This is a genomic window from Streptomyces albidicamelliae (assembly GCF_025642175.1).
GTDB classification, from domain to species: Bacteria; Actinomycetota; Actinomycetes; order Streptomycetales; family Streptomycetaceae; genus Streptomyces; species Streptomyces albidocamelliae.
Genome location: NZ_CP106795.1, coordinates 3,427,868 through 3,883,416, shown reverse-complemented (window position 1 = coordinate 3,883,416; position 455,549 = coordinate 3,427,868). Strand labels below are relative to the sequence as shown.

401 protein-coding genes, 5 tRNA genes, 3 rRNA genes, 1 other RNA gene, 15 pseudogenes and 1 riboswitch (2 of these 426 running past the window's edge) are annotated in these 455,549 nt (G+C 71.5%); of the genes and pseudogenes, 285 read left to right on the top strand and 140 right to left on the bottom strand.

The window, feature by feature from the left end:
* The 7 genes from N8I86_RS17930 to N8I86_RS17900 form a co-directional block, all read left to right on the top strand.
* Window positions 1–891, top strand: the 3' portion of a protein-coding gene (locus N8I86_RS17930) for an MFS transporter (RefSeq protein ID WP_263278214.1). Its footprint begins 327 nt before the window's first position; the window shows 891 of its 1,218 coding nt (coding positions 328–1,218); the start codon falls outside the window, past its left edge; the stop codon is at window positions 889–891.
* Complete coding sequence (locus N8I86_RS17925; protein ID WP_263278213.1) at window positions 842–2,014, top strand: acetoin utilization protein AcuC; 1,173 nt, start codon at window positions 842–844, stop codon at window positions 2,012–2,014. Before N8I86_RS17930 ends, N8I86_RS17925 begins: the two co-directional genes overlap by 50 nt.
* A gap of 101 nt (window positions 2,015–2,115) precedes the next feature.
* Complete coding sequence (locus N8I86_RS17920) at window positions 2,116–2,940, top strand: phosphatase (protein WP_404830877.1); 825 nt, start codon at window positions 2,116–2,118, stop codon at window positions 2,938–2,940.
* Between the two features lie 129 nt (window positions 2,941–3,069).
* Window positions 3,070–3,282 carry a helix-turn-helix domain-containing protein gene (locus tag N8I86_RS17915; protein WP_046417307.1) on the top strand — a complete coding sequence of 71 codons (213 nt, stop codon included), beginning with the start codon at window positions 3,070–3,072 and terminating at the stop codon, window positions 3,280–3,282.
* 132 nt (window positions 3,283–3,414) lie between these two features.
* Entirely contained in the window at window positions 3,415–3,513 is a 99-nt protein-coding gene (locus N8I86_RS17910) for a 30S ribosomal protein bS22 (RefSeq protein WP_003948845.1), read from the top strand.
* Between the two features lie 220 nt (window positions 3,514–3,733).
* Window positions 3,734–4,795: an NAD-dependent epimerase/dehydratase family protein gene (locus N8I86_RS17905; protein WP_073901786.1), complete on the top strand. Its 1,062-nt coding sequence runs from the start codon at window positions 3,734–3,736 to the stop codon at window positions 4,793–4,795.
* A 14-nt stretch (window positions 4,796–4,809) separates the two neighbouring features.
* Window positions 4,810–5,895, top strand: a complete 1,086-nt coding sequence (locus N8I86_RS17900) for a lysophospholipid acyltransferase family protein (RefSeq protein ID WP_073901787.1) — start codon at window positions 4,810–4,812, stop codon at window positions 5,893–5,895.
* A gap of 110 nt (window positions 5,896–6,005) precedes the next feature.
* On the opposite strand, the gene N8I86_RS17895 is transcribed toward N8I86_RS17900, so the two are convergent.
* The 3 genes from N8I86_RS17895 to N8I86_RS17885 all read right to left on the bottom strand — a co-directional run bounded on the left by N8I86_RS17895 (window position 6,006) and on the right by N8I86_RS17885 (window position 9,520).
* Window positions 6,006–7,241, bottom strand: coding sequence for a DUF5667 domain-containing protein (locus N8I86_RS17895; protein WP_073901788.1), 1,236 nt, complete (start codon window positions 7,239–7,241; stop codon window positions 6,006–6,008).
* A gap of 243 nt (window positions 7,242–7,484) precedes the next feature.
* The gene (locus tag N8I86_RS17890; protein ID WP_073901789.1) at window positions 7,485–8,264 is read right to left on the bottom strand and encodes an ECF subfamily RNA polymerase sigma factor, BldN family; all 780 of its coding nucleotides are present in this window, start codon (window positions 8,262–8,264) and stop codon (window positions 7,485–7,487) included.
* A gap of 326 nt (window positions 8,265–8,590) precedes the next feature.
* A complete protein-coding gene (locus tag N8I86_RS17885) occupies window positions 8,591–9,520 on the bottom strand; it encodes an HAD family hydrolase (protein WP_073901790.1) in 930 nt (309 codons plus the stop codon).
* Window positions 9,521–9,648: 128 nt separating this feature from the next.
* Here N8I86_RS17885 and N8I86_RS17880 point away from each other — a divergent pair, with 128 nt between their 5' ends.
* From N8I86_RS17880 to hemB, 7 genes are all read left to right on the top strand, one after another.
* Window positions 9,649–9,930: a glutaredoxin family protein gene (locus N8I86_RS17880; RefSeq protein ID WP_263278211.1), complete on the top strand. Its 282-nt coding sequence runs from the start codon at window positions 9,649–9,651 to the stop codon at window positions 9,928–9,930.
* A gap of 279 nt (window positions 9,931–10,209) precedes the next feature.
* On the top strand, window positions 10,210–10,989 hold the full coding sequence (locus N8I86_RS17875; RefSeq protein ID WP_073901791.1) for a redox-sensing transcriptional repressor Rex: 780 nt from the start codon (window positions 10,210–10,212) through the stop codon (window positions 10,987–10,989).
* Window positions 10,986–12,671, top strand: a complete 1,686-nt coding sequence (locus N8I86_RS17870; RefSeq protein ID WP_073901792.1) for a glutamyl-tRNA reductase — start codon at window positions 10,986–10,988, stop codon at window positions 12,669–12,671. Before N8I86_RS17875 ends, N8I86_RS17870 begins: the two co-directional genes overlap by 4 nt.
* Complete coding sequence (gene hemC, locus N8I86_RS17865) at window positions 12,668–13,627, top strand: hydroxymethylbilane synthase (RefSeq protein ID WP_263278210.1); 960 nt, start codon at window positions 12,668–12,670, stop codon at window positions 13,625–13,627. The genes N8I86_RS17870 and hemC overlap by 4 nt, the downstream gene beginning before the upstream one ends.
* On the top strand, window positions 13,624–15,333 hold the full coding sequence (locus N8I86_RS17860) for a bifunctional uroporphyrinogen-III C-methyltransferase/uroporphyrinogen-III synthase (RefSeq protein WP_073901794.1): 1,710 nt from the start codon (window positions 13,624–13,626) through the stop codon (window positions 15,331–15,333). Before hemC ends, N8I86_RS17860 begins: the two co-directional genes overlap by 4 nt.
* 127 nt (window positions 15,334–15,460) lie before the next feature.
* Window positions 15,461–15,865, top strand: a complete 405-nt coding sequence (locus tag N8I86_RS17855) for a hypothetical protein (protein ID WP_073901795.1) — start codon at window positions 15,461–15,463, stop codon at window positions 15,863–15,865.
* 73 nt (window positions 15,866–15,938) lie between these two features.
* A complete protein-coding gene (gene hemB, locus N8I86_RS17850; protein ID WP_263278209.1) occupies window positions 15,939–16,943 on the top strand; it encodes a porphobilinogen synthase in 1,005 nt (334 codons plus the stop codon).
* Here hemB and N8I86_RS17845 read toward each other — a convergent pair.
* On the bottom strand, window positions 16,933–17,073 hold the full coding sequence (locus tag N8I86_RS17845) for a hypothetical protein (protein WP_263278208.1): 141 nt from the start codon (window positions 17,071–17,073) through the stop codon (window positions 16,933–16,935). The two genes, hemB and N8I86_RS17845, sit on opposite strands and share 11 nt — an antisense overlap.
* A gap of 235 nt (window positions 17,074–17,308) precedes the next feature.
* Here N8I86_RS17845 and N8I86_RS17840 point away from each other — a divergent pair, with 235 nt between their 5' ends.
* Entirely contained in the window at window positions 17,309–18,511 is a 1,203-nt protein-coding gene (locus tag N8I86_RS17840) for an aminotransferase-like domain-containing protein (protein ID WP_263278207.1), read from the top strand.
* A 15-nt stretch (window positions 18,512–18,526) separates the two neighbouring features.
* On the opposite strand, the gene N8I86_RS17835 is transcribed toward N8I86_RS17840, so the two are convergent.
* Both N8I86_RS17835 and argS read right to left on the bottom strand, forming a co-directional pair.
* Window positions 18,527–19,345: a DUF4253 domain-containing protein gene (locus N8I86_RS17835; RefSeq protein WP_073901797.1), complete on the bottom strand. Its 819-nt coding sequence runs from the start codon at window positions 19,343–19,345 to the stop codon at window positions 18,527–18,529.
* 106 nt (window positions 19,346–19,451) lie between these two features.
* Window positions 19,452–21,221 (bottom strand): arginine--tRNA ligase, encoded by a 1,770-nt coding sequence (gene argS, locus N8I86_RS17830; protein WP_073901798.1) that lies wholly within the window; start codon window positions 21,219–21,221, stop codon window positions 19,452–19,454.
* Between the two features lie 127 nt (window positions 21,222–21,348).
* Here argS and lysS point away from each other — a divergent pair, with 127 nt between their 5' ends.
* Entirely contained in the window at window positions 21,349–23,088 is a 1,740-nt protein-coding gene (gene lysS / locus N8I86_RS17825; protein WP_073901799.1) for a lysine--tRNA ligase, read from the top strand.
* A 112-nt stretch (window positions 23,089–23,200) separates the two neighbouring features.
* Here lysS and N8I86_RS17820 read toward each other — a convergent pair.
* From N8I86_RS17820 to N8I86_RS17810, 3 genes and pseudogenes are all read right to left on the bottom strand, one after another.
* Window positions 23,201–24,462, bottom strand: a pseudogene (locus tag N8I86_RS17820) (DUF2637 domain-containing protein).
* A gap of 118 nt (window positions 24,463–24,580) precedes the next feature.
* On the bottom strand, window positions 24,581–25,498 hold the full coding sequence (locus tag N8I86_RS17815) for a DUF3558 family protein (protein ID WP_107423875.1): 918 nt from the start codon (window positions 25,496–25,498) through the stop codon (window positions 24,581–24,583).
* Between the two features lie 128 nt (window positions 25,499–25,626).
* A pseudogene (locus N8I86_RS17810) lies at window positions 25,627–26,465 on the bottom strand (DUF3558 domain-containing protein).
* Window positions 26,466–26,693: 228 nt separating this feature from the next.
* On the opposite strand from N8I86_RS17810, the gene N8I86_RS17805 reads away from it, so the two are divergent.
* On the top strand, window positions 26,694–27,887 hold the full coding sequence (locus N8I86_RS17805) for an RtcB family protein (RefSeq protein WP_073901802.1): 1,194 nt from the start codon (window positions 26,694–26,696) through the stop codon (window positions 27,885–27,887).
* A 63-nt stretch (window positions 27,888–27,950) separates the two neighbouring features.
* Here the strand turns inward: N8I86_RS17805 and N8I86_RS17800 are convergent, their stop codons facing one another.
* The 3 genes from N8I86_RS17800 to N8I86_RS17790 all read right to left on the bottom strand — a co-directional run bounded on the left by N8I86_RS17800 (window position 27,951) and on the right by N8I86_RS17790 (window position 29,274).
* On the bottom strand, window positions 27,951–28,100 hold the full coding sequence (locus N8I86_RS17800) for a hypothetical protein (protein ID WP_185091331.1): 150 nt from the start codon (window positions 28,098–28,100) through the stop codon (window positions 27,951–27,953).
* Window positions 28,097–28,873 carry an SDR family NAD(P)-dependent oxidoreductase gene (locus N8I86_RS17795; RefSeq protein WP_123437529.1) on the bottom strand — a complete coding sequence of 259 codons (777 nt, stop codon included), beginning with the start codon at window positions 28,871–28,873 and terminating at the stop codon, window positions 28,097–28,099. The genes N8I86_RS17800 and N8I86_RS17795 overlap by 4 nt, the downstream gene beginning before the upstream one ends.
* Window positions 28,874–28,935: 62 nt before the next feature.
* Window positions 28,936–29,274 carry a YnfA family protein gene (locus tag N8I86_RS17790; RefSeq protein ID WP_073901804.1) on the bottom strand — a complete coding sequence of 113 codons (339 nt, stop codon included), beginning with the start codon at window positions 29,272–29,274 and terminating at the stop codon, window positions 28,936–28,938.
* Between the two features lie 122 nt (window positions 29,275–29,396).
* Between N8I86_RS17790 and N8I86_RS17785 the strand changes: the two genes are divergently transcribed.
* A complete protein-coding gene (locus N8I86_RS17785) occupies window positions 29,397–29,861 on the top strand; it encodes a hypothetical protein (protein WP_263278206.1) in 465 nt (154 codons plus the stop codon).
* A 9-nt stretch (window positions 29,862–29,870) separates the two neighbouring features.
* Here the strand turns inward: N8I86_RS17785 and N8I86_RS17780 are convergent, their stop codons facing one another.
* Window positions 29,871–30,275 (bottom strand): winged helix-turn-helix transcriptional regulator, encoded by a 405-nt coding sequence (locus N8I86_RS17780; protein ID WP_263278205.1) that lies wholly within the window; start codon window positions 30,273–30,275, stop codon window positions 29,871–29,873.
* 135 nt (window positions 30,276–30,410) lie between these two features.
* On the opposite strand from N8I86_RS17780, the gene N8I86_RS17775 reads away from it, so the two are divergent.
* From N8I86_RS17775 to N8I86_RS17755, 5 genes are all read left to right on the top strand, one after another.
* The gene (locus N8I86_RS17775; protein WP_263278204.1) at window positions 30,411–31,301 is read left to right on the top strand and encodes an NADP-dependent oxidoreductase; all 891 of its coding nucleotides are present in this window, start codon (window positions 30,411–30,413) and stop codon (window positions 31,299–31,301) included.
* 516 nt (window positions 31,302–31,817) lie between these two features.
* Window positions 31,818–32,903, top strand: a complete 1,086-nt coding sequence (locus tag N8I86_RS17770) for an LLM class flavin-dependent oxidoreductase (RefSeq protein ID WP_073901808.1) — start codon at window positions 31,818–31,820, stop codon at window positions 32,901–32,903.
* Window positions 32,900–33,472, top strand: coding sequence for a CE1759 family FMN reductase (locus N8I86_RS17765; protein ID WP_073901809.1), 573 nt, complete (start codon window positions 32,900–32,902; stop codon window positions 33,470–33,472). Before N8I86_RS17770 ends, N8I86_RS17765 begins: the two co-directional genes overlap by 4 nt.
* Window positions 33,473–33,628: 156 nt before the next feature.
* Window positions 33,629–34,360 (top strand): response regulator transcription factor, encoded by a 732-nt coding sequence (locus N8I86_RS17760; RefSeq protein ID WP_263278203.1) that lies wholly within the window; start codon window positions 33,629–33,631, stop codon window positions 34,358–34,360.
* The gene (locus tag N8I86_RS17755) at window positions 34,361–35,806 is read left to right on the top strand and encodes a sensor histidine kinase (RefSeq protein WP_073901811.1); all 1,446 of its coding nucleotides are present in this window, start codon (window positions 34,361–34,363) and stop codon (window positions 35,804–35,806) included. It abuts the gene before it with no gap.
* A gap of 46 nt (window positions 35,807–35,852) precedes the next feature.
* Here N8I86_RS17755 and N8I86_RS17750 read toward each other — a convergent pair whose 3' ends face one another.
* The 3 genes from N8I86_RS17750 to N8I86_RS17740 form a co-directional block, all read right to left on the bottom strand.
* Window positions 35,853–37,658: a phosphatidylglycerol lysyltransferase domain-containing protein gene (locus N8I86_RS17750; protein WP_263278202.1), complete on the bottom strand. Its 1,806-nt coding sequence runs from the start codon at window positions 37,656–37,658 to the stop codon at window positions 35,853–35,855.
* 106 nt (window positions 37,659–37,764) lie between these two features.
* Window positions 37,765–38,031: a hypothetical protein gene (locus N8I86_RS17745; RefSeq protein WP_073901812.1), complete on the bottom strand. Its 267-nt coding sequence runs from the start codon at window positions 38,029–38,031 to the stop codon at window positions 37,765–37,767.
* Between the two features lie 141 nt (window positions 38,032–38,172).
* Window positions 38,173–39,120 carry a LysR family transcriptional regulator gene (locus N8I86_RS17740; RefSeq protein ID WP_263280121.1) on the bottom strand — a complete coding sequence of 316 codons (948 nt, stop codon included), beginning with the start codon at window positions 39,118–39,120 and terminating at the stop codon, window positions 38,173–38,175.
* Between the two features lie 79 nt (window positions 39,121–39,199).
* Between N8I86_RS17740 and N8I86_RS17735 the strand changes: the two are divergent.
* Both N8I86_RS17735 and N8I86_RS17730 read left to right on the top strand, forming a co-directional pair.
* Window positions 39,200–40,126: pseudogene (locus N8I86_RS17735) on the top strand (EamA family transporter); the annotation flags it as partial.
* Window positions 40,127–40,165: 39 nt separating this feature from the next.
* Window positions 40,166–40,869 (top strand): annotated as a pseudogene (locus N8I86_RS17730) (NAD(P)-dependent oxidoreductase).
* Here the strand turns inward: N8I86_RS17730 and N8I86_RS17725 are convergent.
* Together N8I86_RS17725 and N8I86_RS17720 are read right to left on the bottom strand one after the other, a co-directional pair.
* Window positions 40,848–41,723 (bottom strand): GNAT family N-acetyltransferase, encoded by an 876-nt coding sequence (locus tag N8I86_RS17725; RefSeq protein ID WP_263278201.1) that lies wholly within the window; start codon window positions 41,721–41,723, stop codon window positions 40,848–40,850. The pseudogene N8I86_RS17730 and the gene N8I86_RS17725 sit on opposite strands and share 22 nt — an antisense overlap.
* Before the next feature lie 117 nt (window positions 41,724–41,840).
* Window positions 41,841–42,278 (bottom strand): hypothetical protein, encoded by a 438-nt coding sequence (locus tag N8I86_RS17720; protein ID WP_010353923.1) that lies wholly within the window; start codon window positions 42,276–42,278, stop codon window positions 41,841–41,843.
* 42 nt (window positions 42,279–42,320) lie between these two features.
* On the opposite strand from N8I86_RS17720, the gene N8I86_RS17715 reads away from it, so the two are divergent.
* The 9 genes from N8I86_RS17715 (at window position 42,321) to N8I86_RS17675 (ending at window position 51,106) form a co-directional block, all read left to right on the top strand.
* Entirely contained in the window at window positions 42,321–42,563 is a 243-nt protein-coding gene (locus N8I86_RS17715; protein WP_185091333.1) for a hypothetical protein, read from the top strand.
* A gap of 305 nt (window positions 42,564–42,868) precedes the next feature.
* Window positions 42,869–44,185: a glutamate-1-semialdehyde 2,1-aminomutase gene (hemL, locus tag N8I86_RS17710; RefSeq protein ID WP_073901889.1), complete on the top strand. Its 1,317-nt coding sequence runs from the start codon at window positions 42,869–42,871 to the stop codon at window positions 44,183–44,185.
* A gap of 50 nt (window positions 44,186–44,235) precedes the next feature.
* Complete coding sequence (locus tag N8I86_RS17705) at window positions 44,236–44,895, top strand: histidine phosphatase family protein (RefSeq protein ID WP_260148788.1); 660 nt, start codon at window positions 44,236–44,238, stop codon at window positions 44,893–44,895.
* 150 nt (window positions 44,896–45,045) lie between these two features.
* On the top strand, window positions 45,046–46,347 hold the full coding sequence (locus N8I86_RS17700) for a polysaccharide deacetylase family protein (RefSeq protein ID WP_073901817.1): 1,302 nt from the start codon (window positions 45,046–45,048) through the stop codon (window positions 46,345–46,347).
* A 114-nt stretch (window positions 46,348–46,461) separates the two neighbouring features.
* Window positions 46,462–47,052, top strand: coding sequence for a TlpA family protein disulfide reductase (locus N8I86_RS17695; RefSeq protein WP_263278200.1), 591 nt, complete (start codon window positions 46,462–46,464; stop codon window positions 47,050–47,052).
* Window position 47,053: 1 nt separating this feature from the next.
* Window positions 47,054–47,824: a cytochrome c biogenesis CcdA family protein gene (locus N8I86_RS17690; RefSeq protein WP_073901819.1), complete on the top strand. Its 771-nt coding sequence runs from the start codon at window positions 47,054–47,056 to the stop codon at window positions 47,822–47,824.
* A gap of 3 nt (window positions 47,825–47,827) precedes the next feature.
* Window positions 47,828–49,543: a cytochrome c biogenesis protein ResB gene (gene resB, locus N8I86_RS17685; protein WP_263278199.1), complete on the top strand. Its 1,716-nt coding sequence runs from the start codon at window positions 47,828–47,830 to the stop codon at window positions 49,541–49,543.
* Window positions 49,540–50,622 (top strand): c-type cytochrome biogenesis protein CcsB, encoded by a 1,083-nt coding sequence (ccsB, locus tag N8I86_RS17680; RefSeq protein ID WP_073901821.1) that lies wholly within the window; start codon window positions 49,540–49,542, stop codon window positions 50,620–50,622. Before resB ends, ccsB begins: the two co-directional genes overlap by 4 nt.
* A 25-nt stretch (window positions 50,623–50,647) precedes the next feature.
* Window positions 50,648–51,106, top strand: coding sequence for an SRPBCC family protein (locus N8I86_RS17675; protein WP_073901822.1), 459 nt, complete (start codon window positions 50,648–50,650; stop codon window positions 51,104–51,106).
* A gap of 17 nt (window positions 51,107–51,123) precedes the next feature.
* Here N8I86_RS17675 and N8I86_RS17670 read toward each other — a convergent pair whose 3' ends face one another.
* From N8I86_RS17670 to N8I86_RS17655, 4 genes are all read right to left on the bottom strand, one after another.
* Window positions 51,124–52,530 (bottom strand): condensation domain-containing protein, encoded by a 1,407-nt coding sequence (locus N8I86_RS17670; RefSeq protein ID WP_263278198.1) that lies wholly within the window; start codon window positions 52,528–52,530, stop codon window positions 51,124–51,126.
* A 152-nt stretch (window positions 52,531–52,682) separates the two neighbouring features.
* On the bottom strand, window positions 52,683–53,666 hold the full coding sequence (locus N8I86_RS17665; RefSeq protein WP_263278197.1) for an isopenicillin N synthase family dioxygenase: 984 nt from the start codon (window positions 53,664–53,666) through the stop codon (window positions 52,683–52,685).
* The gene (locus N8I86_RS17660; RefSeq protein WP_073901825.1) at window positions 53,659–54,108 is read right to left on the bottom strand and encodes a nucleoside deaminase; all 450 of its coding nucleotides are present in this window, start codon (window positions 54,106–54,108) and stop codon (window positions 53,659–53,661) included. Before N8I86_RS17660 ends, N8I86_RS17665 begins: the two co-directional genes overlap by 8 nt.
* Window positions 54,109–54,305: 197 nt before the next feature.
* Window positions 54,306–54,620: a PLD nuclease N-terminal domain-containing protein gene (locus N8I86_RS17655; protein WP_073901826.1), complete on the bottom strand. Its 315-nt coding sequence runs from the start codon at window positions 54,618–54,620 to the stop codon at window positions 54,306–54,308.
* A 132-nt stretch (window positions 54,621–54,752) separates the two neighbouring features.
* On the opposite strand from N8I86_RS17655, the gene N8I86_RS17650 reads away from it, so the two are divergent.
* Window positions 54,753–55,235, top strand: coding sequence for a DUF3515 family protein (locus tag N8I86_RS17650; protein ID WP_241841391.1), 483 nt, complete (start codon window positions 54,753–54,755; stop codon window positions 55,233–55,235).
* A gap of 4 nt (window positions 55,236–55,239) precedes the next feature.
* On the opposite strand, the gene N8I86_RS17645 is transcribed toward N8I86_RS17650, so the two are convergent.
* Window positions 55,240–55,794 carry a TlpA family protein disulfide reductase gene (locus N8I86_RS17645; protein WP_263278196.1) on the bottom strand — a complete coding sequence of 185 codons (555 nt, stop codon included), beginning with the start codon at window positions 55,792–55,794 and terminating at the stop codon, window positions 55,240–55,242.
* An 85-nt stretch (window positions 55,795–55,879) separates the two neighbouring features.
* Between N8I86_RS17645 and N8I86_RS17640 the strand changes: the two genes are divergently transcribed.
* The 9 genes from N8I86_RS17640 (at window position 55,880) to N8I86_RS17600 (ending at window position 63,439) form a co-directional block, all read left to right on the top strand.
* Window positions 55,880–57,337, top strand: a complete 1,458-nt coding sequence (locus N8I86_RS17640) for a menaquinone biosynthesis decarboxylase (RefSeq protein ID WP_073901829.1) — start codon at window positions 55,880–55,882, stop codon at window positions 57,335–57,337.
* Window positions 57,334–58,236 (top strand): menaquinone biosynthesis prenyltransferase MqnP, encoded by a 903-nt coding sequence (gene mqnP, locus N8I86_RS17635; protein WP_263278195.1) that lies wholly within the window; start codon window positions 57,334–57,336, stop codon window positions 58,234–58,236. The genes N8I86_RS17640 and mqnP overlap by 4 nt, the downstream gene beginning before the upstream one ends.
* An 80-nt stretch (window positions 58,237–58,316) precedes the next feature.
* On the top strand, window positions 58,317–58,991 hold the full coding sequence (locus tag N8I86_RS17630) for a UbiX family flavin prenyltransferase (RefSeq protein WP_073901831.1): 675 nt from the start codon (window positions 58,317–58,319) through the stop codon (window positions 58,989–58,991).
* A gap of 70 nt (window positions 58,992–59,061) precedes the next feature.
* On the top strand, window positions 59,062–59,517 hold the full coding sequence (locus N8I86_RS17625) for an Lrp/AsnC family transcriptional regulator (RefSeq protein WP_073901832.1): 456 nt from the start codon (window positions 59,062–59,064) through the stop codon (window positions 59,515–59,517).
* Window positions 59,518–59,554: 37 nt separating this feature from the next.
* Entirely contained in the window at window positions 59,555–60,718 is a 1,164-nt protein-coding gene (mqnE, locus tag N8I86_RS17620; protein ID WP_073901833.1) for an aminofutalosine synthase MqnE, read from the top strand.
* Between the two features lie 447 nt (window positions 60,719–61,165).
* Window positions 61,166–61,813, top strand: coding sequence for a UdgX family uracil-DNA binding protein (locus N8I86_RS17615; RefSeq protein ID WP_073901834.1), 648 nt, complete (start codon window positions 61,166–61,168; stop codon window positions 61,811–61,813).
* A gap of 16 nt (window positions 61,814–61,829) precedes the next feature.
* Window positions 61,830–62,354, top strand: coding sequence for a GNAT family N-acetyltransferase (locus tag N8I86_RS17610; RefSeq protein ID WP_263278194.1), 525 nt, complete (start codon window positions 61,830–61,832; stop codon window positions 62,352–62,354).
* 75 nt (window positions 62,355–62,429) lie between these two features.
* Entirely contained in the window at window positions 62,430–62,729 is a 300-nt protein-coding gene (locus N8I86_RS17605; RefSeq protein ID WP_123437548.1) for a DUF4229 domain-containing protein, read from the top strand.
* Window positions 62,730–62,776: 47 nt separating this feature from the next.
* Window positions 62,777–63,439 carry a TetR/AcrR family transcriptional regulator gene (locus tag N8I86_RS17600; RefSeq protein ID WP_263278193.1) on the top strand — a complete coding sequence of 221 codons (663 nt, stop codon included), beginning with the start codon at window positions 62,777–62,779 and terminating at the stop codon, window positions 63,437–63,439.
* Here N8I86_RS17600 and N8I86_RS17595 read toward each other — a convergent pair.
* Entirely contained in the window at window positions 63,436–64,305 is an 870-nt protein-coding gene (locus N8I86_RS17595) for a MaoC family dehydratase (RefSeq protein ID WP_073901837.1), read from the bottom strand. The genes N8I86_RS17600 and N8I86_RS17595 overlap by 4 nt on opposite strands.
* Before the next feature lie 250 nt (window positions 64,306–64,555).
* On the opposite strand from N8I86_RS17595, the gene N8I86_RS17590 reads away from it, so the two are divergent.
* Both N8I86_RS17590 and N8I86_RS17585 read left to right on the top strand, forming a co-directional pair.
* Entirely contained in the window at window positions 64,556–66,499 is a 1,944-nt protein-coding gene (locus N8I86_RS17590) for an AMP-dependent synthetase/ligase (RefSeq protein ID WP_073901838.1), read from the top strand.
* 169 nt (window positions 66,500–66,668) lie between these two features.
* Window positions 66,669–67,550 carry a LysR family transcriptional regulator gene (locus N8I86_RS17585; RefSeq protein ID WP_073901839.1) on the top strand — a complete coding sequence of 294 codons (882 nt, stop codon included), beginning with the start codon at window positions 66,669–66,671 and terminating at the stop codon, window positions 67,548–67,550.
* On the opposite strand, the gene N8I86_RS17580 is transcribed toward N8I86_RS17585, so the two are convergent.
* Entirely contained in the window at window positions 67,501–67,965 is a 465-nt protein-coding gene (locus N8I86_RS17580) for an ATP-binding protein (RefSeq protein WP_073901840.1), read from the bottom strand. The two genes, N8I86_RS17585 and N8I86_RS17580, sit on opposite strands and share 50 nt — an antisense overlap.
* A 107-nt stretch (window positions 67,966–68,072) precedes the next feature.
* Between N8I86_RS17580 and N8I86_RS17575 the strand changes: the two genes are divergently transcribed.
* Entirely contained in the window at window positions 68,073–68,930 is an 858-nt protein-coding gene (locus tag N8I86_RS17575; protein WP_263278192.1) for a helix-turn-helix domain-containing protein, read from the top strand.
* Complete coding sequence (locus tag N8I86_RS17570) at window positions 68,927–69,124, top strand: DUF397 domain-containing protein (protein WP_263278191.1); 198 nt, start codon at window positions 68,927–68,929, stop codon at window positions 69,122–69,124. The genes N8I86_RS17575 and N8I86_RS17570 overlap by 4 nt, the downstream gene beginning before the upstream one ends.
* On the opposite strand, the gene N8I86_RS17565 is transcribed toward N8I86_RS17570, so the two are convergent.
* Entirely contained in the window at window positions 69,083–69,733 is a 651-nt protein-coding gene (locus N8I86_RS17565) for a class I SAM-dependent methyltransferase (protein WP_263278190.1), read from the bottom strand. The genes N8I86_RS17570 and N8I86_RS17565 overlap by 42 nt on opposite strands.
* Window positions 69,734–69,817: 84 nt before the next feature.
* Here N8I86_RS17565 and N8I86_RS17560 point away from each other — a divergent pair, with 84 nt between their 5' ends.
* On the top strand, window positions 69,818–71,443 hold the full coding sequence (locus N8I86_RS17560; protein WP_263278188.1) for a serine/threonine-protein kinase: 1,626 nt from the start codon (window positions 69,818–69,820) through the stop codon (window positions 71,441–71,443).
* Here N8I86_RS17560 and N8I86_RS17555 read toward each other — a convergent pair.
* Entirely contained in the window at window positions 71,440–71,754 is a 315-nt protein-coding gene (locus N8I86_RS17555) for an AzlD domain-containing protein (protein ID WP_263278187.1), read from the bottom strand. The genes N8I86_RS17560 and N8I86_RS17555 overlap by 4 nt on opposite strands.
* The gene (locus N8I86_RS17550) at window positions 71,751–72,452 is read right to left on the bottom strand and encodes an AzlC family ABC transporter permease (protein WP_263278186.1); all 702 of its coding nucleotides are present in this window, start codon (window positions 72,450–72,452) and stop codon (window positions 71,751–71,753) included. Before N8I86_RS17550 ends, N8I86_RS17555 begins: the two co-directional genes overlap by 4 nt.
* Before the next feature lie 68 nt (window positions 72,453–72,520).
* Here N8I86_RS17550 and N8I86_RS17545 point away from each other — a divergent pair, with 68 nt between their 5' ends.
* Window positions 72,521–73,084 (top strand): helix-turn-helix domain-containing protein, encoded by a 564-nt coding sequence (locus tag N8I86_RS17545; protein WP_263278185.1) that lies wholly within the window; start codon window positions 72,521–72,523, stop codon window positions 73,082–73,084.
* Window positions 73,085–73,176: 92 nt separating this feature from the next.
* On the opposite strand, the gene N8I86_RS17540 is transcribed toward N8I86_RS17545, so the two are convergent.
* Entirely contained in the window at window positions 73,177–73,380 is a 204-nt protein-coding gene (locus N8I86_RS17540) for a cold-shock protein (protein ID WP_003992177.1), read from the bottom strand.
* A gap of 286 nt (window positions 73,381–73,666) precedes the next feature.
* Between N8I86_RS17540 and N8I86_RS17535 the strand changes: the two genes are divergently transcribed.
* The 7 genes and pseudogenes from N8I86_RS17535 (at window position 73,667) to N8I86_RS17505 (ending at window position 80,192) form a co-directional block, all read left to right on the top strand.
* A complete protein-coding gene (locus N8I86_RS17535) occupies window positions 73,667–74,515 on the top strand; it encodes a menaquinone biosynthetic enzyme MqnA/MqnD family protein (RefSeq protein ID WP_073901848.1) in 849 nt (282 codons plus the stop codon).
* A gap of 50 nt (window positions 74,516–74,565) precedes the next feature.
* Window positions 74,566–76,405: pseudogene (locus N8I86_RS17530) on the top strand (serine/threonine-protein kinase).
* Window positions 76,406–76,471: 66 nt separating this feature from the next.
* Window positions 76,472–77,241, top strand: a pseudogene (locus N8I86_RS17525) (prepilin peptidase).
* Between the two features lie 71 nt (window positions 77,242–77,312).
* Window positions 77,313–78,527, top strand: a complete 1,215-nt coding sequence (gene mqnC, locus N8I86_RS17520; RefSeq protein ID WP_073901850.1) for a cyclic dehypoxanthinyl futalosine synthase — start codon at window positions 77,313–77,315, stop codon at window positions 78,525–78,527.
* A gap of 16 nt (window positions 78,528–78,543) precedes the next feature.
* The gene (locus tag N8I86_RS17515) at window positions 78,544–79,143 is read left to right on the top strand and encodes a hypothetical protein (protein WP_263278184.1); all 600 of its coding nucleotides are present in this window, start codon (window positions 78,544–78,546) and stop codon (window positions 79,141–79,143) included.
* Window positions 79,144–79,310: 167 nt separating this feature from the next.
* A pseudogene (locus N8I86_RS17510) lies at window positions 79,311–79,500 on the top strand (acyltransferase family protein); the annotation flags it as partial.
* Window positions 79,497–80,192: a demethylmenaquinone methyltransferase gene (locus N8I86_RS17505; protein WP_073901852.1), complete on the top strand. Its 696-nt coding sequence runs from the start codon at window positions 79,497–79,499 to the stop codon at window positions 80,190–80,192. The pseudogene N8I86_RS17510 and the gene N8I86_RS17505, both read left to right, overlap by 4 nt.
* 45 nt (window positions 80,193–80,237) lie before the next feature.
* On the opposite strand, the gene N8I86_RS17500 is transcribed toward N8I86_RS17505, so the two are convergent.
* Both N8I86_RS17500 and N8I86_RS17495 read right to left on the bottom strand, forming a co-directional pair.
* A complete protein-coding gene (locus N8I86_RS17500) occupies window positions 80,238–80,546 on the bottom strand; it encodes a PASTA domain-containing protein (protein WP_107423876.1) in 309 nt (102 codons plus the stop codon).
* A 109-nt stretch (window positions 80,547–80,655) separates the two neighbouring features.
* Window positions 80,656–81,174, bottom strand: a complete 519-nt coding sequence (locus N8I86_RS17495; protein ID WP_263278183.1) for a GNAT family N-acetyltransferase — start codon at window positions 81,172–81,174, stop codon at window positions 80,656–80,658.
* Window positions 81,175–81,273: 99 nt separating this feature from the next.
* Between N8I86_RS17495 and N8I86_RS17490 the strand changes: the two genes are divergently transcribed.
* Window positions 81,274–82,557 (top strand): geranylgeranyl reductase family protein, encoded by a 1,284-nt coding sequence (locus tag N8I86_RS17490; RefSeq protein ID WP_107423877.1) that lies wholly within the window; start codon window positions 81,274–81,276, stop codon window positions 82,555–82,557.
* Between the two features lie 360 nt (window positions 82,558–82,917).
* Here N8I86_RS17490 and N8I86_RS17485 read toward each other — a convergent pair whose 3' ends face one another.
* Window positions 82,918–83,742 (bottom strand): C40 family peptidase, encoded by an 825-nt coding sequence (locus N8I86_RS17485; protein WP_093476865.1) that lies wholly within the window; start codon window positions 83,740–83,742, stop codon window positions 82,918–82,920.
* 754 nt (window positions 83,743–84,496) lie between these two features.
* Here N8I86_RS17485 and N8I86_RS17480 point away from each other — a divergent pair.
* From N8I86_RS17480 to recQ, 15 genes are all read left to right on the top strand, one after another.
* Entirely contained in the window at window positions 84,497–84,856 is a 360-nt protein-coding gene (locus N8I86_RS17480) for an NADH-quinone oxidoreductase subunit A (protein ID WP_003992243.1), read from the top strand.
* Window positions 84,857–84,869: 13 nt separating this feature from the next.
* Window positions 84,870–85,424, top strand: a complete 555-nt coding sequence (locus N8I86_RS17475) for a NuoB/complex I 20 kDa subunit family protein (RefSeq protein WP_030742960.1) — start codon at window positions 84,870–84,872, stop codon at window positions 85,422–85,424.
* Window positions 85,421–86,173: an NADH-quinone oxidoreductase subunit C gene (locus tag N8I86_RS17470; protein ID WP_073901855.1), complete on the top strand. Its 753-nt coding sequence runs from the start codon at window positions 85,421–85,423 to the stop codon at window positions 86,171–86,173. Before N8I86_RS17475 ends, N8I86_RS17470 begins: the two co-directional genes overlap by 4 nt.
* Window positions 86,170–87,510, top strand: coding sequence for an NADH-quinone oxidoreductase subunit D (locus N8I86_RS17465; RefSeq protein WP_073901856.1), 1,341 nt, complete (start codon window positions 86,170–86,172; stop codon window positions 87,508–87,510). Before N8I86_RS17470 ends, N8I86_RS17465 begins: the two co-directional genes overlap by 4 nt.
* Complete coding sequence (gene nuoE / locus N8I86_RS17460) at window positions 87,507–88,373, top strand: NADH-quinone oxidoreductase subunit NuoE (protein WP_263278181.1); 867 nt, start codon at window positions 87,507–87,509, stop codon at window positions 88,371–88,373. The genes N8I86_RS17465 and nuoE overlap by 4 nt, the downstream gene beginning before the upstream one ends.
* Complete coding sequence (nuoF, locus tag N8I86_RS17455) at window positions 88,373–89,719, top strand: NADH-quinone oxidoreductase subunit NuoF (protein WP_073901858.1); 1,347 nt, start codon at window positions 88,373–88,375, stop codon at window positions 89,717–89,719. The genes nuoE and nuoF overlap by 1 nt, the downstream gene beginning before the upstream one ends.
* On the top strand, window positions 89,716–92,220 hold the full coding sequence (locus N8I86_RS17450; protein ID WP_263278180.1) for an NADH-quinone oxidoreductase subunit G: 2,505 nt from the start codon (window positions 89,716–89,718) through the stop codon (window positions 92,218–92,220). Before nuoF ends, N8I86_RS17450 begins: the two co-directional genes overlap by 4 nt.
* Entirely contained in the window at window positions 92,217–93,581 is a 1,365-nt protein-coding gene (gene nuoH / locus N8I86_RS17445; RefSeq protein ID WP_263278179.1) for an NADH-quinone oxidoreductase subunit NuoH, read from the top strand. The genes N8I86_RS17450 and nuoH overlap by 4 nt, the downstream gene beginning before the upstream one ends.
* A complete protein-coding gene (gene nuoI / locus N8I86_RS17440) occupies window positions 93,574–94,215 on the top strand; it encodes an NADH-quinone oxidoreductase subunit NuoI (RefSeq protein ID WP_123437563.1) in 642 nt (213 codons plus the stop codon). The genes nuoH and nuoI overlap by 8 nt, the downstream gene beginning before the upstream one ends.
* Window positions 94,212–95,057, top strand: coding sequence for an NADH-quinone oxidoreductase subunit J (locus N8I86_RS17435; protein ID WP_123437564.1), 846 nt, complete (start codon window positions 94,212–94,214; stop codon window positions 95,055–95,057). Before nuoI ends, N8I86_RS17435 begins: the two co-directional genes overlap by 4 nt.
* Window positions 95,054–95,353, top strand: a complete 300-nt coding sequence (gene nuoK, locus N8I86_RS17430; RefSeq protein WP_073901863.1) for an NADH-quinone oxidoreductase subunit NuoK — start codon at window positions 95,054–95,056, stop codon at window positions 95,351–95,353. Before N8I86_RS17435 ends, nuoK (N8I86_RS17430) begins: the two co-directional genes overlap by 4 nt.
* A gap of 15 nt (window positions 95,354–95,368) precedes the next feature.
* On the top strand, window positions 95,369–97,315 hold the full coding sequence (nuoL, locus tag N8I86_RS17425) for an NADH-quinone oxidoreductase subunit L (protein WP_263278178.1): 1,947 nt from the start codon (window positions 95,369–95,371) through the stop codon (window positions 97,313–97,315).
* 5 nt (window positions 97,316–97,320) lie between these two features.
* Window positions 97,321–98,892, top strand: a complete 1,572-nt coding sequence (locus tag N8I86_RS17420; protein WP_263278177.1) for an NADH-quinone oxidoreductase subunit M — start codon at window positions 97,321–97,323, stop codon at window positions 98,890–98,892.
* Window positions 98,889–100,538: an NADH-quinone oxidoreductase subunit NuoN gene (nuoN, locus tag N8I86_RS17415; RefSeq protein ID WP_073901866.1), complete on the top strand. Its 1,650-nt coding sequence runs from the start codon at window positions 98,889–98,891 to the stop codon at window positions 100,536–100,538. The genes N8I86_RS17420 and nuoN overlap by 4 nt, the downstream gene beginning before the upstream one ends.
* Window positions 100,539–100,754: 216 nt before the next feature.
* Window positions 100,755–102,752, top strand: a complete 1,998-nt coding sequence (gene recQ / locus N8I86_RS17410; protein ID WP_263278176.1) for a DNA helicase RecQ — start codon at window positions 100,755–100,757, stop codon at window positions 102,750–102,752.
* A gap of 48 nt (window positions 102,753–102,800) precedes the next feature.
* Here recQ and N8I86_RS17405 read toward each other — a convergent pair whose 3' ends face one another.
* The 8 genes from N8I86_RS17405 to fahA form a co-directional block, all read right to left on the bottom strand.
* Entirely contained in the window at window positions 102,801–105,569 is a 2,769-nt protein-coding gene (locus N8I86_RS17405; protein ID WP_404830876.1) for a fumarate reductase/succinate dehydrogenase flavoprotein subunit, read from the bottom strand.
* 11 nt (window positions 105,570–105,580) lie between these two features.
* Entirely contained in the window at window positions 105,581–106,369 is a 789-nt protein-coding gene (locus N8I86_RS17400; protein ID WP_263278175.1) for an ABC transporter ATP-binding protein, read from the bottom strand.
* Window positions 106,353–107,267: an ABC transporter permease gene (locus tag N8I86_RS17395; RefSeq protein ID WP_263278174.1), complete on the bottom strand. Its 915-nt coding sequence runs from the start codon at window positions 107,265–107,267 to the stop codon at window positions 106,353–106,355. The genes N8I86_RS17400 and N8I86_RS17395 overlap by 17 nt, the downstream gene beginning before the upstream one ends.
* Window positions 107,264–108,607 (bottom strand): ABC transporter substrate-binding protein, encoded by a 1,344-nt coding sequence (locus N8I86_RS17390; protein ID WP_263278173.1) that lies wholly within the window; start codon window positions 108,605–108,607, stop codon window positions 107,264–107,266. The genes N8I86_RS17395 and N8I86_RS17390 overlap by 4 nt, the downstream gene beginning before the upstream one ends.
* A gap of 35 nt (window positions 108,608–108,642) precedes the next feature.
* Window positions 108,643–108,870 carry a 4Fe-4S dicluster domain-containing protein gene (locus tag N8I86_RS17385; protein WP_053852588.1) on the bottom strand — a complete coding sequence of 76 codons (228 nt, stop codon included), beginning with the start codon at window positions 108,868–108,870 and terminating at the stop codon, window positions 108,643–108,645.
* 80 nt (window positions 108,871–108,950) lie between these two features.
* The gene (locus N8I86_RS17380; protein ID WP_073901871.1) at window positions 108,951–109,739 is read right to left on the bottom strand and encodes a GntR family transcriptional regulator; all 789 of its coding nucleotides are present in this window, start codon (window positions 109,737–109,739) and stop codon (window positions 108,951–108,953) included.
* A gap of 235 nt (window positions 109,740–109,974) precedes the next feature.
* Complete coding sequence (locus N8I86_RS17375) at window positions 109,975–110,913, bottom strand: M56 family metallopeptidase (RefSeq protein ID WP_263278172.1); 939 nt, start codon at window positions 110,911–110,913, stop codon at window positions 109,975–109,977.
* Between the two features lie 236 nt (window positions 110,914–111,149).
* Entirely contained in the window at window positions 111,150–112,367 is a 1,218-nt protein-coding gene (gene fahA, locus N8I86_RS17370) for a fumarylacetoacetase (protein ID WP_263278171.1), read from the bottom strand.
* A 426-nt stretch (window positions 112,368–112,793) separates the two neighbouring features.
* On the opposite strand from fahA, the gene N8I86_RS17360 reads away from it, so the two are divergent.
* Complete coding sequence (locus N8I86_RS17360; protein ID WP_073901874.1) at window positions 112,794–113,606, top strand: HAD family hydrolase; 813 nt, start codon at window positions 112,794–112,796, stop codon at window positions 113,604–113,606.
* A 188-nt stretch (window positions 113,607–113,794) separates the two neighbouring features.
* On the opposite strand, the gene N8I86_RS17355 is transcribed toward N8I86_RS17360, so the two are convergent.
* Window positions 113,795–114,283 (bottom strand): transglycosylase SLT domain-containing protein, encoded by a 489-nt coding sequence (locus tag N8I86_RS17355; protein ID WP_263278170.1) that lies wholly within the window; start codon window positions 114,281–114,283, stop codon window positions 113,795–113,797.
* Between the two features lie 3 nt (window positions 114,284–114,286).
* A riboswitch (cyclic di-AMP (ydaO/yuaA leader) is annotated at window positions 114,287–114,470 on the bottom strand.
* 761 nt (window positions 114,471–115,231) lie between these two features.
* Between N8I86_RS17355 and N8I86_RS17350 the strand changes: the two genes are divergently transcribed.
* The 4 genes and pseudogenes from N8I86_RS17350 (at window position 115,232) to N8I86_RS17335 (ending at window position 119,786) form a co-directional block, all read left to right on the top strand.
* Complete coding sequence (locus N8I86_RS17350; RefSeq protein WP_073901876.1) at window positions 115,232–116,242, top strand: polyprenyl synthetase family protein; 1,011 nt, start codon at window positions 115,232–115,234, stop codon at window positions 116,240–116,242.
* A 371-nt stretch (window positions 116,243–116,613) separates the two neighbouring features.
* Window positions 116,614–117,834 carry a LolA family protein gene (locus N8I86_RS17345; protein WP_263278169.1) on the top strand — a complete coding sequence of 407 codons (1,221 nt, stop codon included), beginning with the start codon at window positions 116,614–116,616 and terminating at the stop codon, window positions 117,832–117,834.
* 35 nt (window positions 117,835–117,869) lie between these two features.
* A pseudogene (locus N8I86_RS17340) lies at window positions 117,870–118,876 on the top strand (ABC transporter ATP-binding protein).
* Window positions 118,863–119,786 carry an ABC transporter permease gene (locus N8I86_RS17335; protein WP_263278168.1) on the top strand — a complete coding sequence of 308 codons (924 nt, stop codon included), beginning with the start codon at window positions 118,863–118,865 and terminating at the stop codon, window positions 119,784–119,786. The pseudogene N8I86_RS17340 and the gene N8I86_RS17335 overlap by 14 nt, the downstream one beginning before the upstream one ends.
* A gap of 32 nt (window positions 119,787–119,818) precedes the next feature.
* Here the strand turns inward: N8I86_RS17335 and N8I86_RS17330 are convergent, their stop codons facing one another.
* A complete protein-coding gene (locus N8I86_RS17330; RefSeq protein ID WP_263278167.1) occupies window positions 119,819–120,406 on the bottom strand; it encodes a flavodoxin family protein in 588 nt (195 codons plus the stop codon).
* 193 nt (window positions 120,407–120,599) lie between these two features.
* Between N8I86_RS17330 and N8I86_RS17325 the strand changes: the two genes are divergently transcribed.
* Window positions 120,600–121,781 carry a hypothetical protein gene (locus tag N8I86_RS17325; RefSeq protein ID WP_263278166.1) on the top strand — a complete coding sequence of 394 codons (1,182 nt, stop codon included), beginning with the start codon at window positions 120,600–120,602 and terminating at the stop codon, window positions 121,779–121,781.
* Between the two features lie 160 nt (window positions 121,782–121,941).
* Here N8I86_RS17325 and N8I86_RS17320 read toward each other — a convergent pair whose 3' ends face one another.
* The 3 genes from N8I86_RS17320 to N8I86_RS17310 all read right to left on the bottom strand — a co-directional run bounded on the left by N8I86_RS17320 (window position 121,942) and on the right by N8I86_RS17310 (window position 124,623).
* Window positions 121,942–122,418 (bottom strand): VOC family protein, encoded by a 477-nt coding sequence (locus N8I86_RS17320; protein ID WP_263278165.1) that lies wholly within the window; start codon window positions 122,416–122,418, stop codon window positions 121,942–121,944.
* A 93-nt stretch (window positions 122,419–122,511) separates the two neighbouring features.
* A complete protein-coding gene (gene rarD, locus N8I86_RS17315; RefSeq protein WP_263278164.1) occupies window positions 122,512–123,597 on the bottom strand; it encodes an EamA family transporter RarD in 1,086 nt (361 codons plus the stop codon).
* 171 nt (window positions 123,598–123,768) lie between these two features.
* A complete protein-coding gene (locus tag N8I86_RS17310; RefSeq protein ID WP_263278163.1) occupies window positions 123,769–124,623 on the bottom strand; it encodes an SDR family oxidoreductase in 855 nt (284 codons plus the stop codon).
* Between the two features lie 104 nt (window positions 124,624–124,727).
* On the opposite strand from N8I86_RS17310, the gene N8I86_RS17305 reads away from it, so the two are divergent.
* Window positions 124,728–125,132: a winged helix-turn-helix transcriptional regulator gene (locus tag N8I86_RS17305; RefSeq protein WP_073901884.1), complete on the top strand. Its 405-nt coding sequence runs from the start codon at window positions 124,728–124,730 to the stop codon at window positions 125,130–125,132.
* A 13-nt stretch (window positions 125,133–125,145) separates the two neighbouring features.
* On the opposite strand, the gene N8I86_RS17300 is transcribed toward N8I86_RS17305, so the two are convergent.
* From N8I86_RS17300 to N8I86_RS17280, 5 genes are all read right to left on the bottom strand, one after another.
* Entirely contained in the window at window positions 125,146–126,207 is a 1,062-nt protein-coding gene (locus N8I86_RS17300; protein ID WP_263278162.1) for a 2-oxoacid:ferredoxin oxidoreductase subunit beta, read from the bottom strand.
* The gene (locus N8I86_RS17295) at window positions 126,200–128,128 is read right to left on the bottom strand and encodes a 2-oxoacid:acceptor oxidoreductase subunit alpha (RefSeq protein WP_073901528.1); all 1,929 of its coding nucleotides are present in this window, start codon (window positions 128,126–128,128) and stop codon (window positions 126,200–126,202) included. Before N8I86_RS17295 ends, N8I86_RS17300 begins: the two co-directional genes overlap by 8 nt.
* 283 nt (window positions 128,129–128,411) lie before the next feature.
* Window positions 128,412–129,083: a response regulator transcription factor gene (locus tag N8I86_RS17290; RefSeq protein ID WP_123437579.1), complete on the bottom strand. Its 672-nt coding sequence runs from the start codon at window positions 129,081–129,083 to the stop codon at window positions 128,412–128,414.
* Between the two features lie 284 nt (window positions 129,084–129,367).
* The gene (locus N8I86_RS17285) at window positions 129,368–130,711 is read right to left on the bottom strand and encodes a sensor histidine kinase (protein WP_263278161.1); all 1,344 of its coding nucleotides are present in this window, start codon (window positions 130,709–130,711) and stop codon (window positions 129,368–129,370) included.
* Window positions 130,712–130,965: 254 nt separating this feature from the next.
* A complete protein-coding gene (locus tag N8I86_RS17280) occupies window positions 130,966–132,201 on the bottom strand; it encodes a sensor histidine kinase (RefSeq protein WP_263278160.1) in 1,236 nt (411 codons plus the stop codon).
* Window positions 132,202–132,434: 233 nt separating this feature from the next.
* Here N8I86_RS17280 and N8I86_RS17275 point away from each other — a divergent pair, with 233 nt between their 5' ends.
* The 12 genes and pseudogenes from N8I86_RS17275 to N8I86_RS17220 all read left to right on the top strand — a co-directional run bounded on the left by N8I86_RS17275 (window position 132,435) and on the right by N8I86_RS17220 (window position 144,143).
* The gene (locus tag N8I86_RS17275) at window positions 132,435–132,854 is read left to right on the top strand and encodes an NADH-quinone oxidoreductase subunit A (protein ID WP_073901522.1); all 420 of its coding nucleotides are present in this window, start codon (window positions 132,435–132,437) and stop codon (window positions 132,852–132,854) included.
* The gene (locus N8I86_RS17270) at window positions 132,845–133,492 is read left to right on the top strand and encodes an NADH-quinone oxidoreductase subunit B (RefSeq protein ID WP_073901520.1); all 648 of its coding nucleotides are present in this window, start codon (window positions 132,845–132,847) and stop codon (window positions 133,490–133,492) included. Before N8I86_RS17275 ends, N8I86_RS17270 begins: the two co-directional genes overlap by 10 nt.
* Window positions 133,489–135,095 (top strand): annotated as a pseudogene (locus N8I86_RS17265) (NADH-quinone oxidoreductase subunit C). The gene N8I86_RS17270 and the pseudogene N8I86_RS17265 overlap by 4 nt, the downstream one beginning before the upstream one ends.
* Window positions 135,092–136,060: a complex I subunit 1/NuoH family protein gene (locus N8I86_RS17260; RefSeq protein ID WP_263278159.1), complete on the top strand. Its 969-nt coding sequence runs from the start codon at window positions 135,092–135,094 to the stop codon at window positions 136,058–136,060. The pseudogene N8I86_RS17265 and the gene N8I86_RS17260 overlap by 4 nt, the downstream one beginning before the upstream one ends.
* On the top strand, window positions 136,061–136,612 hold the full coding sequence (locus tag N8I86_RS17255) for a NuoI/complex I 23 kDa subunit family protein (protein ID WP_073901514.1): 552 nt from the start codon (window positions 136,061–136,063) through the stop codon (window positions 136,610–136,612). It abuts the gene before it with no gap.
* A complete protein-coding gene (locus tag N8I86_RS17250; RefSeq protein WP_073901512.1) occupies window positions 136,609–137,226 on the top strand; it encodes an NADH-quinone oxidoreductase subunit J family protein in 618 nt (205 codons plus the stop codon). Before N8I86_RS17255 ends, N8I86_RS17250 begins: the two co-directional genes overlap by 4 nt.
* A complete protein-coding gene (nuoK, locus tag N8I86_RS17245; RefSeq protein ID WP_123437583.1) occupies window positions 137,226–137,615 on the top strand; it encodes an NADH-quinone oxidoreductase subunit NuoK in 390 nt (129 codons plus the stop codon). Before N8I86_RS17250 ends, nuoK (N8I86_RS17245) begins: the two co-directional genes overlap by 1 nt.
* Window positions 137,612–139,606 (top strand): NADH-quinone oxidoreductase subunit 5 family protein, encoded by a 1,995-nt coding sequence (locus tag N8I86_RS17240; protein ID WP_263278158.1) that lies wholly within the window; start codon window positions 137,612–137,614, stop codon window positions 139,604–139,606. The genes nuoK (N8I86_RS17245) and N8I86_RS17240 overlap by 4 nt, the downstream gene beginning before the upstream one ends.
* A 6-nt stretch (window positions 139,607–139,612) precedes the next feature.
* Window positions 139,613–141,187 carry a complex I subunit 4 family protein gene (locus N8I86_RS17235; protein WP_073901506.1) on the top strand — a complete coding sequence of 525 codons (1,575 nt, stop codon included), beginning with the start codon at window positions 139,613–139,615 and terminating at the stop codon, window positions 141,185–141,187.
* On the top strand, window positions 141,184–142,701 hold the full coding sequence (locus N8I86_RS17230; RefSeq protein WP_263278157.1) for an NADH-quinone oxidoreductase subunit N: 1,518 nt from the start codon (window positions 141,184–141,186) through the stop codon (window positions 142,699–142,701). The genes N8I86_RS17235 and N8I86_RS17230 overlap by 4 nt, the downstream gene beginning before the upstream one ends.
* Window positions 142,702–142,893: 192 nt before the next feature.
* Complete coding sequence (gene htpX / locus N8I86_RS17225; protein ID WP_073901502.1) at window positions 142,894–143,754, top strand: zinc metalloprotease HtpX; 861 nt, start codon at window positions 142,894–142,896, stop codon at window positions 143,752–143,754.
* The gene (locus N8I86_RS17220) at window positions 143,751–144,143 is read left to right on the top strand and encodes a YccF domain-containing protein (RefSeq protein ID WP_073901501.1); all 393 of its coding nucleotides are present in this window, start codon (window positions 143,751–143,753) and stop codon (window positions 144,141–144,143) included. The genes htpX and N8I86_RS17220 overlap by 4 nt, the downstream gene beginning before the upstream one ends.
* Window positions 144,144–144,203: 60 nt before the next feature.
* On the opposite strand, the gene N8I86_RS17215 is transcribed toward N8I86_RS17220, so the two are convergent.
* Complete coding sequence (locus N8I86_RS17215; RefSeq protein ID WP_123437586.1) at window positions 144,204–145,457, bottom strand: APC family permease; 1,254 nt, start codon at window positions 145,455–145,457, stop codon at window positions 144,204–144,206.
* A 155-nt stretch (window positions 145,458–145,612) separates the two neighbouring features.
* Between N8I86_RS17215 and N8I86_RS17210 the strand changes: the two genes are divergently transcribed.
* Complete coding sequence (locus N8I86_RS17210; protein ID WP_073901499.1) at window positions 145,613–145,879, top strand: GlsB/YeaQ/YmgE family stress response membrane protein; 267 nt, start codon at window positions 145,613–145,615, stop codon at window positions 145,877–145,879.
* A gap of 94 nt (window positions 145,880–145,973) precedes the next feature.
* On the opposite strand, the gene N8I86_RS17205 is transcribed toward N8I86_RS17210, so the two are convergent.
* Complete coding sequence (locus N8I86_RS17205) at window positions 145,974–146,462, bottom strand: YajQ family cyclic di-GMP-binding protein (protein ID WP_073901498.1); 489 nt, start codon at window positions 146,460–146,462, stop codon at window positions 145,974–145,976.
* Window positions 146,463–146,689: 227 nt separating this feature from the next.
* On the opposite strand from N8I86_RS17205, the gene N8I86_RS17200 reads away from it, so the two are divergent.
* Window positions 146,690–146,771, top strand: a tRNA-Tyr gene (locus N8I86_RS17200).
* 135 nt (window positions 146,772–146,906) lie between these two features.
* Here N8I86_RS17200 and N8I86_RS17195 read toward each other — a convergent pair.
* Window positions 146,907–148,211, bottom strand: coding sequence for a glycoside hydrolase family 3 N-terminal domain-containing protein (locus N8I86_RS17195; RefSeq protein WP_263278156.1), 1,305 nt, complete (start codon window positions 148,209–148,211; stop codon window positions 146,907–146,909).
* Between the two features lie 387 nt (window positions 148,212–148,598).
* On the opposite strand from N8I86_RS17195, the gene N8I86_RS17190 reads away from it, so the two are divergent.
* Both N8I86_RS17190 and N8I86_RS17185 read left to right on the top strand, forming a co-directional pair.
* Window positions 148,599–148,823, top strand: a complete 225-nt coding sequence (locus N8I86_RS17190) for a hypothetical protein (protein ID WP_176985687.1) — start codon at window positions 148,599–148,601, stop codon at window positions 148,821–148,823.
* Between the two features lie 41 nt (window positions 148,824–148,864).
* The gene (locus N8I86_RS17185) at window positions 148,865–149,077 is read left to right on the top strand and encodes a hypothetical protein (RefSeq protein WP_073901494.1); all 213 of its coding nucleotides are present in this window, start codon (window positions 148,865–148,867) and stop codon (window positions 149,075–149,077) included.
* 152 nt (window positions 149,078–149,229) lie between these two features.
* On the opposite strand, the gene N8I86_RS17180 is transcribed toward N8I86_RS17185, so the two are convergent.
* Window positions 149,230–149,886, bottom strand: a complete 657-nt coding sequence (locus N8I86_RS17180; RefSeq protein ID WP_263278155.1) for an NAD(P)H-binding protein — start codon at window positions 149,884–149,886, stop codon at window positions 149,230–149,232.
* 320 nt (window positions 149,887–150,206) lie between these two features.
* The gene (locus N8I86_RS17175) at window positions 150,207–151,472 is read right to left on the bottom strand and encodes an amidohydrolase family protein (protein WP_073901492.1); all 1,266 of its coding nucleotides are present in this window, start codon (window positions 151,470–151,472) and stop codon (window positions 150,207–150,209) included.
* Window positions 151,473–151,933: 461 nt separating this feature from the next.
* Between N8I86_RS17175 and N8I86_RS17170 the strand changes: the two genes are divergently transcribed.
* The 9 genes from N8I86_RS17170 (at window position 151,934) to N8I86_RS17130 (ending at window position 157,414) form a co-directional block, all read left to right on the top strand.
* Window positions 151,934–152,006: transfer RNA gene (locus tag N8I86_RS17170), tRNA-Thr, on the top strand.
* A 46-nt stretch (window positions 152,007–152,052) separates the two neighbouring features.
* Window positions 152,053–152,125: transfer RNA gene (locus N8I86_RS17165), tRNA-Met, on the top strand.
* Between the two features lie 90 nt (window positions 152,126–152,215).
* The gene (gene rpmG / locus N8I86_RS17160) at window positions 152,216–152,380 is read left to right on the top strand and encodes a 50S ribosomal protein L33 (protein ID WP_003948671.1); all 165 of its coding nucleotides are present in this window, start codon (window positions 152,216–152,218) and stop codon (window positions 152,378–152,380) included.
* A gap of 228 nt (window positions 152,381–152,608) precedes the next feature.
* Window positions 152,609–153,061, top strand: coding sequence for a MaoC family dehydratase N-terminal domain-containing protein (locus N8I86_RS17155; RefSeq protein ID WP_073901490.1), 453 nt, complete (start codon window positions 152,609–152,611; stop codon window positions 153,059–153,061).
* A 7-nt stretch (window positions 153,062–153,068) separates the two neighbouring features.
* Window positions 153,069–153,497 (top strand): MaoC family dehydratase, encoded by a 429-nt coding sequence (locus N8I86_RS17150; RefSeq protein ID WP_073901488.1) that lies wholly within the window; start codon window positions 153,069–153,071, stop codon window positions 153,495–153,497.
* A gap of 120 nt (window positions 153,498–153,617) precedes the next feature.
* The gene (locus tag N8I86_RS17145; RefSeq protein ID WP_185091339.1) at window positions 153,618–154,187 is read left to right on the top strand and encodes a TetR/AcrR family transcriptional regulator; all 570 of its coding nucleotides are present in this window, start codon (window positions 153,618–153,620) and stop codon (window positions 154,185–154,187) included.
* An 85-nt stretch (window positions 154,188–154,272) separates the two neighbouring features.
* Window positions 154,273–155,730, top strand: a complete 1,458-nt coding sequence (locus tag N8I86_RS17140; protein ID WP_073901484.1) for a DHA2 family efflux MFS transporter permease subunit — start codon at window positions 154,273–154,275, stop codon at window positions 155,728–155,730.
* Between the two features lie 29 nt (window positions 155,731–155,759).
* A complete protein-coding gene (locus tag N8I86_RS17135) occupies window positions 155,760–156,143 on the top strand; it encodes a DUF3291 domain-containing protein (RefSeq protein WP_263278154.1) in 384 nt (127 codons plus the stop codon).
* A gap of 215 nt (window positions 156,144–156,358) precedes the next feature.
* The gene (locus N8I86_RS17130; protein ID WP_263278153.1) at window positions 156,359–157,414 is read left to right on the top strand and encodes a UDP-N-acetylmuramate dehydrogenase; all 1,056 of its coding nucleotides are present in this window, start codon (window positions 156,359–156,361) and stop codon (window positions 157,412–157,414) included.
* 42 nt (window positions 157,415–157,456) lie between these two features.
* Here the strand turns inward: N8I86_RS17130 and N8I86_RS17125 are convergent, their stop codons facing one another.
* Both N8I86_RS17125 and N8I86_RS17120 read right to left on the bottom strand, forming a co-directional pair.
* Window positions 157,457–158,497 (bottom strand): adenosine deaminase, encoded by a 1,041-nt coding sequence (locus tag N8I86_RS17125; protein ID WP_123437592.1) that lies wholly within the window; start codon window positions 158,495–158,497, stop codon window positions 157,457–157,459.
* A gap of 126 nt (window positions 158,498–158,623) precedes the next feature.
* The gene (locus tag N8I86_RS17120; RefSeq protein ID WP_073901476.1) at window positions 158,624–159,850 is read right to left on the bottom strand and encodes a pyridoxal phosphate-dependent aminotransferase; all 1,227 of its coding nucleotides are present in this window, start codon (window positions 159,848–159,850) and stop codon (window positions 158,624–158,626) included.
* A gap of 262 nt (window positions 159,851–160,112) precedes the next feature.
* Between N8I86_RS17120 and N8I86_RS17115 the strand changes: the two genes are divergently transcribed.
* The 10 genes from N8I86_RS17115 to N8I86_RS17070 all read left to right on the top strand — a co-directional run bounded on the left by N8I86_RS17115 (window position 160,113) and on the right by N8I86_RS17070 (window position 173,463).
* A tRNA-Trp gene (locus tag N8I86_RS17115) sits at window positions 160,113–160,185 on the top strand.
* Between the two features lie 106 nt (window positions 160,186–160,291).
* Entirely contained in the window at window positions 160,292–160,579 is a 288-nt protein-coding gene (gene secE / locus N8I86_RS17110; protein ID WP_073901474.1) for a preprotein translocase subunit SecE, read from the top strand.
* 80 nt (window positions 160,580–160,659) lie between these two features.
* Window positions 160,660–161,541: a transcription termination/antitermination protein NusG gene (nusG, locus tag N8I86_RS17105; RefSeq protein ID WP_073901472.1), complete on the top strand. Its 882-nt coding sequence runs from the start codon at window positions 160,660–160,662 to the stop codon at window positions 161,539–161,541.
* A 168-nt stretch (window positions 161,542–161,709) separates the two neighbouring features.
* The gene (gene rplK / locus N8I86_RS17100; protein WP_018543896.1) at window positions 161,710–162,144 is read left to right on the top strand and encodes a 50S ribosomal protein L11; all 435 of its coding nucleotides are present in this window, start codon (window positions 161,710–161,712) and stop codon (window positions 162,142–162,144) included.
* Window positions 162,145–162,244: 100 nt separating this feature from the next.
* The gene (gene rplA / locus N8I86_RS17095) at window positions 162,245–162,970 is read left to right on the top strand and encodes a 50S ribosomal protein L1 (protein ID WP_073901470.1); all 726 of its coding nucleotides are present in this window, start codon (window positions 162,245–162,247) and stop codon (window positions 162,968–162,970) included.
* Window positions 162,971–163,142: 172 nt separating this feature from the next.
* A complete protein-coding gene (locus tag N8I86_RS17090) occupies window positions 163,143–164,054 on the top strand; it encodes an SCO4651 family lipoprotein (RefSeq protein ID WP_073901468.1) in 912 nt (303 codons plus the stop codon).
* A 325-nt stretch (window positions 164,055–164,379) separates the two neighbouring features.
* A complete protein-coding gene (gene rplJ / locus N8I86_RS17085; protein WP_073901466.1) occupies window positions 164,380–164,910 on the top strand; it encodes a 50S ribosomal protein L10 in 531 nt (176 codons plus the stop codon).
* 116 nt (window positions 164,911–165,026) lie between these two features.
* The gene (gene rplL, locus N8I86_RS17080; RefSeq protein WP_073901465.1) at window positions 165,027–165,410 is read left to right on the top strand and encodes a 50S ribosomal protein L7/L12; all 384 of its coding nucleotides are present in this window, start codon (window positions 165,027–165,029) and stop codon (window positions 165,408–165,410) included.
* 568 nt (window positions 165,411–165,978) lie between these two features.
* Complete coding sequence (rpoB, locus tag N8I86_RS17075) at window positions 165,979–169,464, top strand: DNA-directed RNA polymerase subunit beta (RefSeq protein WP_263278151.1); 3,486 nt, start codon at window positions 165,979–165,981, stop codon at window positions 169,462–169,464.
* Window positions 169,465–169,563: 99 nt separating this feature from the next.
* The gene (locus N8I86_RS17070) at window positions 169,564–173,463 is read left to right on the top strand and encodes a DNA-directed RNA polymerase subunit beta' (RefSeq protein ID WP_073901461.1); all 3,900 of its coding nucleotides are present in this window, start codon (window positions 169,564–169,566) and stop codon (window positions 173,461–173,463) included.
* 67 nt (window positions 173,464–173,530) lie between these two features.
* Here N8I86_RS17070 and N8I86_RS17065 read toward each other — a convergent pair whose 3' ends face one another.
* From N8I86_RS17065 to N8I86_RS17040, 5 genes are all read right to left on the bottom strand, one after another.
* Window positions 173,531–174,541: a M48 family metalloprotease gene (locus tag N8I86_RS17065; RefSeq protein WP_263278150.1), complete on the bottom strand. Its 1,011-nt coding sequence runs from the start codon at window positions 174,539–174,541 to the stop codon at window positions 173,531–173,533.
* A 573-nt stretch (window positions 174,542–175,114) separates the two neighbouring features.
* Complete coding sequence (locus N8I86_RS17060) at window positions 175,115–175,648, bottom strand: Pycsar system effector family protein (RefSeq protein ID WP_123437596.1); 534 nt, start codon at window positions 175,646–175,648, stop codon at window positions 175,115–175,117.
* A complete protein-coding gene (locus tag N8I86_RS17055; protein WP_263278149.1) occupies window positions 175,645–177,030 on the bottom strand; it encodes a PE-PGRS family protein in 1,386 nt (461 codons plus the stop codon). The genes N8I86_RS17060 and N8I86_RS17055 overlap by 4 nt, the downstream gene beginning before the upstream one ends.
* 30 nt (window positions 177,031–177,060) lie before the next feature.
* Window positions 177,061–179,190, bottom strand: a complete 2,130-nt coding sequence (locus tag N8I86_RS17050) for a hypothetical protein (protein ID WP_263278148.1) — start codon at window positions 179,188–179,190, stop codon at window positions 177,061–177,063.
* 1,021 nt (window positions 179,191–180,211) lie between these two features.
* Window positions 180,212–180,970 carry a Crp/Fnr family transcriptional regulator gene (locus tag N8I86_RS17040; protein WP_079192786.1) on the bottom strand — a complete coding sequence of 253 codons (759 nt, stop codon included), beginning with the start codon at window positions 180,968–180,970 and terminating at the stop codon, window positions 180,212–180,214.
* Between the two features lie 382 nt (window positions 180,971–181,352).
* On the opposite strand from N8I86_RS17040, the gene rpsL reads away from it, so the two are divergent.
* The 38 genes from rpsL to truA all read left to right on the top strand — a co-directional run bounded on the left by rpsL (window position 181,353) and on the right by truA (window position 206,655).
* Window positions 181,353–181,724, top strand: coding sequence for a 30S ribosomal protein S12 (gene rpsL, locus N8I86_RS17035; RefSeq protein ID WP_003948652.1), 372 nt, complete (start codon window positions 181,353–181,355; stop codon window positions 181,722–181,724).
* Between the two features lie 2 nt (window positions 181,725–181,726).
* A complete protein-coding gene (gene rpsG / locus N8I86_RS17030; RefSeq protein ID WP_003992340.1) occupies window positions 181,727–182,197 on the top strand; it encodes a 30S ribosomal protein S7 in 471 nt (156 codons plus the stop codon).
* A 39-nt stretch (window positions 182,198–182,236) separates the two neighbouring features.
* Window positions 182,237–184,363: an elongation factor G gene (gene fusA / locus N8I86_RS17025; protein WP_073901450.1), complete on the top strand. Its 2,127-nt coding sequence runs from the start codon at window positions 182,237–182,239 to the stop codon at window positions 184,361–184,363.
* A gap of 156 nt (window positions 184,364–184,519) precedes the next feature.
* Window positions 184,520–185,713, top strand: coding sequence for an elongation factor Tu (gene tuf, locus N8I86_RS17020; RefSeq protein ID WP_073901448.1), 1,194 nt, complete (start codon window positions 184,520–184,522; stop codon window positions 185,711–185,713).
* A gap of 240 nt (window positions 185,714–185,953) precedes the next feature.
* Window positions 185,954–186,313, top strand: coding sequence for a hypothetical protein (locus N8I86_RS17015; protein WP_073901446.1), 360 nt, complete (start codon window positions 185,954–185,956; stop codon window positions 186,311–186,313).
* 36 nt (window positions 186,314–186,349) lie between these two features.
* Complete coding sequence (locus tag N8I86_RS17010; RefSeq protein ID WP_263278147.1) at window positions 186,350–188,401, top strand: hypothetical protein; 2,052 nt, start codon at window positions 186,350–186,352, stop codon at window positions 188,399–188,401.
* Window positions 188,398–188,928: a hypothetical protein gene (locus tag N8I86_RS17005; protein ID WP_263278146.1), complete on the top strand. Its 531-nt coding sequence runs from the start codon at window positions 188,398–188,400 to the stop codon at window positions 188,926–188,928. The genes N8I86_RS17010 and N8I86_RS17005 overlap by 4 nt, the downstream gene beginning before the upstream one ends.
* Window positions 188,929–189,361: 433 nt before the next feature.
* Window positions 189,362–189,670, top strand: coding sequence for a 30S ribosomal protein S10 (gene rpsJ, locus N8I86_RS17000; protein WP_003948644.1), 309 nt, complete (start codon window positions 189,362–189,364; stop codon window positions 189,668–189,670).
* Window positions 189,671–189,687: 17 nt separating this feature from the next.
* On the top strand, window positions 189,688–190,332 hold the full coding sequence (gene rplC / locus N8I86_RS16995) for a 50S ribosomal protein L3 (protein WP_020135811.1): 645 nt from the start codon (window positions 189,688–189,690) through the stop codon (window positions 190,330–190,332).
* A gap of 8 nt (window positions 190,333–190,340) precedes the next feature.
* Window positions 190,341–190,997, top strand: coding sequence for a 50S ribosomal protein L4 (rplD, locus tag N8I86_RS16990; RefSeq protein ID WP_031167072.1), 657 nt, complete (start codon window positions 190,341–190,343; stop codon window positions 190,995–190,997).
* Entirely contained in the window at window positions 190,997–191,416 is a 420-nt protein-coding gene (rplW, locus tag N8I86_RS16985; protein ID WP_073901440.1) for a 50S ribosomal protein L23, read from the top strand. Before rplD ends, rplW begins: the two co-directional genes overlap by 1 nt.
* A gap of 38 nt (window positions 191,417–191,454) precedes the next feature.
* Window positions 191,455–192,291 carry a 50S ribosomal protein L2 gene (gene rplB / locus N8I86_RS16980; RefSeq protein ID WP_031167077.1) on the top strand — a complete coding sequence of 279 codons (837 nt, stop codon included), beginning with the start codon at window positions 191,455–191,457 and terminating at the stop codon, window positions 192,289–192,291.
* A 12-nt stretch (window positions 192,292–192,303) separates the two neighbouring features.
* Window positions 192,304–192,585: a 30S ribosomal protein S19 gene (gene rpsS, locus N8I86_RS16975; protein ID WP_003992359.1), complete on the top strand. Its 282-nt coding sequence runs from the start codon at window positions 192,304–192,306 to the stop codon at window positions 192,583–192,585.
* Window positions 192,586–192,629: 44 nt separating this feature from the next.
* The gene (gene rplV / locus N8I86_RS16970) at window positions 192,630–192,977 is read left to right on the top strand and encodes a 50S ribosomal protein L22 (RefSeq protein WP_003974262.1); all 348 of its coding nucleotides are present in this window, start codon (window positions 192,630–192,632) and stop codon (window positions 192,975–192,977) included.
* Complete coding sequence (gene rpsC, locus N8I86_RS16965) at window positions 192,977–193,798, top strand: 30S ribosomal protein S3 (RefSeq protein WP_003998826.1); 822 nt, start codon at window positions 192,977–192,979, stop codon at window positions 193,796–193,798. The genes rplV and rpsC overlap by 1 nt, the downstream gene beginning before the upstream one ends.
* Before the next feature lie 5 nt (window positions 193,799–193,803).
* Window positions 193,804–194,223 carry a 50S ribosomal protein L16 gene (rplP, locus tag N8I86_RS16960; RefSeq protein ID WP_073901439.1) on the top strand — a complete coding sequence of 140 codons (420 nt, stop codon included), beginning with the start codon at window positions 193,804–193,806 and terminating at the stop codon, window positions 194,221–194,223.
* Complete coding sequence (gene rpmC, locus N8I86_RS16955) at window positions 194,223–194,447, top strand: 50S ribosomal protein L29 (RefSeq protein WP_030174543.1); 225 nt, start codon at window positions 194,223–194,225, stop codon at window positions 194,445–194,447. The genes rplP and rpmC overlap by 1 nt, the downstream gene beginning before the upstream one ends.
* Window positions 194,447–194,731 carry a 30S ribosomal protein S17 gene (gene rpsQ, locus N8I86_RS16950; protein ID WP_014674375.1) on the top strand — a complete coding sequence of 95 codons (285 nt, stop codon included), beginning with the start codon at window positions 194,447–194,449 and terminating at the stop codon, window positions 194,729–194,731. Before rpmC ends, rpsQ begins: the two co-directional genes overlap by 1 nt.
* 98 nt (window positions 194,732–194,829) lie before the next feature.
* A complete protein-coding gene (rplN, locus tag N8I86_RS16945) occupies window positions 194,830–195,198 on the top strand; it encodes a 50S ribosomal protein L14 (RefSeq protein ID WP_003998823.1) in 369 nt (122 codons plus the stop codon).
* Window positions 195,199–195,200: 2 nt separating this feature from the next.
* Window positions 195,201–195,524: a 50S ribosomal protein L24 gene (gene rplX, locus N8I86_RS16940; protein ID WP_030671805.1), complete on the top strand. Its 324-nt coding sequence runs from the start codon at window positions 195,201–195,203 to the stop codon at window positions 195,522–195,524.
* The gene (rplE, locus tag N8I86_RS16935; protein WP_066995712.1) at window positions 195,524–196,081 is read left to right on the top strand and encodes a 50S ribosomal protein L5; all 558 of its coding nucleotides are present in this window, start codon (window positions 195,524–195,526) and stop codon (window positions 196,079–196,081) included. Before rplX ends, rplE begins: the two co-directional genes overlap by 1 nt.
* A gap of 5 nt (window positions 196,082–196,086) precedes the next feature.
* Complete coding sequence (locus N8I86_RS16930; RefSeq protein WP_003948630.1) at window positions 196,087–196,272, top strand: type Z 30S ribosomal protein S14; 186 nt, start codon at window positions 196,087–196,089, stop codon at window positions 196,270–196,272.
* 212 nt (window positions 196,273–196,484) lie between these two features.
* On the top strand, window positions 196,485–196,883 hold the full coding sequence (gene rpsH, locus N8I86_RS16925; RefSeq protein WP_007384075.1) for a 30S ribosomal protein S8: 399 nt from the start codon (window positions 196,485–196,487) through the stop codon (window positions 196,881–196,883).
* Between the two features lie 24 nt (window positions 196,884–196,907).
* On the top strand, window positions 196,908–197,447 hold the full coding sequence (gene rplF, locus N8I86_RS16920; protein ID WP_071373346.1) for a 50S ribosomal protein L6: 540 nt from the start codon (window positions 196,908–196,910) through the stop codon (window positions 197,445–197,447).
* Window positions 197,448–197,450: 3 nt separating this feature from the next.
* Entirely contained in the window at window positions 197,451–197,834 is a 384-nt protein-coding gene (rplR, locus tag N8I86_RS16915) for a 50S ribosomal protein L18 (RefSeq protein WP_073901437.1), read from the top strand.
* 39 nt (window positions 197,835–197,873) lie between these two features.
* A complete protein-coding gene (gene rpsE, locus N8I86_RS16910; protein WP_030671799.1) occupies window positions 197,874–198,482 on the top strand; it encodes a 30S ribosomal protein S5 in 609 nt (202 codons plus the stop codon).
* Complete coding sequence (rpmD, locus tag N8I86_RS16905; RefSeq protein ID WP_003974250.1) at window positions 198,482–198,664, top strand: 50S ribosomal protein L30; 183 nt, start codon at window positions 198,482–198,484, stop codon at window positions 198,662–198,664. Before rpsE ends, rpmD begins: the two co-directional genes overlap by 1 nt.
* Window positions 198,665–198,666: 2 nt before the next feature.
* Window positions 198,667–199,122: a 50S ribosomal protein L15 gene (gene rplO / locus N8I86_RS16900; protein ID WP_023547373.1), complete on the top strand. Its 456-nt coding sequence runs from the start codon at window positions 198,667–198,669 to the stop codon at window positions 199,120–199,122.
* 234 nt (window positions 199,123–199,356) lie between these two features.
* Entirely contained in the window at window positions 199,357–200,670 is a 1,314-nt protein-coding gene (gene secY / locus N8I86_RS16895; protein WP_073901435.1) for a preprotein translocase subunit SecY, read from the top strand.
* Window positions 200,670–201,335 (top strand): adenylate kinase, encoded by a 666-nt coding sequence (locus N8I86_RS16890; protein ID WP_073901433.1) that lies wholly within the window; start codon window positions 200,670–200,672, stop codon window positions 201,333–201,335. Before secY ends, N8I86_RS16890 begins: the two co-directional genes overlap by 1 nt.
* A gap of 101 nt (window positions 201,336–201,436) precedes the next feature.
* Entirely contained in the window at window positions 201,437–202,273 is an 837-nt protein-coding gene (gene map / locus N8I86_RS16885) for a type I methionyl aminopeptidase (RefSeq protein WP_073901431.1), read from the top strand.
* A gap of 197 nt (window positions 202,274–202,470) precedes the next feature.
* Complete coding sequence (gene infA, locus N8I86_RS16880) at window positions 202,471–202,692, top strand: translation initiation factor IF-1 (protein WP_003948620.1); 222 nt, start codon at window positions 202,471–202,473, stop codon at window positions 202,690–202,692.
* A gap of 59 nt (window positions 202,693–202,751) precedes the next feature.
* The gene (rpmJ, locus tag N8I86_RS16875) at window positions 202,752–202,865 is read left to right on the top strand and encodes a 50S ribosomal protein L36 (protein WP_003974245.1); all 114 of its coding nucleotides are present in this window, start codon (window positions 202,752–202,754) and stop codon (window positions 202,863–202,865) included.
* Between the two features lie 188 nt (window positions 202,866–203,053).
* A complete protein-coding gene (rpsM, locus tag N8I86_RS16870; protein WP_020135802.1) occupies window positions 203,054–203,434 on the top strand; it encodes a 30S ribosomal protein S13 in 381 nt (126 codons plus the stop codon).
* 65 nt (window positions 203,435–203,499) lie between these two features.
* Window positions 203,500–203,904 (top strand): 30S ribosomal protein S11, encoded by a 405-nt coding sequence (gene rpsK, locus N8I86_RS16865; protein ID WP_003956432.1) that lies wholly within the window; start codon window positions 203,500–203,502, stop codon window positions 203,902–203,904.
* 146 nt (window positions 203,905–204,050) lie between these two features.
* Entirely contained in the window at window positions 204,051–205,073 is a 1,023-nt protein-coding gene (locus tag N8I86_RS16860) for a DNA-directed RNA polymerase subunit alpha (RefSeq protein ID WP_024755423.1), read from the top strand.
* 125 nt (window positions 205,074–205,198) lie between these two features.
* The gene (rplQ, locus tag N8I86_RS16855; protein ID WP_263278145.1) at window positions 205,199–205,693 is read left to right on the top strand and encodes a 50S ribosomal protein L17; all 495 of its coding nucleotides are present in this window, start codon (window positions 205,199–205,201) and stop codon (window positions 205,691–205,693) included.
* Window positions 205,694–205,800: 107 nt separating this feature from the next.
* Entirely contained in the window at window positions 205,801–206,655 is an 855-nt protein-coding gene (gene truA / locus N8I86_RS16850; protein ID WP_073901428.1) for a tRNA pseudouridine(38-40) synthase TruA, read from the top strand.
* A 1-nt stretch (window position 206,656) separates the two neighbouring features.
* On the opposite strand, the gene N8I86_RS16845 is transcribed toward truA, so the two are convergent.
* Complete coding sequence (locus N8I86_RS16845) at window positions 206,657–207,538, bottom strand: Rossmann-fold NAD(P)-binding domain-containing protein (RefSeq protein ID WP_263278144.1); 882 nt, start codon at window positions 207,536–207,538, stop codon at window positions 206,657–206,659.
* A gap of 297 nt (window positions 207,539–207,835) precedes the next feature.
* On the opposite strand from N8I86_RS16845, the gene rplM reads away from it, so the two are divergent.
* From rplM to glmM, 3 genes are all read left to right on the top strand, one after another.
* Window positions 207,836–208,279, top strand: coding sequence for a 50S ribosomal protein L13 (gene rplM, locus N8I86_RS16840; RefSeq protein ID WP_033308956.1), 444 nt, complete (start codon window positions 207,836–207,838; stop codon window positions 208,277–208,279).
* Window positions 208,280–208,323: 44 nt separating this feature from the next.
* The gene (gene rpsI / locus N8I86_RS16835) at window positions 208,324–208,845 is read left to right on the top strand and encodes a 30S ribosomal protein S9 (RefSeq protein WP_123437604.1); all 522 of its coding nucleotides are present in this window, start codon (window positions 208,324–208,326) and stop codon (window positions 208,843–208,845) included.
* Between the two features lie 178 nt (window positions 208,846–209,023).
* Entirely contained in the window at window positions 209,024–210,382 is a 1,359-nt protein-coding gene (glmM, locus tag N8I86_RS16830) for a phosphoglucosamine mutase (protein WP_073901422.1), read from the top strand.
* A gap of 94 nt (window positions 210,383–210,476) precedes the next feature.
* Here the strand turns inward: glmM and coaA are convergent, their stop codons facing one another.
* Window positions 210,477–211,463 carry a type I pantothenate kinase gene (coaA, locus tag N8I86_RS16825; protein ID WP_107423867.1) on the bottom strand — a complete coding sequence of 329 codons (987 nt, stop codon included), beginning with the start codon at window positions 211,461–211,463 and terminating at the stop codon, window positions 210,477–210,479.
* Window positions 211,464–211,615: 152 nt separating this feature from the next.
* Between coaA and glmS the strand changes: the two genes are divergently transcribed.
* Window positions 211,616–213,463, top strand: coding sequence for a glutamine--fructose-6-phosphate transaminase (isomerizing) (glmS, locus tag N8I86_RS16820; RefSeq protein ID WP_073901418.1), 1,848 nt, complete (start codon window positions 211,616–211,618; stop codon window positions 213,461–213,463).
* 18 nt (window positions 213,464–213,481) lie between these two features.
* Here the strand turns inward: glmS and N8I86_RS16815 are convergent, their stop codons facing one another.
* Entirely contained in the window at window positions 213,482–214,330 is an 849-nt protein-coding gene (locus N8I86_RS16815) for a helix-turn-helix transcriptional regulator (protein ID WP_263278143.1), read from the bottom strand.
* 148 nt (window positions 214,331–214,478) lie between these two features.
* Here N8I86_RS16815 and N8I86_RS16810 point away from each other — a divergent pair, with 148 nt between their 5' ends.
* Complete coding sequence (locus tag N8I86_RS16810) at window positions 214,479–215,240, top strand: SDR family oxidoreductase (RefSeq protein WP_263278142.1); 762 nt, start codon at window positions 214,479–214,481, stop codon at window positions 215,238–215,240.
* Between the two features lie 23 nt (window positions 215,241–215,263).
* On the opposite strand, the gene N8I86_RS16805 is transcribed toward N8I86_RS16810, so the two are convergent.
* A complete protein-coding gene (locus tag N8I86_RS16805; RefSeq protein ID WP_073901415.1) occupies window positions 215,264–215,710 on the bottom strand; it encodes a hypothetical protein in 447 nt (148 codons plus the stop codon).
* Between the two features lie 300 nt (window positions 215,711–216,010).
* On the opposite strand from N8I86_RS16805, the gene N8I86_RS16800 reads away from it, so the two are divergent.
* Together N8I86_RS16800 and N8I86_RS16795 are read left to right on the top strand one after the other, a co-directional pair.
* Window positions 216,011–216,895: a MurR/RpiR family transcriptional regulator gene (locus tag N8I86_RS16800; RefSeq protein WP_382987486.1), complete on the top strand. Its 885-nt coding sequence runs from the start codon at window positions 216,011–216,013 to the stop codon at window positions 216,893–216,895.
* A 124-nt stretch (window positions 216,896–217,019) separates the two neighbouring features.
* A complete protein-coding gene (locus tag N8I86_RS16795) occupies window positions 217,020–217,574 on the top strand; it encodes a hypothetical protein (RefSeq protein ID WP_073901414.1) in 555 nt (184 codons plus the stop codon).
* A 17-nt stretch (window positions 217,575–217,591) separates the two neighbouring features.
* Here N8I86_RS16795 and N8I86_RS16790 read toward each other — a convergent pair whose 3' ends face one another.
* From N8I86_RS16790 to N8I86_RS16770, 5 genes and pseudogenes are all read right to left on the bottom strand, one after another.
* A complete protein-coding gene (locus N8I86_RS16790) occupies window positions 217,592–217,966 on the bottom strand; it encodes a roadblock/LC7 domain-containing protein (protein ID WP_073901413.1) in 375 nt (124 codons plus the stop codon).
* A gap of 156 nt (window positions 217,967–218,122) precedes the next feature.
* Window positions 218,123–218,498 (bottom strand): annotated as a pseudogene (locus N8I86_RS16785) (roadblock/LC7 domain-containing protein); the annotation flags it as partial.
* A gap of 31 nt (window positions 218,499–218,529) precedes the next feature.
* Window positions 218,530–219,330: a hypothetical protein gene (locus N8I86_RS16780; RefSeq protein ID WP_073901409.1), complete on the bottom strand. Its 801-nt coding sequence runs from the start codon at window positions 219,328–219,330 to the stop codon at window positions 218,530–218,532.
* The gene (locus N8I86_RS16775) at window positions 219,327–219,716 is read right to left on the bottom strand and encodes a hypothetical protein (RefSeq protein WP_073901407.1); all 390 of its coding nucleotides are present in this window, start codon (window positions 219,714–219,716) and stop codon (window positions 219,327–219,329) included. Before N8I86_RS16775 ends, N8I86_RS16780 begins: the two co-directional genes overlap by 4 nt.
* 178 nt (window positions 219,717–219,894) lie before the next feature.
* Window positions 219,895–221,268, bottom strand: a complete 1,374-nt coding sequence (locus N8I86_RS16770; RefSeq protein ID WP_263278141.1) for a type III PLP-dependent enzyme domain-containing protein — start codon at window positions 221,266–221,268, stop codon at window positions 219,895–219,897.
* Between the two features lie 138 nt (window positions 221,269–221,406).
* Between N8I86_RS16770 and hutU the strand changes: the two genes are divergently transcribed.
* From hutU to hutI, 4 genes are read left to right on the top strand one after another with little or no spacing between them, the layout of a single operon-like run.
* Window positions 221,407–223,071, top strand: a complete 1,665-nt coding sequence (hutU, locus tag N8I86_RS16765) for a urocanate hydratase (RefSeq protein WP_073901403.1) — start codon at window positions 221,407–221,409, stop codon at window positions 223,069–223,071.
* Window positions 223,068–224,285 carry an allantoate amidohydrolase gene (locus N8I86_RS16760; RefSeq protein WP_073901401.1) on the top strand — a complete coding sequence of 406 codons (1,218 nt, stop codon included), beginning with the start codon at window positions 223,068–223,070 and terminating at the stop codon, window positions 224,283–224,285. The genes hutU and N8I86_RS16760 overlap by 4 nt, the downstream gene beginning before the upstream one ends.
* Window positions 224,282–225,619: a formimidoylglutamate deiminase gene (locus N8I86_RS16755; protein ID WP_073901399.1), complete on the top strand. Its 1,338-nt coding sequence runs from the start codon at window positions 224,282–224,284 to the stop codon at window positions 225,617–225,619. The genes N8I86_RS16760 and N8I86_RS16755 overlap by 4 nt, the downstream gene beginning before the upstream one ends.
* Window positions 225,620–225,657: 38 nt before the next feature.
* Window positions 225,658–226,833 (top strand): imidazolonepropionase, encoded by a 1,176-nt coding sequence (gene hutI / locus N8I86_RS16750; RefSeq protein WP_263278140.1) that lies wholly within the window; start codon window positions 225,658–225,660, stop codon window positions 226,831–226,833.
* Between the two features lie 39 nt (window positions 226,834–226,872).
* Here the strand turns inward: hutI and N8I86_RS16745 are convergent, their stop codons facing one another.
* Together N8I86_RS16745 and N8I86_RS16740 are read right to left on the bottom strand one after the other, a co-directional pair.
* Window positions 226,873–228,423, bottom strand: a complete 1,551-nt coding sequence (locus N8I86_RS16745) for an RICIN domain-containing protein (RefSeq protein WP_263278139.1) — start codon at window positions 228,421–228,423, stop codon at window positions 226,873–226,875.
* A gap of 251 nt (window positions 228,424–228,674) precedes the next feature.
* Window positions 228,675–229,571, bottom strand: a complete 897-nt coding sequence (locus N8I86_RS16740; RefSeq protein ID WP_073901394.1) for an RNA polymerase sigma factor SigF — start codon at window positions 229,569–229,571, stop codon at window positions 228,675–228,677.
* Window positions 229,572–229,817: 246 nt separating this feature from the next.
* Here N8I86_RS16740 and N8I86_RS16735 point away from each other — a divergent pair, with 246 nt between their 5' ends.
* The 6 genes from N8I86_RS16735 (at window position 229,818) to N8I86_RS16710 (ending at window position 236,285) form a co-directional block, all read left to right on the top strand.
* Window positions 229,818–230,195, top strand: a complete 378-nt coding sequence (locus N8I86_RS16735; protein ID WP_059251093.1) for an STAS domain-containing protein — start codon at window positions 229,818–229,820, stop codon at window positions 230,193–230,195.
* A gap of 318 nt (window positions 230,196–230,513) precedes the next feature.
* On the top strand, window positions 230,514–231,083 hold the full coding sequence (locus tag N8I86_RS16730) for an ATP-binding protein (RefSeq protein WP_073901391.1): 570 nt from the start codon (window positions 230,514–230,516) through the stop codon (window positions 231,081–231,083).
* 1,168 nt (window positions 231,084–232,251) lie between these two features.
* A complete protein-coding gene (locus N8I86_RS16725; RefSeq protein WP_263278138.1) occupies window positions 232,252–232,911 on the top strand; it encodes an LPXTG cell wall anchor domain-containing protein in 660 nt (219 codons plus the stop codon).
* A gap of 55 nt (window positions 232,912–232,966) precedes the next feature.
* Window positions 232,967–233,860 carry a COG1361 family protein gene (locus N8I86_RS16720; protein ID WP_263278137.1) on the top strand — a complete coding sequence of 298 codons (894 nt, stop codon included), beginning with the start codon at window positions 232,967–232,969 and terminating at the stop codon, window positions 233,858–233,860.
* A gap of 14 nt (window positions 233,861–233,874) precedes the next feature.
* The gene (locus N8I86_RS16715; protein WP_263280119.1) at window positions 233,875–234,984 is read left to right on the top strand and encodes a hypothetical protein; all 1,110 of its coding nucleotides are present in this window, start codon (window positions 233,875–233,877) and stop codon (window positions 234,982–234,984) included.
* Window positions 234,985–234,986: 2 nt separating this feature from the next.
* Window positions 234,987–236,285, top strand: coding sequence for a hypothetical protein (locus N8I86_RS16710; RefSeq protein ID WP_263278136.1), 1,299 nt, complete (start codon window positions 234,987–234,989; stop codon window positions 236,283–236,285).
* Window positions 236,286–236,398: 113 nt separating this feature from the next.
* Here N8I86_RS16710 and N8I86_RS16705 read toward each other — a convergent pair whose 3' ends face one another.
* Entirely contained in the window at window positions 236,399–237,904 is a 1,506-nt protein-coding gene (locus N8I86_RS16705; RefSeq protein ID WP_073901385.1) for an oligopeptide:H+ symporter, read from the bottom strand.
* 493 nt (window positions 237,905–238,397) lie between these two features.
* Here N8I86_RS16705 and N8I86_RS16700 point away from each other — a divergent pair, with 493 nt between their 5' ends.
* Window positions 238,398–239,075 carry a response regulator transcription factor gene (locus N8I86_RS16700; protein WP_020940464.1) on the top strand — a complete coding sequence of 226 codons (678 nt, stop codon included), beginning with the start codon at window positions 238,398–238,400 and terminating at the stop codon, window positions 239,073–239,075.
* A gap of 47 nt (window positions 239,076–239,122) precedes the next feature.
* Window positions 239,123–240,394 (top strand): ATP-binding protein, encoded by a 1,272-nt coding sequence (locus N8I86_RS16695; protein WP_073901383.1) that lies wholly within the window; start codon window positions 239,123–239,125, stop codon window positions 240,392–240,394.
* A gap of 612 nt (window positions 240,395–241,006) precedes the next feature.
* On the opposite strand, the gene N8I86_RS16690 is transcribed toward N8I86_RS16695, so the two are convergent.
* Window positions 241,007–241,531: a GtrA family protein gene (locus N8I86_RS16690; protein ID WP_073901381.1), complete on the bottom strand. Its 525-nt coding sequence runs from the start codon at window positions 241,529–241,531 to the stop codon at window positions 241,007–241,009.
* 183 nt (window positions 241,532–241,714) lie between these two features.
* Here N8I86_RS16690 and N8I86_RS16685 point away from each other — a divergent pair, with 183 nt between their 5' ends.
* The 3 genes from N8I86_RS16685 to N8I86_RS16675 are packed head-to-tail and all read left to right on the top strand — an operon-like array spanning window position 241,715 to window position 244,574.
* A complete protein-coding gene (locus tag N8I86_RS16685) occupies window positions 241,715–242,854 on the top strand; it encodes a 5-(carboxyamino)imidazole ribonucleotide synthase (RefSeq protein WP_073901379.1) in 1,140 nt (379 codons plus the stop codon).
* Window positions 242,851–243,372, top strand: a complete 522-nt coding sequence (gene purE, locus N8I86_RS16680; protein WP_073901377.1) for a 5-(carboxyamino)imidazole ribonucleotide mutase — start codon at window positions 242,851–242,853, stop codon at window positions 243,370–243,372. Before N8I86_RS16685 ends, purE begins: the two co-directional genes overlap by 4 nt.
* A 5-nt stretch (window positions 243,373–243,377) precedes the next feature.
* Window positions 243,378–244,574 (top strand): dipeptidase, encoded by a 1,197-nt coding sequence (locus N8I86_RS16675; RefSeq protein ID WP_263278135.1) that lies wholly within the window; start codon window positions 243,378–243,380, stop codon window positions 244,572–244,574.
* 72 nt (window positions 244,575–244,646) lie between these two features.
* Here the strand turns inward: N8I86_RS16675 and N8I86_RS16670 are convergent, their stop codons facing one another.
* Together N8I86_RS16670 and N8I86_RS16665 are read right to left on the bottom strand one after the other, a co-directional pair.
* Window positions 244,647–245,039: a VOC family protein gene (locus N8I86_RS16670; protein ID WP_263278134.1), complete on the bottom strand. Its 393-nt coding sequence runs from the start codon at window positions 245,037–245,039 to the stop codon at window positions 244,647–244,649.
* A gap of 321 nt (window positions 245,040–245,360) precedes the next feature.
* A complete protein-coding gene (locus N8I86_RS16665; RefSeq protein ID WP_073901371.1) occupies window positions 245,361–246,704 on the bottom strand; it encodes a UDP-glucose dehydrogenase family protein in 1,344 nt (447 codons plus the stop codon).
* A gap of 180 nt (window positions 246,705–246,884) precedes the next feature.
* On the opposite strand from N8I86_RS16665, the gene N8I86_RS16660 reads away from it, so the two are divergent.
* From N8I86_RS16660 to N8I86_RS16650, 4 genes are all read left to right on the top strand, one after another.
* The gene (locus N8I86_RS16660) at window positions 246,885–248,042 is read left to right on the top strand and encodes an acyl-CoA dehydrogenase (RefSeq protein WP_073901369.1); all 1,158 of its coding nucleotides are present in this window, start codon (window positions 246,885–246,887) and stop codon (window positions 248,040–248,042) included.
* A gap of 151 nt (window positions 248,043–248,193) precedes the next feature.
* Window positions 248,194–248,568, top strand: a complete 375-nt coding sequence (locus N8I86_RS16655; protein ID WP_073901368.1) for a four-helix bundle copper-binding protein — start codon at window positions 248,194–248,196, stop codon at window positions 248,566–248,568.
* Between the two features lie 69 nt (window positions 248,569–248,637).
* Window positions 248,638–248,988: a hypothetical protein gene (locus tag N8I86_RS39020; RefSeq protein ID WP_317633608.1), complete on the top strand. Its 351-nt coding sequence runs from the start codon at window positions 248,638–248,640 to the stop codon at window positions 248,986–248,988.
* Window positions 248,880–249,476, top strand: coding sequence for a class I SAM-dependent methyltransferase (locus N8I86_RS16650; protein ID WP_317633649.1), 597 nt, complete (start codon window positions 248,880–248,882; stop codon window positions 249,474–249,476). Before N8I86_RS39020 ends, N8I86_RS16650 begins: the two co-directional genes overlap by 109 nt.
* Here the strand turns inward: N8I86_RS16650 and N8I86_RS16645 are convergent.
* Window positions 249,473–250,789 carry an LCP family protein gene (locus N8I86_RS16645; RefSeq protein WP_185091341.1) on the bottom strand — a complete coding sequence of 439 codons (1,317 nt, stop codon included), beginning with the start codon at window positions 250,787–250,789 and terminating at the stop codon, window positions 249,473–249,475. The genes N8I86_RS16650 and N8I86_RS16645 overlap by 4 nt on opposite strands.
* A gap of 92 nt (window positions 250,790–250,881) precedes the next feature.
* Here N8I86_RS16645 and N8I86_RS16640 point away from each other — a divergent pair, with 92 nt between their 5' ends.
* Complete coding sequence (locus N8I86_RS16640; protein ID WP_263278133.1) at window positions 250,882–251,457, top strand: acyl-CoA thioesterase; 576 nt, start codon at window positions 250,882–250,884, stop codon at window positions 251,455–251,457.
* A gap of 179 nt (window positions 251,458–251,636) precedes the next feature.
* Window positions 251,637–253,298 carry an LCP family protein gene (locus N8I86_RS16635; RefSeq protein ID WP_263278132.1) on the top strand — a complete coding sequence of 554 codons (1,662 nt, stop codon included), beginning with the start codon at window positions 251,637–251,639 and terminating at the stop codon, window positions 253,296–253,298.
* A gap of 60 nt (window positions 253,299–253,358) precedes the next feature.
* On the opposite strand, the gene N8I86_RS16630 is transcribed toward N8I86_RS16635, so the two are convergent.
* Window positions 253,359–254,885: an LCP family protein gene (locus N8I86_RS16630; protein WP_443333260.1), complete on the bottom strand. Its 1,527-nt coding sequence runs from the start codon at window positions 254,883–254,885 to the stop codon at window positions 253,359–253,361.
* 127 nt (window positions 254,886–255,012) lie between these two features.
* Between N8I86_RS16630 and N8I86_RS16625 the strand changes: the two genes are divergently transcribed.
* Complete coding sequence (locus tag N8I86_RS16625) at window positions 255,013–256,041, top strand: glycosyltransferase family 2 protein (RefSeq protein WP_263278131.1); 1,029 nt, start codon at window positions 255,013–255,015, stop codon at window positions 256,039–256,041.
* A gap of 75 nt (window positions 256,042–256,116) precedes the next feature.
* Here the strand turns inward: N8I86_RS16625 and N8I86_RS16620 are convergent, their stop codons facing one another.
* The 4 genes and pseudogenes from N8I86_RS16620 to N8I86_RS16605 all read right to left on the bottom strand — a co-directional run bounded on the left by N8I86_RS16620 (window position 256,117) and on the right by N8I86_RS16605 (window position 262,881).
* Window positions 256,117–257,679, bottom strand: a complete 1,563-nt coding sequence (locus tag N8I86_RS16620; RefSeq protein ID WP_404830875.1) for an LCP family protein — start codon at window positions 257,677–257,679, stop codon at window positions 256,117–256,119.
* 259 nt (window positions 257,680–257,938) lie between these two features.
* A complete protein-coding gene (locus N8I86_RS16615) occupies window positions 257,939–259,690 on the bottom strand; it encodes an LCP family protein (RefSeq protein WP_073901359.1) in 1,752 nt (583 codons plus the stop codon).
* Between the two features lie 231 nt (window positions 259,691–259,921).
* Entirely contained in the window at window positions 259,922–261,121 is a 1,200-nt protein-coding gene (locus tag N8I86_RS16610; protein WP_263278130.1) for an LCP family protein, read from the bottom strand.
* A gap of 1,002 nt (window positions 261,122–262,123) precedes the next feature.
* Window positions 262,124–262,881 (bottom strand): annotated as a pseudogene (locus N8I86_RS16605) (TIGR03089 family protein).
* Window positions 262,882–263,009: 128 nt separating this feature from the next.
* Between N8I86_RS16605 and N8I86_RS16600 the strand changes: the two are divergent.
* Together N8I86_RS16600 and N8I86_RS16595 are read left to right on the top strand one after the other, a co-directional pair.
* Window positions 263,010–264,425 (top strand): peptidoglycan recognition protein family protein, encoded by a 1,416-nt coding sequence (locus tag N8I86_RS16600; protein WP_263278129.1) that lies wholly within the window; start codon window positions 263,010–263,012, stop codon window positions 264,423–264,425.
* 173 nt (window positions 264,426–264,598) lie between these two features.
* Window positions 264,599–265,681 carry a mannose-1-phosphate guanylyltransferase gene (locus N8I86_RS16595; RefSeq protein WP_073901352.1) on the top strand — a complete coding sequence of 361 codons (1,083 nt, stop codon included), beginning with the start codon at window positions 264,599–264,601 and terminating at the stop codon, window positions 265,679–265,681.
* A gap of 177 nt (window positions 265,682–265,858) precedes the next feature.
* Here N8I86_RS16595 and N8I86_RS16590 read toward each other — a convergent pair whose 3' ends face one another.
* The 4 genes from N8I86_RS16590 to N8I86_RS16575 form a co-directional block, all read right to left on the bottom strand.
* Window positions 265,859–266,881 (bottom strand): DNA-3-methyladenine glycosylase family protein, encoded by a 1,023-nt coding sequence (locus N8I86_RS16590; RefSeq protein ID WP_263278128.1) that lies wholly within the window; start codon window positions 266,879–266,881, stop codon window positions 265,859–265,861.
* Between the two features lie 79 nt (window positions 266,882–266,960).
* Window positions 266,961–268,313 (bottom strand): coenzyme F420-0:L-glutamate ligase, encoded by a 1,353-nt coding sequence (locus N8I86_RS16585; protein ID WP_263278127.1) that lies wholly within the window; start codon window positions 268,311–268,313, stop codon window positions 266,961–266,963.
* Window positions 268,310–269,269 carry a 2-phospho-L-lactate transferase gene (cofD, locus tag N8I86_RS16580; protein WP_073901346.1) on the bottom strand — a complete coding sequence of 320 codons (960 nt, stop codon included), beginning with the start codon at window positions 269,267–269,269 and terminating at the stop codon, window positions 268,310–268,312. Before cofD ends, N8I86_RS16585 begins: the two co-directional genes overlap by 4 nt.
* Before the next feature lie 33 nt (window positions 269,270–269,302).
* A complete protein-coding gene (locus N8I86_RS16575) occupies window positions 269,303–269,797 on the bottom strand; it encodes a cysteine dioxygenase (RefSeq protein ID WP_263278126.1) in 495 nt (164 codons plus the stop codon).
* Between the two features lie 678 nt (window positions 269,798–270,475).
* On the opposite strand from N8I86_RS16575, the gene N8I86_RS16570 reads away from it, so the two are divergent.
* From N8I86_RS16570 to N8I86_RS16560, 3 genes are all read left to right on the top strand, one after another.
* Window positions 270,476–270,739, top strand: a complete 264-nt coding sequence (locus N8I86_RS16570; RefSeq protein ID WP_010986447.1) for a WhiB family transcriptional regulator — start codon at window positions 270,476–270,478, stop codon at window positions 270,737–270,739.
* A 193-nt stretch (window positions 270,740–270,932) separates the two neighbouring features.
* Entirely contained in the window at window positions 270,933–274,649 is a 3,717-nt protein-coding gene (locus tag N8I86_RS16565; protein ID WP_263278125.1) for a glycosyltransferase, read from the top strand.
* Window positions 274,646–276,154, top strand: a complete 1,509-nt coding sequence (locus tag N8I86_RS16560; protein WP_263278124.1) for a DUF5719 family protein — start codon at window positions 274,646–274,648, stop codon at window positions 276,152–276,154. The genes N8I86_RS16565 and N8I86_RS16560 overlap by 4 nt, the downstream gene beginning before the upstream one ends.
* 94 nt (window positions 276,155–276,248) lie before the next feature.
* Here the strand turns inward: N8I86_RS16560 and N8I86_RS16555 are convergent, their stop codons facing one another.
* Window positions 276,249–276,635 (bottom strand): metallopeptidase family protein, encoded by a 387-nt coding sequence (locus N8I86_RS16555; RefSeq protein WP_073901339.1) that lies wholly within the window; start codon window positions 276,633–276,635, stop codon window positions 276,249–276,251.
* Window positions 276,636–277,035: 400 nt separating this feature from the next.
* On the opposite strand from N8I86_RS16555, the gene N8I86_RS16550 reads away from it, so the two are divergent.
* The 6 genes from N8I86_RS16550 (at window position 277,036) to N8I86_RS16525 (ending at window position 282,914) form a co-directional block, all read left to right on the top strand.
* A complete protein-coding gene (locus N8I86_RS16550) occupies window positions 277,036–277,410 on the top strand; it encodes a DUF3499 domain-containing protein (RefSeq protein WP_263278123.1) in 375 nt (124 codons plus the stop codon).
* Between the two features lie 169 nt (window positions 277,411–277,579).
* Entirely contained in the window at window positions 277,580–278,944 is a 1,365-nt protein-coding gene (locus N8I86_RS16545) for a phosphomannomutase/phosphoglucomutase (protein WP_073901337.1), read from the top strand.
* A 113-nt stretch (window positions 278,945–279,057) separates the two neighbouring features.
* On the top strand, window positions 279,058–279,228 hold the full coding sequence (locus N8I86_RS16540) for a Trm112 family protein (RefSeq protein WP_073901335.1): 171 nt from the start codon (window positions 279,058–279,060) through the stop codon (window positions 279,226–279,228).
* Between the two features lie 148 nt (window positions 279,229–279,376).
* The gene (locus N8I86_RS16535; RefSeq protein ID WP_073901333.1) at window positions 279,377–280,504 is read left to right on the top strand and encodes an SIS domain-containing protein; all 1,128 of its coding nucleotides are present in this window, start codon (window positions 279,377–279,379) and stop codon (window positions 280,502–280,504) included.
* Between the two features lie 136 nt (window positions 280,505–280,640).
* Window positions 280,641–281,792 carry a mannose-6-phosphate isomerase, class I gene (gene manA / locus N8I86_RS16530; protein ID WP_263278122.1) on the top strand — a complete coding sequence of 384 codons (1,152 nt, stop codon included), beginning with the start codon at window positions 280,641–280,643 and terminating at the stop codon, window positions 281,790–281,792.
* A gap of 141 nt (window positions 281,793–281,933) precedes the next feature.
* Window positions 281,934–282,914 (top strand): cation diffusion facilitator family transporter, encoded by a 981-nt coding sequence (locus N8I86_RS16525; protein ID WP_073901330.1) that lies wholly within the window; start codon window positions 281,934–281,936, stop codon window positions 282,912–282,914.
* Between the two features lie 18 nt (window positions 282,915–282,932).
* Here N8I86_RS16525 and lepB read toward each other — a convergent pair whose 3' ends face one another.
* Complete coding sequence (gene lepB, locus N8I86_RS16520) at window positions 282,933–283,625, bottom strand: signal peptidase I (RefSeq protein WP_073901328.1); 693 nt, start codon at window positions 283,623–283,625, stop codon at window positions 282,933–282,935.
* 382 nt (window positions 283,626–284,007) lie between these two features.
* Between lepB and ahcY the strand changes: the two genes are divergently transcribed.
* Complete coding sequence (gene ahcY / locus N8I86_RS16515) at window positions 284,008–285,465, top strand: adenosylhomocysteinase (RefSeq protein ID WP_073901326.1); 1,458 nt, start codon at window positions 284,008–284,010, stop codon at window positions 285,463–285,465.
* A 178-nt stretch (window positions 285,466–285,643) separates the two neighbouring features.
* Window positions 285,644–286,258: a hypothetical protein gene (locus tag N8I86_RS16510; protein WP_263278121.1), complete on the top strand. Its 615-nt coding sequence runs from the start codon at window positions 285,644–285,646 to the stop codon at window positions 286,256–286,258.
* Between the two features lie 31 nt (window positions 286,259–286,289).
* On the opposite strand, the gene N8I86_RS16505 is transcribed toward N8I86_RS16510, so the two are convergent.
* Entirely contained in the window at window positions 286,290–287,270 is a 981-nt protein-coding gene (locus tag N8I86_RS16505; RefSeq protein ID WP_073901322.1) for an RDD family protein, read from the bottom strand.
* Between the two features lie 143 nt (window positions 287,271–287,413).
* On the opposite strand from N8I86_RS16505, the gene N8I86_RS16500 reads away from it, so the two are divergent.
* The 4 genes from N8I86_RS16500 to rrf all read left to right on the top strand — a co-directional run bounded on the left by N8I86_RS16500 (window position 287,414) and on the right by rrf (window position 294,122).
* Complete coding sequence (locus N8I86_RS16500; protein WP_263278120.1) at window positions 287,414–288,421, top strand: stage II sporulation protein M; 1,008 nt, start codon at window positions 287,414–287,416, stop codon at window positions 288,419–288,421.
* A gap of 552 nt (window positions 288,422–288,973) precedes the next feature.
* A 16S ribosomal RNA gene (locus N8I86_RS16495) occupies window positions 288,974–290,499 on the top strand.
* A 303-nt stretch (window positions 290,500–290,802) separates the two neighbouring features.
* Window positions 290,803–293,919 (top strand): 23S ribosomal RNA (locus tag N8I86_RS16490).
* Window positions 293,920–294,005: 86 nt separating this feature from the next.
* Window positions 294,006–294,122: ribosomal RNA gene (gene rrf, locus N8I86_RS16485) — 5S ribosomal RNA — on the top strand.
* Together the 16S, 23S and 5S rRNA genes form the textbook arrangement of a ribosomal RNA operon.
* 100 nt (window positions 294,123–294,222) lie before the next feature.
* Here rrf and N8I86_RS16480 read toward each other — a convergent pair.
* The 5 genes and pseudogenes from N8I86_RS16480 to N8I86_RS16460 form a co-directional block, all read right to left on the bottom strand.
* Window positions 294,223–295,533 (bottom strand): DUF58 domain-containing protein, encoded by a 1,311-nt coding sequence (locus N8I86_RS16480; protein WP_263278119.1) that lies wholly within the window; start codon window positions 295,531–295,533, stop codon window positions 294,223–294,225.
* Complete coding sequence (locus N8I86_RS16475; RefSeq protein ID WP_073900099.1) at window positions 295,533–296,525, bottom strand: AAA family ATPase; 993 nt, start codon at window positions 296,523–296,525, stop codon at window positions 295,533–295,535. Before N8I86_RS16475 ends, N8I86_RS16480 begins: the two co-directional genes overlap by 1 nt.
* Window positions 296,522–297,718, bottom strand: coding sequence for a DUF4350 domain-containing protein (locus N8I86_RS16470; RefSeq protein ID WP_263278118.1), 1,197 nt, complete (start codon window positions 297,716–297,718; stop codon window positions 296,522–296,524). The genes N8I86_RS16475 and N8I86_RS16470 overlap by 4 nt, the downstream gene beginning before the upstream one ends.
* Window positions 297,715–298,482 carry a DUF4129 domain-containing protein gene (locus N8I86_RS16465; protein ID WP_263278117.1) on the bottom strand — a complete coding sequence of 256 codons (768 nt, stop codon included), beginning with the start codon at window positions 298,480–298,482 and terminating at the stop codon, window positions 297,715–297,717. Before N8I86_RS16465 ends, N8I86_RS16470 begins: the two co-directional genes overlap by 4 nt.
* 4 nt (window positions 298,483–298,486) lie before the next feature.
* A pseudogene (locus N8I86_RS16460) lies at window positions 298,487–299,844 on the bottom strand (glycerophosphoryl diester phosphodiesterase membrane domain-containing protein).
* A gap of 140 nt (window positions 299,845–299,984) precedes the next feature.
* On the opposite strand from N8I86_RS16460, the gene mtnA reads away from it, so the two are divergent.
* The 7 genes from mtnA to N8I86_RS16425 all read left to right on the top strand — a co-directional run bounded on the left by mtnA (window position 299,985) and on the right by N8I86_RS16425 (window position 309,115).
* Window positions 299,985–301,130, top strand: coding sequence for an S-methyl-5-thioribose-1-phosphate isomerase (gene mtnA / locus N8I86_RS16455; RefSeq protein ID WP_263278116.1), 1,146 nt, complete (start codon window positions 299,985–299,987; stop codon window positions 301,128–301,130).
* Window positions 301,131–301,310: 180 nt separating this feature from the next.
* The gene (gene mtrA / locus N8I86_RS16450) at window positions 301,311–302,000 is read left to right on the top strand and encodes a two-component system response regulator MtrA (protein WP_187282414.1); all 690 of its coding nucleotides are present in this window, start codon (window positions 301,311–301,313) and stop codon (window positions 301,998–302,000) included.
* A 1-nt stretch (window position 302,001) separates the two neighbouring features.
* On the top strand, window positions 302,002–304,149 hold the full coding sequence (mtrB, locus tag N8I86_RS16445) for an MtrAB system histidine kinase MtrB (RefSeq protein ID WP_263278115.1): 2,148 nt from the start codon (window positions 302,002–302,004) through the stop codon (window positions 304,147–304,149).
* Complete coding sequence (locus N8I86_RS16440) at window positions 304,139–305,974, top strand: LpqB family beta-propeller domain-containing protein (protein WP_404830813.1); 1,836 nt, start codon at window positions 304,139–304,141, stop codon at window positions 305,972–305,974. Before mtrB ends, N8I86_RS16440 begins: the two co-directional genes overlap by 11 nt.
* A 305-nt stretch (window positions 305,975–306,279) precedes the next feature.
* Window positions 306,280–307,161 (top strand): ComF family protein, encoded by an 882-nt coding sequence (locus N8I86_RS16435; RefSeq protein WP_263278113.1) that lies wholly within the window; start codon window positions 306,280–306,282, stop codon window positions 307,159–307,161.
* Window positions 307,162–307,475: 314 nt separating this feature from the next.
* A complete protein-coding gene (gene hpf, locus N8I86_RS16430) occupies window positions 307,476–308,168 on the top strand; it encodes a ribosome hibernation-promoting factor, HPF/YfiA family (RefSeq protein ID WP_107423840.1) in 693 nt (230 codons plus the stop codon).
* 203 nt (window positions 308,169–308,371) lie between these two features.
* The gene (locus tag N8I86_RS16425) at window positions 308,372–309,115 is read left to right on the top strand and encodes a response regulator (protein ID WP_073900113.1); all 744 of its coding nucleotides are present in this window, start codon (window positions 308,372–308,374) and stop codon (window positions 309,113–309,115) included.
* Window positions 309,116–309,129: 14 nt separating this feature from the next.
* Here N8I86_RS16425 and N8I86_RS16420 read toward each other — a convergent pair whose 3' ends face one another.
* Together N8I86_RS16420 and N8I86_RS16415 are read right to left on the bottom strand one after the other, a co-directional pair.
* Window positions 309,130–310,305, bottom strand: coding sequence for a winged helix-turn-helix domain-containing protein (locus N8I86_RS16420; protein ID WP_263278112.1), 1,176 nt, complete (start codon window positions 310,303–310,305; stop codon window positions 309,130–309,132).
* A gap of 49 nt (window positions 310,306–310,354) precedes the next feature.
* Window positions 310,355–310,945 carry a GNAT family N-acetyltransferase gene (locus N8I86_RS16415; protein ID WP_073900641.1) on the bottom strand — a complete coding sequence of 197 codons (591 nt, stop codon included), beginning with the start codon at window positions 310,943–310,945 and terminating at the stop codon, window positions 310,355–310,357.
* Window positions 310,946–311,196: 251 nt separating this feature from the next.
* On the opposite strand from N8I86_RS16415, the gene secA reads away from it, so the two are divergent.
* Window positions 311,197–314,007, top strand: coding sequence for a preprotein translocase subunit SecA (gene secA / locus N8I86_RS16410; RefSeq protein ID WP_073900117.1), 2,811 nt, complete (start codon window positions 311,197–311,199; stop codon window positions 314,005–314,007).
* A 118-nt stretch (window positions 314,008–314,125) separates the two neighbouring features.
* Here the strand turns inward: secA and N8I86_RS16405 are convergent, their stop codons facing one another.
* On the bottom strand, window positions 314,126–314,623 hold the full coding sequence (locus tag N8I86_RS16405) for an Rv3235 family protein (protein WP_123437641.1): 498 nt from the start codon (window positions 314,621–314,623) through the stop codon (window positions 314,126–314,128).
* A gap of 326 nt (window positions 314,624–314,949) precedes the next feature.
* On the opposite strand from N8I86_RS16405, the gene N8I86_RS16400 reads away from it, so the two are divergent.
* Window positions 314,950–315,462: a DUF6912 family protein gene (locus tag N8I86_RS16400; RefSeq protein WP_073900121.1), complete on the top strand. Its 513-nt coding sequence runs from the start codon at window positions 314,950–314,952 to the stop codon at window positions 315,460–315,462.
* A 60-nt stretch (window positions 315,463–315,522) separates the two neighbouring features.
* A complete protein-coding gene (locus N8I86_RS16395; protein WP_073900123.1) occupies window positions 315,523–316,188 on the top strand; it encodes an HAD family hydrolase in 666 nt (221 codons plus the stop codon).
* Between the two features lie 430 nt (window positions 316,189–316,618).
* Here N8I86_RS16395 and N8I86_RS16390 read toward each other — a convergent pair whose 3' ends face one another.
* Window positions 316,619–317,185, bottom strand: coding sequence for a DJ-1/PfpI family protein (locus tag N8I86_RS16390; RefSeq protein WP_073900125.1), 567 nt, complete (start codon window positions 317,183–317,185; stop codon window positions 316,619–316,621).
* A gap of 611 nt (window positions 317,186–317,796) precedes the next feature.
* Here N8I86_RS16390 and N8I86_RS16385 point away from each other — a divergent pair.
* Window positions 317,797–322,740 carry an NAD-glutamate dehydrogenase gene (locus tag N8I86_RS16385; protein ID WP_073900127.1) on the top strand — a complete coding sequence of 1,648 codons (4,944 nt, stop codon included), beginning with the start codon at window positions 317,797–317,799 and terminating at the stop codon, window positions 322,738–322,740.
* A 176-nt stretch (window positions 322,741–322,916) separates the two neighbouring features.
* On the top strand, window positions 322,917–324,425 hold the full coding sequence (locus tag N8I86_RS16380) for a hypothetical protein (protein ID WP_263278111.1): 1,509 nt from the start codon (window positions 322,917–322,919) through the stop codon (window positions 324,423–324,425).
* A 66-nt stretch (window positions 324,426–324,491) separates the two neighbouring features.
* On the opposite strand, the gene N8I86_RS16375 is transcribed toward N8I86_RS16380, so the two are convergent.
* The 4 genes from N8I86_RS16375 to N8I86_RS16360 all read right to left on the bottom strand — a co-directional run bounded on the left by N8I86_RS16375 (window position 324,492) and on the right by N8I86_RS16360 (window position 330,303).
* Window positions 324,492–326,156: a glycosyltransferase family 2 protein gene (locus tag N8I86_RS16375; RefSeq protein WP_073900131.1), complete on the bottom strand. Its 1,665-nt coding sequence runs from the start codon at window positions 326,154–326,156 to the stop codon at window positions 324,492–324,494.
* Window positions 326,153–328,393: a CDP-glycerol glycerophosphotransferase family protein gene (locus N8I86_RS16370; protein WP_263278110.1), complete on the bottom strand. Its 2,241-nt coding sequence runs from the start codon at window positions 328,391–328,393 to the stop codon at window positions 326,153–326,155. The genes N8I86_RS16375 and N8I86_RS16370 overlap by 4 nt, the downstream gene beginning before the upstream one ends.
* Window positions 328,394–328,505: 112 nt before the next feature.
* Window positions 328,506–329,396, bottom strand: a complete 891-nt coding sequence (locus N8I86_RS16365; protein ID WP_185091346.1) for an ABC transporter ATP-binding protein — start codon at window positions 329,394–329,396, stop codon at window positions 328,506–328,508.
* A complete protein-coding gene (locus N8I86_RS16360) occupies window positions 329,389–330,303 on the bottom strand; it encodes an ABC transporter permease (RefSeq protein WP_073900137.1) in 915 nt (304 codons plus the stop codon). The genes N8I86_RS16365 and N8I86_RS16360 overlap by 8 nt, the downstream gene beginning before the upstream one ends.
* Before the next feature lie 204 nt (window positions 330,304–330,507).
* Here N8I86_RS16360 and N8I86_RS16355 point away from each other — a divergent pair, with 204 nt between their 5' ends.
* Window positions 330,508–331,146 (top strand): TetR/AcrR family transcriptional regulator, encoded by a 639-nt coding sequence (locus tag N8I86_RS16355; protein ID WP_073900643.1) that lies wholly within the window; start codon window positions 330,508–330,510, stop codon window positions 331,144–331,146.
* Window positions 331,147–331,214: 68 nt separating this feature from the next.
* Here N8I86_RS16355 and galE read toward each other — a convergent pair whose 3' ends face one another.
* From galE to N8I86_RS16340, 3 genes are all read right to left on the bottom strand, one after another.
* Window positions 331,215–332,195 (bottom strand): UDP-glucose 4-epimerase GalE, encoded by a 981-nt coding sequence (gene galE, locus N8I86_RS16350; protein WP_263278108.1) that lies wholly within the window; start codon window positions 332,193–332,195, stop codon window positions 331,215–331,217.
* Window positions 332,196–332,278: 83 nt separating this feature from the next.
* Complete coding sequence (locus N8I86_RS16345) at window positions 332,279–333,889, bottom strand: glycosyltransferase family 2 protein (protein WP_073900644.1); 1,611 nt, start codon at window positions 333,887–333,889, stop codon at window positions 332,279–332,281.
* A gap of 44 nt (window positions 333,890–333,933) precedes the next feature.
* The gene (locus N8I86_RS16340) at window positions 333,934–335,205 is read right to left on the bottom strand and encodes a glycosyltransferase 87 family protein (protein ID WP_263278107.1); all 1,272 of its coding nucleotides are present in this window, start codon (window positions 335,203–335,205) and stop codon (window positions 333,934–333,936) included.
* Between the two features lie 319 nt (window positions 335,206–335,524).
* On the opposite strand from N8I86_RS16340, the gene N8I86_RS16335 reads away from it, so the two are divergent.
* Entirely contained in the window at window positions 335,525–337,189 is a 1,665-nt protein-coding gene (locus N8I86_RS16335; RefSeq protein WP_404830874.1) for a glycosyltransferase family 39 protein, read from the top strand.
* Here the strand turns inward: N8I86_RS16335 and N8I86_RS16330 are convergent.
* Window positions 337,128–337,634, bottom strand: a complete 507-nt coding sequence (locus N8I86_RS16330; RefSeq protein ID WP_263278106.1) for a MarR family winged helix-turn-helix transcriptional regulator — start codon at window positions 337,632–337,634, stop codon at window positions 337,128–337,130. The two genes, N8I86_RS16335 and N8I86_RS16330, sit on opposite strands and share 62 nt — an antisense overlap.
* A 124-nt stretch (window positions 337,635–337,758) precedes the next feature.
* On the opposite strand from N8I86_RS16330, the gene N8I86_RS16325 reads away from it, so the two are divergent.
* Window positions 337,759–338,172, top strand: coding sequence for an organic hydroperoxide resistance protein (locus N8I86_RS16325; protein WP_263278105.1), 414 nt, complete (start codon window positions 337,759–337,761; stop codon window positions 338,170–338,172).
* A gap of 111 nt (window positions 338,173–338,283) precedes the next feature.
* On the opposite strand, the gene N8I86_RS16320 is transcribed toward N8I86_RS16325, so the two are convergent.
* The 7 genes from N8I86_RS16320 to N8I86_RS16290 form a co-directional block, all read right to left on the bottom strand.
* Window positions 338,284–340,488, bottom strand: coding sequence for a bifunctional glycosyltransferase/CDP-glycerol:glycerophosphate glycerophosphotransferase (locus N8I86_RS16320; RefSeq protein ID WP_263278104.1), 2,205 nt, complete (start codon window positions 340,486–340,488; stop codon window positions 338,284–338,286).
* 4 nt (window positions 340,489–340,492) lie between these two features.
* Entirely contained in the window at window positions 340,493–342,694 is a 2,202-nt protein-coding gene (locus tag N8I86_RS16315; protein WP_073900149.1) for a bifunctional glycosyltransferase/CDP-glycerol:glycerophosphate glycerophosphotransferase, read from the bottom strand.
* A 125-nt stretch (window positions 342,695–342,819) separates the two neighbouring features.
* On the bottom strand, window positions 342,820–345,048 hold the full coding sequence (locus N8I86_RS16310) for a bifunctional glycosyltransferase/CDP-glycerol:glycerophosphate glycerophosphotransferase (RefSeq protein ID WP_263278103.1): 2,229 nt from the start codon (window positions 345,046–345,048) through the stop codon (window positions 342,820–342,822).
* A 177-nt stretch (window positions 345,049–345,225) separates the two neighbouring features.
* Window positions 345,226–346,137, bottom strand: coding sequence for a carbohydrate ABC transporter permease (locus N8I86_RS16305; RefSeq protein WP_263278102.1), 912 nt, complete (start codon window positions 346,135–346,137; stop codon window positions 345,226–345,228).
* The gene (locus tag N8I86_RS16300) at window positions 346,134–347,477 is read right to left on the bottom strand and encodes a carbohydrate ABC transporter permease (protein WP_388937809.1); all 1,344 of its coding nucleotides are present in this window, start codon (window positions 347,475–347,477) and stop codon (window positions 346,134–346,136) included. Before N8I86_RS16300 ends, N8I86_RS16305 begins: the two co-directional genes overlap by 4 nt.
* A 7-nt stretch (window positions 347,478–347,484) precedes the next feature.
* On the bottom strand, window positions 347,485–348,864 hold the full coding sequence (locus N8I86_RS16295; protein WP_263278101.1) for an ABC transporter substrate-binding protein: 1,380 nt from the start codon (window positions 348,862–348,864) through the stop codon (window positions 347,485–347,487).
* A 227-nt stretch (window positions 348,865–349,091) separates the two neighbouring features.
* The gene (locus N8I86_RS16290) at window positions 349,092–352,670 is read right to left on the bottom strand and encodes an FtsK/SpoIIIE domain-containing protein (RefSeq protein WP_263278100.1); all 3,579 of its coding nucleotides are present in this window, start codon (window positions 352,668–352,670) and stop codon (window positions 349,092–349,094) included.
* A 362-nt stretch (window positions 352,671–353,032) separates the two neighbouring features.
* Between N8I86_RS16290 and N8I86_RS16285 the strand changes: the two genes are divergently transcribed.
* The 4 genes and pseudogenes from N8I86_RS16285 (at window position 353,033) to N8I86_RS16270 (ending at window position 358,412) form a co-directional block, all read left to right on the top strand.
* On the top strand, window positions 353,033–354,709 hold the full coding sequence (locus tag N8I86_RS16285; protein WP_263278099.1) for a serine/threonine-protein kinase: 1,677 nt from the start codon (window positions 353,033–353,035) through the stop codon (window positions 354,707–354,709).
* 134 nt (window positions 354,710–354,843) lie between these two features.
* Window positions 354,844–356,068 (top strand): annotated as a pseudogene (locus tag N8I86_RS16280) (serine/threonine-protein kinase).
* Between the two features lie 106 nt (window positions 356,069–356,174).
* The gene (gene prfB / locus N8I86_RS16275; RefSeq protein ID WP_073900164.1) at window positions 356,175–357,281 is read left to right on the top strand and encodes a peptide chain release factor 2; all 1,107 of its coding nucleotides are present in this window, start codon (window positions 356,175–356,177) and stop codon (window positions 357,279–357,281) included.
* A 297-nt stretch (window positions 357,282–357,578) separates the two neighbouring features.
* Window positions 357,579–358,412: a hypothetical protein gene (locus N8I86_RS16270; RefSeq protein ID WP_263278098.1), complete on the top strand. Its 834-nt coding sequence runs from the start codon at window positions 357,579–357,581 to the stop codon at window positions 358,410–358,412.
* A gap of 92 nt (window positions 358,413–358,504) precedes the next feature.
* Here N8I86_RS16270 and N8I86_RS16265 read toward each other — a convergent pair whose 3' ends face one another.
* Window positions 358,505–358,696 (bottom strand): hypothetical protein, encoded by a 192-nt coding sequence (locus tag N8I86_RS16265; protein ID WP_123437655.1) that lies wholly within the window; start codon window positions 358,694–358,696, stop codon window positions 358,505–358,507.
* Between the two features lie 241 nt (window positions 358,697–358,937).
* Here N8I86_RS16265 and ftsE point away from each other — a divergent pair, with 241 nt between their 5' ends.
* The 6 genes from ftsE (at window position 358,938) to N8I86_RS16235 (ending at window position 363,560) form a co-directional block, all read left to right on the top strand.
* Window positions 358,938–359,627, top strand: coding sequence for a cell division ATP-binding protein FtsE (ftsE, locus tag N8I86_RS16260; RefSeq protein ID WP_031159396.1), 690 nt, complete (start codon window positions 358,938–358,940; stop codon window positions 359,625–359,627).
* 34 nt (window positions 359,628–359,661) lie between these two features.
* Window positions 359,662–360,579, top strand: a complete 918-nt coding sequence (gene ftsX, locus N8I86_RS16255) for a permease-like cell division protein FtsX (RefSeq protein WP_073900170.1) — start codon at window positions 359,662–359,664, stop codon at window positions 360,577–360,579.
* A gap of 67 nt (window positions 360,580–360,646) precedes the next feature.
* Complete coding sequence (locus tag N8I86_RS16250; RefSeq protein WP_263278097.1) at window positions 360,647–361,816, top strand: S41 family peptidase; 1,170 nt, start codon at window positions 360,647–360,649, stop codon at window positions 361,814–361,816.
* 68 nt (window positions 361,817–361,884) lie between these two features.
* On the top strand, window positions 361,885–362,418 hold the full coding sequence (gene smpB, locus N8I86_RS16245) for an SsrA-binding protein SmpB (protein WP_185091574.1): 534 nt from the start codon (window positions 361,885–361,887) through the stop codon (window positions 362,416–362,418).
* Window positions 362,419–362,529: 111 nt separating this feature from the next.
* Window positions 362,530–362,898: a transfer-messenger RNA gene (gene ssrA, locus N8I86_RS16240) on the top strand.
* Between the two features lie 185 nt (window positions 362,899–363,083).
* The gene (locus tag N8I86_RS16235; RefSeq protein ID WP_263278096.1) at window positions 363,084–363,560 is read left to right on the top strand and encodes a hypothetical protein; all 477 of its coding nucleotides are present in this window, start codon (window positions 363,084–363,086) and stop codon (window positions 363,558–363,560) included.
* Between the two features lie 41 nt (window positions 363,561–363,601).
* On the opposite strand, the gene N8I86_RS16230 is transcribed toward N8I86_RS16235, so the two are convergent.
* Window positions 363,602–364,837, bottom strand: a complete 1,236-nt coding sequence (locus N8I86_RS16230) for an MFS transporter (protein WP_263278095.1) — start codon at window positions 364,835–364,837, stop codon at window positions 363,602–363,604.
* A gap of 84 nt (window positions 364,838–364,921) precedes the next feature.
* Between N8I86_RS16230 and N8I86_RS16225 the strand changes: the two genes are divergently transcribed.
* From N8I86_RS16225 to N8I86_RS16200, 6 genes are all read left to right on the top strand, one after another.
* Window positions 364,922–365,893, top strand: coding sequence for a LysR family transcriptional regulator (locus tag N8I86_RS16225; protein WP_073900179.1), 972 nt, complete (start codon window positions 364,922–364,924; stop codon window positions 365,891–365,893).
* A gap of 398 nt (window positions 365,894–366,291) precedes the next feature.
* Complete coding sequence (locus N8I86_RS16220) at window positions 366,292–367,443, top strand: hypothetical protein (RefSeq protein WP_263278094.1); 1,152 nt, start codon at window positions 366,292–366,294, stop codon at window positions 367,441–367,443.
* Complete coding sequence (locus N8I86_RS16215) at window positions 367,397–369,598, top strand: glycosyltransferase (protein ID WP_351945840.1); 2,202 nt, start codon at window positions 367,397–367,399, stop codon at window positions 369,596–369,598. The genes N8I86_RS16220 and N8I86_RS16215 overlap by 47 nt, the downstream gene beginning before the upstream one ends.
* The gene (locus N8I86_RS16210; RefSeq protein ID WP_263278092.1) at window positions 369,595–370,905 is read left to right on the top strand and encodes an acyltransferase family protein; all 1,311 of its coding nucleotides are present in this window, start codon (window positions 369,595–369,597) and stop codon (window positions 370,903–370,905) included. Before N8I86_RS16215 ends, N8I86_RS16210 begins: the two co-directional genes overlap by 4 nt.
* 165 nt (window positions 370,906–371,070) lie before the next feature.
* Entirely contained in the window at window positions 371,071–372,453 is a 1,383-nt protein-coding gene (locus N8I86_RS16205; protein ID WP_263278091.1) for a nitrate/nitrite transporter, read from the top strand.
* Window positions 372,454–372,538: 85 nt separating this feature from the next.
* Window positions 372,539–373,684 (top strand): uroporphyrinogen-III synthase, encoded by a 1,146-nt coding sequence (locus tag N8I86_RS16200; protein ID WP_073900192.1) that lies wholly within the window; start codon window positions 372,539–372,541, stop codon window positions 373,682–373,684.
* Here N8I86_RS16200 and N8I86_RS16195 read toward each other — a convergent pair.
* Window positions 373,681–374,292 (bottom strand): anthrone oxygenase family protein, encoded by a 612-nt coding sequence (locus N8I86_RS16195; protein WP_079192748.1) that lies wholly within the window; start codon window positions 374,290–374,292, stop codon window positions 373,681–373,683. The genes N8I86_RS16200 and N8I86_RS16195 overlap by 4 nt on opposite strands.
* A gap of 191 nt (window positions 374,293–374,483) precedes the next feature.
* Between N8I86_RS16195 and N8I86_RS16190 the strand changes: the two genes are divergently transcribed.
* The 6 genes from N8I86_RS16190 (at window position 374,484) to N8I86_RS16165 (ending at window position 381,561) form a co-directional block, all read left to right on the top strand.
* Window positions 374,484–375,077 carry a CGNR zinc finger domain-containing protein gene (locus N8I86_RS16190; protein WP_073900194.1) on the top strand — a complete coding sequence of 198 codons (594 nt, stop codon included), beginning with the start codon at window positions 374,484–374,486 and terminating at the stop codon, window positions 375,075–375,077.
* Window positions 375,078–375,324: 247 nt separating this feature from the next.
* Window positions 375,325–375,909, top strand: coding sequence for a sigma-70 family RNA polymerase sigma factor (locus N8I86_RS16185; RefSeq protein ID WP_073900196.1), 585 nt, complete (start codon window positions 375,325–375,327; stop codon window positions 375,907–375,909).
* Window positions 375,910–375,971: 62 nt separating this feature from the next.
* The gene (locus N8I86_RS16180) at window positions 375,972–376,739 is read left to right on the top strand and encodes an anti-sigma factor family protein (protein WP_185091351.1); all 768 of its coding nucleotides are present in this window, start codon (window positions 375,972–375,974) and stop codon (window positions 376,737–376,739) included.
* Between the two features lie 69 nt (window positions 376,740–376,808).
* Window positions 376,809–379,187: a HelD family protein gene (locus tag N8I86_RS16175; protein ID WP_263278090.1), complete on the top strand. Its 2,379-nt coding sequence runs from the start codon at window positions 376,809–376,811 to the stop codon at window positions 379,185–379,187.
* Between the two features lie 386 nt (window positions 379,188–379,573).
* Window positions 379,574–380,989: an NAD-dependent malic enzyme gene (locus N8I86_RS16170; RefSeq protein WP_263278089.1), complete on the top strand. Its 1,416-nt coding sequence runs from the start codon at window positions 379,574–379,576 to the stop codon at window positions 380,987–380,989.
* Between the two features lie 290 nt (window positions 380,990–381,279).
* Window positions 381,280–381,561 carry an HU family DNA-binding protein gene (locus tag N8I86_RS16165; RefSeq protein WP_023550134.1) on the top strand — a complete coding sequence of 94 codons (282 nt, stop codon included), beginning with the start codon at window positions 381,280–381,282 and terminating at the stop codon, window positions 381,559–381,561.
* Between the two features lie 179 nt (window positions 381,562–381,740).
* On the opposite strand, the gene murA is transcribed toward N8I86_RS16165, so the two are convergent.
* Window positions 381,741–383,081 (bottom strand): UDP-N-acetylglucosamine 1-carboxyvinyltransferase, encoded by a 1,341-nt coding sequence (gene murA, locus N8I86_RS16160; protein ID WP_073900202.1) that lies wholly within the window; start codon window positions 383,079–383,081, stop codon window positions 381,741–381,743.
* Between the two features lie 278 nt (window positions 383,082–383,359).
* Here murA and N8I86_RS16155 point away from each other — a divergent pair, with 278 nt between their 5' ends.
* The 9 genes from N8I86_RS16155 to N8I86_RS16115 all read left to right on the top strand — a co-directional run bounded on the left by N8I86_RS16155 (window position 383,360) and on the right by N8I86_RS16115 (window position 393,697).
* Window positions 383,360–383,932: a YqgE/AlgH family protein gene (locus N8I86_RS16155; protein ID WP_073900204.1), complete on the top strand. Its 573-nt coding sequence runs from the start codon at window positions 383,360–383,362 to the stop codon at window positions 383,930–383,932.
* Window positions 383,933–383,962: 30 nt separating this feature from the next.
* Entirely contained in the window at window positions 383,963–384,253 is a 291-nt protein-coding gene (locus tag N8I86_RS16150; protein ID WP_073900206.1) for a DUF3039 domain-containing protein, read from the top strand.
* Window positions 384,254–384,492: 239 nt separating this feature from the next.
* Window positions 384,493–386,172, top strand: a complete 1,680-nt coding sequence (locus N8I86_RS16145; protein ID WP_073900209.1) for a beta-N-acetylhexosaminidase — start codon at window positions 384,493–384,495, stop codon at window positions 386,170–386,172.
* Window positions 386,173–386,396: 224 nt separating this feature from the next.
* Window positions 386,397–387,290, top strand: coding sequence for an FAD binding domain-containing protein (locus N8I86_RS16140; RefSeq protein WP_073900212.1), 894 nt, complete (start codon window positions 386,397–386,399; stop codon window positions 387,288–387,290).
* Complete coding sequence (locus N8I86_RS16135; RefSeq protein ID WP_263278088.1) at window positions 387,287–389,101, top strand: 2Fe-2S iron-sulfur cluster-binding protein; 1,815 nt, start codon at window positions 387,287–387,289, stop codon at window positions 389,099–389,101. Before N8I86_RS16140 ends, N8I86_RS16135 begins: the two co-directional genes overlap by 4 nt.
* Window positions 389,098–391,407 (top strand): xanthine dehydrogenase family protein molybdopterin-binding subunit, encoded by a 2,310-nt coding sequence (locus tag N8I86_RS16130; RefSeq protein WP_263278087.1) that lies wholly within the window; start codon window positions 389,098–389,100, stop codon window positions 391,405–391,407. The genes N8I86_RS16135 and N8I86_RS16130 overlap by 4 nt, the downstream gene beginning before the upstream one ends.
* Window positions 391,404–391,529, top strand: coding sequence for a hypothetical protein (locus N8I86_RS16125; RefSeq protein ID WP_256339566.1), 126 nt, complete (start codon window positions 391,404–391,406; stop codon window positions 391,527–391,529). The genes N8I86_RS16130 and N8I86_RS16125 overlap by 4 nt, the downstream gene beginning before the upstream one ends.
* A 210-nt stretch (window positions 391,530–391,739) precedes the next feature.
* A complete protein-coding gene (locus N8I86_RS16120; protein ID WP_073900219.1) occupies window positions 391,740–392,912 on the top strand; it encodes an SUKH-4 family immunity protein in 1,173 nt (390 codons plus the stop codon).
* Between the two features lie 116 nt (window positions 392,913–393,028).
* Window positions 393,029–393,697, top strand: a complete 669-nt coding sequence (locus N8I86_RS16115; RefSeq protein ID WP_123437669.1) for an acetate uptake transporter — start codon at window positions 393,029–393,031, stop codon at window positions 393,695–393,697.
* Between the two features lie 329 nt (window positions 393,698–394,026).
* Here the strand turns inward: N8I86_RS16115 and N8I86_RS16110 are convergent, their stop codons facing one another.
* Window positions 394,027–396,015 carry an AAA family ATPase gene (locus tag N8I86_RS16110; RefSeq protein ID WP_263278086.1) on the bottom strand — a complete coding sequence of 663 codons (1,989 nt, stop codon included), beginning with the start codon at window positions 396,013–396,015 and terminating at the stop codon, window positions 394,027–394,029.
* A gap of 281 nt (window positions 396,016–396,296) precedes the next feature.
* On the opposite strand from N8I86_RS16110, the gene N8I86_RS16105 reads away from it, so the two are divergent.
* Window positions 396,297–396,758, top strand: coding sequence for a GntR family transcriptional regulator (locus N8I86_RS16105; RefSeq protein ID WP_263278085.1), 462 nt, complete (start codon window positions 396,297–396,299; stop codon window positions 396,756–396,758).
* 1 nt (window position 396,759) lies between these two features.
* Window positions 396,760–397,326, top strand: a complete 567-nt coding sequence (locus tag N8I86_RS16100) for an HD domain-containing protein (RefSeq protein WP_263278084.1) — start codon at window positions 396,760–396,762, stop codon at window positions 397,324–397,326.
* Here the strand turns inward: N8I86_RS16100 and N8I86_RS16095 are convergent.
* Both N8I86_RS16095 and N8I86_RS16090 read right to left on the bottom strand, forming a co-directional pair.
* On the bottom strand, window positions 397,314–397,787 hold the full coding sequence (locus N8I86_RS16095) for an NUDIX domain-containing protein (RefSeq protein WP_263278083.1): 474 nt from the start codon (window positions 397,785–397,787) through the stop codon (window positions 397,314–397,316). The genes N8I86_RS16100 and N8I86_RS16095 overlap by 13 nt on opposite strands.
* 2 nt (window positions 397,788–397,789) lie before the next feature.
* Window positions 397,790–398,548 (bottom strand): helix-turn-helix domain-containing protein, encoded by a 759-nt coding sequence (locus tag N8I86_RS16090; RefSeq protein ID WP_263278082.1) that lies wholly within the window; start codon window positions 398,546–398,548, stop codon window positions 397,790–397,792.
* A gap of 499 nt (window positions 398,549–399,047) precedes the next feature.
* Here N8I86_RS16090 and N8I86_RS16085 point away from each other — a divergent pair, with 499 nt between their 5' ends.
* The 14 genes from N8I86_RS16085 to N8I86_RS16020 all read left to right on the top strand — a co-directional run bounded on the left by N8I86_RS16085 (window position 399,048) and on the right by N8I86_RS16020 (window position 411,886).
* Window positions 399,048–399,338, top strand: coding sequence for a hypothetical protein (locus N8I86_RS16085; RefSeq protein WP_263280115.1), 291 nt, complete (start codon window positions 399,048–399,050; stop codon window positions 399,336–399,338).
* Window positions 399,335–399,997, top strand: coding sequence for a GGDEF domain-containing protein (locus N8I86_RS16080; protein WP_263278081.1), 663 nt, complete (start codon window positions 399,335–399,337; stop codon window positions 399,995–399,997). Before N8I86_RS16085 ends, N8I86_RS16080 begins: the two co-directional genes overlap by 4 nt.
* Window positions 399,997–401,073 carry a conjugal transfer protein gene (locus N8I86_RS16075; protein ID WP_263278080.1) on the top strand — a complete coding sequence of 359 codons (1,077 nt, stop codon included), beginning with the start codon at window positions 399,997–399,999 and terminating at the stop codon, window positions 401,071–401,073. Before N8I86_RS16080 ends, N8I86_RS16075 begins: the two co-directional genes overlap by 1 nt.
* A complete protein-coding gene (locus tag N8I86_RS16070) occupies window positions 401,073–401,408 on the top strand; it encodes an RRQRL motif-containing zinc-binding protein (RefSeq protein ID WP_263280114.1) in 336 nt (111 codons plus the stop codon). The genes N8I86_RS16075 and N8I86_RS16070 overlap by 1 nt, the downstream gene beginning before the upstream one ends.
* Before the next feature lie 28 nt (window positions 401,409–401,436).
* Window positions 401,437–401,703 (top strand): hypothetical protein, encoded by a 267-nt coding sequence (locus N8I86_RS16065; protein WP_263278079.1) that lies wholly within the window; start codon window positions 401,437–401,439, stop codon window positions 401,701–401,703.
* Window position 401,704: 1 nt separating this feature from the next.
* Window positions 401,705–402,022 carry a hypothetical protein gene (locus N8I86_RS16060; RefSeq protein WP_263278078.1) on the top strand — a complete coding sequence of 106 codons (318 nt, stop codon included), beginning with the start codon at window positions 401,705–401,707 and terminating at the stop codon, window positions 402,020–402,022.
* Window positions 402,019–402,192, top strand: coding sequence for a pRL2-8 (locus N8I86_RS16055; RefSeq protein ID WP_263278077.1), 174 nt, complete (start codon window positions 402,019–402,021; stop codon window positions 402,190–402,192). Before N8I86_RS16060 ends, N8I86_RS16055 begins: the two co-directional genes overlap by 4 nt.
* Window positions 402,193–402,323: 131 nt before the next feature.
* Window positions 402,324–404,444 (top strand): FtsK/SpoIIIE domain-containing protein, encoded by a 2,121-nt coding sequence (locus N8I86_RS16050; protein WP_263278076.1) that lies wholly within the window; start codon window positions 402,324–402,326, stop codon window positions 404,442–404,444.
* 204 nt (window positions 404,445–404,648) lie between these two features.
* Complete coding sequence (locus N8I86_RS16045) at window positions 404,649–405,113, top strand: hypothetical protein (RefSeq protein ID WP_263278075.1); 465 nt, start codon at window positions 404,649–404,651, stop codon at window positions 405,111–405,113.
* A 91-nt stretch (window positions 405,114–405,204) separates the two neighbouring features.
* Window positions 405,205–406,122 (top strand): bifunctional DNA primase/polymerase, encoded by a 918-nt coding sequence (locus N8I86_RS16040; protein ID WP_263278074.1) that lies wholly within the window; start codon window positions 405,205–405,207, stop codon window positions 406,120–406,122.
* A gap of 316 nt (window positions 406,123–406,438) precedes the next feature.
* Complete coding sequence (locus N8I86_RS16035) at window positions 406,439–408,001, top strand: YfjI family protein (protein ID WP_263278073.1); 1,563 nt, start codon at window positions 406,439–406,441, stop codon at window positions 407,999–408,001.
* A gap of 337 nt (window positions 408,002–408,338) precedes the next feature.
* Window positions 408,339–408,566 (top strand): helix-turn-helix domain-containing protein, encoded by a 228-nt coding sequence (locus N8I86_RS16030; RefSeq protein WP_263278072.1) that lies wholly within the window; start codon window positions 408,339–408,341, stop codon window positions 408,564–408,566.
* Between the two features lie 85 nt (window positions 408,567–408,651).
* Window positions 408,652–409,890 carry a tyrosine-type recombinase/integrase gene (locus N8I86_RS16025; protein ID WP_263278071.1) on the top strand — a complete coding sequence of 413 codons (1,239 nt, stop codon included), beginning with the start codon at window positions 408,652–408,654 and terminating at the stop codon, window positions 409,888–409,890.
* Between the two features lie 553 nt (window positions 409,891–410,443).
* Window positions 410,444–411,886 carry a HEAT repeat domain-containing protein gene (locus N8I86_RS16020; RefSeq protein WP_263278070.1) on the top strand — a complete coding sequence of 481 codons (1,443 nt, stop codon included), beginning with the start codon at window positions 410,444–410,446 and terminating at the stop codon, window positions 411,884–411,886.
* Window positions 411,887–412,029: 143 nt separating this feature from the next.
* Here N8I86_RS16020 and N8I86_RS16015 read toward each other — a convergent pair.
* A tRNA-Cys gene (locus N8I86_RS16015) sits at window positions 412,030–412,101 on the bottom strand.
* Window positions 412,102–412,296: 195 nt separating this feature from the next.
* On the opposite strand from N8I86_RS16015, the gene N8I86_RS16010 reads away from it, so the two are divergent.
* The 4 genes from N8I86_RS16010 to N8I86_RS15995 all read left to right on the top strand — a co-directional run bounded on the left by N8I86_RS16010 (window position 412,297) and on the right by N8I86_RS15995 (window position 417,829).
* Window positions 412,297–413,724, top strand: coding sequence for an MFS transporter (locus N8I86_RS16010; protein ID WP_263278069.1), 1,428 nt, complete (start codon window positions 412,297–412,299; stop codon window positions 413,722–413,724).
* Between the two features lie 309 nt (window positions 413,725–414,033).
* Window positions 414,034–415,827: a DEAD/DEAH box helicase gene (locus N8I86_RS16005; protein ID WP_123437671.1), complete on the top strand. Its 1,794-nt coding sequence runs from the start codon at window positions 414,034–414,036 to the stop codon at window positions 415,825–415,827.
* Window positions 415,828–416,254: 427 nt separating this feature from the next.
* Window positions 416,255–416,896: an IclR family transcriptional regulator gene (locus N8I86_RS16000; RefSeq protein ID WP_073900230.1), complete on the top strand. Its 642-nt coding sequence runs from the start codon at window positions 416,255–416,257 to the stop codon at window positions 416,894–416,896.
* Between the two features lie 141 nt (window positions 416,897–417,037).
* Window positions 417,038–417,829, top strand: a complete 792-nt coding sequence (locus N8I86_RS15995) for a S16 family serine protease (protein WP_073900233.1) — start codon at window positions 417,038–417,040, stop codon at window positions 417,827–417,829.
* A 28-nt stretch (window positions 417,830–417,857) separates the two neighbouring features.
* Here N8I86_RS15995 and N8I86_RS15990 read toward each other — a convergent pair whose 3' ends face one another.
* The 5 genes from N8I86_RS15990 to N8I86_RS15970 all read right to left on the bottom strand — a co-directional run bounded on the left by N8I86_RS15990 (window position 417,858) and on the right by N8I86_RS15970 (window position 422,107).
* Entirely contained in the window at window positions 417,858–418,739 is an 882-nt protein-coding gene (locus N8I86_RS15990) for a glycine betaine ABC transporter substrate-binding protein (protein WP_263280113.1), read from the bottom strand.
* Between the two features lie 113 nt (window positions 418,740–418,852).
* Window positions 418,853–419,701, bottom strand: coding sequence for an ABC transporter permease (locus tag N8I86_RS15985; RefSeq protein ID WP_263278068.1), 849 nt, complete (start codon window positions 419,699–419,701; stop codon window positions 418,853–418,855).
* Window positions 419,698–420,966 (bottom strand): betaine/proline/choline family ABC transporter ATP-binding protein, encoded by a 1,269-nt coding sequence (locus tag N8I86_RS15980; RefSeq protein ID WP_263278067.1) that lies wholly within the window; start codon window positions 420,964–420,966, stop codon window positions 419,698–419,700. The genes N8I86_RS15985 and N8I86_RS15980 overlap by 4 nt, the downstream gene beginning before the upstream one ends.
* Window positions 420,959–421,606 carry an ABC transporter permease gene (locus tag N8I86_RS15975; RefSeq protein ID WP_263278066.1) on the bottom strand — a complete coding sequence of 216 codons (648 nt, stop codon included), beginning with the start codon at window positions 421,604–421,606 and terminating at the stop codon, window positions 420,959–420,961. The genes N8I86_RS15980 and N8I86_RS15975 overlap by 8 nt, the downstream gene beginning before the upstream one ends.
* A 6-nt stretch (window positions 421,607–421,612) precedes the next feature.
* Complete coding sequence (locus N8I86_RS15970; RefSeq protein WP_073900243.1) at window positions 421,613–422,107, bottom strand: Lrp/AsnC family transcriptional regulator; 495 nt, start codon at window positions 422,105–422,107, stop codon at window positions 421,613–421,615.
* Between the two features lie 125 nt (window positions 422,108–422,232).
* Here N8I86_RS15970 and hppD point away from each other — a divergent pair, with 125 nt between their 5' ends.
* Window positions 422,233–423,378, top strand: coding sequence for a 4-hydroxyphenylpyruvate dioxygenase (hppD, locus tag N8I86_RS15965; RefSeq protein ID WP_263278065.1), 1,146 nt, complete (start codon window positions 422,233–422,235; stop codon window positions 423,376–423,378).
* 25 nt (window positions 423,379–423,403) lie between these two features.
* Here the strand turns inward: hppD and N8I86_RS15960 are convergent, their stop codons facing one another.
* Window positions 423,404–424,909, bottom strand: coding sequence for a tetratricopeptide repeat protein (locus N8I86_RS15960; RefSeq protein WP_263278064.1), 1,506 nt, complete (start codon window positions 424,907–424,909; stop codon window positions 423,404–423,406).
* Between the two features lie 92 nt (window positions 424,910–425,001).
* Here N8I86_RS15960 and N8I86_RS15955 point away from each other — a divergent pair, with 92 nt between their 5' ends.
* The gene (locus N8I86_RS15955; RefSeq protein WP_073900250.1) at window positions 425,002–426,408 is read left to right on the top strand and encodes an FAD-binding oxidoreductase; all 1,407 of its coding nucleotides are present in this window, start codon (window positions 425,002–425,004) and stop codon (window positions 426,406–426,408) included.
* Window positions 426,409–426,429: 21 nt separating this feature from the next.
* Here N8I86_RS15955 and N8I86_RS15950 read toward each other — a convergent pair whose 3' ends face one another.
* Window positions 426,430–426,843, bottom strand: a complete 414-nt coding sequence (locus tag N8I86_RS15950) for an SsgA family sporulation/cell division regulator (RefSeq protein ID WP_073900252.1) — start codon at window positions 426,841–426,843, stop codon at window positions 426,430–426,432.
* Window positions 426,844–427,088: 245 nt separating this feature from the next.
* Here N8I86_RS15950 and N8I86_RS39590 point away from each other — a divergent pair.
* Both N8I86_RS39590 and N8I86_RS15940 read left to right on the top strand, forming a co-directional pair.
* Window positions 427,089–428,590 (top strand): annotated as a pseudogene (locus N8I86_RS39590) (RDD family protein).
* 70 nt (window positions 428,591–428,660) lie between these two features.
* Window positions 428,661–429,466, top strand: a pseudogene (locus N8I86_RS15940) (RDD family protein).
* 79 nt (window positions 429,467–429,545) lie between these two features.
* On the opposite strand, the gene N8I86_RS15935 reads toward N8I86_RS15940, so the two are convergent.
* Window positions 429,546–429,776, bottom strand: a complete 231-nt coding sequence (locus N8I86_RS15935; RefSeq protein WP_263278063.1) for a hypothetical protein — start codon at window positions 429,774–429,776, stop codon at window positions 429,546–429,548.
* Between the two features lie 391 nt (window positions 429,777–430,167).
* On the opposite strand from N8I86_RS15935, the gene N8I86_RS15930 reads away from it, so the two are divergent.
* Together N8I86_RS15930 and N8I86_RS15925 are read left to right on the top strand one after the other, a co-directional pair.
* Window positions 430,168–432,525: an immune inhibitor A gene (locus N8I86_RS15930; RefSeq protein WP_263278062.1), complete on the top strand. Its 2,358-nt coding sequence runs from the start codon at window positions 430,168–430,170 to the stop codon at window positions 432,523–432,525.
* Window positions 432,526–432,646: 121 nt separating this feature from the next.
* On the top strand, window positions 432,647–432,976 hold the full coding sequence (locus N8I86_RS15925; protein WP_073900265.1) for a hypothetical protein: 330 nt from the start codon (window positions 432,647–432,649) through the stop codon (window positions 432,974–432,976).
* A 24-nt stretch (window positions 432,977–433,000) separates the two neighbouring features.
* Here N8I86_RS15925 and N8I86_RS15920 read toward each other — a convergent pair whose 3' ends face one another.
* Window positions 433,001–433,594 carry an isochorismatase family protein gene (locus tag N8I86_RS15920; RefSeq protein WP_073900268.1) on the bottom strand — a complete coding sequence of 198 codons (594 nt, stop codon included), beginning with the start codon at window positions 433,592–433,594 and terminating at the stop codon, window positions 433,001–433,003.
* A 98-nt stretch (window positions 433,595–433,692) separates the two neighbouring features.
* Window positions 433,693–435,039: a nicotinate phosphoribosyltransferase gene (locus N8I86_RS15915; RefSeq protein ID WP_073900270.1), complete on the bottom strand. Its 1,347-nt coding sequence runs from the start codon at window positions 435,037–435,039 to the stop codon at window positions 433,693–433,695.
* 57 nt (window positions 435,040–435,096) lie between these two features.
* Here N8I86_RS15915 and clpS point away from each other — a divergent pair, with 57 nt between their 5' ends.
* Window positions 435,097–435,414 carry an ATP-dependent Clp protease adapter ClpS gene (gene clpS, locus N8I86_RS15910; protein ID WP_073900273.1) on the top strand — a complete coding sequence of 106 codons (318 nt, stop codon included), beginning with the start codon at window positions 435,097–435,099 and terminating at the stop codon, window positions 435,412–435,414.
* Window positions 435,415–435,426: 12 nt separating this feature from the next.
* A complete protein-coding gene (locus N8I86_RS15905) occupies window positions 435,427–436,032 on the top strand; it encodes a DUF2017 domain-containing protein (RefSeq protein WP_073900277.1) in 606 nt (201 codons plus the stop codon).
* Here N8I86_RS15905 and N8I86_RS15900 read toward each other — a convergent pair.
* Window positions 436,022–436,222: a hypothetical protein gene (locus tag N8I86_RS15900; protein WP_198960528.1), complete on the bottom strand. Its 201-nt coding sequence runs from the start codon at window positions 436,220–436,222 to the stop codon at window positions 436,022–436,024. The two genes, N8I86_RS15905 and N8I86_RS15900, sit on opposite strands and share 11 nt — an antisense overlap.
* Before the next feature lie 128 nt (window positions 436,223–436,350).
* Here N8I86_RS15900 and N8I86_RS15895 point away from each other — a divergent pair, with 128 nt between their 5' ends.
* The 7 genes from N8I86_RS15895 to N8I86_RS15870 all read left to right on the top strand — a co-directional run bounded on the left by N8I86_RS15895 (window position 436,351) and on the right by N8I86_RS15870 (window position 442,846).
* A complete protein-coding gene (locus N8I86_RS15895) occupies window positions 436,351–437,769 on the top strand; it encodes an amino acid permease (RefSeq protein WP_123437682.1) in 1,419 nt (472 codons plus the stop codon).
* Window positions 437,770–437,901: 132 nt separating this feature from the next.
* Window positions 437,902–438,324: a M67 family metallopeptidase gene (locus tag N8I86_RS15890; RefSeq protein ID WP_073900282.1), complete on the top strand. Its 423-nt coding sequence runs from the start codon at window positions 437,902–437,904 to the stop codon at window positions 438,322–438,324.
* A gap of 109 nt (window positions 438,325–438,433) precedes the next feature.
* Window positions 438,434–438,529 carry a putative leader peptide gene (locus N8I86_RS39015; RefSeq protein WP_311318800.1) on the top strand — a complete coding sequence of 32 codons (96 nt, stop codon included), beginning with the start codon at window positions 438,434–438,436 and terminating at the stop codon, window positions 438,527–438,529.
* A 123-nt stretch (window positions 438,530–438,652) separates the two neighbouring features.
* Window positions 438,653–438,931 carry a MoaD/ThiS family protein gene (locus N8I86_RS15885; RefSeq protein ID WP_073900284.1) on the top strand — a complete coding sequence of 93 codons (279 nt, stop codon included), beginning with the start codon at window positions 438,653–438,655 and terminating at the stop codon, window positions 438,929–438,931.
* Between the two features lie 17 nt (window positions 438,932–438,948).
* Window positions 438,949–439,899: a PLP-dependent cysteine synthase family protein gene (locus N8I86_RS15880; RefSeq protein ID WP_073900287.1), complete on the top strand. Its 951-nt coding sequence runs from the start codon at window positions 438,949–438,951 to the stop codon at window positions 439,897–439,899.
* Between the two features lie 284 nt (window positions 439,900–440,183).
* The gene (locus tag N8I86_RS15875; RefSeq protein ID WP_073900289.1) at window positions 440,184–442,250 is read left to right on the top strand and encodes a putative Ig domain-containing protein; all 2,067 of its coding nucleotides are present in this window, start codon (window positions 440,184–440,186) and stop codon (window positions 442,248–442,250) included.
* 134 nt (window positions 442,251–442,384) lie between these two features.
* Entirely contained in the window at window positions 442,385–442,846 is a 462-nt protein-coding gene (locus N8I86_RS15870; protein ID WP_263278061.1) for a hypothetical protein, read from the top strand.
* Here N8I86_RS15870 and N8I86_RS15865 read toward each other — a convergent pair.
* Window positions 442,843–443,301, bottom strand: a complete 459-nt coding sequence (locus tag N8I86_RS15865; RefSeq protein WP_073900295.1) for a type II toxin-antitoxin system PemK/MazF family toxin — start codon at window positions 443,299–443,301, stop codon at window positions 442,843–442,845. The genes N8I86_RS15870 and N8I86_RS15865 overlap by 4 nt on opposite strands.
* A 251-nt stretch (window positions 443,302–443,552) precedes the next feature.
* Between N8I86_RS15865 and N8I86_RS15860 the strand changes: the two genes are divergently transcribed.
* Window positions 443,553–444,305, top strand: a complete 753-nt coding sequence (locus N8I86_RS15860) for an MBL fold metallo-hydrolase (RefSeq protein WP_263278060.1) — start codon at window positions 443,553–443,555, stop codon at window positions 444,303–444,305.
* A 72-nt stretch (window positions 444,306–444,377) separates the two neighbouring features.
* Here N8I86_RS15860 and N8I86_RS15855 read toward each other — a convergent pair whose 3' ends face one another.
* Both N8I86_RS15855 and N8I86_RS15850 read right to left on the bottom strand, forming a co-directional pair.
* Complete coding sequence (locus N8I86_RS15855) at window positions 444,378–445,628, bottom strand: PTS transporter subunit EIIC (RefSeq protein ID WP_123437686.1); 1,251 nt, start codon at window positions 445,626–445,628, stop codon at window positions 444,378–444,380.
* A gap of 154 nt (window positions 445,629–445,782) precedes the next feature.
* Entirely contained in the window at window positions 445,783–447,087 is a 1,305-nt protein-coding gene (locus tag N8I86_RS15850) for a PTS transporter subunit EIIC (protein WP_263278059.1), read from the bottom strand.
* Between the two features lie 184 nt (window positions 447,088–447,271).
* Between N8I86_RS15850 and N8I86_RS15845 the strand changes: the two genes are divergently transcribed.
* From N8I86_RS15845 to N8I86_RS15835, 3 genes are all read left to right on the top strand, one after another.
* Window positions 447,272–447,505: a glucose PTS transporter subunit EIIB gene (locus tag N8I86_RS15845; protein WP_073900305.1), complete on the top strand. Its 234-nt coding sequence runs from the start codon at window positions 447,272–447,274 to the stop codon at window positions 447,503–447,505.
* Window positions 447,506–447,582: 77 nt separating this feature from the next.
* Complete coding sequence (gene rph, locus N8I86_RS15840; protein ID WP_073900307.1) at window positions 447,583–448,320, top strand: ribonuclease PH; 738 nt, start codon at window positions 447,583–447,585, stop codon at window positions 448,318–448,320.
* Window positions 448,321–448,467: 147 nt separating this feature from the next.
* Entirely contained in the window at window positions 448,468–448,872 is a 405-nt protein-coding gene (locus N8I86_RS15835; protein WP_073900310.1) for a hypothetical protein, read from the top strand.
* A gap of 76 nt (window positions 448,873–448,948) precedes the next feature.
* On the opposite strand, the gene N8I86_RS15830 is transcribed toward N8I86_RS15835, so the two are convergent.
* The 4 genes from N8I86_RS15830 to N8I86_RS15815 are packed head-to-tail and all read right to left on the bottom strand — an operon-like array spanning window position 448,949 to window position 452,339.
* Window positions 448,949–449,701: a DUF1707 SHOCT-like domain-containing protein gene (locus tag N8I86_RS15830; RefSeq protein ID WP_263278058.1), complete on the bottom strand. Its 753-nt coding sequence runs from the start codon at window positions 449,699–449,701 to the stop codon at window positions 448,949–448,951.
* A 9-nt stretch (window positions 449,702–449,710) separates the two neighbouring features.
* On the bottom strand, window positions 449,711–450,721 hold the full coding sequence (locus tag N8I86_RS15825; protein WP_263278057.1) for an ABC transporter ATP-binding protein: 1,011 nt from the start codon (window positions 450,719–450,721) through the stop codon (window positions 449,711–449,713).
* A gap of 3 nt (window positions 450,722–450,724) precedes the next feature.
* A complete protein-coding gene (locus N8I86_RS15820) occupies window positions 450,725–451,489 on the bottom strand; it encodes an ABC transporter permease (RefSeq protein WP_123439678.1) in 765 nt (254 codons plus the stop codon).
* 49 nt (window positions 451,490–451,538) lie between these two features.
* Complete coding sequence (locus N8I86_RS15815; RefSeq protein WP_073900320.1) at window positions 451,539–452,339, bottom strand: ABC transporter permease; 801 nt, start codon at window positions 452,337–452,339, stop codon at window positions 451,539–451,541.
* A 1,654-nt stretch (window positions 452,340–453,993) separates the two neighbouring features.
* Here N8I86_RS15815 and N8I86_RS15810 point away from each other — a divergent pair.
* A protein-coding gene (locus N8I86_RS15810) for a transglycosylase domain-containing protein (RefSeq protein ID WP_404830811.1) crosses the window boundary here: on the top strand, window positions 453,994–455,549 show its 5' portion. The gene runs 745 nt beyond the window's last position; only the first 1,556 of its 2,301 coding nucleotides appear in the window; it begins with the start codon at window positions 453,994–453,996; its stop codon lies off the right edge, out of view.

Sequence of the window (455,549 nt, the reverse complement as noted above, 5' to 3'; positions counted from 1 at the left end):
GCGGTGGGCGCGCTGGACGCGTCCATGAACATGCTCGGCGTCAGTCTGCAGCGGACGTACGGGCGCAGCATCATGCTCGGCTTCCACGCCGCCTACAGTCTGGGCGGGATCGTGGGTGCCTCGCTGGCCTGGGCCGGGGCGCACTGGCACCTGGCGCTCTGGGTGTCGTACCTGCCGGTGGTGGCGGTACTGCTGCCGGCGGCGCTGGTGGGGAGCAGGTGGTACGTCGACGGCGAGCCGGCGCCCGCGGCGGACGACCGGGGGGGCGGCACCGGCGTGGTGTTCAAGCTGCTGCTTCCGCTGTGCCTGGTGATGACCTTCGCGTACATCGGGGACTCGACGGTCTCCAACTGGAGCGCGAAGTACCTGAAGGACGTGCTGGGCAGCTCGGAGCAGCTGGCGACGGTGCCGTACAACGTCTACATGGTCACCACGCTGGTGGGCCGGGCGGTCGGGGACCACGGGGTGCGGCGGCTCGGGGCCGTGACCGTCGTGCGGCTGGGCACGCTGGTGGCGGCCGGCGGGTTCGCGGTGGTGGCCGTGGCGCCCGGGGCGTGGATCGGGATGCTCGGTTTCACCCTGCTGGGTCTGGGGCTGTGTGTGCTCGTGCCGCAGACGTTCGCGGCGGCGGGGCGGATGTTCCCGGGGGCCTCGGACACGGCGATCGCCCGGCTGAACATCTTCAACTACGTCGGTTTCCTGATCGGTTCGCCGTTGGTCGGGGCCCTCGGCGACACCTGGAGCTATCGCGGGGCCATGCTGGTGCCGATGGTGTTGGTGCTGGTGACGTTGGTGTACGCCAGGTCGTTCGCCGCTCAACCGGACCGATACGGTGGCGGTCATGAGCGGCCGCGCACAGCTGATGTGGGACGAGGCAGTAACGGGCTATGACTTCGGCAGGGACCATCCGATGGACCCGGTCCGGCTGGAGCTGACCCGGAAACTGGTGGGTGCCTTCGGGCTCGACCGGCAGATGGAGGTCGTGGCGGCCAAGCCGGCCGGGGAGTCGACGCTGCGGCTGGTCCACCGGGAGGACTACATCGACGCGGTGAAGGCCGCGTCCGCCGATCCCGAGGCGGCCGACGGGGCGTACGGGCTCGGCACGGTCGACGACCCCGCGTTCGCCGGGATGCACGAGGTGTCCGCGCTGATCGCCGGCCAGTCGGTGGGGGCCGCGGAGGCGGTGTGGCGCGGGGACGCCGACCACGCCGTGAACTTCGCGGGCGGGCTGCACCACGCGATGCCCGGGGGCGCGTCGGGCTTCTGCGTCTACAACGACGCCTCGCTGGCGATCGCCCGGCTGCTGGAGCTGGGCGCCGAGCGCGTCGCCTACGTGGACGTCGACGTGCATCACGGGGACGGGGTGCAGGCGGCGTTCTGGGAGGACCCGCGCGTGCTGACGATCTCGCTGCACGAGCATCCCCGCACGTTGTTCCCGCAGACCGGGTGGCCGCAGGAGACCGGCGCCGGGGACGGGGAGGGTGCCGCGGTGAACGTGGCGCTGCCGGCGGGCACCGGGGACGCGGGGTGGCTGCGGGCGTTCCACGCGGTGGTGCCCGAGCTGCTGGCGGAGTTCCGGCCGCAGGTGCTGGTCTCGCAGCACGGGGCCGACACGCACTTCGAGGACCCGCTGGCGCATCTCGCGGTGTCGCTGGACGCGCAGCGGGCGGTGCAGGTGGCCTGTCACGAGCTGGCGCACGAGCACGCCGGGGGCAAGTGGGTGGCGCTCGGCGGCGGCGGTTACGCGGTGGTCGAGGTCGTGCCGCGGTCCTGGACGCATCTCGTGGCGATCGCCGCGGGACGGCCCGTCGCGCCGGAGACGATGATTCCCGACGAGTGGCGGCAGCAGGTCTACGCCCGGACCCGGCAGCCGGGACCGTACCGGATGACCGACGGCCGGTGGCCGGTGAGTTGGGCCTCCTGGGACGAGGGGTACGACCCCGCGGACCGCGTGGACCAGGCCGTGCTGGCGACGCGGCGGGCGGCGTTCCCGCTGCGGGGGCTGCTGCCCTAGCGCGGGCCGGCGCTCCGTGGGAGCGGTGGCGCGGGAGGCGTTAGGCCGATGGTGCGGTCTTCCGGCCGTTCCGCTGCCCGCCGCCGGGCCGATGGGCCACCATCGCATCCGTGTCGCCCCCTCCCGACCTCCGCGCGCACCTGCTGGCCGCCGGGCTGGCCGGGGTCGTGGGGACCTCGCGTGAGGACAGCCTGCGCAGTTACCGGCTGTTCGCGGCCCGGGATCCGCGGTTGTTGATCGGAATCGACCCGGAATGGCCATGGGAACAGCCGGACTTGCTCGCGTTGATGGCGGAGAAGTGCGGGGTTTCGGCCGACCCCCGGCACACGGCCGGCCCCGACGTGATCGATCCGGAGCGCACCCTGGCCGCGCTGGACGCCTTCGCGGAGCGGATCGGCGAGGTCGCCCGGCGGGGCGCTCCCGTGCTGTTCGGCACCGGGCACCCGCAGCGGCTGCTCGGTTTCTACGCCGGCCTTGCGGACGCGCTCTCGGCGGCGGGATGTGAGGTGCTCACCCCCGCGCAGGGTCGCTGTGTCGACATATTGACCCGGTTCGGTCTACGCACGTACCGCGTCGACTACCTACGTGGTGTTGCCCTGGTGCGGGAGCCGGAGGCCGAGCGCCCCGGTGGTGAGCCGGGCGTCCACAGCCATTCGCCGCTCCCGGTTCGGGTCGTGCTGGGTGCCGCGGCGGAGTGCGGGGGACCACTGCCCGAGCTCGTGGTGGGGGATCACGGGTGGCTCTGCGGTGCAGGTCAGCTGGGGTTCGAGGCGATCGGGCCGGCCGACACCGATGATCCGGCGCCGTTCGTGGGAGAGGCCGAGGGATCCGTGTCGGTCGTCGTTCCGGTTGACGACGGCGTGCGCTCGGAGCACTACCTCCCGCTCACCCGCTACGTACTCAAACGAGCGTGTCTGTCACAGTAGGGCGGCGATGGGTGCACCTCTTCCCCACTCGCATCACCCGCCCCTACATTGGGGAGTGAGCACGCAACGACGAAGAGTCACCGGAAGGGGAAGCCGGTGGCCGTCGAGTGCGGAAGGTTCAGGTGTGTCATGGCTGCAGCTGGCGAGAGGCCTCTGAACGAGGTTCAGTTCCTGACCGTGGCGGAGGTCGCCACGGTGATGCGAGTGTCGAAGATGACCGTGTACCGGTTGGTGCACAGCGGTCATCTGCCCGCGATCCGGGTCGGGCGGTCGTTCCGTGTCCCGGAGCAAGCGGTACACGAGTACCTCCGCGACAGCTACGTGGGGGTGGAAACGGCCTGACGGTGTCCCCGGGAGACCGGAACACCCCTCGATTACGACCTCAGCGCTCGGTTGGGTAGGCTAGGCCCTCGTAGGTCGTGTGGGCCCATGGCGCCCAAACAACCGAGTGATGAGAAGTGAGCGAGGGTAGTCGTGGGCTCTGTTATCAAGAAGCGGCGCAAGCGGATGGCCAAGAAGAAGCACCGCAAGCTGCTCAAGCGCACGCGCGTTCAGCGTCGCAACAAGAAGTAGGCGACGCCGCGAGGGCGTACACCTGTGGCCTCCCACCAGTGCTGGTGGGAGGCCACAGTCATGTCCGCGGCCCGGCGCGAAGTCCCCGGCATGTTCCGATGGGGGGAGATTCGGTCACCTCATGCATCGGGGGGTCATCACAGCGCAACATCGACCCGCTAAGTTGGCCGCACACGGGGAACGCGGAACTGGGGCAACGCGGAGAAGGAAGGCGCTGATCTTGGCGAAGGTCGTGCTCGTCACCGGAGTGGCCCGGCAGCTGGGCGGCCGGTTCGTGCGGCGGATCCAGCGGGACCCGGAGGTCGACCGGGTGATCGCCGTGGACGCGGTGCCGCCGGCGCACCATCTGGGCGGGGCCGACTTCGTCCAGGCCGACATCCGCAAGCCCACCATCGCCCGGGTGCTCGCCGAGACCGGCGCCGACACGGTCGTGCACATGGACGTCACGGGCACGGCCCTGGGCGGGGGCAACCGGGCCACGGTCAAGGAGACCAACGTCATCGGCACCATGCAGCTGCTCGGCGCCTGCCAGAAGTCGCCGACCGTGAAGCGCCTGGTGGTGAAGTCCAGTACGAACGTCTACGGGTCGGCGCCGCGCGACCCCGCCGTGTTCACGGAGACGACCCCGCCCAAGTCGCTGCCCAGCGGCGGCTTCGCCAAGGACGCCGTCGAGGTCGAGGGGTACGTGCGCGGGTTCGCGCGGCGGCGGCCGGACGTGGCCGTGTGCGTGCTGCGGTTCGCGAACATCCTCGGCCCGGCCGCGGACACCCCGCTCGCCTCGTACTTCGCGCTGCCGGTCCTGCCGACCGTGCTCGGCTACGATCCGCGGCTGCAGTTCGTGCACGAGGACGACGTCATCGAGGTGCTGCGGATCGCCTCGCACGAGCCGCGCCGGGGCACCCTCAACAGCGGCACCTTCAACATCGCCGGGGACGGCGTGCTGCTGCTCTCGCAGTGCTCCCGGCGGCTGGGCCGCCCCACCGTGCCGCTGCTGCTGCCCGCGGTCACCTGGGCCGGCTCCCTGGTCCGTACGCTGGGTATGACGGACTTCTCACCCGAGCAGATCCGGCTGCTCACCCACGGGCGGGTGGTGGACACGGTGCAGATGCGCGAGACGCTGGGTTTCACGCCCAGGTACACGACGGCGGAGACGTTCGCGGAGTTCGCACGGAGCCAGGGCCCCGGGCTGCTGCCGCCGGAGGCCCTCGCGGGGGCCGTCGACCGGATCGCCGCGCTGGCCGCCCAGACCGGCGGCCGGCCCACGACGCACAGCGCCAACTGAGGAGCGCAGCAACGATGGCGGACGCCAAGGTCATTCCGTTCGACGACGACCGGTCCCGCGGGAGCGCCGCGCAGCGGCCGGCGCGGCGCCGGAACACGGGAAGCCGGCGCAAGGGCGAGAGCGCCGTGGTGCGCGGGGTGGGGGAGGCCGGGGAGCTCGGTGAGGTCCAGCCCCTGCCCGGCCGGGCGCAGACCCGGGAGGACGGCGCTGTGCGCCCCGAGGAGGAGTCGCCGGAACTCGCGGAGGCCGAGGGGCGCGACGGTGGGCTGGAGCGGCGTGTGGCGGCCGGACTGGCCTTCCTGCGGCGCCGGCTGACCGGGGAGTACGAGGTCGACGACTTCGGGTACGACGAGGAGCTGACCGACCAGGTCCTGATGTCGCTGCTGCGGCCGGTGTACGAGAAGTACTTCCGGGTCGAGGTGAAGGGCGTCGAGAACATCCCGGCGGAGGGCGGGGCGCTGATCGTCGCCAACCACTCGGGGACGCTGCCGCTGGACGGCCTGATGATGCAGGTCGCCGTGCACGACCACCACCCGGCCGGCCGGCATCTGCGGCTCCTCGCGGCCGACCTGGTCTTCGTGCTGCCGGTGGTCAACGAGCTGGCCCGCAAGCTGGGGCACACGCTGGCCTGTTCGGAGGACGCCGAGCGGCTGCTGGAGCAGGGCGAGTTGGTCGGGGTGATGCCGGAGGGCTTCAAGGGCATCGGGAAGCCGTTCAGCGAGCGGTACAAGCTGCAGCGGTTCGGCCGGGGCGGATTCGTCTCCACGGCGCTGCGGCAGGGGGCGCCGATCATCCCCTGCTCGATCGTCGGGGCGGAGGAGATCTACCCGATGATCGGCAACGCGAAGACGCTCGCCCGGCTGCTGGGCTTCCCCTACTTCCCGCTGACGCCGACCTTCCCGTGGCTGGGCCCGCTGGGCGCGATCCCGCTGCCCACCAAGTGGACGATCCAGTTCGGCGAACCGATCCCGACGGACGGCTATCCGCCGGAGGCCGCCGAGGATCCGATGCTGATGTTCAACCTGACCGACCAGGTACGCGAGCAGATCCAGCACACGCTGTACAAGCTGCTGGTGCAGCGCAGGTCGGTCTTCTTCTGACCCGTACGACGGCAGGCTGGTACTGCGGCAGACCCGTACGACGGCGGGTACGTACGACGACGGGGGCGCCCCGCTCGGGTGGGGCGCCCCCGTCGCTGCGGCCGCGCCGGCTAGTCCGCGTCCTCGCTGTCGATCCCGAGGCCGGGGAGCAGATCCGGGAAGAGCGGCGGGATGGTGATGTCCGGCTGACCCGACGGGGTCTTGCCGGCGGACGGGGAGCTGGTGTCGCCGCCGATCTTCGGCGGGTCGAGCAGACCGCCCGTGTCGCCCCCGATCAGACCGTCACCACTGCTGCCCGTGGCCGAGCCGCTCGGGCTGCCCGGGCTCGCGTGCCTGCCCGGGGACGGGGTGTCGCCCGAGGAACTGGGCGCGGTCGACCGGTGAGTGCCGGAGGAGCCGGTGGACGCCGGGCCGGAGCCCCCCTGCCGCTTGCCGTCCCCGGGTTGGGCCGGCTGCTGGGGCAGCAGGGACTGCAGCGGGGCGACCTCTTCGTCTATGGCGTCGAAGACCGATGACACCTGCTGTTTGACGTCCCCGAGCTGCATGGGCAGCTTGTCGCTGAGCGTGCTCCACGCCTCGCGGTGGGACCGCGAGAAGGTGGAGAGCGCCTGGATGGGGCCCAGCGAGTCGGGGTCGGCCTGGTAGGCGGCGTGCAGCAGGCGGTGGCCCTCGGCCACGTCGTGCTGCATGCCGGACAGGGTGCGGCGGATCTCCCCGATGGACTCGTGGTCGAGGTGACCGCCACGGCCGCGGTCCAGCAGCCGGCGGGCCTCATTGAGCCGGGTGGAGGCCTGGTCGAGGTAGGTCTGGCCGCGCTGGTCGTCACCGTCGGTCAGATAGTTGAGCTTGAAGTCCTCGATCCCGCGTTTCAGGCCGTACAGCGAGTCGCCGGGCAGGGCGTCGGAGCTGGCGGCGGCGACCCCGCCGAAAGCCCCGGCGGCCACACCGACGCTGAGCCCGCCCGCGGCGAGCCCCTTGGTCAGCCTGGAACGCGGGCGGAGTTTGCCCAGCGGACTCGCCCGGTGTGCGCCCCGGGCCCGGTGCGAGCGCTGTTCCGGTACCGACGCATCCGCCGCCCCGGTTCCCTCCTGGAGCATGGCCTCCATCGCGGCCACCAGTTGGGCGCGCTGGACGACCTTGACCTCGGGGTCGAGCTGCGGCCTGGGCAGCGCGCCGAGACCCGCCGCCAGGGCCAGCAATGTGCCCTGTTCGGCCGGTTCCCCGGCGGTCGGCGGGGAACCCGCCGGTGCTGCGGACTGCTCGGCCGCCGTGTCCCGGTCGGACTGCTCCTCCAGGGCCTGGGCGAAGGCGTTCGCCCGCCGGTGCGCCGATACGTTCGCGATCACTGGCGGCACCTCCTCTCGTCATGACGGTCGACTCCCCAGGGGGTCCTGAGGGTTGCACGCCCACGACCACTTCACACGATCGAGCGATCAGGGTCGGCCAGGACGTGACCACAGGGAGCCTGTATCCCGCACAACGACTGGCGCGGCACTTGGGTTACGGACGCCGGATGATCGGCTCGGAAAGGCAACGGGCTCTCACGGAAAGTGAGTTGCCCGTCGCCCTGAGTGGTGCGGGCGTGGGCTTCAGCGTGCGTCGTCCGGCAGGAGCCGGGCGAGCGTCCGTACGGCGCGGTACTGGAGGGTCTTGATGGCGCCCTCGTTCTTGCCCATGACCCGGGCCGTCTCGGCGACGGAGAGGCCCTGGAGGAACCGCAGCGTCACGCACTCCTGCTGCTGCGGGTTCAGCCGGCGCACGGCTTCCAGCAGGGCGGCGTTCGACAGGGACTCCAGGACCGAGTCCTCCGGCGAGCGCTCCACCTCGTTGGCGTCCAGCATCTCGCCGGTCGTCACCTCGAGGCGGAACCGGCTGGACTTGAAGTGGTCGGCGACGAGGTTGCGCGCGATCGTCACCAGCCACGCCCCGAAGTCCCGGCCCTGCCAGGTGAAGGTGCCGATCCTTCTGAGCGCCCGCAGAAAGGTCTCGCTCGTGAGGTCCTCGGCGGTCGCCCGCCCGCCCACGCGGTAGTAGATGTACCGGTACACCGTGTCGCTGTACTGGTCGTACAGCCGGCCGAAGGCCTCGGCCTCGCCCGCCTGGGCGCGCTCGACGAGGTCCATCATCCGGGCGCTGTCACTGTCCGCCGCCGGGCGGCGGGCGGTGGCGGCGCCGCTGGGGCGCCCTCGTCTGCCGACCGCGGCGCTGCTCTCGGCCAGTGCGTAGCACGGGCCGGCGGGCGCGGCGGTGGCGAAGGCGGGGACGGCGTACGCGGTCGGGACAAAGCCGCGCATCGTCTCTTTGACCATTGCGACTGTTGCGCGCAGCGTAGCCAGGCCCGAGGCGTCAACCCCGACGTGTGGGTACACGGGACTCCCAGAGGCAGAGCTTCCATCACGTGCAGTGCGGGACCGTTCACCCGTCGTAGCGACGGGAGGGGTCTCGTTTGCGTCTGAGGAGAATAACGCTTCGTGCAGGCACTGCTACACCGAGTTGCTCAAATCATCGATTGCGTCGCTTCTGTTACCGATTGACGCCCCATCAAGGACCACAGAGTGATCGATTTTTGAACGGAAGGGGGCGGGTTTCGGCGAAGTACAGGGCGTCTTGAAATGGCCGCGGCATAATTCGGGCGCGCGGCACGGGAACTGAGGGAGTGTGGGGCGGGAGCGGGGGACGGGCGGCCGTGCGGCCGCTACCGGCGCCGCCGGCTCAGGGCGATCGCCGCCGCCGTGCCGCCCGCGACCGCGCCGACGCCGGCCGCCGCGGGGATGCCGACCTTGGCCGCCTTGCGGCCCGTCCGGTAGTCCCGCAGGCGCCAGTCCTGTTCGCGCGCGTGCCGGCGCAGCTTGGCGTCCGGGTTGATCGCGTAGGGGTGGCCGACCAGGCACAGCATGGGGATGTCGTTGTGGCTGTCGCTGTAGGCGGCGCAGCGGGAGAGGTCGAGCCCCTCCGCCGAGGCCAGCGCGCGGACCGCCTCGGCCTTCGCCGGACCGTGCAGCGGCTCGCCGACCAGCTTGCCGGTGTAGACGCCGTCGACGGACTCCGCGACCGTGCCGAGCGCGCCGGTCAGACCGAGGCGGCGGGCGATGACCTGGGCGATCTCCACCGGGGCCGCCGTGACGAGCCACACCTTCTGGCCCGCGTCCAGGTGGGCCTGGGCGAGGGCCCGGGTGCCCGGCCAGATGCGGTCGGCCATGTACTCGTCGTAGATCTCCTCGCCGATCGTCTGGAGCTCGGCGACGCGGTGGCCCTTGACGATGGACAGCGCCGAGTCGCGGGCGTCCTGCATGTGCTCCGGGTCCTCGACTCCGGCGAGCCGGAACCAGGCCTGCTGCCAGGCGAACCGGGCGAGGTCGCGCGTCTCGAAGAACTTCCGCTTGTACAGGCCGCGGCCGAAGTGGAACAGCGCGGCGCCCTGCATGACGGTGTTGTCGAGGTCGAAGAAGGCGGCCGCCCGGTCGTCGCCGATCACCGGGAACTCGGGTTCCAATTCGGCGGCCTGCGGGGTCGGCGGCGCCTCCTGCGAGGACTTGCGGGCAGCCTCCGCCGAGGCCTCGCCTGCCAACACGCTCCGCGCCGTGGCGGAGCGCCTACGGGGAGTGAGCCATCCGAGAGCGGCCATGGCGTGAGCATAGCCAGTCCGTTCGGTGCTTCCGGAGTCGAGAGGTTGGAAGGGTGTGAACTCTCCGCGACCGATCCGTTAAAGAACTGCACGAAGACGACCGGTACGGCGGTGTCGGGCGCGAGAGAATGGCCGGTATGAGTCCCCTCTTCCGACGTAAGGCCGAGCCCCGTGCGCGGCTGGTCACCCTCGTCCGCAAGCCCGGCTGCCACCTGTGCGACGACGCCGAACTCGTGGTCGACAAGGTCTGCGGAGAACTCGGTGTGTCCTGGGAGCGGCGGGACATCACCGAGGACCGGGAGCTGCACGACCGGTACTGGGAGCAGATTCCGGTCGTACTGATCGATGGTGAACAGCACACCTTCTGGCGCGTGAGCGAGGAGCGACTGCGCCGGGCACTGACCGACTAGTACAAATCCCCGAAAAGTCGCTTAGGATCGATGGCGGTTAGGTCTCGGGGGCGGGATTCGTGAGGAGAGTGTCCGGTTTTGCCCCCAGTAACGAAGGAACCTCGGTGCGTAGACGCCGGTTCCCGCCAAGGGTGCGGAAGCCGCGTGACCCCGGTCACTTCTGCCGGGCAAATCGGACACCATCTTTGTGCACGCGTTCACAAAGACATAGCCTGCTGTCGACGGGGCGGTCCGGGGACGTATGACCGCCCAGAGCCCCGCTCTACCCGCAGGAGCACCGTGGCAACTGGCCGAACACACCGACCGGCGACCCGTAGCCGAGGGATTCCCGAGGCCACCGTCGCCAGGCTTCCGCTGTACCTCCGAGCCCTGACGGCCCTGTCCGAGCGCTCGGTACCCACGGTCTCCTCCGAGGAGCTGGCCGCGGCGGCGGGGGTCAATTCCGCCAAGCTGCGCAAGGACTTCTCCTACCTGGGTTCCTACGGAACGCGCGGTGTCGGCTACGACGTGGAGTACCTCGTCTACCAGATCTCCCGCGAGCTCGGCCTGACCCAGGACTGGCCCGTCGTGATCGTCGGTATCGGTAACCTCGGCGCCGCTCTGGCCAATTACGGCGGGTTCGCCTCCCGCGGCTTCCGGGTGGCCGCGCTGATCGACGCCGACCCGGCCATGGCCGGGAAGCCCGTCGCCGGCATCCCCGTCCAGCACACGGACGAGCTCGAAAAGATCATCAAGGACAACGGGGTGTCCATCGGCGTCATCGCCACCCCCGCCGGTGCCGCCCAGCCCGTCTGCGACCGGCTCGTGGCCGCCGGGGTCACCTCCATCCTGAACTTCGCGCCGACCGTGCTGTCCGTCCCGGACGGGGTCGACGTGCGCAAGGTCGACCTCTCCATCGAGCTGCAGATCCTCGCGTTCCACGAGCAGCGCAAGGCCGGCGAGGAGACCGCGGCCGGTACCGGCGCCCTGCCCGCCGCCGCTCCCCGCGGCACGGCCGCCGCCGACGACTCCACCGACCAGGGACCCGACGGGGACGTACCCGCCGTGATGCCGGCATGAGCCTTCTCGTCGTCGGACTCAGCCACCGCAGTGCCCCGGTCAGCGTGCTGGAGCGGGCCGCGCTGGCCGCGGACGCCCAGACGAAGCTGCTGCAGGACACGGTCGCCGCCGAGCCCGCCACCGAGGCCGCGGTGCTCGCCACCTGCAACCGCATCGAGCTCTACGCCGACGTGGACAAGTTCCACGCCGGTGTCGCCGAGCTGTCCACCCTGCTCGCGCAGCACAGCGGCGTCGGCCTGGAGGAGCTCACCCCCTACCTCTACGTCCACTACGAGGACCGGGCCGCCCACCACCTGTTCTCGGTGGCCTGCGGGCTGGACTCGATGGTCGTCGGCGAGGGGCAGATCCTCGGCCAGATCAAGGACTCCCTGGCCCGGGCGCAGGACCTGCACACCGCCGGACGGCTGCTGAACGACCTGTTCCAGCAGGGCCTGCGGGTCGGCAAGCGCGCCCACTCCGAGACCGGGATCGACCGCGCCGGGCAGTCCCTGGTCACCTTCGGTCTGGAGCAGCTGGCCGTCGGCACGGACGTCGGCGTCTGGGCCCAGGGCAAGAAGGCGCTGGTCATCGGGGCCGGCTCGATGTCGTCGCTGGCCGCCGCCACGCTCGCGCGGGCCGGGGTCGCCGAGATCGTCGTCGCCAACCGCACGGTCGAGCGCGCCGAGCGGCTCGCCCAGATCCTCACCGAGGGCGACGACACCGCCGTGGCCGCCCGTGCGGTGCCCATGGACGCGGTGCCGGGTGAGCTGACACGTGCCGACGTGGTCGTCTCCTGTACCGGGGCGACGGGCCTGGTGCTCACGGCGGAGGCGGTCGCCCAGGCGGTCGAGGGCCGCACCGGGCAGCCCGCCGCCGAGCTCGCCGACACCGCCCCCGCGACCCCGCACGGCAAGGCCCTGCCTGCCGCCGGCGCCGACGAGAACTGCCCGCTGGACCTGGCCGCCGCGCAGCCCGGCTTCTCCGTCATGGGCGAGGCGGCCGTGGCCGGCCTGGACGCGGCCACCCTGGAGCAGCACGCGGCCTGGGTCGCCGGCGCCACCGTGGACCGCCGGGAACGCCGTACGCCCGAGGCGGACGCCGAACTGATCACCGCGCTCGCCGCGACCGCCGCCACCGTCGGCCGCATCCCCGAGCGCCGCAGGCCCGAACCGGCCGCGGGGATCCCGCGTCCGGCGCCCTCCTTCTTCCTCCTCGACCTGGCCATGCCCCGCGACATCGACGCGGCCGTGCACCGGCTGGCCGGGGTGCGCCTGGTGGACATCGAGTCGCTGGCCGAGGCGTCGGCGGACGCGCCGATGGCGACCGACGTGGACCTGGTCCGGCGTATCGTCTCCGACGAGGTCGCGGCCTTCGGGGCGGCCCAGCGGGCGGCGCACATCACGCCGACCGTGGTCGCGCTGCGCACCATGGCCGCCGACGTCGTCGCCGGTGAGATCGCACGGCTCGACGGCCGCCTGCCCGACCTGGACGAACGCCAGCGCGGGGAGATCCGGCAGGCCGTGCACCGCGTCGTCGACAAACTGCTGCACGCGCCGACCGTACGGATCAAGCAGCTCGCGGCCGAGCCCGGCGGCGCCGGGTACGCGGACGCGCTGCGCACCTTGTTCGACCTCGACCCCGAGACGGTCGCCTCCGTCTCCCGGGCCGTGGACAGCACAGACAAGAAGGACCGACCGGCATGACTGACAAGGCACTGAGACTGGGGACGAGGCGCAGCAAGCTCGCCATGGCCCAGTCCGGGCAGGTGGCGGAGGCCGTCCGCCGGGTGACCGGCCGGCCCGTCGAGCTGGTCGAGATCACCACCTACGGCGATGTCTCCCGCGAGGCGCTGGCGCAGATCGGCGGCACGGGCGTCTTCGTCACGGCGCTGCGCGACGCGCTGGTCAGGGGCGAGGTCGACTTCGCGGTTCATTCGCTCAAGGACCTCCCGACCGCCCAGCCCGCGGAACTCGCCCTGGCCGCCGTGCCGGTGCGCGAGGACCCGCGGGACGTGATCGTCGCCCGGGACGCGCTCAAGTTCACCGACCTGCCGCGGGGCGCCCGCATCGGCACGGGTTCACCGCGCCGGATGGCGCAGCTGAACGCGTACGCCCGCGCGCACGCGCTGGACATCGAGACGGTCGCGATCCGCGGCAACGTGGACACCCGCATCCGGTACGTCCGCGACGGCGAACTGGACGCGGTCGTGCTGGCCGCCGCCGGACTGAACCGGATAGGCCGGATCGACGAGGTGACCGACTTCCTGTCGGTCGACACGGTTTTGCCCGCCCCCGGCCAGGGGGCACTGGCGATCGAGTGTGCCGCGGACAACGCGGACCTGATCGCGGCGCTCGGCGAGCTCGACGACCCGTTCACCCGGGTCGCCGTGACCGCCGAACGGTCCCTGCTCGCCGCCCTCGAGGCCGGCTGCAGCGCCCCTGTGGGCGCGCTGGCCGACCTTCTGACCGACGGGCAGATTGTCAAGGAAATGCGCCTGCGCGGCGCCGTCGGCACGACCGACGGCACCCGCACGGTGCAGCTGTCCACCACCGGTTCCGTGCCCCAGACGCATGAGCAGGCGATGGCACTCGGTCGCGAACTCGCCACCGAGATGCTCGCCCAGGGCGCGGCCGGTCTGATGGGGGAGCGAGCACAGTGAGCCCCACCACCCTTCCCGCCGGCCTCGAACACGGGCACGTCACCTTCCTCGGTGCCGGACCCGGGGATCCGGGACTGCTGACTCTGCGCGCCGTGGAGGCGCTGTCGAACGCGGACGTCCTGGTCGCCGAGCACGAGGTGCTCGACGTCATCCGGACGCACGCCCGGCAGGGCGTCTCCGTCGTGACGACGGACGCCGACCCCTCCTCGGTCTCGCCGCCGGGCACGGGCACGCCGCAGCTCACGGTCGTTGACGGCACGTCAACCACCGCCGCTGCCCCGGCCCCTGCCCGGGATGCCGCTCATCTTGTCATGGAGGCCGCGCGGGGCGGCAGGCGGGTCGTCCGTGCGGTGTCCGGGGACCCGGGTCTTGATACGTACGCGGCCGAGGAAATGCTCGCCTGCGTCGCCGCCGGTGTGCCCTTCGAGGTCGTGCCCGGTGTGGCCGCCGCGGTCGGCGTGCCCGCGTACGCCGGTGTGCCGCTGCGCGACGCGCAGGGTGCGGACGTCCGGTTCGTGGACGCCCGTACCGCCTCCGACCGCTGCTGGACGGAGGTGGGCGCCTCGGACGGCACGGTGGTCGTCTCGACGACGCTGGACTCCGTGGCCGCCGCGGCCGGCGAGCTGGTCTCGGCGGGCCGCAAGCCGGACACCCCGCTGACGGTCACGGTCGCCGGTACGACGACCCGCCAGCGCACCTGGACGGCGACGCTCGGCACGATCGCGCAGACGCTGAAGCAGGCGAAGGTGCTGCCGTCGCCGGACGGCGGCCGGCCGGTGATAGCCGTGGTCGGCGAGCGTTCCGCCGCCGCCCAGCGCGACCAGCTGTCGTGGTTCGAGTCCAAGCCGCTGTTCGGCTGGAAGGTGCTCGTGCCGCGCACGAAGGAGCAGGCGGCGTCGCTCTCCGACCAGCTGCGGTCCTACGGCGCCGTGCCGCACGAGGTCCCGACGATCGCGGTGGAGCCGCCGCGCACCCCCCAGCAGATGGAGCGGGCGGTCAAGGGCCTGGTCACGGGGCGCTACGAGTGGATCGCCTTCACGTCGGTCAACGCGGTGAAGGCGGTCCGGGAGAAGTTCGAGGAGTACGGCCTTGACGCTCGGGCTTTTGCGGGTATCAAGGTGGCTGCGGTCGGTGAGCAGACGGCCAAGGCGCTGATCGCCTTCGGCGTGAAGCCGGACCTGGTGCCGAGCGGGGAGCAGTCCGCCGCGGGTCTGCTGGAGGACTGGCCGCCGTACGACCCGGTCTTCGACCCGATCGACCGTGTCTTCCTGCCGCGTGCCGACATCGCCACCGAGACCCTGGTGGCCGGCCTGATCGAGCTGGGCTGGGAGGTCGACGACGTGACCGCCTACCGGACGGTCCGCGCGTCGCCGCCCCCGGCGGACACCCGCGAGGCGATCAAGGGCGGCGGCTTCGACGCGGTCCTCTTCACGTCCTCGTCCACGGTCCGGAACCTGGTCGGCATCGCGGGCAAGCCGCACAACGTGACGGTGATCGCCTGCATCGGCCCGGCCACCGCCAAGACCGCCGAGGAGCACGGCCTGCGGGTGGACGTGATGGCCCCCGAGCCGTCCGTGCACAAGCTGGCGGAGGCGCTGGCCGACTTCGGCAGGAAGCGCCGTGCTGCCGCACTGGAGGCGGGCGACCCGGTGACCCGGCCCAGCGAGCGCCGGCCGGGAGCGCGCAGGCGGCGGTCGACGACGTGAGCGCCGGGCGGCCGTGAGGCCCTGAGGCGATGAGGAGGCGGGACGTGTCGTGCAGGCGCGTCCCGCCTTTCGCCGTCCGCCCCCGGCGCCTCCCGGGGCGGGTTGTGTGCATGCCATGATCGGGCGCATGAGCGAGTACGCCGGGTACGCGGAGATCGTCTACTGGCGGCGGAGCCTGTGGAACGGGGCGCGTTGCGTGCCCGTGGTGCTGAGCCTGTTCCCCGGTGAGCTGCGGGCCGAGGACCGGGACGGGCAGGTCGTCGTCCAGGGCGATCCCCGGGAGGTCGAGGGCCGGCTCACCCGGCTCGGGACCCTGCTGATCACCGTCCGCGGGAAGCGGTACGCCCTGGTCGGGCGGGGCGGTGGCATGTCTCCGGTGCCGAGTCCCGAGCAGCGGGCCGCGGTGAGCGCCTTCGGGGCCTCGTCGCCCGCGGCCGGGGGAGCGGTCGACCAGGTCCTCAACGCCGGTGCCGGGGCGCGGATGCGCGCCTGGCACGCCCGGCTCGGCGGGGCCGGCGCCCGGCTGTGGTGAGCCGCCCCGCGGCGGCCGTGCGCCGACGCCGCGTCGGCAAAGGCGCACCCCGCGCGGGCGTAGCGTAGAGGGCATGACGAAGTACGGATCCTTCCCCGGTACGCGACCCCGGCGGCTGCGGACCTCGCCCGTCATGCGGCGGATGGTCGCCGAGACACGGCTGCACCCCGCCGACTTCATCCTTCCGGCGTTCGTCCGGGAGGGCGTCTCCGAGCCGGTGCCGATCTCGGCGATGCCCGGTGTCGTGCAGCACACCCGGGACAGCCTGAAGAAGGCCGCGCTGGAGGCCGTGGAGGCCGGGGTCTCCGGGATCATGCTGTTCGGTGTGCCGGAGGAGTCGAAGAAGGACGCCCAGGGCACCGTCGGTACCGACCCGGACGGGATCCTCCAGGTGGCGCTGCGCGACGTGCGGGCCGAGGTCGGCGACGACCTGCTCGTCATGTCGGACCTGTGCCTCGACGAGTTCACCGACCACGGGCACTGCGGGGTGCTGGACGCCGAGGGCCGCGTCGACAACGACGCCACCCTGGAGCGGTACGCCGAGATGGCCCAGGTGCAGGCCGACGCCGGAGCCCATGTCGTGGGCCCCAGCGGGATGATGGACGGTCAGATCGGCGTCGTCCGCGACGCGCTCGACCAGATCGGCCGCGAGGACGTGGCGATCCTCGCCTACACCGCGAAGTACTCCTCCGCCTTCTACGGCCCCTTCCGCGAGGCCGTCGGGTCCTCGCTCCAGGGCGACCGCAAGACCTACCAGCAGGACCCGGCGAACTGGCGCGAGTCGCTGCGGGAGCTGGAGCTGGACCTCGTCGAGGGCGCCGACATGGTCATGGTCAAGCCGGCCGGACCGTACCTGGACATCCTCGCCCGGGTCGCGGACGCCGTGGACGTGCCGGTCGCCGCCTACCAGATCTCCGGCGAGTACTCGATGATCGAGGCCGCCGCCGAGAAGGGCTGGCTGGAACGGGACCGGGCCATCTTCGAGACCCTGACCGGCATCAAGCGGGCCGGGGCGCGGAACATCCTCACCTACTGGGCCACCGAGGCGGCCCAGAAGCTGCGCACTTTCACCGGCTGAGGGCGTCCTCCCTGTTCTGCTGCCAGTAGGTCACCTGCGGCGAGCTGTCGCAGTGGACGCCCTTCGCGGGCAGGGACGGCGTCGCCGCGGGACCGCCGTCGCTGTCCGGGGTGCGGCCCTGGAAGGCCACGCCGCCGGCTTCCCCTCTTGGTACGGCGCGTACGCATGCCGGTTCCTCTTCCAGGCAGTTGGGGGCACGCGGGCCGCTCGACCGGTCGCCGGGATCGGGTTGGGGCGAGGAGGGGACGACCGAGCACTGAGCGGCCGTACGGCGGTGTCCGGATCCCGGAATTATCGGTGTATTCGACATGCAACTCCCTATGCTCCGGACGGAGACGATCCACCGAGCCGAGGAGAGCCGCGCCATGACCGTCACCGAGCCGGCACCGCCCACCGCGCCCGTCCCGCCGCTCGCCGAGCGCGCCCGCAGTGTGGGCGGCTCGCCCGTGCGGGACATCCTCGCGGTCACCGCGCGCCCCGAGGTCATCAACTTCGCCGGCGGCCTCCCGGCACCGGAACTCTTCGACCGGGAGGGCATAGCCGCCGCGTTCCGGGACGTGCTGGCCGAGACCCCGGCCCGGGCGCTGCAGTACTCCACCACCGAGGGCGAGCCGGCGCTCCGGGCCGCGCTGGCCTCCCGGATCACCGCCCAGGGACTGCCGACCGCGGCCGACGACCTGCTGATCACCACCGGGTCCCAGCAGGCCCTGTCCCTGCTGGCGACCGCGTTGCTCGAACCCGGCGACACCGTCCTGGTCGAAGACCCCTGCTATCTCGCGGCACTTCAGGTCTTCGGGCTGGCCGGAGCCCGGGTCGTGGCCGTGCCCGGCGACGAGGACGGGGTGGATCCCGAGGCCCTGGCGCGGGCCGTCCGCCGCGAGCGCCCGAAGCTCCTCTACCTCGTGCCCACCTTCCAGAACCCCACCGGCCGGACGATGCCTGCGCGGCGCCGCGAGGCGATCGCCGCCGTGGCCGCCCGGCAGGGCGTGTGGATCGTCGAGGACGACCCCTACGGCGAACTCCGCTACGACGGCGAGCGCGTCCCCTGGATCGCGTCGTTCCCCGGCGCCGGTGACCGGAGCGTCCTGCTCGGTTCGTTCTCCAAGGTGATGGCCCCCGGCCTGCGCCTGGGCTGGCTGCGCGCGCCCGCCGTGCTGCGCCGGGCGTGCGCGGTCGCCAAGCAGGCGGCCGACCTGCACACACCCACCCTCAACCAGCTCGCCGCCGCCCGCTACCTGGGTGTGCTCGACGCCCATGTGGAGCGGGTGCGGGCCGCGTACGGAGCCCGCCGGGACGCCATGCTGACGGGTCTTCCCGGCGCCCTGCCGACCGGCTCGCGCTGGAGCCGGCCCGAGGGCGGCATGTTCCTCTGGGCACGCCTGCCGGAGGCCTACGACACGGTCGACCTGCTGCCGCGGGTGGTGGAGCAGAACGTCGCCTACGTCCCAGGCGCGCCCTTCTACGCCGGGGAACCCGACCGCTCCACGCTCCGGCTCTGCTTCGTCACCCAGACGCCGGAGGAGATAGCGGAGGGGCTGCGCAGGCTGGGCCGGGGTCTCAGCGGCTGAGCGCGCGGGCGGGCGTCAGTCCCACCAGAAGGTCCAGGTGTGGCTGCCGACGAGGTCCTTGGCGTAGGCGCGCAGCGGAGCCGGCCCGTCCTCCGGAGCGGTGTCCGGGCAGAACGCGAAGTGCTCCGCCGCCACGGCCTCGGCGGCCTCCTGGGTGGTCGGCGGAGCGGCGACCGAGACGATCAGGGTGTCCGGACCGAGGGCCACGACCCGTATGCCGAACCGGTCCTCCCAGGAACGCAGCACCGCGCAGAGACGGGCCACGTCCGCCTCGTAGTTCACCGGGCCGGTCCAGCCGACGGCCGCCGGGATGTCGGCGGACCGGCGCGCGGGGACCAGGGCGAGGTGCGCCTCCTCGATCTCGGCGTCCCGGCCGCTCTTCAGTGCGTCGGCGACCTGCGCGGCGCGGGTGTCAGGGTCGGCGGAGAGGGCGCCGGCCGGTGCCAGACCGGGCCACTGCCGCCCGAAGGGGGCGAGGTCCTCGGCGGCTTCGTCGTAGGCCGCCTCCTCCTCCCAGTACTCCGCGAGGACGTCCTCGGCGTCGTGGTCGCCCGGGTAGGACGTCTCGCCGGGCAGGAACACCCAGTCCTGGAGGCTGCCGGACGAATCGCTCAGGTCCACCAGCACCGGCAGCAGGCCGATGCGGGACGCCGGGGCGCCGAGGGCCTTCCAGGTCCCCGGCGCGGCCGGCTTCTCCGCATACCACAGCAGCGGTTCGTGCCACGGCCCGTCGTGGGCCAGGTCGAACAGCCTGCCGGGCGGCAGTTGCAGCCCCAGGGAACGCCCGCTGGGGTCGGTGGCCAGCCGGGGCAGCGGGTTGGGAAGAGTCGCCATGCCGCTGACTGTAAACGCCCCCACTGACAACGCCGTTGGCGCCCACCGGGACAGCCCCCCGGGATGCCGTGGCGGTGTGCTCCACGGCCCCCGGAAGGCCCGCGCGTCAGAGCTTCTCGGGGGTCCTGATGCCCAGCAGGGCCATGCCCCGGTGCAGGGTGCGGGCGGTGAGGTCGACCAGGAAGAGGCGGTTCTCCACCTGCTCCGCGGTGTCGGCCTTCAGGACCGGGCACTGGTCGTAGAAGGTCGTGAGCAGCGACGCCAGCTGGTACAGGTACGCGGCCAGCTTGTGCGGCTCGTAGTCCGCCGCGACCTCCAGGACCGTCTCCGCGAACTGGTCCAGGTGCAGGCCGAGCGCGCGCTCCGCTGGGGCCAGTTCCAGCTCCGGGTGGGCGGCCGGACGTGCCTCGCCCGCCTTGCGCAGGATGGACTGGACCCGGGCGTACGCGTACTGGAGGTAGACGGACGTGTCGCCGTTCAGCGAGACCATCTGGTCCAGGTCGAACTTGTAGTCCCGGACCGCGGAGGTCGACAGGTCCGCGTACTTCACCGCGCCGATACCGACGTAGCGGCCGTTCTCGGTGATCTCCTGCTCCGTCAGACCGACTTTCTCGGCCTTCTCGCGGACGACGGCGGTGGCCCGCTCGACGGCCTCGTCCAGCAGGTCCTGGAGCTTGACCGTCTCACCGGCGCGCGTCTTGAACGGCTTGCCGTCCTTGCCGAGGACCGTGCCGAAGGCCAGCTGGTGCGCCTTGACGTCGTCGTTCAGCCAGCCGGCCCGGCGGGCGGTCTCGAAGACCATCTTGAAGTGCAGGGCCTGGCGGGCGTCCACCACGTACAGCAGCGTGCTCGCCTTCAGGTTGAAGACGCGGTCGCGGATCGCGGACAGGTCCGTGGCCGCGTAGCCGTAGCCGCCGTCCGACTTCTGCACGATCAGCGGCACCGGCTTGCCGTCGGGGCCCTTGACGTCCTCGAAGAACACGCACAGCGCGCCCTCGGAGCGGACGGCGACACCCGACTCCTCCAGCATCCGGCAGGTGTCGGCCAGCATGTCGTTGTAACCGGACTCGCCGACGATGTCGGGGTCCTGGATCTCCATGTCCAGCTTCTCGAAGACGGAGAAGAAGTAGATCTTCGACTCGTCCACGAACTTCTGCCACATGGCGAGCGTCTGCGGGTCGCCGGCCTGGAGGTCCACCACCCGGCGGCGGGCGCGCGTCTTGAACTCCTCGTCGGAGTCGAACTTCCCCCGCGCGGCCTTGTAGAGGCGGTCGAGGTTCGACATCGCCTCCTCGCCGGTCACCTGGGCGTCCTTGTGGTCCAGCTCGTGCGGGTGCTCGTCCAGGTACTGGATGAGCATGCCGAACTGGGTGCCCCAGTCGCCGATGTGGTGGCGGCGCACCACGTTCTCGCCGGTGAACTCCAGCAGCTGCACCACCGCGTCGCCGATCACCGCCGACCGCAGGTGGCCGACGTGCATCTCCTTGGCCACGTTCGGCTGCGCGTAGTCGATCACCGTCGTGCCGGGGTGCCCGGCGTACGGCACCCCGAGGCGGCCGGTCTCGTCCGCGTACCGCGCGGCGAGGTTCTCGGTGATCGCCCTGTCCGCGATCGTGATGTTCAGGAAGCCGGGGCCGGAGACCTCGACGTCCTTGATCACGTCACCCGCCACCACCTGGGAGACGACCTGGGTCGCCAGCTCCCTGGGGTTGGCCTTCGCCTTCTTGGCCAGCGCCAGGATGCCGTTGGCCTGGAAGTCGGCCCGGTCGCTTCGTCGCAGCAGCGGGTCCGCGCCGGCGGCCTCCGGCAGGGTGGCCGAGAGGGCGGACGCGAGGTGCTGCTGGACGGAATCGCTGAGGGACGTGACCGAGGCCATAGGAATGGGTGCCGTTCTCCTCGTGGGGTGGATAGACCCGGTCAGTATCCCACGGCGGGTAAAGCCGTTTTCGCTGGCGCAAGCCGGTCTGTGAGAATGGAGTGTCACCCCGTTCAGAAAGAAGGACGTGCCGATCGTGGCTCAGAGCACCGAGACCACCGACTGGGTCTCCCGTTTCGCGGATGAGGTCATCGAGGAGTCGGAGCGTCGGGCCCCGGGCAAACCGGTCGTCGTCGCGTCCGGCCTCTCCCCGTCCGGGCCCATCCACCTCGGCAACCTGCGCGAGGTCATGACCCCGCACCTGGTCGCCGACGAGATCCGCCGCCGCGGCCACCAGGTCCGGCACCTCATCTCCTGGGACGACTACGACCGGTACCGCAAGGTCCCGGCCGGTGTCGCGGGCATCGACGACTCCTGGGCCGAGCACATCGGCAAGCCGCTGACCTCGGTGCCGGCGCCCGAGGGCTCCGCGTACCCGAACTGGGCCGAGCACTTCAAGGCCGTGATGGTGCGGGCGCTCGCCGAGCTGGGCGTCGAGTTCGACGGGATCAGCCAGACCGAGCAGTACACCTCGGGCGTCTACCGCGAGCAGGTCCTGCACGCCATGCGGCACCGCGGCGACATCGACGCGATCCTCGCGCAGTACCGCACGAAGAAGGCCCCGAAGAAGCAGCAGCAGAAGGCCGTGGACGAGGCCGAGCTGGAGGCCGAGGAGGGCTCGGGCGCCGCGGCCGAGGACGACGGCAGCTCCGGCTCCGCCGGGTACTTCCCGTACAAGCCGTACTGCGGCGGCTGCGGCAAGGACCTGACCACGGTCACCTCGTACGACGACGAGACCACCGAGCTGGCGTACACCTGCTCCGCGTGCGGCTTCGCGGAGACCGTCCGGCTCAGCGAGTTCAACCGCGGCAAGCTGGTCTGGAAGGTCGACTGGCCGATGCGGTGGGCGTACGAGGGCGTGATCTTCGAGCCGAGCGGGGTCGACCACTCCTCGCCCGGTTCCTCGTTCCAGGTCGGCGGCCAGATCGTCGGCATCTTCGGCGGCAAGCAGCCGATCGGCCCGATGTACGCCTTCGTCGGCATCTCCGGCATGGCGAAGATGTCGTCCTCGCGCGGTGGCGTGCCCACCCCGGCGGACGCGCTCACGATCATGGAGCCGCAGATCCTGCGGTGGCTGTACGCGCGCCGGCGGCCCAACCAGTCCTTCAAGATCGCCTTCGACCAGGAGATCCAGCGGCTCTACGACGAGTGGGACAAGCTCGCGGCCAAGGTCGCCGACGGTTCCGCCCTGCCGGGTGACGTGGCCGCGTACACCCGCGCCGTCGGCACCGCCGCCGGTGAGCTGCCGAAGACGTCGCGTCCGCTGCCGTACCGCACGCTCGCGTCCGTCGCCGACATCACCGCCGGGCACGAGGACCAGGCCCTGCGCATCCTCTCCGAGCTGGACCCGGAGCAGCCGCTCGGCTCCCTGGACGAGGCACGGCCGCGCTACGACCGCGCCGAGGCCTGGATCAACACGCACGTCCCCGCCGACCAGCGGACCATCGTGCGCGACGAGCCCGACGCCGAGCTGCTGAAGTCCCTCGACGAGGCGTCCCAGCAGTCCCTGCGGCTGCTGCTCGACGGGCTCGCCGAGCACTGGTCGCTGGACGGGCTCACCCACCTGGTCTACGGCGTGCCGAAGGTGCAGGCCGGCTTCCCGGCCGACGCCACGCCCAAGGAGCTGCCGCCGGAGATCAAGACGGCCCAGCGGACCTTCTTCGCCCTGCTCTACCACCTGCTGGTGGGACGGGACACCGGGCCGCGGCTGCCCACGCTGCTGCTGGCGGTCGGGCAGGACCGGGTGCGCAAGCTGCTGGGGCAGTAGGCGCACGGCAGACGGCAGACAGAAGGGGCCCTCCACCACGGAGGGCCCCTTCCGTCCGTCCTTCTGTCTGTCGCGTCGCCCGTGTCCTGCCTCCCCGTCCGGAAGCACGGCCTCAGGCGATGTGGTCCTCCTGGAGTTCCGCGGTGTGGCGGTTGGTGAAGCGGTTGACCATCCGTTCGGCCTCGCCCTTCGGCAGCACCCCGCCGAAGGTCGCCTCGACGTCGTCCTTGAACTGGGCGGCGGTCGGATAGCTGCCGTCGATCGACTTGCGGAAGACCAGGTAGAAGTCCTCCTCGGTCGGCTCCGGCTCCGGCGTGCCGCCGCCCTCGCCGAGCTCCCGGGTGCGGTGGGCGGTCACCGGGATCGGGAAGCTGCCGGTCTCCTCCGGGGAGGGCTGCTGGAACCGCTCCGGAACCTGCTCCTCGTACCAGTCCTCGTACTGCTCCTCGGGCTCGTACATCGCCTCGGGGGGCGGTTCGTAGGCGGGGTCGTAGCCGCCGTGGTACTCGATCTCGCGCTGGGACTGGAACCACGGGCTCTGCTCGTCCACCGGCGGCTCGGGGCGCTGCTGACCGGGAGCCCCCGCCTGCCGCGGGATCGGCACGCCCGCGCCGGCACGGGCGCCCGCGCCCGTGGGGCCGTCCACGGCCGCCGAGGCCGCGTCGGACGCCACGAGCTGCGGCTGCCGCGTGACCACCGGCAGCACCGCCGGTTCGATGCCCGCCGCCGCCAGGCCGCCGGGGCCGTCTCCGCCAGCGGGACGCCGTAGCGGGCCAGGCGCAGCGGCATCAGCGACTCCACCGGAGCCTTGCGGCGCCAGGCGCGGCCGAAGCGGGAGCGCAGCCGCGCCTGGTAGACGAGACGCTCCTGCTCCAGCTTGATCACCTGGTCGTAGGAGCGCAGCTCCCACAGCTTCATGCGGCGCCACAGGAGGAAGGTGGGGACCGGCGAGAGCAGCCAGCGGGTGATGCGGACGCCCTCCATGTGCTTGTCGGCCGTGATGTCCGCGATCCGGCCGATGGCGTGGCGGGCCGCCTCGACGGCGACCACGAAGAGCACCGGGATCACCGCGTGCATGCCCACGCCCAGCGGGTCCGGCCAGGCGGCGGCTCCGTTGAAGGCGATCGTCGCCGCCGTCAGGAGCCAGGCCGTCTGGCGCAGGAGCGGGAACGGGATGCGGATCCAGGTCAGGAGCAGGTCGAGGGCGAGGAGGACGCAGATGCCCGCGTCGATGCCGATCGGGAACACATACGAGAAGTTCCCGAAGCCCTTCTTGATGGCCAGCTCACGGACGGCCGCGTACGAACCGGCGAAGCCGATACCGGCGATGATCAACGCACCGGACACGACAACGCCGATGAGAACGCGGTGCATCCGAGTCAGCTGTGGCGCTGCCACTCGTACTCCCCTCCCATTGCGTGTTGTTGCGCGCAACAGAGTGGCACACGTGTGCGGCGAACGTGGTGCCGGTCAGCCCTTACGGGCCCTCCGCTCAGTTCTTCGCGGCGGACGACTTGGACGGGGACGCGCCGCCGGACGGCGCCTTGGACGCGGACTTCGACGGCGACGCCGACGCGGACCCGGACGCCGCCTTGGAGGGGGACGCCGAGCCCTTCGAGTCCGAACTCTGCCCGGAACCTTCACCGTTGGCCTTCGAGACGGACGCGACCGCCTCCCGGAGCGCCTTCTCCGCGGCCTTCGTCAGGTCACCGGCGTCCGGGGTCTTCTCGCCGGCGAGACCGGCGCCGTTGTAGTCCAGGGTGACGACGACGTTCTCGACCCGGGCCACGACCGTCTGCTGCTTGAAGAGGCCTTCCTTCTTCTTCAGGTCGTAGCGCACCGTCGTCGCCTCCGCGCCCGTGCCGGACAGGGGGGTGGCCTTGGCGTTCTTCGCGCCGTCCACGTCCTGGGCGTCCCGGAGCTGCCGGGTGTAGTACGTGTGCGCCTGCGCGTCGCCGGAGCCCCGGGCGGTGTCGGAGTCGAAGCGGAGCAGGGAGACGTTCAGCCAGCGGAACTGGGAGCCCTTGACGCCGTTGTTGTCCAGGCTGCTCCAGGCGCAGGAGGCGCGGGCCGACGGATCGTCCGTATTGCCCTTCTTGGCCGAGTCCGAGCCTTTCGGTACCAGATCGCCCAGGGTCTTCTTCGTCAGCACCGCGCACGCGTCCGGCAGCTTCTTGTAGGCCGCGGCCTCGACCGTCGGGGAGGCGCTGGCGGACGGCTTCGCGGAGCCGCCCGCGGACTGCTGGGCGGACGCCTCGTCGCCCTTGGCCTTGGAGTCGCCCGAGTCCGAGGAGCAGGCGGCGGTGATCAGGACCGCGGGGACGGCTGCCGCGCAGACAAGAGCACGGCGAAGGCGCTTGGCTCGCTGGTCAGTCTGGACACGGACGTCTCGCTGGGCTGCTCGCTGCATGGTTCCTTCACTCGTGACGCTCGGTGTTCGTGCGGGTTCCTGCGGGGCCCCACGGTACGCGGTGAAGGAGCTGTGCGGTGGGCGTCCGACTGCCGCGCAGGCGGGCCGGGGTGGGTCCGCGAAGGCCGTCAACCGCCCAGTTCGTCGTCCAGTTGGGAGGCCAGCTCAAGGGCTCTGTCCTGCATTTCCTTGCTCTCGGGGACCGTTCCGGTGGCGGTCGGCTGCTCCTCGTACTGGATGGTGACGACGACGTTGGACGTGCGGAACACCACAGTCACCGTCCGCTGTCCGGCCGTCGAGCCGGACGGCTTGAGCCGGTCGTCGAGGTACCCCTGGTCGCCGAGATCGGTCAGGACGCGCGGCTGCAGGTCGTCCGGGGTGGCGCCGGCGGCGGACCCGGAGGCCCCGGACGCCGGGGCGGAGGGGGACCCGACGACGGGCTCGCCCCGCCGCTCCGGGAGGCCGTGGGCGTCGGGGTGCCGGCCGGGGACTGCGTCGTCGCCGAGCCGCTGCTCTGCTCGGGCAGGTCGGCGGCCGTCTCCTTCTCCTGGTACAGCGTCTTCGCCTGATCCGCGTCGCTGACCGAGTTGTCGTACGACACCACCCGCTCGAAGTCGACCGACAGGTGGTCGGTGGCGTCGGCCGACTCCACCTTCCAGCCGCACCCGACCTTGCGGTTGGTGTCGTAGGTGAGCGTGGCCTGGCCCTGGTAGGCCTTGTCGCGCTGGGAGGGGTCGGTGATCTGCTTGATGCCGGGCAGCAGCGCGTCGAGCCCGTCGTGGTCGATCGAGCCGCAGGGCTCGGGCAGACTGCGGTACTTGCCCGGCTGGGCCGTTACCGTCGCCGTGCCGGCGTCGCCCGGGTTGGCGTCGTCCGTGGGGCTCTCGTCCCCGGAGCCGCTCGTGCAGCCGGCCAGCAGCACCGCGAGAAGAGCGGCGGTGCCGGGTAGGTACGCCTTGCGCTGCACGGTCGGGCTCCTCTCGACGGTGTGCGACACGGCGGCGGCCGGTCGCTCGGTGCTCAGTGTCCCCGCTGGTTATTCGCTTGCCGCGGCGGGGCGCCCCCTGGAGACAATGTGTATCGCACGCACCGCAGTGGACGCCGGTCTCCTGTCCCTTTCCTGGACCTTGGCGCCGCTTTTGCGTTTTGTTGCTTCTAAGCCTTTTGTTGTCTTTGCCGGGGGAATGAGGAACGTATGTCGTACGTGGAGATGCCGGGCGCGAAGGTCCCGATCCGGATGTGGACGGACCCCGCGACGGTCGAGGACGTGGCCCTGCGCCAGCTCCAGAACGTGGCGACCCTGCCGTGGATCAAGGGTCTGGCCGTGATGCCGGACGTCCACTACGGCAAGGGCGCGACGGTCGGGTCGGTCATCGCGATGCAGGGCGCCGTGTGCCCGGCCGCGGTGGGCGTGGACATCGGCTGCGGGATGTCGGCGGTGCGCACGTCGCTGACGGCGAACGACCTTCCGGGCGACCTGTCCCGGCTGCGGTCGAAGATCGAGCAGGCGATCCCGGTGGGGCGGGGGATGCATGAGGATCCCACCGACCCCGGGCAGTTCCACGGGCTGGCGACCGCCGGGTGGGACGACTTCTGGAAGCGGTTCGACGGGATCGCCGATGCGGTCAAGTTCCGTCAGGAACGTGCCACGAAGCAGATGGGAACGCTCGGATCGGGCAACCACTTCGTCGAGGTGTGCACCGACACGGACGGCGCCGTGTGGCTGATGCTCCACTCCGGCTCCCGCAACATCGGCAAGGAACTCGCCGAGCACCACATCGGCGTGGCCCAGAAGCTCCCGCACAACCAGGGCCTGGTCGACCGCGACCTCGCCGTCTTCGTCGCGGACACCCCGCAGATGGCGGCCTACCGCAACGACCTGTTCTGGGCGCAGGAGTACGCCAAGTACAACCGCACGCTCATGATGGCGCTCCTGAAGGACGTCGTCCGCAAGGAGTTCAAGAAGGCGAAGCCCACCTTCGAGCCGGAGATCTCCTGCCACCACAACTACGTGGCGGAGGAGCGGTACGAGGGCATGGACCTGCTCGTGACCCGCAAGGGCGCGATCCGGGCCGGCTCCGGGGACTACGGGATCATCCCGGGCTCCATGGGCACGGGTTCGTACATCGTGAAGGGCCTCGGTAACGAGCGGTCCTTCAACTCGGCCTCGCACGGCGCCGGTCGGCGGATGAGCCGCAACGCGGCCAAGCGGCGCTTCTCGACGAAGGACCTGGAGGACCAGACCCGGGGCGTGGAGTGCCGCAAGGACTCCGGCGTCGTGGACGAGATCCCGGGCGCGTACAAGTCCATCGACCAGGTCATCGACCAGCAGCGGGACCTGGTCGAGGTGGTGGCCAAGCTGAAGCAGGTCGTCTGCGTCAAGGGCTGACGAAGTTGCCCACCAGGAAGGCCCCCGGCCGGTGCCGGGGGCCTTTCCCGTGCGGCTCTGGGCTCACTTCGCGTGGCGCACGGCGTAGATCATGACGAAGGCCACGAAGTGGATGCCGAACAGGAAGTAGGCGAGGAAGTACCAGACCTGGCGTTCGTCCTTCGTCTCCTGGGCCAGGCGGCGCTTCTCGAAGGAGTCCTCGTCCACCGTCACCGCTCCCGGTGGACCTTGGTGTTGGAGGCCTGGGCGCGCGGGCGCAGGACCAGGAGGTCGACGTTGACGTGGCTGGGACGGGTGACCGCCCAGGTGATCGTCTCGGCGACGTCGTCCGCGGTGAGGGGCTCGGCGACGCCCTCGTAGACCTTCGCCGCCCTCTCCTCGTCGCCGCCGAAGCGGGTGAGGGCGAACTCGTCCGTCCTGACCATGCCGGGGGCGATCTCGACGACCCGGACCGGGCGGCCGACGATCTCCAGGCGGAGGGTCTCGGCGAGGACGTGCGCCCCGTGCTTGGCGGCCACGTAGCCGCCGCCGCCCTCGTAGGTGCCGTGGCCGGCGGTGGAGGAGACCACGACGACGACGCCGTCGCCGCTCGCGTCCAGCTTGGGGAGCAGGGCCTGGGTGAGGTTCAGGGTGCCGAGGACGTTCGTCTCGTACATCGTGCGCCAGTCGGCCGGGTCGCCGGTGGCCACCGGGTCCGCGCCGAGCGCGCCGCCCGCGTTGTTGACCAGGACACCGATCGTCTTGAAGGCGCCGGCGAACTCGTCCACGGCCGCGCGGTCCGTGACGTCCAGCTGGTAGGCGACCGCCGAGTGCCCGGCCCGGGTCAGCTCCTCGGCCAGGGCTTCGATGCGGTCCTTGCGGCGCGCGGTGAGCACGACGCGGTAGCCGGCCTCGGCGAGCTGCCGGGCCGTGGCGGCACCGATGCCGCTGCTCGCACCGGTGACGACGGCGATGCGGGAGGCGGCGGACGGGGCGGCGGTGGCCATGAGCTGCTCCTGGGAGAGGGGAATCGTCGGTGGTCGGCGCTTTCGTCCAGCCTAGGCGAGCCTCAGCCGCCGTTCCTCGGCGCCCACATGATCACGGCCATGCCGGCGAGGCAGATCAGCGCACCGGTGATGTCCCAGCGGTCGGGGCGGAAGCCGTCGGCGATCACGCCCCACAGGATCGAGCCCGCCACGAAGATCCCGCCGTAAGCGGCGAGGATCCGGCCGAAGTGGGCGTCCGGCTGGAAGGTGGCGACGAAGCCGTACGCGCCGAGGGACAGCACGCCCCCGGCGATCCACAGCCAGCCGCGGTGCTCGCGGACGCCCTGCCAGACCAGCCAGGCGCCGCCGATCTCGAACAGCGCGGCGACGACGAACAGGGCGGCGGAGCGGAGGATCGGCATGGCGGCAGCTTCGCACGCGGGGAGCGTGTCACCTGTTGGAGGGCGCCTGGTGTGCCGCCCGCGTGGCATACATCCGTACGGCGGCCGGAGCGGCGGCCCGCGGTGGTGAGGAGTGGTGAGGCATGCGGATGCGGACGTGGGTGGCGGCCGGGGTGTGCGCGGGCGCCGTCCTGACCCAGGGGAGCGCGGTGGCCGCTCCCGTGCCGGAGGCCGACCTGTCCTTCCACGGGACGGTGGTGATGAACGGGGATCAGGTGGAGGTGCGGCTGACCCCGCGCAACGACGGGCCCGGGGCGATCACGGACGCCACGGTGCGGCTGCGCTGGTCGGTGCCGCTGGTGGACCCGCAGTCGCTGCCCGCCCGGTGCCTGCGGGAGGACGAGCGGACGGTGCTGTGCGCGACCGGGGCGCTGGCCGCCGAGGCGACCGGGGACCAGCTGCGCGTGCCGGTACGGCTGCGTGAGCTGCCGCCGGAGGTGGAGGTGCGGCTGGAGACCGCGTGGAGCGGGGACGTGGTGGACAAGGACCGGTCGAACGACAGCCTGACGGTGCTCGTGCTGGCCACGGGGGACACGTACGCGTTCTGAGCCCGCGGGTCAGGCGGGGTTCTGCTCGTCGTAGCGTTCGCGGGCCGTGCGGACCTCGTCGAAGTGGGTCTCGGCCCATTCCTTCACGGCGCTCAGCAGGGCGGCCAGGCCGGCGCCGAGCGGGGTCAGCTCGTAGTCGACGCGGACCGGCACGGACGGGGTGACCGTGCGGGTGATGATGCCGTCCCGCTCGAGGGCGCGCAGGGTCTGCGTGGGCATCTTGGGGCTGACGCCGGCGATCCGGCGGCCGAGGTCGCTGTAGCGCATGGGGCCGGGGGCCAGGGCGGCGACCACGAGGCCGACCCACTTGTCGCTGAGCCGGCCGAGCAGCTGGTTGGTGGGGCAGTCGCGCAGGAAGGCGTCGTAGTCGGCGCGGGCCTGCTCACGCCGCTGGGCGGCGGTCATGGTCGCCATGGGGCTCTCCTCCGGGTCACCAACGCACTCTCAGGTAACTACTTACCCATGGATAGTAGCTCTCCTACGGTTGGTGCTGCGGCCGGGAAACCGGCCGTGGTTCGGACAACCGGCTTCTTCCTGAGGAGAGTTGACATGCGTGCTGCTGTGGTGAGGACGTTCGGCGGCCCGGAGGCGGCGGAGATCGTCGAGGTCGCGACGCCGGAGCCGGCGGCGGGCCAGGTGCGGATCAAGGTGGCGGCCGGTGCGGTGAACCCGGTGGACCTGGCGGTGCGCGCCGGTCTGTTCGGTGGCCCGGAAGCGGCGATAGGGCTCGGCTGGGACGTCGCCGGGACGGTGGACGCGGTGGGTGACGGCGCGGCCTGGCGGGTCGGCGACGAGGTGGTCGCGCTGGTGCCGGGAGTGGCCGATCCGCTCGGTGCGCACGCCGAGTACGCGGTGGTGGCCGCGGACGCGGTGGCCGGGGCCCCGGCCTCGGTGGACGCGGTGCACGCGGGCACCCTGCCGCTGAACGCGCTGACCGCGGCGCAGGCCCTGGACCTGCTGGATCTCGCGCCGGGGGCGAAGCTGCTGGTGACCGGTGCCGCGGGTGCGGTGGGCGGGTTCGCGGTGCAGCTCGCCGCGCGCCGGGGGATCGAGGTGACCGGGCACGCCCGGCCGCGTGACGAGGAGCTGGTGCGCTCGTTCGGTGCCGCGCACTTCACCTCCGGTGGTGTCGAGCCTGGTGGCGCGGACGCGGTGCTGGACGCGGCGGTGCTCGGCGCGGCGGCGCTGGAGTACGTGCGGGACGGGGGCGTGTACGTCGGCGTCCGCCCCGGCACCCAGCCCGCTCCGGTGCGCGGGGTGCGGACCGACGCCGTCCAGGTGCGCGCGGACGGCGCCCGGCTCGCGGAACTGGTCCGGCTGGTGGACGAGGGGGTGCTGACCCTGCGGGTGGCGGAGACCTACGCCCTGGCCGACACGGCCAAGGCCCACGCCCGCCTGGCCGAGGGCGGTCTGCGCGGCCGGGTGGTGCTGCTGCCCTGAGCCGACGGCGGCTCGGTCGGAAACCGTCCGGTTCGAGGCGGGGCCCGGGGGCGGTGACCGGCGAGACGGAGAGCGGCCGCGCGGGCCCGGCCGGTACGTGAAGGCGCTTTAGGGCGCTGCCGGGCCGACGCGGTGGCGGCGGCGGGTGCCTGCCGCGGCGGCTCGGTGCAGCGGGGCGAGGGGCCGGCCGCCCGAGGGGCCGGGCGCGCCGGGTCCTGCGGGGTGCGGACGGGCCGGCGTCTGGAGCGGCGGGCCCGCTGTGAGTGGAGCGGGCGGGTGGCGCGGCGGTGGCGGGGGAGCGGCCGGCTGCCTGAGGGGGGCGGGGTGCGGCCACCCCTGCGAGGTATGGGGCCGCCAGGGAGACGGGGTCCGGCGTCCGGGAGGGGCGGGAGTGGCCGCGTGCGGGATGAGCGGTTCCCGGTGGGGTGCCGGGGTCGAGGGGTCGGAATATCCGGGAGCGGGTGGTCGTTGGGCGGGATATAGTTGAACTGTAAACAACTTGGAGGGTGAGCGACCATGCAGTTCGGGATCTTCACGGTCGGCGACGTCACGCCGGATCCGACCACCGGGCGTACGCCGACCGAGCGCGAGCGGATCAAGGCCATGGTCGCCATCGCGCTCAAGGCCGAGGAGGTCGGCCTGGACGTCTTCGCGACCGGTGAGCACCACAACCCGCCGTTCGTGCCGTCCTCGCCGACCACGATGCTCGGCTACATAGCGGCGCGGACGGAGCGGCTGATCCTGTCCACGTCCACCACGCTGATCACCACCAACGACCCGGTGAAGATCGCGGAGGACTACGCGATGCTCCAGCACCTGGCCGACGGGCGCGTCGACCTGATGATGGGCCGCGGCAACACCGGGCCGGTCTACCCCTGGTTCGGCAAGGACATCCGGGACGGCATCAACCTCGCCGTCGAGAACTACGCCCTGCTGCGCCGCCTCTGGAACGAGGACGTCGTGGACTGGGAGGGCAAGTTCCGCACGCCGCTCCAGGGCTTCACCTCGACGCCCCGCCCGATGGACGACGTGGCGCCGTTCGTCTGGCACGGCTCCATCCGGTCCCCGGAGATCGCCGAGCAGGCCGCGTACTACGGCGACGGCTTCTTCCACAACAACATCTTCTGGCCCGCCGACCACACCAAGCGGATGGTCGAGTTCTACCGCAAGCGGTACGCCCACTACGGGCACGGAACGCCCGAGCAGGCGATCGTCGGCCTCGGCGGTCAGGTGTTCATGCGCAGGAATTCCCAGGACGCCGTGCGCGAGTTCCGCCCGTACTTCGACAACGCGCCGGTGTACGGCCACGGACCCTCGCTGGAGGACTTCACCGAGCAGACCCCGCTGACCGTCGGTTCGCCGCAGCAGGTGATCGAGCGGACCCTGTCGTTCCGCGAGTATGCCGGCGACTACCAGCGCCAGCTGTTCCTGATGGACCACGCGGGACTGCCGCTGAAGACCGTGCTGGAGCAGCTCGACATGCTCGGCGAGGAGGTCGTGCCCGTGCTGCGCGAGGAGTTCGCCAAGGGGCGCCCGGCCGACGTGCCCGAGGCGCCGACCCACCAGTCCCTGCTCGCCGCGAAGGAGGCGACCGCCGTATGAAGCTCGTAGTCGTCTCGGCGGGACTGAGCGTCCCGTCCTCCACCCGGCTGCTGGCCGACCGGCTGGCCGCCGCGGTGGACCGGCGGACACCGGTGGAGACCGAGGTGGTCGAGCTGCGTGACCTCGCCGTCGAGATCGCGCACAACTTCACCAACGGGTTCGCCGGGAAGGCCCTCGCCGCAGCCCAGGACGCGGTGGCGGGCGCCGACGGGCTGATCGTCGTCACACCGGTGTTCAGCGCGTCGTACAGCGGGTTGTTCAAGTCGTTCTTCGACGTGCTGGACAAGGACGCGCTGGCCGGCAAGCCGGTGCTGATCGCCGCCACCGGCGGTACGGGCCGGCACTCGCTGGTGCTGGAGCACGCGCTGCGGCCGCTGTTCGCGTACCTGCGGGCCGTGGTCGTGCCGACCGGGGTCTACGCGGCCTCCGAGGACTGGGGTGCGGAGGGGCTGGCCGAGCGGATCGAGCGGGCGGCGGACGAGCTGGCCGCCCTGCTGCCGCTGTCCGCGGCCCGGAGCGAGCCCGAGGTCGTGCCCTTCGCCGAGCAGCTCGCCGCGCTGGAGCGCTGATCACCCCCGCCCACCCGTGGTGGCCGCCACGGGTGGGGAGGAGGACGGCAGGCGCGCGCTGCGGGGCGGGGCCGTGACGGTGAGAGGGCGGTAAAAAGGGTGATCGTAGGCCCGCTCGCCCCGGCCGGAGCACCGCCGCCTTGGCAGACTGGACGAGTGCCCCAGACTGTGCTGCTCGCCGAAGACGACCGCGCCATCCGCCATGCCCTGGAGCGGGCCCTGACGCTGGAGGGCTACGCGGTGACGGCCGTCGCCGACGGGGTGGAGGCGCTGGCGCAGACCCACCGGACGCCGCCGGACGTGCTGGTCCTCGACGTGATGATGCCGGGCATCGACGGGCTCCAGGTCTGCCGGGTGCTGCGGGCCGAGGGCGACCGGACGCCGATCCTCATGCTCACCGCCCTCGTGGAGACCGCCGACCGGATCGCGGGCCTCGATGCGGGCGCCGACGACTACGTCGTGAAGCCGTTCGACGTGGAGGAGGTCTTCGCCCGGCTGCGCGCCCTGCTGCGCCGCACCAGCGCGGTACCGGCCGGCGGCGGCCCCGGCCCGGACGCCGGCACCACCCGGGACGCTCAGCTCCCCGACCGTCAGCTGGAGGCCGCCGGCATCCGGATGGACCTCCAGGCCCGCCGTACCTGGCGGGGGCGGCGCGAGCTGGAGCTGACCCGCACCGAGTTCGAGCTGCTGGAGCTGCTGGTGCGCAACGCGGGCATCGTGCTCGACCACTCCACCATCTACGACCGGATCTGGGGCTACGACTTCGGGCCCGGCTCCAAGAACCTCGCCGTGTACGTCGGCTACCTGCGTCGCAAGCTGGACGAGCCCGGCGCACCGCAGCTGATCCACACGGTGCGGGGCGTGGGTTACGTGCTGCGGGAGGACTGAGTGGGCCGCCCGGGGCGGCCGCCGGCCCCGCGCCGGTCCAAGCTCGTCTCCCTGCGCACCACGTTCGCCGTGTCCTTCGCGGCCGTCACCGCCGCCGTCACGATCCTCGTCGGCATCCTGTCCTACAGCTCCGCGGCCCGTCTGGTCCGCGTCGACCAGCAGTCGGTGTTCACCGAGGTCGTGCAGGACGTCCAGGACGAGGTGCGGCAGCACCGGATGGTCCCGGAGGACTTCTCCTCCTCCCGCCCCGGGCACGACCTGGTCCGGCCCGCCCGCACCGATGTGCAGGTGCTGGGCACCCGGGGCGAGATCGTCGACCACGGCAGTCCCGTGCTGCCCGTGACCTCCCGCGACAAGGCCATGGCGACCGCGCGGTCGGCCGGGAGGGTGGTCCAGCACAAGGACGTACGGGTCGACGAGGACCTGTTCCGCATCGCCACCGTCTCGCTCGGCGACGGGCGGGGCGCGGTCCAGGTGGCGCAGGAGTTCAGCGACACCGAGGACCTGCTGCGCACGCTCCAGCAGCGCACCCTCTACCTGATGGCGGCCGTCGTGGTCGCCGCCGGTCTGTTCGGATGGTGGCTCGCCCGGCGCATCACGCGCCGGCTGGTGATCCTGACGTCCGCCGCCGAGGACGTGGCACGCACCCGGCAGCTGGGCATCGAGGTGCCCGTCGCGGGGCTGGACGAGGTCGGGCGGCTCGGGCGGGCCTTCGACCGCATGCTGGGCCGGCTCGCCCAGTCCGAGGAGGACCAGCGGCGGCTCGTCCAGGACGCGGGGCACGAACTCCGTACGCCGCTGACCTCCCTGCGGACGAACATCTCGCTGCTGCGCCGGATCGACGAGCTCCCGCCGGGCACGCGCGAGGAGCTGGTCGCGGACCTCGGGCAGGAGGCCCGGGAGCTGACCGACCTGGTCAACGAGCTGGTGGACCTCGCCGCCGGGCAGTCCGACGCGGAGCCCCCGCAGCGGGTGGACCTCGCCGACCTCGCCGAGGAGGTCGTGGGCGTGGCCAGGCGGCGCACCGGACGGCAGGTCGTGCTGCGCACGAGCGGTGACACGACGACCGACGGGCGGCCCGGGATGCTGCAACGGGCGATCTCCAACCTGGTCGAGAACGCGGCCAAGTTCGACCGGGGCGGCGAGGCGCCGATCGAGGTGTCGGTCACCGGACCGGCCCGGCCGGGCACCGTGCGCGTGGAGGTGGCGGACCGGGGACCCGGTATCGCCGACGGCGACCTCATCCGTCTGTTCGACCGCTTCTACCGTGCCGCCGACGCGCGGTCCCTGCCCGGGTCGGGGCTCGGTCTGTCCATCGTGCGCGAGGTCGCCATGGCACACGGCGGGGCACCGTTCGCCTACCGGCGGGAGGGCGGCGGAGCGGTCATCGGGTTCACCGTCGGCGGCGGCATCGTCAGGGGCGGGGGCGCGCAGGGCGGCGGCTGACCCGCCCCCCCCCCCGACCTGCCGCGGCTCCCGGGGGCGGGCCCCCCTACGACCGGCCTCCCGTTCCCGGGAAGGTGAGGAACCCCTCCGCGCGGGCGCTGGCCAGGCCGATCCGGGGGATGTCGCTGCTCTTGGCGAAGAGCAGGAAGCGGGGCTCCCAGACCGGGCGGTACTTGGCGTTGGCGCGGTAGAGGGACTCGATCTGCCACCAGCGGGAGAAGAAGGTGAGGGTCGAACGCCACAGCCGCAGGACCGGGCCCGCGCCGAGGCGGGAGCCGCGTTCGAAGACCGAGCGGAACATGGCGAAGTTGAGGGAGACCCGGTCGATGCCCGACTCCCGGGCCCGCAGCAGCAGTTCCACCACCATGTACTCCATCAGGCCGTTCTCGCAGTCGCGGTCACGGCGCATCAGGTCCAGGGAGAGGCCGTGCTCCCCCCAGGGCACGAAGCTGAGCAGGGCGCGCGGTTCACCGTTCGCGTCGCGGCACTCCAGCATCACGCAGCGGCCGTCGGCCGGGTCGCCGAGGCGGCCGAGGGCCATGGAGAAACCGCGCTCGGTGGCACCGTCGCGCCAGTGGTCCGCGCGGTCGACGAGCAACGCCAGCTCGTCGTCGGGGATGTCCTGGTGGCGGCGGATGCGGACCGAGTAGCCGGCCCGCCGGACCCGGTTGTGGGCCTGCCGGACCACGCGCATGGCACGGCCTTCGAGGGTGAAGTCGGCGAGGTCGACGATCGCCTCGTCGCCCAGTTCCAGGGCGTCGAGACCGTGCCGGGCGTAGACGGTGCCCGCCTCCTCGCTCGCGCCCATCACCGCGGGTGCCCAGGCGTGCCGGCGGGCCTCGGCGAGCCAGGCGTCGATGGCCCCGGGCCAGGCCTCGGGGTCCCCGATCGGATCGCCGGAGGCGAGGCTCACCCCGCCGACGACGCGGTAGGTGACGGCGGCCTTGCCGCTGGGGGAGAAGACGACCGCCTTGTCCCGGCGCAGCGCGAAGTAGCCGAGGGAGTCCCGCTCGCCGTGCCGGTCCAGCAGTGCCCGCAGCCGCTGCTCGTCCTGCTCCGCGAGCAGGCAGGCGCCGCGCGGTGCGCGGAAGCAGGCGTAGAGGACCAGCAGGAAGACCACGGCGATCAGGACGTTGACGGTCACGTCGGCCCAGCGCGGGGCGTGCACCGCGGGCACCCGGTCGGCGAGGGGGCCGACGCTGATCCCGCGCAGCAGCGTGTAGGCGATCTCGTCCTTGAGAGTGGCGCCGGGCAGCTGGTTGGTCGCGCGGACCAGCAGGGTGCCCACGGTGCCGCCGACGAGGGTGCCGCCCACGCCGACGGCGAGGGCCAGGCGCGGGTTGGAGCGGTCGCCGATGGCGGAGAACTCGCGCCGGCCGAGCAGCAGGGCGGCGACGAAGAGGCCGGTGAGGGCGGCGGAGAGCCAGTTGAACAGGTGCTCCTGGTACGCGTCGCGGGTGAGCGCGAGGACGTAGAGGCAGAACAGGAAGCCGGACAGGAGCAGGTTGAAGACCCAGGCGGCGCGCTTGCGGCGGCGCATCACCACCGCCAGGAACAGGGCCAGCGCCGCCGAGACGAGGCCGGCGGTGGCGAGGTACGGGGTGAAGAACTCGCCCGCGTTGTGCTCGTGCACCTCCTCGCGGAAGGGCAGCGACATGACCCCGGCGATGTTCAGGACGGCCAGGACGCGCAGGTACCAGACGGTGGCCGCGGCGGCGCGGGCGCGCACCCGGCTGTCGGGTGCCGGGCGGAAGCGGATCGGCGGGAAGCGGTTCGGCAGGAGCCGGACGCGGCGGGGACCGCGTGGAGCGGGGGCCTGCGGGGAGGTCGGGGTCGGCTGTCGAGCGGGCATGGTGCCGGTCGCCTTGGGGGACGGGGACGGGACACCGCAGACCCTACAGCGTGTCGGGTGGCGTGGGTGCGGGGATGCCCGCGGCCGTGGGACAGGGTCCCACCCGTCAGCCGCCGGTGCCGCGCCGGGCCGCCGCCAGCAGCCAGGCCAGATTGCCCACCGCCGCCCCGGCGGCCACCACGGCGACGATCACCCCGCCGGTCGCGAGGCCGTCACTGAACAGGTGCGGGCGCCGGTCGAGGCTGTGCAGCCCGAAGCCGCACAGCTCGTACACGCCGACGGCGGCGATCACCAGGCTGACGAACAACAGGGCGAGTGTCGGCGCGAGGCTGCGGACACAGACGGCCCCGGTTTCCGTTTCCGTGTCCTGCATGGCTCCCCCGATGAAACAGACGCGTTACCGCTGGCGGTTCGGAACCTACATTACGTAGGGTCGCTCGCGGGCGACGGCGTGCGGATCCGACCCGATGTGGACACCTGGCCGAAGCGGCCCACCGCGACAGCGGGGCCCCCTTCACGGAGTCCCGGGAGGACGTCGTCCGGGCGTTCCGGAAGGCGGGCCTTGCGGACCGTCTCCGGCCCGCCTGACCCCGAGGACGTCCAGCATCGCCCGGGTGGCCGGCCCGGGGTTGAAGCGGCTCCAGGCCAGGTACTCCACGCGGTGCGGCCCGTCGACCACCGGGACCAGGGCCAGTGCGGGGTTCTCGGCGGCCAGCGGGCCGATGTACGCCGAGGGCAGCAGCGCGACACCGAGTCCGCGTTCGAGCAGCCGGATGATCAGCTCGACCACGCCCGCCTCGTACGCCACGTCACGGACCAGCCCCGCGGCGGTGAACGCCCGGTCGGACTGGGCCCGTGCGGGCGTACCGGCGACGAAGTCCACGAAAGTCTCCTCGGCGATCTCCCCGAGCGTGACCCGGGAGGCGCCCGCCAGCCGGTGGCCGGCCGGGACCACGAGCACGTGCTCGTCGTGGTCCAGCACCACGGTCTCCACACCGGACGGCCGTTCGCCCTCCGGCAGACCGAGGAAGGCGATGTCGAGGTCGCCCTCCCGGAGGGCGGTCACCAGATCGTCGCTGCGGCCCGAACGCAGGACGACGCGCACGTCCGGGTGCCGGGCGCGGTACCGCTGGAGCAGCTCGGGCACGTCCACGGCGGCGGTGGTCACGATCACGCCGACGGCGAGGCGGCCGCGCACCACGCCCGTGGCGGCCGCCGCGTCGGCCGCGGCGCGCTCGGCGGCGGCCAGGCACTCGCGCGCGGCGGCGACGAACGCCTCGCCCGCGCCGGTCGGTTCCACCCGCCGGCTGGAGCGCGCGAACAGCCGTACCCCCAGTTCCCGTTCCAGGGCGGCGATCCGGTGACTGAGCGAGGACTGCACGACACCGCAGCGTTCGGCGGCGCGCGTGAAGTTGCGGGTTTCGGCGACGGCGACCACATAGCGCATCTGCTGGAGATCCACAGCGGCAATCGTCATGGTTCATGACTGCGATGACAACCATGCTTTGGAGTCATGGCGGGTGCCCGCGGAGACTTCCCGCATGGATTCCTCGACCGGGCGGTCCTTCGGCCCGCCGCGCAGCCCGTCCGCGCAGCGGGCGGCCACCGTCGTACTGACCGCGCTCGCCCCCGCCTCCTGGGGCACCACGTACGTCGTGACCACGGAGCTCCTGCCGCCGGGGCACCCGCTGTTCGCCGGGCTGATGCGCGCCCTGCCGGCCGGACTCGCCGGACTCGCGATCACCCGGGTCCTCCCGCGCGGGGACTGGTGGTGGAAGGCCGCCGTCCTCGGCGTGCTCAACATAGGCGCGTTCTTCCCCCTGCTGTTCCTCGCGGCCGAACGCCTCCCCGGCGGGGTCGCCGCCACCCTGGGCGCCGCACAGCCTCTGCTGGTCGCCGGGCTGGCCACCCTGGTGCTCCGCGACCGGCCGACCACCTGGCGGCTGACCTGGGGGGTGCTCGGTGCGCTCGGTGTCGCCCTGGTGGTGCTCGGGCCGCAGGCGCGGCTGGACGCCACCGGTGTCGCCGCGGGTCTCGCCGGTACGGCCGCCATGGCCGGCGGTGTCGTCCTCACCAAGCGCTGGGGCCGTCCCGCCGGGGTCGGCCCGCTGGCCCTGGCCGGCTGGCAGCTGACCGTCGGCGGACTGCTGCTGCTCCCGCTCACCCTGGTGATCGAGGGGACACCGGACGGGATCGACGCCGCGGCCGTCGGCGGCTACCTGTGGCTGGGCAGCATGGGCGGGCTGATCGCGTACACGCTGTGGTTCCGCGGGATCGGCCGCCTGCCGGTCGGCGCGTCCGCACCGCTCGTGCTGCTGTCACCGCTGGTGGCGACGGCCATCGGCATCGCACGGGGAGAGTCGCTGAGCCTCCCGCAGACCCTGGGCTTCCTCCTGGCGCTGGCCGCCATGCTGGCCACCCAGCTCGATCCCCCGCGTCCCGGCCGGCGGGTGCGGCGCGGGACACCGGATCCCGGCGGGCGTGCGGCGGGCTCCGGTGAGCCGGGCATGACGGTCGCCGTACTGGGTGCCACCGGGATGGTCGGCAGCCGGGTGACGGCCGAGGCCGCCCGCCGCGGACACCGGGTGCTGGCCCTGTCCAGGAAGCCCGCGGCGCACGACCCGGCCGCGGACCCGGCCGTGACACCGGTCGCCGTCGACGTGCGGGACGCGCACGCCGTGCACCGGGCGCTGGCGGGCTCCCCGACCACGGCGCCGCCGACGCCGTGGTGCTGGCCGTGCGGACCGAGCCGGCCGACGAGGAGTTCCTGGTCGGCGCGACCCGTACGGTCCTGGACGCCGCGGCGCGGCTGGGCATCCGTGTCCTCGTGGTGGGCGGCGCCGGGGCGCTGCGCAGTCCGGACGATCCCGGGCTGCTCGTCGCGCACAACCCCGCGTACGTGCCCGCCGAGGTGCGGGCCGTGGCCGCCGCCGGTCTGGCCCAGTGGGAGACGTGCCGGGCCCGCACCGGTGCCGACTGGGTCTACCTCAGCCCGCCCGCCCTGCTCGAACCCGGTGCGCGGACGGGCCGGCACCGGCGCGGCACCGACACCCTGCTCACCGCCGCCGACGGCCGCTCGTGGATCAGTGCGGAGGATCTGGCCGTCGCGGTGCTCGACGAACTGCGGACGCCGGGCACCGAGCGGCACATCACGGTCGTCCACCAGGACGCGGCCCCGCCCGCCGGTTCCTACGCGGCCCGCGTGTCGTAGGAGAAGTCGTAGCCGGTGAAGTCGGCGACGGGGAGGTACCCGAGGCGCCGGTAGAGGGCGTTGCTGGTGGGGTTGGCCGGGTTCGTGTACAGGACGACGTGCTTCGCGCCCGCCGCCAGCGCGGCCCGGCTGACCTCGGCCGTCACCGCACCGGCGTAGCCGCGGCCCCGGAGGTGGGCCGGGGTGTACACGGGGTCCACCCGGACCATGCCGCCGACCATCGCGGTCGAGCCCGCCAGGGATACCGGGGTGCCGTCCGGGGTCTCCCAGAACGTGAACCGCTTGTCGGCGAAGCGTGAGGCGGCCCAGGAGCCGGGGTCCGTGGCGAGGGCCTCTCCGACGTCGGCGCAGAACGCGCCGCACCAGCGGACGACCCGCTCGTGGTCGTGCGCGCCCGCGGCCCGGCCCGCGCCCGCCGGGACCGGCTCCTGCGGGGTGAGCGTGCCGAGCCGGTGGAGCCGGCCCCACCAGGAGGCCTTCGGCTCCGCGCCGGTGTGCCGCCGCCAGGCCTCGGCGAACACCGTCGCGCTGTCGTGGTCCGCGAGCACGCCCGGGAGGGGGCGGCCGAGACCGGCCAGGCGCACGGCGAGGGTGTCGGCCTGCTCGGGGGAGAGGGCGGTGACGGTCAGGCGGCGGGAGGGAAGGCGGTAGCAGACGGCGTGGACCTCGCCGCCCGTCTCCAGCCGGCCGAAGACGGTGGCCTCGCCGTCCGGTGCGCCGGACCCGCGGGTGCGCAGCCTCTCCACCGTGGTCAGCGGTGTGTTGTGCAGGGCCGGGCGCGAGCGCAGGAAGTCTCCGGCCCGGGCGAGGAAGTCGTCGACGTCGTCGGTGAGGTGCCAGTCATCGGGGCGCATGCCTCATGCTCCCGGATCCGCGCGGCCCGCGGGCGTGAACGCCCGGAGCGCAGACGGGCCGACGGCCGGCCGGGCGACTGCGCGCGAGGGGCCGCCCCACGGGTGCGGCGGCCCGGCTCAGGGCCAGACGAGGCAGTACGGCTGGTGCCCGGCCTCGTGCAGCCGGTGCGAGAAGTCCTGCCACTCGTGCAGCAGCTGGTACACGTTGAACGCGTCGCGCGGGCCGCCCCGGTCCGGGACCGTCGACCAGATGAAGGCCGCGGCGCCGACCGCCTCCTCGCCGATGTCGCGCAGGGGGTCGACGACCGTCATGGGGAGTTTGACGACCGCGTAGTCGGGGTGCAGCACGACCAGTTCGAGGGGCGGGACCTTGTGCAGGGGCACGCCCTCGATGCCGGTCAGCACCATCGCGGCCATCGTCTCCGGCTTGATCTTGGTGAACATGCCGTTCATGCCCAGCTCGTCGCCGCCGAGTTCCTCGGGACGCATCGAGATGGGGACGCGGGCCGCGGTCGCGCCGTCCGGCGCGCCGAAGTATTTGTACGTCACCCCCACCCGACCACCATTCCTGCTCCCCGCCCGCAGGCGGTCGGCCCGGTGATCGAGCCGGCGGTCGACCGGCCGCTCCGGCTGAAGGTCGGTCTGCCGGTCGGGCTGCTGGTCGATCTGCCGGTCGTACCGCTCGGGCTCACTCGGTACACCCTGTGTCTGGCGTGCTTCGGTCGCTTCCTCCGCCTCGCGCCGGTGCCTTCCCCGCCGGGCACGTCGAGGACCCAGGTCATCAGTCCCCTCGCCCAGTCCGCCACCGCGATGCATATCTCCACCCGACTGCTTTTCTAGGACGCGTGGCCCCCGCCGCGCAACCCGATCATCGTGTCAGTGACCTCCCCCACGGCCGCCCGCCGAAACGTGCGGTGGAACAACAGTCCACGCGGGGAACTTCCCGGCCCCTGATCATTACGTGCGTATGAGCTGTGTGTATCAGGTGTCAGTCTCGCAGATGAGGGATGGAGCCGCTTTGATCTTGAACGGCGCAGCTCCGATCCCGAGGCGGACCGCGGTCCGGCGGGGGCGCGGCCTACCCTGAGGGGGTCACCACGCAACCGGAGTCCGAGAAGCCGGAGATCTCGCACGTCATGAGTGCCCTGAGCGAAACGCCCTATCCGTACGAAGCGCCCGCCTCGCAGGCGCTCTTCGACCGTGCCTCCGCCGTCACGCCGGGGGGCGTGAACTCCCCTGTGCGCGCCTTCCGTGCCGTCGGCGGCACCCCGCGCTTCATGGTGTCGGGGAAGGGGGCCTACCTCACCGACGCCGACGGGCGTGAGTACGTCGACCTCGTGTGCTCCTGGGGACCGATGATCCTCGGGCACTCGCACCCCGAGGTCATCGCCGCCGTCCAGGAGGCCGTCGCCCGCGGCACGTCCTTCGGCACACCCGGCGAGGGCGAGGTCGCCCTCGCCGAGGAGATCGTCGCCCGGGTGGCGCCCGTCGAGGAGGTCCGGCTCGTCAGCAGCGGCACCGAGGCGACCATGTCGGCCATCCGTCTCGCCCGGGGCTTCACCCGGCGCTCGAAGGTGATCAAGTTCGCCGGCTGCTACCACGGGCACGTGGACTCGCTGCTCGCCGCGGCCGGCAGCGGTGTCGCGACCTTCGCGCTGCCGGACACCCCCGGTGTCACCGGCGCCCAGGCCGGCGACACGATCGTGCTGCCGTACAACGACCTGGAGGCCGTGCAGGAGGCCTTCCACCGGCACCCGGGCGAGATCGCCTGCGTGATCACCGAGGCCTCGCCCGGCAACATGGGCGTCGTGCCGCCGGACCCCGGGTTCAACCAGGGTCTGCGCGACGCCTGCCACAAGAACGGCGCCCTCTACATCTCCGACGAGGTGATGACGGGCTTCCGGACCAGCAGGAGCGGCTGGTTCGGCGTCGACGGGGTCGCACCCGACCTCATGACCTTCGGCAAGGTCATGGGCGGCGGCTTCCCGGCCGCCGCGTTCGGCGGGCGTGCCGACGTCATGGCGCACCTCGCCCCGGCCGGGCCCGTCTACCAGGCCGGCACCCTCTCCGGGAACCCGGTCGCCACCGCCGCCGGTCTCGCGCAGCTGCGGCTCCTCGACGACGCGGCCTACGAGACCGTGGACGCCGTCTCCGCGCAGATCCAGTCGCTGGTCACGGAGGCGCTGAGCAAGGAGGGCGTCGCGCACCGGCTGCAGACCGCCTCCAACATGTTCTCCGTCTTCTTCACCGACCGGCGGGTGCGCACCTACGAGGACGCCAAGCGGCAGGAGTCGTACCGCTTCACCGCGTTCTTCCACTCGCTGCTGTCGAACGGCGTCTACCTGCCGCCGTCGTCCTTCGAGTCCTGGTTCGTGTCCACGGCCCACGACGAGCGGGCCATCCAGAAGATCGCCGACGCCCTCCCGGCGGCGGCCCGGGCGGCTGCGGAGGCCACCGCGTGAGCAACAGCACCGGCAACACCGGCGACAAGGACATCACCGTCGTCCACCTCATGCGGCACGGCGAGGTCGAGAACCCGAGCGGGGTCCTCTACGGACGGCTGCCCGGCTACCACCTGTCCGAGCTCGGCCGGCAGATGGCCGACCGGGTCGCCGAGCACCTCGCCTCACGTGACGTCACCCACGTGTGCGCCTCGCCGCTGGAGCGCGCGCAGGAGACGGCCACCCCGATCGCCAAGGCGCACGGCCTCGTGCTGGACACCGACGAGCGGCTCATCGAGGCCGAGAACGTCTTCCAGGGCAAGACGTTCGGGGTCGGTGACGGCGCGCTGCGCAAGCCGGACAACTGGAAGCACCTCGTCAACCCGTTCCGTCCGTCCTGGGGCGAGCCGTACATCGACCAGGTCGTGCGGATGACGGGCGCGCTGAACGCGGCCAGGGACCGGGCCCGCGGGCACGAGGCGGTGCTGGTCAGCCATCAGCTGCCGATCTGGATCGTCCGTTCGTACGTCGAGCGGCGGCGGCTGTGGCACGACCCGCGCAAGCGGCAGTGCACCCTCGCCTCCCTGACGACCTTCACGTACCAGGGCGACAAGATCGTGTCGGTCGGCTACAGCGAGCCCGCCATCGATCTCGTCCCGGTCCACCTGCGCGCCGGTGCCAAGCCCCAGAAGGGCAAGGGCACGGCCCAGGGGAAGGCCTTCGGCGCCTGACGGACCGTCGTTTCCCGCGGTCCCTTTGAAGTGCTTGGTGTGCTTTTGCGGGAATCGTTACGAAAAGCGCACAAATTGGCGGAACCTCCCCGATCGTCACGCCCTCTGACTGGGTGACCATCCAGCAGGCGCGACGAATCGGGGATCTCCATGCGCACCATCTCCCGGACCCTCTCCCGGCGTGGGGCACTCGGCCTCGGCGCGGGCGCGGCGGCCGCAGCCGGTCTCGCCGGCTGCGGGAGTCTCAAGTCCTCGGACGGCGCGGGGCACCGGGACGGTTCCGGCACGGGCGGCGGGCACGGCGGCAAGGACCAGGGCCGGCCCGGCGCCCGTCCGGCGCGGCCCATCGGCGACGGCTCCACCTCCTTCACCGGCAGGCAGCCGCACCAGCCGGCCAGGCCCGAGCCGCTCGAGCCGGGCCAGACCCCGCCGCAGTTCGTGATCTTCTCCTGGGACGGCGCCGGCGAGGTCGGCAACGGACTCTTCCCGCGCTTCCTCGACCTCGCCAAGGAGCACGGCGCGAGCATGACCTTCTTCCTCTCGGGGCTGTATCTGCTGCCCGAGTCGAAGAAGCGGCTGTACGAGCCCCCGAACAACCCGCGCGGCGCCTCGGACATCGGCTACCTCACCGACGCGCACGTCAAGGCCACGCTCACCAACGTGCGCCGTGCCTGGCTCGAGGGTCACGAGATCGGCACCCACTTCAACGGGCACTTCTGCGCCGGCGGCGGCACGGTCGCCAACTGGACCCCGCAGCAGTGGCACAGCGAGATCCGGCAGGCGAAGGCGTTCGTCAAGGAGTGGCGGACCAACACCGGCTGGACGGACCTGCCCTCGCTGCCCTTCGACTACGACAAGGAGCTGGTCGGCGGCCGCACGCCGTGTCTGCTCGGCCAGAACAACCTGCTGCCCACCGCCCGCGAGCTGGGCTGGCGCTACGACGCCTCCTCGCCGGGCGGCCGTCAGACGTGGCCGGTGAAGCGCCAGGGGATATGGGACCTGCCCCTGCAGCAGATACCTTTCCCCGGACGTTCCTTCGAGGTCCTCTCCATGGACTACAACATGCTGGCCAACCAGTCCGTGAACTCCACCAAGGCGCCCGCGTACAACTACCCGGGCTGGCGCAAGCAGTCCGCGCAGGCGTACATCCAGGGATTCCAGCGGGCGTACGAGACGAACCGGGCGCCGTTCTTCGTCGGCAACCACTTCGAGCAGTGGAACGGCGGCATCTACATGGACTCCGTCGAGGAGGCCTTCCGGCACATCGCGCGCGAGAAGGAGAAGGGCGCGGACGTGCGGCTGGTCTCCTTCCGGCAGTTCGCGGACTGGATGGACGCGCAGAAGCCCGAGGTGCTCGCGAAGCTGCGGACGCTGGAGGTCGGGCAGCGGCCCGCCGGCGGCTGGAAGGAGTTCCTGCGGGACACCAGGTCGGCCTCCTCGGACGCCACCTGAGCCCCACGGGGTGCATAGTCCGAAATGTCCCGTGTAAATACGCCCTGAAATGCGGTTCTCTGTCCGGCAGGGGGGCGCGCAAGATCCCCGGAACAGCCATGCGAAACTTTTCACATGAGTACCCGAAGCCGCGCCGTCCTGCTCAGTGCCGTGGCCGCCGTGGCGGCCCTGTCCCTGTCCGCGTGCGGTAAGGGCGGCACCTCCGGCGGAGGTGGCAACACCAACTTCGTCACCGGTCACAACGGCATCGACACCGCGCCGCAGGGCGAGCGGGCCGCGGCCCCCGACCTGTCCGGCAAGACCATCGACGGCAGGACCGTGGACGTCGCCGACTACAAGGGCAAGGTCGTCGTGCTCAACGTCTGGGGCTCCTGGTGCGGCCCCTGCCGCGAGGAGGCGAAGTACTTCGCCAAGGTGTCGAAGGACTACTCCGGCAAGGGCGTGCAGTTCGTCGGCATCAACACCCGGGACACCAGCACCACCCCGGCGGTCGCCTTCGAGAAGGAGCACGGCATCGGGTACCCGAGCCTGTACGACCCCACGGGCCGGCTCATGCTCCGCTTCAAGAAGGGCACCCTCAACCCGCAGCTGATCCCGTCCACGCTCATCCTCGACAGGGACGGGAAGATCGCCGCGCGGGCCCTGGAGCCGCTCGACGACGCCGGCCTGCTGAAGATGGTCAAGCCGGTCCTGGCGGAGAAGTGACGTGAGCGCCACCCTGACGCTGGCCGCGGTGGGCCAGAACCAGACCGTGCTCCACGGCGCCCTGCTGGTCTCCGCACCCCTGGCGCTGCTCGGCGGGCTGGTCTCCTTCTTCTCGCCCTGCGTCCTGCCGCTGGTCCCCGGCTACCTCTCCTACGTCACCGGGGTCGCCGGCACCGACCTGGCCGAGGCCCGGCGCGGCCGGATGGTCGCCGGCGCCTCCCTGTTCGTCGTCGGCTTCAGCGCCGTCTTCGTCTCCGGCGGCGCGCTGTTCGGCTACTTCGGCTCGACCCTCCAGGACTACCGGGACCCGCTGAGCAAGGCGCTCGGCGTGCTCATGATCCTCATGGGCGTGTTCTTCATGGGGCTGATGCCCTGGTTCACCCAGCGCGAGTTCCGCTTCCACAAGCGGCCGTCGAACGGTCTGGTGGGCGCCCCGTTCCTCGGAGCCCTGTTCGGCATCGGCTGGACGCCCTGCATGGGCCCGACCCTCTCCTCGGTGAACGCCCTCTCGTGGAACGAGGCGAGCGCCGGACGCGGTGCCCTGCTGACAGTGATCTACTGCGTGGGTCTCGGCGTCCCCTTCGTCCTCACCGCGATCGCCTTCCGCAAGGCGCTGGGCGCCTTCGCCTGGGTCAAGCGCCACTATGTCTGGGTGATGCGCATCGGCGGCACGATGATGATCGTGACCGGTGTGCTGCTGCTGACCGGTGCCTGGGACGCCCTGGTGCAGCAGATGCAGACCTGGTCCAACGGCTTCAGTGTGGGGATCTGATCGATGAGCGACACCACTACCGACAACTCCCCGGACGAAGCCGGGAGCACCGAGAGCCAGGAGGACCTGAGGGCGGCGGGCTCCCAGCTGTCCACCGCACCGCGGGAGGAACTCGCGAGCGTGCCGGGCCTCGGCGTCATCGGCTGGGTCCGCTGGTTCTGGCGGCAGCTGACCTCCATGCGGGTCGCGCTGCTGCTGCTCCTGCTGCTCTCGCTCGGCGCGATCCCCGGCTCGCTGATCCCGCAGACCGGCGCGGACGCGAGCAAGGTCGAGGAGTTCCGCACCGCCCACCGGACACTGGCGCCGGTCTACGACAAGCTCGGCCTGTTCCACGTCTACAGCTCGGTGTGGTTCTCCGCGATCTACATCCTGCTGTTCGTCTCCCTGATCGGCTGCATCGTCCCGCGCACCTGGCAGTTCGTCGGCCAGCTGCGCGGCCGTCCGCCGGGCGCGCCGAAGCGGCTGAACCGGCTGCCCGCGTACACGACGTGGCGGACCGAGGCCGACCCCGAGCAGGTCCGCGAGGCCGCGCTCGCCCTGCTGAAGAAGCGCCGCTTCCGCGCCCACACCGCCGGTGACGCCGTCGCCGCCGAGAAGGGCTACCTGCGCGAGGTCGGCAACCTGGTCTTCCACATCGCGCTGATCGTGCTGCTGGTCGCCTTCGCCTCCGGCCAGCTGTACAAGTCGGACGGCACCAAGCTGATGGTGGAGGGCGACGGCTTCGCGAACGCGCTGCCCATGTACGACGACTTCAAGTCGGGCAGCCTGTTCGAGAACGACGACCTGGTGCCGTTCAGCTTCGACCTCAAGGACTTCACGGGGACCTACGAGACCAGCGGCCCCAACAAGGGCACCCCGCGCACCTTCGAGGCGAAGATCGCCTACGGCGTGGGCGCGTACGGCAAGCAGCGGACGACCAGCGTCAAGGTCAACCAGCCGCTGAAGATCGACGACGCCAAGGTCTACCTCGTCAGCCACGGCTACGCGCCCGTCGTGACCGTCCGCGACGGCAAGGGCAAGGTCGTCTACCACGACGCCGTACCGCTGCTGCCGCTCGACGGCAACGTCACCTCCAACGGCGTGGTGAAGGTGATGGACGGCTACCGCGACGCCCGGGGCAAGAAGGACCAGCTCGGCTTCCAGGCCTTCTTCGTGCCGACCTTCGACCCGAAGAGCGGCACGATGCTCTCGCAGTTCCCGGCGCTGGTGAACCCGCTGCTCGCGGTGAACGCGTACCACGGCGACCTGGGCGTCGACACGGGCACCCAGAACGTCTACCAGCTCGACAAGACCCACATGAAGGCGTTCAAGGACGCCAAGGGCCAGCTGCTGAAGAAGCTGCTCCAGCCGGGCGACACCATGAAGCTGCCCGACGGCGCCGGTTCCATCACGTTCGACAAGGACGTCAAGGAATGGGCCGGCTTCGAGATCGTCCAGGAGCCGGGTGGCGGCTGGGCGCTCGGCGGTGCCGTCGCGGCGATCCTCGGCCTCGCCGGCTCGCTGTTCATCCAGCGCCGCCGCGTCTGGGTGCGGGCGGTCCGCGGCGCCGACGGCGTCACGGTCGTCGAGATGGCCGGCCTCGGCCGCAGCGAGTCCGCCAAGGTGCCCGAGGAGCTGGGCGTGCTCGCCGGAACCCTCTACGACCGGGCGCCCGGGGCCCCCGAACCCGACGACGCCAACGAATCCACCGTCGTACCTGCCGAAGGGGCTGAGAAGTGACTCTCGCCGCCGCGACCAACGAACACCTGGCGAGCATCAGCAACACGCTGATCTACTCGTCGATGGCCGTCTACACCCTGGCCTTCTTCGCGTACATCGCCGAATGGCTCTTCGGCAGCCGCAGCAAGGTCGGCCGTACGGCCGCCGCGCTGACCGCGGACGGCGCACGGCAGGGCGGCGCCCCCGCCGTCACCGTGCGCAAGGCCGGCGGTACGGCCGTCCTGGAGCGGCCCAAGGTCGTCGTCCGCTCGGCGTCCGGCGCGCGGGACGTGCCGGACGGGCCGGGCGCGCACGGCGGTGACGTGCAGGGCGACCTCTACGGACGGATCGCCGTCTCGCTCACCGTGCTCGCGTTCCTCGTGGAGCTGGGCGGGGTGGTCACCCGCGCGGCCTCCGTGGAGCGGGCGCCGTGGGGCAACATGTACGAGTTCAACATCACCTTCTCCACGGTCGCCGTCGGCGTCTACCTCGGGCTGCTGGCGCTGAAGAAGAACGTGCGCTGGCTCGGCCTGTTCCTGATCACCACGGTCCTGCTGGACCTCGGTCTCGCCGTCACCGTCCTGTACACCGCGAGCGACCAGCTGGTGCCCGCGCTGCACTCGTACTGGCTGTACATCCACGTCTCCACCGCGATCTTCTGCGGCGCGGTGTTCTACGTCGGCGCGGTCGCCACGATCCTGTACCTGTTCAAGGACTCCTACGAGAACAAGCTCCAGACCGGCGGCAAGCCGGGCGCGTTCGCGAGCTCGGTGCTGGAGCGCCTGCCCGCCTCCGCGTCCCTGGACAAGTTCGCCTACCGGGTCAACGCGGCCGTGTTCCCGCTGTGGACGTTCACGATCATCGCGGGCGCCATCTGGGCGGGCGACGCCTGGGGCCGCTACTGGAACTGGGACCCGAAGGAGACCTGGTCCTTCATCACCTGGATCGCCTACGCCTGCTACCTGCACGCCCGTGCCACGGCCGGCTGGAAGGGCCGCAAGGCCGCCTACCTGGCGATGATCGCCTTCGGCTGCTGGCTGTTCAACTACTACGGCGTCAACATCTTCGTCACCGGCAAGCACTCCTACGCGGGCGTGTGACCATCCCGTCGGTGACACTGGTGTCATGAGCGGTTCCATCGAACAGGGCATGAGCCAGACGCACGGGAACACGCACATACTCCACTTCCTGGTGCGGATCCCGCTGCGCATGGAGGACGTCTGGCCGGCGGTGGCCACCCCCGAGGGCCTCGGGGCCTGGTGCACCGCCGTCGACGTGCTCGAACCCCGGCTCGACGGCATGGTCGCCCTGCGTGACCTGGGCACCGGGCAGGTCACTGCGTGGGACGTGGACCGGGTCGCCGAGTACACCGTCGGCGGCGGCGGCCGCATCCGTTTCCACCTGGAGCGGGAGGGGGCGGCGGAGAGCGCGCTGCGCTTCACCCACGAGTTCCAGGGCGAGGGGGAGTCGGAGGCCGGCTGGCGGGCCCGATTCGAACGGCTGATCGCCCATCTGGGGGGTCCGCAGGGCCCCTCCGGGCCGGAGCCGGAGCCGTCGGAGCCCCTCCCCGGCCAGTTCACCTAGGACGCCGGCGGCCGGTCTCAGGAGGCCGCCGGGAGGCTCCCGTGGGCCACCGACGCGATGTGGTCCCGCAGCCGCTCCACATAGAGCCGCAGGTTCTTCGCCGCCACGTCGGTGTCCGGGTAGCGGCTCGCCAGCCACAGCCCCTCGTGCAGCCGGTTCACCCACACGCACACCTGGTCGCCGTACGAGACCCGGAGCAGGCCGTGCGCCTTCAGCTCCGCCCACCGCTCGGCGCCGGGGATGTCCCGGGCGTCGACGTAGGAGACGATCGAGTACAGGTCCGGCGAGGTCGGCCGGAAGTCCGCGCCGAGCAGGCTCAGCACCCGGGCCAGCGGCATCCGGGACAGCGGCCGGTTCGCCTGGAGCTCGGCCCGCACCGCCCGCAGGGTGTCCCGGAAACCGGGGCCGGGGCCCACGGGCACCTCGATCGGGGCGCCGCCCACGTACCAGCCCACCGAGTCGTTCCACCGCGACTTCACCCGGGTGTGGAACGGCACCACCGTCCGGTACACCGACTGCCCGCCCAGTTCGTGGACGATGAGCGCGGTCGCGGCCAGCAGACCGACCAGGCTGCCGCCGTAGGGCCGGCAGTACGCCTCGAACGCCGCCGCCTCGTCCGCGTCCGCCAGCGGCTCGCACAGCATCCGCTGCGGGGGCAGCGGGCCGCCCGGCTCCAGGCCGAGGTCGACCGGGAAGCCCGGCAGCGTCCCGTCGCAGCGGTGGATGAACTCGCGCCAGCGCTCCACGACGGCGTGCCGCCCGTCGATGCCGTCGGCGTCCGCCCGCTCGATCTCGCAGAAGTCCACGTAGCTCGCGGCCGGGGCGGGGTGGTCCGCGGCGACTTCGGCCGGGCCCGCTTCATACAGCTCGTGGATCTCGGCGGCGATCCGGTGCAGGGAGTAGGCGTCGACGTTGCTGTGGTCGAAGGCCATGTACACGCTGACGCCGTCGTCCCGCACGACCGCCGTGTAGATCAGGTTCGGCCAGCGCAGCGCGTCCGCGACGGTGTCGAAACGGTCCTGGAGGTGCCGGACGAGATCGTCGGCGTCGGGGAAGTCGCCCACGTCCTCGCGGCTCAGGGTCACGTCGGCGGCGTCGAGGGTGAACCGGCGCAGTTCCTCGCCCGCCCAGCGGAAGCCGCTGCGCAGTGTCTCGTGCCGTACGGTCCAGGCGCGCAGCGCCTCCTGCAGTCCGTCGAGGTCGACCGGGCCGGGGATGTCGAAGGCGGTACCGAGCCAGGTCGGCACGAACAGCCCGTCCTCCCGGACGCTCCGGGCCGTCCTGATGTGCGACTCCTGGATGTAGGCCGGTCGCCGGGAGTCCTCCGGCAGTGCGGTCGCCACCGCGACGGTCGCCGGGCTCAGCGTCCACTCGACGAGCCGGCCCGGCCGGACCTCGCAGCGCTGGATGTCAGTGATTCGCACGCGTCTCCCATCACACGAGGGGGCCCCTGGTTGCGGGCCCCCCTCAAGGCAATGCCGTGGGACGCGGCCGGGACATGCCCGTCGGGTTCATTTCAACGGAACGGGTGGCAGGCCGAACGCGGAAGTGATTAACCGACGGTGCGGTTCGGGGCTCAGCCGACGCTGATCGAGTCGAGCTTCGCGCGCAGGTACACATGGGAGTCGACCGGCGGGTACGCGACCCGGCCCACCGGCGCCGGCACGGACTTCACGAGGGTGCCCGGCGTGCACTCGCCGAAGTGGACGAGCGACATCAGCTCCTCGGCGGGCGCGTCCACGGGCGGGGGCAGTACCCGGTGCCGCCCCGACCGCCACCGGTCACCGGTCCAGCGGGCGAGCAGGTCACCGATGTTGACGGTCAGGGCCGCCGGGTCCCAGGGCGCGTCCTGCCAGCCGGCGCCGCCGTCCGCGGGGTCGGTGTACACCTGGAGACCGCCCCGGCCCGACTGCCGGTCGAGGATGGTGACGGTGCCGAAGTCGGTGTGCGGACCGATCCGGAACTGCCCCGGCCGCGGCTGTCCCACCACCTCGGTACCCGGGTACCAGTTGATGTTGAAGCCGTACGTCGGACGGTCCATGTGCCGGGAGAAGATGTCCGGTTCCAGCCCGAGCGCGTGGCCCAGCAGGGACAGCAGCTCCCGCTCCAGCCCGGCCATCCGCGCCAGGTACTCCTGGACCAGCGGACGCAGCCCGGGGACCTCGGCGGGCCACACGTTGGGCGCGTACCACTCGGCGTCGACGGCCGGATCGCCGAAGGGCTCGTCCGTGGCGAAGGTCAGCGACTCCTTCAGGTCGGGCGGTGTCTCGGTGCCCTCCGCGTACCCGTTGGCCTCGGCGCCCGGGCCGAGCCAGCCGCGTCCGCCGACCCGGGCCGCGTACCGCCGCTTGACCTCGGGCGGGAGCAGGAAGAACCGCCGGGCCGTGGACCGGATCCCGGAACGCAGGCGCGGATCCACACCGTGCCCGGTGATCAGCAGGAACCCGGCGGCCTGCAGGGCCCGGTCGACGGTCCGGGCGAGGCGCGCCCGGGCCCCGGCGTCCCCCTCGCGCCACGGACGCAGGTCGACGGCCGGGATCGGGGCGGGTGTCTCAGTCACCGATGTCCTCGTTCCACAGGTCCGGCTGGTCCTCGACGAAGGAGCGCATCATCGCCGCGCACTCCGCGTCGTCCACGACCAGGATCTCCACTCCGTGCGCGGCCAGCCAGTCGTGCCCGCCGTGGAACGTCCGGGCCTCGCCGACCACGACCCGGGAGATGCCGAACTGGCGGACCAGGCCGCTGCAGTACCAGCAGGGGGACAGGGTGGTGACCATGGTCGTGCCGCGGTACGTGCGCTGCCGGCCCGCCGCGCGGAAGGCCGCCGTCTCCGCGTGCGCCGAGGGATCGCCGTCCTGGACCCGGCGGTTGTGCCCGCGGCCGAGGAGCGCGCCGTCCGGGCCGTACAGCGCGGCGCCGATCGGGATGCCCCCCTCGGCGAGGCCGGCCCGGGCCTCCTCGACGGCGGTGGCGAGCCAGGCGAGGGCCTGTCGTTCGTCCATGACCTCACTCTGCCTCCGGGAAGGACCGGCGTCACGCACCGGCGGGGTGAGGCGGACCTTTCACAAATGCCTGACGGCCTTTCACATCACCGTGGGGAAACCTTGGTTGGCAAGGAGCTGCCCGAGGGCCAGTTCCAGGCGCACTGCCCGGGCAAGGGGACCAGCTGGGATCCCCGGGCCCCGCGCCGGGCAGGCCGTCACTCCGACCCGGGCTCGGGCTCGTCCTTCCGGAGGGACTTGAGGAACTCGGGGTTGTCGTCGGGGGCGACCCAGCCGGCACCCGCGGTGCCGTGCCCGCCCGGCGAGGCGGAGCCGTACGCCCCGGCGCCCCGCGCCCTGCCGGTGATCAGCCAGGCGACCGGTCCGACCAGGACCTCGCCGAACAGCAGGATGACGATCACCCACACCACCTTCGGCAGGTGGCGCACCTCTTCCTCGGGGGTGTTCAGACAGTCCACGAACGCGTAGATCCACAGCGCCAGGACCAGCAGGAACGGCAGATACCTGAGCATGGTCGTGCGCTCTCCCGACGATGTGAGACGGCCCCGGTGACCGGGCCAGGGTAGCGGGTGGCCATGATGGTTGTTCCTTGATCGCCGATGACCGACGGCGGAGCGAAGGGAACGGGGGAAGGCGTGAGGGGAGTGCGTGCACGCAGGCGCCGGGCGGCGGCCGGGGTCGCCGCCGGCGGGCTGCTCGTCGCCGGGCTGCTGGTGGCGCGGGAGCTGTCCTCGCCGGTGTTCGGCCTGCGGCAGGGGCCGTTGGCGAAGGACGCGGCGTGCGCGCGGATCGCGGACCGCTACCCGGACCGGCTGGACGGCGACCGCCGCGACCGGGTCACCTTCGAGGGGCTCGCGGTGTGGGGCCACGGGGCGGTGCGGCTGCGCTGCGGCCTGATACCGCCGGTGCCCACGAAGGACCCGTGCTTCGCCGTGAACGGCGTGGACTGGGTACTGAGGGAGGCCGCGTCCCGGGACGGGCGCAGACTCGTCGTCACCTACGGCAGGCGCCCCGCCGTGGAGCTGTCGATCGCGGACTCGGTACGGCAGCCCGACGCCGTACTGACGGAGGTGAGCCGGCTGGTCGCGCCGATACGGCAGAACGATCGGTGTCTGAGCGCGGGTTGACCGGTCAGCGGGCCCGCTCGCGCAGCAGCGGGCGGGTGAGGCCCCTGACCTCCGCCTCCGTGAGGGGGCTGACCCACAGGCCCGCCAGCCTCCCGTTCCGGTCGACGAGCAGGGTGTACGGCAGCGACTGGGGCCGGAACCGCCGGGGCAGCCGGGTGAGCAGCCGGCCGCCGGGGTCGTGCAGGCTCGGGTAGGCCAGCGCGTGGTCGCGCTGGAACGCCAGGCCCGCCCCGCGCTCCGCGTCCGTCTCCAGACCCAGCACCTGCACGCCCTTCGCCTTCAGATGCTGCTGCGCGCGGGAGAGTTCGGGAGCCTCGGCACGGCAGGGGCCGCACCAGGGCGCCCACACGTTGAGGACGACGACCTTCCCGCGGTAGTCGGAGAGGCGCACGGACCGGCCGTCGAGGGTGCGGCCGGCGAGGTCCGGCGCGGCACCGCGGTCGGCCGCCGGGACGCTCCGGAGCGGCGGCCCGGACGCGCCGCCCGGCTCCGTCGCGGGCGCGCATCCGGCCAGGGCGAGCAGCAGGGCGAGAAGCGGCAGCGGACGGTGACGTCTCATGATCGACGAGTATTCCAGCCGCGCCACCGGCGAACGGGCGGGGGTGGCGCCGGGACAAAGCGGTCCGTCGGCGATACTTGGCCCCATGGCTTACGACGATCTTCGCTCCCTGCTGCGGGCGCTGGAGCGCGAGGGCGACCTCAAGCGCATCAAGGCCGAGGTCGACCCCTACCTGGAAGTCGGGGAGATCGTCGACCGGGTACAGAAGTCCGGGGGCCCGGCGTTGCTCTTCGAGAACGTCAAGGGCTCCGCGATGCCCCTCGCGATGAACGTCTTCGGCACCGACCGGCGGCTGCTGAAGGCGCTGGGCCTGAAGTCGTACGGCGAGATCTCCGAGAAGATCGGCGGGCTGCTGCGGCCGGAGCTGCCGCACGGCTTCGTCGGCGTGCGCGAGGCCTTCGGGAAGCTCGGCGCCATGACGCACGTGCCGCCGAAGAAGGTGAAGTCCGCGGCCGCGCCGGTGCAGGAGGTCGTCCTGCACGGCGACGAGGTCGACCTGGACCGGCTGCCGGCGCTCTTCACCTGGCCCCAGGACGGCGGTTCCTTCTTCAACCTGGGCCTGACCCACACCAAGGACCCCGAGACCGGCATCCGCAACCTCGGCCTGTACCGCCTCCAGCGCCACGACAGGCGCACCATCGGCATGCACTGGCAGATCCACAAGGACAGCCGGAACCACTACCAGGTCGCCGCGCGCCGGGGCGAGCGGCTGCCGGTCGCGATCGCCTTCGGCTGCCCGCCCGCGGTGACGTACGCCTCCACCGCCCCGCTGCCCGGGGACATCGACGAGTACCTCTTCGCCGGATTCGTCTCCGGCCGGCGTATCGAGATGGTGGACTGCAAGACGGTCCCGCTCCAGGTCCCGGCGAACGCCGAGGTCGTCCTGGAGGGCTGGCTGGAGCCGGGCGAGATGCTGCCCGAGGGGCCGTTCGGCGACCACACGGGTTTCTACACGCCGCAGGAGCCCTTCCCCGCGCTGAAGATCGACTGCGTGACGATGCGGAAGCGGCCGCTGCTCCAGTCGATCGTGGTCGGCCGCCCGCCCACGGAGGACGGCCCGCTCGGCCGCGCCACGGAACGCTTCTTCCTCCCCCTGCTGAAGATCATCGTCCCGGACATCGTGGACTACCACCTGCCCGAGGCCGGCGGCTTCCACAACTGCGCGATCGTCTCGATCGACAAGAAGTACCCGAAGCACGCGCAGAAGGTGATGCACGCGATCTGGGGGGCGCACATGATGTCGCTGACCAAGCTGATCGTCGTCGTGGACGCCGACTGCGACGTGCACGACCTGCACGAGGTCGCCTGGCGCGCCCTCGGCAACACCGACTACGCCCGTGACCTCACGGTCGTCGAAGGCCCCGTCGACCATCTCGACCACGCCTCCTACCAGCAGTTCTGGGGCGGCAAGGCGGGCATCGACGCGACGAAGAAGCTGCCCGAGGAGGGCTACACGCGCGACGGCGGGTGGCCGGACATGGTCCTGTCCGACCCGGATACGGCGGCCCTGGTGGACCGCCGCTGGAAGGAGTACGGCCTGTGAGCAGCGCGTCCGCCGCGATCCCCCGGCCGGGGCGCACCAAGGCGTTCCTGCGGCTGGTGATGATCGAGCACTCGGTCTTCGCCCTGCCCTTCGCGTACATCGCCGCCCTCACGGCGATGTACCGGTGGGACGAGAACATCCACTGGGCCCGGCTGCTGCTGGTCACCGTCTGCATGGTCGGCCTGCGCACGTTCGCGATGGCCGTCAACCGGATCATCGACCGCGAGATCGACGCCCGTAACCCGCGCACGGCCCACCGCGAACTGGTGACGGGCGCGATGTCCGTGCGCCACGCCTGGACCGGCGCCCTCGTCGCCCTGGTGGTCTTCCTCGGGTCGGCCGCCCTGCTGAACCCGCTGTGCCTGGCCCTCGCCCCGGTCGCGGTGATCCCGATGGTGGTCTACCCCTACGGGAAGCGGTTCACCGACTTCCCGCAGGCCATCCTCGGTCTCGCCCAGGCCATGGGACCCATCGGCGGCTGGCTGGCCGTCTCCGGCTCCTGGTCGTGGGACTCGGTGATCCTCGGCCTCGCCGTGGGCATCTGGATCGGCGGCTTCGACCTGATCTACGCCTGCCAGGACGTCGAGACCGACCGTGAGATCGGCGTCAGGTCGGTGCCGGCCCGCTTCGGCATCCCGGCGGCGATCTGGGGCGCGCGCGCCTGCCACACCGTCACCACGGCGCTCTTCGTCTGGTACGCCCTGGCCACCCACGCCGGCGCGTTCTTCTGGCTGGGCCTCGCGATCGTGGCGGGTGCCTTCGTCTACGAGCACCGCATCGTCCGCCCGCACGACCTGTCCCGTCTCGACCGGGCGTTCTTCTCGGTCAACGGCTTCATCGGCATCGCCCTGTTCGTGTGCGCGCTGCTGGACCTCCTGGTGCGCGGTCTGACCGTCTGACCGGGCCGCCCCGACACCCGGATCCCGCGCGGTGGGCGACCCGGCCTGAGGGCTGGGCGACCCGCCGGTACGCTCAAGGTGTGAACGCAGGAGAATCGCGGCGCGAGCCTTGGATCGTGGGGGTGTCCGGAGCTTCCGGTACGCCGTATGCGGCTGCCGTGCTGCGGGCGCTGCTGGGGGCGGGGGAAGCGGTCGACCTGGTGGTCAGCCGGGCCTCGCGGCTGACGCTGCTGGACGAGACGGGGATCTCGTTCCGTGACGCCCACTGGCAGGACGACCTGCGGGAATGGCTGGCCCGGGGCGCCGACGGCAAGCCCGGCACCTTCGACGTGGACGTCAGCCGGGTGCGGTACTGGGGCGCGGGCGACCTCGCCGCCGGGCCGTCCTCGGGGTCGTACCCGGCGAAGGGGATGCTCATCGTGCCGGCCTCCACGGCCTGTGTGGCCGGCGTGGCGCTCGGCCTGTCCAAGGACCTGCTCCAGCGGGCGGCGAGCGTCACACTGAAGGAGCGCCGCACCCTGGTCGTCGCCGTGCGGGAGACCCCCCTGAACGGACAGACACTGCGGCACCTCGTCGCGCTGGACGACGCCGGAGCCTCGGTCGTGCCGGCCTCGCCCGCCTTCTACGCGGGCGCCACCCACATCCAGGACCTGGTGGACTTCGTCGCCGGCCGGGTGCTGGACGCGGCGGGCGTCGGACACGGCCTGTACCGGCGCTGGCGGGGCGAGCTGGGCGGCGGCACAGCCGGCCGGTAGCGCCCGCCGGGAGCAAGGCGCAGTACCTCTCATCACTCTTCGGAACTCTTCAGCGGAAGGCTTCGATCGCATGGACGCGGTGGACAGGCAGCTCATCCAGGCCCTGAGGGAGAACGGCCGGGCCTCCTACGCGGAGCTTGGGCGCCTCGTCGGCCTGTCGGGACCCAGCGTCACCGACCGCATCAACCGGCTGGAGGCGGCGGGGGTCATCACCGGCTACCGCGCCACGGTGAACGCGGCCTCCCTCGGCCTCGGCGTCATCGCGCTGATCGGCATCTCGCTCTCCGACGCCGCCGACCACGAGGACGTGGCCCAGCGGCTGCGGGACCTGCCGGAGATCGAGGACTGCTGGTTCATCGCCGGTGACGACTCCTTCATGCTGAAGGTGCGCTCGACGGACGTGGACGGCCTGGAGAAGACGATCAGGCGGCTCAGCGGCACCAAGGGTGTCTCCCGCACCCGTACCACGATCGTGCTGTCCACGAAGTGGGAGAACCGGGTCGGGGAGCTCCCCGAAGAGGTCTAGGGATACCGTTGGTCGGGTGTCGGAGAAAGGTGTTGGCATGGACGTCGGGCTCAAGCGCGAGCTGGAGGAGAAGGTCCGCTCCGGTGAGCGGCTGTCCCGCGAGGACGGCATCGCGCTGTACGAGTCGGACGATTTGGCATGGCTCGGCGGTCTCGCGCACGAGGTGCGGACCCGCAAGAACGGTGACGTCGTCCACTTCAACGTCAACCGGCACCTGAACATGACCAACGTGTGCACGGCCTCCTGCGCCTACTGCTCGTTCCAGCGCAAGCCGGGCGAGAAGGACGCGTACACGATGCGCATCGAGGAGGCCGTCAAGCTCGCCAAGGCGATGGAGTCGGACAACCTCACCGAGCTGCACATCGTCAACGGCCTGCACCCGAACCTGCCGTGGCGGTACTACCCCCGGTCGCTGCGCGAGCTGAAGGCCGCCCTGCCGAACGTCTCGCTGAAGGCGTTCACGGCGACGGAGATCCACCACTTCGAGACGATCTCCGGTCTGTCGGCCTCCGAGATCCTGGACGAGCTGATCGACGCCGGTCTGGAGTCGCTGACCGGCGGCGGCGCCGAGATCTTCGACTGGGAGGTCCGGCAGCACATCGTGGACCACCGGACCCACTGGGAGGACTGGTCGCGCATCCACCGGCTGGCGCACGAGAAGGGTCTGAAGACTCCGTGCACCATGCTGTACGGACACATCGAGGAGCCGAGGCACCGGGTCGACCACGTGCTGCGTCTTCGTGAACTGCAGGACGAGACGAACGGCTTCCAGGTCTTCATCCCGCTGCGCTACCAGCACGACTTCGTGGACATGAAGGACGGCAAGATCCGCAACCGCCTTCAGGCCCGCACCCAGATGGCGACCGGCGCGGAGGCGCTGAAGACCTTCGCGGTCTCCCGTCTGCTCTTCGACAACGTCCCGCACGTGAAGGTCTTCTGGGTGATGCACGGCGTGCAGACCGCCCAGCTGGCCCTCCAGCACGGCGCCGACGACATGGACGGCTCGGTCGTCGAGTACAAGATCACGCATGACGCGGACAACTACGGCACGCCGAACAAGCTGACCCGCGAGGACCTGCTCGACCTGATCCGCGACGCGGGCTTCCGCCCGGTGGAGCGCAACACCCGCTACGAGATCATCCGCGAGTACGACGGCCCCGACCCGTCCCGCCGCGACTCCCCCCAGCCGATGCGCGTCTGACCCCCGCCCGACGCCCCGCGTCCCGACCCCAGGGGCGCGGGGAACTGCGCGCCCAGCCACGACGCACCCGCGGACGACGACGCGGCCGGGGCCCGCTGGCGGGCGGTGACTCCTCGGCCGACACCCCGTGTTCCGACCCCAGGGGCGCGGGGAACTGCGCGCCCAGCCACGACGCACCCGCGGACGACCGACGGCCCGGGGCCGGCTGGCGGGCGGTGCCTTCCCGGCCGACACCCGGTGTCCCGACCCCAGGGGCGCGGGGAACTGCGCGCCCAGCCACCACGCACCCGCGGACGACGACGCGGCCGGGGCCGGCTGGCGGGCGGTGACTTCCCGGCCGACACCCGGTGTCCCGACCCCAGGGGCGCGGGGAACTGCGCGCCCAGCCACCACGCACCCGCGGACGACGACGCGGCCGGGAGCCCCGATGTCGGGTACTCGGGCCGCATGGCCACCACAACCCCCGAGGACGCGTACACGGCGGAGCCCTTCCTCCCCGCCCGCAAAGGACTCGCCGCCCTGCGCCGCGCCGCCGCCGACTGCCGCGGCTGCCCCCTGCACCGGGACGCCACCCAGACCGTCTTCGGAGCCGGCAAGGCCTCCGCCCGCGTGATGCTCGTCGGCGAGCAACCCGGCGACCAGGAGGACCGCCAGGGCAGGCCCTTCGTCGGCCCCGCCGGCAGACTCCTAGATCGCGCCCTCGAAGAGGCCGGCCTGAACCCGGCGGACGCCTACGTCACCAACGCCGTCAAGCACTTCAAGTTCACCCGGGCCGAGCCCGGCAAGCGCCGCATCCACAAACCGCCGACCCTGCGGGAGGCAACCGCGTGCGCCCCCTGGCTCGCGGCCGAGCTGGCCGTCGTGGAGCCGGAGCTGATCGTGATCCTGGGGGCCACGGCCGGAAAGGCGCTGCTCGGCTCCTCGTTCCGGGTGGGCCCGGTGCGTGGGACCGTGCTGGAGGAGGAGATCCACGGGCGCCCGGAGCGGCTGGTGCCGACCGTGCACCCCTCGGCCGTGCTGCGCGCGGACGACCGGGAGGGCGCCTACCAGGGCCTGGTGGCCGATCTGAAAGTGGCTGTGCAGACCCTCAGGTAATAGATACACTCCCGGCATGCCCCTTACTTACACCGTGAACCCGGCCCTCACCCCTGCCCTGCGCGACGGCGTCCTCGACCTGTGGACGGACGTCTCCAACGCGGGCGGAGCCGTCGGCTTCGTGCCCCCGGTGACCCGCGAGCAGGTGCGGCCGGAACTGGTGCGGCATCTCGCCCAGATGGCCGAGGGGCGTACCCGGCTCGTCGTCGGCCACGACGAGGCCGGCGAGGTGGCCGCGACCGCCTTCCTCACCCACAACACGCACCGGCTGATGACCCACTGGCTGTGGCTGTACACGGTGATGGTCCACCCGAGGCACCAGGGCAAGGGGTACGGCCGCGACCTGCTGGCCGCCGCCGCCGACGCGGCCCGCGGCCTCGACGGCATCGAGGCGATACGGCTGACCTGCCGGGGCGGGCTCGGCCTGGAGCGCTTCTACGGCTCCTGCGGCTACAAGGAGGTCGGCCGGGTGCCCGCCGCCATCCGCGTCGCCCCGGACGACGACCGCGACGACGTCACCATGCTGCTGCCCCTCGGCTGACCCCGCTGAATGATCGCCCGCCGGCCGTGCTTCACTGGACGATGACCCTTTTTGGAATCGGAAGACTGGATTGAGATGCTCCGCTACACGCTGATGCGCTTCGGCATCTTCGCCGGCTGCCTCGTCGTCGTCTGGGGAGCCGTCTACTCCGGCCTCTTCCCGCGGGGCTACGGCAACGCCAACTTCTTCTGGGTTCTGCTGCTCTCCCTGGTCCTCTCCGCGCCGATCAGCTGGGTGGTCCTGCGCAAGGAGCGCGAGCGGGCCTCGGTGCACGTCGCCGGCCGGGTCGACCGGATCAAGGCCAACCTGGACGCCAACCGCAACCAGGAGGACGGCGTCGAGGACCCGGCCGCCGCGCAGGGCCGCGCCTCCTGACCGAGTACCCGGCTCCCGGTGCCCCGGACCCCAACTAGGCTTGTCCCATGGGTGCCGTGAAGACCAAGCGGATGCCGCGTGCGGTGCGGGAGCAGCAGATGCTGGACGCCGCCGTACGGATTTTCGGCCGACGCGGGTACATGGCGGCGTCGATGGACGAGATCGCCGAACTGGCGGGCGTGTCGAAGCCGTTGGTGTACCTGTACCTGAACTCCAAGGAAGACCTGTTCACCGCGTGCATCCGCCGGGAGGCCGCCGCGCTGACCGATGCGGTGCGCACCGGCGTACGGCCGGACCTGCCCGCCGACCGGCAACTCTGGGACGGGCTCCAGGCGTTCTTCGCGCACACCTCGGAGCATCCCGACGCCTGGTCCGTGCTGCATCTGCAGGCCCGTACCCACGGTGAGCGGTTCGCGGCGGAGGTCGCCTCGATGCGCGAGGAGATCGTGGCGTTCGTGACCCGGCTGATCGCGGTCGCGGCGCGGGACGCCCACGGGGATCCGCACCTGCCCGAGCGTGAGGTCGCCGGGCTCGCCGAGGCGCTGGTCGGCGCGGCCGAGTCCCTCGCCGCGTGGGCCAACACCACCCCCGGCGTCACGGCCCGCCAGGCGGCGGCCACGCTGATGAACTTCGCCTGGGCGGGCCTCGGCGCGCTGCTGGACGGCCAGGTGTGGACCCCGCCCACGACCCCGCCCGCGACCGAGGCCTAGAGGGCTTCGTCCCGGACGCCGCCGGACAGCGGGACCACCTCGCCGGTGAGGTGGAGCCTGCCGTCCGGACCCCGCAGGGAGAAGCGGCCGGCGCCGTCCGCCCCGTACGTCACCGCCCCCGGCAGCAGCACCGGCGCCCGGAACTCGGCCCGCACCGCGGCGGAGCCCGCCGTGCCGTGGGCCGCCAGGCAGCGGGCCACGGTCCACATGCCGTGCGCGATGGCCCGCGGGAAGCCGAAGAGGCGGGCGGTGAACGGGTGCAGGTGGATGGGGTTCCGGTCGCCGGAGGCGGCTCCGTACCGGCGTCCCACGTCCCCGGCCAGCCGCCACTCGGCGACGGCGGGCAGCGCGGTGTCGTCGCGCCGCGCCCCGGTGGCCGTACCGCCCTCGGTGCGGTGCCGGGCCAGATAGGTGCTGCGGGACTCCCAGACGAGGTCGCCGCCGGACCGCAGTCCGGTCACCACCGTGGCCTCGGTCCCGCGCCGGTGCGGGGCGAGTCCGTCGACGTGCACGGCGAGTTCGTACTCCCCGGTGGCGGGCAGGTCGGCGTGGCGGACGATCTCGACGGACGTGTGGACGAGGCCCAGCAGTGGCAGCGGGAAGTCCCGGGCGCTCATCAGGCGCATGGCGAGCGGGAATCCGAGGACGTGCGGATAGGTGACGGGCAGCGCGTCGGCGCCGGTGGCGAAGCCGCACACCCGCTCGTACGCGGCCAGTCTCGCGAGGTCGACACGGAGGCCGGGGAGCAGGAGCCGGGTGCCCGGGTGAGAGGCGCCCCGTGACGGGCGCTTGAACGGGGAGCGCAGGGCGCCCCGGGCCAGCAGCGGGGCCAGCGCCGGGGGCGCGCTCAGGGTGACGGTGCTCATCTGCGGCTCAGCTCCCGCGCGGTTCGGTTCCGAAGGGCTGACAAATCCTTACTCCGGAGTAAGGTTACCGGAGGTAAGTCAAAAGTGAGCCCCCCTCACATAACCCGTGAGGCTGCACATCCCTGGCCCCGGACCCTTCCCGAACCCGCACAACCCCCTCACAGCGGACCCGTACGATCACCTGCCTAACCGTCGGTAACCCTCACTTCCGGGGCCACCGGCGGTGTACGCACGCCTGAGGAGCCGCCCCGTGTCCACCCCGTACCAGAACGCCCCCGTCTCCTCCGGCGCCCCGGTCTCCGCCACCGACTACGACGGCCGCCCGGTTCTCGTGGAACCCGAGGTCCGGCGCCTCGACGGGGCCGTGCGGGAGGCGTCCGTACCGCCGTTCGCGCCACCGGTCACCCATGGCTCGCTGGCCGACCTGCCGTTCGAGAACGCCGAGGCGGCCCCCGGGGCCGTAGCGCTCAGCCGCCGGCTGCCCGACGGCAGTTGGGCGGACGTCACCGCCGCGCGGTTCGCCGAGCAGGTGCTCGCGGTGGCCAAGGGGCTGATCGCCGAAGGGCTGCAGCCGGGCGACCGGATCGCCGTGATGGCCCGCACCCGGTACGAGTGGACCCTGCTCGACTTCGCCGCGTGGGCCGCGGGCCTCGTCACCGTCCCCGTCTACCCCACCTCGTCCGTCTTCCAGACCCGCTGGATCCTGCACGACTCCGGCGCGGTCGCCCTGGTCACCGAGACCGCCGCGCAGGCCGCCGCCATCGGACCCGAGCTCCAGCACCTGCCCGACCTCGCACATCTGTGGGTGATGGACAAGGACCACGTGGAACGGCTCGCGGAGGCGGGCGCGCAGGTGCCGGACGGTGAAGTGGCCGTACGCCGGGGCATGCTCGGCCCCGACACCCTCGCCACGCTCATCTACACCTCGGGCACCACCGGCCGCCCCAAGGGCTGCGCCCTCTCGCACGGCAACTTCTTCGCCGAGGTCGACAACGCCGTCGAACTGCTCCACCCGGTCTTCAAGGCGCGGGACGAGGAGCCGTCGGTCCTCCTTTTCCTGCCCATGTCCCACGTCTTCGGCCGGATGGTGGCCATCGCCTGCGTCCGCGCACGCGTCCGCCTCGGCCACGCGCCCAGCCTGGCTGCGGACGACCTGCTGCCGGATCTGGCCGCCTTCCGGCCGACCGCGCTGCTGACCATCCCGTACATGCTGGAGAAGATCTTCAACTCGGCCCGGGCCAAGGCGGAGGCGGGCGGCCGGACGGCCGTCTTCGACCGGGCGGTCGCCGTCGCCCGCCGCTACGGCGAGGCCCTGGAAGCCCGCCAGACCGGCACCGGCAGCGGCCCGAACCGTGCCCTGAAGACCCAGCGCAGCCTGTACGACCCGCTCGTCTACCGCCGTCTGCGGGCCGCCATGGGCGGCCGCGTCCGGTACGCGATCTGCGGCGGCTCCCCCCTCGGCCGGCGCCTCGCCGCCTTCTACGCCGGGGCCGGCATCGAGATCTTCGAGGGGTACGGCCTCACGGAGACCACCGGCGCCTCGACGGTCACCCCGCCGCTCAAACCCCGCCTCGGCACGGTCGGCTGGCCGATGCCCGGCACCCGGGTCCGGATCGCCGCCGACGGCGAGATCCTGCTCGCCGGCGACCACGTGCTGCGCGGCTACTGGGACCCGCAGGCGGGCGGGGTCGTCCCCGCGACCCGGGACGGCTGGCTGGCCACCGGCGACCTCGGCGAACTGGACGACGAGGGCTATCTGACCATCACCGGCCGCAAGAAGGAGCTGCTGATCACCGCGGGCGGCAAGTCGGTGGCCCCGGCACCGCTGGAGAACTGGCTGCGTCAGCACCCGCTGATCTCCCAGGTGATGCTGGTCGGCGACGGCCGCCCGTACGTCGGCGCGCTGATCACCCTCGACCCCGACGGCATCACCCACTGGCGCCAGATGATCGGCAAGCATCCGGTGCCGCCGGAACTCCTCACCGGCGACCCGGAGCTGACGGCCGTCCTGCAGCGCGCGGTGGACGAGGCGAACAAGCTGGTCTCCCGGCCGGAGTCCATCCGCCGGTTCGCCGTGCTGCCCGTGGACTTCACCGAGTGGTCCGGCCATCTCACCCCGTCGATGAAGCTCCGCCGGGCCCAGGTCATGCGGGACTTCGCCAAGGACGTGGAGAGCCTGTACGAACGCCGCTGACCGACGGTCGGCACCCGCTCCTCGCCGGTCCCGTCTCGTCCGGACTCGACGGGGCGCGGAGCGGGTTGCCGCCTGGGTCGGTCGCGGCCCGCACACGATCCTCGTACGCCCCCAACGCCCAGTCAATCCTTGGGTTTTCTCGCCAAACCCAAGTGTTAGCTTGGGTGTTGTGACCCTGGACGATCTCCGTGTGTTCGTGGCCGTGTGCCGCGCGGGCAGCCTGAGTTCGGTCGCCCGCGACCTCGGCTGCACCCAGTCGGCCGTCAGCCAGCACGTCAAACGGCTGGAGCGGGAGACCGGGGTGGCGCTGCTGGAGCGCCGGCCGCGCGGGGTCGTCCCGACCGGGGCCGGCCGGCTGCTGGAGGCCGCCGCTGCCGAGGGCATCTCCGGTCTCGACCTCGCCGTACGACAGCTGCGCGACCTGGTCGACGGCCACGGCGGCCACGTCCGCGTGGCCACCGGCGCGACCACCGTCCGGCACTTCATGTCCGACGCGGTCGTCATGTTCCGCCACCGCCACCCCCGGGTCAACCTGGAGTTCCGCACGGTCAGTTCGGGCCGGGGCACCTTCGACGCCCTCGCTGACGGCACGCTGGACCTGGCCTGGATCACCATCGGCCCGCCGGTGCGGGGCATCGAGCAGCGGACCGTCGCGGAACTGCCGTGGCTGCTCGCGGTCCGCGCGGACGACCCGCTCGCCGGCCGCCCGCGCCTGGACCCCGCCGAACTCGCCGACGTCCGCCTCATCCGGCTGCCGCCCAACTCCACGTCCGCCGCCCACCTCGAAGCGGCGTGCGCGGAGCGGGACGTACGGTTCACCTACGAGCCCAGCGTGGCCGACTGGGACACGGCACTGCTCCTCGCCGAGCTGGGCGTGGGCCGGGCGGTCGTCCCCGCCGTACCCGGCCTGCCCGTCCCCGGCGAGGGCCCGTTGCGGCTGGTCCCGCTGCCCGGCCTGCGTCCGCTGCCCGTCGGCTGGGCCGTCCGCCGCTGGGACGCGCTCAGCCCTCCGGCGCGGGCCTTCGCGGACACGGTCGCCGCCTCGCGCTGAGCGGCAGCTCCGCCCAGACGGTCTTGCCGACGTCCCGCGTGGTGACGCCCCACAGGGCGGACAGGACCTGGACGACGACGAGTCCGCGGCCGTGCTCGTCCAGCAGACCGCCGTCCAGGAAGCGCAAGGGCCGGTCGCTCCGGGTGTCGCTCACCTCGATGCGCAGCGTGTTCCTGCCGGGCAGGAGTGCCAGGCGCAGCTCGAAGTCCCGGCCAGGGACGCGACCGTGGGTGACGGCGTTGGCGGCGAGTTCCGCGACGAGGAGCTGGGCGGTGCGGCTGAGGTCGCCGTCGTGCGGGAACCCCCAGGTGGCGAGCGCCCCGCCGGTCAGCCGACGGGCCAGCCGGGCACCGCGGGGCGTGGCGCTGAGCCGCTGCACGAGTTCGGTCCGGGGGGTGGAGATTTCTACGTTCACCTCACCGAGCGTGGCCGGTTCTCCCTACGCTGACCAGGGATGACCCGGCGACTGTGCGTAGCCGTACGGGTGCGGTGGGTCCGGTGTACGGCTTGTCGGAGGGTGGCGTGGCGGAGGAGCGGAGGCCGGAGACACCGGCGGAGGCGAACGGGGCGGCGGCGGTCTTCGTCGTCCTGGGCAAGCAGCTGAAGCTGATGCGGGAGCGGGCGGGCCTGAACCAGCGGGAGTTCGGCCATCTGGTGGGGTACGGCCCCGACCAGATCTCGGCGGTGGAGCGGGGGGTACGGACACCGAGGCCGGAGTTCCTCCAGCGGGCGGACGAAGTCCTGCGGGCGGAGGGCCTGTTCACGGAGGTCATCCCGCAGGTGGAGGAGGCGATGACGAAGGCGCGGACCCGGCATCCGGAGTGGTATCGGAGCTATGCCGAGTTGGAAGCGGTCTCCGTCGAGCTGCACTTCTACGCCAACCAGGGCGTGCCAGGCCTGTTGCAGACCGAGGACTACGCGCGGGCCGTGTTCTCCCGTCGCCGTCCCCTGCTCGCCGAGGACACCATCGAGAAGCGCGTCGCCGACCGACTGGCGCGCCAACAGGTCTTGGAGCAGTGGCCTCTCCCCATGTGCAGCTACGTCTTGGAAGAGGCCGTGCTGCACAGGCCCATCGGCGGTACGAAGGTCTACAAGGACCAGCTTCGCCGATTGCTGCGCATCGGCAGCATGCGCAACGTGGAGGTCCAGGTGATGCCCTCCGCCCAGACGGAACACCCCAACATGGACGGCCCGTTCAATCTGCTGACGCCCAGCAGGCGCGCCCAGGTCGCCTACGTTGAGGTGCAGGGGTATCCCCGCCTGGTCACCGACCCGGAAGAGGTCCGTAAGATCGCCGACCGCTATGGGGTCATGCGCGCGATGGCACTTACTCCGACGGCATCCCTGGCCCTGATCGAGAAGCTGCTGGGAGAGAGATGAACACCGAGGAACTCGCCTGGTTCAAGTCCAGCTACAGCGGCGGCGAAGGAGGCGAGTGCGTCGAGGTCGCCCCAGAGGCCACCGCCATCCACATCCGCGACTCGAAACGGCAGCCCACCGCCCCCCATCTCACCGTGACGCCCACCGCGTGGTCACTCTTTCTTCTGGGCGAGAAGGAACGCCTGCGGGACTGACTCGCCCCACGCCTCCACGGGCTCCCGGACGGTGACGGCGCGCAGGGCGAACCCGGCGCCGGACAGCAGCTCCGCCATCCGCTCGGGGCGGCGCCGGTGGAAGTCGAGGACCACGGGCCGGCCCCAGGGTCGTTCCAGGCGGAGCGGTACGTCACCGGACTGGAAGGCGAGCAGTGCGAGCCCGCCGGGAGCCAGTACACGGGCGAACTGGGCCAGGAGCGCGGGGAGTCGTTCCGCCGGCGTGTGGATGCTGGAGTACCAGGAGACGATCCCGGCCAGCGAACCGGCGGCGAGGGGAAGCTCCAGCATGGAACCCTGCTGGAACCGCAGCGCGGGGTTGTCCCGGCGGGCGATGGCGACCATGGACGCGGACAGGTCGAGGCCGAACACGGACAGACCCAGCGCGGCCAGGTGTCCGGTGACCGCCCCGGGACCGCAGCCTAGGTCGGCGACCGTGCCGCCGGGCTCCACCTGCTCCGCGAACGCGCCGAGCAGCGCCCGCTCCAGCGGCCTGTCGTCGAGCGGGTTCCGGAAGTGTCCGGCGTAGTCCTCGGCGACGGTGTCGTAGAAGGAGCGGGTGGCGGTCAGGAAGTCCTCGGTCTCGGTCATGGGGAGGGACCGTAGCGAGCGGTACTGACACTCCCTCTAGGCTGCTGCCGTTGGCCGATGCATCTAACGGGGGGTTGTGGGCCGATGGACCAGGCGACGGAGGTCTTCCAGCCGCTTCAGGCGGACGACCCGCCCGTGGTGGCGGGGTACCGGCTCGCCGCCCGGCTGGGGGCCGGCGGCATGGGCCGGGTCTACCTCGCGCACACCCGGGGCGGCCGGCCGGTCGCCGTCAAGGTGGTGCGGCCGGAGCTGGCGGACGACCCGGACTTCCGGCGCAGGTTCGGCCGGGAGATCAAGGCGGCCCGGCGGGTGCGGGGCGCGTACACCGCCGAACTGATCGACGCGGACGCGGACGCCGTACCGCCGTGGCTGGCCACCCTGTACGTCCCCGGGCCCTCGCTGACCGAGGCCGTGGCGCGGCGCGGGCCGCTGCCGGTGACGGCGGTGCTGTGGCTGATGGCGGGGGTCGCCGAGGCCCTTCAGGCCATCCACGCCGAGGGCGTCGTGCACCGGGACCTGAAGCCGTCGAACGTGCTGCTGGCGGCCGACGGGCCGCGGGTGATCGACTTCGGTATCGCGCTCGCGGCCGACGGGACCTCGTACACGGCGACGGGCGGCACGATCGGCACGCCGTCGTTCATGGCGCCGGAGCAGGCCTCCGGAGGTGACGTCACGGCGGCGACCGACGTCTTCGCGCTCGGGCAGACCGCGGCGTTCGCGGCGCTGGGCCGACCGCTCTACGGCGAGGGCGCGGCCCTCAACGTGCTGTACCGGATCGTGCACTCCGCGCCCGACCTCGCCGCGCTGCCCGAGCCGCTGCGCCCGCTGTTCGCCCGGTGCCTGGCCGCCGACCCGGCGGAGCGGGCCACCCCGGCGGAGATCGTCCAGTGGTGCCGGCAGCGGCTCGGGGCGGACGCCGACGCGGGCGGGGGACCGGCCGTGTGGCGGGAGATCACCGGGCCGGAGGTCACGGTCCCGGCGCCGGTGCCCGACCCCACGCCCGCCGTCCCGCAGCCGCTGATCGCGTACCCGCAGCCGCCGACGGTGCCGCAGGGCGGCGCCCGCAGGCGCCGCGCGCTGATCACCGGCGCGGGGGTGGCGGGCGGCGCACTGCTGGCGGTCGCCCTGGCCTGGTCGCTGATGGACGCCGGGTCTCCGGCGGGCGGCAAGGACGCGGACCGCGCCCGCACGTCCGCGACGGGACCGGCGGCGCGGTCCTCGTCCTCATCCTCCCCGGCGCCCGCGAAGGGCTCCGCCGACCCGGCGGCCGGCCGGACCGGTGACGGGAAGGCCGGGACCTCGCCGTCCCCCGCGGCCTCGCCCCCGCGGCCGCGGGCCGACGTGTACGCCCCGCTGACGGTGGACGCCCAGCACCCGCTGAACCTCGACGACCCGGACGGCGGCGCGAAGGACGGCAAGGACGCCGTCCGCTTCGACTGCCGGGAGCCCAGCTGTGAACTGACGAGCGGCACGGCCTCGTTCGTCCAGATCGTCGGTGGTCACGGCACGACGCTCGACATGTGCCGCCTCATGCTCAGGAGCGGCAGGTACCACGACTGGACGCTGGCCTCGGTGGCCGCCGGCAGCGAGATCTGCATGAAGGACACCAAGGGGAACGTCGCCCTGTTCGTGGTTCAGACGAAGTCGACCGCGATCGCGGACCTCGCCTTCCTCCAGGGCGACCTGACCGTCTGGCGGAAGGCCGCCTAGCCCACCCCCGCCAGCCGCAGCAGCGCGGTCGTCCCCGCCGCGGCCAGGACCACGAGCACGAAGGGCGCCCGGCGCCAGGCCAGCACGGCCCCGACCAGGACCCCGGCGGGCCGGGCCCAGCCCGCGAAGCCGCCGCCCTCGGTCAGCGCGCCCGTGGCCAGCAGGGCGACGAGCAGCACCACCGCGCCGGCCGAGGCGAGTTCCTGCACCCGGGGCGGGACGGTGACCCGCCCGTGCAGCACCGGCCCGACGAGCCGGAAGGCGTACGTGCCCACGGCCAGGGCGAGGATCACGGCGAGCGTCGCGTTCATGCCGCGGCCCCCGTCCCGGCCGGCCGGCGGTGGAGGACGAGTCCGCCGAGCGCGAGCAGCACCGGCACCCCGGCCGGGACGGCGGGCGTGACCGCCAGCGCGACCGCCGCGCCGAGCAGGGCGCACCGCCGTACCGCCGTGTCCGCGCGCAGGGCGGGCAGGACCAGTGCGACCAGGACGGCCGGGAAGGCGGCGTCCAGTCCGTAGCGGGCGGTGTCGCCGAGCGCGCTCCCGGCCGTCGCGCCCGCGAGCACGCCCACGTTCCACACGGCGAACAGGCCGAGCCCGGAGATCCAGAACGCCCTGCGGCGCCGCACCGGATCGGACTGGGCGAGGGCGAAGGCGACCGTCTCGTCGGTGACCAGGTGGGCGCCGAGGAGACGGGTGGCGCGGCCGGAGCCGATGATCTCCGCGACGGCCAGGCCGAAGGCCGCGGTCCGTGCGTTCAGGAGCAGCCCGGTGACCGCGGCCGCGACCGGCCCGCCCCCGGCGAGCAGTACCCCCACCGCGCTGAACTGGGCCGATCCCGCGTACACGAGCACGGACATGAGCACGGGCGCCCACACCGGCAGCCCGCCGGCGACGGAGACGGCACCGAAGGACACGCCGACGATGCCGCCGGCCAGCCAGACCAGGGAACTGTCCCGGACGAGGGAGCCGTCGCCGGACTCCACGGGTGTTCGTTGCAGCGAACGCATGTTCTCTGCAATGAACAGCAGGCGGCCGGTCCGTCAAGGCGAACGAACGTACCGATGGAGCGAACGACATGTCCGAGGTCCCCGCCCGGCTCCCGATGGAGTGGATCGCCGGATCCCTCAAGCGCGAGCGCGCCCGTGCCGGGCTGTCCCTGTCCGAGCTGGCCAAACGCGCCGGCATCGCGAAGTCGACGCTCTCCCAGCTGGAGGCGGCGGGCGGCAACCCGAGCATGGAGACGATCTGGGCGCTCGCGGTGGCACTCGGCGTGCCCTTCAGTGCGCTGGTGGAACCGCCCGCTCCGGCGGTCCGGGTGATCCGCGCCGGCCAGGGGCCCACGGTCCACTCCGAGCAGTCGAGCTACCTCGCCTCACTGCTCTCCGCCTGCCCGCCCGGCGCGCGCAGGGACATCTATTACGTCTGGCTGGAGCCGGGCTCCGTCAGGGATTCCGCACCGCACATTCCCGGTACCACCGAGCACATCGTGGTCGCCGAGGGCGGCGTGAAGGCGGGGCCGCGAGGGCAGGAGGTCGAACTGGGACCCGGTGATTACCTGTCCTACCGCGGGGACGTGCCGCACGCTTACGAGGCGCTCGCCGGCGGAACGAAGTTCGTCCTGATCATGCAGCACAGGTAAACCGGAAAGGAACGGGAAAAGGCAGGAGCCCCGTCGCCGAACGGCGCGGGGCTCCTTGGGTACTGCACTCAGGTTCTGCGATCAGGCAGTGATCAGACGGGGGTGACGTTCTCCGCCTGCGGACCCTTCGGGCCCTGCGTCACGTCGAAGCTCACCTGCTGGTTCTCCTCGAGGGAGCGGAAGCCGGAGGCGTTGATCGCGGAGTAGTGAACGAAGACGTCGGGGCCGCCGCCTTCCTGGGCGATGAAGCCAAAGCCCTTTTCGGCGTTGAACCACTTCACGGTTCCGGTAGCCATAAGCCCTCCTTGGGCCCAAAAGGGTTGCCCTGCTCCAGAACCTGCACGTGCGAAACGGTGCTGCACAACTGCATTCGTCTGAAAACGACGAGAGCCCGCGGTCACATGCTCCGCAGGCTCTGTACTGCAAGGGAAACCAAACTGCAACTTGCGGCGAGCCTAGCATGTGGGCAGCCGAATGCAATAGGGATCAAGATCACGTCACCCGGATGTTTGAACCATCGCTAGCCCGTTTGGCGGTGGGGTCGGTCCCGGCACCGTACCGCACGGGGTCTAGTCTCGCGATGTGGACAATGCTCGCACCCGGCCGCGCGTCGGCCACATCCAGTTCCTGAACTGCCTCCCCCTCTACTGGGGCCTCGCGAGAACCGGCACGCTCCTCGACTTCGATCTCACCAAGGACACCCCCGAGAAGCTCAGCGAGCAGCTCGTGCGCGGCGACCTCGACATCGGACCCGTCACCCTGGTCGAGTTCCTGCGCAACGCCGACGACCTCGTCGCCTTCCCGGACATCGCCGTCGGCTGCGACGGGCCGGTGATGTCCTGCGTGATCGTCTCGCAGGTCCCCCTCGACCGGCTGGACGGGGCCCGGGTCGCCCTCGGCTCGACCTCCCGCACCTCGGTCCGCCTCGCGCAGCTCCTGCTCGCCGAGCGGTACGGGGTCCAGCCCGACTACTACACCTGCCCGCCCGACCTCAGCCTGATGATGCAGGAGGCGGACGCCGCCGTCCTCATCGGCGACGCCGCCCTGCGCGCCAACCTCCTCGACGGGCCGCGCTTCGGCCTGGAGGTGCACGACCTCGGCGCCCTCTGGAAGGAGTGGACCGGCCTGCCGTTCGTCTTCGCGGTCTGGGCGGCCCGCCGGGACTACGCGGCACGCGAGCCGTCCATCACCCGCCAGGTCCACGAGGCCTTCCTCGCCTCCCGCAACCTCTCCCTGGAGGAGGTCGGCAAGGTCGCCGAACAGGCCGCCCGCTGGGAGGCCTTCGACGAGGTCACCCTGGAGCAGTACTTCACCACCCTCGACTTCAGCTTCGGCGCGCCGCAGCTGGCGGCCGTCGCCGAGTTCGCCCGCCGGGTGGGCCCGACGACGGGCTTCCCCGCCGATGTGAGGGTGGACCTGCTGCGGTCGTAGCCGCGCGTCACTACGCTGCTGCCCACGAGGCGTTGGGGGGAGCGTGCGCCATGCAGCCGCTGGAAGTCGATGAGCCGGCCGTCGTCGGGCCCTACCGGCTGCTCGGCCGGCTCGGTGCCGGCGGCATGGGCCGGGTCTACCTGGGCCGCAGCGCGGGCGGCCGTACGGTCGCGGTGAAGATCGTGCACCCGCACTTCGCGCTGGACGAGGAGTTCCGCGCCCGGTTCCGGCGCGAGGTGGAGGCCGCCCGGCGGGTCGGCGGCGCCTGGACCGCGCCCGTCCTGGACGCGGACCCGGACGCCCGGGTGCCCTGGGTCGCCACCGCGTACGCGGCCGGGCCGTCCTCGCGGCGGCCGTCACCGACGGCGGCCCGCTGCCCGCGCAGACCGTGCGCGCCCTCGGCGCGGGCCTCGCCGAGGCGCTGGCGGCGGTGCACGAACTCGGCCTCGTCCACCGGGACGTGAAGCCGTCCAACGTGCTGCTGACCCTGGACGGCCCCCTCCTCATCGACTTCGGCATCGCCCGCGCCATGGACGGCACGGCGTCCCTGACCTCCTCCGGGGTGTCCATCGGCTCCCCGGGCTACATGTCGCCCGAACAGATCCTCGGCAAGGGCGTCACCTGCGCCGCCGACGTCTTCTCCCTCGGCGCCGTCCTCGTCCACGCGGCCACCGGTGAACCGCCCTTCCGCGGCGACTCCTCGGCCGCCCTGCTCTACAAGGTCGTCCACGAGGAGCCCGAACTGGGCCCGCTCACCGGTGAACTGCGGGACCTCGCCGCGGACTGCCTGGCCAAGGACCCGGCGGCCCGGCCCGGCCCCGCCGAGGTGGCCCGGCGGCTCGCCCCCGAGGGAGCCTCCCGCCTGATCGCGGGCGGCTGGCTGCCGGGCCCGCTGGTCGAACAGGTCAGCCGCAGCGCCGTACGCCTGCTCAACCTGGACACGGGGGAGACGGCCGGGGCACCGCACTCGGGCCCGGTGCCCTTCAGCAGCCCTTCGGTGGGCGGACCCGCCGTCGCGACCGGGACGAACCCCGGTACCGGCGCCGGGGTGTTCGGGCCCGCGCCCCTGATGGACCAGGGGGTGGCGGCCGGCGCCGGTACGGCCCCGGGACCCGGCGGGGCGCCCACCGGTGCGGCCGGGGGAACGTTCGGGGCGTCGACCGGTACCGCCGGGGGCCGTTCGGAGCGCCGGCCGGTACCGCCGGGGGAGCGTTCGGGGCGTCGACGCCCGCGGACGGGGTGCCCTCCGGTGCGCCGACCGTCGTGCCCGCGCCGCGGGACGCCCCGCCGCCCGGCCGGGTGTCCGTCAGGGTCGCGGCGGACTCCGCCCCGACGGACAGCGGCCGTGGACGCAGACTGAGCTGCACGGTCGTCCTGGCCGTCGCCGGCGCACTGGCCGCGGCGACCCTGGGCGCCGGTGCCCTGCTCAAGCCCTGGTCCCACGAGAGCGACGGCGACTCGAACGCCGGCAGCGGCAGCGCCCAGTCCCCGGCGCCGAGCGCGGCGTCGAGCGGCACCGCCGCGAGCGGCGCGCCCGGCACGGTCCCGGCCCGCTACCTCGGCACCTGGGAGGGCCCCGCCACCGGACTCGGCGGCAGCCTGCCCATGGGCACCTTCCGGGTCACCGTCCACCAGGCCGCCGTAGGACAGGAGTTGGGGCGGATGCGGCAGACCGACCCGATCGGCGCCGTCTGCACCGACGTCCTCACCCTGAAGAAGGTGACGAAGACCCGGGTCCTCGCCACCTCGAAGGGCGCCGAGAGCAACCACGCCGGCTGCAACCCCACCCCCCACCAGGTGGAGCTGACACCGGCCGGCGACGACCTGAAGTACACCTCGGACAGCTCGGCCGAGGGCAACCCGGTGGCCCGCATGACGAAGGTCCGCTGACCGCCGTACGGACCGGGCACGACACAGCACGGGGGATTCGCGGATGCCGACGGGAAGCGGGACCGGATGAGCGCGGGCGGGATCACCACGGGCGTACTGGCGCTCGCGGCCGGGGCGTGGGGCGCGCTCGCGGGCACGCTGCTGCCCCGCGCCGCGCACCGGTTCGCCGTGCCGACCGGGGAGCCCTGGCGGGACCGTTGCCCCGGCGGCCACCGGATCCGGGGATGGCTGGGCGGCGCGGGCTGCGGCGCGTGCGCGGACGACGGGGCACCCGCGGGCCCCGGTCCCGGCGGGAGCACCCCTCCGCCGTGCGTCTCGCCACGGCGACCGTCCTCGTCTGCGCGGCGCTCGCCGCCGCCACCGGCACCCGGCCCGAACTGGCCGTCTGGCTGCTGCTCGCCCCCGTCGGGGTACTGCTCGCCGCCGTCGACTTCCGGGTGCAGCGGCTGCCCGACCCGCTCACACTCCCGCTCGCCGCCGCGGCCCTCGCCCTGCTGGGCCTCGCCGCCGTGCTGCCCGAGCACGCCGGCCACTGGCTCACCGCGCTCTACGGCGCCCTCGCGCTCGGCGGCGGCTACTACCTGCTGTACCGGATCAACCCGGCCGGCATGGGCTTCGGCGACGTGAAGCTGGCCGTCGGCATGGGCGCCGTACTCGGCTGGTACGGCTGGCCCACCGTGCTGCTCGGCACGTTCGCCGGGTTCCTGCTCGGCGCCCTCTACGGCGGCGCGCTCGTCGTGGCCCGGCGGGCCGGGCGCAAGTCGGCGATCCCGTTCGGCCCGTTCCTCATGGCGGGGGCCCTCGCCGGACTGCTGATCGGCGCGTACACGGCCTGACGTCCTCGGGGGAAACACGCTGGCGTAGGCTGGTTCGGTCCGTCCAACCCCTTGACGAAAGGGACGCCCCGGTGACCGAGAAGGCCGACCTCACTTCTTCTGATGTCACAGCCGTCCTCGACCGTGCCGCAGCCGGTGGGCGGATCACCCCGGAGGAAGCGCTCGCCCTCTACCGCGACGCCCCGCTGCACGCCCTGGGCGCAGCCGCCGACGCCGTACGCCGCCGCAAGTACGCCGGCACCGAGCACATCGCGACGTACATCATCGAGCGCAACATCAACTACACGAACGTGTGCGTCACCGCGTGCAAGTTCTGCGCGTTCTACGCGGCCCCCAAGGACACCGCGAAGGGCTGGACCCGCGACCTCGACGACATCCTGCGCCGCTGCGCGGAGACCGTCGAGCTGGGCGGCACCCAGATCATGTTCCAGGGCGGTCACCACCCGGACTACGGCGTCGAGTACTACGAGAAGCACTTCAAGGCCATCAAGGACGCCTTCCCGCAGCTGGTGATCCACTCGCTGGGCGCGTCCGAGGTCGAGCACATGGCCCGGATCTCCGGCGTCTCGGTGGAAGAGGCCATCACCCGTATCCACGAGGCCGGCCTGGACTCGTTCGCGGGCGCCGGCGCCGAACTCCTCCCCGAGCGGCCGCGCAAGGCCATCGCCCCGCTGAAGGAGAGCGGCGAGCGATGGCTGGAGATCATGGAGACCGCGCACCGGCTCGGTGTCGAGTCGACCTCCACCATGCTCATGGGCACCGGTGAGACGAACGCCGAACGCATCGAGCACCTGCGGATGATCCGGGACGTACAGGACCGCACGGGCGGCTTCCGCGCGTTCATCCCGTACACCTACCAGCCGGAGAACAACCACCTGAAGGGCCGCACCCAGGCGACCCTCTTCGAGTACCTGCGGATGATCGCGATCGCCCGGCTGTTCATGGACAACATCCAGCACATCCAGGGCTCCTGGCTCACCACCGGCAAGGAGGTCGGCCAGCTCTCGCTGCACTACGGCGCGGACGACCTCGGCTCGATCATGCTGGAGGAGAACGTGGTCTCCTCGGCCGGTGCCAAGCACCGCTCCAACCGCCTGGAGATCATCGACCTGATCCGCAAGGCGGGCCGCGTCCCGGCGCAGCGCGCGACGACGTACGAGCACCTCGTCGTCCACGACGACCCGGCGAACGACCCCGTCGACGACCGCGTGGTCTCCCACATCTCCTCCACGGCGATCGAGGGCGGCACGGCCCACCCCGAGCTGAAGCTGCTGGCGTCCAACTAGGACCGCCGGGCGTCCCGTGCTGACACTTCACGTTGCCGAACAGTCGCCCGAGACGGCGGTGCTGGTCGACGGGGCGTCCGTCGCCGCCGTCGGCCGGTACGAGGAACTGGCCGACGCCGACCCGCGGGCGCGGGTGCGGCGCTGGCCCGGCATCCTGACGCCCGGACTGCTGAACCCTTACGGTCCGGAGCTGCTGGAGGCCACCTACCACCCCGACCCGCGCGAGGCCGGCACCCTCGGTACCGAGCCCATCGGCGGGGAACGGGCGGGGGCGATCTTCCGCGCCGATCCCGCCCGGCTGGGCGCGAGCGCGCGCCGCGGGGTGCAGCGGATGCTGGCGCACGGCACGGTGGCGGTGGCCGGCGAGCTGCGGTCCAGGGTCGTCGTCGACGCCGTGCGCAGGGCCGGACTGGCGGTGGGACAGCGGCCGGACCGTCTGCCGGGCCCGGCGGCGCTGTCCCCGACCCCGCTGATCCTGCTGCCGAGGGTGGTGCCGGGCGGTCCCGCCCGGTTCGCCGTGTTCGACGTCGCGGACCGCGCCGAACTGGTCCGGCGCGGAGCCGGGACCTGCGTGGCGACCGTGATCGGCGGGCGGCTGGTGTACCGCGGCCGCTGACGCCCGGCCCGGCCCGGCCCGGCTGGGCCGGGCCGCCGGCTCAGCCCGCGAAGACCTTCGCGAACGCCCCCGCGTCCTGCTCCACCCCGCTGCGGTCGGTGGCCGCGTCGCCCTGCCCGGACTCGGGCTCCCCGTCCTCGCACGGACGGTCGCGGAAGGTCGCCCGGCTGACCGACCGGTTCTGGCAGGTGCCCGCCTTCGCGGCGTACCTGCCGCTGGACAGCCAGGTTCCTGTTCGGCGTCGGCCGGCTGCTGATCGCCGTCCTGGTCCTGCTGTGCGGGTGGGTGGAGGACGTCGCGGCACGCGGGAAGCCCAGGATCCTGCCGTGGGACCGGGCTGCAACAATGGGCGGGTGACCCGCGCTTCCCTGAACAAGCAGCCGCACGAAGTCGCCTCGATGTTCGACGACGTGGCGGAACGGTACGACCTGACGAACGACGTGCTGTCGCTCGGCCAGGACCGGCGCTGGCGCAAGGAGGTGGCGAAGGCGGTCGACGCGCGCCCCGCGCAGAAGGTCCTCGACCTCGCGGCGGGCACGGCCACCTCCTCGCTGCCCTTCGCGCGGACCGGCGCGTACGTCGTCCCCTGCGACTTCTCCCTCGGGATGCTCCAGGTAGGCAAGAGGAAGCACACCTGGCTGCCGTTCACGGCGGGCGACGCGACGAGACTGCCGTTCAAGGACGACACCTTCGACGCCGTCTCGATCTCCTTCGGCCTGCGCAACGTGCAGGACACGGACGCGGCCCTGCGGGAGATGCACCGGGTGACCCGGCCCGGCGGACGTGTGGTGATCTGCGAGTTCTCGCACCCGACGTGGGCGCCCTTCCGGACCGTCTACACCGAGTACCTGATGCGGGCGCTGCCGCCGGTCGCCCGCAAGGTGTCCTCGAACCCGGACGCCTACGTCTACCTCGCCGAGTCCATCCGCGCCTGGCCCGATCAGCCCGCCCTCGCCGAGAAGCTGCGCAAGGCGGGCTGGTCGAAGGTGGCGTGGCGCAACCTCACCGGCGGAGTGGTCACGCTGCACCGGGGCTTCAAGGAGGCCTGAGCGCGACGGGGGCCCGGGCGGTGCCGACCGGGTCCCGCATGCCGGTCACCTGTTGATCATCTCGAAGGCGTCGCCGGGTTCGCCGAGCTCGCGCTCCATCCCGCCCGTGGGCGGCCGTGGCACGCGTGGCTCGCGCACGCCTCCGCCGCCCTCGCCCTCGCCGAAGTCGAACCACACGTACACCATCGAGTCCGGCGGCACCTCGGCACCGGGCTGCGGATACTGGCGTACGACGTACTCGACGACCGTGCGGTGGAAGTCCGGGCGGTCCGGCGCGTTGAGGAACAGGCCTCTCGCCCGGGCCGTTTCGCGCGCGTCCATGGCCATCAGACCGACCAGACGCGGAACGCGCACTTCGGGTGTTTGCGGTGGTATGCGCACAGATGTCACCCCCAGCGGTACTGGCAGGGTAACTCCCGGGCGCCCCACCCGGAAGGCGCCGGTGTCTTTCTGTAACAGACGACTACTGTGCGTGACCCAGGGGGAGTCGGAAGCAGAGCGCGGGCTCGTTCAGCGTGGGGTGCTCATAGGTCTCCGCGGGCTCCATGCCGAGCCGGCGGGTCACCGCGATCGACCGCTCGTTGCCCGTCCGCACCATGGCCACCACCCCGGGCACCCCGGCCGCCCGCACCCGCGCGAGGGTCTCCCGCGCCGCCGCGGTGACGTATCCCCGGCCCCAGTACGCGCGGCCGAGCCGCCAGCCGATCTCCGTCTCGCCGACCGGGCCCCAGTCGGGCCGCCACGGCTGGGCTCCGGTGAAGCCGATGACGTCCCCGGACTCGTCCAGCAGCGTCCACAGGCAGAAGCCGAGCTCCGCGTCGTGCCGCCGCTGGCGCGCGGTGAGTTCCTCGTAGACCGAGAGCGCCGCGGGCCTGCCGCCGTAGAACTCCATGACCTCGGGGTCGGCGAAGATCCGGTGCCAGGCGACCGCGTCCTCGTGCGTGGGGACGCGCAGCCGTACCGCGGGGAGAGGTCGGTTCACAGGGCAGCCCTTCAGCCGGGTGATCAATTCTGCTGAATAGACTGCCCATGTCCAGTGCCGGTCGGCACACAGATTTCAGAACCTTGGGGAGATCCCGCCGTGACCGAGCCCCTCTCCGAAAACACCGCCGATGTGATCGTCGTGGGCGCGGGGCCAGCCGGCTCCACGACCGCGTACCACCTCGCCAAGGCCGGTCTCGACGTACTGCTCCTGGAGAAGACCGAGTTCCCGCGCGAGAAGGTCTGCGGCGACGGCCTCACCCCGCGCGCGGTCAAGCAGCTCGTCGCCATGGGCATCGACATCTCCGAGGAGGCCGGCTGGCTGCGCAACAAGGGCCTGCGCATCATCGGCGGCGGCAGCCGCCTCCAGCTGGACTGGCCGGATCTCGCCTCCTTCCCGAACTACGGCCTCGTCCGCAAGCGCGACGACTTCGACGAGCAGCTCGCCCGCAACGCCCAGAAGGCCGGCGCCCGCCTCTACGAGCGCTGCAACGTCTCCGGGCCCGTCGTCGACGACCGCACCGGCCGCATCACCGGTGTGACCGCCAAACTCGGCGAGGAGAAGCGCGAGGTCACCTTCCGCGCGCCGCTCGTCGTAGCCGCCGACGGCAACTCCACCCGCCTGTCCCTCGCCATGGGCCTGCACCGCCGCGAGGACCGCCCCATGGGCGTCGCGGTGCGCACGTACTTCACCTCGCCCCGCCACGACGACGACTACCTGGAGTCCTGGCTGGAGCTGTGGGACCGGCGCGGCGCCCAGGACCGCCTGCTGCCCGGCTACGGCTGGATCTTCGGCATGGGCGACGGCACCTCCAACGTCGGCCTCGGCGTCCTCAACACGTCCGCATCCTTCAAGGAGCTGGACTGGCGCGAGATCCTCAAGGCCTGGTGCGCCTCCATGCCGGAGGACTGGGGCTACACCCCGGAGAACATGACCGGCCCCATCCGCGGCGCCGCCCTCCCCATGGCCTTCAACCGCAAGCCGCACTACACCAAGGGCCTGCTCCTCGTCGGTGACGCCGGCGGCCTGGTGAACCCCTTCAACGGCGAGGGCATCGCCTATGCCATGGAGTCCGGCCAGCTCGCCGCCGACGTCATCGTGCAGGCCCACGCGCGGGCCACGCCCGCCCAGCGCGAGATCGCCCTCCAGCGCTACCCGCGCGTCCTCAGCGACACCTACGGCGGCTACTACAACCTGGGCCGCGCCTTCGTGAAGCTCATCGGCAACCCGAAGGTCATGCAGATCGCCACCCAGCGCGGCCTGACCCACCCGGTGCTGATGAAGTTCACCCTGAAGCTGCTCGCCAACCTCACCGACCCCACGGGCGGCGACGCGATGGACCGCATCATCAACGGCCTGAGCAAGGTGGCCCCGAAGGCCTGAGAGGGCGCCCTGCGGGGCGCCGAGAGGCGCCCGGCGGGCACGGGTGAAGCGCCGAGGGAAAGCGCGTAGAGAAAGAGCTGAGAGAAGCCGCGTCGGCGGCCCGGCGGGACGAGGTGTCCGCCGGGCCGCCGTTTGCGGTGATGCGCCCTATTTCCGCCGGACCGCTCGCCTGTCGGCGGGTCAGGTCTCACCCGCCCGGCCGGCCGGACCGGTTGACGAGGTGTCCGACATGCCGGACACCGCCTCCGTCACGGCAGTCGTCCCTGTACGGGACGCTGGTGCGAGCGCCGTGGGAACGACGCAAGGGCCGCTGCCCCCGAGCGGCTGCGGCCCTGTGCGCGTGAGAGGCGCCTGGTGCGGTCAGAGCACCCGCACGGCCCCGGTGGGCGGGTCGTACGACAGCGGCTTCTCCGCGACGCCGGTGGAGGGGTTCTGCGCGCCGACGAACATGCCGTCGCCGACGTACACCGCCACGTGGTACGCGCTGCCCGCGCTGCCCCAGTAGAGGATGTCACCCGGCTGCAGGTTGCTCAGCGAGACCTGGGTGCCGGCCGTCGACTGGTCCTGCGAGACACGCGGCAGGCTGATGCCGACCTGCTTGAAGGCCGTCTGCACCAGGCCGGAGCAGTCGTAGGCGGAGGGACCGGTGGCACCGGACACGTACGCCTTGCCGACCTGCGCCTTGACGAAGCTGATGACCGCGGCGGCCGAACCGGTGGCCGTGGACGTGCCGGTGGACGTGGACGTGGAGGTCGAGCCGGCGTCCGCCGTGGTGGAGAGCGTGGTGCGCTCGGCGTTGCGGGAGGCGCGGGCGGCGGCCTCCTTGCGAGCGGCCTCCTCGGCCTTCTTCTTGGCCGCGGCCGCCTTCTGCTTGGCCTCGGCGAGGTCCGACTTGGCCTGCTTGGCGGCCTTTGCGGCGGCCGCGTCGCGCTCGGCCTGCAGCTGGTAGTTAGCGGCGGCCTGCTGGGTCGCGTCCGCGGACTGCGCGGCCTGGGCGGCCAGGTCCGCCGTCAGGGTGGGCAGTTCGAGGGTCTGCGTCACCGGCTCGGCTGCGTTCGCCGAACCGGCTGCCCCGGCGACTGCCAGGGTGCCGAGGACGCCACCGGCAACTCCGGCCCGCATCGCGAGGGTGGACGCGCTGCGGCGGGGCTTCCGGTGGCTGCGTATGTGAGCGGTGTGGGACATGGGAACAACCGGTACCAGGGGCTCCTTCATATCTTCAAGAAACGTGTGGTGCGCCACAATTGCTCAACGGAAGCCCCGAATCCCGGGCGTGTCGCTCTTTATTGACGCCGTAACGGACATTGCGGACGCCTGTGATCAAGCCCTTGATCACGGTCTTTGATCATTAAGTCCGAATTGCCCCGCGCCTACCACCGGTTGGAGTGGTTGGCCAAGCCCGGTTCTCAGGGATCTCTCATCGATGTGGCGGAGGTCACGGAACGGCCACCGGAAGGGCTGCGTCCGCCGCGCGTGGAGCTCGTGAACGCATGCACGCGCCGAGACGGTGTGGCGGCAGCGTCCACATCGCACCCCCGGCCTCCCTCTGATGTGTGAACGCGATCCACTATCAGGCCCTCCCCTCCAGCACCAATTTGCATGCAGCGGAAGTCTCTTGATATGGAGACGCCCCCTCCGGCCTGCGACGACGCACAAAAATGTCACTTCTGGTGATCAACTGAACGCTTCGCGTATGAAGATCACTCATCATCCGACTTCATGATCCTTCGTCAGGTGGTGGAGATCACAAAGCTTGTGGAATACCCCGTGTCGCAGATCACAGAGCGGCGGGCATAAGATGCGAGGCAGTTGGGCTTGTGACCTGCTTCACATGTTCTCGATCTTCGCCGGGACGAGCGGGGTTCGTGGGACCGGTGAGGCGGAAGTGAGCCCAGTGCAACCGCCAGCAGTCAGCGCCGACTGAGAGGAGCGAGGAGCGGTGAACGCGTATGCGCCCATCCTCGTACTGGGAGCCCTCGGGGCAGGCTTTGCGATCTTCTCCGTGGTCATGGCCACGCTGATCGGTCCGAAGCGGTACAACCGCGCCAAGCTCGAGGCCTACGAGTGCGGTATCGAGCCGACCCCCACGCCGGCCGGCGGCGGGCGCTTCCCCATCAAGTACTACCTGACGGCGATGCTCTTCATCGTCTTCGACATCGAGATCGTCTTCCTCTACCCCTGGGCCGTCACCTTCGACGCCCTGGGGATCTTCGGGCTCGTGGAGATGCTGCTCTTCGTGCTCACCGTCTTCGTGGCGTACGCGTACGTATGGCGGCGCGGCGGCCTGGAATGGGACTGAGGGGCCTTTTGACATGGGACTCGAAGAAAAACTGCCGAGCGGATTCCTGCTGACCACCGTCGAGCAGGCCGCGGGCTGGGTGCGCAAGGCGTCCGTCTTCCCGGCGACCTTCGGCCTCGCCTGCTGTGCCATCGAGATGATGACCACGGGCGCCGGCCGATACGACCTGGCCCGCTTCGGCATGGAGGTCTTCCGCGGCTCGCCGCGCCAGGCCGACCTGATGATCGTGGCCGGCCGGGTCAGCCAGAAGATGGCGCCGGTCCTGAGGCAGGTCTACGACCAGATGCCCAGCCCGAAGTGGGTGATCTCCATGGGCGTCTGCGCCTCCTCGGGCGGCATGTTCAACAACTACGCGATCGTCCAGGGCGTCGACCACATCGTCCCGGTCGACATCTACCTGCCCGGCTGCCCGCCGCGCCCCGAGATGCTGATGGACGCGATCCTCAAGCTCCACCAGAAGATCCAGTCCTCCAAGCTCGGCGTCAACGCCGAGGAAGCGGCCCGCGAGGCGGAGGAGGCGGCGCTCAAGGCCCTGCCCACGATCGAGATGAAGGGGCTGCTGCGGTGAGCGACGCGAACGGCACCAACGGCGCGAACGGGGTGAACCCCGAGAAGGACCTCGCCGCCTCCAACCTCCCCGGCCAGCGCGGCCAGGGCGGCGAGGAGATCCGCGTCCAGCGCGGCATGTTCGGCGCCAACAACGGCGGCGACACCTCCGGCTACGGCGGCCTGGTGCGCTCGGTCCGGCTCCCCGGACCGGCGAGCCGCCCCTACGGCGGCTGGTTCGACGAGGTCGCCGACGAACTCGAGGGCGCCCTGGAGGAGCAGGGACTCCTCCCCGGCAACGCCATCGAGAAGACGGTCGTCGACCGGGACGAGCTGACCTTCCACATCGAGCGTGAGCACCTGGTCCGCGTCGCTCACACCCTGCGCGACGACCCGGCCCTGCGCTTCGAGCTGTGCACCGGGGTCAGCGGCGTCCACTACCCCGAGGACAAGGGCCGCGAGCTGCACGCCGTCTACCACCTGCGCTCGATCACCCACAACCGGCTCGTCCGCCTGGAAGTCAGCGCCCCCGACAGCGACCCGCGCATCCCGTCCCTGGTCTCCGTCTACCCGACCAACGACTGGCACGAGCGCGAGACCTACGACTTCTTCGGAATCGTCTTCGACGGCCACCCGGCCCTGACGCGGATCATGATGCCGGACGACTGGCAGGGCCACCCGCAGCGCAAGGACTACCCCCTCGGCGGCATCCCCGTCGAGTACAAGGGCGCCCAGATCCCGGCTCCGGACCAGCGGAGGTCGTACTCGTGAGCACGCAGTCAGCATCCGGCGCTTCGGCCGCCGAGGCGCGCGAGACCACCGAGGGCACCGTATATACGGTCACCGGTGGCGACTGGGACGAGGTCGTCCAGTCCGCGGCGCGCGCCGACGACGAACGCATCGTCGTCAACATGGGTCCCCAGCACCCGTCCACCCATGGGGTGCTCCGCCTGATCCTTGAGATCGAGGGCGAGACCGTCACCGAGGCCCGCTGCGGCATCGGCTACCTCCACACCGGCATCGAGAAGAACCTCGAGTTCCGCACGTGGACGCAGGGCACCACCTTCGTCACGCGCATGGACTACCTGACGTCCTTCTTCAACGAGACCGCCTACTGCCTCGCCGTCGAGAAGCTCCTCGGCATCGAGGACCAGGTCACCGACCGCGCCACGCTCATCCGGGTGCTCCTGATGGAGCTGAACCGGATGTCCTCCCACCTGGTGTGCATCGCCACCGGCGGCATGGAACTGGGCGCCACCACGATCATGATCTACGGCTTCCGCGATCGTGAAATGATTCTCGACCTCTACGAGCTCATCACGGGCCTGCGGATGAACCACGCGTACATCCGCCCCGGCGGACTCGCCCAGGACCTGCCGCCCGGCGCGGTGGACCAGATCCGCGAGTTCGTGAAGAAGATGAAGAAGAACCTCCCGGAGTACGACAAGCTCGCCACCGGGAACCCCATCTTCAAGGCCCGCATGCAGGACGTCGGCCACCTCGACCTGGCCGGCTGCATGGCCCTCGGCGCGACGGGCCCGATCCTGCGCTCCACCGGCCTGCCGCACGACCTGCGCAAGGCCCAGCCGTACTGCGGCTACGAGACGTACGACTTCGACGTCCCGACCGCCGACAGCTGCGACTCCTACGGCCGCTTCCTGATCCGCCTGGAGGAGATGCGCCAGTCGCTGCGGATCATCGAGCAGTGCCTGGACCGGCTCCAGCCCGGACCGGTCATGGTCGCCGACAAGAAGATCGCCTGGCCCGCCCAGCTCGCCCTGGGACCCGACGGGCTCGGCAACTCCCTCGACCACATCAAGAAGATCATGGGCACCTCCATGGAGGCCCTGATCCACCACTTCAAGCTGGTCACCGAGGGCTTCCGCGTGCCGCCGGGACAGGCGTACGCGGCCGTCGAGTCGCCCAAGGGCGAGCTCGGGGTGCACGCCGTCTCCGACGGAGGCACCCGCCCCTACCGGGTCCACTTCCGTGACCCGTCCTTCACCAACCTGCAGGCCATGGCGGCGATGTGCGAGGGCGGCCAGGTCGCCGACGTCATCGTCGCCGTCGCGTCCATCGACCCCGTGATGGGAGGCGTCGACCGGTGACCACCTCTTCTTCGGAGCGGGGCGTCAGCCTGGGCATGCCCCAACTGCCCGCCCCCGCGTACCCGGACGACGTCCGGGCCCAGCTGGAGACGGACGCACGCGACGTGATCGCGCGCTACCCCGACTCCCGGTCCGCCCTGCTGCCGCTGCTCCACCTCGTGCAGTCCGAGGAGGGCCACGTCACGCGCACCGGAATGCAGTTCTGCGCGGACATGCTGGACCTGACCACGGCCGAGGTCACCGCCGTCGCCACCTTCTACACCATGTACCGGCGCAAGCCCTCCGGTGACTACCAGGTCGGCGTCTGCACCAACACGCTGTGCGCGGTGATGGGCGGCGACGCGATCTTCGAGACCCTGCAGGAGCACCTGGGCGTCGGCAACGGCGAGACCACCGACGACGGCAAGGTCACCCTGGAGCACATCGAGTGCAACGCGGCCTGCGACTTCGCACCGGTCGTGATGGTCAACTGGGAGTTCTTCGACAACCAGACGCCGGGCAGCGCCAAGCACCTGGTCGACGACCTGCGGGCGGGCCGCCCCGTGCAGCCCACGCGCGGGGCGCGGCTGTGCACCTTCAAGGAGACCGCGCGAATCCTGGCCGGCTTCCCCGACGAGCGGCCCGGGGCCGTCGAGGAGGGCGGCAGTGCGGGACCCGCTTCGCTGGTGGGCCTTCGCCTGGCAAGGGGAGAGGCCGCACCCGCGCGCGTGGTCCATCCGCGCGGAGGTCCGCATGGGGATCCGCAGGACAGGGTGCACCAGCCGTCGCCGGCCGAGCACCTCAGCTCCCATGACGCGCCGCAGGACACATCGGCCTCCGACCCCGCCCACCCGGCAGGGCCTACCGCCGAGGAGGGGGAGTGATGACCGTGGTACCCGAGGTCAAGGACACGAGCCCGGAGAAGCTGCTCGCACCCGTGCTGTCGGCCTTCTGGGACGAGGACCGGGCCTGGAGCCTGGACGTCTACCGGAGGCACGAGGGGTACGAGGGGCTCCGCAAGGCACTCGCCATGTCACCGGACGACCTGATCGCGTACGTCAAGGACTCCGGGCTGCGAGGCCGCGGCGGCGCGGGATTCCCGACCGGAATGAAATGGCAGTTCATTCCGCAGGGTGATGGAAAACCGCACTATCTAGTTGTCAACGCCGACGAATCGGAACCCGGGACGTGCAAGGACATCCCGCTCCTCTTCGCGAACCCGCACAGCCTCATCGAGGGCATCGTGATCGCGTGTTACGCCATCAGGTCGTCGCATGCCTTCATCTATCTGCGTGGTGAAGTCGTCCCCGTTCTGCGGCGGTTGCACGAGGCCGTGCGCGAGGCCTACGCGGCCGGCTACCTCGGCGAGAACATCCTGGGCAGCGGACTCGACCTCGAACTCACCGTGCACGCGGGCGCGGGCGCGTACATCTGCGGTGAGGAGACCGCACTGCTCGACTCGCTCGAAGGCCGCCGTGGTCAACCGCGGCTCCGTCCCCCCTTCCCAGCCGTCGAAGGGCTCTATGCCTGCCCGACTGTTGTGAACAACGTCGAGTCGATCGCGTCGGTTCCCGCCATCCTGAAAAACGGGAAAGACTGGTTCAGGTCGATGGGCAGCGAGAAGTCCCCCGGCTTCACCCTCTACTCGCTCAGCGGCCACGTCGCGAGCCCCGGCCAGTACGAGGCCCCGCTCGGCATCACGCTCCGCCAGCTCCTCGACATGAGCGGCGGCATGCGGTCCGGGCACCGCCTCAAGTTCTGGACGCCCGGCGGTTCCTCGACGCCGATGTTCACCGACGAGCACCTCGACGTCCCCCTCGACTACGAAGGCGTCGGCGCCGCCGGATCCATGCTCGGCACCAAGGCCCTGCAGTGCTTCGACGAGACGACCTGCGTGGTGCGGGCGGTGACCCGCTGGACCGAGTTCTACGCCCACGAGTCCTGCGGCAAGTGCACCCCCTGCCGTGAGGGCACGTACTGGCTGGTGCAGCTGCTGCGGGACATCGAGGCCGGCAAGGGCGTCATGTCCGACCTCGACAAGCTGAACGACATCGCCGACAACATCAACGGCAAGTCCTTCTGCGCGCTCGGCGACGGCGCGGCCTCACCCATCTTCTCCTCGCTGAAGTACTTCCGCGAGGAGTACGAGCAGCACATCACGGGCCGGGGCTGCCCCTTCGACCCGGCCAAGTCGACGGCCTGGGCGGACCGCCCGGAGGTGAACGCATGACCGTGACCACCAGTGCTCCCTCCGGAGGGGGAGAGGCGGCGGTCCCGCCGGAGGACCTCGTCACGCTGACGATCGACGGCGCCGAGATCAGCGTGCCCAAGGGCACCCTGGTCATCCGGGCCGCCGAGCAGCTCGGCATCGAGATCCCGCGGTTCTGCGACCACCCCCTGCTGGACCCGGCCGGCGCCTGCCGCCAGTGCATCGTCGAGGTCGAGGGGCAGCGCAAGCCCATGGCGTCCTGCACGATCACGTGCACCGACGGCATGGTCGTCAAGACCCACCTCACCTCGCCGGTCGCCGAGAAGGCCCAGCACGGGGTGATGGAACTGCTCCTCATCAACCACCCGCTGGACTGCCCGGTCTGCGACAAGGGCGGCGAGTGCCCCCTGCAGAACCAGGCCATGTCCCACGGCAACGCCGAGTCCCGCTTCGAGGGCAAGAAGCGCACCTACGAGAAGCCCGTACCGATCTCCACCCAGGTGCTCCTCGACCGCGAGCGGTGCGTGCTGTGCGCCCGCTGCACCCGCTTCTCCAGCCAGGTCGCCGGCGACCCGATGATCGAACTGGTCGAGCGGGGCGCGCTCCAGCAGGTCGGCACCGGCGAGGGCGACCCGTTCGAGTCGTACTTCTCCGGCAACACCATCCAGATCTGCCCGGTCGGCGCCCTGACCTCGGCGGCCTACCGGTTCCGCTCCCGCCCCTTCGACCTCATCTCCTCGCCGTCGGTCTGCGAACACTGCTCGGGCGGCTGCGCCACCCGCACCGACCACCGGCGCGGCAAGGTCATGCGACGGCTCGCGGCCAACGACCCCGAGGTCAACGAGGAGTGGATCTGCGACAAGGGACGCTTCGCGTTCCGGTACGCGCAGCAGAGGGACCGCCTCGACACCCCACTGGTCCGCAACGCCGACGGCGTCCTGGAGCCCGCCTCCTGGCCCGAGGCGCTGGAGGCGGCCGCACGCGGACTGACCGCCGCCCGCTCCCGGGCCGGCGTCCTCACCGGCGGCCGGCTGACCGTCGAGGACGCCTACGCCTACAGCAAGTTCGCGCGCGTGGCACTCGACACGAACGACATCGACTTCCGCGCGCGCGTGCACAGCGGCGAGGAGGCCGACTTCCTCGCGGCCCACGTGGCGGGCCGCGGCCGCGACCTCGACGGCAGCGGCGTCACGTACACCGCCCTGGAGAAGGCGCCCGCCGTCCTCCTCGTCGGCTTCGAGTCGGAGGAGGAGGCACCCGGCGTCTTCCTGCGGCTGCGCAAGGCCTGGCGCAAGCACAAGCAGCAAGTGTTCTCGCTGGCCACCCACGCGACCCGGGGTCTGCAGAAGACCGGCGGCACCCTGCTGCCGGCCGCGCCGGGCACCGAGACCGAATGGCTGGACGCCCTCGCGAGCGGCGTCGGCCTGGAGGAGCCCGGCACCATGGCCGCCGAGGCGCTGCGCGCCGAGGGCGCGGTCATCGTCGTCGGCGAACGGCTCTCCTCCGTCGCGGGCGGCCTCACCGCCGCCGTACGCGCGGCCACCGCGACCGGCGCCCAGCTGGTGTGGATCCCGCGCCGGGCCGGAGAACGCGGCGCCGTCGAGGTGGGCGCGCTGCCGTCGCTGCTGCCGGGCGGCCGCCCGGCCACCGACCCGCGCGCGCGGGACGAGGTCGCCGCGGTCTGGGGGCTAGCCGAACTCCCGCACCGCTACGGCCGCGACACCCACCAGATCGTCGAGGCCGCCGCGAACGGCGAACTCTCGGCACTCGTGGTCGCCGGCGTCGAGGTCACCGACCTGCCCGACCCGGCACGCGCGCGTGCCGCGCTCGCGGACGTCGGCTTCCTGGTGTCGCTGGAGCTGCGGCCCAGCGAGGTCACCGAACACGCCGACGTCGTCCTGCCGGTCGCGGCGGTCGCCGAGAAGGCCGGCACCTTCCTCAACTGGGAGGGCAGGGTGCGCTTCTTCGAGGCCGCGCTCAAGCCCGACCAGATGACCCGCCGCCTCGCGCCGACCGACGCGCGCGTGCTGCAGATGCTGGCCGACGCCATGGACGTCCACCTGGGCCTGCCCGATCTGCGCACCACGCGCGCGGAGATCGACCGGCTCGGCTCCTGGGGCGGCCCGCGCGCCACCGCGCCCTTCGAGACCGCGGGCGTCCTGCCCCGCCCCGCCGCGGGCGAGGCGGTCCTCGCCGGACACCGGCTGCTGCTCGACCACGGTGTCCTGCAGGAGGGCGACGAGGCACTCGCCGGAACCCGGCACGCCGCACGCGCGCGCGTGTCGGCCGCGACGGCCGCCGAGGCGGGCGTCGCGGAGGGCGAGGCCCTCACCGTCACCGGTCCCGAAGGCACGGTCCGACTCCCGGTGCAGATCACCGAGATGCCCGACCGGGTGGTGTGGCTCCCGCTGAACTCCGTCGACGCGGGCGTCGCGTCCGGCACCGGCGCACAACCCGGATCCCTCGTCCGCATCGGCCCGGCGGCTGTCGCCGAAGAGGCCCCCAAGGAGGTGGAGGCATGAGCCCGTACCTCGCCGCTGAAGACCTCTCGATGTTCGGCCGCGACCCCTGGTGGCTGGTCCTCGTCAAGGCGGTCTTCTGCTTCGCCTTCCAGATGGTGACCGTGCTGTTCTCCATCGTCTGGGAACGCAAGGTCGTCGCCTGGATGCAGCTGCGCATCGGCCCCAACCGGCACGGCCCCTGGGGCATGCTCCAGTCGCTCGCCGACGGTGTGAAGCTGATGCTCAAGGAAGACATCATCGTCAAGCGCGCGGACAAGGTCGTCTACGTCCTCGCACCGATCGTCGCGGCCATCCCGGCCTTCATGGCGATCGCGGTGATCCCCTTCGGGCCGGCCGACAACGAGATCTCGATCTTCGGCACACGCACCACGATGCAGCTCACCGACCTGCCGATCGCGATGCTCTACATCCTCGCGGTCGCCTCCGTCGGCATCTACGGCATCGTGCTGGCGGGTTGGAGTTCCGGATCCACCTACCCGCTCCTCGGCGGCCTGCGCTCCTGCGCGCAGATGATCTCGTACGAGATCGCCATGGGCGCCGCGTTCGCCTCCGTGTTCCTGTACTCGGGGTCGATGTCGACGTCCACGATCGTCGAGCAGCAGCACGACCGCTGGTACATCCTGCTGCTGCCGGTCTCCTTCATCCTCTACGTCGTCACGATGGTCGGCGAGACCAACCGCGCCCCCTTCGACATGCCGGAGTCCGAGGGCGACCTCGTCGGCGGCTTCAACACCGAGTACTCGTCGATCAAGTTCGCGATGTTCATGCTCGCCGAGTACGTGAACATGGTGACGGTCTCGGCCGTCTCGACCACCCTCTTCCTCGGCGGCTGGCGCGCCCCCTGGCCGATCAGCAGCTTCTGGGAGGGCGCGAACCACGGCTGGTGGCCGCTGCTCTGGTTCGTCGTCAAGGTCCAGCTGCTGCTGTTCTTCTTCATCTGGCTGCGCGGCACCCTGCCCCGCGTCCGCTACGACCAGCTGATGAAGCTCGGCTGGAAGGTGCTCATCCCGGTCTCGGTGACCTGGCTGATGCTGGTCGCGACCGTGCGCGCGCTGCGCAACGAGAACTACGACTTCGCCGACATCGCCCTCTACGTCGGCGGCGGTGTCCTCGCCCTGCTGCTGATCTCCTTCGTCGCCGACATGTTCCGCGACAAGGGCAGGGCGGCCGAGGAGGCCGCCACCCAGCAGGCCGGCTTCGACCCGATGGCGGGCGGATTCCCCGTCCCGCCGCTGCCCGGACAGGAGCTGCCGCCGGTGCCCAGGCGCCGCTCGCACCGTGACCGCGAGCTGATTGTCAGTGGCGGGCCGGACACTGTCAGTGACGGACCTACGGATGGAAAGGAGGCGTCCGATGGCTGAGGAACCCAAGGAGACCAAGCCCGGTTTCCAGAACCCCGTCGCCGGCTTCGGCGTGACCTTCAAGGCCATGTTCAAGAAGCGGCTGACCGAGCAGTACCCGGAGCAGAAGAAGACCACGGCTCCGCGGTTCCACGGACGGCACCAGCTCAACCGCCATCCGGACGGACTGGAGAAGTGCGTCGGCTGCGAGCTGTGCGCCTGGGCCTGCCCCGCCGACGCCATCTACGTGGAGGGCGCGGACAACACCGACGAGGAGCGCTACTCGCCGGGCGAGCGGTACGGCCGCGTCTACCAGATCAACTACGCCCGCTGCATCCTGTGCGGGCTGTGCATCGAGGCGTGCCCCACGCGCGCGCTGACGATGACCAACGAGTTCGAGCTGGCCGACTCCAGCCGCGCGAACCTCATCTACACCAAGGAGCAGCTGCTCGCCGGCCTCGAGGAGGGCATGGTCGACACGCCCCACTCGATCTTCCCGGGGACGGACGAACAGGACTACTACCGGGGCCTGGTGACGCAGGCCGCGCCCGGTACGGTCCGGCAGGTCGCCCTCTCCAAGGGAGAGGTCCCGCAGGAGGCCGCGTCCACCTTCGGCGAGGACGAGCCGGCCTCCGGGAAGGTGATCGGCCGATGAACGCGACGCAGCTCGCCGCCTACACCACCTCCACCGGTGAGGCATTCCAGTTCTGGGTCCTCGGCACCGTCGCGGTGATCGGCGCCCTGTGCACCGTCTTCATGAAGAAGGCCGTGCACAGCGCGCTCTGCCTGGCCGGCACCATGATCGTCCTGGCGGTGTTCTACCTCGCCAACGGCGCCTACTTCCTGGGGATCGTGCAGATCGTCGTCTACACCGGCGCGATCATGATGCTGTTCCTGTTCGTGGTGATGCTCGTCGGCGTCACGGCCGCGGACTCCCTCAAGGAGACCATCAAGGGCCAGCGCTGGCTGGCCCTTCTCTGCGGGGTCGGCTTCGGCGTCCTGCTGTTCGCCGGCATCGCGAACGCCTCCCTGAAGGACTTCGACGGCATCGGCGGGGCGAACGCCAACGGCAACGTGGAAGGCCTCGCGGCCCTCATCTTCACCAAATACGTGTTCGCCTTCGAAATCACCGGCGCCCTGCTGATCACGGCCGCCGTCGGCGCCATGGTGCTCACCCACCGCGAACGCACCGAGCGCGCCAAGACCCAGCGCGAGCTGGCCGAACAGCGCATCCGCGAGGGCGTGCACATCCCGCCGCTGCCCGCCCCCGGTGTCTACGCCCGGCACAACGCCGTGGACATCGCGGGCCTGCTGCCCGACGGCACCACGTCCGAGCTGACCGTCAGCAAGACGCTGCGCGAGCGCGGCCAGATCCGTGACGTGTCCACCGAGGCGCTCAACGACCTGAAGGCGCTGGAGCAGCGCGCGGAGGAGCGCCTGGAGCGCCGGGCGGTCGAACCGGCCACGTTCAAGAGGTCCGAGGAGGCGTCGAAGTGAACCCGGTCAACTACCTCTACCTCGCCGCCCTGCTGTTCACGATCGGCGCGACGGGCGTACTGATCCGGCGCAACGCCATCGTGGTCTTCATGTGCATCGAGCTGATGCTGAACGCCTGCAACCTCGCGTTCGTCGTCTTCTCCCGGATGCACGGCAACCTCGACGGCCAGATCATCGCGTTCTTCACGATGGTCGTCGCCGCCGCGGAGGTCGTGGTGGGCCTCGCGATCATCGTGTCGCTGTTCCGCACCCGCCACTCGGCCTCGGTCGACGACGCCAGCCTGATGAAGCTGTAAGGGGTCGGAAGAATCGTGGAGAACCTGATCGCGCTGCTCATCGCGGCGCCCCTGCTCGGAGCGGCCGTCCTCCTGGTCGGCGGCCGGCGACTCGACCGCGTCGGCCACTGGCTCGGCACCGTCATGTCGACCGCCTCCTTCGTGGTCGGCCTGATCCTCTTCGCCGACCTGCTCGGCAAGGACGCCGAGCAGCGCACACTGACCCAGCACCTGTGGACGTGGATCTCGGTCGGCAGCTTCCAGGCGGACGTCACCTTCCGCCTCGACCAGCTGTCGATGACCTTCGTCCTGCTGATCACCGGCGTCGGCTCGCTCATCCACCTGTACTCGGTCGGGTACATGGAGCACGACGAGCGCCGCCGCCGCTTCTTCGGCTACCTCAACCTGTTCCTCGCGGCGATGCTGCTGCTCGTCCTCGCCGACAACTACCTGCTGCTGTACGTCGGCTGGGAGGGCGTCGGTCTCGCCTCGTACCTGCTGATCGGCTTCTGGCAGCACAAGCCCAGCGCGTCCACGGCGGCCAAGAAGGCCTTCCTGGTCAACCGGGTCGGCGACATGGGCCTGTCGATCGCGATCATGCTGATGTTCACGACGTTCGGCAGCTTCGCCTTCGGCCCGGTCCTCAGCCACACCGGCGACACCTCCGAGGGCAGGCTCACCGCCATCGGCCTGATGCTGCTGCTCGCCGCCTGCGGCAAGTCGGCCCAGGTGCCGCTGCAGTCCTGGCTCGGGGACGCCATGGAGGGCCCGACCCCGGTCTCGGCCCTCATCCACGCCGCGACGATGGTGACGGCGGGCGTGTACCTGATCGTCCGCTCCGGAGCCATCTTCAACGCCGCACCCGACGCGCAGCTGACCGTCACCGTGGTCGGCGCGGTCACGCTCCTCTTCGGTGCGATCGTCGGTTGCGCCAAGGACGACATCAAGAAGGCGCTGGCCGGCTCGACCATGTCGCAGATCGGCTACATGGTGCTGGCCGCGGGCCTCGGCCCCATCGGCTACGTCTTCGCGATCATGCACCTGGTGACGCACGGCTTCTTCAAGGCCGGGCTCTTCCTCGGCGCCGGCTCCGTCATGCACGGCATGAACGACGAGGTCGACATGCGCAGGTACGGCGGCCTGCGCAAGTACATGCCGATCACCTTCATCACCTTCGGCCTCGGCTACCTGGCCATCATCGGCTTCCCGTTCCTGTCCGGGTTCTACTCCAAGGACGCGATCATCGAGGCCGCCTTCGCCAAGGGCGGCACGCAGGGGTGGATCCTCGGCGGTGTGGCCCTGCTGGGCGCCGCCATCACCGCCTTCTACATGACGCGCGTGATGCTGATGACGTTCTTCGGCGAGGAACGCTGGCGCAACCGGCCCACCCGCTCCCCGGAGGCCCCGAGCGCCGAGCCCGCGGCCGAGCACCACGGCGAGCACGCCGAGCCGCACCCGCACGAGTCGCCCAAGGTCATGACGATCCCCATGATCGTGCTGGCCGTCGGATCGGTCTTCGCAGGCTTCTTCTTCCACCTCGGCGACCGCTTCGTGAACTGGCTGGAGCCCGTCACCGGCCACAGCGAGGGCGACTCGCCGCTCAGCGCGACCACCGTCACCGGCGCGACCATCGTCTGCCTGGTCGTCGGCGTCGGCATCGCCTACGCCCAGTACGGCCGCAGGCCCGTCCCGGTCGTCGCCCCGCGCGGTTCGCTGCTCACCCGCGCGGCCCGCCGCGACCTGCTCCAGGACGACTTCAACCACGTCGTCCTGGTGCGCGGCGGCGAGCACCTCACGCGCTCCCTGGTCTACGTCGACCACACCCTGGTCGACGGCGTCGTCAACGGCACGGCGGCCGGCTTCGGCGGCCTGTCCGGACGGCTGCGCCGGCTCCAGAACGGCTTCGCCCGCTCCTACGCGGTCTCGATGTTCGGCGGTGCGGCACTCCTGGTCGCCGCGACCCTGCTGATGAGGGCGGTCTGATACCGATGTCCTTTCCTCTGCTGACAGCGACGGCGGCGCTCCCGGCGCTCGGGGCCGTCGCCACGGCCGCCGTACCGGCCGCACAACGCACCGCCGCCAAATGGCTGGCGCTGGTCGTCTCGCTCGCGACGCTCGCCCTGGCGGCCGTAGTCCTGGTCCGCTTCGACCCCGACGGCGCCCGCTACCAGCTCACCGAGTCCCACCCCTGGATCGCGGACTTCGGGGTGCGTTACGAAGTGGGCGTGGACGGCATCGCGGTGGCGCTGATCGCGCTGACCGCCCTGCTCATCCCGTTCATCGTCCTGGCCGGCTGGCACGACGCCGACCCGCTGGAGACCGGCAGCCGCCGGTGGCGCCCCACCCAGGGATTCTTCGCGCTGATCCTCGCCGTCGAGGCGATGGTGATCATCTCCTTCGCGGCCACCGACGTCTTCGTCTTCTACATCTTCTTCGAAGCCATGCTCATCCCGATGTACTTCCTCATCGGCGGCTTCGGGGACCGTGCCCACGAGCACGGCGAGGAGACGGCGGCCACCCAGCGTTCGTACGCGGCGGTCAAGTTCCTGCTCTACAACCTCGTCGGCGGCCTGATCATGCTGGCCGCGGTGATCGGCCTGTACGTGGTCGCCGGGAACTTCTCCCTCCAGGAGATCGCCGAGGCCCGCGCCAACGGTTCGCTGCACATGGCGACGAGCACCGAACGCTGGCTGTTCCTCGGCTTCTTCTTCGCCTTCGCGGTGAAGGCGCCGCTGTGGCCGCTGCACACCTGGCTGCCCAACGCCATGCAGGAGTCCACCGCCCCGGTCGCCGTCCTCATCACCGCGGTCGTCGACAAGGTGGGCACCTTCGCGATGCTCCGCTTCTGCCTCCAGCTCTTCCCGGAGGCCAGCAAGTGGGCGACGCCCGTGATCCTCGTCCTCGCGCTCATCAGCATCGTCTACGGCGCACTGCTCGCCGTCGGCCAGCGGGACATCAAGCGGCTGGTGGCGTACGCGTCGATCTCGCACTTCGGCTTCATCGTCCTGGGCATCTTCGCGATGACCAGCCAGGGCCAGTCCGGGGCCACCCTCTACATGGTCAACCACGGCATCTCCACGGCCGCGTTGATGCTGGTCGCCGGCTTCCTGATCTCCCGGCGCGGCTCGCGGCTCATCGCCGACTACGGCGGTGTGCAGAAGGTCGCCCCGGTGCTCGCCGGCACCTTCCTGATCGGTGGTCTCGCCACCCTCTCCCTGCCGGGCCTCGCACCGTTCGTGAGCGAGTTCCTCGTCCTGGTCGGCACGTTCACGCGCTACCCGGCCGTCGGCATCATCGCCACCTTCGGCATCGTGCTCGCCGCGCTCTACACCCTCGTCCTCTACCAGCGGACGATGACCGGCCCGGTGAAGCCCGAGGTCTCGGCGATGCCCGACCTCCGCGCGCGTGAGCTCGTGGTCGTCGCCCCGCTGATCGTTATGTTGATCTTCCTGGGCGTCTACCCGAAGCCCGTCACGGACATCGTCAATCCGGCGGTCAAACAGACCATGTCCGACGTCCAGAAGAAGGACCCCAAGCCCGAGGTGGAGGCGGCCAAGTGAGCGCAGCAGCCGTCCACAGCCTGTGGACAACCGCGGCCGACCCGATCTCGAAGATCGACGCGCCGAAGATCGAATACGGACAGCTGTCGCCGACCCTGATCGTCGTCGGCGCCGCGCTGGTCGGCGTGCTCGTCGAGGCGTTCGTCCCGCGCAAGTCCCGCTACTACGCGCAGGTGTTCTTGTCCGTCGTCGCCCTGTGCGCCGCGTTCGCCGCGGTCGTGGCACTCGCGGCCGACGGATACGGCACCACCAAGGCGCACATCGCGGCCATGGGCGCGATCGCGGTCGACGGACCGTCCCTGTTCCTGCAGGGCACGATCCTGCTGGCCGGCCTGGTCGGCCTGTTCACGTTCGCCGAACGCCGCCTCGACCCGGCCGCCCACGGCAACCGGGTCGACTCCTTCGCCGCGCAGGCCGCGTCCGTGCCCGGCAGCGACAGCGAGAAGGCCGCCGTCAAGGCCGGGTTCACCACCACCGAGGTCTTCCCGCTGCTGCTCTTCGCGATCGCGGGCATGCTGGTGTTCCCCTCGGCCAACGACCTGCTGACGCTGTTCGTGGCCCTGGAGGTCTTCTCCCTGCCGCTGTACCTCCTGTGCGCGGTCGCCCGCCGCAAGCGGCTCATGTCGCAGGAGGCCGCGGTCAAGTACTTCCTGCTCGGCGCGTTCGCCTCCGCGTTCACGCTGTTCGGCATCGCCATGCTGTACGGCTACGCGGGCTCCGTGTCGTACGCGCGCATCGCGCAGGTCGTCGACGGCACCGCCGCCGACGTCGACCCGGCGCTCGCCGGCACCATGGGCAACGACGTACTGCTGCTCATCGGCACCGCCCTGGTCGTGATGGGCCTGCTCTTCAAGGTCGGCGCGGTGCCGTTCCACATGTGGACGCCCGACGTCTACCAGGGCGCCCCCACCCCGGTCACCGGCTTCATGGCGGCGGCCACCAAGGTCGCCGCGTTCGGCGCGCTGCTGCGCCTGCTGTACGTCGTCCTGCCCGGCCTGCGCTGGGACTGGCGGCCGGTCATGTGGGCGGTGGCGGTCATCACCATGCTGGGCGGTGCGATCGTCGCCATCACGCAGACCGACATCAAGCGGCTGCTGGCGTACTCGTCCATCGCGCACGCCGGATTCATCCTCGCGGGCGTCATCGCCACGTCGAAGGACGGCGTCTCCTCCGTCCTCTTCTACCTGGCCGCGTACTCCTTCGTGACGATCGGCGCGTTCGCCGTGGTCACGCTGGTGCGCGACGCGGGCGGAGAGGCGACCCACCTGTCGAAGTGGGCGGGACTCGGACGCCGGTCGCCGCTGGTGGCGGCCGTGTTCGCGGTGTTCCTGCTGGCCTTCGCCGGTATCCCGCTGACCTCCGGCTTCGCCGGGAAGTTCGCCGTGTTCAAGGCGGCGGCGGAGGGCGGCGCGGCCCCGCTGGTCGTCATCGGTGTGATCTCCTCGGCGATCGCCGCGTTCTTCTACATCCGTGTGATCGTGCTCATGTTCTTCAGCGAGCCCAGGCCGGAGGGCCCGACCGTGGCCGTCCCCTCACCGCTGACCATGGCCGCGATCGGCGTGGGCGTGGCGGTGACGCTGGTGCTCGGCGTCGCGCCGCAGTACTTCCTGAACCTGGCGAGCCAGGCGGGAGTCTTCGTGCGCTGACGCGCACGGCAGGTCGTACGGCCCCGGTTCCCGCTCGGGAGGGGAACCGGGGCCGTCGCACGTCAGCCGCGTTCCGCCGGACGACCGTCCCCCCGGTGCGGTACGACAAGCACACCAGGCCTGTGGACAACCGTCCGGCACTGTCGGCGCAGGCGCCTATGGTGGACGCAGTGGTCGACGGACGGCACACACGGGGGACCGGCGGGGGACAGGACGATGGGCGCGACGGGCGGAATCAGCGAGATGCCAAGGGTGACCGAAGGGCCGGGCGCGGCCGACAGCGAGGCGCTGGCCACACTGCACCGCGTCTTCGGATACGAGGCCTTCCGGGGCGAGCAGCAGGGGATCATCGAGCACGTGGTGGCGGGCGGCGACGCCGTCGTCCTCATGCCCACCGGCGGCGGGAAGTCCCTCTGCTACCAGATCCCCGCCCTGGTCCGGCCCGGCACCGGCGTGGTGGTCTCACCGCTGATCGCCCTGATGCAGGACCAGGTCGACGCCCTGCGCGCCCTCGGCGTGCGGGCCGGCTTCGTGAACTCCACCCAGGACTTCGACGAGCGGCGCATGGTCGAGGCCGAGTTCCTGGCCGGCGAGCTGGACCTGCTGTATCTGGCGCCGGAGCGGCTGCGCCTGGACACCACGCTCGACCTGCTGTCCCGCGGCAAGATCTCGGTCTTCGCGATCGACGAGGCGCACTGCGTGTCCCAGTGGGGCCACGACTTCCGCCCCGACTACCTCACCCTGTCCCTCCTCGGCGAGCGCTGGCCGGACGTTCCGCGGATCGCGCTGACCGCCACGGCCACGCACGCCACCCACGAGGAGATCACCCAGCGGCTGCACCTGCCGGCGGCCCGCCACTTCGTCGCCAGCTTCGACCGGCCCAACATCCAGTACCGGATCGTGCCCAAGGCCGACCCGAGGAAGCAGTTGCTCGCCTTCCTCCGCGAGGAGCACCCGGGCGACGCCGGCATCGTCTACTGCCTCTCCCGCAATTCGGTGGAGCGCACGGCGGAGTTCCTGACCGCCAACGGCATCGACGCGGTGCCGTACCACGCGGGCCTGGACGCGGCCACGCGCGCCGAGCACCAGTCCCGGTTCCTGCGCGAGGACGGCCTGGTCGTCGTCGCGACCATCGCCTTCGGCATGGGCATCGACAAGCCGGACGTCCGCTTCGTCGCCCACCTGGACCTGCCCAAGTCCATCGAGGGCTACTACCAGGAGACCGGCCGTGCGGGGCGTGACGGTCTGCCGTCCACGGCCTGGATGGCGTACGGCCTGAACGACGTCATCCAGCAGCGCAAGCTGATCCAGTCCGGCGAGGGCGACGAGGCGTTCCGCCGCCGGGCCGCCTCCCACCTCGACGCCATGCTCGCGCTGTGCGAGACGGCCCGGTGCCGTCGCGGCCAGCTGCTCGCCTACTTCGGCCAGGACCCGGACGGGCCGGCCTGCGGCAACTGCGACACCTGCATCACCCCGCCCCAGACCTGGGACGGCACGGTCGCCGCGCAGAAAGTGCTGTCGACGGTGGTACGGCTGCAGCGCGAGCGCGGGCAGAAGTTCGGCGCGATGCAGATCGTCGACATCCTGCTCGGCAAGCGCACGGCCAAGGTGATCCAGTTCGACCACGACCAGCTGTCCGTCTTCGGCATCGGGCAGGACCTCGCCGAGGGCGAGTGGCGGGGCGTCGTCCGCCAGCTGCTCGCCCAGGGCCTGCTCGCGGTCGAGGGGGAGTACGGCACGCTGGTGCTCACTGAGAACAGCGGCTCGGTGCTGCGGCGGGAGCGGGAGGTGCCGCTGCGCAAGGAGCCCGAGAAGCCGGCCGGATCGCGGTCCCGGTCGGGCGGCGGCTCCGGCGGCGACCGCAAGGCCAAGGCCGTCGCCGAGCTGCCCGAGGAGCTCCTCCCCGCCTTCGAGGCCCTGCGTGCCTGGCGGGCCGAGCAGGCGCGGGAGCAGGGCGTCCCGGCGTACGTCATCTTCCACGACGCCACCCTGCGCGAGATCGTCTCCCGCAGGCCCGGCTCGGTGCGCGAGCTGGGCACGGTGAACGGCGTCGGCGAGAAGAAGCTCGCCACCTACGGGGAGGGTGTCCTCGAGGTGCTGGCCTCCCTGAACGGTGCGGCCCCGGCCACCGGACCGGCCCTCTCGGGCGCCGGGGACCCGGAGGACCACTGGCCCGAGCCGGCGGACGAGCCCGAGCCCGACGACTGGATATAGCCCGTCCGTGCGGGCCGCGGTGCGGGTTGCCGCACCCCGTGGGCGAGGTCACAGCCCCCGTGCCGCGTAGGCCCTGACGTCCGCGTCCGAGTCCGCCGTGGCCGTGGCGAGGGCTGCCCGGGCCTGCTCGGTGGACCGGTGCCGGGTCAGTGCCAGCACCGCTGCCTTGCGGACGTCGGCATTAGGGTCGGCGAGCGCCTTCGCGAGGGCGGGAACCGCGGTGCCGGCGGGCGCGGCCGACAGCGCGGTCGCGGCCCCGGACCGCACCTGCCACGCCGGGTCGGACAGGGCGGACACGGCACGGGCGGCAAGCGGCGCCGGGCAGCCGGTGGTGGCCAGCGAGCCGAGCGCGGCGCCGCGCACCAGCGGATCGGCGTCCTCGGTGAGCCGGTCCAGGGTGCCGGTGAGCAGCCCCTGGTCGGACGCGGTGAGGGACTCCGGGCCGACGGCGGCCAGGGCCTTCGCCACGGTGACCCGGACCTCCCGGGAGGGATCGTCCGCGGCGCCCGCAAGCGGCGCGACCGCGTCCACGGAGACGAGTGCCCGCACGGCCTCGGTGCGGACCGTGATGTCGGGATCGTCCAGCGCGGCCGCGAACACCCCGGCGTCACCGAGCCGCAGAGCACGCAGCACATCGAGGGCGGCGGCACGGACCAGCGGGTCGGTCTGGGCGAGCGCGGCCGTGAGGGCGGTGCCCAGGGCGGGCTCGGGCGGCAGGGCCTCGACGAGCTCCCGCAGTGAGGCGGCGGCAGCGGCGCGGACGCCGCCGTCGGAGTCCAGCAGGGCACCGGCGAGCGCCCGACCGGTACCGGGCGGCACGGTCTCGGTCAGCACCGAGACCGCCGTACGGCGGACATCGGCCTCAGTGTCCGCCAAGTAGGACCGCAGTTCCGACAGTTCGGGCTGGGCCTCCGCGAGCTCCAGCAGTTCCAGGAGCCGCGGGGAGGCGGCGGTGTCCCGGGCGCGGGCCGGGTCGGCGGGATCGGCGGCACGAGCGGAGGCCGGCCCGGCGGCGACCGGTGCCACCTCGCGCGGGCCGGCCGTGGCCACGTGCTCCGGAAGAACCTCGCCCACATGCCGGGAGGGGCCGCCGACAGGCGTGAACCCCTCCACCGGCACCAGATAGGGAGCCACGGGACGGGCCGTGAACTCCATCGCACCAGAGGGGGACTTGTGCAGATCGAGATGGTGGAACCAGGAGGCGTCGTCGCGCTCGGGATGGTCGAGACGTTCGTGGTAGAGGCCCCAGCGCGACTCGGTACGGGCCAGCGAGGCGCGGGCGGCCATCTCCGCGCAGTCGCGTATGAAGGAGACCTCCACGCAGCGCATCAGCTCGTGCGGGGTCTGGGCGCCCATCGCGGCGATGTCGACGCGCATCCGCTCGAAGGACTCCAGGGCGAGGGACAGCCGGGCGCCCGACTTGGGCGGCGAGACGTAGTCGTTCACGAAGCGGCGCAGTTTGTACTCGACCTGGGTCTGCGGCGGGCCGTCCGGATGACGCAGCGGACGGTAGATCAACTCGTGCGCCTCGCAGACCTGGTCTCCGGGAAGCTCACCGTCGTAGGCCGTGTACTGCGCGGCGTCCGCGCCCGCGAGGTCACCGAAGACGAAGGCGCCGATCATGTAGTTGTGCGGGACGCAGGCGAGGTCGCCGGCGGCGTACAGACGGGGGACGGTCGTCCGGGCATGGTCGTCGACGCGGACCCCGGAGGCGGAGTGCCCGCCGCACAGCCCGATCTCGGAGATGTGCATCTCGACGTCGTGGGTGCGGTAGTCGTGCCCGCGGCCCGAGTGGAAGGTGCCGCGGGTCGGCCGCTCGGTGGAGTGCAGGATCGACTCCAGCGCGGAGATCGACTCCTCGGGGAGGTGGCTGAGCTTCAGGTAGACCGGGCCCCGGTCGCCCGCGACCTCCGCGGCGAACTCGGCCATCATCTGCCCGGACCAGTAGTCGGAGTCGACGAACCGCTCGCCGTGCCGGTTGACCTGGTACCCGCCGAACGGGTTCGCGACGTAGGCGCAGGCCGGGCCGTTGTAGTCCTTGATCAGCGGGTTGATCTGGAAGCACTCGATGCCGGTCAGCTCGGCGCCGGCGTGGTAGGCCATGGCGTACCCGTCACCGGCGTTGGTCGGGTTCTCGTAGGTGCCGTAGAGGTAGCCGGAGGCGGGCAGGCCGAGCCTGCCGCAGGCGCCGGTCGCGAGGATCACCGCGCCCGCGCGGACGGTGACGAAGGCACCGGTACGGGTGTTGAAGCCGACGGCGCCCACGGCCCGGCCCTCGGCGGTGAGCACCCGGACGGGCATCACCCGGTTCTCGATCCGGATCCGCTCCCGCATCTCGCGCCGCCGCAACTGCCGGTACAGGACCTTTTTGACGTCCTTGCCCTCTGGCATCGGCAGTACGTACGAGCCGGAGCGGTGGACCTGGCGGACCGCGTACTCGCCGTGCTCGTCCTTCTCGAACTTGACCCCGTACGACTCCAGCCGCTGCACCATCGCGAAACCGCGAGTGGCGGTCTGACGGACGGTGGACTGGTCGACGATGCCGTCATTGGCGCGGGTGATCTCCGCGACGTAGTCGTCGGGCTCGGCGCGGCCGGGGATGACCGCGTTGTTGACGCCGTCCATGCCCATGGCGAGCGCACCGGAGTGCCGGACGTGGGCCTTCTCCAGCAGCAGGACGTCCGCGCCCCGCTCGGCGGCGGTCAGCGCCGCCATGGTGCCGGCGGTACCGCCGCCGATGACGAGGACGTCGCAGGTCAGTTCCTCGGCGTCGGCGACGGCGGGAATCTCCGAGGAGGTGGGCGCGGGGGTGGTCACCGGGGTGCCTTTCACGATCCGAGCGAGGTGAGGATGTCGCGGCGCAGCGCCACGCGGGCCGGGGCGTCGAACGCCGCACGGTCCCGCGGGCGCGGCACGTCCCGTACGGCGGCCACCCGGCCGGAGCCGAGCAGCGCCACACGGTCGCCGAGGAAGAGGGCCTCGTCCACGTCGTGCGTGACGAAGACGACGGTCGCGCCGGTGCCCCGCAACACCTCGACCAGCAGGTCCTGCATGCCGGAACGGGTCTGCGCGTCGAGGGCGCCGAAGGGCTCGTCCATGAGGACCGCACGCGGGCTGTCGGCCAGGGCACGGGCCAACTGGGCGCGCTGGCGCTGCCCGCCCGACACACGGTGCGGCAACTGTCCGGCCTGCGCGCTGAGGCCGACCCGCTCCAGCCAGGCCTCGGCCCGGGAACGGCGCTCGCCGCGCGGGACGCCCCTGATGGCGAGCGGGAGTTCGACGTTCCCGCGCAGCGTGCGCCAGGGCAGCAGCGCGTCCTCCTGGAACACCAGCGCGCGGTCGGCCGACGGTCCCGTCAGCAGGTTGCCGTCCGCCTCGGCCCTGCCGCCGAGCGGGGCGAGCAACCCGGCGAGTGTGCGCAGCAGCGTGGACTTGCCGCAGCCGGAGGGGCCGACGACGGTGAGGATCTCCCCGGGGGCGACCTCCAGGTCCACGTCGGTGAGGACCGCAGCGTCCGGGCGGCCGAGGACGGCGCCGCGGAAGGCGAGCCGAGTGCCGCGTTCTCTCTCCGGCGCCGGTGCGACTGGCGCGCTGACGGTCTCAGACGAGGTGCTCATCGCGGGCCTCCTCGGTGTCGTCCTTGCCCTGCTGCTCGGACTGGGGCTGGTGCTCGGCGTCGTCATCGGCGTGAGCGGGGGCGGGGAGCGGACGGGCCGCGCGGGTGCGGCCGCTGGGGACGTACGAGGTGCGGGGCAGCCAGCGGGTCAGTCGCCGGCCGAGGAGTTCCACGGCCGTGGAGGTGAGCCAGCCGAGCACACCGATCGTGACCATGCCGACGAAGACACCCGGGTAGTTGACGATCGTGTAGTCCTGCCAGGTGCGGTAACCGACGCCGTACTGGCCGGAGATCATCTCGGCGGAGATCACGCAGATCCACGACACGCCGATGCCGACCGACAGCCCGCCGAAGATGCCGGGCAGCGCCCCGGGCAGCACGACCGACCCCAGGATCCGCAGCCGGCCGCCACCCATGGTGCGCACCGCCTCCTCCCACACCGGGGTCAGCGCACGGACCGCGTGCCGGGTCGAGACCAGCACGGGGAAATAGGCGGCGGTGCACGTGATGAAGACGATGCCCTGCTCGTTGGAGGGGAACAGGAGGATCGCGACCGGCACGAGGGCGATGGCCGGGATCGGCCGGATCACCTCCAGCACAGGGCCGAGCAGATCTTCGGCGAGGCGCGAGCGGGCGACGAGCACACCGGTGGCCACGCCCAGGACGGCCGCGAGCGCGAAGCCGGTGAGTATGCGGGTGAGGCTGTCGGTCAGATCGGTCCAGTAGTCGGCGCCGGAGACCCGGTCGGCGAAGGCGTGGGCGACATCGGTGACCGTCGGGAACTGCGAGAAACGCAGCCAGAGGTCGACGTCAAGGCTGGTCAGCAGCTGCCACAGGCCCAGGGCGACGGCGAGGGACGCCGTCCGCAGCAGATACCGGGCCAGGGGCCGCCGGGTCATGAGGCCTGCTCCAGGGCCGCACGGTAGGAGACCGTGCGGGCGCCGCCGTGGGCGGAGACGTACTCCTGCGCGGTGTCCGGGGCGACGAACGGCAGCACCTGTCCGCCGTCGGCGACCCAGACCGCCTTGTCGGCGAACCACAGCGTGCCGGTGGTGGTGTCGGGCACGTAGGCGGCGCGGACGGCGTCGCGGTGCCCGGCCACGTAGGCCAGAAGCTTCTTCGGGGTCTTGAAGGAGACCGTCTTCTCACTGCCCTTCACCCACACCTCGCTCGCGGCCGGCGGGGGCGACGCGGCGAGCCGCTTGGCGTACGACGTGCCGAGGGCCTTCTTCACGTACTGGTCGTCCACGAAGGAGTCGACGTCGACGTCCCCGGTGAGTTCGGCGGCCTTCAGCACGGACACGTCCTGCTTCAGCGCGGAGACCAGTTGCGGCTTGACGGCGGGGTCGAAGGTGGCGATGCCGTGCGCGCCGTTGTACAGGTAGACGACCTCGGCGGGCAGTCCGGTGGCCTCGGCGACCTTCTCGGCGGCGGCGACGGGCCGGCCGTTGAGGTAGTCCGTCGCCTGCGCCTGCGCCTTGAGGAAGGCCGTCATGACCGCCGGGTGCTGTTCGGCGAAGTCCTCGCGCGCGGTGACCCCGTGAAAGGTGGGCAGGTTCAGCCGGGCACCGTCGTACAGGGCCTTCGCCTTGCCCTGGTAGGCGAGCAGGCCGGGCCAGGCGACGAACTGGGACAGCGCGTCCACGCTGCCGGCGGAGAGCGCGGAAGCACCCACCGCGGGCTGCTGGTTGAGCTTGGAGATCCCCTTGTTCGGGTCGATGCCGGCGCGCTGCAGGGCCCGTACGAGAGTGCCGTCCGCGGCGGAGCCGATGCTCGTGGAGACCTTCTTGCCTTCGAGGTCCTTCAGCGAGGTGAATTGGGAGTGCGGTGCCGTGACCACGGTGTTGAGGCCGCCGCGCAGGTTGTAGCCGGTGACCGACACCAGGTGGGTGGGGCGGCCGAGCTGTTTGCCGCGGGCCGCGTTGAGCAGCAGCGGGAAGTCACCCATCGAACCGATGTCGATCTTCCCGGCGGTCATCTGGGCGGTGATCGGTGCGCCGGTGGCGTAGTCCTGCCAGTCGACCTTGTAGGTGTGGCCGTCGTGCAGGGAGTTGAGCTGCTTTTCGAAGTACCCGAGGGAACGCAGCAAGGTGCCCGCGGTGACGGTGTTGATCGTCTTGGACTGGTAGCCGACGGTCACGGTGACCGTGGAGCCGCTGCCCGCCTCGGCACTGCCGCCGCAGGCGGACAGGGGCAGGAGGAGAGCGGCGGCGGACAGGGAAACTGCCGTGCGTTTCATGGTGGTCGGGCCTCTCACCGGAGCGGTTCGGAAGGTCAGCGGAGCAGGTAGGGCATGTTGACCGTTACGGCTCCGGTGGGGCAGCGGGCCGCGCACGGGCCGCAGTACCAGCACTCGTCGACGTGCATGTACGCCTTGCCGCTGCTGGTGTCGATGGCCAGGGAGTCCAGCGGGCACATGTCCACGCAGAGGGTGCAGCCGTCGATGCACTTCGACTCGTCGATGGTCACGGGCACGTCGGCCCGCTGGGGCACCAAGGGCATGGCTGTCTCCAGGAAACGTGCAGGCAGGGTCGCGTGCGGGCGGGAATGCGCACACGCGTGGAAGGCGTACGGGCGGCTCGTTACGACCGGTGGAGCAGGCCGCTCATGGTGATGCGGTCGCCGCGGAAGCGGATGAACTCCAGGTCCACGGGCCGGCCGTCGTCGAGATGTGTGAGGCGTTCCAGCATCAGCACGGCGGTGCCGCGCGGGGCCTCGAGCACGGCCGCGGAGTGGGCGTCCGAGTTCACGGCCTCCAGAGTGATCTCGGCGTGGCCCAGAGGCCGGCCGGTGATCGTCTCCAGCAGCCGGAAGACGTCGGTGTTCTCCAGGTCGGCGTCGAGCAGGGCGGTGCCGATGTCGAGCGGGATGTAGGTCAGGTCGAGGGAGAGCGGCAGGCCGTTGAGGCGGCGCAGACGTTCGATGCACAGGACGTCGGCGCCGGCCGCGACGTGGAGACGCTCGGCGACCGGGGCGGGTGCGGGGGAGGGGCCCATGGTGCGGACCTCGTTGGTGACGCGGCCGTGTTCGCGGAGGGTTTCCGCGAGGCCCATCAGACGGTCGAGCCCGTGCGGGTATTTACGGGCGACGACCACGGTGCCGACCCCGGGCAACCGGTCCACCAGACCCTCCGCCCGCAGCAGGTCCAGGGCCTGGCGGACGGTGTTGCGGGTCGCGCGGTAGTCGGTGGCGAGGGTCGACTCGTGGGGGAGGGTGCCGTCCTTGTAGGCGCCGGTGAGGAGTTGCCGGCGCAGCAGGTCGGCGAGCTGCCGGGCCCGGTCCGCACGCAGCCGGCGACGCGTGCGGTGGGCGGCGACGGTGGTCGCTGCGCCCTGACCGGCATGGTCGCGGGGGCGGTCGGTGGGTGGCATGGCTGGAACCATACCGAGAAGGTGGGGAAAGGGGTGTTGCTGAAGTGTTGCGCCAGGTGAGGGGGTGTGGAAAACGCTTCTGACCTGCGCTTTCAGGTGATCCGCGAGGTAGATCTGCCACCGACTCACAACCCGGCGCCGGCTCCGGCCACCCCCCGGTCGCCGGCTCCCACCCCCGCGGCGCCGGTTCCGACAGTGGGCCGGCCGCGACGGCGCCACCGTAACCACCCGCGGATCATGACAGTGCCGTGAGCCCCGGCGCGAAGGTGATGAGCAGGGGCAGCAGGGGCACCAGCGCGGCCACCGTCGTCGTCAGGGCCCGGTGCCGGCGCAGCAGTCGCGGCGGGGGCTCCAGCAGGCGGTCCACGCGCTCGCCGAGGAGGCGGTGGCTGGAGGCGCAGGAGAGGACACCTCGGTGCTGGTTCAGCTCGATCAGGGCGAGGGCCGTGGTGAGGTGCCCGCAGCGCCGGGACGCGGTGTCGTCCGCGGCCAGTTCGACCAGGCGGTGTGTCTGGTCGCAGAAGTGGGCGAAGAGCGGGACGCGCGGGAAGCCCGTGGCGAGTGCGGTGGACAGGTGCAGCAGCCAGTCGTGGTGGGCGCGCGCGTGGCCGCGTTCGTGGGTGAGGACGGCGTCCAACTGGTGGTGCGTGAGCCGGTGCAGGGCCCCCGTGGTGACGACCAGTTGCGGTGGGTGCCCCGGCATCCACCAGGCGTCCGGGTACTCGTCCTCCAGCACCAGCATCGGCCCGCGTGCCGCGGGCAGTCCGGCGGGCAGGTCGGGGGCGCGTTCGCGCAGGTGCGCCCGGGCCTGGCCGCGGCTGCGGCGGGCCTCGACGAGTTCCCGGGCCAGCATCGCCGTCGTCCAGGCGGCCCCGCACGCCAGCAGCAGAGTGAGCACGGCCGCCCACACCGGTGCGGCGGAGAGGTCGTACGCGGCGGTGACGGCGGGAGGGGCGGGGGCGAACACGTGGTCGCGCACGGTGTGGAAGACGGCTGCCGCTCCCAGCACCAGAGCGGTCAGGCAGCACAGCAGGACGGTGGCGACGAGACACTGCCACACCCACAGCGCGACCACGGGATCCCGCTCGGTCCAGGCTGCCCGCGTCAGCGCGCGCGGGATGGGCACGGCGGCCGTCAGAGCGACGACGCTCAGCAGGAGCAGGCAGACGGTCATGCCGGGGCTCCGGTTCCTGGTCGGAGAGGGGTGCGGGTCTCGGTGGTACGGAGAGCGCGGCGCGCGGCGGCGCGCCGCCTGTGGTGCGTGTCCCCGTCAGTATGACGAAGAAGGGCGGCAGGAGTCAGGCCCTCGGACAGCCTGCCGCACCTCTTCCGCAGCGGGCCCGGGCGTCCGCGCCCGGGCCGCGAAGTCCCGCGTTCCCCGGCATGCCGGGCACGGGCTCAGGTGGTGGCTCAGCCCGACACGACGCGCCCGCTGACCTCGCCCAGGGCGACGCGCCGACCGTCGGGACCCGGGGCCCACGCCGACATCGTCACCACGTCGCCGTCCTCCAGGAAGGCCCTCTTGCCGTCGGGGAGCTCCAGCGGGTCGCGGCCGTTCCACGTCAGCTCCAGCAGCGAACCCCGCTGGGCCTCCTCGGGACCGCTGACCGTGCCGGAGCCGTACAGGTCGCCGGTGCGCAGCGAGGCGCCGTTCACCGTCATGTGGGCGAGCTGCTGCGCGGCGGTCCAGTACATGGTCGAGAAGGGCGGCTCCGACACCACGTGGCCGTTGATGGCGACGGAGATCCGCAGGTCGTAGCCGCCGGGCTCGATGTCCGGCGCCGAGTCGTCCAGGTACGGCAGCAGCGGGTACGTGCGCTCCGGGGGCGCCACGCGCGCGTGGTCCAGCGCTTCCAGCGGCGTGATCCAGGCCGACACCGAGGTGGCGAAGGACTTGCCGAGGAACGGGCCGAGGGGGACGTACTCCCAGGCCTGGATGTCGCGCGCGGACCAGTCGTTCAGCAGGCACAGCCCGAAGACGTGCTCGCGGAAGTCGCCGAGCGCGACCGGCCGGCCCAGTTCGGAGGGCGCGCCCACGACGAAGCCGACCTCCGCCTCGATGTCCAGCCGGATCGACGGGCCGAAGACGGGGGCGGGGTCACCGGGGCCCTTGCGCTGGCCGGACGGCCGGATGACGTCGGTGCCCGAGACGACGACCGTGCCGGAGCGGCCGTGGTAGCCGATCGGCAGGTGCTTCCAGTTGGGGGTGATGGAGTCCTCGGCGTCCGGACGGAAGATGTGGCCGACGTTCCGGGCGTGGTTCTCCGAGGCGTAGAAGTCGACGTAGTCGGCCACCTGGAAGGGCAGGTGGAGGGTGACCGTCGACAGGGGGTGGAACAGCGGCTCGATCGTCGGCCGGTGCGCGGACGACGTCACCCACTCCGTCAGGGCGCGCCGCACGTCGGACCAGGTCGCGCGCCCGGCGGCGAGCAGCGCGTCGAGGGTGGGCTGCGCCAGCAGCGAGTGGTGCGGCGAGCCGAGCGCGGCGGCCGCGGCGCCCGCGTCGAGCACGTGGTCCCCGAGCCGGACGCCGACCCTGCGCTCCGTGCTGCCGGAGGGCGAGAACACGCCGTAGGGAAGGTTGTGCGGGCCGAAGGGGTCGCCCTCGGGGACGTCGAAGGGGGGCATGGGGGTACTGCCTCACTCTCATCCGAGCCATGCATGGCGATGCGTTCCATGTGGTCGCGCCACACGTTACGGCTGAGATGCGTGTCTTGGGCAGTGCCTCTCGCAGCTCTTGGGACTGTGCCTCCCGCAGCTCCGGTCGCGCTGAGGCGCCGCACGCCCAGGCTCGGCCCCGGCTGTGTCTTCTCGGTGCCCGGCCCGGACCTCACCGGGGCTTCCGGCGGCGTCCTCGTACGGCGGTCCGGTGATGCGCTTCGCGCGCGGCACGGAGATCGCCTGCCCGCGCCTGGCGGAGCACCCGGCGCGCGGCACGGCTGAGGTGTGCCTCGGCCATCGATGGTGCGGGGTACGCCACTTGGGGCCGAGCAGCACGTAAGTACGTGGCGAGAGAGGTGAGTCGGCGGGGCGCGGTGTCCGTATTCTCTGATCATGGCACCCACCCCGGCATATGCACTGATCGCCACCGACCTGGACGGGACGTTGTTGCGCGGCGACGACACCGTCTCCGACCGGTCGCTCGCCGCGCTCGCGCGGGTGGCGCGAGCGGGCGCCCGGCATCTGGTGGTGACGGGCCGGCCGGCTCCGCGGGTACGACCGCTGCTGGCGAACCTCGGCTGCACCGGGCTCGCGGTGTGCGGACAGGGTGCTCAGGTCTACGACGCCGCGGCGGACCGCCTGCTGTGGTCGGTCCGGCTGGACCGGGAGCTGGCCGAGACCGCGCTCGGCAAGATCGAGGCGGAGGTGGGCCCGGTGTTCGCGGCCGTCGACCAGGACGGGGTGGACGGGCTCACCCTCATCGAGCCCGGCTATCTGATGCCGCATCCCACGCTGCCCGCCCTCCGGGTGGGCCGGCGCGACGACCTGTGGTGCGAGCCCATCAGCAAGGTCCTGCTGCGCCACGCCACCCTGTGCGACGACGAGTTGGCGGCGGTCGCGCGCGCGGCGGTCGGCTCGCTGGCGACCGTCACCATGTCCGGGCCGGGCACCGTGGAGCTCCAGCCGCGCGGGGTGACCAAGGCGTCCGGGCTCGCGCTGGCCGCCGAGCGGCTCGGCGTGGGCCCGGAACGCGCGCTGGCCTTCGGGGACATGCCCAATGACATCCCGATGTTCGACTGGGCCGCGCGGGGCGTGGCCATGGCCAACGCGCACCCCGAACTCAAGGCGGTGGCCGACGAGGTCACCGAGTCGAACGAGGACGACGGCGTGGCCGTCGTCCTCGAAGGACTCTTCCCGGCCGGGTGACCGGCCCTTCGGCACCGCTCCGTTCGGCCGGAGGCCGGTGCGCGCCGGTCCGTCAGGTGCCGGTGCGCTCCGGTCCGCCGGGCGTCGGGTGCGGATGCCGGACGGGTTCCGGTCCGCCGCCGGTGCGCGCCGGGCACGTCCGCCGGAACGTGCCCGGTGCGTCCGCCGGTACGGGCCGGACCCGTCCGTCAGTACGCGCCGAAGACGTTGTCGATCGAGCCGTACCGCGCGGCCGCGTAGTTGCAGGCGGCGGTGATGTTCGCGACCGGGTCGTAGGGGTCGAAGGAGGTGCCGACGACGTGGTAGGTCGCGAAGGTCGGGTCGATGACCTGGAGGAGGCCCTTGGACGGGGTGCCCTTGACGGCGTTCGAGTCCCAGAGGTTGATGGCGTTGGGGTTGCCGGAGGACTCCCGCATGACGTTGCGGTAGATGCCGTTGTAGGTGCCCGGGATCTTCTTCTCGGCCATGATCGCGAGGGATTCGCGGATCCAGCCGTCGAGGTTGTTCGGGTACCCGGCGGGGGTGGTGGAGACCGTCGTGGCGGTGGTGGGGGCCGCGGCGGCGCTCGTGGCGCCGACGAGCGGCAGGGCGAGGACGGCGGCGCCGGTCCCGAGGACGGCCAGGGTGCGGACGAGGCGGTTGTTCCGGGTGCGGCGGGGCTGAGCGGCAGCAGGCATGGGGAAGTTCCTCTCCGTCGCCTGCGAGGTGAGCTGTCGGGTTCGGGCGGGGAGGTGCCCGGCCGTGCCCTGGGGAGGCACGGCTTCACCCCAGCCGTTCCGGTGCGACGTGTGCCGACCGGTACGGCGATGACTTACCTGGGTCCCCCGCTCCTGCCGTACGAAATGAGTTCGTCGATGGGTTACGCGGGCGGCGGCAGGATTAGGCGTCCGCCCGACGGCCCGGAACGTATGCGAGAGCACATGTCGGGAACAAGTACCGGATTCACACAACACCCTATTTGACCTTGGTCTGTGGCTTTTGAGACGCTTGATCCTTTGCGGTTGCCAACTCTCAACTCGCCAGTAGGGCAAGGGGAGAAGGGGGTGTCGGTGGGTGAGGGTGGTTCCTCCGCCCGAGTGAGCCAACTCACGAAATAGCAAAATAATGCAAATCAGACATGAGGGATTCAGGTGATTTACGGCTGAGGCGGCATTTGGCGGAACCCGTGACGTGGCGCCGGTCGTTGTGGTGGTGGCCGCGGCACGTGAAGAGGCGAAGTGCGGCGACGAGGGGAAGGGGGTGCCCGGATGGACGACGGGGGTCGTTGCCCGCCCGATGTGCCCGTTGTGTCCGTTGCGTCCGAGTGGGTTGCCGCTCCCGGCGCGCCCCCGGCGTACTCCAGGGGTGGTCGCGTGGCACTCGAAGGTGCTCGCGGGGTGGCGTCGGTATTACTCCGCTCACGTCGCGGTTCGCGACAAAGTGCACGGATTCCTGTTAAGTCGATAAATATCCGTTCTTACCAACCGATCAAAACCATACCGGTCATGATCCGATACCGCCCAGGCTGGACCGGTGGGCGCTATCGGTGATCGAAAGAGGACCGGATACGCTGACTTGAGTGATGGCAGCGACCTATCGACAAACCGCGTAAGCGCCAGCAGACACCAGCAGACAGGAGACCCCTCGTGACCGTCGTCGGGCCGTTCGGGCTGAGCGTGCGGGACCAGGCTCTGGAAGCCGATGTCCAGGCCGGATTGACGGCTGTCGAGGAAGGCTTGCTCGAGGCCACCAAGAGCGAGGTCCCGTTCATCACGGAGGCCGCGCAGCACCTCGTACGAGCCGGTGGGAAGCGGTTCCGTCCGCTGCTCGTGATGCTCGCGTCCCAGTTCGGCGACCCCTACGCACCGGGGATCGTGCCCTCGGCCGTCGTCGTGGAGCTGACCCACCTCGCCACGCTGTACCACGACGACGTGATGGACGAGGCGGCCGTGCGCCGTGGCGTGGACAGCGCCAATACCCGCTGGGGCAACTCCGTCGCGGTCCTGACCGGCGACTTCCTGTTCGCCCGGGCCTCCCAGATCCTCGCCGACCTCGGCCCCGAGGCGGTCCGGGTGCAGGCCCTCGCGTTCGAGCGGCTGGTCACGGGCCAGATCCTGGAGACGGCCGGTCCCACGGACGGCCGCGACCCGGTCGATCACTACCTGGACGTACTCGGCGGCAAGACGGGCTCGCTGGTCGCGGTCTCCTGCCGGTTCGGCGCGATGATGTCCGGCGCCGACGAGACGATCGTCGACGTGCTCACCCAGTACGGCGAGCGGCTCGGGGTCGCCTTCCAGCTCGCGGACGACGTCCTGGACATCGCCTCCGACTCCCACGAGTCCGGCAAGACCCCGGGCACCGACCTGCGCGAAGGCATCGCGACGCTGCCCGTGCTCCGGCTGCGCGAGCGGGCCGCCCGGCTCGGACTGGCCGAGGACATCGCGCTGTGCGAGCTGCTGGACTCCGACCTCAGCGACGACGCCCGGCACGCCGAGGCGCTGGCCGCGCTGCGTGCCCACCCCGCGCTGGAGCAGGCCCGCCAGGACACGATCCGCTACGCGAAGGAGGCGCGGGCCGCGCTGGCGCCGCTGCGCGAGTGCGATGCCAAGGCGGCGCTGATCGAGCTGTGCGACGCGGTGGTGCACCGCGCCGGCTAGTCCGGCCGGGCATGGGGAACGGCGCCTGCGGAGCGGCCGCCGGCCCCGCGGAACGGCGCCCTCGGAAGGGCGTCCATAGAACGGCGCCCACGGAAGGGTGCCGACAGAGCGGCGCCCTCGGAGCGGCACCCTGGACGGTCCCTCCCCCAGGGAAAGCGGTGCCGACCCCTACGGGTAGGGGGAGACGCCGCCCCCACGTGTCATACCGCAGGCGTACACCGAGTTGCTGCCGCAGTCTGACGCTTCCTCACGGCCGATTTGGTCAGATGGACACCACGGAAATCACCACTCCTCACCGATTCGGGTGAGAATGGCGGCTCAGGTGGACCAGCGTGAGGACAGCCGCCGCCGACGACGGAGGTAACGCACACATGGCACCGTACGAATCCGACGACGCAGCGGGCGCGGCGCGGGACGAGGACGCGCGTTCCGGCCGGCGCAAGGCCGCGCGGTACGCCGTACCGGTCGCGGTGGTGGGGGTGGCGGCGGCCACGATCGGGCTGGTCCCGGCACTCGCCGACTCAGGCGACCCCGACCTGCCCAGGATCAGCGCACAGCAGCTCATCGAGAAGATGGCCAAGTCGGACACGCAGCAGCTGTCCGGCACCGTGAAGATCAACACCGATCTGGGCCTGCCGGACCTCGGCGGCCTGGAGAACAGCCTCGCCTCGGGGGCGGCCCCGGGCTCCGGCGACGGCTCCTCCGCCGACCCGCAGTCCAAGCTCACCGAGCTGGTCAGCGGCAGCCACACCCTGCGCGTGGCGGCCGACGGCCCGGACCGGCAGAAGCTTTCCCTGCTGGAGCGGGGTGCCGAGTACAGCCTCATCCACGACGGCAAGGACGTCTGGGGCTACGACAGCAAGAGCAACGAGGTCTACCACTCCACGGCGGCCGACTCGGGCCAGGCCCACCGGGCCAAGCCGCCCGCCACGCCCGAGGACTTCGCCGGTGAGGCGCTGAAGTCGGTGGACGACACCACGTCCGTCACCGTCGACGGCACCATGCGGGTCGCCGGCCGCGACGCCTACAAGCTGCTGATCAAGCCCAAGCAGTCCGGCAGCACGGTCGGTGCGATCAGCATCGCGGTGGACGCGAAGACGGGTACGCCGCTGAAGTTCACGCTGACGCCGAGGAGCGGCGGGGCCGCCGTCCTCGACGCGGGCTTCACCCAGGTCTCCTTCGCCGAGCCGACGGCCTCGACCTTCGACTTCACCCCGCCCAAGGGTGCAAAGGTCACCGAGGACCAGGACGGCCCCAAGGGGCGGGAGCACGCCCACCGGGGCGGCGACGACTTCGGCAAGGGCGGGGAGGACTTCGGCAAGGGCCTGGACGGAGCCACCGTCATCGGCAAGGGCTGGACGTCCGTCGCCACCTTCGACACCGGCGCCGGCGGCGGCCTGCCCACCGGCTCCCAGGGCGGTGACCTGGGCGGCTTCCTGGGCTCGCTCGGCGAGCAGGTCTCCGGCAAGTTCGGCAAGGGCACGGTGTTCTCCACCCGCCTGGTCAACGCCCTGATCACCGACGACGGCAAGGTCTACGCCGGCGCGGTGACCAAGGAGGCCCTGGTGAAGGCGGCGGACACGGGGAAGTAACCCTTCCCGGGCACGAGGATTCGAGGGGGGAGCCGATGGACGCACCGTCCGCCACGCAACGGGAGGGGCACGACCCCGAGGGCGCGCGGGAGCACGACCCGGCGGAGGCGCCCGAGGGCGTCATCGCCACGCGCGGACTCACCAAGCGCTACCGCGGCGGACAGCTCGCCGTGGACGGTCTCGACCTGACCGTCCCGGCCGGCAGCGTCTTCGGCTTCCTCGGCCCGAACGGCTCCGGCAAGACCACCACCATCCGCATGCTGATGGGCCTGATCGAGCCGACCTCGGGCACGGCCCGGGTGCTGGGCCGCCCCATGCCACGGGCGGCCCGTGCGGTCCTGCCGCAGGTCGGCGCGCTCATCGAGGGCCCCGCCCTGTACGGCTTCCTGTCCGGCCGGGACAACCTGCTGCGCTATGACGCCGCCGACCCGACCGCCGACCCGCGCACCCGGCGCGTCCGCGTCGCCGCCGCCCTGGACCGGGTGGGCCTCGCGGCCGCCACGGGCAAGAAGGCGAAGGCGTACTCGCTCGGCATGAAGCAGCGCCTCGGGCTGGCCGCGGCGCTGCTCCAGCCGCGCAGACTGCTCGTCCTGGACGAACCGACCAACGGCCTCGACCCGCAGGGCATGCGGGAGATCCGCACGCTGATCCGGGAACTGGCCGCCGACGGCACGACCGTCTTCCTCTCCTCGCACCTCCTCGACGAGATCGAGCAGGTCTGCACGCACGCGGCGGTGATGACGCGGGGCCGGCTCGTCACCCAGGGCGCGGTCGCCGACCTGGCGGCCGGCGCGCGCGGCCGGCTGGTCGTGCTCACCCCGGACGCGGCCGACGCGGCCCGGGTGCTCAAGGAGCAGGGCGTCGGGGACGTCACCGCGGACGGCGACCGGGTCACCGGCGAGCCGCCCGCGCGGGACCTCGCCGAGGTGACCGCGGCCCTGGTCGGCGCGGGCGTGCGCGTCCGCGGGCTCACACTCGAACGGGCCTCGCTGGAGGACGCGTTCGTGGCACTGACGGGGAGGGTTTCGATGTCGCGGGCTGAGAAGGCCCCGGGCCCGGCCGGCGGGGCCGGCGCGCCGGTTCCCGCGCCGCCCGGGGAGGCGGCCGTACGGCGGCCGCGTCCGCTGTGGACCTTCGGGCTGCTGCGCAGCGAGATCGTCACCACGGTCCGCCGCTGGCGCACGCTCGCCCTGCTCGGCGTGCTGGCGGCGGTTCCGGTGCTGGTGGGGATCGCGGTGAAGATCGAGACCAGGGGCGGCTCGTCGGCGGGCGGGGGCGGCGGTCCGGCGTTCATCTCGCAGATCACCAACAACGGCCTGTTCCTGGTGTTCACGGCACTGGCGGCGACGCTGCCGTTCTTCCTGCCGATGGCCGTCGGCGTCGTCGCGGGCGACGCGATCGCGGGGGAGGCGGGCGCGGGGACCCTCCGCTACCTGCTGGTCGCCCCGGCCGGCCGCACCCGCCTGCTGCTGACCAAGTACACGACCGTGATGGTGTTCTGCCTGCTGGCGACGCTGGTCGTCGCCGTCTCGGCGCTGATCGTCGGCGCCCTGCTCTTCCCGCTCGGCGATCTGACGACGATCTCCGGCACCCGGATCGGCTTCGCCGAAGGCCTGGGCCGGGCGTTGCTGATCGCCCTGGCCGTCGCCGCGTCCCTGATCGGGGTGGCCGCGCTCGGCCTGTTCGTGTCGACCCTCACCGGCAGCGGCATCGCGGCGATGGCGACCACCGTGGGCCTGCTGATCACCGTGCAGATCCTCGACCAGATCCCCCAGTTGCACGCGCTGCAGCCGTACCTCTTCCCGCACTACTGGCTGTCCTTCGCCGATCTGATGCGCGACCCCGTCTACTGGGACGACCTGACGAAGAACCTCGAACTCCAGGCCCTGTACGCGGCCGTGTTCGGCTCGGCGGCCTGGGCGCGGTTCGCGGCGAAGGACATCAGCGCGTAGCCCCCGGTGACGGTCCCGGGGGCGGCGCGGCCCTACGCGGTCCGGTGCGGGAAGCGGGCGAGCGGCGCGTCCTGCGCGAAGAACGTCTTCGCGCGGGTCAGTGCCCCGGTGTCCGTCAGGACGTCGCCGGGCTTGCTGCCGTTGCCGAGCAGGACCCCGCCGAAGCGCATCTTCAGGTAGGCGGCCGAGTTGTTGAGCGTGCCCACGTACGGGTCGGCGACGGACGGCTCCTCGTCCGCGAGTGCGGCGACGCCCCAGAGGGTGCGTCCGGCCATCGCCGCCCTGAAGTCGGCGCCCGGGGTGCGCAGCCAGCCGGACCAGTGGTCCAGGTAGGTCTTGGTGAGGCTGGACACCGAGTACCAGTAAAGGGGCGAGGCGATCACGATGTCCGTGGCCGCGAGGGTGGCGTCCAGCAGCCGGCCGGTCGCGGTGTCCGACGGCGGACGGACGTACTCGCTGTCGTGCCGCAGGTCCACGAAGTCCGGCAGCGGCTGCTCGGCGAGGTGGATCCAGCGCTGTTCGACGTCAGCGGGCAGCTGTTCGGCGGCCCGGCGGGCCAGCAGTTCGGTGTTGCCCTCGGCGCGGGCACTGCCCAGGACGAAGAGGAAGCGGCGGCTCATGGGTCCCCCAGACGAGCGATGTCGGCACAGAAATAAAGACGCACGCATTATATGCACATGCAAGCAACTTTCTCCAGGGTGGCTGGTGCGAGGCTGTGACGTCACGGTGACGCACAGGGCGTGGGGGAAGTCCACACTGGACGACAGGGACGCGTACGACCGGATCGTGACGCCGGGGGAGTGAGGGAAACCGATGTCTCGACTCAGCTTCGAGAAGAAGCGGGTGCAGCAGCCCGCGGCGCACCCGGCGGTGGTGGCCGTGCGGGTGTTCGGCGCGGGAAGCGCCTCGGTGGGCGGCGCGTCCGTCGTGGCGGCACCGGGCGAGCAGATCCAGCAGGCCGTCCTGAACCACCTGCAGCGCCTGGCCATCAGCCTCGGCACGCCCATACGCGCCAGCGTGCACGACGACAGCGCGGGCTGCGTGGTGCCCCTGGAGGTCTCGGCGGACGGCTCCAGCCGGGTCGCCGGGGAGCCGGTCCGGCTGGCCCGCCGCAAGGAGCCGGCGGCCTCGGAGCGGACTCCGGACCGGCAGCCGCTGCCGCCGGGGACCGTCCTGGCGCCGACCGGGCAGTTCGGCCCCGCGCCCGTCATGGACGCGGCCCCGCCCGTCCTCGACGAGGCCCCGCCGGTCGTGGACGCCGTCCCGCTCGCCGTGGCCGCGGCCCCGGTCGCGGAGGTGGTCCCGCCGGTGCCGGACCTGCCCACGCCCGTCCTGGACCTGCCCACGCCCGTCATGGACGTGTCGGCGGTCCTCGCCGGCGAGCCGGTGGCGCGCACCGACATGCCCCGGACCCGTGCCGCCGAGCGCGAGCCCGAGATCCCCTCCGCCCCCACCCACACCCCGCCCCGCGGGTTCGACGCCGTCGCCGAGGAGGTGCTCGGGGACGGTCCCCTGACCGAGACCGCGGAGGGGGCCGAGCTGCTCACCGAGCCGATGACCCGCATCAACGAGGCCGTACGGGCGGGCGACATCGACACGGCGGCGGAACTCGCCGACCGCACGGTCACCGAGGCGTCCACCGTGCTGGGCCCGCACCACACCGAGGTCCTGCACCTGCGCGAACTGAACGCCTACATCGCCTACCTGGCGGGCGACCCGGTCCGCGCCTTCAGCCAGTCCCTCGACCTCGCCCGGCTCCGCCGTGACGCGGGGGACGCCGAGGCGGCCTACGGCAACGTGCAGAGCGCGGCGACCGCCTGGCGCGCGGTGCGCGATCCCGAGGAGGGCCTGCGGCTGGGGCGCGACCTGATCGAGCTGTGGACGGGCCTCGGCGCCGAGCCCGGCCCCGCGGCCGACGACCCGCGCCCCCTGGACTCCGCCCGCGCCCGAATGGTCCGCCTGACCGACCGGGCGGCCCGCGCCGCACAGGCGTAACGGCGTACGGGTACGGGCGTCCGCGCGCCCGTACCGCAGGGCCCGCCCACCGCCGTACGGGCGGCGGCGGGCCTAGGGCCTGTTGTTTGGATCATGCCCGCGTCGCGGGTCGGCAGACAAGGCACCGTGAGCCAGGCCGCCCTGATCCGAACGACAGGCCCTAGTGCACGCAGAACTCGTTGCCCTCGGGGTCGGCCATGACCACCCACTCGCCGGAGGGCTCCTTCACCTCGTGCAGCACGTGCGCGCCCAGTGCCGCCAGCCGCGCCACCTCCGCCGGGCGCTCGCCCCGGCCGGTGTGCAGGTCGAGGTGGAGCCGGTTCTTCGCCGTCTTCGTCTCCGGCACGCGCTGGAACAGCAGCCGCCGCCCGAGCCCGGTGCCGGTCCGCGGGTCGTACGGGTCGTCGGGATGCCGTACGGCGATCAGGTCACGGAAGGCGGGCCGGCCGTGGTACTCCACGGTGGCCGCACCGGGCAGCGCGCCGGCGGACAGCAGCTGTTCGATCAGGGCGCTGTTGTCCTCGGCCGTGTAGTGCAGTGCGGCGGCCCAGAAGTCGGCCTGGGTGTGCGGGTCGCCCGCGTCGACGACGAGCTTCCAGTGCAGCGGGGCGGGCGTGGGGGCGGGTGCCTGGGTCATGGTGACCACTTATAGCCGCGACCGCCCGCCGGACGAACGTGTTCCGTGCCGTTCCGCCCGGCCCAATCCACCGTCGCCCCCGCGTGCCCGGAGTCACGGTGTCGCGACCTCGGGGTCCGGGCCGGGCGCGGAGGCCAGGCTCTCCGCTTCCGGCCCGGCGGCCACCGCGCCGGTCGCGAGAGCGGCACCCGCCGCGACGGCGGTCCCGGTCACCGCGGTGGCACCGGCCGCGACCGGGCTGCCGGACACCGCGGCCGGCACGCCACCGCTCTCCTTGAGCGCCCGGGCCCCGCGGCGGGCGGAGCGCAGCGCGTCGCCCGTGAGCAGGACCAGCGCCAGCCAGACCAGACCGAATCCGGCCCAGCGCTCGGGCGGCATGGCCTCGTGGAAGTAGAAGATGCCGAGCAGGAACTGGAAGACGGGCGCCAGGTACTGCAGCAGGCCGAGCGTGGACAGGGGCACGCGGATCGCCGCCGCGCCGAAGCAGACCAGCGGCAGCGCGGTGACGAGGCCGGTGGAGGCGAGCAGGGTCGCGTGCCCGGGGCCGTCGTCGACGAAGCTGCTGCCGCCGTGCGCGACGAGCCACAGCAGGTAGCCGAGCGCGGGCAGGAACTGCATCGCGGTCTCGGCGGCCAGCGACTCGACGCCGCCGAGGGCGACCTTCTTCTTCACCAGGCCGTAGGTGGCGAACGAGAAGGCCAGGCAGAGCGAGATCCACGGCGGCCGGCCGTAGCCGACCGTCAGGACCACCACGGCGGCGAAGCCGGTCGCGACCGCAGCCCACTGCACGGGCCGCAGCCGCTCCTTCAGCAGGAGCACACCCATCGCGATGGTGACGAGCGGGTTGATGAAGTAGCCGAGGGACGCCTCGACGACGTGGCCGGAGTTCACGGCCCAGATGTAGACGCCCCAGTTCACGGTGATGACGGCCGCCGCCACCGCGACGAGTCCGAGCCGGCGCGGCTGGCGCAGCAGCTGCCCGGCCCAGGCCCAGCGGCGCACGAAGAGCAGGGCGGCGGCGACGAAGACCGCGGACCACACCATGCGGTGGGCGAGGATCTCGACCGCTCCGGCGGGCTTGAGCAGCGGCCAGAACAGGGGGACCAGACCCCACATGCCGTACGCGGCGAAGCCGTTCAGCAGGCCTGTTCGGTGTTCGCCCTTGGATGTCCCGGCCACGGGCCCCTCCCTCTCATGTCAGGCACGCGAGAACGAAGGTAACGCCGAGCACCCCCGGCTGTCATGCCCGTATCGCCATACGGTCATGACAGCCGGGGGCCGGGTGTGCCGGAAGGGGCTGACCTGGGAGATTCCGTCCGCCGGCGTCCCCCCTCCGGGCGCCGTAGGGGGTCAGTCCTTGAGGGCCGCGGCGACGGCGTCCGCCAACGGGGTGGTGGGCCGGCCAGTCAACCGGGACAGGTCGCCGGAGGAGACGGCCAGTTCGCCCTTCTCGATGGAGGCGTCCACGCCGGCCAGGATCGCGGCCAGCGGCGCGGGCAGCCCGGCGCCGGTCAGGATGCCGGTGAGGGCCTCCACGGAGACCGGGTTGTAGACGATCTCCCTGCCGGTCTGCCGGCTCAGCTCGGCGGCGTACTCGGCGAAGCCCCACGCCACGTCACCGCCCAGCTCGTACGTCGTGTTCTCGTGCCCCTCGCCGGTGAGCACCGCGACCGCGGCGGCCGCGTAGTCGGCGCGGGAGGCCGAGGAGATCCGGCCGTCGCCGGCGGCCTGGACGACCGCGCCGTGCTCCAGCACCGGTGCCAGGTTCTCGGTGTAGTTCTCGTGGTACCAGCCGTTGCGCAGCAGGCTGTACGGCAGGCCGGAGGCGAGCAGCACCTCCTCGGTGGCGCGGTGGTCGTCGGCGAGCGCGGCCCGCAGGCTGCCCGGGGCGCTGGTGTACGCGAGCAGGGCCACGCCCGCGGCCCGCGCCGCGTCGATGACGACCTCGTGCTGCCGCACCCGGCCCTTGTCGAACTCGTTGCCCGAGATCAGCAGGACCCGGTCCCCGGCCGAGAACAGGCCGTCGAAGGTCTCGGGGGCGTTGTAGTCGGCGACGGCGAGACGCACTCCCCGTGCCGCGAGGCCGACGGCCTTCTCCTTGTCGCGCACGACCGCGGTGATCCGCTCCGCCGGGACCTTCTCCAGCAGCTGCTCCGCGACCTGCCGGCCGAGGTGTCCGGTGGCTCCGGTGACGACGATGCTCATGGTGGGGGACTCCTTGGGTGCCGGGGTTCGGTGGGCCGTATGCCACTCACCTTAGGGACTGCGCTAACCAAACGAAAGTACCCACTTTGAAGTAAGGTACTGGCATGTCGGTAAGCAAGCAGACGGCGGATGCCGAGGCGCTGTGCCCCCACCGCCTCGTCCTGGAGCACGTCACCAGCCGCTGGGGTGTCCTCGTCCTGATCGAGCTGCTGGAGCGGCCGTACCGGTTCAGCGAGCTGCGCCGGGCGGTCGGCCGGTCCGGCGGCCGTACCGTCAGCGAGAAGATGCTCACCCAGACCCTCCAGACCCTGGAGCGCGACGGCCTGGTCCACCGGGACGCCAAGCCGGTCATCCCGCCGCGGGTCGACTACTCGCTCACCGGCCTCGGCCGGGAGGCGGCGGAGCAGGTGCGCGCCCTGGCGCGGTGGACCGACGCACGCATGGCCGAGGTGGAGAAGGCCCGCCGGGCGTACGACGAAGCCCGGGAACTCAGGTCCCGGGCTTCGTAGAACGGCGGCGGACTCAGCCGACGACCGTCCAGGTGTCGCCACCGGCGAGCAGGGCGGCCAGGTCGCCCTTGCCCTTCTGCTCGACGGCGGTGTCGAGCTGGTCGGCCATCGCCGTGTCGTAGACCGGACGCTCCACCGAGCGGAAGACGCCGATCGGGGTGTGGTGCAGGGTGTCCGGGTCGGCGAGCCGGGAGAGCGCGAAGGCGGTGGTGGGGGACGCGGAGTGGGCGTCGTGCACGAGGACGTCCGCCTCGTTCTCCGCGGTCACCGTGACGGCCTTCAGGTCACCGGTCCGCTGGTCCCGTACGACCCCGCGGGAGCCGTCGGCGCCGAAGCGGATCGGCTGTCCGTGCTCCAGCCGGATCAGTGCCTCCTCGGCCTGCTGCTTGTCCTTCAGGGCGTCGAAGGCGCCGTCGTTGAAGATGTTGCAGTTCTGGTAGATCTCGATGAGGGCGGTGCCCGGGTGGCCGGCGGCGGCGCGGAGCACCTCGGTGAGGTGTTTGCGGTCGGAGTCGATGGTGCGGGCGACGAAGGACGCCTCCGCGCCGATGGCGAGGGACACCGGGTTGAACGGGGCGTCCAGTGATCCCATCGGCGTCGACTTGGTGATCTTGCCGACCTCGGAGGTGGGGGAGTACTGGCCCTTGGTGAGTCCGTAGATCCGGTTGTTGAACAGCAGGATCTTCAGGTTGACGTTGCGTCGCAGGGCGTGGATGAGGTGGTTGCCGCCGATGGACAGGGCGTCGCCGTCGCCGGTGACCACCCATACGCTCAGGTCCTGCCGGGAGGAGGCGAGTCCGGTGGCGATGGCGGGGGCGCGGCCGTGGATGGAGTGCATCCCGTAGGTGTTCATGTAGTACGGGAAGCGGGACGAGCAGCCGATGCCGGAGACGAAGACGATGTTCTCCCTCGCCAGGCCAAGCTCGGGCATGAAGCCCTGCACGGCGGCGAGGATCGCGTAGTCACCGCAGCCCGGGCACCAGCGCACCTCCTGGTCCGACTTGAAGTCCTTCATCGACTGCTTCGCCTCGGCCTTGGGCACCAGCTGCAGCAGCCCGTTGGTGGCGTCAGTCATCGATGGCCTCCTTCAGCGCCGCGGCGAGCTGTTCCGCCTTGAACGGCATGCCGTTGACCTGGTTGTAGGAGTGGGCGTCGACCAGGTACTTCGCGCGGATCAGGGTGGCCAGCTGCCCCAGGTTCATCTCGGGGACGACCACCTTGTCGTACTGCTCGAGCACGTGTCCGAGGTTGCGCGGGAAGGGGTTGAGGTGGCGCAGGTGCGCCTGCGCCACCGAGTCGCCGGCCGCCCGCAGCCGCCGTACCGCCGCGGTGATCGGCCCGTAGGTGGACCCCCAGCCCAGGACCAGCGTTTTCGCGCCGTGCGGGTCGTCGACCTCCAGGTCCGGGACCTCGATGCCGTCGATCTTCGCCTGGCGGGTGCGGACCATGAAGTCGTGGTTGGCGGGGTCGTAGGAGATGTTGCCCGTGCCGTCCTGCTTCTCGATGCCGCCGATGCGGTGCTCCAGCCCGGGCGTGCCCGGGACCGCCCACGGTCTGGCGAGGGTCTGCGGATCCCGCTTGTAGGGCCAGAAGACCTCCGTGCCGTCCTCCAGCGTGTGGTTCGGACCGGACGCGAACCGCACCCGCAGGTCCGGCAGCTCCTCCAGGTCCGGGATCCGCCACGGCTCGGAGCCGTTGGCCAGGTAGCCGTCGGACAGCAGCATCACCGGCGTGCGGTAGGCAAGCGCGATCCGGGCCGCCTCCAGCGCCGCGTCGAAGCAGTCCGCCGGGGTCATCGGCGCCACGATCGGCACCGGGGCCTCGCCGTTGCGGCCGAACATCGCCTGCAGCAGGTCCGCCTGCTCCGTCTTGGTCGGCAGACCCGTCGACGGACCGCCGCGCTGGATGTCCACGACCAGCAGCGGCAGCTCCAGGGAGACGGCCAGGCCGATCGTCTCCGACTTCAGCGCCACACCCGGCCCGGACGTCGTCGTCACCGCGAGGGAACCGCCGAACGCCGCGCCGAGCGCCGCGCCGATGCCCGCGATCTCGTCCTCCGCCTGGAAGGTCCGCACACCGAAGTTCTTGTGCTTGGAAAGCTCGTGCAGGATGTCCGAGGCCGGGGTGATCGGGTACGAGCCCAGGAACAGCGGCAGGTCCGCCTGCCGGGACGCGGCCACCAGACCGTAGGCCAGGGCCAGGTTCCCGGAGATGTTGCGGTACGTGCCCGTCGGGAACGCCCGGGTGGCCGGGGCGACCTCGTAGGAGACCGCGAAGTCCTCCGTCGTCTCGCCGAAGTTCCAGCCCGCCCGGAACGCGGCGATGTTCGCCTCGGCGATGTCCGGCTTCTTCGCGAACTTCGACTTCAGGAACTTCTCGGTGCCCTCGGTCGGCCGGTGGTACATCCACGACAGCAGGCCCAGCGCGAACATGTTCTTGCTGCGCTCGGCCTCCTTGCGGGACAGGCTGAACTCCTTCAGCGCCTCCACCGTGAGCGTCGTCAGCGGCACCGGGTGGAGCTGGTAGCCGTCGAGCGAGCCGTCCTCCAGCGGCGAGTCCTCGTACCCCACCTTCTGCAGGGCCCGCTTGCTGAATTCGTCCGTGTTCACGATGATCTCGGCGCCGCGCGGCAGGTCGCCGATGTTCGCCTTCAGGGCGGCCGGGTTCATCGCGACCAGCACGTTCGGCGCGTCACCCGGGGTCAGGATGTCGTGGTCGGCGAAGTGGAGCTGGAACGAGGAGACGCCCGGCAGGGTGCCGGCGGGGGCGCGGATCTCGGCCGGGAAGTTCGGGAGGGTGGAGAGGTCGTTCCCGAAGGACGCCGTCTCCGAGGTGAAACGGTCCCCGGTGAGCTGCATACCGTCACCCGAGTCCCCGGCGAACCGGATGATCACCCGGTCCAGGCGCCGCACGTCCTTGGCTCCGCCCGGTTTGCGCTGCTCTCCCACGACGGTTCCGTCGGTCTGCTCCGCTGGGCTGCTGACCTGGCTGGTCACTGAACTGGACCTCCTTCGAGGCGGCTGTCCGGGGTGTGGTCGTCCCACGGACCATCCCAGGATCAACCCTACGTCGGTCAGGGTCGCCTTCCCGGTGGCATCCGTGGAACGGATCACATTTCGAGACGGCCGGTCGCACCGGGTCCCCATGATGTCCCGCGCAGTCCGGGCACCGGCCGAGGCGCTCCCCGCGGGTCCCGCGGGTCCCTCCTTCCGCTCCCGTCCGGGTACCCCGTTCGCCGGGGTACCTCGAGGGGCGGCCGGCGCGCCGCGGGCCCGTCCGTCACGAGTTCAGATAGGTGAGAACGGCCAGAACCCGACGGTGGTCGCCGTCGCTCGGGGCGAGGCCGAGCTTCAGGAAGATGTTGCTGACGTGCTTCTCCACGGCGCCGTCGCTGACCACCAGCTGCCGGGCGATCGCCGAGTTCGTGCGCCCCTCGGCCATCAGCCCGAGCACCTCGCGCTCGCGCGGGGTCAGTCCGGCCAGCACGTCCTGCTTGCGGCTGCGGCCGAGCAGCTGCGCGACCACCTCCGGGTCCAGGGCAGTACCCCCCTGCGCGACCCGCACCACCGCGTCGACGAACTCCCGCACCTCGGCGACCCGGTCCTTGAGCAGATAGCCCACACCGCGGCTGGATCCGGCCAGCAGTTCGGTGGCGTAACGCTCCTCCACGTACTGCGACAGCACCAGCACCCCGAGCCCCGGGTGCGCCTTGCGCAGCGCCACGGCCGCCCGCACACCCTCGTCGGTATGGGTCGGCGGCATCCGCACGTCCGCCACCACCACGTCGGGCAGCTCCCCCTGCGCGTCCAGGTCGGCGATGGTCTTCACCAGCGCGTCCGCGTCCCCGACACCGGCGACCACGTCGTGCCCGCGGTCGGTCAGCAGCCGGGTCAGCCCCTCCCTGAGCAGCACCGAGTCCTCGGCGATGACCACCCGCACCCTGTCCTCCATGATCTTCCGGCCCCCCGAGCCCGATCCCGTGACGACGTCCGTGCCGGACGCGCGTCCGTACGAAGGCCCAGCATTCCAGCATTCGGGCCGCACCGCCGCCGCGCCCGGGCGGCGCGGGCGGGGAGGAAGGCGGTGCGGGTCTCGCGGCTCGCGGCTCGCGGCTCGGGGCCTGGGGCCTGGGACGCGGAGGCCTGCGGGGCCCGAGGGCCCGGGGACGCGGAGGCCTGGGGGCCTCGGGACTCGGGAGCTTCGGGGGCTTCGGTGCTTCGCGGGGGTACGAGACGTCAGGCGGTCGTCCGCCAGGGCAGTTCGGCGATCACACGGGTCGGGCCGCCGGCCGGCGAGTCGACCACGAGGACGCCGTCCACCGCGTCCAGCCGGCCGGCGAGCCCGGCCAGACCCGAGCCGCGGGAGACGTCCGCGCCGCCCACGCCGTCATCGATCACCTGGAGCATCAGCCGGTCCTCCGCGCGCCACACGTCCACCGACGCGGACCGGGCCCGGCTGTGCTTGCTGATGTTCTGCAGCAGCTCGGAGACCGTGAAGTAGGCGATGCCCTCGATGGCCGGGACCGGCCGGGCGGGCAGGTCGACCTCGACCCGCACCGGCACCGTGCAGCGGGAGGCGACCGCGGACAGGGCCGCGTCCAGGCCGCGGTCGGTCAGCACGGCGGGATGGATGCCCCGGGCGAGATCACGCAGCTCCTGCAGGGCCGTCTTCACCTCGCCGTGCGCCTCGTCCACCATGCGCGCCGCCGCCTGCGGGTCCTCCCGGAGCTTCTCCTTCGCCAGCCCCAGATCCATGGCCAGCCCGACCAGCCGCGCCTGCGCCCCGTCGTGCAGGTCCCGCTCGATGCGCCGCAGGTCGGCGGCGGCCGCGTCGACCACGACCCCGCGGTCCGACTCCAGCTCCACCACCCGCGCCGACAGCCGCGACGGCCCGAGCAGCCCCCGGACGAGCAGCCCGTCCACGGTCGTCAGCGCCCGTACGAGCCAGGGCGTGGCCAGCGTGAAGAGCAGCCCGACCAGACAGGTCACGGCGATCTCGAAGGGGTTGTCGAGATAGACGCTGTGGTGCGCGTCGCCGTAGAGCTGCACCCCGCCGGTACCGGCGTACGCCGGGAACACCCAGAACCACAGCGGGTAGCTCAGCAGCGACCAGCCGACCGTCCAGAAGCTCACCGCCACCGAGAACGCGAACACCGCCCACGGGAACTGCACCACCGCGTACAGCAGGTGCCGCCAGGAGCTGCCGCTCTTGAGGACCGCGCCCATCCAGGCCAGGGCACCCGGCTTGGCCGTCCGCAGCGGTTCCGGGTCGGCCACGTCCACGCCCAGCAGCGCGCGTGCCCGCGCCCGCTCCAGGACGCCGAAGCCCCGGCAGCCGGCGAGCGCGACCGCCAGCACCGGGATGCCGAGGAAGGTCACCAGCAGCCCCGCCCCCAGCGGCACCATCGCCACCGCCCAGGTGAACAGGACGATGGAGACCGGCAGGCTCAGCAGGACATGGCCGAACTCGCGCAGGGTGCGTGCCTCGAACGGCGCCCGCAGCGCCGCGGGCAGCCGGTGACCGGTGCCGGCGGGCCGGTCGTGCCCTCGCCCGTACCGCTGTCCGTACTCCGTGGCCATCGAATGTCGTTCCGTTCTCCTCGTCCGGGCGGCCGCTCCGGCCGTGTCTCCAGGGTCGTGCGCGCCGCCGCGCGGAGCCATGAAGGCCGTCGGCGTCTTGGGCCGGGGGTTTTCCCCACCCCCGGCGCGCGACGCGGTCGGAGCGGGCCCGACGCGGTCGGAGCGGGCCGCGCCGGGAGACGACGGCGGGGCCGTACGGCTGATCCGTACGGCCCCGGCCCGGCGTGCGCGCGGACCGCGCGCGGGAGGCGCGGCTACGCCTTCCGGTCCCGCCACGGCAGCTCCGCGGTGACCACCGTCGGGCCGCCGTCCGGCGAGTCGACGACGAACAGGCCGTCCACCGCGCCCAGCCGCTCCGCCAGCCCCCGCATACCGCTGCCGCCGTCGAGCCGCGCACCGCCCCGGCCGTCGTCCTGGACCTGGATGAGCAGCCGGTCCGCCGACCGCCACACGTCGACCGAGGCGGAACGCGCCCCGCTGTGCTTGCTGACGTTCTGCAGCAGCTCGGAGACCGTGAAGTAGGCGATGCCCTCGATGGCCTCGGCGGGACGTGCGGGCAGGTCCGCGGTCACCTTCACCGGCACGGTGCAGCGGGAGGCGACCGACGACAGGGCCGCGTCCAGGCCCCGGTCCGTGAGCACCGCCGGATGGATCCCCCGGGCCAGGTCGCGCAGCTCCTGGAGGGCCAGCTTCACCTCGCCGTGCGCCTCGTCCACCATCGCCGCGGCGGCGTCGGGGTCCTCCAGCAGCTTCTCCTTGGCCAGCCCGAGCCCCATGGCCAGGTTGACCAGCCGGGCCTGCGCGCCGTCGTGCAGGTCCCGTTCGATCCGGCGCAGATCCGCCGCCGCCGTGTCGACCACGACCCCGCGGTCGGTCTCCAGTTCGGCGATACGGCGTTCCAGCTCGTCCGAGGGCGACAGCAGCCCCCGCACCATCGCCCGGTCGACGTTGGTCAGCCCCCGCGCCAGGTACGGCAGCACCGGCCACAGCACGAACAGCGACACCAGCACGGTGCAGAAGGTGAGGATGCCCCAGGGCAGCCTGACGGCGTCGTACAGCAGCGTCCGCCAGCCCACCGGGTCCTTCAGCGCCATCCACAGCCGTGGCACGGGGCCCCCGCTCCGGGCGAGCGGCAGCGGCGTCGGCTCCTCCACCCGCATCCCGAGCAGTTTCCGGGCCCGGGCCCGCTCCAGCTTGCCCAGCTGCCGGGCGCCCAGCAGGGCGAGCGCGAGCAGCGGCAGTCCGATCACCGTCAGGGTGAGCGCGCCCCCGGTGGCCAGCGCCGTCACGGCGTAGACGAAGCCGAACACCGCCACCGGCAGGTTCAGCAGGAGATGCGCGATCTCCTTCCAGGTGTACGGGTCGTAGGCCGGCCCGAGCGGACGAGGACGGTCGGCGCCGTCGGTCCGGTCGGCGCCGTCGGTCCGGTCGGGGCCGTCGGTCCGGCCGATGCCGCCGAAGCGGCCGGCGGCGGAGCTGGGAGCGGTCATACCGGTCAGCCTGCCGTGCCCGGCACCCCTCGCGCCATGCGGTACGCCGCCCTCCGCCGCCTGGGGAAAACCCCACCCCGGTCCCGGCCGGGGCGCCCGCGCACGTCTCACGCCGTGACGGGCTGCTTACCGGTTCTTTATCAGGGCCTAGACTCCCGTGCGTACAGATCCTCGAATGATGTCGCATCACAGAGTTCACGAAGGTCACGAGGTCAGGGAGCGAGGGGCGGACCGTGCGGGAGACGTTGGGGGACTCGACGATCGCCACGGCGAACGTCGTCGCGGCCGGCTACTTCCGGTCCTATGCGGTGGTGGGACTGCTCGCCGTCGTCGGTGTGCTGTTCGTCGCGGTCGCCTTCGGTGCCGGCCGCCTGCTGCGCCCGGTCGTGCCGACCCCCGAGAAACTCCTGACCTACGAGTGCGGCGTCGACCCCGTCGGCGAGGGCTGGGCGCACACCCAGGTCCGCTACTACGTCTACGCGTTCCTGTACGTGATCTTCGCGGTCGACTCGATCTTCCTGTTCCCCTGGGCGACGGTCTTCGCCGCCCCCGGTTACGGCGCGACGACCCTCGTGGAGATGTTCATCTTCCTCGGCTTCCTCGCCGTGGGCCTGCTGTACGCATACAAGAAGGGCGTCCTGGCATGGACGTGAACCCCTCGGCCGCATCCGTTCCCCCGGGGCCCGAGCCCGTCGCGCTGCCCGAGCCTGTCGCGCTGCCCGAGCCCAAGCGGCTCGGCACTCTGGCACGCCTCGCACCCGAGCCGATGAAGGTGGTCCTGAACTGGGGCCGCCGCTACTCGCTCTGGGTCTTCAACTTCGGGCTCGCCTGCTGCGCGATCGAGTTCATCGCCGCGTCCATGGCCCGGCACGACTTCATCCGGCTCGGCGTCATCCCCTTCGCCCCGGGGCCCCGCCAGGCCGACCTGATGATCGTCTCCGGCACGGTCACCGACAAGATGGCCCCGGCCGTCAAGCGCCTGTACGAGCAGATGCCCGAGCCGAAGTACGTCATCTCCTTCGGCGCCTGCTCCAACTGCGGCGGCCCCTACTGGGACTCCTACTCCGTCACCAAGGGCGTCGACCAGATCATCCCGGTGGACGTCTACGTCCCCGGCTGCCCGCCGCGCCCCGAGGCGCTGCTCCAGGGCATCCTCAAGCTCCAGGAGAAGATCGCCCGCGAGTCGCTGGGTGAGCGGTACGGCACCGGGTCCGACCGGCCGTCCGCGGCCGCCCTGCAGAGTGGCCTGGTGAAGCCCCCGGCCCCGGCCGCCGAGGGGGACGCCCGATGAGCACCGTCGGCTGGCTGCCCGCCCCCGCGGAGGAACTCTTCGGCCCGGACGCCACGGCCGAGGAGTCGTACGGCGTCCTCACCGTGGACGTACCGCCGTCCTCCTGGCTCACCGCCCTGGACACGGCCCGTACGACCCTGTCCTGCACCTACTTCGACTGGCTGAGCGCGGTCGACGAGCCCGGCACCGGATTCCGCGTCTCCGCCCACGTCGTCGCGCTGGACCCGGTCCGCCGGCTCCTGGTCCGCACGACCGTGCCGCACGAGGCACCGGCGCTGCCCTCGGCCGTCGGCGTCTACGCGGGCGCCGCCTGGCACGAGCGCGAGACCCACGAGATGTTCGGCGTCGACTTCGCCGACCACCCGGGCCTGGAGCACCTGCTGCTCCCCGAGAACTTCGAGGGCCACCCGCTCCGCAAGGACTTCGTCCTCGCCGCCCGTGTCGCCAAGGCCTGGCCCGGGGCGAAGGAGCCGGGCGAGTCCGACCACGGCGGCCCCAAGCGGCGTCAGATGCTGCCCCCGGGCGTTCCCGACCCGAACGAGTGGGGCCCGCTCAAGGGCCAGCTGCCCCCGGCCCCCGCCCGCCCGGCCCGGGGAGCGGCGGGCGCGGCGGGCGCGGCGGGCGCGGCGGGCGAGCGCCCGGCCCGCGCGGCGGCCGGCGACCGTCCGGTACGGCGCGCCCGCACGGCGGCGCAGGGATCCGCGAGCCAGACCGAGGAGACCGGGGCGGTGGCCGGCGCGGCCGAAGCCCCGGGAACCACCGAGCCCGGGACCCCTCGGGCCTCCGGTGCCGCCGGAGCGGCGCGAGCCGGTGGAGCCGCCGCCCGACCGCGCCGGACGCGGAGTGCGAGCGAGGGCTCGGCGAGCCAGTCGGCCACGCCGGCCGAGAGCGCGGTGCCGGGCGGAGACACGGCGCCGACCGGGGCGCGGCACCTGCCGGGGATGCCGTATCCGCATCCGCTGAGGACGCGGCGACGCGGAAGGAGGCCGCGGCCGAGGGCGACGCCACCCAGGCGGCGGCGTCCGGACCGGCCGCGGAGGCCTCGGTGGCGCACGAGCCGGGCACGCCTTTGGCACCGTCCCGCCCGCGCCGCGCCCGCAGCGCCTCGGAGGGCTCGACGTCCCAGCGCACCGAAGCCGGGCCCGCCGCGCCGACGGAGAAGACGGCGAAGACGGAGCAGACGGAGCAGACGGAGCAGACGGGGCCGACCGGGCCCGCGGAGCCGGGTACCCCCGCGGCTCCCGCCCGCAGGGCCGCCGCGCCGCGCAGCGCGGACGCCCCCTGGCACCACGCCCGCCCGGCGTTCGACGAACCGGCGCCCGAGCCGCAGCCGGGGGAGAAGAAGGCGGAGCGCGCCGAAACCCCGGCGCCCGAAGCCCCGGCTTCCGGGAGCCCGGCACCGGAGGCGCCCGCTTCAGGGAGCCCGGTCTCCGAAAGCCCGGTCTCCGAAAGCCCGGCCCCCGAAAGCCCCGAGCCCGGCAAGCGCACCCCCGAGGACTCCGGGCCGCGGGACCCCCACGACCCCGACCCGCAGGACCCCGACCCGCAGGACCCCGCTCCAGAAGACCGCACCCCTGACGACCCCACAGGAGGCCCGCAGTGAACGACGTGCTGGACGTCGCCCTGCGACTCCTGACCGTGTTCGTCGTCTTCCTCACCTTCCCGCTGATCGTCGGCCAGACCGAGCACAAGGTGATGGCGCACATGCAGGGCCGGCTCGGCCCGATGTACGCGGGCGGCTTCCACGGCTGGGCCCAGCTCATCGCCGACGGCGTGAAGTTCGCGCAGAAGGAGGACGTGGTACCGGCCGGCGCCGACCGCCGCGTCTTCCAGCTCGCGCCCGCCGTCGCCCTGCTGCCCTACCTCCTCGTCCTGCTCGCCATCCCGATCGGCCCGAGCGAGGGCGCCGTCGGCCAGGTCCTCGACGCGGGCGTGTTCTTCGTGCTCGCGGTGATGGGCGTCGGCGTGCTCGGCTCGCTCATGGCCGGCTGGGCCAGCGCGAACAAGTTCTCCCTGCTCGGCGGCCTGCGCACGGCCGCCCAGCTGCTCGCCTACGAACTCCCGATGCTGCTGGCGGCGGCCTCCGTCGCCATGGCCGCGGGCACCGTCTCGCTCCCCGGCATCCTGCACGGCTTCCACTGGTGGTGGGTGCCCTGGCAGCTCGTCGGCGCGGTCGTCTTCTTCGTCGCCGGACTCGCCGAACTCCAGCGCCCGCCCTTCGACATGCCCGTCGCCGACTCGGAGATCATCTTCGGCGCGTACACCGAGTACACCGGTCTGCGCTTCGCCCTGTTCCTGCTCGCCGAGTACGCGGGCATCGTCGTCCTGTGCGGCCTGACCACCGTCCTCTTCCTGGGCGGCTGGCACGGCCCGTGGGGCACCGACGGCCTGGGCTGGGTGTGGACCCTGCTGAAGACCGCGACCCTCGCGTTCGTCGTCATCTGGCTCCGCGTCACCTACCCCCGGCTGCGCGAGGACCAGCTCCAGAAGCTCTCCTGGACCCTCCTCGTCCCCCTCTCCCTCGCCCAGATCGCCCTCACCGGCATCGTCAAGGTGGTGATCTCCTAGATGGCCCCGATCCCCGGCTCCGGCCTCGCCAAGGGCCTGGCCGTCACCCTCCGCACGATGACCAGGAAGACGGTCACCGAGCAGTACCCGGACGTCCAGCCCGAACTCCCGCCCCGCACCCGCGGGGTGATCGGCCTGTTCGAGGAGAACTGCACGGTCTGCATGCTCTGCGCCCGTGAGTGCCCCGACTGGTGCATCTACATCGACTCCCACAAGGAGACGGTCCCGCCCGCCGCCCCCGGCGGCCGTGAGCGCAGCCGGAACGTCCTCGACCGGTTCGCCATCGACTTCTCCCTGTGCATGTACTGCGGTATCTGCATCGAGGTGTGTCCTTTCGACGCGCTGTTCTGGTCCCCGGAGTTCGAGTACGCCGAGACCGACATCCGCGAACTCACCCACGAGCGGGACAAGCTGCGCGAGTGGATGTGGACCGTCCCGGCTCCGCCCGCCCTGGACCCCGGCGCGGAGGAGCCCAAGGAGATCGCCGCCGCCCGCAAGACCGCCGAGAAGCTGGCCGCCGCGCAGGCCGAACCGGGGGAGGGCGCGTCATGAACCACGCAGCAGCCGTGAGCCTCGCGGCGGCCCCGCCCGGCTTCCTGTCCCCGACCGGCGTCGAGATCGCCTTCCTCCTCGTCGGCCTCGTCACCCTCGGCGCCGCACTGATCACCGTCACCACCCGGCAGCTGGTCCACGCGGCCCTGTGGCTCGTGGTCGCACTCGGCGGCCTCGCCGTGGAGTACCTGCTGCTCACGGCCGAGTTCATCGCCTGGGTGCAGGTCCTGATCTACGTCGGTTCCGTCGTCGTGCTCCTCCTGTTCGGCCTGATGCTCACCCGGGCCCCCATCGGCCGCTCGCCGGACGCCGACTCCGGCAACCGGTGGGCCGCCCTGGCCGTCGCGACCGCCGCCGCGGCAGCCCTGGTGTGGGTGGTCGTCGACGCCTTCCGCGCCACCTGGATCGACCTGGACGGACCGCCCGCCGGCACCACCCGCGTCACCGGCCAGAGCCTCTTCCAGAACTGGGTCCTGCCCTTCGAGGCCCTCTCCGTCCTGCTGCTCGCGGCCCTGGTCGGCGCGATCGTCCTGTCCCGCAAGGCGAAGGCGGACGCGAGCGCCGCACCCGGGGCCACCGCGGACACCCCGGCCGAGAAGGAAGGCGCCCGCTGATGCACCTCGCCTATCCCGCCGTACTCTCCGCCCTCCTCTTCTGCACCGGCCTCTACGGCGTCCTCGCCCGCCGCAACGCGATCCTGGTCCTGATGTCGGTCGAGCTGATGCTCAACGCCGTCAACCTCAACCTGGTCGCCTTCGACGTCTGGCTCAGCCGCGTCGCCAAGGAGACCCTGCACTCCGGCCAGGCGCTGACCCTGTTCACGATCGCCATCGCCGCCGCCGAGATCGGCATCGGCCTGGCGATCGTGCTCGCCGTCCACCGCAACCGCGGCACCGCCGACATCGACAAGCTCCGCGACACCGCCGAGGGCCCCGAGACCGGCGGCCCCGACATCGCGGGCCCCGGCTCCTCCGCGGCCGAGAAGGCTGAGGCCACCGCGTGACCACGACCACCCTCGCCGTCCTCGTCCCCCTCCTGCCGTTCCTCGGCGCCGCGGCCGGCCTGCTGCTGGGCCGCACCGCACCCGGCTTCGTCCGCCCGCTCGCCGTGCTGCCGCCCCTCGGGGCGCTCGCGCTGGCCGCGCTGGTCGCCGCCCGGCAGGCCGGCGGTCCCGCCATCGAGGCCCACACCGAGCTGACCCCCACCGGCTCCGTGCCGATCGACCTGGCCCTCGACATCGACGGCTTCGCCGCGCTCGTCGCCGTCCTGGTCGCCTTCGTCGCGACCTGCGTGCAGATCTACTCGACGGGCTACCTGCGCGACGACCCGCGCTACCCCTCGTACGCGGCCCTCGTCTCCCTGTTCACCTCCGCGATGCTGCTGGTCGTCTACTCCGGTGACCTGATCGTGCTGCTGGTCGGCTGGGAAGTCATGGGCATCTGCTCCTACTTCCTCGTCGGCCACTACTGGGAGACCCCCGAGGCCCGCGCCGCCTCCCTGAAGGCCTTCCTCGTCACCAAGCTCGGTGACGTGCCGTTCCTCATCGGTCTGTTCGCCCTCGGCACCGACGCCGGGTCCTTCCGCATCACCCGGGTCCTCGGCACCGTCGCGAGCGGCGGCCTCGACCACCCGACCGTGATCGCGCTGCTGCTCCTCGCGGGCGTGGCGGGCAAGTCGGCGCAGTTCCCGCTGCACACCTGGCTGCCGGACGCGATGGCCGGTCCGACCCCCGTCTCGGCGCTCATCCACGCCGCCACGATGGTCGCCGCCGGTGTCTACTTCGTCGCCCGTCTCCTCCCCGTCTTCGAGGCCTCCTCGGCCGCGATGGTGGTCCTCGCCGTCATGGCCGCCGTCACGATGGCCGGGTCCGGTCTCGCCGCGCTCGCCCAGGACGACATCAAGCGCGTCCTCGCCTACTCGACGATCGGCCAGCTCGGCTACATGACCGGCGCCCTCGCCGTCGGCGACCGCGGCGCCGCCGTCTTCCACCTCCTGTCCCACGGCGCCTTCAAGGCCCTGCTGTTCCTCGCGGCCGGCGTGATCATCCACGCCGCCGGCACCAACTCGCTGGCCGCCATGTCCCGCATGCACGGCCTGCGCGACCGCGTCCCGGACGCCTTCTGGACGATGACCGTGGCGCTGCTCGCGCTCGCCGCGATCCCGCCGTTCAGCGGCTTCTTCTCCAAGGAGTCCGTCCTCGGCGCCGCGGAGCACGCCGCCGGCGGCCACGCCGCGCGCGTGCCCGGTGCCGCCGGCTGGATCGTCCTCGTCGCCGGCCTGGTGGCCGCCCTGCTCACCGCCGCCTACGCCACCCGGCTGTGGCTGCTGGCGTTCCGCGGCAAGGGCGCCGAGGCACCCGACCACGGCCGTCAGCCGCTGACGATGACCGTCGTGCTCTGGGTCCTCACCGTCCCCTCCCTGGCCTTCGGCGGGCTCGCCTACCGCTCGCTGCCCGGCTGGTTCGACGGCCGCGACCTGACCCCGACCCTCCTCACCTCGATCTTCGGCACGGGCCTCGCCGTCGTCGGCGGACTGCTCACCTACGGCGCCTGGCAGCGGACCACCGCGCTCGCCGCCCGCGCCCCGCTCGGCGCGGTCGCCGCCCACCCCGAGGCCGACGCCGGACTGGTCGAGGCCGAGGCCATCGCCACCCACGAACCGGCCTACGGCGACATCGCCTACGCACCCGACCTGGCGGACCCGGCACGACTGCTGCTCGGCCCGCTGCGCCGGCCAGCGGCCGCCGGCTTCCACCTGGACGCGGTGTACTCGGCACTGTTCGTCCGCCCGGTCCAGGCCGGTGCGAGTCTCGTCCGGTTCCTCGACCGCGAGGTCGTCGACACCTACGTACGCGCCGCGGCCGCCCTGCCCCGGCTGCTCGGGGCCGCCGTACGGCGTGCGCAGACCGGCAATGTGCAGACCTATGTGAGCGCGCTGCTCGCCGGCACCGTCGTCCTGGCGGTGGCCGTCGTCCTCGTCGCCACGGGAGCGTGAGCAGGCGTGATCGATATCAACGAGTCCGTGATGCAGTTCCTTCTGGCGTTCGTCGTCGTCGGCCCGCTCCTCGGCGCCGTCGCCGCCCTCCTGCCGGCCCCGCCCGGGCTGAAGGGGAAGTCGCCCGAGCAGGCCGTGCTGCGGCACGGCGTCACCGTGACCGGCGTGATCCTCGTCGCCGCGATCGTCCTCGCGCTCGGCTTCGACCACGACCAGCCGTCGAAGATGCAGGCCACGACCGACATCAGCTGGATCCCCGCACTCGACGTGCGCATCCACCTCGGCATCGACGGCATCTCCCTCCCCCTTGTGGTGCTGACCGCGCTGCTGACCTTCCTCTGCGCGCTCTACTCGTACTTCAAGCCGCCGTCGGGCCCGTCCCCGAAGGCGTTCGTCGCACTGCTGCTCCTTCTCGAGTCCGGCACCCTCGCGACCTTCGCCGTCCTCGACCTGCTGCTGTTCTTCCTGGCGTTCGAGACGGTGCTCATCCCGATGTACTTCCTCATCGCCCGCTGGGGCGGCGAGGGCCGGACCCGGGCCGCGTGGAAGTTCATCCTGTTCACGCTGCTCGGCTCCGTCGTCATGCTGCTCGGCCTGCTCCTGATCGGGATCAAGGCGGGCACATTCGACATGGTGGCACTCGCCACTGACAACGGCCGGTCGCTGACCGCCTCCGTGCAGGTCGTCGCGGTTCTGGCGATCGGCATCGGGCTCGCGGTCAAGACCCCGATGTGGCCGTTGCACAGCTGGCTGCCCGACGCGCACACCGCCGCCCCGACCGTCGGCTCGGTCCTGCTGGCCGGTGTCCTGCTCAAGATGGGCACGTACGGGTTCGTCCGCATCCTGCTGCCGGTGGCGCCGCACGGCTTCCACACCTTCGCGCCCTATCTCGCCGCGTTCGCCGTCGTCGGGATCATCTACGGGTCCCTGGCCTGCCTGGCCCTGGCCAAACAGGGCGCCAAGGGCGACCTCAAGCGGCTGATCGCCTACTCCTCCGTCGGCCACATGGGCTTCGTCCTGCTGGGCATCGCGACCATGACCCCGACCGGCGTGAACGGCGCCCTGTTCGCCAACATCGCGCACGGCCTGATCACCGGCCTGCTCTTCTTCCTGGTCGGCGCCCTCAAGGACCGCACCGGCAGCACCGACCTCGACACCCTGGCCGAACAGACGGGTGCCGCGCTCTACGGCAGGGCCCCGCGCCTCGGCGGGCTGCTCGCGTTCGCCGCGGTCGCCTCGCTCGGGCTGCCCGGGCTCGCCGGCTTCTGGGGCGAGATGCTGTCGCTGTTCGGCGCGTTCGAACCCGGCGCCGGTCTCAGCCGGCCCGCGTTCCTCACCTTCATGGCGATCGGGGCGTTCGGCACCCTGCTGACGGCCGCGTACATGCTGATCGTGGTCCGCCGCGTGTGCATGGGCGGAGCCGAGCGGGAGGTCCCGAGACTCGCCGACGTGCACGGGTACGAGTTCGCCGCCTGGACCCCGCTCGTCGCCCTCACCGTCCTCGCCGGACTGTGGCCGAAGGCCCTGCTCGGCCTGACCGACCCGGCCGTGCAGCAGCTCCTCGCAGGAGGCACCCGATGAGCGCCCAGCCGCTTGCCGAGTCGACGGTCCAGTCCGTCGACTGGCTGGCGATCGCCCCGCCGACGATCACCGCCGTCGTGGCGCTCGTCGTCCTCGTCGCCGACCTGTTCCTGCCCGAGCCCCGCAAGGCCGTCCTCGGCTGGGTCTCGGTCGCCGGGCTGGCCGCGGCCGCCCTGATGCTCCTGCCCCTCCTGGACGGAGACCGCAGCACCTTCTGCGTGGCCGGCCGGGCGGGCGCGTGCAGCTACACCGCGGACGGCTTCACCCTCGCCATCCAGTTCCTGGTCCTCGGCGGCGCGCTGCTCGCCGCCCTGCTGTCCGTCACCAACCTCGACGACGACCGGCGGCGCGTCCCGCCCGGCGAGTTCTGGTTCCTGCTGCTGTCCTCCGCCGCCGGCGCCGCGCTGCTGCCCGCCTCCCGGGACCTCGCCACGCTGGTCGTCGCCCTGGAGGTCGCCTCCCTGCCGGCCTTCGCCCTGGTCGGCATCCGGCACGGCGACAAACGGTCCTCCGAGGCCGCCCTGAAGTTCTTCCTGTCCTCGGTCACCGCCACCGCGGTCAGCCTGATGGGCATCAGCTTCGTCTACGGCGCCACCGGCACCCTCTACCTCACCCAGGTCGCCGAGCGCCTGCCACACGTCGACGGGCAGCTGCACGTCCTCACCCAGACCGGTGTCGTCCTCACCCTCATCGGCTTCGCCTTCAAGACGGCCGCCGTCCCCTTCCACTTCTGGGTGCCCGACACCTATGTCGGCGCCCCGCTGCCCGTGGCCGCCTACCTGTCGGTCGTCGGCAAGGCCGTCGGCTTCTCCGGCCTGATCCTGGTCACCGTGATCGCGTTCCCGTCGTACGCCGACGTCTGGGGGCCCGCGCTCGCCGTCCTGGCCGCCCTCACCATGACCGTCGGCAACGTCGGCGCCCTGCGGCAGCAGGCCACGCGCGCGTACAGCGCCGTACGGCTGCTCGCCTGGTCCTCCGTCGGCCAGGCCGGGTACCTGCTGGTGCCGATCGCCGCCGCCGGGTACGCCGATGACCCCCGGCGGGCGATCGGCTCGACGGTGGCGTACGCCCTGATGTACGCGGCCGTGAACCTCGGTGCCTTCGCCGTCGCCGCGCTGGTGGGCCGCGGCCGCCCCCTGAACCGGATCGCGGACTACCGCGGCCTGTACGCCGCCAACCCGCTCACCGCGCTGCTGCTGGCCTTCTTCCTGCTGTGCCTGGCCGGGCTGCCGCCGGGCGTCATCGGCCTGTTCGCCAAGGTCACGGTGTTCTCGTCGGCCGTCGACGCGGGCCTCGGCTGGCTCGCCGTCGTCATGGCCGTCAACGTGGTCATCGCGCTCTTCTACTACCTCCAGTGGACCGCCCTGCTGTTCCGGGCACCCGAGGGCGAGACCGCCCGGCACCGCGTCCCCGCCCCCCTGACGGCCGCTCTCGCCCTCACCGGAGTGCTCGGCGTCGCCCTGTCCGGAGCGCCCCAGCTGGTCCTCCGGTTCGCGGCCACCGGCCTGTTCTGAGGAGTCGCCACGCGCGCGTGGGGCACCCGTGCCCCCACGCGCGCGTGAGGCCGAACCCGCACGTCACCCGTACGGCCGAACCGTGCCGCCGCACACACCGGGGAACTCGTGCCCGTCGCCTGGCGTTGTCACAGACGGGAGGGTCCACTGGACCCAAAGTGTTCCCCAGCTGCACGACTTGGAGGGCGCACCGTGCACCGCCGGCACAACGGGCTCAGGACCGCCGTACTCCTCGGCGGACTGTCCGCACTCATCATCGTCATCGGCAGCTTCTTCGGCCGTGCCGGACTGATCGTCGCGGTCCTCGTCGCCCTGGGCACGAACGCGTACGCGTACTGGAACAGCGACAAGCTGGCGCTGCGCGCGATGCGCGCCCGCCCGGTCAGCGAGTTCGAGGCGCCGGCGCTGTACCGCATGGTGCGCGAGCTCTCCACCCAGGCACGCCAGCCCATGCCGCGCCTCTACATCTCCCCGACCGAGGCCCCCAACGCCTTCGCGACCGGCCGCAACCCGCGCAACGCGGCCGTGTGCTGCACGGAGGGCATCCTGCGCCTCCTGGACGAGCGTGAGCTGCGCGGCGTCATCGGCCACGAGCTGAGCCACGTCTACAACCGCGACATCCTCATCTCCTCGGTCGCCGGCGCCCTGGCCTCGGTGATCATGTTCCTGGTGAACTTCGCCTGGCTCATCCCGGTGGGCCGCTCGGACGACGACGACGGCCCCGGCCTGCTCGGCACGCTGCTGATCATGATCCTCGGCCCGCTCGCCGCCAGCCTCATCCAGCTGGCCATCAGCCGCTCCCGGGAGTACGAGGCGGACGCCTCGGGTGCCCAGCTCACCGGCGACCCGCTCGCCCTCGCCGGCGCGCTGCGCAAGCTGGAGGCCGGCACCCAGGCCCTCCCGCTGCCGCCCGAGCCCAAGATCGAGACCGCGAGCCACATGATGATCGCGAACCCCTTCCGTCCCGGTCAGGGACTGTCCAAGATGTTCTCCACCCACCCGCCGATGGCGGAGCGCATCGCCCGGCTCGAGAAGATGGCAGGTCGCTCGTGAAGATCATCCTGAACGTCATCTGGCTCGTCCTGAGCGGCTTCTGGCTGTTCCTCGGCTATCTGCTGGCCGGCCTGCTGCTGTGCATCACGATCATCGGCATCCCGTTCGGCATCGCCGCCTTCCGCATCGGCGTCTACGCCCTGTGGCCCTTCGGGTACACCACGGTGGAGCGCCACGACGCGGGCGCCCCGTCGTGCCTCGGCAACGTCCTGTGGCTGATCCTGGCCGGCTGGTGGCTGGCGCTCGCCCACATCGTCACCGGTATCGCCCTGTGCGTGACGATCATCGGCATCCCGTTCGGCATCGCCAACTTCAAGCTGATCCCCGTGTCCCTGCTGCCGCTCGGCCGCGAGATCGTCCCCACGGACCAGCCGTTCGCGGGCCGCTGAGACGGGCCTGGGCGACGCCCCCCGTCACCCTGACGGCGCCCCCGTCGTCCTGACGGCGCGTCACGCGGGGCGCCGGCCCGCCCACCACCGTCGTACGCCGTAGGCCACCGCGCCCACGGCGAGCACGCCCGCCCCCACGGCCACCGGGACGACGGGCAGCGCGAACGCCAGAGCGGCGCAGCCCAGCAGGCCGACCACCGGCACCACACGGGACAGCGGCGCCGGACTCAGCGTCCAGGCCGAGGCGTTGGCGACGGCGTAGTAGGCCAGCACGCCGAAGGAGGAGAACCCGATCGCGCCGCGCACGTCCACCGTGGCGGCCAGCACGGCGACCACCGCGCCCACCGCCAGCTCCGCCCGGTGGGGCACCCCGAACCGGGGGTGCACGGCGGCCAGCGCGCCCGGCAGATGCCCGTCCCGGGCCATGGCGAGCGTCGTCCGGGACACCCCGAGGATCAGCGCGAGCAGCGAGCCCAGCGCGGCCACCGCCGCCCCCGCCCGCACCACGGGCACGAGGCCGGGCGCCCCGGCCGCCCGCACCGCCTCGGCCAGCGGCGCCTCCGCCCGTCCGAGCGGGCCGGCGCCGAGGACCCCGAGCACCGCGACGGCCACGCACGCGTACACGACGAGGGCGATCCCCAGGGCCAGCGGGATCGCGCGCGGGATGGTGCGCGCCGGATCGCGGACCTCCTCGCCGAGGGTCGCGATCCGCGCGTACCCGGCGAACGCGAAGAACAGCAGCCCGGCCGCCTGGAGGACCCCGCCGGCCCCGGACGACAGGCCGACGCCGAGGTGCCCGGCCACGGCCCGCCCGGAGGACAGGCAGGCGACGACCACGGCCGCGAGTACGGCCAGGACGACGGCCACGATCACCCGCGTGAGCCACGCGGACTTCTGGATGCCGCCGTAGTTCACGGCGGTCAGGGCCACCACGGCGGCGACCGCCACCGCATGCGCCTGCCCCGGCCAGGCGTACGTGCCCACCGTGAGCGCCATGGCCGCGCAGGACGCCGTCTTGCCGACCACGAACGCCCAGCCGGCGAGGTACCCCCAGAAGGCCCCGAGCCGCTCCCGCCCGTAGACGTACGTGCCGCCGGATGCCGGATACCGGGCCGCGAGACGCGCCGAGGACATGGCGTTGCAGTAGGCCACCACCGCGGCGAGGGCCAGCCCCACGAGCAGCCCGGAACCGGCCGCGCGCGCGGCCGGCCCGAGGGCCGAGAAGACACCGGCCCCGATCATCGAGCCGAGGCCGACGACCACGGCGTCCCGCAGCCCCAGGGTGCGCCGCAGAGCGGTGCCGGAGGGTGTCATGCGCCGCACCCTACTGAGCGGCGCAACCGGTCGGTGACCTCATGACGTCCTCTACACCGACGCGGCACGAACACACGCGCGACGGACAGCGGGTCCTCATCGGAACTTCAGGCCCCGCACGGTGCGGACACAGCGCGGAAGGGCAGGTTCACGGCATGAGCATCATCGGTTGGATCATTCTGGGACTGCTGGCCGGAGCCATCGCCAAGCTCCTGCTGCCGGGCCGCGACCCCGGCGGCTTCATCGGCACGACACTCATCGGCGTCGCGGGCGCGTTCATAGGCGGCTGGATCTCGGCCCGCTGGCTGGACCACCCGGTCACGAAGAACTTCTACGACGGCGCCACCTGGGCGGCGGCCATCGGCGGCTCCCTGGTGCTGCTGATCGTCTACCGCATCCTGTTCGGCAACTCACGCGACTGAACGCGCCGCGCGTGCGGCGGCGCTCACAGGGAGCGGCGAGCAGAAGGGTGGGCACCAACCGGCGCCCACCCTTTCCTGTGCTTCCCGCCGCGTCCTACCGGTAGTTCACGAACTGCAGCGCGAAGTCGAAGTCCTTGCCCTTGAGCAGGGAGATCACGGTCTGGAGGTCGTCGCGGCTCTTGGAGCTGACCCGCAGCTCCTCGCCCTGGACCTGGGCCTTCACGCCCTTGGGGCCCTCGTCGCGAATGATCTTCGCCACCTTCTTCGCGTTCTCCTGGGAGATGCCCTCCTCGATCGACGCGAAGATCTTGTACTCCTTGCCGGAGAGCTGCGGCTCGCCCGCGTCCAGCGCCTTCAGCGAGATACCCCGCTTGATCAGCTTGGACTGGAAGACGTCGAGGACAGCGTTCACCCGGTCCTCGGAGTTCGCCTCCATGAGGATCTTGTCACCGGACCACGAGATCGAGGCACCCACGCCCTTGAAGTCGTAGCGCTGCGAGATCTCCTTGGCGGCCTGGTTGAGGGCGTTGTCGACCTCCTGCCGCTCGACCTTCGAGACGATGTCGAAACTGGAGTCGGCCATGTCCTGTGGCTCCTTGTATCGGGGTGCTGATGGGGTGCGTGCCGGCGGGCACGGCGGCGACCGCCGGGCCCGGCTCCGTGCCGGGCCGCATCCGCACCAGCCTAGCCACCCCGCGACCCCGGGGGTGGAGATCAATGGGGTGGCGGAGCACCCCTCGGTATCGGGTATTGTTTACGTCGTTGCCACGGAGCACCGCCGAAAGCGGGTTCGGTTGGCAGCACAACCCCGGCGGTGTGCCCGAGCGGCCAAAGGGAGCAGACTGTAAATCTGCCGGCTCAGCCTTCCCAGGTTCGAATCCTGGCGCCGCCACACGACCGAAAGGGTCCGTGAACAGCAGCAATGCTGATCACGGACCCTTTCGTCGTTTCCGCGTTCCACCGTGCCCAACCATCCGGGCCGGGGAGCGGCCGGCCCGGTCGTCCGGGCCGGGGCGCAACCTCGTGTCTACGGGCAGAGGTTCACGTGCCGGACGGCCAGGACGTGCCCCGCCGCGTCGATGAGGCGGCTGCGGGAGAGGCGTCCGCCGGCCACCGCGTCGGTGACCGCCTTGGCGATCGAGGACGTCTGGGAGCCGACGTTGCCGCCCAGGTCGAACAAGACCATGTCGGCACCGGACCGCAGGGCCTGGACGGCCGCACCGGGAACGCTGAAGCCGGCGGCGGAGATCGCCTTGGCGCTGAGCGAGTCGGTGACCACCAGCCCCTTGAAGCCCAGCTTGCCGCGCAGCTCGGTACCGATGACGGTGGGGGACAGGCTCGCCGGACTGGTGCTCAGGCCCGGAACTATGTTGTTGGAGATCATGATGGCCGGGGCGCCGGCCTTGATGGCCGCTGTGAACGGAGGGATGGCCACCTTCTGCAGGGTGGACCAGGGCAGGGTGCGGGCGGGGCCGAAGTCGGAGTTGTAGGTCGAGCCGCCCAGACCCGGGAAGTGCTTCACGACGGGTATCACGCCTCCGGCGCGCAGCCCTTTCATGTACGCCACACCGTCCTTGGAGACCACCGCGGTGTTCCCGCTGAAGGACCGCCAGCCGTCGGGATTGGTCTTGCTGGGCGCCACGTTCCTGCCGTCCACGTCGACCACCGGCGCGAGGTCCATGTTCACCTGGGCGGCCGCCATCTTCTTCGCGACCTTCGCGACGTTCTGCTGGATCTGGGCCGGGGTCCAGTGCGAGCCCATGTACGCGGCCCAGGGCAGGGATCCGACGAGGTTCGCCATGCGCTGGATGCCGCCGCCCTCCTCGTCCGTCATCACCAACAGGCCGAGGCGGCCCGGCACATGGGACTTCAAGGTGGACAGCCGGGAACCGAGGTCGGCCGGCGCCTTGTTGCCGAACAGCAGCACTCCGCCCGCGCCCGCGCTCACCTCCGAGGTGGCGTCGGACACCGAGGTCTCCGGCACGGGGACGGCGATGGTTAGCATGGCCAGCCGGCGGTTCGACCACCCGGCCAGCTTCGTGCTGTTGGTGCACGCGGCGGCTGCGGACGTCGTGGCGGGGGCGGGAGCGCTGGCGGAGGTGGCGAGGTCCGGGGCGAGGGACGAACGCGGGTGGGAGGTCGTGGCGGGCGGGGTGTGGGACAGGCCGGGGCCGCTGGAGCGCGGGGCGGCATCGGGGGTGCCCGCGGCACAGCCCGCGAGGAGCATCGCCGCCACGGCGGTGGTGCTCAGTCTCCGTACGTTCCCGGCGCGGCCGGGGAGCCGCGGCGGTGAGGTCGCGCCTGTGCGGTCACGGTACGACGGACGGTTCATCGCTCGGCCTCCTTCGCGAGACGCGACGGCCGCCGGCGCGTCTCTGGGCCGCAGCCCAGGTGGTGTGCCTTACGGGGAGTGGGAGCCGGCCCGGCTTCGCTCGCTCGCCCATGGTCGGAGTTCCAGGATCTCGCGCATCGGAGCCGGACGACAATCCAGCCCGGGGAACTCGCTGCCGGAACAGCGTTGTGCCGCACGGAAGTCCCTTAGAATCGAACATGTGAACGATAATGGCTCTTCCAGGTGTCCCGCTGTGCCGCGCTCCGCGCGCCGCGTCCCCGCCGGGCGCGGCCCGCACGACCGGCTGCCCTTCCGCACCACGCTGCCGGGGGCTGTCCGATGACCGGCCCGGGTGCGGGTCCCGCCGGCCCGGACGATGCTGGAGCCATGGCCGGGAAGCGCCCCATCATCGTGCACCTGCCGTCCCCGACCGGCGGACGCCGGGTCCGGGTCGACGGCGAGATCCTGGGCCTCGCGCACAACGTGGGGGACCTGGTGGAGTTCCTGCGCCGGGCCGGGCTGGAGATCGAGCCGGAAGAGGTGGCCGACTCGCCGCTGATCGACTGGCGCGGCGTGGGCCCCGACCGGTGGGAGGCCGAGACGCGGACCTGACGGCGCTGTCACCGCGGCCCCGCCCCGGGCACACTGGCGGCATGTCCTCCCGACGCAGAACCTGTCCCGTGTGCCGCCGTGAAATCGCCGTCGTCGCGGGCCGCTTCGCGCGCCACGACCCGCCCGGAGCGCGCGGGAACGGAGACCTCGTCTCCTGCACCGGGTCCCGGCGGCAGGCGCAACTCGACGGGGTGCAGCCGTCGTTGGACGGGTACGTCGTGCCGGACTTCCCCGGGCAGCTGCCGCTGTTCTGACGCCCCGGTGGCGTCCTGTCGGTCCTGCTGGACCCGCTGGTCATGCTGAACCTGCTGAACCTGCTGAACCTGCTGGTCCGAAGTCCGGGCGGCCGCCCCTCGTTCCGCCCGGCGGAAGACGGTCCGTGACGGTGCGTGAACCACGCCGGCAGTCAGTTTCCGGCCACCGACTTCACCGCGACCGACACCGGCGTCGAGCCGCCGATCAGCTCCAGCGTCAGACCGGCCGTCGCCGACGTGTCCACCAGCTCCGCGAGGACGGCCGCAACGTCGTCCCGCGGAACCGGACCGCGTCCGGTGTGCGCCTCCAGCCGGACCAGCCCGGTGCCCGCGTCGTTCGTCAGCGCGCCGGGACGCAGGATCGTCCAGTCCAGCCCCTCCTGCCGGCGGGCGTACGCGTCGGCCTCACCCTTGGCGCGCAGGTACACGTCGAATACCTCGTCGCCCTGGTGCGCCGGATCGGCACCCATCGACGACACCACCACGAAGCGGCGCACGCGCGCGCGGACGGCCGCGTCCGCGAACAGCATCGCCGCGCCCTTGTCCACCGTCTCCTTGCGCTCCGTGCCGCTGCCCGGCCCCGCGCCGGCCGCGAACACCGCCGCGTCCGCGCCCTGGAGGTGCGCCGCGACCTCCTCCACCGAGGCGGACTCCAGGTCGAGCAGCACCGGTTCGGCACCGGCCTCCCGCAGGGCGTCGCCCTGCTCGGCCCTGCGGATGATGCCCGCCACCTCGTCCCCGCGCGCGGAGAGCAGACGCTCCAGCCGCAGCGCGATCTGACCATGACCACCAGCGATGACAATGCGCATGAATCCGACCGTACGCCCGAAGGGCCGCATGCGCCGCACGGGTTGACCGCCGCCCGCTCACGACCGCCCAGCTCACAGGCGCTCCCGGGACCCCCCGCCGACCGCGACCGCCGACGCGTGTCCCGCGCCGCCCGCCACCTCGCGCCCCGCGCGCGTGGCCGCGTCCCCGGGGCACGGCGACCACCGCGCGCCCCTGCGACGGCTCTCCGCGGCCCTACGGCAGCTCTCCGCGCCCCCCCGCGACGGCTCTCCCCGCCCCCGCGACGGCTCTCCCCGCCCCCGCGGCGGCTCTCTCCGCCCGGCGACAGCTCTCCCCGCCCCTACGACAGCTCTCCGCGCCCCTGGCGGGGGAGCCCCAGCTCCGCTGCCGCCGCCGAGTTGCAGTACTCGCGGACCGCGCTGGTGCGTGCCACCACGCGGCCCCGGTGCACCACGATCCGGCTGTACGCCAGTGAGAGCGCCCCGGCCAGGTGATCACCGCGTACGGCCAGGAGCTCGGCCGGGAAGCCCGCCTCCACGCGCACGTCCGGCAGGCCCATGGCGGCGCGGGCGCAGGCGCTCACGGCGCCGTAGGCGTCCTCCGGGCGCAGGTCGTGGGCGGAGGCGAGGAGGTAGGCCGCCTCCAGCGGATCACCGCGGCCGACGGGGTTGGAGACGTCGCGCAGGGCGCCGCTCCCGGCCGCCACGCGCACCCCGGCCGCGCGCAGCAGCCGTACCGGGGCCGTGCCCTCCCGTCCGGCGCCGCCGCAGCCGCCCTGCGGCAGGCACACCACCGTCACCCCGGCCGCGGCGAGCTGGTCCGCGACACGGGAGGCCATGTCGGACGGCAGGCGCGCGAGACCGGCGCACGGTCCGATCGTCACGCCGGGGCGCAGGCCGCCCGCCATGACCGCGAGCCGGGACAGCCGGGCGGCGTCGGCGGCGTCCGTGTGCAGGTCGACCGGGCAGCCGTGTTCGGACGCCACCTCCAGGACGGCCTCCACGTAGCCCGTGGGGTCCGGGTCCAGGTCCGGGCAGCCGCCCACCACGGAGGCGCCCATCTTCACCGCGTCCCGCAGCATCGCGAGCCCGTCGGCCCCCGCCACCCCGGTCAGCAGCCGGGGCATCGCCACCGTGGTCAGTTCGCCCAGCCCGCGCAGCGACCGCCGGGCCTGCAGGACGGCCCCGAGCGCGCCGAGCCCCTGGACGTCGCCCACGCGCACGTGCGCGCGTACCGCCGTCGCGCCGTGCCCGAGCTGGAGCAGGGCCGACTCCGTGGCCCGGCGCTGGACGTCCTCCGGGGCGTACGACACCGGTCCCGGGTGCTCCGCGGTCAGGGCGGTGTCGCTGTGGGCGTGCGGTTCGGCCGGTGCCGGCAGGAGCAGGTAACCGCTCAGGTCCACGCGTGTGGCGAGCTTCCGGGCCGGCCCCGGCGCCAGACTGCCGGCCGTGCCCACCGCCTCGATGCGCCCGTCGCACAGCCGTACGTCCACGGTCCTGCCGTCGGTGAGCCGCGCCCCGCACAGCAGCAGGACGGCCGGGTCGGACGGCCCCGAGGACCCCGACGGGTTCGGCGGCTGGTGGGGCTGCGGCTGACTGTCGGGCATCGCGCTCCACAGGGTCGGGGCCGGGGGCTCGGGGCGGGCCGGCGTGACGGACGTCGAAGCAGGGACGCGCGGGGACGGCCCAAGATCACGCAGAGTGAGTCGAGCCTAGGGTGGCGAGCCGCGCGGGTCGCGCAGGAGCGCAATAGTCGTACCGGCGTGGTCCACCCATGGAAGTACATGTGTCGCCCACGCGCGTGGCCCGCACCGTTCGCGGCCCGCGGCGACCGCGAGGGCGTACCGGGCGACCGGCTCGGAGGCCCGGCTCCGGGCCCCGTACGCACGCGTGCGGGGCACGGCCTGATCCACGCGCGCGGTGCGCCTGTCCGACCGTCAGCAGCCCCGCGCCGGTGCCGTTCCTGGGGCTCAGGAGCCTGCGGAGGGGGCCGGGGAGGGCGTTGCGGAGGGCGGCCGGATACGGATTTGGGTGAACGGCGGCGGACCGTGTAATGTCTTCATCGCTCGCCCCAATAGCTCAGTCGGCAGAGCGTCTCCATGGTAAGGAGAAGGTCAACGGTTCGATTCCGTTTTGGGGCTCTGGTGTGAGAGGTTCCCGTCGAGAGGCGGGGTCCGATCGCATCGCAGCGGTGTAGCTCAGTCGGTAGAGCAAGCGGCTCATAATCGCTGTGTCACCGGTTCAAGTCCGGTCACCGCTACTGACAGTAGCCGATTGCGGGGTCGGTCCTTCGATCGGCTACTCTTTCTTGCGTTGAATTAGTCCATCCGTTCGTCTTAGGAGCACTCACGTGGCTGCCACCGACGTCCGCCCGAAGATCACGCTGGCCTGCGTGGAGTGCAAGGAGCGGAACTACATCACCAAGAAGAACCGGCGTAACAACCCGGATCGTCTTGAGATGAAGAAGCACTGCCCGCGTTGCAATGCGCACACCGCGCATCGCGAAACGCGATAAATAGGCTCGTCCGTGAGGCCGTCCCCTTCCGAGGGGGCGGCCTCACGGCGTTTTCGCGTGCCGGTGATGTTCCTGCTCGGCCGGTCACCGGTCACGCGGTCCACCGCGCCGCCGGGCCACGCGCCCGTCGGTCCGGTGATCATCCGCCCCCGTCGCCCCGCCTACGTTCCGTGACCGGTCTCCGGTTAATTTGGGGCCACCACAGCAGACATCAGGAGGTACCGGGCCATGGCGCTCGACCAGTCCTTCGTGGGACGGACCTACCCGCCCACCGCGCCCTACGAGGTGGGCCGGGAGAAGATCCGCGAGTTCGCCGAGGCGGTCGCGGAGACCAACCCGGTGTACACGGACCCGGAGGCCGCCAAGGCGTTCGGTCATCCCGATGTGATCGCCCCGCCGACCTTCGTGTTCTCCATCACCTTCCGCGCCGCCGGACAGGTCGTCGAGGACCCGCAGCTCGGGCTCGACTACAGCCGCGTGGTGCACGGGGACCAGAAGTTCGCCTACCGCCGCCCGGTCCGGGCCGGCGACCGGCTCACGGTCACCTCCACCATCGAGGCGATCAAGTCGCTCGCGGGCAACGACATCCTGGACATCCGCGGCGAGGTGCACGACGAGGCGGGCGAGCACGTCGTGACCGCCTGGACCAAGCTCGTGGCCCGCGCGGCCGAGGAGGCGTGAGTACCTGATGACGGCGAAGATCGCTTACGGCGACGTCGAGGTCGGCACCGAGCTGCCGGCGCAGACCTTCCCCGTGACCCGCGCCGCCCTGGTGCAGTACGCGGGCGCCTCCGGGGACTTCAACCCCATCCACTGGAACGAGAAGTTCGCCAAGGAGGTCGGCCTCCCGGACGTCATCGCGCACGGCATGTTCACCATGGCCGAGGCGATCCGGGTGGTCACCGACTGGATCGGCGATCCCGGCGCGGTCGTGGAGTACGGCGTCCGCTTCACCAAGCCGGTCGTCGTGCCGAACGACGACCAGGGCGCGCTGATCGAGGTCAGCGGCAAGGTCGCGGCCAAGCTGGACGACAACACCGTACGGGTGGACCTGACGGCCATGAGCGCCGGCCAGAAGGTCCTGGGCATGTCCCGGGCGGTCGTACGACTGGCTTGACGGCCCCGTACGCATGGGTGAGGCAGCGAGTGAGGGGCGTCCTCCCTGGTGGGGCGCCCCTTGCGCGTACCCGGCGGGCGCTCCCTTGCCAAGTTAGTAATTGGGCACTAACTTACTGGCATGCCCAGGATGAGCGCAGAGGAGCGACGCGAGAGCGTCATCAATGCCGCGACCGCCGAGTTCGCGCGCGGCGGCTACCACGGCACCTCCACCGAGGCGATCGCCCGGCGGGTGGGAGTCTCGCAGCCGTACCTCTTCCGCCTCTTCCCCGGCAAGAAGGCGATCTTCCTCGCCGCGGCGGAGCGCTGCGTGGAGGACACCATCCGGACCTTCGAGGAGGCGTCGGAGGGGCTGCGGGGCGAGGATGCGCTGCACGCCATGGCGAACGCGTACACCGAGGTCATCGCCGAGCGGCCCGAGCGGCTGATGATGCAGATGCAGATGTACGTCGCCGTGGCGGCCGCGGAGCAGGAAGGCGACCGCGAGTTCGGTGAGAGCGTGCGGAACGGCTGGATGCGACTGTGGGACACCGTGCATCTGGCGCTCGGCGCGGACATCGACGAGACGACCGACTTCCTCGCGTACGGCATGCTCATCAACTGTCTGGTGGGCATGGGCTTCCCGCCCGAGCACCGGGTGTGGGAGGGGCTCTACCCGTCGGCCCACGACAAGGGCCGCCTGGAGAAGTGACGCAGGCGGGCGGAGGGGGCGGGGTCGTCTCTTCATGGCCGCGAAAGTTAGTCATCAATAACTAACCAAGCCCTCTGGGGGAGAGATGTCAGAGCAGAACACGCCGGCCGGCGCTCGGCGCGGGGGCGCCGTGTGGGCCCTCGTCATCACCAGCGTCGCCGGGTTCATGGCAGCCCTCGACAACCTCGTCGTCACCACCGCACTTCCCTCCATCCGCGAGGACCTCGGCGGCGCGCTGGACGACCTCGAATGGACCGTGAGCGCCTACACGCTCACCTTCGCCGTGCTGCTGATGTTCGGCGCCGCGCTCGGCGACCGCTTCGGACGCCGGCGGATGTTCATCGCCGGACTCGCCGTCTTCACCGGGGCCTCCGCCGCCGCGGCCATGGCCCCCGGCATCGGCTCCCTGATCGCCGCCCGCGCGGTCCAGGGTGTGGGCGCCGCCGTCATGATGCCGCTCACACTGACCCTGCTGACCGCGGCCGTGCCCGCCGCCAGGCGCGGAACCGCCTACGGCATCTGGGGAGCCGTCAACGGGCTCGCCGTCGCCTCGGGGCCGCTCATCGGCGGCACCCTCACCGAACACGTCTCCTGGCACTGGGTCTTCTGGCTGAACGTGCCGCTCGGCCTGGCCGCGCTGCCGCTCGCCCGGCTGCGGCTCGCCGAGTCCCACGGCGCGGGCGCCCCGCTCGACGTCCCCGGCACGCTCCTCGCCAGCGGCGGACTCGTCGGGATCGTGTACGGCCTGGTCCGCGGCCCCGCCGACGGCTGGACCGACCCGGTGGTGCTGACCGCGCTGTTCGCGGGCGGAGCACTGCTGGTGGGCTTCGTCCTCTACAGCTCGCGCGCGGCGAACCCGATGCTGCCGATGCGACTGTTCCGCTCCCGGGCGTTCTCCGGGATCAACGCGGCGAGCCTGCTGATGTTCGTCGGGATGTTCGGCTCGATCTTCCTGCTCAGCCAGTACATGCAGGGCGTCCTCGGCTCCTCGCCCACCGAGGCAGGCCTGCGGATGCTGCCGTGGACGGGCATGCCGATGCTCGGCGCGCCGGTCGCCGGGATCATGTCGGACCGCATCGGCGGCCGGCCGGTCGTCGCCGCGGGCCTGTTCCTGCAGGCCGCCGGGCTCGGCTGGATGGCGTGCGTGGCCACCGCCGACGCCTCCTACGCCGCCCAGCTGCCCGCGTTGATCATGAGTGGTGTCGGCATGGCCCTGTACTTCGCGCCGGCCGCCAACCTCGTGATGTCCAGCGTCCGGCCGCAGGAGCAGGGCATCGCCTCCGGCGCGAACAACGCGCTGCGCGAGGTGGGCGGCGCGCTCGGCATCGCGGTCATGTCGTCGATCTTCTCGGCGCAGGGCGGTTACGAGTCCGCGCAGAGCTTCGTGGACGGAATGCGGCCCGCCCTGGTCACCGGAGCCACCGTGGTCGCCCTCGCCGGGGTCGCCGCGCTGATGATCCCGGGCCGCCGGAAGACCGGACCGGTGGCCGCGCCTCCGGCCGGGCAGGCGCCCGCACCGGTCCTCGAGTCCACCGCCCGCTGAACCGGAACCCTCCCCGCAAGGAGCCCGCGATGCCCACGCTTCCCTGGACCGTGCCGAACACCCCGCCGCACGACGCCGAGGTGCACGTCTTCGCCTCGCGCTTCGAGACCCGCACCCTGCGGGGCGCCCTCCGCTTCCTCGCCGGCACCCCGGCCGTGTGGCGGCAGATATCCCGCGCACCCGGCGCCCACGGTGCCTCGCTCAGGGCGCAGCCCCTGCGGAAGGTCTTCTGGACGGTGTCCGCCTGGGAGTCGGAGGGCGCGCTGAAGACCTTCGCCCGCTCAGGCGCCCACCGCCCCATCTCCCAAGGCCTGTCCTCGCAGATGAGCGACGTCGCCTTCGCCACCTGGCAGACCTCCGCCGACCGGCTGCCGATCGGCTGGGAGGAGGTGGCCCGGAGGCTGCAGAGGTGACACCGGCCCGCCCCGGCTCCTGGGCGGAAACACCCCGCACGCGCGCGTGGCCCCCTGCAAGGCGGCCACGCGCGCGTGCGGCCATGTGTGGGGGCGGGGCCGGGAGCCACCGCCGAGCCGCGCGCGCCTCGGGCACGGGCGCTCCAGCACAGGCTCCCCGGCACGGGCGCACCGGGACGCCGGCTCCGGGCGGGGCGTCTCGTAGTCTTGGGGCCGTGCAGGTACTCCACGACGCCCCCCTCGCCCCGCTGACCACCTTCCGGCTGGGCGGCCCCGCCACACGGCTGGTCACCGCCGGCACCGACGCCGAGGTGATCGCCGCCGTCCGCGAGGCCGACGACAGCGGCACCCCGCTGCTGATCGTCGGCGGCGGATCGAACCTGGTCATCGGCGACAAGGGCTTCGACGGCACCGCCCTGCGCATCGCCACGCGCGGTGTCGAACTGCGCGGCACCACGCTGGAACTGGCGGCGGGCGAGGTGTGGACGGACGCCGTCGCCCGCACGGTCGAGGCCGGCCTCGCCGGCATCGAGTGCCTCGCCGGCATCCCGGGTTCCGCGGGCGCCACGCCGATCCAGAACGTCGGCGCGTACGGCCAGGAGGTCTCCGCGACCATCACCGAGGTGATCGCCTACGACCGGCGGGCCGGCGAGACCGTGACCCTGACGAACGAGGAGTGCGTCTTCTCGTACCGGCACAGCCGTTTCAAGGCCGACCCCGAGCGTTACGTCGTCCTGCGCGTCCGCTTCGAGCTGGAGGACGCGGGCGGTCTCTCGGCACCCGTCAAGTACGCGGAGGCGGCCCGTGCGCTCGGGGTGGAGCCCGGTGACCGGGTGCCGCTGGCCGACGCCCGGGAGACCGTCCTGAAGCTGCGCGCCGGCAAGGGGATGGTCCTCGACCCCGAGGACAACGACACCTGGTCGGCCGGGTCCTTCTTCACCAACCCGATCCTCACCGACGAGCAGTTCGCCGCGTTCCACGCGCGCGTGCGCGAGCGCATGGGCGACGGCGTCGAACCGCCCGCCTACCCCGCGGGGGAGGGCCGCACCAAGACCTCCGCGGCCTGGCTGATCGACAAGGCCGGCTTCCCCAAGGGCTACGGCACCGGCCGTGCCCGTATCTCCACCAAGCACACCCTCGCCCTCACCAACCGGGGCGGCGCCACCACCGAGGACCTGCTGGTCCTGGCGCGCGAGGTGGTCGCCGGGGTCCGCGAGGCCTTCGGCGTCACCCTCGTCAACGAGCCGGTGACGGTCGGCGTGAGCCTCTAGCCGTACCGGCCGGGGCTCAGTGGGCCACACCCACGCCCCACTTCAGGCGGCCGGGCGCGCCAGCCAGTCGTCCACGCCGGCCAGCAGCCGCGCCCTGACGTCCGCCGGGGCCGCCGAAGCCCGCACCGACTGCCGTGCCAGCTCCGCGAGCTCGGCGTCCGAGAAACCGTGGGAGTGGCGGGCGATCTCGTACTGCGCGGCCAGCCGGGAGCCGAACAGCAGCGGATCGTCGGCGCCCAGGGCCATCGGCACGCCCGCCTCGAAGAGGGTGCGCAGCGGGACGTCCTCCGGCTTCTCGTACACCCCGAGCGCCACGTTCGAGGCCGGGCACACCTCGCAGGTCACGCCACGGTCGGCCAGCCGCTTCAGCAGCCGCGGGTCCTCCGCCGCGCGCACACCGTGCCCGATCCGGGAGGCGTGCAGGTCGTCCAGGCAGTCCCGGACCGAGGCCGGGCCGGTCAGCTCGCCGCCGTGCGGGGCCGACAGCAGACCGCCCTCGCGCGCGATGTGGAAGGCCCGGTCGAAGTCCCGGGCCATGCCGCGCCGCTCGTCGTTGGAGAGCCCGAAGCCGACCACACCGCGGTCCGCGTAGCGCACCGCGAGCCGGGCCAGGGTGCGGGCGTCCAGCGGGTGCTTCATACGGTTCGCGGCCACCAGGACGCGCATCCCGAGGCCGGTCTCCCGGGACGTCGTCTCCACCGCGTCCAGGATGATCTCCAGGGCCGGGATCAGCCCGCCCAGCCGCGGCGCGTACGACGTCGGGTCCACCTGGATCTCCAGCCAGCCCGAGCCGTCCCGCACGTCCTCCTCGGCGGCCTCCCGCACCAGCCGCCGGATGTCCTCCGGCTCGCGCAGGCAGGAGCGTGCCGCGTCGTACAGCCGCTGGAAGCGGAACCAGCCCCGCTCGTCCGTGGCCCGCAGCTTCGGCGGTTCGCCGCTGGTCAGTGCTTCCGTCAGGGCGTCGGGCAGGCGGACGCCGTACTTGTCGGCGAGTTCCAGGACGGTCGCCGGCCGCATCGAGCCGGTGAAGTGCAGGTGCAGATGGGCCTTCGGCAGCTCAGAGAGATCACGTACACGCTCCATCCAAGGATCCTGCCGTACGCACCCGCCACACCGGTAGCCGTTTCCCCGTACGTGGTCTTGCTCGCACACAGGAGCGGGCCGCTCCCCCGGGGGGAACGGCCCGCACGCGCGCGTGGTGCCGGGGAACTAGTCCCGCGCCTCCGCCAGCAGCTTCTGCATCCGGCTCACGCCCTCGACGAGGTCCTCGTCACCGAGCGCGTACGACAGCCGCAGGTAGCCCGGCGTGCCGAAGGCCTCGCCCGGGACGACCGCGACCTCGGCCTCCTCCAGGATCAGCGCGGCCAGCTCGACCGTGTCCTGCGGGCGCTTGCCGCGGATCTCCTTGCCGAGCAGGCCCTTCACCGACGGGTAGGCGTAGAAGGCGCCCTCGGGCTCCGGGCAGAGCACGCCGTCGATCTCGTTGAGCATCCGGACGATCGTCCTGCGGCGCCGGTCGAAGGCCTCGCGCATCTCGGCCACGGCCGTCAGGTCGCCGGAGACGGCGGCCACGGCGGCCACCTGGGCCACGTTGGAGACGTTCGAGGTGGCGTGGGACTGGAGGTTGGTCGCGGCCTTGACCACGTCCTTGGGGCCGATGACCCAGCCCACGCGCCAGCCGGTCATGGCGTAGGTCTTCGCCACGCCGTTGACCACGATGCACTTGTCGCGCAGCTCGGGCAGCAGCGCCGGCAGGGACACGGAGACCGCGTCGCCGTAGACCAGGTGCTCGTAGATCTCGTCGGTCAGGACCCACAGACCGTGCTCGAGGGCCCAGCGGCCGATCGCCTCGGTCTCGGCCTCGGAGTACACCGCGCCGGTCGGGTTGGACGGGGACACGAAGAGCACGACCTTCGTCTTCTCCGTGCGCGCCGCCTCCAGCTGCTCGACGGAGACGCGGTAGCCGGTCGTCTCGTCGGCGACGACCTCGACCGGGACACCGCCGGCGAGACGGATCGACTCCGGGTACGTCGTCCAGTACGGCGCCGGGACGATGACCTCGTCGCCCGGGTCGAGGATCGCGGCGAACGCCTCGTAGATGGCCTGCTTGCCGCCGTTGGTGACCAGGATCTGGGAGACGTCCGGCTCCCAGCCCGAGTCGCGCAGCGTCTTGGCGGCGATCGCGGACTTCAGCTCGGGCAGACCGCCGGCCGGGGTGTAGCGGTGGTACTTGGGGTTCTTGCAGGCCTCGACGGCCGCCTCGACGATGTAGTCCGGGGTCGGGAAGTCGGGCTCGCCGGCGCCGAAGCCGATCACCGGACGCCCGGCGGCCTTGAGGGCCTTGGCCTTGGCGTCCACGGCGAGGGTGGCGGACTCGGAGATCGCGCCGACTCGGGCGGAGACCCGGCGCTCGGTGGGAGGGGTTGCAGCGCTCATGGGGCCCATCGTTCCAGACCGGAAATGCCCCCGGCACACGGGTTTCACAGACTGAACAGCAAGGGGTCGAGGCGTGAACAGGGATTCGAATCCGGCCCCGGGCCTGGACGATCTTCGGCCAGGGGCCCCCGGACGGGCGCTTTCTGTTCGACGCCGGGCCGCGGACCACGTACACTCACACCTCGTTGGCCTTCAGCAGCCACCGCCGAAATGGGTGCACACCGAGCACTCGGTCGGATGCGGTACGTTGGGGGACACACAAAGGGTCGTAGCTCAATTGGTAGAGCACCGGTCTCCAAAACCGGCGGTTGGGGGTTCAAGTCCCTCCGGCCCTGCTACACACACCGCCAGGATGTGTGCGCATGTACGTACAGCAATGCACCGCCGTGCGGCTCAGAAACCGGGCGCGGCACGGCCACGACCCGGGATCAGGTGAGGACTATGACGGACGCCGTGGGCTCCATCGACACGCCTGATGCTCAGGACGAATTGCCCGAGGCCAAGAAGAAGGCCCGTAAGGGCGGCAAGCGCGCCAAGAAGGGCCCGCTGAAGCGTCTGGCCACCTTCTACCGCCAGGTCATCGCGGAACTCCGCAAGGTCGTCTGGCCGACGCGCAACCAGCTGACGTCGTACACCACCGTGGTGATCTTCTTCGTCGCCATCATGATCGCCCTGGTGACCGTGATTGACTATGGGCTCAACCACGCGGCCAAGTACGTCTTCGGCTGAGCCAAGAGCGAAGGGCGCCGTGGTACCGGCGCCCGTTTTCGCATGTTCCACCCCTATGTATCCAGGAAGAAGCAGCCATCGTGTCTGACCCGAACCTGAACGACGACGCCACCGAGCCCGGCGGGCCGGCTGCCGAGACGGTCGACGACGAGCTCGACATCGTCGAGGGCGCGGACGAGCAGGACGAGTTCGAGGCTGCCGAGGCCGAAGCGGGCGAGCCGGCCGAAGAGGCCGCCCTGCACGTCGAGGACGAGGACGGCGAAGCCGCCGAGGACGACGAGGAAGCCCTCGTCGCCGAGGCCGCCGAGGAGGAGCCGGCCGAGCCGGTCGAGCCCGCCGAGCCGGTCGACCCCATCGCGGCCCTGCGCGAGGAACTGCGCACCCTGCCCGGCGAGTGGTACGTCATCCACACCTACGCCGGCTACGAGAACCGCGTGAAGACCAACCTCGAGCAGCGCGCCGTCTCGCTGAACGTCGAGGACTACATCTTCCAGGCCGAGGTGCCGCAGGAAGAGGTCGTCCAGATCAAGAACGGCGACCGCAAGACGATCAAGCAGAACAAGCTGCCGGGTTACGTCCTGGTCCGCATGGACCTCACCAACGAGTCCTGGGGCGTCGTCCGCAACACCCCGGGTGTCACCGGCTTCGTCGGCAACGCCTACGACCCGTACCCGCTGACCCTGGACGAGATCGTCAAGATGCTCGCCCCGGAGGCCGAGGAGAAGGCCGCCCGCGAGGCCGCCGAGGCCGAGGGCAAGCCCGCTCCGCAGCGCAAGGTCGAGGTCCAGGTGCTGGACTTCGAGGTCGGCGACTCGGTCACCGTCACCGACGGCCCGTTCGCCACGCTCCAGGCGACCATCAACGAGATCAACCCCGACTCGAAGAAGGTCAAGGGCCTGGTGGAGATCTTCGGCCGCGAGACGCCGGTCGAGCTCTCCTTCGACCAGATCCAGAAGAACTAGTTCTTTCTGGACCTCTTGCTTCCGTGCAGGTCAGGTGGGCTGCTTCAGCCTGTCTGACCTGCACGGTTTTTGGCCGCGCATCTATACCCGTTATCGTTGTGCGGTATGCCTGCGTCCGGGTGGTCCCCGGATGTCGGCAGGACCCGAATCGAAAGGACCCGGAGAGCTATGCCTCCCAAGAAGAAGAAGGTCACGGGGCTCATCAAGCTCCAGATCAACGCCGGTGCGGCGAACCCCGCCCCGCCGGTCGGCCCCGCGCTCGGTCAGCACGGCGTCAACATCATGGAGTTCTGCAAGGCCTACAACGCCGCGACCGAGTCGCAGCGTGGCTGGGTCATCCCGGTGGAGATCACGGTCTACGAGGACCGCTCCTTCACCTTCGTCACCAAGACGCCGCCGGCCGCCAAGATGATCCTCAAGGCCGCGGGTGTCGAGAAGGGCTCCGGCGAGCCGCACAAGACCAAGGTCGCCAAGATCACCGAGGCGCAGGTCCGCGAGATCGCCACGACCAAGATGCCCGACCTCAACGCGAACGACCTGGACGCCGCGTCGAAGATCATCGCCGGCACCGCCCGCTCCATGGGCATCACGGTCGAGGGCTGACCCCACCCCCAGTAGTCCATGCGGCCGTAGCCGGTCGCACGTGGCAGGGCCTGCTCGGCCCGGAGACCACGACTCCTTTCAGAACACACAGGAGCAAGTTGTGAGCAAGCGCAGCAAGGCTCTCCGCGCTGCGGACGCCAAGATCGACCGGGAGAAGCTCTACGCCCCGCTCGAGGCCGTCCGTCTCGCCAAGGAGACCTCCACGACCAAGTTCGACGGCACCGTCGAGGTCGCCTTCCGCCTGGGTGTCGACCCGCGCAAGGCCGACCAGATGGTCCGTGGCACCGTGAACCTGCCGCACGGCACCGGCAAGACTGCCCGGGTCCTGGTCTTCGCGACCGGTGACCGTGCTGCGGCCGCGGAGGCCGCGGGCGCCGACATCGTCGGCTCCGACGAACTCATCGACGAGGTGGCGAAGGGCCGTCTGGACTTCGACGCCGTCGTCGCCACCCCGGACCTCATGGGCAAGGTCGGCCGCCTCGGCCGCGTCCTCGGCCCGCGTGGTCTGATGCCGAACCCGAAGACCGGCACCGTCACCCCCGACGTGGCCAAGGCCGTCACGGAGATCAAGGGCGGCAAGATCGAGTTCCGCGTCGACAAGCACTCGAACCTGCACTTCATCATCGGCAAGGCGTCCTTCGACGACGACAAGCTGGTGGAGAACTACGGCGCCGCGCTGGAGGAGATCCTCCGTCTGAAGCCGTCCGCCGCCAAGGGTCGCTACATCAAGAAGGCCGCCATCACCACCACGATGGGCCCCGGCATCCCGGTCGACCCGAACCGCACCCGCAACCTCCTCGTCGAGGAGGACCCGGCCGCCGTCTGAGCCCTCGGCTCACACCGGTAGCCGCGTCGGGTACGCGCGCATCGAGGACGGGCCCCGCTCCCTGGAACCTTCCAGGGGCGGGGCCCGTCCCTTCTTTGTGCGACCTTTCGCACGACTGTCAGTGGCCTGGGTTACGGTGCAGGCACGGGACTCGCATTAGGGGTGGGAGCAGATGAAGAGCACGACCGCGCGCCGGATGGGCCTCTCGATCGCGGTGGTCGCCGCGCTGACGGGCGTGGCCGCCTGCGGCTCCTCGGGCGCCGACAAGGCGGCAGGCGGAGGCGCGATACACGTCAGCCCCGTCGCCGCGCTGCGCTCCGTCGAGAAGTCCACCGACAAGGCCGACTCGGCCAAGGTGCGCTCGACCACGTCCATGGGCGACGTCATGTCGATGACGGCCAACGGCGCCCTCACCTGGGGCGACGGCCTCAAGGGCAACCTCACCATCACCTACACCGGCGGTCAGCTGGCCGAGATGATGAAGAAGGCCGGCTCCGCGTCGATGGAGGCCCGCTACCTGCCGGACGCCTACTACGCGCACATGAGCGACACCTACGCCCAGCAGGCGGGCGGCGGCAAGCACTGGCTGAAGTACTCCTACGACGACCTCGCCAAGCTCGGCGGCGCCTCCGGGTCGTACATGAAGGACCAGATCCAGACCGCCACGCCGAACCAGTCGGTGAAGATGCTGCTGGCCTCCGGTGACGTGAAGAAGGTCGGCGAGGAGAAGGTCGACGGCGCCCACACCGTGCACTACTCGGGCACGGTCGACGTCGCCGACCTCGCGGACCGCACCAGCAACCTGGACGCGGACCAGCTGGCGGCCCTGAAGAAGCAGCTCAGCACGGCGGGCGTCACCACCGACACGGTCGACATCTGGATCAACGACCAGAACCTGCTGGTCAAGAAGACCGAGAAGGCCGCCATGGCCAACGGCACCATGACCAACACCACCTTCTACACCGACTACGGCGTGAAGGTCACCGCGGAGGCGCCCCCGGCCGGCGACACCCGGGACTTCAAGGACATGCTCAAGTCCGGCGGCACCGTCTCGGGCAGCACCGGCAGCGGCACCCTCTCCTGATTCCGGCGCCGGCGACGGCGCGACCGAAGGACCGGGGTGGCCCGCAGGGCCCGATTTGCTCGACGGCGCCCCGGTCCTTTACTCTCTTCCAGAAGCCAAAGACCGCTGGTCGTTGCCGCGCTCTCGAACGAAGGTGCGGTGGCCGAAGGATCCGCTGAAAAGTGGGCGACCCGCGCAGGTGATTGTGGAAGTACTCCCGGGGCACGCGTTCTCACGTGTGCGGCCGGTCGAGTCCGCCCCGAGCGCCTGCGCCGGGGCGTTTGTTTTGCCCAGTCCTCCTTCGGGTCCGCGCGGTCCGAATCACCCGGAAGGAGGCCGAGGCTCTATGGCGAGGCCCGACAAGGCTGCCGCGGTTGCGGAGCTGACGGACAAGTTCCGCAGCTCCAGCGCCGCCGTGCTGACCGAGTACCGCGGTCTCACCGTGGCGCAGCTCAAGACGCTGCGCCGGTCGCTCGGTGAGAACGCCCAGTACGCCGTGGTGAAGAACACGCTGACCAAGATTGCGGCCAACGAGGCCGGGATCACGCTGGACGACCAGCTCTTCGCTGGTCCGACGGCCGTCGCCTTCGTCACCGGTGACCCGGTGGAGTCGGCGAAGGGTCTCCGTGACTTCGCCAAGGACAACCCGAATCTCATCATCAAGGGCGGTGTCCTTGACGGCAAGGCGCTGTCCGCCGATGAGATCAAGAAGCTTGCGGACCTCGAGTCCCGCGAGGTTCTGCTCTCCAAGCTGGCTGGTGCCTTCAAGGGCAAGCAGACTCAGGCTGCTCAGGTCTTCCAGGCGCTCCCGTCGAAGCTCGTCCGCACCGTGGACGCGCTTCGTGCCAAGCAGGACGAGCAGGGCGGTGCCGAGTAACTCGGCTCGCTTTCTGATCCTGGCCGCCTGACGCGGCGAGGGTCTCAGCGGGCCGACGTACGCCCGCCACACCCAGTACATCCGGCACCCGCCGATTTAGTGGAAGGACCGCCATCATGGCGAAGCTCAGCCAGGAAGACCTGCTCGCTCAGTTCGAGGAGATGACCCTCATCGAGCTCTCCGAGTTCGTGAAGGCCTTCGAGGAGAAGTTCGACGTCACCGCCGCCGCCGCGGTCGCCGTTGCCGGCCCCGCCGTCCCCGGCGCCCCGGCCGAGGCCGCTGAGGAGAAGGACGAGTTCGACGTCATCCTCACCGGCGCCGGCGACAAGAAGATCCAGGTCATCAAGGTCGTGCGTGAGCTGACCTCCCTGGGTCTGAAGGAGGCCAAGGACCTCGTCGACGGCACCCCGAAGCCGGTCCTCGAGAAGGTCAACAAGGAGGCCGCGGAGAAGGCCGCCGAGTCCCTCAAGGGCGCCGGTGCCTCCGTCGAGGTCAAGTAAGACCTTCCGGGTCCTCCAGGACTCGAACGCGCGCTGAAATCGGTCCCCTGGGGCTGTAACGCGAACGCACCGAAGAGCGATCATCCATCCGGGTGGTCGCTCTTCGGCGTATCCGAGGGCCGGCCACGGTTGCCTTGCGCTCGTGACGGCGAGGGGTATGGTGATCTTCGTCGTGTCTCCGGACGGCGCCGTTCCGGCTGGGGGCTCTTGACGAACCGCACGCAGCGCGCAATTCTCAGGACGCGTCGTCACAAGGATCCGAATCCGAGGCATGGATCGACGGCGAAGAGGGCAGTATCAACGTGCGTTGAGGGCAGCATGCCGAGGGCGTTGACAAGAGCGGTGAGCACAACGAGGGTCTCGAAAAACCCGCGCTGGACATCAGTGTGCCAAGTGGCTACACTGACCCTTTGCGCTGCCTGTTAGCTGTCCCCTGCCCGTCACCAGGGGTCTGCCCTCACTCGAGCACAGTCGACCGAAGCACCCTTGACCTGGGGTTTCCATCGCTGTGTGTGGGAGAGGGACCGGTACGCGCGTAGTGAGTCCGAGCCCTCGGAAGGACCCCCTCTTGGCCGCCTCGCGCACTGCCTCGACCGCGAATACGAACAACGGCGCCAGCACCGCCCCGCTGCGCATCTCCTTTGCAAAGATCAAGGAGCCTCTCGAGGTTCCGAACCTGCTCGCGCTGCAGACCGAGAGCTTCGACTGGCTGCTCGGCAACACCGCCTGGCAGAGTCGGGTCGAGGAGGCTCTGGAGAACGGTCAGGACGTCCCCACCAAGTCCGGTCTGGAGGAGATCTTCGAAGAGATCTCCCCGATCGAGGACTTCTCCGGGTCGATGTCGCTGACGTTCCGGGACCACCGCTTCGAGCCGCCGAAGAACTCGATCGACGAGTGCAAGGAGCGCGACTTCACGTACGCCGCCCCGCTCTTCGTCACCGCCGAGTTCACCAACAACGAGACCGGTGAGATCAAGTCCCAGACGGTCTTCATGGGCGACTTCCCGCTCATGACGAACAAGGGCACTTTCGTCATCAACGGCACCGAGCGTGTCGTGGTGTCGCAGCTGGTCCGTTCCCCCGGTGTCTACTTCGATTCCTCTATCGACAAGACGTCCGACAAGGACATCTTCTCCGCCAAGATCATCCCGTCCCGGGGTGCCTGGCTGGAGATGGAGATCGACAAGCGCGACATGGTCGGTGTCCGTATCGACCGCAAGCGCAAGCAGTCGGTCACCGTCCTCCTGAAGGCGCTCGGCTGGACGACCGAGCAGATCCTCGAGGAGTTCGGCGAGTACGAGTCCATGCGCGCCACCCTGGAGAAGGACCACACCCAGGGCCAGGACGACGCGCTGCTCGACATCTACCGCAAGCTGCGTCCGGGCGAGCCCCCCACGCGTGAGGCCGCGCAGACGCTGCTCGAGAACCTCTACTTCAACCCCAAGCGCTACGACCTCGCCAAGGTCGGCCGCTACAAGGTCAACAAGAAGCTGGGTGCGGACGCTCCGCTCGACGCGGGCATCCTGACCGTCGAGGACGTCATCTCGACGATCAAGTACCTGGTGAAGCTGCACGCCGGCGAGACCGAGACGACGGGTGACAGCGGCGAGTCGATCGTCGTCGAGACCGACGACATCGACCACTTCGGCAACCGCCGCCTGCGCAGCGTCGGCGAGCTCATCCAGAACCAGGTCCGCACGGGTCTGGCCCGTATGGAGCGCGTCGTGCGCGAGCGCATGACCACGCAGGACGTCGAGGCGATCACGCCGCAGACCCTGATCAACATCCGGCCGGTCGTCGCCTCCATCAAGGAGTTCTTCGGCACCAGCCAGCTGTCGCAGTTCATGGACCAGAACAACCCGCTGTCGGGTCTCACCCACAAGCGCCGTCTGTCGGCTCTTGGCCCGGGTGGTCTCTCCCGTGAGCGGGCCGGCTTCGAGGTCCGTGACGTGCACCCCTCGCACTACGGCCGCATGTGCCCGATCGAGACGCCCGAAGGCCCGAACATCGGTCTGATCGGCTCGCTCGCCTCCTACGGCCGGGTCAACGCGTTCGGTTTCGTCGAGACCCCGTACCGCAAGGTCATCGACGGCCAGGTCACCGACGAGGTCGACTACCTGACCGCCGACGAGGAGGACCGCTTCGTCATCGCCCAGGCCAACGCCGGCCTGAACGACGACATGCGCTTCTCCGAGAACCGCGTCCTGGTCCGCCGCCGTGGCGGCGAGGTCGACTACGTCGCCGGTGACGACGTGGACTACATGGACGTCTCGCCGCGCCAGATGGTGTCGGTCGCGACCGCCATGATCCCCTTCCTCGAGCACGACGACGCCAACCGTGCCCTCATGGGCGCGAACATGATGCGTCAGGCCGTGCCGCTGATTAAGTCCGAGTCCCCGCTCGTCGGCACCGGCATGGAGTACCGCTCCGCCGTCGACGCCGGCGACGTGGTCAAGGCCGAGAAGGCGGGTGTGGTCCAGGAGGTCTCCGCGGACTACATCACCACCGCCAACGACGACGGCACGTACATCACGTACCGCCTGGCCAAGTTCGCCCGCTCCAACCAGGGCACCTCGGTCAACCAGAAGGTCATCGTCAACGAGGGCGACCGGATCATCGAGGGCCAGGTCCTGGCCGACGGCCCGGCCACCCAGAACGGCGAGATGGCGCTGGGCAAGAACCTGCTCGTGGCGTTCATGCCGTGGGAGGGTCACAACTACGAGGACGCGATCATCCTGTCGCAGCGCCTCGTGCAGGACGACGTCCTCTCCTCGATCCACATCGAGGAGCACGAGGTCGACGCCCGTGACACCAAGCTCGGCCCCGAGGAGATCACCCGGGACATCCCGAACGTCTCCGAGGAGGTCCTCGCCGACCTCGACGAGCGCGGCATCATCCGTATCGGTGCCGAGGTCATCGCCGGCGACATCCTCGTCGGCAAGGTGACCCCGAAGGGTGAGACCGAGCTGACCCCCGAGGAGCGCCTGCTGCGCGCGATCTTCGGTGAGAAGGCCCGTGAGGTCCGTGACACCTCGCTGAAGGTGCCGCACGGCGAGACCGGCAAGGTCATCGGTGTGCGCGTCTTCGACCGCGAGGAGGGCGACGAGCTTCCCCCCGGTGTGAACCAGCTGGTGCGCGTGTACGTCGCGCAGAAGCGCAAGATCACCGACGGTGACAAGCTCGCCGGCCGTCACGGCAACAAGGGTGTCATCTCCAAGATCCTGCCGATCGAGGACATGCCGTTCCTGGAGGACGGCACCCCGGTCGACATCATCCTCAACCCGCTGGGTGTGCCGTCCCGAATGAACCCGGGACAGGTCCTGGAGATCCACCTCGGCTGGCTCGCCAGCCGCGGCTGGGACGTCTCCGGCCTCGCGGACGAGTGGGCCCAGCGCCTGCAGGTCATCGGCGCCGACAACGTCCAGCCCGGCACCAACGTCGCCACCCCGGTGTTCGACGGTGCGCGCGAGGACGAGCTGGCGGGTCTGCTGCAGCACACCATCCCGAACCGCGACGGCGAGCGCATGGTGCTCCCGTCCGGCAAGGCGCGGCTGTTCGACGGCCGCAGCGGTGAGCCGTTCCCGGACCCGATCTCGGTCGGCTACATGTACATCCTGAAGCTGCACCACCTGGTCGACGACAAGCTCCACGCCCGTTCGACCGGTCCGTACTCCATGATCACCCAGCAGCCGCTGGGTGGTAAGGCCCAGTTCGGTGGCCAGCGGTTCGGCGAGATGGAGGTGTGGGCCCTCGAGGCCTACGGTGCCGCCTACGCCCTCCAGGAGCTGCTGACCATCAAGTCCGACGACGTCACCGGCCGCGTGAAGGTCTACGAGGCCATCGTCAAGGGCGAGAACATCCCCGAGCCCGGCATCCCCGAGTCCTTCAAGGTGCTCATCAAGGAGATGCAGTCGCTCTGCCTGAACGTGGAGGTGCTGTCCAGCGACGGTATGTCCATCGAGATGCGTGACACCGACGAGGACGTCTTCCGCGCTGCGGAGGAGCTCGGCATCGACCTGTCCCGGCGCGAGCCGAGCAGCGTCGAAGAGGTCTGACGGGAGTCCGGCGGGGCCCTCACCCTTGAGGGCCCCCGCCGACCCCCAGGCCCCCGTTTCAGACCAAAGACTTTCGACCCTGAGAGGGATTGACGCATAGTGCTCGACGTCAACTTCTTCGACGAGCTCCGGATCGGCCTGGCCACCGCTGACGACATCCGTCAGTGGAGCCACGGTGAGGTCAAGAAGCCCGAGACCATCAACTACCGCACCCTCAAGCCCGAGAAGGACGGACTCTTCTGCGAGAAGATCTTCGGTCCGACCCGGGACTGGGAGTGCTACTGCGGCAAGTACAAGCGCGTCCGCTTCAAGGGCATCATCTGTGAGCGCTGTGGCGTCGAGGTCACGCGCGCCAAGGTGCGCCGTGAGCGGATGGGCCACATCGAGCTGGCCGCGCCCGTCACGCACATCTGGTACTTCAAGGGTGTCCCGAGCCGGCTGGGCTACCTGCTCGACCTGGCTCCCAAGGACCTCGAGAAGGTCATCTACTTCGCGGCGTACATGATCACGTACGTCGACGAGGAGCGCCGTACGCGTGACCTGCCCTCCCTGGAGGCGCACGTCTCCGTGGAGCGCCAGCAGATCGAGAACCGCCGCGACTCCGACCTCGAGGCCCGCGCCAAGAAGCTCGAGACCGACCTGGCCGAGCTGGAGGCCGAGGGCGCCAAGGCCGACGTGCGCCGCAAGGTGCGCGAGGGTGCCGAGCGCGAGATGAAGCAGCTGCGCGACCGCGCGCAGCGCGAGATCGACCGTCTCGACGAGGTGTGGAACCGCTTCAAGAACCTCAAGGTCCAGGACCTCGAGGGCGACGAGCTGCTCTACCGCGAGCTGCGTGACCGCTTCGGCACGTACTTCGACGGCTCGATGGGTGCCGCGGCGCTGCAGAAGCGCCTGGAGTCCTTCGACCTCGACGAGGAGGCCGAGCGTCTCCGCGAGATCATCCGCACCGGCAAGGGCCAGAAGAAGACCCGCGCCCTGAAGCGGCTGAAGGTCGTCTCCGCGTTCCTGCAGACGTCCAACAGCCCCAAGGGCATGGTCCTGGACTGCGTCCCGGTCATCCCGCCGGACCTGCGTCCGATGGTGCAGCTGGACGGTGGCCGCTTCGCGACCTCCGACCTGAACGACCTGTACCGCCGTGTGATCAACCGCAACAACCGTCTGAAGCGTCTGCTCGACCTCGGTGCCCCCGAGATCATCGTGAACAACGAGAAGCGGATGCTCCAGGAGGCGGTCGACGCCCTCTTCGACAACGGCCGTCGCGGCCGCCCGGTGACGGGCCCCGGCAACCGTCCGCTGAAGTCCCTCAGCGACATGCTGAAGGGTAAGCAGGGTCGATTCCGTCAGAACCTGCTCGGTAAGCGAGTCGACTACTCGGCGCGTTCCGTCATCGTCGTCGGCCCGCAGCTGAAGCTGCACCAGTGCGGTCTGCCCAAGGCCATGGCGCTGGAGCTCTTCAAGCCGTTCGTGATGAAGCGCCTGGTCGACCTGAACCACGCGCAGAACATCAAGAGCGCCAAGCGCATGGTGGAGCGCGGCCGCACGGTCGTGTACGACGTCCTCGAAGAGGTCATCGCCGAGCACCCGGTTCTGCTGAACCGTGCTCCCACCCTGCACCGCCTCGGCATCCAGGCTTTCGAGCCGCAGCTGGTCGAGGGCAAGGCCATCCAGATCCACCCGCTCGTCTGCACCGCGTTCAACGCGGACTTCGACGGTGACCAGATGGCCGTGCACCTGCCGCTGTCCGCGGAGGCGCAGGCCGAGGCCCGCATCCTGATGCTGTCCTCGAACAACATCCTCAAGCCGGCCGACGGCCGTCCGGTGACGATGCCGACCCAGGACATGGTCCTCGGTCTGTTCTTCCTCACCACCGACGGCGAGCTGCGTGACACCAAGGGCGAGGGCCGCGCGTTCGGCTCCACGGCCGAGGCGATCATGGCGTTCGACGCCGGTGAGCTCGCGCTGCAGTCGCAGATCGACATCCGCTTCCCGGTGGGCACCATCCCGCCGCGCGGCTGGATGCCGCCGGCGCGCGAGGAGGGCGAGCCCGAGTGGCAGCAGGGTGACTCGTTCCGCCTGCGCACCACGCTGGGCCGCGCGCTCTTCAACGAGCTGCTGCCCGAGGACTACCCGTTCGTCGACTACTCGGTGGGCAAGAAGCAGCTCTCCGAGATCGTCAACGACCTCGCCGAGCGCTACCCCAAGGTCATCGTGGCGGCGACGCTCGACAACCTGAAGGCGGCCGGCTTCTACTGGGCGACCCGTTCCGGTGTCACCGTCGCCATCTCCGACGTCGTCGTTCCCGAGGCGAAGAAGGAGATCGTCCGCGGCTACGAGGCGCAGGACGAGAAGGTCCAGAAGCAGTACGAGCGCGGTCTGATCACCAAGGAAGAGCGCACTCAGGAGCTCATCGCGATCTGGACCAAGGCGACCAACGAGGTCGCCGAGGCGATGAACGAGAACTTCCCCAAGACGAACCCCATCTTCATGATGGTTGACTCGGGTGCCCGAGGAAACATGATGCAGATGCGGCAGATCGCCGGTATGCGTGGTCTGGTGTCGAACGCGAAGAACGAGACCATCCCGCGTCCGATCAAGGCGTCCTTCCGTGAGGGCCTGTCCGTGCTGGAGTACTTCATCTCCACGCACGGTGCCCGTAAGGGTCTGGCGGACACCGCCCTGCGTACCGCCGACTCGGGTTACCTGACCCGTCGTCTGGTGGACGTCTCGCAGGACGTCATCATCCGCGAGGAGGACTGCGGCACCGAGCGCGGTCTGAAGCTGCGGATCGCCAACCGCGGCGCCGACGGTGTGCTGCGCAAGGCGGACGACGTCGAGACCAGCGTCTACGCCCGCATGCTCGCCGAGGACGTAGTCATCGACGGCAAGGTGATCGCGCCGGCCAACGTGGACCTGGGCGACGTGCTCATCGACCAGCTGGTGCACCACGGCATCGAGGAGGTCAAGACCCGCTCGATCCTGACCTGCGAGTCGCACGTCGGCACCTGCGCGATGTGCTACGGCCGTTCGCTCGCCACCGGCAAGCTGGTCGACATCGGTGAGGCGGTCGGCATCATCGCCGCCCAGTCCATCGGTGAGCCCGGTACCCAGCTGACGATGCGTACCTTCCACACCGGTGGTGTGGCCGGTGACGACATCACCCAGGGTCTGCCCCGTGTCGTCGAGCTCTTCGAGGCCCGTACCCCGAAGGGTGTCGCCCCGATCTCCGAGGCCAACGGCCGCGTGCGGATCGAGGAGACCGAGAAGACCAAGAAGATCGTCGTCACCCCGGACGACGGCAGCGACGAGACGGCGTTCCCGATCTCGAAGCGTGCCAAGGTCCTGGTCCGCGAGGGCGACCACGTCGAGGTGGGCCAGCAGCTCACCGTGGGTGCCACCAACCCGCACGACGTGCTGCGCATCCTGGGTCAGCGTGCCGTCCAGGTCCACCTGGTCGGCGAGGTCCAGAAGGTCTACAACTCGCAGGGTGTGTCGATCCACGACAAGCACATCGAGATCATCATCCGGCAGATGCTCCGCCGCGTGACGATCATCGAGTCCGGCGACGCCGAGCTGCTGCCCGGTGAGCTGGTCGAGCGCTCGAAGTTCGAGACCGAGAACCGTCGTGTGGTCCAGGAGGGCGGTCACCCGGCCTCCGGTCGTCCGCAGCTGATGGGTATCACCAAGGCCTCGCTGGCGACGGAGTCCTGGCTGTCGGCCGCCTCCTTCCAGGAGACGACCCGAGTCCTGACGGATGCGGCGATCAACGCCAAGTCCGACAGCCTCATCGGCCTCAAGGAGAACGTCATCATCGGTAAGCTCATCCCGGCCGGTACGGGTCTGTCCCGCTACCGCAACATCCGGGTCGAGCCGACCGAGGAGGCCAAGGCCGCGATGTACTCGGCCGTCGGCTACGACGACATCGACTACTCGCCGTTCGGCACGGGCTCCGGCCAGGCCGTTCCGCTGGAGGACTACGACTACGGTCCGTACAACCAGTAAGCGAGTCGCTCGAACCGAAGGGCGGTCACCCCGTGGGGTGGCCGCCCTTCGGCGTGTCCGGGCATGGTCAGCGGTGCAGCCCCAGGTAGGGCTGGAGGGCGTCCAGCCGGGTGTGGTGGTCCGGGTGGGAGGACAGGAGCCGGTCCAGGGTGCCGGGCTCCTTCAGCTGCTCGCCCCGCGCCGCGAGGGCTGCCTTGGCGGTGTCCTCCTCGGTCTGGAAGTGGTACAGGACCTCGGCCAGCTGCCGGGCGAAGCCGAGCTCGGCGGCCTGCTGGTCGGCGCGCAGCTCGCCGCGCCGGCCCGCGTAGGCCAGCAGGTACGGGGCGAGCACGAGCGGGACGGCGATGTACCAGGCGGCGAGGAACGCGGCGACCGCCGCCAGCGCCATGAACAGGATCAGGAACCCGGTCGCCGCCATGGAGAAGACGCCGGCGACCGCGATCGCGAACCGGGCCAGTCCGCGGGTCACCGCCCAGGCGATCCGGCCGGGCAGCGAGTACCAGTAGCCGAGCAGACCCGCCCAGGCGTGGCCGCCGGTGTGGTGGCCGAGTTCGTGGGCGAGCACGGCGGCCAGGTTGCTGCTGGGGATCTTGTCGAGGCTGTACGTGGTGACGCCGACGACGTGTCCGGCCACCGCGACGGCGTTCAGCTCGTCGCTGTTCTCCACCATCAGCTCGTACGTGCCCGGCTCGATGCCCGCGCGGGCGGTCACCTCGTGCCAGATCGGCTCCAGGCGGGCCCGCTCCTGCTGAGTGGGCAGCCGGAGCTTGAGGACGTACCGGGCGAAGGCGAGTTCGGTCGGCCGGTGGAAGACGAGCAGCCCGGAGGCGACCCACGCCAGCACCGCCAGCGTCCCGACGACGTTCCCCAGCATGCCGAGCGCGATGGAGCCGACCAGGGCGAGGCTCACCAGGGCCCCCGGCAGCTGCACCGCCAGCCGCCCGACGGCGGTCGCGTCGGCCCCGCGCTGGTGCTCCGACACGTGCAGACGGGCACCGCGGTGGCGGTAGTCGAGGTCGTCCGGCGCGGGCTCGGAAGCCGGTACGGCGGTGTCCGGAGCGTGTGCCTCGGGCGGCACCGCGGGCCCCGGCTGCCCGGTTTCGTGTCCCGGACCGGGATAGGGGGGTGGGGCCGCGTGGGTGTGCGGACCCGGCTGGGCGTGCGCTCCGCCCGGGTACGGGGGCGCGCTGGTGGTGGGGTGGGCGGGGCCCTGCTGCGGGGACGCGGCGGCGGTGGGGTAGGCGGGGCCGGGGTGTGCGGCGGTGGTCGGGTACGCCGGGACGGGGTGTGCTGTGGTGGTGGGGTAGGCGGGGCCCGGCTGTGGGGACGCGGGGGCGGTGGGGTAAGCGGGGCCGGGGCCTGCGGCGGTGGTGGGGTACGCCGGGCCCGGCTGCGGGGATGTGGTGGCGGTGGGGTAGGCGGGGCCGGCACCTGTGGCGGCGCTCGGGTACGCCGGACCCGGTGACGCGGGGTACTGCGGCCCCAGGGAGGCGGGACCGCCCGGGTAGGGCGGCGGGGCGGCGGCCGCGGGGCCCGGGTACGCGGGGGCGCCGGGGTCACGGCGTCGGGGTGGGACGGCTCGGGGTACCGGGGCGGGACCGACGGGTCCGACGGCTGGGACATGGGCGGGGCTCCTTCGAGTACGGGGACGTCAGCCGACGAGCGCGGCGGTGGGCAGCAGCAGGGCACCGGCGCAGAAGGCGATCAGACCGGTGCGGATCCACCGGTGCTTGGAGGCGGCGATCCGGCTGTTCTCGGCGAGTGCCGCCAGCAGCCCGGCGGTGGGGTCGCGCTCGGTGTCGGCGAGCGCCTGGGCCAGCCGGCCCTCCCGTACCGCCTGGTGGATGTCGCCGAAGTAGCACAGCGGGCGTCCCTCGGCCCAGGACCCGCTGCGGTAGCGGGGCAGCACGGCGAGCAGCAGCGCGAGCAGCGACAGGGCCAGCCCCGCCGCACCGGCCCACCACAGGCCGGTCCCGGACGCGGACAGCCGGCTCGGCGACCAGTCGCGCCCGGCGACCAGACCGGAGAACAGCCCGGCCGTCATGCCCAGCGCCGCCACCAGGACTGAGGCCTTGGCGTCGGCCCGCGCGATCTCGTCGCGCAGCTCGCCGAGCAGCCGTTCCGCGGTGCGCCGGCCCTCGGCGGTGGGAGCGCCCGGCGGCGCTGTGGTGCCGGGCGCGGTCACGCCGACCCCGCCTCGGGACGCTCCCTCGGCGTGGTGCCGGGCGCGGGCGGCACGACCGGTGCGGGCCCGTCGGACACGAGTGTCAGCGGCGGCGCGGGCGCCGTCGCCGGCGGGCCGGGCGGCGGGGGAGCGGCGGGGGCGGTGTGCGACGCCGCCGGATCGTACGGCGGCTGCCCGTAGGACGCCTGGCCGGGTGCCGGCGGGACGTGTCCGGGCTGTCCCTGCGCGGTCCCGCCGTACGGGTCCTGCCCGTACGGGGGTTGGCCGTACGACCCGGCGGTCCCCTGCGCGGCCGGGTCGTACGGTGTCGGGGCGCCGGGCGCCGGGTACGGCGCCGACGGCTGGGCGGGCGGCGGGCCGGGCGCGTAGGGCTGCGGCGGCGGGGCGTACGGCGCCTGCGGGGGCACGCCCGGCGGCAGGGCCTGGGGCGGCGCCGCCTGCTCGGTCATGAGGTCGTCGACGGAGCGCAGCACCGCCCGGGCCGACTCCGCCTTCTGGTAGTCCTCCAGGCTGTCCCCGGCGATGACCGCCAGCTCCTTGCGGATCGCCCCGAGCTGGTCCCGCTGAAGGGTGCCGATGACCATCTTGGTGTCGCCGGGGTGGGCCGCGAGGTGCAGGGCCCACGCGGCGACCCCGCCGTGCTGGAGCCAGTACTGGTAGAAGGCGATCTTCTGGGCGACGAGTTCCTGCGACTGCTGTTCGCGCAGCACCTCCAGCTGGTGCTCCAGCTGTGCCTGCCGCATCCGGTACTCGTGCTCGGGGTCGAGCATCTCCGACTCGTAGCGCAGGGTCCGCTTGCGCCGCCGGTGGGCGATCGCGTCCTCGTCCAGCCGCAGCCGCACCACGCAGGTCACCTGCAGGCCGGTCCCGGCGGCGAAGGTGCCGTCCTCCTCGACCGCCCGCTGCACCGCGCGTTCCGCTGCCGGACTGTCCTCGATGGCGAAGCGCCGGGTCACCGGCCGCGCCACCTGCTGGAGTTCGCGGGTGAGCCGGGTCGGCACGTCCCGCTCGCCACTCGCCACGAACGCCTTCGGGTCGGCCACCCGCCAGGTGAGGTCGGCGGTGGCGCCGAAGGAGAACGCGTCGTCGTCGCTGGGCAGTTCGAGCTCCAGCTGGACCGGGTGGCTGCCCATGTCCACCTCGTAGACGGAGGTGTAGCGACGGGTCGCGGCCTCCGTACGGCTCGGGCGGTGCGGCGGCATGAAGACGTCGTACGAGCCGCCCACGGTGACGAACACCAGGGCGTGGTCGATCGCGCCGACCGTGCGGCGTGCGGTGTAGTCGAACCGCGAGATCGGACGGACGGTCAGCACGGGGTCGATCAGTGCGGTGTGCCGGTCGGCGTGCTGGGTCCACTCCGGCGGGCGGCGGAAGTCCGCCATGGGGCAACTCCTCGTTCTACCTGAGGTGGTTCAGGTGTTCGTGGCCGAATGCAGCAGGGTGAGGAAGTGGTCGGCCGTGCGCGGGCCGTCGTTCTCGGCGCGCAGCACGCGCAGTTCGTGGGCGAGGCGTTTGCGGTCGTCCGCGGTGACGACCAGCGCGGGGAGCAGGAACTCCAGGGCCAGGGCGGCGTCCGTCCGCCGCTCGGCGACGTGCAACCAGGTGCGCAGGGCGTTCAGCGCGGGCCGGGTGTGCGTGCGGTCGTTGAGCGCGGTGCGCCACAGGGTGGCCATGTCCCGGGCGGTGTCCGCCTCGTACATGCCGGTTTCCGCGTACCAGCCGACCAGCGCTCCGTCCTCGTCGTTGGCACAGGCGCGGACGAAGGCGGCCAGGGCGAGGTCGCGGACGGCCGGTGAGTCCTGGTACAGCAGCCGTACGAACTCGGCGAGCACCTCTCCGCCGCTGTGCCCGGCGGACAGCAGCAGCGCGGCGGACTCGGTGAGGTTGTCGCGCTCCACTTCACTGCTTGCGTCGACCCCTGCGCGCGTGGCCAGGGCGCCGAGTGCCGGTCCGGCCAGGTCGGGACGGAGCGGAGCGAGCTGGCCGAGAGCGCGAATGGCCGTCCAGCGACGGGCGGCACGGGGGTCGGAGCACCACTGGGTGAGCAACCGCATCAGGGCGGGTGCACCGAGGACCTGAGCCAGGGTGAGGGTGTTCGCCGCGACGATGCGCGGACCGAACGAACGGGAGGTGGCCCAGCTGTCGACCAGCAGGGCCATGGTCGAGGGCAGGTCGGCGTCGGCGAGCAGCGCGGTCGCCGCCGCGGCACGCGTCCGCACCAGCGGGCGGCCGTCGCGGGCGAGCTGTTTCAGCCATTCGACCAGCGCCGGACGCGCCGACGGATGGCCGGTCCAGACCTCGGTCAGCAGAACCCGAGGGGTTCTCTCGTCGAGGAATCCGGCTACGAACTGCGGGATCGGTCCCCAGTCGGTCGACTCCTGCCGTACCTCTCCGACGGCCCGTGCGAGCGTCAGCCGGTCTTCGGCGGCCGGTCCGAACACCGGGATCTCCGGGGAAAGTTCGGGGTGCTGCAGTCGCTGGAAGTGCACGAACAGCTTGTCGGCCAGCTCGGCGGCGAGGACATAGGGGGCCTGGTCGAAGACGGCGAGCGAGATGAGGAACGCCTTGTCCCGCAGTCCGGTCGCCGGGTCGCCGAGCCAGTCGCGGCACTGCTTCTCGACCGCCGCCTGCCCGAAGTCCGCGAGTCGGGCGAGCGCCTCCCGGCTGCCGTCGTAGGTGGCCAGCGTCTCGGCGAAGGCCGCGGCCTCGGCCGGCCGGCGGTCGGTGGCCGCCAGGAAGTCGCCGACCGGATCCAGGGCGAGCAGGGCGTCGACGTCGTCCGGTCTGCGTCGGCCGAGGAGTGCCCGCACGATCTCCGGCGCGGTCGGCGGGGTCCAGCGGCAGGGCGTGACACCGGGCAGGTGCGGCGAGCTCTCGACGGTGACGACGAGGTAGCCGTCCACCTTGACGAGCTGGTCGCGGGCGGCGAACAGGTGCGTGTCGCGTAACGGCCGGTTGCGGCTGAGGGGCAGATCGCGGAGGACGTGTCCGCCGGGGCGGGTGAGCTGCGTGCTCAGGGCCGCGGGGGGTGTCTCCGGGCTCAGGGCGTGCAGGCCCGGGGTACCGCCCAGGCGGTGCAACAGCATCAGGGCGGCGGCGTAACGGCCGGTGGCGTGCGCGCCGGACAGGATCAGCACGCGCTCCTCGCGCAGCCGCTCGAGCGCGGAGGGGAAAGCGGGGCCGTCGGCGAAGACCTCGGCGAGTTCCCTCAGCCTGTCGGGCGGTATCTCACCGGAGGCGTTCGGGGTGGCTCCCGGTGCGCCGTGGTAGTGGTGTTCGGTACGGCCCCCCAGGTAGACGTCGCCGTCGACGCGGCCGCCGGACACTCCGTGCTGGGCGCCGCCGACCAGGCTGCCGCCGAAGCGGCTGTCGCCACCGAGGAAGAACCCGGGCGTGTGCGCGAACAGTTCACGCTGCGCGGCCCGGGCCTCCTGGGAGTGATCCGCTTCCGGTTCCAGGTCCGTGTCGGTGGACAGCCCCTCCGGAGCGTCGGGAGCCTCCGGGGCCGCCTGGTCGGGTGCCGCGTTCGGGGACGTCGTCACGACTCCCCGCCCGTCGTGCCGCCGAGGTGCACGTCCCCGGTGACCCGGCCGCCGGAGACGCCGTGCTGGTCCCCGCCGACGAGACTGCCGCCGAAGCGGGGGGAGCCGCTGCCGAAGTGGAAGACGGCGCCCCCGGAGGGCGCGGGGGCTGCGTCCCGGGTGACTGCGGTGCCGGTGCGCCGGGCGCGGGCGCCTCCCGCGCCGGCGGCCGGGCGGCCGACGCCCCCGGTGCCGGGACGTCCCCCGGCGTGCCCGGCACCGGGGCTTCCCCCGTGCCACCGCGGTCCTCGCCGGTGTCCGGCACCGGCCCGTGCAGCCAGGCGCGCAGCGGCCCGTTCTTGCTTGTCACGGTCACCGGGTGGAAGTCGGCGGCGCGGACGCCGTGGTGGTCGTGGCGCACGATCCCCGCGTGCACGCCCTCCGACACGCACAGCGCGAAGCCGTTGTCCCGTTCCCGCAGCGCGGCGCGCAGCAGCGGGGCGTCGAGCAGCCGGCAGGCGTGGTTGAGGTCGGAGCCGACCCACCCCCCGTGCTCGTCCACGGCCACGTACCCGTCGGCGACCACGCCCCGCAGCCGGATCTGCGCCGAGCTGGACGCGCGCCGGTTGTAGCCGTGCAGCTGGGCGGGCACCTCGGTGAGCAGCGTCCGCAGCAGCGCCGGCACGGACGCGCCCGCGTCGATCAGCTCCATGACCGAGTCGCCGCGGTCGGCCCGCCGCCGCAGGGTCTCGTCGACACCGGCGCTCTCCAGGGCCCGGTCGGCGATGTCGTAGAGCACCCGCCGCAGATACGCCTGCTCCACGTCGTCCCGGTCGCTGTACTTCTCGATGTCGAGCAGGAGCATCGTCCGGCTCACGGGGTCGTTCATGGTCGCCTCTCGGTCGTGCCGTGGTGGTCGGGCCGCGCCGTCAGCAGCGTGGCGCGCGGGGCTGTGGGGGCGTGAGGACGGATGACCCACTCGGACTGTGACCGTGTGCACAGACGGCGCCCGGGCCCGTGGCCGGCGCCGTGCGCGGGCCGCTCACTCCGGCGCCTCCGCCCGCGCGATCCGGCGCAGCACGTCCGGGCGTACGATCACCAGCGCCCGGCGGCCGGTGCGGACCACCTCGCGTTCCCGCAGGTCCTTCAGGAGCCGCTGCACCGCCTCGCGCGACGCGCCCACCGACCCGGCCAGCTCCTGCTTGCTCAGCGGTACGGCCAGCTCGACCCCGTCACCGGTGCGGCGGCCGTGGGTGCGGGCGAGGTCGAGCAGCAGGGTCGCGAACCGTTCGCGGACGGACAGGGAGGCGAACTCCAGCCGGCGCCGGTCGGCGGCGCGGGTGCGGTCCGAGGTGAGCCCGAGCAGGGCGAACGAGACGGCGGGGGAGTCCGCCAGGAACCGCGTGAAACGCTCGCGCTGGACGGCGACGGCCCGGACCCGCTCCAGCGCCGTCACGGTGGCCGAGCGGGTCCGGCCGGTCAGCGCGGCCGACTCGCCGATGACGTCACCCGGTCCGCGCAGCGCGAGCAGGGCTTCGTAGCCGTTCGCGGCCGCCGCGGTGACCTTCGTCCAGCCGTCCACGACGAACAGCACGTGCGCGGACGGCTCCCGCTGGCGCAGGAGCACGGCCCGGGGCGCGAAGTCCAGCCCGTGGCCGAGCGCGAGCAGCGCGGCCCGGTCCGCCCTCTCCAGCCGGGCCAGGAACGGCACCCGGTCGTCGAGTCCGTCGTCCCCCGGTGTGTCCTCCGGTGCCCCGTCCGGCGTCCGCCGCGGTAACGCGTGCGGTATGTCCCCCGTCATCCAACCTCGCCCCCAAGCGGAACAGCGACCGCTCAACGTACAGAGGCGACGGGCCCCGCGGGACGGGAACGGGCGGGATTCACGCGGAAGGGCCATCGGCCCTCCGCGGGGAAGCGGGACATGTCCGGCGTGTCGGGGCGCACTCCATTTGTTTTGACCGAAGTCCGTGAGGTAGGTACGCTCAGACCTTGTGCCTGGGGTGTGCCCTGGCTCTCGTGCGTGCCTTCAAACCGCATGGCGAGCTGTGAACGGCCACCGCAATCCGCGCCCCTTTCGCCTCACGGCGGGAGCGGGAGTCTGCGGGATTCGACACACCCGACCGCGTGGGTCGGAGAAGTTCCAGGTTAGCTGTACCTATCGGCACACAGAAACCGGAGAAGTAGTGCCTACGATCCAGCAGCTGGTCCGTAAGGGCCGGCAGGACAAGGTCGAGAAGAACAAGACGCCCGCACTCGAGGGTTCCCCTCAGCGTCGTGGCGTCTGCACGCGTGTGTTCACGACCACCCCGAAGAAGCCGAACTCGGCCCTCCGTAAGGTCGCGCGTGTGCGTCTGACCAGCGGCATCGAGGTCACGGCCTACATTCCGGGTGAGGGACACAACCTGCAGGAGCACTCCATCGTGCTCGTGCGCGGCGGCCGTGTGAAGGACCTGCCGGGTGTTCGCTACAAGATCATCCGTGGCTCCCTCGACACCCAGGGTGTCAAGAACCGCAAGCAGGCCCGTTCCCGCTACGGCGCCAAGAAGGAGAAGTAGAAATGCCTCGTAAGGGCCCCGCCCCGAAGCGCCCGGTCATCATCGACCCGGTCTACGGTTCTCCTCTGGTGACGTCGCTCATCAACAAGGTGCTGCTGAACGGCAAGCGTTCCACCGCCGAGCGCATCGTCTACGGCGCCATGGAAGGTCTGCGTGAGAAGACGGGCAACGACCCGATCATCACGCTGAAGCGCGCGCTGGAGAACATCAAGCCGACCCTCGAGGTCAAGTCCCGCCGTGTCGGTGGTGCGACGTACCAGGTTCCGATCGAGGTCAAGCCCGGTCGTGCCAACACGCTCGCGCTGCGCTGGCTGGTCGGTTACTCCCGCGCCCGTCGCGAGAAGACCATGACCGAGCGTCTGCTCAACGAGCTTCTCGACGCCTCCAACGGCCTGGGTGCCGCTGTGAAGAAGCGCGAGGACACGCACAAGATGGCCGAGTCCAACAAGGCCTTCGCGCACTACCGCTGGTAGTCGCTACCCACATCGAGACCGAGAGAAGACTGAAGCCTTATGGCTACCACTTCACTTGACCTGGCCAAGGTCCGCAACATCGGGATCATGGCCCACATCGACGCGGGCAAGACGACCACCACCGAGCGGATCCTGTTCTACACCGGTGTGTCCTACAAGATCGGTGAGGTCCACGACGGCGCTGCCACCATGGACTGGATGGAGCAGGAGCAGGAGCGTGGCATCACGATCACCTCTGCTGCCACCACCTGTCACTGGCCGCTCGAAGACGTCGATCACACCATCAACATCATCGACACCCCGGGTCACGTCGACTTCACCGTCGAGGTGGAGCGCTCCCTGCGTGTGCTCGACGGTGCCGTGACGGTGTTCGACGGCGTCGCCGGTGTCGAGCCCCAGTCCGAGACGGTGTGGCGTCAGGCGGACCGCTACGGCGTCCCGCGCATCTGCTTCGTCAACAAGCTCGACCGGACCGGTGCCGAGTTCCACCGCTGCGTCGACATGATCAGTGACCGCCTGGGCGCTCAGCCGATCGTGATGCAGCTGCCGATCGGTGCCGAGGCCGACTTCAAGGGCGTCATCGACCTCGTGACGATGAAGGCCCTGGTCTGGTCCGCCGAGGCCACCAAGGGCGAGATGTACGACACCGTCGACATCCCGGACACGCACACCGAGGCTGCCGAGGAGTACCGCGGCAAGCTGCTCGAGGCCGTGGCCGAGAACGACGAAGAGATCATGGAGCTGTACCTGGAGGGCGAGGAGCCTTCCGTGGAGCAGCTGTACGCCGCGATCCGTCGTATCACCATCGCGTCCGGCAAGGGCACCGGCACCACCGTGACTCCGGTGTTCTGCGGCACCGCGTTCAAGAACAAGGGCGTCCAGCCCCTGCTCGACGCGGTCGTGCGCTACCTGCCGTCCCCGGTCGACATCGAGGCCATCGAGGGCCACGACGTCAAGGACCCCGAGGTCGTCGTCAAGCGCAAGCCGTCCGACGAGGAGCCCCTCTCGGCGCTGGCGTTCAAGATCATGAGCGACCCGCACCTCGGCAAGCTCACCTTCGTCCGGGTCTACTCGGGCCGCCTGGAGTCCGGCACCTCGGTGCTGAACTCCGTCAAGGGCAAGAAGGAGCGCATCGGCAAGATCTACCGCATGCACGCCAACAAGCGTGAGGAGATCGAGTCGGTGGGCGCCGGCGACATCGTCGCCGTCATGGGCCTGAAGCAGACCACCACCGGTGAGACGCTGTCCGACGACAAGAACCCGGTGATCCTGGAGTCCATGGACTTCCCGGCCCCGGTCATCCAGGTCGCCATCGAGCCCAAGTCGAAGGGCGACCAGGAGAAGCTCGGCGTCGCGATCCAGCGCCTGGCCGAGGAGGACCCGTCGTTCCAGGTCCACTCGGACGAGGAGACCGGCCAGACCATCATCGGTGGTATGGGCGAGCTGCACCTCGAGGTGCTGGTCGACCGTATGCGCCGTGAGTTCAAGGTCGAGGCCAACGTCGGCAAGCCGCAGGTGGCGTACCGCGAGACGATCCGCAAGGCCGTCGAGCGCGTCGACTACACCCACAAGAAGCAGACCGGTGGTACCGGTCAGTTCGCGAAGGTGCAGATCGGCATCGAGCCGCTCGAGGGTGGCGACACCTCGTACGAGTTCGTGAACAAGGTGACCGGTGGTCGTATCCCGAAGGAGTACATCCCTTCGGTCGACGCCGGTGCGCAGGAGGCCATGCAGTTCGGCATCCTCGCCGGCTACGAGATGACCGGTGTCCGTGTCATCCTCCACGACGGCGCCTACCACGAGGTCGACTCCTCCGAGCTCGCCTTCAAGATCGCCGGTTCGCAGGCCTTCAAGGAGGCCGCGCGCAAGGCCAGCCCCGTGCTGCTCGAGCCGATGATGGCCGTCGAGGTCACCACGCCCGAGGACTACATGGGCGAGGTCATCGGTGACATCAACTCCCGCCGTGGTCAGATCCAGGCCATGGAGGAGCGGGCTGGTGCCCGCGTCGTGAAGGGCCTCGTGCCCCTGTCGGAGATGTTCGGCTACGTCGGCGACCTCCGCAGCAAGACGTCGGGTCGCGCAAGCTACTCGATGCAGTTCGACTCCTACGCCGAGGTTCCGCGGAACGTCGCCGAGGAGATCATCGCGAAGGCCAAGGGCGAGTAACGCACCGCGTTAACACGCCGTAGGCTTGACTCCGGAGCCTCAAGGGGCATTCCACCGCCAACATGGAGGAATGCCCCGGGTTCCGGGCCTTTACAGCAAAGATCACCTGGCGCCGATGAAGTAAGGCGTACAGAACCACTCCACAGGAGGACCCCAGTGGCGAAGGCGAAGTTCGAGCGGACTAAGCCGCACGTCAACATCGGCACCATCGGTCACATCGACCACGGTAAGACGACCCTCACGGCCGCCATTACCAAGGTGCTGCACGACGCGTACCCGGACCTGAACGAGGCCACCCCGTTCGACAACATCGACAAGGCGCCCGAGGAGCGCCAGCGCGGTATCACCATCTCCATCGCGCACGTCGAGTACCAGACCGAGGCGCGTCACTACGCCCACGTCGACTGCCCGGGTCACGCGGACTACATCAAGAACATGATCACCGGTGCCGCGCAGATGGACGGCGCGATCCTGGTGGTCGCCGCCACCGACGGCCCGATGCCGCAGACCAAGGAGCACGTGCTCCTGGCCCGCCAGGTCGGCGTTCCGTACATCGTCGTCGCCCTGAACAAGGCCGACATGGTGGACGACGAGGAGATCCTGGAGCTCGTCGAGCTCGAGGTCCGTGAGCTCCTCACCGAGTACGAGTTCCCCGGCGACGACGTTCCGGTCGTCCAGGTCTCCGCGCTCAAGGCCCTCGAGGGCGAGCAGCAGTGGGTGGACTCGGTCCTCAACCTGATGAAGGCCGTCGACGAGTCGATCCCGCAGCCGGAGCGCGACGTCGACAAGCCGTTCCTCATGCCGATCGAGGACGTCTTCACGATCACCGGTCGTGGCACCGTCGTCACCGGTCGTATCGAGCGCGGTATCCTCAAGGTCAACGAGACCGTCGACATCATCGGCATCAAGACCGAGAAGACCACCACCACGGTCACCGGCATCGAGATGTTCCGCAAGCTGCTCGACGAGGGCCAGGCCGGTGAGAACGTCGGTCTGCTCCTCCGTGGCATCAAGCGCGAGGACGTCGAGCGCGGCCAGGTCATCATCAAGCCGGGCTCGGTCACCCCGCACACCGAGTTCGAGGCGCAGGCCTACATCCTGTCCAAGGACGAGGGTGGCCGCCACACGCCGTTCTTCAACAACTACCGTCCGCAGTTCTACTTCCGTACGACGGACGTGACCGGCGTCGTGACCCTCCCCGAGGGCACCGAGATGGTCATGCCGGGTGACAACACCGAGATGACGGTGTCGCTCATCCAGCCCGTCGCCATGGAAGAGGGCCTCAAGTTCGCCATCCGTGAGGGTGGTCGCACCGTGGGCGCCGGCCAGGTCACCAAGATCGTCAAGTAAGTTCGCTTGCTTGCGGGTCACCAGCTGACCTGAAGGTCTCCGACCTGGGAGAGGCCCGTACGACTTCGGTCGTACGGGCCTCTTCGTGTTTCCCGGACCCTGCGCGGGCGGTGCGTCAACGCACGTCGGCGAAATCCCACCGTGACGAAGATCCACGCGCGCGTGTTGAACCCGCCGGATGGTGAATCCGACGGCGGGCCGCCCCGGAGCGGGCGGCCGCAGAACCGCGAGGGGTGAGCGATGGGCGGACCGTCCGCCGGCCACGGGCCGCAGAACCTGGTCTCCACGCCGGCCGAGAAGCGTGCGGCGGCGAAGGCCGTGGAGGATTGCATCGAACCGGACACCGGCCGGGCCGGGCGGTGGGCGGACGACGAGACCGGGGCCGCGGTGAAGGCGTTCGGCGCACGGGACGGGGACGGCTGGCTGACGGCCGGAGCACTGCGCGCCGCCCACGAGACCTGGTCCGGGCAGGTGCGGAACCTGCTGGACCGGCTGGGCGCGGAGAAGGACGCGCTGCGGGCCACGAACACCGTGCTGACGAGCGCGGACATCGGCACCGGCGGCGCGCTGCGGCAGCTGTCCGCGCTGGACCGGTACTGACGGGGGCGGCCGCGGATGCCGACGTACCACGAGATCATGAGCGCCGACCTCGGCACCCTGACCGCCGCCGCCGAGCGCTGGGACGGCATGGCGGGGGAGTTCGCCAAGCAGGAGCGCGCCTACCGGACCGGCGTGTACGGCGTCTGCGTCGGCCCCGCGGCCTGGGCGGGCATGAGCGCGGAGGCGGCGCACGGGCGTTTCGCCGTCACGCTGGAGGAGTTCGCCTGCGCGCAGACGGAGGCGAGGGCCGTCGCCTCCCTCCTGCGGGACGCCCACGCCCAGTTCGTGGATCTGAAGGGCCGGCTGACGGCCGTGCGGAGGGAGGCGGCCGCGGCGGGCCTGCGTGTCTCGGAGCGCGGCCTGGTGTCCGCCGATCCCGGGGGCGGACACGCGTCCGGATCCGGGGGAGGGCACGAGCCGGACGTCCACTCCTGGCAGGCCCGCATCGACAAGGCGGTCCGTGACGTCACCGACGCCGACACGGGCGTGCGGACCGCGCTCACGGCGGTGGTCGTCGACTCCGGCCCGTCGGCCGGGGGCCGGGGCTTCAACGGCGGGGCGCTGGGGGACGTCGAGAAGTACGAGGCGGTGGAGGCCGACCGGCTCCTGGCCCGCCTGAGCCGGGGCGCGCACCTCTCGGACCGCGAACTCGCCGAACTGGAACGCACGTTCCGCGACAACGCGGCCGACGTGGAGTTCTCCCGGACGCTCCTGGACGGCCTGGGAGCCGACGGCACCATCCGGCTGACGAACCAGCTGAACGACCTCCTCCAGGTGCGGGGCGGGCCGGGCGGCACGTCCCCGCGGGCCTGCTCCGCGATCGAGTCCGGCCTGGCGGACTCCCTGGCCACGGCGACGCGGGACACGCACTCGGACTGGTACCGGCGGTGGCGGGCGGAGATGCGGGAGGCGGGGACCGAGCGCGCCGCCACGGACGCGCAGGGCGCCCGCCTGGACCGGGCGGTGGGCTACCAGTCCCTGGTGACGCTGATGCGGCACGGGCACGGGCACGGGCACGGCTACGCGCCGGGCATGCTGGAGGACCTCACCGACGACATGATCGCCGCGGAACGCCGGGAGCCCGGGATCTGGCGGCTGAAGGGCACCTACGCCGGCCGGCACGACGGCTGGTTCGCCAACGACCCGGTGGACGGCGCGCTCGGGCTCATGAGCCGGGACCCGGGGACGGCGGCGCACTACCTGTCCGACGAGGGCCGCATGACGTACCTGATGAAGGACCGGGACTGGGAAGTCACGCTGCACGTACGGGAGGGTCCGACGGCCACCCGGTACGTGGCCGGGCCCGACGCGGACGACCGGGCGGGCCTCGGGGCGGCGCTCCAGGCCGCGGCCACGGGGATCGACCCGTCGGACAGGCACGCGCACTACGTCTCCCACGGCGCGCCGAACGAGGCGGTGTTCCGGTCCGCGCTCCGCCAACTCGCCGACCGCGGCGACGAGTTCCCCGCGTCCCTGCGGCGTCCGATGGCGAACATCCTGGTCAACCACGGCGCGACGGTCCACGCGTCGATGAGCGAGATCGACATCGCCCGCTCTCCGCTGGACCAGGGCGAACTCTTCGAGGTGACGAAACAGGTGTCCAAGGACGAGGGGGCGTACGGGGCGCTGAACGGGGGGCTGAACCAGGCGATGGTCTCCACCATCCACGCGGACCACGGCCACTCCGCGGACTCGCTGACGCGGGCCGGCCGCACGGTGGGATTCCTGGAGGAGGCCCGCCTCCAGGCGCAGGGGGACCCCAAGACCGCCGAGTTCGAGGCGAAGCCGCTCTTCGACAAGGCGATCAGCTACATCCCGGTCGCGAGCGACGACGTCCAGGCGGGCTTCGACTACGTCACCGACAAGTGGCTGGAGGACGAGCAGGAGAGGTTGGACGAGAAACAGGCGGACGCCAACTTCCAGGCCTACTCCGCGAGGAACGGTCAGCTGATGGCCCTCGCGGCGGAGTGGCAGAAGACGCACCACGTGACCGATCCCGCGTACTTCAACCCCAGAGAAGAGATCAGCGACTCGGCCGATGCCGGGATCGGCCACGCACGCGGCGTATCAGGGGAGCGGCCGCGATGAAGAAGAGCTTCCGCGCGTTCCTCGGCTGGTCGGTGCTGGTGCAGTGTGCCGTCAGCTCCTGTGCCGCTCCCGCCGACCAAGCCGTTCCGGAGCAGATCTGTGGTGTCTCCGTTTCCAGTCGGCTCACTCGCTCCCTACTGACGTCCAAGGACGATCTACGGGAGTTCAGCCGGGTCGACCGGGCCGAGGCGGTCACCGCGCCGTGCATGCTGCAATCCGGCGAGCACGCTGTGCTCGGTCTGCGCTTCGCGTGGGACGACGCTCCCACGGACCTGATGTACCTGGCCGGGAGCCGTGTGTCCCGCATCGCCGAACCGCATGCCGTTCCGTTCCCGTTCAAAACGATCGTCGGCAACGACGGCGCCATCTCCCAGACCCCCTGCAAAACCAGAGGTGGACGTTACTTCACCCTCACTCTGCAGCTGCCACAGGTCCGGCTCGGGGATCGTGGTCGGCGGGCGGACATCGAGGCGTTCATGCGGGCCTACTTCCCCGCCACCGTCGCCACGCTCGGCTGCGGGACGTAGCGGTGCGCCAGGGTTTGACGTGCGTCACGCTCGGGGTAATCTCTTCGGCTCGATTGGCCAGCGACCCGCCCCATATGGCAGACTGTACGGGTTGCTCGGTCGAGTGTTGATGCTGCACGCCTCCCGCCGGGAGGACCGGAAGCGAGTCCCACAGTACTCGTCGCCCTAACTGCCACCACGGCAGCACTGGGGCGGACGTACGGGAATCTTCCGGGAAGTGTGGGCGCATCACCGGCCAGGCACCCGGTGGGCCCGAGGCCTCCGGTCCGCGGTTCCGGAAGGGCCGTCGCATTCCCCGCAGGGATGTTCGAACAAGGGACATCTGTGTCAGCGGGGGCGCGACACACCCGACCGCGTGGGTCGGAGGAACGACGGCAGCAAAAGGAATCCACCGGGTTCCAGAGCGTGAAAGAGACAGGACTACTGAGTAGCCATGGCGGGACAGAAGATCCGCATCCGGCTCAAGGCCTACGACCACGAGGTCATCGACTCCTCGGCGAAGAAGATCGTCGAGACGGTGACCCGCACTGGTGCGTCGGTCGCGGGCCCGGTGCCGCTGCCCACTGAGAAGAACGTGTACTGCGTCATCAAGTCGCCGCACAAGTACAAGGACTCGCGCGAGCACTTCGAGATGCGCACGCACAAGCGCCTGATCGACATCCTCGACCCCACCCCCAAGACCGTTGACTCTCTGATGCGACTCGACCTCCCGGCCGGTGTCGACATCGAGATCAAGCTCTGAGGGTCGGTGAGCTGAGAATGGCTAAGCAGATCAAGGGCATCCTGGGCGAGAAGCTCGGCATGACGCAGGTGTGGGACGAGAACAACCGTGTTGTTCCGGTCACCGTCGTCAAGGCCGGCCCCAACGTCGTCACCCAGGTCCGTACGAACGATGTCGACGGCTACGAGTCCGTCCAGATCGCTTTCGGCGAGATCGACCCGCGCAAGGTGAACAAGCCCCTCAAGGGCCACTTCGCCAAGGCCGACGTCACTCCCCGCCGCCACCTCGTCGAGATCCGTACCGCTGACGCCAGCGAGTACACCCTCGGCCAGGAGATCACCGCCGAGGTGTTCGAGGCCGGCATCAAGGTCGACGTGACCGGCAAGAGCAAGGGCAAGGGCTTCGCCGGTGTCATGAAGCGTCACAACTTCAAGGGCCTCGGCGCCGGACACGGCACCCAGCGCAAGCACCGCTCGCCCGGTTCCATCGGTGGCTGCGCCACCCCGGGCCGCGTGTTCAAGGGCCTCCGCATGGCGGGTCGCATGGGCAACGAGCGGGTCACCACCCAGAACCTGACCGTCCACGCCGTTGACGCGGAGAAGGGTCTGCTGCTCATCAAGGGCGCGGTTCCCGGTCCGAACGGCGGCCTCGTCCTGGTCCGCACCGCGGCCAAGGGGGCCTGAGGTAACCGATGAGCACTGTTGACATCCTTTCGCCTGCCGGCGAGAAGGCCGGTTCCGTCGAGCTCCCCGCGGAGATCTTCGACGTGGAGAAGATCAGCATCCCGCTGATCCACCAGGTCGTCGTCGCGCAGCTGGCCGCGGCCCGTCAGGGCACGCACAAGACCAAGACCCGTGGCGAAGTCCGTGGTGGTGGCAAGAAGCCGTACCGCCAGAAGGGCACCGGCCGCGCCCGTCAGGGCTCGACCCGCGCGCCGCAGTTCGCCGGTGGTGGCGTCGTGCACGGTCCCGTGCCGCGTGACTACTCGCAGCGCACCCCGAAGAAGATGAAGGCCGCGGCCCTGCGCCACGCCCTCACCGACCGGGCGCGTCACAACCGCATCCACGTCGTCTCCGGCGTGGTCGAGGGCGCGAACCCCAGCACCAAGGCCGCCAAGAGCCTGTTCGGCAAGATCAGCGAGCGCAAGAACCTGCTCCTGGTCGTCGACCGTGCCGACGAGGCCGCGTGGCTGTCCGCCCGCAACCTGCCCCAGGTCCACATCCTGGAGCCGGGCCAGCTGAACACGTACGACGTTCTCGTCTCGGACGACGTGGTCTTCACCCAGGCCGCTTTCGAGTCCTTCGTGTCTGGCCCCAAGGCCGCTGACACCGAAGGGAGCGAGGCCTGATGGCTACGCGTCACCCGAGCATTGCCTCGAAGGCGGCCAAGGCCGCCAAGGCCGCGCGCGTCGCCAAGGCGCGTCGCCACGCCACCGAGGGCAAGAACACCGTCGAGACCCCGCTGAGCAAGTCGTACACGGACCCCCGTGACGTCCTGCTGAAGCCGGTCGTCTCCGAGAAGAGCTACGCGCTCATCGACGAGAACAAGTACACGTTCATCGTCGACCCGAACGCGAACAAGACCCAGATCAAGCAGGCCGTCCAGGCGGTCTTCGACGTCAAGGTCACCGGGGTCAACACGATCAACCGCCAGGGCAAGCGCAAGCGCACGAAGACCGGCTTCGGTCAGCGTGCCGCCACCAAGCGCGCGATCGTGACCCTCGCCGAGGGCGACCGTATCGACATCTTCGGCGGTCCGACCGCGTAAGCGGGTCGGATCGTCCGATATCGGACGAGGACTGAGAAATGGGAATCCGCAAGTACAAGCCGACTACGCCGGGCCGTCGTGGCGCCAGCGTCGCCGACTTCGTCGAGGTCACGCGGTCCACGCCGGAGAAGTCGCTGGTCCGCCCCCTGCACAGCAAGGGCGGCCGTAACAACGCCGGTCGTGTGACCGTTCGCCACCAGGGTGGCGGACACAAGCGCGCCTACCGCGTGATCGACTTCCGTCGTCACGACAAGGACGGCGTGCCGGCGAAGGTCGCGCACATCGAGTACGACCCCAACCGCACCGCGCGCATCGCGCTGCTGCACTACGCCGACGGCGAGAAGCGCTACATCCTCGCCCCGCGCAACCTGCAGCAGGGTGACCGCGTCGAGAACGGTCCCGGGGCCGACATCAAGCCGGGCAACAACCTGGCCCTCCGCAACATCCCGGTCGGTACCACGATCCACGCGATCGAGCTCCGTCCCGGTGGCGGTGCCAAGTTCGCCCGCTCCGCGGGTGCCTCCGTGCAGCTGCTCGCGAAGGAGGGCTCGATGGCCCACCTCCGCATGCCGTCCGGTGAGATCCGCCTGGTCGACGTCCGCTGCCGCGCCACCATCGGCGAGGTCGGCAACGCCGAGCAGAGCAACATCAACTGGGGTAAGGCCGGCCGTAAGCGGTGGCTGGGCGTTCGCCCGACCGTCCGTGGTGTCGTGATGAACCCGGTTGACCACCCGCACGGTGGTGGTGAGGGCCGGACCTCCGGTGGTCGCCACCCTGTGTCCCCGTGGGGCAAGAAGGAAGGCCGTACTCGTTCGCCCAAGAAGGCGTCGAACAAGTACATCGTCCGCCGCCGCAAGACGAACAAGAAGCGCTAAGGACGGGTTGAGATGCCTCGTAGCCTGAAGAAGGGGCCCTTCGTCGACGACCACCTGATCAAGAAGGTGGACGCCCAGAACGAAGCCGGCACCAAGAACGTCATCAAGACCTGGTCCCGCCGCTCCATGATCGTCCCGGCCATGCTCGGCCACACGCTCGCGGTGCACAACGGCAAGACCCACATCCCGGTGTTCGTCACCGAGTCGATGGTCGGTCACAAGCTCGGCGAGTTCTCGCCGACGCGCACCTTCCGGGGTCACGTCAAGGACGACCGGAAGTCGAAGCGCCGCTAACCGCGGATCGCATTCAGACACGTAAGTAACTGAGAGGGACAACCATGGAAGCCAGGGCCCAGGCGCGGTACATCCGCGTTACGCCCATGAAGGCCCGCCGCGTGGTGGACCTTATCCGTGGCATGGATGCCACGGAGGCTCAGGCGGTCCTGCGATTCGCTCCGCAGGCCGCCTCCGTGCCCGTCGGCAAGGTGCTCGACAGCGCCATCGCCAACGCCGCGCACAACTACGACCACACCGACGCCGACAGCCTCTTCATCTCCGAGGCGTACGTCGACGAGGGCCCGACCCTGAAGCGGTTCCGACCGCGTGCCCAGGGCCGTGCCTACCGGATCCGCAAGCGGACCAGCCACATCACCGTGGTCGTCAGCAGCAAGGAAGGAACCCGGTAATGGGCCAGAAGGTTAACCCGCATGGGTTCCGGCTCGGTGTCACCACGGACTTCAAGTCCCGGTGGTACGCCGACAAGCTGTACAAGGACTACGTCAAGGAAGACGTCGCCATCCGTCGGATGATGACGTCCGGCATGGAGCGCGCCGGTATCTCGAAGGTGGAGATCGAGCGCACCCGTGACCGCGTGCGGGTGGACATCCACACCGCTCGTCCGGGCATCGTCATCGGCCGCCGTGGCGCCGAGGCCGACCGCATCCGCGGTGACCTCGAGAAGCTCACGGGCAAGCAGGTCCAGCTGAACATCCTCGAGGTCAAGAACCCCGAGACCGACGCTCAGCTGGTTGCTCAGGCCGTTGCCGAGCAGCTCTCCTCCCGCGTCTCCTTCCGCCGCGCCATGCGTAAGAGCATGCAGTCGGCGATGAAGGCCGGCGCCAAGGGCATCAAGATCCAGTGCGGCGGCCGCCTCGGTGGCGCCGAGATGTCCCGCTCGGAGTTCTACCGCGAGGGCCGTGTGCCCCTGCACACGCTCCGTGCGAACGTGGACTACGGCTTCTTCGAGGCCAAGACGACCTTCGGCCGCATCGGTGTGAAGGTCTGGATCTACAAGGGCGACGTGAAGAACATCGCCGAGGTCCGCGCCGAGAACGCTGCGGCCCGTGCGGGTAACCGCCCGGCCCGTGGCGGTGCAGACCGCCCGGCCCGTGGTGGCCGTGGTGGCGAGCGGCGCGGTCGCAAGCCGCAGCAGGCTGCCGGCGCCGAGGCCCCCAAGGCCGAGGCTCCCGCGTCCGCTCCGGCTGAGAGCACCGGAACGGAGGCCTGACCGAAATGCTGATCCCCCGTAGGGTCAAGCACCGCAAGCAGCACCACCCGAAGCGCAGCGGTATGTCCAAGGGTGGAACGCAGGTTGCGTTCGGCGAGTACGGCATCCAGGCGCTGACCCCGGCGTATGTGACGAACCGTCAGATCGAGGCCGCTCGTATCGCCATGACGCGTCACATCAAGCGTGGTGGCAAGGTCTGGATCAACATCTACCCGGACCGTCCCCTCACCAAGAAGCCTGCCGAGACCCGCATGGGTTCCGGTAAGGGTTCGCCGGAGTGGTGGATCGCCAACGTGAAGCCCGGACGCGTGATGTTCGAGCTGTCGTACCCCAACGAGAAGATCGCCCGTGAGGCGCTCCTTCGCGCGGCCCACAAGCTGCCGATGAAGTGCCGGATCGTCAAGCGCGAGGCAGGTGAAGCGTGATGTCGGCCGGTACCAAGGCGTCCGAGCTGCGCGAGCTGGGCAACGAGGAGCTTCTGGGCAAGCTCCGCGAGGCCAAGGAAGAGCTGTTCAACCTCCGCTTCCAGGCGGCGACCGGTCAGCTCGAGAACCACGGTCGGCTGAAGGCCGTCCGTAAGGACATCGCGCGGATCTACACCCTGATGCGTGAGCGCGAGCTGGGCATCGAGACGGTGGAGAGCGCCTGATGAGCGAGAGCAACGTGACTGAGAACACTGAGGCCCGTGGCTTCCGTAAGACCCGTGAGGGTCTGGTCGTCAGCGACAAGATGGACAAGACCGTCGTCGTCGCCGTCGAGGACCGTGTGAAGCACGCGCTGTACGGCAAGGTCATCCGCCGTACCAACAAGCTCAAGGCACACGACGAGCAGAACGCCGCGGGTGTCGGCGACCGCGTCCTCCTCATGGAGACCCGGCCGCTGTCCGCGACGAAGCGCTGGCGCGTCGTCGAGATCCTCGAGAAGGCCAAGTAATTCCTGCGGGCAAACCCGCAGGTCAGTTCCGCCAGGCTCGGCAGGGGTCCTCGATCTGAGGCCCCTGCCGGGAACCGGCAGACGATCAGGAGATAGACGTGATCCAGCAGGAGTCGCGACTGCGCGTCGCCGACAACACTGGTGCGAAGGAGATCCTTTGCATCCGTGTGCTCGGTGGCTCCGGTCGCCGCTACGCGGGCATCGGTGACGTCATCGTCGCCACCGTCAAGGACGCGATCCCCGGCGGCAACGTGAAGAAGGGTGACGTCGTCAAGGCGGTCATCGTTCGCACCGTCAAGGAGCGCCGCCGTCCGGACGGCTCGTACATCCGCTTCGACGAGAACGCCGCCGTCATTCTGAAGAACGACGGCGACCCTCGCGGCACCCGTATCTTCGGCCCGGTCGGCCGTGAGCTGCGCGAGAAGAAGTTCATGAAGATCATCTCGCTCGCGCCGGAGGTGCTGTAAGCATGAAGATCAAGAAGGGCGACCTGGTCCAGGTCATCACCGGTAAGGACAAGGGCAAGCAGGGCAAGGTCATCGCGGCCTACCCCCGCGAGGACCGCGTCCTGGTCGAGGGTGTCAACCGGGTCAAGAAGCACACCAAGGCCGGTCCGACCGCTCGCGGTTCGCAGGCCGGCGGCATCGTCACGACCGAGGCGCCGATCCACGTCTCCAACGTCCAGCTGGTCGTTGAGAAGGACGGCAACAAGGTCGTCACGCGTGTCGGTTACCGCTTCGACGACGAAGGCAACAAGATCCGCGTTGCCAAGCGGACGGGTGAGGACATCTGATGGCTACCACCACCACTCCGCGTCTGAAGCAGAAGTACCGCGAGGAGATCGCGGGCAAGCTGCGTGACGAGTTCAAGTACGAGAACGTCATGCAGATCCCCGGCCTCGTCAAGATCGTGGTCAACATGGGTGTGGGCGACGCCGCCCGCGACTCCAAGCTGATCGAGGGTGCCATCCGCGACCTCTCCACGATCACCGGCCAGAAGCCGCAGGTCACCAAGGCCCGCAAGTCCATCGCGCAGTTCAAGCTGCGTGAGGGCCAGCCGATCGGTGCCCACGTCACGCTCCGTGGCGACCGCATGTGGGAGTTCCTGGACCGCACCCTGTCGCTCGCGCTCCCGCGCATCCGCGACTTCCGCGGCCTGTCCCCCAAGCAGTTCGACGGCCGTGGCAACTACACCTTCGGTCTCACGGAGCAGGTCATGTTCCACGAGATCGACCAGGACAAGATCGACCGTACCCGGGGCATGGACATCACCGTGGTCACCACGGCGACCAACGACGCTGAGGGCCGCGCGCTCCTTCGTCACCTCGGCTTCCCGTTCAAGGAGGCGTGAGCGAGATGGCGAAGAAGGCTCTGATTGCCAAGGCTGCTCGCAAGCCCAAGTTCGGTGTGCGTGGCTACACGCGCTGCCAGCGCTGCGGCCGTCCGCACTCCGTGTACCGCAAGTTCGGCCTCTGCCGCGTGTGCCTTCGTGAGATGGCTCACCGTGGCGAGCTGCCGGGCGTGACCAAGAGCTCCTGGTAATCCCCCTAATCAGGGATTTCCGGAGCTCTCGGTAAGCATCTGGGTCGGCAGGGGCCCTTCTCCACATGCCGTAGGCTTGTGGGGTTGGGCGTCTGCCGCGCCCGTACGACTTACTACGCCGTAGGTCCACCGCGCCGCACCCGCCCCGTCTCGGATCGGGGAGAGGGATGGCGCACCAGGAAACCCCGGCGAGAGAGGCCGAAGGCCAATTCATGACCATGACTGATCCGATCGCAGACATGCTTACGCGTCTGCGGAACGCGAACTCGGCATACCACGACTCCGTGACGATGCCGGCATCGAAGATCAAGTCGCACATCGCGGAGATCCTCCAGCAGGAGGGCTTCATCACGGGCTGGAAGGTCGAGGACGCCGAGGTCGGCAAGAACCTCGTCCTCGAGCTGAAGTTCGGCCCGAACCGTGAGCGCTCCATCGCGGGCATCAAGCGGATCTCCAAGCCCGGTCTCCGGGTGTACGCGAAGTCCACCAACCTGCCGAAGGTGCTGGGCGGCCTCGGCGTGGCGATCATCTCCACGTCGCACGGGCTCCTCACCGACAAGCAGGCCGGCAAGAAGGGCGTGGGTGGGGAAGTCCTCGCCTACGTCTGGTAGCGGAAGGGAACGGAGGAAACAGCTATGTCGCGTATTGGCAAGCTCCCCATCACGGTTCCCGCCGGCGTGGACGTCACCATCGACGGCCGTACGGTCTCGGTCAAGGGCCCCAAGGGCTCGCTGACCCACACCGTCGTCGCGCCGATCGACATCGTCAAGGGTGAGGACGGCGTGCTCAACGTCACCCGTCCGAACGACGAGCGTCAGAACAAGGCCCTCCACGGCCTGTCCCGCACGCTGGTGGCGAACATGATCACCGGCGTGACCCAGGGTTACGTGAAGAAGCTCGAGATCAGCGGTGTCGGTTACCGCGTGACGGCCAAGGGCTCGAACCTCGAGTTCGCGCTCGGCTACAGCCACCCGATCGTCGTCGAGGCGCCCGAGGGCATCACCTTCAAGGTGGAGACCCCGACCCGCTTCCAGGTCGAGGGCATCGACAAGCAGAAGGTCGGCGAGGTTGCGGCCAACATCCGCAAGCTGCGCAAGCCCGACCCGTACAAGGCCAAGGGCGTCAAGTACGAGGGCGAAGTCATCCGCCGCAAGGTCGGAAAGGCGGGTAAGTAAGCCATGGCATACGGACAGAAGATCCTCAAGGGCGACGCCTACAAGCGCGCCGCGATCAAGCGCCGTCACATCCGGATTCGCAAGAACCTTTCCGGTACGGCGGAGCGTCCCCGTCTGGTCGTTACCCGCTCCAACCGCCACATCGTGGCGCAGGTGATCGACGACCTCAAGGGCCACACCCTGGCGTCCGCGTCCACTCTGGACGCGTCCGTCCGCGGTGGCGAGGGCGACAAGTCCTCGCAGGCCAAGCAGGTCGGCGCCCTGGTCGCCGAGCGTGCCAAGGCCGCCGGTGTCGAGGCTGTCGTGTTCGACCGTGGTGGCAACCAGTACGCCGGGCGCATCGCCGCCCTGGCGGACGCCGCCCGCGAAGCCGGGCTCAAGTTCTGAGCCTGCCGTAGCTAGCGGAAACAGAGAGAGGTAATTCCAATGGCTGGACCCCAGCGCCGCGGTGGCGGTGCCGGTGGCGGCGAGCGGCGGGACCGGAAGGGCCGTGACGGCGGCGCTGCTGCCGCCGAGAAGACCGCGTACGTTGAGCGCGTCGTCGCGATCAACCGCGTCGCCAAGGTTGTGAAGGGTGGTCGTCGCTTCAGCTTCACCGCGCTGGTCGTGGTGGGCGACGGTGACGGCACCGTGGGTGTCGGTTACGGCAAGGCCAAGGAGGTGCCGGCCGCCATCGCCAAGGGTGTGGAGGAGGCCAAGAAGCACTTCTTCAAGGTCCCCCGTATCCAGGGCACCATCCCGCACCCGATCACGGGTGAGAAGGCTGCCGGCGTCGTGCTGCTCAAGCCCGCGTCCCCGGGTACCGGTGTTATCGCCGGTGGTCCGGTGCGCGCCGTGCTCGAGTGCGCCGGTATCCACGACGTGCTGTCGAAGTCGCTCGGCTCGTCGAACGCGATCAACATCGTGCACGCGACCGTGGAGGCCCTGAAGGGCCTGCAGCGTCCCGAGGAGATCGCGGCCCGCCGTGGTCTGCCGCTCGAGGACGTCGCCCCCGCGGCTCTGCTGCGCGCGCGTGCCGGGGCTGGTGCTGCGTAATGGCTCAGCTCAAGATCACGCAGGTCAAGTCCTACATCGGCAGCAAGCAGAACCACCGTGACACCCTGCGCTCCCTTGGTCTCAAGGGCATCAACACGCAGGTCGTCAAGGAGGACCGCCCCGAGTTCCGCGGCATGGTGCACACCGTCCGCCACCTCGTGACGGTCGAGGAGGTCGACTGATCATGGCGGAGCAGAACCCGCTCAAGATCCACAACCTCCGTCCCGCCCCGGGCGCCAAGACCGCCAAGACCCGTGTGGGTCGTGGTGAGGCGTCGAAGGGTAAGACGGCCGGTCGTGGTACGAAGGGTACGAAGGCCCGTTACCAGGTTCCGGAGCGCTTCGAGGGTGGCCAGATGCCCCTCCACATGCGCCTTCCGAAGCTGAAGGGCTTCAAGAACCCGTTCAAGACCGAGTTCCAGGTCGTGAACCTCGACAAGCTGGCCGCGCTCTACCCCGAGGGTGGCGAGGTCACCGTCGAGGGTCTGGTGGCCAAGGGTGCCGTTCGCAAGAACAGCCTCGTCAAGGTGCTCGGCCAGGGCGAGATCTCCGTGGCGCTGCAGGTGACGGTCGACGCCGTCTCCGGCTCCGCCAAGGAGAAGATCACCGCCGCCGGCGGTACGGTCACCGAGCTGGTCTGAGTCCCTCGGACTTCTCGATGACGTGAGCGATCCCGACCGGGGATACCCCACAAATGGGGTATCCCCGGTCGGTCGTTCCTAGGGCGGTGCTCTCGCCGGTAAGGTGGCCTGCACTGCCCACTTTCGATGGGTGCCTCCGATGGGGCACCCTGAGCGGCAGTTGACCGTTATCTATTCGTCGAACTTCAAGACCGTCACCCTTGACGCAGTTGCGCGGGGGTCGCAGGAGGCACCGTGCTCACCGCGTTCGCCCGGGCGTTCAAGACGCCCGACCTGCGCAAGAAGCTGCTCTTCACGCTGGCCATCATCGTGGTCTACCGGGTCGGTACCCACATTCCGATCCCCGGCGTCAACTACAAGGCCGTCCAGCAGTGTGTGACCGAGGCGTCGGGCAACCAGGGCCTGTTCGGCCTCGTGAACATGTTCAGCGGCGGTGCGCTGCTGCAGATCACGGTCTTCGCGCTCGGCATCATGCCGTACATCACGGCCAGCATCATCCTTCAGCTGCTGACCGTGGTCATCCCGCGCCTGGAAGCCCTGAAGAAGGAGGGCCAGGCGGGTACGGCGAAGATCACGCAGTACACCCGCTACCTGACGGTGGCCCTCGCCATCCTCCAGGGCACCGGTCTGGTGGCCACCGCCCGCAGCGGCGCGCTCTTCAACGGCTGCTCGGTCGCCACGAGCATCGTCCCGGACCAGGCGATCTTCACGACGATCACCATGGTGATCTGCATGACCGCCGGTACGGCCGTCGTGATGTGGCTCGGTGAGCTGGTCACCGACCGCGGCATCGGCAACGGCATGTCGATCCTGATGTTCATCTCGATCGCCGCGACGTTCCCCTCCGCCCTGTGGGCCATCAAGAAGCAGGGCACCCTGGCCGGCGGCTGGATCGAGTTCGGCACCGTGATCCTGGTCGGCCTGGTCATGGTCGCGCTCGTCGTCTTCGTCGAGCAGGCCCAGCGCCGCATCCCGGTGCAGTACGCGAAGCGCATGATCGGCCGCCGTTCCTACGGCGGAACCTCCACGTACATCCCGCTCAAGGTGAACCAGGCGGGTGTGATTCCCGTCATCTTCGCCTCCTCGCTGCTCTACATTCCGGCACTCGTGGCGCAGTTCGCGGGAGGCAAGTCGGGCTGGAAGACCTGGGTCGAGCAGAATCTGACCAAGGGCGACCACCCGATTTACATCACTTCGTACTTCTTGCTCATCGTTTTCTTCGCGTTCTTCTATGTGGCGATCTCCTTCAACCCCGAGGAAGTCGCCGACAACATGAAGAAGTATGGTGGCTTCATCCCGGGCATCCGGGCTGGCCGACCGACCGCTGAGTACCTCAGCTACGTGCTCAACCGGATCACCTGGCCGGGTTCGCTGTATCTGGGTCTGATCGCTCTCGTACCGACAATGGCGTTGGTGGGCTTCGGGGCAAGCCAGAACTTCCCCTTCGGCGGGACCAGCATCCTGATCATCGTGGGTGTCGGCCTCGAGACGGTGAAGCAGATCGAGAGCCAGCTCCAGCAGCGCAATTACGAAGGGTTCCTCCGCTGATGCGTATCGTCCTCGTCGGGCCGCCTGGTGCCGGTAAGGGAACGCAAGCCGTCCGGCTCGCAGAGAAGCTGGGCGTCCCGCACATCTCCACCGGCGACCTTTTCCGGGCCAACATCAGCCGCCAGACCGAGCTGGGCAAGCTCGCGAAGTCCTACATGGACGCCGGCAACCTGGTGCCCGACGAGGTCACCATCGCGATGGCCAAGGACCGCATGGAGCAGCCGGACGCGGAGAACGGCTTCCTGCTGGACGGCTTCCCCCGGAACGTGTCGCAGGCCGAGGCTCTGGACCAGCTGCTGGAGTCCGAGGGCATCACGCTGGACGCGGTCCTGGACCTCGAGGTCCCCGAGGACGAGGTCGTCAAGCGGATCGCCGGCCGGCGCATCTGCCGCAACGACTCCTCGCACGTCTTCCACGTGACGTACAGCCCGCCGAAGCAGGAGGGCGTCTGCGACGTCTGCGGCGGCGAGCTGTACCAGCGCGACGACGACACCGAGGAGACGGTCCGCAAGCGGCTGGAGGTCTACCACACGCAGACCGAGCCGATCATCGACTACTACAAGGCGCAGGGCCTGGTCGTGACGATCTCCTCCCTGGGGCCCGTGGACGAGATCACGCAGCGGGCGCTGGAGGCACTCAAGCGCGAGAAGGCCGAGAACAAGTAGATCGCGGTCCTTCCGGCCGCGGTGCCCTCCCCGGGCGCCGCGGCCGTAGTGTTGTACAGGTAACCCAGTCGACCCCCAGGTGACGGAGAGCGCAGGCCCCCATGGTGCAGATCAAGACCCCCGAGCAGATCGCCAAGATGCGTGCGGCGGGCCTGGTCGTCGCCGCCATCCACGCGGCCACGCGTGAGGCCGCGGTCCCGGGCGCCAGCACCAAGGACCTGGACGAGGTCGCCCGCAAGGTGCTGGCCGAGCACGGCGCGAAGTCGAACTTCCTGGGTTACGGCGGTTTCCCGGCGACGATCTGCACCTCGGTCAACGACGTGGTCGTGCACGGCATCCCCTCCGACGACGTCGTCCTCAAGGACGGCGACATCATCTCCATCGACTGCGGCGCGATCGTCGACGGCTGGCACGGCGACGCCGCGTACACGGCGTTCGTCGGGTCCGGTCACGCCCCGGAGCTGGTCGAGCTCTCCCGGGTGACCGAGGAGTCGATGTGGGCCGGCATCGCGGCCATGAAGCAGGGCAACCGCCTGGTCGACATCTCCCGGGCGGTCGAGACGTACATCCGCCGCCAGCCGAAGCCCGGCGGCGGCCGCTACGGCATCATCGAGGACTACGGCGGCCACGGCATCGGCACCGAGATGCACATGGACCCGCACCTGCTGAACTACGTCGACCGCCGCCGGGGCAAGGGTCCCAAGCTGGTCCCCGGCTTCTGCCTGGCGATCGAGCCGATGGTGTCGCTCGGCACCCCGCGCACCGAGGTCCTCGAGGACGACTGGACCGTCATCACGACGGACGGCACCTGGTCCTCGCACTGGGAGCACTCGGTCGCCCTCACCGAAGAAGGCCCGCTGGTGCTGACCGCCCCCGACGGCGGAAAGGCCAAGCTCGCGGAGTACGGCGTGACGACCGCCGCCGACCCGCTGGCCTAGTCCGGCCGCCTCCGGGGAGCGGTGTCCCGCTTAGGGATCACCCCGATGGGGCAGACTTCCTCGATTCGCCTTTCCGGGTGCGCCGACGTAGACTGACTCGTCGGCTCTCGTGCACCCGCATGTCCGCATGCGCCCGTAAGGGAATTCCAGGGAAATGCCCGAGAGTCGATCAAGGTAGTCGATTCGAAGGGCGAAGCGTGGCCAAGAAGCAAGGTGCCATCGAGATCGAGGGCACTGTCGTCGAGTCTCTGCCGAACGCCATGTTCAAGGTCGAGCTCCAGAACGGCCACCAGGTCCTGGCACACATCAGCGGCAAGATGCGTATGCACTACATCCGCATCCTCCCTGACGACCGGGTCGTGGTGGAGCTGTCTCCTTACGACCTGACGCGTGGCCGGATCGTCTACCGGTACAAGTAGATCTTGCCCGCGCCCCGGAGTCTTCCGGTGCGGTGGCACTGACCCGGAGAACCTCACCAATGAAGGTCAAGCCGAGCGTCAAGAAGATCTGCGACAAGTGCAGGGTGATCCGCCGTCACGGTCGGGTCATGGTCATCTGCGACAACCCGCGCCACAAGCAGCGCCAGGGCTGACGCACGACCGATCCCTCTGCATCCATCGCAGAGATTCGCGCGACGCAAGCTGAATATGTTCATACGCAGAGCCCGAGCCATCGGCTCGACACCCTCGGTTCGGAGGCCGAGGACCCGGTTCGTACCTGGTACGGCGGCCGGGAGCCGGTTCTGTGGAAGACCTCCGAAGATTCACCAGGAGCCATTGAATGGCACGCGTTTCCGGTGTTGACATCCCGCGCGAAAAGCGCGTGGAGGTCGCCCTCACCTACGTGTTCGGCATCGGCCGGACCCTCTCCCAGCAGACGCTGGCCGAGACCGGTATCGACCCGAACACTCGCGTCCGTGACCTCAGCGAAGAGCAGCTGGTCGCGATCCGCGAGTACGTCGACAACAACATCAAGACCGAGGGTGACCTCCGTCGCGAGATCCAGGCCGACATCCGCCGCAAGGTCGAGATCGGTTGCTACCAGGGTCTCCGTCACCGTCGCGGTCTGCCCGTCCGCGGTCAGCGCACCAGCACCAACGCTCGTACCCGCAAGGGCCCGCGTCGCGCCATCGCCGGCAAGAAGAAGCCGGGCAAGAAGTAGTCCGCAGCGGACATCTGTCCACGGTCTTCGCTGTAGGACCGACCACCTCCCGTAGGAGTTAGTAGATGCCCCCCAAGGGACGTCAGGGCGCTGCCAAGAAGGTGCGCCGCAAGGAAAAGAAGAACGTCGCTCACGGCCACGCGCACATCAAGAGCACGTTCAACAACACGATCGTGTCGATCACGGACCCGTCCGGCAACGTGATCTCCTGGGCCTCCGCCGGCCACGTCGGCTTCAAGGGCTCCCGGAAGTCCACGCCGTTCGCCGCGCAGATGGCCGCCGAGTCGGCTGCCCGCCGCGCCCAGGAGCACGGCATGCGCAAGGTCGACGTGTTCGTCAAGGGCCCGGGCTCCGGTCGTGAGACCGCGATCCGCTCCCTGCAGGCCACGGGCCTCGAGGTCGGCTCCATCCAGGACGTCACCCCGACCCCGCACAACGGCTGCCGTCCGCCGAAGCGTCGTCGCGTCTGACGCACGGCAGGCACGGGATTCCGGGCGGTACCACCTCGCAAGAGGTCGTACCGCCCGTACCCTTGCAGTACCCGCACCTGTCATGGGTGCGGTCACCGTCGGACGTCAAATAGCGGGCGTCCACGATTGAAGGATCTGATTCACACATGCTGATCGCTCAGCGCCCCTCGTTGACCGAAGAGGTCGTCGACGAGTTCCGCTCCCGGTTCGTGATCGAGCCGCTGGAGCCGGGCTTCGGCTACACCCTCGGCAACTCGCTCCGCCGTACCCTCCTGTCGTCGATCCCGGGTGCCGCCGTCACCTCGATCCGGATCGACGGCGTGCTGCACGAGTTCACCACCGTGCCGGGCGTCAAGGAGGACGTCACCGACCTGATCCTCAACATCAAGCAGCTGGTCGTCTCCTCGGAGCACGACGAGCCGGTCGTGATGTACCTGCGCAAGCAGGGCCCGGGTCTGGTCACCGCCGCCGACATCGCGCCCCCGGCCGGTGTCGAGGTGCACAACCCCGACCTCGTCCTCGCCACGCTCAACGGCAAGGGCAAGCTGGAGATGGAGCTGACCGTCGAGCGCGGTCGCGGCTACGTCTCCGCCGTGCAGAACAAGCAGGCGGGCCAGGAGATCGGCCGTATCCCGGTCGACTCCATCTACTCGCCGGTGCTGAAGGTCACGTACAAGGTCGAGGCCACGCGTGTCGAGCAGCGGACCGACTTCGACAAGCTGATCGTCGACGTCGAGACGAAGCAGGCCATGCGTCCGCGTGACGCCATGGCGTCGGCCGGCAAGACCCTGGTCGAGCTGTTCGGTCTCGCCCGCGAGCTGAACATCGACGCCGAGGGCATCGACATGGGCCCGTCCCCCACGGACGCCGCCCTGGCCGCCGACCTGGCGCTGCCGATCGAGGAGCTGGAGCTCACCGTTCGGTCGTACAACTGCCTCAAGCGCGAGGGCATCCACTCCGTGGGTGAGCTCGTGGCTCGTTCCGAGGCCGACCTCCTGGACATCCGCAACTTCGGTGCGAAGTCCATCGACGAGGTCAAGGCGAAGCTGGCCGGCATGGGCCTGGCCCTGAAGGACAGCCCGCCCGGATTCGACCCGACCGCCGCCGCCGACGCCTTCGGCGCCGACGACGACGCGGACGCGGGTTTCGTGGAGACCGAGCAGTACTGATCCGGTACTGAGCGTGTCTCAGCTCCGGGGCTCCGAGGAGCCCCGGATCTCCGACAGACAACCGTCTGCTCGGATACTGACCCCGGTACCTGACACGGCCGGGGCAGACACACAGGAGAAGAACCATGCCGAAGCCCACCAAGGGTGCCCGTCTGGGCGGCAGCGCCGCGCACGAGAAGCTGCTCCTCGCGAACCTGGCGAAGAGCCTCTTCGAGCACGGCCGTATCACCACCACCGAGGCGAAGGCCCGCCGCCTGCGCCCGTACGCCGAGCGTCTGGTCACCAAGGCGAAGAAGGGCGACCTTCACAACCGCCGTCAGGTGCTCCAGGTCATCACGGACAAGAGCATCGTCCACACGCTCTTCACCGAGATCGGCCCGCGCTACGAGAACCGTCCCGGTGGCTACACCCGCATCACCAAGATCGGTAACCGCCGTGGCGACAACGCGCCCATGGCCGTCATCGAGCTGGTCGAGGCGCTGACGGTGCAGCAGAAGGCCGTCGGTGAGGCCGAGGCCGCCACCAAGCGTGCGGTCAAGGAGGCCGACGAGGCCAAGGTCGAGGACACCAAGGCCGAGGACGCCACCGAGGCTCCGGCCGAGGAGTCCAAGGACGCCTGAGGCTCTGCCTGACACGGGAAGCGGGTCCGCCCTTCGGGGCGGGCCCGCTTTCCCGTTCTCCGAAGGGCACGGCTTTTCGAGGGGCACGGCCCTGAGAGGATTCCCACGTGAGTGACGAAGTACAGCCCGGTCATGTCCGCGTCCGCCTCGACCTGTCCTACGACGGCGGCGACTTCCACGGCTGGGCCAAGCAGGCCGGCGGCCGGCGGACCGTGCAGGGCGAGATCGAGGACGCACTGCGCACGGTGACCCGGTCGAAGCAGACGTACGAGCTGACCGTCGCCGGGCGGACCGACGCGGGCGTCCACGCGCGCGGGCAGGTGGCACACGTCGACCTGCCGGCCGAGCTGTGGGCGGAGCACCGGGAGAAGCTGCTGAAGCGGCTCGCCGGGCGGCTGTCGAAGGATGTGCGGGTCTGGCGGCTCAGCGAGGCGCCTGCGGGCTTCAACGCCCGGTTCTCGGCGATCTGGCGGCGGTACGCGTACCGGGTGACGGACAACCCCGGGGGCGTCGACCCGCTGCTGCGCGGTCACGTCCTCTGGCACGACTGGCCGCTCGACGTGGCCGCCATGAACGAGGCGGCCCGGGCGCTCGTCGGCGAGCACGACTTCGCCGCGTACTGCAAGAAGCGGGAGGGGGCGACCACCATCCGCACCCTCCAGGAGCTGAGCCTGGTGCGCGGGGCGGACGGTGTGATCACGGCGACGGTCCGGGCGGACGCGTTCTGCCACAACATGGTGCGCTCGCTGATCGGCGCCCTGCTGTTCGTCGGGGACGGGCACCGCGGGCCGGAGTGGCCCGGGAAGGTGCTGGCCGCCGGTGTCCGGGACTCCGCCGTGCATGTCGTACGACCGCACGGGCTGACCCTGGAGGAGGTCGGCTACCCCGCCGACGAACTGCTCGCCGCGCGCAACAAGGAGGCGCGGAACAAGCGCTCGCTTCCGTCGGCGGGGTGCTGCTGAGCTACCGGTTCGCCGCCGCGGAGGCCTGGGCCTGACCGCGGCGGTGGATCTGGTTCACGGTGAACTGCGCCAGGTCGTTGCCGGTGCGGAAGACCTTGGTGTCCTTCGTGGTGACGTTCTTGCCGTTGGTGAAGCCGCTGATCGTGAAGTAGGCGTAGCGGCCGTAGGCGTTCGTGGTGGTGCGGCAGATCGCGGCGTCGCAGAAGTTCTTGACGCCCTTGCCGGACAACGCGTTGACCAGGCTCTTCTTGCCGCTCGCCTGGGCCTTGGCCTTCGTGGCCCGGGCCGCGTCGTCGAAGACGGCGACGCCGACGGTGACCGCGATGCCGTCGGTGCTGTAGGTCACACGCATCAGGCGGGTGCAGCCGTTGGCCGTCAGGACCTTCGGCAGAGTGCCGCCGGCCGCGGAGGCGCAGTTCTTGGTGTCGGCCGTGGCGCCCTTCTTGTAGACGACGTCGCCCATGGTCAGCCGGGTGCCCGGGAAGAGGGTGTCGGGGCTGAGCGGGGCGGTGTCCTTCTTGGCGCTGGATATGAAGTCCTTCGGGTCCAGCGGCGGCGGGGCGCTGGTGGGCTCGAAGGACGGGGCGGCACCGCCCGAGGAGGGCAGCGAGGCGCTGGCGGGCAGGTTGCTGGGGCCCGCGGTCGGATTGTCGTCGTTCGCGGAGACGACGGCCATCGCGACGGCGGTGCCGATCGCGACCGTGGCCAGCACGCCACCGCCGATGAACAGCACCCGGCGGCGCTTGTTGCGCGTCTCCGAGGCCTCCGCGAGTGCGGCCCAGTCAGGAGTCCCGTCGTCGCTTCCGCTGTTCCACGGCTGCTGCTGGGAATTAGGTTTCCAGGGATCCCACTGAGACTGGGGACCCCCCTGCCCGTAACTCATGGGGCGCATCTTAGACGGGGGGCGCGGGATGCAGGCGCGCGTCCGCCGGAGTGCCACCTTTGTCCCCGGACGCGGTGTCGTGGGGACTCGTTTTGACCCTTCCGGGGCTGCCCAGGTAACCTACTTCTTCGTTGTGTATTGGCTTGCTCATTCTCACGGGACGGGCCCTTACACCGGTCCACCGGGCCGATGACCAGCGATCAGCACGCGGTTGCGTCACCGCAGTGCGGTCGAGGCTGTCGTGATCGTTTCGGTGACCTGTTCAGGACCATTCACTCGAAGCGAAGGCTACGAACCGTGCGTACGTACAGCCCCAAGCCCGGCGATGTGACGCGCCAGTGGCACGTCATCGACGCTCAGGACGTCGTCCTGGGTCGTCTCGCCACCACCGCAGCGACCCTTCTCCGGGGCAAGCACAAGCCGATCTACGCCCCCCACGTCGACGCTGGTGACTTCGTCATCATCATCAACGCGGACAAGGTGCACCTGTCCGGCAACAAGCGGACCCAGAAGATGGCGTACCGCCACTCCGGCTACCCGGGTGGTCTGCGCTCCGTCCGTTACGACGAGCTCCTCGACAAGAACCCCGAGAAGGCCATCGAGAAGGCCGTCAAGGGCATGCTCCCCAAGAACACGCTGGGCCGTCAGATGCTCTCGAAGCTGAAGGTCTACAAGGGTGACCAGCACCCGCACGGCGCGCAGCAGCCGCAGCCGTTCGAGATCACCCAGGTCGCGCAGTAACACCGGCCAGACCAAACCAAGCCAAGAGAATCTGAGGAATAACCGTGGCCGAGACCACTGCCGAGCAGCCGCTCGAAGAGACCGAGCTCGTCGACATCGACAGCTACACCACTGAGTCCGAGGTCCCCGTCGAGGGCGAGTACACCTCGGAGTCCATGGCCTCCCGCTTCGGCGAGCCCCAGCCGGCCGCCGGCCTGGGTCGCCGCAAGAACGCCATCGCCCGCGTCCGGATCGTTCCGGGCACCGGCAAGTGGAAGATCAACGGTCGCACCCTCGAGGACTACTTCCCGAACAAGGTGCACCAGCAGGAAGTCAACGAGCCCTTCAAGGTGCTCGAGCTCGAGGGTCGTTACGACGTCGTCGCCCGCATCGCCGGTGGCGGTGTCTCCGGTCAGGCCGGTGCGCTCCGTCTCGGTGTCGCCCGCGCCCTGAACGAGGCCGACGTCGACAACAACCGCGGCCCGCTGAAGAAGGCCGGCTTCCTCAAGCGCGACGACCGTGCGGTCGAGCGCAAGAAGGCCGGTCTGAAGAAGGCCCGCAAGGCCCCGCAGTACAGCAAGCGCTAAACAGCAGCTGCCTGCTCGTACTCCGAACGCCCCGGCGGCACGCCACTTGTGCCGCCGGGGCGTTCGTTTATCCCCGTCAAGGGCGTATAACGACACAAGACGCTCAAAGGCTTGTGTGATCGGATCTCATGGCGTCTGCCATCATTCCGGCAGCAAGGACGCTTCCTCAGGAGGACAAGTGGGACGACTCTTCGGTACGGACGGCGTGCGCGGTGTCGCCAACGCGGATCTGACGGCCGAGATGGCGCTCGGCCTGTCCGTCGCGGCGGCGCACGTGCTGGCCGAGGCGGGTACCTTCGAGGGCCACAAGCCGACGGCGGTGGTCGGACGGGACCCGCGTGCGTCCGGGGAGTTCCTGGAGGCCGCCGTGGTCGCGGGCCTCGCCAGTGCGGGCGTGGACGTCCTCAGCGTCGGCGTGCTGCCGACGCCGGCCGTCGCCCACCTCACCGGCGCGCTCGGCGCCGACCTCGGTGTGATGCTCTCCGCCAGCCACAACGCCATGCCGGACAACGGCATCAAGTTCTTCGCCCGCGGCGGCCACAAACTCGCCGACGATCTGGAGGACCGGATCGAGGCGGTGTACGAGTCCCACCGGCACGGCGAGCCCTGGCAGCGGCCGACGGGCGCCGGGGTCGGCCGGGTGCGGACGTACGGCGAGGGCTTCGAGCAGTACGTCACGCACCTGCTGTCGGCGCTGCCCAACCGGCTCGACGGACTGAAGATCGTCCTGGACGAAGCGCACGGCGCGGCCTCGGGGGTCTCGCCGGAGGCGTTCTCCCGGGCGGGTGCCGAGGTCGTCACGATCGGCGCCGAGCCGGACGGGCTCAACATCAACGCCGGGTGCGGTTCGACCCACCTGGACAAGCTGAAGGCCGCCGTCATCGAGCACGGTGCGCACTTCGGCGTCGCGCACGACGGTGACGCGGACCGCTGCCTGGCCGTGGACCACACCGGTGAGGAGGTCGACGGCGACCAGATCCTCGCCGTGCTCGCGCTGTCGATGCGGGAGCGCTCCGCCCTGCGGGCCGACACGGTCGTCGCCACGGTGATGTCCAACCTGGGCTTCAAGCTGGCGATGGAGCGCGAGGGCATCCGGTTCGTGCAGACCGCCGTCGGCGACCGGTACGTGCTGGAGGAGATGAAGGAGCACGGCTACGCCCTGGGCGGCGAGCAGTCCGGGCACGTCATCATCCTCGACCACGCGACGACCGGTGACGGCACGCTGACCGGCCTGCTGCTGGCGGCGCGGGTCGCCGAGACCGGCCGTACGCTGCGGGACCTGGCCTCCGTGATGGAGCGGCTGCCGCAGGTGCTGATCAACGTCCCCGACGTGGACAAGTCCCGTGTGCGGACCTCCGCCGACCTCGCCGCCGCCGTCACCGAGGCGGAGCGGGAGCTGGGCGAGACCGGGCGGGTCCTGCTGCGGCCGTCGGGCACCGAGCCGCTGGTGCGGGTCATGGTCGAGGCGGCCGACATCGAGCAGGCCCGGTCGGTGGCCGGGCGGCTGGCCGACGTCGTGAAGTCGGCCCTCGGCTAGGTCCGGAGCGAAGGAGCGGGGAACCGCTGCCGGGCCGCGGTTCGTCCGCGGCCCGCGGCGGTTCCCCGTTTCCGTTCCGGATGCCGGCGGCCCGCTACAGCTTGCGCAGCCTCAGCCGCTGGACCTTGTGGTCCGCGCCCTTGCGGACGATCAGGGTGGCCCGGCCGCGGGTGGGGGCGATGTTCTCCACCAGGTTGGGCTTGTTGATCGTGCGCCAGAGCGTGCGGGCGTAGTCGAGGGCCTCCTCCTCGGAGACCTGGGTGTACTTGCGGAAGTACGAGTTGGGGTTCTGGAAGGCGGTCCGGCGCAGCTTCTTGAAGCGGCTGAGGTACCAGCTCTCGATGTCCTCGCCGCTGGCGTCGACGTACACGCTGAAGTCGAAGTAGTCGGCGAGACCGACGCGGGTGCGGCCGTCCTTGCCGGGCAGGGCGGGCTGGAGGACGTTCAGGCCCTCGACGATCAGGATGTCCGGGCGGCGCACGGTGAGCTTCTCGCCCGGCACGATGTCGTAGATCAGGTGGGAGTAGACGGGCGCGGACACCTCGCCCTTGCCGGCCTTGATGTCGGCGACGAAGCGGGTGAGGGCCCGGCGGTCGTAGGACTCGGGGAACCCCTTCCGCGACATCAGGCCGCGGGCCTCCAGCTCCTTGGTGGGCAGCAGGAAGCCGTCCGTCGTGACCAGCTCCACGCGCGGGTGCTCGGGCCAGCGGGAGAGCAGGGCCTGCAGCAGTCGCGCCACGGTGGACTTCCCCACGGCCACGGAGCCGGCGACCCCTATGACGAACGGGGTGCCGGACTGGGTGCCCTGCTCGCCGAGGAAGGTGTTGAGCGCGCCCCGCAGGCCGTCGGTGGCGCCCACGTAGAGGTTGAGGAGCCGGGAGAGCGGGAGGTAGATGTCCCGCACCTCGTCGAGGTCGATGACGTCGCCCAGACCGCGGAGCTTCTCCACCTCCTCGGCGGTGAGCGGCAGCGGTGTCTTGTCGCGCAGCGCGCTCCACTCGGCACGGGTGAGGTCGACGTAGGGAGTCGCCTCCGGCCTTTGCCGGTGGGCGCTCCGGGGCATCGAAACCGGTGAGATCACAGTCCATTGTTAACGGAGTTTGAACAGGACGGCGGGTGGGGTCCGTCACGCCGTGCGAGCCCGCCGCGGGCCCTTCGTACGACGGCGGGAATTTCCGATTTCGGGCAGGGAGGGGCCTGTTCGGAACGATCCCGGGTCGTAGGCTGCCGCACATGTGCGGAATCGTGGGATACGTAGGGTCGCAGTCGGCGCTCGATGTCGTGATGGCCGGGCTGAAGCGGCTGGAGTACCGGGGGTACGACTCGGCGGGTGTCGCCGTGCTCGCGGACGGCGGTATGGCCGCGGCGAAGAAGGCCGGGAAGCTGGTCAATCTGGAGAAGGAACTGGTCGAACGGCCGCTGCCGACCGGTTCCACGGGCCTCGGCCACACGCGCTGGGCCACGCACGGCGGCCCGACGGACGCGAACGCGCATCCGCACCTGGACAACGCGGGCCGGGTCGCCGTGGTGCACAACGGCATCATCGAGAACTTCGCGGTGCTGCGGGCGGAACTGGCCGAGCGGGGCCACGAGCTGACCTCCGAGACGGACACGGAGGTGGTCGCCCACCTGCTGGCCGAGGAGTTCTCCGGGGCCGCCGACCTGGCGGAGGCGATGCGGCTGGTGTGCCGCCGGCTGGAGGGCGCGTTCACCCTGGTCGCGGTGCACGCCGACGAACCGGACGTGGTGGTCGGCGCCCGGCGGAACTCCCCGCTCGTGGTCGGCGTCGGCGAGGGCGAGGCGTTCCTGGCGTCCGACGTCGCCGCGTTCATCGCGCACACGCGGTCCGCGATCGAGCTGGGCCAGGACCAGGTGGTGGAGCTGCGCCGCGACGGCGTGACGGTGACGGGCTTCGACGGGCGTCCGGCCGAGACCCGCTCGTACCACGTGGACTGGGACGCCTCCGCCGCGGAGAAGGGCGGCTACGACTACTTCATGCTGAAGGAGATCGCCGAGCAGCCCAAGGCGGTCGCCGACACCCTGCTCGGGCGGATCGACCCGTCCGGCTCGCTCACCCTGGACGAGGTGCGGATCAGCCCCTCCGAGCTGCGCGAGCTCGACAAGGTCGTCATCGTCGCCTGCGGTACGGCCTTCCACGCCGGCCTGATCGCCAAGTACGCCATCGAACACTGGACGCGCATCCCGTGCGAGGTGGAGCTGGCCAGCGAGTTCCGCTACCGGGACCCGATCCTGGACGGGCAGTCGCTGGTGATCGCCATCTCCCAGTCCGGCGAGACCATGGACACCCTGATGGCGCTGCGGCACGCCCGCGAGCAGGGTTCCAAGGTGCTGGCGATCTGCAACACCAACGGCTCGACGATCCCCCGCGAGTCGGACGCGGTGCTGTACACGCACGCCGGCCCGGAGGTCGCCGTCGCCTCCACCAAGGCCTTCATGACCCAGCTGGTGGCCTGCTACCTGGTCGCCCTGTACCTCGGCCAGGTGCGCGGCACCAAGTGGGGCGACGAGATCCAGGCCGTCATCCGGGACCTGTCCCGGATCTCCGAGGACGTCGAGCGGGTCCTGGAGACGATGGAGCCGGTACGGGCCCTCGCCCGCACGCTGTCCACGAAGAACACGGTGCTGTTCCTGGGCCGGCACGTGGGCTACCCGGTCGCCCTCGAAGGCGCCCTGAAACTCAAGGAACTGGCCTACATGCACGCCGAGGGCTTCGCGGCGGGCGAACTGAAGCACGGGCCGATCGCGCTGATCGAGGAGGACCTGCCGGTGGTGGTGGTCGTGCCGTCGCCGCGGGGCCGGTCCGTCCTGCACGACAAGATCGTCTCCAACATCCAGGAGATCCGGGCCCGGGGAGCGCGCACGATCGTGATCGCGGAGGAGGGCGACGAGGCGGTGGTCCCCTACGCCGACCACCTGATCCGCATCCCGGCCACGCCGACGCTACTCCAGCCGCTGGTGGCCACGGTGCCGCTGCAGGTCTTCGCGTGCGAACTGGCCACCGCCCGCGGCAACGAGGTGGACCAGCCGCGCAACCTGGCGAAGTCCGTGACGGTGGAGTGAGCCGGTACCGGGCGCCGCTCAGCGGGCGGTGCTCGACTCCCAGCTGGCCAGCAGGGTGAGGCGCTCGGCGGTCTCCGAGCCCGGCTCCGGTGTGTAGACGACGATCGTCTGCTCCGGTTCCGCGGGGACCGTCAGCGTCTCGTACGGCAGGGTCAGCAGGCCCGCGACGGGGTGCCGCACCTTCTTCACGCCGTACGCGCACTCCGCGACCTCGTGGTCCGCCCACAGCCTGCGGAAGTCCTCGCTCTTCAGCGACAGTTCGCCGACCAGCGCGCACAGCTCGGTGTCGTCGGCGTACCGGCCCGCGTTCAGCCGCAGATGGGCGACGGTCTGGGCGGCCACCGCGGCCCACTCCGGGTAGAGGTCCCGGCCCGCGGGGTCGAGGAAGACCTGGCGGGGGACGTTCGGCACGGCGGGCGCCGTACGGCTGAAGCCGCTCACCGCGTCGGCGAGCGCGTTCCACGCCAGGACGTCCATGCGGCGGCCCAGGACGAACGCCGGGCTGCGCTCCATGCCGTCCAGCAGTCTGCGGATGCCGGGCCGGACCCGGGACACGGGCGTCCGCCGCTCGCGGGGCCGGCGGGGCGGCCGGGCGACCGTCCGCAGGTAGGCGTGCTCGGTCTCGTCCAGCCGCAGGACCCGCGCGATCGCGTCCAGGACGGCGTCGCTGACGCTCTGCCCCCGGCCCTGCTCCAGCCGGATGTAGTAGTCCACGCTCACCCCGGCGAGCTGGGCCACCTCCTCGCGGCGCAGGCCCGGCACCCGGCGCCGCCCGTGCGCGGCCAGCCCCACCTCCTCGGGCTGGATCCGGGCGCGGCGCGAGCGCAGGAAGTCGCCGACCTCCCCTTCTCGCCATTCCCCGTTCATGCCCTCGATCGTAGGGCAGCGACGGCCCGCGAACCTGGTACTGGCAGACCCAGGAAAAGCGCATCCCTGGGTACGGCCGCCGGATGCGGCGAGGGTGGTGTCAGCCGCCGGGGAGACGCCCCGGCGAGGCGATCCAGGGGGAACACCCATGTCGTACGAGAACCTGTCCGGCCGTACCGCCGTCGTCACCGGGGCCGCCAGCGGCATCGGCGAGGCCGTCGCGCTCCAGCTCGCCGCCCAGGGTGCCCGGGTGGCGCTGCTGGCCCGGCGCGCCGAGCGGCTGGACGCCGTCGTGGAGAAGATCCGGGCGGACGGCGGCCGGGCGCTGGCCGTGACCGCCGACGTCACCGACGACGCGTCCGTCGCGGCCGCCCGGGAGCTGGTCCACGAGACGTTCGGGGCCGTCGACCTCGTCGTCAACAACGCCGGTGTCATGCTGCCGAACCCGGTCGGCGCGGGCCGGCTCGACGAGTGGCAGCGGATGCTCGACACCAATGTCACCGGGGTGCTGCGGATCATCCGGGCCTTCACCGCCGACCTGGTGGCGGCCGCCACCGAGGGCCGCACCGCCGACCTGGTCAACGTCTCGTCGATCGGCGCCCACGTGCCCTTCCCGGACTACGCGGTGTACGGGGCGACCAAGGCGGCCGTCACGTACCTGTCGCAGTCGCTGCGCACCGAGTTCGGACCGCGGGACGTCCGGGTCACCAACATCGAGCCGGGGCTGACGGACACCGAGCTGAAGACGCACGTCGACAGCGCGGAGCTGGCCGGGCAGCTGGACGGCATGTTCGACGCGATCGGCGGGCTCGCGGCGGCCGAGGTCGCGGACGTCGTCGCCTACGTCACCAGCCGGCCCCGGCACGTCAACCTCCGCCAGATCGTGGTGCTGCCGACCCGGCAGGCGTGAACGGCCCGGCGGAACTGCTCCGTTCAGCGGTCCTCGGCGGACCGGTCCCGGCGCCGGCCGGCGAACAGCTCCGGGTTGACCCGTACGGCCTGCACCGCGTTGACCCCGACGATGCCGATCCAGGCGACCACCATCCCGGACAGCCCGGCGAGACCGCCGGCGATCGCCGACAGCGGGATCGCCAGCACCAGCGTGATGAGGGCGAAGCCGTACCGCTCGGCCCAGGAGTCGGCCGGCCGGGGCCGCCGGGTGCCGCGCGCGGCCGCCATCTGCTGCTCGGCGAGGTGCCGCCGCGCCCGGCGGTCCACCACGTCGTCGATCCGCTGCTCGACCCGCTCCAGGAAGGAGTCCACGAGCGCGGAGTCGTAGTCGTCGCCCAGGTCCCTGCGTGCCCGCACGGTGGCGTCGAGGTCCTTCTTCAGGTCGGGGTCGTCCCTGAGGCCGACGTCCCGCGGGTCCGATGCGCTCATGGCGTCCACCCTAGGGAGCGGCCGGGGCGGCCGCACTGGGGCTAGCCCCCCGGTCCGGCCGGGGGATCCCCTTGTACCGGTTGTATAGAGTCATGCAGAGTACTTGGTAGGTGAATAGGTAGTCGTGGTCGATCCCGGGTGCGAGGGGAGGACGAGGCCGATGCCGACTCGCGTCGTGGTGCATGTGCCGCGCGGTGCTCCGAGGACTCCGTCCGCCCCCGCCGCGTACGGCCACGCTGTACTCTCCCGGGACGGCGAGAGGCGAAGCCGGTTCCGGGGCATCTGGAGGGGGAGCGCGGCATGAGCGTGGACAGCGGTACGACCGGGGCGTCCGGCATGACGTCCGGCGCGGCGGACAGCCCGGCCACCCGGCTCCAGGCGCTCTTCGAGGGGCACCGGCTCACCCCGACCCAGCGCCGCATCGCGCACAGCATGGTCCGGCGCGCCTCCGACGTGCCCTTCCTCTCCAGCGTGGAGCTGGCCGAGCTGGCGGGCGTCAGCCAGCCGTCGGTGACCCGGTTCGCGGTCGCGCTCGGCTTCGACGGCTACCCGGCGCTGCGCAAGCACCTGCGCGAGGTCGTGCCCGCCGAACCGGCCGCCGAGGCCGGCTCCTACAACGAGTACCAGCAGGCCGTCGAGGCCGAGATCGAGAACCTCAGGCACCTCGCCGACCTGCTCGCCGACCCCCGGCCGGTGCAGCGGGCCGGCCGGATCCTGGCCGCCTCCCGTCCGCTGCCGGTGCTCGGCCTGCGGGCCGCCGCCTCCCAGGCCTACGGCTTCGCCTACTTCGCCGCCAAGGTCCACCCGGACGTCCGGCTGCTCAACGAGGGCGGCACGATGATCCACGACCGGATCGACGCGGCCGTCCGCGCGGGTGCCTCGGCCCTGCTGTGCTTCGCGCTGCCCCGGCATCCGCGCGAGGTCGTCGACACCCTCGCCCATGCCAGGGACGCCGGCCTGACCGTCGTCACGGTCGCCGACTCGGCGTTCGCGCCGGTCGCCAGGCACTCCGACCTGCTGCTCCCCGCCGCCGTCGGCACCGGGCTCGCCTTCGACACGGCGTGCGCGCCGATGCTGCTCGGCCGGGTGCTGCTGGAGGCGCTCTGCGACGACCTGCCGGACGCGCAGGCACGCCTGGAGGAGTTCGACGCGAACGCGGCGGCGCGGGGCCTGTTCGTGGAGTGAACCGGCGCGCGGGTTCTCAGACTCGTCTCACGTTGGGCCGCTACCTTCCCTGCCGGTAAGGGTGACCGACACGGACGTGACACGGGAGGCAGGCGTGGCGCGCGGAGGGCAGGGGTTGGCGCGGGTGGCCGTCGTCGTGCGGGCGGGGGCCGCGCCGATGTGGTGGCTCGGGGTGTTCGCCGCGGGTGTCGGCGTACTGGTGCCCGGGGTGACGGGGCGCCGGATCGGGGTGACGGCCGGTGCCGCGCTGTTCCTGATCGGCGCCGCCGTGGTGCCGCTGGTGCGCCGGGGCCGGTACACCGCCCTCGCGCGCGGCGCGTCCCGTGCGGGCAAGCACGACGTGCTCCAGGACCGTGCGGTGACCGTGCGCAACTGGCGCCGGGGGCACCGCTGGTGGCTGCTGCTGGCCGGCGCCGTGGCGCTCGGCTGTTCCTTCGTGGTCCCCGCGGCGGGCGGCATGCTGCTGGCCGGGGTCGGCACCGGGCTGCGGCTGAAGGCGGCCTGGCTGGGCCGGCGGGAGCGGGCGGAACAGACGCTGCTGTGGGTGCGCGTCGACTGGCTGGACCGGCGGGGCGGCCGTCCGGCGGGCAGGTCCGTGAAGGGCCTGCGGGGTACCGGCATCGCGGCAGGCGACGCGGCCCCGGGTGGGGCCCGCCGCCGTACCGCGGCCCTCGTGTGAGGACCTGACCCGGGGGTTCAGACCTCCAGTTCGGCCTCGATCTTCTTCAGCTGGTGCCGGGCCATCGCCAGGTTGGCCCGGTTCGCCTCCAGGACCAGGTAGAGGAACAGGCCGTTGCCGCCCCGGCTCTTGAGCAGGCGGATCAGGTGGTACTGGTCCGAGAGGCTGATGAGGATGTCCTCGATGTCGCCCTTGAGGCCGAGCATCTCCATCGTGCGCATCTTGGCGCGGATCACGTCGGTGTTGCCGGCGGCGGCCACGTTCAGGTCGAAGGTCTTGCTGCCGCCCATGGTGCCCAGCGCCATGCCGCTGGTGTAGTCGACGAGTGCGACGCCGGTGGCGCCCTCGATGGTGGTGAGGGCTTCCTTCAGCGCGGTCTCGGTGTTGGCCATGGTGGTTCCTCTCGGAGTGTTCAACTGTCGGTTGCGGTGCGCGCGTCGGCGCTCGTGGTGCGGGGGGTTCGGTTCGGCCGGGGGCGGATCGGGGCGCGCCGCTGACGGCGCCCAGCGGACGCCCGGTCGGACGGGCGGCCCGGGCCGCGGCCTCGACGGCGTCGAGCAGCTCTCCGATGCGGGCGCCGGACCGGCGGCCCTCCAGGTGGAGCCGGCCGACGTTCACCCGGTCCTGGGCGAGCAGGGTCAGCACGGCGGTACGGCCGGCCGCGTAGGTGGCGACGTAGCCGCGTTCGCCGCGGACCAGCAGCTCCCGGAAGCCGCCGTGGCCGGTGGCGTCGGCGACGCGTACGGCGACGCCCAGCGAGGCGGCGGTCAGCGCGGACAGCCCCTCCGGGTCGACCCCGGGGGTGTCGTGGGCGACGACGAGACCGTCGACGCCGGCCGCGAGCGCGCCGGTGAGCTGGGGCACCCGGTTGCGCAGCCGGTGCAGCTCGTCCAGGACCGTCTGACGGTCCTCGTCGGACACCATCAGCTCTCTCCTCTCGGCGGGGCGGTGCCGTTCAAAGCGCCTCCAGCGCATCCCTGAGCCTCTTCAGCAGCGCGATGTCGGGGTCGGTGACCGGGGGTGGGGGCGGCAGTACGGGTTGCGGGAACACGAGCGCCTCCGGGGCGACATGGCCGGCTGACGCGAGCCGGCGCACGTCGACGAGGGTGTGGAAGGCCTGCCGGCCCAGGTTCCGGGCGATCACGACGGCCGTGCGGACGCCGTCCACGCGGTCCAGGACCGCCCGCTGCCGGGGCGTGACCGGTCTGCCGGTGGTCGGGTCCGCGCGGATCAGGGGGGCGGTGTCCGCCGCCGGGTCGGGCCACAGCCGGTGCAGCAGCAGCCGGCGGCGCAGCGTCTCGCGCTCCAGCGCGACCACCGGGACCGAGGGCAGCGGGCCGATCCGGGGTGTGTTGTCGTAGCGGAACTGGCCCGGGGTGCTGCTCGGCGCGAGGGCGAAGTATCCGGCGTCGTACACCGCGTCCAGATGGCACAGTTCCAGCGCGCCGGCGGGCAGCAGGCCCGACTCCAGGAGGAGTTCGGCGGCCTGGAGGGGGCCGGTGGACCGCTGGGCCGCCCACTGCCAGGCGGTGGTGGCGAGGGTGCCGTGGGCCGTGAGGAGCACGTCGAGACCGGGAGCGAGGGGGCTCTCGGCGTGCACGACCCGCCCCTCGGCGAGGTACAGGGTGCCGTGCTCGCGGAACAGGACGCCGGTGGCCCGTTCCTCGGCGAGCCGGGTCAGCATGGGCGACAGGGCGCGGGTGCCCGCCTTGTCCCGCACCGGCAGGGGCGGCGGAGGTGTGCGGACCATGGTCATCCCAGCACCAGCCGGGAAGCCATCTCACCGAGGCGTATGCGGGCGAGCGCGAGGTTGCCGTCCTCGCGTCCGAGCCACAGGTGGAGGAACACGCTGCTGTCGAAGGACGTGTCCACGAACCGCAGCAGGTGGTAGCTGTCGCGGTTGCTGACGATCACGTCCTCCACGGGAGGGCGGTCGCCGTCGGCCTCGCCGACGGTGAAGGCACCGTGCTCCGCGGCCATCCGGGCCAGTTCGGCGGCCTCGGCGGCGGTCGTCTCGTGGTCGCCGCCGGGGGCGTCCCCGACCGTGCCGAGAGCGAGGCCGCTCGTCCAGTCCACCAGCGCGGCTCCCCGGGCACCCGGCAACCGCATCGCTTCCAGCAGGCACTCGTCGATTCCGGGCACCGTGGCTCCCCTCCCGCCTGGGACTCCGGCTGAGTGACAGAGACACTACGCAACGTGTGTGCGGGAGGTGAGGCCTTTGGCATTTTCCAGTGGAACGTGCACCCGGCGTACTAGAGTGGTTCAACTGACGTGTGTTTCACGCCACTTGGCCCATTTGTTCGACGGCGGCCGGGGCGGGTCAACGGCGCTCGGGCGCCCCCAGGGTGGTGAGTGCCGCCGCGTGCGCCCCTCCGGACTCGGCCACGACCTCCGGCACCGTCTGCGGTTCCCGGACGGTCGCGAAGGCGACACCGCCCGATCCGTCCGGCGCGAAGCCGTAGATCCCCGGGCGGGCCAGGGAGTTGTAAGCGTAGTGGTGCGCGAAGTAGTACGCACCGGTATCGAGTGCCGCCGCGTAGTCGCCCTGTTCCAGGAGGGGCAGCGCCCGCCCCTCGGCCAGCAGGTCGCCCGAGAAGCAGGCGGGGCCGGCCACGTCCTGCACCACCTCCGGACCCGGCTTCGGGCGCCCCTTGGCGTCGTACGCGGCGATCCGCAGGGGCCAGGCCCCCGGCGCGTACACCGTCCGCGTCGCCACCTGCACGCCCGCGTGCGTCACGGCGATCCGCCGGCCTCCCGCGCTCTTGGCGTACTCGACCCGCGCCACCACCGTCCCGTGCTTGGCCAGCAGCGACCGCCCGAACTCGGTCACCAGCCCGTAGCGCCCGTCGAACAGCCCCGGCACCTCCTCCCGCAGCAGCCGCGCGAACCGCTCGTACGTCGGTGCCGCCGTCTCGGAGTCGAAGTTCACCGGCAGTCCGCCGCCGATGTCGAGCGTGTCGATCTGGTGCCGTCCCGCGCGGGCGTTGATCTCCTCCGCGAGTGCGAAGGTCTCCGCCGTGCCCCGCGCCATCAGGGCCAGCGGGATGCCCTGCGAGCCCGTGTGCGCGTGCAGCCGGGTGAGCCAGGGCCGCTCCAGGTACGCCCGGACGACCCACTCGCGCGCGCCCTCGTCGCGCAGCGCCACCCCGAACTTGGACGTCTCCGTGGCCGTGGACGTCGCCCCGATCGTGCCGCCGCCGATCTGCGGGTTGACCCGCAGGCCGAGCGGGGACCGGCTGGGCGCCGACCGCATCAGGGCGTCGATCCGCGCCAGCTCCTGCGGGTTGTCGGCGTTGACGGCGATGCCCAGCGCCAGTGCCTCGCGCAGCTCCGCCGGGGTCTTGGCGGGCGAGTCCAGCACCGTGCGCTCGGCGGGCACCCCGGCGGCCCTGGCGAGCGCCAGCTCCCCGGGGCTCGCCACCTCCGCGCCGATGCCGGCCTCGTGCAGCAGCCGCAGCACCGGCACCAGCGGGGTGGCCTTCACCGCGAAGGCGTGCAGCACGCGCGTCCCGGGCGCCGACACCGCGTCGAACGCCGCTCGCAGGGCCGCCGCCGACTCCCGGATGCCGGTGACGTCCAGCAGTCCCACCACGGCCGCGTCCGGCCCGAGCAGCCCCCGCTCGACCGCCGCCCGCACCGCTTCGTCCCGCCGGCCGGCACGCTCCCCGGCCTCGCTCTCGATCTCCCGTTCCACGGCTGCCCCGTCCTGTCTCGGATACCGGTGCTTCCAGCCAAACACTCCCCGCGGGCCGACGTGGCCGCCCCGATGTATTGACTAGTTCTATTCAGAACGTCAGGATGTGAATAGACGTAGGAACAGAGGAGGCAGACGATGTCGGGACCCCGCCCCGTTCGAGCACCGCGCGGCACGGAACTGAGCACCCTGGGATGGCAGCAGGAAGCCGCCCTGCGGATGCTGCAGAACAACCTCGACCCCGAGGTGGCCGAGCACCCCGACAAGCTCGTCGTCTACGGCGGCACCGGCAAGGCCGCCCGTGACTGGCGCTCCTTCGACGCGATGGTCCGCACCCTGCGCACCCTCAAGCAGGACGAGACCATGCTGGTCCAGTCCGGCCGCCCGGTCGGCGTGATGCAGACCCACGAGTGGGCCCCGCGCGTCCTCATCGCCAACTCCAACCTCGTCGGCGACTGGGCCAACTGGGAGGAGTTCCGCCGCCTGGAGGCCCTCGGCCTGACCATGTACGGCCAGATGACCGCCGGCTCCTGGATCTACATCGGCACCCAGGGCATCCTCCAGGGCACCTACGAGACCTTCGCCGCCGTCGCCGCGAAGAAGTTCAACGGCACCCTGGCCGGCACCATCACCCTCACCGCCGGCCTCGGCGGCATGGGCGGCGCCCAGCCCCTCGCGGTGACGATGAACGACGGCGTCGCGATCTGCGTCGACTGCGACCCGCGCGCCATCGAGCGCCGCATCGAGCACCGCTACCTGGACGTGAAGGCCGACAGCCTCGACCACGCGCTCCAGCTCGCCACCGAGGCCCGCGACCAGCGCAGGCCGCTGTCCATCGGCGTCCTCGGCAACGCCGCCGAGCTGGTCCCGCAGCTGCTCGCGATGAACGCCCCCATCGACATCGTCACCGACCAGACCTCCGCCCACGACCCGCTGGCCTACCTGCCCGTCGGCGTCGCCTTCGAGGACATGGCCGACGCCGCCGCCAAGGACCCGGCCGGCTTCACCACCCGCGCCCGCGAGTCCATGGCGAAGCACGTCGAGGCCATGGTCGGCTTCATGGACGCCGGCGCCGAGGTCTTCGACTACGGCAACTCCATCCGCGGCGAGGCCCAGCTGGCCGGATACGACCGCGCCTTCGCCTTCCCCGGCTTCGTGCCCGCGTACATCCGCCCCCTCTTCTGCGAGGGCAAGGGCCCCTTCCGCTGGGCGGCCCTGTCCGGCGACGCGTCCGACATCGCCAAGACCGACAAGGCGCTCCTGGAGCTGTTCCCCGAGAACGAGTCCCTGGCCCGCTGGATCAAGATGGCCGGCGAGCGCGTCCACTTCCAGGGCCTGCCCGCCCGTATCTGCTGGCTCGGCTACGGCGAGCGCGACAAGGCCGGCGAGCGCTTCAACGACATGGTCGCCTCCGGTGAGCTGGCGGCCCCGCTGGCCATCGGCCGCGACCACCTCGACTGCGGCTCCGTCGCCTCCCCGTACCGCGAGACCGAGGCCATGCTCGACGGCTCCGACGCGATCGCCGACTGGCCGCTGCTCAACGCCATGGTCAACGTGGCCTCCGGCGCCTCCTGGGTCTCCATCCACCACGGCGGCGGCGTCGGCATGGGCCGCTCCATCCACGCCGGCCAGGTGACGGTGGCCGACGGCACGAAGCTGGGCGGCGAGAAGATCCGGCGCGTCCTCACCAACGACCCCGGCATGGGCGTCATCCGGCACGTGGACGCCGGATACGACATCGCCGAGTCCGTCGCGGGCGAGCGGGGGGTCCGGGTGCCGATGCGTGAGGGTGACCAGGCGTGACCTTCCACAGCATGTGGGCGGAGCTGCTGCCGATCGGCCGCAGCTCCGCCTCCGGCGGCTACCGCCGCTACGCCTGGACCGGGGCGGACGCCGAGTGCCGGCTCTGGTTCAAGGAGCAGGCGGAGGCCCGCGGACTCGGCTACGAGGTCGACCGCAACGGCAACCAGTGGGCCTGGCTCGGGGACCCCTCGGCCGGGGACGCCGTCGTCACCGGGTCGCACCTGGACTCGGTGCCCGACGGGGGTGCCTTCGACGGACCGCTCGGCGTGGTGTCGTCCTTCGCCGCCCTCGACGAACTGCGCGGCAGGAACGCGCGGTTCACCAAGCCCCTCGCCGTCGTCAACTTCGGTGACGAGGAGGGGGCCCGCTTCGGGCTCGCCTGCGTCGGCTCCCGGCTCACCGCCGGACAGCTGACGGTCGAGGCCGCGCACCGGCTCACCGACGGCGACGGCGTGACGCTGCCGCGGGCCATGGAGGCCGCCGGATACGACCCGGAGGCCATCGGGCCCGACCCCGAGCGGCTCGGCCGGATCGGCGCCTTCGTGGAACTCCACGTCGAACAGGGCCGCGCGCTCGACCTGTCCGGCGACCGGGTGGGCATCGCCAGCGCCATCTGGCCGCACGGCCGCTGGCGGTTCGACTTCCGGGGCGAGGCCAACCACGCCGGCACCACCCGGCTCGCCGACCGCCGCGACCCGATGCTGTCCTACGCCGAGACCGTCCTCGCCGCCCGCCGGGAGGCCGAACTCGCCGGTGCCGTCGCCACCTTCGGCAAGATCGCCGTCGAACCCAACGGCGTCAACGCGATCCCCTCGCTGGTGCGCGGCTGGCTCGACTCCCGCGCCGCCGACCAGGAGACCCTGGACACGGTCGTCGGCGGGATCGAGAAGGCGGCCCGCGCGTACGCCGACACCCACGGCATCGACCTCGACGTCGTCCGGGAGTCCTTCACGCCGGTCGTCGAGTTCGACCACGCGCTGCGCGACGAACTCGGCCGCATCCTCGGCCGGGACACCGGGCTGACCGTGCCCGTCCTCGGGACCGGCGCCGGACACGACGCCGGAATCCTCTCCGGGAGCATCCCGACCGCCATGCTGTTCGTGCGCAACCCCACCGGCGTCTCGCACTCCCCGGCGGAGTCCGCGGCCGAGGACGACTGCGTGGCCGGGGTGCGCGCACTCGCCGACGTACTGGAAGGGCTGGCCTGCACGTGACGACACGGACGTACTGGCTGGAGCACGCCTGGCTCGACACCCACGTCGAGCCGGGCGTCGCGGTGGACGTCGCGGACGGCCGGATCACCGCCGTCCGGACCGGCACGCCCACCCCGCCGCCCGGAGCCGAGATCCTGCGCGGCCTGACCCTGCCCGGTCTGGCCAACGCCCACTCCCACGCATTCCACCGGGCGCTGCGCGGCACCGTCCAGGTCGGCTCGGGGACCTTCTGGACCTGGCGCGAGGTGATGTACTCCGTCGCCGACCACCTGACCCCGGAGACCTACCACGCCCTCGCCCGCGCGGTGTACGCCGAGATGGCGCTGGCCGGCATCACCTGCGTCGGCGAGTTCCACTACGTGCACCACGCGCCCGGCGGCACCCCCTACGCCGACCCCAACGCCATGGGCGAGGCGCTGATCGCGGCCGCCGCCGAGGCCGGCATCCGCATCACCCTCCTCGACACCTGCTACCTGTCCGCCGGCTTCGGCGAGCCGCCCAACGGCCACCAGCTGCGCTTCTCCGACGGCAGCGCGGAGGCCTGGGCCGAACGCTGCGCGGTGCTCCGGGAACGGGACCACGCACGGATCGGGGCGGCCGTCCACTCCGTACGGGCCGTGCCCGCCGGCCAGCTGGCGACCGTGGCCCGGTGGGCGGAGGACCGGCGGGCCCCGCTGCACGTGCACCTGTCGGAGCAGACCGCCGAGAACGACGCCTGCCGCGCCGCGCACGGCCGCACCCCCACGCAGCTGCTCGCCGACCACGGCGTCCTCGGACCGCGCACCACCGGTGTGCACAACACCCACCTCACCGACGAGGACATCGCCCTCCTCGGCGGCTCGGGCACCGGCACCTGCATGTGCCCGACGACCGAGCGCGACCTGGCCGACGGCATCGGCCCGGCCGCCGCCCTGCAGCGGGCGGGCTCCCCGCTCTCCCTCGGCTCCGACAGCCACGCCGTCATCGACCTGCTCGAAGAGGCGCGCGCGATGGAACTGAACGAGCGGCTGCGCACCCGCACCCGCGGCCACTGGACCGCCGCTGCCCTGCTCCGCGCGGCCTCGGCGGACGGTCACGCGGCCCTGGGCTGGACGGACGCGGGCATCCTGGAACCCGGGGCGCTCGCCGACTTCACCACCGTCGCCCTGGACTCCGTCCGGACGGCGGGACCGCTGCCGCGACTGGGCGCCGAGACGGCCGTGTTCGCGGCGACCGCGGCGGACGTCCGGCACACCGTCGTGGGCGGCCGCCACGTCGTACGGGACGGCGCCCACACCCTGGTGCGGGACGTACCGTCCGCACTGGCGGACGCCGTCGCGGCCCTGCGCGGCTGACCCCCGCCGACCCCCGACCGGCCACCCCCGAGGACACCATGAGCAGCAGCACCGTCATCACCAACATCGCCACGCTGGTCACCAACGACCCCGCCCTCGGTGACGGTTCCCCCCTGGGCCTGATCCAGGACGCGGCCGTCGTCGTCGAGGGCGACCGTGTCGTCTGGGCCGGTGAATCCGGCCAGGCCCCCGCCACCGACCACCGGGTCGACGCGGCCGGCCGGGCCGTGCTGCCGGGATTCGTGGACTCCCACTCGCACCTGGTCTTCGCCGGCGACCGCACCCAGGAGTTCAACGCCCGCATGTCCGGCCGCTCCTACACCGCGGGCGGCATCCGCACCACGGTCGCGGCCACCCGCGCCGCGACCGACGCGGAACTGGAGGCGAACCTCACCCACTACCTGACCGAGGCGCTCCGCCAGGGCACCACCACCTTCGAGACCAAGTCGGGCTACGGCCTCACCGTCGAGGACGAGGCCCGCGCCCTGCGCATCGCGGCACGGCACACCGACGAGGTGACCTACCTCGGCGCCCACATCGTCTCCCCGGACCACGCCGACGACCCGGCGGCCTACGTCGCCCTGGTCACCGGCGAGATGCTGGACGCCTGCGCGCCGCACGCCCGCTGGATCGACGTGTTCTGCGAGAAGGGTGCCTTCGACGGCGACCAGGCCCGCGCGATCCTCACCGCCGGCAAGGCGAAGGGCCTGCACCCGCGGGTCCACGCCAACCAGCTCTCCTACGGCCCCGGCGTGCAGCTGGCCGTCGAGCTGGACGCGGCCAGCGCCGACCACTGCACCCACCTCACGGACGCGGACGTCGACGCCCTCGCGAGCGGCCGTACGGTGGCGACCCTGCTGCCCGGCGCCGAGTTCTCCACCCGCGCCGAGTGGCCGGACGCGCGCCGCCTGCTGGACGCGGGGGTCACGGTCGCCCTGTCCACGGACTGCAACCCGGGCTCGTCCTTCACGTCCTCCGTGCCCTTCTGCATCGCGCTGGCCGTGCGCGACATGCGGATGGCCCCGGACGAGGCGGTCTGGTCGGCGACGGCGGGCGGCGCCGCCGCCCTGCGCCGCACGGACATCGGCCGCCTCACCCCCGGCGCGTACGCCGACCTGGCCTTCCTCGACGCCCCGAGCCACGTCCACCTGGCCTACCGGCCGGGCGTCCCGCTGGTCCGCGAGGTGTGGCGGCGCGGCGTCCGGGTGGCCTGAGCCGCCGGGCCGGGACCGGGTTCAGGCCGGCGCCGGCGGTCAGGCGGCCCCGGCCCGCCACCGCTGTTCCCGGCCGCCGTCCAGGGGACTCAGGGCGACCCCGTAGCGGCCGTACGGGGTCACCGCCGTCCCGAGGGCGATGGCCGGGCGGATCGTGCCGTCGCCGTCGACGGTGAAGCGCAGGTTGTCGCCGTTCCCGCCGTACACCGAGTCGCACTCCCAGATGCCGACGCCCCGCTCCACCGAGCCCCGGCTGTCCAGGCAGAAGTCGTCGTCGGCCGCCGAGCGGAGCACGCCCAGATAGGGGTCGACGCGCCAGCGCTGGGTGCGGGAGCCGGAGCAGTCGGCGGTGATCACGTCGTTGCCCTTGTAGAGGTCGCCGTCGCGGATGTCCAGGCAGCGGCCCGTGGCCAGGTCGACCACCTGGGCGGGGGAGGTGCCCGGCGGCGCGGGCGGGGGAGTCGGGCTGGGCTTCGGCCGGCGCGGCGGGGACGGGGTCGGCGTCGGGCGGTGCGTGGTCGGGCTCGGTGACGGTGACGCGGAGGTGGCCGACGGGGACGGGGACGGCGAGGCCGCCGAGCGGGTCGGGGTCACCTGGACCGTCGCGGTTACCGTGACCGGGGGCGGCGCGGGCGTCGCCGCCGCCAGCTGCCGGCCGGAGCCGTCCGCCGGGGTGAGCAGGAACACGAGCAGCGGGGTGAGGGCCACGCCGAGGGCCGCCGAGGCCAGGAGGACCCGGTTCCGGGGCGGCCAGGACTCCTTCGGACCGGCGGCGTCGCCGAGCGCCGCCGCCGGCTCCTGCGCGCGTATGTACGCCGTCCCGCGCCACGGCAGCAGCCCCTCCGCGAGCGTCTGGCGGGGGGCGTCCCGCAGGGCCCGCAGGTCCTCGTGGGCACCCGTGCAGTGCGGGCAGTGCGCCATGTGGGCGGCCAGATCGGGGCTGCGGCGCGGACCGTCCGGCCGTACCGCCTCCTCGATGAGCCGGCGGAAGTCCGGGCAGCGCGAGTCGTCGGAGGCGGCCAGGCGATGGCGCAGACAGGCCTGGGCGAGGGCCTTGAGGGCCTGCGGGGCGCTGTGGGCCACGTCGGGGCGGCTGAGCCCGAGGAGGGCCGCGGTGCGCTCCTCGCTCTCCCCCTCCAGGACGCCGTACCAGAGCAGTCCCTGGGTGCGGGACGGCAGCGACTGGAAGGCGGGCAGCAGGGGCGGGACGGGGCCCTCGGGCAGCCCGGCCGCGTTCAGCACCAGCAGCAGGCCCGGATCGACGCCCGTGGAGCGCTCGTCGCGCGCCCAGCCGGCCGCTGCCTGCGCGGTCAGCAGCAGCAGCCGGTGGCGCAGCGGGAGGGTCGGCTCGATGCCGCGGGCCACCTCGCGGGCGGCCGTGGTGAAGGCCTCCGACGCCAGCCTGCGGGCCGCCGGCTCACTCGCGGCGCACAGCCGGGCGTAGCCCAGTACCGCCGGGAGGTGCCGCCGCCGGAGCTCCTGCAGCGCGGGGTACGCCGTCGGCGTGGGGGAGCGCAGCAGTTCGGTCAGCCGTGCGTCCGGCGCGTCCTCGTGTCCCCCGCCCGCCTCGGCCCCGTCCCCCTGAGCCATCGTTTGCGCCTCCTCGCGTCACCGGGCGACCGCGCCGTTGCGGCCCCCGGCCCGGCGTACCAGCCGGTAGGGGGCCCCATAGTGGTGGAGCTGACGGACCGTGGAAAGAGGTTTCCGCCGGTAACCGCATAACGGTTGGGGCGGTGGGTACCGGCCAGCCGGAGACGTGGGCCGCCTCGCACGCCGAAGCGGCCCGGCTCGGAGAGCCGGACCGCTTCAGGGCTTCGGCGGCGGGGGGAGGGGCCCCGGGATCATTCCTCCACGGTCAGTGCCTTGCGCAGCCGCACGAGCGTGCGCGACAGCAGCCGGGAGACGTGCATCTGGGAGATGCCGAGTTCCTCGCCGATCTCGGACTGGGTCATGTTCGCCACGAACCGCAGGGAGAGGATCTTCCGGTCCCGGGAGGGGAGTTCGGCGATCAGCGGCTTGAGGGACTCGATGTACTCGATGCCCTCGAGACCGTGGTCCTCGTAGCCGATGCGGTCCGCCAGGGCGCCCTCGGTCTCGTCCTCCTCGGGCTGGGCGTCCAGCGAGGAGGCGGTGTAGGCGTTCGAGGCGGCCATGCCCTCGACGACCTGGTCGTTGGTGATGCCGAGGCGCTCGGCGAGTTCCGCGACCGTGGGGGCGCGGTCCAGCTTCTGCGCCAGCTCGTCCCCGGCCTTGGCGAGGTCGAGCCGCAGCTCCTGGAGCCGGCGCGGGACGCGCACGGACCACGAGGTGTCCCGGAAGAAGCGCTTGATCTCGCCGATGATCGTCGGCATCGCGAAGGTGGGGAACTCCACGCCGCGGGAGAGCTCGAAGCGGTCGATCGCCTTGATCAGGCCGATGGTGCCGACCTGGATGATGTCCTCCATCGGCTCGCTGCGGGAGCGGAACCGGGAGGCGGCGAACTTGACCAGCGCGAGGTTGAGCTCGACGAGGGTGTTGCGGACGTACGCGTGGTCGTGCGTCCCTTCCTCCAGCGACTCGAGGCGCTCGAAGAGGGTCTTGGAAAGGGCCCGCGCGTCGACGGGGCCGATCTCGTCGTACCGAGGGATCTCCGGGAGTCCCTCGAGGAGATCGAGAGGATCGATGGCATGATCCAGTTGTTCCGGTGGGGGTGTCGACGTCGCGAGCGGGGTATGCGATTCGTCGAGCCGGGGTGACATGGGTGTCCTCCATCGTTCTCGGCATAAGGCAGCCGAAGCCAGAACGTGCACTGCGGTGTGCGGCGCCTCCGAAGCCGGCGTGTCGGTCTAGGTGTCGTTACTAGCCCTACCCGCTTTCCCGAGGTGGTCGCAAGTGCGTTCTGTCCGTATATGTCCTTTTGTGTGCGGATGTTCGGGTGTCGGAGTGCGCATGGAAGGCGTAATGTTCGAGGGCATCAGCAGCCACGACCTCGGGAGAGAGACGGCATGGACCACGGGACGGTCGGCAGCGCACAGTCGGGCCGGCTTCTGGTGGAGGTGCGGGAAGAGGGCTCCAGCGCCGTAGTGACACCGGCCGGCGAGCTTGACCACCACACCGCCGATCTTTTGCGCGAGCCCCTCGACGACCTTCTGGCCAAGGGCTTCTCGCGGCTTGTGGTCGACTGTTCACGCCTGGAGTTCTGCGACTCCACAGGGCTGAACGTCCTGCTCGGGGCGCGCCTGAAGGCAGAAGCCGCAGGAGGTGGGGTCCACCTGGCGGGAATGCTGCCGGTGGTCGCCCGCGTGTTCGAGATCACAGGGGCCGAGGCGGTCTTCACCGTCCACGACTCCGTGGAGGCGGCCCTGGCCGACGGCGCGGACTGAGCGGGTGTCCCGGCCCCGCCGTACGGCACTCGTTCCGGACGTTGCGCCTGTCATGCCGAAGACGGGGGTGTTCCGCCGGATCCGTCGGGCAGGAGAGGGCAGGAGGAGGCAGGAGACATCCTGCCGACCGCCCGCCGCCGGACCGACCCGGTACCGGCGGACGACCTGGAAGGCGATCCCGGACGGGACATGTGTGCGACGGACGGGCCGACGAGGGACGTCGCACGGACGGTGGGCGGACGACGGATCGACCGGCCGGCACGCAGTGGTGCCGGGCTTTTGAATTGTGAACTGGTGAATCGGTGAGGTGAAGCGCTGATGAGCACCACCCGGCCTTACTCGCCGGGCGACCGCGGCCCGGAGCCGAGCGGCGCTTCCGGGGCGTCCGAGGGGGATGCGCCGGCTGTCGGCGCAGCCACGGGGGCAGCCGCGCCGTCCGTGCCGTCGGTGCCGTCCGGTGGCACCCCGGGGGCGCGGGGCCGGCAGGTCCGCAGACTCGTCCTGGAGGGGGAGAGCGGTGTCGTGCCGCTCGCCCGCGATTTCACCCGCCAGGCGCTGTACGCGTGGGGCTGGCTGCCCGCCGACACCGCCGACCAGCGGGCCGCGGCCGAGGACGTACTGCTCGTCGTCTCCGAGCTGGTGACGAACGCCTGCCTGCATGCCGAGGGCCCTGACGAGCTGTTCCTCGCCTGCGACAACAAGGTCATCCGGCTGGAGGTCTCCGACCGCGGCACCGGTCAGCCGTCGCCGCGCACCCCGCACCGCGCCGGCCGCCCCGGCGGCCACGGCATGTTCATCGTGCAGCGGCTGTGCCTGGACTGGGGCGTCGTCCGCGCCGCCGGCCGCCCCGGCAAGACGGTGTGGGCGGAGCTGGGCGCTCCGGCGTGATCACGCCCGCACCCCGCCGGGCGCGCCCCGACTGAGGCGTGGACGCGGCCGGCCCCGCCGGGTGAGCGGGCCGCCGGGTCCCCCGGATCCCGGCGCGCCCTGCACCACACCGCCTGCCCGCGTCCCCCTCGCCGGGGGATTCGGCCGCTCCCGTGGCGGGGGCGCCGGTGGGCGTGGCGTCGGCCACTCGCGTTCCGGCACGCCTCCTGGGCGACGCACCGGCCTGCCTGCGTCCCGGAGCGCCCGTCGGCCGAGGTGGCGGCCCGCTCGATCCGACGCGCCTCGTGCGGGGGTGCCATCTGTCCGTGTCCCGGGGTGCCCCCGTGGGCGAGGCGTCGGTTCATGCACGTCCCGGCGTGCCCCGCGGGCGATCCGGCGGCCTGCTCGGTCCGGCGCGCCTCGTGCGGGGGTGCCATCTGTCCGTGTCCCGGGGTGCCCCCGTGGGCGAGGCGTCGGCTCATGCACGTCCCGGCGTGCCCCGCGGGCGATCCGGCGGCCCGCTCGGTCCAGTGCGCCTCGTGCGGGGGCGCCATCTGTCCGTGTCCCGGGGTGCCCCCGTGGGCGAGGCGTTGACTCATGCACGTCCCGGCGTGCCCCGCGGGTGATCCGGTGGCCCGCTCGATCCGGCGCGCCTTGTGCGGGGGCGCCACCCGTCCGTGTCCCCCTGTGCCGACGGGCCGGCTGCTCCCGTTCCGCCGCGCCTCGCGGAGGGGGCGCCGGTGGGCGTGGCGTCGGCCACTCGCGTTCCGGCGCGCCTCCTGGGCGACGCACCGGCCTGTCCGCGCCCCGGAGCGCCGGTCGGCCGAGGTGGCGGCCCGCTCGGTCCGGCGCGCCTCGTGCGGGGGCGCCATCTGTCCGTGTCCCGGGGTGCCCCCGTGGGCGAGGCGTCGGCTCATGCACGTCCCGGCGTGCCCCGCGGACGAGGCGGCGGCCGCTCTCGTCCCGGCCCGCCTCATGAACAGGCGCAGCCCGTCCGTGTCCCGGAGTGCCCCGTGAGGGCGGACGCAGGGCGTCCCCGTCTCCACTCCGGAGCCTCTCCGTGTGCGCCGGATCGCCACAACTCCGGGCTGTGACGCGTCTTCCTTCCTCACGAGCCCGGGCGTACCTTGACGGCCGAATCTGATGTGTCGTCAGGTACCTCGTCGTGAATGAATGGGGTGGACCGATCGTGTCGTACCCGAAGCGAACCGCCGCGCTCGCGTCCGCCGCGGCCCTGGCCGGCTCGGCGGTGCTGCTGGCCGCGCCGGCCGCCCACGCCGACGTCGTCGACGTCAACTACCGCTGCCAGACGCCGATCGGCGTCAAGAGCGCCGTCTCGCCCATCGACATCAAGGGCGTCAGGAGCGGCGGCGGTTACAAGATCACCATGTCCTGGCAGAAGGGCGTCTCCTCCAGCCCGGTGGAGCTGGGCAAGGGGGCGATGACCCCGAGCGCGACCATCAGGCTGGGCGGTGCGGACAGCGGCACGCTCGCGGTCAGCGGCCCCGCCAACGCGGCCGCCATCCCCGCCAACACCCCCATCAAGATCAGCGACCTGAGCGGCACCTACACGCCGCGGAAGACCGGCAAGGTCACCTTCACGGCGGCCACGCTCACGATCAAGGCGCTCGGTACGACGACGACCTGCGCGCCGACCAACAGCCCGAAGCCGTCGCTGACCCTGGACGTCACGGCGGCCGGCGGCTCGTCCTCCGGCGGACAGCTCCCGCAGACCGGCCCCGCCGACTCGGCCGTCGCGCTCGGCACGCTGGGCGGAACGGTCCTCCTGGCCGGCGCTGCGGGCGCGCTGTGGCTCACCCGGCGCGGCCAGACGGCCGCGCGCCGCTGAATCCCCGACCGCCCGGCCCACGCCTGCCCTCGGCCCACGACCGCCGGAGCCGCCCATGCCGTCCGCCACCCGCGCCCCGCACCGCCGCCGGCGCCTGCACCGGGCCGCCGTGTCCACGGCCCTGTGCCCGGTCGCGCTGCTGGGCGCGGCGCACGAAGCCGCCGCCGGCACCTGGTCGGTGACGCCCGCGGGCGCCGGCCGGCCGTTCCTCTACGCGGAGGGCCCGCCGGGGGCCGTCCTCCAGGACACGGTGTCCGTCACCAATCCCGGGCGGACGTCCGTCGTCGTACGGCTGACCGGAACCGGTGTCCGGACCGCCTTCGCGGATGCGCGGCTGCGCGTCCCCGCCCGGACCCGCGCCGACGTGCCCTTCACGGTGACCGTCCCGGCCGGAGCCGAGCCCGGCGACCTGTCCGGCACGGTCGTCGCCCGTGACACCGGCGGCCGGACGGCGACCGTCCGGCTGAGGCTGCGCGTCGCCGGCCCCGCGCTCGCCGCACTGACCGTCGAGCACCTGTCCGTGGGGACCGACCGGATCACCTACGAACTGGTCAACCGCGGTACGACCGCCCTCGCGCCGAGACTCGCGGTGCGCGCGGACGGCGTCCTCGGCCGGGTCCTGGACCGCCCGCCGCGCGACCTGCCCGTCCGCCTGCGCCCGGGCGCGCGCCTGAAGCTCACCGAGCCCTGGCCGGACCGGCCCGCCCTCGACGCGGTCGACGTACGGCTGACGGTCACGGCCCCCGGCGGAGCGCACGACACGGCGACCGCGTCCGCCCGCTTCGTGCCGTGGACCGTACCGGCGGGGGCGGCCGCCGCGCTGGCCGCGGGCGCGGTGCTCGTCGTACGGCGGCGGGGGAGCCGTACGGCCGCCGACGGCGCTCACGGTTCCGGCGCGGACGAAGAGGGGCCCGAGGGCGTCGAGTCGACGGGAGGACCGGTGAAGTGAGCGGCACCGTACGGATGATCCGGCTGTCCGTGTGGGCGGCCGTGCTCGCGCTGCTCGTCCTGACCGCCGCCGGGCCCGTGGCCGCCGCCGACGGGCCGGCCGTGAGGCTGTCGGCGTCGCAGGCGGGCACGGGCGGCTCGGTCACCGTCACCGGCACCGGATGGCGCCCGCACACCCTGCTAATGCTGCTGGTGTGCGGGCGGGCCACACCGTCCCGGGGCGTCGTCGGCGGCACCAACTCCTGCGCCAACGGCGACGGCCGGGCCGTGACCACCGACGCGCGGGGCGCCTTCCGCCGGAAACTCCCCGTCGCCGAACCACCCGTGCCCTGCCCCTGCGTGGTCCACGTGGCCACCGTCACCGGCACGACGGCCGAGGCGGACGCGGTCCTCCGGGTCGCCGGGCACCCCGTCGCCCCGCTGCCCGCCCAGCGCTCCGGCGGCCGTCTCGCGGTGCTGTCCGACACCCGGCTGACCGGTTCCGGCTCGCTGCTGACCTGGTTCGGGGCCCCGCCGGGCCGCACCCTGGTCCTCACCGTCGGCAACACCGGCACCGGTCCGGTCCGGGACCCGGTCTTCCAGGTCGGCACCGCGCACGGGGTCTTCGCCCCGCAGTGGGACGACCAGCAGTGGCGCGGCACCCTCGGACCCGGGAAGAAGGCCCGGATCGAACTGCCGGTCGAGCTGCCCGCCGGGGCGCACGGCGACTACACGGTGACCCTGAAGTACGACGGCCGGGTCCTCGCCGAGCAGCCGTGGGGCGTGGGCCGCCCCTGGGGCGTGACGCTGTTCTGGCTGCTGCTCTGGATGGTCGTCCCGGCCGCGCTGTTCCGCGTGGGGATGGCCGTGGTGGACCGGGTACGGCCGCGCCGCCCGGGCGGTGTCCGCCACCGGCGGCTGTCCCGCCCCGCCCCGCGACCGCCGGGCACCCCGTGGTGGCCGGGCACCCCGCGACTTCCGGGCCTGGGCGGCCGGACGCGGGAGACCGCACCGCCCCCGACGACTCCGGCCCTGCCGTGGTTCGGCCCGGACTCCGTTCCGGGCGGCCCGGCCGGCCGGCTCTCCGCACCGCACGACGACAGCCCGACGAGTCCGACGACTCCCACCACGAAGGGACCCACGTGAGCATGCGAAGGAGAGGCACACCGGCCGGCGCGCGCAGGCCGGCCGCGGCGGGCGCCGCGCTGGTGCTGGGCGGTGCGGGAGTCCTGCTGGGCCTGGCGGCGGTACCCGCGCAGGCGGCGCAGGTGTCGTTCGCCACCCACTGCGTGCCGCCCGCGGGCATCGACCCCGTCGACGGCACCACCGAGGTCGAGGTCACCGCGCCCGCCACCGCGAAGGTCGGCGACACGGTGGACGTCGTCTGGAAGTTCGTCCGGGCCGCCTCGAAGAACCCCGACATCATCGACCTGCCCGCGAACTCGGTCCAGCCGTCCGGTGTGCTGAAGGCGGCCGGCGCGCAGACCGCGGACATCGCGATGCGGGGCCCGCGGGAGAACCCGGCGATCCCCAAGGGCGGCGCCATGGTGCTGTCCGACATGAAGGGCAGCCTGAAGCTGACGACGGCCGGCGAGGTGACGCTGACCCCGGACGCGTACACGGTGAACGCGATGTCCACGGACACCAGGTGCTCGCCGAAGGAGACCGTGCAGAAGGCGGCGTCGATCCAGGTCACCGGGGGTGGCGGCGGGACCTCCACGGCGACGCCCACCAAGTCGGGCACGCCGACCGGGTCGGCGACACCCACGAAGACCCCGACCGCCACGCCCACGGCGACCGGCGGCACCGGGCAGACCGACTTCACCGGCAAGGAGGTGCAGATCCCGTACGCCTGCAAGACCCCGATCGGCGACAAGAACGCGACCTCGCCGGTGCAGATCAACGCCAAAAGGAACGGCGGGAGCTACGACCTCACCGTGCAGTTCAAGAAGTCGGTCATGGACAGCCCCGCCGACATCCCCAAGGACTCCGTGAAGCCGTCCATGGAGGTCGTGCTGGGCGGGGCCGACAAGGGGACGGTCCATGTGGAGGGCCCGGCGAACGCGGCACCGATCAAGTCCGGCGACCCGATCGCGATACCCGACCTCACCGGCACCTACAAGCCGGGCGCGGACGGCACCTCGACCCTGTCCCCGGGTGTCCTCACGGTCAAGGCGCTCGGTACGACCACCACGTGCACGCCGAAGAAGACGGAGGTCTCGCTCACTTTGGACACCGCCCAGCAGCCGGGCGGCGCCGCGGGCGGTACCTCGACCTCGGGCGGCGGTGTCGCGGGCGGCGACAGCGGTGACAGCGGTTCGGGCGGTCTCGCCGAGACCGGTGCGAGCGACCACGGCGGGCTGAAGGCCCTGGGCCTGGTCGCGGGCACGGCGATCCTGCTGGGCGCAGCGGTCTTCACCTTCCTGCCCCGCCGCGGAACCCGCTAGGCCGCGGAACAGGGCGGAAGCGGGCGGGAGCCGGCGCGCCGCCGCCGCGTACGCCGAAGGGCCGCCGCATCCCCTGAGGATGCGGCGGCCCTTCGGCGATCAGGTCCGGGCGGTCAGCGCACGTCGCCCATCAGGGCGTTGACCTTCCTGCGGTACATCCAGACCGCGAAACCGGCGAGCACGGCGAGCACTGCCTCCAGGGCGACGAAGCCCATCCGGTCGAGGTTGACCCCGCCGACGGCCGGGTTCGACAGCAGCGCGGTGATCGAGTCGCCCGCGGTGACCGCGAGGAACCAGACACCCATCATCTGCGAGGCGTACTTCTTCGGCGCCATCTTCGTCGTCACCGACAGACCCACCGGCGACAGCGTCAGCTCACCGACGGTCTGCACGAAGTAGATCGCGACCAGCCACATCGCCGCGGCCTTGTGACCGCCCTCGGCGATCGACAGCGGGGCGAGGAAGAGGAAGAAGGACGCGCCGACCAGCACCAGGCCGGACGAGAACTTCACGATCGTGCTCGGCTCCTTGCCGCGGCGGTTCATCCACAGCCACAGCCAGGCGAACACCGGCGCCAGCGCCATGATCATGACGGGGTTGACCGACTGGTACCAGGAGACCGGGAACTCCCAGCCGAAGACCGAGTTCTTGGCCTTGTCCTCGGCGAACAGCGACAGGGTCGAGCCACCCTGGTCGTAGATCATCCAGAAGACGGCGGCGGCCACGAAGAACCAGACGTACGCCGACACCTTCGACTTCTCGGCGGCGTCGAGGTCCTTGTCCCGGCGGATACGGGCGATCACCAGTATCGGGACGATCAGACCGATCAGGGTGAGCGGGATCAGCGCCCAGTTCAGCGTGAAGTGACCGGAGAAGCCGACGGCGGCGTAGAAGACCGCGGCGACGCCCAGCCAGATCAGGCCCTTGCGCAGCGTGGCGGCCTTCTCCTGGGCCGACATCGGCGTCGGGACGACGCTGGACTTCTCGCTCAGGTGGCGGCCGCCGAGCAGGTACTGGGCGAGGCCCAGCGCCATGCCGAGCGCGGCCAGCGCGAAGCCGAGGTGCCAGTTGACGTTCTCACCGACGGTGCCGATGACCAGCGGAGCGGCGAAGGCGCCCAGGTTGATGCCGATGTAGAACAGCGTGAAGCCACCGTCACGGCGCGGGTCGTCGGCGCCCTTGTACAGGTGGCCGACCATCGTCGAGATGTTGGCCTTCAGCAGACCCGAACCTATGGCGACGAGACCGAGGCCCACGAAGAAGCTGGCCGAGACCGGCAGGGCCAGGCACAGGTGGCCGAGCATGATGATCAGACCGGAGACGGCCACCGTCTTGCGGGGACCGAGGACGCGGTCCGCGAACCAGCCGCCGGGAAGGGCGAGCAGGTACACGAGCGACACGTACACCGAGTAGATCGCGGTCGCCGTGCCCGCGTTCAGGTGCAGGCCGCTGGGGGCGACCAGGTACAGCGGGAGCAGGGCCCTCATGCCGTAGTAGGAGAAGCGCTCCCACATCTCGGTCATGAAGAGAGTGGCCAGTCCGCGGGGGTGGCCGAAGAAGGTCTTCTCGGAGCCGGGGGTGCCCGGGCGGACCGAGTCCTTCGTCAGGCTGGACGCCATGGTCGTTCCTTGCTGGTCGGGACGCGCGGTGGAGCGTTGCGCGCCCGGTGGGGTGTCGGCCGGCACCGGCGCGGTCGGTCGTCCACCCCCACGCCCGGGGGGAGTCCGCTGCCGGATCACGGAGCGGTGGACGGCGACCACCGGGATCCACGCCCCGGGACGCGTCGCTGCGCCCGGAGCCCGGCCAGAGGTCATTCCTGTTGAGGCTGATCTTGATCAGCCCGCACACAAAAGAGACCCTCAGCGTCAAGTGCTCGCCAAAGGTCCCCGGTGTGCTAGAGGCGTTCACGTCACTCTACGTCAGGACACTGCCGGATATGGAAGGACTTGAGACGCGGATCACAGGTGTCGGAGGAACCGTGGGTCACGTTTCGAAGGTCCCTTCTACGATCGCACCCCCAGGTCAATGGTTCGTACCAGTGGGCGGCGAAGGTAAGAATCCCGGGAAGCGATCACACCCCGGCACCGCGCGCGGGCGGTCTACCATCACCTCATGACCCGTGTACTGCTCGCCGAGGACGACGCGTCCATCTCGGAGCCGCTGGCCCGCGCCCTGCGCCGCGAAGGCTACGAGGTCGAGGTGCGCGAGGACGGCCCCACCGCACTCGACGCCGGCATGCAGGGCGGTGTCGACCTGGTCGTGCTGGACCTGGGCCTGCCCGGGATGGACGGCCTGGAGGTGGCCCGCCGACTGCGTGCCGACGGTCACACCGTGCCGATCCTCATCCTCACCGCGCGCGCCGACGAGGTGGACACCGTCGTCGGCCTGGACGCGGGCGCCGACGACTACGTCACCAAGCCCTTCCGGCTCGCCGAACTGCTCGCCCGGGTGCGGGCGCTGCTCCGGCGCGGTGCCGCCGAGCCGCAGCAGCCGCCGGCCACCCACGGCGTGCGGATCGACGTCGAGTCGCACCGGGCGTGGATGGGCGACGAGGAGCTGCAGCTCACGGCGAAGGAGTTCGACCTGCTGCGCGTGCTGGTGCGGGACGCCGGCCGGGTCGTCACGCGCGACCAGCTGATGCGCGAGGTCTGGGACACCACGTGGTGGTCGTCGACGAAGACCCTCGACATGCACATCTCCTGGCTGCGCAAGAAGCTGGGGGACGACGCGGCGAACCCCCGGTACATCGCGACCGTGCGCGGCGTCGGCTTCCGTTTCGAGAAGAGCTGAGAGAGCCGAGAGAGCCGCGCCTTCAGGGCCTGCTCGGGTAACAGGACATGCGCCGACGTCTCATCCAGTCCACCCTCGCCGTCGTTCTCGTGGTGATCGCCGTCTTCGGCGTGTCCCTGGTGATCGTCGAGACCAGGACGATCAGCAACAGCGCCCAGGAGCGAGTGGAGTCCGAGGCGCTGCGGCTGGCCAGCATCATCGACAGCCGGGTGCTGGCCGAGGAGAAGGTCAACGCGAACGTCCTGCGCAATCCGGTCGGCAAGGACCAGTACGTGCTGATCACCATGCCCGGCAGGGCGCCGATCGAGATCGGCACCAAGCCGCAGGGCGATGTCATCCACTCCACGCAGCACGGCGAGGAGGGCGAGACGGTCACCGTGCAGGAGCCGCGCTCCTCGGTGACCCGTGAGGTCGGCCGGACCCTGCTGATCATCGGGCTGGTGGCGCTGCTGGCCGTGGTCGCGGCCGTGCTGCTCGCCGTACGGCAGGCCAACCGGCTCGCCTCCCCGCTGACCGACCTCGCCGAGACCGCCGAACGCCTCGGCTCCGGCGACCCGCGCCCGCGGCACAAGCGCTACGGCGTCCCCGAGCTGGACCGGGTCGCCGATGTGCTGGACTCCTCGGCCGAGCGGATCGGGCGCATGCTGACCGCCGAGCGGCGGCTCGCCGCCGACGCCTCCCACCAGCTGCGCACGCCGCTGACCGCGCTGTCCATGCGGCTGGAGGAGATCACCCTCACCGACGACCCGGACACGGTGAAGGAGGAGGCGAACGTGGCGCTCACGCAGGTCGAGCGGCTCACGGACGTCGTGGAGCGGCTGCTCACGAACTCCCGCGATCCGCGCACCGGCTCCGCCGTCACCTTCGACCTGGACGAGGTCATCCAGCAGCAGCTCGCCGAGTGGCGGCCCGCCTACCGCTCGGTGGGCCGGGCCATCGTCAGTTCCGGCAAGCGGCACCTGCAGGCCGTCGGCACGCCGGGCGCGGTCGCCCAGGTGCTGGCCGCGCTGATCGAGAACTCGCTGATGCACGGAGGCGGCACGGTCGCCCTGCGCACCCGGGTCACCGGCAACCAGGCCGTCATCGAGATCACCGACGAGGGGCCCGGCGTGCCGGCCGACCTCGGGGCACGGATCTTCGAGCGCACGATCAGCGGCCGCAACTCCACGGGCATCGGTCTCGCCGTCGCCCGTGACCTCGCGGAGGCCGACGGCGGCCGCCTCGAACTCCTCCAGGCCCAGCCCCCGGTCTTCGGCCTCTTCCTCTCCCGGACCCCCCCGGCCCGCAAACCGGACGAGCCCCACCCGACGGTCCGCTAGGGCCTGTCGTTCGGATCATGCCCGCGTCGCGGGTCGCCAGACAAGGCACCGTGGGCCAGGCCGGCCTGATCCGAACGAGCCCCAGCCCACGGGCGTCCGGGGCGGCGGGCCCGGGGTCCGGCCGCACGCACCAGGGGGCGGCGGGCCCATCGGGCCGGGACGGCCGCCCCTCGGACCCGCGGGACGCCTGGCGAAGGGGTTTCCCAGGCCACGGTCCGCCCGCCGCCTGCCCCCGGGGCGCCTGCTCCCTTGGCGCGCCGGTCCGCTCGTCGTCGGCCCCGTGAGCCGTGGGGCCGACGGGCCTTCCGCCACCTCGGGCCGCCGTCGCCGAGTCCCGGGGCCGGTCGGCGCCCGGGTGTCGTGGGGGCCTGCGGAACCGCCGGGAGTCGTCCGGGCGGCGGGCGGTACGCCTCCGGCCGCGAGACCGCTGGGCATCGGGTTCGCCCGGCTCTCGATCCCGGCGGCTTGCCCAGGCTCGCTACAGGCGGACTGCCGACTGTCGGCTTCCGGTTCGTCGCCGGCAGGACCCGGCAGGGCCGTGGCAGGTGGCCCCGGGACACGTCCCGGCGGCCGGTGCGGCCCGCTCGGCCCCCCCCGGAGGGGCCGGCCGGTCTACGGAACGCGCTGCTTCGGGCCCTGGCGCTTCTGTGGCTGCTGCTTCTTCGGGGCCGGGTGCTTCGACTCCGCCGCCAGGATCGACTCGGCCTCGCGGGCCGGCAGGGCCCGGAAGACCCAGGTGCGGTACGACCAGAAGCGGAACAGGGTGGCGACGCCGATGCCCACGAACTTGAAGACGTTGCTCTGCAGCGGGCTGTCCCAGCCGAATCCGTAGGTCGCCAGGTAGAGCACGCCGTTCTCGATCACCAGGCCCACGGCGCTGAACAGCAGGAACAGTGTGAGTTCCTTGGTGCGCCCGCCCTTGTCGCGGTCCCGGTACGTCCAGTAACGGAAGCCGACGTAGTTGAAGGCGATCGCCACGACGGTCGCGATGACGCTGGCGCGCACCACCGGCAGGTCGGAGACGTGCCGGACCAGGTTGAACACGCCGAGATTGACGAGGACCCCGGCGCCGCCGACGGCGCCGAACTTGGCCACCTCGCGTACGAGCCGTTGCAGCCCCGAGGAACGAGGTTCCATGGCTGTGCAGCTCCCGTCCGTAGGTTTCGCCAACCTGGCCATGCTATCCAGCCGGACCCGCCGACGCCTGTGGACCCGGCGACGGCAGGGAAACGAGTGGGAAAGAGACGGGAAAGCGCTGGGTAAGAGGCTGTGCGGGGGACACGATCGGGGCACCCCCGGCGTGGCCGATACGCTAGGGGTGTGACGTTCCCGGTAGTCGGCATGGTCGGCGGGGGGCAGCTCGCGCGTATGACGCACGAAGCGGGCATCCCGTTGGGCATCAGGTTCAAGCTCCTCAGTGACACCCCTCAGGATTCCGCGGCGCAGGTCGTGAGCGAAGTCGTCATCGGCGACTATCGCGATCTCGACACGCTGCGCGAGTTCGCGCGCGGTTGCGACGTGATCACCTTCGATCACGAACATGTACCCACCGAGCACCTCAGGGCCCTGGAGGCGGACGGCATCCCCGTGCGCCCGGGGCCCGACGCGCTGGTGCACGCCCAGGACAAGGGGGTGATGCGCGCCAGGCTCGACGCGATCGGCGTCCCGTGCCCACGGCACCGGATCGTCGCCGATCCGCAGGACGTCGCCGCCTTCGCGGCGGAGGGCGACGGCTTCCCGGTCGTCCTCAAGACCGTCCGCGGCGGCTACGACGGCAAGGGCGTGTGGGTCGTCGACTCCGTCGAGGAGGCCGCCGACCCGTTCCGGGCGGGCGTCCCCGTCCTCGCCGAGGAGAAGGTCGACTACCTCCGCGAGCTCGCGGCCAACGTCGTACGGTCCCCGCACGGCCAGGCCGTCGCCTACCCGGTGGTCGAGTCGCAGCAGGTGAACGGCGTGTGCGACACGGTCGTGGCCCCCGCTCCCGATCTGGACGAGGACCTGGCCCTGCAGGCCGAGCGGATGGCGCTGAGCATCGCCAAGGAGCTCGGCGTCGTCGGGCACCTCGCCGTCGAGCTGTTCCAGACCCGCGACGGCCGCATCCTCGTCAACGAGCTGGCCATGCGCCCGCACAACTCGGGGCACTGGACCATGGACGGCGCGATCACCTCGCAGTTCGCCAACCATGTGCGCGCGGTCCTCGACCTGCCGCTCGGCGACCCGCGCCCCCGCGCCCCGTGGACGGTGATGGTCAACGTCCTCGGCGGCGACTACCCGGACATGTACTCCGCCTACTTGCACTGCATGGCACGCGACCCCAAGCTCAAGATCCACATGTACGGCAAGGACGTGAAGCCCGGCCGCAAGGTCGGCCACGTCAACACCTACGGCGACGACCTGGACGACGTGCTGGAGCGCGCCCGTCACGCAGCCGGCTACCTGAGAGGCACCATCACCGAATGAGCCCCGTTGTTGGCATCGTCATGGGGTCGGACTCCGACTGGCCCGTCATGGAGGCCGCCGCCAAGGCCCTCGACGAGTTCGAGATCGCCTACGAGGTCGACGTCGTCTCCGCGCACCGCATGCCCCGCGAGATGATCACGTACGGCGAGCAGGCCGCCGACCGCGGCCTGAAGGTGATCATCGCCGGTGCGGGCGGCGCCGCCCATCTGCCCGGAATGCTCGCCTCCGTGACGCCGCTGCCCGTCATCGGCGTCCCGGTGCCGCTGAAGTACCTCGACGGCATGGACTCCCTGCTGTCGATCGTGCAGATGCCGGCGGGTGTCCCGGTCGCCACCGTCTCCGTCGCCGGTGCCCGCAACGCCGGTCTGCTCGCGGCCCGGATGCTCGCCGCGCACGACGAGGACCTGCTGCACAAGATGCGCGACTTCCAGCAGGACCTCAACGACCAGGCCACCGAGAAGGGCAAGCGGCTGCGGTCCAAGGTCGAGGGCGCGAGCGGCTTCGGCTTCGGGAAGTGACGCGCATGACCTCCTCGGCCTCGCTGGACGCGGCCCGTGCGCTGCTGCGCGAGTTCCCGGTCGTCGACGGACACAACGACCTGCCGTGGGCGCTGCGCAAGCAGGCCGGCTACGACCTCGACGCCCTGGACATCGGCGGCGACCAGCACGACCGTCTGCACACCGACATCCCGCGGCTGCGCGAGGGCGGCGTCGGCGCGCAGTACTGGTCGGTGTACGTGCCGTGCGAGCAGCCGGAGCCGGTCGCGGCGACGCTGGAGCAGATCGACTGCGTCCGGCAGATGCTGGCCCGCTACCCGGCCGACCTGGCGCCCGCGCTGACCGCCGGGGACATGGAGGCGGCGCGCCGCGACGGCCGTATCGCCTCCCTGATGGGGGCCGAGGGCGGTCACTCCATCGCCAACTCCCTCGGCACGCTGCGCGGGCTGTACGAGCTCGGGGTGCGGTACATGACGCTCACCCACAACTTCAACGTGGACTGGGCGGACTCGGCGACCGACGAGCCGAAGGCGGGCGGTCTCACCGCGTTCGGCCGCGAGGTCGTCCGGGAGATGAACCGGCTGGGCATGCTCGTCGACCTCTCGCACGTGGCGGCGACGACCATGCGGGACGCGCTGGACGCCAGTTCCGCGCCGGTGGTCTTCTCGCACTCCTCCTCGCGCGCGGTGTGCGACCACCCGCGCAACATCCCCGACGACGTCCTGGAGCGGCTGCCGGCCAACGGCGGCGTGGCGATGGTGACGTTCGTGCCGAAGTTCGTGCTCCAGGCGGCCGTGGACTGGACCGCCGCGGCCGACGAGAACATGCGCGCGCACGGCCTGCACCACCTGGACACCAGTCCCGAGGCGATGAAGATCCACCGGGAGTTCGAGGAGCGCACCCCGCGGCCGGTCGCCACGGTGTCCACCGTCGCGGACCACCTGGACCACATGCGCGAGGTGGCCGGCATCGACCACCTGGGCATCGGCGGCGACTACGACGGCACGGCGTTCACCCCGGACGGCCTGAACGACGTCTCCGGCTACCCGAACCTGCTCGCCGAGCTGCTGGACCGCGGCTGGTCCACGGCCGATCTGGCCAAGCTGACCTGGAAGAACGCGGTGCGGGTGCTCGGCGCGGCCGAGGACGTGGCGCGCGGCCTCCAGGCGACGCGCGTGGCGTCCCACGCCACGATCGAGTCGCTCGACGGCGCCGAGGGCTGAGCGCCGGGGGCAAGGTGGCCGGGCGTGCCGGCCGCCCCGCCCCCGTGTGTGTCCGGTACGGCTGCCGGACGCTCAGGACTCTTCGATCCGGCACAGGCAGAACGGGTGCCCGGCCGGGTCCGCGTACACCTGGAAGTCCTTCTTCTCCCGGTCCTCCAGGTCCAGCGGACGGGCCCCCAGTTCCAGGACCCGCTCGTGCGCCGCGTCGACCTCCGCCCAGGTCCGCCCCGCGTCGAGGTCGAGGTGGAACTGCTGGCCGTTGCGGTCCGCCCGCGGCCACTCCGGCGGGGTGTGGCCCTCGGCCCGCTGGAAGGCCAGCCGCGGCCCGTCCGGGACCTTGAGGACCACCCAGTCGTCGTCCTCGGCCTGCGGTGTGCCGCCGGCCACCGCCGCGTAGAAGGCGGCCAGCGCGTGCGGTTCGGGACAGTCCAGCACCACGGAACGGAAGCGGGCGACGGACGCCATGGTGTCCTCCTCGGGGACGGTTGTCCGGGACGGTTCGGCGGGCGCCTCGGTCAGCGCAGGCGCACAGACAGAACGGATGCCCCGCGAGGCCGGCGCAGACACGCGTCCGGGTCTTCTGCCGTCACCTCGCCCCCCTGTGCTCTGTGCAGGTGTGCGGAGCCCGCGCCAGGATGCGTCGGTACCGGGCGAAAGAGGTGTGAACGCGGGGGAGTTCATCGGCCACGTATGTGTGCCGTGGTGCAGAATGCGGGAAGACGCCGGTTCGGCCGACTGAGCCTCGGCCGAACCGGCGTCCCCTTCACGTGTGTGTCCGGGCGCCCGTTAGGCGGTGGGACGCCCCATCGCCCGGTAGGTCCAGCCGGCCCGCCGCCACAGCTCCGGGTCGAGGGCGTTGCGCCCGTCCAGGAGCACCCGGTCCGAGGCGACCTCGCCGAGCGCCGCCGGGTCCAGCTCGCGGAACTCCCGCCACTCCGTCAGGTGCAGCACGATGTCGGCGCCGCGGACGGCCTCCAGCGCCGTCTCCGCGTAACCGAGGGTCGGGAAGACCCGGCGGGCGTTGTCCATGCCCTTCGGGTCGTACACCGTGACCTGGCCGCCCTGGAGGTGGATCTGGCCCGCCACGTTCAGCGCGGGCGAGTCGCGTACGTCGTCCGAGTCGGGCTTGAAGGTGGCGCCGAGCACCGCGACCCGCTTGCCGAGGAAGGAGCCCCCGCCGAGCGCCTCCCGGGCCATCTCGACCATCTGGCCGCGCCGGCGCATGTTGATGGAGTCGATCTCCCGCAGGAAGGTCAGCGCCTGGTCCGCCCCCAGCTCGCCCGCCCGGGCCATGAACGCCCGGATGTCCTTGGGCAGGCAGCCACCGCCGAAGCCGATCCCGGCGCGCAGGAACTTCTTCCCGATCCGGTCGTCGTACCCGATGGCCTCAGCCAGCCGCGCCACGTCACCGCCGCCGGCCTCGCAGACCTCTGCCATCGCGTTGATGAACGAGATCTTGGTCGCGAGGAACGAGTTCGCGGCGGTCTTCACCAGCTCCGCGGTCGGGAAGTCGGTCACCACGAACGGCGTGCCCTCGCCGATCGGGGTCGCGTACACCTCCCGCAGCAGCTTCTCGGCGCGCTCGCTGCGCACCCCGGCCACGATCCGGTCCGGGTGCAGCGTGTCCTGCACGGCGAAGCCCTCGCGCAGGAACTCCGGGTTCCAGGCCAGCTCGGCGTCCGCGCCGGCCGGCGCGTGCTCGGCGAGGTAGGCGGCCAGCCGGTCGGCCGAACCCACCGGCACGGTCGACTTGCCGACCACCAGGGCCGGGCCGCGCAGGTGCGGGGCGAGCGAGGCGATCGCGGAGTCGACGTACGACATGTCGCAGGCGTACTCGCCGTGCTTCTGCGGGGTGTTCACGCAGACGAAGTGCACATCGCCGAAGGCGCCGACCTCGGCCCAGTCGGTGGTGAAGCGCAGCCGCCCCGAGGCGCCCTCGAAGCCGGCCACGTGCCGGCGCAGCAGCTCCTCCAGGCCCGGCTCGAACATCGGCGTCTCGCCGCGCTCCAGCATGGCGATCTTCTCGGGTACGACATCGAGCCCCAGCACCTCGAAGCCGAGCTCGGCCATGGCCGCGGCGTGCGTGGCGCCGAGATAGCCGGTGCCGATCACGGTGATCTTCAGGCTCATGGGGGTGCGCTCCAGCCGGTGGACTCTCTCGTGCGGGCCCGAGCATAGCCGGGCCGTCCACCGGGCAATTTCCCGCTGTCGCGTAGGTCACGTAGGCGTCCCGTCGGCGGCCCTCTAAAATTTGAGTTACTTAACGGTAATTAGCGTCAGTATCACTGCGTCTTTGGAGCGTGAGAGACCGTGGCCGGATCGGCTGACTTCGACCTGTACCGCCTGTCCGAGGAGCACGACATGCTCCGGGACGCCGTCCGCTCCCTGGTCGAGGCGAAGATCGCGCCGTTCGCCGCGGCGGTGGACGAGGAGGCCCGCTTCCCGCAGGAGGCGCTGGACGCCCTCGTGGCCAACGACCTGCACGCCGTGCACGTCCCCGAGGAGTACGGCGGCGCCGGCGCCGACGCGCTCGCCACCGTCGTCGTGATCGAGGAGGTGGCCCGCGCCTGCGTGTCCTCCTCCCTCATCCCCGCGGTGAACAAGCTGGGCTCCCTGCCGGTGATCCTCTCCGGCTCCGAGGACCTGAAGAAGAAGTACCTCGCCCCGCTCGCCAAGGGCGACGGGATGTTCTCGTACTGCCTCTCCGAGCCCGAGGCGGGCTCCGACGCGGCCGGCATGAAGACCAAGGCGGTCCGCGACGGCGACCACTGGATCCTCAACGGCGTGAAGCGCTGGATCACCAACGCGGGCGTCTCCGAGTACTACACGGTCATGGCCGTCACCGACCCGTCGAAGCGCTCCAAGGGCATCTCCGCCTTCGTCGTCGAGAAGTCGGACCCGGGCGTCTCCTTCGGCGCCCCGGAGAAGAAGCTCGGCATCAAGGGCTCCCCGACCCGCGAGGTCTACTTCGACAACGTCCGCATCCCCGCCGACCGCATGATCGGCGAGGAGGGCACCGGTTTCGCCACGGCGATGAAGACCCTCGACCACACCCGCATCACCATCGCCGCCCAGGCGCTCGGTGTCGCGCAGGGCGCCCTCGACTACGCCAAGGGCTACGTCCAGGAGCGCAAGCAGTTCGGCAAGCCGATCGCCGACTTCCAGGGCATCCAGTTCATGCTGGCCGACATGGCCATGAAGATCGCCGCCGCCCGCGCCCTGACCTACCAGGCCGCGGCCGCCTCCGAGCGCGGCGACAGCGACCTCACCTTCCAGGGCGCGGCCGCCAAGTGCTTCGCCTCGGACGTGGCGATGGAGGTCACGACGGACGCCGTCCAGCTCCTCGGCGGGTACGGCTACACCCGCGACTACCCAGTCGAGCGCATGATGCGCGACGCCAAGATCACGCAGATCTACGAGGGCACCAACCAGGTCCAGCGGATCGTGATGGCCCGCAACCTGCCGTAGTGGCCCGGGACCATCGACAGCGACGAGAGGCGCCCCGCGGGGCGCCTCTCGTTCGTCCGTCGGGCCGTAGGTCGACATGCGGGGCGGCACTTCCCGACGTAGGACGGAAGCACACAGGACCCGCCCCGGGTCCCTGCCGCGAGGAGGAGCCATGACCCAGTCCCAGTCCCGTTCCGGCACGATGACCGCCCTCACCCCGCAGATGCAGGAGTGCATCGCCGCCTGCATGGACTGCCACAGCATGTGCGAGGAGACCATGAGCTCCTGCATGCAGAAGGGCGGCCAGGCGCAGATGCAGGTCATGCGCGCGCTCATGGACTGCTCCGAGACGACCCGTATGTGCGCCGACATGATGATGCGGCGCTCGCCCATGGCCGCGGAGATGTGCGCGATGTGCGCGAAGGTCTGCGACATGTGCGCCGAGGCGTGTATGTCCATGCCGGACGACGAGATGATGATGCGCTGTGCCGAGGCGTGTCGCCGCTGCGCGGAGACCTGTCGCGCGATGGCGGGCGCCGGTATGTGACCGGTCCGGACGCCGGTCGAGGGCACCCCCCGGGGTGCCCTCGATCATGTGTGCGGCACGCTGGGCCGCATGACGACCACCGACGCGACCGACGCCTTCGACGCCGCCGAGCGGGCCATGTGGGCGGGCCGGACCGAGGCGTACGCGCGCGGCTTCGGCCGGCTGTGCGCGCACCCGGTACCCGCCCTGCTGGACGCGGCCGGGGTCGCGGCCGGGACGCGGGTGCTCGACATCGGCACGGGCACCGGCGCGGCCGCGCTGGCCGCGGGGGAGCGGGCGCGCTGGTGCGGGCCGTGGACGCCGACGCCGGGATGGTGGCCGAGGCTCGCCGGCGCGGGGTCGCCGCCGAGGTCGCCGTACTGCCCGCGCTGCCCTTCGGGGACGGCGAGTTCGACGCCGTGCTCGGCAACTTCGTGCTGAACCACGTCGGCCGGCCCCGCGCCGCCCTCGCCGAGCTGCGCCGTGTGCTGCGTCCCGGCGGGCGGCTGGCCGTGACGCTGTGGGGCGCCCGGCGCGGCGCCGGGCAGGATCTGCTCGGCCGGGCCCTGGCGGCGGGCGGCGCGGTACCGCCGTCGTACCTGCCGCGGCTGGACCCCGCCGAGGACTTCGCCCGCACCCCGGACGGTCTCGCCGGCCTGCTCGCCGAGGCCGGCTTCACCGGCGCCGGGGCGGTGGAACTGGCCTGGGACCACCGGACGACCGTCGAGGAGTGGTGGGGCGGGGCGGCCGGCGGGGTCGCCACCGTGGGCCTGGTACTGACCGCGCAGGAGGCCGGCACCGTCGCGGCGGTGCGGCGGGAGTACGAGCGGCTGTGCGCGGCGTTCGTGCCCCAGGGCGCCGAGAACGCCGATGGGGAAGGGCCGCTGGCCCTTCCCCATGTGGCACTGCTCGCACACGCGGTGCGCTAGTTGCCGGTGACGGTGACCTTCTCGTCGTTGTTCAGCTGGCTCACGAGGGTCTTCACCTTCGCCTTGTCCCAGACGAGGTTGCCGCCGGAGGAGCCGGAGATCGGCATGTTCATCGACGTGCCGTCACCGCTGTTGACGCCCTTCATCGCCCAGAACATCGAGGCCAGGTCCCACAGGCCCATGTCCTTGTCGACGATCAGGGAGTCCAGGCCGGCGCCCATGGTCGGGTAGAACTTGAACGGGTTGAGCACCGTGGACGGCGTGGCCACCTGGTGGGCCAGCGCGGCGAGGAACTTCTGCTGGTTCTTGGTGCGCTGCAGGTCCGAGGCGGCGAACGCGTGCCGGGTGCGGACGAAGGCGAGGGCCTGCTGCCCGTCCAGGGTCTGCTTGCCGCTCTTGAAGTCGGCGCCGGACCATTTGTCCTTGAAGCCCTTGTCGATGTCTATGTCGACACCGCCCACCGCGTCGACGATGTTCGCGAAGCCCTGGAAGCCGATCTCCACGTAGTGGTCGATGTGCAGGCCGGTGTTGTACTCGATCGCGCGGACCAGCAGCGTCGGCCCGTCCTCGGCGTAGGCGGCGTTCAGCTTCGTGTGCCGGCCGCGCGCGGGGTAGGTCTTCCCGGACGTCGACCCCTTGTAGGAGGGGATCTCCACGTCGGAGTCGCGCGGCAGCGAGATCAGCGTGTCGCCGTTGCCGCCGACGTGCAGGATCATCATCGAGTCCGTGCGCTTGCCCTCGGCGCCGCCGGTGTGCAGCTTCTTCTCGTCCGCCTTGGACATGCCCTCACGGCTGTCCGAGCCGACGATCAGGTAGTTGGTGCCGTCGCCCGACTCAGGCCGGTCGATGACCGTCCCCAGGTCGACCTCCCGGCGCAGCTTGGAGTCGGCCCAGAAGTACGTCCCGACGGATGTGACGACCAACACGGTCGCCAGCGTGATCACCGTCCACTTGATGCGGCGCCGCCAGTTCGGGGCGGGGCGCGGAGCCCGGGTGGGCGCGCCCTGCGGCCCGCCGGGGCCGCCACCGCCGTAGACCTGGCCGGTGTTGTAGCCGCTGTCGTAGTCGTCGTGGCCGGGGCCGTCGTCGTAGCCCCGGCCGTCGACGTACGAGGGCTGCTGCGGGACGCCGTTGCCGTACGGCGGAGCCGCCGGGCCGGGGTCGCCGTAGCCGGAGCGCTGGCCGGGCGGTACCGCCTGGCCGCGCCGCACCTGACGCATCACACGGGCGCCCTCCGGCTGCGAGCCGGCACTGCCGCGTCCGTAGCGCGGGCCGCGGTTGTCGTCGGACCATCCCTGGGGCCAGTCATTCATGCGGACCAGTGTGCAGGGCGCGGGTGTGTGCCTTACAAGGCCTGTCGGAAAATCAGAGCGGCGCTGTTGCCAAGCTGACACAAATTCCGCGAATGTCGCTTCGGCATAGGGTGGAGGGCATGACAGACCTGGTCACGGACACGGAAACCGACATCCCGGGCAAGCCCACGTCCGCCTCGCGCACCACGCTCAGCCACATCATGACCCACAACGACACCAACCTGCTGGGGACGGTGCACGGCGGCGTGATCATGAAGCTCGTCGACGACGCCGCCGGCGCCGTGGCCGGCCGGCACTCCGGCGGTCCCGCCGTCACCGCGTCCATGGACGAGATGGTGTTCCTGGAGCCGGTCCGCGTCGGCGACCTGGTCCATGTGAAGGCTCAGGTGAACTGGACCGGGCGGACCTCCATGGAGGTCGGCGTCCGGGTCCTCGCGGAGCGCTGGAACGAGTCGACCCCGGCCACCCAGGTCGGCTCGGCCTACCTGGTCTTCGCGGCGGTCGACGGCGACGGCAAACCGCGCCGCGTGCCGCCGGTGGTCCCGGAGACCGAGCGGGACCGCCGCCGCTACCAGGAGGCCCAGATCCGCCGCACCCACCGCCTGGCCCGCCGCCGCGCGATCCGCGAGCTGCGCGAGAAGCGTGTCGCCGAGGGCTTCCAGGACTAGCAACTGCCCTGCTTTGCAGGGGGGTTGCGGGGAAGTGGGAAGTATCACGCCGGGCTTCCGTTTGGGACCTGTGGGGATAGTGTGAGCGATCCGGTGGGCGGCCGCGCGGGCTGCCGCCGTCCTACAGGCGGAGAGTGAGGCGGGGCACTCGTCGTGTGCCCGCGACGGGGGGCTGAGACGTGGACGCACCGTTCCGTGGCAGTGGTGACGACATCGATCCCGCGGACCAGTGGGTGCTGAACCCCCGCACGGGCGAGTACGAACTGCGGCAGCCGGACCCCGCCACCGAGCGGCCGGCCGTGCCCGGTCCCCGCACCGCGCCGGAACCCGGGGCCGCGCCCGAGCCGGCGGTGCCCGGCCGCCGCCGCACGACGGGCCGCGGCCAGCGCAAGGCGAAGAAGAAGTCCACAGGCAAAAGGATTCTGCTGTGGACGGGCGGCACCCTGGCGTTCGTCCTGGTCGCGGGCGCGGGCGCCGCCTACCTGTACCTCAAGCACCTCGACGACAACATCACCACCACCGACACCGCGGGTGCCACCAGCGACTCCTTCAGCAAGGACAAGGCGTTCAGCATCCTGGTGATCGGCACCGACAAGCGGACCGGCAAGGGCGACGCCGGATACGGCGACGCCAACAGCCTCGGCCACGCGGACACCAACATCCTGCTGCACGTGTCGAAGGACCGCTCGAACGCCACCGCGCTCAGCATCCCCAGGGACCTGGTGACCGACATACCCGACTGCCCGACCAGGCAGCAGGACGGCTCCCTCAAGACCGTCCCGGGCACGCGGAACATCCGGTTCAACGAGAGCCTCGGTCAGCTCGGCCGCGACCCCGGCTGCACGGTCCGCACCGTCAAAGCACTCGGCGGCGGGCTCGAGGTGGACCACTTCATGATGGCCGACTTCAACGCCGTGAAGACGCTGACCACGGCCGTCGGCGGTGTCGAGGTGTGCCTGGACCACGCAGTGAAGGACACGAAGTCGCACCTCGACCTGCCGGCCGGACCGTCGAAGGTCGAGGGCGAGCAGGCCCTGGCCTTCGTCCGCACCCGGCACAGCTGGGCGAACCAGAGCGACCTGGACCGCATCAAGGTCCAGCAGCAGTTCCTCGGCTCCCTGTTCCGCAAGATGAAGTCCGACGACACCCTGACCAGCCCGACCCGGCTCATGGGCCTCGCGGAGACGGCGACCAAGGCCCTCACCGTGGACAAGGGCATCGGCCACATCACCACCCTCAAGGACGTGGCGCTGGAGCTGAAGAAGGTCCCGCCGAAGAACATCACCTTCCTCACCTTGCCGGTCAAGGACAACCCCGCCGACGGCGCCTTCCACAAGACGGTGATCGTGGACCCCGTCCCCGCCGGGCAGATCTTCACCATGATCAAGGACGACGCCTCCTTCACCGAGGTGAAGAAGAAGCAGAAGGCGAAGGAGGCGGCCAGGCTGAAGGGGCCCCGCTCGGCCGCCGCGGACGTGCGGGTCGACCTGTACAACGCCGGTGCGCCCGGCGGTTCCGCCCAGACCACCCTCACCTGGCTCCAGACCGAGAAGGGCGTCGCCAAGGCGAGCCAGCTCGGCAACGCCGGCGCCGGCCAGAAGCGCACGACGCTGCGGTACGCACCCGCCCAGGCGGCGCAGGCCCGCGAACTGGCCGACCTGATGGGACTGCCGGCGTCCGCGCTGAAGCCCGGCCGGAGCGAGACCAACGCCCAGGGGCTGCCCGCGATGGTGCTCAGGCTCGGCGCCGACTTCAAGGGCGCGGGCGTACCGCTCACCGGCCCGGCGAAGGCCCCGGCCGTGCCCAAGACGACGGCGGACCAGGTGAAGTGCGCCTCGTGATCGGCCCGGCGGTGCCCGCCGCGCGGCGGACCCGCCGGGCGCCCGGCCGCGCCCCGGCCGTCAGGCCTTGCCGGAGCACACCACCTCGTTGCCCCGCACCACGTGCGTCTCCGGCTGCCCGGGGTCCTCGAACCGCACCTGGTGCACGTTCCTGAAGTCGGCCCCCACGGTGAGCTTCAGCAGCGGACCCTGACCGGGGACGGCCCGCAGCTCGCTGCCGGGCAGGGCCGCCGCCAGGGACAGGGCCGAGCGGTCCCACCGGGGGTCGTAGGAGATCACCGTGCGCGGCACGTGGGCGGGCGCGGTCACCGGCTGGTGGGTGGCGGCGAAGCCGGTCGCCGTCAGCGCGGCGTCGACCCGCTTGGCGAGCCCGACCGTGCCGGTGCCGTTCGCCACCTGGACCCGGATCTGCCGCGGGTCCACCTCCACCGGCGCCGGCGCGGGGCCGCGGTGCGGGCGGTCCACGGCGAGCGGCTTGTCGTCGCGCACCGAGCCGAAGAGCTTCTCCGCCTTGGCCGGGTCCCATTTCAGGGTCGAGCCGATGCCCTTGACCTGGTAGTTGAGCTGCCCGATGGGCACGGTGGTGAACTCCGAGGACGACGGGGAGAAGTTCCGCATCGCCCGCCCCAGGTCGAGCAGCTCGTCGGTGCCGAAGCCCTCGTCGGCACGGACCGAACCCAGCACCGCCCGGGTCACGTCACGGAACCTGATCGGGTTCAGCAGCACGCCCGACGACGTGGTCTTCTCGATCAGCGCCGCCAGGAACCGCTGCTGCCGCTTCATCCGGCCGAGGTCGCTCGCCCCGTCGACGTGCCGGGCGCGTACGTACTGCAGCGCCTGCCCGCCCATGAGGGTGTGCGTGCCGGCCGGGAGGTCGAGCCCGGTGTACGAGTCCTTCATCGGCGTCGGCGTGCACACCTTGACGCCGCCGAGGACGTCCACGGTCTTCATGAAGCTGGTGAAGTCGACCTCCAGATAGTGGTCGATCTTCACGTGTGTCATGTTCTCGACCGTGCGGATGGTCAGTTGGGGACCGCCCTCGGCGTAGGCCGCGTTCAGCTTGACCGGGTGCGGGCCGTGCCGCTTCCGGGAGTTCTGGTCGACGTGCTCGGGCGTCTCGGCGTAGGAGTCGCGCGGCAGGCTCACCACCGTCGCCCGGTCCCGGTTCTCCGAGATGTGCACGATCATCATCGTGTCGGTGCAGTGGCACGGCGCACCCCCCAGCCGGAAGGCGCGCCGGTCCCGCTCGCTGATCTTGTCGCGGCCGTCGGTGCCGACCAGCAGGACGTTCATGCCGTGACCGGCCCGGGGCCGGTTCTTCATGTCCTTGAAGGCGTCGATCCGGGCGATGCCCGCGTCCAGGCTCGTGACGACCGCGTGCCCGATCCCGGCGGAGGCGAGCACCACGACGGAGAGCGTGGTGACCGCCCGCATGGCCCAGCGCGGCCGCCGGGGCGGCCGGACGGACCGCACGGGCCGCTCGGGCGGGCGCGGCCCCCGGCGGGGTGGCTGCGGGCGGCGCTGTGGCCCGGGCACACCCCCCGCGCCTTTGGCGGTGGGGGACGGGGGCCGAGGCGGGCTGGGCAAAGGGACACCTCCGGACGAGGCCGTACGTGGGATCCGTGAGCACAGTAGGCCGATACGATCTCCAGCCCGCCGTTCCGCCCCGGCGGCGCGCACCGCTGTCCCCCGTTCGCGGTAACGTGAGCGTCCTATGAACGCCAAGTCCGACGTGCGGCTCCCCGCTGTCTCCGTGATCATGCCCGTCCTCAACGAGGAGCGGCATCTGCGCGGGGCCGTCCAAGCGATCCTCGCGCAGGAGTACGCCGGCGAGATGGAGGTCGTGATCGCCCTCGGTCCGTCCACGGACCGCACGGACGAGATCGCCGCCGAGCTCGTGGCCGACGACCCGCGTGTGCACACCGTCCCGAACCCGACCGGCCGTACGCCCGCGGCGCTGAACGCGGCGATCAAGGCCTCCCGGCACCCGATCGTCGTCCGCGTCGACGGCCACGGCATGCTCTCGCCGAACTACATCGCGACCGCGGTCCGCCTCCTCGAGGAGACCGGCGCGCAGAACGTCGGCGGCATCATGCACGCCGAGGGCGAGAACGACTGGGAGCACGCGGTCGCCGCCGCCATGACCTCGAAGATCGGCGTCGGCAACGCGGCCTTCCACACCGGTGGCCAGGCCGCCCCCGCCGAGACGGTCTACCTCGGGGTCTTCCGCCGCGAGGCCCTGGAGCAGCAGGGCGGTTACAACGAGGAGTTCATCCGCGCCCAGGACTGGGAGCTGAACTTCCGCATCCGTGAGGCGGGCGGCCTGATCTGGTTCTCGCCGGAGCTGAGGGTCTCGTACCGCCCCCGGCCCTCGGTGCGCGCGCTGGCCAAGCAGTACAAGGACTACGGCCGCTGGCGGCACGTCGTCGCCCGCTACCACTCGGGCTCCATCAACCTGCGCTACCTGGCCCCGCCGACCGCGGTGTGCGCGATGGCGGCGGGTCTCCTGGTGGGCGTGGCGCTGACCCCGTGGGGCTTCGTGGTCCCCGGCGGCTACCTGGCCGCGATCGTCGCGGGCTCCCTCCCGGCGGGCAGGGGCCTGCCCCCCAAGGCGCGGCTGCAGATCCCGGTGGCCCTGGCCACCATGCACATGTCGTGGGGCTGGGGCTTCCTGACCAGCCCGCGGTCCCTGGCGCGGAAGGTCATCGCCTCCCGGCGGCCGGCGGTGGCGAACGCCGCCTGAGCGCACGGCAGCTGACGACGGGGCCCCCTTCTCCCACGAGAAGGGGGCCCCGCTTATCGCCGGCCGAGCGCTCGGCTACCAGCGGTAGACGTCGTACACGTCCATGCACTTGGTGGTGTCCGAGCCGTTGACGGCGTCGCTGCCGTCGGGCAGGTCGCCGGCCTCGGGGGTGTCCTCCTTGGGGAACGCCGTGCCGGTGCGCCAGTCCGCGCCGACGACGACGGTGACCCCCGACACGTCGGTCGACTGCTTCACCGCGTCCATGGGCAGCCCGAGCGCCTTGGCCACGTACTGGGCGTCGCCCTCGAGGTCCGCGCTCGGGTACCGCACGACCGTCTTCTCCTCGGACAGCGTCCCCGAGGTGTCCGCGTTCGCCCTGCCGTAGCCCTTCGCGACGAGCGCCTGGGCGATCGCCGACGCCCGCTGGGGGACCGGCGCCTCGGTGGAGCTCCGGGTGGCGTTCTGCACGAGCACGCCGAGCCTGCCCGCGTCGAGCGAGGGCTCCTCGGTCGGCTTGTACTTCTTCGACTTCTTCTTCTTGTGCTTGCCGTTCTTGTCGAACGGCACGTCGTCCTGGAGCATCCGCCACACCTTGTCGGCGTTGGCGCCGTCCGGTACGACGTGGTTGCTGTTGCGCTGGTCCGGCACGTTGGGCATGGTCAGCGAGGTGACCCGGTCCGAGGGCACCTCCTTCATCTGCATGCCCAGGTCGTAGAGCTTCTTCACGGTGCCGATCTCCTCGGAGACCGTCAGCGACTTGGTGGCCGCCTCGGCGAGGTCCATCAGGCGCCCGGTGTCGGTGAACACGTTCTGCTGCCGCAGCGTGCGGATCATCGAGTTCAGGTACATGTGCTGGGCGCGGGCCCGCATCAGGTCGCTGCCCCAGGCGTGCCGGGTGCGCAGCCACTGCAGGGCCTTCTCGCCCTTCACCTTGTGCGTGCCGGCCTTCATCTTCAGGCCGGAGCCGCCGGGCACCGAGGCCGTCGGGCGGTCCCACACGTTCTGCTTCACACAGACGTCGACACCGCCGATGGCGTTGCCCATCCGCACCACACCCGCGAAGTCGATCGTCATCCAGTGGTCGATGTAGACCCCGGTGAGGTTCTCCCAGGTGGCCAGCGTGCAACCGGCCCCGCCCCGGGCCAGGCTGACGTTGATGATGTCGTTGGTCGCCGGATAGACCTTGCCGGTGTCCGGGTCCGTGCACTTGGGGATGTCGACCCGGGTGTCGCGCGGGATGCTGACCATGGCGGCGCTCTGGCGGTCCGCGGAGAGGTGGATGAGCATCTGGACGTCCGCGAGCGGCGGGTCGCCGCGGTGGTCCCGGCTGCCGCCGAGCTTCACGTTCTCGTCGGAGTTACGGCTGTCGGAGCCGATCAGCAGGATGTTCAGCGGTGTCTGCCCGGCCGCGTTCGGCTGGGTCCGCCGCGCCTTGGAGTCGTCGGCGCTGCTGCGTCTGCCCTTGTGGATATTGCCGTTGAGATGCTCGTAGTACAGATATCCGGCGCCCGCCGTCCCGAGTATCACCACCGCCAGCACGGTCGCCGACCAGCGCAGCGCGCGCCGTCCGCGTCGCGGCCGGCCGGCCCTCGGCCCGCCGCCCGGCCCCCGCCGGTACGACGTCCCGAGCCCGCCGATGCATCCGCCTGCGGCGCGGGCGGCTTCGCGCCGCCGACCGCAGGCGCCTCCCCGCGCACCTCGCTCTGCGCCAATCTCCCTGCCCTCCCCACCCTTGCGCCCATGCAACGGGCCCGTCACGCGCCCAGTTAGACGCACGACGGGCCCATTGGGTTACCTACGAGGCGCACCTCATCTGCAAGTCATCGCACAGGATACGCATTCCTGTGAATTCCACTCGATCTGTGAATGCGAAAAACCCGTCTCCGTTCGGTCACGCCTATTGCGCGCACTGCACCTTGTCCGCCGTGGACTTGTCGACGTCCGGTGCCTTCGTCGCGGGCGTGAGGGAGACACCCGCGCCCTTGAAGTCCTTGCCGAGGGTCAGCGTCATCGCCGGCAGGCCCTGGGAGTTGGTCACGCTCTTGCCCGGCTTCAGCGCGGAGCCGGAAAGCCCCATGACGGCGGCCAGCTTGCGGGCCTGGGCGGCCTGGTCGGGCGCGTATTCCAGCTGCGTTTTCGCCAGTGCGGCGGGCGCGTTGCCGGCGTTCTCCGACTTGGAGACGCCCTCGTCGTTCTGCAGCCAGTTGAGCGCGGCCTGGGCGCTGCCCGACGCCGCGCCGCCGTTGAGGATGCGCACCCGCACCTCGGAGGCGGGCGCCTTGGTGCCCTTCAGCCGCGCGGCCTGGGCGTCCTTCGCGGCCTTCGCCTTCTTCTTCACGTCGCTGAAGGAGACGTCGTCCTTGATCGCCTGGAAGACCGCGGGGGCCTTCGACTCGTTGAGGACGACCGTGCTCTTGACCTTCTCCGCCGGGTTGTCGACGACCGGCACCGTGGTGAACGTCAGGTTCTTCGGATTGAGCTTGCCCAGCTCCATCCCGAGGTCCTTCAGCTTCCCGATGCTGTCCAGTTTGTCGTCGACGGTCAGCGCCTTGGTGCCGGCCTCCGCCAGCTTCAGCATCTTGCCCGGGCTGGTGAGCGTGTCGTTGGAACTGAGCTTGCGCATCAGCGCGCTGAGGAACTGCTGCTGAAGGCCGATACGGCTCAGGTCGCCGCCGAAGCCCACGGAGTGCCGGGTCCGCACGAAGGCCAGCGCCTGCTCGCCCGAGATGTTGTGCGTGCCCTTCGACAGCTTCAGGTGCGAGTCGGCGTCGTCGATGTCCTTGCCCAGGCACACCTCGACGCCGCCGACCGCCGTGGTCAGCGTCTTGACCGCGTTGAAGTCGGCGACCATGAAGTCGTCCGGCTTGATGCCGGTCAGCTCGGTCACCGTGCGCATGGTGCAGCTCGGCGTGCGGTCGGACTGACCGAGGCTCGTGTTGAACCGGGCGCTCGGCGTGCCCTGGATGACCTTCTGGCTGCCGTCCTCCTGCTGCGTCGGGCAGTCCGGGATGTTGACGATGAGGTCGCGCGGGATGCTGAGCGCGGTCGCGTTGGAGCGGTCCTTGGAGACGTGCAGCAGGATGTTGGTGTCCGCGTGCCCGACGCTGCCGGCGTCGCCGTAGCCATCGTTGCCCTTGCCGGTCCGCTTGTCGGTGCCGATCAGCAGGATGTTGATCGCCTCGTCCTTGCGGAAGCCGCCCGTGCTCGCGCCGTCGTCGGAGATGGACGTGATGTTGCCGTTCAGGTGCCTGATGTAGAGGTACCCGGCGGCGCTCACGGCGACCAGCACGAACGCCATGGTCCCGCCGGTCCACAGCAGGGCCTTCTTGGCCTTCGACTTCTTCTTCACCGGTCGCCGGGCCGCGCGCCGGCCCTGCGGCGCCTCCGGCTCGGGACCCTTGCGCCGGTTGCGCGGCGGTGGCACGTCCCCCGGGCGCACCCGGCTCATCTCACGTGTGCCACCGGGTTTGGCGTCGTTGCGGCGGCGCGGTGCCCCGCCGCTGTCCCGGGCGGGTCTCCGGGGGCCGGGGACCGGCGACTGCGCTGCGGAAGGGCTCAGTCGCAGTTCGTATTCGCCGGTGTTCGGATTGAGTACCCACTGGTCTGCGGGGTCGATGTGCTCCGCCCGCCCACGGCCTTGCGCGTCCACGGTTGTCCGAATCCTCCGTCGGGGCCACGCGGCGCCTTCCCCCTTCAAGGCGCTCGGGTCTCGGTGAATCGGTGCGCGACCCCAGGACGGACCTCGCGGTCGGGTGCACCGGATCGCTCACACTATCCGCCCAGTTCAGCGTCGGGCGACGCCGGTGACAAATTCGACGTCCATACAACTGGGCAATCCACCTCATTTTCTGAACGGAAGTTCGTCGTCTTGGTGAACCCCTTACTCGCACGCGTGCTCGGCGGCGGTGTTCCCGCTGAAGGTGGGGGCGGGAGAGGCGCCGCTCGCGGTGCCGTCCGGTGCGCCCGTGCCGGGGGTGGTTTCCGGGAGATCCCGGGCCACGGCCACCGGCTGGTCGGCACGCAGCAGCGCGAACAGCTTCCCCGCCGCCGGCTCCACGAGTTGATCACGGTTGGCGTTGTGGACGTACGACTCCCTCGGCACCGTCAGGAACTGCACACGTTCGGTGGGGATGTCACGCAGCCCGCGGACCAACTGGTACAAGCCACGCAGACTGGCCAGTTCCGGGTCCGTGGTCAGCGAGGAGGTCGCCGCGTCCAGCACCGGATACAGCTTCACCGGGTTGAGCAGGACGTCGTTGCTCTGCACCTTGTCGACGAGCGCGCCGAGGAACCGCTGCTGCCGCTCCATCCGGTCGGTGTCGCTGCCGTTGCCGAGCGACTTGCGCGCCCGTACGTACCCGAGCGCCTGCTCCCCGTCGAGGGTGACCCGGCCCGCCGGCAGCTTCAGCTTGGCCGCCTTGTCGTTCATGGGCTCCTTCAGGCACACCTGCACCCCGTCGACGGCGTCCACCATCTCCTTGAACCCGCTGAAGTCCACGACCATGTGATGGTCGACGCGGATGCCCGTCAGCTTCTCGACGGTGCGGATCGTGCAGGCGGAACCGCCCACCTCGAACGCGTAGTTGAACATCGCGAACACCGGCTCGCTGCGGCTGCCGTCCGGCCGCCGGCAGCCCGGGACGTCCACCATCAGGTCCCGGGGCAGTGAGACGGCGGTGGCGCTGCGCCGGTCGGCGGCCAGGTGCAGCAGGATCGTCGTGTCCGAGCGCTCGCTGCCCAGGTCCCGGCCGTACTCGTCGTTGCCGTCCCCGGCCCGGGTGTCGGAGCCGATCAGCAGGATGTTCTGGGCGCCCCGCACCAGCGCGGTGGGCCGCTCCCGCTCGTACCGGGCGAGCTCGGCGGCGGCCGCCTCGTCGGGGGTGATGTTGGCGCTGAGCCTGGCGTAGACGACCCAGCCGGCTCCCGCGGCCGCCACGACGAGCACGGCGAGCGCGAGTGCCGAGCCCTTCAGCCAGCGCCGTCTGCGCCGCCCGAGCAGCCCGTCACCGGTGGCCGTGGACCCTGGGCCGGGACCGAGGGGCTGACCTGCGGGTTCGGTCACGACCGGGCACCCCCTCATGGCGTACGGGCGTCATGTGCTGCTCCTACGACCATGGCGGGGAGAAGGGAGCGGGAGCGCCCTTTGTTACTCCGTTCGGGGGACCACCGCCCGGCCCGGGGCACGGGGCCGCCCGGGCGAGCCCCGCTTGCGCCGCCCGGGTGAACGCCCCACCGGCCGCCGGCACCGGGCTCTGGGGTCGGTCGCGCACGCCGGGCACCTGGGCCGTTCGCGGGCCCCGGGCCCTGGGGTCGGTCGCGCACGCCGGGCACCTGGGTCGTTCGCCGGCACCGGGCACGCGGGTCGGTCGCCCGCGCCGGACACCCGGGTCGGTCGTCCGCACCGGATATCGGGTAGGTGCGCGCGTGAACGCTCGCACCGGGGCGCCCGCGGCCGTGGCCCGTACCGGACTCCCGGCTCGGTCGCCCGCGCCGGGCACGTGGGTAGGCGCCCGCGCCGGACACCCGGCTCGGTCGCGTGCGCCGGGCATCTGGGCCGTTCGCCGGTACCGGGCCCTCGGGTCGGTCGCCCGCACCGGGCCCTCGGCTACGTCGCGCGCGCCGGACTCCCGGGTCGGTCGCCCGCGCCGGACACCCGGCTCGGTCGCGCACGCCGGGCGCCTGGGTCGTTCGCCGGTACCGGACACCCGGCTCGGGCGCGTGCGCCGGGCACCTGGGCCGTTCGCCGGCGCCGGGCACCTGGGTCGGTCGCCCGCACCGGGCCCTCCGCTGCGTCGCCCGCGCCGGGCACCTGGGTCGGTCGCCCGCGCCGGGTACCGGGTAGGTGCGCGGGTGAACGCTCGCACCGGGGCGCCCGCGGCCGTGGCCCGCATCGGACTCCCGGCTCGGTCGCCCGCACCGGGCACGTGGGTAGGGCGCCCGCGCCGGACACCCGGCTCGGTCGCCCGCGCCCGGCACCCTCACCCGCGTACGGGACCGGCACCCCCCCACGCGTCCACGCCCGGTACCCTCACCCGCGTACCCAGCCCGGCGCTCCGGCGCCCCTACCAGCGGCCTGCCGGGGTCAGCGGCGTACCGCGGTCACCCGCTCGCTCTCGATCCGCTTGGCGAGGACGTCCTCGTCCAGCCGGTCGAGGTGGCGACACAGCACCACGGACCCGCCGACGGCGAGCGGCGCGTACAGCCCCGCGGCCAGTCCTTCCCACGTGTCGTACCCGAGCCCCGAGAGCAGTCGGGAACCGGGTCCCGTCAGGTCCAGCGCCGGCGCCTCCGCGGCGGCCCGCTCCACGACCTCGGCCCCGCTGAACTCCCGGCCGGCGACGATCAGCGCGGCGTCCTCCGCGTCCACCGGAGCGAACGGTGCGAACCGGTCGCCCTGGCCCGGCACTTCCACGGCGTAGTCGGCGAACCCGGCGGGCGTCCGCGGGAAACGCCCGCCCAACGGCCGTAGCGCCAGGGCCACTCGCTCACCGGAGCAGGCGAGCGCGGCGTCGAGCGAGTCGGGCCCGCTGACCACCACGTCGGCCGCCGCCGCCGGTCCCCGCCGACGTCCGCGACCGCGCCCACCGAGGAGCAGGCCAGCAGCCACACCGCCGTCTGCCAGTGCGCGGGCAGCAGCAGCGCGACCCGGTCACCGGGCCCGGCGGCCAGGTCGCCCTGGAGGAGGTTGGCGGTCTTGGCCACCCAATTGGCGAAGGTGGCCACGGACAGTTCGACGCGTTCACCCGTGGCGTCGTCGTAGAAGGTCACCAGAGGGCGGCCGGGATCCGCGGCGAGCGCGGAAGCCAGCAGGTCGGCAGGGGTGCGATCGGTGGCGTTCACCCGGGACAGGGTACGCGCGGGCCGCCGCGCCCACCGAGCGCCGGGCCACCGGTTCGGCGGAACGGCTCCCGACGGACCGTCAGTTCCCGGTTGGACACATGTGGATGGATATGTCCAGGATCATGGCCATGCGTGGATTCCTGACTTCGTCCCCCGGTCTCTCCCCGGCCGTCGCCTCGTCGATCGGTGTCGCGTGCGCGGCGGCCCTCGCGCTCCCGCTCGCCCTGCCCACGCCCGCGGCCGCCGCCGGGCGGTCCGCGCACGATTCCGCCCCCGCCCGGCCCGCCGGTACGGGCCTGCCGGCCGGGGCCGCGGTCCCGGGGAGCACCCGCTCACTGCCCCTGGTCCCGCTGACCCGCGACCGCGTCCTCGGCACGGCCCCGGAGCAGGGCCTGTACCGCGCGGGTGTCGCGCGCTTCTCGCTGGTCGGGGTCGTCTGGGACGACCCGGACGCCGAACTGCACGGCCGGGTCCAGGTGCGCACCCGGTCCACGGTGACGGGGAAGTGGTCCGGCTGGCAGGACGTCGAGACCCACAACGGCGAGCACGGCGCCGACCCGGGCACCGCCGAGCGCACGTCCCGGCATGTGCGCGGGGCGACCGCGCCGCTGTGGGTGGGCGACTCGGACGGGGTGGACCTCCGGGTCCGCGCGGACCTCGCGGGCGACGCGGGCGCCCGGACCGGCAAGGGCGGCGGACCGTGGCTCGTGCTGCCGTCGGGGCTGCGCCTGGAACTCGTCGACCCCGGACAGGAGGCACCCCCGCTCGGTCCGCCCGCCGACGCCTCCCGCACCGGGCCGGACACCGACGAGGCGATCGCCACCTCGGCCGCCAACACCGACATCACCGGGTTCGGCGCCAGGGAGATCCCCGCGCTGAGCCGGTGGGCCACCGAGCGGGAGCTCGCCCGGCTGCAGGGATCGGCGTGGGCGAAGCCGTACGTCGGTGCGCGTCCGAAGATCGTCACGCGCCGGGGCTGGGGCGCCGACGAGTCACTGCGCGAGCGCGGGTTCGTCTACACGAAGAAGGTCAAGGCGGCCTTCGTGCACCACACGGCCTCGGGCAACAAGTACACGTGCGCCCAGTCCCCCTCGGTCATCCGCGGTATCTACCGCTATCACGTCAAGAGCATGGGCTGGCGGGACATCGGCTACAACTTCCTCGTCGACAAGTGCGGAAGCATCTACGAGGGCCGGGCCGGCGGAGTGACCAAGGCGGTCCTGGGCGCGCACACCCTCGGCTTCAACAGCAACAGCATGGGCATCGCGGTGATCGGTACCTACGGCGCGAGCAAGCCGTCCGGGGCGGCGGTGACGGGGATCGCCCGGCTCACCGCCTGGAAGCTCGGACTCTTCGGGGCGGATCCGCGCGCAAAGACATATCTCACCTCGGGCGGTGGCAATCTCTACCCCAAGGGGAAGAACGTACGACTGCACGTGATCTCCGGCCATCGGGACGGCTTCGCCACCGACTGCCCGGGCAAGTCGCTCTACGCCAAACTCGGCACGGCCCGTTCCAGCGCGGCGCGCTACCAGGGGCGCTGAGGAACCGGGCGCGGCCGGGGGCCGCTCGGGGCCGGCCGGGGGAATCCGCACGCGGTTCAGCGGGGCACCGCGTGGCCACCGGGGGCGTCGTCGCACGGTCTGCATACACTGACCGGCCGATACGAGTACCAACGAGTAGTCCGGCCGGTCCCGGCAGGAAGCAGAGACGACAGGTGACAGAAGCGATCCTCCTGGTCGGCGGCAAAGGCACCCGGCTGCGCCCGCTCACGGTGCACACTCCCAAGCCCATGGTCCCGGCCGCCGGGGTGCCGTTCCTCACCCACCAGCTGGCGAGAGCCAGAGCGGCGGGCGTCGAGCACATCGTCCTCGCGACGAGCTACCTCGCCGAGGTCTTCGAGCCCTACTTCGGCGACGGCGCCGCCCTCGGGCTGCACATCGAGTACGTCACCGAGGAGGAGCCCCTCGGCACGGGCGGCGCGATCCGCAACGTGGCCTCGCGGCTGCACTCGGGCCCCGACGACCCGGTGCTGATCTTCAACGGCGACATCCTGACGGGCCTGGACATCCGGGCGCTGGTCGGCACCCACGAGTCGACGGGCGCGGACGTCTCCCTGCACCTGACGAAGGTGACCGACCCGCGCGCCTACGGGCTGGTCCCGACCGACGCCACGGGCCGGGTCCTCGCCTTCCTGGAGAAGCCGCAGACGCCCGAGGAGATCGTCACCGACCAGATCAACGCGGGGGCCTACGTCTTCCGCCGCTCGGTCATCGACACCATCCCCACGGGCCGCCCGGTCTCCGTGGAACGCGAGACGTTCCCCGAGCTCCTCGCCGCCGGCGCCCATCTGCAGGGCATGGTCGACTCCACGTACTGGCTGGACCTCGGCACCCCGGCCGCCTTCGTCCGCGGCTCGGCCGACCTGGTCCTCGGGCGCGCCCCGTCCCCGGCCGTGCCCGGCCGCTGCGGCGACCGCCTGGTGCTGCCCACGGCCACCGTCGCGCCGGACGCGAAACTCACCGGTGGCACGGTGGTCGGCGAGGGCGCGTTCGTGGCGAAGGGCGCCCGCGTCTTCGGTTCGACCATCCTGCCCGGCGCCGTCATCGAACCCGGCGCCGTCATCACCGACTCCCTCATCGGCAGCCGTGCCCGCGTCGGCGAACGCACGGTCCTCACCGGCACCGTCGTCGGCGACGGCGCGGTCGTGGGCGCCGACAACGAACTCCGCGAGGGGGTGCGGGTCTGGTGCGACGCCCGTATCCCGGCGGGCGCGGTGCGGTTCTCCTCCGACCAGTAGCGCACCGGTCTCCTCCGACCAGTAGCGCACCGGCGGCTCAGTCGGCGGCGGTCTCCGCCGCGGCGGCCCCGCGGCCGTCCGCCGGCGGCTCACGCGGTTCCCCGCGGCCCTGGGGAACCGCGGCCGACGTCCGCCGCCACGGCGCCCCGCGGCCCGTCCGCCGCGGCCCGGGGCGCCTCAGATCAGCCCGATGTCCCACCGGGGCATCTTCGGTGCCCGCCGAGCCGGGACGCGCCCGCTCAGCAGGATCAGCCGGGCCGCCCGGTGCCGCTGCCCGGCGTACGGTTCGAGCAGGCGCAGCATCTCCGCGTCGTCGGCGTCCCGGTTCCCCGCCAGCGCCCAGCCCACGATCCCGGGCAGGTGCAGATCCCCTACGGTCACCGAGTCCGGCGCGCCGTGACTGCGCTGCACGGCCTCCGCGGACGTCCACGGTCCGATCCCGGGGACGACCTCCAGCCGTGCCTGCGCCTCGGCCGCCGGCATCCCCACCGCCTGCTCCAGCCGCGCGGCGACCCGCACGGCACGCAGGATCGTCGAGGCCCGCTTGTCGTCGACGCCCGCCCGGTGCCACTCCCAGGAGGGGATCAGCGCCCAGGTGCGCGGCGCGGGCATCACCCACATCGGGCGTTCCCCCGTCCCCGCGGGCCCCGGCGCCGGCTCGCCGAACCTCCGTACGAGCAGCCGCCACGCCCGGTACGCCTCGTCGGTCGTCACCTTCTGTTCGAGGACCGAGGGGATCAGGGACTCCAGTACCAGCCCCGTCCGTGTCAGCCGCAGTCCCGGCCGCCGGTGCCGTGCCGTCGCCACCACCCGGTGCCGCGGTACGAAGGCGTCCGGATCGTCGGCCGCGCCGAGCAGGTCGGGCAGCCGGTCCAGCAGCCACTCCGCTCCGGGGCCCCACGCCTCGCCGAGCACCTCGCCGCCGTGGCCCCGCACCCGCAGGGTGCCCGGTCCGGCGGGCGTACGGGTGGCCCGCCACACGGAACCGTCCGGCAGGGCCCGGAAGGTCGGATCGGCGGGACCGCGGCGCAGCGGTCCGAGCACCAGCCCGAGATCGAGCGGCCCGTCCGGCGTCCAGCGCCGGACCCGGGGCGGCGCCGCCGCCTGCCGCGGTATCCCGGCAGCGGCTCCCGCGGGGATGCCGACGTGCCCGCCGCGCACGGTCGTACGCGTGGGACGCGGAGCGAAACGTCCTGCCACTGGTGAGGTCCTCGGGTGCCGGAGCTGTCCTACGAGACTAGGCGGTCGCCGGGGGGGCCGGACGCACGTCCGCCGGAACTCACCGCGTCTCGATGAACGCCGCCGCGTCCCGCTGCGGCCGCGGCCGCGGGTCCTCCGCCGGGTGACCGACGGCCACCGCGCCCATGGGGTCCCAGCCGGCCGGCAGTCCGAGCACCTCGCGCACCACGTCCCGGCAGAACATCGTCGACGACACCCACGCCGAACCCAGCCGCTCCCCGGCCAGCGCCACCAGGAAGTTCTGGACGCCCGCGCCCGCCGCGACGACGAACATCTCCCGCTCGGCGGCGTCCCGCCGGGCGTCCCCGTAGTGGTGCGAGCCGTCCATGACGAGGCAGGGCACGACGAGGTACGGCGCGTCGCGCAGGACGTCGCCGCGCCGGACGCGCTTGGCCACGGACTCCTCGCTCTTGCCGTCGCCGCGCAGGTCGGCGATCCAGGCGTCGCGCATCGCGTCCAGCAGCCGAGTGCGCGACTCGGCCGTCTCCAGCAGTACGAACCGCCAGGGCGTGGTGTGGTGCGGAGCGGGCGCGGTGACCGCCGCCGCCACCGCGCGCCGTACCGCGCCGGGGTCGACGGGTTCGTCGGTGAAGGCCCGTACGGTGCGCCGCCGGGTCACCGCCTCACGGACCGCCTCGGAGGTGCCGAGCCGGAACATGTCGTCCCGCGCGGAGCGCACCAGTGCCCGCGCCCCCTCGTCGTCCTGCCGGCCGGCACCGTCCGCGCCGTCCGCACCCGCCGTGCCGTCCGCGTCGTGCACGACGTGGGCCAGTCCGCGCACCACCGCGACCGGGCGCCCGGCCGCCTTGCCCTTGACCAAATCGCCGGCCGCGGCCAGTTCGTCCGCCGTGGCCACCACGGTCGCGCTCAGCGGATTGCCGTGCGCGTCCACGCCCCCGCGCAGATCGTCGAGCACGCGCACCCCGGCGGAGCCGATCGCCACGTCCGTGAGCCCCGCGCGCCATGGTCGCCCGAAGGTGTCGGTGACGAGGACCCCGACGTTGACACCGAGGGCGTCGCGCAGGCCGGCGCGGATCGCGCGCGCGGAGGCGTCCGGGTCCTCCGGCAGCAGCAGCACGGTCCCGGTGGGCGTGTTGGAGGCGTCGACCCCGGCGGCGGCCATGACCAGGCCCTGCCGGTTCTCCACGATGCGCAGCGTGCCGCGGCGGGCGACGACCCGGACGGTCTCGGCGTCGATGGCCGCCTCCCGGTCGGCCGCCCGCACGACGCGGCCCTCGGCCTTGGACACGATCTTGGAGGTGACCAGCAGCACGTCCCCGTCGGCCAGCCCCGGCGCGGCGGCGGCGATCAGCTTGGCCAGGTCGTCGCCCGGCTGCACCTCGGGGATGCCCGTCAGGGCCCGGACCGTGAATTCCGCGTGCCCCTCGCTCACGCGCCCCGCACCTCCTCGGCCAGCGCCAGCGCCTCCCGCGCCATCCGCGCGGTGGCGTCGAGGTCGGTCATCATCAGCGGTACGGCCCGGCAGCGGATGCCGTCGGCCTCGACCCGCTCGACCACGCCCGCGTCCACCGTGTCGACCAGCCAGCCGTCCAGCAGGCCCGAGCCGTAGTGCTCGGCGACCGCGGCGGCGGTCGACTCGACGCCGACCGCGGCGAGCACCTTGTCGGCCATCCCGCGCACGGGCGCGTCGCCGACGATCGGGGACAGGCCGACCACGGGCACGCCCGCGTCCGCGATGGCTTCACGGACGCCGGGCACGGCGAGGATCGTGCCGATCGAGACGACCGGGTTGGACGGCGGGAAGAGGATGACGTCGGCCTCCGCGATGGCCTCCAGCACGCCCGGTGCCGGCACGGCCCGCTCGGCGCCGACCGGCACCACGGCGTGCGCGGGCACGGAGGCGCGCAGCCGCACCCAGTACTCCTGGAAGTGGACGGCCTTGCGCTCGCCGTCGATCTCGACGGCCACATGCGTCTCGACGCGGTCGTCCGTCATCGGGATCAGCTTCACGCCCGGCTTCCAGCGGTCGCACAGCGCCTCGGTGACGGCGCTCAGCGGATAGCCGGCGCCCAGCATCTGCGTCCGCACGATGTGCGTCGCGAAGTCGCGGTCGCCCAGCCCGAACCAGTCCGGGCCGACGCCGTAGGAAGCCATTTCCTCCTTGAGGTGGAAGGTCTCGTCGGCCCGTCCCCAGCCCTGCTCCTCGTTGATGCCGCCGCCGAGCGTGTACATCACCGTGTCCAGGTCCGGGCAGACCTTCAGCCCGAAGAGGTGGATGTCGTCGCCGGTGTTGCCGATCACGGTGACGTCCGCGTCCGGCGCGGCCTGCTTCAGACCGCGCAGGAACCGGGCACCACCGATGCCGCCTGCCAGAACCACAATGCGCATGCGCCAAGTCTGGCAGGCGCTCACGACAACGTGTCAGGCAGTCACCGCACGCGCCTCGCACCGCGGCGAGGAGTGCATCGGCATCTCGGTCAGGCCCGGGTAGTACATGTGCAGGCTGACGGCGGGCTCCAGCGCGTCGTTGACGACCTCGTGGACGTAGCCCGGCGCGAACACCCGCTGCGCGCCCGCGGCCAGCGCGCGCGTGCCGCGTTCGGTGCGCTCGGTCAGGGACCCCTCCAGGACGGTGAGGACACCGGAGGAGCGGCCGTGGTCGTGCAGTCCGCTGCGCTGGCCCGGCACCCAGGACAGCAGCCACACCTCGTAGCCGGGGCCGGTGCGCAGGCGGTGGTACCAGCGGGTGGTGGCGTCGTAGCGGACGAGGTGCGCCCACTGGGAGCGGTCGGCGGCGATCGAGCGGGCGAGGCCCACGAACTCCGCCACGGTGGCGGGGTGCTCGCGCGGCGGCTGGAGCAGGTGCGGTACTTCGAGGATGTCGCCGGCGATCTGGAGGTCGTTGTGGCTGTTCATCGGGATGCGGTGGTCCTCGGCGGGAGAAGTGGGGGGCTGGAGCTGGATGGCGCGTGCGGTCCGCCCGGATCACGGGCGGGCGGGGTGCCCTGGGTGAGGGATCACGAGGGGGGAGACGCGACCGAGCCGGGATGGACTCGGGAACAGCCGGAGCGGGCGTGGCTCAACAGCTGGGACAGCAACAACAGCTACAGCGCGCGCGGGCGGCACCGTGGGACCCGGCGGTGCGGGTCGAGGTGGGCGCCAAGTTCGCGAGCATGCCCAATAGGACATCGGCTCACACGCGCACTGTCAACTCGATGCCCGGTATGTGGGACATGTTTCACCTCATCCGGTTCTTCTGTCAGGTGAAAGGTTTGTTCACCGGGATGCCGGGACACATGGGGCACATCCGAGCGCGCGAGCCCCACGGAACGCGATCGAACACGAGGGCGTCTTTCTCCGTACAGAGATCTGGACGGGGTCCGGCCGCCCCCGGGGGTCCCGTCTGCGTGTCGAGGTTTATGCCGATTTGAACACTTTCCGCATGGCCTTGGTTCCGCAGAGTGAATAACGGGCCCAATAGCAGATCTCGGCTTGACTCGCCCGGAGCAGCACACTTGTAATTTCACTCGTGTCGTTCAGCCGACATCCGTAACGGCTACGCACGGGGACGCGAAAGACAGACGAGGGGCGCACATGACCGAGCTGGTGCAGCAACTGCTGGTCGACGACGCGGACGAGGAACTCGGCTGGCAGGAGCGCGCGCTGTGCGCCCAGACCGACCCCGAGTCCTTCTTCCCCGAGAAGGGCGGCTCCACCAGAGAGGCGAAGAAGGTCTGCCTCGCCTGCGAGGTCCGCTCCGAGTGCCTCGAGTACGCCCTCGCCAACGACGAGCGCTTCGGTATCTGGGGCGGTCTGTCCGAGCGTGAACGCCGCCGGCTCAAGAAGGCCGCCATCTGAACGGACGGCCACCCGCGCCCACGCACCAAAACGTCACGAACGGCCCGTCGCCGGTGGGTTATCCACAGGCGGCGGGCCGTCGTCATGGGCAGCCGATAGTGTGGTCGCTCGTCCGAGACGCCCCGCTGTCCCCTCCGAGACCGAGGAGGCACGGGCGTCCACCGCAGTCCATCGAACCGGGGCCCGTACCTCGATGTCCGTGCACAGCCACACGGCAGCCCAACACGACGCTGCCACTGCCGGGTTTGACCCGTCCCGCCCGCCCGAGTTCCCGCGTCACGTGGTGACCGCGGTCCTCGTCTCCCACGACGGTGCCCGCTGGCTGCCCGACGCGCTCGCCGGGCTGCTCGGTCAGGAGCGCCCCGTCCAGTACGCGGTGGCCGCCGACACCGGCAGCGCGGACGACTCCGCCCCGCTGCTCACCGAGGCCCTCGGCGACGGCAACGTCCTGCACCTCGCCCGCCGCACCGGCTTCGGCCAGGCCGTCGAGGAGGCGAGCCGCACCGCCCCGCTGCTCACCCCGGACGAGCTGCCGTACCTCAAGCGCCCCAGCGGCTGGGACCCCGTCACGCGCAGCTGGCGCGACGACGCCTACGACCTGCCCGAACTGCCGTACGGCGAGCCCGTCCAGTGGCTGTGGCTGCTGCACGACGACTGCGCCCCCGAACCCGACGCCCTGGCCCAGCTGCTCCGGGTCGTCGACAACGAACTCGAACTCGGCCGCGACGACGTCGCCGTCGTCGGCCCCAAGCTGCGCGGCTGGTACGACCGCAGGCAGCTGCTGGAGGTCGGCGTCTCCATCGCCAACTCCGGCCGCCGCTGGACCGGCCTGGACCGCCGCGAGCAGGACCAGGGCCAGCACGACCACGTCCGCACCGTGCTGTCCGTCTCCACCGCCGGCATGCTCGTCCGCCGCGACGTCTTCGAGCAGCTCGGCGGCTTCGACCGCCGGCTGCCCCTGATGCGCGACGACGTCGACCTGTGCTGGCGCGCCCACGCGGCCGGCCACCGCGTCCTGGTCGCCCCCGACGCGGTCGTCCGGCACGCCGAGGCCGCCTCCCGCGAGCGCCGTACGGTCGACTGCGCGGGCCGCACCACCGCCTCCCCGCACAAGGTCGACAAGGCGGGCGCCGTCTACACCCTGCTCGCCAACACCCGCACGGCCGCCCTGCCCTGGGTGCTGCTGCGGCTCGTCCTCGGCACGCTCGTGCGGACCGTCGCCTACCTCGTCGGCAAGGTCCCCGGCCAGGCCGTCGACGAGATCCGCGGTCTGCTGAGCGCCCTGCTGCGGCCCGAGCGGATCATCGCCGCGCGCCGCCGCCGCGGCCCGTCGCAGATCGACAAGACCGAACTGCGCCGGCTCTTCCCGCCGCCCGGCGCCACCGTCCGGGCCACCGTGGAACAGATCGCGGGCAACTTCAGCAGCGGCTCCGACACCGACACCTCCTCCGCCGGCCGGCACGGCGGCGCCGTGGAGTCCGGGCCCGGCGGCGACGACGCCGAGTTCCTGCAGATCGAGCAGTTCGCCCGGCTCAAGCGGATCGCCCGCAAGCCGGGACCGGTCCTCTTCCTCGTCCTGCTGCTGGTCTCCCTGGCCGCCTGCCGCGGTCTGCTCGGCGGCGGCGCGCTCGCGGGCGGCGCCCTGCTGCCCGCCCCCGCCGACGCCGGCGACCTGTGGTCCCGCTACCTGGACGCCTGGCATCCGGTCGGCGCCGGCGGCACCCCCGCCGCGCCGCCCTACCTGGCCATCCTGGCGTCCCTCGCCTCCCTCCTCCTCGGCTCCACCGGACTCGCGGTCACCGTGCTGCTGGTCGGTTCGGTGCCGCTCGCCGGGTTCACCGCCTACTTCGCCTCCCGGCCCCTCGTCACCTCCCGGCTGCTGCGCGCCTGGGTGGCCGTCGCCTACGCCTTCCTGCCCGCCACCACCGGCGCCCTCGCCGGCGGCCGGGTCGGCACGGCCGTCCTCGCCGTCCTGCTCCCGCTGATCGCGCGCGCGGGCGTCGCCGCGAGCGGCCTCGCGAGCCGCACCGGCGCGCGCGGCAGCTGGCGCGCCACCTGGGCGTACGCCCTGCTGCTGACCATCGCCACCGCCTTCACGCCGGTCGTCTGGCCCCTCGCGCTGGTCCTCGGCCTCGGCGTGCTGGTGCTGCGCCGCGGCGACCTCGGCGCCCACGGCCTGCGTTTCCTGGCCCAGCTCGGCACCCCGCTGCTGGTCCTCGCCCCGTGGTCGCTGACCCTGCTGCCCACCGGCTTCTTCCAGGAGGCGGGCCTGGAGTACGGCCCCTCGGCCGCCTCCGCCTCCGACCTGCTCGGCTCCAGCCCCGGCGGCCCGGGCACCGTGCACGGCCTGATGCTCATCGGCATCGTGTGCGCCGCCCTTGCCGCCCTGCTGCGCTCCGAACGGCAGCGGGCCGTCCGCAGCGCCTGGGCCGTCGCCCTGCTCGGCCTGGTCCTGGCCGTCCTGTCCAACCACTCCGCGTGGGCCGGACCGGCCACGCTCGTCTACGGCATCGCCCTGCTGGCGGCCGCCGCCCTCGGCGCCGACGGCGCACGCGCCCGCGTGGCCGAGCAGAACTTCGGCTGGCGCCAGCCCGTCGCCGCCCTGATCGCCTTCGCCTCCGCCGCCGGACCGCTGCTCGTCGCCGCGGGCTGGATGATCCGCGGAGCCGACGGCCCCCTGGAGCGCCGCGACCCGGCCCAGGTGCCCGCGTTCGTCGCCGAGGACTCCACCGGCGGCGACCAGGCCCGCACCCTCGTCCTGGACAGCGACTCCACCGCGCGCGTGCGCTACACCCTGGTCCGCGGCTCCGGCGCCCGCCTGGGCGACGCCGAACTGGCGGCCGGCGACGGCCGGAACGCCCGCCTGGACAAGGTCGTCGCCAACCTGGTCGCCGGCTCCGGCGCCGACCAGACCGACGAACTGGGCGGCTTCGCCGTGCGCTACGTCCTCGTCCACAAGGGCGCGCCCCGCGAGATCACCCGCGTCCTCGACGCCACCCCCGGCCTGGGCCGGCTCAGCCAGCAGGACGGAAGCGCCCTGTGGCGGGTCGACCAGGAGGTCTCCCGCGCCACCATCGCGCCCGCCGGCGGCTCGGGCAAGGCCCAGCCGGTCACCGCGGGACCGGTGGAGATCCACACGACGATCCCGTCCGGCGCGGACGGCCGCGTCCTGCGCCTCGCCGACACCGTCTCCGACGGCTGGACGGCCACCCTCGACGGCAAGCCGCTCACCCGCACCACCGTCGACGGCTGGGCCCAGGGTTTCCGGCTGCCCGCCGCGGGCGTCAGGCTGGACGTCGTCCACGACGACCCGGTAGGCCACACCGCCTGGCTGTGGGCGCAGGGCGCCCTCGCCGTCGTCCTGATCGTCCTCGCCCTGCCCGGCCGCCGCCGCGACGTCGACGACGACCTCCCCGAGGAGCAGCCGGTGCCCGCCCAGGCGGCCGCCGGTGAGGGCCGCCGCGCCCGCCGCCTGCGCGCCCAGGCCGAGGAAGCGGCCACCGATGAGCAGCCGGACACCCCGCCGCCGCCCGCGCAGCCCCCGGCCGCCGTACCGCACCAGCAGTCGTACGACGTGGGGGCGGCCCCGGACGAGCCGGGCCAGGACTGGCACAACGACCCGTCGGCCTACGCGAACGCCGGCTACGGCGGCTACGGGACCGACCCGTACCAGGACGCCGGGCAGTACCGGTCCACCGGCTACGACCAGCAGGGTTACCCGGCCGACCCGTACCAGGCGGCGCCGTACGACCCCTACGCCTACGGCGGCCCGGCCGAGGGCACGCCCTACGACCCGACGGCCTACCAGCAGGGCTACGACCCGGCGTACGACCCCGCCCAGCAGCCTTACGACCCGGCCCAGCACCCCCACGGCACCGGCAACGAGCGCCCCGACGGGAGCCAGCAGTGAACCGCACGACCCTGTCCCTGATCGCCGGTACCACCGCGCTGGCCGCCGTCACCGCGTTCGCCGCGTTCGACAGCCCGTCCGCGTCTGGCGCGTCCGCCCCCGGGGCGGCCGCCCAACTGCCCGTCGAACGCACCAGCCTGCTGTGCCCCGCGCCGAGCAACTCCGAGATCGCGGAGACGTCGTACACGTCGTTCACGCCCGTCACCCGGGGCACCGCGAGCGGCGGCAGGGCCGAACTCGCCGCGGCCGGCGCACAGTCGGCGGACGGCTCCGCGAAGGGCGGCAAGGGCGGCGACGGCAAGAAGAAGGCGGACAAGCCGGTGCTCACGCCGAAGGCGCCCGGCACGCCGGTCACCGCAGACGGCTCCGGCTCCGACGCGCCCGCGCTGATCGGCACGGCCGAGGGGAAGTTCGCGCCCGGCTGGACCGTCCAGGAGACCACCGAGGTCGCCGCCGGCACCGGCCGCGGCCTCCAGGGGGTCAACTGCACCGCCCCGGACACCGAGTTCTGGTTCCCGGGCGCCGCCACGGCCACCGGCCGCACCGACTACGTGCACCTGACCAACCCCGACGACTCGGCGGCCGTGGTCGACATCGAGCTGTACGGCAAGAACGGCGCGATCAAGTCGCCGCTGGGGGAGAACCTCACCGTCAAGCCGCACACCAGCGAGCCGTTCCTGCTCTCCACGCTCACCGACGAGCGGCAGAGCGACCTGACCGTCCACGTCAGCGTACGCAGCGGACGGGTCGGCGCCGCCGTACAGGCACTGGACGACAAGGCGGGCGGCGACTGGCTGGCCGCGGCCGCCGACCCGGCCGGCAGCCTGGTCCTGCCCGGCATCCCCAAGGACGCCACCGACGTCCGGCTGATCGCCTTCGCCCCCGGCGACGACGACGCCGACCTGAAGATCCGCCTGACCTCGCCCGACAGCCTGATCACCCCGGCCGGGCACGAGACGGTCCACGTCAAGGCCGGCATGACCACCGGCGTCGACCTCGGCGACATCACCCGCGGCGAAGCGGGCTCCCTGGTCCTCACCCCCACCGACCGGACGGTCCCGGTCGTCGCGGCCCTGCGGGTCGTCCGCGGCAAGGCCGGCCGGCAGGAGACGGCCTACATCCCGGCCACGGCACCCGTCGGCACGCGCGCGACGTCCGCCGACAACAGCGCCAAGGGCACCACACTCGCCCTGACCGCGCCCACCGCCACCGCCAGGGTGAAGGTCACGGCCTCGGCGGGCAGCGAGGGCGGCAGCGCGGCGACGAAGACCTACACGGTCAAGGCCGGCACCACCCGGAGCATCGACGCGCCGGCCCCGTCCGGCCTGAAGGGCACCTACGCCCTGACGGTGGAGACCGTCTCCGGCGGCCCGCTCTACGCCTCGCGCACCCTCGCGGCCACGCAAGGGGGCGTCCCGGCCTTCACCGTGCAGACCCTCCCGAACGACCGGGGCATGGTGGCGGTGCCGCACACCGACGAGGACCTGTCGGTCCTCCAGAGGTGACGGCGGCCCGCGCCATGGCGGGCACGCACGCCGAGCGGGCACGCAATGCGAACGAGCACGCACCCCGGGCAGGCGACCGGAGACGGCGGCGGACCTAGTCCTCCCCGTACCGCGGGTCCACCGTCTCCGGCGTGAGCCCCAGCAGCTCCGCCACCTGCTCCACGACCACCTCGTGCACCAGCGCGGCCCGCTCGTCCCGCCCCTTGGTCCGGATCTCCACCGGCCGCCGGTACACGACCACCCGCGCCCGCCGCCCGTCACGCGCGGGGATGATTCCGCCGAGCGGCACGGCCTCGTCGCTCCACGCGGCCTGATCGCCCTTGCCGTCCAGCCGGGGCACCTCCAGCACGAGGAAGTCGATGTCCGCCAGCTGCGGCCACCGCCGCTCCAGCCGCTCCACCGAGTCCTGCACCAGATCCGCGAACACCTCGGCACGACTCGCCGCCAGCGGCACCTGAGGAGGTGCGATCGGCCCTCGCATGCCCCGCCCGTGGCGGTCACGGCGACGAGGCCCGGGGCCTGCGGCACGGGGCGGTACACGGTTGTCCATCACCGGTGAAGCCTAGTCCCCGTGCGCTGCGCCCGCCCGGCCCGACGCGGCAACCGGCCACCGGCGGCCCCCTGTCGCAGGATGACCATTCAGGCCAAGGTCTGGCTCGTTTCCGTAACCCTCCAAGACCGCCGAACTCAAGGCAATTGACGTTGTTTATGCCGACTCGTGACCGGACGCGGTAGCGCCCCGGCCCCGCCGAACCCCTGTCGGCGCAGGTCAGCGACGCGCGTCTAACACGGCGTGTGGGGTGTTTCACAGCACGACACGGTGGAGTGACCTGAGGGGGAGTCGTCGCGGCCCGCTCAAGAGTGCGGTACCGTCCAACGTCGTGAGCCCTGTACGTCGCTGTTCGCGCACCGCCTGCGGCCGACCCGCCGTCGCGACGCTGACGTACGTCTACGCCGACTCGACCGCGGTCCTCGGCCCGCTCGCCACCTACGCCGAACCCCACTGCTACGACCTGTGCGCCGAGCACTCCGAGCGCCTCACCGCACCGCGCGGCTGGGAGGTCGTCCGCCTCCTCGACGGCTCCGCCCCCGCCCGGCCCAGCGGCGACGACCTCGAAGCGCTCGCCAACGCGGTGCGCGAGGCGGCCCGCCCCCAGGAGCGCGCGGCCGGGGCCGGCGGCGGACCCCGCACGGCGGACCCCATGGAGGTCGCCCGCCGAGGGCACCTGCGGGTCCTGCGCTCCCCGGACAACTGAGCCGGCACCCCCGCCTCCGGGCCGTCCCACGGCCGCCGTCGCGCCACCGCGCGCCCCGCCGTCCGTCACGGCGCGGGAACCACCGGGTGTCCGCACGGTGTCCGCACACCCCGCTCCCACCCCGGCCGGGTAGTTTGTGGGCACCCATAGGACTTCAGGAGGGTTGGCCGTGACTGCTGATCTGTCACAGATCGTGAAGGCGTACGACGTGCGCGGAGTGGTCCCGGACCAGTGGGACGAGTCACTGGCCCGGCTCTTCGGCGCCGCCTTCGCGGAGGTGACCGGTGCGGCGGCGATCGTCGTCGGCCACGACATGCGGCCCTCGTCCCCCGGCCTGTCCCGCGCGTTCGCCCACGGCGCCGCCGACCGCGGAGTGGACGTCACCGAGATCGGCCTGTGCTCCACGGACCAGCTGTACTACGCCTCCGGCGCGCTGAACCTGCCCGGCGCGATGTTCACCGCCTCGCACAACCCGGCCCAGTACAACGGGATCAAGCTGTGCCGCGCGGGCGCCGCCCCGGTCGGCCAGGACACCGGCCTCGCGCAGATCCGCGAACTGGCCGAGGGCTGGCTGGAGTCGGGCGCACCGCGGCCCGCCGCCGAGCGGGGAACCCTCACCGCCCGCGAGACGCTGGACGACTACGCGGCGTACCTGCGCTCCCTCGTCGACCTGACCTCCGTCCGCCCCCTGAAGGTCGTCGTGGACGCGGGCAACGGCATGGGCGGCCACACGGTCCCCCACGTCTTCGCAGACCTTCCCCTGACCCTCGTCCCGATGTACTTCGAACTCGACGGCACCTTCCCCAACCACGAGGCCAACCCGCTCGACCCGGCCAACCTCGTGGACCTGCAGAAGCGGGTCCCGGCGGAGGGCGCCGACCTCGGCATCGCCTTCGACGGCGACGCCGACCGCTGCTTCGTCGTGGACGAGAACGGCGACCCGGTCTCCCCGTCCGCGATCACCGCCCTGGTCGCCGCCCGCGAACTGGCCCGCAACGGCGGCACGGGCACCGTCATCCACAACCTGATCACCTCCCGCACCGTCCCCGAGGTGGTGCGGGAGAACGGCGGCACACCGGAACGCACCCGCGTCGGCCACTCCTTCATCAAGGCCGAGATGGCCCGCACCGGCGCGATCTTCGGCGGCGAGCACTCCGCCCACTACTACTTCAAGGACTTCTGGAACGCCGACACGGGCATGCTGGCCGCCCTGCACGTCCTCGCCGCCCTCGGCGGCCAGCAAGGCCCGCTGTCCTCCCTCGTCGCCCAGTACGACCGCTACACCGGCTCCGGCGAGATCAACTCCACGGTCGCCGACCAGAACGGCCGCCTCGCCGCCGTCCGCGCCGCCTACGAGGGCCGCCCCGACGTCACCCTCGACGACCTCGACGGCCTCACGGTCGCCGCGCCCGGCTGGTGGTTCAACGTCCGCCCCTCGAACACCGAGCCGCTGCTCCGGCTGAACGCGGAGGCCGAGGACGAGGCGACGATGACCCGGATCCGGGACGAGGTCCTGTCCCTCATCAGGGCCTGACCCTCCGCGGCCGGCCGCCGCCGGAAGTCGCCCGGACCCTCCGGCGCGGCCCCGTCGGCGGTACGCTGACCAGCACATCCACAGAGCCGTACCCGCCTTGGAAGGGACACCACATGCCGCTCGAAGCCGGCCTCCTGGAGATCCTCGCCTGCCCCGCGTGCCACGCCCCCCTGAAGGAGCAGGACACCGAGCTGATCTGCACGAGCCAGGACTGCGGCCTCGCCTACCCCGTCCGCGACGGCATCCCGGTCCTGCTCGTGGACGAGGCCCGCCGCCCCGAGTGACGACACCCTTCACCTCGTAGGCGACGAGGGGCCGCCGCGCACGGGTGGGGCACCGTCCCCGCGCCGGTGACCGTCCGCCCGCGGCCGACGCGGCCCCTCGCGCCCACCTCCCGCACAGGACCCCGGCGATCGGAAGAGGCTGCCGCCCATGCTGGACGAATCGCTGCTCGACACCCCGGACGGCCTCGCCGAGGCCGACCGCCGCGGCCTGCTGCGCGGCGCGGCGGAGGCCGGCGCCCGCGTCCGCACCGCCGCCCGGCACGCCGCCGAGGCCGGCATCGGCGACCTCAAGCCCGACGGCCGCCCCCGCGCGGTCCTGATCGCCGGCCCCGGAGCCGCCGCCACCCACACCGCCGACCTCCTCGGCACCCTCGCCGGCGCCGGCAGCCCCTTCGTGCGCCTCGCCCCGACCGGCGTCGCCCCCGCAGCGGGCGCCCTGCGCTGGGAACTCCCGGGCTGGGCCGGGTCGGTGGACCTGCTGCTGATCGCCACCCCCGACGGCACCGAACCGAGCCTCTCCCTCCTGGCCGACCAGGCCTACCGCCGCGGCTGCGCCGTCGTCGCTGTCGCCCCCGCGGGCACCCCGCTCGCCGAGGCGGTCGCCGGCGCCCACGGCATGTTCGTACCGATGGCGACGGCACCGTACGACCACGAGGAACCCATCGCCGCGTCCTCGCCGGGCGTCTTCTGGGCCCTGCTGACCCCGCTCCTGGCGCTCCTGGACCGCATCGGCCTGCTCGGCGCCCCGCAGGACGCCCTGGGCAGGATCGCCGACCGCCTGGACACCGTCGCGGAGCGCTGCGGACCGGCCATCGCCACCTACAGCAACCCCGCGAAGACCCTCGCCGCGGAACTCGCCGACTCGCTGCCCGTGGTGTGGACGGAAGGCAACTCGGCGGGCCCGGCCGGCCGCCGGTTCGCCGCCGCCCTGGCCGACCTCGCCGGCCGCCCCGCGGTCGTCGCCGAACTGCCCGAGGCCCTCGCCGCGCACAACGCCCTGCTGGCCGGCCCGCTCGCCGCGAGCGCCGACCCGGACGACTTCTTCCGCGACCGCGTGGAAGAAGCCCCCGCGCTGCACGCGCGCGTGGTGCTGCTGCGCGACCGCCCGATCGGCGGTCTCACCGCCGCCCCCGGCGCCCGCGACATCGCCCTGAGCCACGACACCCCGATCAGCGAACTCGAACCGGACGAGGGCGACGAACTGGAGACCCTCGCGGAACTGATCGCCGTCACGGATTTCGCCGCCGTTTACCTGGCGCTCGCTTCCAGGGCCTGATCTTGTCGCGGGCCGGCGACCCGCGCCCACCGCCGGCCGACGGTCCCGTGCCCAGAGCGGCACGCCGACCGTCACGGCGACCGGGACCGGCACCGACACCGGCCGATCAGCGTACGCACGGAGACAGAGAAGACACATGGACCGCCTCGACAACACCGTCCGCCCCTACGCCTGGGGTTCCACCACCGCCATCCCGCACCTCCTCGGCGTCGCACCGACCGGGGAACCGCAGGCGGAGATGTGGATGGGCGCGCACCCGGGCGCGCCCTCGCGCACCGGACGCGGCACCCTCGTCGAGGTCATCGACGCCGACCCCGAACAGGAACTCGGCGCGGCGGCGGTCGCGAAGTTCGGCCCGACCCTGCCGTTCCTGCTGAAGATCCTCGCCGCCGGCGCGCCCCTCTCCCTCCAGGTCCACCCCGACCTGCGGCAGGCCGGGGAGGGGTACGCCGACGAGGAGCGCCGCGGCATCCCGATCGACGCCCCGCACCGCAACTACAAGGACGCCAACCACAAGCCCGAACTCATCTGCGCGCTCACCGAGTTCGACGGCCTCTGCGGCTTCCGCGACCCCCTCGCGACCGCGGACCTGCTCGACGGCCTCGGCGTCGACTCCCTCAAGCCGTACGTCGACCTGCTGCGCGCCCACCCCGCGGAAGCGGCCCTGCGCGAGGTCCTCACCGCCGTCCTCGGCGCCGACCCCGCGGAGATGGCCCACACCGTCGCCGAGGCCACCGCCGCCTGCACCCGCCTCGGCGGCGACTACGCCCCCTACGCCGACATCGCCCACCACTACCCGGGCGACCCCGGCGTCATCGCGGCCATGCTCCTCAACCACGTCCGCCTGCAGCCCGGCGAGGCCCTGTTCCTCGGCGCCGGCATCCCGCACGCCTACCTGAACGGGCTCGGCGTCGAGATCATGGCCAACTCCGACAACGTCCTGCGCTGCGGCCTGACCCCCAAGCACGTCGACGTCCCCGAACTCCTGCGCGTCGTCCGCTTCGAGCCCAGCGACGCCGGCGTCCTCCGCCCCGAGGCCTCCCCGGACGACGAGGAGGTGTACGAGACGCCGATCGACGAGTTCCGGCTCTCCCGCTTCGTCCTGCCCGAGGGCGGCACCGCCCACGACGTCACCCGCGACACCCCGCAGATCCTGCTCTGCACCGCCGGCTCGGTCCGGGCCGGGGAGCACGAGCTGAGCCCCGGCCGGTCGGTGTTCGTACCGGCCGGCGAGAAGGCGGAGATCTCGGGCGCGGGCACCGTCTTCCGCGCCACCGTGATCGTATGACCGGGGTCGTGGACACCTGAGGAACCGGGGCCCGGCCGGGCTGCAAGAATGGCCCACCGGCAAAGGCCGGGCAAAGCCGGGTACACGTCGGGACGGCGTGGACGTACGAGGGCCACAGAGGCGAAGGGACAACGCGGACACATGAGCGCGTCAGGCGGAACCAGGGCGATCGTGGCGGCACTCGGCGCCAACCTCGCCATCGCGGCATCGAAGTTCGTGGCGTTCGCGTTCAGCGGCTCCTCCTCGATGCTCGCCGAGGGCGTCCACTCGCTCGCCGACTCCGGGAACCAGTTCCTGCTGCTCCTCGGCGGCAAGCGCGCCCAGCGCGAGGCCACCCCGCAACACCCGTTCGGGTTCGGCCGCGAGCGCTACATCTACGCGTTCCTCGTGTCGATCGTGCTCTTCTCCATCGGTGGCATGTTCGCCATCTACGAGGGCTACGAGAAGGTCGTCCACCCGCACGAGCTGGAGAACTGGTACTGGCCGGTGGGCGTCCTGGTCTTCGCGATCATCGCCGAGGGCTTCTCCTTCCGCACGGCCATCAAGGAGTCCAACGAACTGCGCGGCAAGCTCTCCTGGGCCCAGTTCATCCGCCGCGCGAAGGCCCCCGAGCTGCCCGTCGTCCTCCTGGAGGACTTCGGCGCGCTCATCGGCCTGGTCCTCGCCCTCGGCGGCGTCGGCCTCGCCCTGCTCACCGGCGACGGCGTCTGGGACGGCATCGGCACCGTCTGCATCGGTGTCCTGCTCGTCTCCATCGCCCTCGTCCTGGCCGCCGAGACCAAGTCACTGCTGCTCGGCGAGTCCGCCGGCCTGGAGGACGTCCGGAAGATCGAGGCCGCGATCGTCGACGGTGACGCGGTCACCCGCGTCATCCACATGCGCACCCTGCACCTGGGCCCCGAGGAACTGCTGATCGCCGCCAAGATCGCCGTCCGGCACGACGACACGGCCGACAAGGTCGCCGAGGCCATCAACGCCGCCGAGGCCCGCATCCGCGCCGCCGTCCCCATCGCCCGCGTCATCTACCTGGAGCCGGACATCTATAGCGAGGCCGAGGCCGCCAAGGGCCCGGACCCGGCGGCGACCCCGGGCGGCCCGAACCCGCACGCGGCCGGTCACTGAGCCCGGACGGTACGCCCCTCAGCCCTGCGCCGGCCCGACCGGCCAGGGCACCGGCGGCACCACCGGTGCCTTCCGCCGCCGTACGACCAGGGCACCGATCCCCAGGCCGACACCGGTGAGGACCAGCACCACCCCCACGAGCAGGGCCGTCCCCACCAGCGCCAGGCCCGCCCGGTCCCCGGTCAGCCGCCCCTCCACGGCACCCACCGGAAGAGTGCCGTCGTGATCCGCGACGAAGAAACGCGAGTCCATCGAGTTCGACCGGTGGTCGCCCAGCAGGAACAACCGGCCCCGCGGCACCTTCACGTCGTACGGGTGGTGCACACCGTCGGCCTCGCCCTGGAACACATACGGCTCCTCGACCGGCTTCCCGTTCACGGTGACCCGCTCCCTTCCGCCCACGCGTGTGCAGCAGGCCACCCGGTCGCCGCCCACCCCGATCACCCGCTGCACGTGAACCCCGACACCCGGATAGCGGTCCGGCGCCGAGAACGCCACGACGTCACCGCGGCGCACCTCACCGCCGTCCACCCGCTCCCACACGACCCGGTCACCCGGCTCGTACGTCGGCGTCATGTTCTCGCTCCGCACGGTCCCCAGGCCGTAGGCGCTGCGCCCGTAGGTGAACGAGCCGATCCCCAGCAGCAGCCCCAGCAGCCCCGTCACCAGCGCCGCGACCGTCAGACCCCGTCCCCGTCCCGTGCCCGCCATGTCCCGTCCTCCCGCGCGGACCATCCGCGGCGCGGAGGATATCGGCCCGCTGTGAACGCTCCGCGCGGACCCCGTGCGAAGCCTGGAAGAGGCCCCGACGGGGTCCCGCCGGGGCCGGAAACAGCCCCCCGTACGACCCGAACCGTGCGCAGACGGACTGGGGGCGACCGCCTTCAGCGGTGTAGCTTGGGACGGAGCCAGACGTCGCTGCTGATGGCGGTCGGGCGGTCCCCCCGCGGACCGGCCGAGGGAGAGAGGGCCTCCGACGGACTGCGCTGCGCGCACGCGGGCATGCCTGTGTCCTCTTCTCGGGCACTCCTGTGTCCGCCGCCGCGCAGAACAGCCCTACCCACCTCGCCCCAACCCCGAGGAGCAGCTCGCAATGACGACTGTCGACAACCGACAGGACTTCAAGGTCGCCGATCTCTCGCTGGCCGAGTTCGGCCGCAAGGAGATCACCCTCGCCGAGCACGAGATGCCCGGCCTGATGTCGATCCGCAAGGAGTACGCCGAGGCGCAGCCGCTGGCCGGTGCCCGGATCACCGGCTCGCTGCACATGACGGTGCAGACCGCGGTACTCATCGAGACGCTGGCCGCGCTGGGCGCCCAGGTCCGCTGGGCCTCCTGCAACATCTTCTCCACCCAGGACCACGCGGCCGCCGCCATCGCCGTCGGCCCGAACGGCACGCCCGACAACCCCCAGGGCATCCCGGTCTTCGCCTGGAAGGGCGAGACGCTGGAGGAGTACTGGTGGTGCACCGAGCAGGCGCTGACCTGGCCGGACAGCCCCACCGGCGGCCCGAACATGATCCTCGACGACGGTGGTGACGCCACCCTCCTCGTGCACAAGGGCGTCGAGTACGAGAAGGACGGCAAGGTCCCCTCCGTCGACACCGCCGAGTCCGACGAGCACCGCGTCATCCTCGAGCTCCTGCACCGCACCATCACTGACGGCTCGCAGAAGTGGACCCAGCTCGCCTCGGAGATCCGCGGTGTCACCGAGGAGACCACCACCGGCGTCCACCGTCTGTACGAGATGCACCGCGACGGCACCCTGCTGTTCCCGGCGATCAACGTGAACGACGCGGTGACGAAGTCGAAGTTCGACAACAAGTACGGCTGCCGGCACTCGCTGGTGGACGGCATCAACCGCGCCACCGACGTCCTCATCGGCGGCAAGACCGCCGTCGTCTGCGGCTACGGCGACGTCGGCAAGGGCTGCGCCGAGTCCCTGCGCGGCCAGGGCGCCCGGGTGATCATCACCGAGATCGACCCGATCTGCGCGCTGCAGGCGGCGATGGACGGCTACCAGGTCACGACCCTCGACGAGGTCATCGACAAGGCCGACATCTTCGTCACCACGACCGGCAACAAGGACATCATCATGGCCGCCGACATGGCCAAGATGAAGCACCAGGCCATCGTGGGCAACATCGGTCACTTCGACAACGAGATCGACATGGCCGGCCTGGCGAAGATCCCCGGCATCGTCAAGGACGAGGTCAAGCCGCAGGTCCACACCTGGACGTTCCCCGACGGCAAGGTGATCATCGTGCTGTCGGAGGGGCGCCTGCTGAACCTGGGCAACGCCACCGGTCACCCGTCGTTCGTGATGTCCAACTCCTTCGCGGACCAGACCCTGGCCCAGATCGAGCTGTTCACCAAGCCCGACGAGTACCCGACCGACGTGTACGTGCTGCCCAAGCACCTCGACGAGAAGGTCGCCCGTCTCCACCTGGACGCGCTCGGCGTGAAGCTCACGACGCTGCGTCCGGAGCAGGCGGCGTACATCGGCGTCGAGGTCGACGGCCCGTACAAGTCCGACCACTACCGCTACTGAGCAACCCGGCGCGGCCCGTGGCGAGCGCGTCGCCGGGCTGACGCGCTCCATTGCGGCAGTACCTCCGAGGCAGGCCCCCGCACCCCCGTGCCGGGGGCCTGCCCCGTTGGCCGCCGCGGTCTCACCAGCCCGCCCGCCGCGGCCACGCCGGCCCCGCCCGTCACGACCCAGGACCCCCATGCCCCGCGGCCGCTATTCGCTCCACGATCCGCACGATCACACCTCCCTCGCGGAAGAACACTTCCAGTGCGCCCCCGGCCCCTCCGGCTGGCGCTACGTCTCCCGGCTGACGACCCCCGCCGGCGACCATCTCGGCTCGGTCGACCTCGCCCTCGACGAACTCGGCCGCCCCATCCGTCTCGAACTCCACGCGGGAGGCTGGCAGGTGCGCGGTGCGGCCCTCGACGGCGTCACCTGGGTCCGGACCGACCCCACCGGCGCCGATGCCACCGAAGGCAATGTGCGCGCCCACGCCTTCACCGGCACGTCCCCCGCGTTCCTCGTCGCCACCGCCCGTCTCCTGCGCCTCACCCCCTCCGCCGCCACGACCCGCGTACGCCTGGTCGCCTTCACCGACCCGGTCCTCGCCCCCCGCACCCTGGACCAGTCCTGGGCCCTGGTGAAGAGCGAAGCACACGCCACTGACAGCGGCCCCCTGATGGTGGACGAATACCAGGTCACAGCGTTGGACACCGGTGAACAGCACGTGATCCACATCGCCGGGGACGTCGTCCTGGCCGCACCCGGGATCGAACTGGAGGACCTCCAGTCACCACCGTCGCGGTTCGACTGAGCGCCGGCACGGCTGCCCCGGGGCGCCGCCCCTAGGCCGGAGGCGCGAACCCGGTCGCCGGACGCTCGGCCGGCGACGCGTCCCGCGGCGGCGCCGGTGTCGAGGGGACCGGCGCATGCGGGGGTCCCGACGGCGTGGCGGAAGCCGCGGGCAGCGAGGACGCCTGCGGCTGCCCGGCCCACGGCTGCGCCTGCACCGGCCCGCCCACGGCCGGCGCGCCCGCCTCCACCGGAGCCCGATGAGCGGCCGGCGGGGCGAAGCGCGCGGCGGCGAACGCCTGCCGGGCCTCCCGCGACTGCCGCTCGTGCACCACGGCCGCGAGGAACGCGGCCGGCGGGATCCCCTGCGGCGCCGGAGAACCGGTGCGCGCCGCGAGATCGTCCGCGAGCCGCTGCGCCATGTGCAGGGACACCTGCGGATCGAGCTGCTGCATACGGGACAGGTACTGCCGGACGGCCAGCCACAGCCCGTCCGGTACCGCCGACAGGTCCAGCCCGCCGAACCGTCCGGCCAGCCACGGAGGGGGAGGCGGAACGAAACCACCACGTCCGGCGGGTATCCGCTCACGCACCACCAGGGTGCCCGCGAACACGTCCCCGAGCCGCCGCCCGCGCGCCGACACCAGCGAGGCGACGCAGGCCACCACCCCGAACGTCAGCAGAATCTCGACGACACCGATGGCACCCCGCACGAGCGCGTGCCGGAACCGGATCGGCCCGCCGTCGTCCCGCACCACGCGCAGCCCGAACGCCAGCTTCCCCAGCGAACGCCCGTGAGTGAGCGTCTCCACCGCGATGGGCCCGCCGATCAGCACCAGCAGGAACGTCGCGATCGCCAGCGCCGTCTGCGCCGCCTCGTCCAAGGAAGCGGTCGTCGCCACCAGCAGTACGGTCACGAGGATGTACGCGATCATGGCCGCGGCCAGATCCAGCAGTACCGCCAACGCCCTGCTCGGCAGCTTCGCAGGGCGTAGCTCCAGGGCCACCGCCTCGCCCGTCACCAGCTCAGTCACGCCCGCCGTCCTTCCCTGGTCCACCGCGTGAACCGCAAGTCTGCCAAGCTGTGAGCGCATCGCGCCCCAGTACGACAAGCTGACAGCAATCGATAGCCTCCACGACGATCAGTCGCTGAGCAGCCGAGGAGCAGGCAGACCCGATGGACCTGGACGTCTTCGTCTCCGTACACCGTGCCGAATGGGACCGCCTCGACGCTCTCCTCCGCCGCCGGCGCCGTCTCGACGGAGCCGAAGCCGACGAACTCGTCTCTCTCTATCAGCGCACAGCGACCCATCTGTCCCTCATCCAGTCAAGCGCTCCCGACCCGCAGCTGACGGGACGGCTGAGCCAGCTCGTGGCCCGCGCGCGCAGCGCCGTCACCGGAACACGCCGCGCCTCCTGGAGAGACGTCACGCGCTTCCTCGGGCAGGGCTTCCCCGCCGCCGTCTACCGCGCGCGCCACTGGTGGGTGCCCACGGCGCTTATCTCCACCACCGTCGCGATCCTCCTGGGCTGGTGGATCGGCACCCATCCCGACGTGCAGTCCTCCATAGCCGCGCCCAGCCAGCTGCGTGAGCTGACCCGGCCGGGCGGCGAGTACGAGACCTACTACTCCAGCCATCCCGCGACCTCGTTCGCCGCCCAGGTGTGGACGAACAATGCCCAGGCGGCCGCGATGTGCCTGGTCCTGGGTGTCTTCCTGGGGTTGCCGGTGCTCTTCATCCTGTTCGAGAACATGCTCAACCTGGCCGTCGGCTTCGGCCTCATGTCCTCGGCCGGCCGTCTCGACACGTTCCTGGGCCTGGTCCTCCCGCACGGTCTGCTGGAACTCACCGCGGTCTTCGTCGCCGCCGGTACGGGCCTGCGCCTGGGCTGGACGCTGATCGACCCGGGTCCGCGCACCCGCCGCACGGCTCTCGCGGAGGAGGGGCGATCGGCGATCGCCATGGCCATCGGCCTCGCCCTGGTGCTGTTCGTCTCCGGCGCCATCGAAGGCTTCGTCACCCCGTCCGGACTGCCCACCTGGGCGCGCATCGGCATCGGGGTCCTGGCCGAAGTCGCCTTCCTCTCGTACGTCTACGTCCTCGGCGGTCGAGCCGCCCGGGCCGGCGAGACGGGTGACCTCGACGCAGCGGAGCGCAGCGCGGCCGTGCCGACCGCCGCCTGATGTGCATCCGGCCTCTGTGAGCTGCTAGTCTCCTCTTCGCCCCGCAAAAGCTGTTGACACGGCAGGCGCGGGGAGGTAGATTCAAACAGTTGCCTAGAACTGGACAAGTTCGGTGGCGGCCGTTAGGCTCTATCTCGCTTCCAAGAAGTCGCTACCGACATACGAAGAAGCATCCTCCCGATTCTCAGAAATGAGCGGCTGGTCAAACCGGCCAAGAACTTCTGATAAAGTCGGAACCGCCGGAAAGGGAAACGCGAAAGCGAGAACCTGGAAAGCACCGAGGAAATCGGATCGGAAAGATCTGATAGAGTCGGAAACATCGAAGGGAAGCCCGGAGGAAAGCCCGAGAGGGTGAGTACAAAGGAAGCGACCGTTCCTTGAGAACTCAACAGCGTGCCAAAAATCAACGCCAGATTAGTTGATACCCCGTCTCCGGTCGTCACGATCGGGACGAGGTTCCTTTGAAAAAACACAGCGAGGACGCTGTGAACCATCGGACTATTCCTCCGGTGGTTCCGCTCTCGTGCGTGTGCACCGGATTACCGGTAAACATTCACGGAGAGTTTGATCCTGGCTCAGGACGAACGCTGGCGGCGTGCTTAACACATGCAAGTCGAACGATGAACCACTTCGGTGGGGATTAGTGGCGAACGGGTGAGTAACACGTGGGCAATCTGCCCTTCACTCTGGGACAAGCCCTGGAAACGGGGTCTAATACCGGATATCACTCCTGCAGGCATCTGCGGGGGTCGAAAGCTCCGGCGGTGAAGGATGAGCCCGCGGCCTATCAGCTTGTTGGTGAGGTAATGGCTCACCAAGGCGACGACGGGTAGCCGGCCTGAGAGGGCGACCGGCCACACTGGGACTGAGACACGGCCCAGACTCCTACGGGAGGCAGCAGTGGGGAATATTGCACAATGGGCGAAAGCCTGATGCAGCGACGCCGCGTGAGGGATGACGGCCTTCGGGTTGTAAACCTCTTTCAGCAGGGAAGAAGCGAAAGTGACGGTACCTGCAGAAGAAGCGCCGGCTAACTACGTGCCAGCAGCCGCGGTAATACGTAGGGCGCAAGCGTTGTCCGGAATTATTGGGCGTAAAGAGCTCGTAGGCGGCTTGTCACGTCGGGTGTGAAAGCCCGGGGCTTAACCCCGGGTCTGCATTCGATACGGGCAGGCTAGAGTGTGGTAGGGGAGATCGGAATTCCTGGTGTAGCGGTGAAATGCGCAGATATCAGGAGGAACACCGGTGGCGAAGGCGGATCTCTGGGCCATTACTGACGCTGAGGAGCGAAAGCGTGGGGAGCGAACAGGATTAGATACCCTGGTAGTCCACGCCGTAAACGGTGGGAACTAGGTGTTGGCGACATTCCACGTCGTCGGTGCCGCAGCTAACGCATTAAGTTCCCCGCCTGGGGAGTACGGCCGCAAGGCTAAAACTCAAAGGAATTGACGGGGGCCCGCACAAGCAGCGGAGCATGTGGCTTAATTCGACGCAACGCGAAGAACCTTACCAAGGCTTGACATACACCGGAAACGTCTGGAGACAGGCGCCCCCTTGTGGTCGGTGTACAGGTGGTGCATGGCTGTCGTCAGCTCGTGTCGTGAGATGTTGGGTTAAGTCCCGCAACGAGCGCAACCCTTGTCCTGTGTTGCCAGCATGCCCTTCGGGGTGATGGGGACTCACAGGAGACCGCCGGGGTCAACTCGGAGGAAGGTGGGGACGACGTCAAGTCATCATGCCCCTTATGTCTTGGGCTGCACACGTGCTACAATGGCCGGTACAATGAGCTGCGATACCGTGAGGTGGAGCGAATCTCAAAAAGCCGGTCTCAGTTCGGATTGGGGTCTGCAACTCGACCCCATGAAGTCGGAGTTGCTAGTAATCGCAGATCAGCATTGCTGCGGTGAATACGTTCCCGGGCCTTGTACACACCGCCCGTCACGTCACGAAAGTTGGTAACACCCGAAGCCGGTGGCCCAACCCCTTGTGGGAGGGAGCTGTCGAAGGTGGGACTAGCGATTGGGACGAAGTCGTAACAAGGTAGCCGTACCGGAAGGTGCGGCTGGATCACCTCCTTTCTAAGGAGCACTTCTCACCAGCTTCGGTTGGTCAGAGGCCAGTACATCGGCGAATGTTCGATGCTGGTTGCTCATGGGTGGAACGTTGATTATTCGGCACGATCCAGGATGGATCAGGCGCTAGTACTGCCCCTCGGGGCGTGGAACGCAGATCTGATCGGCTGATCGTGTCGGGCACGCTGTTGGGTGTCTGAGGGAATGATCTTCCTTCAGTCGCCGGCCCCAGTAAACTCACTGGTTTCCAGTGGGGTGATGGGTGGCTGGTCGTTGTTTGAGAACTGCACAGTGAACGCGAGCATCTGTGGCCAAGTTTTTAAGGGCGCACGGTGGATGCCTTGGCACCAGGAACCGATGAAGGACGTGGGAGGCCACGATAGTCCCCGGGGAGTCGTCAACCAGGCTTTGATCCGGGGGTTTCCGAATGGGGAAACCCGGCAGTCGTCATGGGCTGTCACCCGCTGCTGAACACATAGGCAGTGTGGAGGGAACGAGGGGAAGTGAAACATCTCAGTACCCTCAGGAAGAGAAAACAACCGTGATTCCGGGAGTAGTGGCGAGCGAAACCGGATGAGGCCAAACCGTATGCGTGTGAGACCCGGCAGGGGTTGCGCATGCGGGGTTGTGGGATCTCTCTTCTGCGGTCTGCCGGCCGTAGGACGAGTCAGAAACCGTTGATGTAGGCGAAGGACATGCGAAAGGTCCGGCGTAGAGGGTAAGACCCCCGTAGTCGAAACGTCAGCGGCTCGTTTGAGAGACACCCAAGTAGCACGGGGCCCGAGAAATCCCGTGTGAATCTGGCGGGACCACCCGCTAAGCCTAAATATTCCCTGGTGACCGATAGCGGATAGTACCGTGAGGGAATGGTGAAAAGTACCGCGGGAGCGGAGTGAAATAGTACCTGAAACCGTGTGCCTACAAGCCGTGGGAGCGTCGGGATCTTCGGATCCTCGTGACTGCGTGCCTTTTGAAGAATGAGCCTGCGAGTTTGCGGTGTGTTGCGAGGTTAACCCGGGTGGGGAAGCCGTAGCGAAAGCGAGTCCGAATAGGGCGTTTCAGTAGCACGCTCAAGACCCGAAGCGGAGTGATCTAGCCATGGGCAGGTTGAAGCGGAGGTAAGACTTCGTGGAGGACCGAACCCACCAGGGTTGAAAACCTGGGGGATGACCTGTGGTTAGGGGTGAAAGGCCAATCAAACTCCGTGATAGCTGGTTCTCCCCGAAATGCATTTAGGTGCAGCGTCGTGTGTTTCTTGCCGGAGGTAGAGCACTGGATAGGCGATGGGCCCTACCGGGTTACTGACCTTAGCCAAACTCCGAATGCCGGTAAGTGAGAGCGCGGCAGTGAGACTGTGGGGGATAAGCTCCATGGTCGAGAGGGAAACAGCCCAGAGCATCGACTAAGGCCCCTAAGCGTACGCTAAGTGGGAAAGGATGTGGAGTCGCACAGACAACCAGGAGGTTGGCTTAGAAGCAGCCACCCTTGAAAGAGTGCGTAATAGCTCACTGGTCTAGTGATTCCGCGCCGACAATGTAGCGGGGCTCAAGCGTACCGCCGAAGTCGTGTCATTGCAGCATATAGCCCCAACGGGTGCTGTGATGGGTAGGGGAGCGTCGTCTGCCGGGTGAAGCAGCACCGGAAGGTAGTTGTGGACGGTTGACGAGTGAGAATGCAGGCATGAGTAGCGATACAAACGTGAGAAACGTTTGCGCCGATTGACTAAGGGTTCCTGGGTCAAGCTGATCTGCCCAGGGTAAGTCGGGACCTAAGGCGAGGCCGACAGGCGTAGTCGATGGATAACCGGTTGATATTCCGGTACCCGCTGTGAAGCGTCAAACATCGAGCATCGTGATGCTAAGGCCGTGAAGCCGCCCTGATCTCTTCGGAGTTGAGGGGAGTGGTGGAGCCGCCGAACCAAGCGGTTAGTAGGTGAGTGATGGGGTGACGCAGGAAGGTAGTCCATCCCGGGCGGTGGTTGTCCCGGGGTAAGGGTGTAGGACGCAAGGTAGGCAAATCCGCCTTGCACATAGTCTGAGACCTGATGCCGAGCCGATTGTGGTGAAGTGGATGATCCTATGCTGTCGAGAAAAGCCTCTAGCGAGTTTCATGGCGGCCCGTACCCTAAACCGACTCAGGTGGTCAGGTAGAGAATACCGAGGCGTTCGGGTGAACTATGGTTAAGGAACTCGGCAAAATGCCCCCGTAACTTCGGGAGAAGGGGGGCCACACTCGGTGATCCGATTTACTCGGTGAGCTGGGGGTGGCCGCAGAGACCAGCGAGAAGCGACTGTTTACTAAAAACACAGGTCCGTGCGAAGCCGTAAGGCGATGTATACGGACTGACGCCTGCCCGGTGCTGGAACGTTAAGGGGACCGGTTAGCTCCATTTCGGTGGGGCGAAGCTGAGAACTTAAGCGCCAGTAAACGGCGGTGGTAACTATAACCATCCTAAGGTAGCGAAATTCCTTGTCGGGTAAGTTCCGACCTGCACGAATGGCGTAACGACTTCTCGACTGTCTCAACCATAGGCCCGGTGAAATTGCACTACGAGTAAAGATGCTCGTTTCGCGCAGCAGGACGGAAAGACCCCGGGACCTTTACTACAGTTTGATATTGGTGTTCGGTTCGGCTTGTGTAGGATAGCTGGGAGACTTTGAAGCAGCCACGCCAGTGGTTGTGGAGTCGTCGTTGAAATACCAGTCTGGTCGTGCTGGATGTCTAACCTGGGTCCGTGATCCGGATCAGGGACAGTGTCTGATGGGTAGTTTAACTGGGGCGGTTGCCTCCCAAAGGGTAACGGAGGCGCCCAAAGGTTCCCTCAGCCTGGTTGGTAATCAGGTGTTGAGTGTAAGTGCACAAGGGAGCTTGACTGTGAGACCGACGGGTCGAGCAGGGACGAAAGTCGGGACTAGTGATCCGGCGGTGGCTTGTGGAAGCGCCGTCGCTCAACGGATAAAAGGTACCCCGGGGATAACAGGCTGATCTTCCCCAAGAGTCCATATCGACGGGATGGTTTGGCACCTCGATGTCGGCTCGTCGCATCCTGGGGCTGGAGTCGGTCCCAAGGGTTGGGCTGTTCGCCCATTAAAGCGGTACGCGAGCTGGGTTTAGAACGTCGTGAGACAGTTCGGTCCCTATCCGCTGTGCGCGTAGGAATATTGAGAAGGGCTGTCCCTAGTACGAGAGGACCGGGACGGACGAACCTCTGGTGTGCCAGTTGTTCTGCCAAGGGCATGGCTGGTTGGCTACGTTCGGGAGGGATAACCGCTGAAAGCATCTAAGCGGGAAGCCTGCTTCGAGATGAGTATTCCCACCTCCTTGAGAGGGTAAGGCTCCCAGTAGACGACTGGGTTGATAGGCCAGATATGGAAGCCGGGTAACCGGTGGAGTTGACTGGTACTAATAGGCCGAGGGCTTGTCCATTGATGCTCGCGTTCACTGTGTTGGTTCTGAAACCACGACCAGGTCGCCGCCGTGTGGTGGCGTTTCGGTTGAGAGTTTCATAGTGTTTCGGTGGTCATAGCGTGAGGGAAACGCCCGGTTACATTCCGAACCCGGAAGCTAAGCCTCACAGCGCCGATGGTACTGCAGGGGGGACCCTGTGGGAGAGTAGGACGCCGCCGAACAATTCTTGGGAAAACCCCCGCATCCACGGATGCGGGGGTTTTCTGCGTTCAGGACTCTTCGAGGAATGCCGGCCCTCGAAAGGGCCGTGCCCGCGGGGATTCAGAGGCGGCCCGCCGCCTTGAGGGCCAAGTAGGCGTCCGCCAGTGCCGGCGCCAGCGTCTCCGGAGTCGCGTCCACCACCGTCACGCCGTGCCGACGGAGTTGCTCCGCCGTACGCTGACGCTCGCTCTGTGCCTGGGCCGCCGCCGCGGCCTCGTACACCGCCTCCGCGTCGCCCCTCGCCTTCTCCATGGTCGCGATGTGCGGATCGGCCACCGCGGCGACCAGGACGGTGTGCCGCTGCGTGAGTTGCGGGAGCACGGGCAGCAGACCCTGCTCGACCGGTGCCGCGTCGAGCGTCGTGAGCAGCACGATCAGCGAGCGGCGCGGTGCCGTGCGCAGGGCCATGGCGGTCAGCCCACGGGCATCGGTCTCGACAAGCTCCGGTTCGACCGTGGCCATCGCGTTGACCAGGGAAGGAAGCATGTCACCCGCCGAGCGGCCCTGTACCAGGGCACGTACCCGGCGGTCGTAGGCCAGCAGATCCACGCGGTCGCCGGCGCGCGAGGCGAGCGCGGCGAGGAGCAGGGCCGCGTCCATGGAGGCGTCCAGCCGCGGGGCGTCGCCCACGCGGCCGGCCGAGGTGCGGCCGGTGTCCAGGACCAGCAGGATGTGGCGGTCCCGTTCCGGACGCCAGGTGCGGACGGCCACGGAGGACTGCCGTGCCGTGGCCCGCCAGTCGATCGAGCGGGTGTCGTCCCCGGGGACGTACTCGCGGAGGCTGTCGAACTCCGTTCCCTCACCGCGCGTCAGCACGCTGGTGCGGCCGTCGAGTTCACGCAGCCGCGCGAGCTTCGACGGGAGATGCTTGCGGCTGGTGAACGGCGGCAGAACACGCACCGTCCAGGGCACCTGGTGGGAGCCCTGGCGGGAGAAGAGCCCGAGAGGGCCGTAGGAACGGACGGTCACGCGGTCGGCCTGGCGGTCACCGCGACGTGTGGGACGCAGGCGGGTCGTCACACGGCGGCGTTCCCCCGGAGGCACCGTCAGACGGTGGCGGGAGGATTCGACCTCGGTACCGGGTTGCCAGCTGCTGGGCGGCCAGGCGTCCCGCAGATGCGCCCGCAGGGGACGGCGGGACGGATTGGTGACCGTGAGGGTGACGTCGGCCGTTTCACCGAGACGCGCGGAAGTGTCGCCGGACCGGCTCAGGCGCAGCCTTCGCACGGGCGCGGCGAGCGCGTAGTCGCACGCGCAGGCCAGCGCCAGGGACCCGTTGACCGCGAGGATCCCCGTCCAGCCGGGCTCCAGGACGCCGACCGGGATCGAGCCGAGGGCCGCGAGGAGGGCGGCGCGTCCGGTGAGGGCCATCAGCGCGGGACCGGGACGTGGGCCAGGATGGCGTTGATGACCGAATCGGCCGTCACACCTTCCATCTCGGCCTCGGGGCGGAGCTGCACGCGGTGGCGCAGCGTGGGCAGGGCGAGGGCCTTCACATCGTCGGGGATGACGTAGTCGCGGCCCGTCAGCCAGGCCCAGGCGCGCGAGGTGGCGAGGAGGGCGGTCGCACCGCGCGGGGAGACGCCCAGGGTGAGGGACGGCGACTCGCGGGTGGCGCGGCAGATGTCCACGACGTAGGCGGTGATCTCGGGAGAGACGGTCGTCTTGGCGACGGCCGCGCGGGCCGCTTCCAGGTCGGCGGCACCCGCGACCGGACGTACGCCGGCGGCGCGCAGGTCGCGCGGGTTGAAACCGGAGGCGTGGCGGGTGAGGACGTCGATCTCGTCCTGCCGGGACGGCAGAGGGACCGTCAGCTTCACCAGGAAGCGGTCCAGTTGCGCCTCGGGCAGCGGGTAGGTGCCCTCGTACTCGACCGGGTTCTGGGTCGCGGCGACCAGGAACGGCTCAGGCAGCGGACGCGGCGTGCCGTCCACCGTGACCTGGCGTTCCTCCATGGCCTCCAGCAGGGAGGACTGGGTCTTGGGCGGGGTCCGGTTGATCTCGTCCGCGAGGAGCAGATTGGTGAAGACGGGGCCGGGCTGGAAGGAGAACTCGGCGGTCCTGGTGTCGTACACGAGGGAGCCCGTGACATCGCTCGGCATCAGGTCGGGAGTGAACTGGACCCGCTTGGTGTCGAGTTCCAGCGCGGCCGCGAGTGTGCGGACGAGCAACGTTTTGGCGACCCCGGGGACTCCTTCAAGGAGTACGTGTCCACGGCAGAGGAGGGCGACGACGAGACCGGTCACGGCGGGGTCCTGGCCGACCACGGCTTTCGCGATCTCGGCGCGCAGGGCCTCCAGGGAGGCACGGGCATCGCCCGCCTCCCCGGTCCGCCCGGCGTTGTCAGTGGTCGGATCCGTCATGAACGGCGTACCTCTCTTTCGAGGGCGTCGAGTTGGTCGGTCAGGGCGACGAGGGCCGCGTCGTCACCGGGCGGCGGCCCGAAGAGGAGCGGGTGCAGGGTCTGTCCGTCGCCGGAGAGGCGGGCGGACAGAGCGGGAAGCAGGGCCTCGGGCGCGTGCGCCTGGGTGACGGGGACGCCGACCAGGGGGGCGAGGCGGGTGCGGGTGGTGGAGCGAAGAGCGGCGGACGCGCGGTCGCGGGCGTTGGCCTTGCGGTAGAGGCGGGCGCGGCCTTCGGCGGTCTCGGAGGCGCGGATCGCCACGGGGAGCCGTTCGGGCACGAGCCGGCCGAAGCGGCGTCCGCGCCAGAACGCGGCGAGGACCGCTGCGACGAAGAGCTGCAGGGTGCCCCAGAGCCAGCCGGACGGGAGCAGGTCGAGGAAGCTCTTCTGCTCGTCGCCGCCGGTGGCGGCGGAGTCGGAGAGCGAGGGGAGGTACCAGACGAGATGGGGCCGGGAGCCGAGGAGTTGCAGGGCGAGGGAGGCGTTGCCCTGCTCGTCGAGACGTTCGTTGTAGAGGATGTCGGGGGCGCCGAGGACGACGGTGTCGCCGTGCCCGGAGGTCGCGGGGACCCGCAGCAGGGTGGCGAGGCGCTCGCTGGGGTAGCAGGAATCGGCGTCGAGGTGGGTGGTGGTGTAGCGGATGCCGCCGGTGTCGGCGCTGCCCGCGCGCCGGGCCTCGGGCAGGGTGCAGTCGGGTGCGAGGGTGGAGCGGGAGCTGTTCAGGGGGTCCGCGGTGACGCCGGGGGCGAGTCGTTCCACGGACGGGCTGCCCGGCGCGACGAGTACCGTGCGTCCGCCGGAGCTCGCGGTCGACTCGTACAGCCGGGTCTGCTGACGGCTGGTCAGCAGGTCCGGGACGGCGACGAGAACGGTGGTGTCGGGGCCGGCGGCCGCGCGTGCCTCGCCGAGTGTGGTGACCACGCGCGTGGACACGCCGCGGTCGGCGAGGAGCTGGGCGACGGCGCGGCTGCCGGAGGGGTCGGCGGAGCGCGGGTCCAGGGCGCCGTGCCGGTCGGTGGAGCGTACGGCTGCCATGGCCACGGCCGCGACGAGCAGCAGGGCGACGGCGAGGGTGATGCCCCGCGCACGGGTCCACACCTGGCGGGCGGTGGGCGCGGTGGAGGTGGTCGTCAGGGTGGCCTCGGTGGTCACTCGGCGGCCCCCGGGCGGGTGCCGCCGGTGGGGTCGGCGAGGGCGGGCCTGGTGCGTTCCAGGTCTCGGTCGAGTTCTTCAAGGCGGTGGTACGACTGCTCGCCGGCCCTGCGTCCGCCGTACGTGACGTCGTCGAACTGCCGGGCGGCGGCGCGCAGGCGGTCCGTGTGCGCGGGGAGGAAGCGGCCGGCCTCGGCGGCCGCCTCGTCGGCGGTGCGTCCGGGCCGGACGTCGAGCAGGGCCCGTTCCTCCAGGGAGCGGACGATGGCCCGCATGCGTTCCTGGACGGCCTGGTTCCAGTGGCCCTGGGCGGCGTGCGCCTCGCTCGCGGCGCGGTGCTCGGCGGCGCTGCGGGGGCTGTCGTCGAACAGGACGGCGGCGGAGGCGGTTCGGCGGCGGGGTGTGCCCAGGCGCCACCACAGGGCACCCAGTACGGCGACGACGAACAGGACGACGACGAACAGGCCGACTCCGCCGCCGGGAGTGGCCGAGGCGGCGGTGCCGAACAGCTTGCCGAGCCAGTCCCAGAAGGCGTCGAGGGCGCGCTGGATCAGGCCGGGGTCGTTCTCGTGGTACATCCGCTTGGACAGCTCGCGCCGGGCGGCCTCCCGGGCGGGGTCGCGCGAGATGGTCACGGGCGGCTCGTCCCCCGAGCCGCCGGCGGCCAGGACCACCGTGTCGGCCGCGCGCAGCAGGCCGCGCACGGCCGCCCCGGCGGTGCCGGTCGGGGCCGCCGCCGTGAGTGCTCCCCCCGTGAGGCTCACCGCATCAGCTCCCCGGGACGCGGCCGGGGACACCGGCGGCGCGGGCCAGTTCGATGTCGAGGGCCTCGCGGCGGATGCGCTGGTCGATGTAGAGGAGCACGGTGACGCCCGCGCTGATCGGGAGGGTGAGCGTGGTGCCGATCAGCGAGCCGATCCCGCGGATGATCAGGAACGTCCAGCTGACGTGTCCGCCGCCGGTGCCGAACAGGTCGCCGAGGCTGTCGCCGCTGACCGCGGCGCCGAGGATCGAGAAGGGGATCGCGACGAGCGAGGCGACGATGTTGGTGATGAGCCCGGTGAGCAGCACGATGCCGAAGACGCGCCACCAGGAGCCGCGCACCAGCTTCGCCGAGCGGCTCAGGGCCTTGGCGACGCTCTGCCGTTCCAGCATCAGGGCGGGGGTCGCCAGGTAGAAGCGGATCATCAGCCAGCCGGCGACGACGAAGGCGGCGAGGACGCCGATGGCCAGCAGCGCCGCACCGGCGCCGCTGCCGCCGTCGGCGAGCAGGACCAGGAACCCGGGCAGCATGCCGGCGACGAAGACGCCGACGAAGATCAGGCCGAGCAGCAGGAGCAGGCCGAACAGCCGGGGGATCTGCGGGCGCGCCTCTCGCCAGGCTTCGCCGGTGCTGACCGGCCTGCCGAGGACGGCACGGCTGGTGATGGTCGTCAGCAGGGCGGTCGCGACGATGATGGAGATCGTGGAGATCACGGCGACGATGCCGGTGCCGATCATCGTCTCGCGCAGGGCGCGCAGGACGTCGTGCGCCGTGGCGGTGCCGTTGTCCAGCGAGGTCTGCGCGGTGCTGCCGTTCATGACGAAGCCCTGGACGGCGACGAGCGTGGTGTCGACGAGCAGAGCGACCGCCAGCGAGATGCCGAGCACGGTGCGCCAGTAGGTGCGCATGGTGGAGACGGCGCCGTCGAGGATCTCGCCGATGCCGAGCGGGCGCAGCGGGATGACACCGGGCTTGGCCGCGGGCGGGGGGCCGCCCCAGCCGCCGCCCCAGGCCGGGTAGCCGCCGGGGCCGTAGCCGCCGGGGCCCGGGGAGGGGCGCCGTAGCCGCCGCCGTGGCCCGGGCCGCCCGGCTGGTGGCCGCCCCAGCCCTGGCCGGGTGGCGGGGGCGGCGGAGGCGGGGCCTGGTTCGGGTCGGGGGTGCCGGTGGGCGCGGACCACTGGCCGGCCGGCGGCTGCTCCTTGGACCACTTCACGCCGGAGCTCTGCGGGTCCGCGCCGGGCTGCGGTGCGGCGCCCTCGGGGCCTGGGCGGTCGGAGGGTTCGGCGGGGCCGGACGCACCGGGTTCCCGCCCCTCGGACGACGGGGCGGTTCCGGGCGAGGCCCAGCCCGGAGTGTCTGTCATCGAAGCTCCTTCTCGGTGCCCTTCCGCGGTCGCGGCGGCGAGTTGGCAGCCATCGTGCCATGTCATGGTCAACAGGGGACCGGTCGCGGTAGGGGCCGGCCACCTTCAATTGTCCGCCGGTTCCGGGGCAGACTGACCGCATGGCTGATCAGCAGGCGCAAACCGGCGGGGAGAAGCGGCCGAGCGAGATACCGGCGATCCGATGGGAGGAACCACCCGAGGGTCCCGTACTGGTCCTTCTCGATCAGACGAGAGTTCCGGCAGAAGAAGTCGAGTTGGTGTGCACGGACGCGTCGGCGCTGGTGGAGGCGATCCGTTCGCTCGCCGTGCGCGGGGCGCCGTTGCTCGGGATCGCGGGGGCGTACGGGGTGGCGCTGGCCGCCGCGCGCGGCTTCGACGTGGTCGAGGCGGCGCGGGCGCTGGAGGGTGCCCGGCCGACCGCGGTGAACCTGTCCGTAGGGGTGCGCCGGGCCGAGGCGGCGTACGGAGCCGCACTGACCAGGACCGGCGACCCGACGGCGGCGGCCGCGGCCGCGCTGGCCGCGGCGCGGGCGCTGCACCAGGAGGACGCGGAGGCCAGTGCGCGGATGGCCGTGCACGGGCTGGCGCTGCTGGACGAGTTGCTGCCGGGCGGCGGCCACCGGATCCTCACCCACTGCAACACCGGGGCGCTGGTGTCGGGCGGCGAGGGCACGGCGTTCGCGGTGGCGCTCGCCGCGCACCGCGAAGGTCGGCTGCGGCGGCTGTGGGTGGACGAGACCCGCCCGCTGCTCCAGGGCGCCCGGCTGACGGCGTACGAGGCGGCCCGCAGCGGTATGGCGTACACCTTGCTCACCGACAACGCGGCGGGGTCCCTGTTCGCGGCGGGCGAGGTGGACGCCGTGCTGATCGGGGCGGACCGGATCGCGGCCGACGGGTCGGTGGCGAACAAGGTGGGGAGCTATCCGCTCGCCGTGCTCGCGCGCTACCACCATGTGCCGTTCATCGTGGTGGCGCCGCTGACCACTCTCGATCCGGCCACCCCCGACGGCGCGTCCATCGAGGTCGAGCAGCGTCCGGGCTTCGAGGTGACGGAGATCAGCGCCCCGCAGGTGCCGTTTGCGGGACCCGGGGGCGGGGTGCAGGTGGCGCCGCTGGGCACCCAGGCGTACAACCCGGCGTTCGACGTGACCCCGCCCGAGCTGGTGACGGCCGTCGTCACCGAGGAGGGAGCCGTGTCGCCGGTGACGGCCGAGGCGCTCGCCGAGCTGTGCGCGAGGGCCCGCCGGGTTCCGGTGGACGGCTGACCGCCGCACCGGCCGACGCGGACGGCCCCTTCGCCCGCCGATGCGCGGGCGGAGGGGCCGTGGCGCGCGCGGTGGCACCGAGATCGTCCTGCGGGGGCAGACAGTGACGGCTCGGTACGACTATCGTCACGGGCCAGTGACCTCCCTCACCTGCACCTCTGTCGTCGTTACGAGAATGGGATGATGTCGTTTATGAAGGGACGAGTCCTTGTCGTCGACGACGACACCGCACTGGCCGAGATGCTCGGCATTGTGCTGCGTGGTGAAGGTTTTGAGCCGTCTTTCGTAGCCGACGGCGACAAGGCGCTTGCCGCTTTCCGTGAGGCCAAGCCCGATCTGGTGCTGCTCGACCTGATGCTGCCCGGCCGGGACGGCATCGAGGTGTGCCGCCTGATCCGGGCGGAGTCAGGTGTGCCGATCGTGATGCTCACGGCGAAGAGCGACACCGTCGATGTCGTCGTGGGCCTGGAGTCCGGCGCCGACGACTACATCGTGAAGCCGTTCAAGCCCAAGGAGCTGGTGGCCCGCATCCGCGCGCGGCTGCGCAGGTCCGAGGAGCCGGCGCCGGAGCAGCTGACCATCGGTGACCTGGTCATCGACGTGGCCGGCCATTCGGTGAAGCGGGAGGGGCAGTCCATCGCGCTGACCCCCCTGGAGTTCGATCTGCTGGTCGCGCTCGCCCGCAAGCCGTGGCAGGTGTTCACGCGTGAGGTGCTCCTCGAGCAGGTGTGGGGCTATCGCCACGCCGCCGACACGCGCCTGGTCAACGTGCACGTCCAGCGGCTGCGCTCCAAGGTCGAGAAGGACCCGGAGCGGCCGGAGATCGTGGTGACCGTCCGCGGTGTCGGTTACAAGGCAGGACCGAGCTGACATGCCCGGGGACAGCGCCGCTTCGGCTCCCGGCGGGTCCGGGGCACGCCCGGAGCGGCCTGTCGGCCGGGCGGGAGCGAACACGCGTTTCAGGCGCCTCTTCGAGGGCGGCCTGCTGCAGGGCGGTGTCCAGGGCAGCCCGGTCCTCCGGCTGTTCCTGCGCTGGGTGCGCCGGCCGCTGCTGCCGGTCATGCGGCTGTGGCGGCGCAACATCCAGCTCAGGGTCGTCGCCACGACCCTGCTGATGTCGCTGGGCGTCGTCCTGCTGCTCGGTTTCGTCGTGATCGGGCAGGTGCGCAACGGCCTGCTCGACGCCAAGGTGAGGGCCTCGCAGAGCCAGGCCACGGGCGGTTTCGCGGTCGCCAAGCAGAAGGCGGACGACGAGGTCGCGAGCGGGGCCGGTGCGGGCACCGGCTCCGGCACGGCCGACGGTGGCGCGAGCCCGGACGGACGGCAGTCGCAGAACGTCATCCAGTGGATGAGTGACCTTGTGACGTCGCTGGCCAGCGGCGGCGCGGGAGCCTTCGACGTGGTGACCCTGCCCGTGGGCGACGACAGCGGCGGCGGGCGCAGCCCGCGCGGCTCCGGGAACGTCAACCCGACCTCCAGCGTGCCCGCCGACCTGCGTGAGCGCGTCAACGGCGGTACGACGGCCGCGCAGAGCTACACGAGGATCGTCTACTCCGTCGACAAGGAGTCGCAGCCGGCGCTGGTCATAGGCAAGCAGGTCAACGACCCGAACGGGCGCCCGTACGAGCTGTACTACCTCTTCCCGCTCACGCAGGAGGAGAAGTCGCTGAGCCTGGTCAAGGGCACTCTGGCGACCGCCGGGCTGTTCGTCGTCGTCCTGCTCGGCGCCATCGCCTGGCTGGTGGTGCGGCAGGTCGTCACTCCGGTGCGGATGGCGGCCGGGATCGCGGAGCGGTTGTCCGCCGGGCGTCTGCAGGAGCGGATGAAGGTCACCGGTGAGGATGACATCGCGCGCCTCGGCGAGGCGTTCAACAAGATGGCGCAGAACCTCCAGCTGAAGATCCAGCAGCTGGAGGATCTGTCGCGGATGCAGCGCCGGTTCGTCTCCGACGTCTCGCACGAGCTGCGCACTCCGCTGACGACCGTCCGCATGGCGGCGGACGTCATCCACGAGGCGCGCGAGGACTTCGACCCGGTGACCGCGCGGTCGGCGGAACTGCTCGCCGACCAGCTGGACCGGTTCGAGTCGCTGCTGGCGGACCTGCTGGAGATCAGCCGCTTCGACGCGGGCGCGGCGGCCCTGGAGGCCGAGCCGATAGACCTCCGGGAGGTCGTCCGGCGCGTGGTCAGCGGCGCCGAGCCGCTCGCCGAGCGCAAGGGCACGCACCTACGCGTGGTCGGTGACCAGCAGCCCGTCGTCGCCGAGGCCGACGCCCGCCGTCTGGAGCGTGTGCTGCGCAATCTGGTCGTCAACGCCGTGGAACACGGTGAGGGCAAGGACGTCGTCGTCAGGCTCGCCGCGGCCGGCGGTGCGGTCGCCGTCGCGGTGCGCGACTACGGCGTCGGACTCAAGCCGGGTGAGGCGACCAGGGTCTTCAGCCGCTTCTGGCGGGCGGACCCGGCACGCGCGCGTACCACCGGCGGTACGGGCCTCGGGCTGTCGATCGCCCTGGAGGACGCACGGCTGCACGGTGGCTGGCTGCAGGCCTGGGGCGAACCGGGCGGCGGCTCGCAGTTCCGGCTGACGCTGCCCAGGACCGCCGACGAGCCGCTGCGGGGCTCGCCGATACCGCTGGAGCCGAAGGACTCGCGCCGCAACCGCGGTCTCGACGACGCCGGGCTGCCCCGCGGGGGCGAGGAGAAGCGGGCGACCGTACCTGTGCAGCAGGGCGGTGGGCAGGCGTCCGCGCTGCCGCCGCGCGGCTCGATCACGCCTCGGATGAACACGGTCGCACCCGCGGCCGACCCGACCGCGCTGCCCGGCAACGGCAACGGCGCGCGCGTGGTGCCCCGGCCCTCGGGCGGCGCACGGCGTGCGGACGACGGCGGCGCACGTGGCGCGGACGACGGCGGCGCCGCGCATCCGGCATCCGGCGCGAGCCCGGCCCGCCCGGACGCGGCCGAACAGGGGGACACCACCGAGCAGACCGAGCCAGGGGAGGCATTTCGTGGGCGCTGACCGCAGGGGGGGCGCCCACGGGCGGCCGGGTCGCGCGGTGGCTTACGCCGCAGTGGGGGTCGTTCTGCTGACCGGGTGCGCCTCGATGCCCGACAGCGGGGATCTGCGGAACGTGGAGTCCACGCCACGGCAGGACACAGGGGTACGGGTGTTCGCCATGCCGCCGGCCGACGGCGCCGGCCCGGGCGAGATCATGCAGGGCTTCCTGGAGGCGCTCACCAGCGACGACACGGAGTACGACACCGCGCGCAAGTACCTGACGGCCGACGCGGCGCGCGCCTGGCGTCCCGAGCACTCGACCACGGTGCTCACCAACGGGCCGAGCATCGAGACCGACTGCCAGGCGAGCGGGCGGGAGGAGGCGGGCAGCGTCACCTGCGTGCTGGCCGGCAGCCAGGTCGCCACGGTCGACGCGCAGCAGGCGTACAAGCCCGCCGACGGGCCGTACCGCAAGAAACTGCACCTCAGCAAGGACGGCAAGAGCGGGCAGTGGCGCATCGACGGGCTGCCCGACGGTGTCGTCATGGGCAAGTCGGACTTCCAGCGGAACTACACCTCCGTCGACAAGTACTACTTCGCCTCCAACACGGCGGTCGGGACGACCGGAGAGCCGGTGTCGGTGGCCGACCCGGTGTTCGTGCGCAGCAAGGTGGACCCGATGACCCAGATGGTCCGCTCGCTGCTGCGGGGGCCCACCAGATGGCTGGATCCGGTGGTCAGGTCCAGCTTCCCGACGGGTACGGCGCTGCGGAAGGACGCGTCCGGGCTGACACCGGACGACCAGAACAGACTGACCGTGCCGCTGAACCTCAAGGCGTCGCAGGTCGCGGCGAGCAAGTGCTCCGAGATGGCGACCCAGATGCTGTTCACCCTGCGCAACCTCGCCCCGACGCTGGAGTCCGTCGAGCTGACGGGGCTCGGTGGCGGGCGGCTGTGCGAGCTGGACCAGGAGCACGCCGAGTCCACCGCCTGGCACGGATCGGACCGGCACCCGGACTTCCTGTACTACCTCGACGGCAAGCACCGGCTGGTGCGGATGTCGACCGGCAGCCAGGGCGCGGGAGGTGTCCCGGTGCCGGGTCCGCTGGGCGAGGACAAGAAGGCACTGCAGTCGGTGGCCGTCTCGCGGGACGAGCACAGCGCGGCCGGAGTCGGTGACAACGGCAGGTTGCTGTACGTGGCGTCGCTGTCGGCGTCCGGCTCGCTCGGGGAGCCGCTGGTGACCAGCAACGGCCCGACCCCCGAGGACCGGCTCACCACGCCCAGCTGGGACGCGCGCGGGGATCTGTGGGTCGCCGACCGTGACCCGGACCACACGCGGCTGACGGTCCTGCAGCAGGGCGTCGCGGAACCGGAGGACGTCGCCGTCCCCGGGCTGCCCGGCAAGATCAAGGACGTGCGGGTGGCCGCCGACGGTGCGCGGATCGCGCTGGTCGTGGAGAAGAAGGGCGGCAGGCAGTCGCTGCTCATCGGCCGGATCCAGCGTGACAACGGCACCGGGCAGGGCATCCTGGTGGACGGCCTCAGGTCCGCGGCCCCCGATCTGGAGCAGGTCAGCGCCATCTCCTGGGCCGGGGACAGCAGGCTGCTCGCGGTCGGCCGGGAGCAGGGCGGTGTGCAGCAGATGCGGTACGTCGAGGTCGACGGCTCCACCCTGGACAGTCCGGCGCCCGGCGCGCTGCCGGGTGTGAAGGCGGTCGCGGCGTCCGAGGACGATCGGGTACCCCTGGTGGCCTATTCGGACGACGGGATCGTCCGGCTGCCCTCCGGTGCGCAGTGGCAGAAGGTGGACAAGGACGGAACGGCGCCGGTCTACCCGGGCTGACGGAACGGCGCCGGCCCACCCGGTCTACCCGGTCTGAGCGGGCTCGTCCCGAGCCGGTGCGTCGTGCGGGCCCGGCCGTGGCGTGGTGCCCGTACGCGGTGCGCCGCCCTTCCATAAGTGCCCCGTTCGTGGAGCGGCGCCCGTCCGTGGTGAGGCGCCGCGGGCCGCGTGATGTGGGCCGTCCGCGGCGGCGAAGCCGCCCGTGGAACCCTGCCGTCGAAGCTCCGTCCCGCCCTCGTGGGTTGTCCACAGGGTGTTGTCCACAGGGGTGGCCGGTCCGCTCCGGCGTTGGCACAGTGGTGGCCATGCGCGGGTGGTGGCAGGACCTCACCGACCTGGTGCTTCCGGCCGAGTGCGCGGGCTGCGGGGCGCCTCGTACCGTGCTCTGCCCAGGGTGCCGGGCCGCGCTGGGCGCAGGCCGTCCTCGGCGGGTTCGGCCGGTGCCGGAGCCGGCCGGGCTGCCGGTGGTGCATGCCGCGGCTCCCTACGCCGACCGGGTGCGGGCACTGCTCCTGGCCCACAAGGAGCGGGGCGCGCTGACCCTCGCCGGTGCGCTCGGCGCCGCCCTGGCGGGAGTCGTGCGCGAGGGGCTCGGGTGGAGCGACGCCGGGGCCGGTTCCGGTGGTGGGCCGGTGGTGCTGGTGCCCGTGCCGTCGGCCCGGTGGGCCGTGCGGGCGCGGGGACACGATCCGGTACGGCGGATGGCGCTCGCTGCGGCGGGCGAGCTGCGGCGCACCGGGACACCGGCCCGGGTGGCGGCCGTACTGCGGCAGCGGCGGGCCGTGGCGGACCAGGCCGGGCTGGACGCGCGCCGGCGCCGGGTGAACCTCGCGGGCGCGCTGGAGGTGATGCCGGGTGGCGGCCGGCTGCTCGGCGCGGGGCGGGTCGTGCTCGTCGACGACCTCGTCACCACGGGCGCCAGCCTCACGGAGGCCGCGCGTGCCCTGCGGGACTCGGCCGGATGGCAGGTCGGGATTCCGAACGGAGGGGGAAGCGGAGTGAGCAGAGTCGTGTACTCGGCCGTAAGTCGGGAAGGTAGGGAGGAACGACGAAGAGCAGTGTGGCCGGAGAGGGGGAAGTGGGTGCATGGTGCACCGGAAAAGGCGATGACGAACGTCCTCGAACCGACTCTCCGGGCAGCGGTGATCGCTGCTCCTCGGGATTCTTTCGAAATAAACAGGAACTGAGACCCGACTTGCATCGTTGCAGGTAGTGGGAGGGGCAATTCACCTGAACGGAGGTACGCCGCAGTAGAGGGTGACGACATCCGTCCGGGCGAGATATGTTCAGTTGTGAGGAAAGGCGCGGGCCGTCCCTCGCCATATCCGAATGCCTTGCCGTGGGTTTTGCGCAATCACCCGCGGCGGTGGGGTGGAGATCTCGCCCATGGGGGAGGAGGAGGTGGAAGTCACCGAGTCCGAGGCCCTGGTGACCACCGGGCCTGGTGCAAAAGGGAGATGCTCCGCCCGCGCGGCGGAGCGATCCGGGAACGGAGTTCTGCGTGGACATCGTCGTCAAAGGCCGCAAGACCGAGGTGCCCGAGCGGTTCCGCAAGCACGTGGCCGAGAAGCTGAAGCTGGAGAAGATCCAGCGGCTCGATGCCAAGGTGATCAGCCTCGACGTCGAGGTGTCCAAGGAGCCGAACCCCCGACAGGCCGACCGCTGTGACCGAGTGGAGATCACCCTCCGCTCCCGCGGTCCGGTGATCCGGGCGGAGGCAGCGGCCAGCGACCCGTACGCGGCACTCGACCTGGCGGCGGAAAAACTTGATGCCCGACTGCGCAAGCAGCACGACAAGCGGTTCTCGCGCCGGGGGGCGCGCCGGATCTCTGCGGCAGAGGTCCCCGACCACGTCCCGGGCGCAGCCACGCTCAACGGCAACGGCCTCCCCGTCCACGAGGAGGAGACGGACGGAGTGCCGACCAAGAAGATCGGTTCGCTGGAGGTGAAGGGTGAAGGCCCCCTCATCGTCCGCGAGAAGACCCACGTCGCCTCCCCGATGACCCTCGACCAGGCCCTCTACGAGATGGAACTGGTCGGCCACGACTTCTACTTGTTCGTCGACTCCGAGACGAAGGAGCCGAGTGTCGTCTACCGGCGACACGCCTACGACTACGGCGTGATCCACCTCAGTACGGACCCGATGGTCGCCGAGGGGCAGCCTCCCGCGGCCGGTGGCACGCTGGGCGGCTGACGTAACCGGCAGAGGCTGAGCAGGTGCCCCTGGAGCGCGTGTGCGCCCCCAGGGGCACCTGTGTGCGACCACTTCGCGCCCCGCAGGTCACCTCCGTGACGCCCGGACATGGAATCATGGCCGCACAGGCCCAACCGGTGGGCCGCTGCCTTGGGTTGGCGATGGCACAGGACCGCAGGCCACAGCCTTCAGGGGGAGGAACGATGGCGGACACCTTCGGACCGATGCGGGACGAGGCCGACGACGATGTCATCGGCATGAACCCGGACACGGGCTCTTCACGCGCGGAGCCGATCAGAGTCCTGGTCGTCGACGACCACGCCCTGTTCCGGCGCGGCCTGGAGATCGTGCTCGCGGCCGAGGAGGACATCCAGGTCGTCGGTGAGGCGGGCGACGGCGCCGAGGCGGTCGACAAGGCCGCCGACCTGCTGCCCGACATCGTGCTGATGGACGTCCGCATGCCCAAGCGCGGCGGGATCGAGGCCTGTACCTCCATCAAGGAGGTGGCCCCCAGCGCGAAGATCATCATGCTGACGATCAGCGACGAGGAGGCCGATCTCTACGAGGCGATCAAGGCCGGGGCGACCGGATACCTCCTCAAGGAGATCTCCACGGACGAGGTGGCCACCGCCATCCGTGCCGTAGCCGACGGGCAGTCCCAGATCAGCCCGTCCATGGCCTCGAAGCTCCTCACCGAGTTCAAGTCGATGATCCAGCGCACCGACGAGCGCCGGCTGGTGCCGGCGCCGCGGCTCACCGACCGCGAGCTGGAGGTCCTCAAGCTCGTCGCCACGGGCATGAACAACAGGGACATCGCCAAGGAGTTGTTCATCTCCGAGAACACCGTGAAGAACCACGTCCGCAACATCCTGGAGAAGCTGCAGCTGCACTCCAGGATGGAGGCCGTGGTCTACGCGATGCGGGAGAAGATCCTGGAGATCCGCTAGCGGATCCGGCGGCGCTAGGCGAGGACGCGCGCGAGCTCCCTCACCAGGGGCTCGCGCAGGCCGGGCGCCTCCACCCGCTCCACGCGGACGTCCGTGCAGTTCACCCAGGTCGCCGCCTCGATCAGGGCCTGGGCGACCGCCGGGACCGCCTTCGCGTCGTCCAGGGTGACCTGCTTGGCCACCAGCGTGGCCCCCTCGCGGGCCGGATCGACACGCCCGACCAGCCGGCCGCCCGCGAGCACCGGCATCGCGAAGTAGCCGTACACCCGTTTGGGCTTGGGGACGTACGCCTCCAGACGGTGGGTGAAGCCGAAGATCCGCTCCGTGCGCGCCCGCTCCCAGATCAGCGAGTCGAACGGCGACAGCAGCGTGGTGCGGTGCCTGCCGCGCGGCGGTGTCGCCAGGGCCACCGGGTCGGCCCAGGCGGGCTTGCCCCAGCCCTCGACCTCGACCGGGACCAGGCCCGAGTCGGCGATCACCGCGTCGACCTGCTCGCCCTTGAGCCGGTGGTAGTCGGCGATGTCGGCGCGTGTGCCGACACCGAGGGACTCGCCGGCCAGCCGGACCAGCCGGCGCAGGCACTCGGCGTCGTCCAGTTCGTCGTGCAGCAGCGCCTGCGGGACGGCGCGCTCGGCCAGGTCGTACAACCGCTTCCAGCCGCGCCGCTCGACGCAGACCACCTCGCCGTACATCAGCGCCCGCTCCACGGCGACCTTGGTGCCCGACCAGTCCCACCAGTCGCTGGTCTTCTTCGCGCCGCCGAGCTCGGTGGCGGTGAGCGGGCCCTCCGCGCGCAGCTGCTTGACGACCTGGTCGTAGGCGCCCTCGGGCAGTTCGTGGTGCCAGTGCGGACGGTTGCGGTAGGCGCGGCGGCGGAAGGCGAAGTGCGGCCACTCCTCGATGGGCAGGATGCACGCCGCGTGGGACCAGTACTCGAAGGCGTGCGCGTCCTTCCAGTACGCGGACTCGACCGTCTTGCGGGCGACCGCGCCGAGCCGGGCGTACGGCACCAGCTCGTGGGACCGGGCGAGTACCGAGATCGTGTCGAGCTGGACCGCGCCGAGGTGGCGCAGCACCCCTCTGACACCGGCCCGCCGGTCGGGGGCGCCGAGGAAACCCTGGGCGCGCAGGGCGATGCGCCGGGCGTCGTCCGCGGTGAGGCTGGTGGTGGGGCGCGGCAGGGTCGTCATGCCTCGGACGATAGAGGCTGCCTCTGACAGTCCGCGGTGAGCTGCGGTTTCACCCGGCGCCGGCCTGCGGTCGGGGAGGGGCGGGCAGGTAGGGAGCCGTCGACGGCAGGCCGAGGTCGGAGGGGAGCAGGGAGCCGACCCAGCAGTCGCGGCGCACCCCTTTGTTGTTGACGCCGGAGCGCAGGGTGCCCTCGACGGTGAAGCCCGCGCGTTCGGCCACCGCGCGGGAGGCGTGGTTGCCGACCTCCGCGCGCCACTCGACGCGGTCGACGCCGACCGCGGTGAAGATCCAGCGGCAGGCGGCGAGGGTGGCCTCGGTGACGTAGCCGCGGCCACGGTGTTCCCGGGCGGCCCAGAAGCCGACCTCGGCCGTGCCCAGCGAGTGCATGGTGAGGCCGAGCATGCCGGTCAGTTCCCCGCCGGGCAGGAAGACGCCGAAGGTGAGGACCGAGCCCTGCGACCAGCCGTCGGGGACGAACTGCCCGGTGAAACTCCGGGCGTGCTCCCGCAGGTAGGGCGAGGGGATCGTCGTCCAGCGCTGGATGTCGGGGTCCTGCGCGGCCCGGTGCACCGCCTCGGTGTCGTCCGGTCCGACGGTGCGCAGCAGGAGGCGGTCGGTGGTGAGGATGACGGGTTCCATCGGCCGATTCTGCGCGGGGTGCCCGTGCGGGACCATCGGTTTTCGCGATCGGTGAGCAGGCGATCACATTTCGTGCAATTCCTCGGACGGATGCGGCACTATCCGCCGCGCCCGCCCGTTGTCTGGGGTGTAGCAGCCGTCGGGCCGCCAGGCCTCCCGACGCAGCCGGGTCCTCGCATACGATGGCGGTTGCTCAGTACGTCAAGGAAAACCGACCGTCCCAGGCCCGACCGGCAAGGAGACCAGCCCCCGTGTCCGTCCTCTCGAAGATCATGCGTGCAGGCGAAGGCAAGATCCTGCGCAAGCTGCACCGCATCGCGGACCAGGTCAACTCCATCGAAGAGGACTTCGTAGGCCTCTCCGACGCCGAGCTGCGAGCCCTCACCGAGGAGTACAAGCAGCGGTACGCCGACGGCGAGACCCTGGACGACCTGCTCCCCGAGGCGTTCGCCACCGTCCGCGAGGCCGCCAAGCGCGTCCTCGGCCAGCGTCACTACGACGTGCAGCTGATGGGCGGCGCCGCGCTCCACCTCGGTTACGTCGCGGAGATGAAGACCGGTGAGGGCAAGACCCTCGTCGGCACGCTGCCCGCGTACCTGAACGCCCTGTCCGGAGACGGCGTCCACCTCATCACGGTCAACGACTACCTGGCCGAGCGCGACTCCGAGATGATGGGCCGGGTCCACAAGTTCCTCGGCCTCGAGGTCGGCTGCATCCTCGCGAACATGACGCCGGCTCAGCGCCGCGAGCAGTACGCGTGCGACATCACGTACGGCACGAACAACGAGTTCGGCTTCGACTACCTGCGCGACAACATGGCGTGGTCGAAGGACGAGCTGGTGCAGCGCGGCCACAACTTCGCCATCGTCGACGAGGTCGACTCCATCCTCATCGACGAGGCCCGTACGCCGCTCATCATCTCCGGCCCCGCCGACCAGGCCACCAAGTGGTACGGCGACTTCGCCAAGCTGGTCGTCCGCCTCAAGCGCGGCGAGGCGGGCAACCCCCTCAAGGGCGTCGAGGAGACCGGCGACTACGACGTCGACGAGAAGAAGCGCACGGTCGCCATCCACGAGTCCGGTGTCGGCAAGGTCGAGGACTGGCTGGGCATCGACAACCTCTACGAGTCGGTGAACACCCCGCTGGTGGGCTACCTGAACAACGCCATCAAGGCCAAGGAACTCTTCAAGAAGGACAAGGACTACGTCGTCATCGACGGCGAGGTCATGATCGTCGACGAGCACACCGGCCGTATCCTCGCCGGCCGCCGCTACAACGAGGGCATGCACCAGGCGATCGAGGCGAAGGAAGGGGTGGACATCAAGGACGAGAACCAGACGCTCGCCACGATCACCCTGCAGAACTTCTTCCGCCTCTACTCGAAGCTCTCCGGCATGACCGGTACGGCGATGACCGAGGCCGCCGAGTTCCACCAGATCTACAAGCTCGGCGTGGTCCCGATCCCGACGAACAGGCCGATGGTCCGCAAGGACCAGTCGGACCTGATCTACCGCACCGAGGTGGCCAAGTTCGAGGCGGTCGTCGACGACATCGCCGAGAAGCACGAGAAGGGCCAGCCGATCCTGGTCGGCACGACCTCCGTCGAGAAGTCGGAGTACCTCTCGCAGCAGCTCAGCAAGCGCGGCATCCAGCACGAGGTGCTCAACGCCAAGCAGCACGAGCGCGAGGCCTCGATCGTCGCCCAGGCCGGCCGCAAGGGCGCCGTGACCGTCGCCACCAACATGGCCGGCCGCGGTACGGACATCAAGCTCGGCGGCAATCCCGAGGACCTCGCCGAGGCGGAGCTGCGCCAGCGCGGCCTCGACCCCGAGGAGCACATCGAGGAGTGGGCCGCCGCGCTGCCCAGCGCGATGGACAAGGCCGAGCAGGCGGTCAAGGCCGAGAAGGACGAGGTCGAGGACCTCGGCGGGCTCTACGTGCTGGGCACCGAGCGGCACGAGTCGCGGCGCATCGACAACCAGCTGCGCGGTCGTTCCGGCCGTCAGGGCGACCCGGGCGAGTCCCGCTTCTACCTCTCCCTCGGCGACGACCTGATGCGTCTGTTCAAGGCGCAGATGGTCGAGCGCGTGATGTCGATGGCCAACGTGCCGGACGACGTGCCGATCGAGAACAAGATGGTCACCCGCGCGATCGCGTCCGCGCAGTCGCAGGTCGAGACGCAGAACTTCGAGACCCGCAAGAACGTCCTGAAGTACGACGAGGTCCTCAACCGCCAGCGTGAGGTCATCTACGGCGAGCGCCGCCGCGTCCTGGAGGGCGAGGACCTGCAGGAGCAGATCCAGCACTTCATGGACGACACGATCGACGCGTACATCGACGCGGAGACCTCCGAGGGCTTCTCCGAGGACTGGGACCTGGACCGGCTGTGGGGCGCCTTCAAGCAGCTGTACCCGGTGAAGGTCACCATCGAGGAGCTGGAGGAGGCGGCCGGTGACCGTGCCGGTCTGACCGCCGAGTTCATCTCCGAGTCCATCAAGGAAGACATCCACGAGCAGTACGAGGCCCGTGAGGGGCAGCTCGGCTCCGAGATCATGCGTGAGCTGGAGCGCCGGGTCGTGCTGTCGGTCCTGGACCGCAAGTGGCGTGAGCACCTCTACGAGATGGACTACCTCCAGGAGGGCATCGGCCTGCGCGCGATGGCGCAGAAGGACCCGCTGGTCGAGTACCAGCGCGAGGGCTTCGACATGTTCACCGCGATGATGGACGGCATCAAGGAGGAGTCCGTCGGCTACCTGTTCAACCTGGAGGTCCAGGTCGAGCAGCAGGTCGAGGAGGTCCCGGTCGAGGAGGCCCAGGCGGTCGGCGAGGGCCTTCAGGACGCGGTGCCGGCGCAGGCGGGCGCACGTCCCGAGATCCGTGCGAAGGGGCTGGACGTGCCGCAGCGGCGCGACCTGCACTTCTCGGCGCCGACGGTGGACGGCGAGGGCGGCATCGTGGAGCGTGACCTGGAGGACGACGAGCCGGTGCGGTCCGAGTCGGACGGGCTCACGCGCGCCGAGCGCCGGCGCCAGGCCAAGGGCGGCCGCCGCCGCAAGAAGTAGGGGCCGCGGAAGCAGCCGCAGCCCGCGGCGTTCCAGCTGGTGAGCAGGGCCGGGTCTCCTTCGGGGGCCCGGCCCTGCTGTTCGTCCAGCTCCCGCCGCCGGGGTCGGCTGCCCGCGGCTAGGCGGGCCTCGGGCCCGTCTCCACCGCCGTGCAGCGCCAGCGGAGGTCCTTGCCCTGTTCCAGGCGGAAGGCCAGGGCGCGCAGATGCCCGCCGGCGGCGATGCGGGCGAACGCCTCGATGGCGCCGGTGCGCGGGACGAAGTAGCCGATGTCCTGGACGACGGGCCGCCCGCCGCGGGTGCGCAGCGGGCCGAGCGCGGCGAGGCGGGCCAGGTCGTCGTAGGCGCGGCCCGCGGTGTGCCGGAGCATCCAGTGGACGGGGCGCTGACCGCTCAGGACGGCCAGCAGGCGCTCCGCGAAGAGGTCGGTGGGACGTGGCTGCCGTACGGCGGTCCCGGGCGGCGTGGGAGCCGTGTCCGGACGCGCGGCCGTACGCGTCGTGCTCCTGGCGGGCGAGCGGGGCGGGGAGCCGGCGGGACGGCGGGTGTCGTGCCGGGTCGGCGGGCGGTGACGCGGGCGGGGCCGGGCGGCGGTGCGGCTCATGACCTTGTTCATGGGGGTCCCCGTTCACGGGCCCGGATGCATACCGGGCGGTAACAAGCTGTCGGGGGATCTTGTACGGGGTGGGGGAGCGGTGGGCAAGGAGGTCGTTGTGGGGCGCCGGAGCCCGGAAGGTTCACCTATCCGAGTGGCCGGGCGGCCCGGCGAGCCCGTGTCCCGGCGGCGGCACCGGGTGAACGGGGGGCGTGGGGTGGACGCCGTGCGGGGGGTGGGGAGGGACCCGAAAGAGGACGGGCGCACGTATCCTGAAGGCCCTCCGGGAGGCGTGCCAGCCGGGCCTCCGGGGCCTCAGCGAAGCCTTCAGGAAAGAGCTGCCAGCCATGCGCGTCTACGTCCCCCTGACCCTCCCCGGTCTCGCCGAGGCGCACAGGACGGGTGAGCTGGGGAGCGGCCCCTTCGCCGCGTACGCCGTCACGCCCGCGCTGCGCGAGTGGTACTCCTCCGAGGACACCGAGGAGTTGGAGTACGCGGCGCTCGGCAGGGCGGCGCTGGCCTCGCTGCGGCTGCTCGCGGCCGAGCCGGACACGGTGCGGCGCCGGGTCGTGGTCGCGGTGGACGTGCCCGACGGCGCCGTCACCGCAGGCCCGGACCGCAGTGCCGATCCGGCCGCGCTCGGCGAGGTCACCGTGACGCCGACGGTTCCGCTCGCCAAGGCGGCCGCGGTGCACGTGGACGCGGACGACGCGGAGACGGACGTGGCCGCGGCGGCGGAGGCGCTGGAGGCGGCCGAGACCGGCGACGACGACGCGCAGTCCGCGGTGGACGACGCGGACGACCACGAGCTGCTCTGGTACGCCACGCAGGAGATCCCCAACCTGGTCCGACCTGCCTGATCACCTGTCTGACCCGGGAGGCCGCGCGGCCTGTCGGTGCGGGCGGGTACGGTCTCGGACATGGGGATGCAGGCAAGTGCGCACATCGTCTGGGACTGGAACGGCACGCTGTTCCACGACAACGACGCGATCATCGGCGCGACCAACGCGGCCTTCGCCGAGCTGGGGCTCGCGCCGATCACGCTGGAGCAGTACCGCTCGCTGTACTGCGTGCCGGTGCCGAAGTTCTACGAGCGGCTGCTCGGCCGGCTGCCGACCGACGCCGAGTGGGAGCTGATGGACGGCGTGTTCCACCGGTACTACGCCGAGCACCGGGTGCGCTGCGGGCTCACGGCGGGCGCGGCCGAGCTGCTCGCCGGGTGGCGGTCGGCGGGACGCAGCCAGTCGCTGCTGAGCATGTACGGTCACGCCGAACTGGTGCCGCTGGTGCGGGGCTTCGGGATCGAGGCGCACTTCCTGCGGGTCGACGGGCGGACGGGGCCGTCGGGCGGGAGCAAGGCCGAGCACATGGTGCGGCATCTCCAGGCGCTGACCGGTGTGGCGGACCCCGCGCGCACGGTGGTGATCGGGGACGCGGCGGACGACGCGGTCGCGGCGAAGCATGTGGGGGCGCGGGCGGTGCTGTACACCGGGGGGTCGCACAGCCGGGCGAGCCTGGAGGCGGTCGGCGTGCCGGTCGTGGACACGCTGGAGGAAGCGGTGGCGGAGGCTCAGCGGATCGCGTAGGCCTGCCGGCGCGCCGCCACTGCGGGCAGCCGCACCACTGGAGTCGGCGCTCACCCGGCCTCCGCCGCAGGCAGCCGCACCACCGAACTCGCCGCCCACCCAGCAGCCGACACGCCACCGCTGCGGGCAGTCGTGCCGCTCGGGGCGGCACGGGTGGGCGCAGCGGCACCCCGCGAGCGCGGGCAAGCGAATCGCCCCTGGCCCAGCCACAGCGCAGGCGAACCGTCCCCGGCCCACGGACAAACACAGGGCACCGAGCAGCCCCGCCCTACGACAGGCACGGCGCACCGACCGACCCCGCCCGACAGCACAAGGCCGCGAAATGACCCCCCGGTCTCCCGGTGGGCGGCGAGCCGGTGGCACGGGTGTCCGCGGCGGCGGCGCGCCGGTCGCCGAGCTCGGTTGCGACTGCCCCGCGGTCGCCGCTCGCTCAGTTTGCCGGGGCCTTCGTGCGGAGTACCGTCAGGAACTCGCGCATCCAGGCCGGGTGGTCCGGCCAGGCGCGGGCGGAGACGAGGGTGCCGTCGACGACCGCCTCGGCGTCCTGGAAGCCCGCGCCGGCCGCCTGCATGTCGAGTTCCAGGGCGGGATAGGCCGTGACCCGGCGCCCGCGCAGGCTGTCGATCGCGGCGGTGAGCAGCGGCCCGTGGCAGATCTGGGCGACCGGCTTGTCGGAGTCGAAGAACGCCTTGAGGATCTTGCGCAGCTCGGGGTCGTTGCGGAGGTACTCGGGAGCCCGGCCGCCCGGGATGACGAGCGCCGCGTACTCGCCGGGGTCGACCTCGGCGAAGGCGAGGTCGGCGGGCCAGGTGTAGCCGGGTTTCTCGGTGTAGGTGTCGAAACCGGGCTCGAAGTCGTGCACGACGAAGCGGAGGGTCTTGCGGGTGGGGGCCGCGATGTGGACCTCGTAGCCCTCCTCGCGCAGGCGCTGGTAGGGGTAGAGGACTTCCAGGGACTCCGCTGCGTCTCCGGTGACGATGAGGATCTTCGCGGGCATGTCGGCTCCTGTCGAGGCGGACTCCGGGACGGCCGCACCGTCCGCGCCGCCCTGGGCAACGTGCCTCCGCCGGGCTTGCTTGCCAAGGGGGCCCGTCGCTTTCAGGGTGCGGCCGTGGATAGCAGAACGCGAGCGGATCGGGCACCTCCGGCCGACCGGTTACGCCAAGCGAACCCGTCCCGGCGCTGTGCAGAACGTCAAAGTTCCCCCCTCGGTTTTGTACACATACGGCTCATGACGGGTCCGGGGTGAGGAGCGATAGCCTTATGGCGTGATCAGCGCGATATCTCGCGGGGACCTCCGTGTCCCTGCCCTGCGCCCGGGTTGCACGGAACACCTCCGTGACCGGGCGGCGGTCGCTGGTCTTCGCGGGCGGGACGGAGGCATGGACGCCTCCCGGAAGCCGAGGACACCCCTGGACACGGCGGCGCCACGACGGGCGTCTCAGCCGTCGGACGTGTCGAGAATGGCCGAATACCCCCCGCTCATCTCACCGCGCGGCATAGCGTCGGAACCGACCGGACACCCCGGGACGTGGCGTTGTGTCGCAGGGAAAGAGACCGTACTTCCTTCTACGTCACGCAACGGCGCGCGACAGGAGTCAGAGGACAATGCAGACCAAGCTGGACGAAGCCAAGGCCGAGCTGCTCGAGAGGGCCGCCCGGGTAGCTGAGAACAGCCCGGTCGGGGGGCACCTACCGACCGGGACGACGAACGAGGGCCCTCCCGGCACCCCGGACAGCGAGTCCGTGCTCACGTTCCTCCAGCGCTACTACCTGCACACCGCGCCGGAAGACCTCGCCGACCGCGACCCGGTCGACGCCTTCGGCGCAGCGCTCTCGCACTACCGGCTCGCCGAGAACCGCCCGCAGGGCACCGCGAACGTCCGGGTGCACACCCCGACCGTCGAGGAGAACGGGTGGACCTGCAGCCACACCGTGGTCGAGGTCGTCACCGACGACATGCCCTTCCTCGTCGACTCGGTCACCAATGAGCTGACCCGGCAGGGGCGCGGAATCCACGTCGTGATCCACCCGCAGTTCGTGGTCCGGCGCGACGTCACCGGCAAGCTGATCGAGGTCCTGCCGACCCCGGCCACCGGTGACCTCCCGCACGACGCGCACGTCGAGTCCTGGATCCACGTCGAGATCGACCGGGAGACCGACCGCGCCGACCTGAAGCAGATCTCCCTCGACCTGCTGCGCGTCCTGTCCGACGTCCGCGAGGCCGTCGAGGACTGGGAGAAGATGCGGGACACGGCGATCCGGATCGCCGACGGCCTGCAGGGCGAGCCCGCCCCCGGCGACCTGGCGAAGCCCGAGATCGAGGAAGCCCGCGAGCTGCTGCGCTGGCTGTCCGACGACCACTTCACGTTCCTCGGCTACCGCGAGTACCAGCTGCGCGACGACGACACGCTCGCCGCCGTGGCCGGCACCGGTCTCGGCATACTGCGCTCGGACCCGCACCACGCCGAGGACGAGCAGCACCCGGTCAGCCCCTCCTTCGAGCGGCTCCCCGCCGACGCCCGGGCCAAGGCCCGCGAGCACAAGCTGCTGGTGCTGACCAAGGCCAACAGCCGCGCCACCGTGCACCGGCCGTCGTACCTGGACTACATCGGCGTCAAGAAGTTCGACGCGGACGGCAACGTCGTCGGCGAGCGCCGCTTCCTCGGTCTGTTCTCCTCCGCCGCGTACACCGAGTCCGTGCGCCGGGTCCCGGTGATCCGCCGCAAGGTCGACGAGGTGCTGGCTCGCGCCGGGTTCTCGCCCAACAGCCACGACGGCCGCGACCTGCTCCAGATCCTGGAGACCTACCCGCGCGACGAGCTGTTCCAGACGCCGGCCGCGGAGCTCCAGGCCATCGCGACGAGCGTCCTCTACCTCCAGGAGCGCCGCCGGCTGCGGCTGTACCTGCGCCAGGACGAGTACGGCCGCTACTACTCGGCCCTCGTCTACCTGCCGCGCGACCGCTACACCACGGGTGTCCGCCTGCGGATCATCGACATCCTGAAGGAGGAGCTCGGCGGCATCAGCGTCGACTTCACGGCCTGGAACACCGAGTCGATCCTGTCCCGGCTGCACTTCGTCGTCCGTGTCCCGCAGGGCACCGAGCTGCCCCAGCTGTCCGACGCCGACAAGGAGCGCATCGAGGCCCGCCTGGTGGAGGCGGCCCGCTCCTGGACCGACGCGTTCGCCGAGGCGCTGACCGCCGAGTGCGGCGAGGAGCACGCGGCCGAGGTGCTGCGCCGCTACAACCACTCCTTCCCCGAGGGCTACAAGGCCGACCACTCCCCGCGCGCCGCGGTGGCCGACCTGGTCCACCTGGAGCAGCTGGGCGAGGACAAGACGTTCTCGCTGAGCCTGTACGAGCCGGTGGGTGCCGCGCCCGACGAGCGCCGCTTCAAGATCTACCAGAAGGGCGGCACGGTCTCCCTCTCCAAGGTCCTGCCGGTGCTCAGCATGCTGGGCGTCGAGGTCACCGACGAGCGGCCGTACGAGCTGCGCTGCGCGGACCGCACCACCGCCTGGATCTACGACTTCGGGCTGCGCATGCCGAAGTCGCTCGGCGGCGGCAACGGCGACTACCTCGGCGACGACGGCCGTGAGCGGTTCCAGGAGGCGTTCGCCGCGACCTGGACCGGCAAGGCGGAGAACGACGGCTTCAACGCCCTGGTGCTGAGCGCCGGGCTGACCTGGCGGCAGGCGATGGTGCTGCGCGCCTACGCCAAGTACCTGCGGCAGGCCGGTTCGACGTTCTCGCAGGACTACATGGAGGACACCCTCCGCGACAACGTCCACACCACGCGGCTCCTCGTCTCCCTGTTCGAGGCGCGGATGTCCCCGGAGCGGCAGAAGGCCGGCCTGGAGCTGATCGACGCCCTCCTCGAAGAGGTCGAAGCGGCCCTGGACCAGGTGGCGAGCCTGGACGAGGACCGCATCCTGCGGTCCTTCCTGACCGTCATCAAGGCGACCCTGCGCACGAACTTCTTCCAGGAGACGCTCGGCGCCAAGCCGCACGACTACGTCTCCATGAAGTTCGACCCGCAGGCCATCCCGGACCTGCCGGCCCCGCGCCCGGCGTACGAGATCTGGGTGTACTCGCCGCGCGTCGAAGGCGTGCACCTGCGCTTCGGCAAGGTCGCCCGAGGCGGTCTGCGCTGGTCCGACCGGCGCGAGGACTTCCGCACGGAGATCCTCGGCCTGGTCAAGGCGCAGATGGTGAAGAACACGGTCATCGTGCCGGTCGGCGCCAAGGGCGGCTTCGTCGCCAAGCAGCTGCCGGACCCGGCCGTGGACCGCGACGCCTGGCTGGCCGAGGGCATCGCCAGCTACAAGACGTTCATCTCGGCGCTGCTGGACATCACCGACAACATGGTGGCCGGCGAGGTCGTGCCGCCGCAGGACGTGGTGCGGCACGACGGCGACGACACCTACCTGGTGGTCGCCGCCGACAAGGGCACCGCGACCTTCTCGGACATCGCCAACGGCGTCGCCGAGAAGTACAACTTCTGGCTCGGCGACGCCTTCGCCTCCGGCGGCTCGGCCGGTTACGACCACAAGGGCATGGGCATCACCGCGCGCGGTGCCTGGGAGTCCGTGAAGCGGCACTTCCGCGAGCTGGGCGTGGACACGCAGAGCGAGGACTTCACGGTCGTCGGCATCGGCGACATGTCCGGTGACGTCTTCGGCAACGGCATGCTGCTCTCGGAGCACATCCGCCTGGTCGCCGCCTTCGACCACCGGCACATCTTCATCGACCCGAACCCGGACGCGGCCACCTCCTACGCCGAGCGCCGCCGCCTGTTCGAGCTGCCCCGCTCCAGCTGGGCCGACTACGACACCACGCTGCTGTCGGCGGGTGGCGGGATCTTCCCGCGCAGCGCCAAGGCGATCACGCTGAACGCGCACATCCGGGAGGCCCTCGGCATCGAGGAGAAGGTCTCCAAGATGACCCCGGCCGACCTGATGAAGACGATCCTCGAGGCGCCGGTCGACCTGCTGTGGAACGGCGGCATCGGCACGTACGTGAAGTCCTCGACGGAGTCGAACGCGGACGTCGGCGACAAGGCCAACGACGCCATCCGCGTCGACGGCGCCGACCTGCGGGTCAAGGTCGTCGGCGAGGGCGGCAACCTGGGCCTGACCCAGCTCGGCCGCATCGAGTTCGCGACGCACGGCGGGAAGATCAACACCGACGCCATCGACAACAGCGCCGGCGTGGACACCTCCGACCACGAGGTGAACATCAAGATCCTGCTGAACGGCCTGGTCACCGAGGGTGACATGACCGTGAAGCAGCGCAACAAGCTGCTCGCCGAGATGACCGACGAGGTCGGCGCGCTGGTCCTGCGCAACAACTACGCGCAGAACACCGCGCTCGCCAACGCGCTCCTGCAGGCCAAGGACATGCTCCACGCCCAGCAGCGGTTCATCCGCCACCTGGTGCGCGAGGGCCACCTGGACCGGGCGCTGGAGTTCCTGCCGAGCGACCGGCAGATCCGCGAGCGCCTCGGCCAGGGCCACGGCCTGACCGGTCCGGAGACGGCCGTCGTGCTGGCGTACACGAAGATCACGGTCGCCGAGGAGCTGCTGCACACCTCCCTGCCGGACGACCCGTACCTGCGCACCCTGCTGCACGCGTACTTCCCGACCGCGCTGCGCGAGCGGTTCGCCGAGGCCATCGACAACCACCCGCTGCGCCGTGAGATCACCACGACCGTGCTGGTCAACGACACGGTCAACACGGGCGGTACGACGTACCTGCACCGTCTGCGCGAGGAGACCGGCGCCTCGCTGGAGGAGATCGTCCGCGCCCAGACCGTGGCCCGTACGATCTTCTGCTCCGCGCCGGTGTGGGACGCGGTGGAGGCCCTGGACAACACGGTCGACGCGGCCGTCCAGACCCGCATCCGGCTGCACTCGCGCCGGCTGGTCGAGCGCGGCACCCGCTGGCTGCTCAACAACCGGCCGCAGCCGCTGCAGCTCGCCGAGACGGTCGAGTTCTTCGCGGAGCGGGTCGAGCAGGTCTGGCAGCAGCTGCCGAAGCTGCTGAAGGGCGCGGACCTGGAGTGGTACCAGCACGTGTACGACGAGCTGTCCGCGGCCGGCGTGCCGGACGAGGTGGCCACCCGGGTGGCCGGGTTCTCCTCCGCCTTCCCGGCGCTCGACATCGTCTCGGTGGCCGACCGCATGGGCAAGGAGCCGCTCGACGTCGCGGAGATCTACTACGACCTCGCCGACCGGCTGCACATCACCCAGCTGATGGACCGCATCATCGAGCTGCCCCGTGCCGACCGCTGGCAGTCCATGGCCCGCGCCTCCATCCGTGAGGACCTGTACGCGGCCCACGCGGCGCTCACCGCGGACGTCTTCGCCGTCGGCAACGGCGCGTCGTCGCCCGAGCAGCGGTTCACGGCGTGGGAGCAGAAGAACTCGGCGATCCTGAGCCGGGCGCGCACGACCCTGGACGAGATCCGCGGTTCGGACTCGTTCGACCTCGCCAACCTGTCGGTGGCGATGCGCACGATGCGGACGCTGCTGCGCACGCACTCGTAGCCGTACGGCACGCAGGCGCCCCGGGCACATCGCGGCCCGGGGCGCCTTCTTTCTTGCCCGCTCCTCGCCGGCTCCTTGCCGGGGACGGGCGGTGAATTCACCGTTTCCTGCTGGTGGGTCCGATTCGGATAGGGTCTGCGGTGTGACACCGAACCCCGTCGAGTCATGCCCGCAGGATGCGTCCCGCGCCGTCTGACCTGGAGCCGGTGAGCCGGACAGCGCCCGCGGACGGCACCGCGCGGGCCGGCCGGTCACTGCCTCGGGTCGCCGCCGCGCTCGTCCTGGTGCTGCTGCTCCTGGTGATCGCCCGCCTGCCGTGGGCGGGCGACCTCGGCATGCACGCGGCCACGGTCCAGCGGCTGCGGCACAGCCTCCTGGACCCCGGCAACCCGCTGGTCGACGCCGACACGCCGAGTCCGTACTACTCGCCGTGGACGCTGGTGCTGGGCGTGCTGGCCAGGCTCACGGGCCTGTCGGTGTTCGTCGTGCTGCGCATCGGCGCGCTCGTCGGGCTCGGGCTGCTGGTCACGGGTGTCCTGCGGTACGTCCGCACCCTGAGCTCCCACCGGGCCGCGCCCGCGTTGGCGTTGCTGTGCCTGCTCCTGTTGTGGGGCCCGCTGCTGTTCGCGTGGAGCGGCTTCCTCGGCCTGAACTCCCTGGCGCTGACGGTGTCGTACCCGAGTGTGTTCGCGCTGGGGCTCGGCTTCCACTTCTGGGCGTGGCTGACCCGTGCGGTGCGCGGGACGGCGGCGTGGGGGACCTGGGTGGCGCTCGGCGTGCTGTGGGCGCTGATCCTGCTGTGCCACCAGTTCACCGGTGTCGTGGCGTCGCTGGGCGCGGCGGCCGCGGTGCTCGCGGCGCGGCCCGCGCGGGCGGTGCTGCCCCGGCTCGGCGCCGCGCTCGCCTCGGGGCTGCTCGTGCTGTGGCTGTGGCCCTACTACGACTTCTTCGCCCTGTTCTCCGCCGGGGCGGACCTGGAGGCGATCCACCGGCCGCTGTACGAGCACCTGGCCGCGCGGTTCGGGCTGGTGCTGCTCGGTGTGGTGGCCCTGGCGTGCCGCGCGCGCCGGGACCGCCGGGATCCCCTGGTGCTGTTCTTCGTGCTCGGTGTGCTGGTGTTCGCCGCGGGCGGGCTGACCGGACACTACTCGTGGGGCCGTGCCCTGCCGGCGGCGCTGATCCCGGCCCAGCTGGCGGCCGCGCTGGAGACGGTGTCGGCCGGGCGGCGGGCGGTGCGGGCCGGGTGGGCGTGCGTGCTGGGCGCGGCGCTCGCGGTGGGGGCGTGGACGCAGGCCGGGACGCTCGGGTACGTCGTCCCGAGGGACCGGCTGCCCGCCGCGGTCGCCGCGAAGTACCGCACGCCGTGGGCGGGTTACCAGTGGATCACGCGGGCGGGGGTGCGGTACGGGGACGTGGTGATGGCGCGCACGTTCCCGGCGCGGCAGATCCCCGCGTACGGGCCGTACACGGTGGCGCCCGGCTATCCGGACGTGTTCCTCCCGGACGCGGACCGGAGGGCCGCGGCGGTCACCCGGTACTTCGGCGGGTCCGCCGCGCAACGGCGCGGGATCGTCCGGGAGTACGGGGTGCGGTGGGTGGTGGGACCGGAGAGCCTCGCCGGGCCCGGCCTGCGGAAGGTCACCGCGGGCCCGGGCGGCCAGGTCCTGTACCGCGTGGTGCCCTGAGCGGTCCCCGCACGCGGGGCTGTCCGCTCACCGGCGCCGGGCTCGGCCGCCGCCGGACCGGGCCCCTCACCGCAGCAGGCTGGACAGCAGCTTCGCCGCCTTGCGCACCTTCGGGCGGGCCAGGCGGCGGACCACCGGGCGGACCACGTGGGCCGTCACTCCGACCGGCCGCCAGCGCAGTTGCAGCCGGCCGGGGTTGCGGCCCTCCGGTTCGGCCGTGACCTCGTGCGGGATCGTGCCGGAGCGGTAGTCGACGCGGGCGGTGCGCGCGGGGAAGTCGAGGGGGGCCAGCAGCAGCCCCGTGTGGGACAGCCCCTGCTGCTGCAGGCGGACCATCGGGTGGCGCACGCCCTCGAAGCCCTGCAGCGGGATCGGGGCGGCGGCGAGGTCCAGGCGGACGGTGCCCTCGAAGACGCCGGGACGCACCGGGTCCAGCCGGAAGGGAACCGTCATCCGGCGCCCGCCGGGAGCCAGCAGCAGGCCGGCGCGCTGCGGGCCGACGGGCAGGCGGAGCCCGGGGTCGTACGTACGGACGGCGAGGGTGAGGGACGCGCCCGGGCCCGGGGTCAGCTCGGTGATCTCGTGCCGGAACTGCGCGCTGGGGAACGGGCGGGTGTCCAGCTCCAGGTCGGACAGGTCCAGCTCACGGCGGGCCTCGGCCGAGTCCGGCACCCGGTCGCCCCAGTACGGGACACCGGAGTCGTCGGAGGTGGTGCGGCGGGGCGCCACCCCGTGCCCGAGGCCCCGGGCCGCGATCCGGGCGTCGGCCGTGCGGCCGTCCCGCAGCAGTCGCAGCACCACCCGTTCCGGGCGGGGCAGCCGGGCGTACGCGCCGGGGGCCAGGGTGTCCAGGTAGGGGTTCATGATCGCGGTGAAGGAGTCCAGCCACTCCTCGTCCCGGAAGGGCAGGTCGCCCGCGTACATCCGGAAGTCGTGCTTGAGGAACTTGTAGTCCTTGTCCTCCCGCAGCCCCGCGTGCCCGCTGCCGACGAGGAAGTCGTCGATCAGGCGCTGGACGTGGACGCGGTCACGGACGTTGGAGATCTTGTGCCGCTGGTTGGAGATGGACGCGGAGTCCGCCGCCGCGAACGGTTCGATGTACCAGGTGTACACGGGGTCCGGGATGATCGTGAACGCCTCGGCCAGGCAGTACGCCTGCGCCGAGAACAACTGGTCCTCGTAATGGATGCCCTCGGGGAAGCGCAGCTCGTGGCGGTCCAGGAAGGACCGGGCGTACATCTTGCTCGTGGACAGGTGCTCGAAGAAGAGCCGCGGGTCGGCGTCGATGCCCTCCACGGTGCGGCGCTCGGCGACCACGTGCGGCATCCACGTGGAGCGGCGCCCGTTGTCCACGCGGACCCGCCGCACCGCGCCCATGGTGAAGTCCACCTCGCGCTCGCGGTGCGCGGCCAGCAGCGACTCGACCGCGCGGGGCGGGAGTTCGTCGTCGCTGTCGAGGAACATCAGGTACGGCGCCCGGGCGATCTCGATGGCCCGGTTGCGCGGGGCGCTGCAGCCGCCGCTGTTCTCCGGCAGGCGCAGGTAGCGGATGCGGTGGTCCTGCGCCGCCAGCTCCCGTGCCACGGCGGGCGTGTCGTCGGTGGAGTGGTCGTCGCTGATGACGATCTCGATGTCGGTGTGCGTCTGCGCGCGCAGGGAGGCGACCGCGCGGGGGAGACGGGCCGCGTCGTTGTAGACGATGACCGTGACGGTGACGTCGGGGCTCGTCATGCCGTGGCCTCCTCGGGCGTCGGGGCGGGCGTGCGTTCCTCCAGCGGGAGCACCGGGGGCAGCGCCTCCTCGGGTTCGCCGAGGAACACCCGCCGTACGACCCGCTCGGCGGCGCGGCCGTCGTCGTACTCGCAGAACCGCCGCCGGAACGTGGCCCGTGCCTTGGCCGCGCTGTCGTCGCGCCAGGCGCCGGAGGCGAAGATCTCCGTCAGCTCCTCCTGGCTGCGGGCCACCTGGCCGGGGTGCTCGGCCATCAGGTCGAAGTAGACGCCGCGGGTGGTGCGGTAGGTCTCCCAGTCGTCGGCGTGGATGACGATCGGGCGGTCCAGGTTGGCGTAGTCGAACATGATCGACGAGTAGTCCGTGACCAGGGCGTCGGCGGCCAGGCACAGCTCCTCGACCGGGTCGTAGGAGGAGACGTCGATGATCCGGCCGGACCGGCGCAGTCCGGTCAGCGGGGAGGCCGCGCCGCCGTAGAAGTAGTGGGCGCGGACGAGGAGGACGGTGTCCTCGCCGAGGCGGTCCGCGAGGGCGGCGAGGTCGAGGCGCGGGGTGAACCCGGCCTCGTAGTCGCGGTGGGTGGGCGCGTAGAGGACGGCCGTCCGGCCCGGCGCGATGCCGAGGCGGGCGCGGGCGGCGCGGACGTCGGCGGCCGTGGCCCGGTAGTAGACGTCGTTGCGCGGGTAACCGTGGTCGAGGGAGGTGTACCGGGCCGGGTAGGCACGCTCCCACATCCGGGTCGAGTGGCTGTTGGCGCTGACGCTGTAGTCCCACTTGTCGATGCGGCCCAGCAGCGCCGCGAAGTCCAGGCCCTTGGCGGCGGCCGGATGGTCCATCTGGTCCAGGCCCATGCGCTTGAGCGGGGTGCCGTGGTGGGTCTGGAGGTGGATCGCGTCGGGGCGTTTGACCACCGCGCCGGGGAAGTTGACGTTGTTCGTCAGGTACTTGGCGCTCGCCATGGTCTCCCAGTAGCGCCGGGTGCCCGGGACGACGTGGTCCGTGCCGGGCGGCAGCAGGGCCGCGTTGTCCTTGCTCACCACCCACACCCGGCGGATGTGCGGGGCCAGTTCGGCGAGTTCGGCGGCGATCGCGGCCGGGTTGCAGGCGACCCCGCGGTCCCAGTAGGCGGCGAACACGGCCAGTTCGGGGTCCACGGGCCGGCTCAGGGCGCGGCGGTACTGGTGGTCGCGGACCTTGGCGCCCACCTGGCGCTTGCAGGAGCGGACGGCCGTGCGGGCGGCGCGGCGGGCGCGGTTGCCGGCCTGGAACGCGCGGTACCTGGTGTAGGCGCCCTCCTCCAGCAGGGCGTGCCGTACGCCTTCGAGGCCCGGTGGGCGCTGGTGGCCCTCGGGGCGCCAGCGCACCGCGGCGAGGGAGGCGCGGCGGAAGAACTCCCGGGCCACCGGCTCGGGCAGGTCCTCGCGGGCGAAGGTGCGCACCAGGTCCCGCACCATCAGGTCGTACAGCACCGCGTGGACGGTACGGCGGTTTTCGGCGAGCGGCAGCAGGGACTCGTAGCGTTCGATGAGCGTGAGCCGGTGCGCGGGTGCCCGCGGCGGCAGGCTCTCGGGGCGCAGCACGCGGTTCTCGTACGCCACTTGGTTCAGGCAGGCGATCCGGTCGGCGAGCAGCAGGACCGTGTGGGCGGCGAGCGGTTCGTCCTCGGTGGTGAACCGCGCCTCGTGAGCCCGCCAGAAGTCGGCGCGCAGGGCACGGTTGCCGAGCAGCGGGGCGAGGCGCAGCAGGTCGGCGCGTCCGTCCAGGGTGCGGCTCTCGCGGCCGACCGCGGCGAGGTGGCGGCCGTCGCGGGAGGGCGCGGCGGTGGTCTGCCAGGTGGTGGTGACGTGGTCGAAGAGGAGCACGTCGACCGGGGCGGCGGGGGCGTCACGGGTCCCGGACGCCTCCGTGCCCGCCGCGGCGTCGAGTTCGGCGGCCCGCTCGGCGATCAGGCGGGGCGCGCCGGCCGGCAGGCCGTCCTTGGCGTGCACGAAGTGCAGCCAGCGGCCGGACGCGCGGGCCGCGCCGGCCGCCCGGGCCGCCGCGTCGCCGGTGCCCTCCGGCAGCGGCACGACGAGCGTCTCGGGGGCGTGGCGTCCGGCCGTCTCCTGTGCCCAGTCGCCGACCGCGGCGACGATCACCTCGGCGTCGGGGAGCGGGTGGGCCTCCAGCGAGTCGAGCAGTTCGGTCAGATGCCCCTGTGCGTTCGGTCCGTAGACGATCACGCTGAGACGGGGCATCACTGGGGCTCCTTCGGCTCGTCGGCTCCGGACTCCCTCCCCAACATACCGTCATTAAGCGTATGAAAGGGAAAACAAGGCCCCAAGTGTGGGCCGTGCGGGTGAACCGGACTCAGGAAGGAAGAGAGGCTTTCGGCGCGCCCGGTTGCGGTACCCCCGCCTCGGCGGTGTCCGCCTTCGGCGCGGGCTTCTTGGCGGCCGGCTTCTTCGGGGCGGGCTTCTTGTCGCCGGTGAAGGCCTCGTACTCCTTCATGACGTCCTCCGTCGGCCCGTCCATGCGCAGCTCGCCGCGCTCCAGCCACAGGACCCGCTCGCAGGTGTCACGGATCGACTTGTTGTTGTGACTGACCAGGAAGACCGTGCCCGCGTGCCGGCGCAGCTCGCGGATCCGGGCCTCGGAGCGCTTCTGGAAGGACCGGTCGCCGGTGGCGAGGGCCTCGTCGATCAGCAGGACGTCGTGGTCCTTGGCGGCGGCGATGGAGAACCGCAGCCGGGCCGCCATGCCGGAGGAGTACGTGCGCATCGGCAGGGTGATGAAGTCGCCCTTCTCGTTGATCCCGGAGAAGTCGACGATGTCCTGGTAGCGCTCCTTGATCTGCTCCCGGGACATGCCCATAGCGAGACCGCCGAGGTGGACGTTGCGCTCGCCCGTCAGGTCGTTCATCAGGGCCGCGTTGACGCCGAGCAGGGAGGGCTGGCCGTCCGTGTAGATGTGGCCGTTCTCCACCGGGAGGAGTCCGGCGACCGCCTTGAGCAGGGTGGACTTGCCGGAACCGTTGGTGCCGATGAGCCCGATGGCCTCACCCTTGTAGGCGGCGAACGACACCTTCTTCACCGCGTGCACCCGGCGGACGCCGGACGCCTTCTCGGTCTGCTTGCGCCGCAGCATGCGGTTGAGGGCGGCGGTGGCGGTGCCGCGGCCCGCGCCGGTGCCGTTGACCCGGTAGACGATGTCGACGTCGTGGGCGACGACGGTGGGGATCTTCTCGGTGTGCTCAGCCACGGCCGTACGTCTCCTCAGCCTTCCAGAAGTAGATGAAGCCGCCGACGCCCGCGAGCAGGGCCCAGCCCGTGGCCGCCGCCCACGCGTGCGGGGGCAGCTGGTGGGCGTGGAAGCTGTCGATCAGGGCGAACCGCATCAGGTCGATGTAGACGGCGGCCGGGTTGAGCTGGAGCAGGATGGTGACCACGTGCGGCAGCTTGTCGCCCTTGGTGATCTTGTCGATGCTCCACATCACCCCGGACACGTACATCCAGGTGCGCAGCACGAAGGGCATCAGCTGGGCGATGTCCGGGGTCTTGGCGCCCATGCGCGCCATGATCATGGACACGCCGGCGTTGAAGGTGAACTGCAGGACGAGCACCGGGAGCGCCAGCACCCAGGAGGCGGCGACCGGCACGCCGAAGCAGAGCAGGATGACGACCAGCGCGGCCATCGAGAACAGCAGCTGCTGGAGCTGCTGGAGCGCGAAGGAGATCGGCAGGGCGGCGCGCGGGAAGTGCAGGGCGCGCACCAGGCCGAGGTTGCCGGCGATCGCGCGGGTGCCGGCCATGATCGAGCTCTGCGTGAACGTCCAGATGAACACGCCGGTGACCAGGAACGGCACGTAGTCCGGCACGTTGTGCTTGGTGTTGAGCAGCACGCCGAAGATGAAGTAGTAGACCGCCGCGTTCAGCAGCGGGGTCATGACCTGCCAGACCTGGCCGAGCTTGGCCTGGCTGTACTGCGCGGTGAGCTTGGCGGTGGAGAACGCGGCGATGAAGTGGCGCCGGGCCCACAGCTGGCGGACGTACTCCGCCAGGGTCGGGCGGGCGCCGCTGACCGACAGTCCGTGCCGGAGCGCGAGCGCCGTGAGGTCGTCGTCGGCGGGGGCCCGGGTGGGGGGCGGTGTGTGGAGTACCTGGCTCACATCCGCTGCTTTCGCTCGGGGGGAGGGGGTGCTGCGCCCGGCCGTCGCCGGGGCCGCCGTGTCCGTGCCCGTCGTCCGGCGTTTCCTTACGGTTCTCTTCATGTTCTCTTACGTCGGGACGGGACCGTATCGTCGTGACGTGAGCGTAGGCCCAATGAACGTCGGAACGCAACCGTTTCGTCGTAACGCCCTATGCTGTTCGGTATGACGACGAACGCCGACGAGTCCGCCGACGTGCCGCCGACGCGTCCGCGCCGCCGGGCGCCCGCCGGGGCCGCCGTGCTCCGGGAGGACGTGACCGAGGCCATCCGGGCCGCCGTCTTCGAGGAACTCGCGGCCGTCGGCTACGCGCGCATGTCCATCGAGGGCATCGCCCGCCGGGCGGGCGTGGGCAAGACGGCGGTCTACCGGCGCTGGCGTTCGAAGCTGCACCTGGTGCTGGACGTCGTCTCGGCGATGGCGGTCCTGGGCTTCCCGGTCCCCGACACGGGCTCCCTGGAGGGCGATCTGCGCCTGCTCTACGAGGTCACGTCCCGTGCCCTGCGCCACCCCGTGGCCTCGCAGATCATCCCCGACCTCCAGGCCGAGGCGGCCCGCAACCCCGAGATCGCCGAGGCCTTCCAGAAGGCCCTGCGGGACGGTCAGGAGGGGGTGGCCAGCAAGATCGTGGCGGCGGCCGCGGAGCGGGGCGAGATCCGCGCGGGCGTCGACGCCGGCCTGACGCTGGACCTGATCTCCGGCCCCCTGTACTGGCGCTCGGTGGTGACCCGCTCCCCGAAGCTCCCCAAGGGGTACCTGGAGCGGCTGGCCCGGGCCACGGCGGGCGCGCTCAAGGCGCTGTGACGGCCGCGGCGCCGGGCCGCCGCCGCAGAGCGCGGACCCCGGCGCCCGGCCCGTCGCCCGGGGCGGTCCTACGAGCGCGCCGCCCGCGGGTGGTGCCGCACCCAGCCCTCCCAGGCCGACGTGATCATGTCGTGCACGTCGTACTTGGCCTGCCAGCCCAGTTCCGTGGCGATCCGGTCGGCGGAGGCGACGACGCGGGCGGGGTCGCCTGGGCGGCGCGGGGTGACGGTCGGCGGACGGTCGTAGCCCGTCACCGCGTTGATGCGGTCGATCATCTCCCGCACGGAGACGCCCTCCCCGCGGCCGATGTTCAGGGTGAGGCCGGTGCCGGGGGCGGACCCCAGCGCGCGGGCGACGGCGACATGGGCCTCCGCCAGGTCGACCACGTGGATGTAGTCGCGCACGCAGGTGCCGTCCGGCGTCGGGTAGTCGTCGCCGAAGATTCGTGGCGGCGCGCCCTCGGTGAGCTTCTCGAAGACCATCGGGATCAGGTTGAACACGCCGGTGTCGGCGAGTTCGGGCGTCGCCGCGCCCGCCACGTTGAAGTAGCGCAGCGACGCGGTGGCGAGGCCCGTCGCCCGGCCCGTGGCACGGACCAGCCATTCGCCGGCCAGCTTCGTCTCGCCGTACGGCGACATCGGGTGGCAGGGGGTCTCCTCCGTCACCAGGTCCACGTCCGGCATGCCGTAGACGGCCGCCGAGGAGGAGAAGAGGAAGGACGGCACTTCCGCCGCCGTCACCGCCTCCAGCAGCACCCGCAGGCCCTCGACGTTCTCGCGGTAGTAGTGCAGGGGGAGGTCCACCGACTCGCCGACCTGCTTCTTCGCCGCCAGGTGGACCACGCCGGTGATCCCGTGCTCGGCGAGCGTGCGGGCCACGAGCCCCGCGTCCAGGGTCGAACCCTCGACCAGGGGCACCTCGGCCGGTACGCGCCCGGCGACGCCCGTGGACAGGTCGTCGTACACGACCGTGCGCTCACCCGCCTCGGCCATCGCCCGTACGACATGCGCCCCGATGTAGCCGGCGCCGCCGGTGATCAGCCAGGTCATTGCGGCCGTCCCCTCGTCCTGGTCCCGGTCGTCCCGGTCCCGGTCGTCTCGGTCCCCGGTGTCGGACAGGCAGCCGGGCCCTCTCAGTGAAGCAGGCGGCGCAGCCGGCCGCGGACCACCGCGGCGACTCCGCGCGGTCCCGCGGCCACGCGCAGGGCCAGCGCGCCGGAGTGGGTCGCGTACGGCTGCACCAGGAGCACCCCGTGGCGGGCGTCCGGGACGGCGTGCCGGCGCAGCCGGCCGGCGCCCGCGGACGCGTGCGCCGTGACCTCCCGTCGCCCGCCGTCCGCGAACCGGAGCGTCAGCCGCAGGTCCCACACGCCCCCGCCGAGCCCGGCCAGGTCGACGGGCACCACCGCCGTCCAGGTGCCGGCACGGTCCGGCGACAGAACCGCCGTCGTCCGCCCGGCCGTCCGGTCGTCCTCCCGGGACTGCCAGCGCACGTCCACCTCCCGCGGGCCCGCCCCGGCCACCCTCCCGTACAGCTCGTGCAGCCGCAGACGCAGGAGCGTGGCACGCGCGCGCGGGCGCAGTTCCGCGTCCACCGCGAGCGGCAGCAGACGAACGGGACGGGTGAGCAGGGGGGTGAGGGTGACCTCGGGCAGGTCCGCGGACCAGACGGGGGTGCCGTCGGCGTCGCGGGCGCAGGGCGGGAGCAGCCGCGCGGGCCGGGCGGCGAGTTCGCGCAGCCGGGGCAGGTCGCGCGGCTCGGGCGACGCCAGCACGACCCGGGCCAGCAGCGGGCCGGGGGCGGCGGGGTTCCGCTCCCAGTCGTCGGCGTCGTAGCGCGCGAGGTACTCACGGGTGTGCGCCCACCACGCGCGCCGGTAGTCCGCGTCGCGCAACCCCAGTTCACGCACGTACATGCGCACGTCGTGGTCGAGGAACTTGGCCCGCGCCGCCCGTGCCAGCTCCTTCTGCCCGGCGCCCAGCAGGATGTCGTACGCCAGCGCGCACGCCTCGACGCGCGCCCTCCAGTTGTCGATGTGCTCCCGGTCCAGGGAGAGCGACAGCCGCTCGGCCGACCGGCGCACGTGCCACACGTACACCGGGTCCGGTACGAGCGCGACGCGCGGGCCGGCGGCCAGGACGCGCGCGGTGAAGACGAAGTCCTCGTAGAGGAAACGGCCCTCGGGGAAGCGGATGCCGTGCCCGCGCAGGAAATCGGTGCGGTACAGCTTGTTGACGCACAGCGTGTCGTGGACGAGGCGCGGGCGCTGGGAGGGGCGCGCGAGGACGGCGGGCGCCGTGTAGAGCGAGGGCTGCCACGGCTGCTCGCGGCCCGACGGCAGCTCCCGGCGCACGCACAGGCCGCTCGCCACCTCGGCCTTCGCCCCGGCCGCCGCGGCCAGCAGCGCGCCCACCGCGCCCGGCGGCAGGACGTCGTCGCTGTCCAGGAACATGACGTACGGCGCCGTCACCGCGTCGATCCCGGTGTTGCGGGGGCTGCCGCAGCCGCCGCTGTTCACCTCCCGGCGCACCACCCGCAGCCGGGGCTCGCCGGCGGCCAGTCGGCCGAGCAGCTCGGCGCTGCCGTCGGTGGAGCGGTCGTCCACGGCGATCACCTCGGCGACGGCGCCGCCCTGGGCGAGGGCCGAACGCACCGCGTCGCCCACGTGGGCGCGGTCGTTGTAGCCGATGACGACGACGGCGGCCTGCGGCGCCGGGTGCTGGTCTGGCGAGTCTGGATGCATGAGGTCCACGGGCCGGGAGCGTAGAAATGTTCAGTAATACCCGGTTAAGAGGCAGTTAGTGCTCGGTCCGGAAGACGGTCGGAAACGGGCCGGGGTTCCGTCCGTGGCAGGTTCTTCACGGCCGGCGGTCTCGCGGCACGCCACAGCCGCACGAAGGACAGCACCGCGGCGGCGGCCAGCAGCGCGTTGCGGGCCAGCATCAGCAGGCAGCCGGTCCAGGTGCCGTCGACCACGTCCTGGTAGCACATCGGGAACGCCACCGTGCTCAGCGCCGACGCCCCGAGGATCAGCACCGCCACCGGGCGCTGACTGGTGTGCCGCGAGGTCAGGCACACGGCCGCGAGCCCCAGCAGCCAGATCATGTACTGCGGGCTGATGACCCGGCTGGTGACGGTGAACAGCAGCACCGCGCTCAGCGCCGCGTCGAACGGTGTCGCCTCGGTCCAGCGGCGCGCCCGCACCCGCCACAGCACCAGCAGCCCGAAGGCGGTCGCCGTGAGCGCGAGGGAGGCGGCCGCGACGGCGTCCACGTGCGGGCCGATCAGCTCGATCGCGCCGTACTGGTAGCGGTGCCGGCCGGGCCAGCCGGCGTGCCGGGCGAGGTTGAGGGCGGTCCCGCCGAGCGACTCGATCTGCACCCCGCGGCCGCCCTGCTCCCGCACGAAGGAGAACGGGTCGTTGAACGACAGGGCCAGCAGTCCGAGGGCGGCGGTCCCGGCGGTCGCGGCCCAGCTCCACGCCGTGCGGGTCACCCGTCCGGGGGGCGTGCCGAGCAGCGCGAGCGCCGGCCACACCTTCACCAGCCCGCCCAGCGCCCCCAACACCCCGCCCCCGCGCGGGGAGCGCGCGACCGTCAGCAGGCAGAGTACGGCGAGGGCGGTGACCTCGATGTCGTACCGGGCGAGCGGGACGTGCAGCAGCAGCGGCAGCCCGCCCGCCCACAGGGCGGCGCCGCGCAGGCTGCGTCCGGGCCGGGTGCCCGCGCGGAGCAGCGCCGCCGCGATCAGCGCGTCCGCGGCCAGGGTCAGCGTCACGAAGGCCTGGAAGTACGTCAGTCCCGGGAGCAGGCCCGGCGCCAGCAGGACCGGTCCGGCGCCCGGCGGGTACTGCCACAGCGTGTCCTGCGCCGGGAAGGAACCGTGCGCGAGGACGCCGTACCAGTGGAAGTACAGCCGCCGCACCTCACGGGCCACCGAACCGCCGCCGAGCAGCGGGGAGCTGTCGTGGACGAGCAGCCACAGCATCAGCGCGCGGCCGGCGAGCCAGAGGGAGGTGAGGGCGAGGACCGGGCCGGGGGTGACACGGAGACGGTTCATCACATGGGAGCCTAAGCGGTACGGATGGTGTATCCATGCCGATACGCCGTCAATGCGCGGCAAAGGTTGGCTAATCGCAAAAGATCGGGCCGTGGTGAACCTCGGGCTTCCTGTGAAACAGCAGTCACGCCGGACGGCTGAAGCGACGGCTGCCGCCCTTATGGGTGCAACGACGCAGCCGCCGATCGGTGCTTCGGAGCCGGCCTCGGCGCGCGTGTCGTGCCAGGTGCCCGGCGCGCGGGCCCGCCGTGCGCTGTCCGTGGGGGTGCCCGCGCTGGTGATACTGGCGATCGCGCTGTGGGGGCTCGACCGGGGTGGCATGTGGCGTGACGAGGCGGTCACCTTCCAGGTCGGGCGCCGCACGGTGCCGCAGATCTGGCGGCTGCTGCACGACGTCGACGCGGTGCACGGCCTGTACTACCTCGTGATGCACCCCGTCCTCGCCGTCCACCCCGGGGAGGTCGTGCTGCGGCTCCCGTCGGCGTGCGCGGCGGCGGTGACGGCCGCTCTGGTGGCCGCGCTCGGCACCCACTTGGTCCGGCCGCGCGTCGGACTGTGGGCCGGACTGCTCTACGCCGTCGCCCCGATGGCCGGTCACTACGCGCAGGAGGGCCGCTCGTACGCCCTGGTCGCGGCCGGCGCCACCGGGGCGACCCTGCTCTTCGTCCGGGCCGTGCGCACGGGCTCGTGGTGGGCGTACGGCACCGTCCTCGGCGTCACCTGCTGGCTGCACGAGTTCGCGGTGCTGCTGCTGCTCGCCCACGCGGTGTCGCTGGCGCTCGCCCGGGCCGGGGGAGCGGTGTGGCGGGGCTGGGGGCGGGCAGCGGTCGCGGTCGCCCTCTCGCTGCTGCCGATGGTCCTGGTGTCCCGCGGGCAGGCGGCACAGGTCGCCTGGCTGCGCCGGCCGACCGCGGACACGGCGGAGGGGCTGCTGCGGTTGTTCCTGGGGCCGGCGGACGGGGTGTACCGGGTGTGCCTGGGGCTGGCCCTGCTCGGGCTCGCGGGGCTGGTGCGGCGGCGCGGCGAGCTCACCTGCGCGGGAGTGGCGCTGCCGTTGGCGGTGGTGCCGCCGGGGGTGCTGATGCTGCTGTCCCAGATCTCCCCGCTGTACGTCGACCGCTACGTGCTCTACGCCCTCGGCGGCGCCCCCCTGCTGGTGGCGTGCGGAGCGGAGCGGGTCGCCCGGGTCGCGGGACGGCTGTGGGCCGAGCGGCCGGCCGGGGTGGCGGTGCGGGCCCGGCGCCGCGGCCGGGCGGGTCGGCGCCCGTCGGCGCGGCCGTCCGCCGAGCCGCTGTCCGGGCTGGTGCCGCTCGGCGGTGCGGTCCCGCCGACCGGCTCGGCGGAGCGGTTCGACCTGGTGCCGCCTCCGGACCCGGCGCCGCACGGTGACCCGGTGCCGGTGTCCGGCCCGGCGGTGCCTGCGGCCCCGCGGAGGCGGGTCCCGGTGGGCGTTTTCGTCGCCGCCGGGGTGGCGGCCGTCGCCGTCGTGCTGCTCCAGCAGCTTCCCCTGCTCCAGGCCGACCGGAGCCCCGGCCGGCGGCCCGACGATCTCGCCGCCGTCTCCCGGATCGCCGCACGCGCGCTGCGGCCCGGGGATCCGGTGCTGTTCCTGCCAGTGCAGACGCGCAACGTGGCCCTCACCTACCCGGGGGCGTTCCGCGGCACGCGGGACGTGGCCCTGGTGGAGGGCGCCGCCGCGTCCGGGACCCTGTACGGCCGTGAGGCCGGACCCGATGAGCTGCGCCGCAGGCTGGCCCGGCTGGACCGGGTCAGGGTCGTCGCCGACCAGGCGCTGCTCGCCGGCGGCTGGACGCCCCGCAACGCCGCCGAACGCGCCAAACTCGCCGTGCTGCGGACGGAGTTCGTGCCCGGCGAGGAGACGGTCCGGGAAGGGGTGACCGTACGGCTCTACGTCCGCCGCGCTAGCGGACGTCCGCCGCTTCCGCCGCTTCCGCCGACGCCGCCGCGTCCAGCGCGAGGGTGAGCCGGTCGAGGCGTTCGCGCAGCTCGCCGATCTCCGCCAGGTCGAAGCCGGTCGCCGCCGCGATCCGCCGCGGCACCTCCAGGGCCCGCTCGCGCAGCGCCCCGCCCTCCTCGGTGAGCCGCACCTGCACGGACCGCTCGTCCCGGGCGCTGCGCTCGCGGCGTACGAGACCGGCCACCTCCAGCCGCTTGACCAGCGGGGAGAGCGTGCCGGAGTCGAGCCGCAGATGTTCACCGAGCTTCTTCACGGGCAGGTCGCCGTGTTCCCAGAGGACCAGCATCACGAGGTACTGGGGATAGGTGAGGCCGAGGTCCTTGAGGATCACGCGGTAGACGCCGTTGAAGGCGCGGGAGGCGGCGTGCAGGGAGAAGCAGATCTGGCGGTCCAGGCGGAGCCAGTCGCTGCCGGCGGCGGCGGAAGTCTGCGGGGTGGGCGAGGCGGTCATGCCTCCAGGGTAGCTCTTGCGAACCATAAAGTTGTGCACAACTTAATTGTGTGCTCTACTCGTACTCGCGACGGACCGCCAACGGACCCCGCGACGCACTTCACACCGAGAGGGATGGTCTTCCATGGACGCGCTCTACACCGCTGTCGCCACCGCCACCCACGGCCGCGAGGGCCGTGCCGTCTCCTCCGACGGCAAGATCGACCTCAAGCTGGCCCCGCCGGCGGAACTGGGCGGCAACGGCGAGGGCACCAACCCGGAGCAGCTCTTCGCCGCCGGCTACGCCGCCTGCTTCGGCAGCGCCCTGGGTCTCGTCGGCCGCCAGGCGAAGGTGGACGTCAGCGACGCCGCCGTGACCGCCGAGGTCGGCATCGGCAAGCAGGGCGAGGGCTTCGGACTGAAGGTGACCCTGCGCATCGAGCTGCCCGAGTCCGTGGACCAGGAGACCGGCCGCAAGCTGGTCGAGACCGCCCACCAGGTCTGCCCCTACTCCAACGCCACCCGCGGCAACATCGAGGTCGACCTCGTCATCGAGTAGGACCGCACGCCCGCTCCTCGAACGGCCACGGCCGGCCGGCGCTCCCGCCGGCCGGCCGTGGCCGTTCCCACCGGACCGTCGGGCCCGGACCGTCGAGGCCCGGCCTCGCGCTCACGCCGAGGTCAGCGCGTCCCGGCCGGTGGCCTGGCCCGGCAGCCGGAGCGGGGCCTCCGGCATGCTCTCGCCCAGCAGCAGGGTCCGTACCACCCGCTCGGCGGCCCGGCCGTCGTCGTACTCGCAGAACCGGGCCCGGAACTCCGTCCGCAGCCGCGTCGACTCCTCGTCCCGCCACGCGCCGGAGGCGAACAGCCGGACCAGCTCCCGGAAGGAGCCCGAGACATGGCCGGGCGCCTCGGCGGTGATGTCGAAGTACGCGCCCCTGCTCGCGCGGTAGGCGGGCCAGTCGTCGGCGTGCACCACGATGGGCCGGTCCAGGTGCGCGTAGTCGAACATCACGGCCGAGTAGTCGGTGACCAGCACGTCCGCCGCCGCCATCACGTCCTCGACCCGGGGCTCGTCGGTCGCGTCGATCAGGATCCCGCGCCGGGCCGGCTCCGACAGCCCCATGCCCCGCGCCGGCCCGCTCGCCAGCGACGGGTGCAGCCGGACCACGAGGGTGTACCCCTCGCCGAGTTCGGCCGCGAACCCGGCCGGGTCGAACCGGTCCACGTGCCCGCCGCGCTGGTAGTCCCGGCGGGTCGGCGCGTACAGCACGACCGTGTGGTCCGCCGGAATGCCGTACCGCTGCCGGAAGTCGCCGCTCCCCCCGTTCACCAGCACGTCGTTGCGCGGGCTGCCGGTGCGCACGGAGGTGAAGTGGCAGGGGTAGGCGCGCTCCCAGACCAGCTCGGAGTGGCGGTTGGCGACCAGGCTGTAGTCCCAGCGGTCGGCCCGCCGCAGCATCTGCGGCACGTCGAAGCCCAGCCGCGCGCCCGGCTTGTCCAGCAGGTCGGCGCCCATGTACTTGAGCGGGGTGCCCTGATGGGTGTGGATGTGCACGCTGCCGGGCCGCTTGCCCAGCGTGCCGGGCCAGTTGACGTCGTTGACGAAGAACTTCGCCCGCGCGGTGACCTCCAGATAGCGCCGGGAGCCCACGATCACGTGCTCCGTACCGGGCGGCAGCTGTGCGGCCGCGTCCGCGTCCCGCACCACCCACACCCCGCGCAGCCGTGGGGCGATCTCCCGGGCCTTGTCGTAGACGGCCGCGGGGTCGCCGAGCGCGCCCCGGTGCGAGGAGGCCGAGTAGACCACCAGGTTCTCGTCCAGCGGGCGGCGCGCGTGCAGCGACGCCCAGCCCGTGCGGGCCCGCGCGGCGGCCGCCCGGCGCACCGGAGCCGCCCGCCGTGCCGTCTCCCGCCCGGCCCGCGACGCCTGCCGCCGGAGCCGGTACGCCGTCCAGGAGCCCTCCAGCACGGCCACCTCGCCGTCCACCCGGGCGCCCTCGGGCCGGTGCGCGTGGAACATCCGCGCCGTGCGCCGGAAGAACTCGGCCTTGTCGGCGGGCGGCAGCCGGTCCGGCTTGGCCAGGATGTCCAGGCAGTGCTCGCCCATCTTGCGGTGCAGGTACGGCAGCCAGCGCGCCAGCTCCGGGCGGTCGGCGACGAAGGCGAAGACCCGCTCGTACTGGTCGTGGATGTCGAAGTGCTTGCGGCTGGTCGTGGACAGGATGTTGCCCTGCCGGCGCTGCCGGTAGTTCACGCAGATCCGGTCCAGCGCGGCGATCCGCCCGGCGCTGAGCATCACCGGGAAGGTCCAGGGGGTGTCCTCGTAGTAGCCCGGCGGGAACGCGAATCCGTTCCGCTCGACGAACTCCCGCCGGTAGACCTTGTTCCACACCACCATCAGCAGGTCGAGGACCTGCGGGTACCGCGCCACGTCGAACGTGTCCGCACCCGCCTCGGTGAGGACGTGCGCGAGCACGTTGCGCCGGGTGCCGCCCCACCAGTAGGTGCGCGCGTAGTCGAAGACGAGCACGTCCGGATCGGCGGCCTCCGCCAGCCGGTCGGCGACGGCCCGCAGCGCGCCCGGGGTGAGGGTGTCGTCGCTGTCGAGGAAGAACAGGTAGTCGCCGGTGGCGTGCGGCATGCCGGCGTTGCGGGCCCGGCCGAGGCCCACGTTCTCCGGCAGGTGCAGCACCTTCACGCGCGGGTCCCGCCCGGCGTACTCGTCGAGGATCGCGCCGCAGCCGTCGGGGGAGCAGTCGTCCACCGCGATCAGCTCGAAGTCGCCGAAGGACTGCGTCAGCACCGAGTCCAGGCACTCGGGCAGGAAGCCCTGCACCTTGAAACAGGGCACGATCAGACTGAAGCGGGGCACGGGGTCAGCTCCTCACGAGGGTCGCGGCGGCGGGCGCGGGAACGCGTTCCGCGAGCGGGATCACGGCCGGCAGCGCCTCGGGCGGCTCGCCGAGCAGCACCCGCCTGACGACGCGCTCCGCGGCGCGCCCGTCGTCGAACTCGCAGAACCGCTCCCGGAACGCGGCCCGCAGCGCCGTGGACTCCGGGCCCGCGTACGCACCGTCACGGAAGACGGCGGCCAGTTCCCCGGGGGTGCGGGCGACCGGTCCCGGCGGCTCGGCCATCAGGTCGAAGTAGACGCCCCGGGTCTCCCGGTACACGTCCCAGTCGTCGGCGTACACGACGATCGGCCGGTCCAGGTTGGCGTAGTCGAACATGATCGACGAGTAGTCGGTGACCAGCGCGTCCGCGGCCAGGCACACGTCCTCCGCGGAGCGGTGCGCGGTGACGTCGATGATCCGGTCCGAGTTCCGGGTGCGGCCGCGGTCGTAGAAGTAGTGGGCGCGCAGCAGCACCACCACGTCCTCGCCGGCCGCCTCGCAGAACGCCTCCAGGTCCAGCCCGGTCTCGAAGCCGGTGTGGTGGTCGCGGTGGGTCGGCGCGTACAGCACCGCCGTCCTGCCCTCCGGGATCCCCAGTTCCTTCCGGATCCGGATCACGTCCTCGGCGGTCGCCGTGCAGTACACGTCGTTGCGCGGGTAGCCGTACTCCAGCTGCTCGTAGCCGCCGGGGAAGGCGCGCTCCCACATCCGGGTGGAGTGCCGGTTGGACGACAGGTTGAAGTCCCAGCGGTCGACCCGGCCGAGCAGCTTGGTGAAGCTGCCGGACTGCGCGGCCACCACCGGGTACGTCGACTGGTCCACGCCCATCTTCTTCAGCGGGGTGCCGTGCTGCGTCTGCAGATGCACGCTGCCGGGCCGCTTGACGACCCCCTCGGCGAAGTTGGCGTTGTTGACGAGGTACTTCGCCCGGGCCAGCACCTCCCAGTAGCGGTGGGAGCCGATCACCGCGTACTCGACGTCCTTCGGTACGGCGTGTTCCTGGCCGGCCTCGACCAGGAACACCGAGCGGATGTGCGGGGCGAGTTCGCGGGCCTTGGCGTGGATCGCGGCCGGGTTGCAGGCGTAGCCGCGGCCCCAGTAGGCGCAGTACACGGCGAGGGCGGGGTCCAGCGGGCGGCGCAGCTCGCGGGCGTAGCGCAGCCGGGTGCGCAGCATGCGCGGACGGGGCAGGCGGCCGGCCGAACGGGCGGCCGTCCGGTTGGCGCCGCGCAGCGCGCGGAAGGCGGTGTAGGCGCCCGTCGCCAGCAGCCGGTGCTGGACGCCCAGGCTGCCGCCCGGCGCGCGGTAGCCGGCCGGCCGGTGCCGCCGGTAGAGGCGGCCCGCCCGGCGGAAGAACGCCCGGTGCCCGGAGGTCAGCCGCTCCGGACGGGACGCCGTCTTCAGCACCACCGCGAACAGCTGCTCGAACAGCGGCCCGGTCCGCTCGGCGGGCAGGGCGCGTTCGGCCGCCCGCGTCAGCACCAGGTCCACCTGGTCGAGCAGGGCGTGCTGGTGCGGTCCGGGCAGATTGAGCCGGCTGCCCTGCCGGCGCAGCCGGTGCCGTACGACGACCCGGCGCAGCACGGCGATCCGCCCGGCGGCGACCGTGGTCAGGCCGCCCCAGCCGAGATCGGTGAAGTGGCTCTCGGGGAAGACGAGTTCGTGTGCGGTGAGGAAGCCGCGGCGGTGGACGGCGCTCCACGCCGGCAGCTGGACCCCGGTCAGCGCGGGCAGCTCGGCAGGGGCGAAGGCGCCCTTCGGGGCCTTGGCGAGCAGCGGGGCGGCCGGGTTCGTCGGCTCGCCCTCCCACCAGGGGGTCCGCTCGTGCTCGACGTACAGCACGTCCACCCCGCCCGCCTCGGTCAGCCGCGCGTCGACCGCCTCCAGCGCGCCCGGCAGCAGCAGGTCGTCACCGTCGAGGAACAGCACATAGGCGCCGGTGGCCGCCCGCATCCCCGCGTTGCGCGCCCCGCTCAGGCCGGCGGACGGCGGCGAGTGCACCGGGGTCACCCGGGAGTCCCGGCCGGCGTACTCGGCGGCCACCTCCGCGGCGGGCGCGTCGGGTGCGTCGCAGACCGGGATCAGCTGGAGGTCGCCGAAGGACTGGCCGAGAACCGAGTCCAGCGCCTCGGACAGCCGGCCGGCGACCCCGTGGGACGGGACGATGATGCTGAAGCGGGGCATTCTGTTCTTTCTGTCGTCTTGCGGACGCGGCCGGGCCGTCCCGCCGGACGCCAGGTGGACGGCCGGCTCGGTCGGGGCCGTGTCGAGCCGAGGGGCATGGGAACTCCCGGAAGGACCAACGGTGTTCAGTGGCTCTCGGTGACGGGAGCGGGAGCGGAAGGTTGCGGCACGGTGGCCAGGGGGCTGCGGGCGCAGGCCGACGGCACGGGCTTCCGCTCCGCGAGCGGAATCACCGGCGGCAGCTCGGTCTCGCCCAGCACCACTCGCCGGACGACCCGCTCGGCGGCGCGTCCGTCGTCGTACGGGCAGAACCGCTCCCGGAACGCCGCCCGCAGCTGGGCCGAGCGCGAGCCGCGCCAGTGGCCGGTCGCGAAGATGTCGATCAGCTCGTCCTCGGTGCGCGCCACCGCGCCCGGCGGGCACGCCCGCAGGTCGAAGTAGGTGCCGCGGACGGCCTCGTACGCCTCCAGGTCCGCGGTGTGCACCACGATCGGCCGGTCCAGGTTGGCGTAGTCGAACATGATCGACGAGTAGTCGGTCAGCAGCGCGTCCGAGGCGAGGCACAGGGACGCCACGTCCGGGTGGCCGCCGACGTCGATGATCCGGCCGCCCGAGCCGAGGGAGCCGCCGTGCGCCGGATGGGGGCGGGCCAGGACCACGAAGCGCGGGCCCAGCCGGCGCAGGATCCGCTCCAGGTCCAGGGCCGGGCGCTGGGTGCGGTGGTGGTCGCGGAACGTCGGCGCGTACAGGATCGCGACCGCCCCCTCGGGGATGCCGAGCGAGTCGCGCAGCCGGGTCACGTCCGCCGTCGTGGCCCGCTGGAGGACGTCGTTGCGGGGGGCACCGTGCTCCAGGGTGGTGTAGCGGCCCGGGAGGACCCGCTCCCAGGTCAGGGTGGAGTGCCGGTTGCCGGACAGGACGTGGTCCCACCGGTCGACCTCCCGCAGCAGCTCCCCGAAGTCGGTGTCGCAGGCCGCCGCCGGGCGCTCCTGCAGGTCCAGGCCCGTGTGCTTGAGCGGGGTGCCCCGCCGGGTCTGGACGACGACCTGGCCGCGGCGCTTGCGCAGTCCGCGGTCGAGAACGGTGTCGTGCACCAGGTACTTGGAGCGGGCCAGCGCCGTCCAGCAGGCCGCCGAGCCGGGGCGCAGCCGGCGCGGCCCCGGCGGCACCGCCTGCTGCTGCTCCGGGTGGCCGATCCACGCCGTGCGCACGTGCGGCGCGTACGTCCGGAACGCCTCCTCCAGCGCACCGGGGTCGCCGCGCCCGAAGGCCGCGGTGAACACCGCACGGTCGGCGCGCAGCGGCAGCCGCAGCTGGACGCGGTAGTGCAGCCGCAGCGCGCGGCCGCGCAGGGCACGGGCCAGTTTCACGGCCGCCCTCCCCGCACGGCGGCGGACGGCCGCGGCCAGCCGCAGCGCGCGGAACGTGCGGTGCAGACCGTGGCGGACGAGGGTGTAACGCAGCCCGCCCCGCGGGCCCGGCACCCGGTGGCGGAGGTAGTGGGCGCGGGCCAGGCGCAGGAAGTCGCCGTGGCTGCCGCGCGGCAGCCTGCCCCGCTTGGTGAACACCACGGCGTAGTGGTCGATCATCCGGCGGAACAGCTCGGGCCGCCAGGCCGCGAGTTCGGGGTGCTCGTCGACGAACGCGAACACCCGGTCGTACTGCTCGAAGAGGTCGAAGTGCCTGCGGCTGGTGGTGCCGAGGATGTTGCCCTGTCTGCGCTGCCGGTAGTGCACGCACACCCGGTCCAGGGTGGCGATCGACTCCGCCGTCATCAGCACCGGGAAGGTCCAGGGGGTGTCCTCGTAGTAGCCCGGCGGGAACGCGAAGCCCTGCGCCTCGACGAACTCCCGCCGGTAGGCCTTGTTCCAGGCCACCATCAGCACCCGGAGCAGCCCCGGCCGGTCCGCCAGGCGGAACGGGGCCGGGCCCTCCTCGGTGAGCTGCGTGGACAGCTGGTTGCGGACCGTCCGGCCGTCCCAGTACGTGCGGGCGTAGTCGTAGACCAGGACGTCCGGTTCCCCGGAATCCTTGATCCGGTCGGCCACCGCCCGCAGCGCGTCCGGGGTGAGCGTGTCGTCGCTGTCCAGGAAGACCAGGTAGTCGCCGCTCGCCTCGGCCATGCCCGCGTTCCGGGCGCGGCCGAGGCCCTGGTTCTCGGCGAGGTGCACCGGCTTCACCCGCGTGTCCCGGGCCGCGTACTCGTCGATGATCGCGCCGCAGGCGTCGGGCGAGCAGTCGTCCACGGCGATCACTTCGAGATCCGGATACGACTGCGAGAGCACCGAGTCGAGGCACTCGGACAGGTACGCCTGGACCTTGTACGCGGGGACGATGACACTGAACCTGGGCACTGGACATCCATGGGTCGGTCGGCGCGGGCGTTCTGCCCGGGAACGGCCGATGGAGTGAATTGGTTACGGCCCGTACGGCATGTGGGCTACATCAGGTGAACGCGAAGGGGCGGGCGCCCGAAGGCCCGCCCCTTCCCGGATGGCCGTTCCGTGACCGCTCGCGCGGCCCCGGCGCGGCTACTTGACCGCGCCGGCCATCACGCCCGACACGAACTGCCGCTGGAAGGCGAAGAACACGGCCAGCGGGACGACCATCGAGATGAAGGCGCCGGGCGCCAGCACGTCGATGTTGTTGCCGAACTGCCGTACCTGCGTCTGCAGGGCGACCGTGATCGGCTGGGTGCCCGACTTGGTGAACACCAGCGCGACCAGCATGTCGTTCCACACCCACAGGAACTGGAAGATGCCGAGGCTCGCGATCGCCGGCCCGCCCAGCGGCATCACCACCCGGGCGAACAGCCGCAGTTCACCGGCGCCGTCCAGCCGGGCCGCCTCCAGCAGCTCCCGCGGGATCTCCGCGAAGAAGTTCCGCAGCAGGAACACCGCGAACGGCAGGCCGAAGCCGACGTGGAACAGGATCACCCCGAGAATCGTGCCGAACAGGCCGATCTTCCCGAACAGTTCGGCGATCGGGATCAGCGCCACCTGCACGGGCACCACCAGCAGGCTGACCACGCCGAGGAACCACCAGTCCCGGCCCGGGAACTCCATCCACGCGAACGCGTAGCCCGCGAGGGAGCCGATCACGACGACCAGGACGGTCGCCGGCACGGTGATCAGCACGGTGTTCACCAGGGAGTGGGTGATGTCGCCGTTCTCCAGCAGCTTCCGGTAGCTGTCGACGGTGAGCTGCGACGGCTCGGAGAACACCTTCCACCAGCCGCTCGCGCTCATGTCCTCCGGTGAGCGCAGCGAGGAGACCAGCAGACCGATGGTCGGCACCAGCCAGAACAGGCCCACGAGGATCAGGAACACCCGGACGACCCCGCCGCTCAGCCTCCCGGCGATCCGCGCCCCGAGCGACTGCCTGCCCCGCACCGCCGTGTCCGCCCGCGAGATCTTCCCCATGCTCCCGGCGGTAGCCGTCATCGCCTGACCTCCCGCCGCAGCCGACGAATGTTGAACAGCATCACCGGGATCACCAGTAGCAGCAGGAACACCGCGATCGCGCTCGCGATGCCCGGCTGGCCCTCCGCGAAGCCCTTGCGGTACAGCTCCAGGGCGAGCACGTTCGCGTCGTCCTGGGAGGACCCCGGCGCGATGATGTAGACGAGGTCGAACACCTTGAGCACGTTGATCATCAGCGTGACGACCACCACCGCCAGGACCGGTGCGAGCAGCGGCACGGTGACCTTGCGGAACACCTGCCACTCGTTGGCCCCGTCCACGCGCGCGGCCTCCAGCAGTTCCCGGGGCACACCGGCGAGCCCGGCCGCGATCAGCACCATCGCGAAGCCCGCCCACATCCACACGTACGACCCGATGACGGCCGGGGTGACCAGGGCAGGACCGAGCCAGTCGACACCGTTGTACGGCTCCCTGAAGTTGCTCGCCGGGAGCCTCAGCAGCGCCCCGTCGGCCTTCGCGGGCAGCGTGAACGTGCCGTCGCCGGCCGCCTCGGTGGTGGCCACGACCTCCCCGTCCTTCACGGCCTCGATCCGCATGCCGGCGTAGCCCAGCTCGGACGGGTCGGGGGCGCCGAGCTTCCCCACGCCCTTGCCGCGCGTGAAGTCCTGCCAGGTGGTCCCGGTGATCCTCGCCTGATCGGGCCGGGCGGCCACCGCCTTCTTCGCGCTGTCGGGCATCTGGTCGGGGGCGACGCCGACCAGCGGAAGCGTGACCGGCCGGCCCGTGTGCACGGGGGCCGTGGTGACGAAGCCGCCCTGGTCGGGCTTGAGGGGCGACTCGCGCCCCGGGTGCGCCCTGGGGAACGCCGACGACTGGGCGAAGGTGTCGTGGACCCCCACCCACACCGCGTTCGCGACCCCCTTGTCCGGGTCCTGGTCGTACACCAGCCGGAAGATGATCCCGGCCGCCAGCATGGAGATCGCCATCGGCATGAAGACGACCAGCTTGAACGCCGTTCCCCAGCGCACCCGTTCGGTCAGTACCGCGAAGACCAGACCGAGCGCGGTGGAGACGGCCGGCGCGAACACCACCCAGATGATGTTGTTCTTCAGCGCCGTGCGGATGCCGTCGTCCGTGAACAGCGCCTTGTAGTTGTCGACCCCGGCGAAGCCGTCGCCCGAGGCGTTGTAGAAGCTGCGGACGACCGAGTACCCGATCGGGTAGACCACGAGCGCGCCGAGCAGCACCAGGGCCGGCAGCAGGAAGAGGGCTGCCACCGTTCTGCGGGTGCCGGTCACGCTCTTGCGGCTCTTGGGTGCGGCGGGGCCCGGTGGGGCCCCGGCCGCCGCTGCCGACGTCATCGCCGGGTCAGCTCCCGTTCCCGTAGGCCGCCGCCGCGTCCTTCTCCAGCTTCGCCTGCGCGCCCGCCACGTCCTTCGGGTTCTTCAGGAAGTCCTGCAGGTCCTTCCACTCGCCCTTGCCGGGGGTGCCGCCGAACGCCTGCGGTGCCTGGTCGGACATGTCGAAGCGGAAGTCGTCGCCGGAGGCGATCAGCGCCTTGGCGATCGTCTGCTGCACCGGATTCGGGTAGGCCGAGTCCGGCACGTTCTTGTTCGGCGAGAGGTAGCCGCCCAGCTTGGCCTGGATGGTCGCCGCGTCCGGTGAGGCCAGGAAGGTGGCCAGTGCCTGCGCCGCCTTGGAGTCCTTCAGGATCACCGCCGCGTCGCCGCCGGAGACCACCGGCGCGGACGAGCCGACCGCCGGGAACGGGAACACCTTCGCGTCCGTGCCCACCTTTGCCTTGGTGTCACCGATGTTGACCTGCGCGAAGTCGCCCTCGTAGACCATCGCGGCCTTCGGCTGGTCGCCGTCGGTGAAGGTCTGCGTCACGGACGCCGGGAACTCGGTCTGGAGCGCGCCGTCGGCACCGCCCGCCACGAAGTCCTTCTTGCCCCAGATTTGGGCGAGTGTGGTCAGGGCCTGCTTCACCGAGGGATCGGTCCACTTGATCTTGTGCTGGGCGAGCTGGTCGTACTTCTCCGGCCCGGCCTGCGAGAGGTAGACGTTCTCGAACCAGTCCGTCAGCGTCCAGCCGTCGGCACCGCCCACCGAGAACGGGGTGACACCGGAGTCGTACACCGCCTGCGCGGCCGTCAGCAGGTCCTGCCAGGTCTTCGGCTCCTTGGCGCCCGCGTTGGCGAACGCCTTGGCGTTGTACCAGATCAGCGACTTGTTCGCGGCCTTGTAGTAGACGCCGTACTGCTTGCCGTCGACCTTGCCGATGTCCTGCCAGCCCGGTGAGTAGTTCTTCTGCAGCTCCTTGAGCGCCTCCGCGCCGAGGGGCTTGGCCCATTTCTTCTCCACGGCCTGCTTGATCGCGCCGGGCTGCGGGAGCATCGCCACGTCCGGCGGCTGACCGCCCGCGATCTTCGAACCGAGGAAGTTGATGATCGGGTCCTGCGCGGGCACGAACGTGACCTTCGCGCCGGTGCGTTTCTCGAACTCCGCGAGGACCTTCTTGAAGTTCGCCTGTTCGGTACCGGTCCAGACGGCGGCGACCTCAAGGTTCGCGCCGTCCAGCTTCGGCAGGGTGACGGTGGAGCCGGTGGCCCCGCCGCTCTCGCCGCCGTCGTCCTTCTTCTTGTCGTCACCGCCGGAGCAGGCGGTGAGCGCGAGCGCTCCCGCGAGCAGAGCGGCGAGCGCGGTGGCGGCCCGGTGGTTCCGGATGGTGCTGCTCTTGCTGTGCATCACTTCCCCGTTCGTCGTTCTTCGTTGAACGTCGTTCGAAGTCGCTGAACATCAGAACGCTGTCCCGTGCGCTCCGGTGTACGCCGCGCCGCTGAAGGCGGGCAAGAGCGCCTGCGGTGTGGAGCACGGCATCGTGACCGGCTCGTGACCGGGGGTGTATGCGTGCCCGGGAACGGCGCGTGTATGCGTGCCGGTTTCCGGCCTGCTCCGGCCGACACGTGAAGGGGCTACAGCAGCGAGGGCATCTCCGCCGCCGAGACCTCCCGGGCCGCGCGCTCCACCGCGCTCGCCAGCAGGGCGAGGTCGGTGGGGCCGTTGCCCAGCTCCCGCACCGGCCGGCGGGTCGGCGGGTCCCCCATGCGCTGCCAGTCCAGCGGGACGACCGTGGGCCGCTGGGTCGCCGTACGCGGGATGCGGCCCGTCACCCGGCCGCCCTGGAAGTCGGTGGACCGCCCGTCCGGGTACACCAGCCGCCCACGTCCCGGCGCCGGCTCGTCCGGCCCCGGCTGCACCGCCGCCAGCGTCACCCGCAGCGTGGCCCGGCGGGCCGGCTCCGTCTCCGCCGTGCGGCCGCCGGCCGCCGTCGCCGCGACCAGGTGCACCCCGAGCCGCTCGCCCTCACGGGCCACCGCCTCCAGCGCCCGCATCACCGAACCGGCGGCGGGCCGGCCCGGCGAGCCGAGCGGCGGGGTGACCAGCGCGTCCAGATCGTCGACGACGACCACGAGCCGGGGCAACGGCGGTGCCGCCTCCGCGCGTTGCCGTGCCGCCGCGCCCGGGCGCAGCCGCAGGGTGGAACTGGGCGGGCTCTCTATGTCACCGCCGCCGGCGGTGCGCTGGGCGACGATCCGGCCCGACACCTCACGCCCGGCGTGCCACTCCGCGAAGCCGGCCCGGCCGAGCAGTTCGGCCCGCCGCTTCAGCTCGGCGCTCAGCGATTGCGCGAACTCCCGCATCCGCACCGGGTCGTTGGCGGCGAGGTGGGTGGTGACATGCGGTATGTCGGTGCAGATCCGCAGGCCTTCGTCGCGCCCGGTGCCCGAGCCGACGCCGTCCCGGCCGTCGATCAGCACCACGCCCAGCCGGTCGGGCCGTTCGGCGGCGGCCAGCGAGGCGACCACGGTCCGCAGCAGCTCGGTGCGGCCGCTGCCGGCCGGGCCCTCGATCAGCAGATGCGGTCCGTCGGCCACCAGGTCCGCGAGGAGCGGGCCGCGCGGACCGGCGCCGAGCACCGCCCGGGCCCGTCCGCCCAGCGCGTCGGTGTCGTCCGCCGCGTCCGCCCAGCGGGCCATCAGCGAGGCCGGGGTGGCCCGGGCCAGCCCCAGTTCGTCCAGCAGCCGCGCGGACCGCGGCAGCGGCGTGGCCACACGCGCGTGGTGCCCGCCGGCCGGGCCGTCCGGGCGCAGCGGCGCGAGCGCCCGGGCGAACCGCTCCGCCCAGGCGGCGGAGACGGCGTCCACGGCACCGGCCGTGCCGGCGCCCACGGGGCCGCTCGGCGCCACCCGCATCAGATGCAGCGCGGACGCGACGTCCCCGCTGAGCAGTGCCACGGCACCGCAGTGCCGGAACGTCGGTGTCACCGCGCACGCGGCCTCGTAGGTGCTCGTCACGGGGGAGGCGGGCGAGGCCGGGGCGGTCTCGGCGAGGCACACCACGTGGATGCCGGCCCGCGGTCCGGCCACGGCCAGCCGCGCGAGATCGTCCCGCAGCGCGGAGCCGCCGGGATCGCCGTCCACCACGACGACCGTGTACGGCCCCGGGAAGCCGGCACCGCCGGCGCCGACCTCGGCGTCGTCCCTGGCCCAGGAGGGCCGCCGCCCGGCTCCGGCGGCGGGCCGCGCCGCCCGGGGCGCGAAGTCCTGTGCGGCGCCGCCGGTCGAGGGGCCGGCCGGGCCGTCCGCCGGGGCGCCGGAGGCGGAGGGGACGGCGCCGGGCGCCGGGCTCGCGGACGCCGCCGCGCCGGTGCGCGCCGGCGGAGTGCCGGTCCCGTCGGCACCGGCAGGCGACGCGGAGGCGCGGTCACCGGGACCGTCCGTGTACGTGCCGTGCGGGAAGGGGCCGGGCCCGCCGGGCGCCGGGCGGGCGTGCGCGGTCCCCGCCGGGACCTCGCCCGCGTCCGGCCGGGCCGGGCCGGGACGGGCCGCGCTCCGGCCCGTCGCCGCGTGGTCGTCGACCCGGCGCAGCAGTTCCTCCGTGCGGGCCGCCGCCTGCTCGCGGTCGTAGGCCAGCAGCAGGCGGCAGTCCTGGCCGTGGTTCGGCCGGACGTGCGGCAGCCAGCCCAGCCAGGACCACTCGGCCGTGCGCTCCTCCACGGGACGTGAGCGGTCCGCGCTGATCAGCACGATCTCCAGCAGGTCCGGGGAGTGCAGCGCGGCGATCTGGGCCAGCGCCGCGCGGGCCAGCCCGGACAGCCGGGGGCGCGGACCGGCCAGCCCCAGCGCGCCCGCTTCGCGCAGCGCCGCCGTCACCGGTACGGCGGGCAGCAGGCCGGAACCGTCCGGGGCGTTCCGGTCGGCCGTGCCGAGCCGTACGGTCAGCGTCTCCGGATGCCCCGCTCCCCGCTCCCACAGCCGGGGCCCCGGGCCCAGCGCGGTCAGCAGCAGGGCGGCCGGGTCGGGCCAGGTCTCCGGCTGCCGCGGCCCGCCGGTCGCCGGTTCGTCCCCGGCCGGGACCGCCGGACTTCCGTGCGGCTCCGGGACCGCCGGCTGCTCCGTCCGCCCGCCAGCGAGCCGCCGCGCCCACGCGCCGAGCCCGCGCCGCCGCGTTCCGTCGCCGTGTCCGGGAGGGGTGCCGACGCGCCCGGCCGGGGGCACGTCCGGCCCGGCGACGCCGGACCGCCCCGCGTGCGTGTCCCCCGCGGAATCCGTGACGGGGGTGCGCCGCTCGATGCTCGGTGCGCCCGCCTGCCCCGGCACCACCGGTGACTCCCCGCGCCGATGCTCCCGGGCTCCCGCACCGGCACCGGAGCCGTCGCGGTCCGCGGGACCGCGGGCGTGCCCGCCGGCGCCGCCGCCCGCACCCGTCGCCGGGTCCCGCGGGGGCGGCGAGCCGGCGGACCCGGCCGGCAGCCGGCCGCCCGTGGACGCGCCCGCACCGCCGGTGGACCCACGGGGACCCGTGTCGCCACCGCCCGCCGGGGAGACCCGTACGCACCCGTCGCCGTCGGCCACCGTGCCGACCCGCGCCCCCGGTCCCCCGGACGGAGTGACCCGCAGCGCGGACTCACCGATCTTCAGCAGCGCTCCGGCGGGGAACCGCACCGGCCGGCCGGTCACCCGGGTGCCGTCCAGGACCGTGCCGTTCGTGGAGTCCAGGTCGGCCACCGACACGCGGCCGTCGGCGCCGACGGTGACCGCGCAGTGCAGCCGGGAGACGTCGGGATCGTCGAGCGGGACGTCGGCCTCGGCGGAGCGGCCGACGGTGATCCGGCCGCCGTGCAGCAGATGGACCCCGCCCGCGTCCGGGCCGGCGACCACGTGCAGCTGGGTCGGCGCGTCGTCGAGCTCGGGGTGCGGCTCGGCCGCCGCGGGGCCGCCGAGGGCCAGCACGGCCCCGTCGACCAGCGGGGGCTCGCCGAGGGTGCAGCGGCGCGGGTCGAGGCGCTCGGTGCCGGCGTAGAGGACGACGGGGGAGCCGGAGGTGTCACGGCCGGTGCCGCCCTCGCCGGTGACCGCCGCGGCCAGTGCCGACGCGACCGCGGCCAGGTCCGTGCCCGTGGGCGCCGTGACCAGCACGTCGCGGCTCGCGGCGCGGCCCCGCTGCGGGGCGGGGCCCAGCGGGTCTACGACGGTCAGCCGGATCTGCATCGGCGTCAGCGGTCCCTTCTGCGCGGGTCTGCGCGGGCGCGGACTTCCCCCCACCCCACACGAGCACGTCGGCCAGTACTGGGAGGCATCCTCGCACCTGCCACCGACAGCGCGCCCGGCACCCGGTGACAAGTGATCTTGATTGGTCGGCTCTGCCCCCAAAAGTGCCTGACCAGTGACGCACGCGCGATCAGTTGAGATCGGTCACGTCACCACCCGGCAACCACGAGACCAGGAGGAGCGTCTTTCCTTCGAACATGCTCGGGAACGCATACGTAGTGCCCTGAGGTGCGGCACTACAGTGGGTCGGAACACCGGAATGCAGGAAAGCAAGCATCAGCAAGCAGCAGGGAGCGCGTGACGTGCGGCCAGTCGGCAGCAAGTACCTGCTTGAGGAGCCGCTCGGACGCGGCGCCACAGGCACCGTCTGGCGTGCCCGCCAGCGCGAGACCGCGGGCGCCGAGGCGGCCGTGGCGGGCCAGCCCGGGGAAACGGTCGCGATCAAGGTCCTCAAGGAGGAGCTGGCGAGCGACCCGGACATCGTGATGCGCTTCCTGCGCGAGCGCTCCGTCCTGCTCCGCCTCACCCACCCGAACATCGTCCGGGTCCGCGACCTGGTCGTCGAGGGTGATCTGCTGGCACTGGTCATGGACCTCGTCGACGGCCCCGACCTGCACCGCTACCTGCGCGAGAACGGCCCCTTCACGCCGGTCGCCGCCGCGCTGATGACCGCCCAGATCGCCGACGCGCTCGCCGCGAGCCACACCGACGGCGTGGTCCACCGCGACCTGAAGCCGGCCAACGTGCTGCTCCAGCAGGTGCAGGGCCAGATGCACCCGATGCTGACCGACTTCGGCATCGCCCGCCTCGCCGACTCCCCGGGCCTGACCCGCACCCACGAGTTCGTCGGCACGCCCGCGTACGTCGCCCCGGAGTCCGCCGAGGGCCGCCCGCAGACCTCCGCCGTCGACGTCTACGGCGCCGGCATCCTGCTGTACGAGCTGGTCACCGGCCGTCCGCCGTTCTCCGGCGGCAGCGCGCTCGAGGTCCTGCACCAGCACCTGAGCGCCGAGCCGCGCCGCCCGTCCACCGTCCCGGACCCGCTGTGGACGGTCATAGAGCGCTGCCTGCGCAAGAGCCCCGAGGAGCGGCCGAGCGCCGAGAACCTCGCGCGCGGCCTGCGGGTCGTCGCCGAGGGCATCGGCGTGCACGCCAACGCCGCCCAGATCGCCGCCGCCGAGGGCGTCGGCGCCCTGCTCGCCCCCGACCCGTCCCCGGCCGCCGTCCCCGGGGTGCCCGGTGCCGCCGACCCCACCCAGGTGCTGCCCACCAGCGCGCCGCAGGGGGCGTACGACCCCAACGGCGCGACCAGCGTCCTGCCGCACACCGGCGGCCCGGCCGGCGCCGCCGACCCCACCGCCGTCCTGCCGAACACCGGCGCGGCGGACCCGACGGCCGTCCTGCCGCCGATGCCGCAGGGCGCGCCCGGCGGGCAGCCGGACCAGCCGCACCCGTGGCAGACCCAGCTGCGTGCCGCCCGCGACCGCAACGAGCAGACGCAGATCCAGTACCTCGACCCGGACGAGGACCCGCTGCGCCGCCGCCCCCAGCGGCAGGTGGCCCGGCCCCAGCAGCAGCCGCGGCAGGCCCCTCAGGGCCGCCCGCAGCAGCCGCAGCCGCGCGGCCGGCAGCAGCCGCACGCCGGGTACGGCTACCCCCAGCAGCCCCAGCAGTACGCCCCGCCGCAGCAGCCGCAGCGGTACGCGCCGCCTGCCCCGGAGCCGCAGCGGCCCGCGCGCGAGCCGCGGGCACCCCGGCAGCGCAGCGCCAACCCGACGAAGATCCCCGGGCTCGGCTGCCTCAAGGGCTGCCTGTTCACGATCGTCATCCTGATCGTGGCGAGCTGGCTGGTCTGGGAGCTGACCCCGCTTCAGGACTGGATCGGCACCGGCAAGGGCTACTGGGACCAGCTGAGCGACTGGGCCGGCAAGGTGGGCCACTGGGCCAAGGAGCTGGGCAAATCCGGCGGCGGAAACTGACCGGGCGAAGCACCGGAAAACGATCGCTGGTTTAGGGATTTGTCGACATCTGGCGGGTGATTTCCGTCTCCGCGGTGAAGGTTGGCTCGTCCGACGCGTAGTTTTATCGGCAACACGCGTCGGTAGGAGCAGTCTTGGCACGGAAGATCGGCAGCCGGTACACCGCGAACCAGATCCTGGGGCGGGGCAGCGCCGGCACGGTGTGGCTGGGCGAGGGGCCGGAGGGTCCTGTCGCGGTCAAGCTGCTGCGTGAGGACCTCGCCTCCGACCAGGAGCTCGTCGGACGCTTCGTGCAGGAACGCACCGCGCTGCTCGGTCTCGAACACCCGCACATCGTCACCGTGCGGGACCTGGTGGTCGACGGCAACGACCTGGCGCTCGTCATGGACCTGGTCCGGGGCACCGACCTGCGCACCCGCCTCGAACGCGAGCGGCGCCTCGCCCCGAGGCGGCCGTGGCGATCGTCGCCGACGTCGCCGACGCGCTGGCGGCCGCCCACGCGGCCGGCGTCGTCCACCGGGACGTCAAGCCGGAGAACGTGCTGCTCGACATGCAGGGCCCGCTCGGCCCCGGCGGCGCCCACCCGGCCCTGCTCACCGACTTCGGTGTCGCCAAGCTGATCGACTCCCCGAAGCGGACGCGGGCCACGAAGATCATCGGCACCCCGGACTACCTGGCCCCGGAGATCGTCGAGGGCCTGCCCCCGCGGGCCGCCGTGGACATCTACGCGCTGGCCACCGTCCTGTACGAGCTGCTGGCCGGCTTCACGCCCTTCGGCGGCGGCCACCCCGGCGCGGTCCTGCGCCGGCACGTCACCGAGACCGTCGTGCCGCTGCCCGGCATCCCCGAGGAGCTGTGGCAGCTGCTCGTGCAGTGCCTGGCCAAGGCGCCCGCCTCCCGGCTGCGCGCCTCGGAGCTGGCGGCGCGGCTGCGGGAGCAGCTGCCGATACTGGCCGGGATGCCGCCGCTGGACGTCGACGAGCCCGACCTGTCCGAGGACCCGGAGGAGGAGCCCGCACCGGCGTCGCCCGCCGGGGAGGCGCCGGTACGGCGGCGGGGCGCGGTGTCGCTCGTGCCCGGGGCCAGGCCGGACTCCAACCGGGACACGCACACGTCGATGCGGGTGCCGGCCCCCGACGAGCTGGCGGGGGCGCCCACGGCACCGCCCGCGCTCCGCGGGCCACCGGTGCGCCCCGGCCGGGCTCGGCCCGGCACAGGGCCGCGGTACGGCGGCGCCGGATCACGCTGGGCGTGGCCGGGGTGGTCCTGGCGGCCGCCGCGGGCGTCGGCGCGTGGTGGGCGTCGGCCGACGGGGACGACGGGGCACCGCGGCCCGCCCACAGCACCTCGGCGCCCTGAGCCGCCAGGGGCTCCGGGCCCCCGGTCCGCGCCCGCGGGCGGCCGTCCGCCCCGGTTGGCCCGAGCGGCGGACCGGGACGCTTGCCGCAGCCGTTACGCTGGAGGCGTGGCAGTCGTCGATGTATCCGAAGAGCTGAAGTCCCTCTCCTCGACCATGGAGTCGATCGAGGCCGTCCTGGACCTCGACCGGCTGAGGGCAGACATCGCCGTGCTCGAGGAGCAGGCGGCCGCGCCGTCCCTGTGGGACAACCCGGAGGAGGCGCAGAAGGTCACCAGCAAGCTCTCCCACCTCCAGGCCGAGGTCAGGAAGGCGGAGACGCTGCGCGGCCGGATCGACGATCTCTCGGTCCTCTTCGAGATGGCCGAGGAGGAGGACGACCCGGACACCCGTGCCGAGGCCGAGTCCGAGCTGGTGTCGGTGCGCAGGGCGCTGGACGAGATGGAGGTCCGGACGCTGCTGAGCGGCGAGTACGACTCCCGCGAGGCGCTCGTCAACATCCGCGCCGAGGCCGGTGGCGTCGACGCCGCCGACTTCGCCGAGAAGCTTCAGCGCATGTACCTGCGCTGGGCCGAGCAGCGCGGCTACAAGACCGAGCTCATCGAGACGTCGTACGCGGAAGAGGCCGGCATCAAGTCGACCACCTTCTCCGTGCAGGCGCCGTACGCCTACGGCACCCTCTCCGTCGAGCAGGGCACGCACCGCCTCGTGCGCATCTCGCCCTTCGACAACCAGGGCCGCCGCCAGACCTCGTTCGCGGGCGTGGAGGTGCTTCCCGTCGTCGAGCAGTCCGACCACGTCGAGATCGACGAGTCCGACCTGCGCATCGACGTCTACCGGTCCTCCGGTCCGGGCGGCCAGGGCGTCAACACGACCGACTCCGCGGTCCGCATCACGCACCTCCCGACCGGCATCGTGGTCTCCTGCCAGAACGAGCGGTCGCAGATCCAGAACAAGGCCACCGCGATGAACGTCCTCCAGGCCAAGCTGCTGGAGCGGCGCCGGCAGGAGGAGCAGGCCAAGATGGACGCCCTCAAGGGCGACGGCGGCAACTCCTGGGGCAACCAGATGCGTTCGTACGTGCTGCACCCCTACCAGATGGTCAAGGACCTGCGCACCGAGCACGAGGTGGGCAACCCGGAGGCCGTGTTCAACGGCGAGATCGACGGGTTCCTGGAGGCCGGTATTCGCTGGCGCAAGCAGCAGGAGAAGTAACTTTATCGACATGACAACTGCCGTCCCTGGGGCGGCAGTTGTCGTATGTCTGGGTTTTACATCACACTCACAGGCTTCAACTCCCGGCAAACACCCTCCCATTGGACATTGCGCGCGCAACGGCCTTGACGTTGCTTTGAAAAATCGGAAGGGTGAAGCGCGGCATGCGTACTCAAGGGGCGCATGTGAACCGGGGGATCGAGTTGACGCGTACTTCGTCACCCAGCTGCCTCCGTCGATCACGGCAAGCCCCACGCGCCGCCTCATTGACGAACAGCTACTGGGGGTAGCAACCATATGACGAAGAAGACGCGGATCCGGGTCGCGCGGATAGCCGCCGGCGCCGTGATCGCGGCCGGTGCCTCGCTCACCGCGGCGGGCGCGGCTTCCGCCCTGGACCTCGATGTCCAGGCGGGCCCCATCCAGATCGGTGTGAGCACCGAGGGTGATGACGACGGTGGCACGAGCGACGGCGGCACCACCGACGGTGGCACGACCGCCGACGGCGGAGCCAACGTCGGCGTGACCGAGGGCACCGTGGACGGCGGTGTCTCCATCGGTGGCACCACCAGCGACGGCGGCACCACGGACGGTGGCACGACCACCGACGGCGGCACCACCGACGGCGGCACCACGGACGGCGGCACCACGGACGGTGGCACCACGGACGGTGGCACCACGGACGGTGGCACCACCACCGACGGCGGGACCACCACCGACGGCGGCACGACCACCGACGGCGGCACCACGACCGGTGGTGACGACGGCGGCAACGGCAACTCGGGCGGCAACGGCAACTCGGGCGGCAACGGCAACTCGGGCGGCAACGGCAACTCCGGTGGCAACGGCAACTCCGGCGGGACCACCGGCTCGACCGACGGTGGCACCTCCACCGGCGGCGAGGAGCCCCAGGGCGGCGGCAACGACAGCGTGCCGCAGGAGGAGGGTTCCTCGACCCTCACCGACACCGGTTCCGACACCACGGCCCAGGGCGGCGACAAGCAGCTCGCCGAGACCGGTGCCGGTCAGACCGCGTTCCTGCTCATCGGCGCCGCGACGATGATCGCCGGCGGCATCGGCTTCCGCTTCCTGCCGCGGCTGGCCGGCGGCCGGGGCGGCGCGGCGGCCTGACCGTAGCCGTACGGTCACACACCGCACGCACAGGGCAGAAGGAAGGGCCCGGAGCGCGACGCTCCGGGCCCTTTTGCCGTCTTCGGCTCTCGCTACACGGTCTGGTGCGCCAGCAGCGCCACCGCGGCGATCAGCACCGCCAGCAGCGCGATCAGCGCCATCGGGTTCAGACCCGAGGAGAAGCCCTCCTGCTGCAGTCGCGCGCGGTTGGCACGGCACACCGGGCACCGGCCCTCGCTCACGGGCGCCGCGCAGTTCGCGCACACCAACCGGTCGTACGTCATGCGCTCGCCCTCCTTGCACCGGCCATCACACACAGAACGTCCGCGGGAACGAGAACGTTCCCCCTCCACTGTGCCAGGTTCCCGCGGAGCGCGCGCGGGTCGCCCGCAGAGGAAGCGGTCACAGTCGCGGCGCCCGGTACAAAAAGTACAAGTCTTGCCCAACCTCGGCCCGCGACTGCACTTGCACACCTGGTTCGCGTATGGTCACGCTCATCTACCCCCGGCGACCCGTGGTGCATCCGTGATCCGATTCGACAACGTCTCCAAGGTCTACCCCAAGCAGACCCGCCCGGCCCTGCGGGATGTCTCCCTCGAGGTGGAGAAGGGCGAGTTCGTCTTTCTCGTGGGCTCCTCCGGCTCCGGAAAGTCCACCTTCCTGCGGCTCGTCCTCCGCGAGGAGCGGTGCAGCCACGGCCAGGTGCACGTGCTGGGCAAGGACCTCGCGCGGCTGTCCAACTGGAAGGTGCCGCAGATGCGCCGCCAGCTGGGGACGGTTTTCCAGGACTTCCGCCTCCTGCCGAACAAGACGGTCGCCGAGAACGTGGCCTTCGCGCAGGAGGTGATCGGCAAGTCCCGCGGCGAGATCCGCAAGTCCGTGCCGCAGGTGCTCGACCTCGTCGGGCTCGGCGGCAAGGAGGACCGGATGCCCGGCGAGCTGTCCGGTGGTGAGCAGCAGCGCGTGGCGATCGCGCGTGCCTTCGTCAACCGGCCCAAGCTGCTCATCGCCGACGAGCCCACCGGCAACCTCGACCCCCAGACCTCCGTCGGCATCATGAAGCTGCTCGACCGGATCAACCGGACGGGCACCACCGTCATCATGGCGACGCACGACCAGAACATCGTGGACCAGATGCGCAAGCGCGTCATCGAGCTGGAGAAGGGCCGCCTCGTCCGTGACCAGGCCCGCGGCGTCTACGGCTACCAGCACTAAGCAAGTTCACGACGGAAAGGCTTGACCAGACGCCATGCGCGCCCAGTTCGTCCTGTCGGAGATCGGTGTGGGTCTCCGCCGCAACCTGACGATGACCTTCGCCGTCATCGTCTCCGTAGCCCTCTCCCTGGCGCTCTTCGGCGGCTCGCTGCTGATGAGCGATCAGGTCAGCACCATGAAGGGCTACTGGTACGACAAGGTCAACGTCTCGATCTTCCTGTGCAACAAGCACGACGCGGAGTCGGACGTCAACTGCGCCAAGGGTGCGGTCACCGCGGACCAGAAGAAGCAGATCCTCGCCGACCTGGACAAGATGCCGGTCGTCGACAAGGTCAACTACGAGTCCCAGGACCAGGCTTACAAGCACTACAAGGAGCAGTTCGGGAACTCCCCGCTGGCCGGCACGCTCACGCCGGACCAGATGCAGGAGTCGTACCGGATCAAGCTCAAGGACCCGCAGAAGTACCAGGTGATCGCGTCGGCGTTCAACGGGCGTGACGGCGTGCAGTCGGTGCAGGACCAGAAGGGCATCCTGGACAACCTCTTCCAGCTGCTCAACCTGATGAACCGGGCGGCGCTCGGCGTGATGGCGCTGATGCTGCTCGTCGCGCTGCTGCTGATCGTCAACACCGTGCGCGTCTCCGCGTTCAGCCGCCGGCGTGAGACCGGGATCATGCGCCTGGTCGGCGCCTCGGGCTTCTACATCCAGGCGCCGTTCATCGCCGAGGCGGCCGTCGCCGGTCTCATCGGCGGTGGCCTCGCCTGCGTCTTCCTGGTGGCCGGCCGGTACTTCACGATCGACCACGGCATGGCCCTGTCGACCAAGCTCACCCTCATCAACTTCGTCGGCTGGGACGCGGTGTTGACCAAGCTCCCGCTGATCCTCGCCACGAGTGTGCTGATGCCGGCGTTGGCGGCGTTCTTCGCGCTGCGCAAGTACCTGAAGGTGTGACGCATGCCAAGGGGGCCGTACGCGCATCGGCGCGTACGGCCCTTCGCGTTGTCCTAGACTCACCGCCATGTCAGGTCGTGACCTGTTCTGTCAGCCCCGTCGCACCCGCCGCGGGGCCGCCCTGACATTGGTCTTCGCCGGCGTGCTGGTCGCCGGCGCCGCCACCGGGTCCTTCCCGGAGTCCGGGCACCCCGTGCGCGAGGCCGTCCCGGGCCCGGTGGGGGGCGCCACCCGGCACGAGAGCGTGCAGCGGGCCGCCGCCGAGGCGATGGCCGACGGCAAGTCCCCCACGGAGGCCGCCGAGCGGGCCGTCAGCCGCAGCGGGGACCGGTGGGGCGCCGTCTACTCCGAGGGCGAGTACCAGGAGTTCCAGGAGGCCCTCGACGGCCGGTACACCGGCGTCGGCCTGTGGGCCCGGCGCGAGCGGGACGGCCGGATCGAGGTGACGAAGGTGCAGCCCGGTTCGCCCGCGGCCGCCGCCGGCGTCCGCAGGGGCGACCGGCTGCGCAGCGTCGACGGCCGCCCGGTCGACGGCCGGCCGGTCACCGAGGTGCTCTCCTTACTCCGCGGCGACGCGAAGGACGCCGCGGCGGGCACGGCGGTCACCCTCGGTCTGGCGCGCGGCACGCGCGCGTGGACCGAGACGCTGCACCGGGCGCGGCTGTCCACCGACTCCGTGACCGAGCGCAGACTGCCCGGCGGGGTCACCGTGGTCCGCATCGCCGCCTTCACCAAGGGAGCCGCCGGTGCCGTCCGCGCGGCCCTGCGCGACGCCCCGGCCGACGCGGGCGTCGTCCTCGACCTGCGCGGCAACTCCGGCGGTCTGGTCACCGAGGCCGTGGACACGGCCTCCGCCTTCCTCGACGGCGGCCTGGTGGCCACCTACGACGTCGACGGCGCCCAGCGCGCTCTGCACGCCGAGGCCGGCGGCGACACCGACCGGCCCCTGGTCGCCCTCGTGGACGGCGGCACCATGAGCGCGGCGGAACTGCTCACCGGTGCCCTTCAGGACCGGGGCCGCGCGGTGGTGATCGGCTCCCGCACCTTCGGCAAGGGCTCGGTCCAGATGCCGACGAACCTCCCCGACGGCTCCGTGGCCGAACTGACCGTCGGCCACTACCGCACCCCGTCCGGGCGGTCGGTCGACGGCCGGGGCATCACCCCCGACCTGGAGGCGGGCCCCGAGGCGCTGCGGCGGGCCGAGACGGTCCTGACCGGCCTGGGCGATCCCTCGTAGCCGCCGTTAATGCACTTCCCCCGCACCCCCTCCGTGGTGCGAAAATGGGCCGCACTATGAGCAAGGGAATGTACGTACCCAAGGAGTCCCAGCCCAAGCAGGGCGGAGGGGCCGCGAAGGCGGCCAAGGACGGCAAGCGCAAGATCGTCGCGCAGAACAAGAAGGCCCGGCACGACTACGCGATCATCGACACGTACGAGGCCGGGATCGTGCTGACCGGTACCGAGGTGAAGTCGCTGCGCCAGGGACGCGCCTCGCTGACCGACGGCTTCGTGCAGATCGACGGGAACGAGGCGTGGCTGCACAACGCCCACATCCCGGAGTACAGCCAGGGCACCTGGACCAACCACTCCGTGCGCCGCAAGCGCAAGCTGCTCCTGCACCGCGAGGAGATCGACAAGCTGGAGACCAAGTCCCAGGAGACGGGTCACACGATCGTGCCCCTCGCCCTGTACTTCAAGGACGGCCGGGCCAAGGCCGAGATCGCCCTCGCCCGGGGCAAGAAGGAGTACGACAAGCGCCAGACCCTGCGGGAGAAGCAGGACCGGCGGGAGTCGGACCGCGCGATCGCGGCGGCCAAGCGCAGGCAGCGGGGCGTCTGACCCGCCCGCCGGGAATAGGCTGGCACCCGCGTGCGTTGGTCACGTACGATGGGACAGCACCCCACAGAGGGTGCGCACCCCCCTCCCCGGAGGGGATTGAAAAAACAACATGGGGATGATCGGTTTCGACAGCGGCTGTCGAAGCAGGGGAAGCGTGTCGAGGAAGCGGCCATGATCTCGTAAACCACAGGCCGAAACAAATAATCGCCAACACCAAGCGCGATTCCTTCGCCCTCGCTGCCTAAGTAGCGACTTGCGAAGTGTCAGCCCGGGGCTGTTCCCGACCCGGATCCTGGCATCAGCTAGGGGACTAAACCTTGATCCCGGTCACGGGGTGAAGAGGGAAATCAAACAGTGACTGAGCCCGTCGGCGACTTGTTCGCGTGATCGCCGGGGCTGAGAAAAGCACAGCGAACTGCGCACGGAGAAGCCCTGTTTCCGCACCGGTGGACGCGGGTTCGATTCCCGCCATCTCCACGATCGGGGAGGCTCGCGAGCCTCCTCAACCCATGTGGGCGAAGGCCCCGTCGCCTCCGGGCGGCGGGGCCTTCGTCATGGGTGGCGCCGGACGCCGGAAAAGGCTGCCCCACTTCTTCATGTTCATGGCATGATCCGCGTGCACGTCTCCTTCCTTCGCCCTTTTCTTCCGCACGTAGAGGCTTGTCATGTTCCTGCTCCGCCTCCTGCCGCCGCTGCCGCGCGAGATCAGCCTCGCCGTCGTCGGGCTGGTCTTCGGGCTGTTCCTCGCCGTCATGGGCTCCATCCACGGGTTCCGCGAGGTCACCGGCACGGCCGGCACCGTCCGCGTCACGAGCTGCGAGCGGGCCACCGGCGACTGGGACGACCTCTGGGAGGACGGCTGGGCGTGCGCCGGCCGCTTCGAGTCCGACGACCACAGCGTGCGTATCGAGGACGTCGCACTCGACGGCATCCTCGACAAGCTCCCCGACACCACCGTGGCCGCCCTCGTCGACGGCCCGGCCGCCCACACCGCTCTCCCGGACTCCGCCGGCCGCTGGAAGTGGCCCGCCCTCACCGGCGCCGTCATCCTCGCCTTCACCGCCTGGCGCATCCGCACCGTCCGCACCATGCTGAGGCTCCGCCGGATCACCGCCCGCATCGCCGCGGCCCCGGCGGCCTGACCCTCGGCACCAGGGGCCCCGCTCCTCGCCGGGGCCCGGCTTCAGGGGGTCCGGCGCAGTGAACGTGCGCCGCGGGCCGCCGAGTCGATGAGCAGGGCGAGGCAGGCCGCGGCGGCCGGGACCAGGAACGCGGCCGCGGGGGAGAGGTGTTCGGCCGCCCAGCCGCCCAGCGCCGAACCACCGGCCACACCGGCGAGCAGCCCGGTCACCACCAGGCTCATGCCCTCGTTGAGCCGGTCCGGCGGAGTGCGCCCCTGCACCAGCGTCATCGCCGTCACCATGGTCGGCGCGGTCGCCATCCCCGCCACCAGCAGCGACCCGGCCAGCACCGGCAGGGAACCGGCCAGCGTCGCGGACAGCCACGGCAAGGTCATCAGCACGGCCATCGCCGCCAGACACCGGGTCAGGCCCAGCCCGGCCGGCTTCACCGCCCCGTACACCAGGCCCGCCGCGCACGAACCCGCCGCCTGGAGGGCGAGCACCGCGCCCGCCGCGGCCCGGTGCCCCTGCGCGTCGGCGTAGGCGATCGTGACGACCTCCATCGAGCCGAACACCGCGCCCGTGGCCGTGAAGCAGGCCAGCAGCGGCGGGATGCCGGGAGTGCGCAGCGGTGACGGCGCCTTCGAGCGGGCCAGGGGCGGCGGCTCGGTCGCCCGCTGGGCGGTGAAGAGCAGCATGCCGGTCAGCAGCAGCACCGCACCGGCGAGCGTGCCCGCCTCCGGGAAGAACGTGCCGGTCAGGAAGGACGCGAGGACCGGCCCCAGCATGAAGCACAGTTCGTCGGCGGCCTGCTCGAAGGAGTTGGCGGTGTGCAGCGCGTCCGGGTCGTCCCGGAGCAGGTGCGCCCACCGGGCGCGGGAGAGACCACCGGTGTTGGGGGTCGCGGCCGTGGCCGCGTAGGCGGCGAACAGCGTCCAGTCGGGAGCGCCGTAGCGCACGCACAGCAGCAGCGCCAGGCTGCCGAGCACGGCGACGAGCGTGGCCGGCACGGCCACCCGCGCCTGCCCGTGCCGGTCGACGCGCCGGGCGATCCAGGGGCCGGCCACCGCGGTAGCGCCGAGACCCGTGGCGGTGACGGCACCGGCGAGCGCGTACGAGCCCCGGGACCCGGCGATCATCACGACGGCGCTCACGGAGAACATGCCCATCGGAAGCCGGGCGAGGAGGTTGCCGCTGGTGAAGGCGCGGGTGCCCGGAAGGGAGAACAGGCGGCGGTAGCCGGCTGCCGGAGGTGCTGCGGCCGGTGTCCGCCCGGCCTCGGTGGTCTGTTGCGGCATGGCTCCACGGTCACCCGCGGTGGATCACCCGGTCCAACACCTTCTCGGCGCCGATTGACGCACCCGTGTTGTAAGTTCGCCGCCATGTCCGCGCCCGCCCACATAGACCCCCGCCTGCTGCGCGCCTTCGTCGCCGTCGCCGAGGAACTCCACTTCACCCGGGCCGCCGCCCGCCTCTACGTCGCCCAGCAGGCACTCAGCCGGGACGTACGGCGGCTGGAGCGGGAGCTGGGCGTGGAGCTGTTCGTGCGGACCACCCGGCAGGTGACCCCGACCGCCGACGGCGAGCGGCTGCTGCCGCACGCGCGGCGGGTCCTCGCCGCCCAGGACGACCTGCTCGCCGCGTTCGGGCAGGCCCGCCCGCTGCTCGTGGACCTCAACTCGCCGGGTCTGGCCACCGGCCGCCGCGTGCTGCACCGGGCCCGCGAACTCGCCCCGGACTGCGAACTGATGGCCCGTTACGAGAGCGGCCTCACCGGAGCGGCCGCCGAACTGCTGGCGGGCCGACTGGACGCCTCCTTCGGTCGCTGGGCGGGCCTGGAACCGGCTCTGCGGTCCGGTCTCGAGCAGCAGCCGGTGCGCTACGAGCCGATGGCCGTCGTCCTGCCCGAGGAGCATCCGCTCGCGGACCTGCCCCGGGTGCCGGTCGCCGCGCTCGCCGGGGAGGAGGTGTACGCCGGTGCCGGGAACCCGCGCACCCGCGAGTGGACCGATCTGGCCCGTCACCTCTTCGAGGGACACGGCATCCGGCTCGCCTCACCCCTTCCGCTGGCCGTCGGGGACGAGGAGTTCGTGCGGATCATGGCCAAGACCCGCAACCCGGTACTGGCCGTGGTGGACTTTCCGGCCATGCCCGGAACGGTCCGCCGGCCCCTCGTCGATCCGGTGCCGCTCTCGCCCGTCTCCCTGGTCTGGCGGAAGGGGCTGGTCCACCCGGGACTGGACGCGCTGCGCAGGGCGGCGGCCGAGCTCGCGGGGGCGGAACAGTGGCTGCGACGGCCCGATGATGGATGGATTCCGGCCACTGATGATGGTGTGATGAGCGTCCAAAGGTGACACGTGGCGAACACGACTCCCTCGCGTGCGCTACATTCATGGCCCGGGCACATTGTGGTAAAGGGGGCGCTCGGGCTGGGTGGGGGCCTGGTTCGGTCGACGGGTGCGCGGGTCGTGAGCGCCTCCGGAACAGTCCCGTGGGGGGATGTGCGCACGTGAAAGAGTGGCGAGAAGACGCCCAACCGGAACAGCCCGAAGTCGCATCAGCGACGCGGGACCTGCCGGTGACGGGGGGTGACACCCATGCCTCGTCGGAGAGCGGAACGTTTCGGGCGTACGGGACCTTCCCGGAGTCCGGGGCCGTTCCCAGTGGGGGGCGTTTTCCGGACAGAGAATCGTTCGACGGCGTACGCCGGGGCGGTCGCACCGCCCTGACCGACGCCGGCGAGGCGGTCGCGATGCCGCGCCCACCCGCGCAGCGGACCGCTCCCCGCGGTGTCCCGAGACCGGCCGACTTCCGCCGTGCACCGGCGCGCGACGACGATCGGACCACCGTCCTGCCCGCCGCCGAAGCCGAACGGACCGCCGTGCTGCCCGCGGCCGCCGGCCACGGGCACTCCCCGGCAGCGCGCTCCGCACCGCGCCCGGTGGCCGCCGGCTGGAGCGCCGCACCCGCGGACGCCCGCGGCCCGCGGACGCCCACCGGCACCACCGGCACCCTCCGCGATCCCTGGGACGAGTCCACGACGACCGCGGCCGACTCGATGTCCGCGCCGGCGGGCGGCGCCACCGCCGGGCTGACCGGCGACGCCACGCACGATCCGCACGAGGTGACGGTCCAGCTCGACGCCGTGCAGCTCGGCGACGTACAGCTGAGCCCGGCCGCCGGGGCCGCGCGCGGTGCCGACGCCGACGGGCCGGTCTTCGTCGACGAGTCGGGCCGCCGCAGCCGCCGCTTCCGCCGTATCGGCATGCTGGTGGCCGTCGCCTGCGCGGTCTACGCCGTCGTCATCGTCGCCACCCTGATGTCCGGCAGCTCCGACGCGCCGTGGCTGCCGGTGCCCGGTCAGAACGAGCAGGCTCCGGCCGGCCGGGTCGGCACCTCACCGGCGCCCGCCGACTCGGCCCGGCCCTCGGCCACCGCCACCGGCACCGGAAGCGCCGCACCCGACGAGACGCTGTCGCCGAGCGGCGGCTCCACCGCGGCGCCCGGCGCCACCGCCCAGGTGCCCGGCAGCGGCGAGGACATCGACGTGGTCGACCGGGGCGGCTCGCCCGACGCGCGCCCGTCGGCCGACCAGACCACCAAGGGCACGGGCGGCAAGGACAGTTCGTCCCCCGCGCCACCCCCTCCACCCCGGAGAACAGCACCGAGACCGCCACGAGCGGCCCGGCCACCGAATCCGCCGACCCCTCCGCGCCGGCGGACTCCGGCGGCGGCGGCCTCGGCGGCGCACTCACCCACCGGCCGGTCGCCGAGGGCCCGCGGGCCCCCGTACCCGTCGCGGCGGAAACGTTGTCCGCCGGCTCCTCGAACCTCCCGTCCCCGGAGCACAACCTCTGATGGCATCCCGTATCCGCCGTCACGGTCCCCCATCAGAAGCCCGTGACGGCTCCCGGCGCCGACGCCTGCCCATGCGCCTGCTGCTGCCGCTGCTGCTCCTCGTCGCGCTCGTGGCGATGCTGATGCTGCGCGGCTACGTCCACAGCGAGATCCTGGCCGACCACCGCATCCAGCCCGAGGCCGCCACCGACAAGGTGCCGGAGAAGATCCTCGAGGGCGGACCGATCATCGACACCCGCAGCGGCCGTACCACCAGCCTGGGCGTCCCCGACCACCGTCTCGTCCTCACCTTCGACGACGGTCCCGACCCCGAGTGGACCCCGAAGGTCCTCGACGTGCTGAAGAAGCACCACGCGCACGCCGTCTTCTTCGTGACCGGCACCATGTCCTCCCGCTACCCGGAGCTGGTCAAGCGGATGGTGGACGAGGGCCACGAGGTCGGCCTGCACACCTTCAACCACCCCGACCTGTCCTACCAGAGCAAGAAGCGCATCGACTGGGAGCTGTCCACCAACCAGCTCGCCATCACCGGCGCCGCCGGCGTGCGCACCTCGCTGTTCCGGCCGCCGTACTCCTCCTTCGCCGACGCCATGGACGACAAGTCCTGGCCGGTCACCGAGTACATCGGCACCCGCGGCTACATCACGGTCGTCAACAACACCGACAGCGAGGACTGGAAGAAGCCGGGCGTCGACGAGATCATCCGCCGGGCCACCCCGCACGGCGGCAAGGGCGCGATCGTCCTGATGCACGACTCCGGCGGCGACCGGCACCAGACCGTGCAGGCCCTGGACAGGTTCCTGCCCACGCTCCAGCAGCAGGGCTACCGGTTCGACAACCTCACCGAGGCCCTCGGCGCCGACAGCGCGCTCACCCGGGTGTCCGGGCTCGACCTGTGGAAGGGCAAGGCCTGGATCTTCCTGGTCTCCGCCGCGGACGGCATCACGTCCGTGATGGTCGTCGGCCTCGCCGTGATCGGCTTCCTCGTCATCTCGCGGTTCGTGCTGATGCTGCTGCTCTCCGCCGCCCACGCCCGCCGGGTGCGCCGCAAGGGCTTCGGCTGGGGACCGGCGGTGACCGAGCCGGTGTCGGTGCTGGTGCCCGCGTACAACGAGGCCAAGTGCATCGAGAACACGGTGCGTTCCCTCATGGCGAGCGAGCATCCGATCGAGGTCGTCGTCGTCGACGACGGATCCACGGACGGCACCGCGCGGATCGTCGAGGCGATGGGCCTGCCCAACGTGCGGGTCGTGCGCCAGCTGAACGCGGGCAAGCCCGCCGCCCTCAACCGGGGCCTGGCGAACGCCCGGTACGACCTGGTCGTGATGATGGACGGCGACACCGTCTTCGAGCCGTCGACGGTCCGCGAACTCGTCCAGCCCTTCGGCGACCCGCGCGTCGGCGCCGTCGCCGGCAACGCCAAGGTCGGCAACCGCGACTCGCTCATCGGCGCCTGGCAGCACATCGAGTACGTGATGGGCTTCAACCTGGACCGCCGGATGTACGACGTCCTGCGCTGCATGCCGACGATCCCGGGCGCGGTCGGGGCGTTCCGCCGGTCCGCCCTCCAGCGCGTGGGCGGCATGAGCGACGACACGCTCGCCGAGGACACCGACATCACGATGGCCCTCCACCGCGACGGCTGGCGGGTCGTCTACGCCGAGAACGCGCGCGCGTGGACCGAGGCCCCCGAGTCCGTGCAGCAGCTGTGGTCCCAGCGCTACCGCTGGTCCTACGGCACCATGCAGGCGATCTGGAAGCACCGCCGGGCCCTGGTGGACCGGGGTCCGTCGGGCCGCTTCGGCCGGGTGGGCCTGCCGCTGGTCTCCCTGTTCATGGTGCTGGCCCCGCTCCTGGCGCCGCTGATCGACGTGTTCCTGCTCTACGGCGTGGTCTTCGGCCCGACCCAGAAGACGATCGTCGCCTGGCTGGGCGTCCTCGCGATCCAGGCGTTCTGCGCGGCCTACGCGTTCCGCCTGGACAAGGAGCGCATGACCCACCTCATCTCGCTGCCCCTGCAGCAGATCCTCTACCGCCAACTCATGTACGTCGTGCTGCTCCAGTCCTGGATCACGGCGCTCACCGGCGGCCGGCTGCGCTGGCAGAAGCTCCGGCGCACGGGTGTCGTCGAGGCCCCCGGCGGGCCGGTGCCGACCCAGCGCAGACGCCGGAGCAGCAGTGATCGGAGGCCCGTGGCATGACCCACGGATACACGACCGGAACGCCGGAGTCGACGCCGTCGTACGGCTTCCCGCAGCAGCGCACCGTCGAGCCCGCCCCGGCTCCCCGGGGCGTCACGGACCCGCCGGGCGTCCCGGACGCGCAGGGCGCTCAGGCGCCCGATCCGGCGCCCGCGCCGAAGAAGCCGGGCCGTGACCGCTACCTGGACCTCCTGCGCTCGATCGCGCTGGTCCGCGTGGTCGTCTACCACCTGTTCGGCTGGGCCTGGCTGACGGTCCTGTTCCCCTCCATGGGCGTGATGTTCGCGCTCGCGGGCTCGCTGATGGCACGGTCCCTGAACCGACCCGCGGCCGGTGTGGTCAAGAGCAGGGTGCGCCGGCTGCTGCCGCCCCTGTGGGCGTTCAGCGTCGTCGCGCTGACGCTGATGTTCGCGGGCGGCTGGAACCCGGTGAAGGACCCGGACAACGGCGGCACCTGGGGCCTGATCAAGCTCGTCGACTACGTCATCCCGTTCGGCGCACCGCCGTTCCCCTGGCACATCGGCTCCAAGTCGGGCCTGCTGGAGGACACCTGGGCGGTACAGGCGGCCGGTCCGCTCTGGTACCTGCGCGCCTACCTCGTGTTCGTGGTGGCCTCGCCCCTGCTGCTCCGGGCGTTCCGCCGCTTCCCCTGGCCGACCGTGTGCGCCCCGCTGATGCTCACGGCGATCGTCGGCACGGGCGTCGTCACGATCCCCGGCGAGACCGGCAACGCGGTCACGGACTTCGCCGTCTACGGCGGCTGCTGGGTCCTGGGCTTCGCCCACCACGACGGTCTGCTGGCGAGGATCCCCCGCTACGTCGCGGTCTCCGTCTCGGCGCTGCTGATGGCCTTCGGCCTGTGGTGGGCCTCCGGCCACCTGGGCCCCGACGGCTGGGACCTCAACGACATCCCGCTGGCCCAGGCCCTGTGGTCGTTCGGGTTCGTGGTGATCCTCCTGCAGTACTCCCCGTCCTGGCAGGAACTGCCCGGCCGGCTGGCCCGCTGGGACAAGCTGGTCACGCTCTCCAACAACCGTGCCGTCACGATCTACCTGTGGCACAACATGCTGATCATGGCCACGGTGCCGATCATCGACCAGGCCTACAACCTGCCGTTCATGCAGAGCGACCGTGCGGTGGCGGCCCTCGACACCACCTACATGATCTGGATGTTCTTCCTGGTCTGGCCGCTGATCGGCCTGACCGTCCTGGCCTTCGGCTGGATCGAGGACATCGCGGCCAAGCGCGGCCCGCGCCTGTGGCCGAACGGGGCGAAGCGGGGCGGGGGCCGGCGCAAGGCGGCCTGACCGGCGGCCCCGCGGCGCGAGCGCGGCCCTCACCGGCCGCGCTCCGCCCGCGTGAGAGCAACGTTCCCTTCCCTTCACCCGTCGCCACAGGCAGGAAACGCGCCTTCCCTACCTTCGGGACCAGCCAGTCACCGGCATCCGGCCCCGAAACACCGTGGAGGCGTCATGACAGCCCCGAGCACAGCCCCCGCCGCGAGCAGGAGGGGCCGCTGGATCGAGCACTGGGATCCGGAGGACGAGGCCTTCTGGAAGGAGCGGGGCGAGAGGACCGCCCGGCGGAACCTGTTCTACTCCGTCCTGTGCGAGCACATCGGGTTCTCGGTCTGGACGATGTGGTCCGTGCTGGTGCTGTTCATGGGCCCGGAGTACGGACTGAGCCCGGCCGACAAGTTCCTGCTGACCTCGGTGGTCACCCTGGTCGGTGCCGTCGTCCGGGTGCCGTACACCTTCGCCGTGGCGCTCTTCGGCGGCCGCAACTGGACGGTCGTCTCGGCGGCACTGCTCCTCGTGCCCACGGTCGCCGCGTTCGCGGTGATGGAGCCGGGGACCTCGTTCACCACGTTCCTGCTCGTGGGACTGCTGGCCGGCATCGGCGGCGGCAACTTCGCCTCCTCCATGACCAACATCAACGCGTTCTTCCCGCTGCGGAAGAAAGGGTGGGCGCTCGGTCTCAACGCGGGCGGCGGCAACATCGGCGTGCCCGTCGTCCAGCTCGTCGCGCTCGCGGTCATCGGCGCGAGCGGCGGCCCGCGCGTCCTGCTCGGGATCTACATCCCGCTGATCGTCGTCGCGGCCGTCCTCGCCGCGCTGTTCATGGACAACCTGGCGTCCGTGCGCAACGACACCGGCGCGGCCCGGGACGCGGTCCGGGACGCCCACACGTGGATCATGGCCTTCCTCTACGTCGGGACGTTCGGGTCCTTCATCGGGTACAGCTTCGCCTTCGGGCAGGTGCTGACCAACCAGTTCGGGCGCACCCCGCTGCAGGCCGCCTACCTCACCTTCGTCGGCCCGCTGCTCGGCTCCCTCGTCCGGCCCGTGGGCGGACGGCTCGCCGACCGGTTCGGCGGTGCCCGGATCACCCTGTGGAACTATGTCGGCATGGCCGCCGCCACCGCCGTCCTCCTCGTCGCCGGCATGCAGAAGTCGCTGGCGGTGTTCGTGCCCGTCTTCGTGGTCCTGTTCGTGCTCAGCGGGCTCGGCAACGGGTCGACGTACAAGATGATCCCCGGCATCTTCCAGGCCAAGGCGCTCGCCCGGGGGCTGACGGGCGAGGAGGCCGTCGGTCACGCGCGACGGCTGTCGGGTGCCGCGATGGGGCTCATCGGGGCGGTGGGCGCGCTGGGCGGCGTCGGCATCAACCTCGCCTTCCGGCAGTCCTACCTGTCCTACGGCTCCGGCACCGGCGCGTTCGCCGTGTTCCTCGCCTTCTACGGCGTCTGCTTCGCGGTCACCTGGGCCGTATACCTTCGCCGCCCGGCCGGGCGGGTTCCGGCCACGGTGGCCGCGCCGGAGACGAAGGACCAGCTCAGCTATGCCGAGGTGTGACGTAACACCGGTGACATCGAGCCGAACCGAGCCTGTCACGAGCTGTTGACAGGCTCGGTCGGCGTGCCGGTCAGCTAGGAGAGTCATGGACGACGAAGAGCAGCAGCACGGTCCCCTCGCGGGTTTCACCGTGGGGGTCACCGCGGCACGCCGGGCCGACGAACTGGGCGCCCTGCTCCAGCGGCGCGGCGCCGCCGTGCTGCACGCGCCCGCCCTGCGGATCGTGCCGCTCGCCGACGACGGTGAACTCCTCGCCGCCACCAAGGACATTCTCGATGAGGTGCCGGACGTCGTCGTGGCCACCACCGCGATCGGTTTCCGCGGCTGGGTCGAGGCCGCCGACGGCTGGGGTCTCGGCGAGGAGCTGCTGGGCCGGCTGCGGGGGGCCGAGCTGCTGGCCCGCGGCCCCAAGGTGAAGGGGGCGATCCGGGCGGCCGGGCTGACGGAGGAGTGGTCGCCGTCGTCGGAGTCCATGGCCGAGGTGCTCGACCGGCTCCTGGAGGAGGGCGTCGACGGACGCCGCGTCGCCGTGCAGCTGCACGGCGAGCCGCTGCCCGGGTTCGTGGAGGCGCTCCGGGCCGGGGGAGCGGAGGTCGTGCCGGTGCCGGTGTACCGCTGGCTGCCGCCGGAGGACGTCGGCCCGCTCGACCGGCTGCTGGACGCGGCCGTCTCCCGCGGACTCGACGCCCTCACCTTCACCAGCGCGCCGGCCGCGGTCTCCCTGCTCACGCGGGCGGAGGAGCGGGGCCTGACCGGTGACCTGCTCGCGGCCCTCGGCCACGACGTGCTGGCGGCCTGCGTCGGCCCGGTCACGGCCGTGCCCCTCCAGGCGCGCGGGGTGGACACGGTGCAGCCGGAGCGGTTCCGGCTCGGGCCGCTCGTGCAGCTGCTGTGCCAGGAACTGCCCTCCCGGGCACGCGCGTTGCCGGTCGCCGGGCACCGGGTGGAGATCCGGGGGCACGCGGTGGTGGTGGACGGGGAGCTGAAGCCGGTGCCGCCGGCCGGGATGTCGCTGCTGCGGACGCTGGCCCGGCGGCCGGGCTGGGTGGTGCCCCGGGCGGAGCTGCTGCGGGCGCTGCCGGGCGCCGGGCGCGACGAGCACGCGGTGGAGACCGCCATGGCCCGGCTCCGCGGCGCCCTGGGGACGCCGAAGCTGATCCAGACCGTGGTCAAGCGCGGGTACCGGCTGGCGCTGGACCCGGCCGCGGACGCGAAGTACGCGGACGACTAGCGCGGAGACGGGGGCGTCTGGCGCGAGGTGCGCGGACGGCCAGGGGCGTGCGAGGGGAGCGGGCCGGAGGGGGCCGCGGCGTCCGGCGCGGGGTGCCTCCGCCCGCCGGCCGGGGCGGCGGCGCCCATGCGCAGCAGCGCCCGGGCCAGGCAGCCCAGCGCCACCGTCGACAGCACCGTCCGGACGACGTTCCACGCCACCCACGGACCCTCGAAGTGCTCGCGGAGCGAGGCCGGGGTGCCTCCGCCCGCCAGCGCGTCGTTCAGCGGGACGCTGAACGCCACGGTGACGAGGAACGCCAGCGTGTACGCCACCAGGGCCGCCCCCGCCCAGCGGCCGCCCGCCGAGCCGCGCAGCTGCCACGCCGAGACCGCCGTCAGCACCAGCGCCCCCAGGAAGCTCAGGAAGAACACCGGGTTCTGGATCACGTCGTTGATGTCGCGCATGACGGCCACGTACGTCCGGTCGTCCGCACGGGCCAGCGCGGGCATCACCGCGCAGGCGAAGGCGTAGAAGACCCCGGCGATCAGCCCCATGGCGACGGTGGCGGCGCCCAGCACGGTCCGGCCGGCCCGTGCCGGCCGCGGTGTCTGTCTCGGATGCGTCATGTCCTCCAGCCAACCCGCCCGGTCCCGCCGGGGACATGGCCGAGGCGCGCAGCCGCATACGCGGGCGTCCAGCCCCGCCCGCGGCCGCCCGCGTACCGGCGGCGGTACGGGGGGTTCCTCAGACGTGCCCGGGCGGGCACTGTGAGAGGTGCGACGGAACGGTTCCCCCTGTCCTAGGCGGTGACAGGCACATGGCACTGGGTACGGCCACGCCCCCGAACGAGCCGCGGTTCGACGCCGGGCGGATCTGTCTGGATCTCCTCGCGACCGCGCACCCGGCCGAACGGCTGGACGCCGTCGGTCCGTTGCGCGTCTGGATCACCGGCGCCGCCCTGGTGCCCCCGGGCACACCGCTGGCCCACGCGGACGCCTCCTGGCTGGTGGGCTTCCGTGAACTGCGCGGAGTGATCGGGCAGTTGGTGCGCATCCCGTGCACGGCCGACCCGCGGACGTACGAGAGTGCGCTCGCCCGGGTCAACGAGACCGCCCGCGCCGCGCCGCCCGCCCCGCGCGCGGTGCGCGGCGCCGACGGCACGCTGGTCCGCGAGCTGGCCGGTCCGCCCAAGTGCGCGGCCCTGCTCGCGGTGGTCGCCCGGGACGCGGTCGAGCTGCTCACCGATCCCGTCGCGCGGGCCGCCGTACGCGAGTGCGAGGGCGACAACTGCCCGCTCGTGTACCTGGACACCTCCCGCGGGCGGCGCCGGCGCTGGTGCTCCAGCGAGGTCTGCGGCAACCGCGAACGGGTCGCCCGGCACCGGCGCCGGGCCGCGCTGGCCCGCGCCTGAGGGGCTCGAAGGGCCCCTGTCGCAAGTGATTTCGGTTACACCACGTTTTTGTTGGTGTCTACACGGGTAGCTCACGGGACCTCCGACGATGTGTCGGAAATGCAAAGATCACGCGGTGGGAATGTGCACCCATGTCCCCCTCGTCACGTCACCCCCGAGAAATCTGTCACTCCGGTTTGAACGCCCCGCCCCTTCCTTCCGTACGGGTGGGCGAGCGACCGACTGGGGGAACCCCCGGACACCGGAGGTGGGCGTGCGCAAGGATGCGGCCGTGGCCAATGAACGTGGATCGAGGGCCCGACATCGCATGTCCTCAATGCCCTCGGAACCTGACGAGGAGCTGATGCGTGCCCTGTACCGGGAGCACGCCGGACCTCTGCTCGCGTATGTCCTCCGGCTGGTCGCCGGTGATCGGCAGCGCGCCGAGGACGTCGTACAGGAAACGCTCATCCGTGCCTGGAAGAACGCCGGTCAGCTCAATCGGGCGACCGGATCGGTACGCCCCTGGCTGGTGACGGTCGCGCGTCGCATCGTCATCGACGGCCACCGCAGCCGGCAGGCCCGGCCGCAGGAGGTCGATCCGTCGCCGCTGGAGGTCATCCCCGCGGAGGACGAGATCGACAAGGCGCTGTGGCTGATGACGCTGTCGGACGCGCTCGACGACCTGACCCCGGCCCACCGGGAGGTCCTCGTCGAGACGTACTTCAAGGGGCGTACCGTCAACGAGGCGGCCGAGACGCTGGGCATTCCGAGTGGCACCGTCCGCTCCCGGGTGTTCTACGCCCTGCGGTCGATGAAGCTGGCACTGGAGGAGCGGGGGGTGACGGCGTGATGAGCAGCGGATACGGGGGAATGCAAGGATTCGGACCGGGTGGTCCGGGTATTTCTGGACCCATGAACCCCAGCCAGGGATCTTCGGTGCCGAGCGAGCACGAGACCGTCGGTGCCTACGCCCTCGGGATTCTCGACGACGCCGAGGCAACCGCTTTCGAGACCCATCTCGCCGGGTGCGAGTGGTGCGCCCAGCAGCTGGACGAACTGGCCGGGATGGAGCCGATGCTGGCCGCCCTCGCGGACCTGCCGGGCTCCGGCAGCACCCCGGCGATCGGCGAGTCGCTGTCGGCGAAGCCCAGCCCCCGGCTGGTGGAGAAGCTGGTCGACGAGGTCTCCGAGCACCGCGCCCAGAAGCGCCGGCGCAGCTTCTACATGATCGCCGCGGCGGCCGCGCTGATCATCGCCGGCCCGCTCGCCGCGGTGGCGGTGAACAGCGGCTCGGACAGCGGTGGGCAGGTCACCGCCTCCCCGGCCCAGGACCAGTTCCGGACGATGGCCGACAAGGCGTCGGGCACCGACCCGTCGACCCACGTCAGCGCCACCGTCGGCATGGCGCAGAAGGCCTGGGGCACCCAGGCGGTCCTGGAGCTGAAGAACGTCAAGGGCCCGCTCAAGTGCTCCCTGGTCCTCGTCGCCAAGAACGGCCAGCGCGTCACGATGTCGTCGTGGTCCGTGCCGAACTGGGGCTACGGCATCGAGGACGGCAAGACACCGGAGTCCAAGAAGCCGCTCTACATCGGCGGGGCCGCGGCCTTCCAGCCGAACGAGATCGACCACTTCGAGGTCGTCACCTTCGAGGGCAAGAAGCTCGTCCAGGTGGACGCGTAGACGGCGTAGCTTTGTCGGGTCCCCTTCGCGTACGGTTGACGGCTGCCCAGCACGTCAGAAGGGGGCCCGGTGGCCGCTCAGGTTCAGCAGTCCGCGGTCGGCCCGGTACACGGCGAAGACTCCGTCCGTGACCGGGAGATCAGCGTCGAACAGGAACACCTGGACCGGGTGTACCGGCGGCTCGAGGAGAAGATCCACGAAGCCGAGTTCCTGATGCACGACGCGGCCAAGCGCGGCCAGGTGGGCACCCCGGGCGCGCTGGCCGAGCGGGACGCGCAGGTCTTCCGGGCCGGCATCCACCTGAACCGGCTCAACAACGAGTTCGAGGACTTCCTCTTCGGCCGTATCGACCTGCTGCTCGGCAAGGACGGCAAGAAGGGCCCCGACGGCGCGTACACGGCGGTGGAGCCGGCCGAGGGCGCCGTGCGGCCGGACAACACCGCCGACATCGCCGAGACCCTGCACATCGGCCGCATCGGCGTCCTCGACCAGGACTACTCCCCGCTGGTCATCGACTGGCGGGCGCCCGCCGCCGCGCCCTTCTACCGGGCCACGCCCGTCGACCCCGGCCGGGTCGTCAGGCGCCGGGTCATCCGCTCCAAGGGCCGCCGGGTCCTCGGGGTCGAGGACGACCTGATGCGCCCCGAGCTGACCGCCCGCCTCGACGGCCGCACCCTGCCCGCGATCGGCGACGGCGCCCTCATGGCCGCCCTCGGCCAGGCCCGCAGCCACACCATGCGGGACATCGTCTCGTCCATCCAGGCGGAGCAGGACCTGGTCATCCGCGCCCCCGCCGCCTCCGTCACCTACGTGGAGGGCGGCCCCGGCACCGGCAAGACCGCGGTCGCCCTGCACCGCGCGGCCTACCTGCTCTACCAGGACCGCAGACGGTACGCGGGAGGCATCCTGATCGTCTCCCCGACCCCGCTGCTCGTCGCCTACACCGAGGGCGTGCTGCCCTCGCTCGGCGAGGAGGGCCAGGTCGCGATCCGCGCGATCGGCTCCCTGGTCGACGGCGCGGAGGCCACCCTTTACGACTCCCCGTCCGTGGCCCGCGCCAAGGGCTCGTACCGGATGCTGAAGGTGCTGCGCAAGGCGGCCCGCGGCGCCCTGGAACTGGGCCCCGGCGGCGGCGCGCCGGCCGGGCAGCTCGCCCTCGACGACGACACCGAGGCCGAGACCGGGACCGCGCCCCCGAGCGGCCCGCCGGCCCGGCTCAGGGTCGTCGCCTTCAACCGCCGCCTCGAACTGGAGGCCGGTGAGCTGGAACGCATCCGCCGCAACGCCCTCGGCGGCACCGCACCGGTCAACCTGCTCCGCCCGCGCGCCCGCAAGCTGCTGCTGGACGCCCTGTGGGCGAGATCCGGCGCCGCCGGCCGGCACACCGACCCGGAGCTCGCCGCCGAACTGCGTTCCTCCTTCGACGAGGACGTCACGACCGAGGACTCCTTCATCGCGTTCCTCGACGCCTGGTGGCCCGAGCTGACCCCCAGGGCGGTGCTCTCCGCCATGGCGGACGAGAAGCGGCTCGGCCGCTGGGCCCGCCGCATCCTCAACCCCGGCGAGGTCCGCAAGGTCGCCCGCGCCCTGAAGCGGGACGGCCACTCGGTGCACGACATCGCCATGCTGGACGAGCTCCAGGCGATCCTCGGCGCCCCGGCCCGCCCCCGCAAGAAGCGCGAATTCGACCCGTTGGACCAGCTCACCGGCCTGGAGGAGCTGATGCCGGTACGCGAGGAGTCGCAGCGGGAGCGCGCCGAGCGCCTCGCGCAGGAGCGCACCGAGTACGCGCACGTCATCGTGGACGAGGCGCAGGACCTCACCCCGATGCAGTGGCGCATGGTCGGCCGCCGCGGACGGCACGCCACCTGGACGGTCGTCGGCGACCCGGCCCAGTCCTCCTGGTCCGACCCGGACGAGGCGGCCGAGGCCCGCGACGAGGCCCTCGGCACCCGTCCCCGGCGCCGCTTCCAGCTCACCGTGAACTACCGCAACCCCGCCGAGATCGCCGAGCTGGCCGCGAGGGTCCTCGCGCTCGCCATGCCCGGCTCCGAGGCGCCGTCGGCCGTACGGTCCACCGGGGTCGAGCCGCGCTTCACCGTCGTGCGCGAGTCCCTCCAGCGGACCGTGCGGGCCGAGGCCGAGCGGCTGCTCGCGGCCGTGGACGGCACGATCGGCGTGGTCGTCGCGATGAACCGGCGCGAGGAGGCCCGCCGCTGGCTGGCCGGGCTCGGCGACCGGGTCGTGGCGCTCGGCAGCCTGGAGGCCAAGGGCCTGGAGTACGACGCCACGGTCGTCGTCTCGCCCGCCGAGATCGCCGACGAGTCCCCGGCCGGGCTGCGCGTGCTGTACGTGGCGCTGACCCGGGCCACCCAGCAGCTGACGGTGGTGTCGGGGGAGCGGGACGAGCCGGACGGGACCGGCGTGCCCGACCTGCTCAGGGACTGATTCCTGTGAACTCGGCGCAGAAGGAATGGCCCCGGGCATCCGTTTGTTAGCCTTGACGTGGCACCGGCCCGATCCAAGCCCCCGGGCCCAACCTTCGTCCCTCAGAGGGACCACTTGCCGCGAGGCGAGCATGGCGGGTCGGTGTCATTGACTGTGCGAGAGGCCCACGTCCGTGTGACGTGGGCCTCTCGCTTTGTGTCCCGACCCCCTGGCACGGACTGATCGATTCTCGTATGGTGGAAGTCGTTTTCCGAAACCAGCCGTCCCATCGGAAGCCCTGTGTGAACAAAACGTCCGCAACCCAGGGCGACTACCGCGTACTGAGCGGTAGGTGCGACGATCGGACGGCACAACTCGCGACACGGTGAAAGCAGAGGAAGTCGGCCATGGCAACGGCGCCCAGCGTCTCCTACTCGATGACCATCCGGCTGGAGGTGCCCGCGAGCGGAACCGCCGTCTCGCAGCTCACCACCGCCGTGGAGTCCTCCGGAGGCTCGGTGACCGGCCTCGACGTCACCGCGTCCGGCCACGAGAAGCTCCGCATCGACGTCACCATCGCGGCCTCCTCGACCGCGCACGCCGACGAGATCGTCGAGAAGCTCCGTGGCATCGAGGGCGTCACCCTGGGCAAGGTCTCCGACCGTACGTTCCTCATGCACCTCGGCGGCAAGATCGAGATGGCGTCGAAGCACCCCATCCGCAACCGTGACGACCTGTCCATGGTCTACACGCCCGGGGTGGCGCGCGTCTGCATGGCCATCGCCCAGAACCCCGAGGACGCCCGCCGCCTCACCATCAAGCGCAACTCCGTTGCGGTCGTGACGGACGGCTCCGCCGTGCTCGGCCTCGGCAACATCGGCCCCAAGGCCGCGCTGCCCGTCATGGAGGGCAAGGCGGCCCTCTTCAAGCGCTTCGCCGGCATCGACGCCTGGCCGATCTGCCTGGACACCCAGGACACCGACGCGATCGTGGAGATCGTCAAGGCGATCGCCCCCGGGTTCGCCGGCATCAACCTCGAGGACATCTCCGCCCCGCGCTGCTTCGAGATCGAGGCCCGGCTGCGCGAGGCCCTCGACATCCCCGTCTTCCACGACGACCAGCACGGCACGGCCATCGTCGTCCTCGCCGCCCTGACCAACGCCCTGCGGGTGACGGACAAGGCCATCGAGAACATCCGGGTCGTGATGTCCGGTGCCGGCGCCGCCGGCACGGCCATCCTGAAGCTGCTCCTCGCGGCGGGCGCGAAGAACGCCGTCGTCGCCGACATCCACGGTGTCGTGCACGCCGGCCGCGCCGACCTGGTGGACGCCCCGGCCGACTCGCCGCTGCGCTGGATCGCCGACAACACCAACCCCGAGGGCCTCACCGGCACCCTGAAGGAGGCCGTGCGCGACGCCGACGTCTTCATCGGCGTCTCCGCCCCGAACGTCCTCGACGGCGACGACGTGGCCGCCATGGCCGACGGAGCCATCGTGTTCGCGCTCGCGAACCCCGACCCGGAGGTCGACCCCGCGATCGCCCGCCAGACGGCGGCCGTCGTGGCCACCGGCCGCTCGGACTTCCCGAACCAGATCAACAACGTGCTCGTCTTCCCGGGTGTCTTCCGCGGCCTGCTGGACGCCCAGTCCCGCACCGTCAACACGGAGATGATGCTCGCCGCCGCCAAGGCCCTCGCCGACGTGGTCACCGAGGACGAGCTGAACCCCAACTACATCGTCCCGAGCGTCTTCAACGACAAGGTCGCGGGCGCCGTGGCCGGTGCCGTCCGCGAGGCCGCGAAGGCGGCCGGAGCGACGGTCTGAGCACGTCGTGCCGTACTGTGCAGGGGCTGTGAGGATCACCACGGCGGCCCCCGCACCGGCGCGTCGTGGAACCTCTCGATGCCGGGCGCACTCTAGGGTGACGGCCGAGCAGGCGCTTTTCGTGTGACTCCCCAGGGTGTTCTCACGACTCCTACGGGTGCCGGATTGGCTTTCGCGCCGCTGGTAGGGGCAGGATGCGTCCCTGGGCGCGAGCGCATCGGCATCGCAGTGCCTCGGGCGGCTCCGCCGCGTGGCACACCCCAACGGCAAGAAAACACGGGAGTAACAACATGAACCGCAGTGAGCTGGTGGCCGCGCTGGCCGACCGTGCCGAGGTGACCCGCAAGGACGCCGACGCCGTGCTGGCCGCGTTCGCCGAGACCGTCGGCGAGATCGTCGCCAAGGGCGACGAGAAGGTCACCATCCCCGGCTTCCTGACCTTCGAGCGCACCCACCGTGCCGCTCGTACCGCGCGCAACCCGCAGACCGGCGAGCCCATCAACATCCCCGCCGGCTACAGCGTCAAGGTCACCGCGGGCTCCAAGCTCAAGGAAGCCGCCAAGGGCAAGTAGGCGCAGGCGCTCCGCTGTGGCCGCGGCCCCGGCCGAGCGCCGCGGGGCGGCTGCGGACCGGCCGAGGCCGGTCCCGCAGTTCCCCGCGCCCCCACGGGCGCACCACAGCCGAAGACGCCGAAAGGGCGGCCCCTCCCGTCGAGGAGGGGCCGCCCTTTGCCGTTGCGGGGTGCGAACGCCTAGCCGAGCGCCTTGCCCGGCAGCTCCACCTTCGCGCCGAGCTCCATGAGCTTCTCCATGAAGTTCTCGTAGCCCCGGTTGATCAGGTCGATGCCGTGGACCCGGGAGGTGCCCTCGGCCGCGAGGGCCGCGATGAGGTACGAGAAGCCGCCGCGCAGGTCGGGGATGACCAGGTCGGAGCCCTGGAGCCGGGTCGGTCCGGAGACGACCGCGGAGTGCAGGAAGTTGCGCTGGCCGAAGCGGCAGTCGGAGCCGCCGAGGCACTCGCGGTACAGCTGGATGTGGGCGCCCATCTGGTTCAGGGCGGAGGTGAAGCCCAGCCGGGACTCGTACACCGTCTCGTGGATGATGGACAGGCCCGTGGCCTGGGTCAGGGCCACCACCAGCGGCTGCTGCCAGTCGGTCTGGAAGCCGGGGTGCACGTCCGTCTCCAGCGCGATGGACTTCAGCTGGCCGCCCGGGTGCCAGAAGCGGATGCCCTCGTCGTCGATCTCGAAGGCACCGCCCACCTTCCGGTAGGTGTTCAGGAACGTCATCATCGAGCGCTGCTGGGCGCCGCGGACGTAGATGTTGCCGTTGGTCGCGAGCGCCGCCGAGGCCCAGGACGCGGCCTCCAGCCGGTCGGACAGGGCGCGGTGGGTGTAGCCGCCGAGCTTGTCCACACCGGTGATGCGGATCGTGCGGTCGGTGTCCATCGCGATGATCGCGCCCATCTTCTGCAGTACGCAGATGAGGTCCTCGATCTCCGGCTCGACGGCCGCGTTGGACAGCTCGGTCACGCCCTCCGCCAGGACGGCCGTCAGCAGCACCTGCTCGGTCGCGCCGACGGACGGGTAGGGCAGCCGGATCTTGGTGCCGCGCAGGCGCTGCGGGGCCTCCAGGTACTGGCCGTCCTCGCGCTTCTCGATCGTCGCGCCGAACTGCCGCAGCACGTCGAAGTGGAAGTCGATGGGCCGGCCGCCGATGTCGCAGCCGCCGAGGCCGGGGATGAAGGCGTGGCCGAGGCGGTGCAGCAGCGGACCGCAGAACAGGATCGGGATGCGGCTGGAGCCCGCGTGGGCATCGATGTCAGCCACGTTGGCGCTCTCGACGTGCGTCGGGTCGAGCACCAGCTCGCCGGGCTCCTCGCCCGGACGGACCGTCACCCCGTGCAGCTGGAGCAGACCGCGCACGACCCGCACGTCACGGATGTCGGGAACGTTGCGCAGCCGGCTCGGCTCGCTGCCCAGCAGGGCGGCGACCATGGCCTTCGGTACGAGGTTCTTCGCACCGCGGACACGGATCTCGCCCTCCAGCGGGGTTCCGCCGTGGACAAGCAGGACATCGTCGTTGACGGTCATGAATCTCGCGTTCCGATGAGTTGGGCAGGGGCCGGCCGATCACTGTGCGCAGAGGCCGGGAAGACAGGGTAATCGCCGATTACCCCCCGTCCGTAAGCCCAAGGGCGGCCCAGTCGCGTCATAGCTGTGTCACAACACGAACCGTTCCCAATCGGACACATGGGGTCACCGGCGCGTCGGCGCACGCCGGGACCGCGCCCGCACGCCCTGAGCTGCCTTCACTCCCGCGACCCCGATTGGCTCCCCACGCCGGGGGAAGATGCGGGATCATGTCTGGCATGACCGAGGTGTCCTCGCTCACAGGGCGGCTGCTCGTGGCCACGCCGGCCCTGGCGGACCCGAACTTCGACCGCGCGGTCGTGCTGCTTCTCGACCACGACGAGGAGGGCTCCCTCGGTGTCGTCCTGAACCGCCCCACCCCGGTGGACGTCGGCGACATCCTGGAGGGCTGGGCGGACCTGGCCGGCGAGCCGGGAGTGGTCTTCCAGGGCGGCCCGGTCTCGCTGGACTCGGCGCTCGGCGTCGCGGTCATCCCGGGCGGCGCGGGCGGCGACCGCACGCCCCTCGGGTGGCGCCGGGTGTACGGCGCGATCGGCCTGGTCGACCTGGAGGCCCCGCCGGAGCTGCTCGCCTCGGCCCTGGGCTCCCTGCGGATCTTCGCCGGATACGCCGGCTGGGGGCCCGGTCAGCTGGAGGACGAGCTGGTCGAGGGCGCCTGGTACGTGGTCGAGTCCGAGCCGGGCGACGTCTCCTCGCCGGCCCCGGAGAGGCTGTGGCGCGAGGTGCTGCGCCGCCAGCGCAACGAGCTGGCGATGGTGGCCACGTATCCGGACGACCCTTCGCTCAACTGATGCGTGTGAGCTTTCAGTACCCTGGGCGGTATGAGCACTCTTGAGCCCGAGCGCGGGACTGGTACGGGGACCCTCGTAGAACCGACGCCGCAGGTGTCCCACGGCGACGGCGACCACGAGCGCTTCGCCCACTACGTCCAGAAGGACAAGATCATGGCGAGCGCCCTCGACGGGACCCCCGTCGTGGCGCTGTGCGGCAAGGTCTGGGTGCCGGGCCGCGACCCGAAGAAGTACCCCGTGTGCCCCATGTGCAAGGAGATCTACGAGTCCATGGGCGCCGGCGGCGACGACAAGGGCAAGGGCAAGGGCGGCGACAAGTAGTCCCGCCTTCCCGCCCGAGGTCTCCGCGGGCCCCCGGGTCGCGTTCGCGCGCGCCCCGGGGGCCTTCGCGTTTGCCGGCGCCACGTGGTGGAGACCTCTTGTCGGCGGCCTCCCGTAGTCCCTAGCCTCCATGGCGTTGTGCTGAGCGAAACAGCCGTTGCGCATGCTGCAACGGCATGTGGCCATGTGCCGGCCCGCGACGCTGGTCCCGCGGCCGGACGGAGCGGTGAAGGACGGACATGGTGGATGCGATTCCCTACGAGCTGTTCCACGGCTTCGACGTGGGGCTCGTCCCGGCGCCCGGCCGCCTGTCCGCCTCGCGGCCCGGCGGCGGCCAAGGGTGCGTCATCGACGCGGGGACCGGAATCGAGTCGGCCGCCGGCACCGAGCGGGTCGCGCGGTGGCTGCGCGCGACCGTCGGCGCGGCGACCGGATGTCCGCTGGACCCGCACACCGGCGACGGCCCTCGCGTCCGGCTGCGGATCGTCCCCGCCCTGGCCGCGGAACTCGGCGGCCCCGAGGCGTACCGGCTGACCGTCGACGGCCACGGCGTCGCCGTCGACGGAGCCGGTGAGGCGGGGGTGTTCTGGGGTGCCCAGACCTTCCGTCAGCTGCTCGGCCCCGACGCCTTCCGCCGGGCACCGGTCTCCACGCGGGACACCTGGAGGCTCCCCGCCGTCACCGTCCACGACGCCCCACGTTTCCGCTGGCGCGGGCTCCTCCTCGACGTGGCCCGGCACTTCATGCCCAAGGAAGGCGTACTGCGCTACCTGGACCTGATGGCCGCCCACAAACTCAACGTCCTGCACTTCCATCTGACGGACGACCAGGGCTGGCGCGTCGAGATCAAGCGCCATCCGAAGCTCACCGAGACCGCCTCCTGGCGCGCGCGCACGAAGTTCGGCCACCGCGCCTCACCCCTGTGGGAGGAGAAGCCGCACGGGGGTTACTACACCCAGGACGACATCCGGGAGATCGTCGCGTACGCCGCCGAGCGGCACATCACCGTCGTCCCGGAGATCGACGTACCGGGTCATTCGCAGGCCGCCATCGCCGCGTACCCGGAACTCGGCAACACCGACGTCGTCGACACCTCCGCCCTCACCGTCTGGGACGACTGGGGCATCTCCTCGAACGTGCTGGCCCCCACCGACACCACACTGCGTTTCTACGAGGGGGTGTTCGAGGAGATCCTGGAAATGTTCCCGTCGGAGTTCGTCCACGTCGGCGGCGACGAGTGCCGCAAGGAGCAGTGGAGCGGGTCGCCGACCGCCAAGAGCCGCATGGCGGAACTCGGCCTGGCCGACGAGGAGGAGCTCCAGTCCTGGTTCATCGGGCACTTCGACGCGTGGCTGTCCGCGCGCGGACGCCGCCTCATCGGCTGGGACGAGATCCTGGAGGGCGGCCTCGCGAAGAACGCGGCCGTGTCCTCCTGGCGGGGCTACGGGGGCGGTGTCGCCGCCGCCCGCGCCGGTCACGACGTCGTCATGTGCCCCGAGCAGTACGTGTACCTGGACTACCGTCAGGCCCCGGGCGACGACGAGCCGGTGCCCATCGCCTACGTGCGCACCCTGGAGGACGTCTACCGGTTCGAACCCGTTCCCGCCGGGCTGACCGAGGAGGAGGCCGGGCACGTCCTCGGCGCCCAGGCGAACGTCTGGACCGAGGTGATGGAGGACAGCGCGCGCGTGGACTACCAGACCTTCCCGCGCCTCGCGGCCTTCGCCGAGGTGGCCTGGCGGTCACTGCCCGCCCCGGCGGAACGGGACTTCGCGGACTTCGAGCGCCGGATGACCTCCCACTACCGGCGACTTGACGCCCTCGGGGTCGCCTACCGCCCGCCGGCCGGGCCGCTGCCGTGGCAGCGTCGCCCCGGCGTGCTCGGCCGTCCCCTGGAGGGGCGGCCCCCGAACACGTAAGGGAAAAAGAGCCCAGGCGTCACCGAAGAGAGGCAATCCACCCGCACCGGTGATGCCGTGCGAAAACGGACCATCTCCTCGACGAGGTGGGCGAATGCCTCCTAGCGGACCCCCGCGTTCGGGCCTCGCGAAGATGTGCCAGAGTTGCCACGTCCGCCCTGTGAGCACGTACCGTACGGCCACACAGGTGGGACCAGGTGGGGCATCGGGAAGGGGCAGCCGGTTTGACCACGCACGCACCGCAGGCGGCGCAGGCCGTCACGCTGCCCACGACGCTGGACGAGGCCGTGGCGGCCCTCACCGCCATGCCCGCCGCGGTCCCCGTCGCGGGCGGCACGGATCTTATGGCCGCCGTCAACTCCGGACAGCTCAGGCCCGCCGCCCTGGTGGGCCTCGGCCGGATCAGCGAGATCCGCGGCTGGCAGTACCAGGACGGCCACGCGCTGCTGGGCGCGGGACTCACGCACGCCCGCATGGGCCGCCCCGACTTCGCGGCCCTGATCCCGGCGCTCGCCGCCGCCGCGCGCGCGGCGGGCCCGCCGCACATCCGCAACGCGGGCACCCTGGGCGGCAACATCGCCTCGGCCGCCCCCACCGGGGACGCGCTGCCCGTGCTGGCCGCCCTGGAGGCGACGCTGATCATCGCGGGCCCGGGCGGAGCCCGCCGGGAGATCCCGGTGTCGCACCTCCTGGCCGGCGTGGAGATGCTGCAGGGCGGCGAACTCATCGGCTACGTGCGCGTGCCGCTGCTGCACGCCCCGCAGGTCTTCCTCAAGGCGACCGGCCGCACCGGACCGGGCCGCGCGGTCGCCTCCGTGGCCGTCGTCCTCGACCCCGCCCGGCGCGGTGTGCGCTGCGCGGTCGGGGCCATAGCGCCGATGCCGCTCAGGCCGCTGGAGGCCGAGGAGTGGGTCGCGCGCCTCATCGACTGGGACAACGACCGCGCGCTCGTCCCCGAGGCGCTGCACGCCTTCGGGGAGTACGTCGCCGCGGCCTGCATCCCCGACCCGGCCCCCGAGCCCGACGGCTCGGTGGCACCGCTTCCGCCCGCCGTACTGCACCTGCGGCGCACCGTCGCCGCGCTGGCCCGACGAGCACTGGGGAGGGCACTGTCGTGACCGACGACCAGCACGGAGAGGGCACGTCCCAGGGCGGCGGACGCTGGAACCCGCTGCCCCAGGGCGACTACGACGACGGCGCCACCGCCTTCGTCAAGCTCCCCGAGGGCGGCATCGAGGCCATGCTGTCCGGCGACAGCCCGCTGGCGGCACCCGGTCACGGCTACGTGCCGCCGCAGATAACGGTCGCCCCCGGGACCGGCGACCCCGCCGCCACCGGCGCCTGGACGACGCCCGACGGCGGCGACCGGTGGCCCGACCCGAACGCCGCGGACCCGGGCCAGGCCCCGGACCCGGACGACCGGTTCACCTACCGGCCGGGCGCCACCCAGCACTGGACCTTCGAGGAGCCCGCCCCGGCCGGCCCCGGGCACGACGTCACCGGGCAGTGGTCCATCCCCGTCGCCGGCGGCGACCTCCCGGACGAGTCCGGCGAGTTCACCACGTCCTCCCTGGTCGAGCAGTGGGGCGCCGGCGCGCCGGCCACCCTGCCCGGCGGCGCGCCCGCGCCCTGGGCGACGGACGGCGCGGGCACCGCCTGGGCGCAGCCCGGCCCGCAGGCCCCGGCCGAGCCCGGCCACACCGGCGGCCACCCGGCGGGCCCCGCGCCCGCGACCGACGGATACGTTCCCGAGGTCCCCGAGGAGCGGTACGGGCACGATCCGGCCGCCCGGCACGCCGGTCACCCCGGCACCGGCCGGGACGACCTGCCCGCCCAGGCCGCGCCCGCCGGACACGACGAGCCCGAGGCGCAGCCGGCCGCCCCCTCCGCCGGCCCGGGAGCGGACCCCCACGTCCCCGCGGAAGGTCCTGAGCGCCCCGCTGACGGCCCGGCAGGTCCCGAAGGCCCCGGGGCCCCGGACGGCGCGCCGCGGGCCGCCACGGCGGCGGACACCGCCGACGCCGTGGACACCGCCGACGCGGACGTCACCGGCGCCGACACCCCCGAGGACCCGGCCGAGGCGTCCGCTCCGGCCGAGGACGCCGACGGCGCCGACTCGGCCGCGTCCCCCGAGGACACCGCCAAGGACCCGGCCGCCGAACCGCTCCCGCCGCACGACGACCACCCCCTCGCCTCCTACGTCCTGCGCGTCAACGGCACCGACCGGCCCGTCACCGGCGCCTGGATCGGCGAGTCCCTGCTGTACGTCCTGCGCGAACGGCTCGGCCTCGCGGGCGCCAAGGACGGCTGCTCGCAGGGCGAGTGCGGCGCCTGCAACGTGCAGGTCGACGGGCGGCTGGTGGCCTCCTGCCTGGTCCCGGCGGTCACCGCGGCCGGCAGCGAGGTGCGCACGGTCGAGGGCCTGGCCGCCGACGGCCGGCCCTCCGACGTGCAGCGCGCGCTCGCCCGGTGCGGTGCCGTGCAGTGCGGCTTCTGCGTGCCGGGCATGGCGATGACCGTGCACGACCTGCTGGAGGGCAACCCGGCCCCCACCGAGCTGGAGACCCGGCAGGCCCTGTGCGGCAACCTGTGCCGCTGCTCCGGCTACCGGGGCGTACTGGACGCCGTCCAGGAGGTCGTCGCCGAACGCGAGGCCACGCACGCCGGCGCCGGGGCGGATTCCGACGAGGCGCGCATCCCGCACCAGGCGGGCCCCGGCTCCGGAGGCGTCCACCCCTCGGCGTTCGAGGCACCGGGCGCCTTCGACCCCCCGCACGCTGCCCCCGGCGGCTACGGCGACACCCAGGGCGGCTACGGCGACGGCCCGGACGGTTACGGCGACGGTCCGGACCCGTACGACGCGCCGGACCCGTACGGCCCGCAGGGCCCGCACGACCAGCACTACGGCCAGGACGGAGGCCAGGCGTGAGCAACGAAGCCGGCATCGCGACCACCGCCGCGGAACCCGCCCCCGCGCCCGAGCCGTTGCCGCACGGCATCGGCGCCTCCCTGCCGCACGCCGACGCCCGCGCCAAGACCGAGGGCACCTTCCCCTACGCGGCCGACCTGTGGGCCGAGGGCCTGCTGTGGGCGGCCGTGCTGCGCTCCCCGCACGCGCACGCGCGCATCGTGTCCATCGACACCTCCCACGCGCGCGAGATGCCCGGCGTGCGCGCCGTCGTCACACACGAGGACGTGCCCGGCACCCCCCGCCACGGCCGGGGCGTCCCCGACCGTCCGGTGTTCGCCTCCGAGGTCGTACGGCACCACGGCGAGCCCATCGCGGCCGTCGCCGCCGACCACCCGGACACCGCCCGCATGGCCGCCGCGGCCGTGATCGTCGAGTACGAGGTGCTCGACCCGGTCACCGATCCCGAACAGGCCTTCGAGGCCGAACCGCTGCACCCCGACGGCAACCTGATCCGGCACATCCCGCTGCACCACGGCGACCCGGAGGCGGTCGGCGAGGTCGTCGTCGAGGGCCTGTACCGCATCGGCCGCCAGGACCCCGCCCCCATCGGCGCCGAGGCCGGCCTCGCCGTGCCCCGCCCCGACGGCGGCGTCGAGCTGTACCTGGCCTCCACCGACCCGCACGCCGACCGCAACACGGCCGCCGCCTGCTACGGCCTGTCCCCCGATCAGGTGAAGATCGTCGTCACCGGGGTGCCCGGCGCCACCGCGGACCGCGAGGACCAGGGCTTCCAGCTGCCCCTCGGCCTGCTCGCGCTCAGGACCGGCTGCCCGGTGAAGCTCACGGCGACCCGCGAGGAGTCCTTCCTCGGCCACGCCCACCGCCACCCCACCCTGCTCCGCTACCGCCACCACGCCGACGGCGAGGGCAGACTGGTCAAGGTCGAGGCGCAGATCCTGCTCGACGCGGGCGCGTACGCCGACACCTCCGCCGAGTCCCTGGCCGCCGCCGTCTCCTTCGCGTGCGGCCCGTACGTCGTCCCGAACGCCTTCATCGAGGGCTGGGCCGTCCGCACCAACAACCCGCCCTCCGGCCACGTCCGCGGCGAGGGCGCCATGCAGGTGTGCGCCGCCTACGAGGCCCAGATGGACAAGCTGGCGAAGAAGCTGGGCCTGGACCCGGCCGAACTGCGCCTGCAGAACGTCCTCGCCACCGGTGACGTGCTGCCGATCGGGCAGACCGTGAGCTGCCCGGCGCCGGTCGCCGAACTCCTCCAGGCGGTACGCGACTTCCCGCTGCCCGCCCTGCCGAAGGACACGCCCGAGGACGAGTGGCTGCTGCCCGGCGGCCCCGAGGGCGCGGGCGAGCCGGGCGCGGTGCGCCGGGGCGTCGGCTACGGCCTGGGCATGGTGCACATGCTCGGCGCGGAGGGCGCCGACGAGGTGTCCACGGCGACGGTCAAGGTGCACGACGGGATCGCGACCGTGCTCTGCGCGGCCGTGGAGACGGGCCAGGGCTTCACCACCCTCGCCCGGCAGATCGTCCAGGAGACCCTCGGCATCGAGGAAGTCCACGTGGCCCCGGTCGACACCGACCAGCCGCCGGCGGGCGCGGGCTGCCGGGGCCGTCACACCTGGGTGTCGGGCGGTGCGGTGGAGCGCGCGGCGAAGATGGTCCGCACCCAGCTCCTCCAGCCGCTGGCCCACAAGTTCGGCATGTCGACGGAGCTGCTGCAGATCACGGACGGCAAGATCACGTCGTACGACGGGGTGCTGTCGACCACCGTGACGGAGGCGATGGAGGGCAAGGAGCTGTGGGCCACCGCCCAGTGCCGCCCGCACCCCACCGAGCCGCTGAACGCCGCCGGACAGGGTGACGCCTTCGTGGGCCTCGCGTTCTGCGCGATCCGCGCGGTGGTGGACGTCGACATCGAGCTGGGCTCGGTACGGGTGGTGGAGCTGGCGGTCGCCCAGGACGTGGGCCGGGTCCTCAACCCGGCGCAGCTGACGGCCCGGATCGAGGCGGGCGTGACGCAGGGCGTGGGCATCGCGCTCACCGAGAACCTGCGCACCCCGCGCGGTCTGGTCCGCCACCCCGACCTGACCGGGTACGCGCTGCCGACCGCCCTCGACGCGCCGGACATCCGGATCGTGAAACTGGTCGAGGAACGGGACGTGGTCGCCCCCTTCGGCGCCAAGTCGGTCAGCGCGGTCCCGGTGGTCACGGCGCCGGCGGCGATCGCCTCCGCCGTCCGCGCGGCCACCGGCCGGCCGGTCAACCGCCTTCCCATCCGCCCCCAGGCCGCGGTCGTGACGGCGCAGTGAGTGCCGAGGACGGCGAGCCGCGCTACGAGCCCCCGCCCGGCGTGGGCAAGTTGGTGCTGCTGATCCTGCTGTTCACCCTGGCGGCGCTGGCCGTCGTGCTCGGCGGCATCTACTTCACCTGAGCCCGGCGCCGCCGTGGACACCCCGCGAAGGGAACGCCCCCGGGCCGCCCCGCGTCTCCCCCTCCGTGAGGGCCGTTGTCAGTGGGGCGGCGTAGTGTGCCGAGCAGTGGGGACACCCGCCGGGCACGGCCGTCGACGGCGCCGTGACCGACGCCGTCTCCCCGCACGCACGGACGCACAGGCACCGAGGGCGCAGATCGCGGGGGAGCGATGGGCACGACCGACGCGGGGACGACGGCGATCACGCTGACCGAGGCGGAGCTGGACCGTTACGTCACGCACGCGCCGACGCGCGGCCTGCTCGCGGGTCCCGGCCTGCCCGCCCGTACGGACGTCCTGACCTTCTCGCCGCTGCGCACGTACGGCCTGCGCACCCTCGCCGACGCCGCCGGCGGCCCCTTCCACCTGGCGGAGGAGCTGCGTAGCCGCCTGGTGATCGGCGAACTCCTCGACCCGGCGGGCGTGGCGCGCGAGTCGATCCTGCTCGACGGCGTCACCGGCGAGGTCACGACGGCCCGCCTTCCCGACCCGTCCGGCTCCCGGCCGTTCGCCCCCTCGCTGGACACCCTTCTGCGGTTCGCCGCCGTCACCGAGGAACTGGCGGGCCTGCGCGGCCGGTTCGCCTCCCTGGCCGGCCGGTACGGCCCCCGGACGGTGGCCGAGGCCTCCCGCCGGCTCCTCGCGCTCTTCGAGGAGGGCACGGACGGCAGGGTCCCGCCGTACTGGAAGGCGGCGGCGCTGATCCGCCCCCTGGCCCTGGTCGCGGGCCCCGGCACGGTGTCCGGCCTCACCCTGGAGATGCCGGGCCGCGTCCTGGACCAGGAGTTCGGCCACGGCCGGGTGGTCCGGTTCGAGGAGGTCGACCTCCCGGTGACGCTCACGCACGAGCCCACCCGCCGCTTCCTGCGCGAGACGGGGCTGCCGGAGCAGGCGGTCCTCTTCCACGCCGACACGGACGGCCCGCTGCCGACCCTGCGCGAGTACGTCACCGGGGAACACGGCGGCCGCCCGGATGGGCCGGGCGAACTCCCGGCCCACAGCGACCACTTGATCCGTCTGGGCCGCCTGGGCCGCCCGGCCGAGGGGAACAGCGTGGTGCTGGACGGCAGAACCGGCGCGGTCCTGACCTTCAGCGAGCCGGAGGCGTCGCTCAACCCCCTCAACAGCGACGTGTCGACCCTCGCCTTCACCCTGTGGCTGCTGCACCACGAGCGCACCATCGACGGGCACCTGGGCCACGAGCTGACGACGGCCGCCTACGACCAGCTGGCCGCCGCCATGATCCACACCCTGGCGGCGGTGGACCCCACGGGCACCCTCCAGGATTCGACCTGGCACTACTGGACCGACCTCTTCCGCGACGAACCCGGCGGAGTGCTCTGAAGCACCCGCGCACCGCACATCACCCGAGTCACACACGCCTACTGGTAGGACAAATGGGTACACAGGGGGCGTAATCCGGAGCAGTCACTCCGTGTGACGTCGAAGGGACGCGGGTCATGAACGACCAGACGACGAGCCGCCCCCCGGAGCAGCCGCACACGCGGACGCCGCACCCCGCGGTCGCGGGCGATCCCGCCCCGCTGGGCCTGGCGGGCTTCGCCCTGACCACCCTGCTGCTGTCCGTGATCAACACGAACCTGCTCAAGGAATCCGCCGCGGTCATCCCGGTGCTGAGCCTCGCCCTGTTCTACGGCGGCCTGGCCCAGTTCGCCGCCGGCCTGTTCGAGTTCCGCCGCGGCAACACCTTCGGTGCCACGGCGTTCGTCTCGTACGGCGCCTTCTGGCTGGCCTACTGGTGGCTCGCGCCCCGCCTGGAGATCGCCGGCGGCGCGCCCAACGCGCTCGGCCTGTTCCTGCTCGGCTGGGGCATCTTCACCGCCTACATGGCCGTCGCCGCGCTGCGCGTCAACCTCGCCGTGCTGGCGGTGCTCGTGCTGCTGACGATCACCTTCGTCCTCCTGGCCATCGGCGCCTTCCAGGGCGGGGCGCCGCCGCACGCGGCGACTCAGGTGGGCGGCTGGTTCGGCATCGCCACGGGGCTCGTCGCCTGGTACGCGTCGGCGGCCACGGTCATCAACGACACCCATGGCCGCCCGGTACTGCCCGTCGGCCAGCGCAGGCCGAACCGCACGTCAGAGGCCGTGGCGGGAATCGAACCCACGTAACTCGCTTTGCAGGTTTGTCTCCGCTGCTCAGGGCGTGATCCGGGCTCGTCCGTCAGCGTTCAGGCCCGCACGTGGGCAGTGATCGTCAAGGGTGCACGAACGGGGGTGGATAGCAGCGAACGAAGACGAACGAGACGGAAACTGAGACGGGCGGGCCGCTGAGCCACCAGGCTCTTCGAGAGTCCAGGAAGAGCATCGCGCTGTGTCGAGCTGCTGCCGACCTGTTGTGCGGGCCCGGAGCTGATGGAGGGGGTTAGCCGGTTGCGACTCTTCAGACGGACGCCCACAGCAGGCGAAGTGGCGATTCGGACCAGCACGCCTCTAACCGGCTATGGCGTACCAATCTCATTGGCAAGCTGAAATATGTCACTTGCCAGGTCGGCTTCTTGTTGTCTGGCATAGTTTGCCATGTCCCTGCGCAATTCCTCGCGCCCAGTCGACTTTGGCGCGCCAGCCTCCCAAAAAGATCTGTGAGTCCCCACCTCTGTAATCAAGCGGTCCCTCTCAGGTGACTCGATGCCGCGCGCCAGGATTTGCCGCCAACTCGGCGGAATGTACAGTTTAATCTTACTCGTGGCTGGCTCAGTGAGGCGCCTTATGCGCTCGCCCTTGGCGGCGGATTGAGCGGCGGCCACCTTGAAACCGTTGGTCGTGAACACCTTGGAAAGTGAGTTCCGCTTATAAAAATCGCGTAGAATACTCTTGCCGTGGAAGCGTTCTAGCGCCTGTCCGGAGGTAAGGATCTCCTGCACTCTCGCTCGATACTCCGACACTTTCCCGGCGAGGTCTATTTCGGTAATCTCTTTCTTAAGTTCGGCCGCCTTCCGGTCGATTTCATCGAGAGCTTCCCGCGCGTCCGACTTGTCGGTCGTGATGAACAGGCCAGGCATCGCAGCACGTATCCTAAGTCTGACCTCTTCTTCAACTCGGCCTGCAACGATCGTATTTAGTGATCGTTCCACATGTTCGATGCACGTCATGCCGATCGTAGGGCCGTGGTCCCTGAGAGCCTCCCAGAGCTGCTGAGGGTCCAGGAGAAGATTCTCGATCATTGCTACAGGCCAGGGAACGACATAATCGGGAAGCCCGGTGGTCGACGTATCCGCGTCGACTAGACCAAATACCGGCATGCCTGGAAGCAAGAGCGACGCGTTACGAAGCGCATTCGCTGCACTTACTACTTCATTTCTGCTACGAGCAGGAGCAATGGCCCAGTGCTCCACTTCCGGTACGAGGATCTTCATCAATCGCTCATCCGTAACGGCCGATCGATTGCCGGTAGCAGTCGATTCGCCTTCCACGAATACGATCGGCTTGCCGCGTGTCAGCATGTGAGTGCTTCCAGTCAGCGCCCGTGCGACATCCAAGCGCTCGGCGGAAGAACTGAGCCGCGAAAGCTGGTTCTCGACCGCGTACCCGGGCGGGGATAGGACATACAACTCATCATCCTGTAGCAGATCTAGGAATACCGGCGACTGCGTGGCGAATATGAATTGAGCACGTCCTTGGCTGGCTATCGTTCGCATATATTCCAGCACGTTAAACTGCAGAAGTGGATGCAGGTGAATCTCCGGCTCGTCGAGGATCATGGTGATGGGGACGACGTCGGAGTCTGTGTCGTGCTCCCAGTCATCGTGTAGGAGTGCCTTCGCCTCTCGTTCAACGAATGGGAGGAATAGAGAGATTGCTGCTTTCTCGCCAGAGGAAAGGGTGTCGATATCGAAGGGCCCCACCTTTGTATCGGATCTCCTGAATAGGACCAGGATGTTCTGTTCGGAGGTGGAGTCGACGCCAGCGAACTCGAGGTGAGGAAGAAGAATAGAGACTAGCTGCTTCAAAGGGCCTAGCAAGTCAGGTACCGAGCCCGCGGCGACCTGCCCACCCTGGGCCTCGAATTCAGCATTCACTAGATCGCGCTGCTGATTGTTGAGTCGAACTAGGGCCGTCTTCGCGAGCGCGTTTGAATCATCGGCCGTGCTTGCATTTCGCATTAGGCCTGACAAGAAATGGAGACCGGGGGGTGCTCCATATTGGTACTGTGGGATGATGTCGGCTTGCAGGATATCTTCGAAAGAGAACGGAAAACCGCTTACGTGGACCTGCGCGAGCTGAGTGCTGCGCCAGGTACGGTGGGGCCCTACATAGAGCAGTGTCGATCCGGGCTCAAGAAATGCACCCCTCCTTTCCTTCAGGGATTCCAGCAAGGTTGACTTTCCGGCACCATTCGGGCCTGCAATCGCGACCAGATTAGGCAGTTCGACTGCGCTGGCCTTTCGCAGGCCGCGAACCCCTTGGATGTTGAAAGAGCGAATTGCCATAAGAAAGCCCCCACCCCGGCAGTAGCTAGCCGGACGATGTTAGCGTTGGTCCGGCGCCTAGCGTGTGCTAATGAGGAAGTTTCGTCGGTCGCACCAGCGTAGTTCGGGAAGCGCTACCCCCGGATCGAGTCGCATGTCTACAGGGCCGTCTCTACCCAGAGCGACCGCGCGGGCGACGGTGAGGGGGGCGCCAAGACCGCTGTGGTCGCATCCTGCTCGCGAGCTGATCAGTGCGACACTTGCGGCATTGCAATGCAATGCCGAAGGGTGAAGGAGGGGGAGTGTCGCAGGCAGCAAGCCCGCGAGGGACCTTCCGGCAGATCGCTGACGTGTTGAAGACCCGGATCAACGACGACCAGGAGATGGCAGTGTTGCCGCCGGTCTCGGACCTCATGGACAGGTACGGCGTCTCACGTGGTGTCGTACTTCGAGCGTTCCAGCTACTGCGAAGCAGCGGGGACGCAGAGCCGGTACCCGGTGGGCGCTGGCGAGTGCTTAGGTCGGGCGACGTGGTGGACCGTCGGCCGCTGGAGGAGCGGATCGCGGCCGTCATCACGGATGATCGGCTGGAAGCCGGGGCACCGTTCCCTAGTGCGTCTGCTCTCGCCACCAGGTTCGGGGTCTCGCGTCCCACCGTGACAAAGGCTCTCGACAAGCTTGAGGCCGCCGGCATGCTGGCGAGTGGAGGGCAGGGCAAGGTGCGGACCGTCCGCGCCGTGCCGAATCGAGAGGAGCGTTCGTAGCTTGTCGGAGCTGACGGAGTGGGCGTATCCCCTGGCTGAGTCCCTGTTGGCTGAGCCGCTGCCACGTCGCTGGAAGCACTGCATCGGAGTAGCCGAGCGGGCGCGTAGCATCGCGCTCATCCTCGGGGAAGACGCCGAGCTGCTGGAAGCTGCGGCCGTGCTGCACGACATCGGCTATGCACCTGACCTCGCCAAGAGCGGTTTCCACCCCCTCGACGGCGCCCGCTACCTGCGCGACGTTGCCAACGCCGACGAACGGGTTGTACACCTGGTGGCGCATCACTCCTGCGCGTGGATGGAGGCGGAAGCGCGCGGGCTGCGCAAGGAGCTGGAGGATGAGTTCCCTCGCGAGGACGCTCACCTGAATGACGCACTGTGCTACTGCGACATGAACACGACCCCGGACGGGACGCCCACGAATCCGGTGGACAGGGTGAACGAGATCACGGGCCGCTACGGGCCGGACAGCCTGATCGGTACGTTCATCCGCCGGGCCGAACCGGAGATCCTGGCAAGCACCTCACGCGTGCTCGAACGAGTCGCTGCCGCCAAGCGTCAGCCGATGTAGGGGGCCGGGCGGGTCCGGTCCATCGCGTGCTGAATCCGAAGACGCATGGTGGGGTGGACGTCCAATTGAGACAGGTCCGGTGGGGCAACCCACCGGACCTGCGTCGTTTCATCGCTCGTACGCACTTCACCGCCGACCGGCCGGGCCCGGAAGCAGATACTGAACTGCTGCCTAACCTCTCCGTCGTCGTACTTCATCACGTGGCCAGGGTCGGTGTAGATCCCGGACATGTCGACGACTTCTGCCTTAATGCCGGTCTCTTCCCAGACCTCGCGCACCACGGTGTCACTGATCGATTCGCCTACGTCGTGCCCCCCGCCAGGCAGTGCCCAGCGCCCGTTGTCAGACCGCTGGATCATGAGGACTTGACCCGCATCGTTCTGTACGAACGCCACGACGGACGGCACGACCGAGTTGGCTGGCGGAGCGTCGGGATCGTGCAGATAGTCAATGCGTCCCATGATCAAGCTCCCGTGATGTCTTGTTCTGTGACCTGGCGAGCGCTTCCCCAGGTCTGTTCGATGCTATTCGCGTAGGTGTCGAATAGGCCGCCACCCGGTAGTCGCCGCAGGTGGAAGACCGGAGCCATGTAGGCGCCGATGCCGTACACGTGCGGGTTCACAAGCATCTCGTCGTCGGATCGGTAGATCGAGTTGTATAGAGTCGTTGCGTGGAGGCGGAAGCCAACCTCCGGATGGCTCTTGAATAGCGGCCGGTAGTTCACCAGCGCGTTCCGGATTTTGCCGTCCATGATGCGGTGACCTTCGTCTATGCCGCGTTGCCGGACGGCTTCACAGTCCGGATCCCCGAGCAGGATGCGCGTTTGAGTGGTCCCCTTCGCCTTGTCCTTCAAGAGATCCAGGAACACGGGATCCTCGGACAGGAAGAGTCCCGAGTAGACGAGGACATCGAGGTTGTTCTCAGCCCGCGCGTAGATCTCGCGCCACAGATTCGGCGGCACCGTGTGCCGGTGGGGGTAGACGTTGACGATCTCGGCTTTCGTCAGGTCTGCCGCGCTCTCGACGGCGCGATCGTCATCCCACAGCGTCGTCACGTCGACCTTGAGCACTGTCGCCGTCGCGTACTGGTGTCGGCGATACGGCACCTTTCCCTTGGTGATCCAGCGTTCGATCGTCTTCGGGTTGACGTCGATCTCTTCGGCGAGCCTCTGAATCGTCATGCCGGCGGCCAACAGAGCGGACCGCAAACGTTCGTTGGACATCTGCACCCCTGGTGGGACGTCTCGGGACCTCTTGAAGGTACCGAGACGTCCTTGAGGTGTCCACGCAGGGGGTAACCAAGTCCCCTGACCTGCATCGATCCTGATGGTGCGCCAAGAAGTCCCGGCGTAAAGCCAAGAGGTTCCGTCGATGCACTTGACGGACCCTCATGCAGTACCTGTAAAACAGGTACTGCAACGCGGCGTCCGGAGGAAAGCCCGAGGGGGTGAGTACGAAGGCAGCGCTCGTTCCTTGAGAACTCAACAGAGTGCTTTGAGAACGACGGGGCGTGACCCCGTCCCCGTGGCGGCCGGGTAGAGCCGTCGGCCCCGGTATCCAGCCGTGAGGGCGCGGAATCGACTTCCGTCCGGGGTCACTGGGCCTGCCGCCGCGTGCGGTGTCGGCCCGCAACTCCGACGCGGCGGCACTCCCGGACAGGACAGCCCGCCGCGCCGGATCTCCCACCACCGACGTTCTGAAGAGGAGAGATCCACCATGCGTATGCGCACATTCGTTGCCGGTCAGGAGGCTCGCGGCGACTCCGAGTTCGTGGAACTGGCGCTCGGTATCGACGTCGAGTTGTTCCGGGGCCCGCTCGGATCCGAGACGGACGGTGAGCGTGCCGCCCGGACGGACGCGGCACGCGACATCCTGGCCGAGCTACACGCTGAGGCGGAGGCCGGTGACGAGATCGCCGGTTGGGACGCCCTGTACGCCGACGCGCTGATGCGTACGGTGCCGTTCCTGCGCGCCGCTCGTGGCTACCGGCCGGGAGCGGGGGAAGTGGCATGACTGAGCTGATGTACGCCGCTGCCGCCGGTCTGCCGTTACTGGCCGGGTGGTCGGTGCACGCGCTGCGGCTGACGCGCCGGATCGACGCGGCCCGCCGCGACCCGCTGACCGGGCTGTGGACGCGGGACGCGTTCGAGGGACGCGCCCGCAAGAGCCTCTCTATGGGTGAGCAGCGGGCTGTGTTCGTGCTGGACCTGAACTGGTTCAAGCAGATCAACGACACGCACGGCCACGCGGCCGGGGACGCGGTGATCCGCGCGACCGGCATGCGGCTGGGAGTGTGGGCGGCCGTGCACCACGGTGTGGCCGGCCGGTTGGGCGGGGACGAGTTCGCCGCTGTCACCGAGGTGTCCGGCGAGGCCGACACCGGCGTCGGCAGCCTGAACGCTCAGGTGCTGGAACTGCTCCGCATCCTTGAGCGGCCGGTGCCGTTCGAGGGTCGGAACGTCGACGTATTCGTATCGGTCGGGGTTGCCCGCTACTGGCGTGGGACCGCTGATCTGTCCGCCCTGCTGCGGCAGGCGGACGAGCACATGTACCGGGCCAAGCGCGAGGGCGGGGGCGCCAGCATCGCCCCGAAGCACGAGACCACTCCCGCACTGCCCACCATCCACGGCCGCCGCTACGGCCGCCCCGGCACGCGCACGGAGGTGGCGTGATGACCGCCCGCAAGCCACTGACCAAGGTGCAGACCGGTGTTCTGACGGCTGCGTTCGTGCCGATGCTCGCCACGGGCGTGATCGGCGGGATCGGCACGTACAGCAACATCGGGCACGCCTACGGCACCGGGACCGCGCTCGGTGCCCTCGGTGCCGGTGAGGGCGCAACCGCGGTGCTCGCCCTGGTCCTGCTCGGGCTGACCATGCTGGGCCAGTCCTCACCCCGCGTCGTACGGCTCGGGCTGTGGGCACTGCCGGCCGCCGCCGCCGTGATGGGCGCCATGGCCGCACCCGACATCGGCCGGACCGTGATTTTCGCCCTCACCCCGATGGGCATGTCCGTCTCGGCGGAGGGAATGGCGTTCCTCGCCCGCCGGATCGTCGTCCACACCGACGGCCGCGACGCGGAGCACGAGCGGCGCACCGCCGACATCGTCCAGGCCCTCGCCTACCACCGGGCACGCGCCACCCATCACCCGAGCGACCGGGTTAAGAAGCGGTCCGATCGGGCGGCATGGCGCCTGGCCCGCAAAGTCGGGGTCGGGGACATCGCGCTCGGATCGAGGCTGCTGGACGTCCAGCGCACCCGGATCACCGCCGGTGCGGACGCTGCACTCGCTGCGATGTTCGGCGGTACCAACCCGGCACCCGTCCCGGACATAAACATGCAGGAATCCGCTGGAACCGATGGAAAACGGTCTAGTGCTGACCTGACGGAATCGACCCCGGCCCCGGCCACCGTGCAGGTGGTGCGCGTGCCCGATCCGGTCCCGGCCGACGCGGGAAAGTCGACCTTCTCCCTCAAGCCCGTTCCGGCCCTCGCGGCGCCGATCGAGCGGCGGCCGGTGGCGGCCGAGTCGAGCCGCCCGCGTGGGGCGACGTACCGGGTCCCGGACGCCGCCAAGGCACCCCGGACCCGCCGCACCCCGGAGCAGCTCATGAGCGAGGCCCGGACCGTCACGGCCGACTGGCCGGATGCGCAGATCACCGGTGAGGGCATCCGCCGGGCTCTGCGCACCTCTCCGGTCAACGCGCGCCAGCTGCGGGACGCGCTGCTCGCTGAGCGGGCCGCGTGATGGGGGCGCTGCCGGTGTTCCGGTGGCGCCTGGCCCCGGATGGCTACGCCACCCGCCGACAGCTCAGGGCGCGCGGCCTGCGCCCCGGTGGTCAGCCGGTGGCCGCGCAGCTCGAACGCCCCCGGCGCCGACGCGGGCCGCTGGTCGCCTACCTGTACCGGGTCGACCTCGCCAAGCCCGTGCGGCCGATGACCCCGGCCCGGTGGGCCGCTTTGGCCAAGGCCAACATCGCCCGCCGCATCTGCCCGACGTGCCGGCGCGATGCGGGCTACGTCATCCCCACCTCACTCGGCGAGTGCGCGCCCTGCGCCTACCCCGAACACGCCGCCGCCTGACCCTCCACGCACTGTCAGGAGTTCACCTGTGAACAGCACCAACGCCGCTCACTGCGAGATCACGCACCACTGGTTCGGGTGGGTCACCGTCCCCGGCCACGGCCCCGCGTGGGCATCCGGTCAGGTCTCCGTCCCGCTGTGCGCCCCGCGAGAGCAGGTCTACCGGCTGATCGCCGCGTGGCTGCGCGAGCGCGGCTGCACCGTCCCGGCCGACCTCTCCCAGGTCATCACCCTCCTGCCCGGCCAGCTCACCCCCACCCCGCCCGCCGACACCGCGACCCCGAGGAGCATCTGAGATGGGTAAGCCCGACACCCGCCGCCTGGACAAGGCGATTCAGCAAGCCACCCGGAAGCTGGACGCGGTCCGCAACCGCGAGATGTGGCCGCTGGACGGACGCGAACGCCGCGCCGTCCTCGGTGGCCTCGCGACCGGCTCGTACCGCGTCACCCGGGGCAACAGCCCTGACCGCGCTGAGCGGAAGATCGACACCGCCTGGCAGTCCGCAGAGACGCGGCTCGTGGCGGAGATCGCCGCGCTGCAGGCCGAGCGGGTGCGCGTCGTGAACGACGCCGCCAAGGCCAAGGCCGCGAAGAAGTCCTCCGGGTGGTGGTGACCGTGGCCGCTACGGACACGCCTCCGGGCCAGTGCCCGCAGTGCTGGCAGCACGCCTACGACAAGAGCATCCATCGTCGGCTGAAGCCTCGCGAGGACTGCCCCGAGTGCGTCGACCACATGCGCAACGGCCACCCGCACATCGTCCGCAAGAAATCCAGCTGGTGGTGACCACGCCCGCCGCGTGACACCCCGTCAGCCCGCCTCATCTGCCCGGGGTGGCCGTCCCTGCCACGGACCCGGCCACCCCGGCACTCCCTCCAGCTTCCGCCCCGCGAGGGGCAGTCAGGAGTTCTCCCATCATGGGTGACACCGTCGTCCACCTGCACAAGAACACTGACCCTCCCACCGACACCGTGACCACGCTGACCGTGGTACCCGAACCGCCGGCCGCGCCCCCGGTGCCGCTGTGGGTTCGCTCCGGCCGTGCCATCAAGACGGCCGTCACGCACGACAACACCCGCACGGCCGCCCGCGCCGTCGCCCGCCACTCCCTCTACGTCGCCGGTGGCGCGAGGATCGTGGGCCGTCGGGCGTGGGACGGCCGGACCGCCGCCCGCTACGAGCGCTACATGCGCACCGCCGAAGCCGCGGGGAACTTCGAGGCTGCGGCGGAGTGGGAGGAGCGCGGGCAGCGGTTCCGTGAGGCCCGTCACCGCCGCCGCATGGATCTGCTGCACTCGCCGCTGGACGTGGCCAAGGGCGCAGGGATCAGCGTCGGCATGGGCATCGGCGGCCTGGTCCTGCTCGGCATCGCCATGGCCGTCGCCACGAAGGACGTCACGGACGTGGTCACCCCGCTGATGGCGGTGGTCGAGTTCATCAACCTGATGATCACCATCGTCAAGGTGGTGTGGGGCCCGGCCCTGACCATCGGCCCGTTCCTCGCACTGCTGGCGCTGTGGTCGGTCGGCGCTCACCAAAAGGCCGCACCGCAGTGGGCCCTACCGCCCAACACCCGCACGGGCGAGGGCGAGCCCATCACCCCGTCGATCGTGGTCAAGGCCCTGCGCGACCTCGGTGTCCCGGCTCTGCGCAAGGCGATTGCGGAGATGGGCGACGTCGGCGCTTCGATGCTCGGGCCGATTCGGATCGCCGGATGCGGCGTCGAGGTCGACGTCACGCTTCCGTCCGGGGTGGCGACGAACGAGGTGCAGGCCAAGCGGCGCAAGCTCGCCGAGAACCTGACCCGGCACGAACACGAGGTGTTCATCACGATCCCCGAGGCGGCGCGCACGGTCCGGCTGTGGATCGCCGACTCGGGTGCGCTGGACGAGCCGATCGGCCCGTCCCCGCTGGTCACCGACGAGACGATGACCGCGAACTACAAGACCGGCAAGGCCCCGTGGGGACAGGACCTGCGTGGCGACGCGGCGGCACTGAGCCTGTATCAGCGCCACCTGTTGGTCACGGGCCTGTCCAACCAGGGCAAGACCGCGTCCCTGCGGGCCCTCGCCCTGTGGCTGGCCCTGGACCGGTCGGTGCAGTTCTGGATCGCTGACCTGAAGGGCATCGGCGACTGGGCCATGTTCGACGGCATCGCACAGGTGCTGATCGAGGGCCCGTCCGATGACCACGTGGTCCAGGCGACCGAGATGGTTGAGGACGCGGTCGAGGAGATGAACCGGCGGATCGAGGAACGCCGACGGGACCCGGGCATCGTGTTCGAGCCGCTGATTGTGCTGGTGGACGAGGCGCAGTTGGCGTTCATGTGCCCGGTCAAGGGCGAGGACGGCCGCCCCTACGGCGGCTCCAAGGCCACCTCGCGGTACTTCATGGCCGTCCGCAAGATTCACAACCAGGGCCGTGCGGTGGACGTGCTGATGTGGCAGGGCACGCAGGACCCGACCGACCAGAACCTTCCCAAGCTGGTCCGCGAGGGCGCCCACACCCGCGCATCTCTCGTGGTGGGCACCGAGTCTCAGGCAGAGATGGCGCTCGGTGCCAAGGCCGTTCGGGGTGGCGCGGCCCCGCACCTGCTGCGCCAGGGGCTGGACAAGGGAACCCTGGTGGTCGCCTCCGACGGCATCACGATCCCCGCCGGTCAGGCCTCCATCACCGTGCGGACCCACTTCATCGATGACGAGCCGGCCGCCGAGGTCGCCGACCGGGCCAAGGCCCTGCGCCACGGTGTCGCCACCCTGCGCGTCATCGACCGGGACGCGGAACGCGACGCGCTCGCCGACATCGCGGCCGTCATCGGCGAAACGCCCCGGCTGCGCACCGACGAGGTCCTCAAGCGGCTCCACGCCCTGGACACGGCCGTCTACCGCGAGTGGAACAACGGCCGCCTGAAGCGGCTGCTCGAAGAGCACGGCGAGGAACCCAAGAAGTCCCACGGCCTCATGGTCGTCCGCCGCGAGGACGTGGCCCGCGCCCTCGCCAACCGCGACGCCGACGGTTCCGCTTCCGCCGCCGAGTAGCGGGGAGCAACCGGCCCGCGGCCCGGGGAGGCGGGGAGAACTCCCCAACCCCCTCCCCGGGCCCGCCTCCCCGCCCTGATCAGCACAAACATCATTTCAGGGAGGCGGGGAGGCGCCCAGCTCAGACCCCCGAAACCGCCCACCGCGCGACGCCCCGCGGGGGCGTCTCCGCCTCCCCGTCCGACCCCCCGGAAGGGATTCCGCATGTACCCCGAACACGCCCCCCGCGTGCCCGCACAGCGAGCCGTGGCAGTCCACCAACCCACCCCGCTCCCGCCCGCCGTCGCCGTGCCGGCGCCTATGGTCCCGGTCCAGCCGGGCACCGTCCCGACGGTCGCGAGCATCGTCCTGCCGGACGGCCGCGTCGTCACCGGCTACGCCATCAGCCCCGTGCAGCCCGAACCGGTCACGCCGAAGCCGCCGGTGTCCCGAGCGGCGGTGAACGTTGCCCTCGGGGGCGTCGGGTTCCTCGCGGTGTGTGGCGGGCTGCTTCTGCTGACCACGTTCATCGCCGCACTCGCCGCGTTCGTCCACCAGCTCGTCATCCTCGCCGCCGTCATATTCGGCGGCTGGATCGCCGTGCAGGTCTTCAGCGCGAGCGGTCGCACGGGCGGCACCACGGTCCACATCCGCAAGGCCGTGATCAAGCGGAACAAGTTCTACGGCTGACTGCGCCCGTGGGCGGCGGCACTCCCGGACAAGGACAGCCCGCCGCCCACGGTCTCCCTATCCCGACGAAGCAGAACAGGAGACCTCCAGCATGACACCTGACTGCACCACCCGGCGCCCCAACGATGCACATCATCGGGACGCGGGCCTCTTGCCCGCTGCTCTCGACCTGGCAGCGGCAGGCGTGCCGGTACTGCCGCTGCGCGCGGGCAAGACCCCGTTCGGCAACTGCCCCGCGTGCAGGGACAGCGTGTGCGGGGACCGGCCGAACATGAGGGCGGCCGGCCCCTGCACGTGCCCGGCACCGTGCCACGGGTGGGCCGCCGCCACGACCGACCCGCACGTCCTCACCTCGCCTCCGTGGATTGCCGCGTGGCGGCAGGCGGTCGCGGTCGCCTACCACCCGGGCGGGGCCGGAGTGACCGTGGTCGACCTGGACGACGCGGCCGCGATGCAGTGGGCACGTGAGGCTCTGCCCGCGACCCGGACCGTGCGGACGACGCGGGGCGAACACTGGATCTACGCGGGCACCATGCGCTCCGCCAACGCCGTGCGGCCGGGAGTGGACGTCAAGTCGCTCATGCAGTACGCCCGCTGGCTCGGCCCGGGAACCGGGGTCATGGCGCGGCTGTCCACGTCCGTCGTCGCATCGCTCCGGAAGGAAGAGACCACCCCCGCGCGAGGGCAGGTGGTCTCTTCCCTCCCGGCCCGCGCCACCTGGGACCGCACGGTCGCCACCGGATGCCGCCACACCGAACGCTACGTCCGCACCGGCCTGGAACGAGGACTCGCCATGGTGCGGGCCCGGACCGAATCCGGCGCCGGATCACAGGCGTTCGGCGTCGCCCGGTTCCTCGCCGCTCAGCACACGCCGTGCCCCGGCCCGTGCGGGCTGGACGCCATCGGGGAAGAGATCACGGCCGCCGCCGTATCCGTGGGAGTACCGGAGGCCTACGCCCGCCGCGCGGTCACCAACGGCCTTGAGACGGCCATGGGGCGGGTGGCATGAACAAAGCACCCCGAAGCGCCACCAACGGCCCTCAGGACGCCGTACAGGGGCCGCCACGGCGGACCGTGGGCGAACCGAAGGTCGCCGCCCGCAAGGGCGTCCCTTCTGCCGTTGGCTCTGACCCGCAGACGGTCACCGTCACCGGCACCACCCCCGGACTCCACATTCAGTGCGAGGGCATCCCCGTCGCGGACTGGCTCTGCGCCTGCGGGAGGCACGAACGCGCCCGAGGGCGTGCTGCCGTTATCCGGCTGACCGCCCGCGTCCGCGTCGGCGCCTGCCTACACCCCGTACCCACCGAAGGGAGGGCCGTCTCATGACTCCACAGCCTGTGGACAGCACCGACCTGTGGGCCGGACTGCCCACCCTGGAAGACCCGCCCGGCGAGGACAACGCGGCCCCGGACGTGTGGGAGGACCCCATCCCCCTCACCAGCCGCCGTGAGCGCCCCTCCTTCCCCGCCCACGTCCTGCCCGCCTGGCTCGGGGAGTTCGTGACAGCCGTCGCCGAGGAGACACAGACCCCGGTCGACCTCGCCGGATCGATCGCCCTCGCCGTGCTCGCCACGGCGGCCGGCGGCCGGTCCGTGGTCCACGTACGCGGCAACTGGCGCGAGCCCACCAACCTCTACACCGTGGTCGCCCTCCCGCCCGCCAACCGCAAGTCCGCCGTCTTCGCCCTGCTCACCGACCCGCTGTACGAGGCGGAGAAGCAACTCAAGACGGCCATGCAGCCCGTCATCGTGGAAGCGGAGCTCACGTCCAGGCTGGCCAAGGAAGCGGCGGACAAGGCCGCCGCCAAGGCCGCGTCTGCTGATGGCGACAAGCGCGATGAGATGGTGGCAACCGCGGTTGGCCTCGCGCAGACCGCCGACACGCTCACCGTGCCCGCCGAACCGGTGCTACTCGCGGACGACTCGACCCCCGAGACGGTCACCTCGCTCATGGCCGAACAGGGCGGCAGGCTTTCGGTGATGAGCGCCGAGGGCGGCATCTTCGACATCATCGCGGGCCGCTACTCCGGCGCCCCCAACATGGAAGTCTTCCTCAAAGGACACGCGGGAGACCGGCTGCGGGTCAACCGGCAGACCCGCCGCGAGTACATCGACACCCCCGCCCTGACCATCGGCCTCGCCGTGCAACCGGACGTGCTGAAAGACATCGGCAAGGTCAAGGGATTCGAGGGACGCGGACTGCTGGCCCGCTTCCTGTACGCCCTGCCGGTGTCCACGGTCGGCGAACGCGAGATCATCACCGACCCGGTCCCCGAACAGACGGCCGCCACCTACACCGCCCGGGTCATCGACCTCGCCCTGTCCCTCGCGGAGTGGACCGACCCGGCCGTCATCCAGCTCAGCCCGGAGGCGGACACCGCGCTGATCGCCTATCAGAAGCGCATCGAACCGCAGCTCAAAGCACGCGGCGGCAAGCTGGGTCACATCTCCAACTGGGCCGGAAAGCTCGCCGGGGCAACCGCCCGCATGGCCGCACTGCTGCACCTCGCCGAACACGGCGGCAACGGCTACGCCCACCCCGTCACCGAAGCCACCATGCGCGCGGCGATCGAGCTGGGGGAGTACTACACCGCCCACGCCCTCGCCGTGTTCGACGTCATGGGAGCCGACCCGGTCCTCTCCCGCGCCCGCAGCGTGCTGGAAGCGCTGAGGGACAACGGATGGGCGGACGTCAGCCGACGGGACGTCTTCACCGTCCTGTCCCGCAGCGAGGTCCCCACCATCACCGACCTGGAACCCGCCCTCGCATTGCTGGAAGACCACGGATACCTGCGGTCCTACCAACCCGAACGGACCGGCAAGCGAGGGCGCCCGCCGGCACCCCGCCTACTCGCCCACCCCGCCCTACGGCACAGCGGCCGGTGACCCCGGCCGCCCCCAACCCATCCCGCACAAACCGCAAAATCCGCAATAACCCCCGGCGACCCCGCTGACCTGCGACGGGACCCGCGCCCCACCCCGGCCGGGGCCCGCTCGCACAATCCCGCAATATTCCGCAAAAAAGCCGAGCACCCCCACCGCCCCGGGCCGGGCGACGGTCACCCCTGATTTTTGCGGAATATTGCGGGTTTCTGCGGAGCACCGTCCCTCCCCGCCCGCGCACCACATCACCGCAGGTCAACCGCCCTACCCGGCTTTTCTGCGGATTTTGCGGTTTGTGCGGCGGCACCAGCCCATGAACTCAACCTCACCGGAGCGTGCCATGGACGAACCCACCACCCTCCCGCCCACCGCCACCGACGACGCGACCCTCGTACTCCTCACCGTCGAGGAAGCCGCCCGCCGCCTCCGCATCGGCCGGACCACCTGCTACGCGCTCATCCGCACCGGAGAGCTGGAGTCCGTCCCCGTCGGCCGTCTCCGCCGCGTCCCCGTCGACGCGCCGGCCGCGTACGTCACCCGTCTCCGCACCGCCCAACGCGCCGCTTGACGACGCCCGGGGCGGCGGCACTCCCGGACAGGACAGCCCGCCGCCCCGGCTCCCATCCCGACCCACAAGAACCAGGAGCCTGCCTGTGGCAGAGAACAAGAAGAAGCGCACCCGGCAGCCCAACGGCCGCAGTTCGATCTACTTCGGCAAGGACGGCAAGTGGCACGGTCGCGTCACCGTCGGCGTCCGCGACGACGGCACGCCAGACCGCCGCCATGTCGAGCGCAAGACCAAGACCGAAGTAGCGGACGCCGTTCGAGAGCTGGAGAAACAGCGCGACACCAAGACGGTGAAGAAGCCCGGCAAGGCGTGGACGGTCAAGGCGTGGCTGACGCACTGGGTTGAGAACGTCGCACCCCTCGCCGTCAACGACAACACGATGGTCGGGTACGGCGTTGCGGTCCGAAAGCACCTCATCCCCGGCTTGGGCGCTCACCGTCTCGACAGGCTCAAGCCCGAGCACATCGAGGTGTTCTACGCCAAAATGCAGGCCAACGGCAGCAAGCCTGCAACTGTCCACCAGGCGCACCGCACTCTGCGCACTGCCCTTAATGAGGCCGTCCGGCGCGGTCATCTCGGTAGAAATCCGGTCCAGTTGGCCAAGGCACCGAAGACGGGGGAGTACGAGGTAGAGCCGTACAGCGTCAAAGAGGTACAGCGATTGCTGGAGGCTGCGGGCCAGCAGCGCAACTCCGCGCGATGGGCCGTTGCGCTTGCCCTCGGACTGCGTCAAGGGGAAGTGCTGGCACTGACATGGGACGACGTGGACCTTGACGGTGGGTTCCTCGTTGTCCGCCGTAGCCGCCACCGCCCGCAGTACGCCCATGGGTGCACGGAGCCCTGCGGACGCAAGGCCGCCGGGTACTGCCCCCAGAGGCGGCGAACCAACCCCGAGTTGTCCACCACCAAGTCCCGCGCCGGCCGTCGTGCGGTCGGTCTGCCAGACCAGCTCGCTGACCTACTTCGTGCGCACCTAAAGGCGCAGGGAGTGGAGCGGACGGAGGCCGGGAAGCGCTGGGAGGAGAATGGACTCGTCTTCCCGGATGAGCACGGTCGGAGCCCATCCCATCGCCGGGACTGGGCCGAGTGGAAGAGGCTTCTGGCGGTGGCGAAGGTCCGGGACGGGCGTCTGCACGATGCGCGTCATACGGCCGCCACTGTCCTTCTCATACTCGGTGTCCCGGAACGGGCTGTCATGGGCCTCATGGGATGGTCGACAACCTCCATGGCTGCCCGGTACCAACACATGATCGACGCGGTGCGAGCAGACGTGGCCAGTCAGGTAAATGGTCTCATTTGGCGATCGAACGACGCGACACCGTGAGGCTAGATCCAAGGCTTTGGGGCAGATGCAACTGCGTCTGCCCCAGAGCCTGCCCTCGGTGTAGGAGCGGGCGGCCCGGTGAAGCGCATCGCGTGAGCACGTGCAGTTGGCGGTGGCGCTATGACTTGTCTCGGCCGCGCTTGATCGAAAAGGTGCTGCGGCGCAGCCGTTGGAATCCCCAAGAAGCGAGCGCGACAACTAGGGTCGCTGCCAGGGAGCCAAGGAACTCTGGCACCGCGGCCAGTAGGAAGCCATCCGTCACCTTCGACAGAGTGGACAACGCCAGGGCGGCGGACGCCCCACACTGGGTATGGCACACGGTCATCATCTCCTTGCGTATGCCCAACCTCTTCGCTGGCCGGGCGGCGTGAGACGAAGACTGGTCAGCTTCTTGTTGGTCCCCAAGTGGTCTTGGGACGGGCAGGGACAGGGTGGGACGGATACGGCCCTTGCCCGTTCCGGCCATGCGTCCTACCTGAGAAGCTGGTGCTGTCCCTGGGACACGGTGGTTGTGTCACGGAGGGGGAGTCCTGAGAATGAGCGAGGGGTGAGGATGCCGGCGACGCACACGCTGGCGGGTCGCGCGGGTGATCCGCGACAGGAGTTTGCGGAGTTCCTTCAACGGCAGGCGACGCAGAGTGGTCTGAAGGTGCGGGACATTGCCGAGCTCTTTGAACTGGAGGCCAGAAGAGAGGAGGAGGCGGCCGACGGTGGCTCTAGGAGCCTGCCAGAGCACCCCATCCGCAAGATGGCGTTCTCAAAGTCGCATCTCGCTCGCCTGTTCAGAGCCCAGGCTCTGCCTAGCCCCCCGTGGCCGTTCACTCTTCAATTCCTACGGTTTACCAGCAGGGCTGCCGGCCTGACCAAAGAAGAGCACCAGGAACGCTGCGCTGAAGCAAGGGACTTACTCAGTGCCATTGCTTCACAGCCCAAAACCAAAGCCGTGTCCGGTCCTGTTGTGTCGTCCAACGTGAGCGCCCATAGCTCACATGAAACGGTGGTCGCTCTACAGCACGAAGTTGAACTGGAGCGTGCTCGGCATACCGAGACTCGCCTCCGGTATGCCCTGAGAGACTCTCAGTTCCTCGCGACAACCCTGTGGCGCATTATCAGCGCTCTACGCGACATCATTTGTGACCACGACGCACTGGTCGCTCGAGCACAACACAGCCGTGCTGACCCGGTTGCACTTGATCGGCTCCGCAACGAGACCGAGCAAGCACTCACCCACAAGCGCACTGCGCAGGAAGAAGTCGACCTAGCCACCGCACGCATCCGCGTTCTTGAGGCGACCTGGGAGCAGGCTCGGGCCGAGGTCAGCAGGCTATTGATGCATCCGGACACTGCTGAATTGATTCGCCCTAGCTCCGACAGCGCGCCCGCTCAAAACCTGCTCCCGGCAGACCTTCTGGCTCAGCCCACCCTTGATGACATTGCAGCTGCCCTGGACAGAGCGCAGGTACTCAACACTGAAGAAGAACGAGCAGCTCGCGATTTGCAGCGCTCTCTCACTTCGGCTAGTCCACTCCGGCCGGATGATGAACGGGCTGTCCTTCTAGCCGCAACCAAACTCACGAGCAACTCGCCCGCTCAGCAGGCTGCTGCGGAAGGACTGGCGCAGGGGTGGTCCGGTGACCCTCAAGCCCTCGATGCCCTCATCCGCCTCACTCACGCGGACGCCTATGTTGTCCGGCACACTGCCGCGCAAGGACTGGCACAGGGGTGGTCGGGCGACGCTCAAGCCCGCGATGCCCTCATTCGCCTCACTCACGATCAATACCAGATTGTCCGAGGTGCCGCCGCAGTGGCTCTGGGGCAGGGATGGTTAGGCGATGCCAAGGTCAGGGATGCTCTCATCCCCCTCACCGAGGATGCGGTCTCGGAGGTTCGGGGAGTAGCCACACTAATCGTTGCTCGTGGGTGGCCTGACGCTAGGCGGCCACCCGAGCCCACGCCGCAGGTGACGATCGAGGGCGCCGGCGAGCCCAACGGGTGACGGCGCGGCCTTAGGCTTCCGACGCCGTGAAACTACGCAACGGTTGTGGAGTGGCGAACTGAGACGGGAAGTGAGACGGACGATGAGAAAGGCGGCGCCCTGTTGGGGTGCCGCCTCTCTGTTTCGCCTGATCAGACACTTTGAGGCCGTGGCGGGATTCGAACCCACGTAACTCGCTTTGCAGGCGAGTCCCTGAACCACTCGGGCACACGGCCGTGTCGGGCACTCTCGTGCCGAACTCGGTGGAACGACCGTAGAGGCCCGGCGGGCGGCGGCTCAAGGGGGCGGCGCGGGCTGCAACAGGGCCGCCATACCGCGTTCACGAAAGCGGGGGTGTACGACCAAGGTCGCAGGAATGGTCGGACCACCGACAGGGGTCAAACCCCGTTGCGGGCCTTACGCTGACGGCCATGAGCGCCCTTGAATCCCGTGACGCCGCCGTAGTGGACCAAGCCGTCGGGCAGCGTGCCGGCGTGCTGAGCCGGTCCTACCGGGCGCTCAGTGTCGGCATCGTCTCCGTCGTCCTGCTGATCGCCTTCGAGGCGACCGCCGTCGGCACCGCGATGCCCGTCGCCGCGCGCGAGCTGGACGGCGTGGCGCTGTACGCCTTCGCCTTCTCCGGATACTTCACGACCAGCCTGTTCGGGATGGTCGCCGCCGGTCAGTGGTCCGACCGCAAGGGCCCGCTCGGGGCGCTGACCACGGGCATCGGCGCCTTCGCCGCGGGGCTCGTCGTCGCCGGGACCGCACAGGTCATGTGGGTGTTCATCCTCGGCCGGGCGGTCCAGGGCCTCGGCGGCGGGCTGGTCATCGTCGCCCTGTACGTCGTCGTCGGCCGCGCCTACCCCGAACACCTGCGCCCGGCGATCATGGCCGCCTTCGCCGCGAGCTGGGTCGTACCGTCCATCATCGGCCCCCTCGCCTCCGGCGCCGTCACCGAGCACCTGGGCTGGCGCTGGGTCTTCCTCGGCATCCCGGTCCTCGTCGTGTTCCCGCTGGCCCTCGCGCTGCCGCAGATACGGCGGCGGGCGTCCGGACCCGTCGACGCGTCGGCCGGCGCCGCCCCCCTCGACCGCCGGCGCATCCGGCTCGCCCTCGCCATCTCCCTCGGCGCCGGACTCCTCCAGTACGCCGCCCAGGACCTGCGCCCCCTCTCCCTCCTCCCCGGCCTCGCGGGCGCGGCCCTCCTCGTGCCCGCCGTCCTCGGGCTCCTCCCGCACGGCACCTGGCGCGCCGCCCGCGGCCTACCCTCCGTCGTGCTGCTGCGCGGGCTGTCCGCCGGGTCCTTCATCGCCGCCGAGTCCTTCGTCCCGCTGATGCTGGTCACCCAGCGCGGGCTGTCCCCGACGCTCGCCGGGTTCTCGCTGGCGGCCGGCGGTGTCACCTGGGCGCTGGGCTCCTGGGTACAGTCCCGGCCACGCGTGGCGCCGTACCGGGAGCGGCTGACGACCGGCGGGATGGTGCTGGTCGCGGCGGCGATCGTGGCCGCGCCGAGTGTGCTGCTGCCCGCCGTGCCGGTCTGGACCGTCGCCGTCGCCTGGGCCTTCGGCTGCTTCGGGATGGGCCTGGTCATCTCCTCCACCAGCGTGCTCCTGCTGAAGCTGTCCGCCCCCGAGGAGGCCGGTGCCAACTCGGCCGCGCTCCAGATCTCCGACGCCCTCTCCAACGTCGTCCTCCTGGCGGCGACCGGCGCGGCCTTCGCGGCCCTGGGCGGCGGTGGCACGGCGGCCGCGGCGGCCCACGCCACCCGCCCCGGCGCCTTCGCGGCCGTCTTCCTGCCGACGGCGGCCGTGGCGCTGGTGGGCGCGTGGGTGACCCGGCGGCTGCGGGAGCGGTGAGCGCCGGACGGGCCTCCCGCCGGCCGTCGGGGCGGACCCTTCTCCGCCGTCCGGGCGGGCCGTCCTCCGCCGCCGACGTAGGTCGGAAACGGCGCGGCCGGCCGGCACGGCGCGTACGGCCAGGTCATCGGCGTGGGCGCCGGCGAACCCGGTGACGTACCCCGGATCACGGAGCGTACGCGGCGGTTGTGACGTGGGTCCCACCCGCGGGCGACCCGGCCTCGTCCGGGCGTTGACGGGGGTGGGGCGCCGGTAGGGTGGCCCGGTTGTCATACGTAGCCGAGCCGCCCTACCCCCTCCACGGAGACCGTGACTACCACCGCCGCCACCTCCTCCCACCACCTTTCCCCCGCCTTCCCGGGCCGGGCCCCCTGGGGTACCGCCAGCAAGCTGCGCGCCTGGCAGCAGGGTGCGATGGAGAAGTACATCCAGGAGCAGCCGCGTGACTTCCTCGCCGTCGCCACGCCCGGCGCCGGCAAGACGACCTTCGCGCTGACGCTCGCCTCGTGGCTGCTGCACCACCACGTGGTGCAGCAGGTGACCGTGGTCGCGCCGACCGAGCACCTGAAGAAGCAGTGGGCGGAGGCGGCCGCGCGGATAGGGATCAAGCTCGACCCCGAGTACAGCGCCGGGCCGCTCAGCAGGGAGTACGACGGGGTCGCCGTCACGTACGCCGGCGTCGGCGTGCGCCCGATGCTGCACCGCAACAGGGTGGAGCAGCGCAAGACCCTCGTCATCCTCGACGAGATCCACCACGCCGGTGACTCGAAGTCGTGGGGCGAGGCCTGCCTGGAGGCGTTCGAACCGGCGACCCGGCGGCTCGCGCTCACCGGTACGCCGTTCCGCTCCGACACCAACCCCATCCCCTTCGTCACGTACGAGGAGGGGAACGACGGGATCCGGCGGTCCGCCGCCGACTACACGTACGGCTACGGCAACGCCCTCGCCGACCACGTCGTGCGGCCGGTCATCTTCCTCTCCTACAGCGGCAACATGCGGTGGCGCACGAAGGCCGGCGACGAGATCGCCGCGCGCCTCGGCGAGCCGATGACCAAGGACGCCGTCAGCCAGGCCTGGCGGACCGCGCTCGACGCGCGCGGCGAGTGGATGCCCAGCGTGCTGCGCGCCGCCGACCAGCGGCTGACCGAGGTCAGGAAGGCCATCCCGGACGCCGGTGCCCTCGTCATCGCCTCCGACCAGGAGTCCGCGCGCGCCTACGCCAAGCTGATCCGCGAGATCACCGGCACCAAGGCCACCCTCGTGCTGTCCGACGACACCGGCGCCTCGAAGCGGATCGACGACTTCAGCGCGAGCCACGACCGGTGGATGGTCGCCGTGCGCATGGTGTCCGAGGGCGTCGACGTACCGCGGCTCGCCGTCGGTGTGTACGCGACGACGATCTCCACACCGCTGTTCTTCGCGCAGGCCGTCGGGCGTTTCGTGCGGTCCCGGCGGCGCGGCGAGACCGCGTCGGTGTTCCTGCCGACCGTGCCCGACCTGCTGACCTTCGCCAACGAGATGGAGAAGGAACGGGACCACGCCCTCGACAAGCCGAAGAAGGAGGGCGAGGAGGACCCGTACGCCGAGTCCGAGAAGGAGATGGAGGAGGCGAACAAGGAGCAGGACGAGGACACCGGCGAGCAGGACATGCTGCCCTTCGAGGCGCTGGAGTCCGACGCCGTCTTCGACCGGGTCCTCTACGACGGCGCCGAGTTCGGCATGCAGGCCCACCCGGGCAGTGAGGAGGAGCAGGACTACCTCGGGATCCCGGGACTGCTGGAGCCCGATCAGGTGCAGATGCTGCTCCAGAAGCGGCAGGCACGGCAGATCGCGCACAGCCGGAAGAAGCCGGACACCGAGGCGGACCTGCTGGAGCTGCCCGCCGAGCGGCGGCCGGTGGTCTCGCACAAGGAGCTGATGGAGCTGCGCAAGCAGCTGAACACGCTGGTCGGCGCGTACGTGCACCAGAGCGGCAAGCCGCACGGCGTCATCCACACCGAGCTGCGGCGCGTGTGCGGGGGACCGCCGAGCGCGGAGGCAACGGCGGGCCAGCTGCGCCAGCGGATCGACAAGGTGCGGGAGTGGGCCACCCGGATGCGGTGAACCGCCCGCATACCGGCCACCCCGGTTCCGGTGGCCCGGCCGCCTACCGGCCACCCCGGTTCCGGTGGCCCGACGTCCTGGTGGGGCGACCGCCCGACGGCCCCCGACGGCCCCCTGCGACCCGTCTGCGAGCCTGTGGATCCCGGTGAGCGGCGGGTGCGTATCCGGACGAATGGCGGCAGGCCGGATCTCGCCTTGCCCGGATTCTGGACGAAGCCTTCCGCTCAGCGAACCGGCTTCGCTACTGTCCCGCTACGCATACGCCCCGTGGCAGCGCCGCCGCGGAGCGCAGCCGTGAAGCGACAAGGCCCGGAGCCGCCGGGCCGTCCTGCCGATCGGCGGCCTCTGAAGCGCGTCGCCGACGGGACTCGGCGACGCATCCGCCGTTCAGTGGTCCGCCGACCTCACCGCCGAAGGAGTGGGCGTCGTGACCGCGGAGACCTCTCAGACGCTCGACCGGGGACTGCGTGTCCTCAAGCTGCTGGCCGACACGGACCACGGGCTGACCGTCACCGAGTTGTCCACCAAACTGGGCGTCAACCGCACCGTGGTGTACCGGTTGCTCGCCACACTGGAACAGCACGCGCTCGTACGGCGTGACCTGGGCGGCCGAGCCCGGGTCGGGCTCGGTGTGCTGCGCCTCGGCCGCCAGGTGCATCCGCTGGTGCGCGAGGCCGCGCTGCCCGCGCTGCGGGCGCTGGCCGAGGACATAGGCGCGACGGCGCACCTGACCCTGGTCGACGGCACCGAGGCGCTGGCCGTCGCCGTGGTCGAGCCGACCTGGACGGACTACCACGTGGCGTACCGGGCCGGTTTCCGGCACCCGCTGGACCGGGGCGCGGCCGGGCGGGCGATCCTCGCCGCACGGCAGGCGCCGTCCGTCGACCCCGGCTACACCCTCACGCACGGCGAGCTGGAGGCCGGCGCGAGTGGCGCGGCGGCCGCGCTGGTCGGTGTCACGGGGGTCGAGGGCAGCGTCGGTGTCGTCATGCTGTCGGACGCCGTTCCGGAGCGGGTGGGCCAGCGGGTGATGGAGGCCGCGCGGGAGGTCGCGGACGCCCTGCGCTGACCGGCCCGCCCCCCCGCTGCCCGGTCCGCCACCCGGTGCCGGTTCATCGGCGAGCGACGCCGGTTCATCCGCGAGCGACGGGACCCGTACGTGGGGTGAGGGGCCGGTGGCCGGGGGGAGCCGCCGGGTTAGATTGACCTCGTGCTCTCACGTCTCACACGTTCCCAGGCCGTGGCCCTCTGCGCCCTGCCCGTCGTGGCCCTGATCGCCACGGCGGCGTTCGCTCCGCTGCCGTTCTCGGTGGCGCAGCCCGGCATGACGGCGAACGTGCTCGGGGACAACAAGGGCACCCCGGTGATCACCGTGTCCGGCGCGACGACCCGCGACACCGGCGGACAGCTGCGGATGACCACGATCGAGGCGACCGGGCCGGACGCCCGGGTGTCCCTCGGCGACGTGCTCGGCAACTGGTTCCGCACCGACCGCGCCGTCATGCCGCGCGGCTCGGTCTACCCGAGCGGCGACACCGTCAAGGAGATCGAGAAGCACAACGAGGCCCAGATGCGGCAGTCCCAGGACGCGGCGACCCAGGCGGCGCTGAAGTACCTGGGCCTCAAGCCGGACAAGGTCAGGGTCACGCTGAAACTCGCCGACGTGGGCGGTCCCAGCGCTGGTCTGCTGTTCACGCTGGGGATCATCGACAAGCTCGACGGGGACGGCGGCGGCGGCGACCTCACGGGCGGCCGCACCATCGCCGGCACCGGCACGATCGACGCCGACGGCAAGGTCGGCGCGGTCGGCGGTGTGGCCCTGAAGACGCAGGCCGCCCGGCGGGACGGGGCCACCGTCTTCCTGGTGCCGAAGGCGGAGTGCGCCGACGCCGCCTCGGAGCTGCCGAAGGGCCTGCGGCTCGTTCCGGTGACCACCCTGAAGAGCGCGGTCGACTCCCTCGTCGCACTGGAGAAGGGCAAGGGCGCGGTCCCGAGCTGCTGAGCGACGGCCCGCGAGGGGCGCGGCGCCCCTACTTCACGAACCCCTCCGCCTTCATCCAGTCCAGCGCCACTTGGTGCGGGTCCTCCCCGTCGACGTCCACCTTCGCGTTCAGCGTCTGCGCCACCGTGTTGTCCAGCTTCCGGGTGACCGGATCGATGACGCCGGCGATGGCCGGCCACTTCTTCAGCACCGCGGTGTTGACCACCGGCGTCGCGTTGTAGTGAGGGAAGAACTGCTTGTCGTCCTCCATCACCACCAGGTTCATCGACTTGATGCGACCGTCGGTGGTGAAGACCTCCCCGTACGTGCACGCCCCCTTCGCCACCTGGGTGTAGATGATCCCGGTGTCCATCTGGGTGACGTTCCCGGCCGGCACGCTCATGCCGTACGCCTTCTCCATGCCGGGCAGTCCGTCGGCCCGGTTGGCGAACTCGCCCTCCACGCACAGGGTGACGGCCCCCGGGTCCTTCCTGGACAGCGCGGCCACCTCGGTCAGCGTCGTCGTGCGGTACTTCTCGAAGTTCGCCCGGTTCATGGCCAGCGCGTAGGTGTTGTCCAGCCGGGAGGGCGGCAGCCAGGTCAGCCCGTTCTTCAGGTCGGCCGCCCGGACCGCCTCCCACTGCTTCCGCGGATCGGGGATCGGCTTCGAGTTGCCCAGGTAGGTGATCCAGCCGGTGCCCGTGTACTCGAACTGGGCGTCGGCGTCCCCCTTCTTGACCGCCTCCCGCGACCCGATGGAGCCCTGGATGCCCGTCCGGTCCAGGACGTCGGCGCCCGCCGCCTCGAAGGCGATCCCCATGATCGCGCCGAGGATCAGCTGCTCGGTGAACTCCTTGGAGGTGACGGTGAGACGGGCGCCCTTGAGCGGCTCCCCGCGCCCGATGCTGCCCGGCCGCACGTCGTCGGTCATGGGGGAGCCGCTGGTCAGTCCGCAGCCGGCCGCGAGCACCAGGAGCGCGGCGGGCGGCACGGCCGTACGGCGCCACGCGCGGGCCGGCCGGGGCGGGCGGGTCCACGGCCGCGTCATCTTCCGGCCTCCAGTCCGCGCGGCCGCAGCAGGACCTCCGCCAGCGAGGCCAGCCAGTCCACCAGCAGGGCGAGCGCCACGGTGAGGACGGAGCCCAGCACCAGGACCGGCATGCGCTGGGTGGTGATGCCCGTGGTGATCAGACTGCCCAGGCCGCCGCCCCCGCCGAAGGTCGCGAGGGTCGCCGTACCCACGTTGAGGACGAGCGCCGTACGGACGCCCGCGAGGATCAGCGGGACGGCGAGGGGGAGTTCCACCCGGGCGAGCACGCCGAGTGGCGACATGCCGATGCCGCGGGCCGCCTCGAGCAGGGTCGGGTCGTTGGCCCGCAGGCCCGCGATGGTGTTGGCCAGGACCGGCAGGACGGCATAGGCGACGATGCCGATCAGGGCCGCCTTCGTGCCGGTGCCGAGCCAGATCACCAGCAGGGCCAGGAGGCCGATCGCCGGGGTGGCCTGGCCCATGTTGGCGATCGTCATGGCCAGCGGGGTGGCCCGGCCGAACGCCGGGCGGGTCAGCAGGATGCCCAGCGGGATCGCGATGACCAGCACCAGCACGGTCGAGATCGCCGTCAGCTTCACGTGCTGCCACAGCGCCTTGGAGACCTGCCCGCCCGACAGCGCGTTCTCGGAGATCGTGTCCAGGTCGGCCTGGTCGAACCACAGCCACGTGGCCAGCAGCAGCAGGACCAGGAAGGCCGGCAGGACGGTCAGCCGGGGCCAGGTCAGGCGGCGCGTGCGCGGTCGCCGCGGGGGCGGCGGCGCCTCCTGCTCGGCCTCCCCCTCGTCGCGGAAGGCCAGCCCCTCCACCTCGTGCTCGCCCTCGGGCCGCCGGCCGGTGCTCATGCCTTCCGCTCCCCGCCGTGGCCCTCCTGCTCGAAGTGGGTCTGCTGGGCGCGGGCCACCTCCAGGTCGGCCTGTGCCTCCATGGCCTCCAGCCGGTCGGCCTCCAGCAGTTCGTGCACCGAGTTCATGAGCGTCTCCATGTCGACGACGCCGATGTACTCCCCGCGCCGCCTGGTGACGGCCACCCGGCCGGCGTTGTCGGTGAGCACCGCCTCCAGCGCGTCCCGCAGGGTGGCGTCCCGGGTGACCGTGTCGTGGACGAGCGTGCCCGCCCGAGCCAGTGAGCCGCGGGCCCGCATCAGGTCCCCGCGGCGCAGCCACTTGTAGGGCCGGCGGCGCCGGTCGAGCAGCAGGATCTCGTTGGTGCCGCTGCCCCGCAGCAGGCCGAAGATCTCCTGCAGCGGGGTGTCCACGGTCACCGTCGGGTAGCCCCGCATCTCCACGTCCCGCACCCGGGTCAGGTTCAGCCGCTTCAGGGCCGCTCCCGCGCCGACGAATCCGGACACGAAGTCGTCGGCGGGATTGGTGAGGATCGCCTCGGGGGTGTCGAACTGGGCGATGTGCGAACGCTCGCGGAGCACCGCGATCCGGTCACCGATCTTGATCGCCTCGTCGAAGTCGTGGGTGACGAACACGATCGTCTTGTGCAGCTCGCGCTGGAGCCGGATCAGCTCGTCCTGGAGGTGGTCGCGGGTGATCGGGTCCACCGCGCCGAACGGCTCGTCCATCAGCAGCACCGGCGGGTCCGCGGCGAGCGCCCGCGCCACCCCCACCCGCTGCTGCTGGCCGCCGGACAGCTGGCGCGGATAGCGGCCGTGGAACTCGCCCGGGTCGAGACCGACGAGGTCCAGCAGCTCCTCCACGCGGGCCCGGGTCCGCGCCTTGGACCAGCCGATCATCCGCGGCACCAGGGCGATGTTCTGGGCGACGGTCATGTGCGGGAACAGGCCGGCGGACTGGATGGCGTACCCGACCTTGCGGCGCAGCTTCACCGGGTCGATGTCGGTGACGTCCTCGTCGTCGATGCGGATGCGCCCGCCGCTCGGCTCGATCAGCCGGTTGATCATCTTCAGGGTGGTGGACTTCCCGCAGCCCGACGGACCGACGAAGACCACCGTCTCGCCGGCCCTGATGTCCATGCTGACGTTGTCCACGGCCGGCTGCGGATTGCCCGGGTACCGCTTGGTCAGGTTCTCCAGCTCGATGGCCGCCCCCGCCACGGACGTGTCGGCCACGGACGTCCCGGGCACGGATGTCTCAGGCACGGATCCCCCTGGGAATGGTCAGCCGTCCCAGCAGGACGTAGGCGACGTCGAAGAGGAGGGCGAGGACGACGATGCCGAGCGTGCCCGCGAGTACCTGGTTCAGGGCGTTCTTGCTGCCCAGCGAGGCCAGTCCGCGGAAGATCTCGTTGCCGAGGCCGGGTCCCGACGCGTAGGCGGCGATGGCGCCGATGCCCATCAGCATCTGCGTGGCGACCCGGATGCCGGTCAGGATCGGCGGCCAGGCCAGCGGCAGTTCGATCCGCAGCAGCCGCATCTGACGGGACATGCCGATGCCGCGGGCCGCCTCCACCAGGTCGGCGTCGACACCGCGCAGCCCCACGATCGCGTTCCGCACGATCGGCAGCAGCCCGTACAGGGTCAGCGCGATCACCGTCGGTGCGACACCCAGCCCCACGACCGGGATCAGCAGGCCGATCAGCGCCAGGGACGGGATGGTGAGCACGGTGGACGTCGTGAGCGTGGCGAGGTGGCCGGCCCATTCGCTGCGGTAGGTGACGATCGCCACGAGCACCCCGAGGACCGTCGCCAGGACCATGCACTGGAACACCGCGCTGGCGTGCTGGTAGGCGTCCGTGAGCAGTTGCTGGTGGCGGCTTGCCAGGTACTCCCAGAAGTTCACCGGCGCTCACCCCCGGGTCGGCTGTGCCCCTTCGCTGTCCGCGGACGCCTGTTCCACCAGCGGGATGACCCGCAGCGGAACGGGGTTCTCCATGACGATCGCCGTGGAGGCCCGGACGATGCCATCAAAACCGACGACCCGGTCGATCACCCGCTGGAGATCGGCGTTGGAGCGGGCCACCAGCCGGCACAGCATGTCCCCGCTGCCGGTCGTGGTCAGCAGCTCCAGCACCTCCGGCACGGTCGTCAAGTACGCCCGTACGTCGGCGCCTTGGCCCTGCCGGATCTGCAGGGTGGCGAACGCGGTCACCGGGTAGCCGAGGGCCGCCGGATCCACCTGCGGGCCGAATCCGCGGATGACTCCGTTCGACTGAAGCCGGTCGAGCCGTGCCTGCACCGTGCCCCGGGCGACCCCGAGCCGCCGGGACATCTCCAGCACACCGATGCGCGGCTCCTCGGCCAGCAGCACGATGATCCGCCCGTCCAGCCGGTCGATCGCCATCCGGGCCCTCCCTGGGTGGTCATCCTGTACAGAAAGACCGCCGGGGCGGCCATACGGCTGAGCAGATTGCGCAGTGGTAGCGGAAACTATTGCGCACCTTGCAGGGCGGGGCCACCCTTCCGCTTATGACGCAGACCACTCATCACACTCCCGACACCACACGGCAGGCCGACCCCTTCCCGGTCAAGGGAATGGACGCGGTCGTCTTCGCCGTGGGCAACGCCAAGCAGGCCGCGCACTACTACTCCAGCGCGTTCGGCATGCGGCTGGTCGCGTACTCCGGACCGGAGAACGGCAGCCGCGAGACCGCCTCCTACGTGCTGGAGAACGGCTCGGCCCGCTTCGTGTTCACCTCGGTGATCAAGCCGAGCAGCACCTGGGGCCACTTCCTCGCCCAGCACGTGGCCGAGCACGGCGACGGCGTCATCGACCTGGCCATCGAGGTCCCCGACGCCCGCGCCGCCCACGCGTACGCCGTCGAGCACGGCGCCCGCTCGGTCACCGAGCCGTACGAGGTGAAGGACGAGCACGGCACCGTCGTCCTCGCCGCGATCGCCACCTACGGCGAGACCCGCCACACCCTCGTCGAGCGCACCGGCTACGACGGCCCCTACCTCCCCGGCTTCGCCGCCGCGAAGCCGATGGTCGAGCCGCCCGCCCAGCGCACCTTCCAGGCCGTCGACCACTGCGTGGGCAACGTCGAACTCGGCCGGATGAACGAGTGGGTCGGGTTCTACAACAAGGTCATGGGCTTCACGAACATGAAGGAGTTCGTGGGCGACGACATCGCCACCGAGTACAGCGCGCTGATGTCGAAGGTCGTCGCGGACGGCACCCTCAAGGTGAAGTTCCCGATCAACGAGCCCGCGATCGCCAAGAAGAAGTCCCAGATCGACGAGTACCTGGAGTTCTACGGCGGCGCCGGGGTCCAGCACATCGCGCTGAACACCAACGACATCGTGCAGACCGTCCGCACCATGCGCGCGGCGGGCGTCGAGTTCCTCGACACCCCCGACTCGTACTACGACACCCTCGGCGAGTGGGTCGGCGACACCCGCGTCCCGATCGACACCCTGCGCGAGCTGAAGATCCTCGCGGACCGGGACGAGGACGGCTACCTGCTGCAGATCTTCACCAAGCCCGTGCAGGACCGGCCGACGGTGTTCTTCGAGCTCATCGAGCGGCACGGCTCCATGGGCTTCGGCAAGGGCAACTTCAAGGCCCTGTTCGAGGCGATCGAGCGCGAGCAGGAGAAGCGCGGCAACCTGTAGCCGAAGCGCTCCCCGCCCGGCCCCGCTACGGGGCCTCGGCGGGGAGCGGCTCCTCCGGCACGTCACCGAGCGCGGCCAGCGCCCTGCGGGCCTCGGGAACGCCCAGCGGCGAGAAGTGCGGGTTGATCCGCAGGGCCTCCTGCAGATGCCGCCGGGCCGGGCCGTACCGCTCCAGCTCGCCCTCGATCATGCCCAGGTGGAAGGTGTACGGCGCACTGCGCACCCCGCCCCCCTTGGCCTTGTCCGTCGCGACGGTCGCGTACGTCAGCGCCTCCTGGTCCTCGCCGGCGCGGTGCAGCGCCCAGCCGAGGGCGTCGGCCACCTCGATCCCCGGCTGCCGCCGCCACTCCTCCTGCAGCCGCTCCACGGCGTCCCACGGGTCCCCGTGGTCCGCCTCGAACCGCCCGATCAGCAGGTCCTCGTCGACCCCGCCCGCCACCGCCCGCCGCACCCGCGTACGCAGCTGCTCGTACTGGGCTTCCGCGTCGGCCTCCTGGCCCAGCGACTCGTACAACTCGCCCAGTTCCAGGACGTCCTGCGGGTTCGCCTCTCCGGCCAGGGCCGCCCTATACGCGGCCACCGCCTCGCGCGGGCGGCCCAGCGCGGCCAGCGTGCGCCCCCGCCCGGCCTGCGCCGCCCGCTGGTCGCGGTCCAGCCGCAGCGCCGCCTCGAAGTGCCGCAGCGCGTCGTCGAGGTCACCGCGCTCCCAGGCGAGCCGGCCGAGTCCGGCCAGATAGGCGGCCTGCTCGGCGGGTGCCTGGGCCGCGGCCGCCGCGTCGGTCAGCTGGGCCACCGCGTCCTCGCGCCAGCCCCGGTCCCGGTAGACGGCCGACGCCCGCGCCATCACGGCGGGCCGCGCGGCCGTGCCGGTGCGCAGCCCCAGCAGCTTGTCCAGGTTCTTGCGGGCCGCCTCGTAGTCGCCGAGCCCGTCGTAGGCGTCGATCAGCGGGGGATACGCCGACCACCGCCCGGGCGCCGCCTTCAGCGCCTGCTCGGCGTACCGTTTCGCCGCCGGGAAGTCCCGCCGCGCGAGGGCCAGCGCGGCCATCCCGTCCAGCGCCTCGGTGTTCCGCTCCGCGCGCACCTGGAGCGAGGTCCGCAGCGCCCGCTCCGCCCGCGGATAGTCGGCCGCGTCGGCCGTCCGGCTTCCCCGCTGCACGTACGCGGCCCCCAGCACCGCCCACGCCTTCGCGTCCTGGGGCCGCGCCCGCACCCGCTCCTCCTGCTGCCCGATGAGCGACGTCAGCTGGGGCAGCGCGGCCGGTACCCCGGAGGTCACCGCCGTCAGCGCCTCGGCCCGCGCCCGCGCCTCGGCCCGTGCCCGGACCTGCGGTCCGGCGGCGGGCAGGGCGCCCGCCCGCCCGCTCTCCGGCCGCCGCTCCCCGGGCAGCAGCGTCAGCACCGCCCCCGCGACGACACCGCCCGCCAGCGCGGTGACGAGCACCCGCCGCAGCCACCGCGAGGAGCGGCGCCGCCCCGGCGGCGGCTCCGCGCTCAGGGACGTACCCGGCACGCTCAGTCGGTTGTCCATGGCGCTCACTGTGCGTCAATACGACGAGCGCACCCGGGCGGCCCAAGGAGGGCACGGGTGGGGTTCACACCGATGGCCGCGAGTGCGAACCTTTGATCATGAGCCGCATCGAAGCGCCTCGTGACGAGGCAACCAGCAACCTCACCGACCGGCTCCTGGCCGGCCTGCCGCCCGAGGCCGTGCTCACCGACCCCGATGTCACCGCCTCCTACTCCCACGACATGGCGAGCTTCTGCCCGGCCGGCGCCCCGGCGGTCGTCGTACTGCCGCGCACCGTCGAGCAGGTGCAGCACGTCATGCGCACCGCGAGCGAACTGCGCGTCCCCGTCGTCCCGCAGGGCGCCCGCACCGGTCTGTCCGGCGCCGCCAACGCCACCGAGGGCTGCATCGCGCTGTCCCTCACCAAGATGGACCGCATCCTGGAGATCAGCCCCGTCGACCGGATCGCCGTGGTCGAACCGGGCGTGATCAACGCGACCCTGTCCCGCGCCGTCGAGGAACACGGCCTCTACTACCCGCCGGACCCGTCCAGCTGGGAGATGTGCACCATCGGCGGCAACATCGGCACCGCCTCCGGCGGCCTGTGCTGCGTGAAGTACGGCGTGACCGCCGAGTACGTGCTCGGCCTCGACGTCGTCCTCGCCGACGGCCGGCTGATGTCCACCGGCCGCCGCACCGCCAAGGGCGTCGCCGGGTACGACCTCACCCGGCTGTTCGTCGGCTCCGAGGGCTCCCTCGGCATCGTCGTGCGGGCGGTCCTGGCGCTGAAGCCCAAGCCGCCCCAGCAGCTGGTGCTGGCCGCCGAGTTCCCGTCCGCGGCGGCGGCCTGCGAGGCCATCTGCCGGATCATGGAGGGCGGGCACGTCCCCTCCCTCCTCGAACTGATGGACCGCACGACCGTCAAGGCCGTCAACGCGCTCGCCCACATGGGACTGCCCGAGACCACCGAGGCCCTGCTGCTGGCCGCCTTCGACACCCCCGCCCCGGCCGCCGACCTCGCCGCCGTCGGCGCCCTGTGCGAGGCGGCCGGCGCCACGCAGGTCGTCCCGGCCGACGACGCCGCCGAGTCGGAGCTGCTCCTGCAGGCCCGGCGGCTCTCGCTGACCGCGCTGGAGGCGGTCAAGGGCACGACGATGATCGACGACGTGTGCGTGCCCCGCTCCAGGCTCGGCGCCATGCTGGAGGGCGTCGAGCGGATCGCCGAGAAGTACGACCTGACCATCGGCGTCTGCGCGCACGCCGGCGACGGCAACACGCACCCCACCGTGTGCTTCGACGCCCAGGACCCCGACGAGTCCCGGCGGGCCCGCGAGTCCTTCGACGAGATCATGGCCCTCGGTCTGGAGCTGGGCGGCACCATCACCGGTGAGCACGGCGTCGGCGTACTGAAGAAGGAGTGGCTGGCGCGGGAGATCGGCCCGGTCGGTCTGGAGATGCAGCGGGCGGTGAAGCAGGTCTTCGACCCCCTGGACATCCTCAACCCCGGCAAGATCTTCTGAGGCCCCGCGCCCGGGCATCCCTCACCGGGCGAGCAGCTGGTCGAGCGCGTCGTCGAGGCCCAGCTGCCCGCCCTCCGCGCCCGGAGGCACCACCCGCAGCGTCCGCTCCAGCCAGGCCGAGACCTGCGGGAGGGGCGCCTCCAGCAGGGCGTCCCCGTCCGGCGAGCTCAGCGCCACGAGGACGACACCGCGCCCGTCGACCTTCGTCGGCCACACCCGTACGTCCCCGCTGCCGCAGGGCCGGAACACCCCCTCCACGAGGAGCTCGCGGGCGAACGTCCAGTCGACGGGGTGCTCGGAGTGGATGTGGAAGGCGATGTGGACGGCGTACGGGTCGTCGGAGCGGTAGCTGAGCCGGGCCGGGACCGGGATGCCGCGCTCCGGCGACAGGACGAGCCTCAACTCCAGCTCGCGCTCCACCACGGTGTGCTGCATGACCTGCGTCTCCTCTGTCGTCTGCGTTCCCCACGGCCGCCCGGTGGGCGCCCGCACCGGGGGAGAGGGCGCAGGGGCCCGGCCATTACGCAGGTTCGGGGAGATTCTTTTCGCGGCCCGGCGGAAGTCCGGCACGGCGTTGCCCGGAAAGGGGTGGGTACGGCCGGACTGGCCATGGGCGATGCCCGCGTCTGATAGATGTGGAGGCTCCCATCCCACCCCCGAGCAGATACGGGACGACGGACATGAGCGCCCCAACCCCGGCCCCAGGTGACGACAGGCCCCGCGAGGGCTATTACCCGGACCCGTCCATCCCCGGCTACGTCCGGTACTGGAACGGCGCCTCCTGGGTGCCCGGCACCAGCCGGCCGGCGCCGAAGGACGGCGAGCCGCTCACCCCGCCGCCCGGCGTCCGCCCGGCGGCCCCTGCCGTGGAGGAGACGGGCCCCCACTTCTTCGACGAGGACCCCCAGCCGCGCTCCGCTCCGGGCGGCGCCGGCGGCCGGCACACCGATCCGCGGGTCCCGGCGGACGGTCCGGCCCAGCCCGCCGGCCACGCCGCCCGCACCGACGGCACGGCCTCGATCCCGCCCGCCGACGACGACGCCCCCGACCCCGGTGGCACCTTCATCTTCCGCCGCCCGGTCCCCGGGCCCGCGGCCGTCCACGACGACGGCGCGGCGGCGTTCCCTCCGGTGCCCGGCCAGGGACGGGGCGGCCAGGACGGCCCCACCGGCACCGGCCAGGGCCCGCAGGGCGCGGGCTTCGGCGGCCAGGGCGCCGGGCCGGGGGCGTCCGGCTCCGGCTTCGGCGCGCCCGGTCCGGGCCGGGCCGGCCAGGGCGGGGGTTTCGGCGGGCAGGGCCCGGCCGGGGCGCCCGCACCCTCACCCGCTTCCTCCGCGCCGGCGTCCTCGCCGGTTTCCCCGCGTCCGGTCCCGGGTTCGGGGCCGGCAAGGCCGCCGCGTCCCGCGCCGCCGCACAGGCCCCGCAGGCCGCGGCCCAGCCCGTCCAGGGAGCCCTCGGCCACCCGGCACCCGCGGCCCAGCAGCCGCCGGCCGCCCCCGCCGCCGTGTCGCCCTCGGTGCCGCAGCAGGCCGGGCCCGCGCAGCCCGCCGCCACTCCGCTCACCGCCGGTGCCGGCGGCGGGCAGTCCTCCTGGGCCCAGCAGGTGCACCGGCTGGCCGGCGGCGGGGACGACCAGCCCGTGGCGCCGTGGAAACCGCCCGTGGACGACGTGTTCCAGGCGGCCGCGCGCCGGCAGGCCGCGGCCCGCCCCGCCGGACTCGGCAAGCGGTTCGCCGCCCGGCTGGTCGACAGCCTGGTCGTGGGCGCCGTGACCGCCGCCGCGGCCGTCCCCCTCGGCACGCGGGCCGCCGACCACATCCAGCAGAAGATCGACGCCGCCCGGCTCTCCGGCCGTACCGTCACCGTCTGGCTCGTCGACGGCACGACCGGCACCAGCCTCGGCATCGTGCTCGCCGTCCTCCTCGTCTCCGGCGTGCTGTTCGAGGTGCTGCCGACCGCCCGGTGGGGCCGCACCCTCGGCAAGAAGCTGTGCGGTCTGGAGGTCCGGGACATCGAGGCGCACGAGCCGCCGACGTTCGGCCGGGCGCTGCTGCGCTGGCTGGTCTACAGCGTGCCGGGGCTGCTCGGCATCGGGGTCCTGGGCGCGCTGTGGTGCCTGTTCGACCGCCCCTGGCGCCAGTGCTGGCACGACAAGGCGGCGCACACGTTCGTCGCGGACTGACCGCGCCGCGCCTACTCCGTACGGCCGCCCGCCGGATGCGGAGCCGGGATGTTCGGGTTCCACTCGGGCCATGAGCAGCCAACCGCCCCCCGGCTCCGGGGACCAGCCCCCCGAGGACGACCCGTTCAGGAAGCGGCCCCCGTCGGAACCGGGGGCGGGCTCTCCGTACGACACCCCGCACCCCGGCGCCCAGCCCCCGCCGCCGGGCGGCCGGCAGCCACCCTCCTGGGGTGAGCGTCAACCACCCCCGGACGGCGGGCAGCAGCCTCCGTACGGCGGGCAGCAGCCTCCGTACGGCGGGCAGCGGCCTCCGTACGGCGGCCAGCAGCCCCCTCGTACGGCGGCGGTCCGTACGGCGGGAGCCCCTACGGCGGCGGGCCCTACGACGCCGGTGCCGGCGGCGGGCACCCCGGCGACCCGCTGGCCGGCATGCCCCCGCTGGCCGACAGCGGCAAGCGGACGCTCGCGCGGATCGTCGACATGATCCTCGTCGGCATCGTCGTCTGGCTGCTCACCTGGGCGTTCGGCGTGCGCGAGTACGACCTGAACAGCGACCGCGTCGAGGTCGGCAGGTCGCTCGCGCAGTCCCTCATCGCGGCCGTCCTCTACGTCGCGTACGACACCTACCTGATCAGCAGGACCGGGCAGACCCTGGGCAAGAAGTGGCTCAACATGCGGGTCGCCAACCTGGACAACGGCGCGACGCCGTCCGGGCAGACCTCGCTGATCCGCGCCCTGGTGCTGTGGGTGCCCTTCGCCTTCTGCTGCGCCTGCATCTGGACGGCGATCTGCGGCGGTTGGAGCTTCTTCGACAAACCGTACAAACAGGGTCTGCACGACAAGGCGGCCAAGACGGTGGTGGTCAGCACGCGGTGAACCGGCGCGGCGCGGCTGCGCGGACGTGGGCGGCGGGTCCGGGGTGTGCCGGGCCCGCCGCCCACGTCCGCGCACCTGCTCACAGGGCCGTCGGGACGCGCTCCTTCTCGGCGGCGGTCTTGGCGGGCGCCTCGGCGGGACGGGGCGTGGGGACGGTCATGGCGACCAGGAGTCCCAGGGCCAGCGCCGCGAGGGCGATGACGGTGATCGCGACACCCGAACTCGTCTGGGACAGCAGCAGCATGGCCAGTGTGGAGAGGACCACGGTGCAGGATCCGTAGGCGAGCTGTGCGACGGTCGGACGAGGCATGGCAATCGTGTCCTCGGGAGGCTTCAGGGGGACTTGGGCGGTGCCGTTCGACTCTCACCGCGTGCATGCCCGAGTCGAACGCCCGGTAAGCGTGACCTAACCCACGGTACCGGTGCACGGGGGGCGCACGGAGTCATGGCCCCGCCGGGCAGGCGGGTTCCTGCGCCCGCCAGGCGGATGCGCACTGTTCACGGGCGGGACCCGGGGCGTTCGTAAAGCGAACGTCAGCTCCGCATAGTGCACTTGTCCTGCTCAAGTCAAGGTCTGTCTTTTCTCCTTAACCTCTAGTCAAATGTCGTCACTTGATTACACGCGTTGAACGTGCGCGCACGGATTCCTCCAATGACTCGGAACCCCCTGTCCGTGTGCGCGGCGCGGGGGAGGAACTCAAGTGACCAATAGATCCTGGACGTTCAGAGCGGCCGCGATCGGTGTGACGCTCGCGGCGGCTTCCGCCACATTCGCGACGTTCGCCGTCGCGGAGGCGAGCACCACGGCCCGGTCGGCCGCCGCGAACCGGCACGACCCGGCCCCGGTGAAGCAGCAGAAGCACGACCTCGACGGTCCGCTGAGCAAGACGCAGGACGCGCAGCGCGCAGAGGCCCTGAAGCAGCTCATAGCCGGCAAGGCCACCGCGCAGGACCGCAACGGCTCCAAGGTCGTCAAGCTCAAGAGCAGCAAGGGCCAGAGCAAGTACGTCGAGCTCAGCCGGGAGAAGACCGACAAGATCTTCACCATCCTGGTGGAGTTCGGCAACCAGACCGACCCCAAGTTCGGGGGCACGGCCGGCCCGCTGCACAACAAGATCGCCAAGCCGAACCGCAAGAAGGACAACTCGACGGCCTGGCAGAAGGACTACAACAAGAAGCACTTCCAGGACCTGTACTTCGGCACCGGCAAGAAGACCGAGTCGCTGAAGAAGTACTACGAGAAGCAGTCCTCGGGCCGCTACTCGGTCTCCGGTGAGGTCACCGACTGGGTCAAGGTCCCGTACAACGAGGCCCGTTACGGCAACAACGCGTGCGGCCAGACCAACTGCCCGAGCGTGTGGAACGTCGTCAGCGACGGCCTGAACGCCTGGGTCGCCCAGCAGAAGAAGGCCGGCCGCACCGACGCGGACATCAAGAAGGACCTCGCCAAGTACGACCAGTGGGACCGGTACGACTACGACGGCGACGGCAACTTCAACGAGCCCGACGGCTACGTCGACCACTTCCAGATCGTGCACGCCGGTGAGGACGAGTCCGCGGGCGGCGGCGCCCAGGGCAAGGACGCGATCTGGGCCCACCGCTGGTACGCCTTCGGCACCGACGCCGGCGCCACCGGCCCGGTGAACAACAAGCTCGGCGGCACGCAGGTCGGCAGCACCGGTGTCTGGGTCGGCGACTACACCATCCAGCCGGAGAACGGCGGCCTCGGTGTCTACGCCCACGAGTACGGCCACGACCTCGGTCTGCCGGACGAGTACGACACCGCCGGCGGCGACAACTCCACCGGTTTCTGGACCCTGATGTCGTCCGGCTCCTGGCTGGGCACCGGCAAGGAGTCCATCGGCGACCTGCCCGGCGACATGAACGCCTGGGACAAGCTGCAGCTCGGCTGGCTGAACTACGACACCGCCAAGGCCGGCAAGCAGTCCACCCACAAGCTGGGCGTCGCCGAGTACAACACCTGGGACAAGCAGGCCCTCGTGGTCACCCTGCCCCAGAAGGCGGTCGAGACCACCGTCACGCAGCCGGCCGAGGGCGCGACCCAGTGGTGGAGCGGCAGCGGCGACAACCTCAAGAACACGCTGACCCGTTCCGTCGACCTCACCGGCAAGGCGTCGGCGAAGCTCGACCTGGACGGCTGGTGGGCCATCGAGGACGGCTACGACTACCTCTACACCGAGGTGTCGACCGACGGCGGCGCCAACTGGACCGCCCTGGACGGCACGGCGGACGGCCAGGCCATCCCGCGTGACGGCAGCGGCAAGCCGGCGCTGAGCGGCTTCTCGCAGACGCACAAGAAGCTGTCGTACTCGCTGGACGCCTACGCGGGCAAGAAGATCGACCTGCGCTTCCGCTACGCCACCGACGGCGGTGTCGCGGAGCTCGGCTTCGCGGCCGACCAGATCGCGGTGACGGCCGACGGCACCCCGGTGTTCTCGGACAACGCCGAGACGGCGGACGCCGCCTGGACCGCGGCCGGCTTCTCGCGCATCGGCGCGTCCTTCACGAAGGACTACGCGCAGTACTACATCGCCGAGAACCGCCAGTACGTGTCGTACGACAAGACGCTGAAGTCCGGCCCGTACAACTTCGGCTTCGCGTCGCGTCCCGACTGGGTGGAGCACTACCCGTACCAGAACGGCCTGCTGATCTGGAAGTGGGACACCTCCCAGGCGGACAACAACACCAACTCCAGCAACGGCCACCCGGGCACCGGTCTGATCCTGCCGATCGACTCGCACCCGAAGGCGCTGAAGTGGTCCGACGGCACGCTGCTGCGCAACCGCATCCAGGCGTACGACTCGCCGTTCAGCCTCTACGGCACGGACGGCATCACCCTGCACAAGGCCGACGTCGCCCTGAAGATCAAGGCGTCGAAGGGTGTCTCGGTCTTCAACGACCACGCCAGCACCTACTACGACGCGTCGAACCCGACGGGTGGGGTGAAGGTCACTGACACCAACACCAAGGTAACGATCGTCAAGGAGGCCAAGGACGGCTCCACGATCGAGCTCAAGGTGGGCCCCGCGGTGAAGTAGTCCACATAACCGCAGGTCAGAGACGTATCGGCGGCAACCCCTTGGCGGGTTGCCGCCGATCGTGTTTAGGTGCGTCCAGTGGGCCGCTTATTGACACCGACCGGAACGGGGATGTGAACGCATGGCCGCAGGAGGCTTCTGCAAGCTACCGAACGGCACCGTCGTGGTGGCGCTGAACCTGCCGAGCCCGGCCGGGGGCGCGGCCGGGGTACGGGTGCTCGTGCACGCCCAGAACCGGGCCCGTGCGCTGACCCGGCTGCGCAACCTGGGGTTGCGCGCGGTGTACCTGCGGGGGAACGCGGAGCCGCCCACGCCGGACGAGGTCACGGCGGTGCTGCACCACCCCGACGGCCTGATATGGCGCACGGCCCCCGACAACGGTGTCCTCGTCGAGCTCTGGCACCCGATCCGGGCGCTGCTGCGCAGACCGCCGGCGGTTCCGCAGGGGTGACGCGCGGCGCGGGGGAGGGTCCGGTCAGCCGCCGACCACCGGCTTGCCGGTCAGTTCCACGCCCGCCTCGCGGAGCTCCTCCAGCGCCCGCTCGGTGGTCTGCGGGGCCACTCCGGCCGTGAGGTCGAGCAGCACCTGGGTGCGGAAGCCCTCGCGCACCGCGTCCAGCGCCGTGGCCCGCACACAGTGGTCCGTGGCGATGCCCACCACGTCCACCTCCGTGACCTCCCGCTCGCGGAGCCAGTCGGCCAGCGGCAGCCCGTTCTCGTCGGCGCCCTCGAAGCCGCTGTAGGCCGCCGAGTACGCCCCCTTGTCGAACACGGCGTCCACCGCGCCGGAGGCGACGGCGGGGGCGAAGTTCGGGTGGAAGCCCACACCCTCCGTGCCCGCGACGCAGTGCGCGGGCCAGGAGCGGACGTAGTCGGGGTTGTCCGCGAAGTGGCCGCCGGGTGCGATGTGGTGGTCGCGGGTGGCGACCACGTGGCGGTATCCCGTGCCCCCGGCCTGGCCGATCAGCTCGGTGACGGCGGCGGCCACGTCCGCGCCGCCGGCGACCGCGAGGCTGCCCCCCTCGCAGAAGTCGTTCTGCACGTCTACGACGATCAAGGCGCGGCGCATGGTGGGTGTCCTTCGACTGAGAGTTAAGTAACTGAGCCTAGAGACTTCCGGCCCCGTGCGGGAGGGGGCGTTCCGAGGGGCGGACGGGCGGTCCCGCTCTAGCTACCCGAGCGCCCCTGGACGTACTCCGTCGGAATGACGGGTTCCCCCCGGGACAGCTGGGTGGCGGACAGGGGCAGGTTGGCGCGTGCGGCGATGTGCCTCTCGCGCGGCACGTCCAGCGGCTCCCGGGCCACGACCTCGCCGTTCTCGACCAGCCGCACCAGCAGCTGCCGGTCGGCCAGCCCGTCGGGGACGGGTCCGGTGCCGACGACCTCGGCCGCGGCGAACCCCTCCTCGTCCAGCCGGCGCGCGGCCCACTTGCGGCCCCCGACGGAGGTCTTGCCGCCGCTGGACTTCTTCGCGACCGGGACCAGCGGTGCCCCGGGATCGGCGGTCTCGGCGCGGGCGACCAGCTTGTAGACCATGGACGCCGTGGGGTGTCCGGAGCCCGTCACCAGCTGGGTGCCCACGCCGTACGCGTCCACGGGGGCGGCGGCCAGGGAGGCGATGGCATACTCGTCCAGGTCGGAGGTCACGACGATCTTCGTGTTCCGCGCGCCCAGCTCGTCCAGCTGGTGGCGGACGCGGTGGGCGACCAGCAGCAGGTCGCCGGAGTCGATGCGGACCGCGCCCAGCTCGGGGCCGGCCACCTCCACCGCCGTACGGACGGCCTCGGTGACGTCGTAGGTGTCGACGAGCAGGGTCGTGCCCCGGCCGAGGGTGTCCACCTGGGCCTGGAAGGCGTCCCGCTCGCGGTCGTGCAGGAGGGTGAAGGCGTGGGCGGAGGTGCCGACCGTCGGAATGCCGTACCGGAAGCCGGCCGCCAGGTCGGAGGTGGTGGCGAAGCCGCCGACGTACGCGGCCCGCGCGGCGGCCACGGCGGCCAGCTCGTGGGTGCGGCGGGCGCCCATCTCGATCAGCGGGCGGTCGCCCGCCGCGGAGGACATGCGGGAGGCGGCCGCCGCGATCGCGGAGTCGTGGTTGAGGATGGAGAGGATCACGGTCTCCAGGAGCACGCACTCGGCGAAGGTGCCCTCGACCCGCATGATCGGTGAGCCCGGGAAGTAGACCTCGCCCTCCGGGTAGCCCCAGACGTCGCCGGTGAAGCGGTAGCCGGCGAGCCACTCCAGGGTCTGGTCGTCGACGATCCCGCGCTCGCGCAGGAAGGCGAGGACGCCCTCGTCGAAGCGGAAGTTCTCCACCGCGTCCAGGACGCGCCCGGTGCCGGCCACCACGCCGTAGCGGCGGCCGTCCGGCAGCCGCCGGGTGAAGACCTCGAACACGCTGCGCCGTTCGGCCGTACCGGCCTTCAGCGCGGCCTGCAGCATCGTCAGCTCGTACTGGTCCGTGAAGAGTGCCGTCGAGGGAACGTCCACCGGCAGCCCAAGGTCCGCTGTGTTCATGGCAACGGATCGTACTCCCTTTTCGTCGGTGTGACGATTTGTGGGCGCCGTGGCAGCATGGGCTGTGTGACGTCACCCGCGCCCGTAGAGATCGAACGCACCGAGTCGGCGGAGGAGGTCTTCGCCGTACCCGAGCCCGACGTCCCCTGGGTCACGATCGTCCACAACGACCCGGTCAACCTCATGAGCTACGTGACGTACGTCTTCCAGTCGTACTTCGGCTACTCCAAGGACAAGGCCACCAAGCTCATGCTCGACGTCCACCACAAGGGCCGGGCGATCGTCTCCAGCGGTACCCGCGAGGAGATGGAGCGCGACGTGCAGGCGATGCACGGCTACGGTCTGTGGGCCACCCTCCAGCAGGACCGGAAGTAGCGACCGACTCAGATGCCCGGACACTTCGAACCGCTCCCCGGCGGCGGCGCGGCCGTCGCCCTCGACGACGTCGAGATCTCCATCATCCGGTCGCTGGCCGTGCAGCTCCTGGAGCTCATCGGCCCCGGCCCCGGTGCCGACGCCCCCGACGACCCGCTCGCCGAGCTGTTCGCCGAGGGGCCGAGCGAGCCGCCCGCCGATCCGGTGCTGCGCCGGCTCTTCCCGGACGCCTACGGCGACCCGGAGGAGGCCGCCGGCTCGCCGGCCCGGGCCGAGGAGCGGCGCGCGCACTCCGCCGAGTTCCGCCGCTACACCGAGAACGACCTGCGGGCCGGCAAGCGGGAGAACGCGCTCGCGGTCGTCCGCACCCTCGACGCCCTCGCGCCGGTGGACGAGGGCGGGGCCGTGCTGAAGCTGTCCCCGGAGCAGTCGCGGCAGTGGCTCGGCGCCCTCAACGACCTGCGCCTCGCGATCGGCTCCCGGCTGGAGATCACCGACGAGGACGACACCGATCTCCTCTACCGGCTGCCGGACGAGGACCCGCGCAAGCCGATGGTGATGGCGTACCTGTGGCTGGGCGGGCTCCAGGAGACCCTCGTCACCACACTCATGCCCTGAATGTGATGATTTCGTGTTCGCTCAGCGGACGCTCAAATCCGGATAACGATCCCGTCACCGTTGCGGCCTGATTTGACGCTTTAGGGCGTTCTTTGTCCGGTTCTTCCTGTGCGATGCGCCACATCGCGTCTCTGTGATCAGTATGGCGGCCGTGATAAATCTTCACGACCGCCCGGCCGACACCACCCATGTCCGGCCGGGTGCGCCACCGAGCCGACGACCGTCGGCCAGGCAGACAGCTCCATCATCCGGGGGGATCGAAACCCGATCCGAGGCCGACGACAGGCCCGGGTCGGCATGGAGAAAGGCGCACCGCACATGACCTCTGAGAAGGTCACCACCACCCCTGAGGAGGGGTACGAGCGAGGGCTCGGCAGCCGCCAGGTCCAGATGATCGCGATCGGCGGCGCCATCGGCGTCGGCCTGTTCCTGGGAGCCGGGGCGAACATCGCCAAGGCCGGCCCCAGCCTGATCCTCATGTACGCCCTCGCGGGCGTGATCATCTTCTTCATCATGCGAGCCCTGGGCGAGCTGCTGCTCTACCGCCCGGTCTCCGGCTCGTTCGCCGAGTACTCGCGTGAATTCCTCGGCCCGTTCTTCGGTTACTTCACCGGCTGGACGTACTGGCTGATGTGGGTCGTGACCGGCATGGCCGAACTGACGGCCGCCGCGATCTACGTCAACTACTGGTTCCCGTCCGTCCCGCAGTGGGTGACGGCACTGGTCTTCCTCGTGGTCCTGTTCGTGGCCAACCTGATCTCGGTGAAGCTGTTCGGCGAGATCGAGTTCTGGTTCTCCATGGTCAAGGTGACCGCGCTCATCGGCATGATCGTCATCGGCCTGGGCGTGCTGACCCTCGGCTTCAGCCAGGCCGGCGACACCGCCTCGGTCGCCAACCTCTGGCAATTCGACGGCTTCTTCCCCAAGGGCATCGGCTCCTCCCTGATGACCCTCCAGGGCGTGATGTTCGCCTACCTCGCCGTCGAGCTGGTCGGCGTCACCGCGGGTGAGTCGGAGAACCCGGAGAAGACCCTCCCGAAGGCGATCAACACCCTGCCCTGGCGCATCGCCCTCTTCTACGTCGGTGCCCTCACGGTCATCCTGTGCGTGGTGAAGTGGACGCAGTTCGCCGAGGGGGTCAGCCCCTTCGTGAAGGCCTTCGCGGTCATCGGCATCCCGGCGGGCGCCGGCATCGTCAACTTCGTGGTGCTCACCGCGGCCCTGTCGTCCTGCAACTCGGGCATGTACTCCACGGGCCGCATGCTGCGCACCCTGGCGGACAACGGCGAGGCGCCGCGCGTCTTCTCCCGGCTGTCCTCCACCAAGACCCCGGCGCTCGGCATCACCGTCTCGGTGGCCTTCATGGGCATCGGCGTGATCCTGAACTACATCGTCCCGGAGAAGGCGTTCGGCTACGTCACCTCCGTCGCCACCGCGGCCGGCATCTGGACCTGGCTGATGATCCTGGTCAGCCACGTCCTCTACCGCCGCGCGGTCGACGCCGGCCGGCTGCCCGCCAGCTCCTTCCCGGCGCCGGGCGGCGCGAAGTGCTCGTACGTCGCGATCGTCTTCCTGCTGTTCGTCACCGGTCTGATCGCATACGATGCCGACTCCCGCGTCTGTCTGTACGTGATGGCGGTCTGGGCGGTCGCCCTCGGCATCGGCTGGCTCGTCGTGAAGTCCCGTACCCCGGAGGTCGCGAACCGTCGCGAGCCGGAGCTCGAGAACGTGGGCTGACCTCCCCCCGGACGTCCGGTCGCCGGGAGCACTCGTGGCGCTCCCGGAGACCGCCGCTCAGGACGTCCAACATATGGGCCGTCCCGTACCACACCTCGGTACGGGACGGCCCGTCTGCTTATCCTGGCCACCATGCTGACCATCACCCAGGCACTCGTCGACCAGATCGTCGCGCACGCGCGCAAGGACCACCCCGACGAGGCGTGCGGGGTCGTCGCGGGCCCGGCGGGCTCGGACCGCCCCGAGCGCTTCGTCCCCATGCTGAACGCGGCCATGTCCCCCACGTTCTACGAGTTCGACTCGGGCGATCTGCTCAAGCTGTACCGCGAGATGGACGACCGCGACGAGGAGCCGGTGGTCATCTACCACTCCCACACGGCGACCGAGGCGTACCCGTCCCGCACGGACATCTCCTACGCGAACGAGCCCGGTGCCCACTACGTCCTGGTCTCCACCGCCGACACCGACGGCCTCGGCGACTTCCAGTTCCGCTCGTTCCGGATCCTGGCGGGCGAGGTCACCGAGGAAGAGGTCAGGATCGTGTCGGCCCACTGATCCGGTCCGCCGGTCCGGCCGGAGTGCGGATCCCATGGTGCGGACGGATTCCGTCCATCATGCGGAATCACACTCCGGGATCCGAACCAGGAATCGATACGATGAGCCCATGGTTCTGAACGACGTGAGCGACAAGACGCCGGGCATGCTGCTCGTGGCGCGGCTGCACGTCGACCTGTGCCGGCTGAACAGCGCCATCTGTTGACGTTCCCCGCGGCCGCACGGCCGCTGCTGCCGCGGCGCTCCCTCAGTGCATGAAGCCTGGGGGGACCCCCGGGCGCGCGCACACCAAGACGACGAACCCTTTTTCCGACAGGAGCCCGCCACCATGGCCATCGAGGTCCGCATCCCCACCATCCTCCGCACGTACACGGACGGCCAGAAGGCGGTGGAGGGCAGCGGGAACACCCTCGCCGACCTGTTCGCCGACCTCGAGACCCGGCACGCGGGCATCCAGGCCCGCATCGTGGACGACGGCAAGCTGCGCCGCTTCGTCAACGTGTACCTGAACGACGAGGACGTCCGCTTCATCGACGGCATCGACACCAAGCTGTCCGACGGCGACACCGTGACGATCCTGCCGGCCGTGGCCGGCGGCATGGCCTGATCGGCCGCTGAGCAGCGATGCGCTACGACTCCCCGCTGGCCGCGGTGGGCAACACCCCTCTGGTGCGCCTGCCGCGGCTCTCGCCGTCCGCCGACGTCCGCATCTGGGCCAAGCTGGAGGACCGCAATCCCACCGGCTCGGTCAAGGACCGGCCCGCGCTGCACATGATCGAGCAGGCGGAGAAGGACGGCCGGCTGACCCCGGGCTGCACCATCCTGGAGCCCACCTCCGGCAACACCGGCATCTCCCTCGCCATGGCGGCCAAGCTCAAGGGCTACCGCATGGTGTGCGTGATGCCGGAGAACACCTCGCAGGAGCGCCGGGACCTGCTCGGCATGTGGGGTGCGGAGATCATCTCCTCCCCGGCGGCGGGCGGTTCCAACACCGCGGTACGGGTGGCCAAGGAGCTGTCCGCGGAGCACCCGGACTGGGTGATGCTCTACCAGTACGGCAATCCGGACAACGCGGGCGCCCACTACGCCACCACGGGCCCGGAGATCCTCGCCGACCTGCCGTCCGTCACGCACTTCGTGGCCGGCCTCGGCACCACGGGCACCCTCATGGGCGTCGGCCGCTTCCTGCGCGAGCACAAGCCCGACGTGAAGATCGTCGCCGCCGAGCCCCGCTACGACGACCTGGTGTACGGGCTGCGGAACCTCGACGAGGGGTTCGTGCCCGAGCTCTACGACGCCTCCGTCCTCACCACCCGCTTCTCGGTCGGTTCGGCGGACGCGGTCACCCGCACCCGGGAACTCCTCCAGCAGGAGGGCATCTTCGCGGGCGTCTCCACCGGCGCCGCCCTGCACGCGGCGATCGGCGTCGGCCGCAAGGCGGTCAAGGCGGGCGAGAGCGCCGACATCGTCTTCGTGGTGGCCGACGGCGGCTGGAAGTACCTCTCCACCGGCGTCTACACGGCGGCCACCACCGAGGAGGCCATCGAGACGCTGCAGGGCCAGCTCTGGGCGTAGGCACCTTCGTGCGTCCGGGCACGGGCCCGGCTCAAGCGCTCGCCAGCCCCCTCCTATGAGGGGGCCAACCTCATCCTATGGAGGGGCAAAGAATTCCCTCCGGTACTGCCGGTGCCCCTGGGGCCGGGTCTACGTTCCTCGCGCACCCTGTCATGTCACGCTCAGCGCGGCATGCGGGGTGTCCACGAGTGTCATGCTCATGACTGCGCGGCCGCCGCCGCTACGCGCGTCACGGGCCTCCCCACCCAGTGCGCATCCCCACGTAGACCGGAGGCAGTTCCCCCATGCGTGAGTCACGCCCGAGCAGGCGGAGACGGAGTCTGCGAAGACTCCTCGCCGTCGCCCTCCCCGCCCTCGCCCTCACCGTCGCCGGCCTCGCGGCGGCGCCGACCGCCGGAGCGCAGGCCACCACGGCCCACCCCCACACCGGCAGGTCCGCGCAGAACGCCAGGGCCCTGACCGACCCGAAGCGGCAGACCTTCCACACCACCGGCAAGGCCGGCCAGAAGGTGCCGACCCAGCACCTGTGCGCCACCGCCGCACCCGGTCACGCGTCCTGCTTCGCCCAGCGCCGCACCGACATCAAGCAGCGGCTCGCCGCCGCGGTCGCCGCGGCTCCCTCCGGCCTCTCCCCGGCCAACCTGCACAGCGCGTACAACCTGCCCAGCACGGGCGGTTCCGGCCTGACCGTCGCCGTCGTCGACGCGTACAACGACCCCAACGCCGAGTCGGACCTGGCCACCTACCGCTCCACCTACGGCCTGTCCGCCTGCACCAAGGCGAGCGGCTGCTTCAAGCAGGTCGGCCAGACCGGTTCGACCACGTCGCTGCCCGCCAACGACACCGGCTGGGCCGGTGAAGAGGCCCTCGACCTCGACATGGTCAGCGCGGTCTGCCCGAACTGCAACATCGTCCTGGTCGAGGCGGACTCCGCCAACGACACCGACCTCGGCATCGCGGAGAACGAGGCCGTCGCGCTCGGCGCCAAGTTCGTCTCCAACAGCTGGGGCGGCGGCGAGGCGGCCAACCAGACCACCGAGGACACCCAGTACTTCAAGCACCCGGGCGTCGCCATCACCGTCTCCGCGGGCGACTCCGCCTACGGCGCCGAGTACCCGGCCACCTCCCAGTACGTGACCGCCGTCGGCGGCACCGCGCTCACCACCGCGGCCAACTCCCGCGGCTGGAGCGAGTCGGTGTGGCACACCAACTCCACCGAGGGCACCGGCTCGGGCTGCTCCGCCTACGACCCCAAGCCGAGCTGGCAGACCGACACCGGCTGCACCAAGCGCATGGAGGCCGACGTCTCCGCCGTCGCCGACCCGGCCACCGGCGTCGCGGTCTACGACACCTACGGCGGCTCCGGCTGGGCCGTCTACGGAGGCACCAGCGCCTCCGCCCCGATCATCGCCGGCGTCTACGCCCTCGCGGGCACCCCGGCCGCCGCCGACTACCCGGCGAAGTACCCGTACACCCACACCGCCAACCTGTACGACGTGACCAGCGGCACCAACGGCAGCTGCACCACCTCGTACTTCTGCACCGCCCGCACCGGCTACGACGGCCCGACCGGCTGGGGCACCCCGAACGGCACCACCGCCTTCACCGCAGGCGGCGGGGGCACCGGCAACACGGTGAGCGTCACCAATCCCGGCAGCCAGTCCACCGCCGTCGGCGGCTCGGCGAGCCTGCAGATCCAGGCCACCGACAGCGCGGGAGCGGCCCTCACCTACAGCGCCACCGGCCTGCCGGCCGGCCTGTCCGTGGGCGGTTCCAGCGGCCTGATCTCCGGTACGGCCACCACCGCGGGCACCTACCAGGTCACGGTCACCGCGACCGACTCCACCGGCGCCTCCGGTTCGGCCTCCTTCACCTGGACGGTCGGTTCCGGCGGCGGCACCTGCTCCTCGGCGCAGCTGCTCGGCAACCCGGGCTTCGAGTCCGGCAACACCACCTGGACCGCGTCCAGCGGCGTCATCACCAGCGACACCGGTGAGGCGGCCCACGGCGGGTCCTACAAGGCCTGGCTCGACGGGTACGGCTCCACCCACACCGACACGCTGTCCCAGTCGGTGACCATCCCGTCCGGCTGCAGGGCCACGCTCACCTTCTTCCTGCACATCGACACCGCCGAGTCCGGCAGCACCGCCTACGACAAGCTGACGGTCACCGCCGGTTCGACCACCCTGGCGACGTACTCCAACGCCAACGCAGCCTCCGGGTACGCCCAGAAGACCTTCGACCTGTCCTCGCTGGCGGGCCGCACGGTCACCCTGAAGTTCAGCGGGGCGGAGGACTCCTCCCAGCAGACCAGCTTCGTCGTGGACGACACCGCCCTGACGACCGGCTGAGCCGCACTCCCGGCGGATCCCGCACGCGCCCACGCGGCGCGTGCGGGATCCGTTTGCGATCGTGGTACGTCTCATCCGCACCAGGCGGCCGGTCGGCCGGCCACGCCAACGGACGGCAGAAAGGCGGACCCCCCATGCGCCGTACGACGCCCCTCGCCCTCGCGGCGGCAGCACTGCTCCTCGCCGGCTGCGGCTCCCAGAGCGACGGGGACACCGGCAGCAACGGCAAGGTGTCACCCGCCCCCTCCAGCCACGCGCCCGGTACGGACGGCGGCGCGTGCGCGAGCCAGGCGGAACTGAAGGCCGCGGACGACGGGCACACCGTCTGCGTGACCAAGGGCGGCGAGGTCCGGGTCACCCTGGACGGCACCAGGGAACGCCCGTGGAAGCCCGTCTCCGTGAGCGGCACCGCCCTGAAGGGCATCAACGCGGGCTTCGTCATCCAGCCGGGCGACGCCACGGCCGCCTACCAGGCGGTGTCCGCGGGCACCGTGCGGCTCACGTCCTCGCGCCCGCTGTGCGCCGAGCCCACCGCCCCCGGGCAGGTCTCCTGCAAGGGCATCCAGGAGTGGTCGGTCACCGTGCGGGTACGTTAACCGGCGAGATGACGTACCTGGTCCCACAGGACCGGGTCGACCACGCCGACCCGGCGCCGGAAGTCGCCCACCGGGACCTCGCGCAGCTCGTCGGTCTCCAGGAAGCTCGGGCGTCCCCGGGCGTCCCCGACCGCACCGGGCGGCAGCGGGATCACTCCGGCGCGCTCGTCGTGGTACTTGCTGGTGATCTTCGCGACGGTGGCCCGGTCGCCGCGCACGGCGAGCACCAGGCAGGGCCGGTCCTTCGCCTCGGGGCGGTCCTCGTACGGGACGTCGGCCCACCAGATGTCCCCCGGGGCGGGGCGCCCGGCGCGGGCCGGGCGCTTGCCCGGCCGGCCCGGCGGCCGCAGCCGCCGTCCGCCCGGCCGGCGGCCGCGGCCCCAGCCGTCGACGAGCGTGGCGACGAGCGCCAGCAGTACGACCGCCGCGAGCGCCAGCCACCAGGACGTGTCCATACGACGACGTTACCGGCGCACGCCGTGCCGCGCGCGCCCTCTTGCGATCCTCATGCGCCGCGGTTCCAGCCGAACCGGTGACAGCGCAGGTGAGTTCGCCCACAACGGCCCCTGGCGGAGGAGCGACCCGTGCTTTCGCGCCTTACGCTCGACGAACCGCACGACCCCCGCCCGCCCCCGGTTCTCCGGCTCCCCAACCCGCCCACCGGTGCCCCGTCCACCGGCTTTCCGCCAACGGAGGTTTCTGCTTCATGAAGCTCACCGTCGTCGGCAGCTCGGGGTCGTTCCCGTCCGCGGAATCGGCCTGCTCGAGCTACCTCGTCGAGGCCGACGGCTTCCGGTTGCTTCTCGACATGGGCAACGGCGCCCTCGGCGAGCTGCAGCGCCACTGCGGTCTCTACGACCTCGACGCGATCTTCCTGAGCCACCTGCACGCCGACCACTGCATCGACATGCTGGGCTACTTCGTCGCGCGCTACTACCGGCACGACGGCGGTCGCTGCGATCCGATCCCGGTCCACGGACCCGAGGGCACGGAGCACCGGCTGACCACCGCCTACGCGGACACCCCCTCCGCCTCCTCCATGAGCGAGGTCTTCGACTTCCACACGGTGAAGCCGTCCACGTTCGAGATCGGCCCGTTCACCGTGCACACCGAGCGCGTCCGGCATCCCGTGGAGGCGTACGGCATCCGCGTCGAGCACGGCGGGAAGGTCCTGACGTACTCCGGTGACACGGGTGTCACCGAGGCGCTGGACGAGCTGGCCCGGGACGCCGACCTCTTCCTGTGCGAGGCCGCCTTCACGCACGGCAAGGAGAGCATCCCCGACCTGCACCTGAACGGGCGTGAGGCGGGTGAGACGGCGGCCCGGGCGGGCGCCCGCCGCCTGGTCCTCACCCACATCCCGCCGTGGACCGACCCGCAGGTCAACCTCCGTCACGCCCGCGAGGTCTTCGCGGGCCCGGTGGAGCTGGCCGCACCGCGGCAGACGTACGACGTCTGACGCGGGCGCCGCGCACGACGAGGCCCCCGGAGCCGCTGCTCCGGGGGCCTGACTCATGCCGTGCGGCGGTCCTCACGCCTTGGTGAGGTCCTCGACCTCCTCCTCGGGCTCGCGGCCCGGGGTGGGGAGGTTGAACCTGGTGATGGCGAACCGGAACACGACGTAGTAGACCGCCGCGAAGACCAGGCCGATGGGGATGATCATCCAGGGCTTGGTGGCGAGGCCCCAGTTGAGGAAGTAGTCGATCGCGCCGGCCGAGAAGCTGAAGCCGTGGTGGACGCCCAGCGCCCAGGTGACGGCCATCGACACCGCGGTGAGGACCGCGTGGATCGCGTACAGCAGCGGGGCGATGAACATGAACGCGAACTCGATCGGCTCGGTGATGCCGGTGACGAACGAGGTCAGCGCGAGCGAGAGCATCATGCCGCCGACGGCCTTGCGGCGCTCCGGACGGGCGCAGTGGGTGATCGCCAGCGCGGCCGCCGGGAGGGCGAACATCATGATCGGGAAGAAGCCGGTCATGAACTGGCCGGCGGTCGGGTCGCCGTGGAAGAAGCGCGGCAGGTCACCGTGCCAGACGGTGCCGGCGGAGTCCTTGTAGCTGCCGATCTCCTGCCAGGCCACGGTGTTGACGAACTGGTGCATGCCGACCGGGAGCAGTCCGCGGTTGATGGCGCCGAAGATGGCGGCACCGACGGCGCCGAGGCCCGTCATCCACTCGCCGAAGTTGGTGATGACCTTGCCGACGGGCTCCCAGATCAGACCGAAGACCACACCGACGCCGGTGCCGATGAACGCCATGAGGATCGGGACCAGGCGGCGGCCGTTGAAGAAGCCCAGCCAGTCGGGCAGCTTGGTGCGGTGGTAGCGCTGCCAGACCACGGCGGCGATCAGACCCATGACGATGCCGCCGAGCACCTTGGGGTCGTTGTAGGTCGCGGCGACGTCCGCGCCCTTGGTTATCCTCGCCTCGGTGATCGGGAACGCGGTCAGCACGTTCTTGTACACGAGGAAACCGACCAGCGCCGCCAACGCCGTGGAGCCGTCCGACTTCTTGGCGAAGCCGATGGCGATGCCCACGCAGAACAACAGGGGAAGATTGCTGAAGACCGCGTCACCGGCGGTGGCGAAGACGGCGGCGACCTTGTTCCAGCCGAGGCCGTCCTTGCCGAACACGTCGTCCTGTCCGAGGCGCAGCAGGATGCCGGCCGCCGGCAGCACGGCGATCGGGAGCTGGAGGCTGCGGCCGACTTTCTGCAGGCCCTGAAGCAGCCCGGATCCCCGCTTCTTCGCGGGGGCCGCCGTTGCGGTGGCGGTGCTCATGGTTCCTCCATCGGGTGGTGGTCTACACCACTCAGTGGTGTAGACCTGTTGTAGCACGATGAAGGGCGTATAAGGAACCACGAAATCCGCTACCGCGGCGCTACGCAAAGTGCCGGGTCAGCGGGGGTTCGCGGGGGCCGTGGACGGCGGGCCGTCAGACCTTCGTGACGTCCTCGACCTCCTCCACCGGTTCACGTCCCGGTGTCCTGAGGTCGAACCTGGTGATGGCGAACCGGAAGACCGTGTAGTACACCGCCGCGAAGCACAGGCCGATCGGGATGATCGCCCACGGTTTCGTCGCCAGGTGCCAGTTGATGACGTAGTCGATGAGCCCCGCGGAGAAGCCGAAGCCGTCGTGCACCCCGAGCGCCCAGGTCACCGCCATCGACACCCCCGTGAGCACCGCGTGGACCGCGTACAGGAACGGGGCGATGAACAGGAAGGAGTACTCGATCGGTTCGGTGATGCCGGTCACGAACGACGTCAGCCCGACCGAGAGCATCAGCCCGCCGACCTCCTTGCGCCGCTCCGGACGCGCGCAGTGCGTGATCGCCAGTGCCGCCGCCGGCAGCGCGAACATCATGATCGGGAAGAAGCCCGAGGTGAACTGGCCCGCGTTCGGGTCGCCGGCCAGGAACATGTTGATGTCGCCGTGGACCACCTTGCCGCCGGGCGTGGTGTAGGTGCCGAACTGGAACCAGATGGGCACGTTCAGGAACTGGTGCAGCCCGACCACCAGCAGCGCCCGGTTGGCGACGCCGAAGATGCCGGCCCCCCACGAGCCCGTGTCCCGCAGCCAGTGGCTGAAGCTCTCCAGCGCGTTCCCGATGGGCGGCCAGATCCAGAGGCACAGCGCCGCGAAGAGGATGCCGACGAACGCCATGATGATGGGGACGAGCCGGCGGCCGTTGAAGAAGCCGAGCCAGTCCACCAGCCTGGTGCGGTGGAAGCGGGCCCAGAGGAACGCGGCCAGCAGCCCCATCACGATGCCGCCGAAGACACCGGGGTTCTGGTAGGTGAAGGCCGTCACTGACCCGTCGCTCACCTGGCAGCCGACGTTCGGCACCGCCGTGGAGCCGCCCGGGCAGTCCTCCGGGAACTGGCGCAGCACCCCGTAGTAGACGAGGAAGCCCGCCACCGCCGCGAGCGCCGTGGAGCCGTCCGCCTTCTTCGCCATGCCGATCGCGACCCCGACGCAGAACAGCAGCGGCAGCCCGAGGGAGCCGTCGAGCAGGGTGCCGCCCGCGCCCAGCATCACCTTCGAGACGGTCGTCCAGCCGAGGCCGCCCTCCCCGACCACGCCCGGCTGGGCCAGCCCGATCAGCAGGCCCGCCGCCGGCAGCACGGCGATCGGCAGCTGGAGGCTGCGGCCCATCTTCTGCAGACCCTGGAACGTGCGGTTCCAGCGTGCCCGCGCCGGACCGGCCGTACCGTCGGGGCGTGCGCTCTCGGCGCTCATGGGCGTCCTCCGGCCACTCGACTCGGACGCGGTTTGGCGACCGTCCCCACGGTGGTGTAGACCAGTTGGCGGACGGTTCCGCTGTCGTGATCGCCATCATTCGGCACGGACGGCATGACCGCTCGCGAAGATGGGCCAACTGTGGGTTACTGCGACAAAGCGGTTCGGATCAGGGAGAAGCAACATGGCCAGCAAGGCTGAGAAGATCGTCGCCGGACTCGGCGGGATCGACAACATCGAGGAGATCGAGGGCTGCATCACCCGGCTGCGCACCGAGGTGTCCGACCCCTCGCTGGTCGACGAAGCCGCCCTGAAGGCCGCCGGCGCCCACGGCGTCGTGAAGATGGGCAGCGCCATCCAGGTCGTCATCGGCACCGACGCCGACCCGATCGCCGCGGAGATCGAAGACATGATGTGAACCTCGCGGTTCAGCCTCAAGGGGCTCTTCCCGACGCGGGAGGAGCCCCTTGAGTCCGTACGGCTAGGCTCGTCGCCATGTCTCGCATCGACGGCCGTACCCCCGAACAGCTCCGCCCGGTCACCATCGAACGCGGTTGGAGCAAGCACGCCGAGGGCTCCGTCCTCGTCTCCTTCGGCGACACCAAGGTCTTCTGCACCGCCTCCGTCACCGAGGGCGTCCCGCGCTGGCGCAAGGGCAGCGGAGAGGGCTGGGTCACCGCCGAGTACGCCATGCTGCCCCGCTCCACCAACACCCGCGGCGACCGCGAGTCCGTCAAGGGCAGGATCGGCGGCCGTACACACGAGATCTCCCGGCTCATCGGCCGCTCCCTGCGCGCCGTCATCGACTACAAGGCGCTCGGCGAGAACACCATCGTCCTCGACTGCGACGTCCTCCAGGCCGACGGCGGCACCCGCACCGCCGCCATCACCGGCGCCTACGTCGCCCTCGCCGACGCCGTCGCCTGGGCCCAGGGCAAGAAGCTGATCAGGGCCGGCCGGCAGCCGCTCACCGGCACCGTCGGCGCCGTCTCCGTCGGCATCGTCGGCGGCGTACCCCTGCTCGACCTCTGCTACGAGGAGGACGTGCGCGCCGAGACCGACATGAACGTCGTCTGCACCGGCGACGGCCGCTTCGTCGAGGTCCAGGGCACCGCCGAGGCCCAGCCCTTCGACCGCACCGAACTCGACGCCCTGCTCGACCTCGCCGTCGCCGGCTGCGCCGAGCTCACCGCCCTCCAGCGCGCGGCCCTGGAAACCACCCTCGGCGCGTAGCGGCCACCCCGCCCCCGGGTAAAGGGACGGCCAAGACAGCCCGTCCACACGGGCAACCAGGCGCCCCTTCCCGGCGTCCTACGGGTACGGGTGCACGGCCCACCACCGTGCGCCCGGCCAGCCGTACCAGGGGAGGGACCCATCACCATGGCCGCCAGCCGCCGTCGACGCCGTGGCGTCACCACCATCGCCGCCGCCGTGGCCGCCGCCGCGCTCACCGCCGGACTCACCACCGGCTGCGACGCCGTGAACAAGGCCCTGGACTGCGTGCAGACCGCCGACTCCATCGCGGACAGCGTCACCGACCTCCAGCAGGCCGTGGAGAACGCCTCCGACGACCCCGGGCAGCTCGACGCCTCCCTCGCCGCCATCGACAAGAACCTCGACAAGATCGGCGACAAGACCGACAACGCCGACGTCAACAAGGCCGTCGACGACCTGAACAAGGCTGTCGCGAACGTCCGCACGTCGATCAAGAACGGCGACGACACCCCCGACGTCAGCCCCGTCACGGACGCCGCCGGCGAACTCACCAAGGTCTGCACCTCGTAGCGGGCTCCGCGCCCCGACGGGGCGCGGACCACCACGCGACCGGCCGCGCACCGGCAGGCGGCCGCTCGACGGACCGTCAGTACCGGTCGTCCCGGCGCCGCTCCCGCTCCTCGTACCGCTCCTCGCGGCGCGCCCGGTGCAGCTCGTGCCGGGACTCCCTGCGCTCCAGCCGCTCCTGGCGGCGCTGCTCCTTCAGCCGCTGCCGCTCGGCCCGGGTGACCTTGCGCTCCACCCCGACCCCGCCCCAGAACGCGAACCCGCCGATGACGACCCGGGGCGCGCCCGGCTCGGGCGGCCCGTCGTCACGGGGGTGCTCGAACGCCCCCATCACCCCGACACCGCGCACCACGACCTCGACGCCCGGCGGCACGACGACCTGCACCCCGCCCATCACCGCCACGACGTTGATCTCGACCTCGCGGTCCGCGAAGTCCGCCTCCCGGAGGTCGATCTCGCCGCCGCCCATGAGGACGAAGGCGTTGAACCGCCTGGGCATCGTCCAGCGGCCCTTGCGCTCGAACCCCGACATGACCGCGAACCCGCCCGTCGAGGTGCCCTCGCCCCCGACGATCCGCCCCGCCCAACCACCCTGCTCCGCCGGTGCCTTGGCGAACGAGACGGGAGCGGGCACCGCCGCGCCGGCCGCGGGCAGATCACGGGTCAGCGGCGTCAGCTCGCCGTACGTACGCGCCTTGTACGCCGCCTCCAGCCGCTCCTCGAACTCCTCCATGTCGAGCCGGCCCTCGGCCAGAGCGTCCCGCAGGACCTCGGCGACCCGCTCACGGTCGGCGTCGGACGCCCGGAGATCCGGGACTGCGTCGTCGGTCATGGCAGCAGCCTACGAGAGAGCCTTCTCCGCGTACATCTTCGCGATGACGGCCTCGATGTCCGGCTCCCGCACCGAGAGGTCCACCAGCGGATACCGGGCCGCCAGCTCCGCCACGAGCGGCGCCGCCGACTGCCCCGCCGGGAACGCCAGCCACTGCCGCGGCCCCTCCACCCGCACCACCCGCGCCGACGCCACCTCCACCGGCGGCAGTTCCCGCTCCAGGTCCACCACCAGCGTCCGCTCGCTCTCCCCGGCCTCGTGCAGCCCCGCCAGCGGACCGTCGTACATCAGCCGCCCGTGGTCGATCACCATCACCCGCGAGCACAACTGCTCGATGTCCTGCAGATCGTGCGTCGTCAGCAGCACCGTCGTACCGCGCTCGGTGTTCACCTCCCGCAGGAACTCCCGCACCTTCGCCTTCGACACCACGTCCAGGCCGATCGTCGGCTCGTCCAGGTACAGCACCTCCGGATCGTGCAGCAGCGCCGCCGCGATGTCCCCGCGCATCCGCTGCCCCAGGGACAGCTGCCGCACCGGCACGTCCAACAGCGCGCCCAGCTCCAGCAGTTCCACCAGCCGGTCCAGGTTGTCCCGGTAACGGGCGTGCGGGATGCGGTACATGCGGTGCGCCAGCCGGTACGAATCGATCAGCGGCAGGTCCCACCACAGGGTCGTCCGCTGCCCGAACACCACCCCGATCCGGTGCGCCAGCCGCCTGCGGTCCCGCGACGGATCGATCCCCGCCACCCGCAGCCGCCCCGCGCTCGGCGTCAGGATCCCGGTCAGCATCTTGATCGTCGTCGACTTCCCGGCACCGTTCGGCCCGATGTAGCCGACCATCTCCCCGCGCCCCACCGTGAACGAGAGCGAGTCCACCGCCCGCACCTCGCGCCGCTCCCGCCTGAGGAACCCCGCCTTCCTGCGCACCTCGAAGACCTTCTCCACGCCCTCCAGCGCGATGAAACCTTCCCCGGACCCCGCGAGGCCCCGCCCCGCTCCCATGAAGTCGCCGTCCGTCATCCGTTAACTCCCCGCGCTCCGATACGAACGAAGTCCCGCCCGCCAGGCCACCCCCGCCAGCGCGCACGCCCCCACCGCCACCAGCGGCGAGGCGAACGCCACCCAGTGCGGCAGCCCCAGCGGATACGGCCGCCCCAGCACATAGGCCGCGGGCAGCCAGTTGACGAAGGCCAGCGGCAGCAGGAACGTCACCCCGCGCACCAGCTCCTTCGCGAACACCGACGGCGGGTACTGCAACAGCGTCGTACCGCCGTACGTGAAGGCGTTCTGCACCTCCGAGGCGTCCTGCGCGAGGAACTGGAAGGCCGCCCCCGCCACGAACACCGCGCAGAAGATCCCGCAGCCGCTCACCACGATCACCGGCAGCAGCAGCAGCTTCGGCAGGGTCCACAGCACGTCCAGCCGGGACACCGCCCAGCCCAGCACCAGCAGCCCCTGCGTCACCCGGCCGAGACGCCGCAGCGCGAACTGGTCCGCCGCCACCTGCGCCAGCACCGGCACCGGCCGCACCAGCAGCGCGTCCAGCGTCCCGTCACGCACCCGCCGCCCCAGCCGCTCCATCGACCCGATCAGCAGGTCCGCCAGCCCGAACGAGGTCGCCGACAGCCCGTACAGGAACGCCACCTCCGGCAGCGACCAGCCGCCCAGCGCGTCCACCCGCGAGAACATCAGCATGATCGCGACGAAGTCGAAGAACGTCGCCGCGAAGTTCCCGAACGTGGTCATCGCGAAGGAGAGGCGGTAGGCCATCGTGGACCGCACCCACATCGCCGCGATCAGCCGGTAGGCCCGCGCCCCCTCCCGCACCCGGCCGCGCTCACCCACCCTGCACCACCACCCGCCGCGTCGCCGCCGACTGCACCAGCCGCCCGGCACCCAGCAGCACCACCGCCCACGCCCCCTGGAACAGATAGGTCCCCAGCGGATCCGCGTGCCCCAGCAGCACGTCCGCCGGCGCCTGCAGCAGCGACGACCACGGCAGCACCCGCACGGCGTCCCCGAGCGCCCCCGGGAACACGTTCAGCGGCAGCAGCATCCCCGAGCAGAAATACCCCGCGAGCCACGCCATCTGCCCCACCCCCGTGCCGTCCAGCAGCCAGAACGCGCTCAGCGCCACCAGGTACCGGATGCCGAAGCCCACCAGCATCGCCAGCAGCACCGCCACGAGGAAGGCCAGCCAGGTACCGGCGTCCGACGGCAGGTACACCGGGAAGCACAGCGCCCCGAACACGAACGGCACCGCCCCCCGCCCCAGCAGCTGGAAGAACGACCGCCCGAGATCGGCGGCCAGCCACCACAGCTGCAGATCGGCGGGCCGGTACAGATCGATCGCCACGTCCCCCGTGCGGATGCGGTCCATCAGCTCGCTCTCCACGCCCCCGCCGCCGATCGCGAGGGTCGACAGCAGCGCCTGTCCCAGCCACACGTAGGTCACCGCCTGCGCCTGGTCGTACCCCCCCAGGTGCGGACGCTCGTCCCACAGCGCGCGATAGGTGTAGACGAGGATCAACCCGAAGACCGTGTTCGTGAACACCCCTGCCGCAGTGGCCGCCCGATAGGTCGCGTACCGTCTGAATCCCCCCGCCGCGACGGCCCCGTACAACCGTCCAGCGCCCACGTCAGTCGACCTCCCTGGACACCTCGACACCGAAGCGCAGGAGCCTAGTCCGGAGGCCCGACGCACGGCCACGCATTTCCGTGGCCGAAGCGTGCCGGAATTCGGGAACGGAACGCCAGGTGCGAGAGTCTTCAAACAGGGGGCGCAGAAGGCGTACGAGGCGTACGGGAAACGTACGACGCGAAACAGGAGTCCGTGCACGAGATGAGCGACGAGCCGCAGCCGCAGCAGCCGAACGAAGGCGTGGCGCCGGAAAAGCCGCTGCCGGCTGAAGGGCCCGGAAGCCCGGGGGGCCGTGAGGACAAGGCCGCCGAAGGGGAGAAGGGGACGAGCAGGGCCGCTACCCGCGGGGGGGACACCGAGCGCACCCGTCCGGGTGACGGCCCGCGCTCCGGCACGGCGCAGGACCGGACGACCTCCGTCGCCCGAGCCCGCGAGGCCTCCCGGGAGGGTTCCAACGGCGCGGCGGCCTCCGGCGGCTCCACGGCGCCGGGCTCCCCGGCAGCGACCCCGGACCGGCCGTCCGGCGGCCAGGCGTCCCGCGGGAGCGCCGCTTCCGGTGGAACCTCCGCGCCCCGTGGCGGCTCGGCGACGGACAAGGGCCCGGCGTCCGGTGCGGCGACGGGTCCGGCGTCCGGTGATCAGGCGGCTCCGGGCGCGGGGGCGTCCCGCGGGAGCGGCGGCCCCGGTGAGGCGTCGGCGCCCCGTGGCGGCTCGGCGACGGACAAGGGCCCGGCGTGGGGTGGGTCCCCGGCAGCGGCCTCGGACCGGGCGTCCGGCGGCCAGGTGTCCCGGGGGAGTGCCGCTTCCGGTGGTACCTCCGCGTCCCGTGGCGGCTCGGCGACGGGCAAGGGCCCGGCGTCCGGTGCGGCTCCGGCCGAGGGCGGAGGCGCCACCGGCGGTGCCACCGGGGCGCAGGGCGCCGGCGCCGCCCCGAAGCGGCCCGCCGTCGGCAAGCAGCAGGGCCCGGTCGACGCGGAGGCGTCCCAGTCGGCCGACAGCACGCAGGTGCTCCGCCGGATCACGCCGCCCCGCCGGCCCGAGACGTCGTCCTCGCCGTCCGGCTCCACGCGGCCGGCGCCGAGCGGCAAGGCGGGCGCGGCAGCCCCGGGCGGCGGCGAGGACCGGGCGCCCGAGAGCACGCAGATCCTCCGCCGCGTCAACGCCCCGCGCGCGGGCGAGCCGGACGCTCCCGTCAAGGGGGCGCCGACGCGCAGCACAGCACCGGCCGTACGCCCAAGCCGCCCGCGCCCCGTCAGGGCGGCGCGAACCGTGCCGCCCAGGCCGCGGGCGCGGCCGGCGCGGGTGCCCTGGGAGCGGCCGGTCTCGGCAAGGCCGCCGGTAGCGCGGGCGAGGCCACAGCCGCCGCTGCCGGAGCCGCCGCAACCGCGGCCGCCGGCGGCGTGGGTGCGGCCCGCGCCGCTCGTGCGGCCCGCGCCGCCGGTACCCCCAGGGCTCCCCGGCGGGCGCCGCCGGCACGGCCGGACGCGGCGCCCCGGACACCACCGCGGCCCTCCGGACCACGCAGGCCGACACCCCGCGGCAGACCGCCGCCGGCGCCGCCACGCCGGACGGCCCCGCCCCCACGGGCAAGGGCAAGAAGGGCAAGCGCCCCAAGCGCACCGGCTGGCGGCGGCTCCTGCCCACCTGGCGCATGGTGCTCGGCACCTTCGTGATCGGCGTCCTGCTGATCATCGGCCTGTTCTTCCTCGGCTACTCCCTCGTCAAGATCCCGCCGGCCAACGCCCTCGCGACCAAGCAGAGCAACGTCTTCCTCTACTCGGACGGCTCCCAGCTCGCCCGCGACGGCGACGTCAACCGCGAGAACGTCGACCTCGCCCAGATCTCCAAGCCCGCCCAGCACGCCGTCCTGGCCGCCGAGGACCGCGACTTCTACACCGAGTCCGCCGTCGACCTCAAGGCGATGCTCCGCGCCGGCTGGAACACCGCGACCGGCAAGGGCAAGCAGTCCGGCTCCACGATCACCCAGCAGTACGTGAAGAACTACTACCTGGCCCAGGAACAGACGGTCACCCGCAAGGCCAAGGAGTTCTTCATCTCGATCAAGCTGGACCGCCAGAAGTCCAAGGACGAGATCCTCGAGGGCTACCTGAACACCAGCTTCTTCGGCCGCAACGCCTACGGCATCCAGGCCGCCGCCCAGGCCTACTACGGCATGGACGCCCAGGACCTCGACCCGGCCCGCGCCGCCTACCTCGCCGCGCTCGTCAACGCGCCCAGCGAGTACGACGTCGTCGCCCACCCCGAGAACAGGCGGGCGGCGGTCGCCCGCTGGAACTACGTCCTCGACGGCATGGTCAAGAAGGGCTGGCTCAAGGAGTCCGAGCGCACCGGCCTGAAGTTCCCCATGCCCAAGGAGCAGACCGTCTCCACCGGCCTGTCCGGCCAGCGCGGCTACCTCGTCGACGCGATCAAGCACTACCTGGTCAAGAACGACATCATCGACGCCGACCAGCTCGAGGCCGGCGGCTACCGCATCACCACCACCATCCAGCGCAAGAAGCAGAACGCCTTCGTCAAGGCGGTCGACGACCAGCTGATGTCCAAGCTGGACAAGAAGAACCGCAAGGTCGACAGCTACGTCCGGGCCGGCGGCGCCTCCATCGACCCCAGGACCGGCAAGGTCGTCGCGATGTACGGCGGCATCGACTACGTGAAGCAGTACACCAACGGCGCGACCCGCGGCGACTTCCAGGTCGGCTCCACCTTCAAGCCGTTCGTGTTCACCTCCGCGGTGGAGAACGGCTCCACCACCCAGGACGGCCGCACGATCACCCCCAACACCGTCTACGACGGCACCAGCCGGCGCCCCGTCGAGGGCTGGACCGGCGGCGGCTACGCCCCGTCCAACGAGGACGAGAAGTCGTACGGCGACATCACCGTCCGCAAGGCCACCGACCTGTCGGTGAACTCCGTGTACGCCCAGATGGCCGTCGACGTCGGCCCCGCCAAGGTCAAGCAGACCGCGGTCGACCTCGGCATCCCCGCCGGCACCCCGGACCTCCAGCCGTACCCGTCCATCGCCCTCGGCACCGCCAACGCCAGCGTCCTCGACATGACGGAGGCGTACGCGACGCTCGCCAACCACGGCAAGCACGGCACGTACACCATGATCGAGAAGATCACCAAGGACGGCAGCGACGTCGTCAAGCTGCCCGAGGAGCCCGTCGAGCAGGCCGTGAGCCGCGA

What these genes read in the sequence shown, in the direction of transcription:
- N8I86_RS17925 (WP_263278213.1), top strand. Translation starts at nt 842, where the DNA reads ATGAGCGGCCGCGCACAGCTGATGTGGGACGAGGCAGTAACGGGCTAT.
- N8I86_RS17915 (WP_046417307.1), top strand. Translation starts at nt 3,070, where the DNA reads ATGGCTGCAGCTGGCGAGAGGCCTCTGAACGAGGTTCAGTTCCTGACC.
- N8I86_RS17900 (WP_073901787.1), top strand. Translation starts at nt 4,810, where the DNA reads ATGGCGGACGCCAAGGTCATTCCGTTCGACGACGACCGGTCCCGCGGG.
- N8I86_RS17885 (WP_073901790.1), bottom strand. Translation starts at nt 9,520, where the DNA reads ATGGCCGCTCTCGGATGGCTCACTCCCCGTAGGCGCTCCGCCACGGCG.
- N8I86_RS17880 (WP_263278211.1), top strand. Translation starts at nt 9,649, where the DNA reads ATGGCCGGTATGAGTCCCCTCTTCCGACGTAAGGCCGAGCCCCGTGCG.
- N8I86_RS17870 (WP_073901792.1), top strand. Translation starts at nt 10,986, where the DNA reads ATGAGCCTTCTCGTCGTCGGACTCAGCCACCGCAGTGCCCCGGTCAGC.
- hemC (WP_263278210.1), top strand. Translation starts at nt 12,668, where the DNA reads ATGACTGACAAGGCACTGAGACTGGGGACGAGGCGCAGCAAGCTCGCC.
- N8I86_RS17855 (WP_073901795.1), top strand. Translation starts at nt 15,461, where the DNA reads ATGAGCGAGTACGCCGGGTACGCGGAGATCGTCTACTGGCGGCGGAGC.
- hemB (WP_263278209.1), top strand. Translation starts at nt 15,939, where the DNA reads ATGACGAAGTACGGATCCTTCCCCGGTACGCGACCCCGGCGGCTGCGG.
- N8I86_RS17840 (WP_263278207.1), top strand. Translation starts at nt 17,309, where the DNA reads ATGACCGTCACCGAGCCGGCACCGCCCACCGCGCCCGTCCCGCCGCTC.
- N8I86_RS17835 (WP_073901797.1), bottom strand. Translation starts at nt 19,345, where the DNA reads ATGGCGACTCTTCCCAACCCGCTGCCCCGGCTGGCCACCGACCCCAGC.
- argS (WP_073901798.1), bottom strand. Translation starts at nt 21,221, where the DNA reads ATGGCCTCGGTCACGTCCCTCAGCGATTCCGTCCAGCAGCACCTCGCG.
- N8I86_RS17815 (WP_107423875.1), bottom strand. Translation starts at nt 25,498, where the DNA reads ATGCAGCGAGCAGCCCAGCGAGACGTCCGTGTCCAGACTGACCAGCGA.
- N8I86_RS17805 (WP_073901802.1), top strand. Translation starts at nt 26,694, where the DNA reads ATGTCGTACGTGGAGATGCCGGGCGCGAAGGTCCCGATCCGGATGTGG.
- N8I86_RS17795 (WP_123437529.1), bottom strand. Translation starts at nt 28,873, where the DNA reads ATGGCCACCGCCGCCCCGTCCGCCGCCTCCCGCATCGCCGTCGTCACC.
- N8I86_RS17790 (WP_073901804.1), bottom strand. Translation starts at nt 29,274, where the DNA reads ATGCCGATCCTCCGCTCCGCCGCCCTGTTCGTCGTCGCCGCGCTGTTC.
- N8I86_RS17785 (WP_263278206.1), top strand. Translation starts at nt 29,397, where the DNA reads ATGCGGATGCGGACGTGGGTGGCGGCCGGGGTGTGCGCGGGCGCCGTC.
- N8I86_RS17780 (WP_263278205.1), bottom strand. Translation starts at nt 30,275, where the DNA reads ATGGCGACCATGACCGCCGCCCAGCGGCGTGAGCAGGCCCGCGCCGAC.
- N8I86_RS17775 (WP_263278204.1), top strand. Translation starts at nt 30,411, where the DNA reads ATGCGTGCTGCTGTGGTGAGGACGTTCGGCGGCCCGGAGGCGGCGGAG.
- N8I86_RS17770 (WP_073901808.1), top strand. Translation starts at nt 31,818, where the DNA reads ATGCAGTTCGGGATCTTCACGGTCGGCGACGTCACGCCGGATCCGACC.
- N8I86_RS17765 (WP_073901809.1), top strand. Translation starts at nt 32,900, where the DNA reads ATGAAGCTCGTAGTCGTCTCGGCGGGACTGAGCGTCCCGTCCTCCACC.
- N8I86_RS17750 (WP_263278202.1), bottom strand. Translation starts at nt 37,658, where the DNA reads ATGCCCGCTCGACAGCCGACCCCGACCTCCCCGCAGGCCCCCGCTCCA.
- N8I86_RS17745 (WP_073901812.1), bottom strand. Translation starts at nt 38,031, where the DNA reads ATGCAGGACACGGAAACGGAAACCGGGGCCGTCTGTGTCCGCAGCCTC.
- N8I86_RS17725 (WP_263278201.1), bottom strand. Translation starts at nt 41,723, where the DNA reads ATGCGCCCCGATGACTGGCACCTCACCGACGACGTCGACGACTTCCTC.
- N8I86_RS17705 (WP_260148788.1), top strand. Translation starts at nt 44,236, where the DNA reads ATGCGGCACGGCGAGGTCGAGAACCCGAGCGGGGTCCTCTACGGACGG.
- N8I86_RS17700 (WP_073901817.1), top strand. Translation starts at nt 45,046, where the DNA reads ATGCGCACCATCTCCCGGACCCTCTCCCGGCGTGGGGCACTCGGCCTC.
- N8I86_RS17695 (WP_263278200.1), top strand. Translation starts at nt 46,462, where the DNA reads ATGAGTACCCGAAGCCGCGCCGTCCTGCTCAGTGCCGTGGCCGCCGTG.
- resB (WP_263278199.1), top strand. Translation starts at nt 47,828, where the DNA reads ATGAGCGACACCACTACCGACAACTCCCCGGACGAAGCCGGGAGCACC.
- N8I86_RS17675 (WP_073901822.1), top strand. Translation starts at nt 50,648, where the DNA reads ATGAGCGGTTCCATCGAACAGGGCATGAGCCAGACGCACGGGAACACG.
- N8I86_RS17660 (WP_073901825.1), bottom strand. Translation starts at nt 54,108, where the DNA reads ATGGACGAACGACAGGCCCTCGCCTGGCTCGCCACCGCCGTCGAGGAG.
- N8I86_RS17655 (WP_073901826.1), bottom strand. Translation starts at nt 54,620, where the DNA reads ATGCTCAGGTATCTGCCGTTCCTGCTGGTCCTGGCGCTGTGGATCTAC.
- N8I86_RS17645 (WP_263278196.1), bottom strand. Translation starts at nt 55,794, where the DNA reads ATGAGACGTCACCGTCCGCTGCCGCTTCTCGCCCTGCTGCTCGCCCTG.
- N8I86_RS17640 (WP_073901829.1), top strand. Translation starts at nt 55,880, where the DNA reads ATGGCTTACGACGATCTTCGCTCCCTGCTGCGGGCGCTGGAGCGCGAG.
- N8I86_RS17625 (WP_073901832.1), top strand. Translation starts at nt 59,062, where the DNA reads ATGGACGCGGTGGACAGGCAGCTCATCCAGGCCCTGAGGGAGAACGGC.
- mqnE (WP_073901833.1), top strand. Translation starts at nt 59,555, where the DNA reads ATGGACGTCGGGCTCAAGCGCGAGCTGGAGGAGAAGGTCCGCTCCGGT.
- N8I86_RS17615 (WP_073901834.1), top strand. Translation starts at nt 61,166, where the DNA reads ATGGCCACCACAACCCCCGAGGACGCGTACACGGCGGAGCCCTTCCTC.
- N8I86_RS17610 (WP_263278194.1), top strand. Translation starts at nt 61,830, where the DNA reads ATGCCCCTTACTTACACCGTGAACCCGGCCCTCACCCCTGCCCTGCGC.
- N8I86_RS17605 (WP_123437548.1), top strand. Translation starts at nt 62,430, where the DNA reads ATGCTCCGCTACACGCTGATGCGCTTCGGCATCTTCGCCGGCTGCCTC.
- N8I86_RS17600 (WP_263278193.1), top strand. Translation starts at nt 62,777, where the DNA reads ATGGGTGCCGTGAAGACCAAGCGGATGCCGCGTGCGGTGCGGGAGCAG.
- N8I86_RS17595 (WP_073901837.1), bottom strand. Translation starts at nt 64,305, where the DNA reads ATGAGCACCGTCACCCTGAGCGCGCCCCCGGCGCTGGCCCCGCTGCTG.
- N8I86_RS17570 (WP_263278191.1), top strand. Translation starts at nt 68,927, where the DNA reads ATGAACACCGAGGAACTCGCCTGGTTCAAGTCCAGCTACAGCGGCGGC.
- N8I86_RS17565 (WP_263278190.1), bottom strand. Translation starts at nt 69,733, where the DNA reads ATGACCGAGACCGAGGACTTCCTGACCGCCACCCGCTCCTTCTACGAC.
- N8I86_RS17560 (WP_263278188.1), top strand. Translation starts at nt 69,818, where the DNA reads ATGGACCAGGCGACGGAGGTCTTCCAGCCGCTTCAGGCGGACGACCCG.
- N8I86_RS17555 (WP_263278187.1), bottom strand. Translation starts at nt 71,754, where the DNA reads ATGAACGCGACGCTCGCCGTGATCCTCGCCCTGGCCGTGGGCACGTAC.
- N8I86_RS17550 (WP_263278186.1), bottom strand. Translation starts at nt 72,452, where the DNA reads ATGCGTTCGCTGCAACGAACACCCGTGGAGTCCGGCGACGGCTCCCTC.
- N8I86_RS17545 (WP_263278185.1), top strand. Translation starts at nt 72,521, where the DNA reads ATGTCCGAGGTCCCCGCCCGGCTCCCGATGGAGTGGATCGCCGGATCC.
- N8I86_RS17540 (WP_003992177.1), bottom strand. Translation starts at nt 73,380, where the DNA reads ATGGCTACCGGAACCGTGAAGTGGTTCAACGCCGAAAAGGGCTTTGGC.
- N8I86_RS17485 (WP_093476865.1), bottom strand. Translation starts at nt 83,742, where the DNA reads ATGTCCCACACCGCTCACATACGCAGCCACCGGAAGCCCCGCCGCAGC.
- N8I86_RS17475 (WP_030742960.1), top strand. Translation starts at nt 84,870, where the DNA reads ATGGGACTCGAAGAAAAACTGCCGAGCGGATTCCTGCTGACCACCGTC.
- nuoF (WP_073901858.1), top strand. Translation starts at nt 88,373, where the DNA reads ATGACCGTGGTACCCGAGGTCAAGGACACGAGCCCGGAGAAGCTGCTC.
- N8I86_RS17450 (WP_263278180.1), top strand. Translation starts at nt 89,716, where the DNA reads ATGACCGTGACCACCAGTGCTCCCTCCGGAGGGGGAGAGGCGGCGGTC.
- nuoH (WP_263278179.1), top strand. Translation starts at nt 92,217, where the DNA reads ATGAGCCCGTACCTCGCCGCTGAAGACCTCTCGATGTTCGGCCGCGAC.
- nuoI (WP_123437563.1), top strand. Translation starts at nt 93,574, where the DNA reads ATGGCTGAGGAACCCAAGGAGACCAAGCCCGGTTTCCAGAACCCCGTC.
- N8I86_RS17435 (WP_123437564.1), top strand. Translation starts at nt 94,212, where the DNA reads ATGAACGCGACGCAGCTCGCCGCCTACACCACCTCCACCGGTGAGGCA.
- N8I86_RS17420 (WP_263278177.1), top strand. Translation starts at nt 97,321, where the DNA reads ATGTCCTTTCCTCTGCTGACAGCGACGGCGGCGCTCCCGGCGCTCGGG.
- recQ (WP_263278176.1), top strand. Translation starts at nt 100,755, where the DNA reads ATGGGCGCGACGGGCGGAATCAGCGAGATGCCAAGGGTGACCGAAGGG.
- N8I86_RS17400 (WP_263278175.1), bottom strand. Translation starts at nt 106,369, where the DNA reads ATGAGCACCTCGTCTGAGACCGTCAGCGCGCCAGTCGCACCGGCGCCG.
- N8I86_RS17395 (WP_263278174.1), bottom strand. Translation starts at nt 107,267, where the DNA reads ATGACCCGGCGGCCCCTGGCCCGGTATCTGCTGCGGACGGCGTCCCTC.
- N8I86_RS17390 (WP_263278173.1), bottom strand. Translation starts at nt 108,607, where the DNA reads ATGAAACGCACGGCAGTTTCCCTGTCCGCCGCCGCTCTCCTCCTGCCC.
- N8I86_RS17385 (WP_053852588.1), bottom strand. Translation starts at nt 108,870, where the DNA reads ATGCCCTTGGTGCCCCAGCGGGCCGACGTGCCCGTGACCATCGACGAG.
- N8I86_RS17380 (WP_073901871.1), bottom strand. Translation starts at nt 109,739, where the DNA reads ATGCCACCCACCGACCGCCCCCGCGACCATGCCGGTCAGGGCGCAGCG.
- N8I86_RS17375 (WP_263278172.1), bottom strand. Translation starts at nt 110,913, where the DNA reads ATGACCGTCTGCCTGCTCCTGCTGAGCGTCGTCGCTCTGACGGCCGCC.
- fahA (WP_263278171.1), bottom strand. Translation starts at nt 112,367, where the DNA reads ATGCCCCCCTTCGACGTCCCCGAGGGCGACCCCTTCGGCCCGCACAAC.
- N8I86_RS17360 (WP_073901874.1), top strand. Translation starts at nt 112,794, where the DNA reads ATGGCACCCACCCCGGCATATGCACTGATCGCCACCGACCTGGACGGG.
- N8I86_RS17355 (WP_263278170.1), bottom strand. Translation starts at nt 114,283, where the DNA reads ATGCCTGCTGCCGCTCAGCCCCGCCGCACCCGGAACAACCGCCTCGTC.
- N8I86_RS17345 (WP_263278169.1), top strand. Translation starts at nt 116,614, where the DNA reads ATGGCACCGTACGAATCCGACGACGCAGCGGGCGCGGCGCGGGACGAG.
- N8I86_RS17335 (WP_263278168.1), top strand. Translation starts at nt 118,863, where the DNA reads ATGTCGCGGGCTGAGAAGGCCCCGGGCCCGGCCGGCGGGGCCGGCGCG.
- N8I86_RS17330 (WP_263278167.1), bottom strand. Translation starts at nt 120,406, where the DNA reads ATGAGCCGCCGCTTCCTCTTCGTCCTGGGCAGTGCCCGCGCCGAGGGC.
- N8I86_RS17325 (WP_263278166.1), top strand. Translation starts at nt 120,600, where the DNA reads ATGTCTCGACTCAGCTTCGAGAAGAAGCGGGTGCAGCAGCCCGCGGCG.
- N8I86_RS17320 (WP_263278165.1), bottom strand. Translation starts at nt 122,418, where the DNA reads ATGACCCAGGCACCCGCCCCCACGCCCGCCCCGCTGCACTGGAAGCTC.
- N8I86_RS17310 (WP_263278163.1), bottom strand. Translation starts at nt 124,623, where the DNA reads ATGAGCATCGTCGTCACCGGAGCCACCGGACACCTCGGCCGGCAGGTC.
- N8I86_RS17305 (WP_073901884.1), top strand. Translation starts at nt 124,728, where the DNA reads ATGTCGGTAAGCAAGCAGACGGCGGATGCCGAGGCGCTGTGCCCCCAC.
- N8I86_RS17300 (WP_263278162.1), bottom strand. Translation starts at nt 126,207, where the DNA reads ATGACTGACGCCACCAACGGGCTGCTGCAGCTGGTGCCCAAGGCCGAG.
- N8I86_RS17290 (WP_123437579.1), bottom strand. Translation starts at nt 129,083, where the DNA reads ATGGAGGACAGGGTGCGGGTGGTCATCGCCGAGGACTCGGTGCTGCTC.
- N8I86_RS17285 (WP_263278161.1), bottom strand. Translation starts at nt 130,711, where the DNA reads ATGGCCACGGAGTACGGACAGCGGTACGGGCGAGGGCACGACCGGCCC.
- N8I86_RS17280 (WP_263278160.1), bottom strand. Translation starts at nt 132,201, where the DNA reads ATGACCGCTCCCAGCTCCGCCGCCGGCCGCTTCGGCGGCATCGGCCGG.
- N8I86_RS17270 (WP_073901520.1), top strand. Translation starts at nt 132,845, where the DNA reads ATGGACGTGAACCCCTCGGCCGCATCCGTTCCCCCGGGGCCCGAGCCC.
- N8I86_RS17255 (WP_073901514.1), top strand. Translation starts at nt 136,061, where the DNA reads ATGGCCCCGATCCCCGGCTCCGGCCTCGCCAAGGGCCTGGCCGTCACC.
- N8I86_RS17250 (WP_073901512.1), top strand. Translation starts at nt 136,609, where the DNA reads ATGAACCACGCAGCAGCCGTGAGCCTCGCGGCGGCCCCGCCCGGCTTC.
- nuoK (WP_123437583.1), top strand. Translation starts at nt 137,226, where the DNA reads ATGCACCTCGCCTATCCCGCCGTACTCTCCGCCCTCCTCTTCTGCACC.
- N8I86_RS17230 (WP_263278157.1), top strand. Translation starts at nt 141,184, where the DNA reads ATGAGCGCCCAGCCGCTTGCCGAGTCGACGGTCCAGTCCGTCGACTGG.
- N8I86_RS17215 (WP_123437586.1), bottom strand. Translation starts at nt 145,457, where the DNA reads ATGACACCCTCCGGCACCGCTCTGCGGCGCACCCTGGGGCTGCGGGAC.
- N8I86_RS17210 (WP_073901499.1), top strand. Translation starts at nt 145,613, where the DNA reads ATGAGCATCATCGGTTGGATCATTCTGGGACTGCTGGCCGGAGCCATC.
- N8I86_RS17205 (WP_073901498.1), bottom strand. Translation starts at nt 146,462, where the DNA reads ATGGCCGACTCCAGTTTCGACATCGTCTCGAAGGTCGAGCGGCAGGAG.
- N8I86_RS17195 (WP_263278156.1), bottom strand. Translation starts at nt 148,211, where the DNA reads ATGAACCGTCCGTCGTACCGTGACCGCACAGGCGCGACCTCACCGCCG.
- N8I86_RS17190 (WP_176985687.1), top strand. Translation starts at nt 148,599, where the DNA reads ATGGCCGGGAAGCGCCCCATCATCGTGCACCTGCCGTCCCCGACCGGC.
- N8I86_RS17185 (WP_073901494.1), top strand. Translation starts at nt 148,865, where the DNA reads ATGTCCTCCCGACGCAGAACCTGTCCCGTGTGCCGCCGTGAAATCGCC.
- N8I86_RS17180 (WP_263278155.1), bottom strand. Translation starts at nt 149,886, where the DNA reads ATGCGCATTGTCATCGCTGGTGGTCATGGTCAGATCGCGCTGCGGCTG.
- N8I86_RS17175 (WP_073901492.1), bottom strand. Translation starts at nt 151,472, where the DNA reads ATGCCCGACAGTCAGCCGCAGCCCCACCAGCCGCCGAACCCGTCGGGG.
- N8I86_RS17155 (WP_073901490.1), top strand. Translation starts at nt 152,609, where the DNA reads ATGGCGCTCGACCAGTCCTTCGTGGGACGGACCTACCCGCCCACCGCG.
- N8I86_RS17150 (WP_073901488.1), top strand. Translation starts at nt 153,069, where the DNA reads ATGACGGCGAAGATCGCTTACGGCGACGTCGAGGTCGGCACCGAGCTG.
- N8I86_RS17145 (WP_185091339.1), top strand. Translation starts at nt 153,618, where the DNA reads ATGCCCAGGATGAGCGCAGAGGAGCGACGCGAGAGCGTCATCAATGCC.
- N8I86_RS17140 (WP_073901484.1), top strand. Translation starts at nt 154,273, where the DNA reads ATGTCAGAGCAGAACACGCCGGCCGGCGCTCGGCGCGGGGGCGCCGTG.
- N8I86_RS17135 (WP_263278154.1), top strand. Translation starts at nt 155,760, where the DNA reads ATGCCCACGCTTCCCTGGACCGTGCCGAACACCCCGCCGCACGACGCC.
- N8I86_RS17125 (WP_123437592.1), bottom strand. Translation starts at nt 158,497, where the DNA reads ATGGAGCGTGTACGTGATCTCTCTGAGCTGCCGAAGGCCCATCTGCAC.
- N8I86_RS17120 (WP_073901476.1), bottom strand. Translation starts at nt 159,850, where the DNA reads ATGAGCGCTGCAACCCCTCCCACCGAGCGCCGGGTCTCCGCCCGAGTC.
- secE (WP_073901474.1), top strand. Translation starts at nt 160,292, where the DNA reads ATGACGGACGCCGTGGGCTCCATCGACACGCCTGATGCTCAGGACGAA.
- rplK (WP_018543896.1), top strand. Translation starts at nt 161,710, where the DNA reads ATGCCTCCCAAGAAGAAGAAGGTCACGGGGCTCATCAAGCTCCAGATC.
- N8I86_RS17090 (WP_073901468.1), top strand. Translation starts at nt 163,143, where the DNA reads ATGAAGAGCACGACCGCGCGCCGGATGGGCCTCTCGATCGCGGTGGTC.
- rplJ (WP_073901466.1), top strand. Translation starts at nt 164,380, where the DNA reads ATGGCGAGGCCCGACAAGGCTGCCGCGGTTGCGGAGCTGACGGACAAG.
- rplL (WP_073901465.1), top strand. Translation starts at nt 165,027, where the DNA reads ATGGCGAAGCTCAGCCAGGAAGACCTGCTCGCTCAGTTCGAGGAGATG.
- N8I86_RS17055 (WP_263278149.1), bottom strand. Translation starts at nt 177,030, where the DNA reads ATGGCGGACTTCCGCCGCCCGCCGGAGTGGACCCAGCACGCCGACCGG.
- N8I86_RS17040 (WP_079192786.1), bottom strand. Translation starts at nt 180,970, where the DNA reads ATGACGGGGGACATACCGCACGCGTTACCGCGGCGGACGCCGGACGGG.
- rpsG (WP_003992340.1), top strand. Translation starts at nt 181,727, where the DNA reads ATGCCTCGTAAGGGCCCCGCCCCGAAGCGCCCGGTCATCATCGACCCG.
- fusA (WP_073901450.1), top strand. Translation starts at nt 182,237, where the DNA reads ATGGCTACCACTTCACTTGACCTGGCCAAGGTCCGCAACATCGGGATC.
- N8I86_RS17015 (WP_073901446.1), top strand. Translation starts at nt 185,954, where the DNA reads ATGGGCGGACCGTCCGCCGGCCACGGGCCGCAGAACCTGGTCTCCACG.
- N8I86_RS17010 (WP_263278147.1), top strand. Translation starts at nt 186,350, where the DNA reads ATGAGCGCCGACCTCGGCACCCTGACCGCCGCCGCCGAGCGCTGGGAC.
- N8I86_RS17005 (WP_263278146.1), top strand. Translation starts at nt 188,398, where the DNA reads ATGAAGAAGAGCTTCCGCGCGTTCCTCGGCTGGTCGGTGCTGGTGCAG.
- rpsJ (WP_003948644.1), top strand. Translation starts at nt 189,362, where the DNA reads ATGGCGGGACAGAAGATCCGCATCCGGCTCAAGGCCTACGACCACGAG.
- rplC (WP_020135811.1), top strand. Translation starts at nt 189,688, where the DNA reads ATGGCTAAGCAGATCAAGGGCATCCTGGGCGAGAAGCTCGGCATGACG.
- rplD (WP_031167072.1), top strand. Translation starts at nt 190,341, where the DNA reads ATGAGCACTGTTGACATCCTTTCGCCTGCCGGCGAGAAGGCCGGTTCC.
- rplW (WP_073901440.1), top strand. Translation starts at nt 190,997, where the DNA reads ATGGCTACGCGTCACCCGAGCATTGCCTCGAAGGCGGCCAAGGCCGCC.
- rplB (WP_031167077.1), top strand. Translation starts at nt 191,455, where the DNA reads ATGGGAATCCGCAAGTACAAGCCGACTACGCCGGGCCGTCGTGGCGCC.
- rpsS (WP_003992359.1), top strand. Translation starts at nt 192,304, where the DNA reads ATGCCTCGTAGCCTGAAGAAGGGGCCCTTCGTCGACGACCACCTGATC.
- rplV (WP_003974262.1), top strand. Translation starts at nt 192,630, where the DNA reads ATGGAAGCCAGGGCCCAGGCGCGGTACATCCGCGTTACGCCCATGAAG.
- rpsC (WP_003998826.1), top strand. Translation starts at nt 192,977, where the DNA reads ATGGGCCAGAAGGTTAACCCGCATGGGTTCCGGCTCGGTGTCACCACG.
- rplP (WP_073901439.1), top strand. Translation starts at nt 193,804, where the DNA reads ATGCTGATCCCCCGTAGGGTCAAGCACCGCAAGCAGCACCACCCGAAG.
- rpmC (WP_030174543.1), top strand. Translation starts at nt 194,223, where the DNA reads ATGTCGGCCGGTACCAAGGCGTCCGAGCTGCGCGAGCTGGGCAACGAG.
- rpsQ (WP_014674375.1), top strand. Translation starts at nt 194,447, where the DNA reads ATGAGCGAGAGCAACGTGACTGAGAACACTGAGGCCCGTGGCTTCCGT.
- rplX (WP_030671805.1), top strand. Translation starts at nt 195,201, where the DNA reads ATGAAGATCAAGAAGGGCGACCTGGTCCAGGTCATCACCGGTAAGGAC.
- rplE (WP_066995712.1), top strand. Translation starts at nt 195,524, where the DNA reads ATGGCTACCACCACCACTCCGCGTCTGAAGCAGAAGTACCGCGAGGAG.
- N8I86_RS16930 (WP_003948630.1), top strand. Translation starts at nt 196,087, where the DNA reads ATGGCGAAGAAGGCTCTGATTGCCAAGGCTGCTCGCAAGCCCAAGTTC.
- rpsH (WP_007384075.1), top strand. Translation starts at nt 196,485, where the DNA reads ATGACCATGACTGATCCGATCGCAGACATGCTTACGCGTCTGCGGAAC.
- rplF (WP_071373346.1), top strand. Translation starts at nt 196,908, where the DNA reads ATGTCGCGTATTGGCAAGCTCCCCATCACGGTTCCCGCCGGCGTGGAC.
- rplR (WP_073901437.1), top strand. Translation starts at nt 197,451, where the DNA reads ATGGCATACGGACAGAAGATCCTCAAGGGCGACGCCTACAAGCGCGCC.
- rpsE (WP_030671799.1), top strand. Translation starts at nt 197,874, where the DNA reads ATGGCTGGACCCCAGCGCCGCGGTGGCGGTGCCGGTGGCGGCGAGCGG.
- rpmD (WP_003974250.1), top strand. Translation starts at nt 198,482, where the DNA reads ATGGCTCAGCTCAAGATCACGCAGGTCAAGTCCTACATCGGCAGCAAG.
- rplO (WP_023547373.1), top strand. Translation starts at nt 198,667, where the DNA reads ATGGCGGAGCAGAACCCGCTCAAGATCCACAACCTCCGTCCCGCCCCG.
- N8I86_RS16890 (WP_073901433.1), top strand. Translation starts at nt 200,670, where the DNA reads ATGCGTATCGTCCTCGTCGGGCCGCCTGGTGCCGGTAAGGGAACGCAA.
- map (WP_073901431.1), top strand. Translation starts at nt 201,437, where the DNA reads ATGGTGCAGATCAAGACCCCCGAGCAGATCGCCAAGATGCGTGCGGCG.
- rpmJ (WP_003974245.1), top strand. Translation starts at nt 202,752, where the DNA reads ATGAAGGTCAAGCCGAGCGTCAAGAAGATCTGCGACAAGTGCAGGGTG.
- rpsM (WP_020135802.1), top strand. Translation starts at nt 203,054, where the DNA reads ATGGCACGCGTTTCCGGTGTTGACATCCCGCGCGAAAAGCGCGTGGAG.
- rpsK (WP_003956432.1), top strand. Translation starts at nt 203,500, where the DNA reads ATGCCCCCCAAGGGACGTCAGGGCGCTGCCAAGAAGGTGCGCCGCAAG.
- N8I86_RS16860 (WP_024755423.1), top strand. Translation starts at nt 204,051, where the DNA reads ATGCTGATCGCTCAGCGCCCCTCGTTGACCGAAGAGGTCGTCGACGAG.
- rplQ (WP_263278145.1), top strand. Translation starts at nt 205,199, where the DNA reads ATGCCGAAGCCCACCAAGGGTGCCCGTCTGGGCGGCAGCGCCGCGCAC.
- N8I86_RS16845 (WP_263278144.1), bottom strand. Translation starts at nt 207,538, where the DNA reads ATGAGTTACGGGCAGGGGGGTCCCCAGTCTCAGTGGGATCCCTGGAAA.
- glmS (WP_073901418.1), top strand. Translation starts at nt 211,616, where the DNA reads ATGTGCGGAATCGTGGGATACGTAGGGTCGCAGTCGGCGCTCGATGTC.
- N8I86_RS16815 (WP_263278143.1), bottom strand. Translation starts at nt 214,330, where the DNA reads ATGAACGGGGAATGGCGAGAAGGGGAGGTCGGCGACTTCCTGCGCTCG.
- N8I86_RS16810 (WP_263278142.1), top strand. Translation starts at nt 214,479, where the DNA reads ATGTCGTACGAGAACCTGTCCGGCCGTACCGCCGTCGTCACCGGGGCC.
- N8I86_RS16805 (WP_073901415.1), bottom strand. Translation starts at nt 215,710, where the DNA reads ATGAGCGCATCGGACCCGCGGGACGTCGGCCTCAGGGACGACCCCGAC.
- N8I86_RS16800 (WP_382987486.1), top strand. Translation starts at nt 216,011, where the DNA reads ATGAGCGTGGACAGCGGTACGACCGGGGCGTCCGGCATGACGTCCGGC.
- N8I86_RS16790 (WP_073901413.1), bottom strand. Translation starts at nt 217,966, where the DNA reads ATGGCCAACACCGAGACCGCGCTGAAGGAAGCCCTCACCACCATCGAG.
- N8I86_RS16780 (WP_073901409.1), bottom strand. Translation starts at nt 219,330, where the DNA reads ATGACCATGGTCCGCACACCTCCGCCGCCCCTGCCGGTGCGGGACAAG.
- hutU (WP_073901403.1), top strand. Translation starts at nt 221,407, where the DNA reads ATGTCGGGACCCCGCCCCGTTCGAGCACCGCGCGGCACGGAACTGAGC.
- hutI (WP_263278140.1), top strand. Translation starts at nt 225,658, where the DNA reads ATGAGCAGCAGCACCGTCATCACCAACATCGCCACGCTGGTCACCAAC.
- N8I86_RS16745 (WP_263278139.1), bottom strand. Translation starts at nt 228,423, where the DNA reads ATGGCTCAGGGGGACGGGGCCGAGGCGGGCGGGGGACACGAGGACGCG.
- N8I86_RS16740 (WP_073901394.1), bottom strand. Translation starts at nt 229,571, where the DNA reads ATGTCACCCCGGCTCGACGAATCGCATACCCCGCTCGCGACGTCGACA.
- N8I86_RS16735 (WP_059251093.1), top strand. Translation starts at nt 229,818, where the DNA reads ATGGACCACGGGACGGTCGGCAGCGCACAGTCGGGCCGGCTTCTGGTG.
- N8I86_RS16730 (WP_073901391.1), top strand. Translation starts at nt 230,514, where the DNA reads ATGAGCACCACCCGGCCTTACTCGCCGGGCGACCGCGGCCCGGAGCCG.
- N8I86_RS16720 (WP_263278137.1), top strand. Translation starts at nt 232,967, where the DNA reads ATGCCGTCCGCCACCCGCGCCCCGCACCGCCGCCGGCGCCTGCACCGG.
- N8I86_RS16715 (WP_263280119.1), top strand. Translation starts at nt 233,875, where the DNA reads ATGATCCGGCTGTCCGTGTGGGCGGCCGTGCTCGCGCTGCTCGTCCTG.
- N8I86_RS16710 (WP_263278136.1), top strand. Translation starts at nt 234,987, where the DNA reads ATGCGAAGGAGAGGCACACCGGCCGGCGCGCGCAGGCCGGCCGCGGCG.
- N8I86_RS16705 (WP_073901385.1), bottom strand. Translation starts at nt 237,904, where the DNA reads ATGGCGTCCAGCCTGACGAAGGACTCGGTCCGCCCGGGCACCCCCGGC.
- N8I86_RS16700 (WP_020940464.1), top strand. Translation starts at nt 238,398, where the DNA reads ATGACCCGTGTACTGCTCGCCGAGGACGACGCGTCCATCTCGGAGCCG.
- N8I86_RS16695 (WP_073901383.1), top strand. Translation starts at nt 239,123, where the DNA reads ATGCGCCGACGTCTCATCCAGTCCACCCTCGCCGTCGTTCTCGTGGTG.
- N8I86_RS16690 (WP_073901381.1), bottom strand. Translation starts at nt 241,531, where the DNA reads ATGGAACCTCGTTCCTCGGGGCTGCAACGGCTCGTACGCGAGGTGGCC.
- purE (WP_073901377.1), top strand. Translation starts at nt 242,851, where the DNA reads ATGAGCCCCGTTGTTGGCATCGTCATGGGGTCGGACTCCGACTGGCCC.
- N8I86_RS16675 (WP_263278135.1), top strand. Translation starts at nt 243,378, where the DNA reads ATGACCTCCTCGGCCTCGCTGGACGCGGCCCGTGCGCTGCTGCGCGAG.
- N8I86_RS16670 (WP_263278134.1), bottom strand. Translation starts at nt 245,039, where the DNA reads ATGGCGTCCGTCGCCCGCTTCCGTTCCGTGGTGCTGGACTGTCCCGAA.
- N8I86_RS16665 (WP_073901371.1), bottom strand. Translation starts at nt 246,704, where the DNA reads ATGAGCCTGAAGATCACCGTGATCGGCACCGGCTATCTCGGCGCCACG.
- N8I86_RS16655 (WP_073901368.1), top strand. Translation starts at nt 248,194, where the DNA reads ATGACCCAGTCCCAGTCCCGTTCCGGCACGATGACCGCCCTCACCCCG.
- N8I86_RS39020 (WP_317633608.1), top strand. Translation starts at nt 248,638, where the DNA reads ATGACGACCACCGACGCGACCGACGCCTTCGACGCCGCCGAGCGGGCC.
- N8I86_RS16650 (WP_317633649.1), top strand. Translation starts at nt 248,880, where the DNA reads ATGGTGGCCGAGGCTCGCCGGCGCGGGGTCGCCGCCGAGGTCGCCGTA.
- N8I86_RS16645 (WP_185091341.1), bottom strand. Translation starts at nt 250,789, where the DNA reads ATGAATGACTGGCCCCAGGGATGGTCCGACGACAACCGCGGCCCGCGC.
- N8I86_RS16640 (WP_263278133.1), top strand. Translation starts at nt 250,882, where the DNA reads ATGTCGCTTCGGCATAGGGTGGAGGGCATGACAGACCTGGTCACGGAC.
- N8I86_RS16625 (WP_263278131.1), top strand. Translation starts at nt 255,013, where the DNA reads ATGAACGCCAAGTCCGACGTGCGGCTCCCCGCTGTCTCCGTGATCATG.
- N8I86_RS16610 (WP_263278130.1), bottom strand. Translation starts at nt 261,121, where the DNA reads ATGAGGGGGTGCCCGGTCGTGACCGAACCCGCAGGTCAGCCCCTCGGT.
- N8I86_RS16600 (WP_263278129.1), top strand. Translation starts at nt 263,010, where the DNA reads ATGCGTGGATTCCTGACTTCGTCCCCCGGTCTCTCCCCGGCCGTCGCC.
- cofD (WP_073901346.1), bottom strand. Translation starts at nt 269,269, where the DNA reads ATGCGCATTGTGGTTCTGGCAGGCGGCATCGGTGGTGCCCGGTTCCTG.
- N8I86_RS16575 (WP_263278126.1), bottom strand. Translation starts at nt 269,797, where the DNA reads ATGAACAGCCACAACGACCTCCAGATCGCCGGCGACATCCTCGAAGTA.
- N8I86_RS16570 (WP_010986447.1), top strand. Translation starts at nt 270,476, where the DNA reads ATGACCGAGCTGGTGCAGCAACTGCTGGTCGACGACGCGGACGAGGAA.
- N8I86_RS16565 (WP_263278125.1), top strand. Translation starts at nt 270,933, where the DNA reads ATGTCCGTGCACAGCCACACGGCAGCCCAACACGACGCTGCCACTGCC.
- N8I86_RS16555 (WP_073901339.1), bottom strand. Translation starts at nt 276,635, where the DNA reads ATGCGAGGGCCGATCGCACCTCCTCAGGTGCCGCTGGCGGCGAGTCGT.
- N8I86_RS16540 (WP_073901335.1), top strand. Translation starts at nt 279,058, where the DNA reads ATGCCGCTCGAAGCCGGCCTCCTGGAGATCCTCGCCTGCCCCGCGTGC.
- N8I86_RS16535 (WP_073901333.1), top strand. Translation starts at nt 279,377, where the DNA reads ATGCTGGACGAATCGCTGCTCGACACCCCGGACGGCCTCGCCGAGGCC.
- manA (WP_263278122.1), top strand. Translation starts at nt 280,641, where the DNA reads ATGGACCGCCTCGACAACACCGTCCGCCCCTACGCCTGGGGTTCCACC.
- N8I86_RS16525 (WP_073901330.1), top strand. Translation starts at nt 281,934, where the DNA reads ATGAGCGCGTCAGGCGGAACCAGGGCGATCGTGGCGGCACTCGGCGCC.
- lepB (WP_073901328.1), bottom strand. Translation starts at nt 283,625, where the DNA reads ATGGCGGGCACGGGACGGGGACGGGGTCTGACGGTCGCGGCGCTGGTG.
- ahcY (WP_073901326.1), top strand. Translation starts at nt 284,008, where the DNA reads ATGACGACTGTCGACAACCGACAGGACTTCAAGGTCGCCGATCTCTCG.
- N8I86_RS16510 (WP_263278121.1), top strand. Translation starts at nt 285,644, where the DNA reads ATGCCCCGCGGCCGCTATTCGCTCCACGATCCGCACGATCACACCTCC.
- N8I86_RS16500 (WP_263278120.1), top strand. Translation starts at nt 287,414, where the DNA reads ATGGACCTGGACGTCTTCGTCTCCGTACACCGTGCCGAATGGGACCGC.
- N8I86_RS16480 (WP_263278119.1), bottom strand. Translation starts at nt 295,533, where the DNA reads ATGGCCCTCACCGGACGCGCCGCCCTCCTCGCGGCCCTCGGCTCGATC.
- N8I86_RS16475 (WP_073900099.1), bottom strand. Translation starts at nt 296,525, where the DNA reads ATGACGGATCCGACCACTGACAACGCCGGGCGGACCGGGGAGGCGGGC.
- mtnA (WP_263278116.1), top strand. Translation starts at nt 299,985, where the DNA reads ATGGCTGATCAGCAGGCGCAAACCGGCGGGGAGAAGCGGCCGAGCGAG.
- mtrA (WP_187282414.1), top strand. Translation starts at nt 301,311, where the DNA reads ATGATGTCGTTTATGAAGGGACGAGTCCTTGTCGTCGACGACGACACC.
- mtrB (WP_263278115.1), top strand. Translation starts at nt 302,002, where the DNA reads ATGCCCGGGGACAGCGCCGCTTCGGCTCCCGGCGGGTCCGGGGCACGC.
- N8I86_RS16435 (WP_263278113.1), top strand. Translation starts at nt 306,280, where the DNA reads ATGCGCGGGTGGTGGCAGGACCTCACCGACCTGGTGCTTCCGGCCGAG.
- N8I86_RS16425 (WP_073900113.1), top strand. Translation starts at nt 308,372, where the DNA reads ATGGCGGACACCTTCGGACCGATGCGGGACGAGGCCGACGACGATGTC.
- N8I86_RS16420 (WP_263278112.1), bottom strand. Translation starts at nt 310,305, where the DNA reads ATGACGACCCTGCCGCGCCCCACCACCAGCCTCACCGCGGACGACGCC.
- N8I86_RS16415 (WP_073900641.1), bottom strand. Translation starts at nt 310,945, where the DNA reads ATGGAACCCGTCATCCTCACCACCGACCGCCTCCTGCTGCGCACCGTC.
- N8I86_RS16405 (WP_123437641.1), bottom strand. Translation starts at nt 314,623, where the DNA reads ATGAACAAGGTCATGAGCCGCACCGCCGCCCGGCCCCGCCCGCGTCAC.
- N8I86_RS16400 (WP_073900121.1), top strand. Translation starts at nt 314,950, where the DNA reads ATGCGCGTCTACGTCCCCCTGACCCTCCCCGGTCTCGCCGAGGCGCAC.
- N8I86_RS16395 (WP_073900123.1), top strand. Translation starts at nt 315,523, where the DNA reads ATGGGGATGCAGGCAAGTGCGCACATCGTCTGGGACTGGAACGGCACG.
- N8I86_RS16390 (WP_073900125.1), bottom strand. Translation starts at nt 317,185, where the DNA reads ATGCCCGCGAAGATCCTCATCGTCACCGGAGACGCAGCGGAGTCCCTG.
- N8I86_RS16385 (WP_073900127.1), top strand. Translation starts at nt 317,797, where the DNA reads ATGCAGACCAAGCTGGACGAAGCCAAGGCCGAGCTGCTCGAGAGGGCC.
- N8I86_RS16380 (WP_263278111.1), top strand. Translation starts at nt 322,917, where the DNA reads ATGCGTCCCGCGCCGTCTGACCTGGAGCCGGTGAGCCGGACAGCGCCC.
- N8I86_RS16375 (WP_073900131.1), bottom strand. Translation starts at nt 326,156, where the DNA reads ATGACGAGCCCCGACGTCACCGTCACGGTCATCGTCTACAACGACGCG.
- N8I86_RS16370 (WP_263278110.1), bottom strand. Translation starts at nt 328,393, where the DNA reads ATGCCCCGTCTCAGCGTGATCGTCTACGGACCGAACGCACAGGGGCAT.
- N8I86_RS16355 (WP_073900643.1), top strand. Translation starts at nt 330,508, where the DNA reads ATGACGACGAACGCCGACGAGTCCGCCGACGTGCCGCCGACGCGTCCG.
- galE (WP_263278108.1), bottom strand. Translation starts at nt 332,195, where the DNA reads ATGACCTGGCTGATCACCGGCGGCGCCGGCTACATCGGGGCGCATGTC.
- N8I86_RS16345 (WP_073900644.1), bottom strand. Translation starts at nt 333,889, where the DNA reads ATGCATCCAGACTCGCCAGACCAGCACCCGGCGCCGCAGGCCGCCGTC.
- N8I86_RS16340 (WP_263278107.1), bottom strand. Translation starts at nt 335,205, where the DNA reads ATGAACCGTCTCCGTGTCACCCCCGGCCCGGTCCTCGCCCTCACCTCC.
- N8I86_RS16335 (WP_404830874.1), top strand. Translation starts at nt 335,525, where the DNA reads ATGTGGCGTGACGAGGCGGTCACCTTCCAGGTCGGGCGCCGCACGGTG.
- N8I86_RS16330 (WP_263278106.1), bottom strand. Translation starts at nt 337,634, where the DNA reads ATGACCGCCTCGCCCACCCCGCAGACTTCCGCCGCCGCCGGCAGCGAC.
- N8I86_RS16325 (WP_263278105.1), top strand. Translation starts at nt 337,759, where the DNA reads ATGGACGCGCTCTACACCGCTGTCGCCACCGCCACCCACGGCCGCGAG.
- N8I86_RS16315 (WP_073900149.1), bottom strand. Translation starts at nt 342,694, where the DNA reads ATGCCCCGCTTCAGCATCATCGTCCCGTCCCACGGGGTCGCCGGCCGG.
- N8I86_RS16305 (WP_263278102.1), bottom strand. Translation starts at nt 346,137, where the DNA reads ATGACGGCTACCGCCGGGAGCATGGGGAAGATCTCGCGGGCGGACACG.
- N8I86_RS16300 (WP_388937809.1), bottom strand. Translation starts at nt 347,477, where the DNA reads ATGACGTCGGCAGCGGCGGCCGGGGCCCCACCGGGCCCCGCCGCACCC.
- N8I86_RS16295 (WP_263278101.1), bottom strand. Translation starts at nt 348,864, where the DNA reads ATGCACAGCAAGAGCAGCACCATCCGGAACCACCGGGCCGCCACCGCG.
- N8I86_RS16290 (WP_263278100.1), bottom strand. Translation starts at nt 352,670, where the DNA reads ATGCAGATCCGGCTGACCGTCGTAGACCCGCTGGGCCCCGCCCCGCAG.
- N8I86_RS16270 (WP_263278098.1), top strand. Translation starts at nt 357,579, where the DNA reads ATGACGAAGAAGACGCGGATCCGGGTCGCGCGGATAGCCGCCGGCGCC.
- N8I86_RS16265 (WP_123437655.1), bottom strand. Translation starts at nt 358,696, where the DNA reads ATGACGTACGACCGGTTGGTGTGCGCGAACTGCGCGGCGCCCGTGAGC.
- ftsX (WP_073900170.1), top strand. Translation starts at nt 359,662, where the DNA reads ATGCGCGCCCAGTTCGTCCTGTCGGAGATCGGTGTGGGTCTCCGCCGC.
- N8I86_RS16250 (WP_263278097.1), top strand. Translation starts at nt 360,647, where the DNA reads ATGTCAGGTCGTGACCTGTTCTGTCAGCCCCGTCGCACCCGCCGCGGG.
- smpB (WP_185091574.1), top strand. Translation starts at nt 361,885, where the DNA reads ATGTACGTACCCAAGGAGTCCCAGCCCAAGCAGGGCGGAGGGGCCGCG.
- N8I86_RS16235 (WP_263278096.1), top strand. Translation starts at nt 363,084, where the DNA reads ATGTTCCTGCTCCGCCTCCTGCCGCCGCTGCCGCGCGAGATCAGCCTC.
- N8I86_RS16230 (WP_263278095.1), bottom strand. Translation starts at nt 364,837, where the DNA reads ATGCCGCAACAGACCACCGAGGCCGGGCGGACACCGGCCGCAGCACCT.
- N8I86_RS16225 (WP_073900179.1), top strand. Translation starts at nt 364,922, where the DNA reads ATGTCCGCGCCCGCCCACATAGACCCCCGCCTGCTGCGCGCCTTCGTC.
- N8I86_RS16220 (WP_263278094.1), top strand. Translation starts at nt 366,292, where the DNA reads ATGCCGCGCCCACCCGCGCAGCGGACCGCTCCCCGCGGTGTCCCGAGA.
- N8I86_RS16215 (WP_351945840.1), top strand. Translation starts at nt 367,397, where the DNA reads ATGGCATCCCGTATCCGCCGTCACGGTCCCCCATCAGAAGCCCGTGAC.
- N8I86_RS16210 (WP_263278092.1), top strand. Translation starts at nt 369,595, where the DNA reads ATGACCCACGGATACACGACCGGAACGCCGGAGTCGACGCCGTCGTAC.
- N8I86_RS16205 (WP_263278091.1), top strand. Translation starts at nt 371,071, where the DNA reads ATGACAGCCCCGAGCACAGCCCCCGCCGCGAGCAGGAGGGGCCGCTGG.
- N8I86_RS16200 (WP_073900192.1), top strand. Translation starts at nt 372,539, where the DNA reads ATGGACGACGAAGAGCAGCAGCACGGTCCCCTCGCGGGTTTCACCGTG.
- N8I86_RS16195 (WP_079192748.1), bottom strand. Translation starts at nt 374,292, where the DNA reads ATGACGCATCCGAGACAGACACCGCGGCCGGCACGGGCCGGCCGGACC.
- N8I86_RS16190 (WP_073900194.1), top strand. Translation starts at nt 374,484, where the DNA reads ATGGCACTGGGTACGGCCACGCCCCCGAACGAGCCGCGGTTCGACGCC.
- N8I86_RS16180 (WP_185091351.1), top strand. Translation starts at nt 375,972, where the DNA reads ATGAACCCCAGCCAGGGATCTTCGGTGCCGAGCGAGCACGAGACCGTC.
- N8I86_RS16170 (WP_263278089.1), top strand. Translation starts at nt 379,574, where the DNA reads ATGGCAACGGCGCCCAGCGTCTCCTACTCGATGACCATCCGGCTGGAG.
- N8I86_RS16165 (WP_023550134.1), top strand. Translation starts at nt 381,280, where the DNA reads ATGAACCGCAGTGAGCTGGTGGCCGCGCTGGCCGACCGTGCCGAGGTG.
- murA (WP_073900202.1), bottom strand. Translation starts at nt 383,081, where the DNA reads ATGACCGTCAACGACGATGTCCTGCTTGTCCACGGCGGAACCCCGCTG.
- N8I86_RS16155 (WP_073900204.1), top strand. Translation starts at nt 383,360, where the DNA reads ATGACCGAGGTGTCCTCGCTCACAGGGCGGCTGCTCGTGGCCACGCCG.
- N8I86_RS16150 (WP_073900206.1), top strand. Translation starts at nt 383,963, where the DNA reads ATGAGCACTCTTGAGCCCGAGCGCGGGACTGGTACGGGGACCCTCGTA.
- N8I86_RS16145 (WP_073900209.1), top strand. Translation starts at nt 384,493, where the DNA reads ATGGTGGATGCGATTCCCTACGAGCTGTTCCACGGCTTCGACGTGGGG.
- N8I86_RS16120 (WP_073900219.1), top strand. Translation starts at nt 391,740, where the DNA reads ATGGGCACGACCGACGCGGGGACGACGGCGATCACGCTGACCGAGGCG.
- N8I86_RS16115 (WP_123437669.1), top strand. Translation starts at nt 393,029, where the DNA reads ATGAACGACCAGACGACGAGCCGCCCCCCGGAGCAGCCGCACACGCGG.
- N8I86_RS16110 (WP_263278086.1), bottom strand. Translation starts at nt 396,015, where the DNA reads ATGGCAATTCGCTCTTTCAACATCCAAGGGGTTCGCGGCCTGCGAAAG.
- N8I86_RS16095 (WP_263278083.1), bottom strand. Translation starts at nt 397,787, where the DNA reads ATGGGACGCATTGACTATCTGCACGATCCCGACGCTCCGCCAGCCAAC.
- N8I86_RS16090 (WP_263278082.1), bottom strand. Translation starts at nt 398,548, where the DNA reads ATGTCCAACGAACGTTTGCGGTCCGCTCTGTTGGCCGCCGGCATGACG.
- N8I86_RS16085 (WP_263280115.1), top strand. Translation starts at nt 399,048, where the DNA reads ATGCGCACATTCGTTGCCGGTCAGGAGGCTCGCGGCGACTCCGAGTTC.
- N8I86_RS16080 (WP_263278081.1), top strand. Translation starts at nt 399,335, where the DNA reads ATGACTGAGCTGATGTACGCCGCTGCCGCCGGTCTGCCGTTACTGGCC.
- N8I86_RS16075 (WP_263278080.1), top strand. Translation starts at nt 399,997, where the DNA reads ATGACCGCCCGCAAGCCACTGACCAAGGTGCAGACCGGTGTTCTGACG.
- N8I86_RS16070 (WP_263280114.1), top strand. Translation starts at nt 401,073, where the DNA reads ATGGGGGCGCTGCCGGTGTTCCGGTGGCGCCTGGCCCCGGATGGCTAC.
- N8I86_RS16060 (WP_263278078.1), top strand. Translation starts at nt 401,705, where the DNA reads ATGGGTAAGCCCGACACCCGCCGCCTGGACAAGGCGATTCAGCAAGCC.
- N8I86_RS16050 (WP_263278076.1), top strand. Translation starts at nt 402,324, where the DNA reads ATGGGTGACACCGTCGTCCACCTGCACAAGAACACTGACCCTCCCACC.
- N8I86_RS16045 (WP_263278075.1), top strand. Translation starts at nt 404,649, where the DNA reads ATGTACCCCGAACACGCCCCCCGCGTGCCCGCACAGCGAGCCGTGGCA.
- N8I86_RS16040 (WP_263278074.1), top strand. Translation starts at nt 405,205, where the DNA reads ATGACACCTGACTGCACCACCCGGCGCCCCAACGATGCACATCATCGG.
- N8I86_RS16035 (WP_263278073.1), top strand. Translation starts at nt 406,439, where the DNA reads ATGACTCCACAGCCTGTGGACAGCACCGACCTGTGGGCCGGACTGCCC.
- N8I86_RS16030 (WP_263278072.1), top strand. Translation starts at nt 408,339, where the DNA reads ATGGACGAACCCACCACCCTCCCGCCCACCGCCACCGACGACGCGACC.
- N8I86_RS16020 (WP_263278070.1), top strand. Translation starts at nt 410,444, where the DNA reads ATGCCGGCGACGCACACGCTGGCGGGTCGCGCGGGTGATCCGCGACAG.
- N8I86_RS16010 (WP_263278069.1), top strand. Translation starts at nt 412,297, where the DNA reads ATGAGCGCCCTTGAATCCCGTGACGCCGCCGTAGTGGACCAAGCCGTC.
- N8I86_RS15990 (WP_263280113.1), bottom strand. Translation starts at nt 418,739, where the DNA reads ATGACCGACGACGTGCGGCCGGGCAGCATCGGGCGCGGGGAGCCGCTC.
- N8I86_RS15985 (WP_263278068.1), bottom strand. Translation starts at nt 419,701, where the DNA reads ATGAGCACCGGCCGGCGGCCCGAGGGCGAGCACGAGGTGGAGGGGCTG.
- N8I86_RS15970 (WP_073900243.1), bottom strand. Translation starts at nt 422,107, where the DNA reads ATGGCGATCGACCGGCTGGACGGGCGGATCATCGTGCTGCTGGCCGAG.
- hppD (WP_263278065.1), top strand. Translation starts at nt 422,233, where the DNA reads ATGACGCAGACCACTCATCACACTCCCGACACCACACGGCAGGCCGAC.
- N8I86_RS15960 (WP_263278064.1), bottom strand. Translation starts at nt 424,909, where the DNA reads ATGGACAACCGACTGAGCGTGCCGGGTACGTCCCTGAGCGCGGAGCCG.
- N8I86_RS15950 (WP_073900252.1), bottom strand. Translation starts at nt 426,843, where the DNA reads ATGCAGCACACCGTGGTGGAGCGCGAGCTGGAGTTGAGGCTCGTCCTG.
- N8I86_RS15935 (WP_263278063.1), bottom strand. Translation starts at nt 429,776, where the DNA reads ATGCCTCGTCCGACCGTCGCACAGCTCGCCTACGGATCCTGCACCGTG.
- N8I86_RS15925 (WP_073900265.1), top strand. Translation starts at nt 432,647, where the DNA reads ATGGCCGCAGGAGGCTTCTGCAAGCTACCGAACGGCACCGTCGTGGTG.
- N8I86_RS15920 (WP_073900268.1), bottom strand. Translation starts at nt 433,594, where the DNA reads ATGCGCCGCGCCTTGATCGTCGTAGACGTGCAGAACGACTTCTGCGAG.
- N8I86_RS15915 (WP_073900270.1), bottom strand. Translation starts at nt 435,039, where the DNA reads ATGAACACAGCGGACCTTGGGCTGCCGGTGGACGTTCCCTCGACGGCA.
- clpS (WP_073900273.1), top strand. Translation starts at nt 435,097, where the DNA reads ATGGGCTGTGTGACGTCACCCGCGCCCGTAGAGATCGAACGCACCGAG.
- N8I86_RS15905 (WP_073900277.1), top strand. Translation starts at nt 435,427, where the DNA reads ATGCCCGGACACTTCGAACCGCTCCCCGGCGGCGGCGCGGCCGTCGCC.
- N8I86_RS15900 (WP_198960528.1), bottom strand. Translation starts at nt 436,222, where the DNA reads ATGGGTGGTGTCGGCCGGGCGGTCGTGAAGATTTATCACGGCCGCCAT.
- N8I86_RS15895 (WP_123437682.1), top strand. Translation starts at nt 436,351, where the DNA reads ATGACCTCTGAGAAGGTCACCACCACCCCTGAGGAGGGGTACGAGCGA.
- N8I86_RS15890 (WP_073900282.1), top strand. Translation starts at nt 437,902, where the DNA reads ATGCTGACCATCACCCAGGCACTCGTCGACCAGATCGTCGCGCACGCG.
- N8I86_RS39015 (WP_311318800.1), top strand. Translation starts at nt 438,434, where the DNA reads ATGGTTCTGAACGACGTGAGCGACAAGACGCCGGGCATGCTGCTCGTG.
- N8I86_RS15885 (WP_073900284.1), top strand. Translation starts at nt 438,653, where the DNA reads ATGGCCATCGAGGTCCGCATCCCCACCATCCTCCGCACGTACACGGAC.
- N8I86_RS15880 (WP_073900287.1), top strand. Translation starts at nt 438,949, where the DNA reads ATGCGCTACGACTCCCCGCTGGCCGCGGTGGGCAACACCCCTCTGGTG.
- N8I86_RS15875 (WP_073900289.1), top strand. Translation starts at nt 440,184, where the DNA reads ATGCGTGAGTCACGCCCGAGCAGGCGGAGACGGAGTCTGCGAAGACTC.
- N8I86_RS15870 (WP_263278061.1), top strand. Translation starts at nt 442,385, where the DNA reads ATGCGCCGTACGACGCCCCTCGCCCTCGCGGCGGCAGCACTGCTCCTC.
- N8I86_RS15865 (WP_073900295.1), bottom strand. Translation starts at nt 443,301, where the DNA reads ATGGACACGTCCTGGTGGCTGGCGCTCGCGGCGGTCGTACTGCTGGCG.
- N8I86_RS15860 (WP_263278060.1), top strand. Translation starts at nt 443,553, where the DNA reads ATGAAGCTCACCGTCGTCGGCAGCTCGGGGTCGTTCCCGTCCGCGGAA.
- N8I86_RS15855 (WP_123437686.1), bottom strand. Translation starts at nt 445,628, where the DNA reads ATGAGCACCGCCACCGCAACGGCGGCCCCCGCGAAGAAGCGGGGATCC.
- N8I86_RS15850 (WP_263278059.1), bottom strand. Translation starts at nt 447,087, where the DNA reads ATGAGCGCCGAGAGCGCACGCCCCGACGGTACGGCCGGTCCGGCGCGG.
- N8I86_RS15845 (WP_073900305.1), top strand. Translation starts at nt 447,272, where the DNA reads ATGGCCAGCAAGGCTGAGAAGATCGTCGCCGGACTCGGCGGGATCGAC.
- rph (WP_073900307.1), top strand. Translation starts at nt 447,583, where the DNA reads ATGTCTCGCATCGACGGCCGTACCCCCGAACAGCTCCGCCCGGTCACC.
- N8I86_RS15835 (WP_073900310.1), top strand. Translation starts at nt 448,468, where the DNA reads ATGGCCGCCAGCCGCCGTCGACGCCGTGGCGTCACCACCATCGCCGCC.
- N8I86_RS15830 (WP_263278058.1), bottom strand. Translation starts at nt 449,701, where the DNA reads ATGACCGACGACGCAGTCCCGGATCTCCGGGCGTCCGACGCCGACCGT.
- N8I86_RS15825 (WP_263278057.1), bottom strand. Translation starts at nt 450,721, where the DNA reads ATGACGGACGGCGACTTCATGGGAGCGGGGCGGGGCCTCGCGGGGTCC.
- N8I86_RS15820 (WP_123439678.1), bottom strand. Translation starts at nt 451,489, where the DNA reads ATGTGGGTGCGGTCCACGATGGCCTACCGCCTCTCCTTCGCGATGACC.